The 357938-nt window shown below is 37.5% G+C and carries 386 protein-coding genes, 1 other RNA gene, 7 pseudogenes and 1 riboswitch; of the genes and pseudogenes, 199 read left to right on the top strand and 195 right to left on the bottom strand.

The features are described 5' to 3' along the window. Positions 1-453: 453 nt before the first annotated feature. Positions 454-1740 carry an NCS2 family permease gene (locus ACW2QC_RS01825; RefSeq protein ID WP_457542284.1) on the bottom strand — a complete coding sequence of 429 codons (1287 nt, stop codon included), beginning with the start codon at positions 1738-1740 and terminating at the stop codon, positions 454-456. A 135-nt stretch (positions 1741-1875) separates the two neighbouring features. Here ACW2QC_RS01825 and sdaAB point away from each other — a divergent pair, with 135 nt between their 5' ends. From sdaAB to rnc, 9 genes are all read left to right on the top strand, one after another. Next, entirely contained in the window at positions 1876-2538 is a 663-nt protein-coding gene (gene sdaAB, locus ACW2QC_RS01830; RefSeq protein ID WP_457542285.1) for an L-serine ammonia-lyase, iron-sulfur-dependent subunit beta, read from the top strand. A 57-nt stretch (positions 2539-2595) separates the two neighbouring features. Next, positions 2596-3480, top strand: a complete 885-nt coding sequence (gene sdaAA, locus ACW2QC_RS01835) for an L-serine ammonia-lyase, iron-sulfur-dependent, subunit alpha (protein WP_106497660.1) — start codon at positions 2596-2598, stop codon at positions 3478-3480. Between the two features lie 5 nt (positions 3481-3485). Further along, entirely contained in the window at positions 3486-5519 is a 2034-nt protein-coding gene (recG, locus tag ACW2QC_RS01840; protein ID WP_457542286.1) for an ATP-dependent DNA helicase RecG, read from the top strand. Positions 5520-5622: 103 nt separating this feature from the next. Then, a complete protein-coding gene (fapR, locus tag ACW2QC_RS01845; protein ID WP_457542287.1) occupies positions 5623-6195 on the top strand; it encodes a transcription factor FapR in 573 nt (190 codons plus the stop codon). Between the two features lie 6 nt (positions 6196-6201). Next, positions 6202-7209 carry a phosphate acyltransferase PlsX gene (plsX, locus tag ACW2QC_RS01850; RefSeq protein WP_457542288.1) on the top strand — a complete coding sequence of 336 codons (1008 nt, stop codon included), beginning with the start codon at positions 6202-6204 and terminating at the stop codon, positions 7207-7209. Then, the gene (fabD, locus tag ACW2QC_RS01855) at positions 7206-8147 is read left to right on the top strand and encodes an ACP S-malonyltransferase (RefSeq protein ID WP_457542289.1); all 942 of its coding nucleotides are present in this window, start codon (positions 7206-7208) and stop codon (positions 8145-8147) included. The genes plsX and fabD overlap by 4 nt, the downstream gene beginning before the upstream one ends. Beyond that, a complete protein-coding gene (fabG, locus tag ACW2QC_RS01860; protein WP_457542290.1) occupies positions 8147-8887 on the top strand; it encodes a 3-oxoacyl-[acyl-carrier-protein] reductase in 741 nt (246 codons plus the stop codon). Before fabD ends, fabG begins: the two co-directional genes overlap by 1 nt. Positions 8888-9026: 139 nt before the next feature. Next, on the top strand, positions 9027-9263 hold the full coding sequence (locus tag ACW2QC_RS01865) for an acyl carrier protein (RefSeq protein ID WP_106497655.1): 237 nt from the start codon (positions 9027-9029) through the stop codon (positions 9261-9263). Positions 9264-9348: 85 nt separating this feature from the next. After that, positions 9349-10032, top strand: a complete 684-nt coding sequence (rnc, locus tag ACW2QC_RS01870; protein WP_457542291.1) for a ribonuclease III — start codon at positions 9349-9351, stop codon at positions 10030-10032. A 73-nt stretch (positions 10033-10105) separates the two neighbouring features. Here the strand turns inward: rnc and ACW2QC_RS01875 are convergent, their stop codons facing one another. Continuing rightward, the gene (locus ACW2QC_RS01875; RefSeq protein WP_457542292.1) at positions 10106-10330 is read right to left on the bottom strand and encodes a DUF1128 domain-containing protein; all 225 of its coding nucleotides are present in this window, start codon (positions 10328-10330) and stop codon (positions 10106-10108) included. A gap of 247 nt (positions 10331-10577) precedes the next feature. Between ACW2QC_RS01875 and smc the strand changes: the two genes are divergently transcribed. The 121 genes from smc (at position 10578) to glnA (ending at position 131858) form a co-directional block, all read left to right on the top strand. Further along, complete coding sequence (smc, locus tag ACW2QC_RS01880; RefSeq protein WP_457542293.1) at positions 10578-14144, top strand: chromosome segregation protein SMC; 3567 nt, start codon at positions 10578-10580, stop codon at positions 14142-14144. Positions 14145-14160: 16 nt separating this feature from the next. Then, the gene (ftsY, locus tag ACW2QC_RS01885) at positions 14161-15159 is read left to right on the top strand and encodes a signal recognition particle-docking protein FtsY (RefSeq protein WP_457542294.1); all 999 of its coding nucleotides are present in this window, start codon (positions 14161-14163) and stop codon (positions 15157-15159) included. A 49-nt stretch (positions 15160-15208) separates the two neighbouring features. Then, on the top strand, positions 15209-15538 hold the full coding sequence (locus ACW2QC_RS01890) for a putative DNA-binding protein (protein ID WP_457542295.1): 330 nt from the start codon (positions 15209-15211) through the stop codon (positions 15536-15538). A gap of 13 nt (positions 15539-15551) precedes the next feature. After that, positions 15552-16895 carry a signal recognition particle protein gene (ffh, locus tag ACW2QC_RS01895; protein ID WP_457542296.1) on the top strand — a complete coding sequence of 448 codons (1344 nt, stop codon included), beginning with the start codon at positions 15552-15554 and terminating at the stop codon, positions 16893-16895. A gap of 168 nt (positions 16896-17063) precedes the next feature. Then, positions 17064-17333: a 30S ribosomal protein S16 gene (gene rpsP / locus ACW2QC_RS01900; RefSeq protein ID WP_106497648.1), complete on the top strand. Its 270-nt coding sequence runs from the start codon at positions 17064-17066 to the stop codon at positions 17331-17333. A gap of 17 nt (positions 17334-17350) precedes the next feature. Next, positions 17351-17578 (top strand): KH domain-containing protein, encoded by a 228-nt coding sequence (locus ACW2QC_RS01905; RefSeq protein WP_457542297.1) that lies wholly within the window; start codon positions 17351-17353, stop codon positions 17576-17578. A 74-nt stretch (positions 17579-17652) separates the two neighbouring features. Next, positions 17653-18042, top strand: coding sequence for a YlqD family protein (locus ACW2QC_RS01910; protein ID WP_457542298.1), 390 nt, complete (start codon positions 17653-17655; stop codon positions 18040-18042). A gap of 11 nt (positions 18043-18053) precedes the next feature. Beyond that, positions 18054-18572, top strand: a complete 519-nt coding sequence (gene rimM / locus ACW2QC_RS01915; RefSeq protein ID WP_457542299.1) for a ribosome maturation factor RimM — start codon at positions 18054-18056, stop codon at positions 18570-18572. Then, on the top strand, positions 18572-19312 hold the full coding sequence (trmD, locus tag ACW2QC_RS01920; RefSeq protein ID WP_457542300.1) for a tRNA (guanosine(37)-N1)-methyltransferase TrmD: 741 nt from the start codon (positions 18572-18574) through the stop codon (positions 19310-19312). The genes rimM and trmD overlap by 1 nt, the downstream gene beginning before the upstream one ends. A 154-nt stretch (positions 19313-19466) precedes the next feature. Then, positions 19467-19919 carry a hypothetical protein gene (locus tag ACW2QC_RS01925; protein WP_457542301.1) on the top strand — a complete coding sequence of 151 codons (453 nt, stop codon included), beginning with the start codon at positions 19467-19469 and terminating at the stop codon, positions 19917-19919. Between the two features lie 60 nt (positions 19920-19979). Beyond that, on the top strand, positions 19980-20186 hold the full coding sequence (locus ACW2QC_RS01930; RefSeq protein ID WP_457542302.1) for a hypothetical protein: 207 nt from the start codon (positions 19980-19982) through the stop codon (positions 20184-20186). Between the two features lie 155 nt (positions 20187-20341). Further along, on the top strand, positions 20342-20686 hold the full coding sequence (rplS, locus tag ACW2QC_RS01935) for a 50S ribosomal protein L19 (RefSeq protein WP_457542303.1): 345 nt from the start codon (positions 20342-20344) through the stop codon (positions 20684-20686). A gap of 118 nt (positions 20687-20804) precedes the next feature. Beyond that, positions 20805-21368 (top strand): signal peptidase I, encoded by a 564-nt coding sequence (gene lepB / locus ACW2QC_RS01940; RefSeq protein ID WP_457542304.1) that lies wholly within the window; start codon positions 20805-20807, stop codon positions 21366-21368. Positions 21369-21381: 13 nt separating this feature from the next. Continuing rightward, a complete protein-coding gene (gene ylqF, locus ACW2QC_RS01945) occupies positions 21382-22230 on the top strand; it encodes a ribosome biogenesis GTPase YlqF (protein ID WP_457542305.1) in 849 nt (282 codons plus the stop codon). Between the two features lie 84 nt (positions 22231-22314). After that, the gene (locus ACW2QC_RS01950) at positions 22315-23085 is read left to right on the top strand and encodes a ribonuclease HII (RefSeq protein WP_457542306.1); all 771 of its coding nucleotides are present in this window, start codon (positions 22315-22317) and stop codon (positions 23083-23085) included. 30 nt (positions 23086-23115) lie between these two features. After that, positions 23116-24876, top strand: a complete 1761-nt coding sequence (locus tag ACW2QC_RS01955) for a hypothetical protein (protein WP_457542307.1) — start codon at positions 23116-23118, stop codon at positions 24874-24876. Next, entirely contained in the window at positions 24873-25154 is a 282-nt protein-coding gene (locus tag ACW2QC_RS01960) for an EscU/YscU/HrcU family type III secretion system export apparatus switch protein (RefSeq protein WP_457542308.1), read from the top strand. Before ACW2QC_RS01955 ends, ACW2QC_RS01960 begins: the two co-directional genes overlap by 4 nt. 298 nt (positions 25155-25452) lie before the next feature. After that, positions 25453-26613: an ADP-forming succinate--CoA ligase subunit beta gene (gene sucC, locus ACW2QC_RS01965; RefSeq protein WP_457542309.1), complete on the top strand. Its 1161-nt coding sequence runs from the start codon at positions 25453-25455 to the stop codon at positions 26611-26613. Positions 26614-27042: 429 nt separating this feature from the next. After that, positions 27043-27945: a succinate--CoA ligase subunit alpha gene (gene sucD, locus ACW2QC_RS01970; protein ID WP_457542310.1), complete on the top strand. Its 903-nt coding sequence runs from the start codon at positions 27043-27045 to the stop codon at positions 27943-27945. 70 nt (positions 27946-28015) lie between these two features. Next, the gene (dprA, locus tag ACW2QC_RS01975; protein WP_457542311.1) at positions 28016-28918 is read left to right on the top strand and encodes a DNA-processing protein DprA; all 903 of its coding nucleotides are present in this window, start codon (positions 28016-28018) and stop codon (positions 28916-28918) included. A gap of 125 nt (positions 28919-29043) precedes the next feature. Continuing rightward, entirely contained in the window at positions 29044-31122 is a 2079-nt protein-coding gene (topA, locus tag ACW2QC_RS01980) for a type I DNA topoisomerase (protein ID WP_457542312.1), read from the top strand. 99 nt (positions 31123-31221) lie between these two features. Next, positions 31222-31530, top strand: a complete 309-nt coding sequence (locus ACW2QC_RS01985) for a hypothetical protein (RefSeq protein ID WP_457542313.1) — start codon at positions 31222-31224, stop codon at positions 31528-31530. A gap of 589 nt (positions 31531-32119) precedes the next feature. Then, a complete protein-coding gene (gene xerC / locus ACW2QC_RS01990) occupies positions 32120-33034 on the top strand; it encodes a tyrosine recombinase XerC (RefSeq protein WP_457542314.1) in 915 nt (304 codons plus the stop codon). 18 nt (positions 33035-33052) lie between these two features. Further along, positions 33053-33598: an ATP-dependent protease subunit HslV gene (gene hslV / locus ACW2QC_RS01995; RefSeq protein WP_457542315.1), complete on the top strand. Its 546-nt coding sequence runs from the start codon at positions 33053-33055 to the stop codon at positions 33596-33598. Between the two features lie 20 nt (positions 33599-33618). After that, a complete protein-coding gene (gene hslU, locus ACW2QC_RS02000) occupies positions 33619-35013 on the top strand; it encodes an HslU--HslV peptidase ATPase subunit (RefSeq protein WP_457542316.1) in 1395 nt (464 codons plus the stop codon). A gap of 27 nt (positions 35014-35040) precedes the next feature. After that, a complete protein-coding gene (gene codY, locus ACW2QC_RS02005) occupies positions 35041-35820 on the top strand; it encodes a GTP-sensing pleiotropic transcriptional regulator CodY (RefSeq protein ID WP_106497631.1) in 780 nt (259 codons plus the stop codon). A gap of 561 nt (positions 35821-36381) precedes the next feature. Continuing rightward, positions 36382-36780 (top strand): flagellar basal body rod protein FlgB, encoded by a 399-nt coding sequence (gene flgB / locus ACW2QC_RS02010; RefSeq protein WP_457542317.1) that lies wholly within the window; start codon positions 36382-36384, stop codon positions 36778-36780. A gap of 2 nt (positions 36781-36782) precedes the next feature. Next, on the top strand, positions 36783-37238 hold the full coding sequence (flgC, locus tag ACW2QC_RS02015; RefSeq protein ID WP_457542318.1) for a flagellar basal body rod protein FlgC: 456 nt from the start codon (positions 36783-36785) through the stop codon (positions 37236-37238). A 19-nt stretch (positions 37239-37257) separates the two neighbouring features. Further along, positions 37258-37563, top strand: a complete 306-nt coding sequence (gene fliE, locus ACW2QC_RS02020; RefSeq protein ID WP_457542319.1) for a flagellar hook-basal body complex protein FliE — start codon at positions 37258-37260, stop codon at positions 37561-37563. 86 nt (positions 37564-37649) lie between these two features. Further along, positions 37650-39257: a flagellar basal-body MS-ring/collar protein FliF gene (fliF, locus tag ACW2QC_RS02025; protein WP_457542320.1), complete on the top strand. Its 1608-nt coding sequence runs from the start codon at positions 37650-37652 to the stop codon at positions 39255-39257. Between the two features lie 12 nt (positions 39258-39269). Beyond that, positions 39270-40283: a flagellar motor switch protein FliG gene (gene fliG, locus ACW2QC_RS02030; RefSeq protein ID WP_457542321.1), complete on the top strand. Its 1014-nt coding sequence runs from the start codon at positions 39270-39272 to the stop codon at positions 40281-40283. Then, positions 40276-41040 carry a flagellar assembly protein FliH gene (fliH, locus tag ACW2QC_RS02035; RefSeq protein ID WP_457542322.1) on the top strand — a complete coding sequence of 255 codons (765 nt, stop codon included), beginning with the start codon at positions 40276-40278 and terminating at the stop codon, positions 41038-41040. The genes fliG and fliH overlap by 8 nt, the downstream gene beginning before the upstream one ends. Continuing rightward, entirely contained in the window at positions 41037-42356 is a 1320-nt protein-coding gene (gene fliI, locus ACW2QC_RS02040) for a flagellar protein export ATPase FliI (protein ID WP_457542323.1), read from the top strand. The genes fliH and fliI overlap by 4 nt, the downstream gene beginning before the upstream one ends. After that, the gene (gene fliJ / locus ACW2QC_RS02045; protein ID WP_457542324.1) at positions 42356-42802 is read left to right on the top strand and encodes a flagellar export protein FliJ; all 447 of its coding nucleotides are present in this window, start codon (positions 42356-42358) and stop codon (positions 42800-42802) included. Before fliI ends, fliJ begins: the two co-directional genes overlap by 1 nt. Positions 42803-42807: 5 nt before the next feature. Further along, a complete protein-coding gene (locus ACW2QC_RS02050; RefSeq protein ID WP_457542325.1) occupies positions 42808-43422 on the top strand; it encodes a MotE family protein in 615 nt (204 codons plus the stop codon). A 31-nt stretch (positions 43423-43453) separates the two neighbouring features. Further along, entirely contained in the window at positions 43454-44911 is a 1458-nt protein-coding gene (locus ACW2QC_RS02055) for a flagellar hook-length control protein FliK (protein WP_457542326.1), read from the top strand. Between the two features lie 9 nt (positions 44912-44920). Then, entirely contained in the window at positions 44921-45424 is a 504-nt protein-coding gene (gene flgD, locus ACW2QC_RS02060) for a flagellar hook assembly protein FlgD (protein WP_457542327.1), read from the top strand. Between the two features lies 1 nt (position 45425). Then, on the top strand, positions 45426-45797 hold the full coding sequence (locus tag ACW2QC_RS02065; RefSeq protein ID WP_457542328.1) for a TIGR02530 family flagellar biosynthesis protein: 372 nt from the start codon (positions 45426-45428) through the stop codon (positions 45795-45797). 82 nt (positions 45798-45879) lie between these two features. After that, positions 45880-46983, top strand: a complete 1104-nt coding sequence (locus tag ACW2QC_RS02070) for a flagellar hook-basal body complex protein (protein WP_457542329.1) — start codon at positions 45880-45882, stop codon at positions 46981-46983. A 47-nt stretch (positions 46984-47030) separates the two neighbouring features. Continuing rightward, positions 47031-47249 (top strand): flagellar FlbD family protein, encoded by a 219-nt coding sequence (locus tag ACW2QC_RS02075; protein WP_457542330.1) that lies wholly within the window; start codon positions 47031-47033, stop codon positions 47247-47249. Further along, complete coding sequence (fliL, locus tag ACW2QC_RS02080) at positions 47242-47661, top strand: flagellar basal body-associated protein FliL (protein WP_457542331.1); 420 nt, start codon at positions 47242-47244, stop codon at positions 47659-47661. Before ACW2QC_RS02075 ends, fliL begins: the two co-directional genes overlap by 8 nt. Before the next feature lie 32 nt (positions 47662-47693). Continuing rightward, positions 47694-48692 carry a flagellar motor switch protein FliM gene (gene fliM, locus ACW2QC_RS02085; protein ID WP_457542332.1) on the top strand — a complete coding sequence of 333 codons (999 nt, stop codon included), beginning with the start codon at positions 47694-47696 and terminating at the stop codon, positions 48690-48692. Continuing rightward, positions 48685-49863, top strand: a complete 1179-nt coding sequence (fliY, locus tag ACW2QC_RS02090; RefSeq protein WP_457542333.1) for a flagellar motor switch phosphatase FliY — start codon at positions 48685-48687, stop codon at positions 49861-49863. The genes fliM and fliY overlap by 8 nt, the downstream gene beginning before the upstream one ends. A 14-nt stretch (positions 49864-49877) precedes the next feature. Then, the gene (locus ACW2QC_RS02095) at positions 49878-50240 is read left to right on the top strand and encodes a response regulator (protein ID WP_457542334.1); all 363 of its coding nucleotides are present in this window, start codon (positions 49878-49880) and stop codon (positions 50238-50240) included. Positions 50241-50253: 13 nt separating this feature from the next. Next, positions 50254-50928: a flagellar biosynthetic protein FliO gene (locus ACW2QC_RS02100; protein ID WP_457542335.1), complete on the top strand. Its 675-nt coding sequence runs from the start codon at positions 50254-50256 to the stop codon at positions 50926-50928. Continuing rightward, positions 50921-51589: a flagellar type III secretion system pore protein FliP gene (gene fliP, locus ACW2QC_RS02105; RefSeq protein WP_457542336.1), complete on the top strand. Its 669-nt coding sequence runs from the start codon at positions 50921-50923 to the stop codon at positions 51587-51589. The genes ACW2QC_RS02100 and fliP overlap by 8 nt, the downstream gene beginning before the upstream one ends. Positions 51590-51605: 16 nt before the next feature. Continuing rightward, a complete protein-coding gene (gene fliQ / locus ACW2QC_RS02110) occupies positions 51606-51875 on the top strand; it encodes a flagellar biosynthesis protein FliQ (protein WP_106497612.1) in 270 nt (89 codons plus the stop codon). Positions 51876-51878: 3 nt separating this feature from the next. Continuing rightward, positions 51879-52658, top strand: coding sequence for a flagellar biosynthetic protein FliR (fliR, locus tag ACW2QC_RS02115; protein ID WP_457542337.1), 780 nt, complete (start codon positions 51879-51881; stop codon positions 52656-52658). Position 52659: 1 nt separating this feature from the next. Then, positions 52660-53739: a flagellar biosynthesis protein FlhB gene (gene flhB, locus ACW2QC_RS02120; RefSeq protein ID WP_457542338.1), complete on the top strand. Its 1080-nt coding sequence runs from the start codon at positions 52660-52662 to the stop codon at positions 53737-53739. A gap of 18 nt (positions 53740-53757) precedes the next feature. Then, on the top strand, positions 53758-55791 hold the full coding sequence (gene flhA / locus ACW2QC_RS02125) for a flagellar biosynthesis protein FlhA (protein WP_457542339.1): 2034 nt from the start codon (positions 53758-53760) through the stop codon (positions 55789-55791). Continuing rightward, positions 55788-56909 (top strand): flagellar biosynthesis protein FlhF, encoded by a 1122-nt coding sequence (flhF, locus tag ACW2QC_RS02130; RefSeq protein WP_457542340.1) that lies wholly within the window; start codon positions 55788-55790, stop codon positions 56907-56909. The genes flhA and flhF overlap by 4 nt, the downstream gene beginning before the upstream one ends. After that, complete coding sequence (locus ACW2QC_RS02135) at positions 56899-57765, top strand: MinD/ParA family protein (protein ID WP_457542341.1); 867 nt, start codon at positions 56899-56901, stop codon at positions 57763-57765. Before flhF ends, ACW2QC_RS02135 begins: the two co-directional genes overlap by 11 nt. Positions 57766-57771: 6 nt before the next feature. Next, positions 57772-58836, top strand: coding sequence for a protein-glutamate methylesterase/protein-glutamine glutaminase (locus tag ACW2QC_RS02140; RefSeq protein WP_457542342.1), 1065 nt, complete (start codon positions 57772-57774; stop codon positions 58834-58836). 1 nt (position 58837) lies between these two features. Then, a complete protein-coding gene (locus tag ACW2QC_RS02145) occupies positions 58838-60880 on the top strand; it encodes a chemotaxis protein CheW (protein WP_457542343.1) in 2043 nt (680 codons plus the stop codon). A 722-nt stretch (positions 60881-61602) separates the two neighbouring features. Then, positions 61603-62073 carry a chemotaxis protein CheW gene (locus ACW2QC_RS02150; RefSeq protein WP_457542636.1) on the top strand — a complete coding sequence of 157 codons (471 nt, stop codon included), beginning with the start codon at positions 61603-61605 and terminating at the stop codon, positions 62071-62073. Positions 62074-62079: 6 nt separating this feature from the next. Beyond that, the gene (locus ACW2QC_RS02155; RefSeq protein WP_457542344.1) at positions 62080-62718 is read left to right on the top strand and encodes a chemotaxis protein CheC; all 639 of its coding nucleotides are present in this window, start codon (positions 62080-62082) and stop codon (positions 62716-62718) included. Further along, positions 62711-63208 (top strand): chemotaxis protein CheD, encoded by a 498-nt coding sequence (locus tag ACW2QC_RS02160; RefSeq protein ID WP_457542345.1) that lies wholly within the window; start codon positions 62711-62713, stop codon positions 63206-63208. The genes ACW2QC_RS02155 and ACW2QC_RS02160 overlap by 8 nt, the downstream gene beginning before the upstream one ends. A 74-nt stretch (positions 63209-63282) precedes the next feature. Next, the gene (locus ACW2QC_RS02165; protein ID WP_457542637.1) at positions 63283-64056 is read left to right on the top strand and encodes a FliA/WhiG family RNA polymerase sigma factor; all 774 of its coding nucleotides are present in this window, start codon (positions 63283-63285) and stop codon (positions 64054-64056) included. A gap of 70 nt (positions 64057-64126) precedes the next feature. Then, positions 64127-65494: a DUF342 domain-containing protein gene (locus tag ACW2QC_RS02170; RefSeq protein ID WP_457542346.1), complete on the top strand. Its 1368-nt coding sequence runs from the start codon at positions 64127-64129 to the stop codon at positions 65492-65494. Between the two features lie 31 nt (positions 65495-65525). Beyond that, complete coding sequence (locus tag ACW2QC_RS02175) at positions 65526-65825, top strand: hypothetical protein (RefSeq protein ID WP_457542347.1); 300 nt, start codon at positions 65526-65528, stop codon at positions 65823-65825. 10 nt (positions 65826-65835) lie between these two features. Continuing rightward, positions 65836-66294: a DUF6115 domain-containing protein gene (locus ACW2QC_RS02180; RefSeq protein WP_457542348.1), complete on the top strand. Its 459-nt coding sequence runs from the start codon at positions 65836-65838 to the stop codon at positions 66292-66294. 184 nt (positions 66295-66478) lie between these two features. Then, the gene (rpsB, locus tag ACW2QC_RS02185; RefSeq protein ID WP_457542349.1) at positions 66479-67228 is read left to right on the top strand and encodes a 30S ribosomal protein S2; all 750 of its coding nucleotides are present in this window, start codon (positions 66479-66481) and stop codon (positions 67226-67228) included. A 100-nt stretch (positions 67229-67328) separates the two neighbouring features. Next, positions 67329-68213, top strand: coding sequence for a translation elongation factor Ts (gene tsf, locus ACW2QC_RS02190; protein WP_457542350.1), 885 nt, complete (start codon positions 67329-67331; stop codon positions 68211-68213). Between the two features lie 123 nt (positions 68214-68336). Next, entirely contained in the window at positions 68337-69059 is a 723-nt protein-coding gene (pyrH, locus tag ACW2QC_RS02195; RefSeq protein WP_457542351.1) for a UMP kinase, read from the top strand. 3 nt (positions 69060-69062) lie between these two features. Next, a complete protein-coding gene (gene frr / locus ACW2QC_RS02200) occupies positions 69063-69620 on the top strand; it encodes a ribosome recycling factor (RefSeq protein WP_457542352.1) in 558 nt (185 codons plus the stop codon). Positions 69621-69941: 321 nt separating this feature from the next. Beyond that, a complete protein-coding gene (locus ACW2QC_RS02205; protein WP_457542353.1) occupies positions 69942-70709 on the top strand; it encodes an isoprenyl transferase in 768 nt (255 codons plus the stop codon). A gap of 14 nt (positions 70710-70723) precedes the next feature. After that, positions 70724-71512, top strand: a complete 789-nt coding sequence (locus ACW2QC_RS02210; RefSeq protein ID WP_457542354.1) for a phosphatidate cytidylyltransferase — start codon at positions 70724-70726, stop codon at positions 71510-71512. Positions 71513-71648: 136 nt separating this feature from the next. Next, the gene (rseP, locus tag ACW2QC_RS02215; RefSeq protein WP_457542355.1) at positions 71649-72911 is read left to right on the top strand and encodes an RIP metalloprotease RseP; all 1263 of its coding nucleotides are present in this window, start codon (positions 71649-71651) and stop codon (positions 72909-72911) included. A gap of 97 nt (positions 72912-73008) precedes the next feature. After that, entirely contained in the window at positions 73009-77298 is a 4290-nt protein-coding gene (locus ACW2QC_RS02220; protein WP_457542356.1) for a PolC-type DNA polymerase III, read from the top strand. A 291-nt stretch (positions 77299-77589) separates the two neighbouring features. Next, positions 77590-78060: a ribosome maturation factor RimP gene (rimP, locus tag ACW2QC_RS02225; protein ID WP_457542357.1), complete on the top strand. Its 471-nt coding sequence runs from the start codon at positions 77590-77592 to the stop codon at positions 78058-78060. A 15-nt stretch (positions 78061-78075) separates the two neighbouring features. Continuing rightward, positions 78076-79191 (top strand): transcription termination factor NusA, encoded by a 1116-nt coding sequence (gene nusA / locus ACW2QC_RS02230; protein ID WP_457542358.1) that lies wholly within the window; start codon positions 78076-78078, stop codon positions 79189-79191. A 12-nt stretch (positions 79192-79203) separates the two neighbouring features. Next, entirely contained in the window at positions 79204-79479 is a 276-nt protein-coding gene (gene rnpM / locus ACW2QC_RS02235) for an RNase P modulator RnpM (protein WP_457542359.1), read from the top strand. Beyond that, positions 79476-79775, top strand: a complete 300-nt coding sequence (locus ACW2QC_RS02240) for a YlxQ family RNA-binding protein (protein ID WP_457542360.1) — start codon at positions 79476-79478, stop codon at positions 79773-79775. Before rnpM ends, ACW2QC_RS02240 begins: the two co-directional genes overlap by 4 nt. Positions 79776-79795: 20 nt before the next feature. Continuing rightward, complete coding sequence (infB, locus tag ACW2QC_RS02245; protein WP_457542361.1) at positions 79796-81967, top strand: translation initiation factor IF-2; 2172 nt, start codon at positions 79796-79798, stop codon at positions 81965-81967. After that, positions 81964-82242, top strand: a complete 279-nt coding sequence (locus ACW2QC_RS02250; RefSeq protein WP_457542362.1) for a DUF503 domain-containing protein — start codon at positions 81964-81966, stop codon at positions 82240-82242. Before infB ends, ACW2QC_RS02250 begins: the two co-directional genes overlap by 4 nt. 110 nt (positions 82243-82352) lie before the next feature. Next, entirely contained in the window at positions 82353-82697 is a 345-nt protein-coding gene (rbfA, locus tag ACW2QC_RS02255; protein ID WP_457542363.1) for a 30S ribosome-binding factor RbfA, read from the top strand. Between the two features lie 134 nt (positions 82698-82831). Next, positions 82832-83719 carry a tRNA pseudouridine(55) synthase TruB gene (gene truB / locus ACW2QC_RS02260; protein ID WP_457542364.1) on the top strand — a complete coding sequence of 296 codons (888 nt, stop codon included), beginning with the start codon at positions 82832-82834 and terminating at the stop codon, positions 83717-83719. A 68-nt stretch (positions 83720-83787) separates the two neighbouring features. Further along, positions 83788-84732, top strand: a complete 945-nt coding sequence (gene ribF / locus ACW2QC_RS02265; RefSeq protein WP_457542365.1) for a riboflavin biosynthesis protein RibF — start codon at positions 83788-83790, stop codon at positions 84730-84732. A 129-nt stretch (positions 84733-84861) separates the two neighbouring features. Continuing rightward, the gene (gene rpsO / locus ACW2QC_RS02270) at positions 84862-85131 is read left to right on the top strand and encodes a 30S ribosomal protein S15 (protein WP_106497581.1); all 270 of its coding nucleotides are present in this window, start codon (positions 84862-84864) and stop codon (positions 85129-85131) included. Between the two features lie 132 nt (positions 85132-85263). Next, positions 85264-87378 carry a polyribonucleotide nucleotidyltransferase gene (pnp, locus tag ACW2QC_RS02275; RefSeq protein ID WP_457542366.1) on the top strand — a complete coding sequence of 705 codons (2115 nt, stop codon included), beginning with the start codon at positions 85264-85266 and terminating at the stop codon, positions 87376-87378. A gap of 518 nt (positions 87379-87896) precedes the next feature. Continuing rightward, positions 87897-88850 (top strand): polysaccharide deacetylase family protein, encoded by a 954-nt coding sequence (locus tag ACW2QC_RS02280; protein WP_457542367.1) that lies wholly within the window; start codon positions 87897-87899, stop codon positions 88848-88850. A gap of 37 nt (positions 88851-88887) precedes the next feature. Beyond that, positions 88888-90111, top strand: a complete 1224-nt coding sequence (locus ACW2QC_RS02285) for a M16 family metallopeptidase (protein ID WP_457542368.1) — start codon at positions 88888-88890, stop codon at positions 90109-90111. Positions 90112-90196: 85 nt separating this feature from the next. Then, a complete protein-coding gene (locus ACW2QC_RS02290) occupies positions 90197-90430 on the top strand; it encodes a YlmC/YmxH family sporulation protein (protein ID WP_457542369.1) in 234 nt (77 codons plus the stop codon). Between the two features lie 159 nt (positions 90431-90589). After that, positions 90590-91474 carry a dipicolinic acid synthetase subunit A gene (gene dpaA, locus ACW2QC_RS02295; protein ID WP_457542370.1) on the top strand — a complete coding sequence of 295 codons (885 nt, stop codon included), beginning with the start codon at positions 90590-90592 and terminating at the stop codon, positions 91472-91474. Continuing rightward, a complete protein-coding gene (gene dpaB / locus ACW2QC_RS02300; protein WP_457542371.1) occupies positions 91475-92065 on the top strand; it encodes a dipicolinate synthase subunit B in 591 nt (196 codons plus the stop codon). Positions 92066-92141: 76 nt separating this feature from the next. Beyond that, positions 92142-93194, top strand: a complete 1053-nt coding sequence (gene asd / locus ACW2QC_RS02305) for an aspartate-semialdehyde dehydrogenase (protein WP_457542372.1) — start codon at positions 92142-92144, stop codon at positions 93192-93194. A gap of 42 nt (positions 93195-93236) precedes the next feature. After that, a complete protein-coding gene (dapG, locus tag ACW2QC_RS02310) occupies positions 93237-94472 on the top strand; it encodes an aspartate kinase (RefSeq protein ID WP_457542373.1) in 1236 nt (411 codons plus the stop codon). A gap of 41 nt (positions 94473-94513) precedes the next feature. Continuing rightward, the gene (gene dapA / locus ACW2QC_RS02315) at positions 94514-95380 is read left to right on the top strand and encodes a 4-hydroxy-tetrahydrodipicolinate synthase (protein ID WP_457542374.1); all 867 of its coding nucleotides are present in this window, start codon (positions 94514-94516) and stop codon (positions 95378-95380) included. A 141-nt stretch (positions 95381-95521) separates the two neighbouring features. Further along, the gene (locus tag ACW2QC_RS02320; protein WP_106497571.1) at positions 95522-96256 is read left to right on the top strand and encodes a ClpP family protease; all 735 of its coding nucleotides are present in this window, start codon (positions 95522-95524) and stop codon (positions 96254-96256) included. Beyond that, the gene (locus tag ACW2QC_RS02325; RefSeq protein ID WP_457542375.1) at positions 96256-96459 is read left to right on the top strand and encodes a YlzJ-like family protein; all 204 of its coding nucleotides are present in this window, start codon (positions 96256-96258) and stop codon (positions 96457-96459) included. The genes ACW2QC_RS02320 and ACW2QC_RS02325 overlap by 1 nt, the downstream gene beginning before the upstream one ends. Positions 96460-96603: 144 nt before the next feature. Further along, positions 96604-98886, top strand: a complete 2283-nt coding sequence (locus ACW2QC_RS02330) for a DNA translocase FtsK (protein ID WP_457542376.1) — start codon at positions 96604-96606, stop codon at positions 98884-98886. Between the two features lie 281 nt (positions 98887-99167). Continuing rightward, the gene (locus ACW2QC_RS02335; protein WP_457542377.1) at positions 99168-99893 is read left to right on the top strand and encodes a GntR family transcriptional regulator; all 726 of its coding nucleotides are present in this window, start codon (positions 99168-99170) and stop codon (positions 99891-99893) included. A 100-nt stretch (positions 99894-99993) separates the two neighbouring features. Further along, positions 99994-101100 carry a BMP family lipoprotein gene (locus tag ACW2QC_RS02340; protein WP_457542378.1) on the top strand — a complete coding sequence of 369 codons (1107 nt, stop codon included), beginning with the start codon at positions 99994-99996 and terminating at the stop codon, positions 101098-101100. A gap of 148 nt (positions 101101-101248) precedes the next feature. Further along, positions 101249-102778, top strand: a complete 1530-nt coding sequence (locus ACW2QC_RS02345) for an ABC transporter ATP-binding protein (RefSeq protein WP_457542379.1) — start codon at positions 101249-101251, stop codon at positions 102776-102778. After that, a complete protein-coding gene (locus ACW2QC_RS02350; protein ID WP_457542380.1) occupies positions 102778-103824 on the top strand; it encodes an ABC transporter permease in 1047 nt (348 codons plus the stop codon). Before ACW2QC_RS02345 ends, ACW2QC_RS02350 begins: the two co-directional genes overlap by 1 nt. After that, on the top strand, positions 103825-104784 hold the full coding sequence (locus ACW2QC_RS02355; protein WP_457542381.1) for an ABC transporter permease: 960 nt from the start codon (positions 103825-103827) through the stop codon (positions 104782-104784). 161 nt (positions 104785-104945) lie between these two features. Continuing rightward, on the top strand, positions 104946-106235 hold the full coding sequence (yfmF, locus tag ACW2QC_RS02360; protein ID WP_457542382.1) for an EF-P 5-aminopentanol modification-associated protein YfmF: 1290 nt from the start codon (positions 104946-104948) through the stop codon (positions 106233-106235). Next, positions 106228-107511, top strand: coding sequence for an EF-P 5-aminopentanol modification-associated protein YfmH (gene yfmH / locus ACW2QC_RS02365; RefSeq protein WP_457542383.1), 1284 nt, complete (start codon positions 106228-106230; stop codon positions 107509-107511). Before yfmF ends, yfmH begins: the two co-directional genes overlap by 8 nt. A gap of 14 nt (positions 107512-107525) precedes the next feature. Further along, the gene (gene ymfI / locus ACW2QC_RS02370; protein WP_457542384.1) at positions 107526-108242 is read left to right on the top strand and encodes an elongation factor P 5-aminopentanone reductase; all 717 of its coding nucleotides are present in this window, start codon (positions 107526-107528) and stop codon (positions 108240-108242) included. 90 nt (positions 108243-108332) lie between these two features. Beyond that, positions 108333-108593: a DUF3243 family protein gene (locus ACW2QC_RS02375; RefSeq protein ID WP_457542638.1), complete on the top strand. Its 261-nt coding sequence runs from the start codon at positions 108333-108335 to the stop codon at positions 108591-108593. Positions 108594-108787: 194 nt separating this feature from the next. Then, on the top strand, positions 108788-109579 hold the full coding sequence (locus tag ACW2QC_RS02380) for a DUF3388 domain-containing protein (RefSeq protein WP_457542385.1): 792 nt from the start codon (positions 108788-108790) through the stop codon (positions 109577-109579). An 18-nt stretch (positions 109580-109597) separates the two neighbouring features. Continuing rightward, positions 109598-110515, top strand: a complete 918-nt coding sequence (locus ACW2QC_RS02385; RefSeq protein ID WP_457542386.1) for a RodZ domain-containing protein — start codon at positions 109598-109600, stop codon at positions 110513-110515. Between the two features lie 91 nt (positions 110516-110606). After that, positions 110607-111185, top strand: a complete 579-nt coding sequence (gene pgsA / locus ACW2QC_RS02390; RefSeq protein WP_457542387.1) for a CDP-diacylglycerol--glycerol-3-phosphate 3-phosphatidyltransferase — start codon at positions 110607-110609, stop codon at positions 111183-111185. Next, entirely contained in the window at positions 111185-112426 is a 1242-nt protein-coding gene (locus tag ACW2QC_RS02395; RefSeq protein WP_457542388.1) for a competence/damage-inducible protein A, read from the top strand. The genes pgsA and ACW2QC_RS02395 overlap by 1 nt, the downstream gene beginning before the upstream one ends. Positions 112427-112601: 175 nt before the next feature. Then, on the top strand, positions 112602-113642 hold the full coding sequence (gene recA / locus ACW2QC_RS02400; protein ID WP_457542389.1) for a recombinase RecA: 1041 nt from the start codon (positions 112602-112604) through the stop codon (positions 113640-113642). Positions 113643-113942: 300 nt separating this feature from the next. Beyond that, complete coding sequence (rny, locus tag ACW2QC_RS02405) at positions 113943-115502, top strand: ribonuclease Y (RefSeq protein ID WP_457542390.1); 1560 nt, start codon at positions 113943-113945, stop codon at positions 115500-115502. Between the two features lie 263 nt (positions 115503-115765). Continuing rightward, positions 115766-116563: a TIGR00282 family metallophosphoesterase gene (locus ACW2QC_RS02410; protein WP_457542391.1), complete on the top strand. Its 798-nt coding sequence runs from the start codon at positions 115766-115768 to the stop codon at positions 116561-116563. A 105-nt stretch (positions 116564-116668) separates the two neighbouring features. Continuing rightward, positions 116669-116929 (top strand): stage V sporulation protein SpoVS, encoded by a 261-nt coding sequence (spoVS, locus tag ACW2QC_RS02415; RefSeq protein ID WP_028782854.1) that lies wholly within the window; start codon positions 116669-116671, stop codon positions 116927-116929. A 287-nt stretch (positions 116930-117216) separates the two neighbouring features. Further along, positions 117217-118785, top strand: a complete 1569-nt coding sequence (gene miaB, locus ACW2QC_RS02420; RefSeq protein ID WP_457542392.1) for a tRNA (N6-isopentenyl adenosine(37)-C2)-methylthiotransferase MiaB — start codon at positions 117217-117219, stop codon at positions 118783-118785. A 2-nt stretch (positions 118786-118787) separates the two neighbouring features. Then, positions 118788-119216: a RicAFT regulatory complex protein RicA family protein gene (locus ACW2QC_RS02425; protein ID WP_457542393.1), complete on the top strand. Its 429-nt coding sequence runs from the start codon at positions 118788-118790 to the stop codon at positions 119214-119216. Positions 119217-119372: 156 nt separating this feature from the next. Then, positions 119373-119945, top strand: a complete 573-nt coding sequence (cotE, locus tag ACW2QC_RS02430; protein WP_457542394.1) for an outer spore coat protein CotE — start codon at positions 119373-119375, stop codon at positions 119943-119945. A 131-nt stretch (positions 119946-120076) separates the two neighbouring features. Next, positions 120077-122656 carry a DNA mismatch repair protein MutS gene (gene mutS, locus ACW2QC_RS02435; RefSeq protein ID WP_457542639.1) on the top strand — a complete coding sequence of 860 codons (2580 nt, stop codon included), beginning with the start codon at positions 120077-120079 and terminating at the stop codon, positions 122654-122656. A 50-nt stretch (positions 122657-122706) separates the two neighbouring features. After that, positions 122707-124563 carry a DNA mismatch repair endonuclease MutL gene (gene mutL / locus ACW2QC_RS02440; protein ID WP_457542395.1) on the top strand — a complete coding sequence of 619 codons (1857 nt, stop codon included), beginning with the start codon at positions 122707-122709 and terminating at the stop codon, positions 124561-124563. Positions 124564-124620: 57 nt separating this feature from the next. Further along, positions 124621-125070 (top strand): Dps family protein, encoded by a 450-nt coding sequence (locus tag ACW2QC_RS02445; protein ID WP_457542396.1) that lies wholly within the window; start codon positions 124621-124623, stop codon positions 125068-125070. A gap of 23 nt (positions 125071-125093) precedes the next feature. After that, positions 125094-126026, top strand: coding sequence for a tRNA (adenosine(37)-N6)-dimethylallyltransferase MiaA (gene miaA, locus ACW2QC_RS02450; protein ID WP_457542397.1), 933 nt, complete (start codon positions 125094-125096; stop codon positions 126024-126026). A 38-nt stretch (positions 126027-126064) separates the two neighbouring features. Beyond that, complete coding sequence (hfq, locus tag ACW2QC_RS02455) at positions 126065-126289, top strand: RNA chaperone Hfq (RefSeq protein ID WP_457542398.1); 225 nt, start codon at positions 126065-126067, stop codon at positions 126287-126289. Between the two features lie 158 nt (positions 126290-126447). After that, positions 126448-127356, top strand: a complete 909-nt coding sequence (gene spoVK, locus ACW2QC_RS02460) for a stage V sporulation protein K (protein ID WP_457542399.1) — start codon at positions 126448-126450, stop codon at positions 127354-127356. Positions 127357-127490: 134 nt separating this feature from the next. Further along, positions 127491-128726, top strand: coding sequence for a GTPase HflX (hflX, locus tag ACW2QC_RS02465; RefSeq protein WP_457542400.1), 1236 nt, complete (start codon positions 127491-127493; stop codon positions 128724-128726). 7 nt (positions 128727-128733) lie between these two features. Then, a complete protein-coding gene (locus ACW2QC_RS02470) occupies positions 128734-129978 on the top strand; it encodes a methionine gamma-lyase family protein (protein WP_457542401.1) in 1245 nt (414 codons plus the stop codon). Positions 129979-130109: 131 nt separating this feature from the next. Then, positions 130110-130484, top strand: a complete 375-nt coding sequence (locus ACW2QC_RS02475; RefSeq protein ID WP_457542402.1) for a MerR family transcriptional regulator — start codon at positions 130110-130112, stop codon at positions 130482-130484. 36 nt (positions 130485-130520) lie between these two features. Next, positions 130521-131858: a type I glutamate--ammonia ligase gene (gene glnA, locus ACW2QC_RS02480; protein WP_457542403.1), complete on the top strand. Its 1338-nt coding sequence runs from the start codon at positions 130521-130523 to the stop codon at positions 131856-131858. A gap of 39 nt (positions 131859-131897) precedes the next feature. Here glnA and lexA read toward each other — a convergent pair whose 3' ends face one another. Next, positions 131898-132521: a transcriptional repressor LexA gene (lexA, locus tag ACW2QC_RS02485; RefSeq protein WP_457542404.1), complete on the bottom strand. Its 624-nt coding sequence runs from the start codon at positions 132519-132521 to the stop codon at positions 131898-131900. 287 nt (positions 132522-132808) lie between these two features. Between lexA and ACW2QC_RS02490 the strand changes: the two genes are divergently transcribed. The 9 genes from ACW2QC_RS02490 to ACW2QC_RS02530 all read left to right on the top strand — a co-directional run bounded on the left by ACW2QC_RS02490 (position 132809) and on the right by ACW2QC_RS02530 (position 139143). Continuing rightward, complete coding sequence (locus ACW2QC_RS02490; RefSeq protein WP_457542405.1) at positions 132809-133474, top strand: YneB family resolvase-like protein; 666 nt, start codon at positions 132809-132811, stop codon at positions 133472-133474. An 85-nt stretch (positions 133475-133559) separates the two neighbouring features. Beyond that, positions 133560-133793 carry a DUF896 domain-containing protein gene (locus ACW2QC_RS02495; protein WP_457542406.1) on the top strand — a complete coding sequence of 78 codons (234 nt, stop codon included), beginning with the start codon at positions 133560-133562 and terminating at the stop codon, positions 133791-133793. A 102-nt stretch (positions 133794-133895) separates the two neighbouring features. Further along, positions 133896-135899 (top strand): transketolase, encoded by a 2004-nt coding sequence (gene tkt, locus ACW2QC_RS02500; RefSeq protein ID WP_457542407.1) that lies wholly within the window; start codon positions 133896-133898, stop codon positions 135897-135899. A gap of 197 nt (positions 135900-136096) precedes the next feature. Further along, entirely contained in the window at positions 136097-136552 is a 456-nt protein-coding gene (gene sirA, locus ACW2QC_RS02505) for a sporulation inhibitor of replication protein SirA (protein ID WP_457542408.1), read from the top strand. Positions 136553-136602: 50 nt separating this feature from the next. Continuing rightward, entirely contained in the window at positions 136603-136824 is a 222-nt protein-coding gene (locus tag ACW2QC_RS02510; RefSeq protein WP_106497537.1) for a YneF family protein, read from the top strand. A gap of 215 nt (positions 136825-137039) precedes the next feature. Further along, positions 137040-137744 (top strand): cytochrome c biogenesis CcdA family protein, encoded by a 705-nt coding sequence (locus tag ACW2QC_RS02515; protein WP_457542409.1) that lies wholly within the window; start codon positions 137040-137042, stop codon positions 137742-137744. 64 nt (positions 137745-137808) lie between these two features. Then, on the top strand, positions 137809-138231 hold the full coding sequence (locus tag ACW2QC_RS02520) for a Na(+)/H(+) antiporter subunit B (RefSeq protein ID WP_457542410.1): 423 nt from the start codon (positions 137809-137811) through the stop codon (positions 138229-138231). 25 nt (positions 138232-138256) lie between these two features. Continuing rightward, complete coding sequence (locus ACW2QC_RS02525; protein WP_457542411.1) at positions 138257-138643, top strand: response regulator; 387 nt, start codon at positions 138257-138259, stop codon at positions 138641-138643. A 23-nt stretch (positions 138644-138666) separates the two neighbouring features. Next, the gene (locus tag ACW2QC_RS02530; RefSeq protein WP_457542412.1) at positions 138667-139143 is read left to right on the top strand and encodes a CcdC family protein; all 477 of its coding nucleotides are present in this window, start codon (positions 138667-138669) and stop codon (positions 139141-139143) included. Positions 139144-139155: 12 nt separating this feature from the next. Here ACW2QC_RS02530 and ACW2QC_RS02535 read toward each other — a convergent pair whose 3' ends face one another. Then, positions 139156-139623 (bottom strand): DUF2621 family protein, encoded by a 468-nt coding sequence (locus ACW2QC_RS02535; RefSeq protein WP_457542413.1) that lies wholly within the window; start codon positions 139621-139623, stop codon positions 139156-139158. Positions 139624-139888: 265 nt separating this feature from the next. On the opposite strand from ACW2QC_RS02535, the gene ACW2QC_RS02540 reads away from it, so the two are divergent. The 7 genes from ACW2QC_RS02540 (at position 139889) to ACW2QC_RS02570 (ending at position 146184) form a co-directional block, all read left to right on the top strand. Then, positions 139889-140998 (top strand): ATP-binding protein, encoded by a 1110-nt coding sequence (locus ACW2QC_RS02540; RefSeq protein ID WP_457542414.1) that lies wholly within the window; start codon positions 139889-139891, stop codon positions 140996-140998. 230 nt (positions 140999-141228) lie between these two features. Then, positions 141229-143955: an aconitate hydratase AcnA gene (gene acnA, locus ACW2QC_RS02545; RefSeq protein ID WP_457542415.1), complete on the top strand. Its 2727-nt coding sequence runs from the start codon at positions 141229-141231 to the stop codon at positions 143953-143955. Positions 143956-144125: 170 nt separating this feature from the next. Further along, positions 144126-144710 (top strand): TlpA family protein disulfide reductase, encoded by a 585-nt coding sequence (locus tag ACW2QC_RS02550; protein ID WP_457542416.1) that lies wholly within the window; start codon positions 144126-144128, stop codon positions 144708-144710. A 142-nt stretch (positions 144711-144852) separates the two neighbouring features. After that, a complete protein-coding gene (locus ACW2QC_RS02555; RefSeq protein WP_457542640.1) occupies positions 144853-144999 on the top strand; it encodes an FbpB family small basic protein in 147 nt (48 codons plus the stop codon). Positions 145000-145102: 103 nt separating this feature from the next. Then, positions 145103-145336 (top strand): small acid-soluble spore protein Tlp, encoded by a 234-nt coding sequence (tlp, locus tag ACW2QC_RS02560; RefSeq protein WP_457542417.1) that lies wholly within the window; start codon positions 145103-145105, stop codon positions 145334-145336. A 123-nt stretch (positions 145337-145459) separates the two neighbouring features. Further along, entirely contained in the window at positions 145460-145885 is a 426-nt protein-coding gene (locus tag ACW2QC_RS02565) for an acyl-CoA thioesterase (protein WP_457542418.1), read from the top strand. After that, positions 145885-146184, top strand: coding sequence for a hypothetical protein (locus tag ACW2QC_RS02570; RefSeq protein WP_457542419.1), 300 nt, complete (start codon positions 145885-145887; stop codon positions 146182-146184). The genes ACW2QC_RS02565 and ACW2QC_RS02570 overlap by 1 nt, the downstream gene beginning before the upstream one ends. Positions 146185-146226: 42 nt before the next feature. On the opposite strand, the gene ACW2QC_RS02575 is transcribed toward ACW2QC_RS02570, so the two are convergent. The 4 genes from ACW2QC_RS02575 to plsY form a co-directional block, all read right to left on the bottom strand. Then, complete coding sequence (locus tag ACW2QC_RS02575) at positions 146227-146511, bottom strand: HesB/YadR/YfhF family protein (RefSeq protein WP_457542420.1); 285 nt, start codon at positions 146509-146511, stop codon at positions 146227-146229. A 22-nt stretch (positions 146512-146533) separates the two neighbouring features. Beyond that, positions 146534-146767, bottom strand: a complete 234-nt coding sequence (gene yidD, locus ACW2QC_RS02580; RefSeq protein ID WP_457542421.1) for a membrane protein insertion efficiency factor YidD — start codon at positions 146765-146767, stop codon at positions 146534-146536. A 14-nt stretch (positions 146768-146781) separates the two neighbouring features. Beyond that, complete coding sequence (folE2, locus tag ACW2QC_RS02585) at positions 146782-147714, bottom strand: GTP cyclohydrolase FolE2 (RefSeq protein WP_457542422.1); 933 nt, start codon at positions 147712-147714, stop codon at positions 146782-146784. A 330-nt stretch (positions 147715-148044) separates the two neighbouring features. After that, positions 148045-148629 carry a glycerol-3-phosphate 1-O-acyltransferase PlsY gene (gene plsY, locus ACW2QC_RS02590; protein WP_457542423.1) on the bottom strand — a complete coding sequence of 195 codons (585 nt, stop codon included), beginning with the start codon at positions 148627-148629 and terminating at the stop codon, positions 148045-148047. Positions 148630-148823: 194 nt separating this feature from the next. Between plsY and ACW2QC_RS02595 the strand changes: the two genes are divergently transcribed. The 17 genes from ACW2QC_RS02595 (at position 148824) to ACW2QC_RS02675 (ending at position 171581) form a co-directional block, all read left to right on the top strand. Further along, positions 148824-149888, top strand: a complete 1065-nt coding sequence (locus ACW2QC_RS02595; RefSeq protein ID WP_457542424.1) for an ABC transporter ATP-binding protein — start codon at positions 148824-148826, stop codon at positions 149886-149888. Continuing rightward, positions 149888-151414, top strand: a complete 1527-nt coding sequence (locus tag ACW2QC_RS02600) for an ABC transporter permease/substrate-binding protein (protein WP_457542425.1) — start codon at positions 149888-149890, stop codon at positions 151412-151414. The genes ACW2QC_RS02595 and ACW2QC_RS02600 overlap by 1 nt, the downstream gene beginning before the upstream one ends. An 18-nt stretch (positions 151415-151432) precedes the next feature. Further along, positions 151433-151852, top strand: coding sequence for a CoA-binding protein (locus ACW2QC_RS02605; RefSeq protein WP_457542641.1), 420 nt, complete (start codon positions 151433-151435; stop codon positions 151850-151852). Positions 151853-152043: 191 nt separating this feature from the next. After that, entirely contained in the window at positions 152044-153999 is a 1956-nt protein-coding gene (parE, locus tag ACW2QC_RS02610) for a DNA topoisomerase IV subunit B (protein ID WP_457542426.1), read from the top strand. 25 nt (positions 154000-154024) lie between these two features. Continuing rightward, positions 154025-156475, top strand: coding sequence for a DNA topoisomerase IV subunit A (gene parC / locus ACW2QC_RS02615; protein ID WP_457542427.1), 2451 nt, complete (start codon positions 154025-154027; stop codon positions 156473-156475). 166 nt (positions 156476-156641) lie between these two features. Continuing rightward, entirely contained in the window at positions 156642-157253 is a 612-nt protein-coding gene (locus ACW2QC_RS02620) for a TetR/AcrR family transcriptional regulator (RefSeq protein WP_457542428.1), read from the top strand. A 98-nt stretch (positions 157254-157351) separates the two neighbouring features. Continuing rightward, positions 157352-158494, top strand: a complete 1143-nt coding sequence (locus tag ACW2QC_RS02625) for an acyl-CoA dehydrogenase (protein WP_457542429.1) — start codon at positions 157352-157354, stop codon at positions 158492-158494. Between the two features lie 24 nt (positions 158495-158518). Next, on the top strand, positions 158519-160153 hold the full coding sequence (locus ACW2QC_RS02630; RefSeq protein ID WP_457542430.1) for an AMP-binding protein: 1635 nt from the start codon (positions 158519-158521) through the stop codon (positions 160151-160153). A 12-nt stretch (positions 160154-160165) separates the two neighbouring features. Further along, entirely contained in the window at positions 160166-161521 is a 1356-nt protein-coding gene (locus ACW2QC_RS02635; RefSeq protein ID WP_457542431.1) for an acetyl-CoA carboxylase biotin carboxylase subunit, read from the top strand. Positions 161522-161533: 12 nt separating this feature from the next. Next, positions 161534-161746 carry an acetyl-CoA carboxylase biotin carboxyl carrier protein subunit gene (locus ACW2QC_RS02640; protein WP_457542432.1) on the top strand — a complete coding sequence of 71 codons (213 nt, stop codon included), beginning with the start codon at positions 161534-161536 and terminating at the stop codon, positions 161744-161746. A gap of 87 nt (positions 161747-161833) precedes the next feature. Further along, positions 161834-162616 (top strand): enoyl-CoA hydratase, encoded by a 783-nt coding sequence (locus tag ACW2QC_RS02645; protein ID WP_457542433.1) that lies wholly within the window; start codon positions 161834-161836, stop codon positions 162614-162616. Between the two features lie 17 nt (positions 162617-162633). Next, positions 162634-164163, top strand: a complete 1530-nt coding sequence (locus ACW2QC_RS02650) for an acyl-CoA carboxylase subunit beta (protein ID WP_457542434.1) — start codon at positions 162634-162636, stop codon at positions 164161-164163. A gap of 219 nt (positions 164164-164382) precedes the next feature. After that, positions 164383-164838, top strand: a complete 456-nt coding sequence (locus ACW2QC_RS02655) for a CBS domain-containing protein (protein WP_457542435.1) — start codon at positions 164383-164385, stop codon at positions 164836-164838. 387 nt (positions 164839-165225) lie between these two features. After that, the gene (locus ACW2QC_RS02660) at positions 165226-166086 is read left to right on the top strand and encodes an ABC transporter permease subunit (RefSeq protein WP_457542436.1); all 861 of its coding nucleotides are present in this window, start codon (positions 165226-165228) and stop codon (positions 166084-166086) included. Continuing rightward, complete coding sequence (locus ACW2QC_RS02665) at positions 166079-166993, top strand: ABC transporter permease (protein WP_457542437.1); 915 nt, start codon at positions 166079-166081, stop codon at positions 166991-166993. The genes ACW2QC_RS02660 and ACW2QC_RS02665 overlap by 8 nt, the downstream gene beginning before the upstream one ends. 77 nt (positions 166994-167070) lie before the next feature. Next, the gene (locus ACW2QC_RS02670; RefSeq protein WP_457542438.1) at positions 167071-170697 is read left to right on the top strand and encodes a dynamin family protein; all 3627 of its coding nucleotides are present in this window, start codon (positions 167071-167073) and stop codon (positions 170695-170697) included. A gap of 11 nt (positions 170698-170708) precedes the next feature. Next, on the top strand, positions 170709-171581 hold the full coding sequence (locus tag ACW2QC_RS02675; RefSeq protein ID WP_457542439.1) for a 5'-3' exonuclease: 873 nt from the start codon (positions 170709-170711) through the stop codon (positions 171579-171581). A gap of 35 nt (positions 171582-171616) precedes the next feature. Here the strand turns inward: ACW2QC_RS02675 and ACW2QC_RS02680 are convergent, their stop codons facing one another. Further along, the gene (locus ACW2QC_RS02680; protein ID WP_457542440.1) at positions 171617-171949 is read right to left on the bottom strand and encodes a hypothetical protein; all 333 of its coding nucleotides are present in this window, start codon (positions 171947-171949) and stop codon (positions 171617-171619) included. 84 nt (positions 171950-172033) lie between these two features. Between ACW2QC_RS02680 and ACW2QC_RS02685 the strand changes: the two genes are divergently transcribed. Then, complete coding sequence (locus ACW2QC_RS02685) at positions 172034-172759, top strand: DUF421 domain-containing protein (RefSeq protein ID WP_457542441.1); 726 nt, start codon at positions 172034-172036, stop codon at positions 172757-172759. Between the two features lie 87 nt (positions 172760-172846). Further along, on the top strand, positions 172847-173053 hold the full coding sequence (locus ACW2QC_RS02690) for a DUF1657 domain-containing protein (RefSeq protein WP_106497485.1): 207 nt from the start codon (positions 172847-172849) through the stop codon (positions 173051-173053). 127 nt (positions 173054-173180) lie between these two features. On the opposite strand, the gene ACW2QC_RS02695 is transcribed toward ACW2QC_RS02690, so the two are convergent. Next, the gene (locus tag ACW2QC_RS02695; RefSeq protein WP_457542442.1) at positions 173181-173357 is read right to left on the bottom strand and encodes a hypothetical protein; all 177 of its coding nucleotides are present in this window, start codon (positions 173355-173357) and stop codon (positions 173181-173183) included. 217 nt (positions 173358-173574) lie between these two features. Between ACW2QC_RS02695 and ACW2QC_RS02700 the strand changes: the two genes are divergently transcribed. Continuing rightward, entirely contained in the window at positions 173575-174909 is a 1335-nt protein-coding gene (locus ACW2QC_RS02700) for a D-serine ammonia-lyase (RefSeq protein ID WP_457542443.1), read from the top strand. A gap of 102 nt (positions 174910-175011) precedes the next feature. Here the strand turns inward: ACW2QC_RS02700 and ACW2QC_RS02705 are convergent, their stop codons facing one another. The 3 genes from ACW2QC_RS02705 to ACW2QC_RS02715 all read right to left on the bottom strand — a co-directional run bounded on the left by ACW2QC_RS02705 (position 175012) and on the right by ACW2QC_RS02715 (position 176411). Then, the gene (locus ACW2QC_RS02705) at positions 175012-175170 is read right to left on the bottom strand and encodes a hypothetical protein (protein ID WP_457542444.1); all 159 of its coding nucleotides are present in this window, start codon (positions 175168-175170) and stop codon (positions 175012-175014) included. Between the two features lie 113 nt (positions 175171-175283). Then, the gene (locus tag ACW2QC_RS02710) at positions 175284-176024 is read right to left on the bottom strand and encodes a hypothetical protein (protein WP_457542445.1); all 741 of its coding nucleotides are present in this window, start codon (positions 176022-176024) and stop codon (positions 175284-175286) included. Positions 176025-176117: 93 nt separating this feature from the next. Continuing rightward, on the bottom strand, positions 176118-176411 hold the full coding sequence (locus tag ACW2QC_RS02715) for a phospholipase (protein ID WP_457542446.1): 294 nt from the start codon (positions 176409-176411) through the stop codon (positions 176118-176120). A gap of 160 nt (positions 176412-176571) precedes the next feature. Here ACW2QC_RS02715 and ACW2QC_RS02720 point away from each other — a divergent pair, with 160 nt between their 5' ends. Next, on the top strand, positions 176572-177183 hold the full coding sequence (locus ACW2QC_RS02720; RefSeq protein ID WP_457542447.1) for a YitT family protein: 612 nt from the start codon (positions 176572-176574) through the stop codon (positions 177181-177183). 3 nt (positions 177184-177186) lie between these two features. Here the strand turns inward: ACW2QC_RS02720 and ACW2QC_RS02725 are convergent, their stop codons facing one another. Next, positions 177187-178404 (bottom strand): MFS transporter, encoded by a 1218-nt coding sequence (locus tag ACW2QC_RS02725; RefSeq protein WP_457542642.1) that lies wholly within the window; start codon positions 178402-178404, stop codon positions 177187-177189. Between the two features lie 53 nt (positions 178405-178457). Then, the gene (locus ACW2QC_RS02730) at positions 178458-178958 is read right to left on the bottom strand and encodes a DUF3231 family protein (protein WP_457542448.1); all 501 of its coding nucleotides are present in this window, start codon (positions 178956-178958) and stop codon (positions 178458-178460) included. Between the two features lie 191 nt (positions 178959-179149). Between ACW2QC_RS02730 and ACW2QC_RS02735 the strand changes: the two genes are divergently transcribed. From ACW2QC_RS02735 to ACW2QC_RS02745, 3 genes are read left to right on the top strand one after another with little or no spacing between them, the layout of a single operon-like run. After that, positions 179150-180112 carry a sulfonate ABC transporter substrate-binding protein gene (locus ACW2QC_RS02735; RefSeq protein ID WP_457542449.1) on the top strand — a complete coding sequence of 321 codons (963 nt, stop codon included), beginning with the start codon at positions 179150-179152 and terminating at the stop codon, positions 180110-180112. 39 nt (positions 180113-180151) lie between these two features. Further along, positions 180152-180895 carry an ABC transporter permease subunit gene (locus ACW2QC_RS02740; protein ID WP_457542643.1) on the top strand — a complete coding sequence of 248 codons (744 nt, stop codon included), beginning with the start codon at positions 180152-180154 and terminating at the stop codon, positions 180893-180895. Beyond that, positions 180883-181680, top strand: a complete 798-nt coding sequence (locus ACW2QC_RS02745) for an ATP-binding cassette domain-containing protein (RefSeq protein ID WP_457542450.1) — start codon at positions 180883-180885, stop codon at positions 181678-181680. Before ACW2QC_RS02740 ends, ACW2QC_RS02745 begins: the two co-directional genes overlap by 13 nt. A gap of 22 nt (positions 181681-181702) precedes the next feature. Here the strand turns inward: ACW2QC_RS02745 and ACW2QC_RS02750 are convergent, their stop codons facing one another. Together ACW2QC_RS02750 and ACW2QC_RS02755 are read right to left on the bottom strand one after the other, a co-directional pair. After that, positions 181703-181981 carry a YqhV family protein gene (locus ACW2QC_RS02750; RefSeq protein WP_106497478.1) on the bottom strand — a complete coding sequence of 93 codons (279 nt, stop codon included), beginning with the start codon at positions 181979-181981 and terminating at the stop codon, positions 181703-181705. Positions 181982-182231: 250 nt separating this feature from the next. Further along, entirely contained in the window at positions 182232-182342 is a 111-nt protein-coding gene (locus ACW2QC_RS02755) for a YjcZ family sporulation protein (RefSeq protein WP_457542451.1), read from the bottom strand. A gap of 374 nt (positions 182343-182716) precedes the next feature. Here ACW2QC_RS02755 and mutM point away from each other — a divergent pair, with 374 nt between their 5' ends. The 3 genes from mutM (at position 182717) to ACW2QC_RS02770 (ending at position 185734) form a co-directional block, all read left to right on the top strand. After that, on the top strand, positions 182717-183520 hold the full coding sequence (gene mutM / locus ACW2QC_RS02760) for a bifunctional DNA-formamidopyrimidine glycosylase/DNA-(apurinic or apyrimidinic site) lyase (RefSeq protein ID WP_457542452.1): 804 nt from the start codon (positions 182717-182719) through the stop codon (positions 183518-183520). 11 nt (positions 183521-183531) lie between these two features. Next, positions 183532-184386, top strand: a complete 855-nt coding sequence (locus ACW2QC_RS02765; protein ID WP_457542453.1) for a deoxyribonuclease IV — start codon at positions 183532-183534, stop codon at positions 184384-184386. A 334-nt stretch (positions 184387-184720) separates the two neighbouring features. Next, positions 184721-185734, top strand: a complete 1014-nt coding sequence (locus tag ACW2QC_RS02770) for a potassium channel family protein (protein WP_457542454.1) — start codon at positions 184721-184723, stop codon at positions 185732-185734. Between the two features lie 98 nt (positions 185735-185832). Here the strand turns inward: ACW2QC_RS02770 and ACW2QC_RS02775 are convergent, their stop codons facing one another. Together ACW2QC_RS02775 and ACW2QC_RS02780 are read right to left on the bottom strand one after the other, a co-directional pair. Next, on the bottom strand, positions 185833-186411 hold the full coding sequence (locus ACW2QC_RS02775; RefSeq protein WP_457542455.1) for a Uma2 family endonuclease: 579 nt from the start codon (positions 186409-186411) through the stop codon (positions 185833-185835). 378 nt (positions 186412-186789) lie between these two features. Further along, positions 186790-187362 (bottom strand): Uma2 family endonuclease, encoded by a 573-nt coding sequence (locus tag ACW2QC_RS02780; protein ID WP_457542456.1) that lies wholly within the window; start codon positions 187360-187362, stop codon positions 186790-186792. 240 nt (positions 187363-187602) lie between these two features. Between ACW2QC_RS02780 and ACW2QC_RS02785 the strand changes: the two genes are divergently transcribed. Further along, entirely contained in the window at positions 187603-188439 is an 837-nt protein-coding gene (locus tag ACW2QC_RS02785) for an LAGLIDADG family homing endonuclease (protein ID WP_457542457.1), read from the top strand. A 200-nt stretch (positions 188440-188639) separates the two neighbouring features. Here the strand turns inward: ACW2QC_RS02785 and ACW2QC_RS02790 are convergent, their stop codons facing one another. Beyond that, positions 188640-189707 carry a citrate/2-methylcitrate synthase gene (locus tag ACW2QC_RS02790; protein ID WP_457542458.1) on the bottom strand — a complete coding sequence of 356 codons (1068 nt, stop codon included), beginning with the start codon at positions 189705-189707 and terminating at the stop codon, positions 188640-188642. A gap of 112 nt (positions 189708-189819) precedes the next feature. On the opposite strand from ACW2QC_RS02790, the gene ACW2QC_RS02795 reads away from it, so the two are divergent. After that, positions 189820-190698, top strand: coding sequence for a LysR family transcriptional regulator (locus tag ACW2QC_RS02795; protein ID WP_457542459.1), 879 nt, complete (start codon positions 189820-189822; stop codon positions 190696-190698). Between the two features lie 33 nt (positions 190699-190731). Here ACW2QC_RS02795 and ACW2QC_RS02800 read toward each other — a convergent pair whose 3' ends face one another. From ACW2QC_RS02800 to ACW2QC_RS02820, 5 genes and pseudogenes are all read right to left on the bottom strand, one after another. Continuing rightward, positions 190732-192261, bottom strand: coding sequence for an FAD-dependent oxidoreductase (locus ACW2QC_RS02800; protein WP_457542460.1), 1530 nt, complete (start codon positions 192259-192261; stop codon positions 190732-190734). Between the two features lie 167 nt (positions 192262-192428). After that, positions 192429-193034, bottom strand: a pseudogene (locus ACW2QC_RS02805) (molybdopterin-dependent oxidoreductase); the annotation flags it as partial. Continuing rightward, positions 193031-193309, bottom strand: a complete 279-nt coding sequence (locus tag ACW2QC_RS02810; RefSeq protein ID WP_457542461.1) for a hypothetical protein — start codon at positions 193307-193309, stop codon at positions 193031-193033. The pseudogene ACW2QC_RS02805 and the gene ACW2QC_RS02810, both read right to left, overlap by 4 nt. A gap of 100 nt (positions 193310-193409) precedes the next feature. Beyond that, complete coding sequence (locus tag ACW2QC_RS02815) at positions 193410-193727, bottom strand: hypothetical protein (protein WP_457542462.1); 318 nt, start codon at positions 193725-193727, stop codon at positions 193410-193412. A 34-nt stretch (positions 193728-193761) separates the two neighbouring features. After that, the gene (locus tag ACW2QC_RS02820) at positions 193762-194178 is read right to left on the bottom strand and encodes a hemerythrin domain-containing protein (protein WP_457542463.1); all 417 of its coding nucleotides are present in this window, start codon (positions 194176-194178) and stop codon (positions 193762-193764) included. A 476-nt stretch (positions 194179-194654) separates the two neighbouring features. Between ACW2QC_RS02820 and ACW2QC_RS02825 the strand changes: the two genes are divergently transcribed. Further along, the gene (locus ACW2QC_RS02825; protein ID WP_457542464.1) at positions 194655-194927 is read left to right on the top strand and encodes an acylphosphatase; all 273 of its coding nucleotides are present in this window, start codon (positions 194655-194657) and stop codon (positions 194925-194927) included. Positions 194928-194968: 41 nt separating this feature from the next. Here the strand turns inward: ACW2QC_RS02825 and ACW2QC_RS02830 are convergent, their stop codons facing one another. After that, a complete protein-coding gene (locus tag ACW2QC_RS02830) occupies positions 194969-195208 on the bottom strand; it encodes a DUF362 domain-containing protein (RefSeq protein WP_106497462.1) in 240 nt (79 codons plus the stop codon). 224 nt (positions 195209-195432) lie between these two features. Between ACW2QC_RS02830 and ACW2QC_RS02835 the strand changes: the two genes are divergently transcribed. Further along, positions 195433-196623, top strand: a complete 1191-nt coding sequence (locus tag ACW2QC_RS02835) for a M14 family metallopeptidase (protein ID WP_457542465.1) — start codon at positions 195433-195435, stop codon at positions 196621-196623. A 30-nt stretch (positions 196624-196653) separates the two neighbouring features. Here ACW2QC_RS02835 and ACW2QC_RS02840 read toward each other — a convergent pair whose 3' ends face one another. From ACW2QC_RS02840 to ACW2QC_RS02890, 11 genes and pseudogenes are all read right to left on the bottom strand, one after another. Further along, a complete protein-coding gene (locus tag ACW2QC_RS02840; protein ID WP_457542466.1) occupies positions 196654-197202 on the bottom strand; it encodes a histidine phosphatase family protein in 549 nt (182 codons plus the stop codon). A 175-nt stretch (positions 197203-197377) separates the two neighbouring features. Further along, entirely contained in the window at positions 197378-197584 is a 207-nt protein-coding gene (locus ACW2QC_RS02845) for a DUF6501 family protein (RefSeq protein WP_457542467.1), read from the bottom strand. 59 nt (positions 197585-197643) lie between these two features. Continuing rightward, the gene (gene msrB, locus ACW2QC_RS02850) at positions 197644-198603 is read right to left on the bottom strand and encodes a peptide-methionine (R)-S-oxide reductase MsrB (protein WP_457542468.1); all 960 of its coding nucleotides are present in this window, start codon (positions 198601-198603) and stop codon (positions 197644-197646) included. 79 nt (positions 198604-198682) lie between these two features. Then, positions 198683-199189 carry a VrrA/YqfQ family protein gene (gene vrrA, locus ACW2QC_RS02855; protein WP_457542469.1) on the bottom strand — a complete coding sequence of 169 codons (507 nt, stop codon included), beginning with the start codon at positions 199187-199189 and terminating at the stop codon, positions 198683-198685. Positions 199190-200382: 1193 nt separating this feature from the next. Then, entirely contained in the window at positions 200383-200601 is a 219-nt protein-coding gene (locus ACW2QC_RS02860; RefSeq protein WP_457542470.1) for a YozE family protein, read from the bottom strand. Positions 200602-200614: 13 nt separating this feature from the next. Further along, complete coding sequence (gene tatC / locus ACW2QC_RS02865) at positions 200615-201385, bottom strand: twin-arginine translocase subunit TatC (RefSeq protein WP_457542471.1); 771 nt, start codon at positions 201383-201385, stop codon at positions 200615-200617. Between the two features lie 138 nt (positions 201386-201523). Then, positions 201524-201697, bottom strand: a complete 174-nt coding sequence (locus ACW2QC_RS02870; protein WP_106497456.1) for a twin-arginine translocase TatA/TatE family subunit — start codon at positions 201695-201697, stop codon at positions 201524-201526. 21 nt (positions 201698-201718) lie between these two features. Next, positions 201719-201925, bottom strand: coding sequence for a twin-arginine translocase TatA/TatE family subunit (locus tag ACW2QC_RS02875; protein WP_106497455.1), 207 nt, complete (start codon positions 201923-201925; stop codon positions 201719-201721). A gap of 145 nt (positions 201926-202070) precedes the next feature. Next, positions 202071-202617, bottom strand: a pseudogene (mobA, locus tag ACW2QC_RS02880) (molybdenum cofactor guanylyltransferase). Between the two features lie 8 nt (positions 202618-202625). Further along, positions 202626-203117 (bottom strand): dihydrofolate reductase, encoded by a 492-nt coding sequence (locus tag ACW2QC_RS02885; RefSeq protein WP_457542472.1) that lies wholly within the window; start codon positions 203115-203117, stop codon positions 202626-202628. Positions 203118-203143: 26 nt separating this feature from the next. Further along, the gene (locus ACW2QC_RS02890) at positions 203144-204103 is read right to left on the bottom strand and encodes a thymidylate synthase (RefSeq protein ID WP_457542473.1); all 960 of its coding nucleotides are present in this window, start codon (positions 204101-204103) and stop codon (positions 203144-203146) included. A gap of 500 nt (positions 204104-204603) precedes the next feature. Between ACW2QC_RS02890 and ACW2QC_RS02895 the strand changes: the two genes are divergently transcribed. Continuing rightward, a complete protein-coding gene (locus ACW2QC_RS02895) occupies positions 204604-205632 on the top strand; it encodes a C40 family peptidase (RefSeq protein ID WP_457542474.1) in 1029 nt (342 codons plus the stop codon). A gap of 81 nt (positions 205633-205713) precedes the next feature. Next, positions 205714-206076, top strand: a complete 363-nt coding sequence (locus ACW2QC_RS02900) for a DUF2512 family protein (protein ID WP_457542475.1) — start codon at positions 205714-205716, stop codon at positions 206074-206076. A 55-nt stretch (positions 206077-206131) separates the two neighbouring features. Here ACW2QC_RS02900 and ACW2QC_RS02905 read toward each other — a convergent pair whose 3' ends face one another. Next, positions 206132-206722, bottom strand: coding sequence for an HD domain-containing protein (locus ACW2QC_RS02905; RefSeq protein WP_457542476.1), 591 nt, complete (start codon positions 206720-206722; stop codon positions 206132-206134). Positions 206723-207071: 349 nt separating this feature from the next. On the opposite strand from ACW2QC_RS02905, the gene ACW2QC_RS02910 reads away from it, so the two are divergent. After that, positions 207072-207272: a cold-shock protein gene (locus tag ACW2QC_RS02910; RefSeq protein WP_106497448.1), complete on the top strand. Its 201-nt coding sequence runs from the start codon at positions 207072-207074 to the stop codon at positions 207270-207272. Between the two features lie 69 nt (positions 207273-207341). Here ACW2QC_RS02910 and ACW2QC_RS02915 read toward each other — a convergent pair whose 3' ends face one another. The 10 genes from ACW2QC_RS02915 to ACW2QC_RS02960 all read right to left on the bottom strand — a co-directional run bounded on the left by ACW2QC_RS02915 (position 207342) and on the right by ACW2QC_RS02960 (position 215278). Next, positions 207342-207851, bottom strand: a complete 510-nt coding sequence (locus ACW2QC_RS02915) for an isoprenylcysteine carboxyl methyltransferase family protein (protein ID WP_457542477.1) — start codon at positions 207849-207851, stop codon at positions 207342-207344. Beyond that, a complete protein-coding gene (locus ACW2QC_RS02920) occupies positions 207848-208939 on the bottom strand; it encodes a type III polyketide synthase (protein WP_457542478.1) in 1092 nt (363 codons plus the stop codon). The genes ACW2QC_RS02915 and ACW2QC_RS02920 overlap by 4 nt, the downstream gene beginning before the upstream one ends. A gap of 110 nt (positions 208940-209049) precedes the next feature. Next, complete coding sequence (locus tag ACW2QC_RS02925; RefSeq protein WP_457542479.1) at positions 209050-210552, bottom strand: carboxypeptidase M32; 1503 nt, start codon at positions 210550-210552, stop codon at positions 209050-209052. A 15-nt stretch (positions 210553-210567) separates the two neighbouring features. Continuing rightward, positions 210568-211695, bottom strand: a complete 1128-nt coding sequence (locus ACW2QC_RS02930) for a THUMP domain-containing class I SAM-dependent RNA methyltransferase (protein WP_457542480.1) — start codon at positions 211693-211695, stop codon at positions 210568-210570. A 319-nt stretch (positions 211696-212014) separates the two neighbouring features. Next, an RNA gene (gene rnpB, locus ACW2QC_RS02935) (RNase P RNA component class B) lies at positions 212015-212391 on the bottom strand. A gap of 67 nt (positions 212392-212458) precedes the next feature. Next, a complete protein-coding gene (gene gpsB / locus ACW2QC_RS02940) occupies positions 212459-212758 on the bottom strand; it encodes a cell division regulator GpsB (RefSeq protein WP_457542481.1) in 300 nt (99 codons plus the stop codon). 156 nt (positions 212759-212914) lie between these two features. After that, entirely contained in the window at positions 212915-213319 is a 405-nt protein-coding gene (locus ACW2QC_RS02945; protein ID WP_457542482.1) for a cytidine deaminase, read from the bottom strand. A 69-nt stretch (positions 213320-213388) separates the two neighbouring features. After that, a complete protein-coding gene (locus ACW2QC_RS02950) occupies positions 213389-213739 on the bottom strand; it encodes a DUF1798 family protein (RefSeq protein ID WP_457542483.1) in 351 nt (116 codons plus the stop codon). A gap of 48 nt (positions 213740-213787) precedes the next feature. Then, the gene (locus tag ACW2QC_RS02955) at positions 213788-214012 is read right to left on the bottom strand and encodes a hypothetical protein (RefSeq protein ID WP_457542484.1); all 225 of its coding nucleotides are present in this window, start codon (positions 214010-214012) and stop codon (positions 213788-213790) included. A 318-nt stretch (positions 214013-214330) separates the two neighbouring features. After that, entirely contained in the window at positions 214331-215278 is a 948-nt protein-coding gene (locus ACW2QC_RS02960) for a DUF2515 family protein (protein ID WP_457542485.1), read from the bottom strand. 138 nt (positions 215279-215416) lie between these two features. On the opposite strand from ACW2QC_RS02960, the gene recU reads away from it, so the two are divergent. Then, on the top strand, positions 215417-216004 hold the full coding sequence (recU, locus tag ACW2QC_RS02965) for a Holliday junction resolvase RecU (RefSeq protein WP_457542486.1): 588 nt from the start codon (positions 215417-215419) through the stop codon (positions 216002-216004). Positions 216005-216022: 18 nt separating this feature from the next. Continuing rightward, positions 216023-218779 (top strand): PBP1A family penicillin-binding protein, encoded by a 2757-nt coding sequence (locus ACW2QC_RS02970; RefSeq protein ID WP_457542487.1) that lies wholly within the window; start codon positions 216023-216025, stop codon positions 218777-218779. A gap of 52 nt (positions 218780-218831) precedes the next feature. Here ACW2QC_RS02970 and nth read toward each other — a convergent pair whose 3' ends face one another. The 16 genes from nth to ACW2QC_RS03050 form a co-directional block, all read right to left on the bottom strand. After that, positions 218832-219488: an endonuclease III gene (gene nth / locus ACW2QC_RS02975; RefSeq protein ID WP_457542488.1), complete on the bottom strand. Its 657-nt coding sequence runs from the start codon at positions 219486-219488 to the stop codon at positions 218832-218834. 3 nt (positions 219489-219491) lie between these two features. Beyond that, complete coding sequence (locus tag ACW2QC_RS02980; RefSeq protein WP_457542489.1) at positions 219492-220172, bottom strand: DnaD domain protein; 681 nt, start codon at positions 220170-220172, stop codon at positions 219492-219494. A gap of 101 nt (positions 220173-220273) precedes the next feature. After that, the gene (gene asnS / locus ACW2QC_RS02985; protein ID WP_457542490.1) at positions 220274-221566 is read right to left on the bottom strand and encodes an asparagine--tRNA ligase; all 1293 of its coding nucleotides are present in this window, start codon (positions 221564-221566) and stop codon (positions 220274-220276) included. An 18-nt stretch (positions 221567-221584) separates the two neighbouring features. Then, positions 221585-222769 carry a pyridoxal phosphate-dependent aminotransferase gene (locus tag ACW2QC_RS02990; protein ID WP_457542491.1) on the bottom strand — a complete coding sequence of 395 codons (1185 nt, stop codon included), beginning with the start codon at positions 222767-222769 and terminating at the stop codon, positions 221585-221587. A gap of 56 nt (positions 222770-222825) precedes the next feature. Continuing rightward, entirely contained in the window at positions 222826-223359 is a 534-nt protein-coding gene (locus ACW2QC_RS02995; protein ID WP_457542492.1) for a cell wall elongation regulator TseB-like domain-containing protein, read from the bottom strand. Beyond that, a complete protein-coding gene (locus tag ACW2QC_RS03000; RefSeq protein ID WP_457542493.1) occupies positions 223322-223489 on the bottom strand; it encodes a YpmA family protein in 168 nt (55 codons plus the stop codon). The genes ACW2QC_RS02995 and ACW2QC_RS03000 overlap by 38 nt, the downstream gene beginning before the upstream one ends. A gap of 221 nt (positions 223490-223710) precedes the next feature. After that, a complete protein-coding gene (dinG, locus tag ACW2QC_RS03005) occupies positions 223711-226509 on the bottom strand; it encodes an ATP-dependent DNA helicase DinG (RefSeq protein WP_457542494.1) in 2799 nt (932 codons plus the stop codon). Positions 226510-226605: 96 nt separating this feature from the next. Then, positions 226606-227013 carry an aspartate 1-decarboxylase gene (gene panD / locus ACW2QC_RS03010; RefSeq protein ID WP_457542495.1) on the bottom strand — a complete coding sequence of 136 codons (408 nt, stop codon included), beginning with the start codon at positions 227011-227013 and terminating at the stop codon, positions 226606-226608. Positions 227014-227025: 12 nt separating this feature from the next. Next, positions 227026-227898: a pantoate--beta-alanine ligase gene (gene panC, locus ACW2QC_RS03015; protein ID WP_457542496.1), complete on the bottom strand. Its 873-nt coding sequence runs from the start codon at positions 227896-227898 to the stop codon at positions 227026-227028. A 16-nt stretch (positions 227899-227914) separates the two neighbouring features. After that, entirely contained in the window at positions 227915-228742 is an 828-nt protein-coding gene (gene panB / locus ACW2QC_RS03020) for a 3-methyl-2-oxobutanoate hydroxymethyltransferase (RefSeq protein WP_457542497.1), read from the bottom strand. Further along, the gene (locus ACW2QC_RS03025; RefSeq protein WP_457542498.1) at positions 228732-229736 is read right to left on the bottom strand and encodes a biotin--[acetyl-CoA-carboxylase] ligase; all 1005 of its coding nucleotides are present in this window, start codon (positions 229734-229736) and stop codon (positions 228732-228734) included. Before ACW2QC_RS03025 ends, panB begins: the two co-directional genes overlap by 11 nt. Continuing rightward, the gene (locus ACW2QC_RS03030) at positions 229712-230914 is read right to left on the bottom strand and encodes a CCA tRNA nucleotidyltransferase (protein ID WP_457542499.1); all 1203 of its coding nucleotides are present in this window, start codon (positions 230912-230914) and stop codon (positions 229712-229714) included. Before ACW2QC_RS03030 ends, ACW2QC_RS03025 begins: the two co-directional genes overlap by 25 nt. 14 nt (positions 230915-230928) lie before the next feature. Further along, positions 230929-232053: an N-acetyl-alpha-D-glucosaminyl L-malate synthase BshA gene (bshA, locus tag ACW2QC_RS03035; RefSeq protein WP_457542500.1), complete on the bottom strand. Its 1125-nt coding sequence runs from the start codon at positions 232051-232053 to the stop codon at positions 230929-230931. Further along, positions 232053-232466 carry a methylglyoxal synthase gene (mgsA, locus tag ACW2QC_RS03040; protein WP_457542501.1) on the bottom strand — a complete coding sequence of 138 codons (414 nt, stop codon included), beginning with the start codon at positions 232464-232466 and terminating at the stop codon, positions 232053-232055. The genes bshA and mgsA overlap by 1 nt, the downstream gene beginning before the upstream one ends. Positions 232467-232475: 9 nt before the next feature. Then, positions 232476-233273: a 4-hydroxy-tetrahydrodipicolinate reductase gene (dapB, locus tag ACW2QC_RS03045; protein ID WP_457542502.1), complete on the bottom strand. Its 798-nt coding sequence runs from the start codon at positions 233271-233273 to the stop codon at positions 232476-232478. 33 nt (positions 233274-233306) lie between these two features. Further along, positions 233307-233645: a nucleotide pyrophosphohydrolase gene (locus ACW2QC_RS03050; RefSeq protein ID WP_457542503.1), complete on the bottom strand. Its 339-nt coding sequence runs from the start codon at positions 233643-233645 to the stop codon at positions 233307-233309. Between the two features lie 174 nt (positions 233646-233819). On the opposite strand from ACW2QC_RS03050, the gene ACW2QC_RS03055 reads away from it, so the two are divergent. After that, positions 233820-234692, top strand: a complete 873-nt coding sequence (locus ACW2QC_RS03055; RefSeq protein ID WP_457542504.1) for a YitT family protein — start codon at positions 233820-233822, stop codon at positions 234690-234692. Between the two features lie 207 nt (positions 234693-234899). Here ACW2QC_RS03055 and ACW2QC_RS03060 read toward each other — a convergent pair whose 3' ends face one another. The 35 genes from ACW2QC_RS03060 to prsW form a co-directional block, all read right to left on the bottom strand. Continuing rightward, on the bottom strand, positions 234900-235589 hold the full coding sequence (locus ACW2QC_RS03060; protein ID WP_457542505.1) for a zinc metallopeptidase: 690 nt from the start codon (positions 235587-235589) through the stop codon (positions 234900-234902). Positions 235590-235649: 60 nt separating this feature from the next. Further along, positions 235650-235907: a sporulation protein YpjB gene (locus ACW2QC_RS03065; RefSeq protein WP_457542506.1), complete on the bottom strand. Its 258-nt coding sequence runs from the start codon at positions 235905-235907 to the stop codon at positions 235650-235652. Positions 235908-235977: 70 nt separating this feature from the next. After that, entirely contained in the window at positions 235978-236559 is a 582-nt protein-coding gene (lhaT, locus tag ACW2QC_RS03070; RefSeq protein ID WP_457542507.1) for a lipoprotein heptaprenylglyceryl N-acetyltransferase LhaT, read from the bottom strand. An 88-nt stretch (positions 236560-236647) separates the two neighbouring features. After that, positions 236648-237424, bottom strand: coding sequence for a c-type cytochrome (locus tag ACW2QC_RS03075; protein WP_457542508.1), 777 nt, complete (start codon positions 237422-237424; stop codon positions 236648-236650). Between the two features lie 20 nt (positions 237425-237444). Then, positions 237445-238119, bottom strand: a complete 675-nt coding sequence (qcrB, locus tag ACW2QC_RS03080) for a menaquinol-cytochrome c reductase cytochrome b subunit (protein WP_457542509.1) — start codon at positions 238117-238119, stop codon at positions 237445-237447. A gap of 6 nt (positions 238120-238125) precedes the next feature. Beyond that, positions 238126-238638, bottom strand: a complete 513-nt coding sequence (locus tag ACW2QC_RS03085; protein ID WP_106497415.1) for a QcrA and Rieske domain-containing protein — start codon at positions 238636-238638, stop codon at positions 238126-238128. 150 nt (positions 238639-238788) lie between these two features. Further along, complete coding sequence (locus tag ACW2QC_RS03090; RefSeq protein ID WP_457542510.1) at positions 238789-239250, bottom strand: YpiF family protein; 462 nt, start codon at positions 239248-239250, stop codon at positions 238789-238791. A 103-nt stretch (positions 239251-239353) separates the two neighbouring features. Then, positions 239354-239929 (bottom strand): ReoY family proteolytic degradation factor, encoded by a 576-nt coding sequence (locus ACW2QC_RS03095; protein ID WP_457542511.1) that lies wholly within the window; start codon positions 239927-239929, stop codon positions 239354-239356. 44 nt (positions 239930-239973) lie between these two features. Further along, positions 239974-241233 (bottom strand): tetratricopeptide repeat protein, encoded by a 1260-nt coding sequence (locus ACW2QC_RS03100; RefSeq protein WP_457542512.1) that lies wholly within the window; start codon positions 241231-241233, stop codon positions 239974-239976. 68 nt (positions 241234-241301) lie between these two features. Further along, positions 241302-242594 carry a 3-phosphoshikimate 1-carboxyvinyltransferase gene (gene aroA / locus ACW2QC_RS03105; RefSeq protein ID WP_457542513.1) on the bottom strand — a complete coding sequence of 431 codons (1293 nt, stop codon included), beginning with the start codon at positions 242592-242594 and terminating at the stop codon, positions 241302-241304. Between the two features lie 159 nt (positions 242595-242753). Then, a complete protein-coding gene (locus ACW2QC_RS03110) occupies positions 242754-243857 on the bottom strand; it encodes a prephenate dehydrogenase (RefSeq protein WP_457542514.1) in 1104 nt (367 codons plus the stop codon). Next, positions 243858-244949: a histidinol-phosphate transaminase gene (gene hisC, locus ACW2QC_RS03115; RefSeq protein ID WP_457542515.1), complete on the bottom strand. Its 1092-nt coding sequence runs from the start codon at positions 244947-244949 to the stop codon at positions 243858-243860. It abuts the gene before it with no gap. Positions 244950-244953: 4 nt separating this feature from the next. Further along, complete coding sequence (aroH, locus tag ACW2QC_RS03120) at positions 244954-245328, bottom strand: chorismate mutase (protein WP_457542516.1); 375 nt, start codon at positions 245326-245328, stop codon at positions 244954-244956. Beyond that, positions 245325-246401, bottom strand: a complete 1077-nt coding sequence (aroB, locus tag ACW2QC_RS03125) for a 3-dehydroquinate synthase (protein ID WP_457542517.1) — start codon at positions 246399-246401, stop codon at positions 245325-245327. Before aroB ends, aroH begins: the two co-directional genes overlap by 4 nt. Then, the gene (aroC, locus tag ACW2QC_RS03130; RefSeq protein ID WP_457542518.1) at positions 246401-247567 is read right to left on the bottom strand and encodes a chorismate synthase; all 1167 of its coding nucleotides are present in this window, start codon (positions 247565-247567) and stop codon (positions 246401-246403) included. The genes aroB and aroC overlap by 1 nt, the downstream gene beginning before the upstream one ends. Before the next feature lie 759 nt (positions 247568-248326). Beyond that, positions 248327-249100 carry a CheR family methyltransferase gene (locus tag ACW2QC_RS03135; RefSeq protein ID WP_457542519.1) on the bottom strand — a complete coding sequence of 258 codons (774 nt, stop codon included), beginning with the start codon at positions 249098-249100 and terminating at the stop codon, positions 248327-248329. A 54-nt stretch (positions 249101-249154) separates the two neighbouring features. Further along, the gene (gene ndk / locus ACW2QC_RS03140) at positions 249155-249601 is read right to left on the bottom strand and encodes a nucleoside-diphosphate kinase (protein WP_457542520.1); all 447 of its coding nucleotides are present in this window, start codon (positions 249599-249601) and stop codon (positions 249155-249157) included. A 76-nt stretch (positions 249602-249677) separates the two neighbouring features. Next, complete coding sequence (gene hepT / locus ACW2QC_RS03145) at positions 249678-250649, bottom strand: heptaprenyl diphosphate synthase component II (protein WP_457542521.1); 972 nt, start codon at positions 250647-250649, stop codon at positions 249678-249680. A gap of 129 nt (positions 250650-250778) precedes the next feature. Further along, complete coding sequence (locus tag ACW2QC_RS03150; RefSeq protein WP_457542644.1) at positions 250779-251501, bottom strand: demethylmenaquinone methyltransferase; 723 nt, start codon at positions 251499-251501, stop codon at positions 250779-250781. A 3-nt stretch (positions 251502-251504) separates the two neighbouring features. Then, a complete protein-coding gene (locus tag ACW2QC_RS03155) occupies positions 251505-252302 on the bottom strand; it encodes a heptaprenyl diphosphate synthase component 1 (RefSeq protein ID WP_457542522.1) in 798 nt (265 codons plus the stop codon). 170 nt (positions 252303-252472) lie between these two features. After that, the gene (gene mtrB, locus ACW2QC_RS03160) at positions 252473-252691 is read right to left on the bottom strand and encodes a trp RNA-binding attenuation protein MtrB (RefSeq protein WP_106497400.1); all 219 of its coding nucleotides are present in this window, start codon (positions 252689-252691) and stop codon (positions 252473-252475) included. Between the two features lie 122 nt (positions 252692-252813). Next, positions 252814-253086: an HU family DNA-binding protein gene (locus tag ACW2QC_RS03165; RefSeq protein ID WP_106497399.1), complete on the bottom strand. Its 273-nt coding sequence runs from the start codon at positions 253084-253086 to the stop codon at positions 252814-252816. 350 nt (positions 253087-253436) lie between these two features. Beyond that, positions 253437-254915, bottom strand: coding sequence for a stage IV sporulation protein A (spoIVA, locus tag ACW2QC_RS03170; RefSeq protein ID WP_457542523.1), 1479 nt, complete (start codon positions 254913-254915; stop codon positions 253437-253439). A 320-nt stretch (positions 254916-255235) separates the two neighbouring features. After that, a complete protein-coding gene (locus ACW2QC_RS03175; protein WP_457542645.1) occupies positions 255236-255928 on the bottom strand; it encodes a hypothetical protein in 693 nt (230 codons plus the stop codon). Positions 255929-255983: 55 nt separating this feature from the next. Beyond that, positions 255984-256181 (bottom strand): DUF2768 domain-containing protein, encoded by a 198-nt coding sequence (locus tag ACW2QC_RS03180; RefSeq protein WP_457542524.1) that lies wholly within the window; start codon positions 256179-256181, stop codon positions 255984-255986. Between the two features lie 483 nt (positions 256182-256664). Further along, a complete protein-coding gene (locus tag ACW2QC_RS03185; protein WP_457542525.1) occupies positions 256665-256925 on the bottom strand; it encodes a stage VI sporulation protein F in 261 nt (86 codons plus the stop codon). A 63-nt stretch (positions 256926-256988) separates the two neighbouring features. Beyond that, on the bottom strand, positions 256989-258023 hold the full coding sequence (locus ACW2QC_RS03190) for an NAD(P)H-dependent glycerol-3-phosphate dehydrogenase (protein ID WP_457542526.1): 1035 nt from the start codon (positions 258021-258023) through the stop codon (positions 256989-256991). Positions 258024-258036: 13 nt separating this feature from the next. Then, positions 258037-259347, bottom strand: coding sequence for a ribosome biogenesis GTPase Der (gene der, locus ACW2QC_RS03195; protein ID WP_457542527.1), 1311 nt, complete (start codon positions 259345-259347; stop codon positions 258037-258039). Between the two features lie 136 nt (positions 259348-259483). Next, entirely contained in the window at positions 259484-260110 is a 627-nt protein-coding gene (locus tag ACW2QC_RS03200) for a YphA family membrane protein (protein ID WP_457542528.1), read from the bottom strand. 446 nt (positions 260111-260556) lie between these two features. Continuing rightward, a complete protein-coding gene (gene rpsA, locus ACW2QC_RS03205; RefSeq protein ID WP_457542529.1) occupies positions 260557-261687 on the bottom strand; it encodes a 30S ribosomal protein S1 in 1131 nt (376 codons plus the stop codon). Between the two features lie 174 nt (positions 261688-261861). After that, positions 261862-262542 carry a (d)CMP kinase gene (gene cmk, locus ACW2QC_RS03210; protein WP_457542530.1) on the bottom strand — a complete coding sequence of 227 codons (681 nt, stop codon included), beginning with the start codon at positions 262540-262542 and terminating at the stop codon, positions 261862-261864. Between the two features lie 148 nt (positions 262543-262690). Next, the gene (locus ACW2QC_RS03215) at positions 262691-263350 is read right to left on the bottom strand and encodes a flagellar brake protein (protein ID WP_457542531.1); all 660 of its coding nucleotides are present in this window, start codon (positions 263348-263350) and stop codon (positions 262691-262693) included. A gap of 405 nt (positions 263351-263755) precedes the next feature. Beyond that, on the bottom strand, positions 263756-265087 hold the full coding sequence (gene ypeB / locus ACW2QC_RS03220) for a germination protein YpeB (protein WP_457542532.1): 1332 nt from the start codon (positions 265085-265087) through the stop codon (positions 263756-263758). Positions 265088-265102: 15 nt separating this feature from the next. Next, positions 265103-265948, bottom strand: coding sequence for a spore cortex-lytic enzyme (gene sleB / locus ACW2QC_RS03225; protein ID WP_457542533.1), 846 nt, complete (start codon positions 265946-265948; stop codon positions 265103-265105). A gap of 129 nt (positions 265949-266077) precedes the next feature. Next, positions 266078-266755, bottom strand: a complete 678-nt coding sequence (gene prsW / locus ACW2QC_RS03230; protein ID WP_457542534.1) for a glutamic-type intramembrane protease PrsW — start codon at positions 266753-266755, stop codon at positions 266078-266080. 125 nt (positions 266756-266880) lie between these two features. On the opposite strand from prsW, the gene ACW2QC_RS03235 reads away from it, so the two are divergent. Further along, positions 266881-267849, top strand: coding sequence for an asparaginase (locus tag ACW2QC_RS03235; protein WP_457542535.1), 969 nt, complete (start codon positions 266881-266883; stop codon positions 267847-267849). A 71-nt stretch (positions 267850-267920) separates the two neighbouring features. Here the strand turns inward: ACW2QC_RS03235 and ACW2QC_RS03240 are convergent, their stop codons facing one another. The 10 genes from ACW2QC_RS03240 to ACW2QC_RS03285 form a co-directional block, all read right to left on the bottom strand. Next, a complete protein-coding gene (locus tag ACW2QC_RS03240; protein WP_457542536.1) occupies positions 267921-268898 on the bottom strand; it encodes a YpdA family putative bacillithiol disulfide reductase in 978 nt (325 codons plus the stop codon). A gap of 152 nt (positions 268899-269050) precedes the next feature. After that, entirely contained in the window at positions 269051-270334 is a 1284-nt protein-coding gene (locus tag ACW2QC_RS03245) for a Glu/Leu/Phe/Val family dehydrogenase (protein ID WP_457542537.1), read from the bottom strand. Positions 270335-270624: 290 nt separating this feature from the next. Further along, a complete protein-coding gene (locus ACW2QC_RS03250; protein WP_457542538.1) occupies positions 270625-271203 on the bottom strand; it encodes a genetic competence negative regulator in 579 nt (192 codons plus the stop codon). Positions 271204-271310: 107 nt separating this feature from the next. After that, positions 271311-272090 (bottom strand): metallophosphoesterase, encoded by a 780-nt coding sequence (locus ACW2QC_RS03255; RefSeq protein WP_457542539.1) that lies wholly within the window; start codon positions 272088-272090, stop codon positions 271311-271313. A gap of 687 nt (positions 272091-272777) precedes the next feature. Further along, positions 272778-274430 carry a methyl-accepting chemotaxis protein gene (locus tag ACW2QC_RS03260; RefSeq protein ID WP_457542540.1) on the bottom strand — a complete coding sequence of 551 codons (1653 nt, stop codon included), beginning with the start codon at positions 274428-274430 and terminating at the stop codon, positions 272778-272780. Positions 274431-274434: 4 nt separating this feature from the next. Next, positions 274435-275373 carry a BMP family lipoprotein gene (locus ACW2QC_RS03265; RefSeq protein WP_457542541.1) on the bottom strand — a complete coding sequence of 313 codons (939 nt, stop codon included), beginning with the start codon at positions 275371-275373 and terminating at the stop codon, positions 274435-274437. 693 nt (positions 275374-276066) lie between these two features. Next, complete coding sequence (locus tag ACW2QC_RS03270; protein WP_457542542.1) at positions 276067-276396, bottom strand: hypothetical protein; 330 nt, start codon at positions 276394-276396, stop codon at positions 276067-276069. Further along, positions 276396-276977 (bottom strand): CPBP family intramembrane glutamic endopeptidase, encoded by a 582-nt coding sequence (locus tag ACW2QC_RS03275; protein ID WP_457542543.1) that lies wholly within the window; start codon positions 276975-276977, stop codon positions 276396-276398. Before ACW2QC_RS03275 ends, ACW2QC_RS03270 begins: the two co-directional genes overlap by 1 nt. Then, positions 276970-278517: a RecQ family ATP-dependent DNA helicase gene (locus ACW2QC_RS03280; protein ID WP_457542544.1), complete on the bottom strand. Its 1548-nt coding sequence runs from the start codon at positions 278515-278517 to the stop codon at positions 276970-276972. The genes ACW2QC_RS03275 and ACW2QC_RS03280 overlap by 8 nt, the downstream gene beginning before the upstream one ends. Positions 278518-278528: 11 nt before the next feature. Then, positions 278529-279584 (bottom strand): helix-turn-helix domain-containing protein, encoded by a 1056-nt coding sequence (locus ACW2QC_RS03285; protein ID WP_457542545.1) that lies wholly within the window; start codon positions 279582-279584, stop codon positions 278529-278531. Between the two features lie 146 nt (positions 279585-279730). Between ACW2QC_RS03285 and ACW2QC_RS03290 the strand changes: the two genes are divergently transcribed. Next, on the top strand, positions 279731-279988 hold the full coding sequence (locus ACW2QC_RS03290; RefSeq protein WP_457542546.1) for a ferredoxin: 258 nt from the start codon (positions 279731-279733) through the stop codon (positions 279986-279988). Between the two features lie 48 nt (positions 279989-280036). Here the strand turns inward: ACW2QC_RS03290 and ACW2QC_RS03295 are convergent. From ACW2QC_RS03295 to ACW2QC_RS03360, 14 genes and pseudogenes are all read right to left on the bottom strand, one after another. Next, positions 280037-280288 (bottom strand): annotated as a pseudogene (locus ACW2QC_RS03295) (helix-turn-helix transcriptional regulator); the annotation flags it as partial. A gap of 326 nt (positions 280289-280614) precedes the next feature. Continuing rightward, the gene (locus tag ACW2QC_RS03300; RefSeq protein WP_457542547.1) at positions 280615-281112 is read right to left on the bottom strand and encodes an ECF transporter S component; all 498 of its coding nucleotides are present in this window, start codon (positions 281110-281112) and stop codon (positions 280615-280617) included. Between the two features lie 6 nt (positions 281113-281118). Continuing rightward, the gene (locus ACW2QC_RS03305; RefSeq protein WP_457542548.1) at positions 281119-281559 is read right to left on the bottom strand and encodes a DUF4430 domain-containing protein; all 441 of its coding nucleotides are present in this window, start codon (positions 281557-281559) and stop codon (positions 281119-281121) included. A gap of 49 nt (positions 281560-281608) precedes the next feature. Beyond that, positions 281609-283381, bottom strand: a complete 1773-nt coding sequence (locus ACW2QC_RS03310; protein ID WP_457542549.1) for an ATP-binding protein — start codon at positions 283379-283381, stop codon at positions 281609-281611. Further along, a complete protein-coding gene (locus tag ACW2QC_RS03315) occupies positions 283381-284100 on the bottom strand; it encodes a response regulator transcription factor (protein ID WP_457542550.1) in 720 nt (239 codons plus the stop codon). The genes ACW2QC_RS03310 and ACW2QC_RS03315 overlap by 1 nt, the downstream gene beginning before the upstream one ends. 77 nt (positions 284101-284177) lie before the next feature. Beyond that, positions 284178-285365 carry a c-type cytochrome biogenesis protein CcsB gene (gene ccsB, locus ACW2QC_RS03320; RefSeq protein ID WP_457542551.1) on the bottom strand — a complete coding sequence of 396 codons (1188 nt, stop codon included), beginning with the start codon at positions 285363-285365 and terminating at the stop codon, positions 284178-284180. Between the two features lie 221 nt (positions 285366-285586). Next, positions 285587-287584, bottom strand: coding sequence for a cytochrome c biogenesis protein ResB (gene resB, locus ACW2QC_RS03325; protein ID WP_457542646.1), 1998 nt, complete (start codon positions 287582-287584; stop codon positions 285587-285589). A gap of 30 nt (positions 287585-287614) precedes the next feature. Further along, positions 287615-288187 (bottom strand): thiol-disulfide oxidoreductase ResA, encoded by a 573-nt coding sequence (gene resA, locus ACW2QC_RS03330; protein WP_457542552.1) that lies wholly within the window; start codon positions 288185-288187, stop codon positions 287615-287617. Positions 288188-288242: 55 nt separating this feature from the next. After that, positions 288243-288983: a pseudouridine synthase gene (locus tag ACW2QC_RS03335; RefSeq protein ID WP_457542553.1), complete on the bottom strand. Its 741-nt coding sequence runs from the start codon at positions 288981-288983 to the stop codon at positions 288243-288245. 168 nt (positions 288984-289151) lie between these two features. Next, a complete protein-coding gene (locus ACW2QC_RS03340) occupies positions 289152-289682 on the bottom strand; it encodes a spore maturation protein (RefSeq protein ID WP_457542554.1) in 531 nt (176 codons plus the stop codon). 2 nt (positions 289683-289684) lie between these two features. Next, positions 289685-290269 carry a nucleoside recognition domain-containing protein gene (locus ACW2QC_RS03345; protein WP_457542555.1) on the bottom strand — a complete coding sequence of 195 codons (585 nt, stop codon included), beginning with the start codon at positions 290267-290269 and terminating at the stop codon, positions 289685-289687. A gap of 1 nt (position 290270) precedes the next feature. Beyond that, positions 290271-291377 carry a D-alanyl-D-alanine carboxypeptidase family protein gene (locus ACW2QC_RS03350; RefSeq protein ID WP_457542556.1) on the bottom strand — a complete coding sequence of 369 codons (1107 nt, stop codon included), beginning with the start codon at positions 291375-291377 and terminating at the stop codon, positions 290271-290273. 764 nt (positions 291378-292141) lie between these two features. Then, complete coding sequence (gene scpB, locus ACW2QC_RS03355; protein ID WP_457542557.1) at positions 292142-292732, bottom strand: SMC-Scp complex subunit ScpB; 591 nt, start codon at positions 292730-292732, stop codon at positions 292142-292144. Next, positions 292729-293469, bottom strand: a complete 741-nt coding sequence (locus ACW2QC_RS03360; protein WP_457542558.1) for a segregation/condensation protein A — start codon at positions 293467-293469, stop codon at positions 292729-292731. Before ACW2QC_RS03360 ends, scpB begins: the two co-directional genes overlap by 4 nt. A 170-nt stretch (positions 293470-293639) precedes the next feature. Here ACW2QC_RS03360 and ACW2QC_RS03365 point away from each other — a divergent pair, with 170 nt between their 5' ends. Further along, a complete protein-coding gene (locus ACW2QC_RS03365; protein ID WP_064503397.1) occupies positions 293640-293723 on the top strand; it encodes a YjcZ family sporulation protein in 84 nt (27 codons plus the stop codon). Positions 293724-293833: 110 nt separating this feature from the next. On the opposite strand, the gene ACW2QC_RS03370 is transcribed toward ACW2QC_RS03365, so the two are convergent. The 20 genes from ACW2QC_RS03370 to ACW2QC_RS03465 all read right to left on the bottom strand — a co-directional run bounded on the left by ACW2QC_RS03370 (position 293834) and on the right by ACW2QC_RS03465 (position 310734). Next, positions 293834-294208 carry a GNAT family N-acetyltransferase gene (locus ACW2QC_RS03370; RefSeq protein WP_457542559.1) on the bottom strand — a complete coding sequence of 125 codons (375 nt, stop codon included), beginning with the start codon at positions 294206-294208 and terminating at the stop codon, positions 293834-293836. Between the two features lie 322 nt (positions 294209-294530). Further along, entirely contained in the window at positions 294531-295004 is a 474-nt protein-coding gene (locus ACW2QC_RS03375) for a site-2 protease family protein (RefSeq protein ID WP_457542560.1), read from the bottom strand. A gap of 31 nt (positions 295005-295035) precedes the next feature. Further along, positions 295036-295473 carry a peptidylprolyl isomerase gene (locus ACW2QC_RS03380; RefSeq protein ID WP_457542561.1) on the bottom strand — a complete coding sequence of 146 codons (438 nt, stop codon included), beginning with the start codon at positions 295471-295473 and terminating at the stop codon, positions 295036-295038. Between the two features lie 97 nt (positions 295474-295570). Beyond that, complete coding sequence (gene lysA, locus ACW2QC_RS03385) at positions 295571-296878, bottom strand: diaminopimelate decarboxylase (RefSeq protein ID WP_457542562.1); 1308 nt, start codon at positions 296876-296878, stop codon at positions 295571-295573. Positions 296879-296953: 75 nt separating this feature from the next. Then, positions 296954-298438, bottom strand: a complete 1485-nt coding sequence (locus ACW2QC_RS03390) for a spore germination protein (protein WP_457542563.1) — start codon at positions 298436-298438, stop codon at positions 296954-296956. 31 nt (positions 298439-298469) lie between these two features. Continuing rightward, positions 298470-298898 (bottom strand): stage V sporulation protein AB, encoded by a 429-nt coding sequence (locus ACW2QC_RS03395; RefSeq protein ID WP_457542564.1) that lies wholly within the window; start codon positions 298896-298898, stop codon positions 298470-298472. Then, positions 298888-299493 (bottom strand): stage V sporulation protein AA, encoded by a 606-nt coding sequence (locus tag ACW2QC_RS03400; RefSeq protein ID WP_457542565.1) that lies wholly within the window; start codon positions 299491-299493, stop codon positions 298888-298890. Before ACW2QC_RS03400 ends, ACW2QC_RS03395 begins: the two co-directional genes overlap by 11 nt. Before the next feature lie 123 nt (positions 299494-299616). Continuing rightward, positions 299617-300369, bottom strand: a complete 753-nt coding sequence (gene sigF, locus ACW2QC_RS03405) for an RNA polymerase sporulation sigma factor SigF (protein ID WP_457542566.1) — start codon at positions 300367-300369, stop codon at positions 299617-299619. Between the two features lie 9 nt (positions 300370-300378). Beyond that, entirely contained in the window at positions 300379-300819 is a 441-nt protein-coding gene (spoIIAB, locus tag ACW2QC_RS03410; protein WP_457542567.1) for an anti-sigma F factor, read from the bottom strand. After that, the gene (gene spoIIAA, locus ACW2QC_RS03415) at positions 300816-301169 is read right to left on the bottom strand and encodes an anti-sigma F factor antagonist (RefSeq protein WP_457542568.1); all 354 of its coding nucleotides are present in this window, start codon (positions 301167-301169) and stop codon (positions 300816-300818) included. Before spoIIAA ends, spoIIAB begins: the two co-directional genes overlap by 4 nt. 155 nt (positions 301170-301324) lie before the next feature. Beyond that, on the bottom strand, positions 301325-302509 hold the full coding sequence (locus tag ACW2QC_RS03420) for a D-alanyl-D-alanine carboxypeptidase family protein (RefSeq protein WP_457542569.1): 1185 nt from the start codon (positions 302507-302509) through the stop codon (positions 301325-301327). A 107-nt stretch (positions 302510-302616) separates the two neighbouring features. Then, positions 302617-303921, bottom strand: a complete 1305-nt coding sequence (locus ACW2QC_RS03425; protein ID WP_457542570.1) for a pyrimidine-nucleoside phosphorylase — start codon at positions 303919-303921, stop codon at positions 302617-302619. 27 nt (positions 303922-303948) lie between these two features. Continuing rightward, positions 303949-304767, bottom strand: coding sequence for a purine-nucleoside phosphorylase (locus ACW2QC_RS03430; RefSeq protein ID WP_457542571.1), 819 nt, complete (start codon positions 304765-304767; stop codon positions 303949-303951). An 86-nt stretch (positions 304768-304853) separates the two neighbouring features. Continuing rightward, positions 304854-306035 (bottom strand): phosphopentomutase, encoded by a 1182-nt coding sequence (gene deoB / locus ACW2QC_RS03435; RefSeq protein WP_457542572.1) that lies wholly within the window; start codon positions 306033-306035, stop codon positions 304854-304856. A gap of 92 nt (positions 306036-306127) precedes the next feature. Beyond that, positions 306128-307018, bottom strand: coding sequence for a site-specific tyrosine recombinase XerD (gene xerD, locus ACW2QC_RS03440; RefSeq protein ID WP_457542573.1), 891 nt, complete (start codon positions 307016-307018; stop codon positions 306128-306130). A 5-nt stretch (positions 307019-307023) separates the two neighbouring features. Beyond that, a complete protein-coding gene (locus ACW2QC_RS03445) occupies positions 307024-307221 on the bottom strand; it encodes a YqzK family protein (RefSeq protein ID WP_457542647.1) in 198 nt (65 codons plus the stop codon). Positions 307222-307625: 404 nt separating this feature from the next. Then, positions 307626-308081 (bottom strand): ferric iron uptake transcriptional regulator, encoded by a 456-nt coding sequence (gene fur, locus ACW2QC_RS03450; RefSeq protein WP_457542648.1) that lies wholly within the window; start codon positions 308079-308081, stop codon positions 307626-307628. 120 nt (positions 308082-308201) lie between these two features. Continuing rightward, entirely contained in the window at positions 308202-308840 is a 639-nt protein-coding gene (gene spoIIM, locus ACW2QC_RS03455) for a stage II sporulation protein M (RefSeq protein WP_457542574.1), read from the bottom strand. 172 nt (positions 308841-309012) lie between these two features. Further along, positions 309013-310185 carry an endonuclease Q family protein gene (locus ACW2QC_RS03460; protein ID WP_457542575.1) on the bottom strand — a complete coding sequence of 391 codons (1173 nt, stop codon included), beginning with the start codon at positions 310183-310185 and terminating at the stop codon, positions 309013-309015. A gap of 3 nt (positions 310186-310188) precedes the next feature. Then, positions 310189-310734 carry an NUDIX domain-containing protein gene (locus ACW2QC_RS03465; protein ID WP_457542576.1) on the bottom strand — a complete coding sequence of 182 codons (546 nt, stop codon included), beginning with the start codon at positions 310732-310734 and terminating at the stop codon, positions 310189-310191. A gap of 374 nt (positions 310735-311108) precedes the next feature. Here ACW2QC_RS03465 and ACW2QC_RS03470 point away from each other — a divergent pair, with 374 nt between their 5' ends. Then, positions 311109-312029, top strand: coding sequence for an aldo/keto reductase (locus ACW2QC_RS03470; protein ID WP_457542577.1), 921 nt, complete (start codon positions 311109-311111; stop codon positions 312027-312029). 439 nt (positions 312030-312468) lie between these two features. Continuing rightward, positions 312469-312657, top strand: a pseudogene (locus tag ACW2QC_RS03475) (spore germination protein); the annotation flags it as partial. Between the two features lie 62 nt (positions 312658-312719). On the opposite strand, the pseudogene ACW2QC_RS03480 reads toward ACW2QC_RS03475, so the two are convergent. Beyond that, positions 312720-312818: pseudogene (locus ACW2QC_RS03480) on the bottom strand (spore germination protein); the annotation flags it as partial. Positions 312819-312824: 6 nt separating this feature from the next. On the opposite strand from ACW2QC_RS03480, the pseudogene ACW2QC_RS03485 reads away from it, so the two are divergent. After that, positions 312825-312992, top strand: a pseudogene (locus tag ACW2QC_RS03485) (spore germination protein); the annotation flags it as partial. 158 nt (positions 312993-313150) lie between these two features. Here ACW2QC_RS03485 and ACW2QC_RS03490 read toward each other — a convergent pair. The 7 genes from ACW2QC_RS03490 to ACW2QC_RS03520 all read right to left on the bottom strand — a co-directional run bounded on the left by ACW2QC_RS03490 (position 313151) and on the right by ACW2QC_RS03520 (position 318068). Beyond that, the gene (locus ACW2QC_RS03490) at positions 313151-313345 is read right to left on the bottom strand and encodes a hypothetical protein (RefSeq protein WP_457542578.1); all 195 of its coding nucleotides are present in this window, start codon (positions 313343-313345) and stop codon (positions 313151-313153) included. 74 nt (positions 313346-313419) lie between these two features. Next, positions 313420-314397, bottom strand: coding sequence for a peptidoglycan DD-metalloendopeptidase family protein (locus ACW2QC_RS03495; protein ID WP_457542579.1), 978 nt, complete (start codon positions 314395-314397; stop codon positions 313420-313422). Between the two features lie 198 nt (positions 314398-314595). Continuing rightward, positions 314596-315129: a short-chain dehydrogenase gene (locus ACW2QC_RS03500; RefSeq protein ID WP_457542649.1), complete on the bottom strand. Its 534-nt coding sequence runs from the start codon at positions 315127-315129 to the stop codon at positions 314596-314598. Between the two features lie 18 nt (positions 315130-315147). Next, the gene (locus ACW2QC_RS03505) at positions 315148-315663 is read right to left on the bottom strand and encodes a GrpB family protein (RefSeq protein ID WP_457542580.1); all 516 of its coding nucleotides are present in this window, start codon (positions 315661-315663) and stop codon (positions 315148-315150) included. Positions 315664-315685: 22 nt separating this feature from the next. Next, entirely contained in the window at positions 315686-316459 is a 774-nt protein-coding gene (locus tag ACW2QC_RS03510) for a class I SAM-dependent methyltransferase (protein ID WP_457542581.1), read from the bottom strand. Between the two features lie 130 nt (positions 316460-316589). Further along, positions 316590-317180 (bottom strand): histidine phosphatase family protein, encoded by a 591-nt coding sequence (locus ACW2QC_RS03515; RefSeq protein WP_457542582.1) that lies wholly within the window; start codon positions 317178-317180, stop codon positions 316590-316592. A gap of 117 nt (positions 317181-317297) precedes the next feature. Continuing rightward, positions 317298-318068, bottom strand: coding sequence for a LysM peptidoglycan-binding domain-containing protein (locus ACW2QC_RS03520; protein ID WP_457542583.1), 771 nt, complete (start codon positions 318066-318068; stop codon positions 317298-317300). 286 nt (positions 318069-318354) lie between these two features. Here ACW2QC_RS03520 and ACW2QC_RS03525 point away from each other — a divergent pair, with 286 nt between their 5' ends. Next, complete coding sequence (locus tag ACW2QC_RS03525) at positions 318355-319584, top strand: DNA polymerase IV (protein WP_457542584.1); 1230 nt, start codon at positions 318355-318357, stop codon at positions 319582-319584. A 74-nt stretch (positions 319585-319658) separates the two neighbouring features. Continuing rightward, on the top strand, positions 319659-320009 hold the full coding sequence (locus ACW2QC_RS03530) for a YolD-like family protein (RefSeq protein ID WP_457542585.1): 351 nt from the start codon (positions 319659-319661) through the stop codon (positions 320007-320009). On the opposite strand, the gene ACW2QC_RS03535 is transcribed toward ACW2QC_RS03530, so the two are convergent. Continuing rightward, positions 319995-320255 carry a hypothetical protein gene (locus ACW2QC_RS03535; protein ID WP_457542586.1) on the bottom strand — a complete coding sequence of 87 codons (261 nt, stop codon included), beginning with the start codon at positions 320253-320255 and terminating at the stop codon, positions 319995-319997. The genes ACW2QC_RS03530 and ACW2QC_RS03535 overlap by 15 nt on opposite strands. 18 nt (positions 320256-320273) lie before the next feature. After that, positions 320274-321278: a DUF3895 domain-containing protein gene (locus tag ACW2QC_RS03540; protein ID WP_457542587.1), complete on the bottom strand. Its 1005-nt coding sequence runs from the start codon at positions 321276-321278 to the stop codon at positions 320274-320276. A 254-nt stretch (positions 321279-321532) separates the two neighbouring features. Between ACW2QC_RS03540 and ACW2QC_RS03545 the strand changes: the two genes are divergently transcribed. Then, a complete protein-coding gene (locus ACW2QC_RS03545; protein WP_457542588.1) occupies positions 321533-322795 on the top strand; it encodes a hypothetical protein in 1263 nt (420 codons plus the stop codon). A 188-nt stretch (positions 322796-322983) separates the two neighbouring features. Here ACW2QC_RS03545 and ACW2QC_RS03550 read toward each other — a convergent pair whose 3' ends face one another. Continuing rightward, positions 322984-323166 carry a hypothetical protein gene (locus tag ACW2QC_RS03550; RefSeq protein ID WP_457542589.1) on the bottom strand — a complete coding sequence of 61 codons (183 nt, stop codon included), beginning with the start codon at positions 323164-323166 and terminating at the stop codon, positions 322984-322986. A 59-nt stretch (positions 323167-323225) separates the two neighbouring features. On the opposite strand from ACW2QC_RS03550, the gene ACW2QC_RS03555 reads away from it, so the two are divergent. Further along, entirely contained in the window at positions 323226-323477 is a 252-nt protein-coding gene (locus ACW2QC_RS03555) for a transposase (protein ID WP_457542590.1), read from the top strand. Between the two features lie 525 nt (positions 323478-324002). Here the strand turns inward: ACW2QC_RS03555 and arsC are convergent. From arsC to ACW2QC_RS03570, 3 genes are all read right to left on the bottom strand, one after another. Continuing rightward, a complete protein-coding gene (gene arsC / locus ACW2QC_RS03560) occupies positions 324003-324422 on the bottom strand; it encodes an arsenate reductase (thioredoxin) (protein ID WP_457542591.1) in 420 nt (139 codons plus the stop codon). Positions 324423-324451: 29 nt separating this feature from the next. After that, positions 324452-325177 (bottom strand): ArsB/NhaD family transporter, encoded by a 726-nt coding sequence (locus ACW2QC_RS03565; RefSeq protein WP_457542592.1) that lies wholly within the window; start codon positions 325175-325177, stop codon positions 324452-324454. Between the two features lie 120 nt (positions 325178-325297). Continuing rightward, positions 325298-325864, bottom strand: coding sequence for a Uma2 family endonuclease (locus ACW2QC_RS03570; protein ID WP_457542593.1), 567 nt, complete (start codon positions 325862-325864; stop codon positions 325298-325300). A gap of 380 nt (positions 325865-326244) precedes the next feature. On the opposite strand from ACW2QC_RS03570, the gene ACW2QC_RS03575 reads away from it, so the two are divergent. Then, entirely contained in the window at positions 326245-326400 is a 156-nt protein-coding gene (locus ACW2QC_RS03575) for a hypothetical protein (protein ID WP_457542594.1), read from the top strand. Between the two features lie 77 nt (positions 326401-326477). On the opposite strand, the gene ACW2QC_RS03580 is transcribed toward ACW2QC_RS03575, so the two are convergent. Beyond that, complete coding sequence (locus tag ACW2QC_RS03580; protein ID WP_457542595.1) at positions 326478-327074, bottom strand: class I SAM-dependent methyltransferase; 597 nt, start codon at positions 327072-327074, stop codon at positions 326478-326480. Positions 327075-327741: 667 nt separating this feature from the next. Here ACW2QC_RS03580 and ACW2QC_RS03585 point away from each other — a divergent pair. Then, on the top strand, positions 327742-328413 hold the full coding sequence (locus ACW2QC_RS03585; protein WP_457542596.1) for a hypothetical protein: 672 nt from the start codon (positions 327742-327744) through the stop codon (positions 328411-328413). A 1018-nt stretch (positions 328414-329431) separates the two neighbouring features. On the opposite strand, the gene ACW2QC_RS03590 is transcribed toward ACW2QC_RS03585, so the two are convergent. The 27 genes from ACW2QC_RS03590 to ACW2QC_RS03720 form a co-directional block, all read right to left on the bottom strand. Beyond that, complete coding sequence (locus tag ACW2QC_RS03590) at positions 329432-329938, bottom strand: HXXEE domain-containing protein (RefSeq protein ID WP_457542597.1); 507 nt, start codon at positions 329936-329938, stop codon at positions 329432-329434. Between the two features lie 255 nt (positions 329939-330193). Further along, the gene (locus ACW2QC_RS03595) at positions 330194-330505 is read right to left on the bottom strand and encodes a hypothetical protein (protein WP_457542598.1); all 312 of its coding nucleotides are present in this window, start codon (positions 330503-330505) and stop codon (positions 330194-330196) included. Positions 330506-331146: 641 nt separating this feature from the next. Then, positions 331147-331665, bottom strand: coding sequence for a hypothetical protein (locus ACW2QC_RS03600; protein WP_457542599.1), 519 nt, complete (start codon positions 331663-331665; stop codon positions 331147-331149). A gap of 70 nt (positions 331666-331735) precedes the next feature. Then, the gene (locus tag ACW2QC_RS03605) at positions 331736-332380 is read right to left on the bottom strand and encodes a hypothetical protein (RefSeq protein WP_457542600.1); all 645 of its coding nucleotides are present in this window, start codon (positions 332378-332380) and stop codon (positions 331736-331738) included. Between the two features lie 64 nt (positions 332381-332444). Next, positions 332445-333686 carry an MFS transporter gene (locus ACW2QC_RS03610; protein WP_457542601.1) on the bottom strand — a complete coding sequence of 414 codons (1242 nt, stop codon included), beginning with the start codon at positions 333684-333686 and terminating at the stop codon, positions 332445-332447. A gap of 849 nt (positions 333687-334535) precedes the next feature. Next, positions 334536-335795, bottom strand: coding sequence for a multidrug effflux MFS transporter (locus ACW2QC_RS03615; protein ID WP_457542602.1), 1260 nt, complete (start codon positions 335793-335795; stop codon positions 334536-334538). Positions 335796-336111: 316 nt separating this feature from the next. Then, a riboswitch (SAM riboswitch) is annotated at positions 336112-336207 on the bottom strand. Between the two features lie 416 nt (positions 336208-336623). Then, positions 336624-337223 carry a class I SAM-dependent methyltransferase gene (locus ACW2QC_RS03620; protein WP_457542603.1) on the bottom strand — a complete coding sequence of 200 codons (600 nt, stop codon included), beginning with the start codon at positions 337221-337223 and terminating at the stop codon, positions 336624-336626. Between the two features lie 30 nt (positions 337224-337253). After that, positions 337254-337778, bottom strand: coding sequence for a GNAT family N-acetyltransferase (locus ACW2QC_RS03625; RefSeq protein ID WP_457542604.1), 525 nt, complete (start codon positions 337776-337778; stop codon positions 337254-337256). Between the two features lie 169 nt (positions 337779-337947). Beyond that, on the bottom strand, positions 337948-338652 hold the full coding sequence (locus tag ACW2QC_RS03630; RefSeq protein WP_457542605.1) for an SDR family oxidoreductase: 705 nt from the start codon (positions 338650-338652) through the stop codon (positions 337948-337950). A 254-nt stretch (positions 338653-338906) separates the two neighbouring features. Next, on the bottom strand, positions 338907-339455 hold the full coding sequence (locus tag ACW2QC_RS03635; protein WP_457542606.1) for a hypothetical protein: 549 nt from the start codon (positions 339453-339455) through the stop codon (positions 338907-338909). Positions 339456-339514: 59 nt separating this feature from the next. Beyond that, a complete protein-coding gene (locus ACW2QC_RS03640; RefSeq protein WP_457542607.1) occupies positions 339515-340057 on the bottom strand; it encodes a hypothetical protein in 543 nt (180 codons plus the stop codon). A 270-nt stretch (positions 340058-340327) separates the two neighbouring features. After that, complete coding sequence (locus tag ACW2QC_RS03645; protein ID WP_457542608.1) at positions 340328-340987, bottom strand: hypothetical protein; 660 nt, start codon at positions 340985-340987, stop codon at positions 340328-340330. A 253-nt stretch (positions 340988-341240) separates the two neighbouring features. Next, positions 341241-341465: a hypothetical protein gene (locus ACW2QC_RS03650; RefSeq protein ID WP_457542609.1), complete on the bottom strand. Its 225-nt coding sequence runs from the start codon at positions 341463-341465 to the stop codon at positions 341241-341243. Positions 341466-341534: 69 nt separating this feature from the next. After that, entirely contained in the window at positions 341535-341993 is a 459-nt protein-coding gene (locus tag ACW2QC_RS03655; protein WP_457542610.1) for an ASCH domain-containing protein, read from the bottom strand. Positions 341994-342081: 88 nt separating this feature from the next. Further along, positions 342082-342309, bottom strand: a complete 228-nt coding sequence (locus ACW2QC_RS03660) for a hypothetical protein (protein ID WP_457542611.1) — start codon at positions 342307-342309, stop codon at positions 342082-342084. Between the two features lie 231 nt (positions 342310-342540). Next, complete coding sequence (locus ACW2QC_RS03665) at positions 342541-342984, bottom strand: hypothetical protein (protein WP_457542612.1); 444 nt, start codon at positions 342982-342984, stop codon at positions 342541-342543. Positions 342985-342986: 2 nt separating this feature from the next. Continuing rightward, positions 342987-343181, bottom strand: a complete 195-nt coding sequence (locus tag ACW2QC_RS03670; protein WP_457542613.1) for a helix-turn-helix transcriptional regulator — start codon at positions 343179-343181, stop codon at positions 342987-342989. A gap of 201 nt (positions 343182-343382) precedes the next feature. Next, complete coding sequence (locus tag ACW2QC_RS03675; RefSeq protein WP_457542614.1) at positions 343383-344216, bottom strand: DUF2785 domain-containing protein; 834 nt, start codon at positions 344214-344216, stop codon at positions 343383-343385. Positions 344217-344831: 615 nt separating this feature from the next. Then, positions 344832-345389: an isochorismatase family protein gene (locus ACW2QC_RS03680; protein WP_457542615.1), complete on the bottom strand. Its 558-nt coding sequence runs from the start codon at positions 345387-345389 to the stop codon at positions 344832-344834. Positions 345390-345652: 263 nt separating this feature from the next. Further along, a complete protein-coding gene (locus ACW2QC_RS03685) occupies positions 345653-346162 on the bottom strand; it encodes an N-acetyltransferase family protein (RefSeq protein WP_457542616.1) in 510 nt (169 codons plus the stop codon). An 82-nt stretch (positions 346163-346244) separates the two neighbouring features. Beyond that, a complete protein-coding gene (locus ACW2QC_RS03690) occupies positions 346245-346760 on the bottom strand; it encodes a DinB family protein (protein WP_457542650.1) in 516 nt (171 codons plus the stop codon). A gap of 50 nt (positions 346761-346810) precedes the next feature. After that, positions 346811-347119, bottom strand: a complete 309-nt coding sequence (locus ACW2QC_RS03695) for a cupin (RefSeq protein ID WP_457542617.1) — start codon at positions 347117-347119, stop codon at positions 346811-346813. A 219-nt stretch (positions 347120-347338) separates the two neighbouring features. Beyond that, positions 347339-348547, bottom strand: a complete 1209-nt coding sequence (locus tag ACW2QC_RS03700; RefSeq protein WP_457542618.1) for an MFS transporter — start codon at positions 348545-348547, stop codon at positions 347339-347341. Positions 348548-348669: 122 nt separating this feature from the next. Then, complete coding sequence (gene dnaB, locus ACW2QC_RS03705; protein WP_457542619.1) at positions 348670-349950, bottom strand: replicative DNA helicase; 1281 nt, start codon at positions 349948-349950, stop codon at positions 348670-348672. Then, complete coding sequence (locus ACW2QC_RS03710; protein WP_457542620.1) at positions 349940-350269, bottom strand: hypothetical protein; 330 nt, start codon at positions 350267-350269, stop codon at positions 349940-349942. Before ACW2QC_RS03710 ends, dnaB begins: the two co-directional genes overlap by 11 nt. After that, complete coding sequence (locus ACW2QC_RS03715; protein WP_457542621.1) at positions 350266-351249, bottom strand: DnaD domain-containing protein; 984 nt, start codon at positions 351247-351249, stop codon at positions 350266-350268. Before ACW2QC_RS03715 ends, ACW2QC_RS03710 begins: the two co-directional genes overlap by 4 nt. A 99-nt stretch (positions 351250-351348) precedes the next feature. Continuing rightward, entirely contained in the window at positions 351349-351534 is a 186-nt protein-coding gene (locus ACW2QC_RS03720) for a helix-turn-helix domain-containing protein (RefSeq protein ID WP_457542622.1), read from the bottom strand. 208 nt (positions 351535-351742) lie between these two features. Between ACW2QC_RS03720 and ACW2QC_RS03725 the strand changes: the two genes are divergently transcribed. Continuing rightward, entirely contained in the window at positions 351743-351961 is a 219-nt protein-coding gene (locus ACW2QC_RS03725) for a hypothetical protein (protein ID WP_457542623.1), read from the top strand. Between the two features lie 44 nt (positions 351962-352005). Beyond that, on the top strand, positions 352006-352383 hold the full coding sequence (locus ACW2QC_RS03730; protein WP_457542624.1) for a hypothetical protein: 378 nt from the start codon (positions 352006-352008) through the stop codon (positions 352381-352383). A 97-nt stretch (positions 352384-352480) separates the two neighbouring features. Here the strand turns inward: ACW2QC_RS03730 and ACW2QC_RS03735 are convergent, their stop codons facing one another. Beyond that, entirely contained in the window at positions 352481-352690 is a 210-nt protein-coding gene (locus ACW2QC_RS03735; protein WP_457542625.1) for a hypothetical protein, read from the bottom strand. 157 nt (positions 352691-352847) lie between these two features. Between ACW2QC_RS03735 and ACW2QC_RS03740 the strand changes: the two genes are divergently transcribed. Beyond that, the gene (locus ACW2QC_RS03740) at positions 352848-353009 is read left to right on the top strand and encodes a hypothetical protein (protein WP_457542626.1); all 162 of its coding nucleotides are present in this window, start codon (positions 352848-352850) and stop codon (positions 353007-353009) included. A gap of 51 nt (positions 353010-353060) precedes the next feature. Here ACW2QC_RS03740 and ACW2QC_RS03745 read toward each other — a convergent pair. Next, positions 353061-353261: pseudogene (locus tag ACW2QC_RS03745) on the bottom strand (DUF6176 family protein); the annotation flags it as partial. 105 nt (positions 353262-353366) lie between these two features. On the opposite strand from ACW2QC_RS03745, the gene ACW2QC_RS03750 reads away from it, so the two are divergent. Beyond that, a complete protein-coding gene (locus ACW2QC_RS03750) occupies positions 353367-353537 on the top strand; it encodes a hypothetical protein (protein ID WP_457542627.1) in 171 nt (56 codons plus the stop codon). 6 nt (positions 353538-353543) lie between these two features. Here ACW2QC_RS03750 and ACW2QC_RS03755 read toward each other — a convergent pair whose 3' ends face one another. The 8 genes from ACW2QC_RS03755 to ACW2QC_RS03790 all read right to left on the bottom strand — a co-directional run bounded on the left by ACW2QC_RS03755 (position 353544) and on the right by ACW2QC_RS03790 (position 357896). Next, positions 353544-353936 (bottom strand): type II toxin-antitoxin system death-on-curing family toxin, encoded by a 393-nt coding sequence (locus tag ACW2QC_RS03755; protein WP_457542628.1) that lies wholly within the window; start codon positions 353934-353936, stop codon positions 353544-353546. A gap of 4 nt (positions 353937-353940) precedes the next feature. Next, positions 353941-354192: an AbrB/MazE/SpoVT family DNA-binding domain-containing protein gene (locus ACW2QC_RS03760; RefSeq protein WP_457542629.1), complete on the bottom strand. Its 252-nt coding sequence runs from the start codon at positions 354190-354192 to the stop codon at positions 353941-353943. Between the two features lie 202 nt (positions 354193-354394). Then, the gene (locus ACW2QC_RS03765) at positions 354395-354811 is read right to left on the bottom strand and encodes a hypothetical protein (protein ID WP_457542630.1); all 417 of its coding nucleotides are present in this window, start codon (positions 354809-354811) and stop codon (positions 354395-354397) included. A gap of 183 nt (positions 354812-354994) precedes the next feature. After that, on the bottom strand, positions 354995-355240 hold the full coding sequence (locus tag ACW2QC_RS03770; RefSeq protein ID WP_457542631.1) for a hypothetical protein: 246 nt from the start codon (positions 355238-355240) through the stop codon (positions 354995-354997). A 103-nt stretch (positions 355241-355343) separates the two neighbouring features. Further along, complete coding sequence (locus tag ACW2QC_RS03775; protein WP_457542632.1) at positions 355344-356312, bottom strand: hypothetical protein; 969 nt, start codon at positions 356310-356312, stop codon at positions 355344-355346. Positions 356313-356665: 353 nt separating this feature from the next. After that, positions 356666-357016 carry a DUF2200 domain-containing protein gene (locus tag ACW2QC_RS03780; RefSeq protein ID WP_457542633.1) on the bottom strand — a complete coding sequence of 117 codons (351 nt, stop codon included), beginning with the start codon at positions 357014-357016 and terminating at the stop codon, positions 356666-356668. Between the two features lie 130 nt (positions 357017-357146). Beyond that, complete coding sequence (locus tag ACW2QC_RS03785) at positions 357147-357545, bottom strand: VOC family protein (protein ID WP_457542634.1); 399 nt, start codon at positions 357543-357545, stop codon at positions 357147-357149. Positions 357546-357710: 165 nt separating this feature from the next. Then, entirely contained in the window at positions 357711-357896 is a 186-nt protein-coding gene (locus ACW2QC_RS03790; protein ID WP_457542635.1) for a glycine zipper family protein, read from the bottom strand. Between the last annotated feature and the right edge of the window lie 42 nt (positions 357897-357938).

Genomic DNA, 357938 nt, shown 5'->3' on the forward strand with positions numbered 1-357938 from the left:
ACTCCGCTGGTTGTGGTGCTCTGATTATCGATAGGAGAAATGCCATGGGTTCTAACGTTACACGGGCTTTTTCTCACTTGAACCGAGAATTCACTCAAGCAATAGCTGAATGTAATGAGTTTTTAAATCACAACACCAGTGGAGGAAATACACGTAGACTCCTGGGGGAAGAGAGGCATCGGTGAGACCCCGCAGTGCGTTAGCACGAGGAGGCTAAACAGCCGCCCCCGGAAAGCGAAGTGTATTTCCGTAGCGGTAATTAGTGCGCAGTTTATAGATTATATAAAAACAAGATCCTTTTAGAAAACAGTCTAAGGATTCAACAAAACCCTTATATGACAACTAAAAATAGAGTGCTAAGATCACCTGAGATTTAGCACTCTATTTGCATTATTATTTACGATTTTCTCCACGACTAAACTACTTACAAGCAAGGACGACTTCATATTTAAATTATAAACCAATAATTTTCATCACAAAATCAAATAAAAACAGGGATGAAATGATAACTAATGCTGTTGACAGTTCTCTTTGTTTACCCAAGGCCAATTTTACAATTGGATAAGCGATAAAACCAAACGCCATTCCATCAGCGATACTATACGTGAATGGAATCATGACTGTGATCAGAAATGCTGGAAGTGCTTCTGATAAATCATCAAGCGAAATATGTCGGATATTTTGGGCCATTAATACGCCAACAATGATAAGAATGGGACTAATAGCTGTATTTGGAATCATCGATATCCATGGAATGATAAAAATAGTTGCCAAGAACAATACACTAGCTGTAATTGCCGCTTTGCCGGTTTTTCCATTAGATGCAATAACTGCTGCATTTTCCGCTGCTGAGACAGTTGGTGAAGTACCCAAAAAGCCAGAAGCCAATGCTGAAAAGGCTGTAACCTGATATGCTTTTTTATAGCTGTTATCCCGCTTCAGCATTTGCAGTTGTCCATTCAATAACCCCATATTTTCAAAAATAAGGATCATTGCTAATGGGAAGACAGCAAGCCAAAACGAAAATTCACCTACTGCCGTGAAAGCTGGAATGAAAATTATTTCATCAACATTAATTGTTGCCGTATTCGTTGTAGAATCAAGAATGCCAAAGAAATAGGCAAGTATTGTTCCACCAACCATCGTAAACAGGAAGTTTGCTGGGATATTTTTAATAAATAAAAATATCGCTAAAAATAATGTTAACAAACTAACGATGACTGTGGGTGAGGTGAAATCACCAAGCGCAATGATAGTATGCTCACCACTGACAACAAGTTGGCTTTTTTCTAAACCAATTAAGATCAAGAAGAATCCTAATCCAACTGTAATAGCATGTTTTAACGATTCCGGGATCGCCTCTTTTAACAACAGTCCCAATCTACTAAATGCTGTAATTAAAAAAATAATGGAAGCAATCAAGACAACTGCTAATCCCTCTTGAAAAGTAAGTCCAGTCCCTTCAATAATGGAGTAAGCAAATAGTGCATTGATTCCCATACCCGGAATTATAATTAGCGGAAGTTTTGTAAAGAATCCCATTAGGAGAGTTCCAACAAAACTGGCTAAAATCGTTGCTGTCATTCCACTTTCCAGCGATATACCCGCTTCACTAAGAATCGATCCATTTACAACCACAATATACACAGTTGTCAGGTAGCCGATTAACCCGGCGAGTAATTCGGTATGCCATTTTCCATTTGCTGTTTCTAAATTGGCCCGATTACCGTTATAAGGCATGTAATCTCCTCATAATTCTTTCTATCCCTCTCCCGCCCGATTATAAAGAAATATAATCCACAACTGATTATTATAGAGGTTTTTGTTATAATTGACAATAGATATAGATTACGCGGGAAAAGAGGGTGTATCGAAATGAAGTTCAATTCAGTATTTGATATCATTGGACCAGTGATGATTGGACCATCTAGTTCACATACAGCAGGTGCAGCTAGAATTGGAAAAGCTGCACGTAATTTATTTGGGGAAGAACCAAAATGGGCAAAAATCCATTTATATGAATCCTTTGCCAAGACGTATAAGGGGCATGGGACTGATTTTGCTCTAGTTGGTGGGCTGTTAGGATTTGAAACAGATGACCCACGGATGAGTAAAGCATTAGATATTGCCAGTGAGAAAAATATAAACGTGGAATTTATAGAGGATGATGCCAAGGCAGATCATCCAAACACGGCACGTCTTATTATCGGCAATGAGACGGAGGAAATGGAATTAGTCGGTATCTCTATCGGTGGTGGTAAGGTAGAAATTACCGAATTAAACGGATTTGAACTACGTTTGTCTGGAAATCACCCGGCAATTTTAATTATGCATAATGACCGGTTTGGTGCAATTGCCTCCGTAACGAAGATTCTGGCAAAATATGAAATCAATATCGGTCATATGGAAGTAAACCGAAAAGATGTTGGTAAAGAAGCCTTAATGGTGATTGAAGTAGATCAAAATGTCGAGGATCGTATTTTGAAAGAATTAGAGAATGCCGATCATATTATTCAAATAGCGAAAATCGTTAGTTAGGAACTAGGGAACGATCTCGTAAGCAAATGAATAATGATCAGGGAGAGGAGTCAACTTATGTTTCGTACTGTTGCGGAATTAGTAGAGATTGCGGAAAAAGAAAATATACTTATATCAGAAGTTATGATTCGTCAGGAAATGGATGTGAAAAATCTTTCGCGCGAGGAAGTTTTCGCGAACATGGAAAAGAATTTGAATGTCATGGAGAAGGCGGTTGAGGATGCGCTTGAGGGTGTGCAATCGGTTACTGGTTTAACCGGTGGAGATGCAGTCTTAATCCAAAACTACATGAAGGAAAAGACGCCGCTTTCAGGGAATTTGTTATTAGATGCTGTTAGTAAAGCAATGGGGACTAATGAGGTAAACGCAGCGATGGGCACTATCTGTGCAACACCTACTGCAGGAAGCGCTGGATGTGTACCCGGGACTCTATTTGCGGTTAAAAATCAATTGAATCCGACGAGAGAACAGATGATACGTTATTTATTTACAGCAGGTGCGTTTGGTTTTGTTGTTGCTAATAATGCTTTCATTTCTGGTGCAGCAGGCGGCTGTCAAGCAGAAGTTGGATCAGCGGGGGCAATGGCATCAGCAGCAATTGTCGAGATGGCTGGCGGAACTGCTCAGCAGTCTTCTGAGGCGTTTGCCATGACATTAAAAAACATGCTTGGGCTTGTGTGTGACCCTGTGGCAGGATTAGTTGAGGTGCCCTGCGTGAAACGTAATGCGGCAGGATCATCACTTGCCATTGTGTCAGCAGACATGGCTTTGGCCGGTGTAACGAGCCGTATCCCTTGTGATGAAGTGATCGGTGCCATGTACAGAATTGGAAAAACAATGCCGTCAACCTTAAGGGAGACTGGTGAGGGTGGTCTTGCTGCAACACCAACAGGCCAAGCAATAAAAGAAAAAATATTTGGCATGTCAGTTACGAAAGAGTGATTTTTTTGTTACAGGACCCCGTACAAACAGTTAAAGGAATAGGTGAGAAATTTGCCGAGGACTTAGCAACTATTCATATATATACGGTAGAAGATTTACTGTTTTATTTTCCTTACCGTTACGATGTTTTTGAAATAAAGCCACTCCGTGAGTTAATTCATGATGATAAAGTGACGATTGAGGGAAGGGTTATTCATGAACCTTCTCTCACTTTTTATGGTAGAAAAAAATCGCGGCTCACGTTTACAGTTGAGGTTGAAAATGTTGCAATCAAGGCAGTTATGTTTAACCGAGCTTTTGCAAAAAAACAAATCAAGCCAAATGACACGATGACATTGACTGGAAAGTGGGATGCTCATCGTCTACAAATAACAGTCAGTAATTATAAAAAAGGTCCTGCCGAAAATCATGCAACCATTCAACCGATGTACTCATTAAAAGGGAATATTACGAATATAAAATTAAAAAAGGCAATCCAAACCGCATTAACTGGATATGGTAATCAAATTGAAGAAATATTGCCTGCTAGTTATCTAGAGGCATACAAGCTCCCTAATCGACATGATGCATTAATGGCGATGCACTTCCCGAAAGACAGGTTATTATTGAAACATGCACGAAGAAGATTTACATATGAAGAATTTTTACTTTTTCAGTTGAAAATGCAATTGTTACGTAAAATAAAGCGGGAAGCAACACAAGGAAATACACAGCTTTATAATCCTGATAAACTACAGGAGTTTGTTGATCATTTTCCATTTTCTTTAACGAATGCACAAAAACGGTCACTTAATCAAATTTTGTCTGATATGAAATCGCCACATCGAATGAATCGATTGCTCCAGGGAGATGTCGGATCGGGAAAAACGGCGGTAGCGGCAATTGCTCTCTATGCATCTATAACAGCCGGTAAGCAAGGGGCGCTGATGGTGCCAACAGAAATATTGGCCGAACAGCATTTTCAATCGTTAACTGAATTATTTGGGGAAAGAGCGAATATCGCGTTGCTGACTGGGTCGGTAAAAGGGAAAAGGCGTAAGGAAATCTTAGCGGCGGTTGAGTCATCTGAAGTAGATATTGTTGTTGGTACACATGCATTAATTCAGGAAGATGTATTTTTTGCTGACTTAGGTTTTGCGATTATTGATGAACAGCATCGGTTTGGTGTGGAACAACGGCGCATATTGCGTGATAAAGGACTTGATCCAGATGTGCTATTTATGACTGCAACACCGATCCCAAGAACATTAGCGATTACAGCTTTTGGTGATATGGATGTTTCTGTTATCGACGAGATGCCTTCCGGGAGAAAAGAAATCGAGACGTATTGGACAAAGGAAAACACGCTTGAACGAGTGTTACAGTTTATTGAAAAACGGATTGCCCAGGGAGAGCAAGCCTATGTTATTTGTCCGTTAATCGAAGAATCGGATAAGCTGGATATTCAAAATGCAGTAGATCTCTATAATCAATTACAGGCGTTTTACCCAGCTACGATAAATGTTGGTTTAATGCATGGAAGATTGCAAACCGTTGAAAAAGATGAGGTCATGAAGCAATTTGCCGCTAATGAAATCCAAGTACTGGTTTCAACAACTGTTGTAGAAGTTGGAGTCAATGTCCCAAATGCTACGATTATGGTGATTTATGATGCAGAACGGTTTGGATTATCACAATTACACCAGCTCAGAGGTAGGGTTGGTCGTGGAGACAAGCAAAGTTATTGTATCTTGATAGCCGAACCAAAAGGAGAGGTTGGCAAGGAACGGATGCGAATCATGACGGAAACAAATAATGGGTTTGAATTATCAGAGCAAGATTTAAAGCTTCGTGGCCCTGGTGATTTTTTTGGAAAAAAACAAAGTGGTGTTCCTGAGTTTAAAGTTGCCGACATGATTCATGATTATCGTGCATTGGAAACAGCCCGTAACGATGCCCAGGAAATCATCGAAGCAAATTTGTTGGATAGCAACGAGGAGTTTTCCAAATTACGAACAATACTTGAGAATGATGCTGTTTTAAATAGCAAACTTGATTAAAAGATTCTTGCATAATTAAGAGACGTATTATATATTACTATTAGGACCTAGTCATAAATTAAATAAATAAAACATTTTCCAATAATTGCGGATGGTGCCAAAAATGAAACGTAGCAAAGTTGAACGACAACGGTTATTAAAAGAGACGATCGAACATACACCGTTTATAACAGATGATGAACTGTCAAAGATATTTTCAGTTAGTATTCAGACAATCCGATTAGACCGTATGGAGCTTGCTATACCGGAATTGCGTGAACGAATTAAATCGGTGGCGACAAGCCAATGGAACGAAACAGTAAAGGCGCTACCTTTAGATGAAGTAATTGGTGAGATTATTGATTTAGAATTAGATAGTCGAGCAATTTCTATTTTAAATATTAAACGAGAGCACGTTTTTTCACGTAACAAAATAGCCCGTGGACACCATTTATTTGCTCAAGCAAACTCACTTGCTGTAGCCGTTATTAATGATGAATTGGCACTAACAGCTAAATCAGAACTTAAATTTACCAGACAGGTTACAGAAGGGGAACGTGTCGTAGCTAAAGCATCCGTTGAAGAAGTAAATGACAATGGCTTGACGACCGTTCTAGTTAATAGTTTTGTCGATAATGAAGTTGTGTTTACCGGTGTGTTTCATATGTATCGATCAAATGAGCAACAGAGGAGATAGATCAAAATGAGAATCGCAATTGATGCCATGGGAGGCGACAATGCACCAAAAGAGATTGTTCTTGGTGCGATGGATGCCGTAGCTCAAATTGATAATTTACAAATCACGTTAATTGGTGATCAAGAAAAAATCAAGCCATTTTTAACGAATGATACGAACATTAACGTGATTCACACAGAGGAAGTCATTACAGGAGATGATGAACCTGTTCGAGCAGTACGTCGAAAGAAAAATGCTTCGCTCGTGTTGATGGCTAAAGAAGTAAAAGACAATCATGCAGATGCATGTATTTCAGCAGGAAACACTGGTGCATTAATGAGTGCAGGTTTATTTGTTGTTGGAAGAATACCTGGAATTGACCGTCCAGCATTAAGTCCGACATTACCAACAATTGATGGAAAAGGATTTTTATTATTGGATGTTGGAGCAAATGTTGATGCAAAAGCACATCATCTTGTACAATATGCAATAATGGGAGCCATTTACACAGAAAAAGTCCGATCCATTAAAAATCCAACAGTCGGGCTATTAAATGTCGGTACGGAAGATGGGAAAGGGAACGATCTTACGAAAAAAACTTTCACACTACTAAAAGATGCCCCTGTCCATTTTGTCGGTAATGTGGAAGCAAGAGATTTATTGGATGGGGTGGCAGATGTTGTTGTCACCGACGGATTCAGCGGAAATATTGCTTTAAAAACGATTGAAGGTACTGCACTAACTATGTTTTCGATGCTAAAGCAAACATTTATGTCGTCGATGAAAACAAAAATTGCCGCAGGATTAGTGAAAAATGACTTGAAAGGACTGCAGGGCAAACTCGATTATTCCGAGTATGGTGGTGCAGGTCTATTTGGGTTAGCAGCGCCAGTTATTAAAGCACATGGTTCATCAAATCGCCGAGCCATTTTTAATGCGATCAAACAGGCATGTCATATGATTGAACTCAATGTAACAGATACGATTCAGTCAACGATAATTCAGGCAGAAACCGAGAAGGGGGAAACCGAATGAAACGCGTAGCATTAATGTTTCCTGGACAAGGATCACAAGCAATTGGAATGGGGAAAGTGTTTTACGACAATTACCCGGAAATAAAAGAGTTATTTCAAGAAGCAGACAAGACACTGGGCTTTTCACTTTCAGAAATTATGTTTGAAGGCCCAAATGAAACATTGACGTTGACCGAAAACGCCCAACCAGCGTTATTGCTTTCTAGTATTGCGGTACATACATTACTAATTAAAGAGCAGATTCAACCTGTCATGGCTGTAGGACACAGTCTAGGCGAATACAGTGCACTAGTTGCTGCGGGTGCATTATCAATAGAGGATGCGTTACCATTAGTTGCCGCTCGAGGCAGGTTGATGGAAGAGGCTTATCCTGCTGGAAAAGGGGCAATGGCAGCTGTATTAGGAATGAAGCAAGAGGAAATTGAAACAGCGATTGAAGGAATGGATTCAGATGAAATCGTTGATATTGCTAACCTAAATTGTCCGGGACAAATTGTCATCTCTGGTACAAAAGAGGGGATCGAACAGGCATCAACGGTGTTAAAAGAAAACGGCGCTAAACGTGTACTTCCATTAAATGTTAGCGGTCCATTCCATTCACGTTTAATGAAACCAGCGAATGAAGCATTTGCTAAAAAATTGGATGAAGTGGCGATAACAGAAGCAAGTATACCTGTTTATGCCAATGTAACAGCGGCACCTGTAACAGATGACAATGAAATTAAGGAATTATTGTTAAAACAACTCTATTCTCCAGTGCGTTTTGAAGAATCAATTCGCAATATGATCGAGGAAGGCGTAGATGCTTTTATAGAAGTTGGCAATGGAAAAGTATTGAGTGGTCTTGTGAAAAAAATCAGCCGTAGAACACCAACATTTGCCATTCAGGATCAGGAATCAATGGATGCGTTTATTTCGTGGTACAGGGAGGAATCCTAATGTTACAAGGGAAGAATGCTTTGGTTACTGGTGCTTCACGTGGAATCGGCAGGGCAATTGCATTAGAGTTAGCCAAACAAGGTGCAAATGTTGCTGTGAATTATGCAGGCAGTGAAGCAAAAGCGCAGGCCGTTGTTGAAGAAATTGAAAAATTAGGCGTGAAGTCATTTAAAGTTCAAGCCGATGTCGCAAATGAAGCAGATGTAAAAGACATGGTCAAACAGGTTATCAGCGAATTTGGCGGCTTTGATATCTTAGTCAATAATGCAGGAATTACCCGAGATAACCTACTGATGCGTATGAAAGAAGAAGAATTTGATCAAGTTATTAACACGAATTTAAAAGGTGTATTTGTTTGTACAAAAGCTGTAACAAGACAAATGATGAAACAACGCAGCGGAAAAATTGTCAATGTAGCATCAATTGTCGGCGTCAGTGGAAACCCAGGCCAAGCTAATTATGTAGCTGCAAAAGCAGGCGTAATCGGACTAACAAAATCAACCGCAAAAGAACTGGCTTCAAGAAATATTTTTGTTAATGCCGTTGCACCTGGATTTATTTCAACAGACATGACCGATGCGTTAACAGATGAGCAACGTAAAGGGATGCTTGACATGATTCCATTGGCAAAGTTAGGCACAGCGGAAGATGTAGCCAGAGTCGTCCGCTTCCTGGCCTCAGACGATGCAAATTATATCACTGGACAAACCATTCACGTTGATGGCGGAATGGTGATGTAGGCACAAAAAGCGTCGTTGAATGCTAGCTGATGAACATGCCATTTCCTGTGGTCCCATCGTCACTAGTACGTACTGAACATTGGAATTGGATGCGGCTATCAAATATTTTGCATATCCATTTGAAAGGAGGTGAAGGATAGTGGCAGACGTATTTGATCGTGTAAAAGATATTATTGTGGATAAACTTGATGTGGAAGAATCAAAAGTAACAATGGAAGCTTCATTTAAAGATGACCTTGATGCAGATTCATTGGACGTAGTTGAATTGGTAATGGAATTGGAAGATGAATTTGATATGGAAATTGCCGATGAGGAAGCTGAGAAAATTAATACAGTGGGTGATGCTGTTAATTACATAAACAGTACACAATCTTAATTATTACATTTTATTTTTGTAGGAAGTCTCGCATGTGCGGGGCTTTCCGTATATTTTTAATAAGGTCGAAGCGGGTGACATAAATATGGATGTTGCAAAACTGGAAAAACAACTTGATATCACATTTAACGATCATGCTTTAGTTAAGCTGGCGTTTACACATTCATCCTATGTGAATGAGCATCGAAATGAAGTATTTTCGGATAATGAACGATTGGAATATTTGGGTGACGCTGTATTGGAATTAGCCGTTTCTCAATATTTATATCGCAATAACGCAAACATGCCTGAGGGTGAAATGACCAAGTTACGGGCAGCAATTGTTTGTGAACCTTCATTAAATAATTTTGCTCGTGATTTACAATTTGGTGAGCATTTATTGTTAGGGAAAGGCGAAGAACAAACAGGTGGACGTGAGCGACCGGCAATACTTGCAGATGCATTCGAAGCATTTCTTGGCGCATTGTACCTTGATCGAGGCTTTGATGTTATCTTGAAATTCATGGATAAATTTGTCTTTCCGAAAATAGATACCGGTGCTTTTTCGCATGCGATGGATTATAAAAGTCAGCTTCAAGAACTGGTCCAGCAATATCGAAATTCCAATGTTGAATATAATATTGTCGAAGAAAAAGGACCATCACATGATAAGGAATTTGTTTCAGAAGTTGTGATAAAAGGGAATGTATCAGGCCGTGGAATCGGTCGAACAAAAAAAGAAGCGGAACAGCGCGCGGCAAAACATGCGTTGGATTCGTATAATAAATAGGTTGTAAGGCAGTAGCTCATAATGTTTGCTACTGCCTATTTTGGTGAAAATAAAGGCAAAGAGCTTCAGATCTCTACCCTTTCCTCACTGACCGCAATTCATCAATAAAGGCTTGTGTTTCTGACGCACTTAATTGCCCTTTTTGTTTAACCATATCGTACATAAATTTTAAATCCTCATATTTATTCAAATCGTAATCTTCCGGATCCATAATCGACCGATTTACCACACCAAGCATTTCAGCTAATTCGTCAAGGATTATTTTTAAATTTTCTGTAGAAGGATTTTCTAAACCCATATGAACACCCCGATTCCGTAAAGTATCGTAAAAAAAACAAAGCAAAATATGTATGATAGTAGTCTTACCCTTCTTTTGTTCCTTCCTTTATGATAAAATAAATGCGGTAAAATGCCAAATACAATTTAGTTGGCAGTCGGTGAAAATTGAAGTACAAGTGGTTTAGTTTATAGGAAAAAGGCTATGTCACCGATTTCTATAAACTCTAATCGCTTACTTCTAATCTCCGGAAGATAGGAGAATGAATATGTATTTAAAACGGTTGGAAAGTGTTGGATTTAAGTCATTTGCGGAGCGGATCAATGTTGACTTTGTTCCTGGTGTTACGGCAGTAGTCGGCCCAAACGGAAGCGGGAAAAGTAATATAACCGATGCACTGCGTTGGGTTCTTGGAGAGCAATCAGCTAAATCGTTACGTGGCTCCAAAATGGAAGATATTATTTTTCAAGGTAGTGACACGAGAAAACCGTTAAATGTCGCCGAAGTAACATTAGTTTTAGATAACACAGATCAAACACTGCCACTTGATTATGAAGAGGTAAGTGTGATGAGACGTGTTTATCGCTCGGGAGACAGTGAATTTTATATTAATAAACAATCATGTCGTTTAAAGGATATTGTCGATTTATTTATGGATTCTGGGCTTGGACGGGAAGCTTTTTCTATTATCAGTCAAGGGAAAGTAGAGGAAATATTAAGCTCAAAAGCCGAAGAACGCCGAACTATCTTTGAAGAAGCAGCAGGAGTTTTAAAATATAAACATCGAAAAAAGAAAGCGGAATATAAGCTTGCTGAAACACAAGAAAATTTGAATCGTGTGGAAGACATTATTCATGAAATTGAAACGCAGATCGGTCCATTACAACAACAAGCAGAGACTGCACAAACATACCTTAAGCAAAAAGGACAATTAAAAGAACAGGAAATTTCGTTATTAATTACCGAAATTGAACAACTTCATGAAGAGTGGCAGACGTTGTTAAACGAAATAGATAAAGAAAAGCTGTCCGAGATTGAGTTGAAAACAACCATTCAACAAAAGGAAGCAAAATTGGAAACTGAACGGCAGCATATACAGACACTAGACGATCAAATCGATCAACTGCAAACAACGCTGTTAACAATTACACAAGAATTAGAACAATACGAAGGAAAAAAGCAAGTATTAAATGAACGAACAAAACATTTTACTGAAAATAAAGCGGAATTAGAATTGCAGCAACAGGAAGCAACTGACAGAATTGAAAAGTTGCAGTTTGAATTAGTGGAAGAGAAGAAAAAACTAGCGGAAATTACCAAGACTAGAAATGAAACGAAACATAAATTGGGACAGTTAGAAGACCAACTAACGACTGAAAAGGAAAATATCTCTGAACGAATTGAAGATTTGAAAACGGAATATATCGAGTATCTAAACAATCAAGCAGCCAAACGTAACGAAAAGCAATCGATTCAGCAACAGCTTCAACAAATTACAGCAAAAAAAGATAGGCAAGAAACGAAATTTGGTGACCTTTTAGCAGCCAGAGAAGAATTAGACGGTAAACAAGCACAAACAAGTGAAAATCTTTTAAACCAGCAGCAACGTTTTCAAGCGAAGGAATCATCCATTAAACAATTAAAGGGTGAATTGGAGAAAAATAGAAGTCAGTTTCAGGAATCACAAACAAAGCTTTATCAAGGCTATAACTATTTAGAAAAACTGAAATCAAAAAAAGAAATGCTTGAGGAGATGAAAGAAGATTTTCAAGGATTTTTTAATGGTGTAAAGGCTGTTCTAAAAGCTAGAGAAGAACAAAAGCTTGCAGATATTCATGGTGCTGTCATCGAATTGGTTGAAGTGCCAAAAAATTACATAACAGCGATTGAGACAGTTCTTGGTGGTCAAGCACAGCATATTGTCGTTCAAGATGATGCAGCCGCAAGAAAGGCGATTACATGGCTGAAACAGACAAATCAAGGACGAGCAACTTTTCTACCATTAGGGTCAATTCAGGCTCGCTATCTCACAAAAGATATTTTGATGAAAGTAGAAAATCATCAAGGGTTTGTAGGGATTGCTGCAAATTTAGTTTCCTGCCAGGCAAAGTATAAGAAGGCAATCGATCATTTAATGGGACATGTGATTGTTGCTAAAACATTAAAAGATGCTAATGAGATTGCGAAAGTTGCGATGCGCAGGTTTAGAGTTGTTACTTTAGATGGTGATGTCGTCAACCCTGGTGGTTCAATGTCAGGTGGGGCTAAAAAGAAAACGAACCAGTCGCTGTTTACGAGAGATAAGGACTTACAGGAGATTACGAAAAAGCTGAATGAATTTCAAGCGAAAGCAAACGCTTTTGAACAAGCTGTGAAAGAACAAAAGCGTACCATTGAACAGCAAGAAAAAGAACTTGAAGCACAGCAAAACGCGTCCATTTCCGAACAACAAGCATTACAGGACATACAAGCGGATTTGAAAGAAATAGAACTAAAACAAGCCACATTAAATGAAAATCTAACATTGTATGACCGAGATAAACAACAATTTGATACCGATACAGAGGAACTGCAAACGAGAGATGCTCAGTTGACAGTGGACTTAAACGAGATTGGACAGCAGCTGACGACGATTCAGAAACAAATCGATGAATTAACGGTAAAAGATTTGCGCTTCAAAGAAAGCCAAGAGCAAATGCAAGATGATTTTCATCAATATCAAGTGATGCTTGCTGAACAAGAAGAACGTTTAAAAAGTCAGCGTGAAAAAACGAATACGCTCACGTCTCAGTTGAATGATCTAATCGAACAAAATAGCTCATATACGAAAAAACTAGAAGAAATAAACGATCTTGAACAAAATGAGGTAACGGAAGAAGAGCTTACGGAACATATTCAGACAAAACAAAGGGAAAAAGAAGAAATTACGAGTAAGATTCAACAAAAGCGTGCGGAACGTTCTGAACGAACACAACTAATTCAAGATCAGGAACGGGAACTAAAAGAAGAAAATAAACAGCATCAGGGATTTGTAGAAGCAATTCAAACGAAGGAAGTAAAAGCTAATCGGCTTGATGTCGACTTAGAAAATCGCTTATCGCGTCTGCAAAAGGAGTACACGCTAACATTTGAACGTGCAAAACAGACCTATGCAAAAACAGAAGATACGGAAATGGCAAAACGGAATGTGGAGCAGATAAAACAGTCAATTGAGCGATTAGGGACCGTAAATCTTGGTGCAATTGATGAATATGAACGCATTTCTGAGCGATACACTTTCTTGTCTGATCAAAAAAATGACTTGGTCGAGGCAAAACAAACGTTATACACTGCTATTGCTGAAATGGATGAAGAAATGGAAAATCGTTTTGAAACAACTTTTTCACAAATTAAAGCAGAATTTACTGTCGTGTTTAAGGAGTTGTTTGGTGGGGGACGTGCAGAATTAAAATTAACTGATCCGAAAAACCTCCTTGAAACTGGCATTGATATTGTTGCTGAACCACCAGGAAAAAAATTGCAGCACTTAGGTTTATTATCTGGTGGAGAACGAGCACTGACGGCAATTGCTCTGTTGTTTGCCATTTTACGGGTTCGGCCTGTTCCATTCTGTGTATTAGATGAAGTAGAGGCTGCATTGGATGAGGCAAATGTTGCTCGATTTGCTAAGTATGTAAAAATGTATAGTGAACAAACACAATTTATTGTGATCACACACCGTAAAGGTACAATGGAAGAAGCGGATGTTCTGTATGGTGTAACAATGCAAGAGTCTGGTGTGTCACGTCTCGTTTCTGTTCGTTTAGAAGACACAAAAGAATTGGTAAAATCATAAGGAGGTTGCTCGTGTAATGGGTTTTATGGATAAGCTTAAAAACAAATTTAAACAAACCGACAAGGAAGAAGAAGTGACGACGAAATATAAAGAAGGAATGAAGAAAACACGGAATTCTTTTTCGGGAAAAATCAATGACTTAATTGCTCGTTATCGTAAAGTGGATGAAGATTTTTTTGAAGAGCTGGAAGAAGTACTTATTTCCGCTGATGTAGGCGTGATGACGGTCATGGATTTAATCGATGAATTGAAAATGGAAGTAAAACGCCAAAACATTAAAGATACAAAAGAAGTAAAAGAAGTAATTTCCGAAAAGTTGGTAGCTATTTATTATGGTGATGATGAGGAAGAAATAGAGGAATTGAATGTACAAGAAAACGATTTAACCGTCGTTCTTGTCGTGGGTGTGAATGGTGTTGGCAAAACAACATCGATCGGCAAACTGGCTCATAAGTTTAAGCAAGAAGGAAAAAAGGTAGTGTTAGCGGCAGGAGATACTTTCCGTGCTGGTGCGATTGAACAGCTTGAAGCATGGGGTGAACGTGCGGAGGTAGACGTTATCAAACAAAATGCTGGTAGTGATCCAGCAGCTGTTATTTTCGACGGTATTAAAGCAGCAAAATCTCGTGGTGCAGATATATTATTATGTGATACTGCTGGTAGATTGCAAAACAAGGTCAACTTAATGAATGAGTTAGCTAAAGTAAAACGGGTCATCGAAAAGGAAATTCCTGGTGCGCCACATGAAGTATTGCTCGTATTAGATGCTACAACAGGGCAAAATGCAATGAGCCAAACAAAAACATTTTCAGAGGCCACGAATGTTTCAGGTATCGTGCTGACGAAGCTTGATGGGACTGCTAAAGGCGGGATTGTCCTCGCGATTCGTAATGAATTGCATATACCGGTGAAATTTGTTGGGCTGGGTGAACAGGTGGATGATCTTCAAGCGTTTAATGCAAATGCATTTGTATACGGTTTGTTTGCGGATTTACTTGAAGAGGACAACGAATAATGGTAGTATGATTATGTAAAGGGCTTTCACTTAACAAGGGGTGAGCAGATTGCTAGAAAAGACGACACGAGTCAATTATTTATTTGATTTTTATCAAGCATTATTAACCCCTAAGCAGCGAAGTTATATGGAAATGTACTACTTAGAGGATTATTCATTAGGTGAAATATCGGAACTGTCACGGGTTTCAAGACAAGCTGTATATGATAATATTAAACGTACAGAGACGATGCTTGAATCCTATGAGAAAAAATTGCATTTATACGATAAATTTCAACAACGTGCAGAATTGCTAGATAAACTGGAACGAACAGCAGCTGCAGGGGATACAAGTAACGCTATTATTGCTATGATTAACCAATTAAAAGAATTAGATTAGGGGGACACCTTCTATGGCATTTGAAGGACTGGCCGACCGCCTGCAAAGTACAATAAAAAAAATAACTGGTAAAGGTAAAGTCAGTGAGCAAGACGTTAAGGAAATGACACGTGAAGTCCGCCTGGCTTTACTTGAAGCCGATGTGAATTTTAAAGTTGTCAAAGATTTAATAAAACGAATAAAAGAACGTGCTGTTGGACAAGAAGTGATGGAAAGCCTCACACCTGGTCAACAAGTTATAAAAGTTGTTAAAGAAGAGTTAACCGACCTAATGGGTGGCGAACAAAGTAAAGTTGCTGTTGCTGATAAGTCGCCAACCGTTATTATGATGGTCGGTCTGCAAGGTGCAGGTAAAACAACGACAACAGGGAAGCTTGCTAATTTACTACGAAAAAAACATAACCGTTCACCATTACTTGTGGCATGTGATATCTATCGTCCAGCCGCAATTAAGCAGTTAGAAACATTGGGAACACAATTAAACATGCCAGTATTTTCCATGGGAACTGAAGCAAATCCAGTTGATATAGCAACGAAGGCAATCGAACAAGCAAAAGAAGAGCATCATGATTATGTCATCATTGATACTGCTGGACGTCTGCATGTTGATAATGAATTGATGGATGAATTACAACAAATTAAATCAACCGTTAAACCGGATGAAATTTTCTTAGTTGTTGATGCAATGACAGGTCAGGATGCTGTTAATGTTGCGGAAAGTTTTAATGAACAGTTGGATATATCTGGTGTTGTCTTAACGAAACTTGATGGGGACACCCGTGGTGGTGCCGCACTTTCCATTAAAGCTGTCACAGATAAGCCAATTAAATTTGCTGGTATGGGTGAAAAACTTGACGAATTAGAAGCATTCCATCCAGAGCGTATGGCCTCACGGATCCTTGGCATGGGTGATGTGTTAACACTAATTGAAAAAGCACAAACAACCGTCGATGAGAAGCAGGCGAAAGAATTAGAAGAAAAAATGCGGACCGCGTCATTCACCTTTGATGACTTTTTAGAGCAAATGGGTCAAGTAAAGAAAATGGGTCCATTAGAAGATTTGCTCTCTATGATTCCGGGTTCAGGAAAAATGAAAGGCTTAAAAAATGCCCAAATTGATGAAAGTCAGCTTACCCAAGTAGAAGCTATCATTCAATCGATGACCAAAAAAGAGCGACAAGAACCTGATATTATGAATGCAAGTCGTAAAAAGCGTATTGCTAAAGGATCAGGGACGTCCGTATCGCAAGTCAATCGACTACTCAAACAATTTGGCGAAATGAAGAAAATGATGAAACAAATGACCAACATGCAAAAGGGTAAAAAAGGAAAGGGTATGAAGTTTCCGTTTATGTAAAGCACAAAAAGCCATTGGGCACTAGAGCTTGACGTGGCTGTTTCTGTAACGGAAATGTGCCCAGCCGTCAGAATATATTTGTGTTGTAATGGAAAAACACTTTACAGACAAACAAGTTTCTGATAGAATCTAAACTTGTGATAGATAATTAATTGGAGGTGCAAAAACATGGCTGTAAAAATTCGCTTAAAACGTATGGGATCTAAAAGAAATCCATTTTATCGTATCGTTGTAGCTGATTCACGTTCTCCTCGTGATGGACGTCAAATCGAACAAATTGGAACATATAACCCGGTAGTGAACCCGGTTGAAGTTAAAATTGATGAAGAGAAAGCACTTAGCTGGATGACGAATGGTGCAAAACCAAGTGATACAGTACGTAATCTTTTCTCAAAACAAGGCATCATGAAGAAATTCCACGACCAAAAAAATCAATAGTAAGGTAGTGAGATATCATGAAAGCCCTAATCGAATCAATTGTTACAGCGCTAGTCGATTATCCAGATGATATCGTTGTGACAGAAACAGAAGAGGAAGCAAAGATTGTTTACCATCTAACTGTGAATCAACATGATGTTGGTAAGGTTATTGGCAAAAATGGTCGTATCGCTAAAGCAATCCGTACCGTTGTTTATGCAGCACGTACGGATGCTAACAAACGAATTTATTTAGATATTATGTAAAAAGGGAGAGGCGGATACCTTTCCCTTTTTACACATGACTGTTTTAAATCGTTTTAGGAGAGCGAGGAACAGGTATGAAGATAATCAAAAAGGTATTAATCAAACAAATTGTCACGGAAAAAAGCAAGGCAAAGTTACAAACAAATTTTGACCAACATAAAATGCGGCTTGAACAAGAGTGTCAACAACTACTGTTTGAACAACGTAAACTGCAAAATAAAACGGGTGTATCAAAGCAAGAAGTTGCTAGTCGTTTTCAGCAGGAAATCAAAAACCGTAAAGAAAAAATGAAATTGCTCGATTTCAAGATTGAGCAGTTGGACATGTTAGAAATAGGTAGTGAAATCGTAGAAAAAGAAGTTGAAGCTCTTGTTGAGGTAGATGTAGGTACGCATTGGAATGAAATAATGGATGATAGAGCAATTGTCATTAAAGATGATGTTGTCATTCGGATTGATGAATAGTAGGTGAGTTTATGGATGGAGTAGAATTTTTTAATGTTGGTAAAGTCGTCAACACGCATGGGATTCGTGGGGAAGTAAAAGCAATCCGTATTAGTGATTTTGCAGAACGCTTTGCTATTGGTGAAACGTTATATGTGGTTATGGAAAAGGAGGATCCTCTTCCAGTAGTAATTGATGGGCATCGAACACATAAAGGCTTTGACCTTATCCATTTCAAAGGTCTTGATAATATTAATGATGTAGAACATTTTAAAGGTGCACAGTTGAAAATTACTGAAGCTCAGCTAACAGACTTAGATGAAAATGAGTATTACTACCACGAAATCATTGGTTGTGACGTCTATACAACTGAAGGGAAAATGTTAGGGACTATTAAAGAGATTTTAGCACCTGGAGCGAATGATATATGGGTAGTAAAACGGCCTCAGGGTAAAGACTTATTAATACCGTATATTGAGGATGTTGTGAAGCAAATTGATATTGAAGCAAATAAAGTGGTTATTGAGCCAATGGAAGGACTGCTTGACTAATGCATATTGACGTTCTAACACTCTTTCCGGAAATGATCTCAAGTGTTTTTAATTCTTCTATTTTACAGAAAGCCCAAGATAAAAACCAATTCACCTACAATTTGGTTAACTTCCGTGATTACACGGAGAATAAGCACAAGAAAGTAGATGACTATCCATATGGTGGCGGGGCAGGTATGGTTTTAACCCCGCAGCCTGTATTTGACGCTGTTGATACCATTATGAAAGAAAAAACGACAACCCCTAGGATAATTTTAATGTGTCCCCAAGGTGAACCGTACAACCAAAAAAAAGCTGAAGAATTGGCAACGGAAGAACATCTTGTTTTTATTTGCGGGCATTATGAAGGCTATGATGAGCGGATCAGGGAACATCTTGTAACAGATGAAATTTCGATCGGTGATTACGTTCTGACCGGTGGTGAGCTTGGGGCAATGGTTGTGATTGATAGTGTTGTTAGGCTGCTCCCGGATGTATTGGGTAACAAAGAATCTGCACCAGAGGACTCCTTCTCGACCGGATTGCTAGAACACCCCCATTATACCCGTCCAGCAGATTTCCGCGGCATGAAGGCCCCTGATGTCTTGTTATCAGGTGACCACGGTAAAATTGAACAATGGCGCAGGAGGGAATCACTGAGACGGACATATGAACGACGGAGAGATTTGATCAAGCGGAAAGATTTATCGGAAAATGACCTGCTGTTATTAGATGAAATTAAAAATAGGCATGATAGATAAACTATGATCAGGTAGAGGTCATAGTTTTTTTGTGCACAAATTTTGTCGAGAGGTTTTGTATGTTATTTTCCAATAAAGATATTGAAGTATTCTAAAAATACAGGTATATTGAAATAGTAAATAAGCCATTTCGGGGGGTATCATCATTCGACTATTGGTGTTTATTCTATTATTTACACTATTAGTTACCGCCTGCAGTAGTGAACAATCGATTTCAAAAGAAACTTCTTGGCAAAATGATACGGAACAAGCTAAGTCATCTGGAAATGAGAGAATTGTTACCGATGATGGAAAGATTACCTTTGAAATTATTAATAATGTAGAGGCATCCAAGGAAAAAGTTGAAAAAATTAAAAAGGAGATTTTGCAGGCGTACAATGATATTACGAATTCAATCAAAACAGACTATGTTCCTGCCAAGGAGATCGATATATTACTTCTACAAGGCAATGCGCCATCCTTTGGTTCCAGAAAGGAAATAATACTATATTCGATTACGGATGACAATTATCCCCTTGTACATGAATTAACACATACGTTACTTGGATATGGTGAAGATTTCGATAGGAGCAGGGGTTTTTTAACACAAGAAGGATTGTTTCAATAGACCCAGATGTATTTAATAGGAGCAATTAAAGATTTGCGAAGAGGAAGGGAGCAATTTCTTATGAAAAAGTTTCTTTTGTTTTTAATAATCGCCCTGTTGGTAACGTGTATTATATGTTTTGCTATCGGTTATGTTGAATATGGTATTGGTGCTGGTGTTGTTTTCATGATAGTTGGTATGGCGACTGCGAACGTTTATTCACAAAAAAATCAGGAATACTTGCATAACAAGTGGCATGAGGATTATGTCCGCCGCAATAAAAGATAGAATAGCGTAAGTAATTTTAACCGAAAAACAGTTGAACTGACGTCTCTGTTATGGTATATTAATTGTTGTGCTTAAGTGTTCGGCTTAGGCATTAAAACGATGTTCCGCTGTCACCTAGTGAGATATGAGCATTAGTTTGGAAGGAGTGAAGTAGGATGCAAAAATTAATCGAAGACATCACAAAAGATCAACTTCGCACAGATCATCCTGATTTTCGCGCGGGTGACACTGTAAAAGTTCACGTTAAAGTTGTTGAAGGAACTCGCGAACGTATTCAGGTGTTTGAAGGTGTTGTTATCAAACGTCAAAATGGTGGAATTAGCGAAACATTTACAGTAAGAAAGCTTTCTTATGGTGTAGGTGTTGAACGTACTTTCCCATTACACTCACCAAGAGTTGCGAAAATTGAAGTTTCCCGTCGTGGTATTGTACGTCGTGCTAAACTATACTATCTTCGTAATCTACGTGGTAAAGCTGCACGTATTAAAGAACGTCGGTAATCATAATTCTGTGAGAAAGGAGCTTGGCCTTGTGTGCAAGCTCTTTTTTACTTTAGAATAGCGAATCATTTGTAGCAAAACATAATGTATACACATTGTAACTGCTGGAGGTTAGATTATGACCAAGCAAGAGAAAAGTGAGTGGTTCGGTTGGGTCAAAGCATTACTTTTTGCATTTGGACTAGTCTTTGTTGTAAGAATGTTCTTTTTTGCACCAATTGTTGTCGATGGTCCGTCCATGCAACCGACGTTACACAATCGGGACCAAATGATTGTTAATAAGTTTGTTTACCACCTTCATGAACCAGAACGATTTGATATCGTTGTTTTCCATGCTACGGAAAAGAAGGATTTTATTAAACGGGTAATTGGACTACCAGGTGAACATGTAGCTGTTGAAGACGAAACATTATACATTGATGGTAAGAAAGTTGCCGAGCCGTTTTTAAACAAACAGAAGGAAGATCTACAACCTGGAGAGGTTTTAACTGGCGATTTTCGTTTAGAGGACCTTCCTGGTGGGTATGAAACGATTCCAGATGATTATGTATTAGTACTTGGTGATAATCGCAGTAATTCAACGGATAGCCGTATGTTAGGTCTGATTTCCATGGATCAAATTGTTGGAAAAACCAGTTTCATTTACTGGCCATTTGATCATTTTCAGATAGTAAAAGAATAGGGTGAAAAAAGTTATGCCAATACAATGGTTTCCGGGCCACATGGCGAAAGCACGCCGTGAAGTGGAAGAAAAATTGAAACTTGTTGATTTTGTTATGGAATTAGTTGATGCACGTGCACCGTTATCATCGCAAAATCCCATGCTTCAGCAGGTTCTACAAAGTAAGCCTAAAATGATCGTTTTAATGAAAAAAGATTTAGCCGATCAACGTGAAACAGATAAATGGATTCAATACTTTAATCAAAAAGGCAGTACAGCTATTGCGATTAATGTAAATGATAAGTCAGATATTCAAAAGGTAATTCAAATTGCCAAAGACCTTGGTCAAGAGAAAATGGAAAAATTAAAGAAAAAAGGTATTCAGCCGCGTCCTGCCAGAGCAATGATTGTCGGAATACCAAATGTTGGGAAATCAACTTTAATTAACCGGCTCGCTCATAAAAAAATTGCAAAAACGGGTGACCGACCTGGTGTAACAAAACAACAATTATGGATTAAAGTGAAAAAAGACTTTGAATTACTTGATACACCAGGAATATTGTGGCCTAAGTTTGAAGAGGAACTAGTTGGCTACCGTTTGGCTGCGTTAGGAACGATAAAAGATCAATTACTTTCCTTGCAAGATATAACAGCCTTTGTTATCAACTATATGCAGGAACATTATCCGGAACTAATTGAAGACAGATATCCAATTGATCGTGATATGGACGACATGTGGGATGTTTTTGTTGCAATTGGAAAACAGCGCGGCTGCCTGGAAAGTGGAGGTAACGTTAATTTTGATAAAGTAGCTGATATTGTTATTCGTGATCTTCGCACAGGGAAACTAGGAAAAGTCACATTAGAGTCGGCTGCAGATTAGTTGGCATACATCTTCGGGTGCGTGTCAACTTTTTTCATAAACAAATAGATGAACCGAACCGATATTAACAGTAGAGGTGTACATATGGATAAAAAATCAATTGTTGCTTTAAAACAATTATTTGAAACGAATGCAGTGACTAATGACATAATAGCTGAATTAAGAAAAGATGAACGCAAAGGAGTTCAAAAATTACTCCAACGCTACGATCGCGAAAAGCGTAAAGAACAAGTAATGAAAAAAAACTTCGCAGAGATGTGCCACTTTGAACAAATAAATTATGATAAAGGCTGCCGGTATATTGCTGGAATGGATGAAGCTGGCAGGGGTCCACTTGCTGGTCCAGTGGTAGCCGCAGCGGTTATTTTGCCTAGGGATTTTACTTTACTCGGTTTAAACGATTCCAAGCAATTAAATGAAGCAACACGTAATCGTTTTTTTGAGATTATAAAAAAGCAAGCGGTGAGTTATGGAATCTCTATCGTTAGTAATCAAAAGATTGATCAAGTTAATATATATGAAGCGACGAAACTAGCAATGTATGACGCCATAAGCCAACTTGAACCAAAACCGGATCATGTTTTAATTGATGCGGTTAACCTTGATAATCTTCCATGTACATCTGAAGCAATTGTAAAGGGTGATCAAAAAAGCATTAGCGTTGCAGCTGCCAGTATTTTAGCGAAGGTTACACGAGATCAGTTAATGAAAAAAATCCATATAGAATTTCCAATGTATGATTTTGCGTCCAATATGGGGTACGGTACAAGGCACCATATGGACATGTTAGAACAACACGGGATTACGCAATATCATCGAAAATCATATGCACCTGTAAAAAATGCAGCTAAGTGAATCAAGTAAAATGAAATGGGGTGAATCTAATTGCGTCTTCAACAACTAACTCGCCTTGCTGGGTCTAACATACAAGAATCGCAACCTGTACTACGACAAGGTCAAATTATCCAAGGTAAAATTTTACATTTATACCCAAATAACAAAGCGAAAATTCAGCTTGGTACTAAGAATTTGATCGCACAATTAGAAGCCTCATTAACAACAGGAGAATCGTATCATTTTCAAGTACAAGCTACAGGTGACCTCGTTCGTTTAAGGGTACTGGGATATCAATTAAAAGGCCAAGTGCAACAAAATGTTGAAAGCTTACTAAAGAAATTGGGGTTAAAGTCGACAAAACAACATATAGCTCTTTTAAAGCTGCTTATGACTGAAAAGATCCCGTTTGACAAAGAACAACTAGTAAAGGCATTTCAATTAATTGACGCTACGAATAATAAAATTCAAGCTCGACAAATTGCTAAAGAAATGATCGCGCATAAATTGCCGCTAACAGATTCCGTTTTCCAAGCCTTACATACGAATCGTACAAGTGGATTTTCTGATCAAATGAAGGCATTGTTGTTTCAGCTGAAGCAGGATACGAACCAAACGCCGGTACAACATCAGCTAATGAAACAATTATCTTCCATGACTGAGCGGCCAACTGATGGAAGGGCTGCTTTCATGAAACATATCATGAATGAGGTAGACCAAAACAGGCCGCAATTTTTTAATATGTTAAAGCAAGCTGGAGTGGTAAACACGGAAGTTAGTTTTGCATCATGGAAAGCTGAATGGGGTAAGGTTAATGAACACTTCAATCGTACTAGTAATGTAGCACTTCCATACCAATTGGATTATGAAACAAGCGTAAAAAAATTAGAGGTATTTAACAAAAAAATTAGTCAAGATGTAAAACAATTTCTAAAAAACTGGACGAAAGAAATTGGTCAAGCACTGCAAAAACATACGAACTTAACTCATGGTGAATTTGCTGTGCTAAAACAGCAAATAAAGAAAACATTATTACCAGTACTTACTAATAATCAAGCACAGCAAATTCAAAAGCATGTACAAAATAACCTGGAATCACTTCAGCATCTTTTAACCACTTTTGAGTCAATGCACAATAATCAAGTTAATACGAAAGTGGATCAATTGGTAGCGAATGCAAAAGGAAATGAAAATGTATACTTACTAAATCCGAGAGATCAATTTTTACAACAGGTTTGGCAAGTGTTGCGTTTTACTGGTCTCAATTATGAAAATCAAATTCAAAATGAAAACCAATCAACGACAATTAAGTCAATGTTAATTCAACTGTTGCAACACAGTGATGGAGTGACCCATGATCGATCACAACAATTATTACATTTCATCAATGGTCTGCAAATTAATTCCGTTCATGATTCAGCAAATTTTATCCAGGCCAGTATCCAATTACCGGGTGAAAAATTAGCTTTAAATCAGGATGTGCAGCTTGATTTTACGGGAAAGAAAACAGAAAAGGGAGAAATCAGTCCGGATTATTGCCGAATCTTATTTTATTTAGATTTAACAAACTGGAAGGAAACAGTTATTGATATGAACGTACAAAAGCGATCCGTAGCTATAACTATTTTTAATGATCAAGATCAGTTACATGATCAAACACAAGCATTGAAACCAGTATTAAAAGAATCACTAAAGGCATTGAACTATCATTTATCGATTGTTACGTTTAAACCATTAAAAGGAATAAAATCAACAGATATCATAACAAATAATCAATCGTTATCTGCTCAAGGGGTGGATTTTCGCGTATGAATATAAAACGAAAAAAGGCTACTGCATTGCGATATGACAAAATCCAAGATCATGCTCCTAAGGTTACCGCTACAGGAAAAGGTTTAACCGCTGAGAATATAATCGAGAAAGCAAAAGCAAACAATGTGCCGATTCAGGAGGATGCATCATTAGTAGAGTTGTTATCTGAATTGAATATTAATGAGACAATACCGGAGGAACTTTATCAAGCAGTTGCGGAAGTTTTTGCATTTGTATATCAAGCAGATCAAAGTGCTGGAAACGCTAAGAAGGAATAATAATATTACCCTGAGCACGGAAACGACATACAAAAGTTTCCGTGCTTATGCTTTTTACAGCATCGGTAACCCTGTTTTGTAAGTAAGGAAAGTATAAAATTTGGCCTCTAATTTGTTCTCGAGCGGGACAAGCCACGTCCAGCTCCAGCGCTAAAGCGTTAGCGAGACTTCCCTCACCTCCGTCCGATAAGTCAACATCGATTCGCTTCCGCTTTTGATGTTTTGTTCCTTATTCTTGTGAAATTTGTCGTTTTTTTATACAATGGGAATGCAGTGATTTTTGATGGGAGGATGAAGGATGAACATTCATGAGTATCAAGGCAAAGAAATTTTGCGTGGATATGGTGTAAACGTTCCAAACGGCCATGTCGCGTATACTGTAGATGAAGCTGTTGAAGCTGCAAAAAAATTAGGAACATCTGTTACAGTAGTAAAAGCACAAATTCACGCTGGTGGACGCGGTAAAGCAGGCGGGGTTAAAGTTGCTAAAAATTTAGATGAAGTGCGTACATATGCTGATGAAATATTAGGTAAAACGCTTGTTACGCATCAAACAGGTCCAGAAGGTAAGGAAGTTAAACGCTTGCTTATTGAAGAAGGCTGTGATATTAAGAAAGAATATTATGTAGGGGTTGTCTTAGATCGTGCTACTTCCCGTGTCGTTATGATGGCATCAGAAGAAGGCGGTACTGAAATTGAGGAAGTTGCTGCTGAAACTCCGGAAAAAATCTTTAAAGAAGTAATTGACCCAGTTGTTGGCTTGTCTCCTTATCAAGCTCGCAGACTAGCATTCAATATCAACATTCCAGATGAATTGCTATCTAAGGCGGTTAAATTCATGACTGGTCTTTACCAAGTGTTTGTGGAAAAAGATTGCTCTATTGCGGAAATCAACCCACTAGTTACAACTGGTGATGGACAAGTTATGGCACTTGATGCGAAATTAAACTTTGATGATAATGCAATTTTCCGTCAAAAAGACGTCCAAGAATTTCGTGATTTGGACGAAGAAGACGAAAAAGAAATCGAAGCATCCAAATATGACCTAAGTTATGTTGCGCTAGACGGAAATATCGGCTGTATGGTTAACGGTGCTGGACTTGCAATGTCAACAATGGACATCATCAAACATTCTGGCGGCGAACCGGCAAACTTCCTTGATGTTGGGGGCGGTGCAACTGCTGAAAAAGTTACCGAAGCATTTAAAATCATTTTGTCCGATCCACATGTAAAAGGAATTTTCGTTAATATTTTCGGTGGAATCATGAAATGTGATGTTATTGCTGAAGGTGTTGTTGAAGCTACAAAACAAGTTGGCTTAGAAATGCCGTTAGTTGTCCGTTTAGAAGGTACGAATGTTGATTTAGGTAAGCAAATTTTAAACGAATCAGGATTAAATATCACTTCTGCTGACTCAATGGCTGACGGAGCAGAAAAAATCGTTTCTATGGTTAAGTAGAAAAGCGAAGCGGGCTTGTCCAGCGGCGTAGGGCATAGACAAGGGACCGTAGAACGGGTGGTTTTGCCGTTCGAAGTGTCCATTGACTATGACAGTAGCCGCTAGCCCACGCGTAGCTAGCCATAGAAAAGTGAAGCGGGCTTGTCCAGCGGCGTAGGGCATAGACAAGGGACCGTAGAACGGGTGGTTTTGCCGTTCGAAGTGTCCATTGACTATGACAGTAGCCGCTAGCCCACGCGTAGCTAGCCATAGAAAAGCGAAGCGGGCTTGTCCAGCGGCGTAGGGCATAGACAAGGGACCGTAGAACGGGTGGTTTTACCGTTCGAAGTGTCCATTGACTATGACAGTAGCCGCTAGCCCACGCGTAGCTAGCCAATAGCAAATTGAATGAGAAAACGTATGAGGATTGCGTAGAAAGGATGGACGAGAATGGGTGTATATGTAAATAAAGATACAAAAGTAATTGTCCAAGGAATCACTGGCGGAACAGCTAGATTCCATACGAAACAAATGCTTGAATATGGTACAAAAATCGTTGGTGGCGTTACACCAAAAAAAGGCGGTACAGAGGTTGAAGGGGTTCCGGTATTTAATACAGTACAGGACGCTGTGGATGCAACAGGTGCAACTGCATCTGTAATCTATGTACCTGCCCCATTTGCTGCAGACGCAATTTTGGAGGCGGTAGACGCAGAGCTTGACCTTGCTATTTGTATTACGGAACATATTCCAGTTATGGATATGGTTAAAGTAAAACGTTATATGGAAGGTAAGAAAACTCGCCTTGTTGGACCAAACTGCCCAGGTGTTATTACTGCAGACGAATGTAAAATTGGTATCATGCCAGGATACATTCATAAAAAAGGACACATTGGCGTTGTTTCACGTTCTGGAACATTAACATATGAGGCTGTACATCAATTAACAGAGGCAGGCTATGGCCAAACAACTGCTGTTGGTATTGGTGGAGATCCTGTTAACGGAACAAATTTCATCGATGTCTTATCAGCATTTAATGAAGATCCTGAAACAGAGGCTGTTGTTATGATTGGTGAAATCGGTGGTACTGCTGAAGAAGAAGCTGCTGCATGGGTAAAAGCAAACATGAAAAAACCTGTAGTCGGCTTTATTGGTGGCGCAACTGCACCTCCAGGAAAACGCATGGGCCACGCTGGTGCTATTATTTCTGGTGGTAAAGGTACTGCAGAAGAAAAAATGCGCGTAATGAACGAATGCGGTATTAAAGTTGCAGAAACACCTGCTGTAATGGGAGAAACGATGATTGAAGTACTAAAAGAACATAACTTAGATGAAAAATGTAAAACACATTGATTTTGGGAGGGGGTTATTGCCCCCCCTCTTTAATCTATAATGGAAAAATAAAGGATAGGATGTGATTGTAGTGAATCTGAACAATTTACGAAAAAAATTAATTCACTTACATCGTTGTCGCGGGATTACTAGACGTACGATTGGAAAAATGCTTCTTTACGATTCCTCTTTGTCAAACCTCTATAAGCTTTCCTCCACACAACTCAGTCAACAGTATGGTTTACCTCAAAAGAACGCTCAACACCTCTACACAGACCTTCACAACCAACAAGTTCATCAGTCGATTAAAAAGGATATAGATAACTATATGGTAATAACGATAGTTGACGAGAACTACCCAACCATGTTAAAAACAATTAAAGATCCGCCATTGGTGCTTTACGCTTTAGGGGATACATTCTTATTAAACCATAAACCTGCCTTAAGTGTTATTGGTACACGGAAACCTTCACAACATGCATATAGTAAAATGAATTTTATTTTACACCCATTAATGGAGGAAGATTGGCTCTTAGTTAGTGGGATGGCTAAAGGAATTGATAGTTATGTACATCAATTGGCATTAAAGAATAAAAAGAAGACAATTGCAGTTTTAGGTAGTGGCTTTCACCATATTTATCCGAAACAGAATACATTATTATTTCAGCAGATTGCCCAAAATGGATTAATTCTGTCCGAATATACGCCGAATACACCCCCAAAGCAATTCCATTTTCCTGAAAGAAATCGAATTATAAGTGGTCTTGGATTTGGTACACTGGTAATCGAAGCGACTGAACGTAGTGGAACATTGATTACAGTTGATCAAGCGCTGGATCAAGGTAGAGAGGTTTATGCTGTACCTGATTCTCCACTAATACCACAAACGGTTGGCTGTCATCGAATGATTCAAGATGGGGCGAAACTTGTTCGGACTGCAAATGACATTGCAGAGGACTGGGAATCATTGAAAGATATTCAACTGGAAATGTAAGAAAATAGTTTTGAAAATGAGAAAAATAATCTCAACATGTTTGACAAAAAGAAACTATATATTTAATATTAGTGAAGATTTCTCAGTTGAATTATGGTAACCTCATTTTGGGAGGAAAGATATAAATGTCAGATTATCTTGTAATCGTTGAGTCGCCTGCAAAGGCAAAAACGATTGAACGATATTTAGGAAAAAAATATAAAGTAGAAGCTTCCATGGGTCATGTTCGGGATTTACCGAAAAGCCAAACGGGAGTTGATACAGAAAATGAATTCAAACCAAAGTATATTACCATTCGCGGTAAAGGTGATGTGCTAAAGAATCTTAAATCAGCCGCAAAAAAGGCTAAAAAAGTCTATCTTGCAGCCGACCCCGACAGAGAAGGGGAAGCTATTGCATGGCATTTAGCTCACAGCTTGAAAATTGATGAGAATTCAGATTGTCGGGTTGTATTTAATGAAATTACGAAGGATGCGATTAAAGAATCGTTCAAACATCCGCGTTCCATTGATATGGATTTAGTAGATGCACAACAAGCGAGAAGAATTCTTGATCGGTTAGTTGGTTATAACATTAGTCCCCTGTTGTGGAAGAAAGTGAAAAAGGGTCTTAGTGCTGGCCGTGTTCAATCGGTCGCAGTGAAAATGATTATTGACCGAGAGAAGGAAATTGAAAACTTTAAACCAGAAGAATACTGGTCGATTGAAGCAAACTTTATAAAAGGTAAAGAAACGTTTGAGGGTTCGTTTTATGGAATCGATAACAAAAAGCATGAATTAAAAACAGAAGATGATGTGAAAGACATTCAAAAGAAATTAAATGGTGAAACATTTACGATTGATAAAGTAAAAAAACGTGAACGCAAGCGTAATCCGGCTTTACCTTTTACAACTTCATCATTGCAACAAGAGGCTGCCCGTAAATTGAATTTTCGCGCCAAAAAAACAATGATGGTAGCACAACAGCTTTATGAAGGTATTGATCTAGGGAAGAAAGCTGGAGGCATAACAGGTTTAATAACATACATGCGTACAGACTCAACACGTATATCCGAAACCGCAAAGGAAGAGGCAAAAGGCTATATTGAAGAGAAACATGGCAAGGATTATTTGGGTCACGCTAAAAAGTCAAAACAAAAAGAAGGAGCACAGGATGCCCATGAAGGGATTCGTCCCACTTCCGTCATGCGTGATCCGAAATCCTTAAAAGCTGTTTTATCACGGGATCAAATGCGTTTATATAAATTAATTTGGGAACGTTTCTTGGCAAGTCAAATGGCTCCGGCAATTATGGATACAATGACTGTTCATTTATTAAATAACGGAGTTGAATTCCGTGCGACAGGATCAAAGGTGAAATTTAAAGGATTTATGTCTGTTTATATTGAAGGAACAGACGATAAGAAAAATGAGGACGCTAAATATTTACCTGATTTACAGGAAGGTATGGAAGTGAAGGCAAATGAAATTGTACCGAATCAACACTTCACCCAGCCGCCACCGAGATATACAGAGGCAAGACTTGTGAGAACAATGGAAGAACAGGGACTTGGTAGACCTTCCACTTATGCACCAACACTTGATACAATTCAACGCAGGGGTTACGTTAGTGTTGATAATAAGCGATTTATCCCGACCGAGCTAGGGCAAATCGTGACGGAATTACTACAGGAGTTTTTCCCGGAAATTATCGATGTGGACTTTACAGTAAAGATGGAAGAGGACCTAGATTCAGTCGAGGAAGGAAAAACAAATTGGGTTAGTATTTTAGATGAATTTTATCAAGGGTTTCATAAACGGCTAGAAACTGCAGAAGAAGAAATGGAGAAAATTGAAATCAAAGATGAACCCGCTGGGATTGATTGTGAGAAGTGTGGACACGAAATGGTGTATAAGATGGGACGTTATGGAAAATTTCTCGCATGCTCTAATTTTCCGGAATGTCGAAACACCAAACCTATTTTAAAAGAAATCGGTGTCAAGTGTCCGAAATGTAAAGAGGGCAATGTTGTCGAACGGAAATCGAAGAAAAAGCGAACATTTTATGGATGTGACAGGTTCCCTGACTGTGATTTCGTTTCTTGGGATAAACCAATTGCTAGACCATGTCCCAAATGTGATTCCCTATTGGTGGAAAAGAAAAGCAAAAAACAAGTACAAATACAGTGTACAAATTGTGACTATAAAGAAAAAACACAAGACTGATAGTGAACTGCTCGTAACTACGGGCAGTTTTTTGTTTGCAAAGTTTTACTAACTTGAAAAAGGGTATTATGTAAGTGTGGAAGGAGGAAGACATGAAAAATGGAACGAAAAACTTATTTTGTTACAGTTGATACAGAGGATATCCGTGAAGTGTCCATTCCTGAGAGTGGAATTGAATATGAAATAAATGCGACACCAGAAGAAATCAAGGAAATTCGAATGCTATTTTCAAAGAAAAATAAAAACGCAAAAGATGCAGTAAAATATTTAGGGAAACCGTTTGATGAATGGGGTGCGGATGATGAACGGACGGAATACGGTGATCATTTATTTTCCATTTATCGCAAGCTGTACACATTAGGTACGGAGAATACAAAAAAGAAGATTAATGAATTGAAGTTATTTTAGAGTATGAGTATTAAGCTTATAATTTGTTGTCTATACTAAGATAAAAATATATTTGAATTCTTCAATTGTTGTTTGTTGACTATTTAATTCGGAAAAGCTATAATTACCAATTGGTAAGTTTATTTACTTGACAGCATCATGTATTAGAATGAAGATAATTATAGGGCTTGATATGGTCAATTCAGAATTTTATTACAATTTTGTTAAGTTTATTGCTTTCCGGATTATAATATGATATGATTTATTCGCTGTTTAGGACATATAAGAAGTGGGGCTGTATATAGCTAGCAACTAAAACAGCCACGTCCAGCTCCAGCGCCCAGCGACTAGTGGACTTCCTTCACCTCCGTACGATAAGTTAACATCGGTTCGAATCTAAAGGAAGGCCGACTAAAAGCGGGCTTTGCGCCCAACGTCGGCATACCCCTTTTGCAGAGGCATGTTTCCTTTATCTTCTGCGGTAGGAATGTTCGATTAAAAAACGCCGCTATGCGCGGCGACATCGAACCACTCGTGTTGCACGGACGCAGTCCATACGGCGCTAACCCGGGCGCTTCCGCTTTTGTCTCTGTTTAGGCGAGGTGAAAATTTGAATAACTTTTCAACTAGTAGCGAGGCATTTGTAGAGTATTTGCAAATTGAAAAAAATGCCTCGCCGTATACTGTGGAGTATTATCTGAATGATCTGGAAACGTTCTTCCGCTTTTTACAACGAGAGGGGATAAATAAGTTACAAGAAGTTGATACTCAAGTTGTACGTCTTTTTTTAACTACGCTTTATGATGATAAGCTTAATAGACGGTCTGTATCCAGGAAAATTTCTAGTTTGCGAAGCTTTTATAAATTTTTGGAACGTGAAGAAAAACTCACAACGAATCCTTTTCTTCATGCAACACTACCAAAAGCACAGAAGCCAATTCCAGGATTTTTATATATGGAAGAATTAGAAAAACTATTTGAAGTCAGTGATGTGACCGATCCAATAGGCCAACGTAATCAGGCTATGTTGGAGACGTTTTATGCAACGGGAATGCGTGTAAGTGAGTGCCAAGGATTAAAAATCCAGGACATTGATTTTTCAATCGGTACTGTGTTTGTAAAAGGAAAAGGCAGGAAAGAGCGCTATATTCCTTTTGGACGATTTGCAGAAATTGCACTGGAAACTTACATAAATGAGGGGAGAAAACAACTTCTTGCTAAAGCAAAAACAACAGCAGATAATGTATTTCTTAACGCCAGAGGCACACCGATAACGACAAGAGGAATGCGGGGAGTGCTAAATAAGATGGTAGAGAAAGCAGCATTGACCGTTCACATTCACCCACATAAATTACGGCATACTTTTGCAACACATTTGCTAAATGCGGGGGCAGATCTTCGTACTGTACAGGAACTACTCGGTCATGAAAACTTATCATCTACGCAAATATATACACACGTTACCAAAGATCACTTGCGTAATGTTTATATGAACAGCCACCCTAGGGCTAATGGTCAAAAATAAGGTCAAGAGGTGATGATCGTGAATAATGAAATGCATGCAACGACTATTTTTGCAATTATGCACAACGGACAATGTGCAATGAGCGGAGATGGGCAAGTAACATTGGGAAATGCAGTAGTAATGAAACATAAAGCGAAGAAAGTTCGTACGTTATTTAATGGGCAGGTGTTGGCAGGTTTTGCTGGATCTGTCGCAGATGCATTTACATTGTTTGAAAAGTTTGAAGGCAAATTGGAAGCATTTAACGGAAACCTTGCTCGCGCTGCAGTAGAATTGGCGCAAGAGTGGCGGAGTGATAAAGTACTTCGGAAATTAGAAGCGATGCTGATTGTGATGAATAAAGATAATATGTTTTTGGTTTCCGGGACTGGTGAAGTAATTGAACCTGATGATGGTATCTTGGCTATCGGATCTGGCGGTAATTATGCGTTAAGCGCCGGTCGAGCATTACGAAGACACAGTGAAAACTTAACCGCGAAGGAAATTGCTCAGGCGGCATTAGAGATTGCCGGTGAGATTTGCGTTTACACGAATGATCACATCACATTAGAAGTACTTGATTAATAAGGAGGCCTTATTAACAAATGGGAATTGATTTAACTCCAAAGCAAATTGTTGACCAGTTAGATAATTACATAATTGGTCAACACCAAGCGAAAAAATCTGTTGCTGTTGCACTAAGAAATCGCTATCGTCGAATGAAACTGGATGAATCGATTAAAGATGAAATCGTACCAAAGAACATATTGATGATCGGCCCTACGGGTGTAGGAAAAACAGAGATTGCCAGAAGGTTAGCTAAACTTGTTGGCGCGCCATTTGTAAAAGTAGAAGCAACTAAGTTCACGGAAGTAGGCTATGTTGGTCGTGACGTTGAGTCGATGGTTCGTGATTTGGTTGAAATGGCTATGCGGATGGTAAAAGAGGAAAAAATGGAAGAAGTAAAGGGTAAAGCAGAAGTAGAAGCAGACAAGAAACTTGTACAACTTTTGATGCCACAGGCTAAAAAACAATCCAACATGAAAAATCCGTTTGAAATGCTTTTCTCTAATGGATCCGAAGAAGATGATGAAGAAAAAGATCAAGATAAAAGCGAGGAAATTAGAAGCAAACGGAAGCGGATTGAACACCAGCTTGCCCTTGGAGAAATGGAAGACCACATTGTAACTGTGGAGATTGAGGAACTTCCTCCTTCCATGTTTGATATGCTGCAAGGTTCGGGTATGGAGCAAATGGGTATGAATATGCAAGATGCCCTTGGTCAGTTTATGCCAAAGAAAAAGAAGAAACGAAAGCTCCCGGTCTCTGAGGCTAGAAAGGTATTGACACTGCAAGAAGCACAAAAACTTGTTGATATGGAAGAAGCTGCCCAGGAAGCAATTGAACGCGCTGAGCAATCCGGTATTTTGTTTATTGACGAAATTGATAAAGTAGCTGGTAAACAGGACAGTTCGGCTAACGTATCACGAGAAGGTGTACAACGAGATATTTTGCCGATTGTGGAAGGATCTACTGTTGTGACCAAGCATGGTCCAGTAAAAACAGACCACATGCTGTTTATTGCCGCTGGTGCCTTTCATATGTCAAAGCCTTCTGACTTAATACCAGAACTACAAGGAAGATTCCCGATTCGGGTTGAATTAGAAAAGTTAGTTGTAGAAGATTTCAAACGAATTTTACAAGAGCCATCTAACGCATTGCTGAAACAATATCATGCTTTGTTGAAAACAGAAGGTATAAATGTTGCATTTACAGACGAAGCTGTGACTAGACTAGCAGAAATTGCCTATCAAGTGAATCAAGAGACAGATAATATCGGGGCAAGACGATTGCACACGATTTTGGAAAAACTACTTGAGGATTTATCGTTTGAAGCACCAGACGTTACGATGGAGACGGTAAAAATCACCCCAGAATATGTTGATAAGAAATTAAGTACAATCGTAAAAAATAAAGATTTAAGCCAATTTATATTATAAGTTAAACAATTGAAATGGAGGATTATCATGGAACTTTTAGATCGAGCAAGAAAAATTAACGCAATGTTACAGAAAGCAACAGGTAAATCAGTAAACTTTAACGAAATGTCAGCGTCATTGAGAGATGTCATCCGGGGGAACGTATTTATCGTAAGCAGAAGAGGGAAATTATTAGGATTTGCGATCAACCAGGAAATCGAAAACGAGCGTATGAAATCAATGTTAGAAGAACGTCAATTCCCTGAAGAATATACAAGAGGATTGTTCAACATCCATGAAACAACAGCTAACTTGGATATTGACAGTTCTTATACAGCATTTCCTGTAGAGAATCGTGAACTATTCCAAAATGGTTTAACAACAATCGTACCTATCATTGGTGGTGGGGAACGTCTTGGAACTCTTGTGCTAAGTAGATTAACAGAAAGTTTTAGTGATGATGATTTATTACTAGGCGAATACGGTGCTACTGTAGTTGGAATGGAAATTCTTCATGAAAAAACAGAAGAAATTGAATTAGAAGCAAGAAGTAAAGCGGTTGTTCAAATGGCAATAAGCTCACTTTCCTACAGTGAACTAGAAGCTATTGATCATATCTTTGAAGAATTAAATGGAAATGAAGGTCTATTAGTGGCAAGTAAAATCGCTGATAGAGTAGGTATTACCAGATCAGTTATCGTCAACGCACTAAGAAAATTAGAAAGTGCCGGCGTAATTGAATCCCGTTCATTAGGAATGAAGGGGACATTCATTAAAGTTTTAAATGATAAATTTCTTGTAGAACTAGAGAAATTACGTTCTAGATAAAAAATGAAAGCAAAAAGACTAGCGAAACGCTAGTCTTTTTTTTATAAAATTTGGCTCTAATTTACATTCGGCATAATGACCCCATGTCCAGCTCCAACGCTAAAGCAGTAGCTAGACTCCCCTTACCTTTGTACGATAAGTCATCATCAGCTCAGGTATAAAGGTAGGTCGACTAACATTAGGCTTGCACTCAGGCGTCGGCATACCCTTTTGTGGCGTGCTTCCTTTATCTCATTGCGAAGTGCTCCAGTTTGAACGTCGCTAAACGGGCGTCTGTGTTTTTATTTTATGGCAGTTTATTAATAAAGTCCTATACCAGCTATTAAAATTTGACAAAATGTGATAATATACTCATTGATGTACAACTTTTTGATATAACACTCCAATGATAAGTGACTTTTTTAGGACTTAAATCCTAGTCATTTGTAACTATTTTATTTTCCTAAGTCGGAATATGTCGAAATAACGTAGACATTGCTCATTGGATAAATTACAATATTCGTATGGATTATATAGTTTATGTCCGTTAGAAAGGTTTCCATTAAATGGGGAGGAATTGTAATGGATTTGTTTGGTGGTACATTCCGAACACTCGAAAATTCGCTTGATTATGCAAGTGTTAAAAATAGCACGATATCAAACAATATCGCGAATGTAGATACTCCAAATTATAAGGCGAAAGATGTAACTTTTAAAAACGTATTACATAAAGAACTTGGGAATTCATTAGCGGCAAAACGCACACATCCAAAACATCTGCCATTTGACAATGAAACATTACAAAATTCCTATCAAGTTATTACAAAGGGTAACACGATGTACAATCATAACGGTAATAATGTTGATATTGATAAAGAAATGGCAGAACTTGCTGAAAACCAAATTCACTATCAAGCATTGGTTGACAGAATGAATGGGAAGTTCCGCAGCTTGCAAACAGTTATTAGAGGAGGAAGATAATAATGTCAATTTTTAACGCGCTAAATACGAGTGCAAGTGCATTAACAGCTCAACGATTAAGGATGGATGTTATTTCTTCAAATATTGCCAATGCTCAAACAACCAGAGCTACCGTTAATGAGAATGGTGAATATGAACCGTACCGTAGAAAAATGACCGTTGTTGAGCCGAAGGAAAAAAGCTTTCAGTCATTCCTACAAAAAGCATCGAATACAACTTCTTCACCAGGTTCAGGTGTTAAAGTTACAGAAATAGTAGAAGATGATGAACCATTTAAGCTAGTCTATAACCCCAACCATCCAGATGCAAATGAGGCTGGCTATGTCGAATTACCAAATGTCGATCCACTAAAGGAAATGGTTGATTTAATGAGTGCGACCAGATCATATGAGGCAAACATTACCTCGGTGAATGCAACAAAAAGTATGCTAATGAAAGCTTTGGAAATAGGCAAATAGGGATTAGGGAGCGTTTATTATGAATCAAAGTATAACTGGTATATCACCATCATATTTACCCGCTAAAGCAAGCGCCGAACCTAAAATTTCAGCTGGAGAGGCACAAGCTGATTTTGCGAATACATTAAAAGCGGCAATACAGCACGTTAATGACACACAGGTGGCTTCAAATCAAAAAACGGAAAGCTTAGCAAAGGGTGAAATTAATGACTTGCATGATGTGATGATTACTGCGCAAAAAGCAAGTATAACGCTAGAAACTTCTGTTCAAATTCAGCGAAAAGTAATTGATGCCTATAACGAAATCATGCGGATGCAAGTATAATGATTTGACGCTAGAGAAGATTGTGACCGGGTCTTAACACAAACTAGTAATATAGGTAATAGATTTTGAATTTGGCGGGGGAATATATGAAAGAGAAAATATTACATTTTAAAGATAAAACAAAATCTTTTTGGACAAATCGATCGAAAAGCCAAAAAGGAATACTTTTGGGTTCCATCGCTATTGTTATTGCCTTGATCATCGGTATTGCCTTATTTTCATCTAATACGAAAATGGTCCCGTTGTATAATAATTTATCATTGCAGGAAGTTGGTCAAATTAAAACGGAATTGGATACAAGAGGTGTTCCATATGAATTGGAAGATGCAGGGAAGACCATAACCGTTCCAGAAGAACAGGTAGATTCATTGTTGGTGGATCTTGCCGGTCAGGGTATTCCTAACAGCGGGAACATTGATTATTCGTTTTTTAGTGACAATGCTTCCTGGGGAATAACCGATAACGAGTTTAGTATGATAAAACTCGATGCAATGCAGACGGAACTAGCCAACTTGATTAAGGGCGTTGATGGAATTAACGATGCAAAAGTAATGATTAATATGCCTAAGGATCCGGTGTTTGTTAGTGATAACGCAGAAGATGCGAGTGCATCAATTGTTATCAACACTCAACCGGGACAACAATTTCAAGGCAACCAGATTGATTCGCTTTATCGTTTGGTTTCCAAGGCAGTACCAAACCTACCTGCTGAAAATATTGTTATCATGAATCAGTATTTCGAATACTATGACCAGGAAAAGCAAACAATTTCTGGTGGCCAAGATGCGTACACATCACAACAATCGATAAAAAAGGATATAGAACGTGATATCCAGAGAAGGGTACAGCAAATGCTTGGTGCCATGGTTGGTCCGGAAAATGTTATCGTTTCGGTCACTTCAGACATCGACTTCACGAAGGAGAACCGTGTTGAAGAAATTGTTGATCCAGTAGATGTTGAAAATATGGAAGGCGTACCAGTTAGTATCGAAACGGTTCACGAAACATATACAGGAGATAATCCTCCAGCTGGTGGTGTTGCAGGAACTGGTGAAGAGGACATAACGAATTATCAAGCAGAGGATAATGATGAAGACGGCGAGTATGAACTTGTAAAAGAAACAGTAAATAATGAGTATAATCGTATTCATAAAGAAATCGCTGAGAGTCCATATAAGATTCGTGATTTAGGGATTCAAGTTGCAGTCGACAATGTGAAAGCAAAAGATGGAAAAGATGTTCAATATCTCACACAGCAAGAACAAAATAGTGTACAAGATGGGATATCTTCTATTTTAGATTCCATTATTACAACATCCATCGATAAAGAATATGGCGAAGTACAACAACCAGATGAAAAAGTATCGATAGTTTTCCAGGAATTTAGTGGTGACACCGCATTTCCAGAAACACCGCAGTCTGCTATCCCAATGTGGATGTATATTGCCGGGGCTGTTTTATTAGTCATCATTATTATTCTCGTTATCCTGTTAATTCGCAGACGAAAAGATGATAGCGAAGAAGAAATAGAAGAAGAGACAGTGGCGGTAGAAGAAACAGCCGCAGAAGTACCAGAAATAGGCGGAGAACCAGATACAGAATCCGTAGCTCGTAGGAAGCAACTGGAGAAAATGGCAAAAGAAAAACCAGAAGACTTTGCTAAACTTTTAAGAAGTTGGATTGCGGATGATTAGGAGGGACTATTTATGGCAAGACAAAAAGGGGAATTAACCGGAAAACAAAAGGCAGCAATTCTCTTAATTTCCTTAGGTCCAGACGTATCCGCTCAAGTATATAAGTATTTATCTGAAGAGGAGATTGAGAAGTTAAGTTTAGAGATTTCTTCAGTTAAAAAAGTGGAATCATATTTAAAAGAGGATGTACTAGACCAATTTCATCAACTTGCACTTGCACAGGACTATATAGCACAGGGTGGAATCGGCTACGCGAAGACAGTTCTTGAAAAGGCGTTTGGCTCACAAGAAGCATCCGATATTATTAATCGGCTTACATCATCACTACAAGTTAGGCCGTTTGATTTTGCTCGTAAAGCTGATCCGCAACAAGTATTAAACTTTATCCAAAACGAGCATCCGCAAACGATAGCACTTGTCTTAAGTTATCTTGATGCCGAACAAGCAGGTCAAATTTTATCTGAATTACCACAGGAAATGCAGGCAGATATAGCAAAACGGATTGCAACAATGGATTCGACATCACCGGAAATCATTAACCAGGTTGAACAAGTGTTAGAGCGCAACATATCCTCAGCACTGACGGAGGATTATACACAGACCGGGGGGATTTCAGCTGTTGTAGAAGTATTGAATGGTGTTGATCGAAGTACAGAAAGAACCATTTTAGATGCATTGGAAATTCAAGATCCAGAACTTGCTGATGAAATTAAAAAACGGATGTTTGTCTTTGAAGATATTGTTATTCTTGACAATCGTGCCATCCAACGTGTTGTTCGTGAAGTGGATAATGAAGATTTACGTCTTGCACTTAAAGTTGCTAGTGATGAAGTGAAGGATATTGTCTTTAAGAACATGTCACAACGAATGGCAGAGACGTTTAGAGAAGAAATGGAATATATGGGTCCTGTTAGATTAAGGGATGTCGAGGAAGCGCAAACGAGAATTGTCTCGGTTATTCGTAGATTAGAAGAAATTGGTGAAATTGTTATCGCGCGTGGTGGAGGTGATGATATTATTGTCTAATAGCAACTCTTTTAATGCGGTAAATAGCAAAAGGATTAAAATTAAACCGATCGAACAAATTAGACAGACAGCATCTCAACAGAACGATAACAATTCATTAGAAAATGAGCAGATTACATTACAACATAAATTGAATGATATGCGCACAGAATTGAAACAGCTTGAAACAAAGAAAGTACAATTGCTACAAGAGGCGCAACAAACGATTGAACAGGATAAAGAAGAATGGAAAAAGGCGAAAGAAACATATAGAAAACAGGCACAGGAAGAAGGATATAGTGAAGGCTTTGCGGCAGGGAAACAAGAAAGTTTGACACAGTATCAACAATTGTTAGACAAAGCTAACCAAATCATTTCTTCTGCAACTGTGGACTATCATTCTACTATTGAAAAAAGCGAAGAAACAATAATCGATTTGGCAATTCATACGGCCAAAAAGATTATCAACCAAACGTTAGTAGATAATCCAGAAACATTTTTATCAATAGTAAAAGAAGCCATAAAGGAAATTAGGGATCAATCCGTTATTACTGTTAATGTAAACCCAGATAAATATGAGTTTATTGTCCAGCAAAAAGATGAATTATATCAATTGTTGCCTGAAGATACGAAACTAACGGTTCATTTATCAGAGGAATTAAATCAGGACAGTTGCATTATTGAGCATCCATTCGGACAAATTGATGCAAGTATTGATACGCAATTAAAACAGCTTCGAGAAATTTTGCATGAGCTTACACTGGAGAATGAACAATGAATTTAGGACATTATTTGACAGCCATTGAACAAGCGGATACATATAAACGCTATGGAAAAGTACTGCGTGTGGTTGGATTAATGATCGAATCACAGGGACCGGATGCAAATATTGGGGAAGTTTGTTATATCCATGCATCTTCGGCAAAACAGCGTACGGTAATGGCTGAGGTCGTTGGGTTTAGCAATGAAAAGATTATTCTTATGCCATACGCGGAAGTAGCGCAAATCGGTCCAGGTTGTCTGGTTGAATCTACCGGAAGTGCTTTAACAATAAAAGTCGGCCGAGGTCTGATTGGTAAAGTAGTAGATTCACTAGGTAGAAGTTTAGATAATACAAAATTGCCAAAAGGATTAACAAACTATTTAACCGAGCAATCTCCACCAAATCCTTTATCCCGACCACCAATTGATGAACCAATTCAGGTTGGTGTGAAGGCGATCGATTCCTTGTTAACAGTTGGCAAGGGACAACGAATTGGAATTTTTGCTGGTAGTGGTGTGGGTAAAAGTACATTGCTAGGTATGATTGCTAGGAACAGTGGAGCAGATATAAATGTGATTGCCCTTATTGGTGAACGTGGCCGAGAAGTTAGAGAATTTATTGAGAAGGATCTAGGTGACGAAGGATTGAAAAAGTCGATTGTCGTTGTTGCAACTTCTGACCAACCAGCTCTAATGCGAATTAAGGGTGCATATACAGCAACAGCAATCAGTGAATATTTTCGTGATTTAGGTTTTCAAGTAAATTTGATGATGGATTCGGTGACAAGGGTGGCCATGGCGCAAAGGGAAGTGGGTTTGGCGACTGGTGAACCACCAACAACGAAAGGATATACACCATCCGTATTTGCTACGTTGCCGAAGTTATTGGAACGAACGGGGACAAGTAGTACAGGAACAATTACTGCTTTTTATACCGTGCTAGTTGATGGGGATGACATGAACGAACCTATTGCTGACACTGTTCGTGGTATTTTGGATGGGCATTTTGTCTTAGATCGAAAGTTAGCTGAGCAAGGTCAGTTCCCCGCAATTAATACGTTAAAATCGATTAGTCGTGTAATGAATCAAATAGCAGACAAAGAACATTTAGAAGCTGCTCAAGAATTGCGCTCACTAATGGCGAAGTATGAAGAAAATAGTGAGCTCATTCAAATCGGTGCATATAAGCGGGGAACAGACCATGAAATTGATAAAGCTATCGCCTATTACCCAAAAATACAACGCTTTTTGAAGCAGGCGATTTTTGAGTATATCACACTTGATGATTCGATTAAACAAATGCAAAAGCTGCTTAATGGAGGTGCTGATTGATGGCAGAAACGATGGCTTTATCTAAAATCCTGCATGTTCGAGAGCAGGAAAAAAATGACGCACACAAAGCATACCGTAATTCCATGGAACTTTTTGAAGAAATTGCCACGAAACTATATACACTGTTGCGCAAAAAAGAAGCGGCTGAAGAATCGTATGAAAGTTACCTTCAGCAAACTACTCCTATTGATCAATTAAAGGAGCAAGTAAGGTATATTGAAATATTAAACAAACAAATTGTTACCTTACAACATTCCGTTCAGCAGGCAAGGAACGAAATGGAAACGAATCAAGAGAAGTTAACAAGTGCACATGTGGAAGTAAAAAAGTTTGAAAAAATTATTGAGCTAAGACAAAAGGAACAAGCGGAAAATATCCAGAAGCAAGAAAAACAGTTAATGGACCAAATATCTATCCAGCAGTTTTTAAGCAGGAAAAATGGGTGACAGATATGGCGAATCAATCAAAAAAATCAAAAGCACAATCAGAACATAAGACGAAAACAAATCCGATTTTATGGTTCTTCTTTGCAATTGTTATTCCAATCATTGTTGCAATCACATTAGCAATTATTATTTTTTCCGTAGCTGGGGTCAACGTCATTGACTGGGTTAAAAAGACCGGAAATGATATCCCAGTGGTATCGTCATTGATATCGACCGATGAAGAAAAAAATGTTCAACAAACGGAAGAAAAAATGAAAAATACTATTAAAAATAAAAATGAAGAAATTGAACAATTAAACCAAAACGTAAATGATCTTGAGGCAACAATTGATCAAATGGAACAAGAAATTACCAAGCTTGAAAACCGGACAACACCTGATGATGCCAATACGGCAGAAGGTGAAAATAAAGAAAAGGAACAAGATACGGTCAAAACAATGTCCTCATCATTCAAAGATATGGATAGTGAACAGGCTGCATTGATTTTTCAAAACATGGACGATGATTTAGCGATCTCCATCTTAAAAGAAGTACCAAATAAAGTTCGCGGTGAAATTTTTGCAGAAATGGATCCCAAATTAGCTGCCAAATTAACAAAACTGTTTGTTAATAGCAATTAGTGGCAGGGAAACTTGAAAGGAGGTGAGAATTGTGAACACGATCGGAATGATTTCGCAGCAAGTGACTCAATCAGGGGATATGGCCCAAAAAAATACGGGAAAGAAGCCTGATAAATCAGCTGTTTTTCAAGGTTTTTTAACCGATGAACAAACTTCGGTGCCACCAAAGACAGGATCAAGGCAGAAAGATAAGGGTCAGCTTAACTCCGCGGATTTACTTACATTGCTTAATGGCTCATTGAAAATGATAGATTCAGAAGGTAAAGAAAAGGAACAGTTAAACATAGCAGATTTACTAGCTTTGCTTAATCAATCATCAAAGTTGCAAGGGTTTGAGAGTCAAGAACAAGGTATGTTGAACATAGAAGATTTGGCAGCATTACTTAAGAACTTACCGGGAATTAGCGAGCAGTTAACTGAGAAAATATTGAACTCAGAGGACATTCAGGGCTTAAGTGGTGTTGATGCATTAGAAGAAATAATCAATAAGTTTGAAAAAATACTTGGTCAAACTGCAAACGAACAAGATCGTACGGAAGATTTGAATATTAACCCTGAACTTATGAATATTCAGATGAATGCAGTTGCAGAAAACGATGGTACTATTCAGCAACAATTAGCAGCCATTTTCAAACAAGCGAAGGAAGTTTTAGGAAAAATAACAAACGGTGAAACTATTTCGAAAACCGATGCATCAGCTCTTTTGAAATTATTGGAACAATGGACTTCATTGGCAAAAAAACTATCGGGTAACAAAGCCGCACTTGATACTCTTGTATCTGGAAAAGGTACCAGTGGAACAAAAGAACAAGCAATGTGGCGTGAACTGGTGCAGTTTTTTCAAAAACGCAATCAGTTTGTAACCAATCAGCAGTATAACACCAATGCAAAAGTGACTAGTAATGATGTGGCAAAATTATTACAGAAGGTGTTAAGTGATCAAACACAGGTTGATAAGGCACCATCACAACATATGTCGGCTTCATCTATGCCAATGTCAAAAGTTGAACAATATGTTATCTATATGAATCAGAATCAAAATTCCCAAACAGTTGATCAACAGTTGATTGAACAGTTTCAAAAAGTAATGAAAACGAGTAAATTTCTTTCAATGAATAATGGGACATCACAATTATCAATTGCCTTAAAACCGGATAATCTTGGTGAGATGATGGTGAAGTTAACGCAAATAAATGGGGAAATGACTGTAAAAATCATGGTTACATCCCAAGCAGCCAAAGATATGCTGGAGTCCAACATGCATCAACTGAAACATATGTTTTCACCACAGCAAGTTGTAATTGAAAAGCAAGATTTGAACACGAACCAAGCACAAAACTTTCAAGGTGAACAAGAGAATCAATCAATGAATGAGCAAGAACAAGATCAGGGACAGGCACAGCATTCAAATGACGATGATTCAAGCGGGCAACAGCAGAATGATTTTGAAACACAATTCCAAGAAGTATTAATGAATGAGAAAGTGTAGGTGAGGAATGTGACGAAAATTGATCCATCGTTGTATTTACACAATCAACCTGATGCTAGAACACCAAGTCCAGATCTAGGAAAAGACGAATTCATGAAAATTTTAATGACGCAATTACAAAATCAAGATCCAACGAACCCAATGGATGATCGTGAATTTATCTCGCAAATGGCTACTTTTTCATCGCTAGAGCAAATGATGAACATGACGAATTCCATTGATAAGCTTGTGCAAAATCAAATGGAATCGCCAGTAGTTAAATATAGTCATATGATCGGGAAAGAGGTTTCGTATCAAGCTTATGATGAAGAAACCGGCGAAAAGCTTGACGTAGAAACAAGTAAAGTAGCTGCAGTCAGTCAACAAGACGGATGGGCCATTCTGGAGCTAGAAAATGGTGAGAAAATATACGCAGATTCTATCATACAAGTGGGCGATCCAGAAGCAGAGGTTGATACGGACAATACAGAAGAAAAAGTAGTTGGACCTGAACCATCTGAAGGAAGTGAATAACATGGATCACCGTATCCATCAAACTCAAGTAAATAAGCCTTTATTTCCGACAGTAAACAGGCCAGTAACAAAGCAAAGTTCTTCAGCAAACTTTAAAGATATATTGTCAGATGTTCAGGTAAAAGTAAGCAAGCATGCAAAAGAACGTCTGAACGAACGTAATATAACCATTCATGAAAACGAATGGCAACAAATCACAAATAAAATGGCTGAAGCAAAACAAAAAGGTGTCACCGACTCGTTAGTTCTAACAAAAGATGCTGCACTACTTGTTAGTACGAAAAATAATACAGTTGTTACGGCAATGAATCGGGATGAAGCAACAAGTAAAATTTTTACAAATATTAACGGTACGATTTTAATTAACGAATAGGCTGGACCCTTATGGGAAGCCAAATGGCTGTTGAATGAACGATGCAGCCAAAATGATAAAACCAAAAAAGGGGAGAAATCATATGCTACGTTCCATGTATGCAGGTATTTCAGGAATGAAAGGTTTTCAAACAAAATTAGATGTTATCGGTAATAATATTGCCAATGTAAATACGTCAGGCTTTAAGAAAGGCCGTGTGACATTTCAAGATATGATGAGTCAGATGACATCAGGTGCACAAGGTGCAACAGATACACGTGGTGGTGTGAACGCGAAACAGGTTGGACTAGGATCGCAACTGGGAACAATTGATAATATTCATACACAGGGGTTTCGTCAGTCTACGAATAATCCGCTAGACTTCGCATTAGAAGGTGATGGGATGTTTGTTGTTGCGAGTGACCTTGTACCAGGCGATCTTCAGAATTCTAATGTATCGTATACAAGAGCTGGGAACTTTTATTTAGATGAAGAAGGAAACATTGTGAATCCTCAAGGGTTATACTTAATGGGTTTTTCAGCAGTTGAAACTGGAGATACAATTTATACCGCAGAAGATACTGCAGGTAATCCTATAACTGTTACAATCAATGCCAGTGGTGATATGGAGGGAACTTATATAGATGAGAATGGCGATCAGCAGGCCATAGAAATAAGTAATAAAGTTGGATCTTTTGATGATGCTGAAGGTAAAGGATTCCAGATTGATAATTCAAATGGCACAGTTGAAATCACTTATAGTGACGATGGTGATGAAAAATCCGTTGATACAACTTCCGAAATAGAAGTTAATATTGTTGAAGGAACCACCAGCCCAATAAATATCCCTGAAAATGCCCAAAGCTTCAGTATTCAAACAAATGGAACAGTGAACTATATTGATGCAAATGGAAATACAAGAGTAGCTGGTCAAATTGCTTTAGCCAATTTCTCTAACCCGGCTGGACTTCAAAAAGCAGGAAGTAACTTATTTTTGAACAGTGAAAACGCTGGATACACTGGCTTATCCGTACCTGAAACAGACGGAGTCGCTTCCATCGTCAGCGGCGCACTTGAAATGTCCAACGTTGACCTATCAGAAGAATTTACGGAGATGATCACAGCTCAACGTGGGTTCCAGGCAAATACGCGAATTATTACAACATCAGATGAAATTTTACAAGAGTTAGTAAACTTAAAACGATAAATAAGGGGGTAGGGGGTGCGGCTTAAGAAGTTAGCCCCCACCATAACATGATTCAACTGACACGATTAAACGATGAAACATTTACGTTGAATGCATGCATGATTGAACAAATCCAATCTCACCCGGATACAACGATCACATTATTAAATGGCAAAAAATTAGTTGTGAAGGAATCAGAGGCAAAGGTAGTGGATTTAGTTACATATTATTACCGGGAAATCGGAGTTCAACGCGTGTTAAAAGAGGCAGGTGAAGCTGATGAATAAGTTGGCTAAAACGATGATTGCAACTTTGAGTATCTTGTTAATTGCAGGTGTCGCAGCATTAATCGTTGTTTTAAATGTTAAAGATGACAAAAACAATAGCAGTGCGCAAACTTTAGATGATATGGTTGAATATTCCTATCAAACATCGGAAATTACCACTGATTTAGAAGATGGTAGTTTTGTCCGCATCCAATTCCAAATTATTACCGATAGCAAGGACGCAAAAGAGGAAGTAGGAAAACGGGAATTTCAGTTGAAAAATATTCTAATAAAGGAATTAGCAAAAATGGAAGAAGAGGACTTTAAAAGTGGGCTTGGTTCTTTAGAAGATGTCATCAAGTTAAAGTTAAATAAAAAGATGTCAGAAGGTAAAATCACCGATGTTTACACTATCAGTAAAATTTTACAATAGTTTTAATTACTCCACAATGGAGGTGAGGATTTTTGGTAGAAGAAGTACTTTCACAAAATGAGATCGACGCTCTGTTATCTGCTATATCATCAGGTGAGATGAATGCGGATGAATTGAAAAAAGAAGAAAAGGAAAAGAAAGTTCGGGTCTATGATTTTAAACGTGCCCTTCGATTTTCGAAAGATCAAATTCGTAGTTTAGCTCGAATTCATGAAAATTACGCACGGTTATTAACAACTTTTTTCTCCGCACAACTACGAACATATGTCAATATATCGGTTGCGTCGGTTGACCAAATTCCTTATGAAGAGTTCATACGATCTGTTCCGAAAATGACCGTATTAAATATTTATAGTGTCGCCCCTCTGGAAGGCAGAATTTTGATGGAGGTTAACCCGAATATTGCATATGGAATGCTTGACCGTGTTCTTGGCGGTAAAGGGACTAGCGTTAATAAGGTTGATAATTTAACAGAAATTGAAACAATGCTGATGTCGCAGTTGTTTGAGAAGGCCATTGTTAATCTTCAAGAAGCTTGGTCATCTATCGTGGAAATTGACCCGATTTTAGAAGACTTTGAGGTGAATCCGCAGTTCTTGCAAATGGTCGCACCGAATGAGACCGTTATTGTTGTCTCGTTGAATACGACAATTGGGGAAGCAAGTGGAATGATTAATATTTGTATTCCGCACATTGTATTAGAACCGATCATCCCAAATCTCTCTGTCCATTATTGGATGCAGACAACTACGAAAAAGCGTGATCCGGATTCATATGAGAAGTTAACTAAAAATATTCAGCAAGCTAAAGTTGAGGCCAAGACATTGTTAGGAGAAACTAGTATTTCAATCCAAGAATTCCTGCAGCTAAATAAAAGTGATGTCATTGGTCTGAATCAATCAATCGATCAACCGTTGACGCTGAAAATAAATAACGAACCGAAATTTTACGTACAGCCGGGTAAATTTAAAAATCGCATGTCTGTACAAGTATTAGAGGAAATTATAAGGGGGGACGATGACGATGAATGATGGAATGCTTTCCCAAGAAGAAATTGATGCACTATTAAATGTTGGAGTAGACGAAGAGGAAGGGCAAGATAGTCAACAAAGCGAGCAAACAGAACAAACAGATGTAAATGATTATTTATCCTCACTAGAAATCGACACGTTAGGCGAGATAGGTAATATTTCGTTTGGTAGTTCTGCTACAACATTATCAACGTTATTGAATCAAAAAGTAGATATTACTACACCAACCGTTTCCGTAATTAAAAAAGCGGATATATCTGATGAATTTACCTTTGAGCATGTCAGTATCCAAGTAAACTATGTGGAAGGTTTTAGTGGGCAAAATGTTTTTGTCATTAAATCTGAAGATGCCGCTGTGATCTCAGATATTATGCTTGGTGGTACAGGTGAAACCCCTGCTGAAGAATTAAATGAGATCCACCTAAGTGCAGTACAAGAAGTGATGAACCAAATGATGGGTGCCGCAGCAACAAGTATGTCCACTATTTTTTCTAAACGAATTGATATTTCACCGCCATCAATTAAACTGATTAACTCGGGAAGTGACGAAAATACCGAAACAATACAGGATACAGAAGTTTTTGTAAAAGTTTCTTTCCAATTAAAGGTAGGGAATTTAATTGATTCGAATATCATGCAATTAATTCCGGTTCCATTTGCTAAACAGTTAGTTGATCAATTGTTAAATGGACCAGAAGAGGAAGCACAGGAAGAAGTTGCTGTTACTGTTGACCAATTGGACAAACCTAAGGAAGAAGCACCTGTATCAACTATACAAACCAATGAGTCTCAAATAGAGCCTCAAAATCATTCCCCACAATATCTAGGGGATCGTGTTGATCAAAAAAGTTCAACGGTTCAACAAGCTAACTTTTCTAACTTTGAGCCTGTCGAGCTGAATAAAAATGAACAACGTAATCTGGATATGTTGTTAGATATTCCGTTAAAGGTTACCGTTGAACTCGGACGTACTAAACGGACAATTAAAGACATACTGGATTTATCATCTGGATCTATCATTGAACTGGATAAACTAGCAGGTGAACCAGTCGATATTTTTGTAAATGAGAAATTAATTGCTACAGGTGAAGTTGTTGTTATTGATGAAAACTTTGGTGTGAGAGTTACCGATATTATTAGTCAATCTGCTAGATTAATGAAACTTAAATAGGGGGCGTATTAGATATGGCACAGAGTATTTTAATTGTTGATGATGCAGCATTTATGCGAATGATGATAAAAGATATTTTAACGAAAAATGGTTTTAATGTTGTTGGTGAAGCACAGGACGGAGCACAAGCAGTAGAGAAATATAAGGAATTAATGCCAGATTTAGTGACAATGGATATTACAATGCCGGAAATGGATGGCATCACAGCCTTAAAGGAAATTCAAAAGGAAAATCCTAGTGCAAAAATAATCATGTGTTCAGCGATGGGGCAACAGGCAATGGTAATTGATGCCATACAAGCTGGCGCGAAGGATTTCATTGTGAAGCCATTTCAAGCAGACAGGGTAATTGAAGCTATTCAGAAGGCCTTAAATTAAGAAACGAGTGAGTATGGTGAATAAAAAGATTTGGATAACGATCGGACTCGTTCTAGTAATGTTTACAACATTTAATCAGCATGCCTATGCTGCATCACCAAACGTTAAGGACTGTATGGAGGATAAGGCAGACTGCTCAAACGAAGAAGGGTCGACACCTAAGAAGACGGAGGATCCGGATGGCACTTCATCTGACCCTTCCAGCATCAAAAATGATAATGGATCGTTAATATTTGAATTAATTAAAATGGTGTTTGCATTACTTTTGGTAATCGCACTCATTTACGTACTACTAAAGTTTTTGAACAAACGTAACAAACTCTTTTCGCAAGTAAAGGCTTTAGAAAATATTGGAGGTATCTCGGTTGGTCCCAATAAATCGATTCAAGTCGTTCGCATCGGGACGAAAGTATATATAATCGGTGTTGGTGATAATGTCGAGATGCTTCAGGAGATAACTGATGAAGAAGTGAAAAATGATTTATTAAAAAGTAATGATACGAAAGACTTTCAAGCAGGTAATCTCGTAACATCACTTTTTCAAGCTAAATCAGATGAAGATCAAACTTCTGCTAAGCAAAAGAAAAACGAATTCAAGAAACTATTTTCTACTGAACTGGAAAGATTGAAACAGGGCAGAAAGAAAATGATCAATCAATATGAACAGAAGGAAGATAAACATGAATGAATTTGTTGATATGTTTTCTAGTTCAGATCCTTCATCTGTCGCAACATCTGTAAAACTTTTATTATTAATGACCGTTTTATCACTGGCTCCGAGTATCCTTATTCTAATGACCAGCTTTACAAGAATTATCATCGTGCTGTCGTTTGTCAGGACATCGCTTGCAACACAGCAGATGCCACCTAACCAGGTTCTAATCGGGATTGCCTTGTTTTTAACATTTTTTATTATGGCACCGACATTTAACCAGGTTTATGATGATGCATTACAGCCGCTCTTTGATGAAGAGATTACGCTCGATGAGGCATATGATCGTGCTAGTGAACCAATGAAAGATTTTATGGCAAAACATACAAGGCAAAAAGATTTGGCATTATTTATGAACTATGCAGAAATAGAAAAACCAGAGACAGTACAGGATATCCCAATCACTACTTTAGTACCTGCTTTCGCAATCAGTGAATTAAAAACTGCTTTCCAAATGGGGTTCATGATATTTGTACCGTTCCTAATTATTGATATGGCTGTAGCAAGTGTTCTGATGTCGATGGGGATGATGATGTTACCACCAGTTATGATATCCCTGCCATTTAAAATTTTACTATTTGTATTGGTAGATGGCTGGTATTTAATTACCCATTCTTTATTAGAAGGCTTCCAGTAGAAAGGGGTGTGTTTGTTTGAACAGTGAATTTGTTTTAGAATTAGCAGAAAAAGGAATTTATACGATTTTACTAATTACAGGTCCATTACTTATTTTGGCGCTTGCTGTTGGGCTGCTTGTTAGTATATTTCAGGCAACAACACAAATTCAAGAACAAACGCTTGCCTTTATTCCAAAAATAGTTGCGGTATTAGTTGGATTGGTGTTTTTCGGACCATGGATGTTAACAAGAATGATCGAATTCACTGTCGATTTATATCAAAATTTAAATCAGTTTGTAGGGTAAAACATGTTAGATATCATTAATTTAGCTAGTGTACCGGTTTTTTTGCTTATATTTGTACGTGTTGCTGCCTTTTTTGTAACATTACCATTGTTTTCCTATCGCACCATTCCGATGCAGTTTAAAATAGGATTTAGTTTTTTTCTTGCTTTAACCATGTTTTATACAGTTGATGCAACAGGAGTGGCGCTTAACGAAACTTATTTCTTATTACTTATTAAAGAAGTAATTGTTGGCCTTTTGATTGGTTTAATCGCTTATATTATTTTGGCTGCAATCCAAATTGCTGGTGGGTTTATTGATTTTCAAATGGGATTTGCGATTGCAAATGTGATAGACCCCCAAACAGGTGCGCAAAGTCCGTTAACAGGACAGTATTTTTATATAATTGCACTTCTATTTCTATTATCGGTCAATGGACACTATTTGTTAATAGACGGAATTTATTATAGTTATGATTTAATCCCAATTGATGCGTTTGTACCATTTCAAAATGAATCAATTATCGATTATGTGATTAATGCGTTTAATCAAATGTTTCTGATTGCATTTCAAATGTCCATCCCAATCGTTGGCTGTTTGTTTTTAGTCGATGTTGCTTTAGGAATTATCGCTCGAACAGTACCACAGTTGAACGTTTTTGTCGTAGGATTGCCATTGAAAATCGTTGTCAGTTTTGTCGTTATTTTGCTCTTTTTAAGTTTATATATCATGTTGGTGAAAAGTTTGTTTGCTACCATGTTTGATACGATGAGGGGTTTAATGCAATTATTCGGAGGTGTGTAACTTGCAATTAAAATTAGATTTACAATTCTTTGCAGGTGAAAAGACCGAGAAAGCAACCCCTAAAAAACGAGAGGATTCACGGAAAAAGGGACAAGTTGCCAAAAGTCAAGATATTAACACGGCATTTCTATTATTGTTTTGTTTTTTAATTTTATTTGTTTTTGGTAGCTTTATGAAAGATAGTCTTGTATCACTTTACCAGCATGCTTTTACCGAATATATTCAATGGGATGTTACCGAAAATACGGTACATCAAGTTTTTACAGAATCGACAATAGAAGTAGCAAAAATGTTGGCACCAATTATGTTAATTGCTATTATAGCTGGTTTGGCTGCTAATTTTACGCAAATAGGCTTTTTATTTACAACAGAACCATTAAAGTTTGATTTAAAGAAAATTGACCCCATTAAAGGTGCAAAAAAAGTTTTTTCTGCTAGAGCCTTGGTAGAACTTGTTAAATCGCTATTAAAAATTACCTTTATTGGAGTTATTACATTTTCAATTATATGGATTTATAAAGATGAAATGATGATGCTATCATTTAAAAACATTGATAGTGCATTAGCATTTTTTGGTAAAGTTACGATTATTATGGGAATCGTAGCCGCCATTGCGCTACTATTTTTAGCCGTATTTGACTATACCTATCAACGGTATGATTTTGAAAAGAACATTAAAATGTCAAAACAGGATATTAAGGATGAGCATAAAAACATGGAAGGCGATCCATTAATTAAATCAAAAATAAAAGAGAAACAGCGGCAAATGGCAACCCGAAGGATGATGAGTGAAGTTCCGACTGCCGATGTAGTCATTACGAACCCAACCCACTTCGCCATCGCGATTAAATATGATGAAGAAACAGCCAGTGCGCCGTACGTCGTTGCGAAAGGGGTCGACCATACGGCATTTCGCATCAAGGAAATTGCTAAAGCAAATGACGTAATCACAGTAGAAAACCGACCATTAGCACGAGCGTTGTATGACGCCATTGAAATAGGTGACGTTATTCCAGAAGAATTTTATCAAGCGGTAGCAGAAATTTTAGCATATGTCTATCGCATGGAGAACAAAGTTTAAGCAAAAAGGGTGACATCGATGAAGGCACGTGATTTATCTGTTCTATTAGGAGTAATTTTAATAATTGTTATGTTAGTTGTGCCGCTTCCGGGATGGCTCTTAAGTATTTTGATCTTGTGTAACATATCACTTGCACTTATTGTTATTTTAGTTTCTATGAATACACAAGATACACTGCAATTTTCTGTTTTTCCAACTTTAATTTTGCTGTTAACTTTATTTCGTCTGGGACTTAACGTTTCTACAACAAGATCGATCCTGTCAGAAGGGGATGCTGGTGGCGTTGTTGATACATTTGGTTCATTTGTTATAGGCGGTAATCCACTAGTAGGATTTGTAGTATTTGTTATTTTAGTTATTATTAACTTTCTGGTCATTACGAAAGGATCGGAACGTGTTTCGGAAGTAGCTGCTCGTTTTTCATTGGATGCAATGCCAGGAAAACAAATGAGTATTGATGCAGATTTAAATGCTGGATTGATTTCCGAACAACAAGCGAAAGAAAGACGTGAAAAAGTAGAAGCTGAAGCAGATTTTCATGGTTCCATGGACGGTGCCAGTAAATTTGTTAAAGGAGACGCTATAGCTGGAATTATTATTGTGTTAATCAATATCATTTTTGGACTAATTATTGGGATCGTTCAAATGGATTTATCATTCCAAGAGGCAATTAATACTTTTATGAGACTTACTGTTGGCGATGGCTTGGTTAGTCAAATTCCGGCATTATTAATCTCAACGGCTACAGGAATTGTTGTAACAAGAGCTACAAGCGAAGGAAATTTAGGTACGGAGGTAACCGGGCAACTTCTGCAATATCCGAAATTGCTATATATTGCTGCCGGAGCTATTTTTCTGCTTGGATTAACACCAATTAACTTTTTTATTACGACGATACTCGCTGCATTATTAGGACTTAGTGGTTATTATTTGCAGAAGCAATCGAGTGAACCAGAATTACCGGATCTAGAGGAAGAAGAGGAAACTGAATCATCCGAAATGAAATCACCAGAAAATGTTATCAATCTATTAAACATGGATCCAATCGAATTTGAATTTGGTTATGCCCTTATCCCACTAGTAGATACAAGTCAGGGCGGGGATTTGCTTGATAGGGTGATTATGATACGAAGGCAACTGGCGATCGAACTTGGAATGGTTATACCAGTTGTACGAATTCGTGATAATATCCAGTTGGATCCGAACGAATATCGCCTGAAAATTAAAGGAAATGAAGTTGCCTCAGGAGAATTGTTATTAGATCATTATTTGGCCATGACACCGGATATGGATGAAGATACGCTGGAAGGCATTGAAACAAAAGAACCGGCGTTTGGACTCCCGGCAAAATGGATAAGTGAGGAATATAAGGACGAAGCTGAATTATCTGGGTATACAGTGGTAGACCCGCCATCTGTTGTGTCTACCCATATTACGGAAGTAGTCAAACAACATGCACATCTATTACTTGGACGACAGGAAACGAAGCAGCTTATTGATCACTTGCAGGAAAATGATCCAATTTTAGTTGAAGAAGTGACACCAGAACCACTTGCAATTGGTGACATCCAAAAAGTACTTGCCAAGTTATTACGAGAAAATGTGTCCATACGCAATTTGCCGATAATCTTTGAAACGCTTGCAGATTTTTCGAAGCTGACAAATGATACTGAGCTACTTGGGGAATATGTGAGACAGGCGTTATCATCGCAAATTACGAAACAATATACAAATAATGATGCATCTGTAAAAGTAATTACGGTTTCTGGCAAGGTTGAGAAATTAATTGCGGAAAGTATCCAACAAACAGAACATGGAAATTATTTGTCCATGGATCCGGAAACACAACAGACAATTATTAAAACGATACATGAGGAAGTTGAGAAGCTGGCATTACAAGAGGAAACAGCGGTTGTTTTATGCTCGCCAGCAATTCGGATGTACGTAAAACAATTAATTGATCGCTTTTTACCACAGGTTGTTGTCTTGTCGTATAATGAATTAGAACCAAGTGTACAGGTTCAAAGTGTCGGGGTGGTGAATGTAGCATGAAAGTAAAAAAATATGTAGCACCAACAATGCCGGAAGTAATGCAACAAATTCGTAAAGAGCTTGGCCCTGATGCAGTTATCCTTAACTCGAAGGAAATCAAGCAGGGTAGGTTTTTGGGTCTTCTTAAAAAACGAAAGATTGAAGTGGTAGCTGCGCTTGATCCACAGCCAATAAAACCAAAGCAAGAAAAAACAGTCACGCCACTTGTTAAAGAAACTGCCTCTACAGCAAAATCGGGTAAGACGGATCATGAGGTTTTACAAGAAATTCAACAGTTAAAAAAAATGATCGAATTGCAATCAGCGCAAACAAAAACAAACTTTTCACCTGAATATCAGGTAGTCTATCAACATTTGCTTGATCAAGAAGTTACAGAAATGCTTGCAATTGATTTATTAGACAAAATTGTTGAACAACATAATGATAATGGTGTAACGCCAGCGATTGAACAAATTTTCCGGGATACAAAGCAGGAAATCAATAGGAGATTGCATGATTTGTCATTTACTGGTGTCACGTATGATAAACAAATTATTCACTTTGTTGGTCCAACTGGTGTGGGAAAAACAACAACACTTGCTAAAGTTGCAGCATCGTGTATGTTGAACGATCACAAAAAAGTCGCTTTTATTACAGCGGACACCTACCGTATTGCAGCAATAGAGCAGCTAAAAACGTATGCTCGAATACTAGATGTGCCAATAGAAGTTGCTTATAATAACGATGATTATAAAGCAGCAATCAATCAGTTTTCAGATTATGATTTAATCCTTGTCGACACGGCAGGTCGAAATTTCCGTGATAAACAATATGTTGAAGAATTAAAAAAGAGTATTAATTTTGACCAAAATGTGGAGACATATCTTGTCTTGTCACTGACGGCTAAACCTAAAGATATTCTCGATATTTATGAGCAGTTTCAGCATATACCGATTAAAGAGCTGATATTCACAAAGTTAGACGAAACAAGACAATATGGCAGTATGCTGAATGTGATGATAAACAAGCAAATTGGGATTGCCTATCTAACAAATGGTCAAGGTGTCCCGGATGATTTAACAAAACCTTCTGCTAACATTGTTAGTAATCTCATAGTGGGTGAAAACGGTGAAGCGTGATCAAGCGGCAAGTTTACGTCGGAAATTAACCATTGCTCAAAACCCTAAACAAGCAAAAACAATTGCCATCGTAAGTGGAAAAGGCGGCGTTGGCAAGTCTAATTTTGCACTTAATTTTTCATTGGAATTACGAAACAATCATAAAACAGTTCTCCTATTTGATTTGGATGTTGGAATGGGAAATATTGATATTTTATTAGGATTACAGTCAGAAAGAACGATAGTCGACATGTTTAACGATCGATTATCGATTCATGATATTATTGAAGAAGGTCCAAACCAACTTCAATACATTGCTGCTGGTTCAGGGTTATCAGACTTTTTTACGATGGATCAAGCCAAAATAGATTTTTTTCTTGATCAGTATAATGAACTAGTACAAATGTATGATTATATTATTTTCGATATGGGGGCAGGTGCTACCCATGATAGTCTTCAATTTGTTATGGCTTCAGATGAGTGTATCGTTATCACAACACCGGAGCCGACGTCGATTACCGACGCATATGGTATGATTAAACATATTTTAAACAATAAGCAAAATATGCCGATATATGTAGTAATGAATCGATCGCTTTCTGCAAAACAAGGGACGAAAGCACTAGAACGATTCCAACGTGTTATATCGCAGTTTTTACAGGTTAATGTTTCACTTATGGGTGTGTTGCCTGATGATAAAACAGTATCTACAGCAGTAATAAGGCAAATTCCCTATGTATTACTAAATGAAAAGGCTGCTATTTCGAAAGCGGTGAAACAAATTGCGACTAATTACCTAGCAAAGTCATTCAGCTTAACGAAAAAGGAACCATTTTCGTTCGTGCAGAAGTTAAAACAATTAATGATCGAGAGGTAACGTAAAATGAATCCGATTCGTGTTTTAGTTATTGACGATTCAGCATTTATGCGGAAAATGATCGCCGATATCATTACAAGTGATAATCGTTTGGATGTCGTTGGTACTGCACGAAATGGAGAGGATGGAATAAATAAAATAAAGGCTTTATCACCTGATGTTGTCACATTGGACGTGGAAATGCCGATCATGGATGGAATAACAGCACTAAAAGAGATTATGAAGCAAACGCCACTACCTGTTGTAATGGTATCTAGCATAACAAAGGAAGGTACAGCGAAAACAGTGGAGGCTATATCAAACGGTGCAGTTGATTTCATTACAAAACCATCTGGCTCCATATCGTTAGACATTACGAAAGTGAAGCATGCGATTATAAACAAAGTGGTTACTGCAGCACATGCGCAAATGCCTAAAAAAACGGGTACAGTTACCGGTACTATTCAACAAATGAGAACAGATCGAGTAACCCAGCAGCATGCTAAGACAGTTGTTGCCATTGGGACGTCTACCGGCGGCCCAAGAGCATTGCAACGAGTTTTAACGGATTTACCGTACGAATTTCAGGCACCAATTTTAATTGTTCAGCATATGCCAGCAGGTTTTACTAAATCATTAGCAGAACGATTAAATACGCTAGTAGGCATTCATGTAAAAGAAGCAGTGCATGGTGAAATACTCCAACAACATACAGCATATATTGCACCAGGTAATTTTCATATGAAAATACGCCAAGTAGGTACTTCGCATGCGATTGAATTAACACGGGAAGACGAGTTGAACGGACACAGACCTGCTGTTGATGTTTTGTTCAAATCTTTGGCTACAATCAATAACGTAAACAAAATTGCGGTTGTGTTAACTGGAATGGGTCATGACGGTTCAGAAGGCGTTAAACAGTTAAAAGAAATGGACAAGCAAACGATCGTAATTGCTGAAGCTGAGGAATCGTCTATTGTATATGGTATGCCGAAATCAGCCATCAAAACAAACTGCGTTAACCATATTACCCATTTACACCAAGTAGGAGATACGATTACACAGTTGGTAAAAAGCTCAGGGGGGATGTAACATGGATACGACTGAATATTTAGATGTATTCATCGATGAAAGCACAGAGCATCTGGAATCATTATATAAATATTTACTAGAATTAGAGAAAAACCCGACTGAAAAAACAATCATTGATGAAATTTTCCGCGCTGCCCACACATTAAAAGGCATGTCAGCTACGATGGGATACAATGATTTAGCTAATTTAACACATAAGTTGGAAAATGTTTTTGATGGAATCCGGTACGATCAAATAAAAGTTCAAACAGAAATGATGGACGTTTTATTTGATGCAGTTGATCACCTGAATGCAATGGTAGAAGACATTGCAAGTGAAGGCAATGGCAATAGAGATGTTCGTGAAGTAGTTAATCATTTGGAAAGAATCGAAAATGGTGAGAAAACAGTTCAAGTGAAAAGCGAACAGCCAGAGGGACAACTAGATACTGCCAATTCGCCGCAAGCAGTCGCTTCATTAAATGAATTTGAATTATCCATCTTAAATGAGTCGACGGATCGTGGATTCTCCAATTATGAAATAACGGTTGAACTACGTGAAGATTGTTTGCTAAAAGGTGCTCGCGTATTCATGGTATTTGAAGTACTGGAAAAACTCGGGGAAGTAATTAAATCGGAGCCAACGGTAAATGATTTGGAAGAAGAGAATTTCGAAAATTCATTTACAGTGATACTCGTTTCTAATTTCGAGCAATCGGAAATAGAGGAACGTATTTGGAAGGTATCTGAGATTAACCAAGTCACTGTCAACTATTTTTCTATTTCAGCCTATAATCAAGAACAAGAGGAACAGAAGGAACAGAAGAAACAGCAAACCGAAGTGAAACAAGTGGGAAATACGCCAGATGATCAAAATTCAGACAAACCGGTTAAACAAAAAACAAAAGGATCAACAAGTAAAACGATTCGAGTAAATATTGATCGCTTGGATGTTCTAATGAATCTGTTTGAGGAATTAGTTATCGATCGTGGTCGTTTAGAGCAAATTTCCACGGAATTGAATCATAACGATTTACAAGAAACAGTTGAGCGAATGACACGAGTTTCAGGGGATTTACAGAGCATTATTTTAACGATGAGAATGGTACCAATCGATCAGGTCTTTAATCGCTTTCCTCGAATGATACGACAATTGGCACGTGATTTACATAAAAAAGTTGAAGTTGAAATAATTGGTGCTGAAACAGAACTAGATCGGACAGTTATTGATGAAATTGGGGATCCATTAGTACATTTAATCAGGAATGCGATGGATCATGGAATTGAAACTCCTGATGTTCGTAAACAAAAAGGCAAGCCGGAACAAGGTACAATCCAATTGGAAGCATATCATAGCGGAAATCATGTCTTTATCGAAATTTCTGATGATGGTGCTGGAATCAATCGAGACAAAGTATTGGAAAAGGCAATCGCTAACGAAGTAATTAGTCAAAGTCAAGCGAAGTCATTAACAGATAATCAAGTTTATGAACTTATCATGGCAAGCGGTTTTTCTACTGCAGAAACAATTTCCGACATTTCTGGCCGCGGGGTTGGGTTGGATGTAGTAAAAAATACAATTGAATCCTTAGGTGGAAATATATCAATTGATGCCAAAATGGATAAAGGATCGACATTTTCAATTCAGTTACCATTAACGTTATCGATTATATCTGTATTGCTAATTGAACTACAACAAGAAAAATATGCTGTCCCGTTATCATCTATTATCGAAACAGCTATTATCCATAAAGACAAAATTATGCATGCCCACAATAAAAAGGTGATTGATTTTCGTGGGAAAGTTATACCACTTGTATTTCTCAAAGATATTTTTGCTGTACCGGCAGAAGATGCACAAGAGAATGATTACGAATCCATTGTAATTGTCCGAAAAGGGGATAAACTAGCAGGCCTTGTTGTTGATTCCTTTATCGGCCAACAGGAAATCGTTTTAAAATCACTTGGGAACTATTTAACAAACGTGTTCGCCATCTCCGGGGCAACAATCCTTGGTGACGGACAAGTAGCATTAATTATCGATTGTAACGCATTAATTAAATAAGGCTGTTTTCCAAAAGAATGGGACTGCGATTACTCGCCCCATCGAAAACATTTGTTGTTTTTTTACACAATAGATATAAAATGCGAAGTAACTGCTCGGCTCTTTTCTATAAGTACGTTCATTTCTCGCCGTCCGGGATCGCTCCGGGTGGATGCTTTCCGCGGGCACGGCCTCAGCCTCCTTGCCCCGGCGAGGGGTATGTCGACGTTGTCCGCAAAGGACGGTTTTAGTCGACCCTCCTTTTCAAACCACTCTGCGGGGTCTTCGGACACGTGCTGTTCCCGCAAGACAAGGAAGGCTTCGTCAGCGATACATCGCACGAAGAAAAAGTGCTTTTCTTTTTCGAGGAGTCACCACCCTCCACTCACCCGGACTAGTGAAGCGGTAGAATGTGGCTTGGTAGAACGCATACTACTACAGTTAATAGTAGTAAATGCAAAACCAGTGGAGGAAATACGCGGAGACTCCTGGGGGAGGAAAGGCCTAGGTGAGACCCCGCAGTGCGTTAGCACGAGGAGGCTCAACAGCCGCCCCCGGAAAGCGTAGTGTATTTCCGGAACGGCGAGGAAGCAATTTCTTAGTTACATCGTATTTTCTTTCAACTACGAAATTTAAAAAGCAACAAACATTACGAAAAAAGCTTTAATTAAAAAGTCAATATCGGACATTATGTAGGGAAAATGGAAGCGAATTTTGATAAAAAAGCTAATGGAGGGATTATGATGGAAAATGAAACGGTAATGGATCATAAGGTGATTGTATTTCAATTAAAAGATGAGGAGTATGCTGTTTTGGTACAACAGGTTGGTTCGATTGAACGGATCGAACCAATTACCAGAGTTCCACAGACTGCTGATTTTGTAAAAGGTGTTATCAATATGCGTGGGGTTGTAACGCCAATTATTGATTTACGAAAACGATTTGGCATAGAAGAAACAGAATTTAGTGATTCAACCCGAATTATTATTGTTTACATGGATGATATCGAAGTCGGCTTAATTGTTGATGCAGCTAATGATGTTATCGATATTCCAGAAAGTGCGATTGAACCAGCACCGGAAGTAGTAGGGTCGGTAGATGTTGACTATATCCAAGGAGTTGCAAAACTTGAAAACCGCTTATTAATTCTATTAGACCTTCAAAAAGTTTTAGCAAAGAATGAATTGAATGAGTTGAAAACAGTGGAAGGATAATGCTATATGGAATTTAATAATCGTTTATCCTATGTTCAATTGGATGTTTTACGAGAGATTGGGAATATCGGCGCGGGGAATGCAGCAACGTCGATGTCAAAATTACTTGATACGAAGGTAGATATGCAAGTCCCTTCTGTTGAAATCGTTGCCTTTGATGAAGTTATGGATATGATCGGTGGTCCTGAAGAATTAATTGTAGCTATTTTTATTCGTATCCAAGGCCCAGCACCTGGTACCGTTTATTTTATTCTGACAAAAGAAGAAGCTGAATATTTAGTAAGAGAAGTGACATCAGATCCCGAGTTTATCCTTAGCGATGTGGAACAGCCAAATGAATTAGCGATTTCTGCTCTACTGGAAGTAGGAAATATTTTAGCGGGATCATATCTGTCGGCATTATCTGATTTCACAAATATCAACATGCAACCATCAGTTCCTTCTCTTAGTATAGATATGGCTGGAGCAATTTTGACAGTGGGGTTACTCGAATTGTCACAAGTAACAGATTATGCCATTATTATCGATACGAAAATAAATCAGCAATCAGCAGTAAACGGAATTCATGGTCACTTTTTAATGCTGCCGGACCCGTCATCCTTCGGGAAAATCTTTGCAAGTTTAGGAATTGATGATCATGCATGACACACAAACTGTTGTCAAAGTTGGAATTGCCGATTTGAATGTTGTGCGTGCACCAAATACAATTCGTACGTCAGGACTTGGCTCATGTGTAGGTGTCGTTATTTATGACTTGCCAAAACAGTTGGCTGGTTTAGCCCACGTCATGTTACCAGATTCAAAAATGGCCAAACAGAGAACGATTAATAAACATAAATATGCAGATACTGCAATGGATATATTAATGGATAGACTATTGTCTATGGGTGCAAGAAGATTCGAATTGAAGGCAAAACTAGCTGGTGGAGCACAAATGTTTCAATTCACATCCACAACAGAAATTATGCGAATTGGTCCAAGAAATGTAGAAGCTGTTGAGCAGAAGCTTCATGATTTTCATATTCCAATTGTTGCTGCAGATGTAGGCGGAAATTGTGGAAGGACGATTGAATTTGAGCCCAGTTCGGGTCAATTGAAGATACGTAAGGTGAATCAGGGAGAATCGTTTATATAACGTATGGATGCCTGAAACATATTAAGATTGAAGTAACTCTTATAAAGTAATGATGAGAGGAGCGAGTGATGACGATGACAACAAACAAATCTCCTCTGGAACAAAAATTATGGAACAACTGGTTAGAAAACAAGGATAATGATGCGGCAAATGAGTTAATCCAGAATTATATGTACTTGGTAAGTTTTCATGTGGAACGAATTGCTAGTCATTTGCCAAGTAATGTCAGCAAAGATGATATTAAAAGTTTTGGCTTAATGGGTTTATTTGATGCGCTGAAAAAATTTGATCCAAGTCGTGATTTGAAATTTGACACATACGCTTCGTTCCGTATTCGTGGTGCTATTATTGACGGATTAAGAAAAGAAGATTGGCTCCCTAGATCTATAAGAGAAAAAACGAAAAAGATTGAAAAAGTGTCCGTGGAATTAGAACAAAAACTTCACCGCTCTCCAAGTTCTGACGAGATCGCCGCCAAGGTAGGGCTGGACGCGAGGGAAGTGGAAACATTGATACGAGATACGTTATTCGCCAATATCTTATCAATTGAAGATAAACCAAAGGAAGCAACAAATGAACATAAAGAAGGTATTGGCTACATTTTACCTGACGAGACATCAGTCTTACCGGATGAACAAATGATGCAGTCAGAACTAAATCGAGAATTAGCACAAGGTATTAAATCCTTAAACGAAAATGAACAAATGGTAATTAGCTTATTTTATCATGAAGGATTAACGTTAACAGAAATTGGTCATGTTTTGGAGTTGACAACATCAAGAATTTCACAAATTCACCGAAAAGCAATATTTAAATTGCGAAATACATTGCAAAAAATACGTGTTTAAGCAGATACAAATTCTTCTGATTCAATTGATATATATTTAATGAAGCGATTTTTGTAAAGGAGAATTAGTAGTGGGGGACTTGCAAGACTATTTTTATATCAAAACGACAACTGATCGTATGATGGCTGAATTATATCGAACAGATGGGCTAGAAGATATAGATTTGAATTGGACCGAAAATTCATGGCGTGATTTTTTTAATAAACATAAGATTTTGCAAGGCATTCTCGAAGATTCTATTCAATCACTTGCTACGAGGATTGATGACATTGATTTCCCGATCATGATTGCCAAAGGGGTTCCTGCTCAACATGGAAAAGATGGTGAAATTAAATATGATTTCAATCTTAATCCAGAGTTTGATAAATCTGCTGAATGGAATTTTCGCGATGTCATGCGGATCCCATCTGTTCAAAAAGGTCAACGATTGGCGACAGTCTACATGCCTACAGAGGGAACAAATGGGATAGATGTGTATGGTAATGAAGTTCAGGCCCAACCGGGAAAACCAGTATCGTTTAAATCGGGTGAGAATGTAGTATATAATAAGCAGGATCATTCTTTTTATGCGGCAGAAGATGGGCAAGTGAGTGTTGATAGCTGCTATATTATGGTTCATAACGTTTATCAAGTGAATGAAAGCCTGTCAATGAAAGATGGTAACTTAGATTTCGTTGGATCGATTGTTATTAATGGAGATGTACCAACAGGATATACGGTGAAGGCTAAAGGTGATATTAAAATATTCGGTATGGTCGAAGCAGCAACACTAATTGCTGGTGGTTCCATTTTTATTTCGGGGGGGATTGCCGGACTGCAAAAGGGGATTGTCGAAGCAGATGGCAGTATTCATGCTGGATATATTAATCAAGGCATTGTCCATGCAGGAAATGATTTATTTGTAGAAAGCTCTATTTTACATAGTGAATGCACTGCGAGAAATAATATCTATTGTCAAAAAGGAAATATCATCGGTGGTGAATTATCCGCAGGCAAATTAATGGAGGCAAAAGATATTGGAAATCGGATGAGTACAAAAACGGAAATTGTATTCGGGCTAGATAAACCAATTGCTGAAAAAGAGAAGAAGTTATTAAAGGAAAAAGAAGAATTACTAGCCTCGTTGGAAAAATTAACAATACTCGGTAATAAATTAGCCAATCAAGACGACAAGAAAAATCCAAAAATTCGGATCACCAAATTAAAACAACGACATTCCTACAATCAAACAGCTGAACGATTGGCAGAAGTTGATGAAGAGCTTCATCAACTAAATGCACAAATAGGAAAGGAACAAGAAGCCAAATTAATGGTTTGCGGGCAACTTTACAGTAACGTAATGATTGCTTTTGGCAAGTATAAGCGGAAAATAGATACAACAAATCAACACGTACAAGTGAAGTTAGTTAGCAATGAAATTACGATTCAACCACTCTAAACATGCACTTTAAGAATAGGGAAGTGATCATTTGGGCTGGAAATCAATCGAAATGCAGGTAGCGCTTCCGAGAACACAAGATGCGGGAAAACTTCAAGATCAAATGACGAGGCAAAATCAACATTCTCAGGAGTCACTTGTTGCGAATCAATTAAAGCAGGATGAACAAAAGCGAAAACGTGTGAATGAATTTGCCGAAACGGATAAAGTGAAAGTAAAAAAAGATCACTCTAATCAAACTTCCCAAGATCAACAACAAGAAGAACAGAAACAAGAAGATCAGTTTGTTGACCACCCTTATTTAGGCAATAAAATTGATTTTTCTGGATAGAAGGGGTTTTATGACAGCATTTATATTTTTTATTAGTTTTTTATTGCACGTTATTGCGCTTGCAGCAATTTATCAGTTGTTAAAACAAATCAAGCAACTAAAACAACAAAAGCAAAATAGCACGAACGAAGTGATGGAATTGTTTGATACGTATTTGCAGGAAATTAAAGAAGAAAATAGAATGCTTGAAGCAAGACTTGGCAATAATGATAGGAAGGATTCAGGTGAACCTCAACAAACAACAATGCATAAAAATACACCAGATCCGAATAGGCAGATGGAGCATGCAGATAACACCACTGAGTTGATTCCAGAAGCCGAAGCCGATGATAGCTTTGAAACATCTTTACAAGCACGGATTCTACAACTGTATGATCAAGGTTACGCACATGATGAAATAGCCAGTAAATTAAACTGTGGAAAAACAGAAGCAGAGCTTGTTATAAAATTGCACGGAAAAAACACATAAAATGCTTGCTTGTACGGGTACCATATGATATATTTATTTCTGGTGTAAATACTATGTTTGCTTAAAACAAGTGAGCAAGTTTAATCACACACGTTTGTTGATTTGCATAAGGGGTGCCATACGTATTAATGGTCCTTAGCAAAAATGATCCAAACGGAGGAAAAACCAATAGGAGGAATTTAATATGTCAGTAATTTCAATGAAGCAATTACTAGAAGCTGGTGTACATTTCGGACATCAGACACGCCGTTGGAATCCAAAGATGAAAAAATACATCTTCACGGAACGTAATGGCATTTACATCATTGACCTACAAAAAACAGTTAAAAAGGTTGATGAAGCGTACAAATATGTAAAAGAACTTGCTGCTGATGGCGGCACTATTCTTTTCGTTGGTACTAAAAAACAAGCACAGGATTCTGTTCGTGATGAAGCAACACGTTCAGGAATGTTCTATATTAACCAACGCTGGTTAGGTGGTACATTAACAAACTTCCAAACAATCCGTCGACGTATCAACCGTCTAAAAGATATTGAACGTATGGAAGAAGATGGAACGTTTGACGTACTTCCGAAAAAAGAAGTTGTTGGATTGCTAAAAGAAAAAGACCGTCTTGTGAAATTCTTAGGCGGAATTAAAGAAATGAACAGGCTTCCGGATGCTATGTTCGTTATCGATCCTCGTAAAGAACGGATTGCTATTGCCGAGGCACATAAATTAAACATTCCAATCATCGGAATTGTTGATACAAATTGTGATCCTGACGAAATCGATTATGTTATTCCAGCAAATGATGATGCAATTCGTGCCGTTAAGCTACTTACTTCAAAAATGGCTGATGCTATCCTTGAAGTTAAACAAGGGGAAGAAACAGAAGTAGCAGAGACAGAAGAAACTGTTGAAGCTGAAAAAGTAGAAGCAACAGAAGAGTAAGCTTTTAAAAGGACAGGTGATAAGGGGATTAGCCTTTTATCACCTTTTTTAAAGAACTCACAACCACAGCTAAAATTGAATAGTTTAAGGAGGATTTATTATGGCAATTACTGCTAAAATGGTAAAAGAACTTCGTGAAAAAACTGGTGCAGGTATGATGGACTGTAAAAAAGCACTTCAGGAAACAGAGGGCGACCTAGAAAAAGCAATTGACTTTTTACGTGAAAAGGGAATTGCAAAAGCTGCGAAAAAGGCAGATCGTATTGCTGCAGAGGGTTCCACTCATATTGAAATCGATAATAATACAGCAGTGCTTTTAGAAGTGAACTGTGAAACTGACTTCGTAACAAAAAATGACCAATTTAAGCAATTGCTATCCGAATTAGGAAAGCATATTGTAAAATTAAAGCCGGCTACTGTTGAAGAAGCACTACAACAAGAACTTCATGGTGAAGGCGATACAGTTGAAACTTATATCAAATCTGTAATAGCTAAAATTGGTGAGAAAATCTCGTTGCGCCGTTTTACTGTATTAACAAAAACGGACAATGATGCATTTGGTGCATATCTTCACCTAGGTGGTCGTATTGGTGCATTGTCTCTTCTTGAGGATACAACAGATGAATCAGTAGCTAAAGATATCGCAATGCATGCGGCAGCTGTAAATCCTCGTTATGTATCACGTGATGAAGTTGCTAAAGAAGATGTCGATCACGAACGTGAAGTGTTAACAACACAGGCGTTAAATGAAGGAAAACCAGAGAAAATTGTTGAAAAAATGGTTGAAGGCCGCTTAGGAAAATTCTTTGAAGAAGTTTGTTTATTAGAACAAAACTTTGTAAAAGATCCAGACCAAAAAGTTAAAAAATATGTGGCTGATAAAGGCGCTTCCGTTAAAGCATTTATACGCTATGAAGTTGGCGAAGGTATGGAAAAACGTGAAGAAAACTTTGCGGAAGAAGTTATGAGCCAAGTGAAAAAGTAATGTAATGGTGGATAGGGGACACGAGTTGTTCCCTATTTCTCTAGAACTTATTTGATCCTCTAACTTCGTAAAATCAGCAGAAAAATAGTAGGCAAACGATACAAACTTTCTCTGGAGGTTATTATGACAACAGCACGTTACCGAAGAATTGTGTTAAAATTAAGTGGAGAAGCACTCAGTGGGGAACAGGGTTATGGCATTGAACCACAGGTGATTCAATCGATAGCTTCACAAGTAAAAGAAGTAGCCGAATTAGGTGTTGAAGTGGCCGTTGTCGTTGGCGGTGGAAACATTTGGCGTGGTAAAGTCGGCAGTGAAATGGGCATGGATCGTGCAACTGCTGACTATATGGGTATGCTGGCAACGATAATGAATTCCCTAGCACTTCAGGACAGCTTAGAAAATATTGGAATACCAACGCGGGTGCAAACATCGATCGAAATGCGCCAAGTTGCTGAACCATACATACGGAGAAAAGCAATTCGCCATTTGGAGAAAAAACGGGTCGTTATTTTTGCGGCTGGCACGGGGAATCCTTATTTTTCAACCGATACAACTGCTGCTTTACGTGCTGCAGAAATTGAAGCTGAAGTAATTTTAATGGCCAAAAATAATGTTGATGGTGTGTATACCGATGATCCAAAAATCAATAAAGATGCACAAAAATACGAAAATCTTTCCTATTTGGAAATGTTAAATGAAGGTTTAGGTGTAATGGATTCAACAGCGTCATCATTGTGTATGGACAATGATATACCGTTGATTGTATTCTCCATTACGGACGAAGGAAATATTAAAAGAGTTGTCCTTGGTGAAACAATTGGCACAACAATAAGGGGGAAATAACTAATGGCAAATGATATTCTGAAGGAAATGCGTGATAAAATGGCACAGGCTGTCCAAGCATTTTCCAAAAACTTGGCCACTGTACGGGCAGGACGTGCAAATCCATCTTTGTTAGATAGTATTTATGTAGACTATTATGGTGCTTCTACTCCACTTAATCAATTGGCTTCGATTTCTGCACCAGAAGCAAGATTGTTAGTCATTTCACCATTTGACAAATCATCTGTAGGTGATGTGGAAAAAGCAATCCAAAAAGCGGATTTAGGATTATCACCGTCAAATGATGGTCAAGTTATTCGGATTAATATCCCAGCTTTAACAGAAGAGCGTCGTAAAGAATTAGTTAAAGTTGTGGGAAAGTACGTGGAAGAAGCACGTGTACAAGTACGAAATATTCGCCGTGAAGCAAATGATCAGCTGAAAAAGGCGGAAAAAAATGGTGATTTGACAGAAGATGAACTACGTAGCGAGCAAGATGAAGTACAAAAAGAAACGGATAATCACATTGCAAAATTAGATGACCTTGCGAAAGAAAAAGAAAAGGAAATTATGGAAGTATAAAGAATTGTGACATATGTAGGAAAGTGTTACGATAAATTGTCTGTTACCACTTGAAACTTTTATTTTTTAACATGTAAAATAAGAAGCGATCGCCCTCTTGTTTAAGGGGGCATTTGTTTTTTATGGTAATCTAGATAATTACCTGTACCTAACGGGCTTGACTTTTGTTCACACGAAAATAAAAATCGTGCTATAATGAAGATTCATCTTACTAGTGGCTGCTAACAGACCATGATAAAGTCATATAATTCTTTTTTCCTTCATATTGATTATAGTTGAAAGGATTGTATAAGATAATCAACCGTACTCGGAGGACAAAATATGTCAATGAAACTTCCTTTTTTCAAAAAAAAACAAAATGATACTAATGGCCAATGTGATATTGAAGAAAAAAATATCCCAAAACATGTTGCAATTATTATGGACGGGAATGGCAGATGGGCAAAAAAACGAGGTCTTCCGCGAATAGCTGGACATAAAGAAGGTATGAATGTTGTAAAAGAAATTGTAAAGGCCGCCAGAAATTACCACGTGGAAATTCTAACGTTATATGCTTTTTCTACTGAAAATTGGAAACGGCCAAAAACAGAAGTTGACTTTTTAATGAGGTTACCTAAAGAATTTTTACATATTTATTTACCTGAACTAATCGAAAATAATGTCAGAATTGATACAATCGGTAATTTTACTGATTTGCCAGACCATACGAAAGAGGCAATCCAATATGCGAAAGACAAAACCAAGAATAATAATGGATTATTATTAAATTTTGCTTTAAACTATGGTAGTAGGTTTGAAATTATGCGTGCGATCAAAGAGATCACGATGGACATTGATGGCAGTAAGTTATCAATCGATGCATTAGATGAAAAGGTGTTTTCTAAATATCTGTACACGACTGGGTTAAGAGATCCTGATTTATTGATCCGAACAAGTGGTGAGCAGCGTTTGAGCAACTTTTTACTGTGGCAAGTAGCCTATTCGGAATTTTGGTTTACGGATGTATTATGGCCTGACTTTAATGAGGAAATTTTCAGGGAGGCCCTCCATGATTATCAGCAGCGTAAAAGGCGCTATGGAGGTATATAGGTGTTGATACAATTATGAAACAACGAATTATAACTGCAATTATCGCATTACTTGTATTTGTACCATTTATATTGTACGGAGAATTACCGTTTACTTTATTTGTTTACTTAATGGCTACAATTGGTTTAATCGAGCTGATTAAAATGCGCGAAATGAGTAATTTTCTTATTCCATCATTTTTAGCTATTGTTTTTCTATGGATTGTGTTGTGGGATTTTGATAACGATAGCATTCCAGTTATTGGGTTGGAAAAATCAGAAGTAATGATGCTGTTTGTTATGTTATTATTAACATATACTGTTTTAGCTAAGAATACATTTAATTTTGAAGATGCTGGGTTTATGTTTTTGTCTGCGGTCTATATGGGGATAGGTTTTTACTACTTAATTGTGACTAGAGAAGCAGGGCTGAATTACATTTTTTATGCATTGCTTGTTATATGGGCAACAGACACTGGAGCATATTTCTTTGGTCGAGCTTTTGGAAAGAAAAAATTATGGCCGAAAATCAGTCCAAATAAAACGATTGAAGGGGCAGTTGGCGGAATTTTACTTGCCTGTGTTGTTGGGATTGTTTTTCAATTAATTGCTCCTTTTCCGCATACTATGCTTTATATGATAATTATTACTATTTTGGTATCTATTTTTGGACAAATTGGTGATCTTGTTGAGTCAGCATTCAAACGGCACTATGATGTGAAAGATTCAGGGAAATTATTACCCGGACATGGTGGGATATTGGACCGATTAGATAGTCTGTTATTTATTTTACCATTATTACATATCATGAATTTTGTGTCCTAACTACTTGGACGAAGGATTTGAATTATGTATCTCAAAAAGGTTACACTTTAAGTTAGTGTTATACAGTTCTAGGCAGTTTTTCGCTTATTGGGAAAACAAGTGTTTAATCGACTCGGATTAAAGGAAGGTGCCCCTTTTGACAACAGTTATTGCGTTTATATTAATGTTTGGTTTACTTGTGTTTATTCATGAGTTCGGTCATTTAATCTTTGCAAAACGAGCTGGTATGCTGGCGCGTGAGTTTGCGATTGGATTTGGACCTAAAATATTTTCCTTCACAAAAAACGAAACCGTGTATACGATTCGATTACTACCTGTTGGTGGGTATGTGCGTGTTGCGGGTGACGATCCGGAAATTGTTGAATTAAAACCAGGACATCATATTGGCCTGGAGTTTAATGAACAAGGCAAGGTAAATAAAATTATCGTTAATCATAAATCCAAACATCCAAACGCACGAGTTATCGAAGTAGAGTATGCCGATCTGGATCATAAATTAATTATCGAAGGTTATGAAATTGATGAGGAAGACCATAAATTACAATTTGAAGTAGACCAGAAGACATTTTTTGTAATGGATGAAAAAGAATCACAAATCGCCCCATTTGATCGACAGTTTGCATCAAAAAGCGTTGGAAAACGTGCCATGCAACTGTTTGCTGGCCCGATGATGAATTTTATTCTCGCTATTGTGATCTTCTTTATTCTTGGACTTATCCAAGGTGTTCCAGTTGATCGGGCAATTATTGATCAAGCCCAACCCGGTACACCTGCAGCAGAAGCTGGTTTTCAGCATGGAGATGAGATTGTCCAAATTGATGGAAATTCTATCTCAACATGGGATGAATTTGATAAAATTATCAAGGAAAATCCTGAGGAAGAATTGACGATGACAGTGAAACGGGAAAATGGGGAGACAGAAGAACTTGCCGTTGCACCTGCTAAGCAAGAGGCACAAGGGCAGGTATTTGGTCAGCTTGGCGTTACACACGCCTTTGAAAAATCAATAACTGGCACATTGCAATATGGCTTTGTACAAACATATGATACAACGAAATTAATCTTAACAAACTTAGGGATGTTAATTACCGGACAATATTCAATTGAAATGTTATCAGGTCCTGTTGGTATTTACGATGCGACAGATCAAGTTGTACAAACCGGGTTTATGAATCTCTTAATGTGGACAGCAATTTTAAGTATTAACTTAGGAATCGTAAATTTAGTACCATTACCAGCACTTGATGGTGGTAGGTTACTATTTGTTGGAATTGAGGCTGTACGTGGGAAGCCAATCGATCCACAAAAAGAAGGAATTGTCCATTTCATTGGATTTGCTTTATTAATGCTATTAATGATCGTTGTGACGTGGAACGATATTCAGCGGCTGTTTCTTTAAAAAGTTAGCGGTATGTTCAAACTGGGAACCCTTGTCTACTGGCAAGGGTTCCCATGTGATTGCAAATGAATTTTCGTGAAAAAGGAGGGGGTATACTATGTCGATATCAAATATAGAGAAAATGAATTTATTGTTAACACAGTTGCATATGCCAGAGGAATATATGGGGCATTTTCAAGACAGTCAGTTGCTTCGGTTAGAGGTTTTCAAAAAAGAACAGATGTGGCATTTTCATATCCAAACCAAGGATGTATTGCCAAGTAGTATTTATCAATTTTTGTTTGCCAACTTACAGCACACATTTAACCAGATTGCCAAAATAGACCTTACATTATATACAGAAAACAAAACATGTGACGAGCAAACCATTTCCGGTTATTGGAAGAGTTTTATCCAATCGATTTCCAATTTATCGCCTGCTTACAAAGATTTAGTGCATAACCAGGCTCCTAAAGTCAACCATAACAATATTATGTTAACTGCGAGAAATGAAGCCGAAGCGAGCGCGTTAAAAAAACGACTAGATGAACCATTTCGCACTTACTGTAAAAAAGTTGGTGTGCCATCCTATTCGCTTGTGATTGATGCTAAAACAGAAGAGGCTGATCTACAGAAGTTTAGGGAGCAAAAGGCGCAGGAAGATCAGCAAATTATTTTGAAAACTGTTCAGGAGAAAGAAAAACGGGAACAAAGTAAGCAAAATGAGGACCATGCCAAACCATTTGCAATCGGTTATGGCATTCAGGATGAAGCCCTCATGATGCAAGAAATTCAGGATGAAGAACGTCGTGTTACTGTTCAGGGTTATGTATTTTCGGTTGATATACGGAAATTGCGCTCCGGTAGAAGTTTGTTAATTGCTAAAGCTACTGATTATACCGATTCCTTACAAATTAAAATGTTTTCCAAAGGTGACGACGATGCTGATAAATTCGAACAATTGAAAACAGGTATGTGGATTAAGGCACGTGGAAGCATCCAGACTGATATGTATACGAATGAATTGGCCATGATGGCGAATGATATGCATGAAGTGCAAGTGGAAAGCCGACAAGATACTGCTCCTGATGAAGAAAAACGAGTTGAACTACATGCACACACCACCATGAGCCAAATGGATGCGGTTGTCTCCCCATCGCGTTTGGTTGAACAAGCCGCTAAGTGGGGACACAACGCTGTTGCGATCACGGATCATGCGGGGGTACAAGGTTATCCTGAAGCACATGCAGCAGGTCAGAAAAACGGGATCAAGGTTTTATACGGAGTTGAAGCTAACCTTGTTGATGATGGTGTTCCAATTGCCTATAATGAGCAGGATGTTGAACTGGAGAATGGGACATATGTTGTATTTGACGTGGAAACAACTGGATTATCGGCTGTTTATGATACAATCATTGAACTTGCAGCGGTAAAAATACATCAAGGTGAAGTTGTTGATCGGTTTGAATCATTTGCTAACCCGCATCATCCATTATCCCAAACAACAACCGATCTGACAGGTATTACCGATGAAATGGTCAATACTGCCCCCGAAATCGATGATGTATTAAGGGATTTTCAGGAATGGGTTGACGATGGTATTTTAGTTGCCCATAATGCAAGCTTTGACATCGGTTTTTTAAATGCAGGTTATAAAAAAATTGATTACGAAAAAACGAAAAATCCTGTAATTGACACATTAGAACTCGCCAGGTTTCTATTTCCAGAGTTGAAAAATCACCGTTTGAACACCTTGTGTAAACATTTAGATATTGAATTAACTCAACACCATAGGGCGATTTATGATGCGGAAGCTACAGGTTATTTACTTTGGAAACTAGTACAGCGGCTACTAGGGAAGGATATCCGAAATCATAATCAGTTGAATAATCACATGGGTGAAGGAAATGCATATCAGCGTTCTCGCCCGTTCCATTGTACATTGTTGGCCAAAGATCAAGAAGGCTTAAAAAATATTTATAAACTTGTCTCACATGCACATATTGACTATTTTTATCGTGTTCCAAGAATACCACGTTCTAAACTGCAAAAGTTTCGTGAGGGAATTTTGGTTGGAACAGCATGTGATAAAGGTGAAGTTTTCGAAACGATGATGCAAAAATCGGCGGAAGAAGCAGAAAAAGTCGCTGAATTCTATGATTATATTGAGGTTCAACCACCTGCAAACTATGTGCATTTGGTTGAAAAAGAACTTGTCCAAAATGAAGCACAAATATTAGATATCATTTCTAAATTAGTAGATTTAGGCAAACGAATGGAAAAACCCGTGGTAGCAACAGGTAACACACATTATATTGAAGAACATGATAAATTATATCGACAAATTTTAATTGCATCACAGGCAGGTAATCCATTAAATCGACAAACATTACCTGATACACCATTTCGAACGACAAACGAAATGCTTGATTGCTTCTCCTTTCTTGGTGAGGAAACCGCAAAACAAATTGTTGTAACAAATACACAGCAAATTGCTGATGCGATAGAGGAAATTTCTCCTGTCAAAGATGGCTTATATACACCAACAATCGAGGGTGCAGACCAAGAGATGCGTGATCTTTGCTATACAAGAGCAAAAAAAATATATGGTGATCCAGTTCCACAAATTGTAGTTGATCGGCTGGAAAAGGAACTGGAAAGTATTATTGGTCATGGTTTTGCGGTCATTTATTTAATCTCACATAAACTTGTGAAAAAATCATTGGACGATGGATACTTAGTTGGTTCCAGGGGATCAGTCGGATCATCGCTAGTTGCGACAATGTCGGAAATAACAGAGGTTAATCCACTGCCACCTCATTATGTTTGTACAGAATGTCACCATAATGAATTTATTACCGATGGATCAGTCGGTAGTGGGTTTGATTTGCCGGATAAAGATTGTCCTAATTGTGGGATTCCATTAACGAAAGACGGACAAGATATTCCGTTTGAAACATTTCTAGGATTTAAGGGTGATAAGGTTCCCGATATTGATTTAAACTTTTCTGGGGATTATCAACCTCGGGCCCATAATTATACGAAGGTTTTATTTGGCGAAGACAATGTTTATCGCGCTGGTACAATTGGAACCATCGCGGAAAAAACAGCATATGGTTATGTGAAAGGGTATGCATCAGATAAACAACTTGTTTATAAAAATGCTGAAGTAGATCGACTTGTTCAAGGATGTACAGGTGTAAAACGGACAACTGGCCAGCATCCAGGTGGGATTATTGTAGTACCGGAGGATAAGGAAATTTTTGATTTTACCCCGATTCAATTTCCTGCCGATGACCGAAAAAGTGAATGGAGAACAACACACTTTGATTTCCATTCGATTCATGATAATTTACTAAAACTAGATATTCTTGGGCACGATGATCCGACAGTCATTCGGATGCTTCAAGATTTAAGTGGAATTGATCCGAAAACAATTCCGACAGACGATGCCGAAGTGATGAAAATATTTTCCGGACCGGAATCACTAGGGGTAACAGCGGAGCAAATTAATTGTAAAACCGGTACGTTAGGGGTACCAGAATTTGGAACAAAGTTTGTTAGGCAGATGCTTGAGGATACGAAGCCAACAACGTTTGCAGAGCTTGTAATAATATCAGGTCTTTCACATGGGACTGACGTGTGGTTAGGTAATGCCCAGGAATTGATTAATGATGGCATATGTGAATTACCAGATGTTATCGGTTGTCGTGATGATATTATGGTATACCTCTTGCACAAAGGATTAGAGGCGTCGCTTGCGTTTAAAATTATGGAATTCGTCCGTAAAGGGAAAGGATTACAAGACGAATGGATTTTAGAGATGAAGAAACACGGTGTGCCAGATTGGTATATTGAATCATGTAAAAAAATAAAATACATGTTCCCGAAAGCCCATGCTGCTGCATACGTGTTAATGGCAATCCGCATTGCTTATTTCAAAGTTCATCATCCAATACTTTTTTATGCAGCATACTTCACTGTAAGAGCAGATGATTTTGAATTAGATACGATGATCAAAGGCCCACAGGCGATAAAACAGCGAATTGATGGCATTGTAGCTAAAGGAAATGAGGTACCGCCAAAAGAAAAGAGTTTATTAACGGTATTGGAAATTTCACTTGAAATGTGTGAACGTGGTTTTTCATTTAATAAAGTTGATCTTTATAAATCAAGTGCAACAGAGTTTATCGTGGATGGCAATTCGCTTATCCCACCATTTAATGCGGTCGATGGACTTGGAACTAACGCGGCACTTAATATTGTCAAAGCTCGTGAAGAAGGAGAATTTTTATCAAAAGAAGATCTTCGTGAGCGTAGTAAAATTTCGAAAACAGTTTTAGAATACCTTGATAATCATGGGTGTTTAGAAGGAATGGCGGAGAAAAATCAACTTTCCCTATTCTAGGTTAGATCGTTTCTATTTAAAACGATAAACGTGCTACCTTGCAAGATTATTTTTCTTATGATATAGTTTTTATTGGTAAGTATTGATACGAACGGTCAAAAGAGTGGGCGAAACCCACTCTTTCTTCATACTTCTATGATTTCTGCTGAGTGAAACTTCCCCCTTGCCACAACTTTCAGGCAGGGGTTTTATATTGAAAAGCAGAAACACAAGCTAATAAAGTACTCAAATGAAATTAGGTATGATTGTTCATAATAAGGAAAACGACAATTGAATAAAGGAGGATTACTGTTGAGTTCGCAAGTAATTAAAACAACGGAAGAATTAGTCCAGCCTATTTTACAGAAAAATAATCTTGAATTAGTTGATATTGAATACGTAAAAGAGGGCAAGAACTGGTTTTTACGAGTTTATATCGACAAAGATGGTGGCATTGATATAGCAGAATGTGGTCAGGTTTCTGAGCAATTAAGTGAAAAATTAGATGAAATCGATCCCATTAAAGAAGCATATTTTCTCGAAGTATCATCACCAGGTGTTGAGCGACCGTTGAAATCAGAAGAAGATTTTACTAATAACGTCAATAATAATGTTTATGTAAAGCTATATGAGCCAATAGATGGAGAAAAAGAATATGAAGGTATTTTAAAAGACTTTACTGATCATGTGGTAACGATTGAATATAAAATAAAAACGCGAAAAAAACAAGTGGAAATTCCATACAATAAGATAGCAAAAGCAAGGCTTGCTGTAACGTTATAAAGGGGGAAAAGAAAAGTGAGCAGTCAGTTGTTTGACGCGATTGATTATTTAGAAAAAGAAAAAGGCATTGATAAGGATATATTGTTGGAGGCTTTAGAAGCAGCTTTAATATCGGCTTACAAGAAAAACTTTAAGTCGGCAACAAATGTGCGGGTTGACCTTGATGAGGAAGCAGGATCAATGCGTGTTTTTGCCCGAAAAACTGTTGTCGATGAAGTAGAGGACTCCCAACAAGAGCTTACTTTAGAAGAGGCAAAAAATATTGATCCAAATTATGAATTGGAGGACGTTATCGAGGTTGAGGTAACACCAAAAGATTTTGGAAGAATTGCCGCTCAAGCTGCTAAACAGGTTGTAACACAACGAATTCGCGAAGCAGAACGCGGGGTTATTTTTAACGAATATGCTGATCGTGAAGAAGATGTCATGACTGGTATTATTCAACGAATGGATCCACGCTTCATTTACGTGAACCTTGGAAAAATTGAAGCGAAATTAGCAGAAGCAGAGCAAATGCCTACGGATGATTACCATGTACATGATCGCCTTAAAGTATTTGTGACAAAAGTGGAAAACACAAGTAAAGGGCCACAAATTTACGTATCAAGGTCACATCCTGGCCTATTAAAACGCTTATTTGAAATGGAAGTCCCAGAAATCTATGATGGTACAGTTGAAATTAAGTCTGTTTCCAGAGAAGCAGGAGACCGTTCCAAAATCTCTGTCCATGCGGATGATCCGGAAATTGATCCGGTTGGGTCATGTGTTGGCCAAAGAGGGCAACGGGTGCAAGCAATTGTTAACGAACTAAAGGGTGAAAAAATTGATGTGGTTGAATGGTCAGAGGATCCAGTTGTCTATGTTTCCAATGCATTAAGCCCATCTAAAGTAGTTGAGGTACTTGTAAATGAAGAAGAAAAAGCAACAACCGTAATTGTTCCTGACTATCAACTTTCTTTAGCTATCGGTAAACGGGGGCAAAATGCTCGTTTAGCTGCCAAATTAACCGGCTGGAAAATAGACATTAAGAGTGAATCTGAGGCCAGAGAAGAAGGGCTGTTAACAGATAACTTTGCCATAGAAGATGAAGATGATACCTATCCAGACAATGTGGACGATTTGTTCGAATAAGGGGGCTATCTAATGGCACAAAAAAGAAAAATCCCACAAAGGAAATGTATTGTAACAAACGAAATGAAGCCTAAGAAAGAGCTTATTCGGATTGTTCGTACAAAAGAGGGCGACATATTTGTTGACGAAACCGGAAAGAAAAACGGTCGTGGCGCATACTTGTCAAAGGATAAGGAAGTAATTGATAAAGCCGAAAAAACGGGTGCTTTAAATCGTCAGTTAAATGGGGAAGTAGATGTAGCTATCTATGATGAGCTCAGAGAAATAGTAGATGGTAAGAAAGCATGAAAAATAATTACTTAAATATGATCGGCTTAGCTTATCGGGCCAGAAAGTGCTCACTTGGTGAAGAAACGATTGTCAAAGATATTCAACAAAACAGAGCCAAGCTAGTCCTTTTGGCAAATGACATTGGTCCACAGACAAAAAAGAAATTAACGGATAAATGTAAGACATATGATGTACCTTTTGCAATAGTAGATGATCGACAAACGCTGTCACAGGCTATTGGAAAAACACAGAGAGTAGCTGTTGCTATTTTAGATGCAGGATTTGCCACTAAGATTAAATCGTTACTCGGGTAAATAAATTCGGGGGTGAACGTATGACTAAAATGCGTGTATATGAATATGCCAAGAAAAATAATGCAACAAGTAAAGATGTGATTGGACACTTAAAAAAATTAAATGTAGAAGTATCTAATCATATGTCCACTATTTCAGATGATGTTATCACGAAATTGGATGAGAGATTCAGCAAGAAGTCATCAGATCAAAAACCAGGTAAGCAACCGACAAATAAATCGGCTTCTAATAAACAAGCAAATACACAAAATAAAACTAAAAATACAAATCAGAAAAACAATAATAACAGTGGAAATAATAATAAAAATTCCAGTCAATCATCACAGCAATCCAAGCCAAAAAGGAATAACCAGCACCATACGAAGCAACAAAAAGGTAAAAAAGGAAGAAATAACAATAAAACAGTTCAAACTCCTAAGCAACCAGTGGTGAAAGAAACACCTAAAGAAATCAAATATAGTGGAACACTTACAGTAAGTGATTTGGCTGGTAAATTAAACAAGGAGCCATCCGAAATAATTAAAAAGCTTATGTTTTTAGGAGTAATGGCTACAAAAAACCAAGACTTGGATGATGATGCAGTTGAATTAATCTGTGAAGAATTTAATGTAGCTGTTGAAAAGGAAATTATTTTAGAAGATACAGATTTTGATAAATATAAACAAGAGGACGATGAAAAGGATTTAATGGAGCGTCCTGCTGTTGTAACCATCATGGGACACGTTGACCATGGTAAAACAACACTGCTTGATTCTATTCGCCATACAAAGGTAACAATAGGGGAAGCTGGTGGTATTACACAGCATATTGGAGCGTACCAAGTAGAAAACAATGGAAAAAGAGTTACGTTTCTTGATACTCCAGGACACGCAGCGTTTACAAGTATGCGGTCACGTGGTGCACAGGTAACAGACATTGCTATTTTAGTTGTCGCAGCAGATGACGGTGTAATGCCACAAACAGTTGAAGCAATTAACCATGCAAAAGCGGCTGAAGTTCCAATTATTGTCGCCGTGAACAAAATGGATAAGGAAGGTGCCAATCCAGATCGTGTTATGCAGGAATTAACGGAATATGAGTTAATTCCAGAGGATTGGGGCGGCGATACCATTTTTGTTCAACTTTCTGCAGTTAAAAATGAAGGTATTGATGACCTGTTAGAAATGATCTTGCTTGTTTCCGAAGTGGAAGAATTAAAAGCAAATCCGAATAATTATGCCTTTGGTACTGTTATTGATGCAAAGCTTGACAAAGGAAGAGGGTCTGTTGCAACATTGCTTGTGCAAAATGGGACACTTCATGTCAGTGACTCCATTGTTGTTGGTAATACATTTGGACGTGTTCGTGCGATGGTCAATGACTTAGGACGACGGGTGGAAGAAGCCGGACCATCAACACCAGTCGAAATTACTGGACTTAATGAGGTACCACAAGCAGGTGACCAATTCCTAGTTTTTGCCGATGAGAAAAAGGCACGTCAAATTGGCGAAGCGCGGCAACAGAAATTTATTCAGGAAAATCGTTCGGAACAAACAAAAGTCAGCCTTGACGATTTATTTGAACAAATTAAACAAGGTGAAATGAAAGAGATTAATATCATTATTAAGGCTGATGTTCAAGGTTCAGCTGAAGCAATGGCATCTTCTCTACGTAAAATTGAAGTAGAAGGTGTAAAAATTAAAATCATTCATACTGGTGTTGGAGCAATAACCGAATCAGATATTATTTTAGCATCTGCTTCTAATGCCATTGTTATTGGGTTTAATGTGCGTCCAGATGCAAATGCTAAGAAAGCAGCCGAATCAGAAAAAGTTGATGTGCGGTTGCATCGGGTAATCTATAAAGTTATTGAGGAAATCGAGTCAGCAATGAAAGGTATGCTTGATCCAGAGTTTGAAGAGAAAATCATTGGTCAAGTTGAAGTTCGGGAAACATTTAAAGTATCTAGAATTGGTACAATTGCTGGTGGTTATGTAACGGAAGGTAAAATCACCCGTGACTCAGGTGTGCGCCTGATTCGTGATGGTATTGTACAATTTGAAGGCAAAATTGATACACTGAAACGTTTTAAAGATGATGTAAAAGAAGTTGCACAAGGCTATGAATGTGGTATTACAATTGAAAAATTTAATGATATCAAAGAAGGCGATGTCATCGAGGCATTTGTGATGGAGGAAATTGAACGTAAATGATTTGTTTTGTAGAAGTAGAATGTATGTTGTATGAAGGCCATTCATTGAAGCAAAAACGGTCCGTTATAAAACGTGTGATGGCAAAACTTCGCAACGACTTCAATGTTGCCATAACTGAACTGGATTTTCATGATTTATGGCAACGCACAAAATTTGGAATCGTAACAATTTCAACTAGCAAAACACATGCTGACCAAATTATTCAGGAAGTGTTACGGGTTATTGACACGTTCCCGGAATTGGAGCGAACCATTACAAATGTTGAATGGTTATAATGCTGGATGAGAAATCGGCCCTGTGTGTCGATTTCTGTTAATCCGGATTTGGCGCGATTAACTTTTTAGAACGTACGTGTTAGCGTCTTTCTAATAATGAGGTGATCTTAATGAGTGATTTACGTGCAAATCGTGTAGCAGAGCAAATGAAAAAGGAACTTGGGGATATTTTAAGCCGAAAAATAAAAGATCCTCGGGTTGGCTTTGTGACGGTTACGGATGTAGAAGTGACAGGAGATTTACAGCAAGCGAAAATATTCATTTCTGTTCTTGGTGATGAACAGCAAAAGCATGATACATTAGTTGGTCTTGCAAAAGCAAAAGGATTTATTCGATCAGAAGTAGGACAACGAATTCGCTTACGTAAAACACCTGAATTATCGTTTGAATTTGATGAAGCATTGGAACAAGGGAATCGAATTGAGACAATTTTACGTGAATTAAATAACAAATAATGCGTAAATGCAAAAAAAGTGCTTCCTGTGTAAGGTAACAGCGGGAAGTAGTAAGAAAATCTGACTCTTGAATACAACAAGAGGGTCAGATTTTTTCCTTGCTCTATAAAATTTGCTTGCTGGAGGAAATTGGTATGGATGGCATCATCCCACTATGGAAACCAAAAGGATTAACATCACACGATTGTGTAGTTAAAATACGGAAATTGTTACGTACGAAAAAAGTGGGGCATACAGGTACACTTGATCCAGAAGTAGAGGGTGTTTTGCCTATCTGCGTTGGACAGGCTACAAAAATTGTTCCATTTTTAACAGATACAAAGAAAATATATATTGCAGAAGTGACACTAGGAACTTCAACAGAGACAGAAGATGCAACAGGAAAAACGGTTGAACAAAAACTAGTGGAAATTCAGCCGACCAAAGTAAGCGTAGAGGCTGTGTTGCAATCTTTTATCGGTGAATCAACTCAGGTCCCACCGATGTATTCAGCTGTAAAGGTGGATGGGAAAAAATTATATGAATATGCTCGAGCAAATGAAACAGTCGAGCGTCCAAAGCGAACGATTACTGTTTTCGAACTAACATTTTTGGAACATACAAGTGAACAATCTTTTCGCATTAAAGCCGTTTGTTCCAAGGGTACATATATACGAACATTATGTGTTGATATTGGGGCGCAATTAGGTTACCCTGCACACATGTCTCATTTAATTCGGACGCAAACAGGAGCAATAAAACAGCAAGACACGGTAACTTTTGATAAAATAGAAGAGGCTGTAATAGACGAGAAATTGGATGATGTGCTCTTACCCATCGCCAACGGCTTAACCCACCTTGAGAGTGTGAAAGTGGATGAAGACACAAAGAAAAAAGTACTAAATGGACAAAAACTGGCTAAAACAAATATCATAAAGACAACACAACCATTTGTAATGATGCACAACAACCAAGTATTAGCAATCTATCAGATCCACCCAGATCATAACGAACAAATAAAACCAGTACGTGTATTTTCATAACATAGATGTAATAATGTAAACATATCGGATTAGGATTTTTTATTTTTAAAAAGTGTAGGTGAAAAGGCTTGCGAACAATTAAATTAACATATCCTCATACATTAGCATTGGAAGAACTTCCTGAAACTGTAGCTGCTATTGGTTTTTTTGATGGTATCCATCTTGGACATCAAAAGGTAATTAAAGCAGCTGTATCGAAAGCAAAAGAAAGAAAAATGGAAAGTGCGGTAATCACGTTTCATCCTCATCCATCTGTTGTTTTGAAAAAAGATGTCCAGCATGTTCAGTATATTACGCCATTAAAAGAAAAACAGGAAGTATTACAGCAAATGGATGTGGACCGACTATATATTATTACATTTAACAAAGAATTATCATCGTTGTCACCACAGCAATTTATTGATCACTTTATAATTGGGCTAAATATTAAGCATTTAGTTGCAGGTTTTGATTATTCGTTCGGGCATAAAGGAAAAGGTAACATGAACAATATTGCGGAATATACAAAGGATAAATTCACGTTTACAACGATCAAAAAAGTGGAATTAGAAGATGAAAAGGTTAGTTCGACAAAAATTAGAGAACTACTAAAAAGCGGTAAGGTGGAAGTTGTTCAATCATTATTAGGACGCCCATTAACGGTAAATGGAGTTGTAATTGAAGGTGATAAACGAGGGAGAACAATTGGTTATCCAACAGCAAATCTACGGGTGCATCAGGATGCACTCTTACCGAAACCAGGTATTTATGCGGTAAAAGTAATTTATAAAAATGAAACATATGAAGGTATGGCAAGTTTAGGTACCAATCCAACGTTTACTGCAAATCGAAAGGATCTTTCATTAGAGGTGAATATTTTAGATTATCAAAATGATCTTTATGGGGAAGAATTGCAAATGGAGTGGTATAAATTTATTCGTGATGAGTTAAGGTTTGATAATGTAGAAGCACTAATAGATCAAATTACAGACGATGAAAAAGTTATTCGAGCATATTTTTCAAATAAACACTAAATAAATCACACTTGCATTTTTTACTGAAAAGATGTATTCTTAACAACGTAAAACCTTCGCTTGGCAAATCGAAACTCCGACGTTTGCTAGGGGACAGGGGATATGAACACAATATAGGAGGTGAACAGGATGGCTATAACAAAAGAACGTAAAAACGAAATTATTTCTGAATACAAAGTTCATGACAATGATACTGGTTCTCCAGAAGTACAAATCGCTGTCCTTACAGAGGAAATCACAACATTAAATGAACATTTACGCGTTCATAAGAAAGACCATCATTCACGTCGTGGTCTATTAAAAATGGTTGGTAAACGTCGTAATTTACTAAACTATTTGCGTAACAAAGATGTCACACGTTATCGTGAATTAATTAAAAAATTAGGCTTACGCAGGTAATTGTAAAAAAGCAGGAGTAATCCTGCTTTTTTTGCAGTTATTATGCAAATAATACTACATAAAATTTACATTTGCATCGATTAATTATAAAATGAAATGTAGAATGTTTTATTGAAGGGAGTATGAAAACGAATGGCAGAAGAAAAACAAGTATTCTCCACTGAAATTGCCGGTAAACCGTTTATCGTTGAAATTGGAGAATTAGCAAAACAGGCGAATGGCGCATGTATGATCCGCTATGGTGATACGTCCGTATTGTCTGTAGCAACTGCATCACAGGAGCCGAAAGATTTACCGTTCTTTCCACTTACAGTAAATTATGAAGAACGTTTATATGCGGTTGGGAAAATACCTGGAGGGTTTATTAAACGTGAGGGGCGACCTAGTGAAAAGGCAATATTAGCTTCACGCTTAATTGACCGACCAATTCGCCCGCTTTTCCCTGACGGTTTTAGAAATGAAGTGCAGGTAATTAGTACAGTTATGAGTGTTGATCAAGACTGTTCAACTGAAATTGCTGCAATGATTGGATCATCTATTGCATTAAGTGTGTCTGATATACCGTTTGAAGAACCAATTGCTGGTGTTCATGTTGGACGAGTAGATGGTGAATTTGTTATTAACCCAACTGTTGAACAGGAAGAGAAAAGCGACATTGATTTAACAGTGGCAGGAACGAAAGATGCGATTAACATGGTCGAAGCTGGTGCACAAGAAGTCCCAGAAGAAGTGATGCTTGAAGCCATCATGTTTGGGCATGAAGAAATCAAGCGCTTAGTCGCATTCCAAGAAGAAATCGTGAAAGCAGCAGGTCAAGAAAAAACAGAAGTAACGTTATTCGAGGCTGACGAAGCATTATCAGCAAAAGTTATCGATCAAGCAAAAGAGAAGCTGGTTGCAGCCATTCAAGTAAAAGAAAAACATGCTCGAGAACTTGCAATTGATAATGTAAAAGATGAAATTGTTGCGTTATACGACGAGGAAGAAGAAGACGTTGTTAAACAAGTAAAATCCGTCCTTGACAAAATGGTAAAAGAAGAAGTACGTCGTTTAATTACCAAGGAAAAAGTGCGTCCAGATGGTCGTAAAATTGATGAGATTCGTCCTTTATCATCTCGAGTTGGTGTTTTGCCAAGAACGCATGGGTCAGGGTTGTTTACACGTGGACAAACACAAGCATTAAGCATTTGTACACTTGGAGCATTAGGAGATGTACAAATTTTAGATGGGTTAGATTTAGAAGAATCTAAGCGGTTTATGCATCATTATAATTTCCCGCAATATAGTGTTGGTGCAACAGGCCCAATTCGTGGACCAGGCCGTCGTGAAATTGGACATGGAGCACTAGGTGAACGCGCGCTTGAAAAGGTTGTTCCTTCAGATAAAGATTTCCCTTATACAATTCGTCTTGTTTCTGAAGTATTGGAATCAAACGGTTCGACGTCGCAAGCAAGTATTTGTGCAAGTACATTGGCGATGATGAATGCAGGTGTTCCAATTAAAGCTCCAGTGGCCGGAATTGCGATGGGTCTTGTGAAATCTGGCGATGATTACACGATTTTGACAGACATCCAAGGAATGGAAGATGCACTTGGGGACATGGACTTTAAAGTTGCCGGCACAGCAGCTGGTGTTACAGCACTACAAATGGATATCAAGATCGATGGTTTATCAAGGGAAATCTTAGAAGAAGCATTAACACAGGCTAAAAAAGGTCGTATGCAAATTCTCGATTCTATGTTAGCAACGATTAGTGAGCCAAATGCGGAACTTTCTCAGTATGCACCGAAAATTTTAACAATGTCCATTAAACCAGACAAAATTCGTGATGTTATCGGACCAAGCGGTAAACAAATTAATAAAATTATCGAAGAAACCGGTGTGAAAATTGACATCGAACAAGATGGAAGTGTGTTTATCTCATCAACAGATGCAAGCATGAACAAAAAAGCGAAACAAATTATTGAAGATCTTATTCGTGAAGTGGAAGTTGGACAAACCTATTTGGGTACTGTTAAACGTATTGAGAAATTTGGCGCTTTCGTGGAATTGTTCAAAGGAAAAGACGGGCTAGTTCATATTTCTGAATTAGCGGAAGAACGAACAAATAAAGTAGAAGATGTTGTATCAATCGGTGATAAAATTATGGTTAAAGTGAAAGAGATTGATAATCACGGCCGAGTTAACCTTTCACGAAAGGCTGTATTAAAGGAAGAAAAGGAAAAAGCTGAAAAATCAAGTTTATAATTAGAAAATCAAGAAGCTGGCTAACCAGTTTCTTTTTTAATGGCTGTTTTCGCGTAATTTATTGCTTTTTACACAATAGATATAAAATGCGGCACAGTGAACGTTCTAATGATAATTGAGTGCTTAGATTCCACTCCGGCAGAATACTTCGCTTTCCGCGGGCACGGCTTCAGCCTCCTCGCGGGAAACCACCGCTGCGGGGTCTTCAGACTCGTGCTGTTCCCGCAGGAGTCTACGTATTCTGCCTACGCTGATAGTAGTGTTCTGATTATCGAAAGGGGAAGCCGTGGAACGTTACAAGAATTTCTCCTTGAAGAGAAGGATACTCTAAGTTGTGGAAAAAATACAGCTCCATTTTTTCTACGTGCGCTGGTAGCGGACAACCATATCCAGCTTCTACGTATCAGTACCTGTCCTCCACATTCATAAATTCTCCATCATTTCTTAGTGTGTCCTCGGTAGTTTTCTTGGCATACCTTGTCCGTTCTTCTCATATAGATGATGGAGGGGGGATTTGGATGTACCGAAATCGAATAATTCATTTTTGTGTATTTATCATTATCGTTGCAATCTCTTTTAATAATGAATACAATCCATTTGTTATGAATGATATCCAAACAATTTCTGACTCTGTTGCACATGTATCCAAACAAGAAGACGAATTATACAAGGAGGTCCAAGCAAAAAGTGACACCTTTTCAATAGCTCCTCAAGATGCAACCATTGATAAAGTTTGGAAGAAAACACCTGGAAGAAATGGAGTGAAGGTAAACGTAAAAAAATCGTATCAGCAAATGAAGAAAGATGGGGTGTTTGATAAAACATTACTTGTCTATGAACAAGTTCCACCTAATGTTTCGCTCGCGGATTTACCGCCTTCCCCCATTTATCGAGGGCACCCTGAAAAACAAATGACTGCATTCTTGATTAATGTCTCATGGGGAACCGAATATATTCCAGCAATGCTAAATGTATTAAAAGAGAAAAATGTTAAAGCAACATTTTTTATTGAAGGAAAATGGGCGAAGGAAAATAGCGAATTTGTGGAAATGATTGATGAACAAGGACATTTGATTGGTAATCATGCCTATAATCATCCAGACATGGCACGCCTGTCTGACCAAGAAATAACCGAACAAATAAAACAAACAAATGAAATTATCAAAGCAATAACAGGTAAAACACCAAAATGGTTCGCTCCTCCTAGTGGAAGTTTTAATAATGAAGTAGTAAAAATTGCAGATAATATGAATATGCAAACCGTATTATGGACGGTTGATACAATTGATTGGAAGAATCCTACAGTATCTGTTATGGTGAATAGGGTGAATTCTAAACTTCATCCTGGTGCAATGGTGTTAATGCATCCCACTGCTGCAACTGCTGAGGGCCTTAGCTCATTGATTACTATGGTTAAAGAAAAAGGATATAAAATAGGAACAGTTGAAAAATTACTAAGTGAAGAACGGTAAAAAACGTCAATGTTAAACATAATTAGGAGGAAAAAACTTGATTGAGAAGCATACAAGTAAGAATGGTCTGCGAATTGTATTAGAGAACGTACCCGCAGTCCGTTCCGTAACAATTGGAATTTGGGTGTTAACAGGCTCCCGTAATGAAACAGAACAAAATAATGGAATTTCCCATTTTTTAGAGCACATGTTTTTTAAAGGAACAAAAACTAGATCAGCAAAAGATATTGCAGAAGCATTTGATGCTATTGGTGGACAGGTGAACGCTTTTACATCAAAAGAATACACTTGTTTTTATGCCAAAGTACTTGATACACATAAAGAATTGGCATTGGATATTTTGGCCGATATGTTTTTTCATTCTGCTTTTGATGGGGAAGAAATGGAACGAGAGAAAAAAGTGGTACTAGAAGAGATAAAAATGTACGAAGATACACCGGATGATATTGTTCATGATCTATTGGCACGTGCTTCCTACGGGGATCACCCGCTTGGATACCCTATTTTAGGGACAGAAGAACATTTAAAAACATTTCAACCAGATACACTTAGAACGTATATCAACCAATGCTATACACCTGAAAATGTTGTTGTATCTGTTGCTGGTAATGTGGACCATTCATTTATTAGCAAAGTTGAATCATATTTCGGCTCCTATCAGTCAGATTATAAACGAGCAGAAATTTTAAAACCCGCTTTTATTGCAGGAAATATTGAGCGAAATAAAGATACAGAACAGGCACATTTATGCTTAGGATATGATGGTTTACCTGTTGGCGATGAAAATATGTATAGTTTAATTATTATGAACAATGTACTTGGTGGAAGCATGAGCTCGAGATTATTCCAGGAAGTAAGGGAACAACAAGGACTTGCATATGCGGTATTTTCTTATCACTCTTCTTTTCGAGATAGTGGGCTATTGACCATTTATGCGGGAACGGGAAAGGACCAATTACCATTACTTCAGGATACAATCAAACGAACAATGGATACATTGATTACGAATGGTTTAACAGATAAGGAATTAAAAAATAGCAAGGAACAGTTAAAAGGTAATTTGGTATTAAGTTTAGAAAGTACGAACAGTCATATGAGCAGAAATGGAAAAAATGAATTGTTGTTAAATCGTCATCGTACGTTGGATGAAATGATTCAGGAGATTGACGCAGTTAACCATGAATCCATCCAAGCTGTTATTGAACGTACTTTTAACCAATCCTCTTCCAAGGCGTTAATCGCACCTAAATCTGATCAATAATTAGATTTAGCAGTAGTGATCCACCTCTATGCATAGGCTATGTTTTTGATCATATAGATGATAATACATACGGAGGTGTGTACCGATGCGGTATAAGGATATTAGTGGAAAAGAAATTGTTAATATTAATCAAGGTTCGAGGTTGGGTATTTTAGGACAAACAGATTTGGAAATCAATGAGAAGACCGGACAAATCGAGTCATTTATTATTCCTAATTACAAATGGTTTGGGCTTAAAAAAGAAGGGGAAGAGACAAAAATACGTTGGAGTTCCATTAAAAAAATCGGTGAAGATATGATTATGATTGAATCGGAATAGTTGTATGAATCATATTTAAGGCTAGTATCACTACTTGTGATACTAGCCTTTTTTTGTGTGTAGGTGAAACTCCTAATCACTAAGATTGCTTCCCCACATAAGCTATAACGAATAGTCTAAATTAGCGTTTATTTACATGGTGAGGGGTGTATTACTAGCATGAGTCAATCAATAGCTGTATTAGGAGGAGACGGACGATATCTTGAACTGATTCGTCAATTGCAGGAATTGCCTGATACAACGATATTCTTAGTCGGCTTTGATAAATTGGAGCAAGGATTTACAGGATCAAAGCAAGTTGATTTTAATGATTTAGAACCTGAAAAATTAGATGTTGTTATTTTGCCGATCACGGGAACGAATCATCAAGGCGAAATTGAAACGGTTTTCTCTGACCAGCAGATAAATCTTTCAAAAGCATGGTTTAATCAATTACGACCATCGACATTAATCTTTACCGGTATAACGAATGATTATTTAACGTCGCTTACAAATGAATTGAATTTACAATTAATCGCTTTGTTTGATCGTGATGATGTTGCGATCTATAACTCGATACCTACAGCAGAAGGTACGATCATGATGGCCATCGAACATACAGATTTTACGATTCACTCTTCCCGTGTTATTGTCGTCGGTTTTGGTAGAGTCGGAAACACAGTTGCCAACAAGTTTTCAGCTTTAGGAGCAAAAGTATCTGTTTGCGCCCGCAGTATTAAAGATCTTGCGAGAATTACAGAAATGGGTTTGACAGCTATCCCGCTATCAAAGTTACATGAATACTCCGATGCATGTGATTTACTAATTAATACAATTCCAGCTCAAGTTGTTACAAAAGATTCCATCCAGCAATTACCATCCCACGCATTAATTTATGATTTGGCTTCCAAACCGGGAGGAACAGATTTTGATTATGCAAAGCAGCGTGGCATTAAGGCAATATTGGCTCGAAGTCTACCAGGGATTGTTGCGCCTAAAACATCAGGGAAAATTCTTGCCGATGTAGTAAAACAGTTTTTGAATAATGGAAAGGAGCAAAAATAAATGACTTTGAAAGGAAAACGAATTGGGTTTGGTATAACAGCTTCACATTGTACGTACGACAAGGTATTTCCTGAATTGGAGAGATTAATGGAATTGGGTGCTGAAGTGGTTCCGATAGTTACGTATACTGTAAGAACAACAGATACGAAATTCGGAAAAGCAGCAGACCATATTAAAAAAATTGAATCCATTACTGGGAAACGTGTTATCACAACAATGCCTGAAGCTGAACCATTGGGTCCGGATTATCCATTGGATTGTATGGTAATTGCACCGTTAACAGGAAATTCGATGAGTAAATTTGCCAATGCACTAACCGATTCTCCAGTCTTAATGGCGGCAAAAGCAACAATGCGAAATCAAAAACCTGTTGTATTAGGAATATCAACGAATGATGCACTTGGTTTAAATGGGGTAAATTTAATGCGGCTGATGGCGAGCAAATATATTTATTTTATTCCATATGGGCAAGACGATCCTTATAAGAAGCCAAATTCACTAGTTGCGAAAATGGATTATTTAGCCAAAACAGTAGAAAAAGCACTTGAACATCAGCAACTTCAACCTGTTATAATACCGTATGAGGAATAAAATATGTTAAAATAGAAGAAATATTAGAACAGAGTATTATAGGAGAGCTGAGTGGAATACGAAGGGAGAACTTTTAATGGCTAATAAAACAAATTATAATGTAGCAGTAGTTGGAGCAACAGGTGCAGTTGGGGAAAAAATCATCCAAATTTTACAAGATAAGAAGTTCCCGATTGATAAGATAAAACTTTTATCCTCAAAACGGTCAGCAGGTAAAAAAGTGATGTTTCATAATCAAGAGATTATTGTGGAAGAAGCTACTCCAGAAAGTTTTGCTGGGGTAGATATTGCATTATTTTCTGCTGGTGGGTCTGTTTCGAAAAAATTAGCACCAGAAGCAGTAAAACGTGGTGCGGTTGTAATAGATAATACAAGTGCTTTTCGAATGACTGAAGGTGTACCACTTGTTGTGCCAGAAGTAAATGAGGCTGATTTAAAATCACATAATGGAATCATTGCGAATCCAAATTGTTCTACGATCCAAATGGTTGCAGCATTAAAACCGATCCAAGAAGCTTACGGCTTGAATCGTGTTATTGTATCAACCTATCAGGCTGTCTCCGGCTCTGGTAACGAGGCATGCAATGAGTTGGAGAATCAATCTAAGCAATTTTTAGATAACCAAGAAATGACCGCGGAAATACTTCCGGTAAAAGGGGATAAAAAACATTATCCGATTGCGTTTAATGCGTTGCCGCAAATTGATGTTTTCCAAGACAATGGTTATACGTTTGAAGAAATGAAAATGATTAATGAAACGAAAAAAATTATGCATGCACCTGAATTGCCAGTTGCTGCAACATGTGTACGATTACCATTTTTTACGTCGCATGCTGAGAGCGTTTATGTTGAAGTAGATAAAGCGGATGTAACGGTGGCTGATTTATGGAAAGCCTTGGATGGGGCTGATGGAGTCGTATTAGAAGACGATCCAAGTACGCAGACATATCCAACACCGTTAAGCGCATCAAATAAAGAAGAAGTATTTGTTGGTCGGGTCAGAAAAGATTTAGATACAGCAAACGGGTTCCATTTATGGGTTGTTTCTGATAACTTAATGAAGGGCGCTGCTTGGAATACGGTACAAATTGCAGAACGTTTAATCCAAAATGACTGGTTAGCAAAATAAAATATATAATCAAATTCAATAGACTACGTAAGAGGTGTGATAATGCAGGTATTAATTCAAAAATTTGGTGGAACATCTGTACAAACAGCAGAAAATAGAAATCATGTTATCAAACATATTAAGAATGCAATAATAAAGGATTATAAAGTCGTTGTCGTTGTATCTGCATTAGGAAGAAAGCCGGATCCATATGCGACAGATACGCTGCTGGATCTGGTCGGTTTTCCCGCAAATCATAATTCTACTAGGGAATTGGATTTATTGATGTCTTGTGGTGAAACAATTGCTTCTGTTGTATTATCAAATGAACTTCAAAAAAATCATATTGCAGCGACAGCATTAACCGGTGCACAGGCTGGTTTCGTAACGAACAATGATTTTAATCATGCAAAAATTAAGGAAGTTACACCAACCCGTGTTTTACAAGAATTTAAGAATAATGATGTCGTGGTTGTTGCTGGTTTCCAAGGGCAAACAAAGGCTGGAGAGATAACAACGATTGGCAGGGGTGGAAGTGATACGAGTGCTGCGGCACTAGGAGCTGCACTAGAAGCGGAGGAAATCGAAATTTTCACAGATGTGAATGGGATCATGACGGCTGATCCACGTGTTGTGAAAAGTGCTCGATCACTGGATGTTGTCACCTATACAGAAATTTGTAATTTGGCATATCAGGGTGCCAAAGTGGTGCATCCACGGGCAGTTGAAATTGCGATGCAAGCAAAAATACCAATGCGTGTGAGGTCTACTTATTCACAAGACCAGGGTACATTGGTCACTTCATCGAGAATTAGTGAATTTGGAAGTGATATTCCAGATCAGTTAATTACGGGTATTGCCCACCTTGATAAAATTACTCAAATTAGGGTTCAGTCAAAGGAGGAGGCACATAGGCTTCACTCTGAGGTTTTTAAAGCAATGGCAGAGGCTGGTATATCAGTCGATTTCATTAATATATCCCCCACAGGAGTTTTGTATACAGTACCAGAAGAATTCACTCAAAAAGCAGTGCGTATTCTAGAAACACTCGGATTTCAACCGGAAATAACTGAGAAATGTGCCAAAGTATCGGCAGTAGGTGCTGGGATGACTGGAGTTCCAGGGGTAGCTTCCAAAATCGTGCAAGCATTAACTAGTCAGGGTGTGCAAATACTACAATCGGCAGATAGTCATACTACAATTTGGGTACTTATTCACGAAAAGGACTTAAGTACTGCAGTAAATGCACTGCATGATGCGTTTGAACTAAGCATGGTAAAAGAAGCTGAAGTACTGTAAAAACCCATTGATCGTTTGGGGTAGTAAAGGAGTGAGTTTAAATGAATTTTGGCAAGGTATTAACCGCGATGGTAACTCCTTTTGACTCAGAGGGAAACATCGATTACGATCAAACATCTCTTTTAATTGATTATTTACTTAGCCATGGAACAGAAGGATTGATTATTGCGGGTACAACTGGCGAATCACCCACACTGTCGATGGAAGAAAAAATAAATTTTTTTAGCCATGTTGTAAAAGTTGTCAACAAGCGGGTTCCGGTCATTGCCGGTACTGGAAGTAACAATACCGCGGCTTCTATTGCACTGACAAAAGAAGCTGAGACCTGTGGTGTAGATGCGGTTATGCTTGTTGCACCATATTATAATAAACCAAATCAACATGGGCTCTTTGAACATTTTAAAGCGATTGCAAATGAAACATCATTGCCAGTTATGCTCTACAATATACCAGGGAGATCAGTTGTACAAATAAGTGCTGATACGATAATCAAATTGAGTGAGGTTGAGAATATTGTCTCCGTTAAAGAGGCAAGTGGTGATCTGGATCAAATAGCAACGATTATTGAAAATACAGGCGATGATTTCACTGTATACTCTGGTGAAGACGGGTTAACATTACCGATGCTATCCATTGGTGCAGAGGGTGTAATCTCTGTTGCTTCCCATGTCATTGGGGATGATATGCAAAAAATGGTGCAAGCATTTTACGATGGTGAGGTACAAAACGCTGCAGCAATCCACCGTGATATTCTACCAATTATGAATGGTCTATTTATGTCACCTTCACCTGTACCAGTAAAAGAAGCACTTAAAATGAATGGTATTGATGTCGGATCTGTTCGCCTTCCACTAGTTCCCCTTACAGAATTTGAACAACAGGAATTAATGCAATTAATGAAAAGGTAAATCGGCTACTGCTGATTTACCTTTCTTTAAGTAGGGTTGGCCTTGGATCGTGTTAACACTTCTGCTTTTCGATGCATGTTACACATCTGTTTCGTTCATACTACAGATAGTATGAATGAAGAATAAAGGAGTGTTACGAAAATGAATAAGGATGTTTCGAAAAAAGAAGGAGAAACACAAGATGATCAACAGAATGGATCATCATTGGTTCAAAAAATACAACAACTTGGGCAATCAAATGTTCCGCAAGCCCCTGATTCAAATATTCATGTACTCTCGATTATTGGACAGGTTGAGGGGCATGTCCAATTACCGCCACAAAATAAGACGACGAAATATGAACATCTCCTACCACAACTTATTGCAATTGAGCAAAATCCAAAAATAGAAGGGCTTATTATCTTACTAAATACTGTTGGTGGTGATGTGGAAGCAGGCCTTGCCTTATCGGAAATGATCGCATCATTATCCAAACCAACTGTATCTGTTGTTTTAGGCGGTGGGCATTCAATTGGCGTACCAATTGCAGTAGCAACTTCACATTCATTTATTGTTCCTACAGCTACAATGACCATTCATCCAATTCGGTTAACTGGTATGGTAATTGGTGTTCCACAAACATTTGAATACATGGATAAAATGCAGGATCGAGTAATTAATTTTGTTGTCAATCATTCCAATATCAAGGAAGAAAAGTTCAAAGAGCTTATGTTTGCCAAAGGAAATCTAACTCGGGATATAGGTACAAATGTTGTAGGAACACATGCCGTTGAGTATGGATTAATTGATGCGGTTGGTGGTGTCAAAGAAGCAATGGTCAAATTAAATGAATTAATTGAGGAAAACAATGGCAGAGAAGAGCAGGTGATCCAATAATGCTATACACACCATTATCGGAAACAGACATATTCCCTATTTCAGAAGAGGAATTTTCCAATCGACAATGTGTTACGTATCAGGGGAGATCATTATATGTCGAACAATTAAGTGATGGAAGCTATCAGTTGTTGCAGTTACTTTCCACGGATCCTCAAGATTTTTTAGATTCGGCCTACACCCCGGGTACGATTTTACGATAATTGGTAATATCTATCGCCAATCTATGCTATAATATGGATGAAAGATGCTTGTCCGTTCTGTTAACCCTTGCCTACTTTATGTACTTAATGGCAGGGGTTTCTAAATTCATCAATTTGCCAAAGTCCAGGATTGAGGTGAACAAAGTGACAAAGAAAAGAAAAAAAAGAAAGAAACAACTAAAAAAACAGGTGAAATATGAATTATTAGGCTTATTATTTATTTTCTTAGCTATTTTCGGCAGTGGGGCCAGTGCTATTAGTGATGGTGCGATTCCTGGTTTTTTAGAAAATATCTTTCGTTTCTTTTTAGGAATATGGTATTTTATAGCTTCCATATTTTTATTGATAACAGGTGTAATTCTACTAGTTAAACGACGCTATCCAGACTTTACACATAAGAAAATAATTGGATTTTATATTATTTTTGCAGGCATACTCCTATTAACCCAAATTCAAACATTTGAACGTTTGTTGTTACTAATGGAAGATTCGTCCATTTTAAAAGCAACATGGGATAATTATTTCCTTTATTTGAATGGTGAAGGTACGGCAGCTCAAACAGGCGGCGGAATGATTGGAGCACTTCTTTTTGCGTTTTGCTATTTTTTATTTTCTGCTGTTGGTGCAAAAATTGTCGCTGTATTTTCGATTATGGTGGGTATTATATTTCTGACTGACTTCTCCATAGGTGATTTTTTCTCAAATACTACAAAAAAACTAGGTTCGATGTTTCAGAGACTTAAAGCCCGTTTGGAAGATTCCCGCGAGAAAAAGCAGGCTTTAAAGGATGAACAGATTTTAGAAGTGAACGAGTCGATAGAGAATACATCTCAGGAAGATGAGCCGGTAATTCAAGATTTTACCGATGTTGCGTATTCATTTGAAACAGAGCAAACAAATACTGATCCAAAACCATTTGTTCAAGAATCAGCTGAAGAAGATCAACATGAGTCAGAGGACATTGACATTGCAACAATGCCAATGACCGAAACTGAAAACTATGAATATATATTGCCGTCCTCTGATTTGTTAGCTGAACCAGCACATAATTCACAACAACATGAAAAATCACACATACAAGCCACTGTCAGAAAACTGGAAAGAACATTTCACAGTTTTGGCGTGAAAGCAAGAGTAACTAAAGTACATGTTGGACCAGCCGTAACGAAATATGAAATATACCCTGAAGCAGGTGTAAAAGTAAGTAAAATTGTTAGTTTGCACGATGATCTTGCACTTGCATTGGCGGCAAAAGATATTCGTATTGAGGCACCAATCCCTGGGAAGTCGGCAGTCGGTATTGAGGTGCCGAACCAAGAAATAGCCATGGTTTCATTACGGGAAGTATTGGACACTTCGATGAAACAAGCTACGAAACTATTATTCGCTTTAGGTAGAGACATATCAGGCGATGCAGTAGTTGGTGAATTGAATAAAATGCCGCACTTATTAATAGCTGGTGCTACTGGAAGCGGGAAAAGTGTCTGTGTGAACGGCATTATTACAACGATACTAATGCGCGCTAAGCCGCATGAAGTAAAAATGATGATGATTGACCCGAAAAAAGTAGAATTGAATGTATACAATGGAATTCCGCATCTCTTGGCACCTGTTGTAACAGACCCAAAAAAAGCATCAAGAGCATTGAAAAAAGTTGTTGCTGAAATGGAACGTCGTTATGATCTATTTTCTGATACGGGTACAAGAAATATAGAAGGATACAATGAATACATTCGTAAATACAATCAAACTGTTGAAGAGGAAGATCATCAGCCTAATTTACCTTATATCGTTGTCTTGGTCGATGAGTTAGCTGACTTAATGATGGTGGCTTCTAGTGATGTTGAAGATTCCATCACTAGACTTGCGCAAATGGCTAGAGCAGCTGGAATTCATTTAATTATTGCAACACAACGACCGTCTGTTGATGTCATTACGGGTGTCATTAAGGCAAACATTCCGTCTCGTATTGCTTTTAGTGTATCATCACAAACCGACTCTCGTACCATTTTGGATTCGGGTGGTGCAGAAAAATTACTAGGTAGGGGCGATATGCTATACATGCCAGTTGGTGCTTCAAAACCCACTAGAGTACAAGGCGCATTTTTGTCGGATGAAGAGGTAGAGCGTATCGTTGACCATTGTATCGATCAGCAAAAAGCATCGTACCAGGAAGAGATGATTCCAGAAGACACAGCTGAGGTTAAATCGGAAGTAGACGATGAACTGTTTGATGATGCTGTTCAACTTATTACTGAAATGCAAAGTGCTAGTGTTTCCATGCTACAAAGAAGATTCCGCATCGGTTATACAAGAGCAGCTCGATTGATTGACGCCATGGAAGATAGGGGAATTGTTGGACCATATGAAGGAAGCAAACCAAGACAAGTCTTAATCTCCCAAGCCTCAGAGGAAAAATCATCTTAATAATAAAAACAATGTAAAACAGAAAACACAGGCAGCAATACCTAGAAAATTATCAGGTTTTTGCTGCTTTTTTTGGACATTTAGCATTTTTAGCCAAAATAAAAGATAATTTTTAAGAATTTTGTCCTATAACTGTTTATTTCTTTGCAGAAAAATGGTATATTAATTTTCGGATATATGAGTCATACGTCAGAGGTCAGATCACAATCTGAATTTTTTCTGGCTGTCGTATGAAGGCGCTTTCGTTTTTACGTGATTATGTTTACAAAAGGGGGGGGAATATGTCAATCAAAATGGATTCGCGTCATTTATATTTACAAGTAATTGATGAGGTTAAGCGTGATATTGAAAGCGGTAAATATAAAGAAAGAGAGAAGCTCCCATCAGAGTTTCAATTATCAAAGCAATTAGGTGTCTCGCGTGCTACATTACGAGAAGCACTCCGCATTTTAGAAGAAGAAAATGTGGTGACGAGAAGACATGGAGTGGGTACATTTGTTAATCCCAAACCAATTTTCTCATCTGGGATAGAACAGTTAAATAGTGTTACGTATATGATTAGACAGTCGGGAAAAACCGCTGGATCAGAATATATATCAACAGAGTTCATTGAACCGACTGAAGATGACCGCAATCGATTTGCACCTAAAGAAATTCAAAAACTCGCAAAAATCGAGCGTGTTCGGACAGCAGATAATGATCCTGTTGTGTTTTGTATTGACAAAATACCGGAGGGCCTTATTCCACTAGAACATGTTCACGAAGAAGACTCATTATTTAAACTTTTAGAAGCTCACGCAAATAAGCGAATCACCTATGCTATTACGTATATTGAGCCAATCAGTTATCATGATCGTATATACGATATTTTGGATTGTGACCCTGAGCAATCATTGTTGCTACTAAAACAGGTACATTATACAGTTGATGATGAACCGGTATTATATTCTATAAACTATTTTCGCTCTGATGTATTTAGTTTTCATGTTTTACGGAAACGCTTGTAAGGGGTATCATAAATTAGCACTCTTGGGAGGTGATCGGACACTAGTAGCTTAAAGCGGTTGTTTAGTTGTATGCAAAATTCAAAAATAGGGGGTTTTTTGATTGAAAAATCGTAAATTTATTTTACTATTTGCTTTAATTTTAAGCATTGGAGTGGTACTAGCTGCATGTGGCAGTTCGGATGACGACAGTAAGAGCAATGATGAAAAATCTGGCGATGAAGCAGGTAGCGAAGATTCAGACTTCAGCGCAGCAATGGTAACTGATATTGGTGGTGTAGATGATAAATCATTTAACCAATCAGCATGGGAAGGTTTGCAAGCATGGGGTGATGAACATGGCTTTTCCAAAAGTGATGGAATTGATTATGCTCAATCAAACGATCAATCAGAATACATGCCTAACCTTACTCGTTTAGTGAAACAAGATTACAATTTAATTTTCGGTATCGGCTTTAATCTTAAAGAAGGTATTACTAAGGTTGCCAAGCAATATCCGGACACACACTTCTCAATTGTCGATGATGTTGTAGAGGAACCAAATGTTGCAAGCGTTACATTTAAAGAACATGAAGGATCATTCTTGGTTGGTGTTGCTGCAGCAATGAAAACGAAATCAAATAAAGTTGGATTTGTTGGTGGGGTTGATTCTCCTTTAATTAACAAGTTTGAATCTGGTTTTATCGCAGGTGTTAAATCTGTAAATCCGGATATTGATATTGATGTACAATATGCAGAATCTTTCGGAGCTGCTGATAAAGGTAAATTGATTGCAACGAATATGTACAACAATGGTGTAGACGTTATTTATCATTCTTCTGGCGGAACTGGAAATGGTGTATTTGCTCAAGCTAAGGATATTAAACAGAATAACCCTGATAAAGATGTTTGGGTAATTGGTGTTGACCGTGACCAATACGAAGAAGGACAAATTGACGATTACAATGTAACACTAACATCAATGGTTAAACGTGTAGATGTTGCTGTACAAGACTTATCCAATAAGTCCATGAATGGTGAATTTCCTGGTGGTGAAGTACTAGAATACGGCTTGGAAGATGAAGCTATTAGTGTAGCAAAAACAAATGAAGAAGCACTAACAGACGAAATTATTAAAGCTGTAGATGAATGGAAAGAAAAGATCACCAACGGAGAAATTGACGTTCCAAAAACACGTGAAGAAACTGAAGAATTTGTGGATGCACTATAAAAAGTAGGTAAAGAAAGGCTGGAGTTACCAGCCTTTCTTTATCCTTAAATCATGTAAAATCTCTAAATGAAGGGATACGTTATTTCCAGCCTCTTCATTTGGTGATTTTCAAGAAACCAGTATATTTGTAAAAGAGGGGTGAAGAGAAGTGGATTATGTAATTGAAATGCTTCATATACGTAAAGAATTTCCTGGAATCGTTGCAAATGATGATATAACGATACAGTTAAAAAAAGGGGAAATTCATGCATTATTAGGCGAAAATGGAGCTGGAAAATCCACCTTAATGAATGTGTTATTTGGCTTGTACCAGCCAGAAAAAGGGGAAATACATGTTCATGGTGAGAAAGTAGATATTACCAATCCTAATATTGCCAACGATCTAGGAATTGGAATGGTCCATCAGCATTTTATGTTAGTTGATACATTTACAGTTACGCAAAACATTATCCTTGGTAGTGAACCGACAAAGAAAAGTGGGAAAATCAACCTGAAAAAGGCAGAAAAAGAGGTTCAGGAACTTTCAGATCGTTATGGTTTAAAGGTGGATCCTACCGCGAAAATAAGTGATATATCGGTTGGTATGCAACAGCGTGTCGAAATCTTAAAAACATTATATCGCGGTGCTGAAGTCCTAATTTTTGACGAACCTACCGCAGTTCTTACCCCACAGGAAATCAATGAGTTAATTGAAATTATGCGTTCATTAATAAAAGAAGGCAAATCTATTATTCTTATTACACACAAACTGAAGGAAATTATGGAGGTTTGTGATAGGTGTACCGTAATTCGTAAAGGAAAAGGGATTCGTACAGTTGATGTGAAGGATTCGAGTGTTACGGAATTAGCTTCTTTAATGGTCGGTAGGGATGTTAGTTTTAAAACAGACAAGCAGAAAGCAAATCCGAAAGACGTCGTTCTTGAAATTGAAAATTTATTTGTTAAAGATGCTAGAAAAGTAGATTTGGTGAAAGGGTTGGATCTTGAACTGCGGGCTGGCGAAATTGTTGGTATTGCCGGCGTTGATGGTAATGGACAGTCGGAATTAATTGAGGCTATCACTGGACTGACAAAATCAGAATCAGGAACAATAAAATTAAACAATAAGGATATTACGAATCTATCACCACGAAAAGTAACCGAAAGTGGTGTTGGGCACATCCCACAAGATCGCCATAAATATGGACTTGTATTAGACTATCCGATTGGTGAAAATATGGTGCTTCAAACTTATTATCAAAAACCATATTCAAAGGGTTCGATTCTGAACTACAAAGAGATTTATAAAAAAGCAACCCAATTAATTAACGAATATGATGTTCGCACACCTAGTGAATATACGAAAGCGCGTGCATTATCAGGAGGAAACCAGCAAAAGGCAATTATAAGCCGGGAGGTAGATCGTTCACCGGACTTATTAATTGCTGTACAGCCTACTAGAGGTTTAGATGTTGGGGCAATAGAATTTATTCATAAAAAATTGATTGAAGAAAGAGATAAAGGAAAAGCAGTTTTACTCGTTTCTTTTGAGTTAGATGAAATTATCGATGTAAGTGATCGTATTGCCGTTATGTTTGACGGGAAAATAGTTGCAAACGTGAAACCTGAAGAAACAAACGAGCAAGAACTAGGTTTGTTAATGGCAGGTAGTAAGCAGGAAAGTGCAGGTGATGAATAATGGCTTCTAACAAAATGTTTAATATACTAGTTCCAATCATCTCTGTATTATTAGGGTTGATCTTTGGAGCTATTATCATGCTAGCATTCGGCTACAATCCGATTGAAGGATATGCTGCACTTTGGCAGGGCTCGTTTGGTGATTTGTATTTCTTCGGTGAAACATTACGGAAAGTTGCACCCTATATCCTAACCGGTTTAGCTGTCGCATTCGCCTATCGCGCAAATCTATTTAATATTGGTGCGGAGGGACAAGTCATAGTAGGCTGGCTTGCAGCTGTTTGGGTTGGTTTGGCTGTAGATGCACCAATGTATATACATTTGCCACTAGCTATTATTGCTGCGGCAGTTGCAGGTGCAGTGTGGGGCTTTGTGCCAGGTTTACTAAAAGCAAAATTAGGTGTACATGAAGTAATTGTTACGATTATGATGAACTATATCGCATTATATTGTACAAACGAAATAATCAGAAGTGTTCTAACTGATAATGCGGAAACAACAGAACAGATATCTGAATCAGCTTCTTTGGCATCTGAATGGTTGCAAGGTTTAACGTATTTTTCCAGATTGCACTATGGAATTTTAATCGCATTATTCGCTGCTGCTGTAATGTGGTTTATTATTGATCGAACAACAACTGGTTATGAAATTAAAGCAGTCGGATTTAATCAACATGCATCAAAATATGCTGGCATGAACGTTAGTAAAAATATTATCTTATCAATGGTCATATCTGGAGCTTTCGCAGGACTTGCAGGAGCAATGGAAGGATTGGGAACGTATGGAACTATATCCGTTATGTCTGGTTTTACCAATTTAGGTTTTGACGGGATAGCAGTGGCACTACTAGGTGCGAATACTGCCATTGGTGTCGTGCTTGCGGCGTTCTTGTTTGGGGTACTGAAGGTAGGAGCTGTTAACATGCCTACCGTTGCAGGTGTACCAACTGAACTTGTTGATATTATTATTGCGTTAATTATTTTCTTTGTTGCATCAAGTTACATCATTCGCTGGGTATTACTTCGCTTTAAAAAGGAGGAAAAGTAAATGGGAATTGTTGATCTATTACAATCCATTATTACACCTGCACTGTTCTTTTCAGCACCTCTTATTTTTACGGCGTTAGGTGGCGTATTTAGTGAAAAATCTGGTGTTGTCAATATTGGTCTCGAAGGTTTAATGGTAATGGGTGCCTTCGTTGGTATTGTGTTTAACTTAACATTTTCAGACGCATTGGGAGCGTGGACACCATGGATTTCCATTCTTGTGGCAATGGTTGTTTCCGCGATATTTTCCATCATTCACGCTGTTGCATCTGTGTCCTTTCGAGCGGATCAGGTTGTTAGTGGTGTGGCAATAAACTTTTTAGCACTTGGTTTAGGTGTCTTTTTAACCAAACAATGGTATGGAAAAGGACAAACAGATATGGTCGATGAGCCGTTCTATACAACAGATGTGCCCATATTAGGCGATATTCCTGTGATTGGCCCAATATTTTTCCAACATACGTATTTAACATCATATTTGGCAATTATTTTAGCATTTATTGCATGGTATGTACTTTATAAAACACCTTTTGGATTACGCTTACGAGCAGTTGGTGAACATCCGATGGCGGCTGATACAAACGGAATAAACGTTTATAAAATGCGTTATATTGCGGTTATGATTTCTGGAGCGATGGGGGGTCTAGGTGGTTCTGTATTTGCTTTGACAATCGCTTTAAATTTCTCGCATTCAACGATTGTTGGACAAGGGTTTATGTCACTTGCTGCGGTCATATTCGGTAAATGGCATCCACTCGGTGCAATGGGAGCTGCTTTATTCTTTGGATTTGCACAAAGCTTAAGTGTTATAAGTGCCGGGGTTCCATTCCTTGAAAATGTACCACAAATTTATTTGCTAATTGCTCCTTACGTTCTAACAATTCTCGCATTAGCAGGATTCATCGGACGTGCAGAAGCACCAAAAGCAAATGGTGTACCATACATTAAAGGCAGTAGATAGAATGATTAAGCCTTAAATAAAAACTGATCCATAAAGGGTCAGTTTTTATTTTTGGCAAAAATAGCCTATAATAATAGATAGAATAGAATAAACTAATATTGAGATAGTAAAAAGGAACAATGGAAAAGTTTAGCAACATACATAAAATGGGAGGAAATCGAATGAGCAATGTTGCCGAAGAAGTGTTTCAAGAAAATGGATTTCATTTACATGTCATACCGAACAAAAAGCATAAAACAATTGCTTTTGTAGCAAAACTGAAAGCACCTCTGGATAGAGAAACAATCACCAAAAGGGCTTTACTTCCGTATGTATTGCAGCAAGGAACAAAATCGTATCCAAGTAGTACGGCTTTGCAAGCAAGATTGGATGATTTATATGGAGCGGTATTGTCCATTGACGGAGGAAAAAAAGGAAATAATCACATCATTAGTATTCGGTTGGAAATTGCAAATGACAAGTTTATCGCTGATGAATCTTCTGTAATTGAAAAAGGGATTGATTTGTTAAATGAAGTGATTTTTCATCCCAACGTATCGGGTAATGGTTTTGATGAAACAATTTTGGCGCGAGAAAAAGAAACATTACAACAAAAAATAAACGCAATCATTGATGATAAAATGAGTTACGCCAATATGAGGCTAATTGATGAAATGTGTGCTAACGAAATATACCAATTGCATGTTCATGGATATCAAGAAGACCTTGATACCATTACAGCTGAAAATTTATATTACTATTACCAAACAGTATTGGAAAAAGATCAATTGGATATTTATGTTTCAGGAGACATCGTAAGCCAGACAATGAAAGATAAAATCACAGCCCAACTAGAACGAAATGAGGTAGGTCATCACACCGAGCAACAAACGAAAACAAAAGAGGAACGGAAAGAATCAAATACAGTTATAGAAAAACAAGCGATCCAGCAAGCAAAATTACATTTGGGCTATCGCACCCATACTACGTACTCGGATGATGATTATTTTGCATTACAGGTATTTAATGGCATCTTTGGTGGGTTTCCAAGTTCAAAACTCTTTATCAATGTTCGGGAAAAGAACAGCTTAGCTTATTATGCTGCATCACGTTTTGAAAGCCATAAAGGGTTATTGCTTGTCTTCAGTGGAATAGCTCCACAAGATTATGAACAAGCAAGAGAAATTATTGAATTGCAAATGGAAGCTATGAGAAAAGGCGAATTTACAGAAAGTGAAATGGAAGAAACAAAGGGATTAATTGTTAATCAACTATTGGAAACGATGGACCATCCACAGGGAATCATTGAAATGTTGTATCAGCAGGTGATCGGGAACAAAAAATTATCACCAGAACAATTAATCGCTGGTATTAATCAAGTTAGCAAACAGGATATTGAAGAGATCGCCAATAAATTGGAATTGGATACCGTTTACCTTTTAACAAAGAATGGGGGGAACTCGAATGAATAAGCAAAATTATCAAGATATTGAAGAGACAATTTATTCTGAGAAACTTGATAATGGATTAACTGTCTTTTTATTACCAAAACCAGAAATGTCCAAAACATACGGCATTTTTTCAACAAATTATGGTTCAATTGACCAAGCGTTCGTACCCATTGGTCAAGAAGAACAAATTACAGTTCCAGAAGGAGTAGCACATTTTTTAGAACATAAGCTTTTTGAAAAAGAAGATCGGGATGTATTCGCAGATTTTGGCAAACAAGGTGCTTCAGCCAATGCGTATACATCGTTTACCAAAACAGCATATTTGTTTGCTGCTACAGATCAAATCGACAAAAATGTGGAAACGTTAATTGATTTTGTACAGGACCCGTTTTTCTCGGAGCAATCGGTCGAGAAAGAAAAAGGAATCATCGGTCAAGAGATAACAATGTACGATGATCAACCCGATTGGCAAGCATTTATGGGAACGATTAAAGGCATGTTTCAAAAGCATGCTGTAAAAGTTGATATTGCCGGCACAGTGGATTCAATCAATTCCATCACAAAAGATGATTTGTACACGTGTTACAATACGTTTTATCATCCTGAAAATATGACATTGTTTATCGCCGGAAATTTTGACGTTGACAAGATGACAAAATTGATCAAAACAAATCAAAGCCAAAAAGAGTTTGCTAAACTGGAGAAAATTAAACGACATTATCCCAACGAGCCCGAGGAAGTGGCAATGGCAGAAAATAAGATTGTAATGCCAGTGTCTATTCCAAAATGTACAGTAGGTATTAAAGAATCGGCAAAGGAAATGAACGGAGACGAATTCTTAAATAAAGATTTATTGCAAGGTATGGTAATTGACCATTATTTTTCAAAGGGCGGACCATTTTACCAAGAATTATATGATCAAAAACTGATTGATTCCAGTTTTTATTTTGAAACAAATTTAGAAAAAAACTTCGGCTATTCACTGATTGGGGGTAATACAGCTGAACCTGATCAGTTTGCCGAAAAGGTCAAAGAAATGTTAATGCGTACAAATGAGGCGACATTAACTGAGGAAGAATTCACACGAATGAAAAAGAAAAAAATTGGCCAATTGTTACGGGCTATGAACTCTTTGGAATTTATTGCTAATAAATTTATCCACTATCACATTGTAGGAATTGATTTATTTAAGCTAATTCCAACCATTCAGTCCTTAACGTTAGATGAGGCAAATCATTTCATCCAAAACTGGGTTAAGGCTGAGCGTTTATCGATTTGTAAAATAGTTGCGGAGTAAGAGTAGGGGATATTATGGGGAGAAATATACTAATTGTTGGGGCGAGCGGCGATATTGGGATCGCTATTGCCAAGCGTTTAGTAACAGATGGCAACCAATTAATTTTACATTATCATAAAAATAAGCAAGCTATTGATCAATTGCGAAATAACGTAAAACAAGAGCAAATTTTGCTGGAAGTACAAGCAGACCTTTCAACGCTAAATGGGATTGAAAGGTTGCTCCATCAATTGGTTTTTCCTGTTGATTCGATTGTTTTTGCTAGTGGTAATGCGTATTATGGACTGTTTCAACAAGCAACCATTGAAGAAATGGATAACATGTTAACGTTACATGTAAAAGCACCTTGGATCATTACAAAGCAACTATTACCATCCATGATTCAACAACACTTTGGTTCCATTATTTTTATTACATCAATTTGGGGAAATGTCGGAGCGAGCAATGAGGTCATGTATTCTTCGGTCAAAGGTGCACAAAACAGTTTTGTGAAAGCTTTGGCTAAGGAGGTTGCTCCAAGTGGGGTCTCGGTAAATGCAATTAGTCCGGGATTCATTGATACGAAAATGAATGCAAATTTATCACCAGCAGAAAAGGAAGAAGTTATCGCCCAGATCCCGATGAACAGGGCTGGGAAACCAGAAGAAATTGCACATACCGTCAGTTTTTTGTTGGATGAAAGATCAAACTATATCCAAGGGGAAATCATCGAAATAAATGGTGGCTGGTAACTGTCTTTAGCCAGGCATCGCTTCCTGCATGTATAAACATCCAAAAACCTCAAATACTATACGTGTAAAAAAATGAAGGAGGCTGTGATGATGTCCGTTTTGGATAATTTTGATACATGGAAAGATTTCTTAGCCAATCGACTACAGCAAGCTCAACAGGAGGGGATGAGTCAACAAACCATATCAAATATGGCTTATGAAGTTGGTGACTATCTCGCAAAACGTGTTGATGCAAAAAATAACGAAGAAGCGGTATTACTTGAATTATGGAACGCTGCTTCTTCAGAAGAAAGACAAGCCATTGCCAGTTCGATGGTAAAACTTGTGCAAAATGAAGGAAATACACATTAATTCTCTTTATAATAAAGAAGCTGAAGAAATAAATCAGCTTCTTTATTTTTTATTAATATAGTCTGATAATAATTGTTTTAGCATATTTTTCTAGGAATCTGCATTTATATTGCTAATCTCCTTTTCACAATACAAAAAATCATTTATTATAGAGTAGGATGTAATTTTTAAGTATGGATTAAAAGGAGCGTACTATGGAGAAAACAGAATGGTATTTTGAATATGAAATTCAATACAACCGTCCTGGGTTATTAGGTGATATTTCCTCATTATTAGGGATGTTATCCATCAACATCATTTCAATCAATGGTGTTGAAAATTCACGACGGGGTATGCTGCTTCTTTCAAAAAGAGATGAACAAATTACGCGGTTAAAATCAATTTTACAAACAATGGATACAATAAAAATAACGAAACTGAGGAAACCTAAGTTACGGGATAAATTAGCGGTTAGACACGGCAGATATATTCACAGTGATGTTGATGACCGGAAGACATTTCGCTTTGTTCGAAATGAATTAGGTTTACTTGTTGACTTTATGGCGGAATTATATAAAAAAGAAGGACATAAATTAATCGGAATTCGTGGAATGCCACGTGTAGGTAAGACGGAATCGATTGTTGCAGCTAGTGTTTGTGCTAATAAACGCTGGTTATTTGTTTCAAGTACATTGTTAAAGCAAACCATCCGGAGCCAATTAATACAAGATGAATACAGTAGTGATAATTTATATATTATTGATGGTATTGTCTCAACACGTCGTGCCAATGAAAAACATTGGCAATTAATACGGGAAATTATGCAGCTACCTGCAGTCAAAGTTGTGGAACACCCTGATATGTTCGTTCAATCTACTGAGTATGAGTTGGATGATTTTGACTATATTATCGAACTGCGGAGCAATGAAGAGGAAGAAATAACATATGAACCCGTTGAAAGATCCCAATTCAGTCAAGGAAACGGCTTTTCTATGTTTGATTTTTAAAATGGATGGTGTTTACGAATGGAAATTGGCGCAAGACTAAAAGAAGCAAGAATGGAAAAAGAGTTATCGTTGGATAATGTGCAGGAAACAACGAAGATTCAAAAACGATACTTAATTGCGATTGAGGAGGGCAATTTTCATATTTTGCCCGGAAAATTTTATGCCAGAGCATTTATCAAGGAATATGCTACCGCTGTGGGCCTAGACCCAAATGAATTATTGGAAGAGTACAAAGAAGAAATACCTGAAACAGATGAAGATAGCACTGCACAGTATACGCGAATCCAGCGGTCAAGAAAAGAGAATAATCCAGCTAAAAATTCAGCAGTTTTTTCATTAATACCCACTATAATTGTTGTTTTGCTAGTGATAGGTATTATTTTCGCTGCTTGGTATTTTTATAAAGGAGCAATCTCAAAGGATAATTCAGATCCTGTCGATAAACCAGATGATAATGAAATTATTTATAATCCGGATGATGATCAAAATAAAGAAGCTACAGATGAAGATCCAGCTGCTGATGAAGATGCAACAGAAAATGGAGAAGATCAGCTAGATAATAGTGATGAGGAAACAGATACAAATACATCTGAAGCGAAGTTCACAGTGGTTGAAACTGGTACAGGTGCTAGCCCTGAATCGACTCTGGAGTTAGAGAATGCAGGAGATGAAGTAACTATCACGTTTGAATCAGAGGGTAATTCTTATCTCGGTGTAAAAAACGAGGATGGAAAATCGTATTATGAAAAACCATTCACTGCCGAGGAGTCACCAAAAGAAATTGATGTTTCTGGAGATGAACGTATTTATTTGAACGTTGGAAATGCCCCACAATTAAAAATAACCATAAATGGCGTTGAGCTAGAATATCCAGTAGATCCTGAAGACACAGTTCACCAAAAGCTTTGGATAAATTTAAAACCATCATCAGAATGATAAGAATAATACATGAAGCACAAAACCCTTCCCTCATTCCCATGTGGAAGGGTTTTATACCTTATAACCATACATAGGAGGCCAAAGCATTATGAATATACCAAATAGAATCACACTTTCGCGTATTTGTCTGATCCCAATTTTTATTATCCTTCTCAGCGTTCCATTTGATTGGGGAGAATGGCAAATCGGAGCAACCGAATTACCGGTTGTTGATTTTGTAGCGGCATTATTATTTATCGTAGCATCTACAACAGATTGGATTGATGGACATTACGCTCGGAAACATAACTTGGTTACGAATTTAGGAAAATTCCTTGACCCATTAGCAGATAAATTACTTGTTTCGGCGGCACTAATCTTATTAGTTGAAATGGGATTAGCTCCAGCATGGGTCGTAATTGTTATCATTAGTCGCGAATTTGCTGTGACAGGTTTACGTCTTGTAGCAGCTGGTGAAGGAATTGTCCTTGCCGCCAGCAAAATGGGAAAGTTAAAAACAGTTACACAAATCGTTGCAATAGCGGCACTGCTGCTTCATAATTTTCCATTTTCCTATTTGAGCTTTCCATTTGATAGCATTATGTTATATGTTGCGCTATTTTTTACAGCTCTCTCTGGATATGATTATTTCGTTAAAAATTGGAATGTAATGAGGGATTCAAAATAATGGAACAAATTAAATCAGAAATAATTGCAGTCGGCACAGAACTTTTATTAGGGCAAATTGCTAATACAAATGCCCAATGGATTTCCGAACAATTGGCATTACATGGAATTGACATCTATTACCATTCCGTTGTCGGTGATAATTTACATCGCGTGCAAGAACAATTTTCACAAGCATCTAAGCGATCTGATGTTATTATTGTCACCGGTGGATTAGGGCCAACTGATGATGATATGACTAGGGAGGCGTTTCAAAGCATTTCTGGTTTGGAAATAGTGGAGCACAAACCATCAATGGAAAAAATAAAGGCTTATTTCGCAAAACAAAATAGTACAATGACACCAAACAATAGAAAACAAGCACGTGTATTCACCGGGGCAGATGTGATTGAAAATCATGTCGGGATGGCACCCGGAATGATTATTACGTATGAAGGGAAAACATGGATTTTTCTTCCTGGGGTTCCAAAAGAAATGAAGGCGATGGTATCTGACCATGTTCTTCCATTTTTAACTGAACATATAGATAACAACATGGTTATTCAATCAACGATGCTACGTTTTACTGGTATCGGTGAATCACGTTTGGAGCACGAATTAAAATCGATTATCGCGCAACAAACAAATCCAACTATTGCACCGTTAGCACAGACTGAGGGAGTCGCTATTCGTATAACAGCAAAGGCTAACACGCATTATGATGCAACTGAATTAATCAATCATACGAAAAAGAAAATCCTTAACAAAGTAGGTGAGTATTGTTACGGTGTCGATAATGAAAAATTGGAAGAAAAAGTATTTCAGCTATTACAGGAAAAAGGCCTAACATTGGCAGCTGCTGAAAGTCTGACTGGTGGCATGTTTTCTGATCGGTTCGTTGCAATCCCGGGTGCTTCTGCTGTATTTGCTGGTGGCATTGTTTGTTATGATACTAAAGTAAAAGAAAATGTGTTGCACATCTCTTCTGAAATCATTCATGAAAAAGGGACAGTTAGCAATGAATGCGCAAATGAAATGGCTACAAATATCGCAAAGCTTTTAGACGCAACAATTGGCATAAGTTTTACCGGTGTTGCAGGACCTGATACGGTGGAAGGACAGCCAGCCGGTACCGTTTTTATTGCTATTTCTACTAAAACAGGTCAGCAAGTAGAAAAATTTACTTTTCAAGGTGATAGAAAAACAGTTAGAAACAAGGCTGTAATGAAAGGGTACGAATTATTATTTCAATCGTTGAAATAATAAATTCGTCCACATTTTTTGGTAGAAATTTATTTTTGTGCCAATGCAGTATACGAAATACTAGTTTTGGACTGGGTTTCAGACACAAAATACAAGAACATTCATTCGGATTTTTCTTGGCAAATAACCAAAAACAATGTATGATAGAATTAGTTAATTAAAGGAGGTAAACTCGTTGAGTGATAGAAAACAAGCTTTAGATATGGCGTTAAGACAAATTGAAAAGCAGTTTGGGAAAGGTTCAATCATGAAATTGGGTGAGCAACCACTGCAAAAGATAGAAACGATCCCTAGTGGCTCATTAGCACTAGATGTAGCTCTAGGAATAGGTGGCTACCCTCGTGGGCGTGTCGTAGAAATTTATGGTCCGGAATCATCAGGTAAAACGACTGTGGCACTTCACGCGATTGCTGAAGCACAGCGAAAGGGCGGTCAAGCAGCATTTATCGATGCTGAACACGCGCTCGATCCAACATATGCCCGTGCATTAGGTGTTAATATTGAAGAATTGCTTTTGTCACAACCAGATACAGGTGAGCAGGCGTTGGAAATTGCGGAGGCACTTGTACGGAGTGGCGCTGTGGATATTCTGGTCGTGGACTCTGTTGCTGCCCTAGTTCCGAAAGCAGAAATTGAAGGAGAAATGGGAGATTCCCATGTAGGTTTGCAGGCACGTTTAATGTCACAGGCATTGAGAAAACTATCAGGCGCCATCAATAAATCAAAGACAACTGCCATTTTCATTAACCAAATTCGTGAAAAAGTAGGCGTTATGTTTGGAAATCCAGAGACAACCCCTGGTGGACGTGCACTTAAATTCTACTCATCTGTACGACTAGAAGTTCGTCGGGCAGAAACTCTTAAGCAAGGAAATGAAATGGTAGGAAATAAAGCTAGAATAAAAGTAGTGAAGAACAAAGTAGCACCTCCTTTTAAACAGGCAGAAGTAGATATTATGTATGGGGAAGGTATTTCCAAAGAGGGTGAAATACTTGATATTGGCTCCGATTTGGATATCGTGAACAAGAGTGGTGCTTGGTATTCCTATAATGAAGAACGTCTTGGACAAGGAAGAGAAAATGCTAAACAATTTTTGAAAGAAAATGAGGATATGATGGCAGAGATACACGATGCTATTCGAACCCATTATAATTTAGATGCAATGAGTGATGAATCCGAGGAATCGTTAGAAGAACAAGGAAGTCTTGATGTTTGATAAAAAGTAAATAAATTAGTTTGTAATCCTTTGCCAATTCTGCGGAGGATTATTTTTTTGTATATAATTTACGTATAAATAACTTCACCAATTTCGATCGTGGACAAATGAATGTTGCATTTTTTAAACAAATTCAGTTTAATTGTGACGTTTCCTTGACATTGGTTGACTTGGGAATTAAAATTAATATGTATAATTTTATAATCTTTGTTATACAATTTTTGGTTATTTATTCATTGAACATGGTACATGCCGACAATAATGAATTGTACAATTTTATAGCAATAGGAGGTGAATTCCGTGGATATTACTTTAATCATCTCCATTTTGCTTACCCTAATCGTCGGTATTGTTGTTGGTTATCTGATTCGTAAATCTATTGCAGAAGCTAAAATTTCTAGTGCAGAAAATTTGGCGAAACAAATAGTTGATGAGGCACATCGAAATGCAGATGCCGCTAAGAAAGAGGCACTTCTTGAGGCGAAAGATGAAAATCATAAACTTCGCCAGCAGACAGAGGATGAATTACGAGAAAGACGAAACGAAATGCAAAAGCAGGAAAATCGTCTGACACAAAAAGAAGAAAATCTGGACAGAAAAAGTGAAACACTGGACAAGCGTGAACTCTTGTTGGAGAAAAAGGAACAATCGCTTACAGAAAAACAACAACAAATTGAAGAAATGGAAAGCAAAGTGGAAGCTATGATACAAGAGCAGCAAACGGAGCTTGAACGCATTTCAGGATATACAACTGACCAGGCAAGGCAGGTAATTTTAGAGCGTATCGAACAAGAGGTTACACACGAGTCAGCATTAATGATAAAAGAAGCTGAGAATCGTGCCAAAGAAGAAGCTGATAAAAAGGCAAAAAGTATTCTTTCCCTTGCGTTACAACGTTGTGCTGCAGACCACGTTGCTGAAACAACCGTATCTGTTGTAAACCTTCCAAATGATGAAATGAAAGGACGTATTATCGGACGTGAAGGTCGTAATATACGTACATTAGAAACGTTAACAGGAATCGATTTAATCATCGATGATACACCAGAAGCAGTTATTTTATCAGGATTCGACCCGATTCGGAGAGAAACTGCTCGTATGGCTTTAGAAAAGCTTGTACAGGATGGTAGAATTCACCCTGCAAGGATTGAAGAAATGGTGGATAAAGCCAGACGCGAGGTTGATGAATATATACGGGAAGTTGGCGAGGAAACAACATTTGAAGTTGGGGTGCATGGTCTACATCCAGACCTAATTAAAATTCTTGGTCGTTTAAAATACCGTACAAGCTATGGTCAAAATGTGTTGAAGCATTCCACAGAGGTGGCATATTTAGCTGGGCTACTTGCTGCAGAATTAGGTGAAGATGAAACACTTGCAAGACGAGCTGGCTTGCTTCATGATATCGGTAAAGCGATTGATCATGAAGTAGAAGGTAGCCACGTAGAAATTGGTAAAGAACTTGCAATGAAGTATAAAGAACATGAGGTTGTAATCAATTCGATTGCTTCCCACCATGGCGATGAGGAACCTACTTCAATCATTTCTGTCCTTGTAGCTGCCGCAGATGCACTATCTGCCGCTAGACCTGGAGCAAGAAGTGAGACGCTTGAAAATTACATTAAGCGTTTAGAGAAGTTAGAAGAGATTTCAGAATCGTTCACAGGTGTAGAAAAGTCATTTGCAATTCAGGCTGGAAGAGAAATTCGTATAATGGTTAAACCTGATGAAATCGATGACATTGAATCGGTGCGAATAGCACGGGATATTCGCAAACGGATTGAAGGGGAACTTGATTACCCAGGGCATATAAAAGTAACGGTTATCCGAGAAACAAGAGCAGTTGAATATGCAAAATAACAAATGTGGAAGCAGTAATTGCTGAAACTGGACAAAAATAAAAGCGGTCATGTGGCCGCTTTTATTTTTTGTCGTTAATTTTGACAAGACATATTTGTTATGAAACACTAATAATACTTATAAAGGTTGTTCAAAAAGCACGGATAAAAAGGGCACATTTAATTTTTGTGTAGGCGTTGCTGGCATAATGCTAACGGTTTAGCCACCCTGATTTTTATCCTTCCTTCAGCACACACTTATACTAGATAGGATGATTAAGACAGATGAAAATATTATTTATTGGTGATGTAGTAGGCTCACCAGGACGAGATATGGTACAAGAATATTTACCAAAATTAAAGGAAAAATACCGCCCGCATATGACAATTGTGAACGGAGAAAATGCGGCATCTGGGAAAGGGATTACAGAAAAAATTTATAAGCAGTTTTTAGAATGGGGTGCTCAAGTGATTACAATGGGTAATCATACTTGGGACAAAAAAGACATATTTGAGTTCATTGATGATGCCAAATACATGGTTCGTCCAGCTAACTTTCCGGAAGATACACCCGGAAAAGGTTTGGTTTTCTATAATTTAAATGGTACGGAAATAGCTGTTATTAACATGCAAGGACGAACCTTCCTACCGCCTCTTGATGATCCGTTTCGAAAAATAGATAAATTAATAGCTGAGGCACAAAAGCGGACGAATATCATTTTTCTTGATTTTCATGCGGAAGCAACGAGTGAAAAACAAGCAATGGGCTGGTATGTCGATGGAAGAGTTAGTGCAGTCGTTGGTACACATACACATACACAAACAGCTGATGACCGCATTTTACCTCAAGGTACAGCATATATTACGGATGTAGGGATGACTGGACCATATGATGCTATTTTAGGTACAGAAAGGCAAGCAGTTCTGAATAAATTCCTCACAAATTTGCCTGTGCGTTTTGAAGTCGATAAAAAGGGAAGAACACAATTAAATGGATTTTTAGTGACAATTAACGATAAAACCGGTCTTGCTTCCAATGTAGAGCGTATTTTAATCAATGATGACCATCCTTTTTTTAGTTGAAATTTGAATTATTCGAATTCTTCCTGCATAATAAGGTAATAAGCTATCATCTCCAAGAATATAGTAGCAGTAGAACTACATTAGCAAATGAAGGAGGTACTAGTAATGGAAATATTAAAAGTGTCAGCTAAATCAAGTCCAAATTCAGTAGCAGGTGCACTCGCAAACGTCTTACGAGAACGTGGCTCAGCGGAAATTCAAGCAATCGGCGCAGGTGCATTAAACCAAGCCGTGAAGGCAGTAGCCATTGCCAGAGGATTTGTAGCACCAAGTGGAGTTGATCTGATTTGTATTCCAGCCTTTACCGACATTATGATCGATAATGAAGAACGTACAGCAATTAAACTGATTGTAGAACCTAGATAATGAATCATTATAAGAGGTTGTTCAAAAGGTAACCAAATAATAAGCGGCGAATCTCTTCGTTGGCTTGCTTCTAATTTGGCAATTTTTTGAACACGATTTATAAAATAAGTGTTGCGTGAATACGTAGCACTATTTTTATGTGCATTTTTGGTAGCCTTCCTGTTTACAAAAGGTTTTTGTTTGCGATCATGGTTCATGTATTGTTTAATTTAAATATAAGCTTTATACTGTAATAATGTACGAAAATTGATAGTAAATACGTTTTATATAAAGAAAGGAGTCTCGTTATGAATGAACAACAACGAAAAGAACAAGCGCAAATTAAACAGGTAGATGCCGCGGACAAAAAATCCGGACAGGACAAACCATTAAGCGAAAAAACAAGTGTGGATTTTGCGAAATACTTTGAAACGACCTATGAACCGCCAAATCTTAATAAAGCACGTAAACGCGGTCGGGATAAAGTAAACGTTCATTATGATTTTGGCATTCCAGAAGACATGGAGAACATTGGAAAAGGGAAAAAGTTTCTTATCCGTACATATGGCTGTCAGATGAATGAACACGATACAGAAGTTATGGCGGGTATTTTAACAGATATGGGCTATGAGTCAACTTCTGACACAAATGAAGCGGATATTATTTTATTAAATACATGTGCGATACGGGAAAATGCCGAAAACAAAGTATTTGGCGAGATCGGTCACTTAAAACCATTAAAACTGGAAAAACCAGATTTAATTTTAGGTGTTTGTGGGTGTATGTCACAAGAGGAATCTGTTGTGAATAAAATCATGAAGAAACATCAACATGTAGATTTGATTTTTGGAACGCACAACATCCATCGTCTTCCACAGTTAGTGAAAGAAGCTATGTTTGGCAAGGAAAAAGTTGTTGAGGTATGGTCCAAAGAAGGCGATATTATTGAAAACCTACCGAAAGCACGTAAAGGAAAAATTAAAGCATGGGTGAATATTATGTATGGCTGTGACAAGTTCTGTACATATTGTATTGTACCGATGACTCGTGGGAAAGAGCGCAGTCGCAGGCCAGAGGATATTATTCAGGAAATTCGCCATCTGGCTGCACAGGGCTATCAGGAAGTGACATTACTTGGCCAAAATGTGAATGCCTACGGGAAAGACTTCGAGGATATGACATATGGGCTAGGGGATTTAATGGATGATATCCATAAAATTGATATTCCACGTGTTCGTTTTACAACGTCACACCCGCGTGATTTTGATGATCGCTTAATCGAAGTACTTGCCCAAGGTGGTAATCTGCTTGACCATATTCACTTACCTGTTCAATCTGGCAGTAGTGAAGTGTTAAAGAAAATGAACCGCAAATATACTCGGGAAGACTATTTAGAATTGGTCCGTAAAATCCGAAAAGCTATGCCAAACGCTACATTAACAACCGATATCATCGTTGGCTTTCCAAATGAAACAGAGGAACAATTTGAGGAAACAATGACACTCGTTGAAGAAGTTGGTTTTGAAGCGGCATATACATTTATTTATTCACCTCGCGAAGGTACACCAGCAGCGCGCAAAAAGGATGATGTGCCGGAAGAAGTGAAAAAGCAACGACTCTATCGTTTGAATGACCTTGTAAATAAACAATCAGCCGAATCAATGAAACAATACGATAAAAAAATCGTTAAAGTACTTGTTGAGGGTGAGAGTAAAAAAGACCCGGATGTTCTTGCTGGCTACACAGAAAGAAACAAACTGGTAAACTTTAGAGGACCAAAATCAGCAATCGGAAAAATCGTTGAAGTGGAAATAACAGAAGCGAAAACATGGTCATTAAATGGTATAATGGTAGAAAATACAGTTGAGGTGAATTAAATATGGCTGAATATACACGCACTCAAATATTAGACCAAGCAAAAAAATTAGCAGGAATGCTTGCAAATACAGAAGAAATTGATCGTTTTAAACAAGTTGAAGCTAAGATTAACGAAAATAAAAAGGTACAACGATTAATCAATAAGATTAAAACGCTACAGAAACAAGCAGTTAATTTTCAAGCATATGAAAAAAAGGAAGCGTTGAAAAAAGTGGAGGAAGAAATTGATCGCCTACAAGCTGAGATCGATGAAATTCCTGTTGTACAAGAATTTAAAGAAACGCAAATTGTCGTAAATGATGTATTACAACTCGTTTCCGGTACAATTGCCAGAGAAGTGACAAATAATGTCATTGAATCAACTGGTGGTGACCTGCTTTCAGGTGAAACTGGTTCCAAGGTGAATAACGGCTCTGCATGTAGTCATTAATTAGAAATCCAAGCGGGGTGCGCTCACACTCACTTGGATTTCTTGTTCGTAACCTTCCACATTGTATCGTTCTTTTTGCTTTCATAGAATCAGTTATGCACTTTAGGTATTTGTCTTGCATAAAATGACTATGAGAAAAAGGAGGTATACGTAATTATGAGTTTTCTTGATCAAGAATATAGAGAAATCATTACGAAAGCCGTTTGTGGAAAGGGACGAAAATTTACGCAAGCAACGCATTCTGTAACACCATCACATAGGCCATCAAGCATACTCGGTTGTTGGGTAATTAATCATTTGTATAATGCCAAGAAAAAATCGGAGGATACGGTTGAGGTAAATGGTAGCTACGATATTAACATTTGGTATTCGTACAATGATAATACAAAAACAGAAGTCGTAACAGAGCGAGTAACTTACTGTGATTATATTCCGTTATCTGTTAAGGATGACAACTGTTTAAACGATGACTATGATGTAATTTGCAAAGTGGTACAACAGCCTAACTGTTTAGAATGCAAAATTGCGAATCAAGGTCACAAAATCGTTGTTGAAATTGAGCGTGAATTTGTTGTGCAAATAATTGGTGAAACAAAAGTCAACGTTCGCGTTAGTCCAAAAGAGCACGATTATGATGATGACGATGATTGGGGTTTTGATATTACAGATGATGAACTAAGTGATGTAAATCCTGACTTCCTGAACGAAAGCAGTAGTAGTAAAGACTAGATAACTTACGAGGGATAAATTCTCTCGTAAGTTTTTTCTTTTCAAGTCAGTGCGTGTTATCCAGTCGCTTCAAGATTGTAATTTATGCTATAATGGTACAATATATATTCGGTTTTTTTGGAGGATTAATGATGACAAAATATACACCAATGATGGAGCAATATTTACAAATAAAGGCTGAGCATAAGGATGCTTTTTTATTTTTTCGCCTAGGTGACTTTTATGAAATGTTTTTTGATGACGCAACTAAGGCTGCAAGGGAGCTTGAGATTACGCTAACAAAACGGGATGCAGGACAGAAAGAACCGATTCCAATGTGTGGTGTACCCTATCATTCAGCGGACAATTACATAAAAAATTTAATTGAGAAAGGTTATAAGGTAGCAATATGTGAGCAAGTGGAAGATCCGAAAGTTGCTAAAGGTGTCGTGAAACGAGAAGTTGTGCAACTAATAACCCCTGGTACAGTCATGGAGACGAACATGCTGAGTGAACGGGAAAATAACTATATTGCTAGTCTTTCCCATTTTCAAGATGGGACATTTGTCATTGTCTATAATGATTTATCTACCGGTGAAAATCGGCTGGCAATGGTTACACATGGATGGGAATCAGTTATTCACGAATTGTATAATCAACCAATTAAAGAGATTGTTATTTCGTCTAGCCTGCCCGAAAATTGGCAGCACGATTTACAATCAAAACTAAATGTCACATTATCTTTTCAGGATGAAATCACCTTTAACGGCGAATATCGTAATCTATGTGATGATTTAAATGATGAACGTTTAATGGAAGCCTTCAGCCGGCTATTGAATTATATCCAGCACACACAAAAACGTTCGCTTGATCATTTACAGCCTGCCAAAGTGATTAAGCTAAACGATTATTTGTCATTGGATATGTACTCCAAGCGCAATCTGGAATTAACGGAAACAATTATAAAAAAGGGAAAACATGGCAGTCTGTTGTGGGTATTAGATCGGACGGTTACAGCAATGGGATCAAGACTATTAAAGAAATGGCTAGAACGCCCATTGATCAATCAGCAACTAATCGAAGAGCGCCTCGAGATTGTTGATGGATTTTATCAAGGATTTATGGAACGGGATTCATTACGAGAATCATTAAAGTCTGTTTATGATTTGGAACGACTGGCAGGAAGAATTGCCTATGGAAATGTGAATGCGCGTGATTTAATCCAGCTTAAACAGTCACTTAAAAAAATACCTGAATTACAAGCTGTTTTACAACAATTTCCTCAAAAACAGATTAAAGATTTACGTAATGCTATTCATTGGCCGGAGCAAATTGTTGCAATGCTAGAAACTAGTTTAGTAGATGATCCACCTATTTCAATCAAAGAGGGTGGTATCATCAAAGATGGCTATAACGAAACGTTAGATACGTATCGTGATGCATCACGGAATGGGAAAAAGTGGATTGCGGAATTAGAACAAAAAGAAAAGCAGGAAACAAACATCAAATCGTTAAAAATTGGCTATAATCGAGTGTTTGGCTATTATATTGAAGTTACTAAAGCTAATTTACATTTATTGCCTGAGGGAAGATATGAACGTAAACAAACTCTAACAAATGCAGAGCGCTACATTACACCTGAATTAAAAGAAAAGGAACAACTTATCCTGGAAGCGGAAGAAAAAAGTGTTGAGCTGGAATATAATTTGTTTATTGAAATTCGTGAACAATTAAAAGAACAAATACCAGTATTACAGGAATTGGCAGATGTTGTTAGTCGAATTGATGTATTACAAGCATTTGCAACCGTTAGTGAGGCAAATAATTATAAACGTCCACAGTTCGTTAAAAATAACCTGTCAATAAACAATGGTCGACATCCGGTAGTGGAACAGGTCATGAAAGAAGGCTCGTTTGTACCGAATAATATTAAACTTGACAAAGAAACAGAGGTACTTCTTATAACGGGACCAAATATGTCCGGGAAAAGTACGTTTATGCGACAACTAGCATTAACTGTTATCATGGGGCAAATTGGTTGTTTTGTGCCATGTGATGAAGCTGATTTAATTATTTTCGATCAAATTTTTACTAGGATAGGAGCAGCGGATGATTTAGTGTCTGGCCAAAGTACTTTTATGGTTGAAATGCTTGAAGCAAACCATGCTATTGCGAATGCAACGGATAAAAGTTTAATCTTATTGGATGAAATTGGACGAGGTACAAGCACTTATGATGGTATGGCATTAGCTCAAGCTATCGTAGAGTATATTCACAACAATATTCATGCAAAAACACTTTTCTCAACCCATTATCATGAACTAACAGCGTTGGAAGATTCCTTGGGTAAGTTAAAAAATATTCATGTACGTGCAGAAGAACATGAAGGAAATGTCGTGTTTCTTCACCAGATAATGGATGGTGCAGCAGACGAGAGTTATGGAATTCACGTTGCAAAACTTGCCAATTTACCTGAAGCATTGATTGATCGAGCAAGTTCGATTCTGCGTGAATTTGAGGATGTTGATCAAGAGGAACAAACGACCAAAAGTCATGATTCCAATCAATTATCATTTTTTGTTGAAGAAAATCAGCCTGCGAAAAAGAAAGACATAGAAAAGCAAGATTCTGTCGTAGAGCAAGCATTAGCAAATCTTGATTTATTCGGCATGACACCGTTAGATGCTATGAATGAATTATACCGATTGCAAAAGCTAACAAAGCAAAACTAAACTAAAGTGGAAGATTACAGAGTTGGAATGCTTTAGAAAGGATAGGTAATATGAAGATTTTTCAAATGCCTGATGCGCTTGCAAACAAAATAGCAGCTGGGGAAGTGGTAGAACGTCCGGCATCTGTCGTAAAAGAGTTGATTGAAAATAGTATTGATGCGAATAGTACTTGGATAAAAGTAGAAATACAAGAAGCGGGATTACAGCAAATTAAGATCATCGATGACGGGGATGGCATGTCGGAAGCGGATTGTGAGACAGCTTTTTTACGACATGCCACAAGCAAAATTAAAAATGAATCAGATTTATTCCATGTCAAAACACTTGGCTTTCGTGGAGAAGCATTAGCGAGTATTGCAGCTGTCAGTCGATTGTCAGTAAAAACGTCACAAGGTGATGCAGCAGGGACAGTGCTAGAAATCGAAGGTGGTAAAGTTATTGATAAGCGAAAAAGCGATGCCCGGAAAGGATCGGAAATTGTTGTTAAGGATTTATTTTTTAATACACCGGCACGGTTAAAATACATGAAAACAATTCATACGGAACTCGGTCATATTACTGATTTACTAAATCGGTTAGCATTGTCACATCCATCGATAAGGTTTGAAGCAACCCATAATGACAAGCAGCTTTTTAAAACAAACGGGAACGGGGATCTTTTGCAGGTTATCGCCCATGTGTACGGAATGAGTGTTGCAAAGAAAATGTTGCCAATCAAGCATGAAACACTTGATTTTTCCATTGAGGGCTATATTGCCAAACCAGAAGTTACCCGTGCATCACGATCCTATATTTCGACAATCATTAATGGGCGCTATATTAAAAGTATTCCACTATCAAAAGCCATCATTAAAGGATATCATACGCTGTTACCGATCGGCCGCCAACCAATTGTCGTGCTTACAATCAATATGGATCCGATCTTAGTTGATGTAAATGTACACCCGGCAAAACTTGAGGTTCGGTTTAGTAAGGATAAAGAATTATTCACCGCTATCGAAGAAACAATTCAAGGAGCATTCCGAAAGACAACGTTAATTCCTGAATTGGAACGAAAAGAAAAGCAACAACCGCCAAAATCCATACAAAACACGATAACATTTGATGATGTTCCAAAATCTGAATCACCAATGAACTGGAATACGGAAAAACAGGTGAATGAAACACAGATACCATTTGCCACAAGTTATGATAAAGGCGCACCGGAATTGGATTTTCAAGATGTAAGTTTTGATCAACAGCAAGTATCAGATCAGCCACCTGATCAACCAGTTGAAGAAGAAAAGCTTACACTCCATGAGCCACCAGTTAAAGTAGGACGAGAACGTGTACCAACTATGTACCCGATCGGCCAATTACAAGGAACGTATATTATGGCACAAAATGAAAACGGGCTATACATGATTGATCAGCATGCGGCACAGGAACGAATTAAATATGAGTTTTTTAAAGAGAAATTGGGAAAAACAACGAATGAATCACAAGCATTATTACTTCCATTAACATTTGATTTCTCCAAGCAGGAAGCTATCTTTATTGAGCAATACAAAGAAGAACTGGAGAAAGTCGGTTTATTTTTTGAGCCATTTGGTAATCAGAGCTATATTATCCGCTCCCATCCAAATTGGTTTCCACAAGGCTTTGAAGAGGAAGTTATTCGTGAGATGATCGCACAAATCATGAACGAGGAAAAAATTAATATTGAAGCGATTAGAGAAGATGCTGCCATTCTAATGTCGTGCAAACGATCGATTAAAGCAAATCATTACTTGAATCAAGATGATATGTTTCGCTTATTAGAAGACTTGCGTTCAACAACAGACCCATTCACATGCCCACATGGAAGACCGATAATTGTTCATTTTTCCACGTATGAACTGGAGAAAATGTTCAAAAGGGTTATGTAAGGATGTATAAACAGAATAGATCTCGTCTAAGCTAGTAGAAAATGCGAGGTGTGTTTTGTGGATAATCAGCGTTTAATTAATTTTTTAAATCAATTACTGTCCAATTATTTCGTTATGTACGTAAAATTGCATCGGTATCATTGGTATGTTCAAGGAAGACATTTCTTTCAATTACATGCTCAGTTTGAAGAAATGTATAGTGTAGCAGCTCATGACCTAGATGAAATTGCAGAACGTATATTAATGATTAATGGGAAACCTTTGGCAACGATGAGTAAATATTTGAAAGAAGCGACACTTGAAGAGGCAACTGCAGATGATAAAGAAAATGAAATCATTGCACAATTGCGTCGTGATTACGAACAATTAATTGTTGAAATAAAAAAAGAGGGATTGCCCTTAGCTGAAGAAACCAGGGACGAGCCAACAAGTGATCTCTTAATTGGTTTGCAAGCAAAATTAGAGAAATACGTTTGGATGCTCCGGGCCTTTCAAGCATATGAATAATCGAATAACGTAGGGGAATGAGGATGAAACAAAATGTCATCGCAGTGGTTGGTCCTACTGCAGTTGGGAAGACAAAATTGAGTATTGAAATCGCTAAATCCTTTCATGGTGAAGTGATTAGTGGGGATTCTATGCAAGTTTACAAAGGAATGAATATTGGTACTGCGAAAGTAACGAGTACACAAATGCAGGGAATCCCTCATTATATGTTAGACATTAGGAAGCCAGATGAAGTTTTTTCTGTCGCTGACTACCAGACATATGTTCAACAGTATATCGAACAGATTTCCGAAAATAGCCATTTGCCAATTATAGTAGGTGGAAGCGGATTATATATCCAAGCAGCATTATATAACTACAATTTTTCCGAACAAAGAAGAGACAAGGAACTTACCGGACAATTGGAAAAGGTTATTCAAACGGAAGGTCCATACAAACTACACAATTACTTAAAGAAAGTGGATCCAGAACAAGCGGAAAAAATACACCCTAATAATCACCGCCGATTGATACGGGCAATTGAAATCTATGAAACAACTGGAAAAACAATGTCAGAAAATACGCGAGAGCAAGAACAATCTCCGTATGATCCTATTTTTATAGGATTGGAGATGGACCGGGAGTCATTGTATCAGCGCATTAATGAACGAGTTGATAGTATGATGGAACAGGGACTGTTAGAAGAAGTTAAAAACTTATATTCTTTAGGTTTTGAAAATGAACAGTCAATGCGGGGGATTGGGTATAAAGAGTTTATTCCTTATTTGAAAGGGGAACAAAGCCTTGATACGTCAATCGACATTTTAAAACGTAATTCTAGAAGGTTTGCCAAACGACAGTATACATGGTTTAAAAATAAAATGAATGTACATTGGTATACCGTTACACCAGACTCAATTGATGAAAAATTTCGAACTATTTTAAATGATTTAGCAGGAATCTTAGAAGAAAAGTAGAAGTAGTATATATACAGATAGAAAGAGGAGGAAATGCGATGGCACAATCAGTAAACATTCAGGATAATTATTTAAATCAGCTTAGAAAGGATCACATTTCAGTTACCATATTTTTAACAAATGGATTCCAACTGCGAGGAATTGTGAAGGCCTTCGATAACTTCACTGTATTATTTGAAACAGATGGAAAGCAACAACTTATATTTAAACACGCAATTTCAACATTTGCACCTGTTAAAAACGTGGCACTAGAAAAAGAATAAGAAAAATTTAACGGACACTCTCCATGGGTGTCCGTTTTGCGTGATTTAGTAAATAATAACCGCTTCTGGTATCTAATTTCTGTTATGGGCGTTTGTCACACCTATTTTACAAAACGCGTATACTAAAGTGACGAAGGGGTGATGAAGTGGAAACGCAAATGGTACGCAATAAAAATGGGCAAATCAATATTGTTTTCCACGATAAAAAGACCGTGAAAATTGAGAGCGGTACGGAGATAAATCATGTTAAAAATGGCCCATTTACACATATTGATCAGGAATTCTCATCCTTCATTGGTATGGAAAAATTAAAAAAAACCATTAAAGAAATATATGCCACGATTGTAATCAACGAGAGACGTAAGCAAATGGGTCTTAACGGTACAAAGCAAGTGCTTCATATGTTATTTAAAGGAAATCCAGGAACAGGGAAAACAACAGTTGCAAGAAAGATTGCTAAACTATACTTTGAGATGGGTCTATTATCAAAAGGGCAATTTATAGAAGCAGAGCGCGCTGATTTGGTGGGGGAATATATCGGGCAAACCGCTCAAAAAACTCGCTCCATTATCCAAAAATCTATGGGTGGAATGTTATTTATTGACGAAGCTTATTCGTTAGCACGTGGTGGTGAAAAGGACTTTGGCAAGGAAGCAATCGATACACTCGTGAAACACATGGAGGATAATCATAACGACTTTGTTTTAATTTTAGCAGGATATCCGTATGAGATGGAGCGATTCTTATTGCTTAACCCAGGGCTTAAATCCAGATTTCCCTTCATTTTGGATTTCCAAGATTATGATGTTGATCAGCTTATGAATATCGCTAAACAGATGGTTTCACAACGGGAGTATCAGTTATCACAAGAGGCTGAATGGAAGTTACAAAATCATTTATCTAAGAAGACACGGGAAGCTGAACGTAATTTTTCAAATGCCCGATATGTAAGGAATGCAATTGAACATTCGATACGCAGGCATGCAGTAAGGGTGCTTTGTAATGACCACTACACAGCAGATGATTTAATCTTGTTAACTGGTAGCGATTTAGCTTTTACGGAGTAGTTATAGTGGTTCATAATAAAATAATCTTCATTCAGTTAAGTCTTTACTCCCTCCTAAATACTGGGATAAAATTGTGATGTGCTTTTTTCTTTGCTATGATATAGGCATGCCGTAAGAGAAAGAGGTTGATCAACATGCCAGAACAAATTATTATCATCGCTGTAAAAAAGCCAGAACAAAATGATGAGCGCTTTCAATCTTCTTTGGATGAATTAGTTTCTTTAAGTAAAACAGCAGGTGGAACGGTGAAAAAAGTAATCACACAAAATCGTAACCGAATTCACCCTGCTAACTATATTGGTGAAGGTAAAATGGAAGAAATAGCAGAAGAAATAAATGAACTGGAGATTGACTTAGTTATTTCCAATGATGAATTATCAGCTGGACAATCGCGAAACCTTGGGGAACGATTTGGTGTGCGAATCATTGACCGGAGTCAGCTGATTTTAGATATTTTCGCCCAACGCGCCCATACAAAAGAAGGGAAACTTCAAGTTGAATTGGCGCAGCTAGAATACATGCTTCCAAGGTTACACGGGCAAGGTATAGCAATGTCCCGTTTGGGCGCCGGTATTGGTACGCGTGGGCCAGGGGAAACAAAACTCGAAACGGATAGACGCCATATTAGGCGACGAATTTATGATATAAAACGTCGGTTAAAACTTGTTGTTGGCCAGCGTGAACAATACCGCAAACGCCGGAAATCAAATCATGTATTCCAAATTGCTATTGTCGGCTATACCAATGCAGGGAAATCGACTTTATTTAATCGGATAACAAAAAGTCATTCACTTGAGGAAGACCAATTATTTGCTACGCTTGATCCACTTACAAGGCAAATTCAGTTTCCATCTGGCTTCCATTCGTTGCTAACGGATACCGTTGGGTTTCTTCAAGACTTGCCGACGTCCTTAATTGCCTCTTTCCGTTCGACGCTTGAAGAAGTGATAGAAGCAGATTTTATTTTGCATATTGTTGATGTAGCACATCCGGATAAGGAACAGCAGCAAGACACGGTGCTTGATTTACTGCAAGATTTAGGTGCACGTACAATTCCGACATTAACAGTTTATAATAAAAAAGATTTACTAGAAGGGGATTTTATTCCTTCCAATCATCCAGCAATGCTTATTAGTGCTTATGACCAGGAAAATATTCAAGCTTTGTTAAGGAGAGTGGAAACGATTCTGAGAGATGAGTGGGAATGGTATAAAACAACACTTAACCCTGATCAAGGTAAATTACTTCAGCGTCTTGAGCATGAGACCATTATGGATGAGCGGCTTTATGACGAAGAGCTGATGAAATATAAAGTGAAGGGCTATATTCAAGAGAACCATCCATTAACAAGTCAATTAAAGGAGCAGTAATGTACGAATGATAGAACAACAAGCACAACAGGCAGAACTAGATGTGAAAAAGAAACATGACCAAATTAGTAAAACGGTAGAAGTGAATCAAAAACGGGTACTTGATGCATTTAAACATAACCGCGTAAGTGACAGTCATTTTCATTCAACAACTGGATATGGCTATGATGATGATGGCAGGGAAACATTAGAAGCAGTCTATGCGGAGGTATTTGGTGGAGAGGACGCATTAGTAAGGCCACAAATGGTATCTGGAACACATGCGATTTCGACTGCATTATTTGGATTGCTTCGACCTGGGGAAGAACTTGTTTATTTAACAGGTAAACCATATGATACGTTGGAATCGGTTATTGGCAAGCGTGGAGACAATACAGGATCATTAAAAGATTTTGGAATTGATTACAAGGAGGTAAACCTGAGGCAAGATGGCTCGATTGATTATGTGGAAGCAAATCGGTCCATTACACCGAAAACAAAGGTCGTTGGTATTCAACGATCAAAAGGCTATGATGATCGACCATCCTTTACAATTCAACAGATCGAGGAAATGGTGCGATTTGTAAAGGAAATAAATAACGAGATTATTGTATTTGTTGATAACTGTTATGGGGAGTTCGTTGAGAAGAGAGAACCATTACATGTTGGAGCTGATATAATCGCTGGTTCTTTAATAAAGAATCCTGGCGGTGGAATCGTTCGGGCCGGTGGGTATATTGCTGGTCGTAAAGAGCTTGTTTTACAATGTGGCAATCGATTAACAGCTCCAGGATTGGGTAAAGAAACTGGAGCCACATTACATATGTTGCAAGAGATGTACCAAGGATTTTTCTTAGCTCCACACGTTGTTGGGGAAGCATTAAAAGGTGCCATTTTTACAGCTCGATTTTTAGAACTAATTGGATATACAACACAGCCAGACTATCAAGCGGAACGAACTGATTTAATTCAATCGGTCACATTTAAAAGTGCAGAGGAAATGATTGCGTTCTGTCAAACCATTCAAATGAACTCACCGGTTAATTCATTTGTAACACCAGTACCTAGTCCAATGCCTGGTTATGAAGATGATGTTATTATGGCTGCGGGAACATTTATACAGGGGGCAAGTCTTGAATTAACAGCCGATGGACCGATAAGAGCCCCCTATACGGCGTATGTGCAAGGTGGTTTGACCTATGAGCATGTAAAGATTGCCTTGAAGGAAGCGGCTGTGAATCTTATTGAAAAAGGTTTTCTAACACTAAAATAGGGAAAAGAAAAAAGAGGTGGAAAGCCATCTCTTTTTTCTTTTAGCAATAATGTTAGGAAACCTTACATAGATTTGACACAATCCATAACAAAAGGTAAACTAATAGTATTAATCATGAAGGGGGTTCGAAAATGAACGATCAGGATAGACGTTCCATGCCCTTATTCTCGATAGGAATTGTAAAGAAATTAACGGAACTAACGGCAAGGCAAATTAGAAACTATGAAGAACATGGTCTTATTCAGCCTGAAAGAACATCAGGGAATCAACGTTTGTTCTCCTTTAATGATGTTGATCGATTATTGGAGATAAAAGACTTACTTGATAAAGGTATTAACTTAGCTGGTATTAAGCATTTGCTTATCACTAATAAACAGATGCAACAACAAAAGGAAACGTTATCTGAAAAAGAACTTAGAATTATGTTAAAGAATGAATTACATGAAGCTGGGAGAATGGGAAAATCTAGCTTAAGACAAGGTGAATTATCTAGGTTTTTTCAATAAAAATAAAGGTTGATTTGAAAGCTGGGAGGCTAACGAATGAGTTCAAAATTATCGAAGGAACAAATTTATCAAATAATAGAGGAGGAAAATGTTCGATTTGTACGCTTGCAATTTACTGACATGCTGGGAACAATTAAAAATGTTGAAATTCCGTTAAGCCAATTGGATAAAGCGTTAGACAATAAAATGATGTTTGATGGATCCTCAATCGAAGGATTTGTTCGAATTGAAGAATCAGATATGTACTTGCATCCAGATCTAGATACATTTGTCGTATTCCCATGGACATCTGACAAAGGAAAAGTTGCGCGATTTATTTGTGATATTTACAATCCAGATGGAACACCATTTGAGGGGTGCCCAAGGTATAATTTAAAACGAAATCTTAAAAAAATGGAAGAATTAGGTTACTCAGCGTTTAATATTGGCACAGAACCTGAATTCTTTTTATTTAAACTAGATGAACATGGTGACCCATCATTGGAATTGAACGATCGAGGCGGGTATTTTGATTTAGCTCCAACAGATTTAGGGGAAAATTGCCGTCGTGATATAGTTCTTGAATTGGAAGAAATGGGATTTAATATTGAAGCATCCCACCATGAAAGTGCGCCAGGCCAACATGAAATTGACTTCCAATATTCTGATGCAGTGAAACATTGTGATGATATTCAAACATTTAAGCTTGTTGTGAAGACAATTGCGAGAAAACATAACTTACACGCGACGTTTATGCCTAAACCATTATTTGGCGTTAATGGTTCAGGTATGCATGTGAATATGTCCCTGTTTAAGGATGGCGAAAATGTGTTCTTTGACAATGATGGGGATATGCAGCTAAGCGAAATAGCATATCAATTTACAGCTGGACTAATTAAACATGCTACAAGTTTTACTGCTGTGACAAATCCAACCGTAAATTCATACAAACGCTTAGTTCCGGGTTATGAGGCACCGAGTTATGTTGCATGGTCAGCGCAAAATCGAAGTCCATTAGTACGGATTCCGTTTTCAAGAGGATTAAGTACTAGGGTTGAACTTAGAAGTGTTGATCCCGCCGCAAACCCTTATATGGCAATGGCAGTACTTCTTGCATCAGGTCTTGACGGGATTACGTCAAAACTTACTCCACCAGAACCAGTAAACCGCAACATTTATGTAATGGATAAAGCAGAGCGTGAAAAAAATGGGATCAAAGATTTACCAGCAACATTGATGGACGCACTAGGTGAGTTGCAAAAAGATGAAGTTGTTTCAGTTGCATTAGGTGAGCATCTTTATGAGCATTTTATTGAGGCTAAAGAGATTGAATGGGACATGTTTAGAACGACCGTTCATCCATGGGAACGTGAGCAGTATTTAGCGTCTTATTAAAAAATCCCCTTGATACGTATATAACGTATCAAGGGTTTTTTAATGAATGTTCCGGTATAATCCAATTACTTTACCTAGAATCGTAACATTTTGATAGATTAACGGTTCCATTGTTGCGTTCTCAGGTTGCAAGCGAATATGATCTTTTTCCTTGAAGAATCGTTTTACTGTAGCTTCATCCTCGTCCGTCATTGCCACAACAATATCTCCGTTTAGAGCCGTGTTTTGTTGCTTTACAATAACCATGTCTCCATTTAATATCCCAGCTTCGATCATACTTTCTCCTTCGATTACTAGTACATATAAACTATCATCTGGCCCGGCGCTTGAGCTTGGAAGGGGGATGAATTCTTCAATATTTTCTACAGCAGTAATCGGGATTCCAGCGGTAACTTTACCTATAACCGGTGCATAGCGAGCCTCTTCTTTTGGTATATTATTCTCTTCTGACGGATTTAAAATTTCAATTGCTCTAGGTTTCGTTGGGTCTCTTCTAATATAGCCTTTACTCTCTATTCTTGCGAGATGACCGTGGACAGTAGAACTTGACGCAAGTCCAACTGCTTCAGCTATTTCTCTTACAGATGGTGGATAGCCTTTTTTGCTAACCTGGTCCTTAATAAAATCAAGAATCATTTGCTGTCTTTTGGAAAGTTTAGTCATTTAGCAAACACCTCACGCATATTATTTATTGATACTAGTTTATCACTAGAATCATAAATAAGCAAACGTTCGTTCGAAAATGTATTGACAAGATCGTACGTTCGATGTACTATACTAATAGACGAACAATAGTTCTTATCTTAATGAAGGAGCTGATTGATATGTTTGGAAAACTTACAAAAACAGATGTATTCTATCTTGTTACTTTTGCTTTAACATTGGGGTTCTTATACTTTTCAATGGTTACCAGCGCATAGTATACTGATATAAATGAAGGGGTAATTGGATTGAAAGCGATTCTTTATTGTCGGGTAAGTACAGATAAAAAAACTCAGGAAACATCTTTAGCACGACAAAAGCGGGAACTCATCAGTCTTGCAGCACGTTATGAATTCACTGTTGTTGATATAATCGAAGAGCAAGCAAGTGGCTATGATATCGACCGTGATGGTATATTTCAGCTACTTGACTACTTTTCTGCCAATAAAGCGGATTGTTTACTGATCCAGGACGAAACTAGGTTAGGGAGAGGGAATACAAAGATCGCGCTATTTCATCAACTGCATAAATTGAATATATCGATATATACTGCAATTCAGGACGGACAGCTGGAACTTTCCGAATCCGATTCAATGGTTTTACAAATTGTCGGGATCGTTGAAGAGTATCAGCGGAGAATTCACAATACAAAAATTAGACGGGGAATGAAAAAAGCCATCCATGAAGGTTATGATCCAAGTAAGAATTTAGCAAATCGCAATCAAGCACCTGGTAGGGAAAGAAAATCATTTCCTATTGAAGAAGTTGTCAAACTAAGACAAAAGAATTTAACCTTTGAGGAAATTGCTAATACATTAAATGGCATGGGACATTCAGTTTCCAAAGCAACGGTTCATCGAAGATATCAAGAACATCAAGAACAACAAGAACAACAAGAACATCTTAATGCTTGAAACAATTATAAAGGAAAGGTATCATGAAAAAGCAAGGACACATCATTGTTCTTGCTTTTTTTGTACGTTATAGGAGGTAATTTTTATGATAGCAAAAGAGAAATTAGATAGAATAAATAAACTGGCAAAAAAGTCGAAAAGTGAAGGGCTGACAGACAAAGAAAAAAAAGAACAAAAAGAGCTCAGGCAAGAATATTTACAAAACGTACGTAAATCCTTTAAAAATCAATTTAAAACAATGACCGTTGTTGACCGAGAAGGTAATGATGTGACACCACAGAAGCTGCGTGACTTTCAAGAAAAAAATAAAGGTCATTAACACATAATACAACTAAAGAAAAAGTATTACTTGTTAGAAACTCATCTTCATTATAAAATGTTAAGGGATAGATTAAGCTTGTAAAGTGAAAGGGGAATAAGTATGTCAAAAGATATCGAACAGTTATCCATTAATACAATACGTACTCTAGCAATTGACGCAATTGAAAATGCAAATTCGGGTCATCCAGGTTTGCCAATGGGTGCGGCTCCGATGGCGTATACACTGTGGACTGATTTTATGAACCACAACCCGAAAAATTCAAAATGGTTTAACCGTGACCGTTTTGTGCTGTCAGCTGGTCATGGTTCCATGCTGTTATATGGGCTGCTTCATTTATCAGGATATAATGTCACCATTGATGATTTAAAAGAATTTCGTCAGTGGAATTCAAAAACACCTGGACATCCTGAAGTACACCATACAGACGGTGTAGAGGCAACAACTGGACCTTTAGGACAAGGCATTGCAATGTCAGTTGGAATGGCGATGGCTGAAGCACACCTTGCTGCAACATATAATCAGGACGATCTTTCCATTATCGATCATTATACATACGCACTTATTAGTGATGGTGACTTAATGGAAGGTATTTCACATGAAACAGCTTCACTTGCAGGCCATCTTGGATTAGGAAAATTAATTGCTTTATATGATTCAAATGATATTTCGCTAGATGGTGAACTTAATCGGTCATTCTCTGATAACACAGAGGAACGGTTTAAAGCATATGGCTGGGAAGTTATCCGAGTTGAAGATGGGAATGATGTAGAGTCCTTACGTCATGCCATAAAACAAGCACAAGAAAATACCAAGCAACCAACATTAATTGAAGTGAAAACAATTATTGGTTACGGTTCACCGAATAAATCAAATTCTGCAGCATCACATGGTGCTCCACTTGGCAAAGATGAAGTGAAGCTGACAAAAGAATATTATAAATGGGAACATGAAGATTTTAATGTGCCAGATGAAGTATATGTCGATTTTGAGGAAAAGATTGGTAAAAGAGGCGCAGAATCGGAACAAGAGTGGAATAAGCTATTCAATCAATATCAAGAAAAATATCCTGAATTAGCGAATGAACTCGAGCTAGCAATAAAAGGTGATTTGCCTAAAAACTGGGACAAAAACTTACCAGTATACGAACCGGAAAAAGATAAACTAGCAACAAGGGCTTCCTCTGGCGAAGTATTAAATGCGATTGCTCAATCTGTACCAAATTTCTTCGGAGGAAGTGCTGATTTAGCAGGATCGAATAAAACAACCATTAAGGATGAGGCGGATTTTTCGCGTGATAACTATGCTGGACGCAACATCTGGTTTGGTGTACGGGAACACGCAATGGCAGCCGCATTAAATGGAATGGCATTACATGGTGGATTAAATGTATATGCGGGTACATTCTTCGTGTTTAGTGACTATTTACGACCTGCTGTAAGGTTATCATCTATTATGAAAACACCAGTAACCTATGTATTCACACATGACTCAATCGCGGTTGGGGAAGATGGTCCAACCCACGAACCAATCGAACAATTAGCAGCCTTCCGTGCAATGCCAGGACTTTCCCTGATTCGTCCGGCAGATGGCAACGAAACTCAAGCTGCGTGGCGTTTGGCATTGGAATCTAAAGATCAGCCAACTGCCTTAGTATTAACTAGACAAGGGCTGCCAACGTTAAAAGGAACAAAGGAACATGCATATGATGGTGTTAAAAAAGGTGCCTATGTGATTAGCAAAGCAACAAAAGATGAACCAGATGCATTGTTACTTGCAACTGGATCGGAAGTTCAATTAGCGGTAGAAGCCAAGAATGAACTTCAAGAAATAGGGATTGATGTCAGTGTTGTAAGCATGCCTTCGTGGGATCGATTTAATCAACAAGACGAAGCATACAAAAATGAAGTATTACCAACAAACGTTAAGGCTCGGGTAGGAATTGAGATGGCTTCACCATTTGGTTGGGAACGCTATGTTGGTGATAAAGGTACTGTTATTGGCATTGATACATTTGGTGCCTCTGCAAAAGGTGAAAAAGTCATGGAAGAATACGGCTTTACTGTAGAAAATGTCGTTGCAGAAGTAAAAAAAATATTATCTTAAGAAAGCGATATTCCATTCAATGGAGTCTCCCTATTTAGACGGAATATAAAAGGTGCAATGCAGGTGGCTTACAAATAGTAAGTCACCTGTTTTTTGCTTTTATTTCGCTGTCGACAAAACTAGTTGGGTTTTGCATCAGGAAGTGACATATATTGCAACTAGAATACGTATAATAGAATAAAAGGGGAGGGGTTTCATTGGGTAATTATTCTATCTATTGGATAAAAGAGGAATTTTCTTATCGTTATTTTCATAAGAGTGGGATATTATATCGTTTTTTAAAAGAATATCAAATAAATCCTGAGAGAGCAGACCTGAAAAATCAATATAACTTTATTACCAAATCGTTTCCAGCTGTTTCTTTGTTAACTTATATTAAAAATCATCAGCAAACTAGAAAAAGTATAATAGTAAATGGTAATTATATTGAAATGTTTACCAATGATTCACACTATATTACTTTACATATTCAAGAAAAACAGATAAACTTTCGATGTGAAATGTTGCATGATGCCGAAAAATTGCTGTTTCCTGCACTCCGTTCGTTTCACCCGTGTTTATTTATCGTGGGAAATGACCTGGATAATTATGGCTGGATTTCGCCAGTTTCCATGGAAAGAGCATATTTGCATGGACAGGTATTGTATTCTTAACATTGATTTACTATACTGTATGAGAGACAACAAGAAGGAGGAAAGCTTGAATGAGCACGATTTGGGTCGTATTAATTGCTATTATTGCGCTTATTGCTGGAATCGCTCTTGGATTTTTTATCGCAAGAAAATATATGATGAATTATCTGAAGAAGAACCCACCAATTAATGAGCAAATGCTTCGAACGTTAATGATGCAAATGGGACAAAAACCATCCCAAAAGAAAATCAATCAAATGATGCGAGCAATGAACAATCAACAAGGTAAATAATTAGCAATTATCGTATATTGTTAGGAAAATGTATCAACATCATTGCATCATACCCCTTACTACCAATTGGTAATAAGGGGTATTTTAACACTGATACACCAGTATCCTCCTGTTTCTTTATAAAAAGGTTTGGATAATTGTCAAATTCATTTGCTTTTATATAGTAGATAATCTGTTAGAATAGATAAAGTAAATGTTTTTATAGGAGGATTATGATGTCTGAAATTAATATTTTTATCGCATTTGGTGCAGGTTTTTTGTCGTTTATCTCACCATGTGTACTTCCACTTTATCCTGCCTTTTTATCGTATATAACAGGTATGAGTGTAAGTGAGTTAAAAGATGATAGCAAAACATTTAATAAAAAAAGCGTTTTACATACTATTTTGTTTTTACTAGGCTTCTCCAGTGTATTTGTCATTCTAGGATTTTCCACATCTTTAGTTGGGGAATTTCTGACCACTTATCAAGATTTAATTAGACAAATAGGTGCCATTTTAATCATTTTCTTTGGATTTGTTATTGTTGGTATATTGAATTTTAAATTTCTGATGAAAGATAAAAAAATCACGTTCAAAAATCGGCCTGCTGGTTATATCGGTTCATTTATTATCGGGATGGCATTCTCTTTAGGATGGACACCATGTACTGGACCGATCTTAGGGATTGTCATTACATTGGCTGCACAGAATCCTGACCTTGGCTTCCTATTGATGATGTGCTATGCGTTAGGATTTTCATTGCCATTTCTGATTTTATCATTCTTCATTGGAAAACTAACTTGGATTAAACGTCACAGTATGCGTTTAGTTAAAATCGGCGGTTATGTTATGATTTTTATGGGAATTGCGTTATTTTTTGATTGGATGACAGATTTAACTTCTTATCTAAATGGCTTGTTTGGGTTTAGCGGCTTTTAGAATAGATTTTATACGATAATTGTATTATGATAATAATTATATAAGCCTTAAAGGAGATCTATAAATGTATAAACCGAATGATCTTATTCTGCGGACAACGACATCAGTAATCGCATTTATATTGCTGGGATTTGCTGTATACTTACTTTTAGCTGGTCATAATTCACCTGGTGGTGGGTTTGTTGGCGGTTTAATGACTGCATCAGCAATTGTATTAATGTATATGTCCTATGGTATGGAAGCGGTGAAGAAAATTTTGCCAATTAATTTCCGTACATTAATTCCGATTGGATTGTTAATTGCTGTATCAACAGGAATCGGATCATTTGTTTTCGATGTACCATTCCTATCTCACACGTTTGGTCATTTTACATTACCGATACTTGGGGAAGTTGAACTTGCAACTGCTATGCTATTTGATATGGGCGTATACGTAACAGTGCTGGGTGTAACAATGACGATCATTTTAACCATTGCAAATGATTGATAACTATTATTGGGGGGATAATAGCTTGGCAAAGATACTTGTAGTAGACGATGCTAAATTCATGAGGGCAACGCTCTCAACAATATTAAAAAAAGAAAACCATGAAATTGTAGGGGAAGCGCAAGACGGAAGAGAAGCAATTGAACAATACAAACAGACAAAACCAGATTTAGTGACGATGGATATAACAATGCCTGTTATGAACGGCATAGATGCCATTAAAGAAATTAAAAAATATGATGATCAAGCAAAAATAGTAGTATGTTCTGCGATGGGGCAACAAAAAGTGGTTGTTGGAGCTATTGAAATTGGAGCAAAAGATTTTATTGTGAAACCGTTTGACGAGAATCGAGTCTTAGATACTGTAAACAGAGTATTACATAAATTTGAACAAGCAAGTTCAAATAGCTAGTCATCTAGAAAGAGTTGATTTGAATGTTTTGGATAATAGCAAGTACAGTTGTTGCTGCATGTATGGCTACTTTAATGATTTTTGTACGGTTAAAAGCTGCAAAGAAGCCGGCATCCGTTAAAAAGATAATTTTGCCACCAGTTTTTATGAGTACGGGGGCATTAATGTTTGTGGTTCCTGCTTTACGCGTCCCGTGGGCACAAGTTCTGGAGGCGTTTATTGTGGGGATGATATTCTCCATATTTTTGATTAAATCATCAAAATTTGAAATAAAGGAAGATGACATTTATCTGATCCCATCGAAATCATTCGTATTTATTTTATTCGGATTATTGGCCGTACGAATTATTATTAAGTTGGTAATTGGTAGCACGATATCGTTGGGTGAAACAAGTGGCATGTTCTTTTTGCTTGCATTTGGGATGATTTTAACGTGGAGACTTGCCATGCTTTATAAATATAAAAAGTTAGAAAGACAATTAAAGTATCGGAACGCATAAAACGCCCTGCATTTACTGCGGGCGTTTTTGTTTGCGTCGATACGTTTCGGGAGAGAGTTCAAATAATGATTCATAAGGTGTTACATCAATCTCTTTTTCACGTAATTTTTTTCTTAAAAATTTGTGATCTCTTTTTGGTGTAGCAATAATGTAACCTTCAATTAGAACGTCTTGAGTAATTTTTTTCTGATGTTTTTGCAAAGCTACTTCACCTATTTTACTAGCGATTTTTTGCCTGGCTACATCACGGAAAAGTTCTGGAACAGGTGAAACCAGCTCTTCCAGTAATTTTTTTTCACTATTCCCCCACATGTGCTTTGTTTTATCCATATAATATTCTTCCCAGTCAAGGGTCGAATTTCCGTCCTCTTTTGGTAGACGTTTTAAAAATTTACGAAACATGAAGAATCCACCGATTGACATTAGGGTAATCAACAAAATTCCCCATAATACGATTAAATAATCCATAATAACCGACATAATTATCACCTATTTCTCTTATAGTACGTATAATAAATCAATTATGTAAACAGTTGCAAAGATTTATTTTTTTCAACATTTATAGTAAGATACTAATAATTGGTACTTTTTGTTTAAACAAACGTTTATATAAATCAATAAGTACTAATATAATTATAATCGGAGTTATCGTTACATACAAGTGTCATATTATCGTGTTAGAAAACATATAAGTAGTTTTAAATGGAATATATGTTGGATTATGCAGAAAAAAGGGGGCGATGGTTTGAAGTATGAATTAGATCACTGTAAAAATACAGGTGATAACACGGTTGAGGACAAACGAGATAGCTTGTATTTTTGTGATGAGACGGAACTGCCAAAATCGATGCTTGAATGGATAGAACGGAATAAAAATGACTTGATAACGGTTTGGGATGAAAATGGAATAATTCGCTTTATATCGAAATCTGTTGAGCGTTTGTTAGGATACAAAGCATGTGAGCTTCAAGGAACACGGTGGTATGAAAAGATTTCACCAGAGGATGTTTCATATATTGAAAAACACATTCACAATACAACGTATACCGGGAAAATTTTTAATATTAACATACGGAATAAGTTTGGGAAGTACATTTGGTCCGAGTGTAATGTTGCGAAAATTCTTGATGGTGAAACCAATGACAACTATTATATATCAACATTACGAGACATTTCAGATAAAAAAGAAATGGAAGAAATGATGATTCGATCAGAGAAAATGTCGATCGCGGGTCAATTGGCTGCAGGTGTAGCACATGAAATTCGCAATCCATTGACATCCTTGAAAGGTTTTATTCAATTATTACAGGCAGGTGTTAATCGAAAAGAAGAATACTATAACATCATGATAGATGAAATTGAAAAAATGGAAACTATTACGTCTGAATTATTATTTATTTCAAAACCGATGACAGATAATAAAAAAAACGAGTCGGTAGCAGATATGATTCGAGATGTTGTTGAGTTATTAAAACCACAAGCAAAACTTAAAAATAGTGTTATAGAATGGGAACAAGCGAAAGACGTTTCGATTTATTGTGATCGTTCTCAAATGAAGCAGGTATTCATAAATTTAATCAAAAATGCAATCGAAGCAATGGATGGCGGCGGAATTATTAATATAAACGTTTACACTACTGACACAAATGTTATGATTGACATAATTGATCAAGGTTCGGGTGTACCAGAAGAGATTGTACATAAATTAGGAGAACCGTTTTTCACAACAAAACAGAATGGGACAGGTCTGGGGCTTATGATCACACATCAAATATTGGACCACCATAAAGCTAAACTAGAAATAACGAGAAATAAAGTCAAAGGAAGTACGTTTCGAATCGTAATACAAAGATAAGTAGATTTATATTGAGGAAGTATAAATGTTAATTGCTATTATTCATATGATATATAAGTATTAGTTATCAATCTACATAAGTTTTTAATATATAGGATTCAAAGAGAAACAGTTGCATTTTTGAACAAAAATCATTTAATATATAGTAGATGATACATGTATTTCTTGTCTACTATTCTAGCATGGGGTATGGAAAGAATGGATGACAATTTGAAAGGGGTAAAGCTTACATGACAAAACAAAATGCGTTTGATGCGAAAAAGCAGTTTGAGCTAAATGGAAAAACGTATAATTATTATCAATTAAAAGCATTAGAAGACGCTGGTTTAGGAAAGGTTTCCCGCCTTCCATTTTCCGTTCGTGTCTTATTAGAATCACTTGTTCGTCAACATGATGGTCGTGTTATTAAAGATGAACACGTTACCGGATTAACTAAATGGGGAACAAAAGAAGGTCAAGGTGTAGACGTACCATTTAAACCTTCACGTGTTATTTTACAAGATTTCACTGGTGTACCCGCAGTTGTTGACCTTGCTTCATTACGTAAAGCTATGGTTGATATGGGTGGGGAACCTGATAAAATCAATCCGGAAGTACCAGTTGATCTGGTAATTGACCACTCTGTACAAGTAGATCAGTATGGAACAGCAAATGCACTTAAAGCAAATATGGAACTTGAATTTGAGCGTAATGCTGAGCGCTATCAATTTTTAAATTGGGCTCAGAAAGCATTTGAAAACTATCGTGCAGTTCCACCAGCAACAGGTATTGTTCACCAAGTAAACTTAGAATATATTGCAAGTGTTGTTCATGGTTTGGAAAATGAAGATGGTACTTATGATGCATTCCCGGATACACTTGTTGGTACTGATTCACATACGACAATGATTAATGGTCTTGGTGTACTAGGCTGGGGCGTTGGTGGTATTGAGGCAGAAGCAGGTATGCTAGGCCAGCCTTCATATTTCCCTGCACCAGAAGTTATTGGTGTCAAATTTACCGGCAGCTTTCCACAAGGAACAACAGCTACAGACTTGGCGTTAAAAGTTACCCAAGTTTTACGTGAACAAAATGTTGTTGGGAAATTTGTTGAATACTTCGGACCAGGCCTACAAGATATGCCACTTGCTGACCGTGCAACAATTTCAAACATGGCACCTGAATATGGTGCAACATGTGGTTTCTTCCCGGTTGATGAAGAATCACTTAATTATTTACGTCTAACAGGTCGTAAAGAAGATCATATTGCATTAGTTGAAAAATATTGTAAAGAAAACAATCTTTGGTATTCACCAGATCAGGAAGATCCTGAATACACTGAGCTTGTTGAAATTAACCTATCTGAATTAGAACCGAATCTTTCAGGTCCGAAACGTCCACAAGACTTAATTGCTTTGTCAAATATGAAAGAAGAATTTAATAAGGCAGTTACTGCTCCAGCAGGCAATCAAGGGCTAGGATTGGATAAATCAGAATTTGATAAAGAGGTAACCATTGAACACCCAACTGGAAAAACTTCTACTATGGAAACAGGTGCACTTGCAATCGCTGCAATTACGTCTTGTACAAATACATCTAATCCATACGTTATGCTTGGTGCCGGCTTAGTTGCGAAAAAAGCAGTTGAAAAAGGATTAAGCGTTCCAGAATACGTTAAGACATCATTAGCTCCAGGATCTAAAGTTGTAACACGTTACCTTGATGATTCCGGTCTGCAACAATACCTTGACCAAATTGGCTTTAATTTAGTTGGTTATGGTTGCACAACTTGTATCGGTAACTCCGGTCCATTACGTGAAGAGATTGAAGAAGCAATCTCGAAAAATGATTTAACTGTTGCTTCCGTACTTTCTGGTAACCGTAACTTTGAGGGTCGTATACATCCATTAGTGAAAGCTAACTATTTAGCATCACCACCATTAGTTGTGGCATATGCGTTAGCAGGAACAGTAGATATTGACTTGACAACTGAAGCTCTTGGTACAGATAAAGACGGTAACGCTGTTTATATGAAAGATATCTGGCCAACAATGGAAGAAATTAAAGAACAAGTAGAAAGTGTTGTTAAACCAGAGATTTTCCGCAAAGAATATGAAAATGTATTCAATTCAAATGAAAAATGGAATGAAATTGATACAACGGATGAACCATTGTTTGCATGGGATCAAGAATCAACATACATTCAAAATCCACCGTTCTTTGAAGGATTGTCAAAAGAAGCAGGTTCTGTTACACCATTAAATAATCTTCGTGCAATCGGTAAATTTGGTGACTCGGTAACAACTGACCACATCTCACCAGCTGGCGCAATTGCGAAAGATATGCCTGCAGGACAATATTTACAAGATAAAGGTGTTTCACCACGTAACTTTAACTCTTATGGTTCAAGACGTGGTAACCATGAAGTAATGATGCGTGGTACATTTGCAAATATTCGTATCCGCAATCTTCTTGCACCTGGTACAGAAGGCGGCTATACAACATACTGGCCTACAGAAGAAGTAATGCCTATTTATGACGCTGCAATGAAGTATGAAGAAAACGGTACAGGTTTAATCGTTATGGGTGGTAAAGATTATGGAATGGGATCTTCCCGTGACTGGGCAGCAAAAGGTACTATTTTGCTTGGTATTAAAACAGTTATTGCGGAAAGCTTTGAACGTATTCACCGCTCAAACCTTGTAATGATGGGTGTCCTACCATTACAATTTGAAAAAGGTCAAAATGCTGATAAATTAGGTTTAACAGGTAAAGAAACATTTAATGTTGAAATTGATGAAAATGTTCAACCACATGATCTAGTAAAAGTTACTGCTGTTGACGAAAATGGAAAAACTACTGAATTTAATGCAATTGCTCGTTTTGATAGTGAAGTAGAGATTGACTACTATCGTCATGGTGGTATCCTACAAATGGTTTTACGTAATAAATTAGAATCTAGTCAACTAGTTAACTAATTTTGGAAATGAGATAAGTCCTTACATCATTTATTGGTGTAGGGACTTTTTGTATTCAAAATATCCTCTTCATGAATAAATTTTGAACAACAGCCATATTCTCTTTACAAACATGAAAAACATCATGCATACTATATACAGTATAGTGATAAGCAAGGAGATTCATGTAAATGAAGCAGGCACTTGGAATTATCATAATTGTTCTTTTAGCAGGAATTGTAATAGTTAATGTAGTGGAAAAAAACGATGAGAAGACTGCAACAAATGAAGATACAGAAAATGTTAGCGCGGACCAAAAGATGGAGGGGGCAGCAATTGTTCCACCTGGTAAAACTGGGGTTGAAGCTGGAGAAGAGGCACCAGACTTTGAGCTTGAGACACTGTCCGGAAAAACAATTAAGCTATCTGATCTAAAAGGGCAAAAGGTATTTTTGAACTTTTGGGCCAGCTGGTGTGGGCCTTGTCGTCTCGAAATGCCTGAAATGCAAAAGTTTTATGAGGAACACCAAGGGGAAGTAGAGATAATTGCTGTAAATACAGATACGAACAAGGAGAAAGCAAGAGAGTTTATCGATGAGTACGATTATACGTATCCCGTTCTATTAGATAAAAAAATGAAGGTTTCAGAACAATACATGGTATCTGCACTACCAACAACTTACTTTATTGGAACAGATGGTAAGGTCCAAGAATCAAAAAAAGTTGGACCAATGACATATGATTTTATGATGGATATGTTACATTCTCTAGAATAGTTATAAATTTTTGAAGAAATGGTAATACTTCTGTTAAAGAGGTTGTTCAAAAAGTTACCAAATAATAAGCGGAGAATCTTTTCGTTGGCATGCTTCTAATTTAGAAACTTTTTGAACGCGCACTTAAAAGGAGTGGATTGCTATTTCTTTAAAGAGAAGACTATCGTTTGAAGAATTGGTGAAAGAAAATCGTAAACAGATTGTGCAAGACCAATTATTAATGGAAAAGATAGAGCAAAATATAGAGATGAAACGAAATAAATCGGTAAAAAGAGTAAACGAAATGTGATTATTACAAGCGCCTAACTTTATATAGAGGCGCTTCTTTTTTGTATAGAATATTTTTTATTGCAAAAAATAGGGCTGATATTTGTTATGAAAGGAGAATATGGATGGCGAAAAATTATAAGCCAAAACCTGACGACCGCAGCGATAATGTAGAAAAATTGCAAAGTGCAGTACAAGACACGATTCAAAACATTGAAGACGCACACGAAACAATGCAATTTTCTTCAGGGGAAGAAAAAGAAAAGATTGAAGCTAAAAACAAGCGTCGCGAGGAAGCGATTAAAGGTATGCGGCAAGAAATACAAGATGAGGCAAACGATAATCAGCTAAATCAGTAACTTTAGATTACCTCAAGCCATCCTCGTGGTTTGAGGTTTTTACTTACATAAGCATGGTATCTTATTTCAAGCCTAAATTGTGATAAAATGGTAAAGATGAGTAATAGACAAGGAGGAAATACTGTGAATAAGGTACGTACACCAATAGAAGTGAGATATCAAGAGACAGATCAAATGGGTGTTGTCTATCATGCGAATTATTTAGTTTGGTTTGAAATAGGAAGAACAAAATATATAGAAAGTTTAGGCTTGAATTATGCAGTTATGGAGAAGAACAATGTTGTGTCCCCGGTAACCGATGCACAAATTTCGTTTAAAAAGCCGGTACGCTATGGTGAAGATGCGATAATTGAAACATGGCTAGAAAAATATGATGGGCTACGAACAGTATATGCTTATCAAATAGTAGATGGACAGGGTAATGTTGCGGTAAGTGGAACAACAGAACATGTCATTGTGAAAAAAGACAGCTTTCGTCCGTTATCATTGCGACGCGCTTTTCCCGACTGGCACGATGCATATAGTAAACAAATCAATGGAGAATCTTAATGGCATTTGGGTTGAAACGGCAGGAATTAATCCGATGGAAGCAAGAAGTGAGAAAAGGAAATATTGCTTTTCTTACGCACTATTGGCAGGATCCAAGATTTCCAGGCTGTTATACGGTCACAAAGGTCGGATGTTGCGATGTAGATAAATTAGTTGCGTGGGGGCTTCGTCATGGGTTGAGAAAAGGATGGATTGATTATCATCAAGATTATCCTCATTTTGACTTATTTGGTAAAACGCAAAAAGAGATTTTACAAAAAGAACAGCAATGGGAGCAAATTGAACAATTCAACCTGTAAAAAAATGGGGGAAATCACATGTTCGTGACTTTCCCCATTTTATTAGTCATATACAAATTCTGGTTCATCTCTATCCTGGTTAAGCCTTACATATAAGTTATTATCGTCAAAATACCACGCGTCTTTTGTTTCAATAAAGAAGGTTAATCCACCAGCTTTACAAGTTATATGGATTTCATTCGATGAATCTACACGAATCCCAAGAGAAAAACCTGGAATCCGCCCACCGGCACCATACCTTACATAAAAGCGAAGTTGGTTGGTGTCCTCAATATCTAGTTCTTCTTTGTACCATTCAGCTACATCTTCGGTTACGTGTAATTTCAAACAAATCCAGCTCCCTTTTAGCTTACGTCTGTTTTTTCTCTCTCTTTTCTGGCACTAAATCAACTCCACCTGGATGGAATGGATGGCATTTTGCAATTCGCTTGATTGTTAAATAAGCCCCTTTAATTGCACCAAATCGTTTGAATGCCTCCAAACCGTATTCTGAACATGTAGGGTAAAACCTGCATGTTGGTGGCTTGAATGGGCTGATTGCTTTTCGATAAAACTTAATAATGGCTATGAAAATATATTTCATTAATATTTTCCTTTTTAAGCTGACGTAACATTTTTATCATACGTCACAGATGCAATTGCGTCGTGCATATGAATTGATTCTTCATTACGGCATACAACTTTAAATTTATGAACAGATGCCATTTCGTATAGGTCAGCCGCAACGAGGCGAACCATATCTTCAACAAACCGCGGATTCTCATATGCATGTTCTGTTACCATTTTTTCATCAGGACGTTTCAAAACAGGATGTAATCGACAACTAGCATTACTTTCTGCAGCTTCAAGTAACATTTCTTTCCAATCCATTTTTTCTTCGTCAAAGTTATGATCAATTTCAGCTTTCATTGTGACACAACCGCGTTGGTTATGTGCACTATACTCACTGATTTCCTTAGAGCAAGGACATAAAGTCGTAATCAGTACCGAAAGAGAAACAGTGATATTAAATCCTTTTTCTTGATCGTAAGCAACAATAATCTCCGCATCCGCATGGTTCATTCCTGCTAGTCCCGATTGGGGGCCTCGACGTTCGTAAAACCAAGGAAATGATACAGCTATCTTAGCATCGCGCTGTTTTAAACGTACAGCAAGATCTTTAGTAAATTGTTTTAGTGTTGAGATATTCGCTGTGAATCCAGCTTCATGATACTGTGTTAGTTGCTCTGTGAAACGACTCATATTTGTACCTTTGCTTGACTTTTCAATCGCTGAAGAAAAATGAAATGTTCCAATGCTAGTCTGTGTAGTAGGATTCAAATTACTTTGGACCATTATTGGATGTTTTACATTGGAAATTCCAACTTCGTCTAAATCAAATAAAAAGTCTTTCTTTGTATTTTGTAAATCGGCCATCTTGTTTTTCTCGACCGGTTTTGTTTTTGGACCTGGCTCAACGGAACCAAATAATTTATGACGTTCTGCTTTGTTTGGTAATTGTTTTTTTGGGAGTGTATTAACTTTATCCATAGCGATAGCTCCTCTCTGCTCTCTAACTACTAAAATTATACTGAATCCAGTAGTAATATTCAATTGTTTGGCTTGTATTACTTACTTGACAAAATAGCCTGAAATCGGGCTCTTACGCTTTTGCTCTATGTAGGAAAGCATAAAATTTGGCTCTAATTTGTTCTTTGGTAGTATGAGCCACGTCCAGCTCCAGCGCCCAGCGACTAGCGCGACTTCCCTCGCCTCCGTACGATAAGTCAACATCGACTCCCTACGGTCGTCGTGTTTCCTTTATCTCCTACGGCTCAGTCCAGTCCGTACGTCGCTAATCGGGCGCTTACGCTTTTGCTCTTACATCCATTTAATCTTTGGTTCTGTTTTATTTTTGATTCGTTTGATGTTCTCCTTATGTCGATAGAAAACAAAAATTGTTAATGCTGCAACTACAATGATTAGGCCAATGTCTTCCTGGAGAAGCAAAGCCACAATGACGGAAACGACGCCTGTTATCATCGAGGAAAGGGATACATACTTGGACAAATATAACGCTAGCAAAAAAGTGACGACCATACTAATAAATAATAATGGGCTTACACCTAAAATTATCCCCCCGGAAGTCGCAACAGCTTTACCACCTTTAAATTTCGCAAACATTGGATATGTATGTCCGATAACAGCAAATAGTCCAATGGCTAACCGATAAACATCTGCATCAACTAATAACGGTAGCAAAGTTGCGACTGTACCTTTAAGAATATCGGATAATGTAACCATAATTCCTGCCTTAACACCTAATACCCGAAACGTATTGGTTGCACCTAAGTTACCGCTTCCATGTTCGCGAATATCTATTTTGTACCCAAGTTTGCCAACAATTAGTGCTGATGGTATAGAACCTAAGAGATACGCAATAATAGCAAATACAATATATTCCATCTTGTTTCCTTCTCTCTATACGTAATCATAGTATAGTTTATTTTATCATGAAGTTATGATGGAAAGAACCCAAAATAATGATTCATCATGATTTTAATGCATTTAGCTTGCTAAATGCTGGAATGTTTTTGAAACTGATAATAGGGGTATTTGCCAAAATAGGGTTAGAAATTAAAACTGGAAGGATGAAAAGATTGATTGAATTTAAAAATGTGACGAAGGTATATCCTGATGGAACGGAAGCGTTAAATGATTTTTCCCTTCAGATTAATAGCGGAGAATTAGTAACGTTAATTGGACCAAGTGGTTGTGGAAAGACAACGACAATGAAGATGATTAATCGTTTAATCGAACCTACTTTCGGATCAATTTACATAAACGATAAAAATATAAACGACTATAACATTCATGAATTGCGATGGAATATTGGCTATGTTCTGCAGGAAATTGCCTTATTCCCCCACCTGACAATTGAAGAGAATATTGCGGTTGTGCCAGAAATGAAAAAGTGGAAAAGGAAGAAAATTAGAGAACGTAGCGTGGAATTGTTGGAAATGGTTGGACTTGATCCATCTACCTATCAAAAGCGAATGCCTAGTGAGTTATCAGGCGGTGAGCAGCAACGTATCGGAGTAATTCGTGCATTGGCCGCAAATCCTGACATTATATTAATGGACGAGCCTTTTAGTGCACTGGATCCAATTAGCCGGGAACAACTTCAGCATGATATTCGTGCATTACAAAAAGAAATTAAAAAGACAATTGTGTTTGTCACACATGATATGGATGAAGCGATGGCAATAGGTGATAAAGTATGCTTAATGCGCAATGGAGAAGTCATCCAAGTTGATTCCCCCCAACAGTTAATCTTACATCCAGCAACACAATTCGTTAAGGATTTCATCGGTGAGCGTAAATCACCATGGCAAACAGCGATCGATGTTATTGCGGATGAATCAAATGATCGAGTTATTACCAAAAACGAATTTGATCATCAAACATACAATTCATCCGGTACATCCATTATTAGAGATGAGCACAACATGTATTATGGCGCGACAACAAATGGGGTATTCCATGAAGCAAGAACACTTGAAAATGATCTGCCCCTCTATAAGGCAACGGAAATCATTCAATCTAGTGATCAAACATTATTTCCTGTCGTTAAAGAACAAAGATTAGTGGGAGTTTTAAGTGATAAGGATATAGTGGCATTTCTAAAAAGTAAAACTAAAATGGAAAACGGGGTGATTCAATAATGGATGCGTTTATCTCTGTTTTCGAAAAAAGACAGGATATATTAGTAGAAACCATTTGGGAACACTTGCAGCTATCATTATTATCATTAATTATTGCCATTGTTATCGCTGTACCATTAGGATTAATACTTACTAGATATCAACGTGTTGCAGAACCAATAATCGGCGTGTCAGCTATTATGCAGACAATTCCCAGTTTGGCGGTATTAGCTCTTCTAATTCCGTTGTTTGGAATCGGGACTACACCGGCAATTATCGCATTAACTTTATATGGTTTACTACCGATTTTGCGGAACACATATACAGGGATAAAGGAAGTTGATCCTGCATTAAAAGAAGCGGCAACAGGAATGGGAATGAACTCATTTAAACGATTGACCAAGGTCGAATTACCGATTGCGATGCCGGTGATTATGGCTGGAGTTCGGACTTCAATGGTGTTGATTGTCGGGACAACAACGATCGCAGCGTTAATTGGTGCTGGGGGATTAGGAGAGTTAATTTTATTAGGGCTCAATCGTGGTGCGGATATTAATTTAATTCTATTAGGAGCGATACCTGCCGCATTACTGGCAATTATTCTGGATTTCATTTTACGTGGCTTTGAACGAATATCGAGACGATCTGGATTTAAGTCATTCATTGCGATGCTAATTATTGCTGTGTTAGTTGTGGCTTCACCATTAATCTTTCATTCAGAAAAAAAGAATGATTTGGTTATCGGAGCAAAGCTAGGGGCAGAACCAGCCATTTTAATCAACATGTATAAGTTGTTAATTGAAGAAAATACGGATTTGAACGTTAAATTGGAACCCGGCTTAGGTAAAACAGCATTTGTGTTTGACGCTCTAAAAGAAGGCAGTATCGATATTTATCCAGAGTTCACAGGTACTACTATTGTTACCCATCTGGAACAGAAAGCAAATAGTAATGATCCAAACGAAGTCTATGAACAGGCGAAAGAAGGTATGAAAAAACAATATGATATGGCATTACTAGCCCCAATGGAATACAACAATACGTACGCAGTAGCAACAACGAAAGAATTTGCCAAGCAACATGATTTAACATCGATCGGAGATTTAAATAAAGTGGAAGAAACTAGTACTGCAGGCTTTACACTAGAGTTTAATGACCGGTATGATGGGTATGTAGGCATGCAGGAAATATACAACTTAGATATTGCCAATGTAAAAACAATGGAACCGGGAATTCGTCAACAGGCATTGTCTAATGGTGAAGTTGATATTATTGATGCCTATGCAACAGATAGCTATATGATAGAATTGGGTCTCGTAACATTGGATGATCCTAAAAATTTATTTCCACCATACCAGGGCGCACCACTTTTGCGTGAAGAAACGTTAGTAAAATATCCGGAGCTTGAGGAAATACTGAATAAACTTGGTGGCAAAATAACAGATGATCAAATGCGGAAAATGAATTATCGTGTAGACTATAAAGACGTTTCACCGGAGAAGGTAGCAAGACAATTTTTAACTGAACATAATTTGCTTGAAAAATAGGAGGAAAAAGACATGGTTATGGAAAATCCTACAAATGAAACAATAAAAGACGTGTTGCAAGATACAAAGGCAATTGCTGTTGTTGGTTTGTCTGATAATCCAGAACGCACATCCTATCAAATTTCAAAACGGATGCAGGAAAACGGCTATCAGATTATCCCTGTTAACCCTAAGGTTGATGAGGTTTTAGGTGAAAAAGCGTATCCGTCATTAACGAATATTGATAAGAAAATTGATATTATAAATGTTTTTCGTAGGTCAGAATTTTTGCCTGAGATAGCGAAGGAGGCTGCTCTGACAGAAACTAAAGTATTCTGGGCCCAGCAAGGAGTAGCAAACCAAGAGGCGTATGATTATTTGCAGGAACGTGATTTTACTGTAATCATGGACCTGTGTATAAAGGTTGCACACTCTGTATTAATTGGGAATAAACAGTAAAAAGGGTGACTCTTATCGGTCATCCTTTTTATTGCTGTTATAACCGTATTTCATAAGATAGCTATACAAGCAGAATTTACTTGTAGTATACTAATAAACATGTCCATTTGATAAATATAATTTACAATAACAAACATTTGTTCTAATATAGTAATAAAGCATATGCGTGTGTGAAGGGAGTAGAGAACGGATTGGATAAACAGTCGCTACAATATTCTGATGATTCGATTCAAATATTAGAGGGTCTTGATGCAGTTAGAAAGAGGCCTGGAATGTATATCGGGAGTACGGATTCTCGTGGGCTCCATCATTTAGTTTTTGAAATAGTCGATAATGCTGTTGATGAAGCTTTAGCCGGATACGGTGATTTAATTAAGGTCACGATACATAAAGACAATAGTATTTCCGTAGAAGACAGTGGACGTGGAATACCAACCGGGATGCATAGTACCGGTAGACCAACAATTGAAGTAATTTTTACGATCTTACATGCCGGTGGTAAATTTGGTCAAGGTGGCTACAAAACAAGCGGGGGATTGCACGGTGTAGGCGCTTCGGTTGTAAATGCATTGTCAGAATGGTTGGAGGTGACCAGTTTTCGTGATGGATATACCTATTATAAACTTTTTGAAAATGGCGGTAAGCCGGTTGGAACCTTGGAAAAAGGAGAAGCAACAAGGAAGAAAGGTTCGATTATCCACTTCAAGCCAGACAACTCTATTTTTTCAACCACTATATTTAACTTCGAAACATTATCTGAACGATTACGTGAAGCAGCATTTCTTTTAAAAGGGCTAAAAATTGAATTAATAGATGAACGGGAAAAACGAAAAGAGGTTTATCAGTACCCTGATGGATTGGAATCATTTGTTAAATTTTTAAACGAAGAAAAAGATACATTACACCCGGTTGTATCATTTGAAGGAGAACAACAGGAAATTGAAGTAGACTTTGCTTTTCAATTTAATGATGGGTATGCCGAGAGTATGTTGTCTTTCGTCAATCATGTTCGGACAAAAGATGGTGGAACGCATGAATCAGGTGCTAGGACAGCGATTACCCGAATTTTTAATGATTATGCAAGAAAGACAGCTTTATTAAAAGAAAAGGATAAAAATTTGGAAGGTACTGATATTCGAGAAGGATTCACTTCGATTGTGTCTGTTAGGATCCCGGAAGAAAAGCTGCAATTTGAAGGGCAGACAAAAGGAAAACTGGGAACATCTGAAGCAAGGTCAGCGGTTGATGCGGTCGTTTCCGAGAAGCTCTCCTACTTTTTAGAAGAAAATCCTGACGTTGCTGGCTTATTAATTCGAAAAGCGATTAAGGCTAAGGAAGCTCGAGTAGCCGCAAGAAAAGCACGGGAAGATGCCAGAACAGGCAAAAAGAAGAAACGAAAAGATACATTGCTAAGTGGGAAATTAACTCCCGCACAATCCAAAAACCCACAAAAAAATGAACTCTACTTAGTTGAGGGGGATTCTGCTGGTGGTTCGGCAAAACAAGGACGAGATCGTAAATTCCAGGCGGTACTTCCGTTAAGGGGTAAAGTGATCAATACGGAAAAAGCCAAGCTCCAGGATGTATTTAAAAATGAAGAAATTTCAACGATCATTCACACTATTGGTGCAGGTGTTGGTGGCGATTTTGATTTGGACGATGTACAATATGATAAAATCATTATCATGACTGATGCTGATACCGATGGAGCACATATTCAAGTATTGTTGTTAACATTTTTCTATCGTTATATGCGAACATTGGTTGAAGCTGGAAAAATTTACATTGCTTTACCACCTTTATATAAAGTTTCTAAAGGCAAAGGCAAAAACGAAAAAATTGTTTATGCGTGGGAAGACAATGAATTACAGGATATTTTAAAGGAATTTAAAAACGGTTATACAATACAACGATACAAAGGTCTCGGAGAAATGAATGCAGATCAATTATGGGAAACGACAATGAATCCGCAAACTCGAACTTTAATTCGTGTGACCATCGATGATCTTGCACGGGCTGAACGAAGAATTACAACATTAATGGGTGACAAGGTTGAACCGAGAAGAAAATGGATTGAAGGCAATGTCCAATTTGGAATGGACGATGCTGAAAATATATTAGAAAACGACAAAATTCATATAGATTAAATGTTAACAATAAGGGGGGGTTGGTTTGTCACAACCAGAGAAGTATTTGGACCTTCCACTTGAAGAAGTTATTGGAGATCGATTTGGAAGGTATAGTAAATATATCATTCAGGATAGAGCGTTGCCAGATGCGAGGGATGGGTTAAAACCAGTACAACGAAGAATTCTGTATGCTATGTATGAGGAAAAAAATACACACGATAAAAATTTTCGTAAATCGGCTAAAACAGTTGGTACCGTAATTGGGAACTACCACCCGCATGGAGATTCATCGGTATATGAGGCAATGGTACGATTAAGTCAAGAATGGAAAGTACGTAATGTGTTAGTGGAAATGCATGGTAACAACGGTAGTATTGATGGGGACCCTTCAGCTGCCATGCGGTATACTGAAGCACGACTGTCCAGCATTGCATCAGAGTTGCTTCGTGATATCGATAAAGAAACAGTTGATTTCATTCCCAATTTTGATGACACGATACAGGAACCTGTTGTTCTTCCTGCTAAATTTCCTAATTTGCTTGTTAATGGATCAACAGGTATTTCATCTGGGTATGCAACAGATATTCCACCACATAACTTAGCGGAAGTAATTGATGCTGTAATTAAAAAAATTGATAAACCTTCCATTACAGTTAATGAGTTAATGGATGTTATTAAAGGACCTGATTTTCCAACTGGTGGGATTATTCAAGGCGTTGACGGGATCAAGAAAGCCTATGAGACAGGAAAAGGTAAAATAGTTGTTCGAGGAAAGGCGGCAGTTGAATCGATTCGAGGAAATCGCGAGCAAATCGTTATTGACGAAATTCCGTATGAAGTCAACAAAGCAAATATGGTTAAAAAAATCGATGAACTGCGGATTGATCGGAAAGTAGAAGGGATTGCTGAAGTCCGAGACGAAACGGACCGTACAGGATTGAGAATTGTCATTGAGTTGAAGAAAGATGCAAAAAGCGAGGGTGTTTTGAAGTACTTATATAAGAATACCGACCTACAGGTTACGTACCACTTTAATATGGTAGCAATTCAAGATAAGACACCTAAATTGCTTTCTTTACCGCAAATACTTGATGCCTATATTGCACATCAAAAAGAAGTTGTGACAAGACAAACAACTTTTGAATTAAAAAAAGCAAATGAACGATCACATATTGTTGAGGGATTAATTAAGGCTATTTCTATTTTAGACGAATTGATTGCTACAATTCGGGCATCAAAAAACAAGGGCGATGCTAAAAAGCGGATTATTGCTGCCTATGGTTTTTCTGAAGCGCAGGCTGAGGCAATTGTTATGTTGCAATTATATCGGCTAACTAATACGGATATTACTTCACTTGAAAAAGAAGCAGGTGAATTACGAAAAAAAATCACTACTCTAGAAGCTATTCTGTCAAGTGATAAAAAGTTACTGCAAACAATTAAAGCAGATTTAAAACAATTGAAAAAAACTTATGCAGATCAGCGAAGAACTACGATTGAAAACGAGATTGAAGAGTTGAAAATTAATATCGAGGTAATGGTTGCTAGTGAAGATGTACTCGTTTCGGTTACAAAAGATGGATATATTAAAAGAACAAGTTTACGTTCGTACGCTGCTTCGAACGGTAAAGATTTGGCAATTAAAGACGAGGATCACCTGGTAGGTTTAATTGAATTGAATACAACAGATAAAATTTTATTATTTACGAACAAAGGAAAATATATCTTTATTCCAATTCATGAACTACCAGACATTCGCTGGAAGGATATTGGTCAACATATTTCTAATATTGTTACCCTTGATAAAGACGAGCGGATTATTCAATGTATTCCAATTCGAACCTTTTCAGATGATAATTACCTCGTATTTTTCACAAAAAATGGCATGGTAAAACGTAGTGAAATAAAATTATATGAAGCACAGCGATATTCCAAAGCACTTGTTGCAATAAATCTAAAAAATGATGATGAGTTGGTAAATGTTTTTCAAACAAACGGTCATTGTGATATATTCGTTACTTCCAATAAAGGGTATGGATTATGGTATCATGAATCTGATGTATCCCCTGTTGGTCAACGAGCAGCGGGCGTTAAAGCAATACAACTTAAAAAAGACGAGTTTGTTATAAGTGGGCAAGTTTTTGATGACCTAGCTGAGCCATCAATCGCCTTAGTAACACATCGTGGTGCATGTAAACGGATGAAATTAAGTGAATTCGAGAAATCCAGTCGTGCAAAACGTGGCTTGGTCATGCTTCGTGAACTAAAAAACAAGGCTCATCGTGTGCGAGGATCCTTTATTATTAATGAGAATGATACAATCTGTTTCAAAACAAGTAAAGGGGAAACACATGATTTATTCCCGTTGGAGCTATCAACTAGTGACCGATATAGTAATGGATCCTTTGTCATTGATACAGATAATCAAGGTGAAGTTGTTGAAGTATGGAAAGATGCTGTTTATAAGAAGCCTTTTAACGAAACCGATGAATAATTTAATATGCTTGTCAGGTGTTGGCCTGACAGGCACTATTAATGCCTTGAGACAAATTCCAATATGAAGGTCAATACATTTTATTTTAAAATACTTTTATGAAAACGCTTTATTAATGTATTAAAATATGATACTATTAAACTGAATTTTCTAAGAAGGGGGTTCTATGACAGATTTAAGGAGCAGGATCATTCAGGCGGCATTACTCTTGTTTGAAAGGCATGGATTTCATGGGGTAACCGTGAATCAAATTGTAGAAGATGTTGGTACATCTAAAGGTGGTTTTTATCATCACTTTACATCTAAAGATGAATTATTGTTTGTTATCCATGACACGTTTATTACATATGTATTGGAGAAAGCAGAGTTTGCCAATAAAACATATGCTTCACCAACAGAAAAGTTACAAGCAATTGTAAAAGAATTTGTCAAAGTATTTGATCTGTATAAACCACATATTGCTGTCTTTTATCAGGAAACGATATATTTGAAACCGCGTTATGAAACATTGGTTAAGCAAAAACGTGATCAGTTTAAGCAAATTGTGTTAGAAGCCCTTCATGAAGGAAAAGCATGTGGCGAGTTTCGTCAAGACCTTTCAGTCGAAATTACCGGAATGGCAATTTTGGGAATGGTAAATTGGACTTACAAATGGTACCGGCAAACCGGAACAAAGACAATTGATGAAATCGGTGATATTTTTGTGGATCTAATCTTGCACTCGGTATTGAATGAAAATGGTCTAACAAATAATTCCGATAAAAACATGCTTATTTAAAGGTTTTTCATTTATTGTGAAAGTAATTACTTTCATTTTTTTACTAGATAAACAGACCAACCAGTCGGTCTAATCATCGCCAACTTAGGAGGTTTAACATGAATTTTGAATTATCAAAGGAACAATTAATGATTAAAAAAATGGTTCGAGATTTTGCAGATAATGTTATTAAACCACGAGCAATAGAAATTGATAAAGAGGCAAAATTCCCGGAAGATATTTTCGAGCAAATGGGAGAACTGGGCTTGTTAGGTATTCCATTCCCTGAGGAATATGGTGGCTCCGGTGGGGATACAATATCTTACGCGTTAGCTGTCGAAGAAGTAGCAAGGGTATGTGGGAGTACGGGTTTAAGCTATGCAGCTGCCGTTTCCCTGGGTGCTAGTCCAATCTATTATTTTGGAACAGAAGAACAAAAAGAGGAATTTTTAAAGCCTCTTGCACAAGGAAAAGCATTAGGTTCTTTTGGTTTAACTGAACCAAATGCCGGGTCAGATGCTGGTGGGACAAAAACAACCGCTGTTGAAGATGGTGATGATTATCTCATTAACGGTGAGAAATGTTTTATTACGAATGCTAACTACGCCAAAACAATCATTGTTACTGCGGTTACTGGCAAAGATGACCGTGGCAAAAATGTAATTAGTGCAATTATCGTTCCAGCTGACGCAGAAGGGGTAACGACTAACAACAATTATGATAAGATGGGCGTTCGTGGCTCAGATACAGCAGAAATTGTTTTGGATAATGTACGTGTACCTAAAGCGAATTTATTAGGAGATCCTGAAAAAGGCTTCAAACAATTTTTACATACACTTGATGGGGGACGAATCTCCATTGGTGCCCTTGGTTTAGGAATTGCTCAAGCGTCACTTGAAAAAGCTTTGGAATATGCGAAAGAAAGAAAACAATTTGGTAAAGCCATTTCCAATTTCCAAGCAATTCAATTTAAACTTGCTGATATGGCGATGGAAGTTGAATTGGCACGGAACATGGTACACAAAGCTGCATGGTTAAAGGACCAAGGGAAGCCGTTTACAAAAGAAGCTGCTTACGCAAAACTTTATGCGACTGAGACAGCATTTCGTTCGGCAAATCAAGCAATACAAATACTTGGTGGCTATGGTTATATGCGCGAATATGAGGTGGAACGCTACTTACGTGATGCCAAACTACTAGAAATTGGTGAAGGTACTTCTGAGATTCAACGACTTGTAATTGCAAGACAATTAGGATGCTAAACTACGAATGAGGGGAGAAGATTCATGTCTTTATTACATGTAACTGTTGGGGAGTTATTGGAAGAACAGGTGAGTTTGTATCCAAATCAGGAAGCGGTTGTCTATCCAGAATTAAATCTTAGAAAAACGTACAAAGAGTTCGATGAAATGGTCAATCAAGCTGCCAAAGGGCTTATGTCTCTAGGTATTCAAAAGGGAGAAAATGTAGCTATTTGGTCTGACAACAAACCAGAATGGCTCACATCCCAGTTTGCTTCAGGTAAAATGGGGGCAGTTCTAGTTACTGTAAATACAAACTACCAAGCCAAAGAGCTTGAATATCTATTAAAACAGTCCGAGACAACGACATTAATTTTAGCAGAATCATATAAAGGCACGTCCTATATCGATATTTTAAAAACGGTCTGTCCCGAATTTGAACATGCTGAAAAAGGGAATTTGCAATCAGAAAAACTTCCATCATTAAAGAACATTATTGTTATTAGTGATGAGAATTACTCAAACGCATACACATGGGAAGAAATGATCGAAAAGGGTAAAAATGTGTCAGAGGCTGCGTTAGTAGAACGGAAGAATACGTTACACGAAAACGACGTCATTAATATGCAATATACTTCAGGTACAACCGGGTTTCCTAAGGGTGTGATGCTAACCCATCATAATATCGTTAATAATGGAAACCAGATTGCTGATTGTATGAAACTAACAAATCAGGATCGACTATGTATTCCTGTTCCATTCTTTCATTGCTTTGGTTGTGTATTGGGTGTACTGGCGGCTGTTTCAAAAGGGACAACAATGGTTATTTTAGAGCAATTCGAGGCGGAAAAAGTGATGAAGGCTGTCTCAGATGAAAAATGTACCGGTTTACATGGCGTTCCAACGATGTTTATTGCTGAATTAAATCACCCTAATTTTTCTAAGTATGATTTTTCTCATTTGCGGACAGGGATCATGGCTGGTTCCACTTGTCCAATTGAAGTGATGAATGATGTCATGAATAAAATGGGGGCAACTGAAATTACAATTGCTTATGGGCAAACTGAATCATCGCCGGTTATAACGCAAACCAAAACGGATGATCCAGTTGAATTAAAAGCACGAACCGTTGGTAGAGCACACCCAAATGTCGAGGTAAAGATCACCGTACCAGGAACAAATGAGGAGCAAACTCAGGGTATACCAGGTGAATTGTGTACGAGGGGTTACCACGTCATGAAGGGTTACTACAATAACGAAGAAGCAACAAATGCCGCAATTGATAGTGAAGGTTGGCTCCATACAGGGGATCTTGCGGTAATGGATGAAAACGGTTATTTAGAAATTACTGGACGCATGAAAGATATGATTATCCGTGGTGGTGAGAACATTTATCCGCGGGAAATTGAAGAATTCCTTTATCAACATCCTGATATATTGGATGTACAAATTGTTGGGATCCCTGACGCCAAATACGGCGAAGAAATAATGGCCTGGATTATTTTAAAAGATGGTGTTCTTCTATCCGAAAAGGATGTTCGTTCATTCTGTGAGGGTAACATATCACGACACAAAATTCCTAAATATATTCAATTCGTTGATGAATATCCGATGACTGCAAGCGGAAAAATCCAGAAATATAAACTGAAAAAGCTTGCAATCCAACAACTTGAAAAATAAGGAGTGATGTTTATGATTAAAAAGATACTTATCGCAAATCGTGGTGAAATTGCTGCACGTGTTATTCGTACGTGTAAACGATTGAATATCCTAACTGTTGCTGTATTTTCGGAGGCAGATCAAAAGGCGCCATTCGTTTCACTTGCTGATGAAAGTTATCTGCTTGGTCCACCACGTGTGAATGAAAGTTATTTGAACGTTGACAAAATATTAGCGATTGCAAAGGAAACAAATGCCGATGCAATCCACCCAGGTTATGGCTTTCTAAGTGAAAATGCATCGTTTGCAACAAGATGTCAGGATGCTGGATTAACATTCATTGGCCCTTCAGGCAATATTATGGAAAAAATGGGTAGCAAAATCGAGGCACGTGATACGATGCAAAAAGCAGGTGTTCCAGTAGTTCCAGGAACAGATGGTGCTGCTGCATCTGTTGACGATGCATTAGAAATTGCTAATAAAATTGGATATCCAATCATGTTGAAAGCATCTGCTGGCGGTGGTGGAATTGGCATGCAGGTTGTGGAATCGGATGATGAATTAACCAAGGCATTTGCTAGTAATTCCAAACGAGCCGAAAACTTCTTTGGTGATGGTGCCATGTTTATGGAGAAAAAACTGGACGATGCCCACCATATTGAAATTCAAATATTGGCCGATCAGCACGGTAATGCTGTCCATTTATTTGAACGAGAATGCTCCGTCCAGCGAAGAAATCAAAAGGTTGTTGAAGAAGCTCCTTCACCATTTATTTCAGAAAGAACTCGTGAGAAAATGGGGGAGACCGCTGTTAAGGCAGCAAAAGCAATTGGTTATACAAACGCAGGTACAATTGAATTTCTTGTAGATGCTAAAGAAAACTTTTACTTTCTGGAAATGAATACGAGAATTCAGGTTGAACATGCCATTACAGAAGAAATTACTGGACTTGATATTGTTGAAGAGCAAATCAAGATCGCGAATGGTGAGACATTAACCATAGATCAAGCAGCATTAAAAATTGACGGTCATGCAATTGAGGTTCGTATTTATGCAGAAGATCCGGTAACATTTTTTCCTTCACCAGGACATATTGGGACAATGCAGATTCCATCGGGGGAAAACATTAGAAACGAACTTGCTGTAACCGACAATTACGATGTGACACCTTTTTATGATCCGATGATCGGTAAACTTATTGTTACTGGTGAAACGAGAAGTGATGCGATTGAAACAATGAAAGCAGCATTAACACATTATAAAATTGAGGGAATTAAAACAAATATTTCCATGCTTGAAACCATTATCGATCATGAACAATTTAAAGCAGGTATCACAACGACAGCATTTGTACAAGAACATTATTTACCAATGACGAAAACAAACTAGGAGGAATAAAAAATGCAAGAAGTTAAAGCATCAATGGCAGGTAGCGTATGGAAGATAACAGTAAGTGAAGGTGAAAATGTGGAGGAAGGGCAAGATGTTGTTATTTTGGAATCGATGAAAATGGAGATCCCAATTGCAGCAGAACAAAACGGAACTGTTAAGGAATTAAAGGTTGCAGAAGGCGATTTCGTTAATGAAGGGGACGTTATTGCCGTTATTGAATAACGTATTAGTCAAATTACCTACTATTTCGTGGCCTCGGTTTGGACGGGGCCCTCTAAAGATTGGAAAATCATGTAAGGGGTGAAGTAATTGACCAATCTAGTAAATTATGAAAAGACAAGCGATAATATTGCTATTCTAACGTTAAATCGGCCAGAAGCAGCCAATGCGATGTCAAGAACATTACTAGATGACTTGAATGAATGCGTTCATAAAATCAAACAAGATAAATCCATTCGGTGTACGATTATTACTGCTTCAGGTGAAAAAGTATTTTGTGCGGGTGCTGATTTAAAAGAACGTAAAGGTATGAATGATGAGCAAACAATCGACGCTGTCCGTTATATTGGGGAAACAGTAACAAATATCGAAAACTTACCGATACCAGTAATTGCCGCACTAAACGGATCAGCATTTGGTGGTGGATTGGAACTTGTCTTAGCATGTGATATAAGAATTGCAGCAGAACATGCTAAAATGGGGTTAACTGAAACATCATTAGCAATCATCCCGGGTGCTGGCGGGACACAACGATTAACGAGACTGATAGGTTTGGGTCAAGCGAAACGGTTAATTTTCACAGCGAAGCCAATTCCCGCTTCGGAGGCGATGGAAATAGGGCTGGTTGAGCAAGTTAGTCAATCAGATACGTTACTAGAAAATGCAATGGAGATGGCAAAGCGTATTTCTCAGAATGGACCGGTCGCTTTACGTCAGGCCAAAACAGCCATAAATCAAGGCTTTCAAACTGATAGTACGACTGGTTTAACCATTGAACACCTATGCTATAAAGAAACCATTCCAACAAAGGACCGAACGGAAGGGCTAATTGCGTTTAAGGAGAAAAGAAAACCGATATACGAAGGAAAATAATCACAGGAGGTCAACCTATGTCATACGTAGAGGACTTGCAGCAACGAATAGAAAATATTGAACAAGGCGGAAAAGAAAAATACCATGAAAAAAATGCAGAAAAAGGAAAATTATTCGTTCGTAAACGACTAGAATTATTGTTTGATGAAGGTATCGACATAGAAGATGCATTTTTTGCAAACTGTATGGATGATTCTTTGCCATCAGATGGCGTTGTCACCGGAATTGGTAAAATTAATGGACAAGCTGTTTGTGTAATGGCGAATGATTCAACAGTTAAAGCTGGTTCATGGGGGAAGAGAACGGTTGAAAAAATCGTTCGTATCCAGGAGACAGCGGAAAAGCTTGAATTACCAATGTTATACTTAGTTGACTCAGCAGGCGCACGAATTACCGACCAAGTTGAAATGTTTCCTGGGCGTAGAGGAGCAGGTCGGATTTTTCATAATCAAATTAAATTATCAGGAAGAGTACCACAAGTTTGTTTATTGTTTGGCCCATCTGCAGCTGGAGGCGCATATATTCCAGCATTTTGCGATATCGTGATCATGGTCGAAGGTAATGCATCCATGTATTTAGGATCACCGCGAATGGCTGAAAAAGTAATTGGTGAAAAGGTCTCACTCGAAGAAATGGGTGGTGCACAAATGCATTGCTCTGTTTCCGGCTGTGGTGATGTTTTAGTGAAGACGGAAGAAGAAGCCATTGATTACACACGTAACTATTTAACCTACTTTCCAGCAAATTTCAAAGAAAAACCAAAAGCAATGGAAGCAAAAGATGTGAAAGAGTTTGAGAAAACAATTACAGATTTAATTCCAGAAAATCAAAATGCACCATTTAATATGTATGATTTTATCGATCGAATAATTGATGAAGCTAGCTTTTGTGAAATAAAGAAAAAGTTTGCTCCGGAATTAATTACCGGACTAGCGAGAATCAACGGAAAATCGGTTGGAATTATTGCGAATCAGCCACGTGTTAAAGGTGGGGTGCTTTTCCCTGATTCAGCGGATAAGGCAGCAAAATTCATTCAATTATGTGACGCATTCAATATTTCATTATTGTTCTTAATGGACATTCCTGGCTTTATGATCGGAACAAAGGTAGAACGTGCTGGCATTATTCGTCACGGGGCAAAAATGCTTGCCTCCATGAGTGAAGCAACTGTTCCGAAAATTTCTGTTGTCGTTCGTAAAGCTTATGGTGCAGGACTATATGCAATGGCAGGTCCTGCGTTTGAACCTGATTGCTGTTTAGCATTACCAACTGCACAAATTGCTGTAATGGGACCAGAAGCTGCCGTTAATGCGGTCTATGCAAATAAAATTGCCGAATTACCAGAAGAAGAGCGTCCGGCATTTATTAAGGAAAAACAAGATGAATATAAGGATAATATTGATATTTATCGCTTGGCATCAGAATTAGTTGTTGATGCGATTATTGAACCTGATAAGCTACGCACAGAGCTAGCTTCCCGTTTTGCGATGTATGAGTCAAAAGCTGTGACATTTACAGAAAGAAAACATGGTGTATATCCAGTTTAATGTTTGTTTAAGATGAACCGTCATAGGGATGCTTTAGTAATCCATATGACGGTTTTTATGTGGAAATTTCTATTAACAATAATGTTATTATGTAAACTAAAGATTCTATGTAGTATGATAGTCAACCGTTTAATATCCCCTATTTTTTAGTTGTTAAGAATTGTATTTCGCTAAATGGTGAAATATACTTATTATATAGACCTAATATGGGGTGATAAAATGAAGGTTAACGAATTTATGATTACCGATGTGGTCACAATCACAAAGGATAAGACAATTAAACAGTTATTGGAAATACTTGTAAAAAATAAGATCGGTGGCGTTCCCGTTGTTGATGAACAAAATAAATTGCTAGGAATGATTAGTGATGGGGACGTAATTCGTTACTTACAACCTAAGGCTAGAACGATTTATGATATGTTTTCACTTGTCCTTGTCAGTGAGAGAGAAGACTTGAGTTATAAGTTGGGGTATGCTGTCGATCATGAGGTTGAAAAAATGATGCGACATAAAGAAACGCATACTGTTCACCCTGATGATGAGCTAGATGTAGCATTATCCATTTTGTCTAAGTACAGATTCAAAAAAATCCCCGTTGTAGATAATAATAATAAAGTTGTAGGAGTCATAAGTCGTGGTGATGTAATTCGATACATTTCTACAAAGTTAATTTAACTATAGATTAAAGAGGATGGTTAAAAGGAATTCTGTCATTAAAGTAAGACGTTCTCTTTTGAGGTGCAAACGGGAAAAAGTCATAACTAATCGCATAGAAATTGATAATAAAAAATAGCAGAAAAATTCACTTCTGCTATTTTTTATTGCTAATTAGGATTGTAATACTTGGGAAGTTGACGGTAATTTATTACACTATCGATTAAGTTAAGTATTCGGATTCCAAAATAGTTAGACAAGATAAGGCTCGGTTCTAAGGAGTCTTGTCTTAGTTAAATTATCAAATTATATCACCTTGACTAAAAATTCTGTAAGTGATAAATTTAACTTATTCTGTCTTATGGGTAATAAGACCCTTATAAACTAAAGAAACAGGGGTACATACATATGAGAATTTTATTATCTATTTTAGGGACTATTTTGCTAATTCTTGTACTTGTTGCTTTTCCACTGTCAATAGATATTTATGGTAGGGATTTGATTAATTACTCTGCTATGTTTGGCTCTATTAAGGAATACATAACAGGGTTTGCAACAGGAGAATCATTGCACATTATGGAGGGGAAAGATCGGAATCCCTTTTTTCCGGAAATTATTCCTAGCTACTTTTTAACCTCGTTTTCCTATTTGTTTGCTTCTATTATTCTAGCAATAATTTTTGGATTGCTTATTGCTTCTTGGCACAGCAGGTCAAAAAAAGAGTGGATGAAAGATATTGTCGGATTTTTTGGAATGGTGCCAGACTTCATTATGGTGCTATTTTTACAGATTGGAACGGTTTTCTTTTATCAAACGACCGGTCATCGACTTGCCCGTATTGCAACTCGTGGGATTGACGAACATGCTATATTGTTACCGATGATAACGTTAACAATTGTCCCGACAATTTATTTAATACGATCATTATCCGAACGGACCTATGATGTATTGACAGAGGATTACATATTGACAGCAAAAGCAAAGGGCTTACGGAAAATATACATATTTATTCAGCATGTCGTTAGAAATGTTCTTCCATATTTAAAAGCAGATTTACATAAAGTAATCGCGATTTTAATGAGTAATCTATTTATCGTTGAATACTTGTTTAATATTAGTGGTTTGGCTGGGCTGCTATTTAATTCAGGTACTTACCAATATAATTTAACGGCTAATACGCTACTTACATTAGTTGTTTTATATATTACCTTATATTGGTGCATTCGTTTATTTATTTTCCTATTAGAAAGGACCTTTGCTTATGATTAATTGGCGATTATGGTTGGGAATAATATTGACCGTATTTTTAGTGTTTATTGCGATTTTTGGACCAGCACTCGCACCCTATGATGAAGATTTTATGGAGCCTTCTGGATATTACTATAATGATAATGATGATTTTGGCGTTTATGCAGCACCGTTTCCTCCATCACGTGATCATTTATTAGGAACAGATCAGTATGGGTATGATATTTTAACGCTGCTATTATTTGGTGCCAAATATACGTTAGCTGTTGGGGTGCTTGTCGCATTATTACGAATTGTAATCGGAGCTTTGTTTGGCTTATTAAACGGAATTAGAAATAATCATGAAAAAGTTGGAAGTAGCTTTGGGCTGCTTGGGAGTATACCAGCATTTATTATCATTTACTTTGTCATGATCGGTATTGTTGTTAACTCCTCATTTTCGATGATGGAATTGATTTTAATACAATCTATATTGATGACACTTGTAGGTATCCCGGGTGTTTATGCAGCTGTATTTAGTAAAACAAAAGAGCTGAAGAAAAATTTATATATTTCCGCTTCTAAGGCATTAGGGGCACGGTCTTTTCGTATTGCCCGGAAGCATTTACTGCCACATTTAAAGGGAACATTAATGGTCATGTTTATTAAAGAAATTATCCTTGTTCTATCCTTAATCGGCCAATTGGGTATTTTTAATGTATTCTTGGGTGGAACAATTTATCGCCAAGGAGGGGAAGGTGTGTATTTATCTGTCACCCATGATTGGGCAGGATTGATCGGACAGTGGCGCTCCTTTGTCTATGATTATCACTGGGTACTTTTTTATCCATTGCTTGCTTTTGTTCTCGTTATTTTTTCACTTTATATCCTTTCCAGAGGTTTGGAATTAAGAGATAAACATGGATTAAAGAAATATCCACATATCTAATATTCAGGTAGCATTGCGAAGATAAAGAACGTATAATGAACGTATATGAATTGTTAATAAGAAGGGAATTGTACATCTTGGAATCAATCACTACATTGCCATCACAACAAATCCAAACAAAGCAACTAGCCGCACTTTACGAAGCAATACTAGAAAATGGTGATGAGAAAAGTGCAATCAAATTATTAGAGTTATATGAAAAAACGAAGAAGAAAGAATTCGTTGTCAGTTTTGCTGGCCATTTTTCGGCAGGGAAATCGACCATGATTAACACATTATTGGAAGAAGATATTCTGCCAGAAAGCCCCATACCAACCAGTGCAAACGTTGTAAAGATTAGTTCTGGTGATGGGGTCGCACGTGTTTATTTTCATCATGATGCACCAATTGAGTATAAAGAACCGTATGACATCGAAATGATTAAAGACTATTGCAAGGACAAAGATACGATTAAGAAAATTGAATTGAGTACTTCTCGAAAAATTGTTCCAGCAAACACAGTGATTTTTGATACACCTGGGATTGATGCAGCAGATGATGCCGATCGTTTAATTACGGAAGCATCGATGCACCTTGTTGATATGCTCGTGTACGTTATGGACTATAATCATGTCCAATCTGAAGTTAACCTGCAGTTTTTGCACACACTAAATGAAAAAGGAATTCCATTTTTTGTGGTGATTAATCAAATTGACAAACATGATGAAACGGAATTATCTTTTCAAGCATTTGAAACAAGTGTTAGCCAAACATTTGATCAATGGAACATTATACCTGAAGCAATTTATTATTCATCATTAATCAATGATCAGGCAGCACATAATCAATTTCAAAAACTTAAATCAGATCTTTTTACTTTGATGACAACAAATAAGGATGCCAATCGATCCCTAATCAATTCGGTACAACAGGTAGTAAATGAACATAAGCATTATTTAACGAATGAATACAATCAAAAAATAAGCTCTTTATCCAAGGTTGAGACAGATAAAGCAGAAGTACTAGCACAAAAAAATGAGATCGAACAAAAAATTGCTTCAATGGAGGACACACATCGTCAACTTGAACAAAAATTCCGCCGCGAACTGCAAACAACATTACAAAATGCTTATCTTATGCCCTATGAAATTCGGGAAAAAGCGGAGAAATTTTTACAAAGTCAACAAGACGATTTCAAGGTCGGATTGTTCGGTTCCAAAAAGAAGACGAACGAAGAAAGAGAGAATCGTCTGCAAACATTTTTTAATTCCTTATGTGAGAACATGGAAGCAGTTGTACAATGGAAATTACGTGACAAATTGGCTGATTTACTAAAACAATTTGGGATTACTGATCGAGAGCTTGTAGAATCCGTTCAAGCTCTTTCCATTGATTACACTGGGGAAGATTTGCTTACCCTTGTAAAATCTGGCGCGAAAGTAACAGGAGAGTCGGTTTTAAATTATACGAATGATGTCAGCAACGATATTAAACAAAAATACAAAACGAAAGCACTGCAAATATGGAATATAATTGATCGTAAAGTAACACGGGAAAATAATGCGAATCTATCATCCTATGAAACAGAACGTGAGGAATTAAATGCAATTCTTATGCAGCTGGACACGGTTGAAAATATGGAACAGGCGTTGCTAGATAAACAAACGACTATTGATGAGATCTTACTTCATCCAGATCAAAATGCTGATATTTCCTTAGAAGAGGAACTCCTTGAAAAATATAGCGCTATGGAACAACGCGATTTTAAACGGCCAATTACAACAGATGATAAACCATCAGTTACCGAAAATCCTACAGAGCCATTAGAGCAAAATAAAAAAACACAATCATTACAAGATGTTGAATCAAGTATCGAGCAGACAATTCAAACTATATCATCAGTATCCGGATTTCAAACAATTGTTGACGAATTGAGGACAAAACAGCAACAACTGGCCAATCGCACCCACACGATTGCGCTATTTGGGGCATTTAGTGCCGGAAAATCATCGTTTGCCAATGCACTACTTGGTGAACGTGTTTTACCTGTATCACCTAATCCGACAACAGCTGCGATTAATCGGATTTGCCCAACAACAGAAAAACATGGGCATGGCACTGTCGTTGTCCATATGAAAAGTACCGCAGATTTGTATGATGATTTACGGACGATCACAAAGCATTTTTCGCCTTCAGCTGAAAATTTAACTGAATTGCTTCAATGGATAAAAGAAAATGAGATACATGAAAGTGACGATCTTCAGCAAATGTATCAATCGTATTTACGAGCGATGATTACCGGATATCCGGAAAATAAAGATTTAATTGGGGAACATCTTACGGTAACGATTGCTGACTTCTCTGGGTATGTCAGTGATGAAACGAAAGCATGTTTTGTGGAATCAATTGACCTATATTATGATTGCTCCATCACAAAACAAGGGATTACATTAGTTGATACGCCTGGTGCAGACTCGGTTAATTCTCGCCATACAAATGTTGCGTTTGACTATATTAAATATGCTGATGCTATCTTATATGTTACGTATTATAATCATGCCCTATCACGTGCGGATAAAGACTTTTTAATGCAGTTAGGACGAGTGAAAGATGCGTTCCAGTTAGATAAAATGTTCTTTATTGTCAATGCAGCTGACTTGGCTAAAGATGAGAATGAGCTTAACTTAGTAACCGATTATGTGGAAGATCAACTAATTCAATTAGGTATTCGTTTTCCAAAATTGTTTCCGGTTTCTAGCAAACAGGCATTAAAAGCAAAGCAAAATCATGAGTCGCAAAGTGAGAGAATGATTGATTTTGAACGAGAATTTTATCATTTTATTCATAACGACTTAGCTGCTATGTCAATACAATCAGCATTGCTCGACATCAAACGGGCTTATCAAGCGGTGACCAATTATATTGAATCGGCAAGCTTAAATGAACAGGAAAAGGTACAATATCGAGAAGATCTTTTTTCTAAACGGGAATTGCTAGAACAAGCGGTTAATGACATGAACGCAGGTTTATACCCACAGCAAATCGAACAAAAAATAGAAAAGCAATTATATTATGTAATAGAAAGATTAGGCATTCGTTTTCATGATATGTTTAAAGAATTTTTTAATCCGACTACCATTACCGAAACAGGTAAAAAAGCTATGATTCAATTGCGGAAAAATACGGATGGACTATTGGATTATATAGGGTATGAGCTTGTTCAGGAATTACGGGCTGTTTCATTGAGGGTTGAATCATATATGCAATCTTTAGCTAAGGACGCTTATTTAGAATTCAATGAGAAATCAACACAGATCGACAAAAAATTAATGTTACCTGGGTTAGCTTCTTTTGATTTGACCACCCCTGAGTACCAACAGGCTTTTACAGGGTTGGACCAACAAGTATTCCAAAAGTCGTTAACGCTTTTCAAAGGTACAAAAGCATTTTTTGAGAAAAATGAAAAAGAACGGATGAAAGAGGAAATATATCAAACATTAGTCCCTTTCGCGCAGCAATATATCGATGAAAATAAAGAGAAAATGGTAGAAACTTATCGCAAACAGTGGGATCAAGTTATTAAATCTGTTCAACAAAAGACACGTAAAAATATCGATATGTACATTGATAATTCTCTATCGATGTTAACAGAAACGGTTGATATGGAGTTCTTAACAGTGAAACAGGAAAAACTTGCTGCCATTATTGATAATCACCACATTTAGGAGTGTTGAACATGGCAAGAACACAAAACGTATTATTAGTTGATGGAATGGCCTTGTTATTTAGAGGATTTTATGCAACGGCATTTCGCGGCAATTTCATGAAGACTAGTAAAGGAATACCAACAAATGGGATTTATCAATTTTTGCGGTATTTCCTTGATGCAGTGGATCGTTTTGAACCAACACATGTTATTTGCTGTTGGGATATGGGAAGCAAAACATTTCGTACTGATTTATATGCAGGCTATAAAGCGAATCGAGGCGCGCCGCCTGAGGAACTAATCCCTCAATTTGATTTAATTAAAGAAGTGGTCGAAGCGTTTAATATGCCAAATGTTGGAATGGAAAATTTTGAGGCTGACGATTGCATTGGTACCCTTGCAAGACATTACGCGATCGAAGGAAATGATGTCATAATTCTAACCGGGGACCAGGATATATTGCAACTTGTCGATGATGGCATTCGTGTGGCGATCATGAAAAAAGGACAAGGTAATTATGATGTATTTGATAGCGATAATTTTTATGAAAAACGCGGGATTTCCCCGAAACAAGTGATCGATTTAAAAGGATTGATGGGGGATACTTCTGATAATTATCCTGGTGTAAAAGGAATTGGCGAAAAAACAGCATTAAAGCTTATTAAAGAATATGACTCGATTGATAATATATTAGAACATATAGATCAATTACCGAATGGAATCCGAACAAAAATTAAAACCAATCTGGAGATGCTGCAATTATCGAAGGAATTGGCTGAAATAAAATGTGACGTACCCGTAAGTTGCCCATTGGAAACAGCGGTATGGCAATATGATCAAGCGAAAGTTAATAATAAATTTGCTGAGCTAGAATTTAAACATTTAGCAAAATTAATTGGATAACCAAGAAAGCGGGTAGTTCGCTAACTTAATGGTAACTACTCGCTATTTTTATGAATTAACATTTCCCATGTCTTCTTTAACTTTTTCCACTTTTTCATTGATTTTTTCTTATCCATAACGATTAACGTCTTTCCTATTTTTTCTACTTGTTGATCCATTTTTTTATATTTCTTTCGATCTAACCGGTAATTGAGCAAATGCAAGTAATCGTCAAGATTCTTCACTTCATCCCATGCTTTATCCCAGGAAGATTGGGTTGTATATGTCATACCTTTATGAATGCTTTTTGACACCTCTGTCTCTTTTGGCAGCCCGCAACCTGCAAGGAGAAATACAATTAAAATGAATACAGTACAAGATTTTTTCATCTCGTTTCACTCCTTCGCCACTTATTATTGGATGATTCATGAGAAATTATAAATTGGGTCATACTAAATTTTGAGGTGATAAGATTGGAATTTGCTTTTCTTTACATATGGAATCCAATAGCTGTTTTTCTTGTAGGATATATTTTATTACGTATCATGGGAAAAAAAGCTGTTTCGGAAATGACTAGTTTTGATTTATTAGTTGTTTTGATTTTGGGAACAGTTATTTCGGAACCGATTGTAACGAAAAGGTTGGGAATTGCTTCCTATTTTGCTGTAGCTATTTCGATTGTCTATTTAATTTTTTCTTTTCTAAATCTGAACAATAAATTTAAAAAGGTACTTACAAGTTCACCAACTGTACTAGTTAGAAACGGAGATATCGATGAACAAGGACTTCGTAAAGTAAGAATTCCAGTCGAAGAATTGCTGGGACAACTTCGGAAAAAGGGATATGCGAGTGCTTCTGAACTTGCGTTGGTTGTGCTGGAGGAAACTGGACAACTTAGTGCAATACCAATGTCTGATAAACGTCCACTTCAACCAAGTGATTTAAACATGTCACCAAGTCCAACCTTTATACCAATTCCGATTATTATTGACGGAGAATTAGTTGAACATAATTTGAAGTACATCAAAAAAGATAAAGAATGGCTGGAGAATCAATTGCAATCCTATAACATTACACTTGAGCAGATGCAAAATGTTACATTAGCAACGTTGAATCAAAAAGGGTATCTGGATGTTGATACAACAAACATAAATCATAACGAGGGTTCAAATAATTATAAGCCGGGTAATGACAACTAGGATAGGATTAGCCATTTTTTTCATCGGTAACTGGCTTATATAAAAAATGTTACTGGAGAAATTAATACGGAGGGAGGTGATTTAGACATGACAGTCGGTACAAAAATGCAGCAAACCATTGCAAGTTGCGAAAGTACGCTTGCAAATTTACACAGTTTCTCATTGGAAACACAAGATCAAAATGCAAAACAAATGTTCCAAAATATGGCACAGCAACAACAAACTGTTCTTGACAATCTAAATGCACGTTTGCAATATATGCAATCGGAGGAACCTCAATATAAACAACAATAATGTTAGCAAATAAAAAGATCATCAATAGTTGATGATCTTTTTATTGATACTTAAAGGGCTTGGGCTTACATAAGAAAACCTGTATTTCGAATGATGAAGCCATTCGTAATACAGGTTTGTGGTGCAATTATTTACGATTGTTCCGTCTGTTATTATTGTTATTTCGGTCATTGTTGTTATTAAAATCATTCTCGTCTAGAAATTCATTTTCATTTGCAAATTCAACATTATTAATATCCTGATTGTTGTTGTCATTATTATTGTTACGATTTCTGCGATCGAAATTGTTATTGTTTTTGCCCATGTTTAAGCCCTCCTAATAGTTGGTGCAGACTTGAATTTGTCTACACAACTATTTTGTCCCGTTATAAAGAAATAACCCCTATATTTTTTAGGTTTAGCATTACCAATAAGTACCGTTAAAAAGCATCTAGATCAACCCGTCATTTATTTTATGTTAAAGTAAATATAATGAGGGAAAATAAAAAATATCGGTCAGAAGGTAGAAGGGGATGGATTACATGGTTTTCTCACAAAAAGTCATAACTAAATGGAAAGCTAACTATCCGTTATTAAGTGAAATTATTGATTTACACCCTGTATGTTGGTTAAATCCATTTTTTAAACATGAAGCAGATTTACCATCATTGCCGGTGAAAAGAATGGATATAGAAGAAGCAGCAGATTTATGGAAACGCTTTATTCCGTTTCTTGAAAAAGAATTTCCAGAAACAAAGGAAACAAATGGTATTATTGAATCACCATTAAAGAAGATTCCTGTCATGAAGAACGCACTTAAACGAAACAGTTCTGTCCCTTTAGATGGTGAGCTTTATTTGAAATGTGATAACGAACTTCCGATTGCTGGATCGATAAAAGCAAGAGGGGGGATCTATGAAGTATTGCAGTATGCAGAAAAACTGGCAATACAAGCAGGACTAATCACTACAAATACGAATTATGAAGCTTTTGCCAGTGAACCATTTAAAAAATTTTTTCAGCAATACTTTATCGGTGTTGGTTCAACCGGAAATTTAGGGCTAAGCATTGGCATTATCAGTGCAAAGCTAGGATTTCATGTATCTGTTTATATGTCTGCAGATGCAAAGCAATGGAAAAAGGATTTACTTCGCGCAAATGGGGCAACAGTTCTTGAATTTGCGGGAGATTTCAGTGAGGCAATAAATGAAGGCAGACAAAAAACGCTCGCTGATCCAAAGGGTTATTTTGTTGACGACGAAGATTCGAAGCATTTGTTTTTAGGGTATAGTGTTGCAGCATTACGACTGCAAAAACAATTGAAAGAAAAAAATATCAACGTTGATCGTGATCATCCTCTATTCGTTTATTTACCCTGTGGTGTAGGGGGCTCTCCAGGAGGGGTTACATTCGGACTAAAACAGGTCCTTGGTGACCATGTTCATTGTTTCTTTGTGGAACCAACACATTCTCCGGCAGTATTAATCGGCATCATGACAGGTGAAAAAGAGAAAGTGTGTGTTCAAGATTTTGGAATTGATAATCATACAGAGGCAGATGGATTGGCAGTCGGACGGCCATCTAAGTTTGCAACATCAATAAGCGAACATTTAATTAGCGGGATTTACACGATAGAAGATGATGAATTGTACAAATTGCTTTATATGCTTGCTGGAAGTGAGAATATTTATTTGGAGCCATCTGCAACCGCGGGTCTTCGAGGTCCTGAAGAGGTGGCTCAATCAAATTATATGGAGAAACATAATCTAAATCCTAAACAGGCAACACATATCGCATGGGCGACAGGTGGTGCGCTTGTCCCTGAGGATGATATGAAGCGTTTTTATGAGAAGGGAAAGAAGCTTTTTCAAGGTTAATTTTTACGTATTCATTATTTACGATCAACCAACGAGAGAAAAGGGATGGGGAGACACTTCTCCCATCCCAATTTGATTGTTTTACTCCATTAACTGAATTGATTAAGCCACTTTTGGTCCGTCATTCTTGTCATCATTTTCTTTGACATACTTCTGCTTCATTTCCCAAAATTCAATTTGTGGAAAACCCCAATAAATCCAATAATCATGAACTAGTGTTACTCCGACAAAAATAAGCATATGCCAATCTAGAGATTTCATGGACCTTCCCCCTCTCCCTTATATAAATTATTAAGGAATCAACTTGTCTAAGAACGTTAATGGCTTATGTTTAAATAGGGTGTTTTTAGAATGCTATTTTTAAACGAATCCGATTAATCAAAGTAACTAGCCAAACCCCTTTTCAATCCCTCTTTATTTAACATGAATTGTTTGTGACGGTGACCATTTGCACCTGATGGATGTGGAAAACCAGTAAGCAAACAACCATCCAGCTGATTCTTAGATGCAAAGTGAGATAAAACTTTTGATACTGTTACACCTAATGGAATGATCACAGGATTTTTTAGACGGGATACGTCATTCACAAAACAATCCTGTACATACCTGCAAAGCATATTATTTGAAAGCAAACGGGGGGTGGAGCCGGTATAATTTTTGTTTTTGTAAAAGACAGGGTAGGGGATAAGACCAGTCGTATGAAGAAAATGGTTCTTATCGCCAAACAATTCTGCTGAGGTATCCAACCCTAAATAATTAGGTAAGCCTACTTCATCAAGCATCCAAATCAAATTTTTCCGCATTGGCCCTTCATAGCTTGATGCAAGTTTTGCCTGATGTAGGATTGATTCATTATCAAGCCCAGTGCTTTTGAGTTGTCTTGTTTTTAAATATGCCTTTTGCATTTGGTGTAAACCTGGTGTAATGCCAACAATCAAAATAATAGCATCATCATTAATATATTCAACTGGCGAGTAGTAAATGGACAACTTCTTGTCAGGAGATTGCTCCAGTAAAAATTGTTTTGCGATGATTTCATCTTTTTTTAGCGGTAAGGATAGAGAAAAAATCGCATCTTTAAATAAATGAAATTTTGCGTAGTTAGTTATTCCCATTGTGACCCTCGTTTTTTCCTATTTTGCTTTATTTTACTTTTATCATACTCTAGATTTCAATAATAAAAAGGCGGGTGAAGGACCCGCAGATCATTAGCACGTAAATAACGATTGTAATCTCATGTAACGATAAAGTGTCCGGGCATGACGTCCTTCTGGTGTACGAGGGTTTATCAGCGGTTGTAGACGGTGAAGAAATTCCTGATCACATCTGCATGACGGGCCATACTTCCGGTAACAGATATCATGCGCTTTACAGGCAGCATCAACAGCATTTACTGGTGCACCTGGACCACTGCAACCTGGTCCACACCAGTTGTAACCTGGAAATATACAAAATCGCGGCCCACGCCTTTTGTTTTCCCTTTCCGCAGGCATCATTATCATCTCCTCATATAAATCAATTGATATACCTTTTCTAGTATATGTTAGAGGGAATTCTATGTTTGTTTGTATTCCCTAATACAAACATTTTTCCTAAATAATTTGAATAAGTATAAGGAGGGAAGTTGTCCAATCCATAATTGAAACCCAAAGGAGGAGCCTAATGAGACAATTTTTGATGAAAAATGGACTAGTATTAACTGGTGGTGCCATTCAAGGAGTGGGGATGGGTCTGTTCTTATTTCCTAATTCAATACCATCAGGTGGAGCTGGTGGAATAGCAATTTTGTTAAATTACTGGTTCGGACTTAGTTATGGACTAGCACTTTGGGCAGTTAATTTTTCCATGCTTCTCCTTGGTGTGAATTATTTTGGGAAGCGATTTGTCTTATGGACGATTACAGGGATTACGATGACTTCAGTCTCCGTACAGTTTTTTGAACAATTTGTTGTATTAGATCGGAATCTGATTGTTGACCTTGTACTTGGTTCTATTCTCCTTGGTACGGGGATCGGGATGTTGATGCGCCAGGAGGTCTCCAATGGCGGTGTGGGAGTAGTGGCTCTTATCATTGCTTCTGGAAAGGAGATCCTGCCTGGAAAGCCACTCTTTTACATTAATTGCCTTGTCTTTCTTGTTACGGCAATGATTATTGACTGGAAAATTATTTTGCTTGCTTTTACTAGTCAGTGGATCTCAACAAGGATAGTGGATTATGTTTGTAACCTGACAGTTCATCAAAGCTATACACTTGGATGGAGAAAAAAACCATAACCTCTACATATAGTTGTAACGAAAGACTGTATTTTTGTTATCTTTCCCATCTTTCCCCTTCACATGAAGTAAGGTTAACACAAGCAAGCCGACAAGCAGTGTGAATGCAGCGATTGATAGAAACATCCCAGTCTTTGACCAATCCATTAAACGAGAAAAAATCGGCGGACCAAGTGCAACACCGAGAAAGCGGACAGATCCATATAATGATGTAACAAAGCCACGGCGCTCTTTCCCAACGGCACCGGTAATGATACTATTCACACATGGGAGAACGAGCCCAGCGCCAACACTACTGATTGCAAGTACAGCTAAAAACGGAATTAGTTTTTCCAGAAATACAAGTGATCCATAGGAAATAGTCATAAGGCAAAAACCGATTACAGAGAGTTTTTTCATCCGTTCCAAGTTCTTCCCGATTTTACTCCCGGTGATATATGATGTTGTTACCATAACAAGTAATGGGATTGCTAATATAAGCCCCTTCATGAATCCGTCAATCTTATATGTCTTCTCCAGAATGTCGGATAAATAAAAAAGGATCCCAAAAAGGGTAAATAAACAAGTTCCTCCCGCAAGATACGTAGTAAAAATCCATCTTCCTTCATGTTTAAATACACTTAATAATCCTCGAACATACTTAGGAAAGGGTGGAGGCGTCTGCCGGTTGCTTTTTTCTTTAACAAAAATAAATACGAGTAAAGCTGAAATTAAACTGAGAACCGGAAATACAAAAAAGACAGAAAACCATGTGATCAAGGCAAAAAGCGACCCGAGAACAGGTGACAGAACCTTTCCCAATCCATTAGATGATTCAAAAATCCCCAGTACACGACTTTGTTCACTTCCTTTAAATAAATCGCCAGTTAAGGCCATAGCGATTGGTGCTGTCCCCGCTGCACCAATTCCTTGTATCGTTCTACCAATTAAAACCCACATGTACGAATGCGAAAAAAAAGCAGCACCAGCACCTGCAAGTAATCCGCCAAGTCCGAATAGTATTAACGACGGAACAATAATAATTTTTCGTGAAAATCTGTCAGAAAGATAACCAATTATCGGAATTAATATAGCGGCTGCAATTGAAAAAACGGTAATCGTTAAGCTAACCTGCATTTGTGTTAGTTCTAAGGAAGATTTCATTTCCGGAAGCATCGGTATTAACATCGAATTTCCTAACGTCATAATTAGTGGGATGGATCCGATAGCGATGATGGTCATACCCTTATTTTTGGTTTTCACTTTCCTCTCCAACTCCTTGCATAGATTGTCGTTTATTTTACATTAATTGGTGGAGAAACGATCCAGCCTTTTTCTTTCATTATCTTCATGAGTTTCACCTCATACTCTTCCTTTTGTGTATGAAATTCCCCAAACATTGTCCTGATGTCTTCCCGGATAGATATTCCCATGATATAACTACAAAATATTTTCCCGGTCATTAACTCTTTTTGTACAAGGCTTGCAATTTCCGAATCATTAAACCTTGCACCGGCTGGGATATCCTGCACTTCTACGTTGGGGCGATCTGGTGGAGCGGGCGGCAGGCGAATACCAGTTTCCTTTAATATAGCTTCAACCTGTTGCTCTTCCTGGGTAAACCCGCTTTCTAGGAGTTCTTCTAAGTAAACTTTTAAATCGTTATCACCTGTATGATTGATCAAAACCTGCATGGTAACAAGTACTGCCTTTGAGCTGTGTAAGTATGACCAAAGATGAAACACTTCTCCGGAATGAAGCGGCTCCTCTTGAGGTTTACTGTTTAACATACCCATTGCATAACCCCCTCTATTTTTTATGGCATTGCATTGTCCATACATGTCAAACGCCATTGCTCATTTAGTTTTCCTAAAATGGGATAAATTATCCGAACTTGATTTTAACCGGGACAGGAACCTACGCGCTATTTATACATAGGCTAAAAACAGATGTAAATTCATTGATAAAGGGATGAGGTTTAGGGAATATGAGAAAATGGACTTCACTACTAATCATTTGCTTTTTATGTATTGTAGCGACAGGTTGTAACGTAAGTGATGATGCATCTGCTGATTCCGAACAAGATCGAGTTATTCGTATTGGCTACCAAAAAAATGGTCCTCTAGTTATTTTAAAGTCATTAGGAACCCTTGATGAACGGTTGGATTCACTTGGCTATACAGTGGAATGGAAAGAATTCCAGGCCGGACCAGCATTAGTCGAGGCATTAAATGCAGGAAGTATTGATTTTGGGAGAACAGGGAATTCACCTGTCATTTTTGCCCAGGCTGCAAATACGCCATTCCAGATTGTTGCCGCCGGAAAATCGAAATTTAGGGGCAGTGGTATCCTTGTTCCAGCCGATTCGGATATAAGCAAAATTGCTGACCTAAAAAATAAAACAGTAAGCTTTGCAAAAGGATCAAGTTCCCATTATTTAATTGTAAAAGCCTTGGAAAAATCCGGTCTAGAGTACTCTGACATAACACCTGCTTTTCTAACCCCCGGGGATGCGCGGATTGCATTTGAACAAGGGGATGTAGATGCCATGGTCGTTTGGGATCCATATACCGCATCAACTGAACTCTATTCGGAGGCAAGGTTACTTGTTAACGGAGAAGGGTTTACAACGGATCGGGACTTTTTTATAACGACTGAACCATTCGCTGAAGATCATCAAGATCAAATTGACGTCATTATGGAGGAGGTAAAAAAATCATCTGATTGGTCGAACAATAATCATGAAGAATTGACGGAAATGCTTGCTCCAATTTTAAATATTGAGGAAGATGCGATTACAAAAGCTATCGAGCGACGTATTTATGGTGTTGATCCGATAAATGGGGAAATTATTAAGGAACAACAGGAGATTGCTGATACGTTTTATCGATTGAACATTATTCCGAAAAAAATTAACGTTGCGGATGTTATGAAAGAACAATCGAAATAAGGAAGGGGGATCAGACTAGTGAGACCCAAAATAAAGGAGATGGCGATAAAAAGTATACCATGGCTTATTCCGATGTTATTGTTATTCGGATGGCAATTTCTTTCATGGGTAGGAGCTATCCCAGAACGGATACTACCAGCGCCAACAAAGGTATTCGAAGCTGCAATTGGATTATTTTCAACGGGTGAATTATTCAGCCATGTTTCGATAAGTCTTACAAGAGCATTAGCGGGATTTCTTATTGGTGGTATTATCGGCTTTTTGTTTGGTTTATTTAATGGTGTATTTCGCATTGCCGACCTACTTTTTGATACTTCCATCCAAATGCTCAGAAACATACCACATTTAGCTTTAATCCCGTTAGTTATTCTATGGTTTGGAATTGATGAAACCTCGAAAGTATTTTTAGTGGCATTAGGGGTTTTATTTCCGGTCTACATTAACACCTATCATGGTATTAAATCAGTTGATAAAGGTTTAATCGAAATGGGTAAAGCTTACGGGTTAAAAGGGGGAGCATTATTCTTTAATGTTATTCTTCCAGGTGCAATGTCCTCGATTCTTGTTGGGGTTCGTTTTTCGCTTGGGGTTATGTGGTTGACGCTGATTGTAGCGGAGACGATTTCAGCACATTCTGGAATTGGTTACATGGCAATGAACGCTAGAGAATTTATGCAAATGGATGTTATTGTGCTTAGTATTGTTTTATATGCTTTATTTGGGAAATTATCAGACGTAATTGCGAGGTCATTAGAACGGAGGTTACTTCAATGGAATACGTAATGGATTTAGGAGCGGAAGAAGGAATGAGAGTAATCCCTGAACAAAATCAAAAAAATCATATATTACTTCAGGACATTGGAAAGAGCTATGCGGACCGAACCGTTTTAGAGGGATTAGATCTTACCATTAAAAAAGGGGAATTTGTTGCTATTGTTGGGAAGAGTGGATGTGGCAAAAGTACGTTACTCCGTTTAATTGCTGGATTAGAAGGAACCAATGATGGGGAAATCCTAGTTAATGATAAACCCCTTAAACAATTAAACGAACATGCACGGATCATGTTTCAGGATGGCCGACTCTTACCCTGGAAGCGTGTCATCGATAATGTTTGTATCGGACTGCCAAAGAATGCGAAAGAGAAAGCAAAGGTAGCTTTAAAGCAGGTCGGACTTGAGGATCGGATGAAAGAATACCCAGCAAAACTATCAGGTGGACAAAAACAGCGGGTAGCACTGGCGAGAGCGCTAGTACATGACCCATCACTCTTGTTGTTTGATGAGCCGTTAGGGGCGCTTGATGCGCTTACTCGAATTGAAATGCAGGATTTGATTAGATCACTATGGCAAAAAAGTAAGTTTACCTCTATCCTTGTAACCCATGATGTAGAAGAAGCTGTCGCAATGGCAGATCGGGTCGTTCTAATTGAAAACGGAACTATAAGCCTGAATCAGACGATTAACTTACCAAGGCCACGTCAGCGTACAAATCCAGCTTTTTCTAGGTATGTAGAAGAAATTTTAGGGCGAATTATGGATCGCAAGCAAACGAAAAACTATGTGATGTAGCGGGTCGTTTTTATGCAATGGATCATCCGTTGCTTTTTATCCCATAAATAATAAATCCAACACCTAAAATAATCCAAAAAAACTTCCCAAATGATAGCTTGTCGGCAATTCCCAATATGCCAATTGCGGTTGTTATGGCTAAAATTAAAGGGCCAATTAAAGCAAGTGAAGTATTAATAATAAGTGCTTTTTCAATGTCATTGAAGCGGATCATGAGATACGCAGCAAAAACTTCGATACATCCTGAAAGTATACGTAGCAGCGCCATGCCGACAATCGTCTTTTCCAATATGGTAAACATCTTTATCCTCCTGAACCGTACTTATTAAAATATATGCATTGCTTGTACACATAAGGACTAGAAATATAAAAAGGTTTCTTTAATACGCCTATCAAAGTAGTGGGGCATATTCAAATTAACCTTTTTTGTCGGGAGTTTAATCGGTACAAAAAATGAATATTGGTTTTGATTGGATGGAAGGAAAAAGTTGGGAGAGCCGTAAAAGGCTCTCTCAACTTTTATCTGAAGGGGCTTACTTATGGCCTAAATCTTAATAAACCCCACCGCCATATCCGCCGCCTACATAGCTTGCTCCAACAATTATAAGCAAGATAAAGAGGACAACAATTAACGCAAATCCATTGTTACCACCGTAGCTCATCTAAAAATTACCTCCTTTTCAAATGGGGTTACTACTATTATATGGTTGTCAACTAAATCTGTATTGGACATATATAGAAAGGAAAGCGAAATGTGCAGAAATACTATTTGTTTAGGTGATTTATTGATGGTGACCATGCAGTAATAAAGACGTTGTTGATAATTTTGTATTTAATTGAGTGGGATGCTACTGATCATTAAAGAAACAGCGATGAAAAAGATTAAGTAGATATGATTATCCAGGGCCGATCGTTCAAAACAAGAAATAACAGCAATAACTTTGGGTCTGCAATCCATGTAGGCTTTTTTTGTAATTGATACAATGACAATAATTAGGTAATAATAATATAAAAATCTTATTATGGAGGCTCTAAAATGCCGGAACTACCAGAAATGGAAACGTATAAGTCTTTACTTGCGCAAAAGATCGATGGAAGCACAATAACCGAAGTAGCTATAAATCGGGAAAAATCAATAAATGTAGAACCAGAAACTTTTAAGAATAAGGTTCAAAATCAGAAGATCAAGGCTGTTGAAAGGAGAGCCAAATATTTACTTTTTCACCTTGAAAATGGCTCCTATTTACTGCTGCATCTCATGCTAGGTGGTTGGATGTTTTATGGAAAAGCGGATGAACAGCCGGAACGTACCATTCAAGTTCGGTTGTCTTTTGGTAACGATCATCTTTATTTTATTGGATTAAGGTTAGGGTATCTGCATCTTTTTTCAGCGGATGAGGTAAAAGATGAATTAAGTAATTTAGGTCCGGAGCCGTTAAACGTAAATTTTTCACTGGACTCTTTTTTGGACCTTGTTAAAGACAGGAGAGGTAAAATTAAAACAACTCTTATTGATCAGGAATTTTTGTCTGGAATTGGAAATCGTTATTCGGATGAAATTGCCTGGCATGCACAGCTGTTACCGGAACGGAAAATGAATGAACTGGATAACAATGAGAAAGTTCAATTGTATCAATCTATCCGCTTTGTTCTTCAGCAAGCGATTCAATATGGAGGCTACATGGATCAACCCCTATTTAAAGGAGATTCCAAAACAGGTGCCTATAATACATATGTTTACGACCGTGAAGGGGAAGCATGTAATCGATGTGGTAGGATAATTACCAAAGATGAAATTTCGTCTCGAAAAACATTTTACTGTACAGAATGTCAACGTTAGGTGGAGATTTCATGAAATTTGGCAGTCATGTTTCGATAAAAGATGGTTATTTAGGGGCAGCAGAATTAGCTGCATCGATGAACGCCTCAGCTTTTCAATATTTCCCGAAGAACCCAAGGAGTTTGTCTGTAAAAGCTTTTAATAGGGAAGACGCGAAGCTATGTAAAAATTTTTGTGCACAGAATCGCCTTGAATCTGTTGCACATATGCCTTATCCCACAAGTTTGACACCTAAAAGTGATCAGAAAAGGAATAATGTTATTCAATCATTACAAAATGATCTAGAGATTGCTGATGCATGTGGTTCGATTGGTGTAGTTGTACACTTCGGCAAGCAGATCAGCCGTGATGATCCATTAGTAAGTTATCAGTTAATGATAGACATGTTAAATGAGGTTCTTAGTAAATGGAAAGGTAATTGCAAAATACTGTTGGAAAACTCTGCGGGGAAGCCTGGATCGATTGGAACGACATTAGAAGAGCTTGTTCAGGTTCGTAGCCTATGTGACTACCCTGGAAAATTAGGATTTTGTCTGGACACGTGTCATGCCTTTGCAAGTGGATTATGGACTGGTGAAAATTGGGAGAATGTGATGAGTAAAGGAACGAAACTCGGGTATTTTGATCAGTTAAAAGTAATCCATTTTAATAATTCTAAATACGATGCCGGATCAGGTAAAGACCGACATGCCAATATTTTTGGTCACCAAGGATACATAACCGAGAGACAATTTAATCAGTTTATTAACACACCACAATTAGCGGATATTCCGTTTATTCTGGAAACACCAAAAGAGGAGATTACACATAAAGAAGAGATACGACAATTGCAGGAAAAGTGGGGAGGGGGAAAGGATAGGAGTTAGTTAATTCATAAATGTATTATGATAAATAAAATGAATTGAAATAGGTCTAATCATGTTTTACGATAAGGATCTATATTTTTTAAAAAATTAGTGAAATTGTTGACAAGCATGCTAGAATAAGAGTAAATTTTAGAGGGATTTTACGTAGAGGTTAGTAGACCATTCTATTTGTAATGGTTTTTTTGTTATGATGTAAGATAGAGTAGAAACGAAATGATTTCCGTTCTCCAAGAAGATATACTTGCTTGACCATACGGAGAAAAAGGATCTAAAGCGTTTAAATGGAAGAAGGGATGTTTTCTTCGCATTATTAAACATAGGGAGGGAAAGGCCTGTGCATTTTTTTGTAAAGTTGGGATTAAATTTAATTAAGATGAGAAACCTGACGTTATTTCTGTCTACCGTTATTTTTGTTGTTTTGTGCACCTTCATTGTTTATTTGTTAGAACCAGATAACTTTGAAAGTCTGCTAAATTCATTCTATTTTGTTATGACAACCTTTGCCACTGTAGGTTATGGCGATTATTCCCCAATGACTTTATCAGGTAAACTATTTGCTGTGCTTATGTATTTAATAGGGATTGGTTTATTGGGTGTGGTTATTGGAAAAATCATTGATGCACTTACTATTTTTAGACGGAAAAAGGAGGAAGGTAAAGTGGCCTATACAAGGGAGAATCACATTATTATTATTGGGTGGGGAAAGAAAACAGAATCTGCTGTACGCGAAATTTTAAATTCGAATTTTTCTGTGGAAGTTGTGATTATTGATACATTGCCAAAATCTCCGATTGACATTGCGTCCGATCGAGTTCATTATGTTCAAGGGGATTTATCGGAGGAAGAGACTTTTGAAAAAGCAAATATTTCCAAGGCGAAGTCAGTAATCATATTTTCGGATGACAACATTCAAGACCCATCCTTACGTGATGCTAGGACTTTAACTGTTGCAATAATAGTGGAGCGATTAGCACCAATTGTACATACAACTGTAGAAATATTGGTAGAAAAACACGTATCAAACTTTTCACATGTGAAAGTCGATGAATTTATATTATCCCAAGAAACTATCTCAAGCTTAGCGGTCCGTTCTGCAATGTATAAAGGTGTTAGTAAAGTATATTCGCAATTAATCAGTAGGCAACATGGTGAAGATCTTTTCAAGCTTCCAAAAAAGGAAAAATGGGTAACTTACCAAGATGCGTTTCATGACTTGCTAGATCAAGGCGCAACATTAATCGCAGATCATGAGCAATTAGATATTAATAGGCGATTAGATGAAAAGATACCTGATGATGCGGAGTTGTATGTGATCTGTAATAAAGAAACGTATCAAAAGATCGTCTGAAGTATCCAAAATGTAACTCTAATCTGATTATACGGATTCGGATTAACCCACGACTGTTTGCTAATTTGGGCGGTAAAGGTTTTCGAAAAATATTTCATTCAATCCAAAAAAGAAAATATATCATTAATAGAAATGGTTATATTCGGGAAGCGTGTTGATATGAAGTCTTGATTTTCACTAGAATAAATTTCCTCCAGTTGGTATGCATCTTCACGAAGTACATATTTTTCGATTGCTTGATTTTGATGGTCAACAATTAAATACTCTTGCACGCCGGCTTTTTCATAATAATTACGCTTAAGCAGTCGATCATTTCTAGATGTACTAGGAGAAAGTACTTCCACAATCATATCAGGCGCCCCGTAGCAGCGCTTTTTACGAAGTTTGCTTTTATCACATACAATGGAAATATCAGGTAGCACGGTCACATCATTTTTTCCTTTCTTTTCGTCTTTAAATGGAAAGATAACTTGAAGGTTACTTCCGTATACCTGACATGTATTTCCTTTAAGTGCGGTACCAATTTCACGAATTAAATTTGCAATGGTGGCCTCATGTTCGTGGGATGCTGGTGCCATAACAACAGGCATACCTTCATATAGTTCTGCGCGCTCTTCTTTGACATGTAGTAAAAATTCATCTAGTGTATACGTTTTATTTTTATCCAATTGAGTCAATTTGCAATCATCCTTTATAAAAATTCCGTATTTTATTTACAAGTATTACTTGTTAAGGCAACATTATTCTCTAGCTTCCGCTGTCACGATGCCTATCATTTTTAATTTTTCCTATTTTAAAAAGAGAAATAAGAGAAAAATTAACCTGACGAGAATTGTAAAGTGATTGGGATAATAAGTTTCCAAATTAGAAGCAAGAAGGTCGAGGCGGCGTAGCTTTGAGCCCCGGAATGTACATAAATAGGTTCATGAGGAGCGGACTTGCACAGGACGTGCTGGCTTCTGCGTTGGCTATTGTCGTGGGCGGTTTTAGCAGAAGTTCTTTTACCCCAACGAAGAGATTCGCCGCTTATTATTTGGTAACTTTTTGAACAACCTTTAAAAAGAAAATATATCGTCAAGAGAAAAAGTAATGTCTGGAAAGCATGTTGATACGAAAGGATGATTTTCGCTAGAATAGATTTCTTCCAGCTTAAGGGCATTTTCATGGAGTACATATTTTTCGATTGCTTGATTTTGATAATCAGTGATTAAGTATTCCTTTACACCAGCTTTCTCATAGTAATTCCGTTTAAGTAATCGGTCATTACGTCCTGTACTTGGAGATAGTACTTCGACAACCAAATCTGGTGCTCCGTAACAACGTTTATTACGTAGTTTATTTTTATCACATACAACGGAAATGTCCGGTAATACAACTACATCATCTTTTCCTTTTTTTTCGTCTTTAAATGGAAAGACAACTTGAAGATTACTGCCAAATACATAACATGTTTTTCCTTTAAGTGCGATCCCGAATTCTCCAATCATATTTGCGATGACGTTTTCATGTTCAAACGATGCTGGTGCCATAAACACTGGGGTACCTTCATATAATTCTGCACGCTCTTCATTAACATATAGTAAAAATTCATCTAGTGTATAGGTTTTGTTTTTATCCAAATGCGTCATATTTCCAAACCCCCTCTTAAATAGCCTGTGATTTATCTATATCTTAGCAAGTATTACCCCAGTCAGCAAGCACGAAATCTGTATATTTAGAATTTCATACCGTTAGTGTTGTGGAAGAATCTATATTTAATGATTAGGAAGTCCTTTTAGTGGAAATGTTGCCGTAATTGATATATTTAGAAAATTAATATATAATATACACAGAACATACGTTTTACTTGACTATTGGAGGTGTTTGGTGTGAGTAAAGGGGGATTTCGGAAAAGAACTTTAGGTGTAGATGAAATTATTAATTTGTATAAGGAAGGAAGGGGAACTACTGAAATTGGTAAACTAGCAAATGTATCAGCAAGGTACGTCCAGATGTTGCTGAAGGAGCATGATGTGAAAATGCGCCCAATTGGGAGTTGGAAACGAAAATATACCCTGAATGAAGATTATTTTAAAACGTGGTCAAATAATATGGCTTATATTTTGGGATTTTTTGTTGCTGATGGGACAATTGCGCCTGGTAATTCACAATATGTCAGCATGGCTCAGAAAGAAAAATATATTTTGGAAGATATAAAAAAGGAAGTAGGCTCGACTCAGCCACTTTATAAAAATAAAATGACAGGAGTATACCTGCTTAATTTGAACAGTAAGATTATGAAGTCAGACCTTATGAAAATTCATGGCATAATGCCTAACAAATCACATCAAATAACTTTTCCTGAAATACCTAAACAATACATGAGCCACTTTATCAGGGGGTATTTTGATGGGGATGGAACTGTGATATATCACAAGTATTTTGTCAGTATTGTTGGTGGATCCAAGGAATTTATGATTTCCCTTAGAAATGAAATTGAGACAGCAGGATTCGAAACAAATTTTACGGAACACGATACTCATTATCGAGTCTACGTTAGCGGAAGAAAGACGATAAAGCTTTTTTCCGACTGGATGTATAAAGATAAAGGTTTGTTTTTAAAAAGAAAATATAACTCATTTCAATTGGAGAGATTACCAATTGATCAACTGAAGGACAAGAAATATAAAACGCATAAAAATGCTTTAGCAAAAAGAAAAAAATAAAAAGAGGGCTGGTCAATATTTAGGGTGAGTATATTATCCTAATTTTTTATGTCGTTTTTCTAGTAGACATAATATATATTATAGGAAGTTATATTAAAATCTCCAATTCGCGTCTCAATAATCAAGTATACTAGTGATAGTGAGACAAAATAAAAAATTCACGATAAAATAAACCGTGAATTTCTTTTGTATAGTTTCTTTTATTTTTCAATATAGTTTGCACTTGGTCGAAATATTGTATTGTTATTTACCTGTTCAATTGCATGTGCACACCAGCCAACAATTCGACTTGAGCTGAAAATTGCCGTGAATAATTTTGAATCTATATTTATTGATTTCATAATTGCTGCTGCATAATATTCAACATTCGTATATAGTTTTTGATCCGGCTTATGTGATTTTAATATTTCGATCGTTTCCTTTTCTGTTTTTAATGCTAATTCAACCCAATCTGGTAATTCATCCAATGCTAAAATTTTTTCTTTAAGTGCTTCTGCGCGTGGATCAATTGTTTTGTATACACGATGTCCAAATCCCATAATTCTTTCTTTATTCTCAAGCTTCTTGTGAATTATTTCACTTATACGATTTTCTGTGGTTATTTCATCTAAAAGGTCAATTACTCCTGATGGTGCGCCACCATGTAATGGTCCTTTCATCGTACCAATTGCTGAAGTGACTGCTGAAGTAAGATCACTTTGTGTTGATATTGTGACTCTGGCTGCAAATGTGGATGCATTTAAGCCATGTTCCATCGTCATGATCATGTACGCTTCAAGTAGATGTACGTGATTTTTATTTACATCCCCGGTAAGCATATACATGAAATTTTCTACATGATTTCGTTTAGTATCTGGTTCAATTTCAGTCAAATTCCGTAATTTCCTGTAACGGTATGCAATAATTGTTGGGATAATTGCAATTAATTGAATCGCGTTATCAATATTAGAAACACGATTACTTGTTATCGAAGAAATTGCTGTTCGTAATACGTCCATTATGGATTGCTCAACTGGCAAATTATCAATGATTCGCTTCATATACATTGGTAGATGTCGATTCGCAATTAAATCGGCTTGAAACATTGCTAAGCTTTCTTCAGTTGGAAAAGTTCCATGTAATAAATAAAACGCGGTTTCTTCAAAGGAATGATTGTTTACAAGTTGCTGTATTGGTACCCCACGATATAGTAACACACCATTGTCACCATCGATATGACTTAATGCAGTTTCTACAGCAGTTACTCCTTTTAATCCTGGTTGATACATTATTCTCTCCCCTTTCCTTTTCTAACTATAAGTGTAAACCACATTTATAATTATGAAAATTTAATATTTTGTTGTATAATAATAAATATATTTTATTAATTGAGGTGTCTTAATGGACAAACGTATATTAGAGACGTTTATTCTAGCTGCAGAATGTGAAAATTTTCGCTTAGTTGCTGAAAAATTGTTTATTACACAGCCAGCTGTAACATTTCATATTAAACAATTAGAAAAAGAACTGGGCAACAAACTATTTGTTAAAAACGGAAGAAATATAATATTAACAGAATTAGGTAGGTTGTTTTACTTTGAGGCGAAGGAAATAATAGCCCAGTATAATAAAAGCATCAACACGATCAATCGTTTCCAGCAGGGTTATTATAAAACAATTCGTATTGCAATTTCAGCATTGATGGCCGATACAATTATGCCAAGTATCTTACGTCAATACACAGAGCAATACCCCCATGTGGAATTGTCTATTCAAGTTTTGGAATCAGAGCAGATTTCCTATGTAGTAGATAGTGGTGAAATCGATATAGGGTTATCCTGTTTACCTGGACTTTCAACAATTAATTCAGTAAAATTTTATGAAGAATCGGTTAGCCTTGTATGTAGTCATGATGGCTATGATGCAGAATCTGGGCCAATTATTGATGCCCAAGAACTCTTAGAAGGTCAAATTATTTTCACTGACAATCATCCAGCATACTGGGGATCCATAAAGGAACAATTGAAAACTTCTATGAGTACATATAAGTTGATGAAAGTGAATCAAGCACATATCACAAAACGTTTTGTTCTAGAGGGGATTGGGATTAGTTTTTTACCTAAATCCATCATTAATCGAGAAATGTTGGAGGGTAGATTGTTAGAGGTTCCAGTTCCTTTTATGAATTTACCGACCGCAAGCATGTATATTGTTTACAAATACGATCACCAACTTGAAAGTGATTTCGTGAAATTTATATCTAATTTTCATTTTAGCTAACAAATAAAAAGCAACCAAAATTGGCTGCTTTTACTATTCTAGTTCAATTTTATTTAATGATTCTTTGGCTGGTCCTTCAATTACTTCACCAGTATAGGAATACCTTGATCCGTGGCAAGGACAATCCCATGAACGATCACCCGAATTCCAATTGACTTCACAGCCCAAATGTTTACATGTAGTATCAACAGCATATAGATTATTATCCATATCCTTATATACGCCTGTACGCTGACCATTTATACGGGTGACGGTTGCTTCATCAGGTTCCAGGTCTTTGATATTATCGTTGGTATATTCAAGCTTACCTTTAATCAGATGTTTTGCAACATCAGCATTTGTGCTTGTGAATTTGCGAATGGCAGGATCAGCTTGAAAGCGTGATGGTGAATATAGTTTTTCATATGGACTTTCTCCCTTGACAATCAGGTCCCTAATAATTTTCGCGGCAATGGTACCATTTGTCATCCCCCATTTACGAAAACCTGTAGCGACAAGGACAGAATCTTGTTTTTCTGTGACTGGTCCGATATAAGGAACTTTATCCAAAGTGGTTAGATCCTGTGTCGACCAGCGATAAACATATTCGGATATACCAAAATGGGTTTCTGCGTAATCAGCTAATGCCTGGTAATGATCCATTGTTGACTTGCCTTGACCAGTTTTATGATTCTCACCTACAATTAGCCACAGGTCTTCACCATTAACATTAACATTTCGTACTGAGCGCGTCGGTGATTCGGCATTAATATACATGCCGCCAGGAAATTTTTGTGGAGCTTTAATGGCAATCACATAGGCTCGTTCAGGGTACATACGAGTTGGGTAAAACCCTTGGCCGTCATAAAATGGATAATGTGATGCCTCTATTACATATCGGCATGTAACACGATGGCCATCTCGCGTCACGATTGCAGGGTGTTTGTTATATTCAACATCAACCGCAGTGGTTTGTTCATAAATTTCCACACCATTTTTCTTCGCTTCTTCCACTAGTACCTTTAAGTATTTTAACGGATGAAATTGTGCCTGATCCTTCATGATTAATGCCGATTTAATTGGAATGTTTAAAGGAATGTTATCCGTTAACTCGCTAGGTATATCAAGTTGATCATACGCTTTTTTTTCGGCTTCTAGTTGAGATAAATAGGAGTTGGAATTTGTAAAGATATAGGCATCTTCCGTTTTATAATCACAGGAGATATCATGCTCTTTTATGTTTTCTTCAATTAGTTTTTTGGCTTCGATACAAGCTTGGTAATATAAAGCAGTTTTTTCTGTCCCAAAATGCTGGATGAATTCATCGTAGATAAGTCCATGCTGAGCTGTTATTTTAGCTGTTGTATGGCCAGTTGTCCCATTTAAAAGAACACCTGCATCAAGTAAAGCTACTTTCATGTTTTGCTTTGCTAATAAATATGCTGCTGTAATTCCGACGATTCCCCCACCGACAATACCTACATCAACATTGATCGATTCCTTTAGTTTTGGAAATGTTGGGAGGTTAACGGAATCACGCCAACAGGGCTCGGGAAATTGTGGCATCCTATTATTCTCTGCCATCGATATTCGCTCCTTTTATCAGTCAGTCAATACATTTTCTAGTTTCAACCAATTTGTCATCAATTATCCCTGAAAAACATTTGAAATCCTAAACTAATAGAAAAAGAACTGGGGAATTAGCTTCTTAATCCTCCAGTTCTTTTTATTGACGGTATTTAATCAATTTAACTTATCATTGACATTGCTGGTATTGGACTGAAACCAGCAATACGGTCAGGACCATATTTTTTAATTGTGTGAATAGAGGAACTTGCAATGATTTCACACATATCTTTCCATGTTGCCCGGACAAATCCGCCTTTTCCTCGGGCACTGACATATTTTGCGCGTTTTTCAGGATCACTTACAATGTTTTCCTAAGCTTCAACTGGATCATATCCTTGGTCACGTTCATTTATCCAAAGTTCATATAAATCGCCACGAACGTATGGGTACTTCACCCTGATTGGACTGTATGTATACCAGGAAAAACTTGCACCCCTTGGACATCCTCTAGGTTCATATTCAGGGAAATCATCGCCAGTACTTGGATAGTCAGTTTGTTGTGTTTCGGATGTGATAATTCCATCCTTAACATAGATTTTCCAACTACATGAACCAGTACAATTGACCCCATGTGTGGAACGAACGATTTTATCATGCTGTCATCGTCTGCGGTACATATCTTCCCAGTTTCGTGGGCGGGGGCTTTCTTCTGTCCATCCGTCATTAATTCGCTTCCCGTGATTGATATGTTTTAATGATCCAAGTAGCTTGTTTTTATTTTTATTCACTTCTTACCACCCTCTTCATTTAATGAATTAATTGGATTAAAGCGTTCTCTTAAAATACGAAAACTACCTGAACCTTCTTCTAATTCTTCAAGGAAAATTTTTATTGTTGGTGCATTTGCAGCAACTAATATCAACCGTTCCAATGAGTCCATATTACTTATTTTATAAATGGCGTCGATAACACCAGAAGGCACATATCCAAACCTCATCTTAAGCACAGCAATCAAGTCTTCGCGATCTTGAACAAAATTAGCATCTTCCTCAAATGAAAACATCCCAATTCTTCCTTTCTATTAAGGTCACCTAGAAAGATAATTTCTTTAGTAGCCTATTCTTTATCAAAAATATCACGGGACACCTAAACCGATTTCCTAATTATATTTTCATCATTTTAAAGTAATCGGCAATCATTACTTCTTTACATTTCTCACCGAGTTCTTTGATAAATTCGGTGATTTGAGTATCTAATTGATTTATCGCTTCCAAAGTGAATAATTGTGACTTCGTATGAGCAAATCCATCACCAAAATGGATAAGAATTCGATATTCAGATCCCTCTTCTGCTATGTTTGCTTGAATATCGTAAGGATGAACATGCAAATTTTCCAATTCTGTTTCGATATATTCGTATAGCTTCGGAAATAATATCCGTATTGGCTGTTCATTCTCTAATTTCTTTCCCTCTTGTTCCAAGGATTTTCACCTCCAAACGCTGTCTGATTTATGATCAATGATTCAGTAATATTTTCTCTTCTGCTTGATTATGAAGTTGGTCAACCAAAATGAGTGCTTGAAATCGTTGAACGACATCATCACTTATACCATCCTTATTTAACATCGTTCTAATTTCCTTTACCAAAAGTCGTAAAAGATTGTGATCACGTGTCAATTCAATAATCGATTCCTTCAAATCTGGTGTTGTTTCAACTAATTCCTTATATAATCCTTCTTCCTCTGAATCCGCATGTCGAAGTGTTCGGTTTTCCCAGTGTTCCACTACGACAAAGGCAACTTCCAACGCTTTATCAAAATGTTCATCCTTAACAAGGCGATCAAGTAATTCAGTTAACTCCGCAGCTTCATGTAATGCCGCTTCGTGAATGGCGGAATGGCTATCCGTATGTTTTAAAGCTGGACCTGACATATAGGCTTCACTCCTTTGTTAGAATTAAAATATAGCTGCAATTACATCGACAAAATTCGTCAAATTCACTGTTGATATTTCTAAGAATATCATGGATAAAATTGTATAACAATAGACTTTCAAATTAGTGTGACAACGATCACAATGTCATTTTTCTGCCATACTTTAGCTAGAAAATTATTACTACTGTATGGTTAATAAGTTGGTATAAAATTGTCTTTTCTAGTCATTCTTTTATAAAGCATTCCATATTATTTATATTTTCACACCCCTTTTATTCCAATTTTTATTTTTATAGGAAAAACTTGCGCAGATCCCTTGATGGTTTAAAAATTGAATACTTATTTTATGGGCTGGTTTTTTTAAAATTATGGAAAGTGACGCTAGTTTAAGCTATATTTCTTTTCATGTTTAAATTATTGTTTTAAGGTTAAATAGAAAGATAAAGCAGTGTAAGGTAAGGAGATGGCGTTGTTTTGTTTGCACATATTATCGTAAGTGGACGTGTACAAGGTGTTGGATTTAGATATTCAGCGAAGCAGTCAGCACTAGAACACCAACTAGTTGGGTGGGTACAAAATAAGTTTGACGGATCGGTGGAGTTGGAAGTTGTTGGAGAGGAAAGCCAGGTGAATCATTACGTAGACATACTTAAATCTGGATTTAATCGGTATATTCGTGTTGATGATGTACAACTAGAAACATCGCAAATGACAACCAAGGATTTTGATTCTTTCTCTATTAGATAATTCAATAGTTAAAGCCGCTATCATTAAGTAGCGGCCTCTGTTTATCGGTCTTCATAAAATTTTCGGTTTAATTCGATATATTCATTTTCTTCTTCCGGTACCTCATCTTCCATATAAATCGCTTCTACCGGACATACTGCTTCACAGGCTCCACAGTCAATACAGATGTCAGGATCAATATAAAACATATCTTTACCTTCTTCTATACAATCAACCGGACATACTTCCACACATTCCCCTGATTTTTCATTTTTACAAGGTGATGTAATAACAAAAGCCAAGCAAAACTCCTCCTTCTACCGTTTTGTTTCTAGCATATATTGTACAAATCCGTTTTTTAGTAAATTTGTATATTATTTATAGTACCGAACAACCCTGTTTCTTTCAAGCATTTCGGCACAATAATTCATTTTTTCAACAGTACAATCATAATGTTTCATAGGGGGCATTTTTTTGTGAATATACGGATATGAAACGTTCAATCAATAATAAGGGGTGCTTACAAATGAAAGTAACAATTCGGAACAAGGATTCTTTTTGGTATTTTAGTCAACTATTCGATATTCCACTAGTACTGATCGAAACATCAAACCCGGGACTTGATGCAACCAATTTACCTGTTGGACAACGTGTGAACATTCCTGGTTATACATTAAGTAACTATACAATCCAAAATGGTGACACATTATGGAAAATAGCTATTAACCGAAATATTCCAATGGATGCATTGTTTTTAGTAAACCCATTTGTAAATCAATACAGTTTACTAGTTGGACAGCAGATTTACATACCAGGACGATTACAGGACTACATTGTACAGGATGTAAATCATTATACATACGAAAAAATGCGTCAAGATTTGGAACAATTAATTGACGTTTACCCATTTATTGCTAAACAGACAATCGGCCATTCGGTAATGGGAAAAGATCTAGTCGAATTGCAACTTGGAATTGGTGACAAACAAATTCACATAGATGGTTCATTTCATGCGAACGAATGGATTACCACCCCGGTGATAATGCGGTTTTTGAACCAGTATGCACTATCACTTACTAATAATTTACCAATTCGTGGGATTTATATGCTTCCGATGTATATTGATACAAGCTTGTCAATTGTTCCCATGGTTAACCCTGATGGAGTAAACCTTGTATTAAACGGTGCAAATGCAGCTGGATCTTATAAACAGTTTGTCTTGAATTTGAATCATCAGCAGGCTGATTTTTCTAATTGGAAAGCAAATATCAAGGGAGTTGACCTTAATAATCAATATCCGGCCTTATGGGACATAGAAGCAGATCGAAAGCCTACGTCACCACAACCACGAGATTATCCAGGATCCTACCCATTATCAGAGCCTGAATCGATTGCGATGGCTGACTTAGCAAGAACACGGGATTTCACAAGATTAAATGCTTTTCATACACAGGGAAAAGAAATTTATTGGGGATTTGAAGGATATGAACCACCAATTTCTGCCGTCATTGCTGATGAATATGCCCGTGTAAGCGGATATACAGCCGTACGGTATCTAGACAGTTATGCGGGTTATAAAGACTGGTTTATTCAGGAATTTAAAAGACCAGGGTTCACGATTGAGCTAGGAAGTGGGGTGAATCCATTGTCCATAAAAAAATTCCCTGAGATATACCAGGAAAGTTTAGGAATCATGTTGGCTAATTTATATTTATGAACAGGTAAATGTTGGTCTATGGGTTAATTATTAATTCCATAGACATTCAACGCTTCTTCTGTCGTTTTTTTCACAGATTAAATAAACATCAGGATTTCTAAGTGCTTTCCATTGTTCAAATCCAAACGTTTGATCAAATTGTTTCAATAGTAATGTGATTAAATTCCCGTGGCTTACGATAATCACATTTGAGGCTGTATCATCAGCGAAAACAGTGTCAAGTACAGTGTTTGCCCGACTTATTGCATCATTACCTGATTCACCACCAGGCAAAGTAAAGTCTAGATCGACAAAAGATTGTTCCAATACTTCTAGCCAATCATCAATTGGTTCATTACTCAAAATTCGCTCGGTTAAATTTTCATTAATTTCTATCCTAGTATTTATTTGTTCGGCAAATGGTTTAATACTCTCAATTGCTCGTAAGTATGGACTGGAAATAATTTTATCAACCTGAATTTTCTGTTCACTAAAAAAATTTGAAAGTAATTGTGCTTGTCTCATTCCTTTGTATGTTAGTGGTGAGTCCTTATGTTGACCATCAGCGGAACAATGACGAACCAAAAATATATTTTTCAATACTGTTCAGTCCCTTTTTTAGGATGTGTGAGGTTTACAGACGTTCAACGATTGAATAATTAAAAATTATAAATCAATTATATCACTAATTGATTAGGTAAGATACATTTTTCATTTAATTATTGACAAATAATTGCAAAATTATGCATGAAAAAATAACAGGGTATTTCCCCTGTTATTTCACCTCTTCAAAATAAGTTTTTAAAAAGCCACCAATCCGTTCGCTGTTATCAACAATAAAATAAAACTCATCCGTTTCATTTTTAACATCGTACATTTTTCCAGGGGTTAATTTATTATTTACAACGAACTTTTTGGCATCAGCATGTACACATTTAATTTGCTTGATCGTTTCCCTATTTTCCCAATCTAAATGAATCATTTCACTCACTCCATTATCGTCATTAAGTTTACATAATAATATTATAATCAACTTGTTGTTTACTGAAATAAGTACAGATATTTTTCGTATCCTTCTTTAGCCATTTTTTCTTTTGGAATAAACCGCATGGCAGCTGAATTCATGCAATATCGTAAACCACCCTGCTCTTTTGGCCCATCATTAAAAACGTGCCCTAAATGGGAATCTCCTTCTTTACTTCTTACTTCTGTTCGAATCATTCCATGTGTTGTATCTGTATTTTCCTTTATTTGATAGTGATCAACTGGCTTCGTAAAGCTAGGCCAGCCACAACCGGCATCGAATTTATCATGGGATGAGAACAGAACCTCTCCAGATACAATGTCAACATAAATCCCATCTTTTTCATTATTCCAATATTCATTTTGAAAAGGTCGCTCCGTTCCATTTTCCTGAGTAACACTATATTGGATTGGTGTTAACTGTTCTTTTAGTTTTGATTTATCAATTGACTTTGTCCAGTTATTTTTAATAAAGTCAGCCCTCCCTGATCCTTTTTTATACATTTTATAATGAAAAGCGTGTGTCTTGTAATAATCTTGATGCTCGTCCTCCGCTGGATAAAAAGCTTTAGCGGGAATAATTTCTGTTACAATTGGTTTTGTAAACTTCCCGCTATCAGCTAATTTCTGTTTTGAAGACTCGGCTATTTCTTTTTGTTTTTCATTGTGATAAAAAATCGCTGTTTGATAAGATGCACCACGGTCATTAAATTGTCCACCAGCATCTGTTGGATCTATTTGTTGCCAAAACGTTTCAACAAGCTGCTCATACGTCATGATTGATGGATCGTACGTTATTTGTACGGCTTCAACATGACCAGTTGTATTTGAACAAACTTCTTCATATGTTGGATTTTCCGTTGTTCCACCCGTATAACCAGACACCACATTGATAATCCCCGGACGTTTATCAAACGGTTCTACCATACACCAAAAACATCCACCAGCAAAAGTAGCTACTTCTTGATTTACTACCATTACATTACCTCCACTAAACTGTATTTGTTTCTATTTTTTCGTCTTTCTGGATAAAAATCAAGTTGTGCGACTCATTTTATCAAATAAATAGTTTCGGTTTTGATTCTCCACGATTTTGATTGGCTGTTTTTGTTTGTTCCGTAGAATTATTGGATTCGTTCTGTGTTGTTACATGAGGTTGTTCCGTTGATGGTGAATCCGTCTCTACATCTCCATCTGTTTCATTATCAATATCTTTAAACGCCTTCAACATTTTAAACATAGTAGGAATGTTTTTTACCATTGGTCCGTATTGTTGCACCATTGGGGCTGCTGATTGAGCTATTTTTAAAACTTGCTGAACATTATTTAACGTACCTGAGAGCCCCCCTGCTGTACGTGTTGGCAGTGATCCTTGCTGTGCCGTCTTAGACTGAAATAGCCGGCCGATTATGTTTTGCATCGGATTACGGGATTGTGGTTGCTGACCGATCATCGGTCGATTTGAAAACATTGGATGAACTGGAGTGCGTTGTAAAGGATTTGGTCTCATTTGATTCATTTGATTAGGTGGTAAATTTGGTGGACGTTGGGTTGGGAAAGCCATAATTACCCCTCATTTCCATAGTTGTTTCTAGATTATTGTACGTATTTTCCCTTAAAGAGTGTAGGCCATCTAATTGATAGCTTACTTTTTAAAAGTTGTTGTTTTTGAAGGGAAATAACTAAACATAAATTTCCCTTCACGTGGATTCCTTAAAAATCCCGTGCATTTTTTACGTGTATTGTAACGCTGTTGAAGCCTTCCTCGCCCTAAGGGAAGATAGACTCTCCAGCCGACCCTAGAAAGTGGAATGTATACGGGCTTCGGGGAAGAGAGAATCCCTCTATTTAGTAAAGATTATTTCTTTAGTAACTTTAGGATGTAGTAAACTTAATTTTTATATACTTTTTAAGGATTCGAGGAAATAAATAAACGTGTATTTCCCGGGAAACCGCAGTATACAACATTTTTAATAATTTTGATGGCGTATTTTGGCGAACAGTAAGGAAACATGGAGACAACCTTCCTATGGTTTTACAGTAGTTCTGTTTGTTTTAGGTCGACTTGATTTTTCAATTCCTTGAGGTTTGACCGTGGAAACTCAATAATTGCTTGGCCAATGTTTTAAGACGATAGTCAATATTCTAACCTTGTTTCGTATGTTTGCTGGTATTTCTTGTTGATTTTTTCCCAACTGTATTGCTGTTGTTGTAATGTTGGTTCCATCTTATCTATTTAATTTTTAAAACTAGCAGCATCTGCAATATTATCTGGCAAGTGTTTTGCTAACTCCGCTATTTTGGTCTCTGTTTTACCACTTTATTTCGCGACCGTTTGATATTTTCTGAAATTTGATCAAACGTTTGTTTAAATTCCTCCTTCTTCCTTTTAGCATTTGTCTGTTGCTCCAAGTACACCAATTTAGCATCGAGCTTGTCTTTTTATTCTTTTAATTTGGAGTTCCATTCCTTCCATTAGTTAATGACAGTTTGAATTGAATTTGGTTGACCTTCTCCAGATATCATCAGGTAATTGCCTAAACAATTTCTGTACTACGGAAATCAACTGAATAATAATTTTTGTTATTTAATCCAGCAATAGAGGTTGGAAATCGCAAACGCTTTATACCAGCGAAGTGCATTTACGTGATAGTGGTAGTGTACCAATCATCGTCACAGATAATCAATTACGAAATTTAAAAAGTAATAAATGTTATGAAGAGAGCACTAAAAAAACTCTGGATATTCTCCAGAGTTTTAGTCTTCGTGTGTTTTATATAATTCCCATACGTCATCAAAGGCTTGTAATGCATTCGTAAATGGACTATTCCATTCTAGATAGTTACTAATTTCAGTGTAATCTGTTGAATGTTTTGGGAAATCATGATCGTAAAAAATCCAATCCGCAAGACGACTTATATCATCGGGTTGTTTTTTACCACGAAAGGTCATCATATAATGGTAAAATGAACGCATGAACAATTCCCCCCTAATCATAGTTCTCCTGCTCCATAAATTCTTGATGTTTTTTTAGTTTTTTTCGATAGACGATACCAGAAAGGTGAATGCTTATTTCATATAAAATAATTAACGGGATAGCCACAATAATTTGTAAAACAAAATCTGGTGGTGTGACAATCGCTCCGATAATGATTAGGACAAAATAGGCATACTTTCTTGTCTTCCGCATAAAATCAGGGGTAATAATTCCAAGGCTTGTTAAAAACATGGAAATAATTGGTATTTCAAACAATACTGCGAACGGAATTGTTACCCGAAGTAAAAATTTAAAATATTTATCTACGGTAAACAATTCATTAAACATACCATCATTCAACGAAAGTAAAAATGGTAAAATTAGTTTGATAAAAATAAAGTAACCGAATACTAGCCCGCCGATAAATAACAAAAATACTGCTGGAATATAGGCCAATGAGGCTTTTTGTTCGGATCGTGTAAGCCCGGGCTTTATAAAGAGCCAAATTTGTAAAAATAAAATCGGGATAGTACCAACCACGGCAACCAGACCTGCCATCGTGAAATAAATCCAGATGATTTCACCGGGACTTATAACATTTAATGAAAAATCCAAATCATTAACGAAAAATCCATAGATTTCCTTTACATAAATAAATCCCAAAATAAAAAATAAAACGAAAAATACAGCAGTAACGATCAGCCTATTTCTTAATTCTGATAAATGTCCGGTTACATTCATTTCTTTTTCATTTGTGTTAACAGATTGTTGATCTTCAGACATTGATTCACTCTCACTTCCTGGAGCTTAAGCACAAAAGAAGATGCAAGGTTATTGCCCTTACACCTTCATATAGCCATTTTATCCCGTATGAACGGGCAGCAAAACTTACACCGAGTGATGTTTCACTTATACTAGGTATTATTTGTTTTTATCTTTATCATCATCAGAGACAATATCTTTTGTAGCATTTTTAAATTCCTTCAACGAACTCCCAAAAGCTTTCCCGATTTCCGGTAGCTTTGATGGACCAAAAATGACTAACGCGACGATCAATATTAAAATTAATCCTGGTATACCGATATTGCTAAACATAATGTATCACTCCGAATGATTTTATTGGTTTTCTTTCCCGTTAATTATTTCTTTTGTTTCTTTCACTTCATCAGTAACGTCACTTGTAAGTTCTCGTGCAGAGTTTTTAAATTCACGTAATGAATGACCTGCAGCTTTTCCGATTTCTGGAAGTTTTTTCGGTCCAAAGATGACTAAGGCAATAATTAAAATTAAAATCAATCCTGGGAACCCTATATTTGATAACATAAGCACACCTCTTTGTAGTTAATTATAAAGCTATTCTTATTAACTTGGAAATAATTTGCGAAAAAAATACACACAACGTTCATAAATTTAATTATGTAGCTCGTAAACGTATATAGTTTAACATGATTACCGTTGTAAGGACAACTTATACTTTCTTAGCTTGATCATATTGCGAGGGATAATTCATGTTAAAAAAATGTTTTGTCAGTGTTTCTGGTGAAATCGCTGAAAAATGATGGATATAGTTTACTTGAATATGGTCAAAAATACCACGAACTTTGCGATTATTATTAGCTAACTGCTGCTGAATTATAGGCAATACAGATTTTCGATAAATACCTGCGAGTGGATGAATTTGATTCTCAAAGACAGGAATAACAGCATCAAATTGTTTTAATTGGTCAATTAAATATACATATACATACTGATTTATAAATGGCATGTCACAGGCAGCAAGCTGTCTCAAGCCCTGCTAAAGGACCTTTGTTTATATATCTGTCTTCGATCAATGGTACATGAAGAAACTCATATGCAACGGGTTCATTTGTTACAACCACGACCTCATCACTACATTTCATTAATTCTTTGGCAACATGTTCAATTACGGGTTTGTTATGAAGTTGTAACAATGATTTATTTTTCCCCATTCTTGTTGACCTTCCACCTGATAGAATCACACCACAGCATTTCATATTATCCCCTACCTTCGATCATACTGTAAAAAGTAATAATCATAAGGGTTTTTTTCGTTCTTTTCTCCTTGTACTCTTGAGGTCAATGACCATTCCTCCATTGTGAAAATTGGAAAACGGGTATCTCCTTCAAAGGAATGATCAATAAATGTAATATACATGCGATCAGCAATATCGATTAATTCCTCGAAAATGGTTCCCCCACCAATAACAAAGATTTCTTCATCTGGACTTTCATCCTTCCATTTTGCTACTGTATCCAAATCATGAATGACGTGAACACCTTCTGGAAATTTGTCGGGATTCTGCTTGGTAATGACGATGTTTTTCCGTTTAGGCAGTGCTTTACCAATCGATTCGAATGTTTTTCTGCCCATAATAATCGTATGATCTGTTGTAAGTTCTTTAAAAAATTTTAAATCATTTGGTAAATGCCATGGTAGGTCCTTCTCTGATCCAATCACTTGATTATGGCTCATTGCGACGAGTAATGAGATCAACGTTAAATTCCTCCTTTATTCATCAATCAAACAGCTATAGGTGCTTTAATGGCTGGATGTGGATCATAGTCCGTGATTTCAAAATCCGTTAGTTCAAAATCAAAAATCGACTGTTTTTCTGTATTTAGTTTGATTGTTGGTAGATTCCTTACTTCTCTTTCCAATTGTATGTTTACTTGTTCTACATGATTGGAATAAATGTGTGCATCACCGAGTGTATGAATGAATTCGCCAACTTCCAGATTACATTCGTGGGCGATCAAGTGTGTTAATAGTGCATAGCTTGCGATATTAAATGGTACTCCTAAAAAGATATCCGCACTTCGTTGATACAACTGACAAGAAAGTTTTCCATCCGCTACGTAAAATTGGAACAATGTATGGCATGGTGGTAATGCCATATTTGATGGAACGTCCTCAGGATTCCAAGCCGTAACGATATGACGACGTGAATCTGGGTTTGTTTGAATTGATGTTATCACTTGCTTTAATTGATCAATTGTTTCATTTTTTGACGTTTTCCACGCACGCCATTGTTTGCCATAAACAGAACCAAGGTCACCGTATTTTTTTGCAAATGTGTCATCATGAATAATATTATCTTTGAAGATGGCCATCTGCTCTCGGTATAATTTATTAAATTCTGGGTTCTGCTGGCTGCGATTGCCAAAATCCGTCATATCTGGTCCGGTATATTCAGAGCTTTCCACCCATTTTTTAAATGCCCATTCATTCCAGATATTGTTATTATTCTTAACTAAATAGCGAATGTTTGTGTCTCCTTTAATAAACCACAGTAATTCACTTGCTACAAGGCGAAAGGGAACTTTTTTTGTCGTCAAAAGTGGAAACCCATTTCTTAGATCAAAACGCATTTGATGACCAAACACAGAATAAGTTCCCGTATTGGTACGATCGTCTTTTTTTGTTCCATTTTGCAGTACATGTTTACATAAATCTAAATATGCTTGTTCATCTTTCAGCATATAATCCCCTCCGCTCTTTGATACTAATAGACATAGTTCAATGTATTATTAAATCTCCGTTAACTGAAGTTTCACTTTACCCATTGTAACATAAACGTAATCCGTAGTAGATCATAAACCATTCATTATCGCATAAAACTGTTAAGAGTGCGTGTTCAAAAAGGAGGATAAAAAGGACCGCGTCGGTTAAGTACGCTGGCGTCCTGCCAGCAACGCCGACACTAGCACGTCCTGTGCGTCGAAAGTTCAAGGCGGCGTAGCTTTGAGTACCGAAACGGGCTTCCATAGGATGTGGTGACTTCTGCGTTGCCCACAGGACGTGGGCGGTTTTAGCAAAAGTTCCTTAGCTCGTGAGGAACGGGCTTACACAGGAAGTGTTGACTTCTACGTTGCCCACAGGACGTGGGCGTACTTAGTAGAAGTTCCCTTTTCGCTAACGAAGAAATTCGATGTGTCATTTTTACCGGACTTTTTGAACAACCTCTTAAGAGGAATGAAACATGAAAGGGGACATTCTTGTGAATGGAACTGTTGAACATGTTATGAAACAATCTGTGCTTTATAGCTTCATGTTAAGCCAACCACTTGCTACCTATGTTGATGCATATCCTGTCCTTCAAAACAATTTATTAATCGAAGCGGAACTTGTAGAATATGGCGAACATAGTGAAACAGTTCGCGTATTACAACAAAAATTAAATAAGTTAGCTTATTATGATGATCATATTGATGGTGACTTTGGAATTTTGACAGAACATGCGCTAAAAAAATTTCAAACAGAACATGACATTACGGTAACAGGGCAAGGTGATATTAAGACAATATATGAATTAATCGAAGCCGAAAAAGCGATGTATATGGAACAAATAAAAGATCTATCAGAAACGATTTATCCTGGTTTGCATAGCAATGATGTGAAACTCGTACAGCAGGCCTTGCATTATTTTGGCTATTATGAGGGAGAAATGGATGGGATTTTTGGACCACGTACAATGCAAGCCTTAAAAATTGCCGAGGATGAACACGATATAGAACTTACAAATGGAATAACGCAACAAAAACTAACAGTATTGTATGAAAAAACCGATAATAACCAAGTAAAGGCAAAAGAAACTGAGACTGCTACCAAAAACAATGAACATAAGGTGAAGAATGTAGAAGTAAAAGGAACCAATAATGCTCAAATAGCCCAAGTCGCCACTCAATACATTGGTACACCTTACGTATGGGGTGGTGAATCACCGGATGGGTTTGACTGTAGTGGATTTATTCAATATGTGTTCCAGACTCAAGGTATCACAACACCAAGAACAGTTGGTGATATGTGGAACTTTTCCCAATCTGTAGGTAATCCATCAATCGGGGACCTTGTCTTCTTTGAAACCTATAAACCTGGGCCATCACATATGGGAATTTATCTAGGTGACGGGGAATTCATTCATGCTGGGGAGTCTCGTGGAGTAGAAATAAGTAAAATGAACAATTCATATTGGGAATCCAAATATATTGGAGCGAAGCGAATCAATTAATTGTGTTGCCACTCATTTTATAATAATCCCTTGAACAATGACAAATACTAAGCATATTAAAGTCAAAAAGGTGGGATTAAAATGAGTGGATTCATCGTAAAATTAATTGTATGTCCGATAGGTATCATCCTTGCATCGTGGATTTTCCCTAATGTTAATTTTGCTTATTGGTACCAGCCAATCATTATTGGTGTTGTATTAGCAGTTATTGGTTATTTTATGGAAGTTGTAATGCTAAAGGAAAACACGAACTGGTTAAGCACAGGATTGGATTTTATTGTCACGACACTTGTTGTCTATTACGGTGCCATGTTCTTCGTAAATTCAGCCGTCACCTTTTGGGGAGCAGTCTTGACTGGAATTCTCATTGCAGTAACAGAAATATTCCAGCATTACTGGTTATTGGAAACTGGAAGAGCAAAAAAAGGACCTGTCAGCGACTAAATCTTAAAGGCTGGTTATAGGGTTTCATATTCCTATAATCGGCCTTTTTATGTTTTTACCATTCACGAAAGAACTGCTTTAAATATGCTTCCATGAATTTGTGTCGTTCACTTGCGATTTGTCTTGCTGTTTTTGTATGCATGCATTCTTTTAATGTTAATAATTTATCATAAAAGTGTTGAATGGAAGTGTTCCCTTTATATGTATCATGGTAAATAAACTGCCCCTTCGCCCCACCATAAGCAAAGGTTCTGGCAATTCCAATCGCACCAATTGCATCAATCCGATCAGCATCTTGAACAATTTTCCCTTCTAGTGTCGTTGGGACGTTCCCTTTACTGAACGAAACATCTTTCATAGCTGTTTTTATCTGTTTAATACTACAAGTTGTTAAACCAATCGATTCGAGAAATAAATCCAATTCATGTAAAGCTTTTTTTGGATCAGTAAAAAGTTTATAATCACCAATATCATGTAGCCACGCGGCAGCCTCACAAATGAAAATGTCAGCAGACTCTTGTTCCGCGATCATCCTTGCTGTTTTGGCTACACGCCGCATATGAAAATAATCATGTCCTGATGTGTCATCTTGAAAGTGATCCATTACATAAGTCTTTATTTTCGATAGTTGCTCATCTATTCTCATAAAAACACCCCTTCTCAAATTACTCCCTTAAGTAATTCCTGCTTTAAACGCTTTCATTATAACCCAACTCTTGATAAAAGATATAGTCATAACGTACTTAAAAAGTTATGATTTTTGGTGGCTATTTCTTGACGGAGAACCTAAAATAAGCTATGATTTAGACAAGCAAAGAAGATGTATGGAATCATTAATGACAGGCAGCTTCTATAGAAGTGGATGTGACTTATGATCCTACGCTTCTATAGGAGCTGCCTTTTTTCCGGTTCATCCAGCTTTGTATTATTAACACGTGTTAAAGAATGTTTAAATACATGCTTTTGCGTGAAAGTTTTTAGGAGGATTAATCACAATGGAAAACGGAGTAGTAAAATGGTTCAACGCAGAAAAGGGTTATGGTTTCATTCAAGTTGAAGACGGAAATGATGTATTTGTTCATTATTCTGCAATTCAAGAAGAAGGCTTCAAATCTTTAGAAGAAGGACAAGAAGTTACTTTTGAAATCGTAGAAGGCGAACGCGGACCTCAAGCGGCCAATGTAGTTAAAAAATAATTTATCAATATACAAAAGCGGTAATCTTTCGTTAGATTACCGCTTTTTCTGTTTTTTAATTAAAAACAATCAAGTCGCCCTTGTTAAAGCATTTTCTTCACGTGGTATCCGTAACCGCAAGAGACCAAGGTGCAGCAATGGAAATAAAAATGCTGTAAAATAAGCATCAAACATAAGTGGTATGATCAACAGTTCAATGAACACAATTAGATAATTTGGATGTTTGATATATTTATAAGGCCCTTTTTTAATCAAGGATACCCCTGGCAATATGATTATTTTCGTATTCCAAAATCTCCCTAAAGTTCGGATACACCATACCCGGCCGAATTGAGTGGCGATGAAAATCAGAAACAAAAAGGAACTTAATCGCTTGCCAGCAATATCATTTAATTCAACTTCAAAAATAATAGCCAGGAAAAACAAGCTATGGAGAATGATAAACCATTTGTAATGTTTCTTCCCTTTCTCAACTCCTCCTCTCTCTTTCATCCACTTTTCATTTCGTTTTGCTATCATTAGTTCCAAAATACGCTGACACACAATCGCTCCTAGTAAAAAAATCATCCATATCGTCATTCGCTCCACTCCAATAATAATAATTCTGAGCTAAATCCTGGCCCTAAAGCAGATAAAATGCTGAATTCCCTCGGACTAATTTCCTCCTCTTTCATCCATTCATTTAATACATAAATGACTGTGCTTGAAGACATGTTTCCATGATTTCGTAACACACTATACGAATGAACTAACTGTTCACGAGAAATATGTAAAGTATCTTCCATTGCCTCTAACACTTTCTTACCACCTGGATGTGCAATAAATGAATGAATGGAGTTATCAGTTATGTTTTCCTTTTTTAAAAACGCATTCATATGATCTTTCCAAAGTGTTTGTACGAGATTCGGAATACTTTTAGAAAAGATGACTTCCAATCCATTGTTTGTAATGCCCCACCCCATTACAGATAGACTATTCTTTTTTGTAAATGAACTTGTAGTAACTAGTTTGGGTAATACTTTTTTGCGTTTTAGGCGGTAGATAGAATCCTTTCCACTCATAAAAACGGCGCCCACTCCATCACCAAATAAAGCGGTTCCAACTAGGTTACTCTTCTTATGGTCATCTTTTTGAAATGTTAAGCTACACAATTCTGCACAAACAACAAGTACCGTTTTGTCTGGATGTGCCGTAAGAAAGTCATAGGCGCGCGCTAATCCAATGGCACCCCCGGCACAACCAAGTCCCCACAATGGCATGCGCTTAACATCCTCGCGAAAAGGACGTTCATTGAAAATGTGGGTATCAAGCGAAGGGGTAGCGATCCCAGTACTTGATACAAATATAATCATATCAACTGCCTCATACGGGATTGTTTCCGTTAAGAATTGCTCGTTTGTTAGGCAATGATCAATCGCCTTTAAGGAATAATCGCAAGCATGAATTTGATACAAATTATTTTTTTCCTGAAAAGTATGGTTAGTTTTAAACCAATCCTTTTCTATTACGAATTGTCGTTTCGCTATTTCGGCATGGTCAAATACCGGTAACAATCTTGCCAATTGTTTTTCTGTATACGGAAATAACGCTCCAACCATTTCTTTAATTTCTTGTTGGTTCATTTCATATTTTGGAATGCCAACACCTGTAGAACAAATATATGTCATTAGATTCACCTTTTTAAAGGTAGTTTGTGTTGTTTGAATTAAAATATGAAAAAAATTTCTAACTGACAATCGTAATGTAAAAAACAGGGGCTGAGTGCAGCCCCTGTTTTTTACACCTTATAAATATCCGCGTATTTATTCGTTAAATATTGTACTAAATAATCAGGATTTAACGATTCATTTGTGACGTCTTGAATAATTTCCAACGGTTTTTTCATTTTTCCATATTGGTGAATGTGACTTGTTAACCATTGTCTGATTGGATCAAAATTACCTTTTGCAATTATGTCATCCAAGTTCAACTCTTTTGCCATGGTATGCTGAAATTGTGCTGCATACATGTAGCCAAGTGCATAGGATGGGAAATAACCAAAATCTCCTCCAGCCCAATGGATATCCTGTAAGACTCCTTCTCGGTCCGTCGGAGGTTCAATTCCTAGATAATCTACCATTTTTTCATTCCATAAATGTGGTAAATCACGAACGCTTATTTCATCGTTGATTAATGCCTTCTCTAGTTCATATCTGATCATAATATGAAGAGGATACGTTAATTCATCTGCTTCTATACGGATGAATGATGGCTTAACCTCATTTACGGCACGATAAAAATCATCCAACGGAACATTATGAAATTGTTGTGGTGCAAATGATTTGAATAGATCATAGTGTGATTGCCAAAAGGCTTCACTACGACCAATAAAATTTTCCCAGAACAATGACTGTGATTCATGAATACCCATTGAAGTTCCTGTTGCTAGTGGTGTTCCAGCAAGTTGATGACTGATGTTTTGCTCATATAATGCATGTCCGCCTTCATGAATCGTGCCAAATACAGCCATACGGAAATCCTCTTCATCGTATCTTGTTGTTATCCTGACATCATTCAAGTTTATTCCAATTGCAAATGGATGAATCGTTTCATCAAGTCGACCGGAATCAAAGTCATACCCCATCTGCTTTAGAACTTCTAACGTAAATGCTCGTTGGTCTTGTTTTGGAAAATGCCCTGTTAATATAGTAGGATCAGGTTTTGCATTACTTCGACTAATATTATCAACTAATGAACTTAAAGGCTTTCGAAGGTTGGGAAACACGTTGTCTAATGTCTTGGTTGTAACTCCAGGCTCATAATTATGTAAAAGTGCATCATAGATGTTTGCTTCATATCCCCAATAGTTAGCAAACCTTTTATTATAATCCACGAGTTTTTCCAAATAAGGTTGAAACAATGAAAAATCAGCTTTCTCTCTTGCTTCCTGCCATATCGCTTCAGATTTTGATTGGAGCATCACATATTCTTTGAATTCATCATGAGGAATTTTTTTATTACGCTTATATGTTTCTTGACAATTTTCAGCGGTTTTTCTAATTATCTTATCCTCTGTTGATTCCATTAACATATCAGTAATGTATTTCATTTTTTCAGATGTTTCCAATTGATGTAGCTTTTCAGATAGTAACCCTACTACCTCTGAGCGTTGTCCCACACCTTTTTTGGGGATTTTTGTCCGCATATCCCATTGTGTAAGCGTAATTGCTTCTCGGTATGCATTTTGTTCTTGAAGTAATTCTTGAAAGTCTTTCTCTAAAGCTTCTGTATTACCCTTCATTTTGATCTCCCCTCTCTATTTCTTTCCAAAGTACTGATAATAATCAGTACGAATGAATCCATTAAAAAGTTTTCGCTTTTTCGTTGCTTTTTGCCCATACTGCTTCTCAAAATTTTCAAAAGCAGTTAGGATATAAACACTCCAGCTTGGATGTTCCTTCATGATGTTGCCAAGATCTTGATAGAGACTCGCAATCGTTTTTTTGTCTCCAAGTCGTTGTCCGTATGGTGGATTTCCTATGATATACCCATTTTCTTTACGAATGAATAGATCTTTCACTTGCATTTGTTTCCATTCGAGTAAATCACCCAAGCCCGCTTCTGTTGCATTGTCTTTCGCTATTTTTATCATATTGTGATCAATATCTGAGCCAATGATATCGAGTGGTTGATCGTAATTCGCTAGATCTTCTGCCTCTTCAAAAGCTTGTTCCCAATAACTGTTTTTAATAAAGCCCCAATTTTCAGATGCGAATTCACGATTAAATCCTGGTGCGATATTTTGTCCTATTAATGCAGCCTCAATTGGTATTGTGCCTGAACCACAAAAAGGATCTACTAATGTGTATGCAGGCTTCCAATTTGTCAACAAAACAAGTGCTGCAGCCATTGTTTCTTTTAATGGTGCTTCACCTTGCCCTACTCGATAGCCACGCTTATGTAAACCAGCGCCAGACGTATCTAATGTCAGGGAGGCAATATCTTTATGTATAGCCACTTCTACTTTGTACAATGCACCCGACTCCGGCATTTTTGAAGCTAGTCCATATTTCAGTTTTAAACGCTCAGCAATTGACTTTTTTACAATAGCCTGACAATCCGGGACACTATACAATGTGGATTTCACTGATTTTCCAGAAACGGGAAATTGGCCGTCCTCTGTAATAAAATTTTCCCATGGTAATGCTTTTGTGTGTTCAAATAGTTCATCAAATGTTTTTACGTTAAATTCACCGATTAGTAATTTAACTCGATCTGCAGTTCGAAGCCATAGGTTACAGCGAGGGATGGCTGTTATTGGTGCTGTGAAAATGACCTTTCCATTTTCCACCTCCGCATCATAGCCAAGGTCCTTTACTTCACTTGCAACAACTGATTCTAATCCCATCGCTGCTGTTGCTATTAATTTTACATGTTGATTCATAATAATCTTCACTCGTTTCTTTAAATAGGTTGTTCAAAAAGGCACAAATGATAAGCGGCGAATCTCTTCGTTGGCTTGTTTCTCCGCTCCTTGGAAAAGAAGGCCACTTTTCCTGCGTGCGATGTAGAGTCGGGGGAAGCTTTACTTAGTGCTCAAAACTACTCCGCCTCGACCTTCTTGCTTCTAATTTGGCACTTTTTGAACACACTTAAAACTAAATTAAGTTTAGTTTACCACTTTAATGAAAAAATAAAAAACCTTTCACTTGGCGATCCCATGTGAAAGGTTTGTCTGAATTTATTGTATGGACCATTGAATACTTCATAAGCCATGTTCTGTTCCATTGTACTCCAAACGGTGGTCAACCTTGTACTTTGGTCGTAATCATCTATCTGCAAGCATTAGCTTGTCCCTTTTTCAGTTTAATTCCCTAATTAAGGGTGCCCCTACCATTATTTGGGTTGCTCACTCGTGGGGTTTACCTCGTTCCACTCTGGATGTTTCCATTCAGACTTCGTCACTGTGGCACCTTCAAGAAGTTTTTTCCATATCCAAAAGACTTAGGAATTCCTTCTGCCGTTAACCCAATCGGCTACCTTGACTTATGGTTTCGTCAAGCACGAACACTACAAACATCTCAGTCTGTGTGAGCATGGACTTTCCTCTGCATTATTCATGCAGCGATTACGTCAGTATTCAACATCATTCTCAGAAGATTATACCACAAACTTTGTATAAATGCATTGGTAAAATAAGCAAGACGTTAGGAATCGGCATATTTTTTACCGAAAACGGTTTTTTCCAAATTGGACAAACGCTTGAGAATGTCGTAGTTCACTTGATGATTTGGTGCTTGAGATCGGGTTCTTGATTGATCTGTTTGTTTTCGTAATCGTTCATTTTCTTGTTGTAGTTTATCAATTTCTTGTTGGAATGCCTCATAATCCTGTATGATCGAGTCTAAAAATTCATCTACTTCTTCTTGATTATATCCGCGCATTGCGGTTTTAAAATTTTTTTCAAGGATGTCTTTTCCACTGAGTTGGATGTTACTTCCGTTCATTGTTATCATCACCTCATATTCTTCACGAGTACATCTATATTTTTTCAAATAAACAAGGGAATGTCAATTTTAATTGTATTATTGATATACGTATATATGCTTGTTTAGAAAAAGTTTGTATGAAATAAATAAAAGAAGCTGCGAATTCCAGCTTCTTTATTCTCTGTTATGCAGGTCATCCGGTTGAAAGGAAAATGGTAATAACTCTTCCACCGAAACCGTTTTTGTGTTGTTATGTAGATTTGTTAAATGGACCGTCATTGTTGGTTTAAAAAACTCACTCATTACTTGACGGCAGGATCCGCATGGTGGTACGGGCCTATCTGTATCTGCGACAACAGCCATTTCAATAAATTCTCTTTCTCCGTCTGCAATAGCTTTGAAAATAGCCACTCGTTCTGCACAACAGGTAACTGGAAATGCAGCATTCTCGATATTACAACCAGTATAGACTTTTCCCGATTTGGTCGTTAAGGCTGCACCAACCGGAAATTCTGAATATGGGACATAGGCTTTCTCCATTATTTTTTTTGCCTCATTAATTAAACTTTCTTTATTCATCTTGCCTTCCCCTTTCATACTAGGTGGAAGGCAATTATACGGAATTAAATGGTTATTGTAAAGGCTTTATTATTGTAATTCCCGTAATAACTGATCGAAAACATAATGAACTGATTTATTTAATTCCATGTAGCGTTTACGTTTCACATCAATATAGAAGCTATGCATTAACAACAATTCCATGTTTTCTCGTGTGGATGTAATCTGTTGTGGGTGAACGTTTACTTCGCGATTTTTTATAGATTTCAGTGCTGCTTCTTCCCATTCTGCTAAAAGCTGGTAAATAGGATTCGTTGTTTCTTTCACAGTTAAAAAAAATTGTTTATCCCGTTTATCCTCAGGAGGATCGTTATTTTCATATCTGTCTGTTAATTGATCTAGATGTTGTTTTAATTCTTTTGTTTGCTCTGTTAATTCCATATCCAAAAACCGCCTTTTATTCTATGTCTCCTTATACTGTATCACCTATTAAGGTTTCTTTGCACGGCTTTTAATTCGATTTACGGTCGACTGTGTTATTCTAATCGTATTTTGCTGGTAATAAAACGATTGAATGATTTCATTATCAACCTTCATTGTTAGCTTTTGATCAATCCATCTTAATTGGTCAGACATATTTTGAAGTGAATTCACAAATGTCTGCTTATCTATTCCCTCGTCTGAATACGATAACTTTTGAGCTAAAATAGTCACACTTCTCACCCTTCATCAAAGTATTTTACCTAACTAATTCGGCAAAAGTTTGCAACGACCTTCTTGTTCGACAAAACTAGAAAAAATGAGCCAAAACAAGTGCAAGCACTCATTTTTTCCTTAAAATTAGACAAGCTAAGATTAAAGGAGGCATGAGTATGAAGAAACAGACGAAACCAAAAACTGAAGAAAAGCAAAAGAAAGAGGTACGGGGTTACGGCAATAAAAAATTAGACGGCCCTGATCGACCTTCAACTTAAGAAACGGAAATGTGTAATCTTATAAAAAAATCGGCCCTTCAAGCCGATTTTTTTCTTATCATAAGAACATATTTTTAATGTGATAAAATGCATAAAGCATATGCCTTTTTTTGTAAAAAGATGAACCAACGTTTGGATTTATCGAATCGATTTGTACACCTTGCAACCATTTAGATTTTATCCCCCCTAATTTGTACCAATCTTTACGAATAGTATCTTGATGGGATATTGTAGGGTAAACTACACGTAAAAGTGGACTTTTGGGCAAGTGTAACTGTAAGAATTGTTCATAATCACGTCGAGAACCAGTGTGCTCCGTAGCAATGGCGAAATCAAGCAGATCTTGATAAATGGTTGGATCGTATATAATAGCAGCAAGACGTTTTCCTAATGTTATCCTGTTCGTTACATTGGTGAAATCATGTACAAATGCACCATATAAATTGGGAGATCGCGTAGGCAAAATTACTGCATTCATGAATAAAAAATCCTGTAAGAGGTATGGAAGTCTGAAAAATACCTGATACTTAAAATAGGTCTGTTTCAAGACTGGGTGTTGAATAACATTTTGCTCATTAATGATCAAAGCAGTCATTAACCTTTCTTGATCATGATAATGCCAAAAATGATGCCATTCGTGAACCATGTATGTTGTAACACGTAGTTCTGTTAACAAATCAAACAATGGTGTATCCAGTTTTTTCGATAACTTATAGACTAATAATTGAGGATAAGCATCGGAGAAAATCAACCAATTCGCCCGTTCATATGTCATGAATAACTGCTGACGTTTTTTATGACTGAGAAGTTTTTTAAATGGCGGTAAAAAAAGATCTGTCATGTTCCATCCAGCATTTCTGGAAACTAAGCTTGCAACAAAGGCCCACTTGATTTCCGGAAAGCAAAGGTAAAAGTTTTGATATGCTTTCGTACGGGTAATGTTATCGAGATTATGTTCTTTTGTCTTCTTTATTATATAATGGAGGTAATCTTGGTTCCTTAGCATGGATAGTGACACGCTCCCAGATAACTTGAATTACGATAACTATTAGAATTCGTATTTACAGTACATTTTATGCATTTGTTTATTATCAAGTCCGCTTTTTTTGTGGTATGATACTGTAATATGCAAGGGGGAATTTGGATGAACTATCCGAATGGAAGAAAGCATACAATCCCGCAAAATAATAGAAATCAAGCGAAAAACAGCTTTAGTAATCGGGGGATGACATTAGAAGAAGATATTAATGAAACGAACACGTATTATTTGGAAATGAATAAAGCAGTGATCCATAAGAAACCAACACCTGTACAAATAGTAAAGGTTCACTATCCTAGAAGAAGTGCTGCTGTGATTACTGAAGGCTATTTTAAACAAGCTTCAACAACGGATTACAATGGATTATACCGTGGAAAATATGTTGATTTTGAAGCAAAGGAAACAAAAAATAAAACACTGTTTCCATTAGCTAATATCCACGATCATCAGATAAAACACATGCAATCCATTGTGGAGCATGATGGGATTTGCTTTATGTTAATTCGATTCGCCACATTTAATGAGACCTATTACATGCCGGCTGAAAAGATTTTTCCATATTGGCAAAACAAACTAAATGGTGGTCGTAAATCGATTCCCTATCAAACAATTAAACAGGATGGATACCAGATCCCCTTTCATTTTCAAAAGAGAGTGGATTATTTGCAGGTAATTGATCAGCTTTATTTTTAGAGACGGAGGAATGGAGCTATGGCAGAAAACGGCCAATCTCGCATGGCAAGAAGAAAGCAAAAGAAGACGAAAAAGAAACCGTTATGGAAAAGGATCTTTCTCTATACTGGAATCATAATTTTAGCTTTAGCAATTGGTGTCGGAGCATTGTTCACCTATTATATCGCTACTGCACCTGATATTGATGCATCAAAACTAACAGACCCATTTTCATCAAAAATTTATGATAAAGATGGGGAGTTGTTTGCTGATTTGGGCGCTGAACAGCGAACGAAAATTAGTTATGATGACTTACCACAAGTCCTGATTGATGCGGTTGTTGCAACAGAGGACTCTCGGTTCTTTAAACACCACGGGATAGACCCTAAACGAATTGGCGGTGCAATTATCGCTAATATTACGGATGGTTTTGGTTCTCAAGGTGCAAGTACCATAACTCAACAGGTGGTAGAACAAGCCTTCCTAGAACATGATAAAAAAATAAGTCTAAAAGTACAGGAAATGTGGTTAGCACTTCAATTAGAGCAGGACTACTCAAAAGAAGAAATACTCGAGATGTATTTGAATAAAGTTTATTATGGCAGTGGCGCCTATGGGGTAGCTAAAGCCGCACAAAATTATTTTGGTAAAACAGATTTGAACGACTTAACATTGCCTGAGGCAGCCATTTTAGCAGGTTTACCGCAACGACCAACTGGTTATGACCCGTATAACCATCCTGAGCTGACAAAGGAACGGATGGATACAGTATTAGATTTAATGGTCATGCATGGTAAGATAACGGAAAAGAAAGCAAATGAAGCGCGAAAAGTGGATATCCCATCACTATTAACAGATACACATCCTGATACATCACCATATGAAGGATTTTTACAACAGGTTAAAAAAGAAGTAGAACAGAAACTTGATGGTGCTGATATTTATACGGATGGACTAAAAATATATACAACGTTGGACACAGACATGCAAGACCATGTTGAGTTCCTATTTTCGGATAGCGATGATAATCCAATTCCGTATCCAGATAAAGTAGAAGACACGAAAGGTAATATGGTCGATATGCAAGCTGGAATGGTTGTATTAGATACGAAAAATGGGGCAATACGTGCAATTGGCGGTGCTCGTGGAGGACTTGAAAACGGTGGCTACAACTATGCCATTCAGGGTGGCCGTCAAGCCGGGTCTACTATGAAACCGATCGCTGCTTATGGTCCTGCTATTGAATATGAAAAATGGTCAACATATCATCAACTAAACGATGATAAACCTTTTGGAATTGCGGGTACCAATAAAAAAGCAGGCAACTGGAATGGTAAATATCAAGGCTGGATGTCAATGCGTTATGCATTAGCCCAATCATTAAATGTTCCAGCACTAAAAACAACAGATAAAATCGGCACAGGAAAAGCACAGGAATTTGCTGAAGGTTTAGGAATAGATTTTGGTGATAAAAATATGACCATTCTGGATACTATTGGAGGGGCTTCACTAGAAGTTACCCCATTAGAACTTGCGGGTGCATATCGTGCATTTGGTAATGAAGGGATATCGAATGATCCATACTCTGTTACGAAAGTAGAATTCCCTGATGGTAAAACGGTTGATTTGAAGCCAAAACCAGAGCCTGTTATGTCGGACTATACGGCATATATGATAACCGACATGCTAAAATCAGTTATGACTGAAGGTACAGGAACATCAGCTAATATTCCTGGACTTCCAGTAGCTGGGAAAACGGGAACAACAAATCTTGAAAAAAAAGATGGCAGTCCTGATTCCTGGTTCAGTGGTTATACAACGAATTACACCATTTCGATTTGGACTGGATACGATGATCAGAAAGTGGTTTTACCTGATACCAAAATTCCGCACGCATTGTTTAAAAATACGATGTCCTATATTTCTGAAGGTAAGGAAACAGCTGATTTCACAAAACCAAGTTCGGTTGTGGAGATTGGTGTAGAAAAAGGATCAAATCCTGCGAGGTTACCAAGTGACTATACACCAGATTCGGAAATTGTTTCGGAGTTATTTGTGAAAGGAAATGAACCATCAAAAACGTCTGAGAAATTCGATAAACTTGATCCTGTCAGTGATTTAACAGCATCTTTTAACGAGGATGAAAATACAATTGATGTGGAATGGGATTATGATGAAGATCAGGACGTTTCCTTCCAGGTAAGTGCTGGTATTGACGGCGGACAGATGCAAGAATTATCAACAACAGATGATACAGAAATGGAAATCACAAGTGTCGAACCAGGTGTCGAGTATACGATCCAAGTCGTTGTTGTTAGTAATGATGATGAGGCAAACACGAGTGAAGCAAAATCAACGAAAGTGAAAACCGGCGGCGAAGATGAAGAAGATGAGGACGAAGATGAGAATGATGGTGAGATGGAAGCTGTTAATGGATTAAATGCTACCTATAAAAATAATACAATTGATGTTTCATGGAAATATAATGGCCCTGCGGCAACGTTTGAGGTAACCGTAACACCAAGTGGTGGTGCACCTCAACAACAAACAGTTAATTCAAACGGCCTTAAAATTGACAATGCACAACCAGGTACCACCTATACGATTGCCGTTACACCAATAGGTAAAAATGGAGAAACGAGCGGTATTCGAGGTGAATCGCAAAGTACAACCATTCAAATACCTGGTGAAGATGAAGAAACTAGTGGTCCAGGAGAAGGTCATGGAAATGGTGGTCATGGAAACGGGAACGGAAATGATCAAGAAGATGACGAAGACCAAGACAACGACGAATAAAAAATAAAAAAGACCGAGGCAGCTCATTTTAAAATGAACTGCCTCGGTCTTTTTAAATAGCATTTCGCTTTTTCATTCGTTTCTGACCTTCCCTGCAAACTTCTAACAGAGGGCATTCAGGGCAATTTGGATTTTTAGCTTTGCAATGGTATCTGCCAAAGAAAATCATTCGGTGATGTGTTTCACTCCATTCATTCTTGGGAACTTTTCTCATTAGTGTTTGTTCTACTTCTAAAACAGAATCCTTCCATCGGCAAATCCCTAATCGCTTCGCAACACGTTCGACATGTGTGTCAACCGCAATGGCTGGTTCATGAAAAGCAACTGAAGCAACAACATTGGCAGTCTTTCGCCCAACCCCTGCCAATTTCATGAGCTCGTCTTTTGTCTCCGGAACTTCTCCACCATATTCATCAATTAGCATTTGGCAAAGTTTCCGAATGTTTTTTGCTTTGTTCCGATATAGTCCAATTGATCGGATGTCCTGCTGTAATTCTTCTAATGTGACAGCTAAATAATCTTCAGGTGTTTGATATTTTTTAAACAGTTCCTTTGTCACCTTATTGACCAACACATCTGTACATTGGGCTGATAAAAGTACAGCAATGACTAATTCAAATGGATTGGCATGATTTAATTCACATTCCGCTTCTGGGAACATTTCACGCATGCGATCCAAACAGAACTGGACTTGTTTTTTCGTTAGCACCGCTTAATCCTCCCCTTCTAACCAGTTATAGTAAAACGATGTATCTCTCTTTTTGGTTGGTGTTGTTTGTTTACTAATTTGTTTATGATGAAATGATTTGGTTGCGTCTCTCGCTTGTTCGACTGTCTGTATCCCCTTCTTCTTCCAGTCCCGGAGAATTCGATCGATATATTTAAAATTAAGTTTTCCCATTAAAACCGATTCTCTTAATGCGGCTTTAATTAATGACGGTGCTAATTCGTCTTCATCTAACCACACGTTAATGGTTTCGATTTCAAATGGTGACAATGGCCTACCAAATTCTTGTTCAAATAGAATAAAAATGGAGCCATCTTCATGCTCTACTTTAGGCTTGACGGGCGAAAATATTTTATCCCAAAGTGGTTCTAAGGAGTATAGTTCACTCCACTGATTTTGTTCATTTTTTGTTTGCTCAATTGCCAAAAACCCCTTCTGAATTAGCTTGCGTAGTATAGCTGAGCACTCTTGTTCATCTATTGTTAGGAACGATGCCAGTTCGGCTGGAGTCGGAAATTCATTTTCATCAAATATAAATCGATATATCTGTAATAACAACATAACGTCCTTTTCATCTAGTCCGAGTGATTTATAATTCGTTAACAATCTTGACGGGACTTGCAATTGGTTTAATAATAATTGTTGAATTTGGATTGATTTACGCAATTTATGCACCTCATTCCTAGTATAGCATGGAAAAGCTTTGATAACGTTTAAAATCCCTCGCTTTTACACAAGGGATTTTTATTACGAAACTGTTCGATTAATCAAGGATATAGTCTATTTAATAGTCGAGGGAATGGTATTGTTTCCCTTACATGTTCAACACCTGCTAGCCATGCTACCGTTCGCTCAAGGCCGAGTCCAAATCCGGAATGTGGGACACTTCCATACTGACGAAGCTCCAAATACCACTGATACGCCTCTCCGGTCAAATTATGTTCCTCATAACGTTGTTTCATTAATTCTAAATCATCGATACGTTGTGAGCCACCAATGATTTCGCCATAACCTTCTGGGGCAATTAAATCAGCACATAACACAACATCATCACGGTTTGGATCTGGTTTCATGTAAAAAGCCTTAATATCTTTCGGATAGTTTGTGATGAACACTGGTTTGTCGAAGCTTTCGGCAATTGCTGTTTCATGTGGTGCTCCGAAATCTTCTCCCCATTCAATATCGGTAAATCCCTTTTCTTTTAGTAGTTCGACTGCATCGTCATATGAAATTCTTGGGAAAGGTGCCTTAATTAATTCAAGTTTTGCTGTATCACGTTCCAATACATCAAGTTCTAGTTTACAATTATTTAATACGGATTGCACAATAAAACTCACGTACTGTTCTTGGATTTGTAAACTTTCCTCATGATCAACAAAGGCCATTTCTGGTTCAATCATCCAAAATTCAATGAGATGTCTTCTCGTCTTTGATTTTTCCGCGCGAAATGTTGGGCCAAAAGAAAATACCTTACCGAATGCCATTGCCGCTGCTTCCATGTATAGTTGGCCACTTTGTGATAAATAGGCTTCTTCATCAAAATACTGGGTATGGAATAATTCAGTAGTTCCTTCAGCGGATGATCCCGTTAAGATTGGCGGATCAATTTTAACGTAACCACTTTCATTAAAAAATTGGTATGTTGCCCTGATAATTTCATTCCGAATTTTCATTACTGCATGTTGTCGCTTAGAACGAAGCCAAAGATGACGATGGTCCATTAAAAATTCTGTACCATGCTCTTTTGGTGTGATTGGATAATCAACGGCTTCATGAATTAATTCAAGCTGGTGTACTTGCATTTCATAACCAAATGGTGAACGCTTGTCCTCAACAATTGTTCCCGTTATGTACATAGACGTTTCTTGCGACATGTTTTTTGCAAGTTGAAAATCCTCTTCACTCACATCATTTTTCGCAACTACAGCTTGAATGAAACCTGTTCCATCACGCAATTGCAAAAAGGCAATTTTACCACTTGAACGTTTATTGGCAAGCCATGCGCCGATTGTTACTTGCTGTCCTTCATGTTTAGGTACTTCTGATATCGTTGTTTTCAACAAAATTCCCTCCAAAAACTAAGATTGATGGTTTAAGACAAAACGTTTTATTCGTTTTGCTGCTTCTGTTAATAATTCAATTGATGTTGCATAAGATAGGCGTACATTATGTTCTGCTCCAAAACCGGATCCTGGAACAAGGGCAACTTTTTCCTCTTCTAATAATGCGGTAACCCACTCATCGACATTCGTAAATCCATTTGAGTTAGCTGCTTCCTGCACATTAGGGAACAAATAAAAGGCTCCCTTTGGCTTTATACAAGTTATGCCTGGTATATCATTGATTAAGTGATACATCTGATCTAAACGTTCTTTAAATGCATGTTTCATTTCATTCGTAGCATCATCATTTGCTGAATATGCAGCAAGTGCGGCATACTGTGCGATTGACGTCGGGTTTGATGTGGAATGGGATGCAAGGTTAGTCATTGCTTTTATGATTTTTTCATTTCCAGCTGCATAACCAATCCTCCAGCCTGTCATCGCGTGTGATTTAGATACACCATTAATAATAACAGTTTGTTCTTTAAGGGCATCTGAAATTTGCGCTATTGAGACATGCACATCTTCGGTATAAATTAGTTTTTCATAAATTTCATCGGATATGATCATAATATTATGTTTTAAGCAAACATCTCCAAGTGCAGCTAGTTCTTTTTCAGTATACATCATTCCCGTTGGGTTGCTTGGTGAATTGATAATAAATGCTTTTGTTTTCGCTGTAATAGCAGACTCCAATTGTTCAGGTGTTAATTTAAAGTGGTTCGCTTCTTCTGCTGTAACAAATACAGGTGTACCACCGGCTAGTTTAACCTGCTCTGGATAGCTTACCCAATATGGTGTTGGAATAATAACCTCATCTACTGGATTTAACAGTACTTGGAATAATGTGTATAATGCATGTTTTGCACCGGTTGTCACAATGATTTCATTTGTGTTATAAGACAAGTGATTATCGTTTTCTAGCTTATTTATGATCGCCTTTTTCAGTTCCACTGTTCCGCCGGATGGAGTATATTTTGTCATACCTTCACGCATCGCTTTTTCTGCTGCATCGATTATATATTTTGGTGTATTAAAATCTGGTTCGCCTGCTCCCAATCCAATTACATCATAGCCCTGCTCTTTTAATTCTTTCGCTTTAGCTGTAATAGCGAGAGTTGAAGATGGTGTTAATGTTTTAACTCTATTTGCTAATTCCATGAAATCACCTTCCTTATAGGGTTGTTTAACATATTGAAATCTTCTGGTTTACCTGTTTAATTAAACATACTCTTTAATCGGATTTGCTGAAACCGTGTACCATCGTAAATGGATAAATAATCAAATGTATAACGATCTGAACTATCTTTATATGTGACTTCCCATAAGGCTTTGTTATCAACCATTGCTGGGGTAACGTCGATAAGTTCACATTTATTACATTGTTCCTGCCATTGTTTAATAACATTCTGCTCACGTAAAATGTCAGATGCATCGATGATTGTTATCTTTTCTGATTTAGACTGAATCGGAACGAAAACAATCTTTTCATCCTGATCCTTTGTATTACCAAATAAAATGTGGTATGTTTTTTCACCCTGAAATTTTGAAATGCGATCAATTTCGGTTAGTTCCGTGTTTTCCAATACACGTTCTTTTGTGTCACTAAAACCAGCATTTTTACTTTCCTGGATACTATGGTATAAAAAGCCAATATAGATCAAACAAGAAATGAGGACAAGACAAATAACCAACAAAATCCATTTTAACCAATTAGGTACGATAGATTGTGAATATTGCTTGATTCTCATCAGTTTTATCTAATGCTAAACCAAACATTAGATCTTCCTTTTTTAGTGTTCGATTTAAGCAATCGACAATTTTGTACAATTCTGCGGAATAGTGGATTTTTAAAGTTGATAATGTCTCAGTATTGTTCAATCGTTATCCCTCCATAAAAGCTGCTTGTTTTATCAATTTTTGCTACACATAGTACATTTACCATGGTGAAAACTAATAGTACGCTTGAGATAAATATTTTTTGACCCTATACAGTATAACAAGCTTTATAATGTTTTGTATTTATTTCAACAAAAAATTTCCAGCCCCATACCATAATAACTGATGCATCGATTTGGTGCATCAGTATTTTTTTATTTTTACTAAAACCATTGTTCCGCCTTATCCATTAATCGTTGTGTTGAATCAAAAGTCGTTGGAACATTTGGAATTGATTCGGTAAAATAGGTACCATAACGAGCCTTCATTAATCGTGCATCACACACAAACACAATTCCCCTGTCATTTGATGAACGAATCAGCCGTCCAAATCCTTGTTTAAACCGGATAACAGCATTTGGTAGTGAAAGTTCCATGAATGCATTTTTACCATTACGTTTTAAATCACTGGCCTTTGCTTCATATATGGGATGGTCTGGTGGCTGGAAAGGCAGGCGGACAATGACTAGACATGACAAATCCTCACCAGGTATATCGACGCCTTCCCAAAAAGAGCTGGTTCCAAGTAAAATAGCTTGTTCATAATTGATAAAGTTTTTCTTTAACCTTGCACGACTTCCACTTGAAATTCCCTGGGCAATCAGAACATATTTTGTTAAATCCAGTGCTTCCTTCAGTACCGTGTATGATTTCTTTAACATGTCATACGATGTAAACAGGATTAACATCCGGCCTTTTGTAATCTCTGCCAATGATAATATTGCTTCACTTGTTGCATAAATATAATCGTCCAAATTCCCATGCTTGATATCGGGAAAGTCATTTGGAATCATTAACTGAACCTGATCTTGATATGTAAACGGAGATTTAATCTTCGCTGTCATCAATCGATCATCCATTAATCCTAAACGATTTTGAATAAAAGCAAACGAATTTTTCATCGTTAACGTGGCACTTGTTAATATAACACTTTGTTTTTGTTCGAAAAAGTCATGTGCTAATAATGTAGACATATTAATTGGTTCACTGTAGATGTAAACAGCATTTTTTGCCCCGAATGCTTCGATTTCAATCCATTTGACATGGCTAGTCTCATCATCATCGATCAGAAATAGTTGCTCGACATGATCAATAATTGTTTGCAGTAATTCAATCGTGATATCCATTTCATCCTTGTCATTTTTCGTAAGCAGATCTTTTTTTTCCAAATATTGTTCTGTATATGCCAAAATATGAATAAGATCACGGAAATAAAAGGTCAACCTTGTTGCCATTTCCTTTATTGTACTCCACTTGTCTGGATGTTCCTGATCATTTTCAAATCGGTATTGAATGCGTCCAATATCACTATAAGATTTTCTGATTTTTTGCTGATCAACAACATATTGAAAGAGATAGCGAAATAAATCATCAACTTCATATTTCGCTTTTTCATAAATATCATTCCACTTATCCATCGGTGTATTTTCAATCGAATAGGATGCTGCCAATTTTCCTAGCCAGTTCCCTTCATCCGTTCTACCAATATGATTTAACCTATAATGGATGGTTGCGTAATCAAGCTTCAATCCATAATGTTTGGAGGCTGTTTCTTCTAAATGATGAGCCTCATCAATGATTGCTTTGTCGTAAGTAGGCAAAAATTGATATCCATTAAACATATCTGTACATAATAATGCATGATTAGTAATCACGATATCAGCTTTTTGTGCCTGTCGTTTGGCATGCTGGTAAAATGACCTAGTGAACCATGGTGATGTTGGATCAGCATATCCTTCTGTATCTGTTGAAATGCGTTTAAAAAATAAAAAGCCACTTGATGGCAATTGAATTTCATCAATATCCCCTGTTTCTGTTTCCGTTAACCAAACAAGTAGCATGGCTTTAGTTAGGACGATATCATAGTTGTCTTGTTGTTCGGATGATAATTCATGTTCAAATTTTTCTAAGCTTATGTAATGCTGTTTTCCTTTTAACAATGCAACATGGAATGGAAATGAAACTAATTTATGAATTAATGGAATTTCTTCATCAAGCAGCTGTGATTGTAATTGAGTTGTATAAGTACTAATTACAATTCGTTTGTTTGCCTGAACTGCTTCATAAACAGCTGGCAGTAAATAGGCCAATGATTTACCGGTACCTGTCTCTGCCTCTATTAACCCATGATGACTTAAGCGGAATGCATCATAAATATGTTCAGACATTTCTCGTTGCCCACTTCTTTTTTCATAACAACGCATTTGCTGCTCCATTGTTCCATTATGTTCGTATATATCATCAAGGTAATTGCCATAGGGAGTATCTAATTTGGTGTTTGCCTTTTTATATTCCACCATTTTTCTAAAAGCCAATCCACGATAAGAAACAATGTCTTGGTTGTTTTCTGTTGAAAATGCCAAAGCTTGCTGTCTGGCATTTAGTAGCTGGTGTAAATCTGACTTTAACATTGGTTCTAGTTTTAAAAGATGATCAATCGTTTCATACGGCAATGATTCTAGCTTTTCTTTTAACTTCAATAATAATTTTGCCGTAACAAAGGCATCAGACAATGCACGATGTGGATCATCGTGTTTAATTTGAATATAATCTGCCAATTGACCAAGTTTGAAACCTGGAGCTTGTGGATAAAGAATTCGTGCAAGTTCAACCGTATCAACAACTGGATTTGTTAGTTTTTTCTTGTTATTAAATGCAAGTTCTTCATTTAAAAACCCTAAATCAAATGGTACATTATGGGCAATTAAATAACTGTCCTGAAACATCTCAACAATTTCATCAGCTTTTTCAGAAAAAGTAGGGGCATCTATGACATCTTGATCAGCTATTCCCGTTAAATTTGCGATAAAAGGTGGAATGGGTTTCCCTGGATTTAGCAATGTGGAAAACTCATTCGTTATTTCATTATTTTCGATCGTCACAATTCCCACTTCAATAATTTTGTCTTTGTTTGCTGGTGAATGTCCTGTCGTTTCGAGATCAATAACGACAAACTTACACATCCATTACACCCCCTATCCATACCGATTGCCCTCTCGATAAAGCAAAACTCTTATCAGCATCCATGATAAGAGTTTACACCTTTATCCATCATCATCTTAGCGAATCGGCATTTTTCCATCACGAATTTCTGTCATTGGTGGCTCTTGTTCGATAAGATCGGTGATGTCATTGTTTTCATTCATAAGTGCAACTTTTGGCTTAAATGTTGCTAACTCTTCTTCCGATACCATTGCATATGATACAATAATAACTGTATCACCTGGTTGAACAAGCCGTGCTGCGGCGCCATTTAAGCAGATAACTCCAGATCCTCTTTCACCTGGTATAACATAGGTTTCCAGCCGTGCTCCATTATTATTATTTACGATTTGGACTTTTTCGTGCGGCAAAATACCAACTTGATCCAAAATATTTTGATCGATCGTTACACTTCCAACATAATTCAGATTTGCTTCTGTTACTCGTGCACGATGAATTTTCGCTTTCATCATGGTACGAAACATAAATCCTTCCCCCTACTCGATCCGTCTGACTAAATTTCCATTTTTATCAAAAATCAGGTTATCGATTAACCGAGATTGTTTAAACTTTACTGCTGTCGCTAAAATCACTTGTTGATCAATAAGTGAAACAGACTGTAATGCAGGGTAATTCAATAATTCAACATAATCAATCGTTCCGTTAGTTTCTTTGTCGATTATGTCCATAACCTCTTTTACAATGATAGCAGGATTTTTTTCTCCGTCAACTACTAATTCCCGGCCATGCTGCAAAGCTTTGTATAAGAACACTGCTTCTTCCCGTTCATTTTCATCAAGGTTAACATTTCGGCTGCTCTTTGCTAAGCCGTCATTTTCTCGAATCGTTGGTAGAGCGATTAATTCGACTGAAAAATCCAAATCCTTGATTAAAGCATCCACAACAGCAATCTGTTGGGCATCTTTCATCCCAAAATATGCTTTTGTTGGCTGTGTAAGATGGAAAAGTTTGGATAATACCGTTAAAACCCCTTCAAAATGGCCAGACCGTGTACGTCCACATAATACATTTACCCGTTCTTCAATGGCCATAGAAATTAGCATTTTGGTTGGATACATATCCTTAGCATCTGGAATAAAAACAATATCTACACCCACTTTTTCTGCTAGTGCAATATCATTCTCTTCATTTCTAGGGTATTGCTCATAGTCTTCGTTAGGCCCAAATTGTAAGGGATTAACAAATATACTGGTGATGACGAGATCATTATCTTGTTTCGCCTGTTCCATTAAAGCCAGGTGTCCTTCATGAAAAAATCCCATCGTTGGAACGAAACCGATTGTCTTATTAGCACGGATAGCGTCAAATGATTTCTTTTGCATGTCTGACTTGGCACGAATGATTTCCATTTTGTATCAACCTACTTTATTCTTTTGGTAAAAAGTCTTTATTTTTAATGGCAAAGCTGTATTGTTCGGTTGGGAATTGTTCTTGCTTTACATCGTTACGATACGCCGTTATTGCTTGTTTGATAGTCGAATTAACATCGGTATATGATTTAACAAACTTTGGCAAACGATCAACACCGTATTGGATAATATCATGATAAACAAGGACTTGGCCATCACAGCTTGCTCCAGCACCAATTCCAATTGTAGGGATGGTCAATTGTTCCGTAATTATATTTGACAGCTCCATTGGCACACATTCAAGAACTACTGCCATTGCACCATGAGCTTCTAATTGTTTGGCATCGCGTAATAACTTTGTACCTGCCTCCTGGTCCTTTCCTTGAACTTTAAAACCACCCAAAACATTAACGGATTGTGGTGTTAGACCAATATGGGCAACAACGGGTATGCCAGCATCTGTTAATCTTTGCGTCAAGGTAAGGATTTCATCAGAAGCACCTTCTATTTTAAGTGCTTGAGCATCTGTTTCTTGGAATATTTTTTGAGCATTACGTAATGATTCCTCAAGTGAGATATGATAAGACATAAATGGCATATCAACAACAACAAACGTTTCACTTGTCCCACGTTTAACGGCTTTTGCATGGTGAATCATATCATCGACTGTTACTTTTATCGTGGAATCATAGCCAAGTACAACCATTCCAAGTGAATCACCTACCAAAATCATGTCTATTCCTGCCTGTTCCGCTAATTTTGCTGCTGGATAGTCATAGGCAGTTATCATAGTTATCTTTTCATTTGCCTCTTTCATCTTCTGCAAATTCAATTTAGTTAGCAAAATCGTCCCCTCCATTTTCATACCAGTCAATTTCAGCTGAGTATAATTTCTTCATTTCCCCGTCAGGTGTCTTTGTTAATAGTGCTCCGTCTTCTGCAATTCCTAAAAATATTGCTTTCCATTGTTCCCTCATCGTTTTAATGTGAATGGTTTCACCAATTTTAAATCCATAGCTTTCCCATTTGCTTTTAACATCTGGAAATCCGTTTGTAATATATGCATCATACGCTTTTTCGAATGCCAATAAAATATTCTGAATAAGTGTTTGCGTATCCCATTCCTTGTTGGTTTCAATTTGTAGTGATGTTGCTTTCTTTTCAATATCAGTCGGTATATCGTCACGTGTTTGGTTTACATTGATCCCTATTCCAATCACAACATACTGAATTTGATCCTGTTCTGCCTGCATTTCCGTTAAGATCCCAGCTGTCTTTCTGTGGTTGATCAAGATGTCATTTGGCCATTTAATTTTAGGGTTTGTTTGTGTATCGTTCGTCAAAACATCTGCCAGAACAGTAGCAGTTAACAATGTTAATTGTGGGGCAAGGTAAGGCAATATAGTAGGTCTTAGAATGATACTCATCCAAATGCCTTTCTGTTTTGCTGAATGCCATTTGCGGTTCATTCGACCTTTTCCTTCTGTTTGTTCGTCTGCCACAACAATTGTTCCATGTACCGCGTTTTCTTGTGCTAACTTATGGGCAATGTGTTGGGTTGATGCTGTTACTTCTTTATGTATGACTGTTTTACCCAACCATTGTGTACCTAATCCCCATAAAATTGTGTTTTCACTTACTTTATCAGGGAATTTCAATATTCGGTAGCCCTTCTTTGACTTTCCTTCAATCCGGTAGCCATCTTTCTCTAATTCTTTCATGTGTTTCCAAATGGCAGCTCTTGAAATAGCCAGTTTTTCTGATAATAATTGACCGGAAATGTAGTGATTACCACTGCTTGCCAAGAGTTTTATTAATTTATTTCGGGTGGATTCCATTTTACCCAATCCTTTAAGTCATTTTTGTTATTTGCTAATTCTCCGTACACAACTTTTTTCTCAAGTATTGTTAAGTACCGTTTTATCCAGGGGCCTTTTTCATATTCGGGAAACAATTTATGGAGATCAATTCCATTTAACGCTATATCCCTTTTGCTATGAATCAGCAGGTTATCCTCCATTTGCTGGAGATTATCTAGGATAACTGGAAACGCGTCAAATATAATCTTCCCTAGCCTGATAAACCCATTATAGAGGTTTGTGTCTAAACGATAGACAAGCCATTGATCCAACCCATGTCGTTGATAATAAAATAGAGCGTCGGCCAATTGCGTAGCCTCTTGTTTTATTTTATTTGAACACTTCCATTCTTTAACCCAGTAGGCGATATTGATTTTAGGTTCAAGGAAATGAAAAAGCGCAATGACTTCACCAAACGACTTTAATGGGTTAAGTGGTTGTGGCAATCTATGAATGATATACGGATATTCTATCATAACTGGCAATTGTTTATATATTTCTGTGCTTATTAAATAGTCGATGCCAATATTGACAAATTCTCCTGCAAATAGTTTCGTGATTTCGGTTGCCATTCGTTCAACTGCAAGCCCACTAATCTGTTGCTTCAGACGAATCATGTTGTCAAGCGTATCAGGTGCTATGGTGAATCCTAATTGACCGGAGAAACGCAATGCGCGAATAATTCTCAGTGGGTCCTCACTGAATCGCTCATAGCCGTCACCGACAGTACGAATTAGTTTTTGCTGTAAATCCTGTTTACCAGCAAATAAATCAATAATATTTTCATTTATATCCATTGCCAGCGCGTTAATTGTAAAATCCCGACGTTGTAAATCTTCCTCAATCTTTTGGATAAACGCCACACTATCCGGGTGTCTACTGTCACTGTATTTACCGTCTCGGCGAAATGTTGTAATTTCATAGGATTCATGCTGATGGCGGACAATAACCGTTCCATGTTCGATTCCAACCGGGATCACTTTTTCAAATATTTTTTGAACCATGTCAGGTTGTGCCGAAGTTGCGATATCAATGTCGCCAATTGAACGGTTAAGCAGTAAATCTCGAACACAGCCCCCAACATAAAAAGCTTGGTACCCATGTTTTTCTAGTTTCTCTAATATTGGTCTTGCTTGTTCGAACAAGTTTGCCTGCATCGTTATCACCATTTCTATTGTGCTAATACCCAATCATATAGACGGATGTACTCGCCAACAATTTTATCGGAAAGAAATTCAGTTCTCGCACGTTTTAACGCTTGTTTAGAAAACTTTTCTAAGAGTGCATCATCCTGCAATAAGCGTACAGCATATGCTGCAGCTTCCTCAACATGTCCTAGCTCCACAATAAATCCAGTTTCATCATGATCGATTACTTCCGGGATACCACCAACATTTGTTCCGATTCCGGGTACGCCACAAGCCATTGCTTCAAGCAATACTAGACCGAAACTTTCCTTTTCGGAGAGTAGCAATTTTAAATCTGAAATTGATAATAATTCACTAACGTTCTTTTGTTTTCCAAGAAAAAGCACATTGTCGTTAAGATCGAGTTTATCAACTAACTGGCGGGAGTCCGAATATTCTGGTCCATCACCAACCAAAAGGAGTTTTGCTTTAATATCTTTGTTAATCATCTGAAAGGTATGAATCACATCGGCTACCCTTTTTACTTTGCGAAAATTGGATATATGAATAATTACTTTTTCATCGGGCTTAATTCCGTATTGTTCTTTTACATTTGATAATTCTTTTTTATGGTACTCTTTCTCATTAACAAAATTATAAATTACCGATATTTCCTTGTTTACACCAAGCATGTCAACGGTTTGCTTGACTAGGCTATGGGAAACTGCTGTAACAGCATCAGATTGTTCGATTCCATGTTTGATCATTTTTTTAAATGTTCGATCAATGCCTAACACGGTAATATCTGTGCCATGCAATGTTGTCACAATTTTAACATCGCGGTTGGCGATTTGTTTGGCTAAGATGGCACATATTGCATGGGGCATCGCATAATGGACATGCAATACATCTAATTCCTCTTGATCGATTACTTCTGCCATTTTACTGGCTAATGCTAGATCGTATGGTGGATACTGAAATACTGGATAATGATTCAACTCTACCTCATGATAATAAATAGAAGGATGAACATGATCAAGACGGAAAGGTAAACTCGATGTAATAAAATGGATTTCATTTCCAAGCTCAGCAAGTTTTTTACCTAGTTCAGTAGCAATGACACCTGATCCACCAACTGTTGGGTAACATGTAATGCCGATTTTTTTCATTATGACCGATCTCTTTTCATTTTAGCGATTTCTCTCCACTGAAAATCACCACGATTTAAAGCGTGAATAGCAATTTCAGCAGCGGCAAGATTGGTTGCTAATGGAATCAAATGAACATCACATAGACGCATTAAAGCACTAACATCTGGCTCATGAGGTTGTGCGGTTAATGGATCACGGAAAAAAATCACCATATCCATTTCATTGTTTGCAATCATGGCCCCAATTTGCTGATCTCCGCCAAGTGGGCCTGATTGAAACCTGTGAACACTCATATTTGTTGCTTCGCTAATTAATTTCCCGGTTGTACCTGTGGCGTATAGATTATGCTTGCTAAGGACTTGTTTATAAGCTACGCTAAATCCAATAATATCCTGTTTCTTTTTGTCATGTGCAATTAGTGCGATATTCATCTGTTACACCTACTCTAAAATATTTTCTAATCCATATACGAACTCGTCCAAATTTATCACTTTATTAATCGCAAATTTGATACCAGCCATAAATGATTCCCGATTATAAGAATCATGCTTAATCGTCAATGTTTGTCCGGAACCACCGAACAATACTTCTTGATGTGCAACTAATCCTGGTAAGCGGACACTGTGAATATGCATGCCATCCATTTCTGCCCCCCTTGCACCAGCAATTGTTTCCTCTTCATTAGGATGTCCTTGATGTTTGGCTTCTCTTGTCTCTTTGATGAGTTGCGCTGTTTTGACAGCAGAGCCTGATGGAGCATCAAGTTTTTGGTCATGGTGTTTTTCGATTATTTCTACATCTGAGAAGTGTTTGGCTGCCATTTTCGCAAATTGCATCATCAAGACGGCTCCAACAGCAAAGTTCGGAGCAATTACACAGCCTGTTTTTACTTCCTTAGCAATCTGTTTCAATATCTCTAATTGTACATCTGTAAGCCCAGATGTACCAATTACAGGCCGCACTTGATGATTTAGTGCCTGCTTGGCATGTTCAAAAGCTGCTTTTGGAACAGTCAAATCAATAAAAACATCTGCTTGTATTGTTTCCAAGCATCCATCGACATCCTCAAAAATTGGTACGGCTAAATCAGGTAATCCGTCGATGTCTTGAAGTGTCTTACCATTATTAATTCGATCTACACATGCAACTAATTCAAAACTAGGTTCATTCGTAACCATTTGAATGGCCTCAGACCCCATTTTACCCCTTGGTCCAGCGATAATGACGTTAATACTCATGAATGTTTCCTCCTCCAGTAGTTTAAATCGTAATTAATCTTTTTTTGTCCAGCGATCCTTATCTCTTGTTTCAATTTTGCTGATCGACTTATCAAACGCCTCTGATAAATCGATATTAAGCGAATTCGCAAAACATGTCAGAACAAAGATAATGTCGCCAAGCTCTTCTTCTACTGTATTTTCTGCTTCACTTGCTTTTTTAGGCTTCTCACCATAGAAATGGTTCACTTCACGTGCCATTTCGCCAACTTCTTCTGACAGTCGTGCCATTAAACTTAATGGTGAGAAATATCCCTCTTTAAACTGTGATATGTACGAGTCGACACGTTTTTGGATGTCTGCCGTATTATAAATAGGTTTCTTTTTATCCATCAGAAATCTCCTTTAATTGGTTAACCTTACTTAATGTTAGCTAAAACGTACTGATTTGACAAATTATTTATTTTCTTATTTACATTGTTCAGTTGGTATTATTTGTCTATAATAATAAAAGTGTAAGCTTTCGACTTTAAACAAACGTTATAGATAGATGAGGAGGTAAAGAAATTGATTTTTGGTCTGAAAATAAAAAATATCTTGTTTATCCTTTTAGGTTCCGCTATTTTTTCATTTGGAATTGTTCATTTTAATATGCAGAATAATTTGAGTGAAGGTGGATTTACCGGGATTACACTGCTTATGTATTTTCTATGGAATTGGGATCCTGCGATAACAAATTTAGTCCTTAATATTCCGGTGTTTTTCGTCGGATGGAAGTTTCTAAGCCGTAATACTTTTTTATATACGATCATTGGAACAGTTGCCGTATCATTATTTTTAAGTGTTTTTCAAATTCATCCGTTCCCTGTTCACTTAGAATCTGATATGACGTTAGCAGCACTGTTTGCTGGTGTTTTTATTGGTATTGGGCTCGGGATTATTTTTCGTTATGGTGGAACAACTGGTGGGGTTGATATCATCGCACGGATTGTTCATAAATACGCAGGTTGGAGCATGGGCAAGACAATGTTCTTATTTGATTTTATGGTCATTACCTCATCCGTAATCGTGTATTTAAACCTTGTTGAAGGGATGTATACGCTTGTTGCCGTTTATATTGCCGCACGAGTAATTGACTTTATTCAGGAAGGTGCCTATTCGGGACGCGGAGCAACTATTATTTCCAGTCGTAGTGAGGAAATAGCGAAAAAAATTAACATTGATATGGATCGTGGTGTTACGGTGTTAGCAGGAAAAGGTAGTTTTACAGGCGAAACACGGGATGTACTTTATTGTGTTGTTGGCAGAAATGAAATCGTACGTTTGAAAGGCATTATAGAGGGTATTGATCCCCACGCATTTGTCGCCGTTGGTTCTGTCCATGATGTGGCTGGAGAAGGCTTTACCCTCGATGAAAACAAAAACCCGTTAGATGATTAATTTATGAACAAAAGCGCAAGCCGGTTTTACTCGGCCTTCCTTTATTCTTGAATCGATGTTGACTTATCGACGGAGGTGAGGGAAGTCTCGCAACTGCTTTAGCGCTAGAGCTGGACGTGGCTCATCATGCCGAAAGCAAATTAGAGCCAAACTTTATACCTTCTTACTTATAGAAAAAGGGATGACAATTGATGTCATCCCTTTCTATTAATCTTCATTCGCACCTACGAACATTAACACAAATCTTAGCAGTTCTGCTACAGCAACTAGTGCAGCAGCAACGTATGTCAGGGCCGCAGCGTTTAAAACTTTTTTCGTTTCCCGTTCTTCGTTATTGCGGATGACCCCGGTAGAAACCAATTGTTCCATTGCGCGGCTTGATGCGTTATACTCAACAGGTAATGTTACCAATTGGAATAATACTGCAGCAGACATAAAGATAATTCCTAACAGTACTAAGTTCATCATACCCATGAAAATCCCAGCTAAAATTAGTATGAAGGACATATTAGAACCCAAATTAGCTACAGGAACTAATGCATGTCTGAAACGCAAAAATGCATAAGATTCTGCATCTTGAATAGCATGTCCTACTTCATGGGCTGCAATTGCTGAAGATGCCATTGAGTGACCATGATAATTATCACTGGAAAGTCGGACAACTTTTTTCCGTGGATCGTAGTGATCGGAAAGAAATCCTCTTGTTTCCTCAACGCTTACATTGAAAATCCCGTTATCATTTAAAATTTTCTGAGCAACTTCTGCACCTGTCATGTGTGATGATGTAGCTTTTTTTGCATATTTTTTATAGGTGTTTTTCACTTTTGATTGTGCCAATAATGGAATAACCATTAAGAGGACAAAGTAAATGATGTATCCACCAAGTGACATTTGCATTCCTCCACTATTTTATTAAAACTAGCTTAAGGTCAATTTTAGTCAAAATTAATCAATAAGTCAACTGTTAGGTCCTTTCTTTGATCGTTTTTTTACTTCGCCTTTATATTTTCTCCAACTAACATACGTTAATGTAACTGCAATTAACCCACCAACAATAGCAATCATCCAATATAATGGTGTCATATCACCGGTTGTTTCTGCATTGGTAGCAGTTGCAAATGGTGGTGAAGAATATGCATTGATAGTATATAGTGGAAAAATAAAAACACCTAAAATTAACAGAACAAATATAAAACGAACCAACAGATGCTTCATAGAGATCACCTCGTATACATCTTCTAACACTAATGTATATGAGTGTGGCTTTAAATTTATAACGGATAACTTAGTAATTCAGCTGATTTGACTTTCTAGTTGTTAACCAATATGCAATGAAAATAGATACAATACTAAGCCAGAAAGTAAAATAGCCAATTTCATTCATATATTCAGTTAATGAACCATACATTGGCATCATCTCAAATACGTAGTCAATGACATCATTATGTAGCGTCCAAATCGCAGCAACTGTCAAATGTTTGAATTTAATTTTATAAAAGGGAGCATAAAGTAACCCTTGAATTGCCATTGCACCGTGTGATGCAATTAACATGTAACCTTGCCAAGCTAAATGTCCATCAACATACAACGTTAATAAATTCATAACGACCGCCCAAATACCATATTTAAATAAAGTAATAATCGCAAGTGCCTCCAGGTAAGGAGCATGTTTTTTAAATAAGAAAAAAAGGATAACGATCGTAAAAAACAGTGTTGCTGTCGGACTGTCAGGAACAAAGATGAGAAAAATTGTTGGTGTAATTTCCAATTGTTCTTCGTACCATATGTACCCATAAATCGTTCCGAGTAGATTTATAATAAATAAGCATAACAAAAATTTTCTGTCTTGCAGTATGTATCGTATCATAATAAACCCTTTCCATATTAAACAAGATGGAAAAAAACACCTTCACCATTATAGTATGGCAAAGGTGTCTAATTCGATTTATACCCGTTTATTTAGCTTCTTCATTAACAGATACAATAAATTCTGCTAAATCGTTTAATTCCTCATCGGAACCTTTAAATACGCCAGGAGGCATATCACCGATACCTTCTTGAGCAATTTTCATAATTTCTTCTTTCGAATGATCAATGCCGATTAAAGAAGGAGCAGCTCCCCCACCTTGTAAATCTTCACCGTGACAAGTCATACAATTGCTTTCGAATACCTTGTAACCAGCACTATCTTTATCAATTTCAACATTTGAAGTTGGTACTGGTTTATTTGCTTCTGCACGAGCTTCCCAATCAACGTGTGCAGATGACTCATATGTTAACCAAATAACAGATGCTACACCAAGTAACATCATACCAACCGCAATTGGACGTTGATGTGGTCTTCTGCCAGGTCCTTTATCCAAAAACGGCGCTAATAATAGGCCACCGAATGCAAGACCAGGAATAACAAGAATACCAAATAGAACGTACGGTCCACTAGCAAAGTCGTATTTTAACAATTCATATAAGAATAAGAAATACCAGTCTGGTAATGGTATATAACCCGCGTTTGTGGGATCAGCCATACCTTCTAATGGTGATGGATGAGCAATTGTTAAACAAAGAAATCCAATTAAGAACACAGCACCAACTAACCATTCTTTTAATAAAAAGTTAGGCCAAAAAGCTTCTGTTCTTCCAGGATATTCAGAGTAGTCTTTGGGAATATTAGGTTTCGTGTCGGCTGAAATTCGCGAATCGCCGACAAACTTCATTCCTTTACCCTTATGCACAGCTTTCCCCTCCTTTTATTTTATAGTGGTCCAGAAATACCTTGTTTACGTATTAGTAAAAAGTGAACAGCCATTAAGGCAAACAATCCTGCTGGTAAGAAGAATACATGGATCGCAAAGAACCTTGTCAGTGTCTGTGCACCTACAATGCTTGCATCACCAGCTAAAAGAATCTTTATCCACTCACCAATGAATGGAACACTTTCCGCTATTTCAAGTCCAACTTGTGTTGCGAAATAGGCTTTGTTATCCCATGGTAGTAGGTAGCCTGTAAATCCTAGTCCAAGCATACAAAAGAATAATAATACCCCTACCATCCAGTTAAGCTCACGAGGTTTCTTATACGCGCCTTGGAAAAACACGCGCAACGTATGTAAGAAGAGCATTACAATAACAACACTTGCGCCCCAATGGTGCATGCCTCGTACAATTTGACCATGAGCTACTTCTGTTTGTAAGTAGTAAACAGATTTCCATGCATTTTCAATATCTGGTACATAATACATGGTTAAAAACATTCCTGAAAGTATTTGTATTACCGTTACAAAAAATGTTAACCCACCAAAACAATAAACAAATGCTGAGAAATGGTGTGCCGGATTAACATGTTCAGGAACTTCGTGATCCGCAATATCGCGCCACAAAGGCGTAATATCTACGCGTTCATCGATCCAGTCATACATTTTTTGTAGCATATTGTATTACGCCTCCTCTCTTGGTTTTGCTTCGCCAAGGTACAATATTCCGTTTTCCACTTTGCTTTCATAAATGTCAAGTCCAGCAGTTGGTGGTGTATGTGGAACGTTTACACCATCTTTCGTGTAGCGTCCTCCATGGCATGGGCAGTAGAATTGGTTTGGATAATCTTCACTACCTTCCCAGGAAACAAAACAACCAAGGTGCTTACATATTGGGGAAAGTGCTACAACCTCATCGTTATCATCTAAGTAAACCCAAGCTGCCTTATCAACTTTAGATTCGTACCATGCATCAACTTGATCAATTTTCCAATCGATACGTTGTGGTTCATTTGTAAGATCATCGACAGAAATATTAACATTCACTAACTCCCCTGATTTAGATGGCTGTAAAACTGGGTCAACGGCCATACGTAACATCGGGACAAGCATACCTGCTGCCATAAATCCACCTACACCCGTTAAAGTATAATTTAGAAATTGCCGACGGGATACTTGTTGCTTCTTTTCACTCATGATTTTCCCCCCTCTATTCGTTAATCACGGACATTTTTTATTAGATCAGATTACTAGGACATTACCATGATAGCGCAAACTGTTTGTCCGGTCAATATATAATCATTATTGCAGGCAAAAGATTTACCTTTTAAGGATATCGTACAAGAACTAAGCCCAGTACGACTTAATCAATTCACTAATCTGATTAACTTGATCATGAATAAATGAATGCATTTCTTTTGATTGGATATCACCTGATTGGATACCAGGTAACCATAGCAGTGTTCCATCCAATGCCTGTTCATTCTTTTTCCATGATGCATCAAATGTCACAAAAAATAAGTGTTTAAATGGCTGTGTGAAGATATTTTCAGCCCAAGCGTTTAACCTGTTTATTTCCATTTCCTTGGATACTGAATTCAAATAATAATAGTTTGGTGTTAATAAAATCCTGCCAGTCAACCCCTTTTCAATTTCTTTGGCAAAAATAGTCAGTACTTCACCTTGAAATGCACTTTTTGCTAAATTGGCGTCTTGTGACAACTGGAATGGAATTAATGGAATGATTACGGTATCAACATATTCCTTGGCCTGTATGTACTGCTGCAAATCTTGTTTGAGCCATTGCATGAATAATCAACCTTTCTCTCTATTCTTTTACAAAATGATGAAAAATATAAGCAAAATATTACGGTTCGTATAAATCTTATCTATCCACACAAAAAAAATCAACCTATTGCTTTAGCAATTTAGGTTGATGTGGATGATTAGATTCAAGCTTATGTAGCTTTTTCACATATTTTTCAAAGTTTCGCTGATTTTTTTCATCCAATGCTCGGTCGATTTCTGCTTGGATGATCTTTTTTTGGTAATCAAAAATTGTTTTATCTAATAATTGCTGCGCTAGATCTTGATCTTTTTTTGTGATGAAGTAGTCTTCCGGAACAAACGGATTATCCTCCAAAACAGCTACATAAAGCGAATTTTGTTTTGCATTTTTAAAATTCAATTGAATATAAAGAGCTTCTTTCTGATTTAAACGTATATCGTGAAAAGATTTTTCTGCATCAGTTGTAACCAATTGACTTTTATAAAAACGAAATGGGACATCATCCGAACAATGGCTGCTCATAATTATTGCACGTGGACAAAATCTCGCTTCTCTGATGAAGTGAACATTTGCTAATAAGTCATCATGATTTACTAAATAATTAAGAATCCAGACACTTTCTCGTTTTTTTAATTGATAATTGTTCAAAAACCATTGGATAAAGCTTTTTTTATCTTGTACGGAAACAGGAGTCTGCACGTATCTTTCCTCCTTTTTAATCCAGTAATACTTTATCTAGTTGTCTATTGGTTTAATCTGTGGAAAAATTCCTCAACCTCATAATCCTCTGGTTGTTGGGTTAAATAGGCCTTGAATATCGGCAGTGCTTCAGCAATCCTCCCTTCTTCAGTTAAGAAATAGGCATATTCTTTTAAAAATTCACTATCTTGATTTAGGTTATTATATGCTTCTTGATAGTGATTTAATGCATCATTATACGATTCTGTTTTTTCATAAGCCCGCGCTAATTCCCACTCATACAACGGATCATCTGCCCCAGATTTTTTAATTTGCTCCAATAATTCAACAATTGCTGAATGGTTTTCTTTTGTCTTAAAGAATTCAACGAGAAATAAAATGGCCTCTTTATAATCCGGGTCAAGTGCAATCGCTTCCCGAATCCACTTTTCACTTTCCCCATCTTCATTTACCTGATGTGCCAAAGATCCTGCGTAAAAGAAAAGTTCCTTATTAAATTCATCAACCTGTAATCCTTTTTTTGCGGTATTGTATGCTTCGATTGGCATTTCTTCCTCTTCGTATGCTTTTGCCAGTTGATAATAAACGGTATGGTAATATGGATCAATTTCAATGACTTGTTCCCATGCTTTAATGGAAATATCTCTTCTTCCTGCTTGATAGGCAGTAAGTCCATATTTAAATAACGTATCAGAATCCTCGTTATCGACGTCTTGATAAATGGTCAATGCTTCTTCATATTCACCGGTACCTGCGTAACATTCTGCTAAACGGACATGAATCGGCACATTCGCAATTTCACTTGTAACCTCAATAACCTTTTCATAATGGGTAATCGCCTTTTTATACTCTCCAGTCGAAAACAACAATTCCCCTAATGCAAAATCAATAATTGGTTCAGTTGGATTTAATTGTTTGGCAGATAATAATTTCTGTTCGGCAACTTCAAAAAGCCCTTGTGCCTGATATAAGTCAGCAAGCTGAATTAACGATTCTAGGTATGATTCATCATCTTCTTTTATATTATTCAACAAATTAATGGCTTCTTCATCATTTTCAAGCTCGACATATATATCAGCAAGCATTATTTTTATTTCACTTTCCCGAGGGTATTGTTGCATCAATTCCTGTAAAATAGTACTAGCCTCTTGTAAAAATCCCCATTGAATAAATAATTCAGCGATGGTAAACCTTTCCTCTTCATCCGCCATTGGTAAATAATCTTCTAATAGTGCAATAGCTTCATTACTTTTTTTGCTTTCCATTAAACGAACAGCTTCCATTATAGTTTCCAAACCGTACATCCTTTCAATATAAAACTCATTTAAATTTTATCATAGATTGAAAAAGAATCCACATGAAGTGGATTCTTTTATTCATCTTGAGCAATTTCCAGATCAGCAAAAAAGTCGGGATAGGAAATTGCAATACTTGCATCATCATCAAGAAAGACACTCTCATTGGCAATCAACGAGGCGATCGCAATCATCATCGCAATTCGATGATCATCATAAGCCCGCACGTATCCACCTGTTAATGGCGTCTTGCCATGGATAATCATGCCATCATCAGTCGCTTCAATATTTGCTCCTAACGTGGATAAAACATCGACAACAGCTGCAATTCGATCGGTTTCTTTAACACGTAATTCAGCTGCATCACGAATAATAGTTGTTCCCTCTGCTTGCGTAGCCAATAATGCAATAATTGGAATTTCGTCAATCAGCTTTGGAACAAGGTCACCTTCAATGGTTGAACTGGTCAAGTTTGCTTTCGAGATCGTTATATCACCAATCTTTTCTCCGCTGATTATTTGTTGATTGGCAATCGTTATCGGTACGCTCATTATTTGTAATACATCGATAATACCCGTTCGAGTTCCGTTAAGACCGACATTTTTTAACGTTAAATTACTTCCAGGTACAATGGACGCAGCTGCCAAAAAGAATGCGGCCGATGAGATGTCCCCAGGTACATAGACGTTCGTTGCTTGTAATTCTTGTTTTCCTTTGACGATAATCGTATTCTTATCTTTTTTTACATTGGCTCCAAAAGCTTGCAACATTTTTTCCGTATGGTCACGTGTTTCCGCTTGTTCGACAACCTCAGTCAATCCCTCCGCAAGAATTCCTGCTAATAATACGGCTGATTTGACTTGAGCGCTTTTTACCGGAAGTTGATAGGATATTCCCGTTAGTTCTCCGCCCCTAATCGCCAATGGCAAATGGGAGCTGTTTTCTCGCCCGTCAAAATTAGCTCCCATCTGTTGCATCGGTGTAACGACACGGTCCATTGGTCGTTTCGTTAGTGATGGATCCCCATAAACAGTAGAGAAAAACGGCAATCCAGCAAGGACACCAATCATTAATCTGGCAGTCGTACCGGAATTTCCAAAGTAAAGAGGAGCTTTCGGTTCGGTTAAGGTCTTTATCCCTTCTCCATGAATTAGCAACGTATTCTTATCTTTTTCAATTTTCACCCCTAGTGATTGAAAAATAGTTACCGTTCGCATGCAATCTTCACCATCTAAAAAATTACGGACCTTTGTTGTACCAGCAGCCAGTGACCCTAATATGACTGCGCGATGGGAAATTGATTTATCTCCAGGGACTTCTATCACACCTGTCAACGGTTTTCGGTATGGCTTTAATTCTCTTTTTCCCATTAAAGTATCCCCTTTTAACAAAATTTAGAAGTAAACATTTTACATAAGGTTGTTTTGCATAGATTGTTGCTATCTGACCCGCGGTCTGCTTACACTTCGCGTATTCTAGGGTGGCTGGAGAAAACAGTCTTACATAAAAGTATCATTTATCGGTAATTTTTATTTATCTATTACAACTTCATACCCTTTTTTCTGTAGAATTTGACAGCATTTCAATTGGACTGATTCGGTTGTAAAACTTAACCGCAAAACACCGGTAATACTGTCCCTGATTTCTAGTATTTCAATATTCTTTATTCCGATATTTTTAGCAGCAAGGATTTGGACAACGGAAGCAACAGCCCCTGTCTGATCTGGAATATCAACATATAGATCATGAAAAGCAGGAATTGCACCTTTGTCTTCTTTCCCTAATCCATCCCGATAATTTTTAGCTTGTTTCAAGTAGTCAATCATCTGTTTTTTGTCATTATAATCAAGGAAATGTTTCAATTCTGTCATTTCTGCTATCCAATCCGTTAATAGCCGGGACATTTTATTTCGATTATGATAGAAAATGTCCTGCCACATTTCCGGATTGCTTGAAGCAATTCTCGTAATATCCCGAAATCCACCTGCAGCAAGTTTTGGAATGAATGTATGTGTATACTCCCACTTTTTCGCCTGATGTACGAGTGACGAGGCAATCAAATGTGGAAAATGAGAGATCACCCCTGTCATTTCATCATGTTCATCCGGATCCAATGTGATGAAGTTACTTTTGGTACTTTGCAAAAGCTTTTTGAGTGAGTCAAGGTGTTCATTGGTACAATTCCGCATAGGTGTTAACACATAAATAGCATTTTCAAACAAGTGATCTTTCGCAGCAATGATTCCTTTTTTATGTGATCCTGCCATCGGATGACCCCCGATAAAGGTTAAATAAGGGTTGGTTATTTGATTTGCCGCTAACATTACAGGACGCTTAACGGAGGAAACATCAGTGATAACAACCGGATGTGAAAGCTCTATTTGATCCAGTTGCTCGATTAGTGCAAGGGTTTCTGAAATAGGTGTTCCCAATATAACAAAATCAACTTGCTTCACACTATCTGAAATAGATGTGCAAACTTCATCAATAATTCCATTGATTTGAGCAAATTCAATCGTTTGCTGATTGGTATCATAACCGACTATGTAGTTTTCATCAGACCGTGCCATGTTTTTAGCTAAAGATCCTCCAATCAAACCGAGTCCGATAACAAGTACTTTTTGTTTTTTCATTTAATCCCCCTGTTGTGAAAATGCTGTTAAAATTGTTTGCAGCTCTTCCATATCCTGTTTTTTTCCAATCGTTATTCGGACTGCATTTGGGCAACCAATTCCCTCACCAGGTCTGACAATATATCCGTGTTGTAATAAATATTGAAACATCTTATCACCAGATACAGGGAGATGAACAAGTAAGAAATTTGTTTGTGAATCGTCATAAGACCAACCAAGATTATCTAAAGCACGTTGAAAGTTAGTACGTATTTGTTTATTCATTTGATATGTTTCTTCAATAAATTGCTGATCGTCTAATGCTATCACTGCAGCTTTTTGTGCCAAGGTAGATGTGTTAAACGGTCCCCTGACAATATTCAATTTTGCAATTAAATCCTCATTTCCAATCCCATACCCAATCCGTAATCCAGCTAGTCCGTAAGCTTTCGAAAACGTACGTAACACAAGTAGATTTGGATAGCTATTAAGATTATCTAGAATAGCAGGTTTACGTTCATGATCAATGTACTCAAAATATGCTTCATCTAAAACGACTAAGACATCTTTAGGGCAATGCTCCATAAAGGAATAAAACGCATTTTCTGGAATTAAACTCCCTGTTGGATTGTTTGGTGAGCAAAGCCATACAACTTTTGTGTTTGCATCAATCGCATCAAGCATTGCTTCCAAATCATGGTAGCCGTTTTGGGTTGGAATTTCTTTAACTTGTGCACCTTCAATTAATGCATGATGACTATATTGTGGAAATGTTGGTATAGCCATAACTGTGTTCACATTTGGGTGGAGGAATGTTCGACAAATGATTTGAACCAATTCATCTGATCCACTCCCAAATACAAGCTGGCTTTCATCCACATTTAATTTTGCAGCTAGTTGTGTTCGTATTACTGCTGCATGCCCATCAGGATAAAATTCAAATTGCTGCAGCATTTCAGGCAATTGATCCTGCAACTTCCGTGAATGACCGAATGGATTTTCATTTGATGCTAGTTTGACAATTCGTGTTAACCCAAACTCTTTTTTTACATCATCCATTTGTTTTCCCTGTTTATATGGTGCCATTTTATTTAATATCTGCTTACCGTCCATTGTATTACTCACCTAACCTTTGCATTAAATCCGGTCGTAATTGCTTTGCTTCATGATGAAAAATGTGTTTTATTTCCTCTTGTCTGACCGTCGTATTGATGACCATCATGATACGTATACAGTAACTTAAACTATTTGGCACATCGATTTCTTGCATGCACATGACAGGAACATAGACCCAACCAGGTATTTGCCGGAGTGATTTAGCTGGAAAGGTAGCATTCAAATCGCCTGATACAGAAATCAAAACATGTGAGATAGAATCAACCTCTATATTATTTTTAAGAACCATATCTTCAACGAGACTTTTAGTATTTGTTACGATTTGATTCTCTTCATTAGCTTGGACTGTCGTTGCCCCTCGAACACCACGTATCATTTATCAACCAGCTCCCTTAAAAATGATTCTAAAAATACTTGAAGATCATGATCATTGATTTCAGCTACAGTTGGGTTACCAGTCTGTTTCAATAACACCATCTGCACTTTATCATGAACAACTTTTTTATCTGATTTCATTTTTGCTATCAATGCATTCGTATTTACTTCTTCCAGTAATAATGGGTAATCATTTTTTTGTAACCATTTATATAAATCGTCATAAGGAAGATTACTAGAAAATAGAATTTCACTAACCCTTAGTGCAAATAACGTACCAATTGCTACAGCTTCCCCATGTGTTAACTTTCCATATCCTAATTCCGCTTCCAATGCGTGGCCAAGTGTGTGGCCAAGATTTAAATATTTCCTGATGCCGGCTTCTTTTTCATCGGATTCCACAATACCTGCTTTGATGTGTATCCCTTTTTGTAAATGACTTTCCAATTGTTTCTCTGATAAAGCATTAAGGTTTGTCTTCGTTATATCGTGGAAAAATTGTTCATCACTAAGTAGTGCCTCTTTGACCAATTCCGCATATCCGGATCGCACTTCACGTGGGTTTAGCGTTTGTAAAGTGGTTGTATCATAGATCACTACTTTTGGTGGATAGAAACTGCCGATTAAATTTTTCCCTAATTCATGATTAATCGCAACTTTCCCGCCAACACTACTGTCATGTGCTAATATGGTTGTTGGAACTTGAATGTAATCAATACCACGCATATAGGTTGCAGCAACAAAACCTGCAATGTCCCCAACAACACCACCACCTAGGGCGATAATTAATGACTGTCTATCAAGCCCATAGGTTAAGGCATCTGTCAGCAACTCATGATAGGTTTCCATACTTTTCGACTGTTCGCCATGTTGAACAATCGAGTGAAACACACACTGCTCACCAGATAAATTATCTCGTATATCATCGAGGTATAATTTGGATACATGATCATCCGTAATAATAAAAAAAGATGAATACGTTTTTGGTAGTAAATCCTGTAAAGAAAAGCGAATATCTTCACCCGTATAAATAAAGTAAGGATGTGTACTCGTTTTAATCAGTAATTTGTTCATCAAAAACACCTTATTTCTTCGCGGTAGTCCTCCACGGCTTTTTGCAACTTCGTAAACTGATCATTTGGAAATTGTTCCAGCAATGTTCGTGCTATTTCAAATGCAACAACATGTTCCATAACGACGGATGCAGCCGGAACAGCACAAGAGTCAGACCGTTCAATGCTGGCATTAAAAGGCTCTTTTGTTTCAATATCTACGCTTTGCAATGGTTTATATAACGTAGGAATTGGTTTCATTACCCCTTTTACAACAATTGGCATTCCAGTTGTCATTCCACCCTCAAAGCCACCTAGACGATTGGTTTTACGATAGTAACCATCTTGTTTAGTCCAGGCGATTTCATCATGTACCTCACTACCATTTTTGCGTGCTGCTTCAAACCCAATGCCAAACTCGACTCCTTTAAAGGCATTAATGCTTGCCACACTACCAGCAATTCTACCATCAAGTTTTCGGTCATAGTGTACGTATGAACCTACACCAGCAGGCATTCCTTCCACATAAACTTCTACAACACCACCAATGGAGTCACCATCTTTTTTTGCCTGATCAATCGCGTCCATCATTTGCTTTTCCACCGTTTTATCCAGTGTTCTTACAGGTGATGCTTCTTGCTTTTCAATTCGTTCTTCCATTGAAAGTGATGGATCATCTTGTGCTTGGATTCCAGCAATTTCTTTTACGTAGCCGATTATTTCAATCCCAAGCTGTTTTAATAATGCTTTGGCCACAGCTCCAGCAGCAACTCTAGCAGCTGTTTCTCTTGCCGAGGAGCGTTCAAGTACGTTACGCATATCTCGATGTCCGTATTTCAACGCACCATTTAAGTCGGCATGACCTGGACGTGGACGGGATACGGTACGCCTAATTTTTGCATCTTCATCAACCGGATCCTCCCCCATAATGTCCATCCAATGCTTAAAATCGTCATTATGTATTATTAAAGAAATAGGTGAACCTAATGTGTACCCATGTCGTACACCACTCGTAATTTCTACTAAATCTTTCTCAATTTGCATTCGTTTTCCACGACCGTGGCCTTTTTGCCTGCGTAGTAATGAGGCATTAATATCTTCTTTAACCAACGGCATATTGGAAGGAATCCCTTCGATGATTGTAGTTAATTGTTTGCCATGAGATTCTCCTGCAGTTAAGTAGCGCATATTTCATCCTCCATCAAAACAATTTTGTATTACTATACCATATCATATTCTAAATGTGACATTATTTTATGAAAAATTTTATTCATTCCACATTATTTAATAGTTAGACCTTCGTTAAGTGGGGTCTTACTATATATCAATTCAATAAATTAGGAGTTTGAATCTAAAGGCTGTTTGTTTTTTACACAGTGGATATAGAATCCGATGTAGAGATTAAGATGATGGACTGCCGTTCCGGAAATACACTTCGCTTTCCGCGGGGGAGTGGTGAGCCTCCTCGGGCTGACGCCCTGTGGGGTCTCACCGATCTCCCATTTCCCGCAGGAGTCTCCGTGTATTTCCTTCACTGGTGTTGTGCTTTTTAACTTCTTTATAGCACCGAATTGGACTGAAGTAGATGAAAAACCTCATATGAAACGTTGCTTTTATAGATTACCACTACCCATTAACCAGAAAAGCTCAAATAGCGGAGCAAGAATACGAAGACTCCTATGGGAACAGCACGTGTCCGAAGCCCCCTTAGTGGTGGTTGAAAAAGAAAGGCCGTGCCCATGGAAAGCGAAGTATTCTGCCATAGCGAGTTCCAGCACAAATAATTATTAGAAAGAGCGAGTGAAATATCTCGAAATAGTATTTCTGTTAGTTCGCATTTTATATCAACTGCTAAATAAAGAAGCAACAAACATGGCGAAAAGAGCCTTATACAAAGGAAACATATAAAAAATACTCTTGACATGATTCGGCAAGAGTAATTCGTGTTTATTCTTTTTGGTAAAAAAAAGTATCCTGTAAAGTTAAACCGTATTTGTTCGGACTGAAAATTTGTTCAGTACTGCCAACAAACAACACACCATTTTCAACTAACGCATGGCTAAAATTTTTATAGATCGATTCCTTCGCCTGATCCGTAAAATATATTAGCACATTGCGACAGACAATCAGGTCATTTCCGCTGGGATAACCGTCGGAAAGCAGGTTATGTCGTTTGAACGTAATCTGTTGTTTAACATGTTTATCGATGTGATATAGCCCATGTTCTTCTGTAAAGTACTTTTTCCTCATCTGCTTCGGTAAATCTTTTAATGCTTGCGCTGGGTAAATACCTTGTTTAGCTTTTTCCAATACCGTATCATCGATATCTGTTGCGAGAATTTGTACATCCGCATCGGGAAAATACTCGTTTGCCATTAAAGCGATGCTATAGGGCTCTTCACCTGTTGAACACGCAGCACTCCAGATGGATAATTTCTGTTTTTTTTCAAGCATCAGTGGGAAGATTTTTTTCTGTAGTACCTCCCAACGCTTCGGATTACGATAGAATTCAGAAACATTAATTGTCAGTCTATCAACGAATTCCTGTAATAATTGTTCGTCATTGTTTAATGCTTGATAATAGTTATCAAAATCAGTATACCCACGTTTGTTTCTTAGTGATGTGAGTCGGCGTTTCATTTGCGCCTCTTTATACAACCTTAAATCAATTCCAAGTTTTTGTCTGATACGTGAAATAAAATTTATGTAGTCCTCTGCCATTTCTCTTCTCCTCTATTTTAAAGGAAAACCTCCGTTTTAAACGGAGGTTATTGTTTAATAGATCCATGCACTATCTTGTTTCGAATAGGTTAGAACATCGCTTTCATCAAAGAATAGACCAATTTCACGTTCAGCACTTTCTGGTGAGTCTGAACCATGAATAACGTTTTTACCAACAGTTACACCGAAGTCACCACGAATTGTTCCAGGTGCAGCTTCTTGTGGGTTTGTTTTTCCCATCATTTCACGTGCTGTTGCAATAACATTTTCTCCTTCCCAAACCATTGCAAATACAGGTCCGGAAGTAATGAAATCAACTAACTCACCAAAGAAAGGACGTTCTTTATGTTCCCCATAATGGTTTTCAGCCAAATCTTTAGAAATAGTCATTAGCTTAGCACCGGATAATTGAAAGCCTTTTCGTTCAAATCGACTAACAATATCTCCAATTAAATTGCGTTGAACGCCGTCTGGTTTTACCATTAAAAATGTTTTTTCCATCTTTCCACCTCTTCTAGTATGTATGATTAGTACAGCCTTTTAAATTCTAACAAATTTTTGTAAACATGACAACGACTTATGAACGCCTTTTCCCAATGTATTTTGCAATGTCGCGTAATGTGTTTTTTGCTTTCGTATTCGGTAACTGTTCCACTATGGCTAAAGCCTTTTTCAAATAAAGATCACTTAACTGATACGAGATAGATATGGCGTCTGTCTGATTTAAAGCCTGAACAAGGTCATGCATGTGTGTTTCTTTTACCGCATCCGGACTAGCAAACGCTTCTTTTAATTGGGCGTGAAATGCTTCGTCTTTCATTGCATATAAGACGGGTAAGGTAATATTCCCTTGAAATAAATCGTGTCCTGCTGGTTTACCAAGTTCGGTAGCTGATGATGTGAAATCAAGAATGTCATCAATTATTTGATAGGACATTCCGATATAATATCCATACCTGTATAATTTGTTCGCAATTTCTTCTGGTACATCGGCAGCAATCGCGCCTAATTTGCAGCTTGTTGCGATTAACAGAGCTGTCTTTCGCTTGATTCTGCGTAAATAATCACGCAGTTGCTGGTTCCAATCGTATTTATCCTTAATTTGTTCAATTTCTCCAATACACACTTCGACAATTGTTTTCGATAGCACGAGATGTGCGTTTGGTTTGCGTAAAGACGTAATGCTCTCTAAAGATCGGGCTAATATGTAATCACCTGCATACATAGCGACTCGATTATCATACATTTGCCTAATTGTTGGCTTACCCCGCCGCAATTCTGCATCATCAATTACATCATCATGAACAAGTGTAGCCATGTGAATTAATTCAAGAGAGACAGCTACCGTCTTCATCCGTTCCATATCATAGTTACCAAATTGTCCTGACAGCAGAACAAAGACAGGGCGTATTCGTTTCCCACCTGCTTCCAGTAATTGGGTTGAAGCTTTTCGCAATACAGGATGTTCAGCTTGTATAACGCTATTTAACGCCACTTCAATTCGGTCTAAATCTTTTTTTAAATATCCATATATTTTAGCTATTTTCATGCATGTCACCTTTAAATTCTCGTACTATTGTTTTGTTGAAAGCTATGAAAGTATAGCATGTTGGCCGCTAAAATGATAGCATAGCCAACTTCAGCGCCCAGCGAGACTTCTCCCGCCTCCCGTAGGCGCTTACGCTTTTGTTCCTTCTTTATATCCCATATGCATTGCTGCTACACCACCCGTATAGCTCTTCACTTGGACATGAGAAAATCCTGCTTCTTGAAACATATGCTTTAATTCTTTTTTGCCCGGAAAACCTTTTGCTGATTCGTGTAGCCACGCATACTCTTGGTAGCTTTTTGCGAAGAGTCGACCAATGAAAGGCATGATAAAACGAAAATAAAAATAATAGCCTTGTCTAAATCCCATCAATGTCGGCTGGGACGTTTCCAAGCATACCACTTTGCCATGTGGTTTAACAACACGATACAATTCTTTTAGTACAGTCATATAATCTGGTACATTTCGTAAACCGAATCCAATCGTTACATAGTCAAATGAATCATCAGCAAACGGAAGATCCATGGCGTTTCCATGCATAAAGCTGAGCTGCTTCATCGGAAAGGTTTTCTTTTGCTTTTCTTTAGCTACTGCAAGCATGTTTTCGCTAAAATCAAGCCCGATAACTTCTCCATCTGGCCCGATTTTTTTGGCCAGTGAAATGGACCAATCCCCTGTACCGCAGCAGACATCAAGTGCTTTCGTACCCCTTTTGACCTGCATTTGATTCATGACATCTTTCCGCCATGCCTTATGACGCTGAAAGGAAATAACTGAATTCATGGAGTCATAGTTATCGTATATTTTTTCAAAAACGTGATGGACGCGTTCTTCCTTCGATAGTTGTGGCATCATTTACCCTTCTTCCACTTTTGTAGTTTGTTTGTTCAAATTCTCCTTGATTTGATTGAAAATATGGTTTTTTAAGCGGGTATGATTGTCAGGAAGCTGCGGTAATGTCTGCTCCATTTGCTGTAAAGTACGGTTGAAAATCGTCTTAACAGTTTTGACCATCATCGAATAGGTGTAAGTACGAGATTGACTAAACCATAGATCAAGTAAAGGGGAATATCCTTCCTTATCAACATGTTCTATTTCCTGCAGCAATTTACTAGCTAATAACCATTCTTCTATTACATTTTTAACCGCGAATTCCTTTACATATTCAGTAACATGAACAAACAAGAGGGATTCTACTTTTTGGATCAACTTGATAAATGACAGAAATGAGTTTGTTTCTAAATAATATAGTTTCATTTTATATTCGTTGATCTCTTTAATCGCAGATGCAAGGACATGAATCATATCATAGTCCCCCACTTCAGCAAGTAGGGAATAGTACAACCCACTATAATAATCACCGGCCAAAACAGTCAGTTGTTTTTGCTGTTTCTGTTCTTTACCTTCATCTGGTTGTGTTACTTTTATTACTTGATCATGTGTATCAAGTGCAATCTGAACTAGCATGGTTGTCACGATATATTGCTTTTTTTTTGCATCTGATAATGTAGTATTATCGATAACGGATATTAAAACCATTAATTTCTCGTCATCAATCACGGGCTTTTTAATGTATTTTTCAAGATATGTATGTTGGATTTTGGTTTCGATCAAAGTTTTTATGTTTTCAAGTTCCATACCTGATGTACTCAAAACGCCATCACCTAAGCCCTTTCTTCCGTAAAAACAAACCCCAGCTTTTTAGATGCCGGATTTTGTCAACACCTGTTAGACGGATATTTTCACCTGTGAATTTTTCCATCTGTCATTATAGCATAATTTTATCGACAAATCATGAACAGACGAACAATAAAGTGAAAATGTTAATCATTGTCCAATTGTCCATGGCTTGTTTGGATGATCGCTTTTCCCCTAACTTTTACGGCTGATGTATGTTCTGTAAACTGGGCGATCATTACTTCGTCTTTATCTAGTTTTTCCGCATGGTGAAAGCGCGTATCTGTTCCTCTTGTTAACCCAATTACGTTAACACCATCCTCTAACGCCTTTATTACAAAAAAATCCGTGTTTGCATTATCCATTTGAACTCCTCCTAACCTATACTTCTACACTATATCAAGAATTGAGTATGTGAGCCAATCAATAGAGTAAACAGAAAGAGGGTGCGTTATAAACGCACCCTCTTTCGCCCTATGTAAATCAATTATTTTACTGTATCTTTTAGGGCCTTACCTGGTTTAAACGCAGGAACTTTGCTTGCTGGAATTTCAATTTCTTCCCCAGTTTGTGGATTACGTCCTTTACGAGCTGAACGCTCACGCACTTCAAAGTTTCCGAATCCAATTAGCTGTACTTTTTCACCGTTTTTAAGTGAATCCATGACAGATTCAAAAACTGCATCGACAGCTTTTGTAGCATCTTTCTTAGAAAGCTCGCTTTTTTCAGCAACTGCATTTACTAAGTCTGTTTTATTCATGACATTCACCTCCTCCCAAAAGTTTCAATCGACATTGGAACAAATAATTAATCTTGTTTCATTTGTTGACCAATTAGCCTTTTTTTATACTTAAATGCCATCTTTTTCAAGGATGACAAGGCTTATAATAACGGAGTTTGCAACAAAATTCAACAATAAGATCGTATTTTTTAGGTTATTGTTGAATTTTAATTACCTTTCGCCATCATTTTTCCCTATTTATGGAAAATGTATGCGTGGCCCGTCATTACTTGCTAATACTATATCTATACGACAAAAAAGGGTGATTTCCTGCTGTCACCACAAAAAAGTTTTAAAAAAGGCAAAAAAAATAGCAGCTATGTAAGCTGCTATAAAATAATTGCGATTAAACCGCCTGATCCTTCATTAATAATCCGTTCAAGCGTGTCCTTTAATTTATATCTGGCATTTTCCGGCATCATTGCAATTTTCGCTTGTATGCCTTCCCTGACAATTGAACTTAATGAGCGACCGAAAATGTCTGATTCCCAAATTGATAACGGATCCTCTTCAAAATCCTGCATGAGGTATCGTACTAGTTCCTCACTTTGCTTCTCTGTTCCAATAATTGGTGAGAATTCTGACTCTACTTCAACCTTGATCATATGGATGGATGGTGCAACTGCCTTAAGTCGTACACCGAATCTAGAACCTTGGCGAATAATTTCCGGCTCATCCAATTCCATATCTTCTAGACTAGGTGCTGCAATGCCATATCCGGTTTGTTTCACCATTTGCAATGCACCTGATACTTGATCATACTCTCGTTTTGCATGTGCAAAATCTTGCATCAATTCAAGTAAATGGTCCTTTCCGCGAATTTCTTCCCCGACTATTTCTTTTAAAACTTGATCATATAAGTGGTCCGGTGCGTGTAGATCAATCTCAGCAACCCCGTCCCCCATCTCCATCCCAGCAATATTCGCCTGATCAATATAATCATAATCAACGAAGTGTCCAACAATTTGATCGACATCACGTAATCGCTTAATGTCTTTTACCGTTGTTTGGATGGCATCCTGATAGTTCTCTCTGAGCCAATGGTTTTCTCGTAATACCATCACCCAGCTTGGCAGGTTAACATTTACTTCTAACACTGGGAATTCATATAACGCTTCACGTAATAAGTTATATACGTCATGTTCCGTCATGGACTCAATGCTCATTGCCAATACAGGGATATCGTACGTTTCAGCTAATTCCTGGCGCAACAATTCCGTTTCTTGACTTGACGGTCTCACAGAGTTAACAACCATGATGAATGGCTTGCCAACTTCTTTTAATTCATCAACGACTTTTGCTTCTGCATCAACGTAATCACTGCGCGGTATTTCCCCAATTGTTCCATCTGTTGTAACAACGACACCTATCGTAGAATGTTCCTGAATTACTTTTCGCGTTCCGATTTCGGCAGCATCATGAAATGGAATTGGTTCCTCATACCATGGTGTGTGAATCATTCTTGGTCCATTCTCATCTTCAAACCCTTTCGCACCTTCAACTGCATATCCAACACAATCCACTAGCCTCACATTAACGTCTAACCCTTCATCAACATGAACGGATACAGCTTGATTTGGTACAAATTTAGGTTCTGTTGTCATAATTGTTTTTCCAGCCGCGCTTTGCGGCAATTCATCATGCGCCCTGCTTCGTTCACTTTCGTCTTCAATGTCCGGTAAAACAACGGATTCCATAAATTTTTTGATAAACGTTGATTTACCTGTTCGAACAGCTCCAACAATGCCTAAGTAAATATCTCCATTCGTGCGTTTCGAAATATCTTTAAAAATATCTACTCTCTCCAAACGATCCCCTCCCGATCTCACTAAACCTTTACTAATGAACAAACTACGAATAATTGACATTACAAGTCTATGATGTTGTCCTATCAAAATATGACTTAAAAGTGTGCAAAAAGTAAAAAACAATAATTGCGGGTACACTATTAGCCTATTTCTAATGACGTATACACCTGTTCTATTTCGAAAGGACCGCCATTTAGCTGTTGACGCATGCGTTGCCATTGTCCATTCAGATATAAATAAATTCCCTTGCAACAATATATGTTACAAGGGAATGATTATGCGTTATTTATTTACTTATACCTTAATCCTTTGATACTTCCTTACTTTTTTAAAAAGACAGGTTCTCCATCACGAACTGTATATGGAAGGGAGTATGCGGGAACAAACGGCGAGTTCTCTGCTAATAGATAGCGAATGTCTTCTCCCTCTTTATAATCGTGATCATTCTTTTGCAATGCTTCGTATAAATCCATCCGATAATCAACAAATATTTGACCATCCGTATCCATTATAATTGGCAAGTTTTTTTGAGAATATGGACTTACAACGTACGGTTCGCTGTCAAATCCTAGTTTTTTATAATTCAGTTTATATATCCCGTTCACAATTTCTTCTCCGTATGGGGGATATAAATGTTCATTACGATAAATTTCTAATTTTACACGGACCTCGCGAATTTTTTCAGTCATACGTAAATCAATTAATTTCACCCGTGGATTATCCTCTGGTGTTATCAATGTATACTGATAGACCCCACCATTTTCATAAGCATTTCCAGGAATTTCTGTTATTAAATGTTTCGCCTTTAATGCGGTGAAATCGACTAAGTATTTTTGGAAAATTGGTGTATCTTCTTCCTTCGTCTTGATTGGGACTAAACCATTCGTTTTTTCACGATAGTCATCAACAGATTTTTGGACTAATTCTAACTGATCTTCATTCGGTATTTGGTTTTTTTCTAACTCATCATTTGGGTATAAACAGCCACTTAACAACATCGTCAATAGCAGCATTGCACCACACGCACGTATATATGTAAATTTCACTAAAAAAGACCTCCTAAACCTTTTACCTGGTTGGCCCACTAAATACAATATAAAATATAATAATACTACCTATAATGAAACAAATGTAAGCTAAAGTGGCTACAATTCCACTAAGAAATCCTTTTAGCTTGTACCTGCTTAAGTAAATCAGACCAATGGCTATAATTAACAAAGCCATCCCTATAAGCGATACCCACATTGCGATCATTGATACTGACATCTAACTCACCCCTAAACACATAACGCTATTGTATCTGACAACGTATTATAACATAGAGAATGAAAATATAGCACGAAAAGACCTTTAATACACTATTAGTGCGTGTTCAAAAAGGAGGATAAAAAAGACCGAGAAGTTCGAGGCGACGTAGCTTTGAGTACCGGAACGGGCTTCCACAGGACGTGGTGACTTCTGCGTTGCCCACAGGACGTGGGCGGTTTTAGCAAAAGTTCTTTAACCTCGTGAGGAACGGAAAAGCAAGCCAACGAAGAAATTCGATGTGTCATTTTTATCGGACTTTTTGAACAACCTCTATTAGGCATTAAAGGTACTAATCGTCTAATTGTATGTGTCGAGATGAAGGGGGCTAACTTCATCTCTGTTTGACTAAATAACACCCACAACAACTCTATCCATGAATGCTTGTGCGATTTATTTTATGCGAGCTATTATGTTTTTGTATCCTCATTTGCCCAGTTTACGCTATTTCTTAAATAGTTGATTTAACGAATTGCCGTCCATTGGCATATTGCCGCTCGTAATAGACTTAACAATTTTATCTTCTTTTTGTTTTGACAAAGGCTTATTTGCTAATTTTGACAGTCTTCGCACTAGATTTCTTACAGTTTTTTCATCTGTGAAATCAGCGTTTTTTACAGAATCTGCTACACTATAGACGTCATTTGGATCAATGTTTGCTTTTTGGTTTATTTTATCAAAAAGGTTTTTTTGAAAATTACTCACTTGCTCGCCTCCTTGCAATGTTTACTTCACCATAGTATATGCAAGGGGGCGATATAAGTGTTATTAGGAATACCTATTGCTTAGCAGTGCAGCAAGGTCATCCATTTCTTCACGCTTATTCCGATTCATTAATTGATCAACGACATCTTTCGGTTTTGCTTCCTCAAAAAGGATTTTGTGGATTCCGTTTGTTATTGGCATTTCTATTTGTTGCTTTGTTGCAAATTGATGTGCTGCTTTTGTTGTTCGAACACCTTCTACAACCATGCCCATTTGCTCCAACACTTGGTCCAATTTATTTCCTTTTCCTAATAGGTTGCCGGCACGCCAGTTCCTGCTGTGTACACTTGTGCAGGTTACAATCAAGTCACCGACACCTGGAAGTCCTAAAAATGTCAATGGGTTGGCACCAAGCGATGTTCCCAGTCGAGCGATCTCAGCTAATCCTCTTGTTATGAGTGCTGCTTTCGCATTATCACCATAGCCCAGCCCATCAGAAATACCTGCACCTAGGGCAATAATATTTTTTAGTGCCCCACCAAGCTCCACCCCAATAACATCTGGACTTGTATACACACGGAAAAATTCATTAATAAATAAATCCTGAGCGATTTTTGCATTTGTCTCATTACTTGATGAAACGGTCACGGTTGTTGGTTGTCGTTTTCCTACTTCTTCTGCATGACTTGGTCCAGATAATACAACAATATCTTCGTGGTTATATTGATCCATCTCTTCAGTAATCATTTCCGAAACACGTTTTAATGACTCCGGTTCAATTCCTTTTGACGCATGGATTAATGTTGCATTACCCAGAGGTAAGTCGTTTAGTTGGCCACAAACTTCCCGAATCGCTTTCGTTGGAACGACAAGTACAATCGCGGTTACATCCTCTACTGCTACACTTAAATCATTGTACGCTTTTATTTCTTTTGGGATCATAATTTCCAAGTATTTTTCATTTTTATGGGTCGTATTGATTGCCTCAACCTGTTCCTTGCGGTGGGACCACAATTTAACGTCATGTCCATTATCTGCCAGGACAATACTTAAGGCTGTTCCCCAGCTGCCAGCCCCTAATACAGCTACTTTAGCCAAATCAATCTCCTCCTTACTGCCGTTTTCTTGCAAATATCTTGATTGGTGTACCAACGAAACCAAATGCATCCCTAATTTTGTTTTCCAGGAAACGTTTATACGAGAAATGCATTAAATCCGGGTCATTTACAAAGACAACAAAACTCGGTGGCTTACTTGCGACTTGTGTTGCGTACAATACTTTTAGCCGTCTTCCTTTAACAGTTGGTGTTGGATTCATTGCTAATGCATCCATAATCACGTCATTCAAAACATTTGTCGGTACCCGTTTCGCATGATTTTCACTTGCCAGGTTAATTGCAGGTGTTAACGTGTGTAATCGTTTTTTGGTTTTTGCTGATAAAAAGACAATTGGTGCATAATCCAGAAATTGAAAATGAGCGCGTAGTTTCGTTTCAAATTCTTTCATTGTTTTCTCATTGGTCTCAACGGCATCCCATTTGTTCACAACAATGATGACAGCTCGTCCTGCCTCATGTGCATATCCGGCAATTTTTTTATCCTGCTCACGAATTCCTGTTTCCGCATCAATTAAAACGAGCACAACGTCTGAGCGTTCAATTGCCTTTAGTGCACGTAATACACTATATTTTTCTGTTGTTTCGTACACCTTTCCCCGTTTACGCATTCCAGCGGTGTCGATGATGACATAATCCTGATCATCTTTATGTAAATGGGTATCAATTGCCTCTCTTGTTGTTCCCTCTATTTCACTTACAATCACCCGTTCTTCATTCAAAATGGCATTAACCAATGATGATTTTCCAACATTTGGTCTGCCAATCAAACTGAAATAGATAGTGTCTTCTTCTACATCATTCGATTCCTGTTCTGGAAAGAGATCTACCACTGCATCTAGTAGATCACCAAGGCCAAGACCATGAGAACCGGAAATTGGATATGGTTCCCCGAAACCTAGCGAATAAAACTCATAAATTTTTTCGCGCATTTCCGGATTGTCTATTTTATTGACAGCAAGAACGACAGGCTTATTTGATTTGTATAATAATTTAGCTACTTCCTCATCAGCTGCTGTTATCCCTTCTCTTCCGTTTACTAAAAAGATGATAACATCCGCCTCATCAACGGCCACTTCAGCCTGTTCTCGCATTTTTACTAATAATGGTTCGTCTCCAATTTCAATTCCACCAGTATCAATGACATTGAATGTTGATGTTAACCATTCACTCTGAGCATAAATTCGATCCCTCGTCACGCCAGGGATATCTTCCACTATTGATATTCTCTCTCCAACTAAACGATTAAAAATAGTCGACTTACCTACATTTGGTCTCCCGACAATTGCAACTACAGATTTCCTCATAAAAAGGAACATCCTTTCTACTCTTTCTCTTTTTTCGGCTAAAATAAATATTATCCGATATAACTTTTATTAATTCTAGCAAAAGAACGTGTTTATCACAATGTTTTTCCTATCTCAACTATGCCCTTCTGCCTTGCTAGCCGTTTTTAGTCTGCTGTGTTAGTCCCTTTTGTTTCCTTATTGATTGCTTGAAGTCTTGTGAGAGTGCATAGATTGCCATTTTTCCCTGCTGTATTACTTCAAGAAGCGTCACAAATAAGACGAATGTTAATAGCATATCAAAATACTGTTTATCACCAATACCCTCTTGTATGGCATAACTAGATAATATAAAACTATGATACATTTCGCCACACGTTAGGCCAATGAGACCAATTGCCAATCTAGACTCAAATTGTTTTGTAATGATAATCGTTAGTACAACAATCGCGATAGGAATCAAGAGAGATCGAGGTAAAAAAATCCAAATAGGCGTAATCTGTTCCCAAAAGAGGATAGCAGTGTACCCTAAACATATCGTAAACGAAGCAAACAGTAAATAGAATGACCTGGCAATCGCATGAAAAAAAAGTAACCCGACTATAAGAACAATAAACGATAATTGGATAAAATAGCCACCAATTTCAAGTGTCACGTTGGAACAAGCGATTAACAGCAATAGAAAACAAGCAAAATACGTGCGCCTTTTCCCTTTTTTCATCAAAAAGGTAACGACTATCCATAGTAACCAAGCAAACCATAAAAATAACATTCCATCAGTCAATATACTCACCACCATTAGCATTATAGCTAACAATGAACATTTTTAAACAAAGGCTGTTTTCGTAATGTTTGCTGCTTAATCATTTCGTATTTGATATAAAATGCGACGTAACAGCAACGTGATTTCCGCTGCGGGCAGTCGCTTTCCGCGGGCACGGCTTCAGCCTCCTCGGAAGAAGACCACTTCCTGCGGGGTCTTCAGACACGTGCTGTTCCCGCAGGAGTCGACTGCCCTCCGCTCCAATCACCTATCTTATTCGTATTTATATCCCATTACACATGGTAGTCGAAAAGGTAAAAAAAGCGAAGTGTATATCCGTAGCGGTGGAAGAACACCAATCATCATCTCAGATAACGTCGCATTTTATATCTAATGCGTAAAACAACAATCCTTTAGATAATAGCTAAAAAAAGCGGTTCTCCTAATTAGAGAACCGCTTTTGCCATTTATTTATATTTATTAAGCTTATCACCAATCATATCACCAAGCTGAAAACTAGATTGATCGTCATCTTTTTCGTATTGTTTGTAGTCAGCTTCTGCTTGTTGCTGTTCTAGTTCTTTAATACTTAATGAGATACGTTCTTCGTCCTCATTAACGTCCAACACTTTTACTTGAACGGTTTGCCCTTCTTCTAATACTTCCTGTGGTGTCCCAATGTGGCGATTAGCTATTTGAGAAATATGAACCAATCCCTCTACACCTGGTAACACTTCGACGAAAGCACCAAAGTTTACAAGACGTTTAACTGTTCCCTCAAGGACATCACCTTTAGCAACACGATCTTCAATATTTTCCCATGGTCCAGGAAGTGTTTTTTTATGGGAAAGAGAAATGCGTTCATTATCACGATCCACTGCCAATACTTCAACTTTTATCGTTTGGCCTTCTGAAACGACATCCGAAGCTTTTTCAACATGTTCATGGGAAAGCTGCGAAATATGCACAAGTCCGTCAATGCCACCAAGATCTACAAAGACACCGAAGCCAGTAATGCGTTGAACAGTACCTTCTAATACTTGTCCTTCTTCTAATGATTGTAATAATCGTTGTTTTTGTGCGGCTAATTCTTCCTCTTCGACAGCACGATGTGACAATATTACACGATTTTGCTCTCGATCCAAGTCAGCAATTTTAACCGTTAAGCGTTTGTTCAGATAATCAGAAAAATCTTCTACGTAAAATGTTTCAACGAGTGATGCTGGAATAAATCCTCTTAGTCCTACATCAACTACTAGTCCACCTTTTACAATTTCTTTTACTTCTGTTTCGAAAATATCACCATTTTGATATTTCTCTTCAAGTGAATTCCATGCTTCATCAGCGTCAATTGCTCGTTTTGATAAAACAATTTCATCATCTTCCACTTTTTTTACTTTTAATGTTAGTTTATTACCTACGTTAACTACTTCTGCCGTAGTTTCAACGTGAAGATTGGATAATTCACTAATTGGAACGATCCCTTCTGTTTTATATCCGATGTCAACTAGCACTTGTTTATCTTCTACTTTCACAACCGTTCCAGTCACAACATCCCCAATTGCAATTTCTGTTAATTCATGATTAATCTCACTCATCACATAACCCTCCTTAAGATACAAACAACAAAACAAAAAAATATTCTTTTTTATAACTTCTAATAGTTATAATTATTTGTCAAGTAAAGTAGTTTCATGATCGGTTTCTGTAAAGCTTCTATTCGTAACTATTTGGGCTACAATCTAAAAACTCTTTTTAGTTCTTGAATGTACTTACTTGCCCTTTACTTTGGCAGCTTCTTGTAAAATGCGATTTGCAACGTCTGAAATTGTTAATGAGGTTGTATCGATTTCGATTGCATCGTCAGCTTTTACTAAGGGTGCTGCTGCCCGTTCGGAATCAATTTGATCCCGTTGTTCTATCTCTTTTTTTAATTCTGCCAAATCTGACGTAAATCCTTTTTTACTGTTTTCCGCGTATCGGCGTTTTGCGCGTTCTTCAACTGTTGCATGTAGAAATATTTTCACTTCTGCATCCGGTAAGACGTGTGTACCAATGTCCCGGCCGTCCATGACAACACCATGTTTAGCTGCAAGTGTTTGTTGTCTTTTGACCATGTCCTTGCGAATACTAGGATGTTTTGCCACATGGGAAACATTATTTGTAACTTGTAGCGAGCGAATTTCCAATGTAACATCCTCCCCATCAACTAACACTCGTTGTCCGTTTTCCCCTTGTACAAGTTCGATATCTGTATGTATTAATAAATCAGTGAGACGACTTTCATCATCTAGTTGAATTTTTTTATTCAATGCTTTAAGGGTTAACGCGCGGTACATTGCACCCGTATCGATATAAATTGATGATAGTTCACTAGCAACGATTTTTGCTACCGTACTTTTTCCTGCAGCAGCCGGTCCGTCAATTGCGATTCGAATTGCCTTATTATCCATTGGTGCTGTTCATTCCTCTCATTCTCCATTACTAATAGCTAAAAAATTTGGAACAACCAAATTTCATGGTAAAACGTAATATAAAAATAATAACATATCAAAAACAATAGCGGAAGTTGTTCCTAGTTTCTTTCAAGTAGTGATTTTCTTAAGTTAGTTCTTTATTTCTAGCTTCTCGTTGTTTTTCAAAACAAAAACGGATAATTTGCTGTCGGTCTTGTGTAGAGATAGATGTGAATTTCAATGATACTGTTCGCACTGAATTATCGGCAGTAATGACGCGAATCACCTCGGATTGTGCATATAAGTATTGATAGTCACCGGTTTGCATAGGTAATACAAACCATACATCCACATCTTCCTGCTCTGTTATAGTAGTCCCCCTGGGTAAAATGATGGATAATCCTCCACCACTAATATCAGCAGTAACAGTTGAAAAGGCTTCAAAAGAATCTTCTGTGCTGTGAATCGATACATCAACCGCAACATCTATTCGGACGTACTCTCTTCGTTGAATACGCTTGATTTTATCGGGTTCTGGTGTATTGATTATTAGTCCCGGGATATTTAATTTCACCTTATCCACAATTTCAGAACGGAAGGAATAAACCGATTGATCACTACCGATATATGTTACGGTGAAAGGTGTTTTTTTAGGTAAAAAGGTTGATTTTTTTGTTTGTTCATCAATGGGATAATCAATAAAAATGTAATGCTCATTTTTCTCAATTACTTTACATCGGAGTTTTCGAGTTTTATTTGTAATAGGTTCTTTCGTTTCCAAGATGAGTACTGTTCCTATATTCATACTTTTATCCCCCAAATTATCGATGTTTATAATATGATATACCTATTATCACAGAAAAGCGATTAAAAGTGCAAGCGCCCGTGATTCGATCTGCCTAGCAACAAATAAAGCTTTATGCTATCCTTAAGTAAAAAAGGGAAAGGCGTTTGCCAATCCCTATAAGTACGTGCTCAAAAAGTTGCCAAATTAGAAGCAAGGTCGACTAAGTACGTCACGTCAATAGCCAACGTCGACACGGCGTAGTCTTAAGGACCGGAATGTAGGCAAAATCTACATGAGGACCGGACTTGCACAGGACGTGCTGACTTCTGCGTCGGCTATTGACGTGGGCGGGTTTAGTAGAAGTTCCTTTGCCGCCAACGAAGAGATTCGCCGCTTATCAGTTGGTGACTTTTTGAACAACCTCTAAAAGTTTCCTGCAAATTTTAATTCTGTACCGCCTAATTTCTCCACCTTTTCTTCCGTCCCATTCATTGCATTAACAAAGATACGATACGTGTCATTGCCGAGAACACCTAGAAATTCGTATGTTAAAACCTCTTCACCAATATCATTATCAATAACCGCTAAATGTTCTTCGTTAATCTTTACGTCTGGATTTACTTTTTTCTTCGCTTCTTCCTCCGATATTTTCGGTTCAGGGATATCCCTATCAGCGTGATTCATGTAATAGTTTCTTGCTGTAAAGCCTAGTACATCACCTTTATCAAGCCCTACTTTTACCTCAATTGAATCCGAATAAATCCGTACACCATCATCATTATAAAGGAACGAATAGACACCGATATTATCAAATTGATTACTTTGGAAAATCTTCATATTATCGAAATCATATTTTTGTAAATACTTCTCTGCCTTGTTCAATCCTTCATGTAAACTGATTTTTTTCTCACCGATGGGACGGTCAACAATAAGTGAAATTGGTTTCCCGCCTTTCTGAGCTATGTCCATATACCCATTTTTATCTCCATCTTGATAAGAAACACTGTATAAAGGGACGTCCGCACCTTTTCCACTTTTTGTTATGGTAAGGTTGTCTGTATTGTTCACATTAAATAAATCTTTACTTTGCTTCAAGGCTTCCTTTTGGTTTATTTTTTCGCCTGATAAAAATTTGAAGTTATGTTCCTCTGATGATGTTGCATTTACATTACTTTCTGGAAAACCTTCTACTTTTTTCTCAACCGTTTTCAAACCATCAATAATTGTGTTATCTGATTGCGCTTCATCGGATGCCAAGGCAAGTTCAACATCCATCCAGCGCAAATTATTATCAAGAACAACATGCTGGACTTGGCGTAATTCTTTCGTGATGTCGCCTGATTGTTTATATAATGATTCTAATGTCTTTGTTTCTTCATCAGATAGCGGTTCTTTTCCTAGATCCCGAACAGCAGTTTTATAGGTGAAATCCCCGATATTCGATAAAAATTCTTCTGTCTTATTAAATGGCAGCAACGAGAGTGGTAATTGGCCGACATCGGATAACGCATCTGACGTAATTCGCCAAATTTCTACCAATTGAGGTGATAATGTATCTCGAGAATTCATTGCCAGTGCCGTACCAATTTTGTCATTTAATAAATCCATATGGTAAGAAAGTTCATGAAATGATCGTTGATACGTGTTTTCAGCCTGAATCAGTACGGCGTTTTTCTCCTGATGTTCCTGGTATCCCCAAAACGCAACACCAATAAGCCCGATCGTTAGTACAGTAATTATAATCCATCGAAACAATTCTATCACACCTTCCTATTTACAAAATATATGCTTGCCGATTTTTTTAATTTGTGGTCGTGACCAAATCCAAGCTGATGTTGCGGTATTTGGATTAAAATAATACAACGCATTGCCTGTAGGATCCCAACCATTAAGAGCATCAAGAACGGCTTGTTTAGCTGTTTCATTTGGTGTTAACCAGATTTGGCCATCAGCAACTGCTGTAAATGCCCTCGGTTCAAAAATTACACCTGAGACGGTATCAGGAAAAGTTGGACTTTCTACTCGATTTAATATAACGGCAGCGACCGCAACTTGACCGATGTATGGCTCCCCGCGCGATTCCCCGTGTACGGCATTAGCCAATAATTTAATATCATTTTGCGAATACCCTTGTGGTACATTTACTGCAGTCGTTGATGTCTGATTTGCATTGGTATTAGGTTGATTTGCTGACTGATTCGGTTTCGGTTTTGCTTTTGGTTTTGTTTGCTTCTCTTTGTCCACTCCACCATAATTGGTAAAGTCATTTCCTTTATTAATTTGTTCATGTACATATTGTTTATCGTACTCACTTGCCTTTACCAGTTTTTGTTTCGTTGTTTCCCCTGCTAATCCATCAATATCCATTCCAAACTCATATTGAAAATTCCGTAATGCCCAATATGTCCCCCAGCCAAACACACCGTCAATATTTCCATTGTAAAATCCCAGATATTGCAACCTTGCCTGCAATTCAATTACATCTTCACCGGACGCCCCATGCTGAATAACTTGATTACTAAAAGCATGTACAACATTAGGGTTCTGGGATGTTTGCAGGCCGATTGTGAAAAAACATATAATAATAAATAAAAGGGACATTTTTTTAAAGGTCATACTTCTTCCTCCTACTCTTCCATTATTGATATCTATTTTTTGATTAAATGTCCTTTTTATTCATGTATATAAAATAGCTTATGCTCGAGGACATAAAAAATCCTCCGCAAGTATGATTGCAGAGGAATTCTATGCACGTTGTTTATCTTGTATAAGAGTTTTTTTTGTTGGTAGTTGATTTGCTATCTTAACCTTACGCAAACTATATATCCATAACACAATCATAAATGGAATCAATAAAAATAACCAATCACTTGTAATCATCTTTAAAATATAGTTATACGTACCATGTAGTAGAAATGGGACAACTAAGGCGAACATAATATTTCGTTTGCGGTGCTGCTGATTTAATTTTGCTTTACCAAAGTAATATCCCATACTGACAGCGAATAAGGCATGAGAAGAAACAGGAAACAAAGCTCTGGTAAAAGCGTAACCAATCCCATTTGTCAGCAAATATAATAAGTTTTCAACCGTTGCAAAACCAAGACTTATGGCAACAGCGTAAACGATTCCATCATAATGGGCATCAAACTCGGTATGATGATAGATCACATATATGAAAATAAACCATTTGAAAAATTCTTCTATTAATCCACTCAAAATAAAGGAATTGATGACTGGATTTGTCACGATCCCCTCGGCCTGAAACGCGTATTGTAAAAACATAATCGGAAAAACAAGTAACGCTCCATAAGTGAAAATTCGCATGATTAATCCTAAAGGTTCTGTAAAACGATCTTTTAAGTAAAAGAAAGCCATTAAAGCAAAAGCAGGCGCTATACCGGCGGAAAGTATCGCAAACATTACGAAAGACCTCTTTCCAATTATAATAGTTTTATCGTATCATTAAGTAGCATGAATGAAAATAGCAAATTCAACAGTGGGTTAGGAAGTTTACATTAAACAAACGGACAGAGGACGTGATGTAGTTGAAAAATATTTTAATTATCCATACAGGTGGAACCATCTCTATGCTGGAAAATAAAGAAACAGGCGAAGTCACCACAACAAATAAACATCCATTATCAAACATAGCATACCATTTCAAATCCTATGCCAATGTAGATGAAATTATTGCCTTTAAACTTCCTTCTCCACAAATCAGACCAAAACATATGCTGGAACTAGCAACGATCATCGATCAAAAAAGTGCTGTATATGACGGAATTGTTGTTACACATGGTACAGACACATTGGAAGAAACCGCTTATTTTCTTGATCTTGTTGTTCAAACAGATAAACCTGTTATTCTGACTGGTGCGATGCGTTCCAGTAATGAAATTGGTTCTGATGCACTGTATAACTTAATCAGTTCATTGAGGGTTGCGGTGGAGGATGCTGCTGCGAAAAAAGGAGTACTTGTCGTCATGAACGATGAGATCCATACTGCAACAAATGTAACAAAGACATCGACAAGTAATGTTGCAACGTTTCAAAGCCCACAGTACGGCCCAATCGGAATTATAACGAAGGATGCAATTATTTTTCATCATACCATTATTGCTAGACATACGTATCCAATTAAAAACGTGGCGAAAAATGTATTTTTACTAAAAGCCTTTGCCGGAATGGATGGGCAACTACTAGAAGCAGTGCAGCAAACAAACCCAGATGGACTTGTTATAGAGGGGCTTGGCCAAGGAAATTTACCTAAAGACACCATTGCACCTATTCAAGCATTGATAAAGCAACAAATCCCCGTGATTCTTGTTTCCAGGTGTTATCAAGGTATTGTCCAACCAACATATGGCTATGATGGTGGTGGCAAGCAATTAAAAGAAATGGGTGTTATCTTAGCCAATGGCCTTACTGGACCAAAAGCACGCATTAAATTATTAATTGCTTTAGAGCAACAGCAACATGATCATCATACATTAACGGACATATTTGATGAATGAATTACCGTTGTATGAAATAGGATGAACAGGTTGCAATAAGCAACCTGTCCATCCTATTATTGTTAGTGCTATTATCGTTTATTTATAATCGAATTAGCTATCATTTCACCGTGGAACCTGCCATTTTCAATGAAAATTTCATTATTGTTATAGCCAGCAGCTACTACACCTGCTACATAAATTCCTGGGATATTCGTTTCCATCGTGTCAGGATTAAATTGTGGTTTTCCATTTGTTTCATTTACCGTGATACCACTACTTTTCAAAAGTTGGTGGTCTGGTTTATAACCGGTCATAGCAAATACATAGTCATTGTCAACTTTTTTCGTTTCCCCATCTACCATATAATAAACAGCATCCTCTGTAATCTCTGTAATGCATGCATTAAAATCCATATGGACGATGTCTTTGCGGACTAACGAATCAAATTCTGGTAAGATCCATGGTTTTATACTTTTTGAATACGTACCACCTCGATATAAAACCGTTACACGGGCTCCAGCCTTATGCAACTCTAATGTTGCGTCAACAGCAGAATTTTTCCCACCGATCACGACTATATCCTTGTTGAAATACGGGTGTGCTTCTTTAAAATAATGCATGACCTTGTTAAGGTTTTCACCAGGGATATTCATTGCATTCGGCTGATCATAATAACCAGTTGCAATAATAACGTGATTTGCTTGATAGGAACAAGTCTCTTTATTATCTTTTTCTGTTGTTACATCAAAGCCACTTGTTGATTTTTTAATATCAATGACTTTTTCAAACGCATTTATTCGTATATTTTCCCGTTCGGCAACAGCACGGTAATAGGTTAAGGCCTGAACTCGAACTGGTTTTTGTTTTTCTGTAATGAACAAGTTCCCGCCTATTTCCAGTCTATCACTTGAACTGAAAAAAGTTTGGTGGGTTGGAAACTGATAAATGGTATTCACTACATTTTCTTTTTCAATAATTAATGGGGTGATACCACGGTTTTGCAGTTCAATTGCACATGATAGACCACATGGACCCCCACCGATAATAATCGTATCTTCCTTCTGCATCGTACGCACTTCCTTTTTTTAACTTCTAGCCTAATTCCTTTATAAGTACAAAAAAACTCTTATCTAACTATACATGATAAGAGTTTTTCCGTCATTTATTCAGTTTGAGAATTTAAGACCTCTTGCCGCATTCAGTCTTTTTGTTTCAAGGATTAAACCCAGCCACGGAATCTTGCGGCTTCGGCCATTTTACGAACACCAATCATATATGCTGCTAAGCGCATATCAACACGTCTTGTTTCTGCGGTATTATAAATCGCATTAAACGATTTAACCATAATGTTTTGCAGTTTTTCTTCAATTTCTTCTTCAGGCCAGTAATACCCTTGATTATTTTGCACCCATTCGAAATAAGAAACGGTTACACCGCCTGCAGATGAAAGTACATCGGGAACAAGTAAGATACCACGTTCCGTTAATATTTTTGTTGCTTCGAGTGTTGTCGGACCGTTTGCAGCCTCAACGACAATACTTGCTTTAATGTTATTAGCATTTTGTTCAGTAATTTGATTTTCTACTGCTGCGGGTACTAGAATGTCACAGTCCAATTCAAGTAATTCTTCATTTGTTATCGTATTGTTGAATAGTTTTGTAACGGTACCGAAGCTATCTCTTCTGTCTAATAAATAATCAATATCAAGGCCATTTGGATCATGAAGCGCACCATAAGCATCAGAAATACCGACTACTTTAGCGCCTGCATCATGTAAGAATTTAGATAAAAAGCTTCCAGCGTTTCCGAAGCCTTGGACAACTACCCTTGCCCCTTTTACATCGATTCCTTTTTTCTTTGCTGCTTCATTAATAACAATTGTAACACCTTTTGCAGTTGCAGATTCTCTCCCGTGCGAACCACCAAGCACGATCGGTTTACCAGTAATAAATCCTGGACTATTAAATTCATCAATACGACTGTATTCATCCATCATCCATGCCATGATTTGTGAATTTGTAAATACATCTGGTGCAGGAATGTCTTTGTTTGGACCAACAATTTGACTAATTGCACGAACATACCCACGACTCAAGCCTTCCAATTCACGGAATGACATTTCACGTGGATCACAAATAATTCCGCCTTTACCTCCACCGTAAGGCAAATCAACGATACCAGCTTTCAAACTCATCCAGATGGATAATGCTTTGACTTCTGTTTCAGTTACATCCGGATGGAACCGAACGCCACCTTTAGTTGGACCGACTGCATCGTTATGTTGAGCACGATAACCTGTGAAAATTTTGATGGAACCATCATCCATTCTGACAGGGATTCTTACAGTCATCATGCGAATCGGGTCTTTTAATAATTCAAATACTTCATCAGGGTAACCCAATTTATCCAACGCATTTTTTACAACAGTACGTGTTGAACTTAATACATCCATTTTTTGATTACTTTTTTCTTTGGTAGAATCTGCTGCTTTATCGGCTACCATGAATTTACCTCCTAGAATATCCATAAATATTTTATATAATAGCTGTACTCAGAGATTAGTATACACCTTCATCGTAAATATGCAATAAAATAAAGCCATTTTATCTATTTATTTTAACAGTTAATGAAAGCGATTTCCCTGCACCCTGTTTAAAGAAGTTTTTGCGTGGTGTAAATGACTATTTTTTATACTTTTCCGCCTTTACTTTTTCAGGAAATGAAGTGACAGCTACGTATAATCTTGATCGCATATTTATTTCTCCTAAACACACCAGGCCAATCATAACCGGATCAATAAAACGTGTCAATAATTGTCTTTACTGCATTTGTTTCCATGATAACTTTGCCATATTCCATTAATCTTGTTGAGGTAATAATGCTTGGTGATGAAAACTCAGACATGATTGCAATAACATGCTCTCTATTGTTTTTATTTAAATCGACATCTTCCAGTAGCATATAATAACGTTCATTCATATGATAAATTTGGCCACCAGTAATAGACTGTGCTAATAAGTAAGAAGATACTTGTATAATATCCTCGAATTCATCAAAAGAAAAAATCAACTCTTTGCTTTCATCCAAGGTAACTTTCATTTCAATAAAATCCTCATCCCAGTTTATATTTTCTATTTTTTGTGTAACAACCACATGCATGCCTTGTGCCTGCATTAAATGAACTTGTACAAGCAACATTCCTTCTAACTCAAACCCTAATTCACTACTTGCTTCATACATCATATCGCTAAACAAATTTCTAACCCCAGTAACATCTTCCCATAAATCATCTTTTGTAAAACCACGTTCAACTAAATCATCAAACGTTAAGAATATGGTAAATTGACTATCGGATACCCGTTCAATACGCATGTAGCATCCTCCTTTACTTAGCAATATAGTCTAATTTAGATCCTAAATTTTTGTGCTCTTACTATACTATATGCATAGGGAGCAATTGTTGAACTATTTGAAAAGGATCATTTTGTCTGTTTTTTCAAAGTTAGTACGTGACATTCAGCGTTTGTACCTAAGCGAAATGGCAATCTGGTATAGCCATAACCTTCACTAACGATCACATTAGAATGATGATGTTTCTGTAAACCGCCCCTCTGATACGGCCCAAATCCAGCTATGCGAATTTGCCCTCCATGGGTATGTCCAGCTAATACGAGGTTGGCTTTCTGCTGTTCTTCTGCTTCTAAGTCATAAAACGTGCGTGGTGCATGAGTTGCTAATATGTAGAAATCACCGTTTGCATGTTCCATCGCAAGGTCCATTCGCGCTTCACGATAGTAACTGCAATCCAAGCCTAAAATGCTCAGCATATCCCCATTTTCGGCTGTTATGTCAGTGTGAGTGTTCGCCAAAATGATTACGCCTTCTTCTGATAACAGTTTAGCAATAGCCGGAGGATCTGCCTCATAATCATTATTTCCCCATACAAAATAAATCGGTGCATTCCAGCGTTTTAATTTTTTTATATTGGTTCTTGTTCGCTCAAGTGGGACACCCTTTTCCGTAAGATCTCCACCGATAATCACAATATCCATTTTTTCTGTTATGGATTGTAGTGTATCGTCACGGATTATTCGTCGATGAATATCTGATATGAAAAAGATCCGGTAGTTGTCAAACCCGATTGGTAGTGAAGTGTCATGAATCGTTTGATAATTGATTGTATCATGATGTGCTTGATAAACCATATACATAATGAAAACCAATAGTAACAGGATAACTAAAAAAAGCAAATATATCATCTATCCGCATCCTTTCCATTTGTATCCGATCATATCATATTTTAAGCGGTTCAGATAATGTAAAGAAACATACAAAATACACAATAAACAGCATATCAATCGGTATGGTGTTTTGTTCTAAGAAAAGTTCTTTATACACAGTTTGTTGGTATTGAAATAAAGTGCGACGTAACTAAGAAGTTGCTCTCCCGCCGTTCCGGAAATACACTACGCTTTCCGCGGGCGGCTGCTGAGCCTCCTCGAGCTGGCGCTCTGCGGGGTCTCACCTAGGCCTTTCCTCCCGCCGGAGTCTACGTGTATTTCTCCACTGTTTTACCTTTTCGACTATCTATTTAATAATGTAATTAAAATACGAATGAGATGGTTGATTTCCGCTGCTGGCAGTCGACTCCTGTGAGAACAGCCTCTGCCTTCGTTGGTAAAGATTATATATCAACCAAAAATATACTACTAAAACCATTGCTATTTTGCACTTATTTGTTATTTATGATTTTATTCAAAAATTTGAACTACTTAATCATATTTATGTTTTTTTATCTGAAATAGGACAAATCACTTTATTAGTTGACGGGGGAAATTTAAGCTATTGATTGGTGTTTTTTACTCGAGATTGTAGAAATACAGAAAAGATCCTTTAAAGCACAGTAAAAAAGTGCCGCATTTTATATACGACACTTTTTTAATCTGTTAAAGCTTAAATTGATTTAATTCCTTGTCCAGTTCATCGATCATATCTTCAAGCTGGCTAACTTGTTGATGAACTTGCTGGAATGAGCGTTGTTGTTCTTCAACAGATGCGGCAATTTCTTCTGTACCTGCAGCTGTTTCCTCTGTTACAGCACTAATATTTTGGATAGACGATACAATTGTTGAACTCATATCACTTGAATCCTTCAAATCTCCGGTTAATTGTTGAAGCTGACTTGATATACCGTCAACATTTTCGTGAATAGTTGAGAAAGATACAACTGTCTCTTCCATCGACAGAGATTGTTCCTGCGATAGCGCAGTTGTTTGCTCAGTAACGTCCTCAATTGTTTTGATTCCCGCTTGGATATTTTGTACCATCTTAAAAATTTGGCTTGTTGCTTTTGCTGACTCATCTGCCAATTTTCGAACTTCTTGGGCAACTACCGCAAAGCCTTTTCCTTGCTCACCAGCACGGGCAGCTTCAATGGCGGCGTTTAATGCTAACAGATTGGTCTGATCAGCAATGTCGTTCACGAGTTTAGCCGTATCCTCAATTTCTGTTGTATAGGTAACAAAGGATTTTACGGAAGTTTCGATTGATTTTGTTGAGTCAATACTTTTTTCCATAATGGATCGCTGTTTCTTTATTGATTCCTGTCCTTTGTCCACCGATGTTAAGGTTTCTTTGCTCCTCTGTCTTGATAATTCACTTGTTTGCAAATTTGCTTCAACGTTTTCATTCATTTTATCCATATGATAAGCAGCATCTTGAATTTCCTCAGAGATGGACTGGCTTCCTTGTGATAATTCATCGGTTGATGTTGCAACTTGACTAGAACTTTCTGTTAACTGTTGCATATTATTGGTTAATTTACTACTGAAGCTCTGTACTTCCGTGCCAATTTTTTCAACCGATTGAATGGTTGTTTTTAGATTGGCAATCATCTGTTTAAACGCATTTGCCAATTGACCGATCTCGTTTTTCTCTTGTTCATTAACGACAATTTCTACCGTCAAATCACCATCTGCAACCTTGTTTGCGTATTCCGCCAAATGCTGGATTGGTCGTGCTGTTTTGGTTGTTAAACGGATAATCGCAAAAATGGAGACGATAATCAATACAATACTTGCAATGATTGTGACTGTGATGATATTTCCAATTTGTTTACCTCTATCCGAAACAGTCTGATCATACCATTGATTGGAACTTCTTTGCAGCATATAAACATCATTTAAAATGCCGGAAGTTTTGGCAGCCTGCCGTTTGATCTCATTTGTATCTGTATCAGCAAGGGCTGTTTTAACAACAGGTTGTAATGCTTCATATTTAGTCTGTACGCGTTGATACCATTGTTGATGTTCGGAAGTTTTTAGTTCGCCCTTTAATTCATCTAGCACATCTTTAATTGTTGTTAACTGTGTCGTAATTTCAGCTTTTGTCCCTGCTGATGGATTGTAAGCATAATTACTTAATGCTTGTTGAACGGAAATAAATTCACTGTTTAATCCCTTTACTTCTAATAAAAGCTGAACATCATTTTTCGATTCGTTTTGTAAACTATTCATTTGCATGATAATCATTGCAATCAGAGCCAAACTAAGAAGTAAAGGAATTAAGGACAGTATAAACAGTCGTTTTTTAATAGACATACACTCACTCCTCTACTTCAGTTGCTTGATCGATAATGGCTTGTTCTTCATCCGTCAATTTAATTAAGCGGATCGGTGCCAAGCCCACACCATTTTCTTTTAAGCCAAATGTTAGGTTTTCCCCATTTAACGTTTTACCATCGACTATCTTCTTAATGATGTCATATAACGCGACATCGACATTTTTAAGCATCGAGGTGACAACTGTTTTTTCGGCTAGGAAAAATTGGTCACTATCAACACCAAATGTATAAATGCCTTCTTCTTGTCCTGTTTTTAAGACACCGGTTCCTGTAAAACCAGCAGATGGGAAAATATAATCAGCACCTGCTTCAATTTGTTTCTGAGCAAGCTCTGCACCCTTTTGATCATCATTAAACGTGTTCGCATAGTCAACTAAAACTTTTGCGTCTTTGTTAACTTCTTTGACACCTTTTTTAAAACCTTTTTCAAAGTTTTGAATGACCGGTGCATTTTCACCACCAATAAATCCGACAGTATCTGATTTTGTTTTCATTCCTGCGATTAACCCAATCAGATACCCACCCTCATTTTCTTTAAATGTGATGGAGGTTACATTCTTTTTGTCTGAAACTGCATCAACTAGGATAAATTGCTGTTCAGGATATTTTTCCGCCAGTTCATCTACAGCTGGTGCAGCGTTAAAGCCGAGCCCTATAACAACATCATGTCCTGCTTTGATAAGTTCTTCTAATTTTTCTTTGAAATCATTTTCTAATGGCTCCCGATAATCAAACACGATTCCGAGTTCATCACGAGCTTTCTCTAATCCCTGAAATGCCGAATCACTGAATGATCCGTCTCCAAGCCCACCATCGGAAACAAGTAATCCAACACTTGTTACATCATTTGTTTCTTGTTTTGCGGTGCCTGTAGAACAAGCGCATAAGAAAACTAGCGCAACTAAAAATAGACGCCTCAATTCGATTCTCCTTTCTATGTTGTCTAATGTCAGACGTTTATTTCTTCCAATATCAATATCGGCACTTTCCTTTATAATCTGTAATAAACAATTAAATTCTTAGCTTTCAGACTTTTGAATTTAAATTTATCCTGTGAGTGGACTTCATAATTGCACTTTATTAAGGTTGTTTCTTATAAATTGTTGTTTTTGAAACAATAGTTATATAGAAAGCGAACTAATTACCGCTCCGGAAATACACTTCGCTTTCCAGGGGCGGCTGTTGAGCCTCCTCGTGCTAACGCACTGCGGGGTCTCACCGATGCCTTTCCTCCCCCAGGAGTCTACGTGTATTTCCTCCGCTTTTTTTACCTTTTCGACTACCATGTGTAATGGGATATAAATACGAATAAGATAGGTGATTGGAGCGGAGGGCAGTCGACTCCTGCGGGAACAGCACGTGTCTGAAGACCCCGCAGGAAGTGGTCGGAAAAGGAGGGTCGACTAAAACCGTCCTTTGCGGACAACGTCGACATACCCCTCGCCAGGGCAAGGAGGCTGAAGCCGTGCCCGTGGAAAGCGACTGCCCGCAGCGGAAATCACGTTGCTGTTACGTCGCATTTTATATCTAATGCGTAAAACAACGATTTTTTAGAGAACAGCATATAAAAAAACCACCTGACAACAGTTACCTGTCATTAGGTGGTTAAAAATTTACTCGGTTGGTAAGTGAAGCAGTTCATCTCCCCATACATAATAGAGTCCGACAAGGATACCGAGAGTAATAATGATGACCAACAACAATCTGATGAATGGACGACTTATTTTCATATGTGTTCGCTGATCATCTTTTGCGTGTACTTCTTTTCTTGGCGGCAAATTGAGAATATCAACTCCCCAGTCGATTTGCTCCAAATCATCTGTAGACTCTTCTGCACTAGAATGATTATCGAACGAGGTGTTTGCTTGCCCTTCCTGAACTTCATTCACTAATTTCCTCAATTCTGTTGCTTGATCCTCACGTTCTTTCGTCTGGTTCTCCATTAGCTAGCACCTCTTTTTTGAAACCGGATGATTAATCCTAATAAAAAATCGACAATAAAATGGGACGTAATCGTTGTAAACAAATTTCCTGTTAGTTCAAACATATACCCGATATAAAAACTGACGAACAAGACAGAAATCAGCAATACTGGCTTCGTTATATAGCGAATATGGACAAGTGCGAAAATTGAACTCGTCAGAATATAACCAAAAGTGGTTTGCAGCACACCGCGAAACAGCAATTCTTCTGAAACGGCAACGAGCAAAACGATCAGAAAGATACTCCCAATGGAACGATTCTGGAAAATCTTATTATTAATACCACCATCATCGTAATAACGCTTCGGAAAAACATACATAAGCAATAAATCACTCAATACGATGACCAATCCAGGAATAACTCCATACCAAACGATTTCCTGCATATCTAGTTGAAAATAGTCAAGCCATTGTGCCATGTGGTCAAAAAAGAATAGACTTAGCACGAAACTAAGGATAAACAAAAGCGTCTGGGACACGATCAATTGTTTACCCAACTCTTTGTCAGACATTTGTTGGATTATGTCACGTTGACTAGCCATTGTGATCTCCCGCAATCAATAAATGATGTAACTTCTCCTGCCAAGTCGTCTCTTGTTCGATAGAAGTTTCCTGTTGTGGGACCCACGCCGAAAATGAAAAACCGCAGTTACTACAGCATGCGTGTTTTGGCTTCGTATAAGAATCTTGAAAGCCTTTGTATAACTGTTCTCGTAAGCACCCTTGTTCATGAATCCAATCAATCATTTCCGTTAGCTTTCTTTCTTTTATCGTTGTCCGCTCCTCGATAAAATACTGGATTCTCACAAACGCCTGTTGCCAATTTTCAATATCATAGATGATCTTATTTTCTACTATCATACCATGTTTTTCGAATTGATAGTGCAAAAATCGCCATTGAATTTCACTTAGCTCAAAATCGCGTGCTACCTCTTCCGTATCAGACGGAAGTAAATCCCCAGCATGGTAGTACTGCACCAATTTTTCAAAGACAGTCGACAATTGCTCGACCGATGGAAGCTCTTTCTTAATTAAGTTGTCAGGAATAAATCGATCCGTTTGTGAATAGAGGAGTAATCCAACGCTCAACTCCCCATCCCTTCCTGCCCTACCAACCTCTTGGATATACGATTCAATCTGTGATGGAAAATGGTAATGGATCACTAAACGAATGTTGCTTTTATCGATTCCCATTCCAAAGGCACTTGTACAACAAATAATGTCCAATTGATCATTCATAAATTGCTGCTGGATGGCAACACGATCGGTTTGCTCCATCCCACCATGATAAAAGGCAACTCGTTGATTCGGCAGTTTTAATCGTAATATACTTGCGGTTGTTTCTGCCGACTGTCTACTAGAGAAATAGATAATTGCTGGAATTTTATATCGTTGGAACAGTTTTATTAAAACATCCATTTTTTCTTGGTTGTCATTTACTTCTTGTATGGAAAAAATAATGTTTTCCCGGTCCATCGGAAAAATCCGCTTCACCATGTTTGGACGGTCGAGAAATTTTACAATATCTTGTTGCACGTCTTTTGTCGCTGTGGCACTCAAGGCCATAATTGTTGGATTGTGTAACGCCTGAATAATGTTACCAAGCTTTAAATAATCTGGGCGAAACTCATGTCCCCATTGTGAAATACAATGCGCCTCATCAATTACAAATAAACAAACATTAATTCCTCTTAAACGATCAAGCAGGTCTTGCTGTTGCAATAATTCCGGTGAGACATAAATTAGATCATAGGACTGTAATTGACGGTATACCTGTCTTCGTTCATTCGGATGCATAAAACTATTCAATGCGACAACCGATTTGAATTTCATCGCTTTTAATTGTTTTACTTGATCAATCATCAACGATATTAGTGGTGAAACGACAATCGTGGTTCCTTGCAAAAGTTTTGCCGGTAGCTGATAGCATAATGATTTTCCAGAACCAGTAGGCAAGATACCTAGGACATCATTTCTTTCCATGACTTCCTGGATAATTTCTTTTTGGCCCGGTCGGAACGCTGAATAGCCAAAATGATCATATAACGTTTGTTCCAATGTATCTTGTTGTTGGTTTATCATACAACTCACCTTTATTTGATTGATAGATTTTTAACAGTGGCTAAGACGAGACGGATTTGAAAATAGCTGATTTCGTCTGGTAACGCTTGTTTTAATTGTTTTAAAGAAAATGAATTTATTTGCTTCACGGCATCAACAATTTGTGCATATTGTTCATTTGAAATAAATGGTGTTACTGGGAATGTCGGATTATACAAGGCAATTTCAACAATATGGTCATAGATGGTATTAACCTTTAACCGGCGTCGATCAGCAATTGCTTCCACAGTATAATGACGCTTGAGCATTTGGTATGTTCGATTGGCTGAATCCGTAATGAAAGTCTGTTCTGTCGTATCATCGATCATGGCAGATAAGGTTGGAAATTCATGTTGATCGCGTTTAACGATGCTTACCATCCGATGAATGATTCTTGTCCACAACAATGGTACATCTGTTACCGGAATTTGATAGTGGTATGCTAATTGTTGCCTGCTTTTTCCATAGTTTTTATAGACTGTTAGCCGATCAACAAATAGGCTAGCTTCTACTGTTTGGCATGTGCTTAATATTCTATGTAACTCGTTATAAAGTGCATGTAAAAGTGCTGCTTCATCCGTCTTATTTTTTCGATAAAATTGTTTTACCCAGGCTTGAACGGGCATTTTATCTATTACGGGAATAAATGAGAAATTGCCCTTGCTGCTATTTGTTAACGTTTGAATAAACAACAGTAGCCGATCGGAAAAAATATCTGCCAATGTATGATAGTGCATACCGTGAAAGTGTTCGAATGATAGTTTTCCCGCATGTTCTATTAACCACCGTTCCCCTTGTTCTGTGAGCTTGAAACCAGATGCTTCATCAATGGATAAAAGCGCCTTTTGTTCCAGTTGGTGAATGATTGCATCAAACGTTTTTTTATGTAAGGATTTACTGATCCCATAAAAAGGTTGGAGATCATATAGATGGGCATCCTGAACCGTTTGAATGGATCTTTTTCCTGTTAACAAGTGATAAATAGCTGAGGTGGTCCTTTTCGTTTTGATGTGTTGAGCACACGTTAGAATAACACCTTCCAGTAACATTATGTAACACCTCTAATAAATTATTTGTCCGCTTTTTGACACATAAATTGGAATTCTCCTTGAAACGGATGATCGATTATTGAAAAGTATCGGAAACAGTTTTACAATAAATGAGAACTTGTTTATCATGTTAGGAGATATGCTGTATGCCAAAGTATACAATTGTAGATAAAGAAACTTGCATAGCGTGTGGGGCATGTGGAGTTGCTGCACCTGATATATATGATTACGATGATGAAGGTCTATCCTATGTAATCTTGGACAACAATAAAGGAACTGCTGAAGTCCCGGAAGTGTTAGAAGAGGATATGTTCGATGCGCATGATGGATGTCCGACAGATTCGATTAAAATTGCGGATAACCCATTTGACGGTGATCCTTTAAAATATGATGATGAAATATAATATGATAGACAGGCTGGTTTCCCTTATGCGGTTGAAATCAGCCTATTTATGTGCAGCGACCTTCACCACATCCAATACGTTCTTACCCAATGTGAATTGAATGATTTCACTATCTGGAAAAAGTGCGCACAATGCGACAATCGTTGTCCAATTTGCACAAGTTCGCTTCTTTTCAATTTGTACAAGTGTTTTCTTAGAAATGCCTAAAACAGCTGCCATCCGGTCTTGTGTATAATCATTCTCAACACGGATTAATTTGATTTTAGCTGAAAGGGAGTGTATGATCGATTTCTGATCCATTGTAGACACCATTCCTATTACAGTTTCCATACCTTCCTATCTATCATAATTCGCTCGATTAGAAAAGTCAAAGCTAAAAAGAACAAAAGCGCAAGAGCCCGTTTAGCGACGTACGGACTGGACTGAGCCGTAGGAGATAAAGGAAACACGGTGAGCGGAAGCGAACCGATGTTGACTTATCGTACGGAGGTGAGGGAAGTCGCGCTAGTCGCTGGGCGCTGGAGCTGGACGTGGCTCATTATGCCGAAAACAAATTAGAGCCAAATTTTATACTTTCTTTCCTCTTTAAAAATACCATCCCTAACAAAGAAATGGTATTTTAATCGTTACAATCGTTTTTCCATGTAACGCTTGAAAAAGAATGAGATGACTGGATATAGTAGAATCATAAATAACGCATTTCCAATCGCGTGATACGTGTCAAATGGTAGTCCTGCTAGATAATATGGAATAAACTTTCCCGTGATGGAGTAGTTTGTCAAGGAAATAATCAACCCATAAAAATACCCGCTAAATATAGCAAACACAACAATAATGCTTAATGGAATTCGCTTTGACAGCTTCCCAAGCATCCCACTCATAAAGCCAATTATTGCCCACGAGATAACTTGCCAAATCGTCCAGATCCCCATTCCCAACATCATGTTTGATAAAAATGTCGTTAGCAACGCTAAACAAATCGCTGCTACTGGACCTAAAAATAATCCACAGATAATAATTAGCGATGTAACGGGTTGTACATTAGGCATGAAAGCGAATGCATATCTCCCCACAACAGCAAGGGCTGCCAGCAATGCAAGTAAGGTTAATTTATATGTATTCACTTCCTATCATTCCCATTTTTGTAAATCAAACGAAACTTCATCTCCAGGAGATAATTCAATATCTTTTGCTCCCTCCATTGCTGTTTCTCCATTCACAAAAAACATCCACGCAGTTTGTTCGTCCTGATTCTGTGCTACCCCTTCAATTGATGTAATATAAGCGCCGTCAAAATCGGTTTCAATCGTAAAGTTTTCTTCCATTACATCCATTAAACTTGCACCATCTTCAATAGTAATCTGTTTTTCATCGATATATTCCGTTTCTTTATCTTTTGATATTGTAATCGTGACAGTATCTTCGCTTTCTTCACCCTCATTATTGCTTTGTTGCTCGGTTTGATTGTCGTTCGATGTAGCTTGTTCCTCTTGATCATCGCTAGCGCCGCACCCACTTAATAAACCGATAATAATGATCAATGATGCTAAAGTGAATAAACTTTTACGCACTTTCTTTTCCTCCTTGTTAAATCCATAAAACGACAAAAATGAACATATTTTACGTATCTTTTAAATTTATTGGGACCTTAAAGATAAAGGTTGTCCCCTGGTTTTGTTTACTTTGAACGGAAATAGTCCCATGGTGTGCATCAATAATGTTCTTGGCAATTGCCAGACCTAATCCAGTTCCTTTTTTCTTTTTGTTCCGTGTTCTAGATTTATCCGCCTTATAGAAGCGTTCAAAAATAAATGGCAAATCTTCTTCCGGTATACCACTTCCATTATCTTCAATCGTAACGGAAAAATCTTCAGATGATGATGCAACCGTAACGTTTACGAAACCATGGACAGCAGTATGACGAATCGCATTGTCAATCAGATTTGTAAACACTTGTTCTATTCGATCAGGGTCACAGTTCAGTGTTCTGTTTGTTATTTCTTTTTTTAGATGTAACGTAATTTCGTTATCGTCAGCAGTACCTTTGAATTTTTTGAGGATCCGTTCAACAAAGGATTCCACCTGAACGGTTTCTAAATTCAACTGAATATGACCTGCTTCCATCCGTGCCAAGTCTAACAATTCACTAACAAGTCGCCCCATCCGCTGTGATTCTTCGTGAATAATTTGCGCTAACTCATTTTTTTCTTCCGTACTTTCCGCAACATTATCGACAATTGCCTCACTATACCCTTGTAATAAAGAAATTGGTGTTCGCAATTCATGGGATACATTGGCGATAAAATCTTTCCGTAATTTATCTAGCCGTCGTTCCTCGGTCATGTCCCGGATAACAGCAACTGCTCCGCGCACATATTTCTGATCGTATAAAGGGGTCATGATCATTACCCAATTTCTGCCTTGTAAAATAATTTCTTCTAAAACTTCCTTTTCCCCTTGGACAACTTCCTGTAAGACCTGATTTAATTCACTAGGCAGCTTTTTTTCCTTTTCGTTTATTGGTAGATTGTTTTCAAAGTACCAATCCTGAATAAATCGTTCTGCAGGTGGATTAGTTACCATCATCTCACCATTTCGACTTAATGTAATGACACCATCTGCCATGGAATTTACGATACTTGAAAGCTGTTCTTTCTCTTGCCTTAATGCATTAATATGAAATTTCAACTGTCTCCCCATTCGATTAAACGCCATTGCTAATTCACCAATTTCATCATGAGTCAGAATTGGTACTTTTGTATTAAACTCGCCTCTCGTTAAATCGAAAGCAGCCTCCCTCATTTTAATAAGTGGTGACGTGATTCTGGTTGATAAGAAAAAGGCAAAAATCGTTGTAAGGATAATTGCAATTCCAGCAGCAAGGAATATTATTTTTGTTGTTTCTGCCTTTGTTTGATTGATGACATCTAGTGATTGATAAACGTAAACAGCCTCATGTTTAGCAGGAACAGGAATACCGACAATCATGATTTCAACATCTGTCCCCGGTATTACTGTTTGTTTCTTCACTTTATCATTTTTCATCAACACATCCGATAATTCCTGGTCATTTTTTAACCAGTTTTCCGTTAACTTGGACAATTGATTATTGTTGCTTGGTGACACCCACAATTGATCGCCTTTGGATACGATGGCCACTTTGCTTGATGGATCTTTCACTCGGTTAGTCGTTTCATGAAGCAAATCCTTCTCATCGTATTGGTCGATCATTTCCGATACTTTCGTTGCCGTTTGCATTAAATCATTTTCCGCCTCGTCAATGTGCAGGTTTTCAAAAAACTCCAGTAATAAAATCGTTAAGATAAATAATACAAAAGAAACTAGCAATAATATGGTTACTGCTAGTTTCCCTACTACGCTACGCCAAAACATTATACATCATCTACCTCAAATTTATATCCTACACCCCAAACTGTTACGATCATCTTAGAGGCTTCTTTGGATACATAATTTAATTTTTCGCGTAATCGTTTTACATGGGTGTCAACGGTGCGTAAATCACCAAAGAATTCGTATTGCCATACCTCTTTTAAAAGTTGTTCCCGGTTAAACACTTTATTGGGAGCTTTTGCTAGAAAGCATAACAATTCGTATTCCTTCGGTGTTAAACTTACATCCCCTCCATCTGCGGTCACTGTATGTGCATCATAATCGATCGTTAGATGTGGGAACATGATCATGTTTTTTTGCTCTATTGGTTCCTCTGTTTCTTTTACATTAGTAGACGTACGACGTAACAGGGCTTTTACGCGTAATACGACTTCTCTTGGGCTAAAAGGTTTTACAATATAGTCATCGGTACCGACTTCAAACCCTTGGACACGATTGGCTTCTTCTCCTTTAGCCGTTAACATAATCACAGGGGTATCTTTTTCTTTTCTTAGTCTCTGACAAACTTCGATTCCATCCATCTCCGGCATCATTAGATCCAGTAAGATGACATCATAATTATTTTCCAAAGCTAACTGTAATGCGTCATTGCCATTGCCTGCTTCCTCGACAATGAAGTCTTCACGTTCTAGATACATTTTGATTAATCTTCTGATTCTATCTTCATCATCAACAACCAAAATTTTCGCATTAGCATCCATGTAGAACTCCCCCTTTTATCCTAAGTTAAAGTATAAGAAAAACGCTAAACTGCGCTTTTCTTATAGGAACGAATTGACTAGGCGTACGAGTGTAGCCCTGCAAGTATTAAGTTAACAGCGATAAGGTTAAACATGATGATGGCAAATCCTCCAACAGCTAACCAGGCTGATTTTTCCCCATGCCATCCTCGGGAAAGACGTAAATGTAAAAATGCTGCATAGAAGAACCATGTTACAAGTGCCCACACTTCTTTTGGATCCCAGCCCCAGAAGCGGTCCCAAGCTATTTGCGCCCAGATTGCAGCAAAAATCAAGCCACCAAGGGTGAAAACTGGAAATCCGATTGCGACAGCACGATACGAAATTTCATCTAATAAATCTGGTTTCGCTTTTCTTAGCAATGGCTGTATCGCAGCACCAATCCTTTTTCTAACAATTAACCGGACAAGGATGTAAATAATTAGTCCCGTAAAGACAGACCAAATAACGGTATTAAGCTTCCGTCCTGCGTCGGCCCCATGCATCCATGATGGTGTTTCGAACCAAGGTTCCATGACTCCTTCAGAAATCAATGTGCTATCATTCGGTGCAGCGATTGCTGGCATGTGATAGTCTGTTGTCATCTGCTCATCTTCTGGTCCGTACTGGAATTGAGCATGATAGTCCATTGAGTTGAAAATAACAGTTATGACACTGAACCCAACAAATATGAACAGCGCGAATAAAATAATTTCCAGCCAAGTTGTTCGACTGCTTCGTACAGATTGGTCGATTTGGCGAATTAAAAAGATTAATCCGGCCACAAAGCTAATCGATAGGATTGCTTCGGCAAGTGACACTGTCGTTACATGAATGTATAACCAATGACTTTGTAGTGAAGGCACTAATGGCGAAACTTCAGTTGGAAACATACTTGCAAAAGCAATAACAATTAAAGCAATTGGCAATGCGAATAAACCTAAAATACTTAAGCGGTAAATAAAGTAAATGATAATAAACGCAAATACCAAGCCCATACCAAAGAAAGTCATAAATTCAAACATATTACTAACTGGTGCATGTCCGCTCGCTATCCATCTTGTGACAAAATAAACAAGCTGTGAAAGAAAACCAATGATTGTTATGGTTATACCGATTTTTCCGGCAACACCTTTTTTATTTTTATCGTTTTTTTGCCTGATTGTCGCTCCGAAGAAAGCGGTGGCGATCAAATAAAGAAAAAATGCGATATATAGTGTCGTTTCACTAATACTAAGATAATCCATCAATATCCTCCTCTTATAGTGCGTGTTCAAAAAGTTGCCAAATTAGAAGCAAGGTCGGCTAAGTTCGTCACGTCCTGTGACAACGCCGACACTAGCACGTCCTGTGCGTCGAAAGTCGAGGCGGCTGTAGTCTTAAGGACCGGAAAGACAGGCCAACGAAGAGATTTCGCCGCTTATCATTTGGTGACTTTTTGAACAACCTCTTATAGACGTAATTTCACTTAATCTTCCAATTCTTGCTGATCCACTACCATGTTAACGTTTGTACCTTCAATAACTTTTTCAATATCCTTCTTGATTCCAAACCAGTTTTTATTCGTATGTGCAGCAACAAGTAGTCCGTTATCTTTTGGATGGATCCAGATCCGTCGATGATGCCAGTACATACCTTGGATAACCCCAATCATAAAGATAATCGCACCCAGAATAAAGAATGGAAGTGTATAGTCTTTTCGTACGGTTATCCCACTAACATCTTGAAGCTCATAGTCGGCTAATCCAAGCTTATACTGATTTCCTTTTGTCATCGGGTTATTTACTCCCACTCCAACAAAGCTGGTTTCAGCCTTGTCACTGCCAGGAGGATAGATTGATAACTCAAAAGCAGGATTTCTAGGATATTTCGATTCTGATCTCGGTTCACCATCATCCGAGTAATATTCAGGATAATATTGCTCCACCACAACACGTGTACCGTTATCCAGTTTGTATTCTGGTTTTGGTGAATCAAGGTCAATGGTAAATGTCCCTAGACCATTTTTATGTTCATCAAGTGCTTTTTCATTACGCAATTCGAAGTCATCAATCGCTAGTTTATATTGATTTTCCCCTGTTGCGTCAATATTTCTGCCCAATCCCACAAAACTCACCTCAGGCTCGTCACTGTCAGGTGGATAAACGAAAAAGACAAACGCAGGATTCCGCGGGACATCTGAATCCGATTTTGGTTCACCATTATCTAGGTAATAATCTGGATAATATTGATTTACAACAACGCGAAATCCGTTATCAAGCTGGTATTCATTTTTAGGAGAATTTAAGTCGATTGTAAATGATTCGAGTGTATCTCCTTTTTCATCCTCATCACTTACTTGATTAAGGTTAAACTGTAAATTTTTAAATTCCACTAACGATTCAATGTTAAACGACATACTGGAAAACTCATTTAATTGATAACCTGCTTGATACAAGGTGTAACCATCAAATTTAAGTGGCTGATTCATGCGAAGTTCACCATCAGTAACTTTTTCCAGTTCCGGATCTGCGCCCGCAACAGATGCTTCCGTCTTTTTATAGATAACTGCGTTCGTTTGATAGTTTTTGGCAACCATTCCCTCTTGATCGAGCGCTTCTTTAAATCGACCATCTCCATCTTCTTCGTCGTATGTTTCTAAAATAAAGTCCTTATTTTTAATGTAGTATTCTCCATCCGTTGATGGAATTACCGTTTGTTGTCCTTCACGTACCCAAACATAGTCATCTAAGTATAACAGTGGCGTCATCCTTAAAATTGCGGCTAGCAGAATGATGATTAAGCCAATGTGGTTGACATAAGGACCCCACCGAGAAAATCGCCTTTTTTCCGCTAAAATATGTCCATTTTCTTCGCGAACTTTATAGCGTTGTTTCTTCAGGGCATCCTTAATCTTTTCTTTTTCTTCTGTTGTGACTTCTTCTGTTTCACTATAAAGTCGTTGTCTGTTCAAAAATGTTTCATGGCGTTTTGCTTTTTGTCGTTTTAATGCCTTGTACAATGGAACAAAACGATCAATACTGCAAATAACTAGTGAAATACCGATAAGTGCGATTAGTATCATGTACCACCATGAACTATACAAGTGGTGAAAACCTAGTTGGTAATAGATTTTTCCAAACACACCAAACGTCGATTCATAATAGACAGCAGGGTCACGCGATACTGCTTCAGGTGGTATGTATTCTTCTTGTGGGAAAATAGTGCCGATTGCTGAGGCAACCAAGGCAATGACAATCAGCCAGACCCCAACCTTGACAGATGAAAAAAAGCTCCATATTTTGTCGACAATTGACTTGTTATAGGTTTGTGATCTACGTGCACTTCCATCGTAACGCATATTTAATAATTTACGTTTATCATTTCCGTCAATGTGCTGGTTTTTTTCAATTGGCTTCCCACAGGCCTCACATAAGACGGTACCCTCTGGATTAACATGGCCACATTCACATTTTATTTCGTTAATACTCATACATATCCCTCACATTAATCGTGTTTATTTCGGTTCAATTTGCTGTAAGTAGCCTTCGATTCGATCCAGTGTTAATGCTCCTTCGACAATTTCCACTACTTCTCCCTCTGGATTAATAAAAAATGTACTAGGAATTGGACCGACACTGTATTTATCCATTGCTGTCCCTTTTGCATCGTGTGGAACTGGAAATGTTAAATCATATTTGTCAATAAATCGATTAATCACAAGTTCTGTGGAATCTAAATTAACAGCAACAATTTCTACACCTTTTTTCTTGTATTCGGGATACAATTTTTCCATGAAAGGCATCTCTGCTTCACATGGTTTACAATAGGTGGCCCAGAAATTAAGCATAACCCCTTTTCCTTCTAAATCACTAAGCTGAACTGTTTCAAGTTCATTATTTTTGTTGATTTGTTCTAATTTAAAGTCTGGTGCTTTGTCACCAACATCAACATTTGTTTTATCTTTTGTTAAGTTAGATACTAAGGCATAAACAACTGCAACTAGTAATATTGCTAATATGACCGATCGAAACACGAGACGATTTCGTTTCTTCTTTTTTTTGGCCGGGCTAATATTTTTTGTCGTCAATACTACTCACTCCCCATGTCATTATAGCATGTAAACATATTGGTAAATTTGACTATTATTCAACAATTTTGCTAGCTTCCTGGCGCATCTTCTTAACCTCATGGGGGGTTAAGGCTCTAAATTCACCAGGTTTTAAGCCTTTTAAGTTCAACATCCCGTATTGTTCTCTTTTCAGTTTCACGACAGGATAGCCTATTTGTTCCATCATCCTTCTAATATGACGATTTTTACCCTCATGTAAAGTAATTTCGATGATCGATGTTTGGCTATCTTTATCCGTTGACAAAACGTTATAATGGACCGCTTTTAATAAATCTTTGTCTGCTTTAACCCCTTTTCTTAAGATGTTTAATTCATTCTTACGGGGAATTCCCTTTATTTTTGCAACGTAAACTTTGTCAACGCCGTATCTTGGATGCATTAAAAGATTTGCAAATTCACCATCATTGGTCAGGATGATGATGCCGGAAGAATCATAATCCAATCGTCCAATCGGAAAAATCCGCTCTTTTACATCTGGAAAAAAATCTGTAACTACCTTTCTATTCTTGTCATCTTTAACACTTGATATAACGCCTCGCGGTTTATAGAGCATGAAATAAACTGGTGTCTCTTTTTGTAATGGCACCCCATTTACTTCGATCTCGTCATTGTTGGATACTTTAGTACCTAATTCCGTTGTTACCTTGCCGTTTACTTTTACATTGCCATCAACGATTAACTGTTCTGCCTTTCTTCTTGAAGTAATGCCGCTTTTAGCGATAACCTTTTGTAGTCGTTCTAATGTGTTTGTCATGTTATATCACCAATTTCCTTTTTTGTTCTATTTTTGGCTCTTTTTGTATGGCTGTTTCCGCATTGTTTGTTGCTTTCTGCCCTGCAGCTTTTTTTCTACATGTCGCTTTGTATTTTGTTTCCCAACACAATAATAGCGTTAACTTTAGGTTAACGCTACTTTAAAGGTTTATCCAAATACGAGTGTTACGATGATGATCGAGGCTATTATACCAATTAGGTCGGCAATGAGTCCAACCTTTAGGGCGTAACGCATTTTTTTAATTCCGACTGCTCCAAAATAGATCGTGAGAATGTATAAGGTCGTATCTGTACTGCCTTGCATGGTGGAGGCCAATTGTCCGATGAAGGAGTCTGGACCGTGTGTATCAATTAATTCGGTTGTGACACCTAATGCAGCAGTTCCGGAAATAGGTCTTACAAGTGCTAGTGGAACGATATCTGGCGGCACACCTAGAAAACTTAAAACTGGTGATAAAAGGCCAATAAATGCATCTAGCGCGCCTGATGCTCTCAGGATTGCGATGGAAACGATCATTCCTACTAAAAAAGGAAGCAAAGAAAATGCCATCTTGACACCTTCCTTTCCTCCTTCAACAAACAATTCATATGCAGGAACGCGTTTCCAGGTTGCGACAATTAGGACGATCATAATAAAACATGGGATGAGCCATGTACTAACAGCTGTGATCGCAGCCAAAACTACCCCCTCCTTAGACTCCGATAATAGTAGAAGCGATCAACCATTATTGCGCTTAAGGATGACACGACCGTCGCAATGATGGTAGTGCCGACAATTTCAGTTGGTGATGTCGAGTTATAATGCATGCGGATTGCAATAACGGTTGTCGGAATGATGGTCAGGCTTGATGTATTCAAAGCTAAAAAGGTAATCATTGATCTTGAAGCGGTATCTGTACCACTTATTTGCTTCATTTGCTCCATTGCTTTGATCCCCATTGGTGTTGCTGCATTGCCTAATCCAAACATATTAGCTGTGAAGTTGGACAAGATATAGCCGATTGCTGGATGGTCTTTTGGTACCTCTGGAAACAATTTCACTACAACAGGGCGAAACAGTTTTGCAAGGAATTGTAAAATACCTGCTTTTTCAGCAATCTTCATAATACCGAGCCAAAATACGAGAATACTAATTAAACCAATCGAAATCGTAACAGCTTCATCTGCACTTTCAAAAACTGCTTTGTTTACATCTTCCATCGTTCCATTAAACATCGCATATAATATCCCAATTATTGCCATGGATGCCCAAATAATATTAACCATGTTAATCCATCCCAACCATTTGTCTTAACATTGACATCGTGTCCGTCAACAAACTGTTACGGACTGTTTCTTGTTGTCCTTTGCTAAATATCGGAACTTCACTTATCGGTTTATCATCAAGGTAAAAAACTGTTTTCCCAATAATCTCGCCGTCTGCTTTGGTAGAATCATGTAATAGGAATGATTTTTTCTGGATATTCCCTACTTCATCTTTCCGTAATGGATAATGGAGGTCATGTTTAACATAGCCAGTAGTGATATCATCCGAACCGTTTACATGATAGGTTTGGACTCCTTTATCAAGTACGGAAGTCATGTCGTATGTATCAAACGCCCATTCATACATTCCAATATGATCCTTCCAGTCATCAGGTGCGTTTAGTGTCACCGCAATAAGATCCATCTTATCTTTATGAGCCGCTGAAACCAATGTTCGTCCAGCTATTTTGGTAAAACCCGTTTTCCCACCTATGCAATAATCGTATAACGAGGTTAATAGCTTGTTTTTATTTCCCCATGCATATTCTCGTGTACTAGCTTTATAGGAAGTAGTACCAGTAATCTTTTTAAAAACATCATTTGACATGGCATACCGCATCAATAAGGCCATATCGTATGCCGTTGAATAATGTTGTTCAGCATGCAGTCCATGTGGGTTTTCAAAATGAGTGTTCGTCATTCCGAGCCATTGCGCCTTTTCGTTCATTAAGTAGTTAAACCCTTCCACACTACCACCGACATGCTCTGCAATCGCAACTGCTGCATCATTACCGGAACGAAGCATCAATCCATACACAAGATCTTTTAGTTTCATCTTTTCTCCCTGCTCTAAATAGATGGATGAACCACCAGTGTATACGGCTCGTCTACTTGTCGTGACCATCTCGTTCATTTTTCCGGATTCAATGGCGATAATCGCTGTCATGATCTTCGTTATACTTGCGATTGGCCTTTGTTCATGCGCATTTTTCTCATACAACACCCTTCCTGTTGATTGTTCCATTAAAACAGCATTATTTGCTGATGTTCCTGGTTTTGCTTGTCCTATCATCGGAAAAAAGAGACTCAGCAACAAAAAAAACGTGATTGTTAAATAAACAGAACGCATAGTGGGCTTCCTCCCGCAGTTTTTGTGTCTGTATATTTTATGCGGGACAAGATCGGATATGAATAAAAAAGCTCCTTTGAATTGTTTTATGGATAGGCTGTTTTTTAAAAGATTGGGACTGCAATTACTCGCCCCATCGAAGACATTTGTTGTTTTATACCCAAAAGACATAAACCTGCAACGTAACTGTTGGGCTCTTTTCTATAAGTACGTGCATTTCCCGCCGTCCGGGATCACTCCGGGTGGATGCTTTCCGCGGGCACGGCCTCAGCCTCCTCGAGAAAACCACTCTGCGGGGTCTTCGGACACGTGCTGTTCCCGCAGGAGTCACCACCCTCCACTCACCCGGACTAGTGAAGTGGTAGGATGCGACTTTATAGAACACTTACCACAACAGTTATGGTAGTAAACTGCGAATGAAAAACATGGAGACGCAAGCGGCAGCGAAGACGATGAGACCCCGCAGTGAGAGTTCGTTGCGAGCGAGGAGGCCCAGCGCGAGCCCTAAAGTGCGCGTAGTGTTTTTTCCGAGTGGTCGAAGGGAACCGAACAAGATTTTAAGTTATGTCGCATTTTCTATCAAATGCGATTAATCCAAAGTCAACTTGAGCAGTGAATATTCATCCTTCCTCATTCTATCAAGGCTTATTTGTCCATTTCACGCTGCGAAAGTTGAATTTCTTCAAAAACAACAATCATTTAGAAAACGGCCTATGGATAAAAAATAACCCCTTGCTATATTAATCAAGCAAGGGGATTAAGCATCAGTTTGACTGACCCATTTCCATATTAAATTTTTCGAAAAACAAGTCTGCTTCATGTTCCACATCATCCTGATCAACATTATCTGGTAATGGTGGTAATTCATCCAGTGAGGTTAATCCAAAATATGTTAAGAAATCTGTACTAGTGCCAAATAAAATTGGTCTACCGACACCTTCACGCCGACCCACTTCTTCAATTAATGACCTAGCAAGTAGTGTCTGAACAGGTCGATCACTTTTGACACCACGAATATCTTCAATTTCCGTTCTGGTGATCGGTTGCTGATAGGCGATAATTGCCAGCGTTTCTAAGGCAGCCTGTGACATTCTAGACGTTTGTGGTGTTTCCAAAAGTTTTTTAAAATAAGCACTATGTTCGGGTTTCGTTGTTAAATGATACACATCATGTGATTGCATCATCATAATGCCGCGATCTGTATGCTCATAATCATATTTTAGTTCCTCAAGCAAATGGGTAACTGTTGATGCGTTTACTCCCAGTATCTTTGAAATCTGTTTAACCGTAACTCCTTGATCACCACTGGCAAACAACAACCCTTCCACAATAGCTTTTAAATCTGTAGTCTTCACGATTGTTCCTCCATATAAAAAACATATAGTGTATCCAATTGTTTTTCTTGAACACAATATACTTCTTTCTCTTTCATTAACTCTAATAATGCCATAAAGGTAACAACAATATGGGAGCGGGATTGATAGGTAAACAAATTATCAAACGAAACTCCCTGTCCGGATGCTTTTACGACCTGTCTGACTTCCTTCATCCGTTCTTCAATAGAAATTTCGATTCGTTCAATCTTTGTTTCTAATGGTTCTTTCCACTTTTTCCGCTCTAACATTTTCCCTAGTGCACCTAACATATCATAAATGGAAATATCGCCTTGTACAACAGGTTGTTCCACGTCAACATTGTCAAAATGGACAGGAGATCGTGTGAAAATTTGGTTTGCATCCAATTCTTTTTCCTGCAGGTTTTCAGCGGCTTTTTTATATTTCCGGTATTCAATTAGCCGCCCCATTAGCTCTTCCCTGGGATCTTCCTCAAATTCGTCCTCTTCCGTTTCGAATTCCTGTTTCGGCAGGAGCATCTGACTTTTTAATGCAAGCAATGTTGATGCCATAACGAGATACTCGCTGGCGATATTTAATTCCAACTTTTGCATCGTATGTATGTATTCCATATATTGTCTTGTGATTTGCGCAACTGGAATATCGTATATATCAATCTCATACCGATTAATTAAATGTAATAATAAATCAAGCGGTCCTTCAAAAGAATCTATTTTTACTTGATATGCTTGATTCATATCGTGTTACTTCCTTTCTGTTTAAACCATATAGACGAATCAAACGAAAAAATAACAAACCTGTCATAAACGCCTATACATTTTATCTTTTTCCTACATACGTTATTAACGTAAGATAAATGTTCTCAAGAAGACATTTATTCTTAAGTCGAAAAAGGAGGAATTTCATTATGGGTGCAGGTTATGGCGGTGGATTTGCGTTAATCGTCGTATTGTTCATTCTTCTAATTATCGTTGGTGCTGCGTGGTTATAGAATCATCGTCTCGTCACATTAACGATTACAAGATGATTGATTAATCAAGAGACGAAATGAATGAACGGGTACAAAGAGCCAACCCAATCATAAAGGGTTGGCTCTTTGTTTTAGTTTTCTTCTTTTTCATCATTTTCATCATTACATTTATTGTAAAATTGTTGGGTAAGCTCATTAGCACATACGGCATATTTATCCTGGTACATATTGTTTATTGCATGAACCATTTTCTTACCAATGCCTGCGTTTCGGTGTGACGGATTAACAGAGATATGTTGAACAACCGCATTAAGGTCGTCCTCTATTCTTAATCCAATTGCACCCAAAACATCATCGTCTTCTTTCCATAGAAAAAGATGCCAATTTGGATTCGATTCATATTCTTTAATTGTTTGCTGCAATTTTTTTACATCTTTTCCTTCAGGCATAAAAGACAGTAATCCCATTGCAATCTTTTCCATATTTTTTTTATAACGAATTAGCATAGATACCCCTCATTATGAAAATAACTTACCAACCATGGAGAGAAGGAAAATAAATCCTACACCCAAAACAATATTTTATCTTGTTTTGCTCCATTTGTCATTTCGAAATCATCCCCTAAAGGAGTTGTATATTCTATTTATGCCCTAATACGGCAGAATTGTCAAATTGAAATGTCTAAAAAACAAACACTGTCCAATATATAATTCCCCAAATCATGCCGATGGAGAGCAATATGGCAAATAAAATCCAATTCTTTTTACGTTGACTCAAGAGACTTCCATCCTTTATTCAGCATTGACAGTTTCTCTAAAAGTATACTATTTATCTATTCCATTCCTTAAAATGTGTGTAGGCCTCTGAAACTGTTTTTACGATTGTATAACCATCTGAATGTTTTTCTTTTCGTTTAAATGGAATAATATTAACGATGGCAAGCCATATGTTAAATAGTATGAATAATTGAACGTTTCCATTGGCAAAACCAAATAGAACATAGACTAAACATGCAGCGATTCCATTACTAAGCGGGCCACAGATGGTAATCCAAATGACTTCCAATGGTTTATAAGGAATGTTTCTTTCACTATATGCAAGACCACCCAAAAAGAACAATGCATGAATAGAAACACGATATTGTTTGTATGAGAAATGATACATTCTTTTCCCGATCCCAACTGCTAGTGTTATCTGATCGGCTTTTACCAATCTTGCTCCAAGCATATGTCCACATTCATGTAAAATTGTACTAAAAGGAGCAATGAAAAGTAATAGCCAGACCAGTACATAAATATCCATACATCACTTCCTACATGTACAGGCTGAATCCTTACGCTTCAAAAACCTTCACTTCTGTCATTACATCACCATTCTGCATTGCTTTTGCATATTCCACTCCTGATGTAACTTGTCCAAAAACAGTATGAACATCATCTAGATGTGGCTGTGCTTCATGAACAATGAAAAATTGACAGCTACCAGTATCTTTGCCAGCATGTGCCATCGATAATGATCCTTCCACATGTTTATGTGGGTTTCCTTCTGTTTCACATTTAATTGTATAGCCGGCATTGCCTGTTCCATTCCCGTTTGGGCAACCTCCTTGACTGACAAAGCCATCAATCACCCGGTGGAATGTTAACCCGTCATAAAAATTGTCATTCGCAAGCTTTTCAAAATTAGCTACTGTATTTGGTGCTTCCTCTGGAAAAAGATCAAATTCGATTTTATTACCATTTTCCATTACAATATATCCTTTTTTAGCCATTGTTCTATCCCCTTTATGTAGTTTCCAAATCGATCAAGTTTATCTTACCATTTAATTCGTTTTATTAAAAGAAAAATAAGCGTATTCAATGATACGCTCATTTTTCATATGATAAATCGTTCCTTACAACATCTTGATAGGTTTCTCTTGCAACGACTAACTTGTCCTGCCCATCTTCAACAAAGACGACAGCAGGGTTTGGAAGCCGGTTATAGTGGCTGGCCATTGAATATCCATAGGCTCCCGTTGAGAAAACAGCTAGAATATCGCCATCTTTCACTTCTGGAACAGGCAAATCCCAAATGAGCATATCGCCGGATTCACAACATTTACCAGCAATCGATACCGTTTGAACAGGTTCTTGATCCACCTTATTCGCGATAACCCCGTCATATTTAGCTTGATATAGTGCTGGACGTAGATTGTCCGTCATTCCACCATCAATTGAAATGTAGTTGCGAATTCCCGGGATTTGTTTCATGGAACCAACTGTATATAACGTTATTCCAGCATTTCCAGCTATTGCCCGACCTGGTTCAATCCAAATTTCTGGTAAAGGTATAGATAATGTTGCAGCATGTTGTTCAACCGCTTTGACAAGGGCTTCCACGTATATGTTTAAGTCAATCGGGTTATCCGTTGCTGTGTAACGGATTCCAAAACCTCCACCAAGATTCAATACTTCTGGTACATAGCCGGATTGTTCTTTCCATTTGGCAATTTCTTCAAACAATCGCTCCGTTGCCATTAAAAACCGGTCTGTTTCAAATATTTGTGAGCCGATATGGCAATGCAAACCCTTGAAATTTATACGTTTGTGGTTGTGTAAACGCACAAATGCTTCGTCAGCCTGTCCATTATGCAAATTAAAACCAAACTTGGAGTCTTCATTGCCCGTCATAATATATTGGTGGGTGTTTGATTCGATTCCAGGTGTTACTCGCATTAACACATCCATTTGTTTTTGATGTTCTTCGAGTAATGCCTCCAAAAGGTCGATATCATGAAAATTATCAACCACGATGCAACCAATATTATGCTCAATGGCCATTTCCATTTCGTAAATACTTTTGTTATTTCCGTGTAAATGGATTCTCTCTACAGGGAAATTGGCTTGTAATGCGGTATATAATTCCCCCTCCGAAACAACATCAAGGCTTAAATTTTCTTGTTTCATCACTTGCAGCATCGCAATGGAAGAAAATGCTTTGCTTGCATATGCAACTTGCGCTTTCACGTTTAACCGTTCAAAAGTTTGAACAAACGCCTGACAGTTCTTCCTAATCATGCTCACGTCATATACATATAAAGGTGTACCGTACTTTGCAGCTAAATCAACTGTATCAATACCACCTACCATTAAATGTCCATTGTTCGTTAAAAATGGATGATTATCTTTGATCATTTGTCCCCATCCTCTTCACGTTGAATCATAAAAGTACTTTATCATAATGAAGCAGAAATGAAAAGGGATGCTTTTTTATAGATCTTTTTTTAATGGTTGGCTATAGGTGTTTCGCGGATGTACGATACTTGGTCGTTTATTATTAAACGGTACAGGGATACGAAAGAGAATATGTGTAATCGCCCTTAAGTTGAACGGAATAAACGGCCAAAAATAAGGTGTACGCAATGATTTTAAACTTACCAAAAAGAGAAGATAAGCGGTAAATCCGACTGCAAAACCAAGCACACCAAATATAGCCGTGACAATGACTAGGAATAACCGGACCAGTTTGTTGGCCACACTTAATTCATAACTAGGTGTCACATAAGAACCAATCGCACTGATGGAAACATATAAAATAACTTCTGGACTAAGCATACCGACATCTATCGCAATTTGACCAATCAACACTGCCGCAATTAACCCCATGGCTGTCGATAACGGGGTCGGTGTATGAATTGCCGCCATCCGCAGGAATTCCACACCTAAAATACCTAATATAATTTGTACTGTTATGGGGATATTTCCTTCTTCGTTCGGACCAATAAAGGATAAGGACTTCGGCAATAATGTCGGATCCATGGCAAAGAGCAGCCACATTGGCAAAAGAAAGATGGATGCTAAAATTGCCAGAAATCTTGCCCAGCGAATAAATGACCCAACAGCAGGCCGTTGCCGATATTCCTCCGCATGTTGAACATGATGGAAAAAAGTAGTCGGCAAGATAATGACACTTGGTGATGTATCAACGATTATCACGACATGCCCCTCCAGAATATGGTGGGCAGCGACGTCAGGTCGTTCCGTGTATCGGACCATTGGATAAGGATTCCATTTACTGTTGATCATGAATTCCTCTAATGTCTTATCCGCCATTGACATGCCATCGATTTCAACTTCCCGGATTTTCTTTTTAATTAATTTGACCAATCCCTCATCTGCTACATCGTGTAAATAGCAGACACAAACGTCCATTTTTGAACGTTCGCCTACCTTCAACATTTCGTGACGCAATCGTTCATCACGAATTCTTCTCCTCGTTAATGCGGTATTTTCAATTACATTTTCTGTATATCCGTCTCTGGAACCCCGCACAACATGTTCCGTATCCGGTTCTTCCGGAGTTCGACCAGGATAATGACGAACATCAATGACAAATGCCTCATCTTCTCCATCAACAAAAATAACGACTAAACCGGATAAAATTTGATCAACCGCTTCATCCAACGATTTAATTCGCTCAACCTGTTGATGGACTAATCGATTCTCTATGATTTCTTGAACTTTTTTGCGATTTCCTTCATTATCGTTAATCTGAACGAGGACTTTCATGATTTGCACGATTATAGAAGAGTCAACTAAGCCATTCAGGTAATATAGTTGGATCTTATTTTTAAGTACGACCATTTCTCGAAATCCAACATCAAACGAGATGCCAATTCCGATTTTTTCTTTCATAAAAGCTTCGATATCATCGATGTCTGGAGAAATTGGATTTTTATCCTTTGTGTCTGTCATAGTTGCTAAAACACTCCATTCCTAATTGACATTACTTTACAAAAATGAGCCATTGAAACAAAGACCCAGCTACTTTTCCAAAAACAATTGCCATTAAAAATGCTAATAATTGCTGTTCCATGCCAATTCGTTTGGAAATAAGCGGAAAAACATTTAATACTTCTGTCAAAGCCGCTGCCAACATACCGTTGAAAATACCATGGAACCCCCCCCAAAGAATTAATAAAATCAGCGGTTGATTCCACGTTATATCTGTAAACGAAAGATAAGTTCCAACTAAAATACCAATGATCACGCATGCAGCATAAACAGGTATTAAGTGATCGGTTTTACTTAACTGAATTAATCTAGGAATAATGCCTAAAACGGTTAAAAAGGCAACAAAGCCACCCCCAACAGCAAGACCTCCAGCAAAACCAATAATTATTTCCGTAAGATAAATCAAGCTGTTACTTATCATTTAACTTATTTTCGTTGTAACTGACATATTGATCAAGATCTTGCTGATAATTAAAGATTTCCACTTCAAGTGGACTTGGCTCCTCATTAAACCGTTTTTTAAACCAATGATTGAAAAATAATAACATGCCTAGTCCAAGTCCGATTGAATATGGTATTTGAATCCATAACGGATAGTCATTATGCTCACCAGTTAACAAAAAATGAAGCCGTTGTTGAACCTCCTGCATGCTGACATCATAATGGAAATTCATGATTGTCATCGCTGTCCCGATAAACAGTAATATCCACACAAACGCAACAATTAAAGGATTTGATGCTTTTTTTCGTTTGACAATTCGGATGATTGTTTGATTTGGGCCCAAAAGTTGAAATTCCAAATCTGGATACATGTTCCGTAAATGGTCAATGATTAAAAAGCTGTCGATGACAACGATATTTTTATCTTTTTTCGTAATCCTGTAGAGGACAGTTTCTTCCATCTCGGTTTTATGTTCGGAAGACGTTGACAAATAAGCAATATCTTTTAAATGCACGGTCTGTAAATCTGTTGTTTCCACATTTTTTTTCATCCGCAAATAAACAATATCGACCATATGTATCACCTCAATTATCTGTGACGTAAGGATAGTATTTGTTAAACGAGATATTTTATAATAAAAAAAAGCAAATCACCACGTAATTGTGATGATTTGTTTTTAGGCATTTGCGCTATGTAACTAGCCCATTTGCGCTTTCATGTCGTGTAATATTTTTTTCTCTAGTCGTGATACTTGTACTTGTGATATTCCTAGCCTGTCTGCTACTTCCGATTGGGTTTTGTCTTTGTAGTATCGCAAGTAAACAATTAACCGTTCACGCTCATTTAACCCCCGAATCGCTTCTTGTAGTGATAGTTTATCAAACCATTTCGTGTCCTGGTCAGCTATTTGGTCTAATAATGTGATTGGATCACCATCATTTTCAAATACAGTTTCATGAATCGAATGTGGCGATTTTGCAGCATCTTCAGCATGGACAACATCTTCTGCTGGAATATCCAAGGCATCCGCTATTTCATGAATGGTTGGTGACCTTCCAAATTTTTTGGTTAATTCATCTTTCTTCTTACGGATTTTATTCCCTACTTCTTTTAAGGAACGGCTTACTTTAATGCTTCCATCATCACGAATAAATCGCTGAATTTCGCCAATAATCATGGGAACGGCATACGTTGAAAAACGAACGTCATATGAAAGATCAAATTTGTCAATGGATTTAATTAAACCGATACTACCAATCTGAAACAAATCGTCTGGGTCGTAGCCACGATTAATAAAACGCTGGACCACAGACCAGACAAGTCGTATATTTTTTTCCACGAGTAAATCTCTAGCATCTTTATCGCCTTGCTGACTTTTATAAATATACTCCTTTACTTGCTCATCGGTTAAAGGATCTTTACGATTCAAATGCTTTACATTTACATCCATAGGCATCCCCTAGTTACAAACCGTCTTATTTTTCGTTAATTGTTTTGTCATTTGTACCGTTGTTCCCTCTCCAGCCACGGAGACGACGTTCACTGTATCCATAAAATTCTCAATGATCGTAAATCCCATTCCCGATCTTTCTAATTCTGGTTTTGATGTGAATAACGGCTGTCTTGCCTCTTCCACATCTCCAATTCCAATCCCATTATCTTTAATCGTTAATTCCAGCTCATCATCGCGTAGCACACACGATATGTAGACCTTTTGATCTGACTCATTGTTGTATCCATGAATAATTGCATTTGTAACCGCTTCTGATACAACGGTTTTAATCTCCGTCAGTTCGTCCATTGTTGGATCAATCTGTGAAACAAATGCTGCTACTGTTACACGTGCAAATGATTCATTTTCACTAATACTGGCAAATTCCACAACCATTTCATTATTCATGAAGCCACCCCCAACGTTACTAAAGCAAATTGCTCGTTCTCCTCTAAACGAACAATTTTGAATAACCCAGACATTTCGAACAAACGGTTAACTGCTGGTGAAACGGAGCAAACAACCATTTCACCACCCAATTGCAAAACTTCTTTATAACGCCCTAAGATCACCCCAAGACCTGAACTGTCCATAAATGATACGGATTCAAGATTGAGTACAACATGTTTCACTGCGTTTTTATACATCATTTCCTTCCACTCATTTCGCAAACTTTCCGATTCGTGGTGATCTAATTCACCGGACAATCGTACAATTAAGACATCTTCTTTCACATCAAACATCGTACTAAGACCCATTTTTGTTTTTCCTCCTCACAATCCGTTGTACAGTCTATTTCAAGATAAAGTGGGCCAATTCCTGCACGTTGACAAAAGAAGAAATAATTCGACGAAACTAGAGCAAAAAAGACAAAAGCGCAAGCGCCCTTACCCTGCTATTCGATTACTTTCTTTTAGCGGTATTTTACCATTTCGTTGATGGAGCGTTTGAATAAGGTTAAAAATGACGCAGGTTGCACATTCTTATCAATGGTCAATGGCGTTTTTGATAAAACCTTATCTCCATCTTTAATGGTTAATGTCCCTACTTGATCCCCTTTGCTAAGTGGTAGGTCAAAACCATCCTTCAATTTGACAGATGTTGTAATATTTTTTGGTTCTTCATCTTTTTTATGAAGTGTGCTGATTGATTCAGATGCTACAACATTTAATTTTTTATTCTCTGCTTTTAATAAATCAAGTGTTGTGATCGTTTGCCCTTTTTCAAATAGTTTCGTTGTACCAAATTGACTAAAGGCATAATCTAGCATTTGTGACACAGTCTCATTACGCTCTTTCGTTGTTTTCGCACCCATTACGACAGCAATTACACGCATATCCTCTTTCTCTGCCGTTGCCGTTAAACAGTATTTCGCTTCATTCGTATAACCGGTTTTCAGGCCATCCACACCAGGATAAAATTTCACAAGCTTATTCGTATTCACCAGCCAAAATTCATCCTCTGTCCCTTTTCGTAAATAATCCTCATAGATTGACGTATAATTCGTTATCGCTTCGTATTTTAATAGTTCCTTCGCCATGACCGCCATATCATGGGCTGTACTATAATGATCGTCTGCAGGTAGTCCTGTTGTATTATTAAAATGAGTATTTTTTAAATTTAACTCTTCTACCTTCTCATTCATTTTCTTAACAAATGCTTCCTCACTGCCAGCTATTTTTTCAGCCATTGCTACACTTGCATCATTTCCGGATGCAATAGCAATCCCTTTTAATAGATCATCGACCGTCATTTCTTCCCCGGCTTCCAGAAATATTTGCGATCCGCCCATGGACGCTGCTCGTTCGCTCACTCTAACTTTCTCACCCAAATCCAAATTCCCTTTGTCAAGTTGTTCCATAATTAACAAAAGTGTCATGATTTTCGTCATACTTGCGGGCGGAAGTTTCTCATCCGCATTCTTATCAAATAATAGTTTACCTGTATCGCGTTCCATCAGAATTGCCGATTTCGCATCAGGTGCAAGGTTTACCGACTGATCGGTTTTATTTGTATCCTTCTCCTCACCAAATACAGTAATGGTTGAGACCGATAGCAAAGAAAAAACGATACTAACTAGTAAAACAATTTTTTTCATAACCTTACCTCCAAGAGTCAATATAACTCTAGGATTGCCATGATCTTCATTTTTTATAACACAAAAGGAGCACACATTATTTCTGTGTGCTCCCAAGTAAAATAGAATTATTCTGTTACGATATCATAGATTAAGGAAGGTGCTGAAACATTGTCAGTTGAAACTTCAATCGATGCATACAGTTTCTCTTTTACTTCCTCAATATTAGCTTGATTTGCATGAATGGTTAACAATGACTCGCCCGCTTCAACCTTTTCGCCGACTTTTTTGTGAAGGACAATTCCTACAGCGAGGTCGATAACCGATTCTTTTGTTGCTCTACCGGCTCCAAGCATCATAGCAGCGGTTCCTAAATCATCAGCAATAATGTTTTTGATCGTTCCTGCTTCTTTTGCTGGTAGTTCAATCACGTAGTCAGCTTTTGGCAGTAATTCAGGATGATCTGCCACATTTGCGTCACCGCCTTGCGATTGCAAGAACGTTTTAAACTGTTCAAATGCCTTGCCGTTTTCCATATTTGCCTTTAATTGCTCCCCGGCTTCTTCCAAACTGGATGCCTTTTTAGCTAGCACAACCATTTGGCTACCTAATGTCAGGCAAAGTTCTGTTAAATCTTCTGGTCCTTTACCTTGTAATGTGTCAATTGCTTCTTTTATTTCAAGCGCATTTCCAATTGCATAGCCAAGTGGTTGACTCATATCGGAAATAACAGCCATTGTGTTTCTGCCAACCCGATTTCCGATCGAAACCATTGCTTGAGCAAGACGTTTCGCATCATCGAGATTCTTCATGAATGCACCAGCGCCTGTTTTCACATCAAGCACAATAGCGTCCGCTCCAGAAGCGATTTTTTTACTCATAATCGAGCTAGCAATTAACGGTATCGAATTAACCGTTGCTGTTACATCGCGTAAGCTGTATAGTTTTTTGTCGGCAGGGGTTAAATTTCCAGATTGCCCAACGACAGCGACTTTATTTTTATTTACCAAATCGATAAATTCATCACTCGTTATTTCAACGTGGAAACCTGGGACAGCTTCTAATTTATCAATCGTCCCACCAGTATGGCCTAGTCCTCTACCACTCATTTTCGCAACTGGTACACCAAGTGAGGCTACAAGAGGCGCGAGAATTAATGTTGTTGTATCACCTACACCACCTGTTGAGTGCTTATCTACTTTTATTCCCGTAATAGCAGATAAGTCAATTTTATCGCCAGAATCAACCATTGCTGTCGTTAATACAGCACGTTCTTCTTCAGTCATATCTTGAAAATATATTGCCATTAATAATGCACTAACTTGATAGTCCGGGATATCCCCATTTGTATACCCATTTATAAAAAATTGAATCTCTTCATTTGAGAGCTCATGCCCATCGCGTTTTTTTTCAATTAAATCATACATTCTCATGTTATCTATCACCTTTACATCTTAATTTTATGGTAGTGTTTGAATAATTTTTTTCACGAATTGTAAAAAGTTTTCTCTCACTTTATCCGTTGTTTCGATTACTTCATCATGGGTTAAGGGTTGATCTAGGATTCCTGCTGCCATGTTGGAAATGCAAGAAATCCCTAATACACGCAATCCTGCATGTCCAGCAACAATTACTTCAGGAACTGTTGACATTCCAACAGCATCTCCTCCCATTGTCCTGAGCATCTTAATTTCTGCAGGTGTTTCGTATGTAGGACCAGTATTTCCCACGTACACACCTTCTTGTACTGCTATTCCTAATTCGTTCGCACAAGATTTTGCATGTGCTAGATATTCTTTGTCATACACCTGTGACATATCAGGGAAACGCACACCAAACGCATCATTATTTGGCCCGATTAATGGATTGGTTCCCATATTATTAATATGATCACTGATAAGCATTAAATCACCAGGGTTGAACGATTTATTGATGCCACCAGCAGCATTGGTCACAATTAGTGACTCGATCCCAAGTTCCTTCATAACTCGTACAGGGAACGTAACTTGCTTCATGGAATACCCTTCATAAAAATGAAAGCGGCCTTGCATGGCAATAACCTGTTTTCCTTCTAATGCTCCTGAAACCAGTTGTCCTTTGTGACCGGATACAGTTGATTCTGGAAAATATGGTATCTCTTGATATGGAATGACAGTTGGATTTTCAATTTTGTCAGCTAAAACTCCTAATCCAGACCCTAAAATCAAGCCTATTGCTGGTTGAGTCGTGAGTCTTTCTTGGATAACTGAACTCGCTTCTTTTACTTCTTGATGATTCATAAACGTTCCATCCTCTCTTGTGAAATATTTGTAATCGTATATATGAGGCAGGAACCAGCTAGATGACTGGTTCCTTGATCTTTTCTCTAGCGAATATTATCTAGAAAACTTTTTCCGTGTTCAGGCATTTTTACATCAAAGTTATCTGCGATGGTTGCGCCAATGTCTGCAAATGTTTCTCTAAGTGGCAGTTGTTTTTCTTTGTTACTATTGTTTGTATGATAAACAAGCAATGGGACATATTCGCGTGTATGATCTGTTCCATGATGGATCGGGTCATTACCATGGTCAGCTGTGATAATCAGCAAATCCTCATCTGTAAGTTTATTTAACACCTCAGGGAGTCTGGCATCATATGCTTGCAATGCTTCCCCATAGCCTTCTGGATCACGTCTATGACCATATTTCGCATCAAAATCAACTAAGTTTAAAAAGCTAATTCCATTAAAATCCTTTTCCATTGTCTCGACTAGTTTTGTCATGCCATCATCATTGTCCTTGGTACGAATTGCTTCTGTGACACCTTCTCCATCGTAAATGTCAGAAATTTTCCCTAGTGCGATAACATCATAGTTTGCATCTTTTAATTCATTCATGACGGTTCGACCAAATGGTTTTAATGCATAATCATGGCGGTTGGATGTACGTTCGAATGCACCTGGTTCACCGATAAATGGCCTTGCGATCACCCGACCTACCATATAGCGTTCATCCAAGGTTAATTCGCGGGCAATTTCACAAATCCGATACAATTCATCAAGTGGTACAACATCTTCATGTGCAGCAATTTGCAACACAGAGTCTGCTGAGGTATACACAATCAATGCCCCAGTTTTCATGTGTTCTTCACCAAGCTCATCAAGTATTACCGTACCAGAAGCTGGTTTATTTCCAATCACTTTGCGACCGGTTCTTTCTTCTAATTCATTAATCAATTCGGGTGGAAATCCATCTGGAAATGTACGAAATGGTTTTTGAATGTTTAATCCCATGATTTCCCAATGACCAGTCATGGTATCTTTCCCGTTTGATGCTTCCTGCATTTTAGTGTAATAAGCCGCTGGTTCTGCTGCCGGTTCGATTCCTTTAATTTCCCGGATATTACTCAACCCTAATTTCCCCATGTTTGGCATCTTCAGACCATTCATCCGTTCTGCAATATGGCCATATGTGTCTGCACCTACATCATTAAACTTTTCAGCATCTGGTGCCTCGCCGATTCCAACTGAGTCCATCACGATTAAAAATACACGTTTAAATTGATTCATGTTGATTACCTCCCATTGATATGTTCCCTAAATATACCTTTAATATGTCTATTTTACTACGTTGTAGGATGTCAGACAACTAAAGTTAAAAATTATGCTCGTGGATGATACGTTTTATACACATCTTTCAATCTAGCTTTTGTAACATGGGTATAGATTTGTGTTGTTGAAATATCGGCATGGCCGAGCATCTCCTGAACGGAGCGTAAATCAGCACCATTTTCCAACAAATGTGTTGCAAATGAATGTCGCAATGTATGTGGTGTGATCGTTTTGGTTATCTCCGCATCTCTGGCAGCGCCTTTGAGAATTTTCCAGAAGCCTTGCCTTGTTAAAGGTCTACCATGCTGATTTACAAATAACGTATCTGCTCCACTACGTTTCACCAAGCTGCCACGGGCATACTGCAAATAGGATTCCACTGCTTGCTCAGCTATGTTACCAAGTGGGACGATTCTCTCTTTTGACCCTTTTCCAAGACAGTGGACAAATCCCATCGTTAAATGTAGATCACTTACCTTAAGGGTGATTAGTTCAGTCACGCGTAGGCCAGTCGCATACAATAATTCCAGCATTGCTTTATTTCGGATTTTTAAAGGGGAATTCCCTTCAATCGTGAGCAAAGCTTCCACATCTTTTGGTGACAGGATATCCGGTAGCTTTCTTTCCTGTTTCGGTGTCTCTATATGTAAACTTGCATCATGTGTCACAATCTGCTCACTAATTAAAAACCGGTGAAATAAACGAATCGATGATATTGCACGAGCTAACGTTGCTGCTGACTTTCCATCATCTTTTAACATATACAAAAAGCCGATAATATCACTTCGTACAACGGATTCCCACGATGTTTTCTGGATAACCTTTTCCATGTATTGCCGATACTGGTTCAAGTCTCGTTTGTATGATTTTAATGTGTTATTAGACAACCCGCGTTCGATTTGTAAATAATGAAAAAAATCCTCTAATGTAGACGCTAACATAGCTACTACTCTCCCAATTGAAAAAATAAGTTCAATCGATCAATGAAATCTGGTTCTTGCTTAAAGACCTTTACTGACGGTCCTTCAGGTGAATCGTAGCGATGAATTTGTTCATATTCGGTGTGCATAATCCGCAATCCAAAATAAAATAAACATGTACATGCTACAAAAATGACAAAAATCTTTAGTGTATCCCATATCATCCGCTTCACAACAGCATGTCCCCTTTTAAATATCTAATACTACGTGTTCAAAAAGGAGGATAAAAAGGACTTAGTTAAAGTTACCCTTAACGATGTGTTATTTTTACCAGACTTTTTGAACAATCTTTAATACTATTAATAAAAGATATGCCAAAAAAGCGGAACAATATACATACAAGCTTAAAATAGACTAGAAAATTACGTTATCTTCAAAATACCTTATTTCCATTCATTTGTAAATTGTAAAGCAAAAGAGGAAGCGTCCCTACAGACTGAAAACGCTACATTAGAACTGGACGTGGCTGCTCTTCCAAAGAACATATTAGAGCCAAATTTATACTTTCTTTCCCATAAGAAAATGCCTTTCTCCACTCACAGAAAAAAGGCATACTTCATCTTATTATTTAGGTTGATTTAACAGCTACCTTCTGACATTGCTTGCAAATGCCATGAAATGTCAGACGATGATCCTTTACTTGAAAGCCCCAATCGTTCTCAACAATCTTTTCGACATCTCCTAATAAATCATCAACAATTTCTTCAACGGATCCACATTCAATGCAAACAAGATGATGATGGAAGTGTTCCGCTCCTTCTTTACGCAAATCATAGCGAGAGACGCCATCACCAAAATTAATTTTATCAACAATTTTTAGTTCAGATAGCAATTCTAATGTTCGATAAACGGTAGCAAGCCCAATTTCCGGTGCTTTTTCTTTCACTAACAGATAAATATCTTCAGCACTAAGATGGTCTTCCTCACGTTCCAATAATACCTTTACTGTTGCTTCTCGTTGTGGAGTCAGCTTATAGCTTTGTGCATGGAGTTCCTTTTTAATTCGATCGATTCGATGTTCCATGGCCATAGCAGGTCCCCCTCCCTATTATCCCCATCTTCATTATAGGCACAGTTGAAACCAGTGTCAAAGTATAATTATTACAAACTGTCTTCAATAATAATTATCATATTATAATTATTATTATTTGTAAATAGACTTGATTAATGCTTCCATCGCTTCATTACTCACAAAAGCTTCCATGCCCGCTGCAACAACGGAGACGATTAATAATAGGGAAAAGATCGTGATATACTTTCCAAATGGCTGCAAAATTGGTTGGGATAATCTATTAGTAAACAATTTACTAAGTAAGGTTAAGGAAAAAATCATCGATAAGCTTCCTGCCACGATATAGACCGGGATAATCAAAATATTTTGTGGGGCGATTGCTAAGGCAGCCAGTGCTAACCCTTTAAACCCAAGCTGATTCACAATAAAACCGACAGAAAAGCCAACGACCAAACCTTTTAAAAACAACAAAATCCAAACAATTGGAAGGCCAATGACGGATAAACCTAACACAAACAAGAGCAATAAATATTTCGTATGATAAAAAAAGCTTTCCTTTAAGATATCCATATTTTCGATGGATTGTTTTCCTGTAATTTGTCCAAAGAAACGTTCCAAATAGAAAAACAGATCCAGTTTTTGGGCAACACCCATACTGTTTACAATAATCGCACCAAAAATGACGCCAGTTAAAAATAAAATGATCATAAACAGGTAGATTGCTGCATGTTCCTTAACGTGGTTGACCGCTAGAGTTCTTTTTTGGTACATCGGAATCCTCCATTCAAATTCAAAGGCTATAGGTAAACGATAATGTCTATAGTTAGAATCTATGAAGAATTCCAGATAAAAATACCAAATTTACTCTTTCAATGTTTATTTTTTATAGTTTCACATGTTTTCACTTGATGGTACTTAATGGCAACGGTATTCTCTTTCATGCTTATTCCGATTGTGCAATACTACCATATCTCCCGCCGCCGCCAGCGTTAATCATTAAATTTCCTTCTCGCATTTGAATAATAGCGGTTGCTAGTTTTTCCGGGACAATTTCTTGTAACTCTTCTAATGTGGCATGATGGATCACGTACATTTCAGTCTGAAAACGATCTAATAGTTTTTGAAATGTCCTCGGTCCAAGTTTTGGCAAATATTCTAATGGAACTTGGTACAGATATGGTGGTCGTTCCCTCGTGACTGTTTCAGCGTCTGTTAACTCCTGAATACGATCAAACACACCGTTAATTATTTTTTTCGAACCACAGCTTGGACACTGTTTCGTGTTATATGGTACTTGCTCCAAACAATTGCTGCACACTGTTGTATGGTATTTACCCAGTTGTGGATTCATGCCGAAGTTTTTAGTGATTTTACGCCCATTTACCTCGTGTAATGCCCAATAGAATTCCTTAAATGACGGTTCCTCCATCTGAATTTCCTGGTACTCCCTCGCTATTTTCGCCAGTGAGTGGGCATCTGAATTGGAAACGAACGTGTAATCATGTAATTCACTAATTTGATCAGCCATATCGGTGTCCGAACTCAAACCAAGTTCAATTCCGTCAATTAAGTCCGGATCAAATACCTCTTTTAAGGACTTACGGACCCCTTTTCCATACATGCTTTTAAATGGTGTAAACACATGAGCTGGGATAAAAATTCCTTCTAATTCCTTAACTTTATATTGCAGTTCCTTTCCGGTTCCATAGTAACGCTGGGAACTTAATGTGATGTTTTTCATTTTGGTTGTCAGCCACTCGGAAAACTGTTCGATTTTGGCAAGGGTCGGGAAAAAGCAAAGCACATGAATCGGGCCTTTGCAGTTTTCGTCATAGATTTCTATTTCCGAGCCTAACAGTAGTGTTACTTGTTCAAACTGTACGCCGCCATCATTTAGTTCATAAGCCGCCCCCTGTTCGATCAGTTGTTTTAGTTCCTGTTGGACAGCAGGAGCATGGCTGTCTATTACACCAACCATTTGAATTCCTTTGTTTCTACTGGCTTCTTTTAAAACATTCGTAAGGGTTAAAGTTTTGGCACCGGTAATTTTTACTGGTTTATTGTACATATCCCTACCGATATGGATGTGCATATCGGCAAAATAAGTTTGTAGCATAGCTTACATCATCTCCAAAGTTTCTAAGTAAAGAATCGCATAATTTGTTTTCGCATCATGAATTCGCTGTTCTTTTACGTATTGTTTCGCTTCCTCTAACGTCAATTCAACTAGTTCAACAAACTCATCATCATCACCAGCTACTTTTTTCGTAAGGGCTTCTAATTGATCGGTCAGGTAAATATGCATCAATTCGTTGGCAAAGCCTGGTGAGGTATAAAAGGACGTGACGTGTTTAAGCTGGTTTGTTGTGTAACCTGTTTCTTCTTCCAGCTCCCGGACTGCGGTTATTTCCGGCTTCTCCCCTTCTTCCAACTTGCCGGCAGGAATTTCGACGAGTGATTTTTCAAGTGGTTTCCGATATTGTTCAACAAAAATGATTTTCTTATCCTTAGTAATTGGGATAATCCCTACTGCACCCGGATGTTTAATCAGCTCGCGTTTCGCTGTATTTCCGTCTGGTAATGTTACGTCATCTACTTGTAGCTTGACCACTTTTCCATCGTATATTTTCTCTGTCTTTATTGTTTTCTCTTCAAATTTTTTCATTTTATCAACCTCATTTATTTATGCTTATTCTATTTTACCAAAACAAAAGCGGAAGTGCCCGGTTAGCGGCGTATGTGCTGGACTGAACCACAGGAGATAAAGGAAACATGCCCCTTCAAAAGGGGTATGCCGATGTTGGGCGCAAAGCCCGTTTTTAGTCGGCCTTCCTTTAGTCTAGAGTCGATGTTGACTTATCGTACGGAGGCGGGTGTTGGCCACTAGCCGCTGGGCACTGGAGCTGGACGTGGCACATTTTTATGTTTAGTATCTATTTCGAATAACCACATAGTGTATTTTACCATAATTGAAAAGCTTGAGTTTGGCGTGGGGTATTTTTACAATAGGAGTATGGAATTGGAAACGGAGGGAATGGAATGAAGAAAAAGCAGCTGGGAACATCGGACTTATATGTTTCAGAATTGACGCTTGGGTGCATGTCACTAGGAACAGATCAAAAACAAGCACAAACGATTATCGACCAGGCACTAGCAGCCGGGGTCAATCATTTGGATACTGCTGATCTGTATGATTTTGGTCAGAATGAGGAAATTGTCGGAGCAGCATTAAAAGGTAGACGTGAGGAAGTGATCGTCACATCAAAGGTTGGTAATCATTTTAATCGTGATACAAAGGATTGGTTTTGGGATCCGTCTAAAGCACATATTAAAGAAGGCTTGAAGGACAGCTTACAACGTCTTAAAACAGACTACATTGATTTTTATATGCTGCATGGTGGAACAATTGACGATCCGATTGATGAAACAATTGAGGCGTTCGAGGAACTGAAAAAAGACGGACTGATTCGTGCATATGGGATATCATCCATTCGCCCTAACGTGATCAGGGAATATGTAAAACGTTCTCATATTGATGCTGTGATGATGCAGTATAGTCTGCTAGATCGTCGGCCGGAAGAAGAAGTGTTGAATCTATTACACGAAAATAATATTAGTGTTTTCGCCCGTGGACCACTTGCTAAAGGGATTTTGAGCAATAATGGTGAAAAACAAATTGAGCGGAAATCACGTGAAGGCTATTTGGATTACACATATGAGGAATTAGTAAAAGTCTATGACGAAATAAAAGATATTCTTGGTGAGGATACTTCGTTTAATACCGTGGCATTGCAATATGTCCTTTATCACCCAGCGGTTGCAAGTGCTGTGTTTGGCGCAAGCTCCGTGGAACAACTTGTAGAAAATACAGCAATTGGTCAGGCAGCTCCATTATCGGAAGAAAAGTTTCAAGCACTGCAAGCAGTTACGAAACCGATGCAGTATACGAATCACCGGTAGGAACTTAGGATCGCCATGGTTATATGGCGATCTTTTATTTATGTTTTCTGGATTTGAACTCCGCGTATACCCATGAACCATAGAATTGTAAACTTGAGAACAACCTCCAACAATGCGCACCAACAAAAGAAGCTCCCTCCCATTTGTAATAGTTTCCTAAATTCTAACCTATCGACACTTACATAAGATCAGATTGATATGTTTAGAGAATCCCTTTTTGGTTAAAGATGGAAAGTGATAGAAAATAGCACTTTCGCTTAAACGTGAGATATTTGCTATTTTCATATGCTAGGAAGGGGAGAAATGAATGGATCATAACGATCATAAACAACCGGTATTCACCAATTTTACCGACAACATTGAATATATGAAAACCGGACTCGGTGTTGGGGAAAGTTTCGATGTCATCCAGCTTGATCTGAACTATGCTGATCGGGATATGGGGCTATTTTTAATTGATGGTTTTGCCAAAGACAAAATCATGCACTTTTTGATGGAAATATTATCAGAACTTAAACCGGAGCAACTTGAACCCGATCCGTTGCTTAAATTAATGAGAACTCACCTTCCATATATTGAATTATCTGCTGAAGATGATTTGGATAAAGCTGTTTTTTGGGTATTAAGTGGTGCATCCGCACTTGTTGTAGATGGCATTGATAAAATTATCATTATTGATGCACGAACAAAGTGGCCTTCATATAAATTAACCGCAGCAATATCCGGCCTTTCTGTGTAACGAAAGGTTGGATATGGATTCCAACCGCGGCCAGATAGAAATTCTTCCACTCTCGGATCGCATTACTTCTAGTTACGGCAGCCTTTGGAGTTCCAGGTTATGTCGGAGGAATCGCCTTATGGACCTTTGTTCTAGCCCGATTAAATTCGCTCGGGGTTCCATATTTATGGCCGATCATTCCTTTTTCTTTCCGTGAAGTAAGGGCATATTATTCCGATCACCTATTCCGGTCAAAAACAATCGCCCCGAAGTATTGCATCTGGAAGATCCAGATTGTTAAAAATATATACCCTGTATATCCAGGATCGTCACGTTCTGTGACGATCCTTTATTTTTTGAAAATATCCCCCTCAGATTACATTGACAATGTCGACCAAACTCATTATTTTTCCATTTTCCTTAGTTCAACAATACCACCAACAAAACCGATAAAGCCGCCTACTGCTAAAATAACAGGGATAAAGGATACATTTGATATGGAGTTTTCCGTTACCAATCCATACACACCGTAAATACAGATAACAAGATTGGCAACTATACCAATTAGCATTCTAGTTTTCTTACTAAATTTAGACACCCCATTTACTGCTTGAATTTCTAGAAAGGTTGCAGAATTCTCTTCGGCGGGATTCTATTCTAACACATGCGTGCTCAAAATCCTGTAACGATATCCCCGCGTACAGGATCTATTCCATTCGCAAATTTTATTCGGATTGAAGTCGCTTCCTTCCATTTCGGACTATCAACCACATGAAAATGGATGTGCGGCTCACTGGAATTGCCGGAATTCCCAACCAAACCTACTAAATCATTTGCACTTACTTTATCGCCTTCCACTATTTTCAAACTGCCTTCTCTTAAATGCGCGATCACGCTGTATTCATTATTTTCATGCTCGATAATAACATGATTTCCAAGCGGTTCCTCTGTATTTGTATCGACGGTTGGCGTATTATCTGGAATCGCATTTTCAACAGATACAACTACCCCACCCCTTGGCGCTACAACTTCTTTGCCAAATGCATAGTAACTTTCATTATTTGCTGGATCACCTTTAAAAGAAGTATCCCCATTCATCATGACAAGATCATACGCATACCGCTGATTTTCTGAGACATAGTGATAATTAACAAGTTCATTTGTTCCTCCCCAAAAAGTGAACCATTTTTCAGTCACTGGCATTCGATACGTATTTTCCGTATATTGCTCATCACTCTCCGGATAAGAGGTGATTGGCAGAAGCTGTAACCCCTCAATAGTAAGGTCATCGGCAAAATAACTACGAATCCCTTTATCACCTTTTTCACTGATCCATTGATACTCGATCATGTTTTGAATAGGTATTTTAGAAACAAGCTGATAGCCATCTACACCTTTATTAAACCCTTCCCCAAGGTTAATAAATTGCTTCAATGGAACTTTGGCTTGGAACGTATCACTTGTTTGTTCGTAAAGCGCTTCGAAATTGCCAGCTAGAAATTGATCCGGAAATTGATCTGCGGATGCTAATTTTTTGAACGTACTTTTCGTATCCTCTTGTTCACTCGATGAACCCTTTTTTGTTCCTCCACAAGCTACTAAACCAATGGCCAAAAACAAAACTGAAAATATTTTTAAATAGATTTTCATCGTTAGGCCCCTTTCCGTTCCCCTATTACTTATACGGCTTAAAGAAGAGAAAGGATTCAGTTTGTTGGGGCAATTTAAAATAACAGCGGTTTTAATAACCAATCTGGAGGGCATCAATTGTTCGCGGTGATATGACACTCGATAAGGTTAGCAACTAAACCAGTTACACCTTCCAATTTTTCCTCCCATGTACAGGCATTATGGTCTCCTTTCCCATGGTTCCAGCTGTCCGACTACCATTCTTTTTCTATCCTGTTTTATCGCCGTTATGACTCCCTCGGCTATTTCCTTATGAATCAGCCATCTGGAAGTGTCCCCTTCGACTACAAAACCAAGCTGTATATCGCGGTAATGGCAATTTTTTGGCGTTGAAATCTGAGATTGAATTGACTTTAAATGATAGCTGCTGCCCTTAATATGGAAAAATTTATAGGCTACTTTCTGCCGACTGCTGATTTCATCAAGCAATGCTGGAATAGCCTGCGGGGCATCACCATGCAACCATGCAACCACTGTATCAATTGCTCCATAGCTGGCTATTTGATTTTGAATATGTCTTTTTAACGCTCCGGTGTTTTTATAGTCCAGGGAGACAGGATCTACATTCGATGCTGAACAAACGGTTTGGAGGAGATTCAGCTTTTCCCTGTTTCGAGCTATGACTGAAGTATGGTTACATTGTTGAATAATCCATTTCGAAACATCCCTCAGCATCCCTGTTCCGCCAACAATAAGCGCATGGTGATATGATCATCGCCTTTCCTGCCACGCTATTGCTTGTCTTTCTATTTCTAAAACAAGCTGTTCTTTTCCTTTTATGTATGCTTCTATGTCATTGGGAAATCGCTGGGCCAATGTTTCTTTTAGATCCCCATATTTTTTGGCTGTATTTGGATGTGCACGCAAATAATCCCGAAATGCAATGTGACGTTCACCTTCGTGATCACCTGATTCAAAAATATGAACATGATGCGTGCGGTTGTCTCCACCTTTCTGAAAATATCGCCGCCCAGGTATCCCATTCTCACCCTTTGCTTCATAGCCGATTTTCTTCATTGCGTCGTTAAACGAATCAACCGACTTGATATTTTTTACCAAGGGCATAATATCGATAATCGGCTTTGCCTTTAGTCCTTTTACTGATGTGCTGCCAATGTGATAAATGCTAACGATCTCTGAGCCAAAAATCTTACGTAATTTATTAGCTTCTTCCGTAAACATCGAAGGCCATTTCTCATTATATGGTGTTACTCTAACTTTTCTCATTGCATTCTCCTAGCCTTATTTATTACTTCCTTGCTATCCAAATCGTCCATCGATCTTTCTCCATAATTGGTCCATCTTGTATCGACTGATATACATGGTCAGCAAAAAATGATACCTGTTGATCTGACAATTCATGTAAGATCGAGCGTCCGTTCCTCGATTTTATATCACGGATCAGCTGGTCTTTGTTCGGATACGTTTCTCGTACTTCCCAAATTTTTATTTCCTCCGTGGATGTAAAACCTACTCTCTTCAACTCGGCTTTAACGACCGGAGAAGCATATCTCCTTTTTGTTTCCATTTCTGCAAGATGTGGGAATAAGGAAAATAAGTAACCACGAATATGATGACTATTCCCTTTTAATAGACAGTCTTCTGGTGTTCTATCTTGTACCAATAGTGTCCCCTCTGGTCTCAAAATTCTATAGGCTTCGGAAAAGCAAGAAGTTAAATCATCGAGATGGTGAATGAGTGCTCTTTCTAAAACTAAGTCTGCATCGTCATCTGGAAGCCCAGAACAATAAGCGTCCCCCAATTTTAAATTTATTTGTTTATACAAGCTACAATTTTGTTTAGCTCCATTAAGCATAGCCTTTGAAAAATCAATTCCAGTGATGAAAGGAATACCTATGTTAGCTAGTGCTTTCGCATATATCCCTCCACCTGTACCAATATCTACCGCCTTGTTAATTTTCCGTCCTTGAATAATTGTTTTTACTGCGGACAACCATGTATCATCGGCTTTTCTTGTCACATAACTATGTTGATTCTTTTCATCATGAAAGTTTATCCCCATTAAAATTACCCCTTTATGTTAGATACCTTTAGTTTACAAGAAGAATAGCTACCTTGATAATACAGGTTTCAAATAGGTTACAATCACATTTTCTTATTGTACATACGGAATGAATTAGTTTGATAGAAAGTTAACGCAACGACTGCGCTGATACATATCTTGTACAATTATGCAACTCCAGATTCCATATATCTTTAGTCTTCTTTAGGATGGTCAGTGAACAGTTGTGAAGTGATTCCTCAACATCCTCATCAGGCAGCATTTCTCTCAAAAGGGATTTAATAAAAGATCCATGGCTGACAATTAATATGTTCTTGCCATTTTGTTCTTTCAAAATTTCATCCATTATCGATCGGCCCCTTGCCATAATACTTTCGCTATTTTCTTTATGTAAATCCAATTCCCGCCAATTAGGACCCCATTTTGCTATTCGCTCTTCCTCTGTCGTTCCTTCGATCATTCCACCACCATTTTCGCGTAGCCTGGGATCGAAATGAATCGTTATATTTTCCAGTTTACTTCCAATTATCTCAGCGGTTTGTTTCGCCCTTGCTAGATTACTAGAGTAGATCACGTCCCAATCCTTAACTTGTAAATGATCGGCAAGTTCTTCCGCTTGTAAAATCCCTTCCTCGTTAAGTGGTACATCAGTACTCCCTTGCGCCCTTCTTTCTCTATTCCAGTCCGTCACCCCATGGCGCACGAATCCAATTTTTGTCATATTTCCACCCCTAATTAGCCTATAAAGTTCCTCAACATTTCTAGTTTTTATTGTAACATAATAATAAATAATGAAGATTGAAAAAACTCGACTTGAAAAAATACACAATGTTACTTTCTAGTCCACGATCGTAACCTCTACTGTTCTTCTACCCCAGTTATACGCCTGCTCCTTCGTCGGGAGGTGTACATCGATTGTATTCCCATTTATAGCGCCACCTGTATCGGCCGCGACAGCATATCCGTAGCCTTCTACATAAACTTTTGAGCCAAGCGGGATAACGTCAGGATCAACAGCAATTACTTTTGCATTGGGATTCTCATGCAAATTCACACCTGTTGCGGTTATTCCCGAACATCCCGAACAGTAGGCAGTGTAAGCTGTTGCTTCAACAGATAATGTTCTTCCTTCTGCTTTTGTTTGTTGTTTCCCGACCTGTTTACTTGCTTCCTTGCTTACCTGAGTCTCAGATTTTTGGGAATGGGCATCTGTGTTAATCGTTGCTTCTACTCGTTTTGATTCTGGCTGGGGTTCCGGTCCATTTACAATCAGCTTTTGTCCAATAATAATTAAATCAGAAGAAAGATCATTCCATGCTTTCAGATTCGCAACAGTTACTTCATCACCATATGCTTCACTGATCCCACTTAGTGTATCTCCCTCCTGTACGGTATAATACTCTTTTTTAAGTTTTAATTTTTGTTTCGAATAAATTAGCGTTGATTTTAATCCATTTACCTCCATCAGTTCGTCCACGGTTGTATGATGGTTAATAGCTATATCCCAAAGCGTGTCACCCTTACGTACTTCATATTCGGCTGCAGAAACGGTCATTGTAGAAATGAACAACATAATTAAACCAAGACATAAAGGTACTAACTTTCTCATTTTGTTGTCCCCCTTTTAATTACTGACAAGCCTATCCTACCACGGTATCTCCACCTCTGCGGTTACAGCCTGTTTAAAAAAGAGTGACATGCTTTACAAATGAAATAAGTTATGATTAATCGGTTCTATTCACTTTTTCCCCCGCATAAAATTCGCCAGGACAATCTATTTTTTTATATAAAAATAACCGTTCATTCTAACAATTACCATTGCATAAAGAACGTGTATTCGCATATAATAAAATAAAAAGAACAGAACACTAGTTTCCTCAAAAGGAGTCTTATGAATGAAACGGGTTATTTTTCTGGTTGATATGCAGACGTTCTATGCTTCCGTGGAAAAAGCGGAGAATCCAAAACTGAAAGACAAACCAGTAATTGTGTCAGGCGATCCGGAGCGACGGAGTGGAATTATTTTGGCTGCCTGTCCCATTGCCAAGAAATATGGGGTAAAAACTGCTGAAGCATTATGGGAAGCAAAAAATAAATGTCCGGAAGCTGTCGTTATACGGCCACGCATGCAGCGATATATTGATGTGTCATGCCAAATCACCGAAATATTGGAGCACTATACCGATCTTGTGGAAGTATTTTCGATTGATGAACAATTTTTAGACATTACCGGAAGCCAAAAACTGTTTGGGGATCCATTTACCATTGCCAAAAAGATACAGCGAGAAATCATGGAGGAAACAGGCATCTATGCGCGGGTTGGCATGGGGCCGAATAAAGTATTGGCAAAAATAGCTTGTGATGCGTTTGCCAAGAAAAATCGGACTGGAATTTTTCAATTAGATAAATCCAACATGAAAGAGACGATGTGGGAACTCCCAATTGGTAAAATGTTTGGTGTTGGCAGCCGGATGAGACATCATCTGCAACGAATGGGTATTCAGAAAATTGGACAGCTAGCAAATTTTTCTGTAGATGCGCTAACCAAACGTTGGGGAATTAATGGGCAAGTTCTATGGCAAACCGCAAACGGAATTGACTATGCCCCAGTAACAACAAAAACACACGACGGACAGAAGGCGGTTGGACACCGCATGACATTACCTCGGGATTATGAAACGTTTGACGAGATAAAAGTGATCTTATTGGAATTAAGCGAAGAAGTTGCTCGACGCGCACGGGCCGATGGCTATCGAGGCAACACCGTCTCAGTCAGTGTCGGGGGCGCAGATTTTTCTTTCAAAACCGGATTTCACCGGCAGATAAAGCTGGCATCACCGACCAATTTTGGCATGGATATTTTCCGATCGGCATTGCATTTATTCCGGATACACTGGGATCGACAACCCATTCGAAGTGCCGGGATAACATTATCACAACTGCAGCCAGCCGATCCTTATCAATTAAGCTTTTTCGATTTGTCATTAAAAAAAGAACATCTTTCTCAAGCCATGGATGATATCTATACAAAATATGGACCAACCGCCATCGTCCGGGCATCTTCACTAACAAATGCCGGGCAAGCGTTTAGTCGAGCTGAGAAAATTGGCGGGCATTACAAATAAGAGAGGATATTCAAGCGGCGAATCGTTTCGCTGGACTTGTAACGACTTAATTATAAAAGGAGTGAAAAAGTAAAATGAATCCAAATAAACTAACCCCAGGTCGTAATGTAATGTGGGAGTCCAGCCGCATGATGCTGCCGGAGCATAAAGCGCGGATCCGTCAACACCAAAAAGAACTGACGAAACGAACAAAACCGATTCTGGATGAACAGCAGATTGAGCTATTTTCCCAGATGATTTCAGATGCCATGCAGCAGGGCTCCAACTTAAAAATCCAGATTTTCCACCCCTACCACGACTGCTATGTGACAGGAAAAGTCCAGAAAATAATCCCCGAACAACAGCTGAAGTTAGTATCAGCTGTTGATAGCGAGTGGATTTCTTTGGATGAAATTATTGATGTTACTGTTTTATCCCGCCATTAACGGGTAGTAAAACTCCATTTCAAAAATTCGAGAGGGATCAAGAATTATAATTGGGGTCAAGCCCCGGTTCTGTTCAGTGGGCGATGAAAAAACCCACTGAATGAAGTTTTTTGACTTTTTCTGTGACATAATGGTCATGATAGGAGTGGAAGATCTGCCATCGATAGATTCCAATAAAGCGTCACTGCTTTCACGAATTTGAAAATATTCTTCTACTGAAATAGACTCATTTTGATATAAATCCATTGCGATATCCCTCTTCACCTATTGTTTGACCATTTTTTGTTCCTGATCAATAGTTCTATAAACACGATCTACGGCTCCTTGTTTTCCAACAAATGCAAGAATACCCTGTTCAGTAAGATTTTCTAAAAAGCTACAAACATGTGGAAATATCTTATACTTGCCGCTAGAGAACGTATCACCTGGAGCAGCATGGATGGTAACCAATTCTTCACAAACCTCGCTAGCAAAGAATTGTGGCTCAGTTAAACTTTCTAAAAATACCATAACCGCTAATTGGAGTTTCTGCTCCAGCTGTATGTCCGTTCCATGACTTATTACCTCTCCTATCTCTAACTTTTCAGCAACCGCCTGTCTTTTCTTGGCATACTCTTCTTCCCGCTGTTTTTGTGCTTTTTCTCGTTCTTGCATGACGACAAGCCTTTGTTGTCTTTCTTGCTCTTGGTAAAGTTCCGCTACTTTTTTCTTCAACCTCACTACTTGCCTATCTAACAATGGAATATTTAAATCTAGATGTGTTTGTATATCGTTAGGAATTTGAACATCAGGATGAATTTTATCTAATCCTTCTGATACAAGCGTCCAGTTACTGGAAATTTTGACTAATATTTCGTCCAACTCAAAGTCTATTCGTTCAATTCCTTTCACAATCTCCCTGACAAGATGGGGTGGTATGCCTGTATGTTCTTCAAAATGTCGAATGCCAAACTTCTTTGTCTCCCCTGTTTCATGATTTTGCACAATATATTGGTAGCGGAGTACTCGGCCACACTCACAAAATAATAGTGCCTCATTTTGCCAATTTGGGCCAGCATCTAAATAATCGAGCAGTTCCCACTGTTCGGCTACCTTTTCCGTATCTTCATCAGCAACATTTCCCGCCTTTTCTTTCGCTAGTACATTGGCAAAAACAGTTCTTCTCCCACGTTTTAAATAATCATTCACAAACTTCTTCTGCTGCTCGGTTAAATCATCAAGTAATTTATCTCTTTCGCGCTGTGTTAAATAGTCGCCTTGCCAAGACATGAATTCCCCTCCCATCAAAATTATCGCTTCACTTTGTTTTAGTCCGATCTATATATTGATCAATATTCGAGGTGAATCAGCAAATATCCTTTATTTTCAAGACAAAGAATAAACGTCAATAGGTTAGTTAATCAATAAACTAGTAGTACACGGAGAACTACGATAGCTATCCACTTCTTTAAAACTACCATCATTTCAGATATCCTAGAGAAAACATATTTATTATTTTTCAGCAAATAAGGAGGATACTATCTTTGATTTCTTACATAGAAAAAAAGGAACAATGGTACAAACATTTTGCAACGCTTCCTGTAGATGAGCAATATGACATGTTCATGGATTTGCTAGAGCAGAATGTACCCGACGATGAATTGATCGAAGACGATTTTGGCAGTGTATTCGTTGACCTAAAAAGCGATCTAGTCAAAGAAAAACAGTATGAAAAGGCGATAAATCTTATTGAAAAAACCAGGGAATCAACTTCAAAATTCTACCAAAAAGAATTTCCATATTCGAGCAACTTTGCGGTTGAATACTATCTTTATACAAAGGATTTTGACAAAGCGCATGCCCATCTTCAACCTTTTATTACGAAACCAGGGCACGGATATGATATGTTTACTCCACTATATGACAAGATCCGTTTCTATCAAATGGATGAGCTCGCATTAAAATTGGCTAACATATTGCATGAACCAATAATGGAAAGTAGTGAATTAATAGTTGGAGCAGAATCAGACTTGACAAATCTAATTTTTTATAATGTTTTTCAGGAATTCTATACAACATCAGAACAAAATAGAGATATGCCCAGTTATCAACAGTTAAAAGATACAGTGAAAAAATTCGAATTTGACGAGACACTGTCAGAGGGAGAGCTTTCCGAAATTTATCATACGCTAACGGCAGATAAAGAAACGCCTATTTTCACTAGTAATGAATGGGATAAAATGGTTCAAGACAATCCAAACCGCGCAAAACGTAACCTTTATTGGCAGTTTGCGATATATATGCTAAAGCGCGGAAACTTTCACTTCTCCATAAGTGCAAACATATGGTTTTCATATTGCAAAATGCTATTGGAGAAAGAGTCGCTCGCGAATTTCAGTTTTCAATATCAAGATTTAGATGAATTAATTGGGCGATTTTTTGGATTTTTCTCTAATGAAGAAGAAAGAGGTTTTGCCGTATTATGGGGTATACCATACATTTATGATTTTCTTCGTGACCAACAACTCGTAACCAATGAAGTCTATGATAGAGCTTTAGAGTATGTCGCTGACATTAAAGAAAACTTGATAAAATTGTATGAAAATGACATTTGGCGGTTTGATTTTGTACACACTTGGGTGAGACCTTTGAGTATTAGCGCTGAAACGTTTACCGAAGAAGAAAAACTGTTTCATCAAACCTTCATGAACCGAACCAGGAAAAAATCATCACCTTCGAAAACGGGCTCACGTAGTCCTGATCAGCTGTCATTATTTGATGATTTATTTACGGAAAAAAAAGAGTAAATCACACACAAAATCCAGACCATCAAAAACGGCCAAAAAGAAGAAGCAGCAACAAGCAAATAAACAGCGAAAAAAGCAACGAAAGAAATAATTATAACAATTCATAAAATGGTACAAGTACTAAAAAGAGGGCAATCCTTAAAAAAGAGAGCCCTTGGCCATAGAAAAATGCTTAAATAATTGTTTCCCTATCCATCCAACTGACCCGTCAATTTCCCTTTATCGGGCTTTTTGGCCAACAGCGAACAAACAATTCCAACTATCGGGAAAATGAGCGACAAAACAAGTACTAACGTATAGCTATGGAATGTGTCAAATCCGACTCCAAATGGTAAAGCTCCAAACGCCGATCCTAATACGACAATGGTCATGCTATAATGATCCGTGGGTTTAGACACTAAAAATGAAAAAATAAGATAATACTAGTGTTATGAGTAAAAAACGAAGAAGATATAGTTCAGCGGAAAAAGCAAAGGTTGTTTTAGAAATATTGAGAGAAGAAAGTACTCTTAATGAAATCGCTCAAAAATATGAAGTAAGCCCACAACTTATTAGCAGGTGGAGGACGGAGTTTCTGAATAACATGCCTGCCTTTTTGAAGGGGCGATTCATCCCCCACTTACTCATTGGATTTTATCCTTTGCATTCCTTGAGGAGGGGGTCTTTTCGCCCAAAGAGATAAATTTTCTGTATCATACTGTTACGACCCAACAAGATGCACCGCTTTCTATGTAAAACTAAATATATATTAATTGTTATGTAGACTGATATAGTATATCAAAAGTTGATACGATAAAAAAGCCGATTACACGTCCGAGGAATGGAGCGCATATCCTGCAAGGTCTGATACAGAAAAGCGTTTATCCAGTTGACACTTTTATTCAGGTAAACGGATCAAATCAGTAAGTTTCTCAATGCAAAAAATCATGATCAAAATGTAAAATCTCCTTCAAAGTATACGAATGGGCTGTTCCTTTACTCCTCGTGTATCGACCCGTGACCAGGTTAACACCTATCAGCATTTCCAACAGATGTGAAAACTTTGAGAATGCGTGGGCTCCGCAACAGCTGAAGGAACATAAATAAGTGTGAGAAAACATTAATCTCCCACACTCTACCTGAATTTCTTCCCCCACCTACTTAAAATCGATTGGAGCAACAACTCGTGGCTACCGGAAAAAGCTTCTGAGATCATCTCCCTGCTATTTTATTCACCTATTTCCGCAAAGCGCTTCATTCTCTCCCCGACTTCATCTCGTACACGTTGGAAAACTGCCCATTTTTCTTCATCTGTTCCTTCTGCTTTTGCAGGATCGTCAAAACCCCAATGTTCCCTTCTAACATGAGGTGGTGTCATTGGGCATCTATCTTCTGCATCACCACAAAGGGTAACAGCCATACCTGCATTGTTTAATATTTCTGTATCGATAATCTCTGATTTTTGATCAGAGATATCAATCCCAACTTCCTTCATTGCTTTGACGGCATTTTGATTTAGACCATGTGCTTCAATGCCTGCACTTTTCACCTCCCAATTCTTGCCAAGGTAGTGTTTCGCCCAACCTTCAGCCATTTGACTACGGCATGAGTTCCCTGTACATAGAAAATAGATTGTTTTTTTAGCCATCCTAATACTCCTTTGTATTTTCCTGAAAGTTATAAAACCAATAACGTTAAGAATAGTCCTAGTAAGGTGATAAACAGGATTGGAATCGTTAAAATGATCCCGGTTTTAAAATAGGTTCCCCATGAAATTTTTACCCCTTTTTGCGACAACACATGGAGCCACACCAAGGTAGCAAGTGAACCAATTGGTGTGATTTTTGGTCCTAAGTCAGATCCGACCACATTGGCATAAACAAGTGCCTCCCTCACCACACCAGACGTCCCGGTTTCAGCAATTGCTAAGGCATCGATCATAACTGTTGGCATATTGTTCATAACCGAAGATAAAAATGCTGCGACAATCCAATATTCCTTAACACCATATTCCATATATAAATTCAGTTTTATGACCAAATCATGGGACTGATTGGAAGGGCTAAGGATTTCAACGACTAGATCTGGAACACCTACATACCTAGCATCCGTAAAGCCACTTTTATCACAAATAATGCTGATATCTGGAATAACAATTTTCGTATTATCCATTTTTTCATTCGTTAATTCAATGTCGTATGGTGCGGGAAATACCTCACAGGATTTACCCTTAAGGAAATTTCCAAATTTAATCTGCAACCTACTGGATATGCGTTGGTGCTTTGTTGATGGCGATGGTGACATATAAACAAATCCATCGATATATTCCAATAATGCGTCATTACTTTCGCGAATTTGAAAATACTCCTCAACTGTGACTGTCCTATTTTGATAAAGAACCATGATGAACTCCCTCCATTCCTAAATTACTAATGTGATACATCACGTTCTCTGGACCCTTTTTTAGTAAAACCAAATGAGTTTTTCAATCCCCTCCGTTACACAACATCCGCAATGTAGGAGCTAATTCGCGAAAACATCCTTTAGATCGGCATATAAACCATGGAAAAGTTTAGAGGCGATCATTCCCGTATCTGTTTTCACATCATGCTGTTCATACATCTCTTTATCATTTAGCGCATATACCGTTATTGAATGCAGTATCGGATTGACAATCCAATATTCTTTAACACCATAATCCATATATAAATTCAGTTTTGTGACCAAATCATGGGACTGATTGGAAGAACTAAGGATTTCGACGACAAAGTCTGGAACGCCAACATACCTAGCATCCGTAAAGCCACTTTTATCACAAATGATGCTGATATCTGGAATAACGATTTTCGTGCCATCGATTTTTTCGTTTTTCAATTCAATATCATATGGTGCGTGGAATAATTCACATGAATTACCATCCAGAAATGCTTCAAACGCGCGCTCTAGTTTACGTGATATGCGTTGATGTTTTGTCGATGGCGATGGTGACATATAAACAAATCCATCGATATATTCCAATAATGCATCATTACTTTCGCGAATTTGAAAATACTCCTCAACTGAGACTGTCCTATTTTGATAAAGAACCATGATGAATTTCCCCCCATTCTTAAATTACTTATGTGATACACTGCTTAATTTTCATCCTTTTCGAATAACGTGACGGTAGCACCAAATGAATTTTTCGGTGTAATAATCATCCTTTGTTATACAACATCTGCAAAGCGGACCGGCATTTACAGAATAAGTAGATACAAAAATTTTCATCCCAGGAAATGTGAAAACGATGCAGAAAATGGAAATTCCACTATACGAGAAGAATTCTGGAGGATTTATTATAGGTGGTGACGGAGTTGATTTAATATTATAATAACTGGGGAAATTACGCAAGCTCTAACTATCTGAATAATTATTCCTATCATCATATATCCTCTACAGTTGGATAACCTATAATCGAAAGGGTGTATGAAATGAATAATGATAAAGAAAACAAAAAACACGCTAGGCAACAATTCGGCAAGGTAAAACCGTACCAGGAGATTAACGAGGAGATTTCTCAAAATGAAAAGTTAAAACAAAAGCAACCAACCCCGCAACCAGAAGATTTTGAGGAAATTGATTACTAACCCCATGCCTGCAAATACACCATGTATTCCGCGGTGTATTTGCAGGCATGGGGTTTTCAAAAAAGGGATATAATAGATCACGCCCTCTCATTCAGCGCTTCTATCGTAATGAACAACCCTTTATCATAATAATCCACATACTGAATCGACATATTTGCTTGTCTTACTAACTCTAGCGTATCGCGATTCAAATGGCACCCGTCACAAATTTTCTTCCAAAACGGGGTTAATATATCCTGCGCTTTGCCTAATATTTCCTGATCCAAGCGAACATGTTCAAAAAATAATATCCGAGCTCCATGCTTACTCACCCGTTCTAGTTCACGGAGTGCTTGAACAGGATTTGGAATGGTACAAAAAACAAGTGTTGCGATGACAGAATCAAATGTATTGTCAGCAAATGGAAGATTCCCTGCTTCAACCTGGTGGATATGGATCGGAACAAGTGCAGCATGTTTTCGCTTCATCGATTTCTCCACCATCAAAGCGTTCGGTTCAATCGCATCAACCCGTGAAATCTGATGGTAAAATGGAAAATTCAATCCTGTACCTGAACCAACTTCCAAAACCCTTCCTTCTGCCTTATTGACAAGTTCTCTTCTAATTTTTTTAAAATAAAATCGCTCAAATGGTCGCATTGCTGGATCATAAATTCGTGGAAACCAGTTCCCCAATTTGCTTACCTCCGATGTATCGACGTTTATTTTATTATTGTATCTGTGGGATCTGGTTAATACAATCGATTTACCTTATCATATACATCCATCTTTTTCTGTTCGATTTTCTTAATCTTTTTGAATGTAAGGAGAGAAAGAATGAGCAACAACACAAAGCTTCCACTGAAATGATCATTTCTAAAATCGTGGATTAATTTCACCATAATCCCCCTACATTTTATTAGTATTTAACCAGAAATGATAACCCCGGTAAACCTGACATATTAAATAAAGACCGATGAGACTGAAAAACGATTTAAAATTGCTCCCATGCCACGTTAGCATAATAAAAAAGCCTCTCATAACAACTCCTTGTTTAACTCTTACCCTTTTAACCGTTGATCAATATGGAAAATGACAAAATTGCATTCTTCAATCTCGAATTCATTCCGATATTTCAAATAGTAATCTAAGCACTTTACAGCATGCTTTCTCCAAGCTTCTAATTCATCCGTAGTGCAATTTTTGATCTGTTGCTTCACTAATTTCCGATTAATGTGCATCACCTCTTTGGGTTAATGGTAGTTTCTCAGGAAGATAAGGAACTCGAATGTCGAGATTTCCACTGAAAGCAAGAGTAACCAAATAAAATTAGGCGACAATAAGAAAAAAAGGATGTGACCCAATGAATACGTTTCTTTTCTTCTTCCTTGGATTCGGTTATCTTTGTCTATTCATATGGGGGTTAATTCTTTCCAGAAATCATGGCTTGTTGAATCTCACTAACGTCATTCTGCTCGTTATTCTCGGACTCGTCTATGATAACCTCATCATTGCATTCGGAAGATTTATCGGTGAAGGGAACTTGCTGGAAACTTTAAGCTATGTCCGGTTTTGGTTACATGCCCTGTTTACCCCCACCCTAATCCTTTTCGCTTGGAGCATTTGTTTCAGAATTGGTTTACCATGGGCCAAAAAAACTTTCTGGAAGGTCTTAGCATGGCTCATGACCATTGGATTAATTCTTTATGAACTGCTTGCCTCGATAAAGGAACTTGAGCTTGAGCCAAAATGGAAAAATGGCGTATTAACCTATGAAAGTGCGGTTCAGTCAGATAGTCTTATTATGGTAATCATCATCACCCTGGTGCTCGGCATTGTTGGCATTATTTTAATGAAGAAATTTCGCTTTTCTTGGCTTTTTATCGGCACACTCGTCATGATTTCGGGCGGTATTTTAGCCATTTGGATCAAAAACTTTCCGATCATGAATGTATTAGAGTTTATTTTAATTGTCTCCTTACTTATGACAAAGCAGTTTCAAATCAGAAATCAAAAGAGCAGTCAACAGGATTAATCATATATGCAAATATCTATTCTTCAGAAAACCTGTGTCATCAGCACAAGAAGTCCGTTAGAGAAATCTATGACTAGTTGGGTGATTCTCTCTTCTTCATTTATCTTTATGAATATGCACCTACTATCAATAGTCTTATTCTGATTGATACCAGTAAAGATGATGGGGAAATTGTAATAAATGACGGTAAAGTTACCTTTAAGTGCGTGTTCAAAAAGTCGCGAAATTAGAAGCAAGAAGGTCGAGGCGGCGTAGTTTCGAGCACAAGGCAAGCTTCCCCGACTTCACATCCCACGCGGGAAAAGTGATCTTCTTTTCCAAGCAGCGGAGAAACAAGCCAACGAAGAGATTCGCCGCTTATCATTTGGTGTCTTTTTAAACATCCTCTTTAAGGCAATTTACCTACCTCATTGGTTTCTACCTGCATGGGAACAATTTAAAAAGGATTCGGTAAAAGGACGATGACCAAAGCTGATCCCCCCACATTCCGGAAATAAGGTGTTTATTGTCATAGACCACTAAAAATCTTTAAATACCTAAGCCTTTTTGGTACTATTGAAAACCATTTCGATTCAATATCTGACCTAACTCTGGTTCTGTATTTTGTTTTGTCGTTCATTTTCCCTCCAAACGGATTTAGTCACTTGAATTTTTATTTGCTTTAACGAAAAGATTCCAATATGAATAGATAAACAAAATGCACCCCATACCCATATTTAGATTGATTAAACTAGAACCAAATTTAATAGAGTAGAAAACATTTAATAACACAATTGCTGTGCTAATGATAAAAATAAATGAAAATACCATAAAATCTAACTGATACTTCTTGCCAAATAGTTCAATCACACTAATTCTCCTCTCTTTTCACAAGATACAACTATACTTATTGAACAATCGCCTCCGTTAGCTGAAGATATAATATCTACTTTGTTGCTTTTCGAACATTGTCTTGTACTATTACACCCTCTGATACCATATCAACATGATGCATTTCACTAAGAAAGGGATTAAAAAATCAACCCCACTTCTCACCAATTTTATGGCTGAGAAGGAATGCTGGTATAAGAAGGACCATAACAAATATTGCCCCAATAATCGAGTCCAAGGCTAACATATCAGTGTTATAGAAACGATAGAAAAATAAACAATAATAAGGGATAATCAATAATAGTGATGTCAAGACTCCTGGGGTGTAGCACCTTAAATACAAAGCCTGTAATGGGTGGGTAAATATGTTTATAGCAAAAAGTAGGTTTACTCCCAAAAACAAATAATAATGTTGTGTAATTACAGCTATCAATATCAATGCAGAGGCAAAAACAGAAAACACAAAAACAACGACAGAAAACTGTGCAGATGTAATATCTTTATAATTCTTCAGTTCCTTTTGTGCAAATGAAGGAATCCTCTTACTAACCCGAGGATACGTTTTTTGTAACCATCTTTCAACCGTTATAATTTCCTCCAAATTGTGAAGCATAAAAATGATTAAGAAAGACAAAATCCAAACATAAATATCCAATTTTTTACCTCCATTTACACTTATTTTAATTTGGACATATTACTTATTGTACTAAACTGCCCTTTTCTTCAATAAGCATAGGGGTTGCCATCTCCGCAACTCCTTCTTTCGTTAAAGCTACCAGTTTGTTTAATTACATTATTTCACAAATCTCCGAAAGCAGTCCCCGTTATCCACGAACGTAGAAGTCATAAGGGTAGCGGGATTGAGGCAAATCTTTGTACTTGCTCCACGGTCAAGTTCAACGTTCCTTTCTTATTTACTAAATAGTTTAATTCCAGAGATGATAGTAATAATTGCAAGTAATGCTAAACGCAACCACGCCATACTAAGCCAGAAGTCACCACCATATACGGCTGTTGGAGAGGCACCAAAATCATCAACATATATCGCAATATTAAAAAATATTTTTAATGAAATAACTAAAGAAATTAAACTAAAAACAAAAATCAAGGTGAGTCCTCTATTTTTTTTCAAATTTACTTCTTTCCCTGTTTTTATTAAGTAAATCACAGTAAAACAAATACATAAAACCACTAACACTAATCCAATAACAAGTATAGGCATAAGTCCACCCCCCCACTAATCTTGATATTTTAATTTTTCCCAAAATTTTTATATTAATTTCCAATGATTTAAGAATGAGTTACTCAACAATCTGAACCAATTCAAGAAGTTGGAGCACTGATCTTATTCCAGAAGAGCTCCCGAGTATATGGTAATCGAAAAGTGAGCCACTATAAGTTTGTTATTTTTTTACCTTTCACAAAAGTCAATTGTATTTGTTGGCATGATAACCTACCCTGATGGAGATGCGAAATCTTTAGCCTCCACGCTTTCGCAAAGAATCATGCCCGTAGAGGCTTCATTTCAATCCTACGCAGTAATAAAATATATTCTCTAAGTTTGTGAATTCCTCTAATTTTAAGCAGCTCAATATTAGTTGCGAAATGGCTCAAATTTCAATTGCGAAATGCAGGCCCGTTTGCGGTAGATAAGAAACATCTACTTACTGGCGTTCACGGTAAGATCGATATGAGAATGTGATTCCCTCTCGGTTAATACCGAGTGGAACAATCACTTTATTCCAGATCATGTCTAATTTCCCTGTTTCCTCATACTAATTTCAGAAATAAAGTTTGCGTATTGCTGATGGATCCTGTTGTTTTACGTGATGCTACCGCTTAATTGAAGATACAGCACCCATTTTATTCGTCTTTTACATCTTTTTGTTTATTTTTTTCTCTCAAATGGAAAAAAACTTCAATTAAGAGTGTAATGAAAGCAACTCCTACTGCAATCGTGATACTGACGGTTTGATTCAGACCACTAATTTTTCCAATCAGATAAAAACCGATTATCCGTATAAGCAGTAAGACGACATAATTAAATTTATTTCTGCCTAATATATATTTCACTATTCGTTCAATCACGCTATCAATTGTGAATAAATAAACAAAAAAAGAAATCGCTAAAATAATTAACTGGTTCGTGCTTATATGTAAGGAGAAAATCATAGTAACCGTATTTGCAGAGCCAAGTAAAACAAATAAAGACAGTCCGATAAATACAGTTGGACCCAAGGCAAGTATAAAGGCCGTTGCAACAACGTGGAATAAATTAGCCCTTTTTTCTTTCAGTTCTTCTTTTTCACTACTGTAAATCCATAAGAATAACAACAAAAATGAAATAATAAATACGACTATTAACGATATAATTATTTTCATGAGTACACCCCTGTTACATCTCCCAGAAATACAATAATCCGAATACCTTCTAGAAAGCACTTCTGCCTATTCATTCTACTTCTTCATATACCGTTCCATCCGTATCTGTGATAACAACTTCCTTCTGCAGGCGGTCCAATCCTATCATAATGACCGGATTTTTTTCCCTTGACTGATCAAAAAACGTCCTTATTTTTACATGGGTCGTGTATCCTTGTTCTTCGACGTCCAATACTTCGATACTATTGCCAGACATTTCTTCACCTAATGACAGAATAATAGCTTTAGAGCCTTCCGATATGGTCACTGTTTTATATCCACGTACCTCGCTATTTTCCTGAAGGTTTTCCATATATGTGTTCTTGTTATTTTGCGACTTTTTTACTACCCAATAATCAACATTGTTCAGGTAGTCATATGTAATAGTTGAAATGACAAAAAGAATGATAACCGTATACATAATCTTTCTCCACAATAATTTCTTTCCAAAAACAAGAAACAAAATTGCGATGGTCATCATCCCCGCAGCTAACACTCCAAATGGCATCCCGGCAAAGCCGCCAATAACGATAAGACTTACTAAAAATACAAATAATCCACCAACCAAAACAACGATTGTTCTATTTTTATTAGTCATGGATTTGCTGAAAAAATACGTCAATGCATATACACCAAGGCCAATAACTAAACCAATTAGAAACATATACAAAAACATATAATCCCTCCTTTATTTTCAATGATTACTTTTCTTCTAAATTGCCTTGAATGTTATTTTACTTCTATATTAATTCCTCGCTATGGCTGTCATCTTCTCGGTAAAAGAACTTTTTACCAGGCTTCAACACTAAAAATGAAAAAATAAAAGATACAAGCAACATGACAAGTGCCAATGTGACGATCGTCAGTCGTAAGGAAACAAGATCGGCTACAAGCCCAATTGCCAGGATAAATACAACTTGAACAGCACTTTGGATGAGCTGATAAATGCTCGTAACCCTTCCCATTATGTCTACAGGGACATTGTTTTGGTAAAAAGTCATCATCCCTGCGTTTAAGAACACATTAAAAAAACCTAAGATTACAAAACCAACCACAATGGATGCAAAAGACCATGAAAATGCATAGATCACATAGCCTATCGTCATCATGGTTAAACCAATGACAATCATATATCTAAGTGAAAAGATATTTGAGAAAAGGGAGAGTAAAATTGCACCTACCACAGAGCCAATTCCCGTTATACTAATCAGCAAGCTATACTCCATTTCAGAAAGTCCAATGACTTGTTGTGTGAAAACTACCTCTTGTGCATCCATGGCAAAAGAAAAAATCATGACCATAATAAAACCAAGATAAATAAAAGAAACATATTTATTGTTCGACATAAACTTCTGAACGACCGTAAAATCACGAACCACTTGTGAAAAGGTTAATGCCGGAATCTTTTCTTTATCAATCTGTTCTTTTTCCGGAAGAAATAATAATAAAATGGCTGCGATCACAAAGAATAATGCATTAAGCCATAATGTTACTTCAACAGATGTTAATAATATAAGTGACCCCCCAATTGCAGGACCAATAATAAATGCACCGGAACTTGCAAATGAGCGGATTGAATTAAACCGCTTCCTTTTTTCTTTTGGCACAAGAATGGCAACATACGTCATGGATGATGGATTGAAAAAAGCCTCTGCTACACTTAAGACAACTAGGATCCCATAGATTATCATAATGTTTGGTGCAAATGGGATGAAGCAGATGAACACTGCTCTCATTATGTATGTTACGATCATAACTTTTCTTTTACTGCGATAATCGATAAAACTACCAGTCCAGAATTTTGTTACGATATTCGTTAATGGGCCAATGATCCAAAGTCCTGCAACAGCTGCTGCAGAACCCGTAAGTTGATATACAATTATATTTATCGCAACTAAGTAAATAAAGTCGCCTATGCTAGAAATTCCGATCGAAGACAATAATATCGCTGGATTTTTCCAACTTTTCAACGTATTTTTCATACAAAAAGCTCCTATTAGGTTTTATCCATTTTTCGATTTTTAATAGTTGGAATAAAATACAATTTCATTTCAAAGTTATATATCAAATTAAATTAATTTGTTTGGGTTATCAGCATACCAAATGCTAAAACCACAATTACTGCATATATATATGGATTTATATTAGTGTTTTTCTTATTTGTAAATACCCTTTCACCATTAGGATTTTTACAAGTAGACCCCTACGTCCATTATCAACATAACACTTAATCATTTTGTCCCCACATTTTTCACAAGTTTTTTCTTGAATCAATTAACGCTCACCCCATAAGTAAGTTTATTTGTATTTCATATACGGTTCATTTAAGAGAGCTAGAGCTGTATAAATAGACTTTTTTACTCGAATAACTATTCATTCTAGCCCTTCATACCGTTCCATCCGTATCTGTGATGACAACTTCCTTCTGCAAGCGGGCTAAAACTATCATGATAACTGGTTTTTTTCCGTAGATTAATTTTAGCCATACTAGATCCACTTTTCCACTCCTTTAATAAAATCCATTTGGCAAATCAAACTTTCCCGTCAGCTTACACTTTAAGGGCGAAAACCTTCCGTTAAGCTTAGACAAGAAATCGATGGAAACGTTCTTTTGTTTATTAGTTTATCATTAAAAGGATGTAAGATTCTATACACCGAAGAAAATCTATGAAATTTGCTCATTATAGTGGGCAAGAAAACATGAAAGGAGAGGCGTTCTCACCTCCCCTTTTTACCCTATTACAATCTTCAATTTCATTTTCAGGATAACAGGTAACAAATAGCCAAAATAGCCTTTGTTCTCGGGGGTTATTTTATTTATCTGCAAATTCCTACACTTGACTCACGACAGATGAGTTATCCGTAATGGCAGTGCTGTTTTGTTTGACGAGAACATGAAAAATCGTGAAAGCCATTGTACTGCTAATAAGTATGATAACAGCCATCGGTACAGCAGTATGATCACCGGCAATCCCGACAAGTGGCGAAACAATCCCGCCTCCAGCGAACGGAAGGATGCCAAGAAAAGCGGACGCACTTCCCGCCATATTCCCTTGGCGCTGCATTCCCAAGGAAAAACTTGTTGTATTAACGATTCCTACACTTGAGACAACAAGGAACAACGCTGGTAGCAACACCCACATTGGCAAGGATAACAAAGCAGTAGCAATGAGCAACAAACTACCGGTAAAGGAGATCGAAACTCCCCACTTTAATAAATGCGCCTCTTCTATTTTAGAAGACAATTTTCCTGTAAGCTGTGCTGCAATAATGATGCCTACACCATTAATGGCGAATATAATGGAAAATTGCAATGCCGTAACATCATAAATATTTTGCAATACGAATGGGGACCCGGCAATATAGGCGAACATACTCATCGATGCAAATGCCTGCGCCAATGCAATCCCAATAAACACACGGTCTTTCAGCAAAATTCCGAACGTTTGAATTGTTTCTGTCAGACCACCTTGTTTCCGATCTTTTTCCGGCAGTGTCTCCGGAAGGGCGAAGGTTACGGCAAGCAACATTACAACTCCAATGGCAAACAAAATAACAAATACGAACCGCCATGATGCAAAATTGAGCACAATTCCTCCTAATAACGGTGCCAGAATAGGAGCAGCACCATTTACCAGTGCAAGCATCGCAATGAATTTCGTTAGATCCTTGCCTGTATACATATCTCGTGACGAGGCACGCGCGATCACAATTCCTGCGGCAGCTGAAACCCCTTGAATAAATCGCAGACCAACAAATACCCATATATTTCCGCTGAACACACTAAGAAGCGAAGCAAATGCGTAAGTCGTCAATGTCACAAGAAGTGGTCGCTTTCTTCCTTTAATATCACTTAACGGACCAAATACCAACTGACCAATTGCCAAGCCGATTAAAGTTGCCGTTATACTTAGCTGGGCAAGAGATGCTGTTGTGTGGAAATCTTCGGTCACAGTTGGCAATCCTGGTAAATACATATCCATTGATAGTGGGCCAAATGCCGTTAGCGCTCCTAATATAAGCACCATCCATACTTTATTGAATTGTTTTGGTGTTTCTTGATGATCTATAGTTTGGTTCATTTTACTCATAAAACGTCGAATCCTTTCTTTCATCATTTATTTTGATCAACCATCTGCCCATCATATACTAGACGGGGTATATTAATGCTTGTAATTTGCTTAGAATAGCCAGAGAATGTGTACTTCTTCCGTAGTGCAGGAATATCTCCCGGAAAGCGAGAACTTCTTCCACAGTGCAAAAACATCAACCGGTATCTTTGGCTGCTGCCTATTGTTCTCTTAGACCGCGCTTTATCTTATACGCTCTCCTGTATTGTTTACTTGATATAAAAAACCCCCTTCTTAAAATCAATAAGAAGAGGATTAGTTGCCGTCAATTTCACTCTTCTTATCTTCAGCATACGCTCCTGGAATTAGCACAGTACAAATGTCTGTTGCTGAGGCTTCAATGGGCCAGTCCCTTCACCTCTCTGGATAAGAAAAATACAAGTATTTAATTACAAGACCATACTATACGCGTGCTTGAAGCAAAAGTCAAGGTAGATGCCGGCTTGTTGTCATGAATACGTATACCAAAATGACGTTGACGTTCTTGGCCCTTAGTTCACTCGTTCTTAGTGAAAGTTCAAGATGCTTGGTTCGTGTCGTTTTGCCGAATAAAATCAAGCTGTTGGGAAAGGGATTTCATTTGTATTCTCTCTATAACAAACTGACAAGGTTCATCACGTTCATCTACATAGCTTTATCATCGAAACTTAGGTATATATTAAGGTAGACTTCCCTTTCCTTATCACTTTTTCCCATGCTTCAGGAAACAACATATTTTCATTGATATATAAAAGGAGTCCACCCTTTTGAATCAGCAGCCTTTTTAAAAAACTCTCTCTTTTAATTTTTTTATTTCTTTATAACAACTTGAATGACATGTCCTAGACCTATGTGCCTTTTTCCTTCATTTCGATCGGCTTCACCATAATAAAAATGGATACATTTGTAATCTTTAATCCAATCCAGAATATCTGTTGGATCATATAACATTTCAACAGATTTCGGACCACCAGTTTGATACGCAAGCTGAGCTTCTGAGTAAATTTCAAAGATGACATACCCGCCGCTTTTCACTGATCCAATCATACTCTCCATTAAAAATTGCTGATCTTTTTTGGGAACGTGCCCAAATACCATTATTGCGGCATCGTATTGATTTTTTTTGACCTTTTCTTTCGTCAAATCAATTTCAACTGTATTTACATTAACGTTATTTTGGCCAGCCAAAGCCTTCGTTTTTTCTAAGCCAATTGTTGATTGATCATAGGTTGTCACCTCATGACCAAGTTTTGCTAAATAAACTGCATTCCGACCTTCACCTTCAGCAAAGCAACCCAGTTTTGAATGTTCCGTAATGATATGGCTCATCTTGTTTATAAATGCATTTTCAATTTCACCATAAACAAAATCTTTATCTGAAAAACTATTATCCCAATGTTCTTTTGACATAATCTTTCATCTCCATTCCTTTAATATTTTCTAAATATACTTCATCTTGCAATAATCCCTATGAAATACACTCATCATAATACTATCATGATACTCGCCATTGATATAAAAATGCTCAGTCATTACACCTTCCGTTTGAAAGCCGACTTTTTCATAAATATGACTGGCCTTTTTATTTGCTTTGGCTACAATCAAGTAAAGTTTATGGAGATTAAGTACCGAAAATGCGTAGTCCATCGCCAATTTGGTGGCTGTAGCTGCATAACCTTTTCCTTGATGTGCGGGATCAATCATGATGGCAAATTCCGCATTCCTGTGTCGCTGCTCGATTTCATACAGACCGACAAAGCCCAGTTTCTCCTGATCATGGGTCGTTAAAATAAATTCACGTGTTTGCTCATTATCCTTATTTTTGTCAAACTCTTCCTTCATAAGTTCCAGTGACATATAAGATTCACTGAACCAAAAATTCATGACTTCCGGATTATTAAACAGTTTGTGCAAGAAGGCTAAATCATCCTTTTCTAGTGCGCGCAGTTGAATCTCTTGTGCCATTTTTACTAAGTCCCCTTTTACGATTTGTTGGTTTATGTACTTCATTGTATCTTATTATGCCAGTATACCTCGGATATGTCATACATCGCTGGTATCCGATGTATATTCAAATGCTTCTATTTACTGTTTCTTATTAAGAAAAGCTCCCGTTTGTTGTAAAATAATTCTGTTAAACTGGTCTAACTGTAATTTCATTCACGTTCACATGATCCGGCTGGGTCACGGCATAGACGACTGCTCTTGCAATATCAGCTGGTTCAAGCTTTTTTCGTTCAGCTTCAAAGGGGCTGTTTGAGCTTAATGGGGTTTCTACCATCCCCGGTGAAATGTTGGTGGTCCGTACGCCGGTATTGGCGAGTTCCTTTTCCAGTCCAGTGGAAACCGCACGCACGGCAAATTTTGTTGCACAGTACACTGTAAGTCTTTCAATAACCTCAAATCCTGAATCAGAAGCAATATTCACGATATGACCGCTTCTTTTCTCTAACATATCTGGTAAGACTGAATGAATGCCGTAAAGAACGCCTTTGATGTTTATATCAATCATCTGCTCCCAGTCAGAGACATCTCCTTTCAAAACCCTACTCGAACCCATTCTCCCAGCATTATTTACATAAATGTCTACACTTCCAAAGATTTGTTTTGCACGTTTGGCCAGAAAGTCAACATCTTGTTGCTTTGTCATATCGGTTTGGACACATAATATTTTTTCTTCCTTGCCGATTTCTGCGGCTATACTTTCAAGTTTTTCTTTATTTCTTGCTGCAAGTACGACATTAGCACCTGTCCCAGCAAGTTCTTTCGCAATTGCAGTTCCAATACCACTGCTTGCTCCTGTTACAATGGCTGTTTTGCCAATCAATTGTTTTGTCATTATAATTTACCTCCTTATACGAGAATATGGTTTGATTCTGGCACACAATTACTGCGCCCGTAGGAAACTGATCACATACGTTATACTGTCCACCCCCCTCCTTGTAGAACATAGCACCCGTTATAAAAAAACATAAATTAAATTTCTCTAATAGGGGTTGTTCAAAAAAGGGGATTCCGAAAGAGTGGAATAATCAAAACAACCATTAATAAAAAACCTATGTGTAGATGTTATCCGCACGTTCCACAGTGATGTTAATCAATTCTAGTAATGGAAGATTCTAAAATACCCGATGAATAACGTACCTTATCTATTTTCCATTTCCCGTCTAGCTTCAACATTGTCACAGTTGCACTTTCTCCAAAGGTGTTTGGCCACTCAGGAATATCTGGGTTTAAACGAATAAAGATCTCTGTGCCTACGATTTCATCATCTAATGTGAGCCATAGACTATGTTCAGAAACCTCGCCTTTTGCAAATCGAAAACCATCACCCGCATTTGTGAGAAAGAAGGTAAACGTTTTGGGATGATCTGCAAAGTCTCTATTAAATCTAAAAGTTTGGTGGATGTCATTTTCTATTTTTCTTGTAAAATTTCCTGTAAAGTATTCCCCTAACTGTTTATTCAGTGCCCCCATTACTTCTTCTAAATTGTTTGAATCGATAATCAGTTCATCGTGATCCATCTCATTAAAAAATGCTTCTAATGTTGCAACGCTTTCTTTTTTTGCCCTTTCATGTGGATCGCCGCAACCTCCCAAAATAATGAGCGTCAAACACATAGAAAATAAGAGTTTACGCAACAGAACATTCCCTTCCTTTCTTGACAAGTTAAAACCAGGGGATTTGTTGACTGCTTTTTTTATCTATCCCTTCCCAGCAACTCCAGTTCATTTCCATACTCATCATAATCAATAATCCAATATATCTCGTATTTATCCATCAACTCTTCTCTTTTCTCATGGACTTTATCTGCCTTTTTTTCAAGAAGTTCGTTTTCATGTTCATTCGATTTATTTAGTGCTTTATCAAATTCTGCTTTTGTTCCTTCTCTCAATATGTCACTTAATTCTTGACACATTTCTAGAATATATTTTTCTTCATCTATAAGTAATTGATTTAATTGTTGTATATGTTTGTGATCCAATTCAGCGTTTTCAAGGTACTCCACACTTTCCCTAAAAACGGGCATCACGTTTTCACTTAACAGCCGCTTTATTTTTTCTTCATCCTCTTCCGTTCCAATATCAATGAATACCCCCAATTTTGGTTCCTCACCTCTAATTTTTAGCCATCCATTATAGTACTCAACCAACTCTTCCGCTTCTTCATCATAATTGAAACAACCTGATAGAAATAAAATGGTAATGAAGCCTATCACTCTATAAAAATTTTTTCTCATCATGAACACCTCATATCCATACGTATTCCTTTATAGCCTAACTAAGCAAAACAAAAAATACATAAAAAAACATAAACAGGGACACCTCTTTTTAAAATTTGGAAGCGCCCTTGTCTTGTAATTAGCTAATTTCATAATGTATTTTGTTTTTACTTGATTATCAATGGCAATCCCGATGTTATTAAACATATTAACTCCCCATGAGAAACCTGCAAATGAATGTCTTTACATGCTCAATTTGATTTGTAATGTCATATAGTGCTTTTTTGCTGACTAATCAATTTCAAGTATTTTAATCAATTCTTCAACCTTTTCATCGTCACCAGGGGCAATGGATACTTTTTTTGTATTCTCCGTAATTCTTTTATAAGTATCCTCACCAGCAGGGTTCTTACCATCCCAGCGTTTAGGAACTTTATATATGTTTATTGTACCATCTCCATTGCTACTATAAGTCACCACTCCATCTACTAGACGGGCGCCGGATAACTGAACAACATCTTCCGGATAATCAGTACTTGTTTCATCGTCAGGATTAAGTGGTTCACCAGCTGAGATATGTTTGGCATACAATTTTTCTATAGCTTGATTCGCACCAAGCTGTAGCCAAACACGAGCGAATTCAATTTCATCGGAGGAATAATTAGACAATGCATTACTCTCATCGTCATTGGATTGATTATTTGAGCCATTATTTTCTTTTGAAGTTGTTTCATTAGAACTGTCGGTGTCTGGTTCCACTGATTCTGATGTGGACTCCAATTTATCTCCTTTATTGTCTGGAGAGTCGTTTTGTTCCGCATTATCTTGATTCTGTGTAGCTTGATTCATATCTGTATTACTGTTTTCACTTTGTTCAGCATCATCACTACAGGCCATAAGAAGTAATGCTGTTGTAAATAAAGTCGTTACGAGTAATAGTATTCTTTTCATTGTTAATGCCACCTATCATCTACGTGTAATAGAATTTCTGTATTCAGCTTAATAATATACCGTTCCATCCAATCTGTGATGACAACTTCCTTCGCAGGCGATCCGTTCCTACCATAATGACCGGATTTTTTCTCTCTAGATTGTCATAAAACGTCCTTATTTTAACGTGGGTTGTGTATACTTGTTCCTCCTCAACATCCAAAAAATTGCCCGCGAATGAAAGATTAATAACTTTAGCGCCTTCAGATGATGGTTACCGTTTTTTATCCTCGTACCTTATTACCCGCTTATTAAAATTTTTATATAATCCAAATATACTTTCACCAACAAACAAAATACCTAAAATTAAATACAGCAGTGCTCTTTCCATATCGTTAAAGCCAACAATGGTCGATATAATCAAGCCTATCGCAAAAATCAGAATAGTAAAGTGAAAACCTATCTTAAATTTTCTGTACCCTTCATCTGTTTTACTCATTGTATCCCTCTTTACTTTATATAAATAATTTCCTTGTTTAAAAAACACCATCACATGTTGACAGATACATTATTTTTTATACAGCAGCTTAAATCTCTCACAAACAACAGGAATCTTATAATGAAAGTCTATATTTGTATCTTTACATTCATTTTTGAAAAAAGTCTCATGAACGTCACGCCAATAAGCTAATGTTCGGTCACCTTCGCCTTCCAAATAGGCGTGTTCCTCAGTAACTTCATCAAAAGGAACAACTTCTACTGATGTCGTTTCCGCTATTGCGACAGCCTCTCCATCCCCATTGAGAATAATATTGTGAAGACCAACATGTGGCAATGCCTCATTATCCAATTCATATAATGTATAATTCGATGCTGTTGCGGTTTTTGTTCCTTCTAACACTAATGCTGCAAGTTCATCAGCCATCTCTTTTGAGTCACCAAATGCCCATGCATCATAAACCGTTGGTACATTGGGATTATTTTTCCGATAGTCCTCCCACATTTGGATAATAGAATCATTACTCATATATAACAACCTACTTTCTAGATTTAAAAGATACTAATAATTGTAACATTTGTATCTTTATTGTGTATCCATTTTATTAAACCTCTACCTAAATATTCATATTCTCAATACCAAGAATAAAAGGTAAGACTAAAATAATAATGCCAATAATTATAATAATTGTACCAAAAAACCTTGATGATAATTTATCACTATAGGAAACACCCTGTTTTAAGAAAAAATCAAGTAAAGTTGGTGCTTTACCAGTGAAAATTAAATATCCAAAATAAATAAATACGACCCCAATTAACAGGACAAAAATCACTTGAATTGGCATTGCTATCTTCTCCTTTGAACTAAATTGATCGCACTATTCGCTTATACGGTTTACACTGTCAAAAAGTTTCCTCTAGAACCAGACCTGTTCAATAATCCCGCTTTGATTACGATCATTAGAATGTACTATTTCTGTCATCTTTTTTACTAGTGATTGGACTTACCACTTGTTGTCAGCGTAAGCTAAAGCCACCCATTTTTCCACAACGCGTCCGATTCTTGAACATATGGTTTATAATAAATCCTTGTTCTTGTTATAAGAACGTTTTAAAGAAATAAAACTTGCGACAAACCAAATTAAGCTAACACTTAGTGTCAACCATAAAACTTCAAACCATTTCTCCGGACCAGTGAAAATCAAACCTCCTACAATTAAGCTTATAATAAATACAGCTATCCTCACAATTATGACTTTTAACTCTTTTCTATATGCCTTAGTTGTAGTCACATCAGTATATTCAATGCCAGATACTACATATCTTGTTGAGACATAAAAAAGAAAAATAGCAATTGATAATAATAAGGCATTAACTACTGTTATATCAAAATAAGTGTTATATATAATCATTACGATAAGGGAAAGGAGAAGGACTAGCGCACCTTCACAGTAAAAATACAACATCATTTTTTCTTTATATTCATCATCCGGTAACAAAAACGATATCCAAGATTTCATTGCTATTCAACCTCCCAAAATAATTCATCTAAAGTTTTGTTAAGCGCCTTGGCTATTGCTACGCATAACTGAAGACTTGGATTATAAGTTCCTTTTTCAATTAACCCAATTGTCTGCCGCGTTACTCCTGTTTGAGAAGCTAATTGTTCTTGCTTAAGAGAAGCCCTAATACGAGCAATCTTCACATTATTTTTCATAAGTTCACCTACGTTTAAGCAATATATATTTAACATATGCAAATTATATATTACATCATTTATAAATAAAAATCAAATTAAAAAGAGGTTTTTACAACCTCCTTTGTTAAAAAATATGTCCCTTATATGGCATAAAGGGCGCAATGATTTATGCCGCAATCGTGCCCGTTAGTTGAACTGAAATGTGTTTCAAATAACAGCTTAAAACCCACGAATAGAATTCAATGTATTTTCAATCTCCCTTTGAAAGTGATCTCTTATCTTCTCAAATTTTAATCTGAAATATAAACTGCTTAAAAAATTACGGACATTAAGTAGCAGGTTCAAACCGTCGGGATCAGACACAATTTTCTTCTGTTCTTCCAACTGAGAACGGAAATCGCTAATCCAGTTAACAACCTGTTGGTCACTTAATAATCCACTTTTGAATACACTCAGGACAGGAAGTGCCATGCGTTCATCTTCATTGTAGCAGTAAACGGAGTCAGAGAAAATAACTTTAGACCTAATAATCTTTAACAGATTTAATGCCCTTTCTCCCGTAAAATAAGAATGGTTGGCAATAACATTCAAGGTATCTGCCGCATGAGCCAGTGCATGTGCCCAACCTTTTCCTTTAACATACCCTCTTATATCTCTTTCGTTATTAAAATAATCAAAAGTTTTATCTGTTATAGCATTAAATTCCCCTTCCGATAAAAAAGACTGTCGATTGTCAGCGTCAAGGACAAGAGCTAAAACCAATACTGAAAATGCTCTTGCAAAAACAGAATCATTTTCTTTTTCACCAAGACCATAAAATAAATGCCACTCATCCAAACAAGTTCCTAAAAGTTGATTCAGCTGATTCTGATCCAATAAGTCCTTTATAAGAATCATTTGCGCGAATGTAGTATATATCAATTCATCACGAAGCACAAAGTCCGTTGTTCCAATATTCTTTATCATTTCCAGGCTTAAATCATCCAAATTATGATTAGCAAAATTATATTCATTTGCACGAATTTCTAGCAATTGATGCTTTAAGTCATTCATAAAATCCCCATCCCTTTTCCTTAACAATCGTTTGCAATAGGTAAGCGTTTGATGCTATCTCCGGCTTTTCCCCTGCTCCGTTTGCGACCGAGGAGGCTCAAGCCACGCCCTCCGGAAAGCGTGCGTCGGAACGGAAAGCAACAGTTTGTATGCAGCAATATGGCCCGGTTGTTGAAGCCAGTTCTTATTAAAAATCAATCAAGTGGTTCCCACCCAAAAAGATTAAGATTGGGCATTTACATACAATATATGGTGAATATTATTGTTAAACGAACACTGTATATTGTGTTTATCGAAGCTGTTTTTTTACGGAACCGACCTTTTTGGGAACTAACCATCAAGTTAGTAAACAAGTATAACATTGATAATTCAAAATACGTATGGCCCTTTAACTTTAATCATCCAGAAGATATGAGGTAGTAATCACCTGTCATTTACTGATACATTTCTTGTCATTCAGCGGTAAAAAGTATGTCAACGTTGGTACATTCTTATGGCCCTAATCCCGCTTTTTAAAACATCCCAATTTCTTGGTGTTGTAACGAAGAAATTGGGATGTTATTCGTTATAAAATTATCCGATTGTTTTTACCCATTTCTGTATCGCATTTTCAAATTACCTATATGAATCATGAGTTGGCTGAAACAAGTCTTCCTCTGCATTTCTGACAATGGAAAAGTGTTCCACATTGTAATGGCCATGAAGTGTTTCATTATGATGCTTTATAATTTGTTTCGCACTTAAAGCATCACTGTCCGTTGTTGAATGTCCATCACCGACTAATGTAACATCCAAACCACTAATAGTGGCTGTTCTGACTGCACTATCAATACAGTGTTGTGTTGCACAGCCCATAATAACAACATGCTCGATTACCTGAGATCTTAAATGATTGAGAAGCCCTGTCCCATGGAAGGAATTCGTTGCAGTTTTATCGAAAATCTTAGCCTCAGTAGGTACATTAATTTCATTGTGAATTTGAAATCCATTTCCTTTACCTTCAGCAATATCCAGATCCCGCACAAAGACAACTGGAACACCGGATTTTCTTGCTTTTTCAATCACTATATTAATATTCCTAATAAGTTGTTCTTTATTAAAAACAGCACTTTCTGCATGACTCCCTTCAATTAATTCTTGTTGGGCATCAATAATTAACAATGTTTGATTCAAATGATTTTCCCCTTTCAAAGGTGGGGAAACGCTTCTCTATCTAGACGTATTCCCCTTTGTAATTTTCAACGCCGTGTATTTTTGATATGTCATAATATCTACCCCCTAAACAAAATTCCGCTTGAAATCTGGTTTGAATTTTCTAACAATTAATCTTAGCATAGATTACTTTTAAAACATAGTCAATGAGGTTTTATTACCGGTTTAGTGAAAACAAGCTATAATCATGATTGAAGAAAGGCGACCCTACTTGAATAACGGAATTAAATGATTACGCTTATGTTATCCCAGCCATAAACAATTTCCTTGAGCTTTTTTCCTAAAACTTCTACCTCAATAGTGTCAATCCTTTTTGCCCCTAAAGATTCGTAAAAAAGTCTGGAACTATTTTCTGCTAACACTGAAACCGTCATAGAAAATACACCATGTTGCTTTAGGTCTTCAATGATCGGTTCAAGCAACAATTTACCTAACCCTATTCTTTGGTATTCCTCCAAGATATAAATTGCATATAATTCGCCCTTGTAAGTGGGGTATTTGCCTGTTCTTTCTTTACCACCATTAGAGAAACCAACAATTTCACCTTCATTAGTTTCAACAACGAATACAGATTGTTTCGATATAATATCTTTCCAATTTTGCTCTCGACTTTCATACGTCATTTGATTTAAATACTCATCCGGAATAATTTTCGTATATGTCGTTTTCCAACTATCAACCTGTACTTTCGCAACACTTTTAGCATCATTTGAAATAGCTTTCCTAATATGCATATCTCACCTCAATTCAATTTAAGTGGCTTTAGCTTTACCAGGATACAATTTCCTTTAAAATACAATTAAGCCATACGTCGATTTACCTGTTAGACGGTAGCATCTTTCTTAATAACCTAATTTGCCCTCGATGGTTGATTTCGTCTTCAAAAGTATGAAACCATATAAAATAATGATTCGATAAATTGTTATCCCAACTCGCTTCTTCATACAACCATTCATCATTTCTTTTTTTGAACTCAGCTAAAGTTCTGTTACGAACCTTTTCCAATTTATTCAAATAGAACTCTAAAGGCCTACCTTTAATTTGATTTCTGCCTAAATCGCCAAGTTGATAGGCAGCTCCCCATTCTTCACTCTCTTGTTTATTGGGCATTCTTTTATCGAATAGCTCAACTTGGAATCCAAATTCAACAGCAGCCATATGTAGCAATAACGCACCAATTGAATTACCGTCCTTATTTGGCAAATAATCCAACTGTTCAACAGTTAATCCTTTGACCGCATTTAATGTCGTAAATCTTACATAATTCATCATTGAAACTAGCTGTCCTATTTGTGGGGAATATCCTTGAATATCTTCAACTTTGAACAGCACTTCTGCATCACTCCCATCGATCAATAATGCTTGATTCCCTTCCGCAATTTTCAACGCACATAACAACGCCTTGTATCTGTTTTAGTCTCATCCCACTCATCCTTTTCCCAAAAGACAGCATCCCCAGAATAGACTTTACAATATTCGTCTTTTTCATTACGGACATAACCTTCTCCGTTCAATATTAAAAGGAGTTGGGGTACTGCTGCTTGGTGATAGCCTACATTACCATTTTCATTCAAATACATACAACCAATGTTCGTTGCCTTATTTGTTTGGATAATACTTGACATAATAAAGTCTGAATTAAAGTTTGAAATCCTTTTACCGCTATTCTTGTTAAATTTATAAAACTCCATTATGACCTCCTAGGTATAATGATCCTCTATTGATATTAATAAGTATACCCTGTACCAACAAAAAATGGAGAAGAGAACAATCACTATAATCTTATTATAGTTTATTTTTGCTCTAGAGAGAATATTAAATATTATAAATCTTATTGATACTTCAAAAAGTCCACAAAAAAAGAAATAAACCGCCTAGCGATTTATTTCCCTTAATCGATTTAAAATCCATTACTCCACTTGCTTCTCCTGATTCTTCGGTCGAATAGCGATCAAAGCCAAAATAGAAGCAATCACACACACAGCAGCAGTCGATAAAAAAAGGATTTGATGAGTCGATTTTATAATAACAGCGAACAATGGCGGCCCTAGCGCAACACCGATAAACCGCATACTACTGTAAATCGAGCTGACCGTGCCTCGCTGTTCTTTTTCGATGCCACCTGTAATAAATGTGTCCAGGCATGGAAGACATACACCGATACCAATTCCACCGAGGACTAACCCACCAATTAATAGATAAATTTGCTCTGAAAAGCTGATGGCAAAAACAGAACATGATAGCAATAGACAACTTGAGAATGTGAGCCACTTCATTAATGGTTTGCTTTGTCCGATTTTTTTCCCGGTGAAATAAGACGCCAGGGATAAGGCAAGTAATGGAATTGCCAAGATTAGACCTTTAAGTAAACCGGTCAACTTATATGTTTCCTCAAGCAAGGTTGATAAATGGAACAATACCCCAAACAAGACATACATTAAGATGCATCCAATTGCAAAAATCGCATAAAGCCATCTACCCTTTTCTGCAAAAATTGCCTTGATCGATGCAATAAATTTGCGGAACGGAATTGGTTCTTCCTGTTGCTCTGGTGCTTTTAATAAAAAGAAAACAAGCAGAAGCGAAGCAAAACTAAATACCGGTATCGCCAAGAGTGGAACGTACCAAACAATTAATGCTAATGCCGCACCGATAATCGGACTTAACACTTTTCCAAACGTGTTGGAAGTTTCAATTATCCCCAAACTAGTACTGACTTTCCGATCATCTTTATACATATCTCCAATTAATGGAAGGACAACTGGAAAAGTCCCTGATGCCCCAATCCCTTGAATAAATCTGCCAAGCAAGATTAAGTAATACGAATTATCCAGAAGCATCGCTGACAGACCGCTAACAAGCCCACCAACCGCGGTAATAATCAAACTGGGAATGATAATTTTTTTCCTGCCAAATTTATCCGATAAGTAGCCGGCAATTGGAATGAGGACAATTGCAATTAAGGAATAAACCGTAATAATTAAGCTGGATTGAAACGAACTAATGGCAAGCTTTTTTTCAATTACAGGCAATACCGGGATTAGCATCGAATTCCCCAGCGTCATAACTAACGGAATTGAAGCAATAGAAATTAAATCCCACTTTTTTTTATCTTCCATCTATAACTTCCTCCAAGTCAGACTTTACCTATAGTATTTTCGGGAAGTGTAGAAACATACATGGGAGTAGTATGAAAAACTTAATCAAACGGGCTCATGTAAAGAAGATTTCTGTGACATACTCAATTCATCACCTGACTATTCATATTCTCAAATCGGCCATATTCTTTATTGAAAAAAAGTTCCACTGTCCCTGTTGGACCATTACGCTGTTTGGAGAGAATAACTTCAATCGTATTTTTTCTATCTGAATTTGTATCATAATAATCGTCACGATATAGAAAGGCAATCAAATCTGCGTCTTGCTCAATGTTTCCTGATTCACGAAGGTCAGACATTAATGGCCGTTTGTTTTGCCTTGATTCCACATTCCGCGATAACTGGGAAAGCAGGACAATTGGCATGTTCAATTCCATCGCCAACAGCTTTAACTCTCTCGTGATTTCCCCAATTTCCAAGTCGCGTCGTTCTTTTTTGCCACCAGGAGTGATTAATTGTAGATAGTCGATAATCGTCACATGTTTTTCCTCTGGATGCTCCTGAGCAGTTTTTCTAATCGCAGAACGAATTTCAGTGATCGTGCGTTTTTGGTCAAAAATCGTTAACCCCCAATCGGAAATTTCACCAACTGCTCGCATGGCCCGTTCATAATCCTGCTCGGAAAAAGCCATGCTGCGCCATTTTTGACCATCTAGTGTTCCCCCAGCTGAAATCAATCGTTGTAATAATTGTTTTGTCCCCATTTCCAAACTAAACACGATAGAAGATCCGCCAGTTTGGCAATGATTTGCTGCCAAATTTAACGCAAATGCGGTTTTACCAACAGATGGCCTTGCTGCAACAACGATTAATTCCCCGCGCTGCAATCCGCCAGTCATTTCATCAAATTCGTCAAAAGATGTGATGAAACCAGACTGCTCAGACTGTGGATCACACATTTCTTCGGTGATTTCAATCAAAAAATCATTCGTTGTTTTCTCCTTTTTATCTACGCCTGCATCCCGAAATTCTTGCAATTTGTTGATCAATCCATCCAATTTTTGTCCGGTTGGATTTTCCGCATATGCGAATGCATGTTTACTTGATTCTCTTGCTCGATAGGAATCAAAAACCAGTCGTTCATAATGTTGCAATCCCTCAATACTTGGCACAGATTCCGCCATCTGCAGCAAATAGGTTGTTCCCCCAACTTCGTCAATGTCTTTCTCTAGATACGTTGTCACCGTAACCATGTCGACTAAATCATCTTGCTCAGATGCTTTCTTCATCGCACGATAGATTTTTTTGTGTTTGGCAAAATGGAAATGTTCTTCCTGGACGGTTAACTCCTTAAAAACAGTTCCATCATACAAAACAGCTCCAAGAATCGCCGCCTCAGCCGCCATATTTGTATTAGTCATCATTCGATTTCTCCATGATCAATTTACGTAATTGCTCCTGAAACCGCATTTTTGTCGCTTTTGGCACCTTGGATGCTTCATGCTGCCATTCCCGTATTTTCGGCAATGTATCATTTTTTTCCGGTGGATAGGCAGCAATTTCAGCAACGGTTGGAGGATAATGATAAGTCGCAACATGTTGTGCAAGTCTGTCCTTAACACGTTGGTAATCCATATGTTTAAATTGAGACATGATTATCTGGGCTTTTTTCCTCGGCATCTCACTTTTCGGGTATAGTTGCGTAATCGTTTCTAAGATGTCCATCGCTTCACTGTGGTTCATGCCCATCCCTCCTTCCGTAATTCAGCAAGCACCGCTTTATTGTTTGCTTCGACTTGGTTTTGAAAAGAGGTTGCACCTTTCCATGATGATTTTTCACTTACATATGTTTCTACCTCATCAACCGAATGTAAATTGGCATCTGTCCATTGTTGTAAAATTTTTTCGATGTAGCGAAATGTTCGACCACCGTGCTTTATCGCATGCTTAATTGCAGCGATCATCATGTCGTCACCAAGCTTATCACACCAGTTCATAAAAGCTTTTCTTGACGATGAGTGCAGCGTACCGAAATGATTTTGATACAAGTCAAATGGATTTTCAGCGTGCGGATCTCCTCTTCTTTCTTCTTTTTGTTTCTGTTTAGGTATGGTCCTGGATGGATGTTGTGATTTGTCCTGGGATTGGTACCACGATTGGTCACAAAATTGATCATCCGATTGGTTCTGTAGTTCGTCCTGAGACGCATCGGCGTTTGGTGCAATATGAGCTTGGGACTGGTGTTGGGATTGATCTTGTGATTGGTTACCGGACTGATCCCGTGATTGATTCCTATATTGGGGCTCTGATTCATTCTGCAGTTGGTACCACGATTGGTCCGGTGATTCGTTTTGTGATTCATCCCGGAATTGGTCCTTCAATCGATCCGTTGCTTGGTCCCGGTTTTGGTAAAGTGACGAGTTCATCGCTTGATCATCGCGATGAAGTAACGAAACCATTTTATAAACAGGCGCCTTACCCTTTTTGCCATTTTCACACGTTATAAAATTAGCTTCGATCAATCGCTTTCTCGCTTCATGTAGACGATTTTTACTCAACCCGGATAGTTTTCCCACCACTGAATTAGGTGCATTAAAATGATGCTTCCAGCCAACGGAATTATTAATTGCCATTAATGTGTACCATAAAACAATCGCATGAGCCGGCAGATCATTGATTAATAGCCAATCCTTAAATGCCTTGAGTTCTTTAATATAGTTCATGAAAAATCAATCCTTTCGATAAATAACATGTTGATTCGATGAGCTAACAGACTAGTACCCCCACTGCAATACAAGCGTGGAGGTGGACTGTCTATTATCTCAGTTGTCTATATTTTCCCTTGCCTGATCCTGCATCCATTCGTCAATTGTCTCTTGCGTAAACAAAATACGATTTCGCAATTTTACATGCGGAATTTGCTTAAGCCTTACCATGGTGTAGATCGTATCCGTATGAACCCCTAAATAAAGTGCTACTTCCTTAACCGATAATGTGTGACATTGCACATCCCTCTCCCCCTTTCATCACTGCTTATAGTAAAAAAGAAACCGAATTATGCAGAAGAAAAAATCCATCCGAAATTATCCGATTTATTTCCTCTTTCACCGTTACAATCGTATGTATTAGTGTTTAGGTGGCATGGATTTAAAAATTTCTTAGTAATAAAAACCCCAAACAAGAACAACTGGATCAGTACCGTAAGAAAAACAGCACTTGCTTGAATCACTTAGCTATCAGATTGGAAGAGTAAAAAGGAAATTTGTCCGTCAACAAGCCGTTAATCTGCTTGTGAACGTTGATAAAGAGATGGCATGTACGATTGCCGATAATGTTGGTGTAGACCGCCCAAGCGGGAATAATGTTCCTGTTTCAACAAGCACCCTTCTCTTAGCATATTCAGTTCACCGAGTTACGCATATACACAAAAAGTAGGTGTACTAATTGGCAATGGTTTTAACGGGCAAGAGGTAACAAATGTGCTTAACTACTTGCAGCAATGCGGGGTTTTTATAGATATTGTAAGTGAAACGCTTGGTACGATTACAGGGGCGGATGGTACAACGATTGAAGTCGACCAGACGTTCCTGACAACTAGCCCTTACCTGCTTGACTCGCTTTACGTCGTTGGTGGAAGCTCTAAAAATGAAGCAAAATTTCTTCAGGATGTTATGTATTACACAAAAGTAGCATATAAACATTATAAACCAATTGGTGTTGCTACGACCGGGCAGTCTTTTATTCAGTCATCAGCGGAAAATAATTTAGCCGGTGTTGTTTTTGCCGCAAATAATCCAAACTTCGGAAAGGATTTTGTCTCTGCAGTTGCTAAGCAGCGCTTTTGGAATAGACAATAACTAAAAAAAGCAGAAAATAACGTTTCAACGGTATTTTCTGCTTTCGTATTCAATTGATTGAGTCGTCCCCCTCAATCTGCAAATTTTCCAACCAATATTAATCTCTTTGGTGCTTTCCTTTCCATGATGCGGTTGCACCACGATGGCCTTCTTCCTTTTTGAAACCTTTATCCAATTTTCCAGCGTTTTCAATATCGCCAGAAGCCTTATAACCTGCAATTTCCATATTCGATGTCGTCCCGTAAAGACCCATGCCACCGAGTTCAACATTAATATTTTCTTGGTTGTCATCTTTTTTCTTCGCCATTTCCAAACACCTCCTACTGATAGTAACCGAAGCGATTGAGAATATAATTGGTAAAGAGTGACTACCTTGTTAAAATGGCCACAAAATAAAACCAAGTATAGGAATTTTACAGAGAGAAATAATAACGATATTAACATTAAATGCAGGAGTGAAAATAGTGGACAAAAACAACACAGAAAAAACAGCCAGAGGTTATGACAATATAGATGGCGGACCAGTCGAGAATCGCTTGAACAGTGATAACGCATTTAGTGATAAGGGCTTGGAAAATAGGCGTTTAACACAGGAAGCTGTGAAGAAAACAGATCAGAAAAAATAAATAAACGGGACCTCACTTGAAGAGGTCTCGTTTCATTGGCCGGAGCAAAATTTACTCCATACTGTTTCTTACCTTTTCAGGAATCATAACGACTTCTGTTTTTAAGTCAATTGGCCTATAGGTTTCGTCAATACACTCGTCCCAAAATTCTAAATGCCTCTTATCTATCCAATGCTCTGATTGCTCTACTTCCTGCCCACCGTCACCCTGTATGGAATACCAATATAGAAACTCATCCCCATTTAGATGCTCTATTTCTCCCTTCATAATATATTCAAATATCTATGCAATCGTTGGCTCAGTAGGTAAAAAATGTTAAAATAATAGCAAATTGACATAAGAGGTTGGAGAGATTGTATGATATATGAATTTGTATTAACCTTTGTGCTTGCGTTTATCATTGTTAGCATTATCGGCTTTACTTTCCGGATCTATTCTTCTACTAAAGAAGTAAGTGGGAAAAAGAATTTTCTGATATTATTGGTTGAAAGCCTAGTAATTACTTGCCTATTAACTTGGGTTGTGTAAGAACACTCAAATACCTTTTTTCGTATTTTCTTCTAGCCAATTAGCGATATAAGGCAAAGGAACCCTCCCCCCGGCAACCAGCGTTACGAATTCCTTCACTTCTTGATCATTTTGCTTTAGTTTAAAACCATTTTTCTTTAAAAAAATGTCAAGTACAGCAAATGCCGTTTGCACATTTCCATTATAAAAACAGTAATTTCCCGCCAATGATTCAAATAATGCGCTGGCCTTATCAAATAAAGAGGGATACGCATCCTCACCTAAAACAGATTGCTGTGGACGGTGTACTGCCGTTTCCAACAATCCCTCATCCTTTATTCCAGCTGTTCCCTCCTCCCCATATTTTTTCATGACGATGAAGTGGATTAATGTTACATCTCTTGCACGTAAATAATTCATTTCATCACCTGTCTTTTAACCTTTCAAATACACGGTGATGTTCTTTAAACGTCTCAGAAAGCATTTTCATCATTTCAACATCCACCTGGTCTTCCAAACTTGTCTTTTTGCTTAACATCATACGATTGTCCTGCACTTCAAATTCGATCTCATCGCCACGTTTGATGTTTAAAGCAGCAACAATATCTTTTGGCAAACCAATTCCTAAACTATTTCCCATCTGTGTTACTTTGCGCGTCTTTTTATCCGCCATCATAATCACATCCATTTTTGTTTGAATGATAATACGGTATATATGTTGTTACGTTATTACATCAAAGTTATTTTATTATAATGTACTTACATGTTAACATAATAATATTGAATTGTTAAACAAATTCAAATTCTTAGCATCACTGACCTGCCTTATCCCGATAAATAACCAAATTAAAAAAGCCTGCATGCAATTGTGCAGACCTTCACCTATTCATATTTATATTTTGTTTCTTCAGTCCTCGCGAATAATACAAGCATTCAAATAAGAAAATAATAAAAGCTACTCCTGCTGCAATTGTGAAACTTATTGTCTGGTCAAGACCAATGATTTTCCCTATCGTATAGGCAGCGAGCGTTCGTATAAGTAGTAATGCAATAAAATATAATAGGTTTTTACCCACTACATGTTTCACGATTAATTCTAGGAGGCTATCAATGGAAAATAAATAGACAAGTAAAGAAATAGCGAACATAATAAGCTGATCATTGCCCACATGTAGCGAAAAAATCATATTAACCGCGCTGGTTGAACTAAGCAAAACAAACAATACAAGTCCGATTGCTACTGTTGGGAGTAAAGCAAGTACCATTGCAACAAAAAGAACGAGAAAGAGGTTCATCTTTTCTGCTTCCGGTTCTTTTCTATTTCTATTGTGTATAAATCTGAATAATAATAAAAAGGAAATTATAAATATGGATAATAGTGATATAATCATCAGTTTCATATAAAGGTCATTCACACCCCTTACCTATTTTTTGATCTTTGTGAAAATGAAACCAACTCCACCGGTCATTTTCTCCTATCATGTTAAAAACGTTTTTCTTAATTCTGCTACTTCATCAAGTTCTAATTTCGTTATTTTGGCAATGTGTTCATTGGTAAAGCCCTCTTTGATTAATTCTAAGACAACTTGGCTTAATGCATTTTTTCTTCCCTGTTCCATTCCTTTTTCCATACCTTTTTCAATTCCTACTTCCTCTCCTTCCTGCCTCATCTCCTCAAATATCTCCGCTAAAGTTTGAGATGTATCTGTTTTTTCTGCACGCATTTTCTGTGCAACCTCACTTTCTTTCTAAATATGAATGATCCATCTATCCTACCGTAATAATATGAAAACGAAACTAACCCAACGGTCAGTTTCGTTTCTCCTATCATGCTGAAAAAGTTTTCCTTAGTTCTGCTACTTCATCAAGCTCTAATTTCGTTATCCTAGCAATGTGTTCATTGGTAAAGCCCTCTTTGATTAATTCAAAAACCACCTTGCTCAATGCATCTTTTTTGCCATCTTCCCTCATCTCCTCAAATATCTCCGCTAAAGTTTGAGATGTATCTGTTTTTTCTGCACGCATTTTCTGTGCAACCTCCTTTCCTAAATATGGAATGATATCTTTCTTCAATTGCTGACTGTATTCTTTTGGAACTTGGAGCAAATAATCAATGAAGTAAAATAATGCTGATAGGTATGTGCGAGATTTTTCTTGTTGTGAAGTGAATTTCTGTAATGTTTGAATCATCAATTTTCGTTTAAAAATATAACGTTTAGATGCATTCGTTTTTGTTTTAGTGGCATAAATTCCTGCGATGACAGCGGCTGCAAATGGGTTGGTTGATTGCTCGAGCTTTTCGATATTATTTTCCTTAAAATGATAGATATTATATGTGTAATCAACTTTGGTGCCATAAAAATTATAGTGAAATCCATTCGTCTGATTTTTCGCATACTGATCAGTTATAAGTGCAATTGCATAGACTTCCCGGTCAAAACGATCATAGATCCGGTAAAAATATCGAAACATCCGCTTGCCAAAATCCTCTTCCTCTTTACCTTGGACTTCCACATGTACTAATATCCATTTTTCCTCCCCGCTATTCAAATACACTTTCACTATTTGATCGGCAATCATTCGGCCTTTCTTTTCCTGAATAATTTCTTTGTACAGTTCCTGCTTAAGGAAATCAGGTGTTTTGGAAAAGTCGATTTGTTCATACAGATCTGGTCCAAAAAACAACATAAATTCCTCAAATAATTCTTCAATCAACTTCTTCCAGAGAGCATCATAATCCGGCGTTTTCACCTGATAATTGGCCGGTTTCTCCAGAACAGCTACCTGTGCTACCATTTTACCACATCCTTTATAGTTGTTGAATTGTCTTCATTATATACGAACACATGTTTTATGTCTAGTACAGGTCCCTGTCTATCTAAAAAATAATGTAAAAAAGAAAAACAACCCAGCGGCTGTTTTTCAGAACGCATTATGACAAACATAGTTGAAGACCATAAGCCAGTAATCTATTTACACTGTGATTCGCGGCCTTAAAAATGTTCCACTTCTGTCATGTTTTTCACCATCGATTGCCACAAGATTTACAATTTGTTGCCACCGCATTTACCAATAAGGTAACGTGAAGGAAATGCGGATTTGCAATGTTAAGGATTTTAGAAGATAAAAGGGGCTAATTCATCAGTTTATTACTTCCGCAAAATCTTCTCCATCGCTTTTCCCTTTGCTAACTCGTCGATCAGCTTATCCAAATAGCGAATTTCCTGCATCGTTGGTTCTTCAATGTCTTCCACTCGGACACCGCAGACCACACCTTTGATCAAAGCACGCGCGCGATTCAATTGGGGAGCTTCCGCAAAGAAAGTTTCAAAGTCTGTCTGTTTTTCCAGTTGCGCTTCTAACTCTTCCTGGCTATACCCTGTCAACCAACGGATGATTTCATCGACTTCTGTTTTCGTACGTCCTTTTTTCTCCGCCTTCGTAACATAATGGGGATAAACACTTGCGACACTCATTGTATAGATTTTATGTTTGGCCATGATACATCCTTCCTTTCTGTATGTTTAGTTATGAAGTTTTTTGAGGTTTCCACACGATTACCCGATTACCCAATTCGCGCCCGATAGCAGAACTTTTATAATTATGCTGAATCAATCAATAGAACCAAATTTATTTTGGAAGATTCAGTTGCCACGAGACACCGAACCGATCATTTATCCAACCAAATTTCTTACTAAAACCGTAATCATCTAACGGCATAAGTGCTTGTCCATCCGTAACAAGCTTCTCATAAAGATTATTGATCTCATCTTCGGAATCACAAGTGATATAGATGGAAAACGAAGGTGTAAAGGAAAACGCATGCTTTATATTACTGTCAATGCACATAAATTCTCGTCCCTTTATGGAAAAGATCGCATGCATTACTGTTCCTTCATCTCCAGCTTCATTTGCTCCGTAGCGAGAGATACTCGTAATTTCTGAATCCTCGATGAGTGATGTGTAATAATTCATCGCCTCTTCTGCCTTGCCACCTTGAAACATTAAAAACGGTGTAACCTTTTCCATTATAAATCAATCCTTTCTCACGTTTTCTTAAGTTTATTACATATGACCGCTAAGATTTTCTTTTCGATTGTCCTCTTCTTATTCAATTAATGGCCCTTTAAAGCAGAAGTGGGCGCAATTATTATTCCATTCTTGCGCCCGTTAGTTGTACTGATACGTGCTTTCTTATTCTTTTTTACTTTTACTTGAGTTAAATACCGTACCAAATGTTACCCCGAAAATTAAGCCTATACCAGCTCCAATTGCTAGTTCATCAAAAATTATTAACCCAAGTAACGCTCCTAACGGTAATCCTATGCCAATTCCAATCGCTAAATAATTATCCTCTTTTGATTTTTCATTTTCGCTCATCTTTTACTCCTTACTTTAATAATGTTAATTGACTTTTATTCT

Source organism: Virgibacillus sp. FSP13 (genome assembly GCF_054048505.1).

Bases quoted from the DNA above. Each gene is read 5' to 3' on its own strand.
- ACW2QC_RS03750 (WP_457542627.1), top strand. From the start codon at position 353,367: ATGATATATGAATTTGTATTAACCTTTGTGCTTGCGTTTATCATTGTT.
- spoVS (WP_028782854.1), top strand. From the start codon at position 116,669: ATGGAAATATTAAAAGTGTCAGCTAAATCAAGTCCAAATTCAGTAGCA.
- ACW2QC_RS02765 (WP_457542453.1), top strand. From the start codon at position 183,532: ATGAAATTTGGCAGTCATGTTTCGATAAAAGATGGTTATTTAGGGGCA.
- ACW2QC_RS03350 (WP_457542556.1), bottom strand. From the start codon at position 291,377: ATGCGTTCTGTTTATTTAACAATCACGTTTTTTTTGTTGCTGAGTCTC.
- ACW2QC_RS02620 (WP_457542428.1), top strand. From the start codon at position 156,642: ATGACAGATTTAAGGAGCAGGATCATTCAGGCGGCATTACTCTTGTTT.
- ACW2QC_RS01930 (WP_457542302.1), top strand. From the start codon at position 19,980: ATGAAAAAGTTTCTTTTGTTTTTAATAATCGCCCTGTTGGTAACGTGT.
- sleB (WP_457542533.1), bottom strand. From the start codon at position 265,948: ATGACCTTTAAAAAAATGTCCCTTTTATTTATTATTATATGTTTTTTC.
- ACW2QC_RS03260 (WP_457542540.1), bottom strand. From the start codon at position 274,430: ATGTCTATTAAAAAACGACTGTTTATACTGTCCTTAATTCCTTTACTT.
- ACW2QC_RS03465 (WP_457542576.1), bottom strand. From the start codon at position 310,734: ATGAAAAAATTTGAAGAGAAAACAATAAAGACAGAGAAAATATACGAT.
- tkt (WP_457542407.1), top strand. From the start codon at position 133,896: ATGTCAAAAGATATCGAACAGTTATCCATTAATACAATACGTACTCTA.
- ylqF (WP_457542305.1), top strand. From the start codon at position 21,382: ATGCCAATACAATGGTTTCCGGGCCACATGGCGAAAGCACGCCGTGAA.
- rpsO (WP_106497581.1), top strand. From the start codon at position 84,862: ATGGCTATAACAAAAGAACGTAAAAACGAAATTATTTCTGAATACAAA.
- flhF (WP_457542340.1), top strand. From the start codon at position 55,788: ATGAAAGTAAAAAAATATGTAGCACCAACAATGCCGGAAGTAATGCAA.
- ACW2QC_RS02730 (WP_457542448.1), bottom strand. From the start codon at position 178,958: ATGGGTATGTTAAACAGTAAACCTCAAGAGGAGCCGCTTCATTCCGGA.
- hflX (WP_457542400.1), top strand. From the start codon at position 127,491: ATGCCAGAACAAATTATTATCATCGCTGTAAAAAAGCCAGAACAAAAT.
- ACW2QC_RS03310 (WP_457542549.1), bottom strand. From the start codon at position 283,381: ATGTTTTGGCGTAGCGTAGTAGGGAAACTAGCAGTAACCATATTATTG.
- ACW2QC_RS02075 (WP_457542330.1), top strand. From the start codon at position 47,031: ATGATTCAACTGACACGATTAAACGATGAAACATTTACGTTGAATGCA.
- ACW2QC_RS03700 (WP_457542618.1), bottom strand. From the start codon at position 348,547: ATGGAAGATAAAAAAAAGTGGGATTTAATTTCTATTGCTTCAATTCCG.
- aroH (WP_457542516.1), bottom strand. From the start codon at position 245,328: ATGATACGTGGTGTTCGAGGGGCAACGACAGTCCAAGCTAATGAAGAG.
- ACW2QC_RS03060 (WP_457542505.1), bottom strand. From the start codon at position 235,589: ATGCAAATGTCACTTGGTGGATACATCATTTACTTTGTCCTCTTAATG.
- rpsB (WP_457542349.1), top strand. From the start codon at position 66,479: ATGTCAGTAATTTCAATGAAGCAATTACTAGAAGCTGGTGTACATTTC.
- ACW2QC_RS02095 (WP_457542334.1), top strand. From the start codon at position 49,878: ATGGCACAGAGTATTTTAATTGTTGATGATGCAGCATTTATGCGAATG.
- pyrH (WP_457542351.1), top strand. From the start codon at position 68,337: ATGACAACAGCACGTTACCGAAGAATTGTGTTAAAATTAAGTGGAGAA.
- ACW2QC_RS02735 (WP_457542449.1), top strand. From the start codon at position 179,150: ATGAGAAAATGGACTTCACTACTAATCATTTGCTTTTTATGTATTGTA.
- ACW2QC_RS02495 (WP_457542406.1), top strand. From the start codon at position 133,560: ATGATAGCAAAAGAGAAATTAGATAGAATAAATAAACTGGCAAAAAAG.
- ACW2QC_RS01910 (WP_457542298.1), top strand. From the start codon at position 17,653: ATGAAGATAATCAAAAAGGTATTAATCAAACAAATTGTCACGGAAAAA.
- ACW2QC_RS03085 (WP_106497415.1), bottom strand. From the start codon at position 238,638: ATGAGTGAAAAGAAGCAACAAGTATCCCGTCGGCAATTTCTAAATTAT.
- ACW2QC_RS01960 (WP_457542308.1), top strand. From the start codon at position 24,873: ATGAATATAAAACGAAAAAAGGCTACTGCATTGCGATATGACAAAATC.
- ACW2QC_RS02675 (WP_457542439.1), top strand. From the start codon at position 170,709: ATGGCAAGAACACAAAACGTATTATTAGTTGATGGAATGGCCTTGTTA.
- hslU (WP_457542316.1), top strand. From the start codon at position 33,619: ATGGGAATTGATTTAACTCCAAAGCAAATTGTTGACCAGTTAGATAAT.
- spoIIM (WP_457542574.1), bottom strand. From the start codon at position 308,840: ATGTACCAAAAAAGAACTCTAGCGGTCAACCACGTTAAGGAACATGCA.
- ACW2QC_RS03535 (WP_457542586.1), bottom strand. From the start codon at position 320,255: ATGGATTTATATCAAAATGAGTCTATTTCAGTAGAAGAATATTTTCAA.
- spoVK (WP_457542399.1), top strand. From the start codon at position 126,448: ATGGTACGCAATAAAAATGGGCAAATCAATATTGTTTTCCACGATAAA.
- ACW2QC_RS02395 (WP_457542388.1), top strand. From the start codon at position 111,185: ATGGAACAAATTAAATCAGAAATAATTGCAGTCGGCACAGAACTTTTA.
- rimM (WP_457542299.1), top strand. From the start codon at position 18,054: ATGGATGGAGTAGAATTTTTTAATGTTGGTAAAGTCGTCAACACGCAT.
- ACW2QC_RS02050 (WP_457542325.1), top strand. From the start codon at position 42,808: ATGGCGAATCAATCAAAAAAATCAAAAGCACAATCAGAACATAAGACG.
- rpsA (WP_457542529.1), bottom strand. From the start codon at position 261,687: ATGAGTGAGATTAATCATGAATTAACAGAAATTGCAATTGGGGATGTT.
- ACW2QC_RS02845 (WP_457542467.1), bottom strand. From the start codon at position 197,584: ATGATTCATTTAGATTGGGAAAATAGGGAAACGATCAAGCAAATTAAA.
- xerD (WP_457542573.1), bottom strand. From the start codon at position 307,018: ATGTTAGCGTCTACATTAGAGGATTTTTTTCATTATTTACAAATCGAA.
- dapG (WP_457542373.1), top strand. From the start codon at position 93,237: ATGCAGGTATTAATTCAAAAATTTGGTGGAACATCTGTACAAACAGCA.
- sigF (WP_457542566.1), bottom strand. From the start codon at position 300,369: ATGGATGTAAATGTAAAGCATTTGAATCGTAAAGATCCTTTAACCGAT.
- rplS (WP_457542303.1), top strand. From the start codon at position 20,342: ATGCAAAAATTAATCGAAGACATCACAAAAGATCAACTTCGCACAGAT.
- ACW2QC_RS03100 (WP_457542512.1), bottom strand. From the start codon at position 241,233: ATGTACGGTTTGGAAACTATAATGGAAGCTGTTCGTTTAATGGAAAGC.
- fliL (WP_457542331.1), top strand. From the start codon at position 47,242: ATGAATAAGTTGGCTAAAACGATGATTGCAACTTTGAGTATCTTGTTA.
- ACW2QC_RS03625 (WP_457542604.1), bottom strand. From the start codon at position 337,778: ATGGCACAAGAGATTCAACTGCGCGCACTAGAAAAGGATGATTTAGCC.
- ACW2QC_RS02100 (WP_457542335.1), top strand. From the start codon at position 50,254: ATGGTGAATAAAAAGATTTGGATAACGATCGGACTCGTTCTAGTAATG.
- smc (WP_457542293.1), top strand. From the start codon at position 10,578: ATGTATTTAAAACGGTTGGAAAGTGTTGGATTTAAGTCATTTGCGGAG.
- codY (WP_106497631.1), top strand. From the start codon at position 35,041: ATGGAACTTTTAGATCGAGCAAGAAAAATTAACGCAATGTTACAGAAA.
- ACW2QC_RS02900 (WP_457542475.1), top strand. From the start codon at position 205,714: ATGAGTGGATTCATCGTAAAATTAATTGTATGTCCGATAGGTATCATC.
- ACW2QC_RS03380 (WP_457542561.1), bottom strand. From the start codon at position 295,473: ATGGCTAAAAAAGGATATATTGTAATGGAAAATGGTAATAAAATCGAA.
- ACW2QC_RS02550 (WP_457542416.1), top strand. From the start codon at position 144,126: ATGAAGCAGGCACTTGGAATTATCATAATTGTTCTTTTAGCAGGAATT.
- hfq (WP_457542398.1), top strand. From the start codon at position 126,065: ATGGCACAATCAGTAAACATTCAGGATAATTATTTAAATCAGCTTAGA.
- ACW2QC_RS03505 (WP_457542580.1), bottom strand. From the start codon at position 315,663: ATGAGAAAAGTTAGAGTAACACCATATAATGAGAAATGGCCTTCGATG.
- ACW2QC_RS01950 (WP_457542306.1), top strand. From the start codon at position 22,315: ATGGATAAAAAATCAATTGTTGCTTTAAAACAATTATTTGAAACGAAT.
- fliP (WP_457542336.1), top strand. From the start codon at position 50,921: ATGAATGAATTTGTTGATATGTTTTCTAGTTCAGATCCTTCATCTGTC.
- ACW2QC_RS03460 (WP_457542575.1), bottom strand. From the start codon at position 310,185: ATGCTACAAACTTATTTTGCCGATATGCACATCCATATCGGTAGGGAT.
- ACW2QC_RS02970 (WP_457542487.1), top strand. From the start codon at position 216,023: ATGGCAGAAAACGGCCAATCTCGCATGGCAAGAAGAAAGCAAAAGAAG.
- ACW2QC_RS02895 (WP_457542474.1), top strand. From the start codon at position 204,604: ATGAAAGGGGACATTCTTGTGAATGGAACTGTTGAACATGTTATGAAA.
- ACW2QC_RS02725 (WP_457542642.1), bottom strand. From the start codon at position 178,404: ATGACCATCATCGCTATCGGATCCATCCCACTAATTATGACGTTAGGA.
- ACW2QC_RS02570 (WP_457542419.1), top strand. From the start codon at position 145,885: ATGGCATTTGGGTTGAAACGGCAGGAATTAATCCGATGGAAGCAAGAA.
- ACW2QC_RS02475 (WP_457542402.1), top strand. From the start codon at position 130,110: ATGAACGATCAGGATAGACGTTCCATGCCCTTATTCTCGATAGGAATT.
- ACW2QC_RS02715 (WP_457542446.1), bottom strand. From the start codon at position 176,411: ATGATAATGATGCCTGCGGAAAGGGAAAACAAAAGGCGTGGGCCGCGA.
- ftsY (WP_457542294.1), top strand. From the start codon at position 14,161: ATGGGTTTTATGGATAAGCTTAAAAACAAATTTAAACAAACCGACAAG.
- ACW2QC_RS02425 (WP_457542393.1), top strand. From the start codon at position 118,788: ATGGCTGAATATACACGCACTCAAATATTAGACCAAGCAAAAAAATTA.
- flhA (WP_457542339.1), top strand. From the start codon at position 53,758: ATGAAGGCACGTGATTTATCTGTTCTATTAGGAGTAATTTTAATAATT.
- ACW2QC_RS02780 (WP_457542456.1), bottom strand. From the start codon at position 187,362: ATGACGCATTTGGATAAAAACAAAACCTATACACTAGATGAATTTTTA.
- ACW2QC_RS03555 (WP_457542590.1), top strand. From the start codon at position 323,226: ATGAGTAAAAAACGAAGAAGATATAGTTCAGCGGAAAAAGCAAAGGTT.
- ACW2QC_RS03600 (WP_457542599.1), bottom strand. From the start codon at position 331,665: ATGAAAATAATTATATCGTTAATAGTCGTATTTATTATTTCATTTTTG.
- ACW2QC_RS02655 (WP_457542435.1), top strand. From the start codon at position 164,383: ATGAAGGTTAACGAATTTATGATTACCGATGTGGTCACAATCACAAAG.
- bshA (WP_457542500.1), bottom strand. From the start codon at position 232,053: ATGAAAAAAATCGGCATTACATGTTACCCAACAGTTGGTGGATCAGGT.
- rbfA (WP_457542363.1), top strand. From the start codon at position 82,353: ATGAGTGATTTACGTGCAAATCGTGTAGCAGAGCAAATGAAAAAGGAA.
- ACW2QC_RS03400 (WP_457542565.1), bottom strand. From the start codon at position 299,493: ATGGTCGATATTGTTTATTTGCGGATGAAAAAAAATGTGGAAACAACA.
- dpaB (WP_457542371.1), top strand. From the start codon at position 91,475: ATGACTTTGAAAGGAAAACGAATTGGGTTTGGTATAACAGCTTCACAT.
- ymfI (WP_457542384.1), top strand. From the start codon at position 107,526: ATGGGGAGAAATATACTAATTGTTGGGGCGAGCGGCGATATTGGGATC.
- flgB (WP_457542317.1), top strand. From the start codon at position 36,382: ATGGATTTGTTTGGTGGTACATTCCGAACACTCGAAAATTCGCTTGAT.
- ACW2QC_RS02530 (WP_457542412.1), top strand. From the start codon at position 138,667: ATGTTTTGGATAATAGCAAGTACAGTTGTTGCTGCATGTATGGCTACT.
- ACW2QC_RS02660 (WP_457542436.1), top strand. From the start codon at position 165,226: ATGAGAATTTTATTATCTATTTTAGGGACTATTTTGCTAATTCTTGTA.
- gpsB (WP_457542481.1), bottom strand. From the start codon at position 212,758: ATGAACGGAAGTAACATCCAACTCAGTGGAAAAGACATCCTTGAAAAA.
- ACW2QC_RS03250 (WP_457542538.1), bottom strand. From the start codon at position 271,203: ATGCGTATTGAACGGGTATCCGATAGTCAATTTACCATATTCTTAACG.
- ACW2QC_RS02960 (WP_457542485.1), bottom strand. From the start codon at position 215,278: ATGCTAAGGAACCAAGATTACCTCCATTATATAATAAAGAAGACAAAA.
- ACW2QC_RS03650 (WP_457542609.1), bottom strand. From the start codon at position 341,465: ATGAGTAAAACAGATGAAGGGTACAGAAAATTTAAGATAGGTTTTCAC.
- ndk (WP_457542520.1), bottom strand. From the start codon at position 249,601: ATGGAAAAAACATTTTTAATGGTAAAACCAGACGGCGTTCAACGCAAT.
- ACW2QC_RS03515 (WP_457542582.1), bottom strand. From the start codon at position 317,180: ATGACAAAAATTGGATTCGTGCGCCATGGGGTGACGGACTGGAATAGA.
- ACW2QC_RS02350 (WP_457542380.1), top strand. From the start codon at position 102,778: ATGGCTTCTAACAAAATGTTTAATATACTAGTTCCAATCATCTCTGTA.
- ACW2QC_RS02630 (WP_457542430.1), top strand. From the start codon at position 158,519: ATGTCTTTATTACATGTAACTGTTGGGGAGTTATTGGAAGAACAGGTG.
- ACW2QC_RS03245 (WP_457542537.1), bottom strand. From the start codon at position 270,334: ATGGTAGCCGATAAAGCAGCAGATTCTACCAAAGAAAAAAGTAATCAA.
- spoIIAB (WP_457542567.1), bottom strand. From the start codon at position 300,819: ATGAATAATGAAATGGTTGTGGAATTTGCCAGTATTAGTGAAAATGAA.
- vrrA (WP_457542469.1), bottom strand. From the start codon at position 199,189: ATGGCTTTCCCAACCCAACGTCCACCAAATTTACCACCTAATCAAATG.
- ACW2QC_RS02410 (WP_457542391.1), top strand. From the start codon at position 115,766: ATGAAAATATTATTTATTGGTGATGTAGTAGGCTCACCAGGACGAGAT.
- ACW2QC_RS03550 (WP_457542589.1), bottom strand. From the start codon at position 323,166: ATGACCATTGTCGTATTAGGATCGGCGTTTGGAGCTTTACCATTTGGA.
- prsW (WP_457542534.1), bottom strand. From the start codon at position 266,755: ATGTTTGCGATACTTTCCGCCGGTATAGCGCCTGCTTTTGCTTTAATG.
- ACW2QC_RS02915 (WP_457542477.1), bottom strand. From the start codon at position 207,851: ATGACGATATGGATGATTTTTTTACTAGGAGCGATTGTGTGTCAGCGT.
- ACW2QC_RS03175 (WP_457542645.1), bottom strand. From the start codon at position 255,928: ATGCTGCTATTGACGATGTTGTTAAGTGGCTGTTTATACCCAAATGAT.
- lysA (WP_457542562.1), bottom strand. From the start codon at position 296,878: ATGATCAAAGATAATCATCCATTTTTAACGAACAATGGACATTTAATG.
- ACW2QC_RS03770 (WP_457542631.1), bottom strand. From the start codon at position 355,240: ATGCGTGCAGAAAAAACAGATACATCTCAAACTTTAGCGGAGATATTT.
- fliE (WP_457542319.1), top strand. From the start codon at position 37,258: ATGAATCAAAGTATAACTGGTATATCACCATCATATTTACCCGCTAAA.
- ACW2QC_RS02640 (WP_457542432.1), top strand. From the start codon at position 161,534: ATGCAAGAAGTTAAAGCATCAATGGCAGGTAGCGTATGGAAGATAACA.
- ACW2QC_RS02710 (WP_457542445.1), bottom strand. From the start codon at position 176,024: ATGGGAATAACTAACTACGCAAAATTTCATTTATTTAAAGATGCGATT.
- ACW2QC_RS03430 (WP_457542571.1), bottom strand. From the start codon at position 304,767: ATGAATCATCAAGAAGTAAAAGAAGCGAGTTCAGTTATCCAAGAAAGA.
- ACW2QC_RS02875 (WP_106497455.1), bottom strand. From the start codon at position 201,925: ATGTTATCAAATATAGGGTTCCCAGGATTGATTTTAATTTTAATTATT.
- ACW2QC_RS02600 (WP_457542425.1), top strand. From the start codon at position 149,888: ATGGATGCGTTTATCTCTGTTTTCGAAAAAAGACAGGATATATTAGTA.
- deoB (WP_457542572.1), bottom strand. From the start codon at position 306,035: ATGAATCAATTTAAACGTGTATTTTTAATCGTGATGGACTCAGTTGGA.
- dapA (WP_457542374.1), top strand. From the start codon at position 94,514: ATGAATTTTGGCAAGGTATTAACCGCGATGGTAACTCCTTTTGACTCA.
- ACW2QC_RS02335 (WP_457542377.1), top strand. From the start codon at position 99,168: ATGTCAATCAAAATGGATTCGCGTCATTTATATTTACAAGTAATTGAT.
- ACW2QC_RS03050 (WP_457542503.1), bottom strand. From the start codon at position 233,645: ATGGATAAAAAGAAACCTATTTATAATACGGCAGACATCCAAAAACGT.
- sdaAA (WP_106497660.1), top strand. From the start codon at position 2,596: ATGTTTCGTACTGTTGCGGAATTAGTAGAGATTGCGGAAAAAGAAAAT.
- ACW2QC_RS03180 (WP_457542524.1), bottom strand. From the start codon at position 256,181: ATGTCAGTATCAATGATCGCAATGTGGGTATCGCTTATAGGGATGGCT.
- ACW2QC_RS03785 (WP_457542634.1), bottom strand. From the start codon at position 357,545: ATGGAAAAGGTTACACCGTTTTTAATGTTTCAAGGTGGCAAGGCAGAA.
- ACW2QC_RS02250 (WP_457542362.1), top strand. From the start codon at position 81,964: ATGATTTGTTTTGTAGAAGTAGAATGTATGTTGTATGAAGGCCATTCA.
- sucC (WP_457542309.1), top strand. From the start codon at position 25,453: ATGAACATTCATGAGTATCAAGGCAAAGAAATTTTGCGTGGATATGGT.
- msrB (WP_457542468.1), bottom strand. From the start codon at position 198,603: ATGGTAGTAAATCAAGAAGTAGCTACTTTTGCTGGTGGATGTTTTTGG.
- fliF (WP_457542320.1), top strand. From the start codon at position 37,650: ATGAAAGAGAAAATATTACATTTTAAAGATAAAACAAAATCTTTTTGG.
- mutM (WP_457542452.1), top strand. From the start codon at position 182,717: ATGCCGGAACTACCAGAAATGGAAACGTATAAGTCTTTACTTGCGCAA.
- ACW2QC_RS03335 (WP_457542553.1), bottom strand. From the start codon at position 288,983: ATGACAAACACATTAGAACGACTACAAAAGGTTATCGCTAAAAGCGGC.
- ACW2QC_RS02180 (WP_457542348.1), top strand. From the start codon at position 65,836: ATGACAGCATTTATATTTTTTATTAGTTTTTTATTGCACGTTATTGCG.
- ACW2QC_RS03760 (WP_457542629.1), bottom strand. From the start codon at position 354,192: ATGATGGCGGATAAAAAGACGCGCAAAGTAACACAGATGGGAAATAGT.
- ACW2QC_RS03270 (WP_457542542.1), bottom strand. From the start codon at position 276,396: ATGGAGAACCAGACGAAAGAACGTGAGGATCAAGCAACAGAATTGAGG.
- ACW2QC_RS02535 (WP_457542413.1), bottom strand. From the start codon at position 139,623: ATGTCGGTTATTATGGATTATTTAATCGTATTATGGGGAATTTTGTTG.
- ACW2QC_RS02950 (WP_457542483.1), bottom strand. From the start codon at position 213,739: ATGGAATTAACAGAGCAAACAAAAGAATTAAAACAACATCTAGATCAA.
- ACW2QC_RS03420 (WP_457542569.1), bottom strand. From the start codon at position 302,509: ATGAAAAAAATTGTTTTACTAGTTAGTATCGTTTTTTCTTTGCTATCG.
- ACW2QC_RS03110 (WP_457542514.1), bottom strand. From the start codon at position 243,857: ATGAAAAAACAAAAAGTACTTGTTATCGGACTCGGTTTGATTGGAGGA.
- hepT (WP_457542521.1), bottom strand. From the start codon at position 250,649: ATGAAAATAGCTAAAATATATGGATATTTAAAAAAAGATTTAGACCGA.
- ACW2QC_RS02280 (WP_457542367.1), top strand. From the start codon at position 87,897: ATGTACCGAAATCGAATAATTCATTTTTGTGTATTTATCATTATCGTT.
- ACW2QC_RS03165 (WP_106497399.1), bottom strand. From the start codon at position 253,086: ATGAATAAAACAGACTTAGTAAATGCAGTTGCTGAAAAAAGCGAGCTT.
- ACW2QC_RS03670 (WP_457542613.1), bottom strand. From the start codon at position 343,181: ATGAAAAATAATGTGAAGATTGCTCGTATTAGGGCTTCTCTTAAGCAA.
- ACW2QC_RS01905 (WP_457542297.1), top strand. From the start codon at position 17,351: ATGAAAGCCCTAATCGAATCAATTGTTACAGCGCTAGTCGATTATCCA.
- ACW2QC_RS02385 (WP_457542386.1), top strand. From the start codon at position 109,598: ATGGAAATTGGCGCAAGACTAAAAGAAGCAAGAATGGAAAAAGAGTTA.
- ACW2QC_RS02635 (WP_457542431.1), top strand. From the start codon at position 160,166: ATGATTAAAAAGATACTTATCGCAAATCGTGGTGAAATTGCTGCACGT.
- ACW2QC_RS03470 (WP_457542577.1), top strand. From the start codon at position 311,109: ATGAAGAAAAAGCAGCTGGGAACATCGGACTTATATGTTTCAGAATTG.
- ACW2QC_RS03710 (WP_457542620.1), bottom strand. From the start codon at position 350,269: ATGAACCACAGTGAAGCGATGGACATCTTAGAAACGATTACGCAACTA.
- lepB (WP_457542304.1), top strand. From the start codon at position 20,805: ATGACCAAGCAAGAGAAAAGTGAGTGGTTCGGTTGGGTCAAAGCATTA.
- ACW2QC_RS02705 (WP_457542444.1), bottom strand. From the start codon at position 175,170: ATGAAATCTCTAGATTGGCATATGCTTATTTTTGTCGGAGTAACACTA.
- dinG (WP_457542494.1), bottom strand. From the start codon at position 226,509: ATGTGTAAGTTTGTCGTTATTGATCTCGAAACGACAGGACATTCACCA.
- ACW2QC_RS03655 (WP_457542610.1), bottom strand. From the start codon at position 341,993: ATGAGTAATGATTCTATTATCCAAATGTGGGAGGACTATCGGAAAAAT.
- pgsA (WP_457542387.1), top strand. From the start codon at position 110,607: ATGAATATACCAAATAGAATCACACTTTCGCGTATTTGTCTGATCCCA.
- ACW2QC_RS03665 (WP_457542612.1), bottom strand. From the start codon at position 342,984: ATGAAATCTTGGATATCGTTTTTGTTACCGGATGATGAATATAAAGAA.
- ACW2QC_RS02205 (WP_457542353.1), top strand. From the start codon at position 69,942: ATGTCAATGAAACTTCCTTTTTTCAAAAAAAAACAAAATGATACTAAT.
- ACW2QC_RS03255 (WP_457542539.1), bottom strand. From the start codon at position 272,090: ATGATATATTTGCTTTTTTTAGTTATCCTGTTACTATTGGTTTTCATT.
- ACW2QC_RS03365 (WP_064503397.1), top strand. From the start codon at position 293,640: ATGGGTGCAGGTTATGGCGGTGGATTTGCGTTAATCGTCGTATTGTTC.
- ACW2QC_RS02795 (WP_457542459.1), top strand. From the start codon at position 189,820: ATGGACAAACGTATATTAGAGACGTTTATTCTAGCTGCAGAATGTGAA.
- acnA (WP_457542415.1), top strand. From the start codon at position 141,229: ATGACAAAACAAAATGCGTTTGATGCGAAAAAGCAGTTTGAGCTAAAT.
- panC (WP_457542496.1), bottom strand. From the start codon at position 227,898: ATGGAAATCATTCGTGCCAAGTCAGACATGCAAAAGAAATCATTTGAC.
- ACW2QC_RS03610 (WP_457542601.1), bottom strand. From the start codon at position 333,686: ATGAAAAATACGTTGAAAAGTTGGAAAAATCCAGCGATATTATTGTCT.
- ACW2QC_RS02995 (WP_457542492.1), bottom strand. From the start codon at position 223,359: ATGAGAATCAAGCAATATTCACAATCTATCGTACCTAATTGGTTAAAA.
- ACW2QC_RS03275 (WP_457542543.1), bottom strand. From the start codon at position 276,977: ATGGCTAGTCAACGTGACATAATCCAACAAATGTCTGACAAAGAGTTG.
- ACW2QC_RS03640 (WP_457542607.1), bottom strand. From the start codon at position 340,057: ATGATGAGAAAAAATTTTTATAGAGTGATAGGCTTCATTACCATTTTA.
- ACW2QC_RS03630 (WP_457542605.1), bottom strand. From the start codon at position 338,652: ATGACAAAACAATTGATTGGCAAAACAGCCATTGTAACAGGAGCAAGC.
- asd (WP_457542372.1), top strand. From the start codon at position 92,142: ATGGCTAATAAAACAAATTATAATGTAGCAGTAGTTGGAGCAACAGGT.
- aroA (WP_457542513.1), bottom strand. From the start codon at position 242,594: ATGGGAAAAAGAGAATTAAAGCCATACCGAAAACCGTTGACAGGTGTG.
- ACW2QC_RS03285 (WP_457542545.1), bottom strand. From the start codon at position 279,584: ATGTTACTGGAAGGTGTTATTCTAACGTGTGCTCAACACATCAAAACG.
- qcrB (WP_457542509.1), bottom strand. From the start codon at position 238,119: ATGCTACAAAAAATGTATGACTGGATCGATGAACGCGTAGATATTACG.
- miaB (WP_457542392.1), top strand. From the start codon at position 117,217: ATGAATGAACAACAACGAAAAGAACAAGCGCAAATTAAACAGGTAGAT.
- fliY (WP_457542333.1), top strand. From the start codon at position 48,685: ATGAATGATGGAATGCTTTCCCAAGAAGAAATTGATGCACTATTAAAT.
- ACW2QC_RS03620 (WP_457542603.1), bottom strand. From the start codon at position 337,223: ATGTCAAAAGAACATTGGGATAATAGTTTTTCAGATAAAGATTTTGTT.
- hisC (WP_457542515.1), bottom strand. From the start codon at position 244,949: ATGGACGGTAAGCAGATATTAAATAAAATGGCACCATATAAACAGGGA.
- ACW2QC_RS03135 (WP_457542519.1), bottom strand. From the start codon at position 249,100: ATGGCAGAGGACTACATAAATTTTATTTCACGTATCAGACAAAAACTT.
- rnpM (WP_457542359.1), top strand. From the start codon at position 79,204: ATGGCACAAAAAAGAAAAATCCCACAAAGGAAATGTATTGTAACAAAC.
- ACW2QC_RS02155 (WP_457542344.1), top strand. From the start codon at position 62,080: ATGGAATTTAATAATCGTTTATCCTATGTTCAATTGGATGTTTTACGA.
- ACW2QC_RS03780 (WP_457542633.1), bottom strand. From the start codon at position 357,016: ATGGCCAAACATAAAATCTATACAATGAGTGTCGCAAGTGTTTATCCC.
- ACW2QC_RS02325 (WP_457542375.1), top strand. From the start codon at position 96,256: ATGCTATACACACCATTATCGGAAACAGACATATTCCCTATTTCAGAA.
- aroC (WP_457542518.1), bottom strand. From the start codon at position 247,567: ATGCGCTACTTAACTGCAGGAGAATCTCATGGCAAACAATTAACTACA.
- ACW2QC_RS02320 (WP_106497571.1), top strand. From the start codon at position 95,522: ATGAATAAGGATGTTTCGAAAAAAGAAGGAGAAACACAAGATGATCAA.
- ACW2QC_RS02990 (WP_457542491.1), bottom strand. From the start codon at position 222,769: ATGGAATTAGCAAATAGAGTTAAAACATTAACACCATCTTCAACTCTC.
- ACW2QC_RS02750 (WP_106497478.1), bottom strand. From the start codon at position 181,981: ATGTTTACCATATTGGAAAAGACGATTGTCGGCATGGCGCTGCTACGT.
- yfmH (WP_457542383.1), top strand. From the start codon at position 106,228: ATGAATAAGCAAAATTATCAAGATATTGAAGAGACAATTTATTCTGAG.
- ACW2QC_RS02510 (WP_106497537.1), top strand. From the start codon at position 136,603: ATGAGCACGATTTGGGTCGTATTAATTGCTATTATTGCGCTTATTGCT.
- ACW2QC_RS03675 (WP_457542614.1), bottom strand. From the start codon at position 344,216: ATGAATGACTTAAAGCATCAATTGCTAGAAATTCGTGCAAATGAATAT.
- ACW2QC_RS02920 (WP_457542478.1), bottom strand. From the start codon at position 208,939: ATGACATATATTTGTTCTACAGGTGTTGGCATTCCAAAATATGAAATG.
- ACW2QC_RS02690 (WP_106497485.1), top strand. From the start codon at position 172,847: ATGACAGTCGGTACAAAAATGCAGCAAACCATTGCAAGTTGCGAAAGT.
- ACW2QC_RS03375 (WP_457542560.1), bottom strand. From the start codon at position 295,004: ATGGATATTTATGTACTGGTCTGGCTATTACTTTTCATTGCTCCTTTT.
- ACW2QC_RS03425 (WP_457542570.1), bottom strand. From the start codon at position 303,921: ATGAGAATGTATGATTTAATTGAAAAAAAACGCGATGGGCATGAGCTC.
- ACW2QC_RS02470 (WP_457542401.1), top strand. From the start codon at position 128,734: ATGATAGAACAACAAGCACAACAGGCAGAACTAGATGTGAAAAAGAAA.
- ACW2QC_RS03790 (WP_457542635.1), bottom strand. From the start codon at position 357,896: ATGAGCGAAAATGAAAAATCAAAAGAGGATAATTATTTAGCGATTGGA.
- ACW2QC_RS02625 (WP_457542429.1), top strand. From the start codon at position 157,352: ATGAATTTTGAATTATCAAAGGAACAATTAATGATTAAAAAAATGGTT.
- ACW2QC_RS02605 (WP_457542641.1), top strand. From the start codon at position 151,433: ATGGAAAATCCTACAAATGAAACAATAAAAGACGTGTTGCAAGATACA.
- ACW2QC_RS03565 (WP_457542592.1), bottom strand. From the start codon at position 325,177: ATGGTTCTTTATCAAAATAGGACAGTCACAGTTGAGGAGTATTTTCAA.
- ACW2QC_RS03615 (WP_457542602.1), bottom strand. From the start codon at position 335,795: ATGAGTAAAATGAACCAAACTATAGATCATCAAGAAACACCAAAACAA.
- ACW2QC_RS02810 (WP_457542461.1), bottom strand. From the start codon at position 193,309: ATGTTTTCATTTGAGGAAGATGCTAATTTTGTTCAAGATCGCGAAGAC.
- ACW2QC_RS02290 (WP_457542369.1), top strand. From the start codon at position 90,197: ATGCGGTATAAGGATATTAGTGGAAAAGAAATTGTTAATATTAATCAA.
- ACW2QC_RS03735 (WP_457542625.1), bottom strand. From the start codon at position 352,690: ATGGCGAAGAAAAAAGATGACAACCAAGAAAATATTAATGTTGAACTC.
- ACW2QC_RS03150 (WP_457542644.1), bottom strand. From the start codon at position 251,501: ATGCCACAACTATCGAAGGAAGAACGCGTCCATCACGTTTTTGAAAAA.
- ACW2QC_RS02720 (WP_457542447.1), top strand. From the start codon at position 176,572: ATGAGACAATTTTTGATGAAAAATGGACTAGTATTAACTGGTGGTGCC.
- ACW2QC_RS02355 (WP_457542381.1), top strand. From the start codon at position 103,825: ATGGGAATTGTTGATCTATTACAATCCATTATTACACCTGCACTGTTC.
- spoIIAA (WP_457542568.1), bottom strand. From the start codon at position 301,169: ATGGGTCTTAGTACGATGTTTGATGTGAAAGAAGATGTCTTAATTGTA.
- flgC (WP_457542318.1), top strand. From the start codon at position 36,783: ATGTCAATTTTTAACGCGCTAAATACGAGTGCAAGTGCATTAACAGCT.
- ACW2QC_RS02740 (WP_457542643.1), top strand. From the start codon at position 180,152: ATGGCGATAAAAAGTATACCATGGCTTATTCCGATGTTATTGTTATTC.
- ACW2QC_RS02925 (WP_457542479.1), bottom strand. From the start codon at position 210,552: ATGAAGGGTAATACAGAAGCTTTAGAGAAAGACTTTCAAGAATTACTT.
- ACW2QC_RS03025 (WP_457542498.1), bottom strand. From the start codon at position 229,736: ATGGAATCCACCCGAAATAAATTAATAAAACTCTTGGCAAGCAGTGGT.
- lhaT (WP_457542507.1), bottom strand. From the start codon at position 236,559: ATGATACGATACATACTGCAAGACAGAAAATTTTTGTTATGCTTATTT.
- topA (WP_457542312.1), top strand. From the start codon at position 29,044: ATGTCAGATTATCTTGTAATCGTTGAGTCGCCTGCAAAGGCAAAAACG.
- ACW2QC_RS02520 (WP_457542410.1), top strand. From the start codon at position 137,809: ATGTATAAACCGAATGATCTTATTCTGCGGACAACGACATCAGTAATC.
- ACW2QC_RS02070 (WP_457542329.1), top strand. From the start codon at position 45,880: ATGCTACGTTCCATGTATGCAGGTATTTCAGGAATGAAAGGTTTTCAA.
- ACW2QC_RS03715 (WP_457542621.1), bottom strand. From the start codon at position 351,249: ATGAACTATATTAAAGAACTCAAGGCATTTAAGGATTGGCTATTAATC.
- ACW2QC_RS03390 (WP_457542563.1), bottom strand. From the start codon at position 298,438: ATGACAGACACAAAGGATAAAAATCCAATTTCTCCAGACATCGATGAT.
- sucD (WP_457542310.1), top strand. From the start codon at position 27,043: ATGGGTGTATATGTAAATAAAGATACAAAAGTAATTGTCCAAGGAATC.
- ACW2QC_RS03575 (WP_457542594.1), top strand. From the start codon at position 326,245: ATGAATAATGATAAAGAAAACAAAAAACACGCTAGGCAACAATTCGGC.
- ACW2QC_RS02160 (WP_457542345.1), top strand. From the start codon at position 62,711: ATGCATGACACACAAACTGTTGTCAAAGTTGGAATTGCCGATTTGAAT.
- ACW2QC_RS01985 (WP_457542313.1), top strand. From the start codon at position 31,222: ATGGAACGAAAAACTTATTTTGTTACAGTTGATACAGAGGATATCCGT.
- ACW2QC_RS02745 (WP_457542450.1), top strand. From the start codon at position 180,883: ATGGAATACGTAATGGATTTAGGAGCGGAAGAAGGAATGAGAGTAATC.
- ccsB (WP_457542551.1), bottom strand. From the start codon at position 285,365: ATGGATTATCTTAGTATTAGTGAAACGACACTATATATCGCATTTTTT.
- ACW2QC_RS03525 (WP_457542584.1), top strand. From the start codon at position 318,355: ATGAAACGGGTTATTTTTCTGGTTGATATGCAGACGTTCTATGCTTCC.
- ACW2QC_RS02790 (WP_457542458.1), bottom strand. From the start codon at position 189,707: ATGTATCAACCAGGATTAAAAGGAGTAACTGCTGTAGAAACTGCATTA.
- dnaB (WP_457542619.1), bottom strand. From the start codon at position 349,950: ATGATGACTAATACAAATATGGCGGCTGAGGCGGCGATTCTTGGAGCT.
- ACW2QC_RS03755 (WP_457542628.1), bottom strand. From the start codon at position 353,936: ATGAATTATTTACGTGCAAGAGATGTAACATTAATCCACTTCATCGTC.
- trmD (WP_457542300.1), top strand. From the start codon at position 18,572: ATGCATATTGACGTTCTAACACTCTTTCCGGAAATGATCTCAAGTGTT.
- ACW2QC_RS03495 (WP_457542579.1), bottom strand. From the start codon at position 314,397: ATGAAAATCTATTTAAAAATATTTTCAGTTTTGTTTTTGGCCATTGGT.
- cotE (WP_457542394.1), top strand. From the start codon at position 119,373: ATGAGTTTTCTTGATCAAGAATATAGAGAAATCATTACGAAAGCCGTT.
- frr (WP_457542352.1), top strand. From the start codon at position 69,063: ATGGCAAATGATATTCTGAAGGAAATGCGTGATAAAATGGCACAGGCT.
- ACW2QC_RS02930 (WP_457542480.1), bottom strand. From the start codon at position 211,695: ATGAATCAACATGTAAAATTAATAGCAACAGCAGCGATGGGATTAGAA.
- fur (WP_457542648.1), bottom strand. From the start codon at position 308,081: ATGGAACATCGAATCGATCGAATTAAAAAGGAACTCCATGCACAAAGC.
- ACW2QC_RS02065 (WP_457542328.1), top strand. From the start codon at position 45,426: ATGGATCACCGTATCCATCAAACTCAAGTAAATAAGCCTTTATTTCCG.
- sdaAB (WP_457542285.1), top strand. From the start codon at position 1,876: ATGAAGTTCAATTCAGTATTTGATATCATTGGACCAGTGATGATTGGA.
- ACW2QC_RS03530 (WP_457542585.1), top strand. From the start codon at position 319,659: ATGAATCCAAATAAACTAACCCCAGGTCGTAATGTAATGTGGGAGTCC.
- ACW2QC_RS03570 (WP_457542593.1), bottom strand. From the start codon at position 325,864: ATGGTTCTTTATCAAAATAGGACAGTCTCAGTTGAGGAGTATTTTCAA.
- tlp (WP_457542417.1), top strand. From the start codon at position 145,103: ATGGCGAAAAATTATAAGCCAAAACCTGACGACCGCAGCGATAATGTA.
- der (WP_457542527.1), bottom strand. From the start codon at position 259,347: ATGAGGAAATCTGTAGTTGCAATTGTCGGGAGACCAAATGTAGGTAAG.
- ACW2QC_RS02650 (WP_457542434.1), top strand. From the start codon at position 162,634: ATGTCATACGTAGAGGACTTGCAGCAACGAATAGAAAATATTGAACAA.
- fliG (WP_457542321.1), top strand. From the start codon at position 39,270: ATGGCAAGACAAAAAGGGGAATTAACCGGAAAACAAAAGGCAGCAATT.
- ACW2QC_RS03240 (WP_457542536.1), bottom strand. From the start codon at position 268,898: ATGCAGAAGGAAGATACGATTATTATCGGTGGGGGTCCATGTGGTCTA.
- ACW2QC_RS03660 (WP_457542611.1), bottom strand. From the start codon at position 342,309: ATGCCAATTCAAGTGATTTTTGTCCTGTTAATTGGGGTCGTATTTATT.
- pnp (WP_457542366.1), top strand. From the start codon at position 85,264: ATGGCAGAAGAAAAACAAGTATTCTCCACTGAAATTGCCGGTAAACCG.
- ACW2QC_RS03290 (WP_457542546.1), top strand. From the start codon at position 279,731: ATGCCAAAGTATACAATTGTAGATAAAGAAACTTGCATAGCGTGTGGG.
- ACW2QC_RS03370 (WP_457542559.1), bottom strand. From the start codon at position 294,208: ATGCTAATTCGTTATAAAAAAAATATGGAAAAGATTGCAATGGGATTA.
- folE2 (WP_457542422.1), bottom strand. From the start codon at position 147,714: ATGGATAAAGTTAATACACTCCCAAAAAAACAATTACCAAACAAAGCA.
- ACW2QC_RS02515 (WP_457542409.1), top strand. From the start codon at position 137,040: ATGTCTGAAATTAATATTTTTATCGCATTTGGTGCAGGTTTTTTGTCG.
- ACW2QC_RS03065 (WP_457542506.1), bottom strand. From the start codon at position 235,907: ATGAAGCATCTGTTGGTTCGTTTTATATTTGTTCTGTTAATTTTAGGT.
- plsY (WP_457542423.1), bottom strand. From the start codon at position 148,629: ATGGAATATATTGTATTTGCTATTATTGCGTATCTCTTAGGTTCTATA.
- ACW2QC_RS03395 (WP_457542564.1), bottom strand. From the start codon at position 298,898: ATGATAAGTAACAGCTTGATTTATCTTACGGAAATAATTATTGGTTTT.
- ACW2QC_RS02140 (WP_457542342.1), top strand. From the start codon at position 57,772: ATGAATCCGATTCGTGTTTTAGTTATTGACGATTCAGCATTTATGCGG.
- tsf (WP_457542350.1), top strand. From the start codon at position 67,329: ATGGCAATTACTGCTAAAATGGTAAAAGAACTTCGTGAAAAAACTGGT.
- glnA (WP_457542403.1), top strand. From the start codon at position 130,521: ATGAGTTCAAAATTATCGAAGGAACAAATTTATCAAATAATAGAGGAG.
- yfmF (WP_457542382.1), top strand. From the start codon at position 104,946: ATGAGCAATGTTGCCGAAGAAGTGTTTCAAGAAAATGGATTTCATTTA.
- fabD (WP_457542289.1), top strand. From the start codon at position 7,206: ATGAAACGCGTAGCATTAATGTTTCCTGGACAAGGATCACAAGCAATT.
- ACW2QC_RS02695 (WP_457542442.1), bottom strand. From the start codon at position 173,357: ATGGGCAAAAACAATAACAATTTCGATCGCAGAAATCGTAACAATAAT.
- ACW2QC_RS02860 (WP_457542470.1), bottom strand. From the start codon at position 200,601: ATGCGTTCATTTTACCATTATATGATGACCTTTCGTGGTAAAAAACAA.
- ACW2QC_RS02665 (WP_457542437.1), top strand. From the start codon at position 166,079: ATGATTAATTGGCGATTATGGTTGGGAATAATATTGACCGTATTTTTA.
- ACW2QC_RS03775 (WP_457542632.1), bottom strand. From the start codon at position 356,312: ATGGTAGCACAGGTAGCTGTTCTGGAGAAACCGGCCAATTATCAGGTG.
- ACW2QC_RS03765 (WP_457542630.1), bottom strand. From the start codon at position 354,811: ATGAACCTCTTTCTCGTTCTTTTTGTTGCAATGGTACTTGCTTTACTC.
- ACW2QC_RS03215 (WP_457542531.1), bottom strand. From the start codon at position 263,350: ATGAATATAGGAACAGTACTCATCTTGGAAACGAAAGAACCTATTACA.
- truB (WP_457542364.1), top strand. From the start codon at position 82,832: ATGGATGGCATCATCCCACTATGGAAACCAAAAGGATTAACATCACAC.
- arsC (WP_457542591.1), bottom strand. From the start codon at position 324,422: ATGGCTAAAAAAACAATCTATTTTCTATGTACAGGGAACTCATGCCGT.
- ACW2QC_RS02380 (WP_457542385.1), top strand. From the start codon at position 108,788: ATGGAGAAAACAGAATGGTATTTTGAATATGAAATTCAATACAACCGT.
- ACW2QC_RS03345 (WP_457542555.1), bottom strand. From the start codon at position 290,269: ATGGTTAATATTATTTGGGCATCCATGGCAATAATTGGGATATTATAT.
- ACW2QC_RS03445 (WP_457542647.1), bottom strand. From the start codon at position 307,221: ATGATATGGGATACACTAAAGATTTTTGTCATTTTTGTAGCATGTACA.
- ACW2QC_RS03595 (WP_457542598.1), bottom strand. From the start codon at position 330,505: ATGCCTATACTTGTTATTGGATTAGTGTTAGTGGTTTTATGTATTTGT.
- fliJ (WP_457542324.1), top strand. From the start codon at position 42,356: ATGGCAGAAACGATGGCTTTATCTAAAATCCTGCATGTTCGAGAGCAG.
- ACW2QC_RS02755 (WP_457542451.1), bottom strand. From the start codon at position 182,342: ATGAGCTACGGTGGTAACAATGGATTTGCGTTAATTGTTGTCCTCTTT.
- recU (WP_457542486.1), top strand. From the start codon at position 215,417: ATGAACTATCCGAATGGAAGAAAGCATACAATCCCGCAAAATAATAGA.
- ACW2QC_RS02240 (WP_457542360.1), top strand. From the start codon at position 79,476: ATGAAAAATAATTACTTAAATATGATCGGCTTAGCTTATCGGGCCAGA.
- ACW2QC_RS01825 (WP_457542284.1), bottom strand. From the start codon at position 1,740: ATGCCTTATAACGGTAATCGGGCCAATTTAGAAACAGCAAATGGAAAA.
- ACW2QC_RS03315 (WP_457542550.1), bottom strand. From the start codon at position 284,100: ATGGATGCTAATGCGAAAATTTTGGTTGTTGATGATGAAGATAGAATC.
- panD (WP_457542495.1), bottom strand. From the start codon at position 227,013: ATGTTTCGTACCATGATGAAAGCGAAAATTCATCGTGCACGAGTAACA.
- mtrB (WP_106497400.1), bottom strand. From the start codon at position 252,691: ATGGATAATGCAAACACGGATTTTTTTGTAATAAAGGCGTTAGAGGAT.
- ACW2QC_RS03520 (WP_457542583.1), bottom strand. From the start codon at position 318,068: ATGAGAAAGTTAGTACCTTTATGTCTTGGTTTAATTATGTTGTTCATT.
- ACW2QC_RS03030 (WP_457542499.1), bottom strand. From the start codon at position 230,914: ATGCAGGCAAACTTGTTCGAACAAGCAAGACCAATATTAGAGAAACTA.
- ACW2QC_RS02890 (WP_457542473.1), bottom strand. From the start codon at position 204,103: ATGCTGAAAGATGAACAAGCATATTTAGATTTATGTAAACATGTACTG.
- ACW2QC_RS02375 (WP_457542638.1), top strand. From the start codon at position 108,333: ATGTCCGTTTTGGATAATTTTGATACATGGAAAGATTTCTTAGCCAAT.
- ACW2QC_RS02150 (WP_457542636.1), top strand. From the start codon at position 61,603: ATGGAAAATGAAACGGTAATGGATCATAAGGTGATTGTATTTCAATTA.
- fapR (WP_457542287.1), top strand. From the start codon at position 5,623: ATGAAACGTAGCAAAGTTGAACGACAACGGTTATTAAAAGAGACGATC.
- dapB (WP_457542502.1), bottom strand. From the start codon at position 233,273: ATGAGTATTAACGTCATTATCGCTGGACCAAGGGGTAAAATGGGGTCT.
- infB (WP_457542361.1), top strand. From the start codon at position 79,796: ATGACTAAAATGCGTGTATATGAATATGCCAAGAAAAATAATGCAACA.
- ACW2QC_RS02835 (WP_457542465.1), top strand. From the start codon at position 195,433: ATGAAAGTAACAATTCGGAACAAGGATTCTTTTTGGTATTTTAGTCAA.
- ACW2QC_RS02945 (WP_457542482.1), bottom strand. From the start codon at position 213,319: ATGAATAAAGAAAGTTTAATTAATGAGGCAAAAAAAATAATGGAGAAA.
- miaA (WP_457542397.1), top strand. From the start codon at position 125,094: ATGAAACAAAATGTCATCGCAGTGGTTGGTCCTACTGCAGTTGGGAAG.
- mutS (WP_457542639.1), top strand. From the start codon at position 120,077: ATGACAAAATATACACCAATGATGGAGCAATATTTACAAATAAAGGCT.
- rpsP (WP_106497648.1), top strand. From the start codon at position 17,064: ATGGCTGTAAAAATTCGCTTAAAACGTATGGGATCTAAAAGAAATCCA.
- ACW2QC_RS03360 (WP_457542558.1), bottom strand. From the start codon at position 293,469: ATGAATCAAGCATATCAAGTAAAAATAGATTCTTTTGAAGGACCGCTT.
- ACW2QC_RS02220 (WP_457542356.1), top strand. From the start codon at position 73,009: ATGTCGATATCAAATATAGAGAAAATGAATTTATTGTTAACACAGTTG.
- cmk (WP_457542530.1), bottom strand. From the start codon at position 262,542: ATGGATAATAAGGCAATTCGAATCGCAATTGACGGACCGGCTGCTGCA.
- rnc (WP_457542291.1), top strand. From the start codon at position 9,349: ATGGATGTTGCAAAACTGGAAAAACAACTTGATATCACATTTAACGAT.
- ACW2QC_RS02145 (WP_457542343.1), top strand. From the start codon at position 58,838: ATGGATACGACTGAATATTTAGATGTATTCATCGATGAAAGCACAGAG.
- aroB (WP_457542517.1), bottom strand. From the start codon at position 246,401: ATGAACAAATTACTGATTAAAACGAGTACACATCCTTACTTTATTTAT.
- ACW2QC_RS02905 (WP_457542476.1), bottom strand. From the start codon at position 206,722: ATGAGAATAGATGAGCAACTATCGAAAATAAAGACTTATGTAATGGAT.
- ACW2QC_RS02800 (WP_457542460.1), bottom strand. From the start codon at position 192,261: ATGGCAGAGAATAATAGGATGCCACAATTTCCCGAGCCCTGTTGGCGT.
- mgsA (WP_457542501.1), bottom strand. From the start codon at position 232,466: ATGAATATCGCACTAATTGCACATGACAAAAAGAAACAGGATATTATT.
- dpaA (WP_457542370.1), top strand. From the start codon at position 90,590: ATGAGTCAATCAATAGCTGTATTAGGAGGAGACGGACGATATCTTGAA.
- ACW2QC_RS03605 (WP_457542600.1), bottom strand. From the start codon at position 332,380: ATGTTTTTGTATATGTTTCTAATTGGTTTAGTTATTGGCCTTGGTGTA.
- ACW2QC_RS03585 (WP_457542596.1), top strand. From the start codon at position 327,742: ATGAATACGTTTCTTTTCTTCTTCCTTGGATTCGGTTATCTTTGTCTA.
- ACW2QC_RS02910 (WP_106497448.1), top strand. From the start codon at position 207,072: ATGGAAAACGGAGTAGTAAAATGGTTCAACGCAGAAAAGGGTTATGGT.
- ACW2QC_RS03540 (WP_457542587.1), bottom strand. From the start codon at position 321,278: ATGTCTTGGCAAGGCGACTATTTAACACAGCGCGAAAGAGATAAATTA.
- ACW2QC_RS02700 (WP_457542443.1), top strand. From the start codon at position 173,575: ATGGTTTTCTCACAAAAAGTCATAACTAAATGGAAAGCTAACTATCCG.
- mutL (WP_457542395.1), top strand. From the start codon at position 122,707: ATGAAGATTTTTCAAATGCCTGATGCGCTTGCAAACAAAATAGCAGCT.
- ACW2QC_RS01875 (WP_457542292.1), bottom strand. From the start codon at position 10,330: ATGGGTTTAGAAAATCCTTCTACAGAAAATTTAAAAATAATCCTTGAC.
- ACW2QC_RS02165 (WP_457542637.1), top strand. From the start codon at position 63,283: ATGACAACAAACAAATCTCCTCTGGAACAAAAATTATGGAACAACTGG.
- fabG (WP_457542290.1), top strand. From the start codon at position 8,147: ATGTTACAAGGGAAGAATGCTTTGGTTACTGGTGCTTCACGTGGAATC.
- ACW2QC_RS03510 (WP_457542581.1), bottom strand. From the start codon at position 316,459: ATGGGGATAAACTTTCATGATGAAAAGAATCAACATAGTTATGTGACA.
- ACW2QC_RS03685 (WP_457542616.1), bottom strand. From the start codon at position 346,162: ATGCATATTAGGAAAGCTATTTCAAATGATGCTAAAAGTGTTGCGAAA.
- lexA (WP_457542404.1), bottom strand. From the start codon at position 132,521: ATGACTAAACTTTCCAAAAGACAGCAAATGATTCTTGATTTTATTAAG.
- plsX (WP_457542288.1), top strand. From the start codon at position 6,202: ATGAGAATCGCAATTGATGCCATGGGAGGCGACAATGCACCAAAAGAG.
- ACW2QC_RS03695 (WP_457542617.1), bottom strand. From the start codon at position 347,119: ATGGAGTTTTATAAATTTAACAAGAATAGCGGTAAAAGGATTTCAAAC.
- ACW2QC_RS02820 (WP_457542463.1), bottom strand. From the start codon at position 194,178: ATGTCAGGTCCAGCTTTAAAACATACGGATAGCCATTCCGCCATTCAC.
- ACW2QC_RS02870 (WP_106497456.1), bottom strand. From the start codon at position 201,697: ATGTTTAGCAATATCGGTATACCAGGATTAATTTTAATATTGATCGTC.
- ACW2QC_RS03280 (WP_457542544.1), bottom strand. From the start codon at position 278,517: ATGATAAACCAACAACAAGATACATTGGAACAAACGTTATATGATCAT.
- ACW2QC_RS03645 (WP_457542608.1), bottom strand. From the start codon at position 340,987: ATGAAAAGAATACTATTACTCGTAACGACTTTATTTACAACAGCATTA.
- ffh (WP_457542296.1), top strand. From the start codon at position 15,552: ATGGCATTTGAAGGACTGGCCGACCGCCTGCAAAGTACAATAAAAAAA.
- ACW2QC_RS03090 (WP_457542510.1), bottom strand. From the start codon at position 239,250: ATGCAATGGCTCAAACAAGATTTGCAGCAGTACATACAGGCCAAGGAA.
- yidD (WP_457542421.1), bottom strand. From the start codon at position 146,767: ATGAAATATATTTTCATAGCCATTATTAAGTTTTATCGAAAAGCAATC.
- ACW2QC_RS02680 (WP_457542440.1), bottom strand. From the start codon at position 171,949: ATGAAAAAATCTTGTACTGTATTCATTTTAATTGTATTTCTCCTTGCA.
- tatC (WP_457542471.1), bottom strand. From the start codon at position 201,385: ATGTCTGAAGATCAACAATCTGTTAACACAAATGAAAAAGAAATGAAT.
- ACW2QC_RS02210 (WP_457542354.1), top strand. From the start codon at position 70,724: ATGAAACAACGAATTATAACTGCAATTATCGCATTACTTGTATTTGTA.
- fliI (WP_457542323.1), top strand. From the start codon at position 41,037: ATGAATTTAGGACATTATTTGACAGCCATTGAACAAGCGGATACATAT.
- fliR (WP_457542337.1), top strand. From the start codon at position 51,879: ATGTTAGATATCATTAATTTAGCTAGTGTACCGGTTTTTTTGCTTATA.